This is a genomic window from Allobosea sp. TND4EK4 (genome assembly GCF_900156025.1).
Lineage (GTDB): Bacteria > Pseudomonadota > Alphaproteobacteria > Rhizobiales > Beijerinckiaceae > Allobosea.
The window spans coordinates 281957-728140 of sequence record NZ_FTMO01000001.1 but is presented as its reverse complement, the minus strand read 5'-3'; the positions used below and the strand labels follow the sequence as shown (position 1 = coordinate 728140).

General features: G+C 67.5%; 439 protein-coding genes, 4 tRNA genes, 1 pseudogene and 2 riboswitches (2 of these 446 only partly in view). Of the genes and pseudogenes, 222 read left to right on the top strand and 222 right to left on the bottom strand.

From position 1 onward, the window contains the following. The 3 genes from BW981_RS03525 to BW981_RS03515 all read right to left on the bottom strand — a co-directional run. Positions 1-511: the 5' portion of a DUF1254 domain-containing protein gene (locus tag BW981_RS03525; protein WP_076436235.1), read on the bottom strand. The gene continues 113 nt to the left of window position 1, outside the view; only the first 511 of its 624 coding nucleotides appear in the window; its start codon is at positions 509-511; its stop codon lies beyond the left edge, outside the window. Beyond that, entirely contained in the window at positions 508-1083 is a 576-nt protein-coding gene (locus BW981_RS03520; RefSeq protein WP_083712116.1) for a DUF1214 domain-containing protein, read from the bottom strand. Before BW981_RS03520 ends, BW981_RS03525 begins: the two co-directional genes overlap by 4 nt. A 112-nt stretch (positions 1084-1195) precedes the next feature. Further along, positions 1196-3415 (bottom strand): transglycosylase domain-containing protein, encoded by a 2220-nt coding sequence (locus tag BW981_RS03515; protein WP_076436234.1) that lies wholly within the window; start codon positions 3413-3415, stop codon positions 1196-1198. A 221-nt stretch (positions 3416-3636) separates the two neighbouring features. Between BW981_RS03515 and BW981_RS03510 the strand changes: the two genes are divergently transcribed. The 7 genes from BW981_RS03510 to BW981_RS03480 all read left to right on the top strand — a co-directional run bounded on the left by BW981_RS03510 (position 3637) and on the right by BW981_RS03480 (position 10484). Then, on the top strand, positions 3637-4131 hold the full coding sequence (locus BW981_RS03510) for a YcgN family cysteine cluster protein (RefSeq protein WP_076436232.1): 495 nt from the start codon (positions 3637-3639) through the stop codon (positions 4129-4131). A 190-nt stretch (positions 4132-4321) separates the two neighbouring features. After that, the gene (ppdK, locus tag BW981_RS03505) at positions 4322-7006 is read left to right on the top strand and encodes a pyruvate, phosphate dikinase (RefSeq protein ID WP_076436230.1); all 2685 of its coding nucleotides are present in this window, start codon (positions 4322-4324) and stop codon (positions 7004-7006) included. Positions 7007-7015: 9 nt separating this feature from the next. Further along, positions 7016-7726, top strand: a complete 711-nt coding sequence (locus tag BW981_RS03500; protein ID WP_076436229.1) for an HAD family hydrolase — start codon at positions 7016-7018, stop codon at positions 7724-7726. A gap of 267 nt (positions 7727-7993) precedes the next feature. Beyond that, positions 7994-8203, top strand: a complete 210-nt coding sequence (locus BW981_RS03495; RefSeq protein WP_076436225.1) for a cold-shock protein — start codon at positions 7994-7996, stop codon at positions 8201-8203. Positions 8204-8377: 174 nt separating this feature from the next. After that, a complete protein-coding gene (locus BW981_RS03490) occupies positions 8378-9859 on the top strand; it encodes a DEAD/DEAH box helicase (RefSeq protein ID WP_076436223.1) in 1482 nt (493 codons plus the stop codon). Positions 9860-9940: 81 nt separating this feature from the next. Further along, complete coding sequence (gene infA / locus BW981_RS03485) at positions 9941-10210, top strand: translation initiation factor IF-1 (protein ID WP_047578165.1); 270 nt, start codon at positions 9941-9943, stop codon at positions 10208-10210. A 7-nt stretch (positions 10211-10217) separates the two neighbouring features. Then, positions 10218-10484, top strand: coding sequence for a hypothetical protein (locus tag BW981_RS03480; protein WP_076436222.1), 267 nt, complete (start codon positions 10218-10220; stop codon positions 10482-10484). A gap of 271 nt (positions 10485-10755) precedes the next feature. On the opposite strand, the gene BW981_RS03475 is transcribed toward BW981_RS03480, so the two are convergent. Next, the gene (locus BW981_RS03475; RefSeq protein WP_210188640.1) at positions 10756-11343 is read right to left on the bottom strand and encodes a hypothetical protein; all 588 of its coding nucleotides are present in this window, start codon (positions 11341-11343) and stop codon (positions 10756-10758) included. Positions 11344-11527: 184 nt separating this feature from the next. Further along, entirely contained in the window at positions 11528-12739 is a 1212-nt protein-coding gene (locus BW981_RS03470; RefSeq protein ID WP_244560200.1) for a cell wall hydrolase, read from the bottom strand. A 294-nt stretch (positions 12740-13033) separates the two neighbouring features. On the opposite strand from BW981_RS03470, the gene BW981_RS03465 reads away from it, so the two are divergent. Beyond that, positions 13034-14272, top strand: coding sequence for an MFS transporter (locus tag BW981_RS03465; protein WP_076436217.1), 1239 nt, complete (start codon positions 13034-13036; stop codon positions 14270-14272). Between the two features lie 4 nt (positions 14273-14276). Here the strand turns inward: BW981_RS03465 and BW981_RS03460 are convergent, their stop codons facing one another. Together BW981_RS03460 and BW981_RS03455 are read right to left on the bottom strand one after the other, a co-directional pair. Then, the gene (locus BW981_RS03460; protein WP_076436215.1) at positions 14277-15182 is read right to left on the bottom strand and encodes a LysR family transcriptional regulator; all 906 of its coding nucleotides are present in this window, start codon (positions 15180-15182) and stop codon (positions 14277-14279) included. Between the two features lie 69 nt (positions 15183-15251). After that, positions 15252-16220 (bottom strand): L-threonylcarbamoyladenylate synthase, encoded by a 969-nt coding sequence (locus tag BW981_RS03455; RefSeq protein ID WP_076436213.1) that lies wholly within the window; start codon positions 16218-16220, stop codon positions 15252-15254. 173 nt (positions 16221-16393) lie between these two features. On the opposite strand from BW981_RS03455, the gene BW981_RS03450 reads away from it, so the two are divergent. Further along, positions 16394-18169, top strand: a complete 1776-nt coding sequence (locus BW981_RS03450) for an acyl-CoA dehydrogenase (protein WP_076436211.1) — start codon at positions 16394-16396, stop codon at positions 18167-18169. A gap of 110 nt (positions 18170-18279) precedes the next feature. Here the strand turns inward: BW981_RS03450 and BW981_RS03445 are convergent, their stop codons facing one another. Next, positions 18280-19065: a class I SAM-dependent methyltransferase gene (locus BW981_RS03445; RefSeq protein ID WP_076436209.1), complete on the bottom strand. Its 786-nt coding sequence runs from the start codon at positions 19063-19065 to the stop codon at positions 18280-18282. Between the two features lie 98 nt (positions 19066-19163). Here BW981_RS03445 and BW981_RS03440 point away from each other — a divergent pair, with 98 nt between their 5' ends. From BW981_RS03440 to BW981_RS03420, 5 genes are all read left to right on the top strand, one after another. Beyond that, positions 19164-20042 carry an SDR family NAD(P)-dependent oxidoreductase gene (locus BW981_RS03440; RefSeq protein ID WP_076436208.1) on the top strand — a complete coding sequence of 293 codons (879 nt, stop codon included), beginning with the start codon at positions 19164-19166 and terminating at the stop codon, positions 20040-20042. Continuing rightward, complete coding sequence (locus BW981_RS03435) at positions 20026-20886, top strand: SDR family oxidoreductase (RefSeq protein WP_076436206.1); 861 nt, start codon at positions 20026-20028, stop codon at positions 20884-20886. The genes BW981_RS03440 and BW981_RS03435 overlap by 17 nt, the downstream gene beginning before the upstream one ends. Beyond that, a riboswitch (S-adenosyl-L-homocysteine riboswitch) is annotated at positions 20878-20986 on the bottom strand. It overlaps the preceding gene by 9 nt. A 95-nt stretch (positions 20987-21081) precedes the next feature. Further along, positions 21082-22074 (top strand): magnesium transporter CorA family protein, encoded by a 993-nt coding sequence (locus tag BW981_RS03430; protein WP_076436204.1) that lies wholly within the window; start codon positions 21082-21084, stop codon positions 22072-22074. A gap of 39 nt (positions 22075-22113) precedes the next feature. Beyond that, a complete protein-coding gene (locus tag BW981_RS03425) occupies positions 22114-23892 on the top strand; it encodes an SLC13 family permease (RefSeq protein ID WP_076436203.1) in 1779 nt (592 codons plus the stop codon). 170 nt (positions 23893-24062) lie between these two features. Further along, positions 24063-25427, top strand: coding sequence for a dicarboxylate/amino acid:cation symporter (locus BW981_RS03420; protein WP_076436201.1), 1365 nt, complete (start codon positions 24063-24065; stop codon positions 25425-25427). Between the two features lie 127 nt (positions 25428-25554). On the opposite strand, the gene BW981_RS03415 is transcribed toward BW981_RS03420, so the two are convergent. Then, positions 25555-26619: a cysteine synthase A gene (locus BW981_RS03415; protein WP_076436801.1), complete on the bottom strand. Its 1065-nt coding sequence runs from the start codon at positions 26617-26619 to the stop codon at positions 25555-25557. A gap of 140 nt (positions 26620-26759) precedes the next feature. Here BW981_RS03415 and BW981_RS03410 point away from each other — a divergent pair, with 140 nt between their 5' ends. The 5 genes from BW981_RS03410 (at position 26760) to BW981_RS03390 (ending at position 32395) form a co-directional block, all read left to right on the top strand. Then, a complete protein-coding gene (locus BW981_RS03410) occupies positions 26760-27998 on the top strand; it encodes a class I SAM-dependent RNA methyltransferase (RefSeq protein WP_076436199.1) in 1239 nt (412 codons plus the stop codon). A gap of 15 nt (positions 27999-28013) precedes the next feature. Beyond that, the gene (locus BW981_RS03405) at positions 28014-29426 is read left to right on the top strand and encodes an FAD-binding oxidoreductase (protein ID WP_076436197.1); all 1413 of its coding nucleotides are present in this window, start codon (positions 28014-28016) and stop codon (positions 29424-29426) included. A gap of 270 nt (positions 29427-29696) precedes the next feature. Continuing rightward, positions 29697-30698 (top strand): ABC transporter substrate-binding protein, encoded by a 1002-nt coding sequence (locus BW981_RS03400; protein WP_076436195.1) that lies wholly within the window; start codon positions 29697-29699, stop codon positions 30696-30698. A gap of 94 nt (positions 30699-30792) precedes the next feature. Then, entirely contained in the window at positions 30793-31593 is an 801-nt protein-coding gene (locus BW981_RS03395) for an ABC transporter ATP-binding protein (RefSeq protein WP_076436799.1), read from the top strand. A gap of 25 nt (positions 31594-31618) precedes the next feature. Next, on the top strand, positions 31619-32395 hold the full coding sequence (locus BW981_RS03390; protein ID WP_076436192.1) for an ABC transporter permease: 777 nt from the start codon (positions 31619-31621) through the stop codon (positions 32393-32395). Positions 32396-32398: 3 nt separating this feature from the next. Here the strand turns inward: BW981_RS03390 and BW981_RS03385 are convergent, their stop codons facing one another. Together BW981_RS03385 and BW981_RS03380 are read right to left on the bottom strand one after the other, a co-directional pair. Next, entirely contained in the window at positions 32399-33997 is a 1599-nt protein-coding gene (locus BW981_RS03385) for a gamma-glutamyltransferase family protein (protein ID WP_076436189.1), read from the bottom strand. A gap of 46 nt (positions 33998-34043) precedes the next feature. Further along, a complete protein-coding gene (locus tag BW981_RS03380; protein ID WP_076436187.1) occupies positions 34044-34808 on the bottom strand; it encodes an SOS response-associated peptidase in 765 nt (254 codons plus the stop codon). An 83-nt stretch (positions 34809-34891) separates the two neighbouring features. Between BW981_RS03380 and BW981_RS03375 the strand changes: the two genes are divergently transcribed. Further along, entirely contained in the window at positions 34892-35395 is a 504-nt protein-coding gene (locus tag BW981_RS03375) for a hypothetical protein (protein ID WP_076436185.1), read from the top strand. A 32-nt stretch (positions 35396-35427) separates the two neighbouring features. On the opposite strand, the gene BW981_RS03370 is transcribed toward BW981_RS03375, so the two are convergent. The 6 genes from BW981_RS03370 to BW981_RS03345 all read right to left on the bottom strand — a co-directional run bounded on the left by BW981_RS03370 (position 35428) and on the right by BW981_RS03345 (position 40764). Next, complete coding sequence (locus BW981_RS03370) at positions 35428-36153, bottom strand: TlyA family RNA methyltransferase (RefSeq protein ID WP_076436183.1); 726 nt, start codon at positions 36151-36153, stop codon at positions 35428-35430. A 10-nt stretch (positions 36154-36163) separates the two neighbouring features. Next, entirely contained in the window at positions 36164-38089 is a 1926-nt protein-coding gene (dxs, locus tag BW981_RS03365; RefSeq protein ID WP_076436181.1) for a 1-deoxy-D-xylulose-5-phosphate synthase, read from the bottom strand. 190 nt (positions 38090-38279) lie between these two features. Next, a complete protein-coding gene (locus tag BW981_RS03360) occupies positions 38280-39203 on the bottom strand; it encodes a pirin family protein (RefSeq protein WP_076436179.1) in 924 nt (307 codons plus the stop codon). A 109-nt stretch (positions 39204-39312) separates the two neighbouring features. Beyond that, complete coding sequence (locus tag BW981_RS03355) at positions 39313-39576, bottom strand: exodeoxyribonuclease VII small subunit (RefSeq protein ID WP_076436177.1); 264 nt, start codon at positions 39574-39576, stop codon at positions 39313-39315. Between the two features lie 58 nt (positions 39577-39634). Further along, positions 39635-40099 carry an Lrp/AsnC family transcriptional regulator gene (locus BW981_RS03350; protein ID WP_173049670.1) on the bottom strand — a complete coding sequence of 155 codons (465 nt, stop codon included), beginning with the start codon at positions 40097-40099 and terminating at the stop codon, positions 39635-39637. A gap of 113 nt (positions 40100-40212) precedes the next feature. Beyond that, a complete protein-coding gene (locus tag BW981_RS03345) occupies positions 40213-40764 on the bottom strand; it encodes a tyrosine phosphatase family protein (protein ID WP_076436797.1) in 552 nt (183 codons plus the stop codon). A 180-nt stretch (positions 40765-40944) separates the two neighbouring features. Here BW981_RS03345 and BW981_RS03340 point away from each other — a divergent pair, with 180 nt between their 5' ends. Next, positions 40945-41505 carry a thioesterase family protein gene (locus tag BW981_RS03340; RefSeq protein ID WP_076436174.1) on the top strand — a complete coding sequence of 187 codons (561 nt, stop codon included), beginning with the start codon at positions 40945-40947 and terminating at the stop codon, positions 41503-41505. A gap of 28 nt (positions 41506-41533) precedes the next feature. Here the strand turns inward: BW981_RS03340 and BW981_RS03335 are convergent, their stop codons facing one another. Further along, the gene (locus tag BW981_RS03335) at positions 41534-45103 is read right to left on the bottom strand and encodes a hybrid sensor histidine kinase/response regulator (protein ID WP_076436172.1); all 3570 of its coding nucleotides are present in this window, start codon (positions 45101-45103) and stop codon (positions 41534-41536) included. Between the two features lie 240 nt (positions 45104-45343). Between BW981_RS03335 and mscL the strand changes: the two genes are divergently transcribed. The 3 genes from mscL (at position 45344) to BW981_RS03320 (ending at position 48267) form a co-directional block, all read left to right on the top strand. Then, a complete protein-coding gene (gene mscL / locus BW981_RS03330) occupies positions 45344-45757 on the top strand; it encodes a large conductance mechanosensitive channel protein MscL (protein WP_076436170.1) in 414 nt (137 codons plus the stop codon). Between the two features lie 117 nt (positions 45758-45874). Beyond that, the gene (locus tag BW981_RS03325) at positions 45875-47068 is read left to right on the top strand and encodes a pyridoxal phosphate-dependent aminotransferase (RefSeq protein ID WP_076436168.1); all 1194 of its coding nucleotides are present in this window, start codon (positions 45875-45877) and stop codon (positions 47066-47068) included. Between the two features lie 137 nt (positions 47069-47205). Then, positions 47206-48267: an AbrB family transcriptional regulator gene (locus tag BW981_RS03320; protein WP_076436165.1), complete on the top strand. Its 1062-nt coding sequence runs from the start codon at positions 47206-47208 to the stop codon at positions 48265-48267. 14 nt (positions 48268-48281) lie between these two features. Here the strand turns inward: BW981_RS03320 and BW981_RS03315 are convergent, their stop codons facing one another. After that, positions 48282-49187, bottom strand: coding sequence for a LysR family transcriptional regulator (locus BW981_RS03315; protein WP_076436162.1), 906 nt, complete (start codon positions 49185-49187; stop codon positions 48282-48284). A gap of 110 nt (positions 49188-49297) precedes the next feature. Here BW981_RS03315 and BW981_RS03310 point away from each other — a divergent pair, with 110 nt between their 5' ends. The 9 genes from BW981_RS03310 to BW981_RS03270 all read left to right on the top strand — a co-directional run bounded on the left by BW981_RS03310 (position 49298) and on the right by BW981_RS03270 (position 58980). Next, positions 49298-50734 (top strand): FAD-linked oxidase C-terminal domain-containing protein, encoded by a 1437-nt coding sequence (locus BW981_RS03310; RefSeq protein WP_076436159.1) that lies wholly within the window; start codon positions 49298-49300, stop codon positions 50732-50734. Further along, positions 50731-51918: an FAD-binding protein gene (locus tag BW981_RS03305; protein ID WP_076436157.1), complete on the top strand. Its 1188-nt coding sequence runs from the start codon at positions 50731-50733 to the stop codon at positions 51916-51918. Before BW981_RS03310 ends, BW981_RS03305 begins: the two co-directional genes overlap by 4 nt. Next, the gene (locus tag BW981_RS03300; protein ID WP_076436154.1) at positions 51918-52553 is read left to right on the top strand and encodes a DUF2585 domain-containing protein; all 636 of its coding nucleotides are present in this window, start codon (positions 51918-51920) and stop codon (positions 52551-52553) included. Before BW981_RS03305 ends, BW981_RS03300 begins: the two co-directional genes overlap by 1 nt. 4 nt (positions 52554-52557) lie before the next feature. After that, a complete protein-coding gene (glcF, locus tag BW981_RS03295) occupies positions 52558-53931 on the top strand; it encodes a glycolate oxidase subunit GlcF (RefSeq protein WP_076436152.1) in 1374 nt (457 codons plus the stop codon). 226 nt (positions 53932-54157) lie between these two features. Continuing rightward, positions 54158-55690, top strand: a complete 1533-nt coding sequence (hisS, locus tag BW981_RS03290; protein WP_076436150.1) for a histidine--tRNA ligase — start codon at positions 54158-54160, stop codon at positions 55688-55690. A 113-nt stretch (positions 55691-55803) separates the two neighbouring features. Further along, positions 55804-56091 carry a GIY-YIG nuclease family protein gene (locus BW981_RS03285; RefSeq protein ID WP_076436795.1) on the top strand — a complete coding sequence of 96 codons (288 nt, stop codon included), beginning with the start codon at positions 55804-55806 and terminating at the stop codon, positions 56089-56091. A 187-nt stretch (positions 56092-56278) separates the two neighbouring features. Further along, complete coding sequence (locus tag BW981_RS03280) at positions 56279-57406, top strand: ATP phosphoribosyltransferase regulatory subunit (protein WP_076436146.1); 1128 nt, start codon at positions 56279-56281, stop codon at positions 57404-57406. Beyond that, the gene (gene hisG / locus BW981_RS03275) at positions 57403-58380 is read left to right on the top strand and encodes an ATP phosphoribosyltransferase (RefSeq protein WP_076436144.1); all 978 of its coding nucleotides are present in this window, start codon (positions 57403-57405) and stop codon (positions 58378-58380) included. The genes BW981_RS03280 and hisG overlap by 4 nt, the downstream gene beginning before the upstream one ends. Positions 58381-58503: 123 nt before the next feature. Further along, entirely contained in the window at positions 58504-58980 is a 477-nt protein-coding gene (locus BW981_RS03270; RefSeq protein WP_076436142.1) for an META domain-containing protein, read from the top strand. Positions 58981-59126: 146 nt separating this feature from the next. Here BW981_RS03270 and BW981_RS03265 read toward each other — a convergent pair whose 3' ends face one another. The 4 genes from BW981_RS03265 to groES all read right to left on the bottom strand — a co-directional run bounded on the left by BW981_RS03265 (position 59127) and on the right by groES (position 64418). Beyond that, positions 59127-61220, bottom strand: coding sequence for an ABC transporter ATP-binding protein/permease (locus BW981_RS03265; protein ID WP_076436140.1), 2094 nt, complete (start codon positions 61218-61220; stop codon positions 59127-59129). A 155-nt stretch (positions 61221-61375) separates the two neighbouring features. Further along, a complete protein-coding gene (gene phnD / locus BW981_RS03260; RefSeq protein ID WP_076436793.1) occupies positions 61376-62287 on the bottom strand; it encodes a phosphate/phosphite/phosphonate ABC transporter substrate-binding protein in 912 nt (303 codons plus the stop codon). 157 nt (positions 62288-62444) lie between these two features. After that, a complete protein-coding gene (gene groL, locus BW981_RS03255; RefSeq protein ID WP_076436137.1) occupies positions 62445-64082 on the bottom strand; it encodes a chaperonin GroEL in 1638 nt (545 codons plus the stop codon). 48 nt (positions 64083-64130) lie between these two features. After that, positions 64131-64418, bottom strand: a complete 288-nt coding sequence (gene groES / locus BW981_RS03250; RefSeq protein ID WP_047576256.1) for a co-chaperone GroES — start codon at positions 64416-64418, stop codon at positions 64131-64133. A gap of 215 nt (positions 64419-64633) precedes the next feature. Here groES and BW981_RS03245 point away from each other — a divergent pair, with 215 nt between their 5' ends. Beyond that, a complete protein-coding gene (locus tag BW981_RS03245) occupies positions 64634-65089 on the top strand; it encodes a MarR family winged helix-turn-helix transcriptional regulator (RefSeq protein ID WP_076436135.1) in 456 nt (151 codons plus the stop codon). 75 nt (positions 65090-65164) lie between these two features. Next, positions 65165-65659 carry a PaaI family thioesterase gene (locus BW981_RS03240; protein ID WP_076436133.1) on the top strand — a complete coding sequence of 165 codons (495 nt, stop codon included), beginning with the start codon at positions 65165-65167 and terminating at the stop codon, positions 65657-65659. Here the strand turns inward: BW981_RS03240 and BW981_RS03235 are convergent. Continuing rightward, complete coding sequence (locus BW981_RS03235) at positions 65646-66488, bottom strand: DMT family transporter (protein ID WP_076436131.1); 843 nt, start codon at positions 66486-66488, stop codon at positions 65646-65648. The genes BW981_RS03240 and BW981_RS03235 overlap by 14 nt on opposite strands. Then, positions 66485-66982 carry a GNAT family N-acetyltransferase gene (locus BW981_RS03230; RefSeq protein WP_076436128.1) on the bottom strand — a complete coding sequence of 166 codons (498 nt, stop codon included), beginning with the start codon at positions 66980-66982 and terminating at the stop codon, positions 66485-66487. Before BW981_RS03230 ends, BW981_RS03235 begins: the two co-directional genes overlap by 4 nt. A gap of 197 nt (positions 66983-67179) precedes the next feature. Here BW981_RS03230 and BW981_RS03225 point away from each other — a divergent pair, with 197 nt between their 5' ends. Both BW981_RS03225 and BW981_RS03220 read left to right on the top strand, forming a co-directional pair. Beyond that, positions 67180-68598 (top strand): lipopolysaccharide biosynthesis protein, encoded by a 1419-nt coding sequence (locus tag BW981_RS03225; RefSeq protein ID WP_076436125.1) that lies wholly within the window; start codon positions 67180-67182, stop codon positions 68596-68598. Between the two features lie 274 nt (positions 68599-68872). Continuing rightward, positions 68873-69577 (top strand): L,D-transpeptidase, encoded by a 705-nt coding sequence (locus BW981_RS03220; RefSeq protein ID WP_076436790.1) that lies wholly within the window; start codon positions 68873-68875, stop codon positions 69575-69577. 13 nt (positions 69578-69590) lie between these two features. Here the strand turns inward: BW981_RS03220 and mbfA are convergent, their stop codons facing one another. The 4 genes from mbfA to BW981_RS03200 all read right to left on the bottom strand — a co-directional run bounded on the left by mbfA (position 69591) and on the right by BW981_RS03200 (position 73969). Then, positions 69591-70547 (bottom strand): iron exporter MbfA, encoded by a 957-nt coding sequence (gene mbfA / locus BW981_RS03215; RefSeq protein ID WP_076436123.1) that lies wholly within the window; start codon positions 70545-70547, stop codon positions 69591-69593. A 122-nt stretch (positions 70548-70669) separates the two neighbouring features. Further along, positions 70670-71479 (bottom strand): DUF2076 domain-containing protein, encoded by an 810-nt coding sequence (locus BW981_RS03210; RefSeq protein WP_076436121.1) that lies wholly within the window; start codon positions 71477-71479, stop codon positions 70670-70672. Between the two features lie 143 nt (positions 71480-71622). Next, a complete protein-coding gene (locus BW981_RS03205) occupies positions 71623-72390 on the bottom strand; it encodes a L,D-transpeptidase (protein ID WP_244560199.1) in 768 nt (255 codons plus the stop codon). 172 nt (positions 72391-72562) lie between these two features. Beyond that, positions 72563-73969: an MATE family efflux transporter gene (locus tag BW981_RS03200; RefSeq protein ID WP_076436119.1), complete on the bottom strand. Its 1407-nt coding sequence runs from the start codon at positions 73967-73969 to the stop codon at positions 72563-72565. 131 nt (positions 73970-74100) lie between these two features. Between BW981_RS03200 and BW981_RS03195 the strand changes: the two genes are divergently transcribed. The 10 genes from BW981_RS03195 to BW981_RS03150 all read left to right on the top strand — a co-directional run bounded on the left by BW981_RS03195 (position 74101) and on the right by BW981_RS03150 (position 85054). Beyond that, entirely contained in the window at positions 74101-75330 is a 1230-nt protein-coding gene (locus BW981_RS03195) for a M20 family metallo-hydrolase (protein ID WP_076436117.1), read from the top strand. Positions 75331-75341: 11 nt separating this feature from the next. Continuing rightward, positions 75342-76754 carry an amidase gene (locus BW981_RS03190; protein WP_076436115.1) on the top strand — a complete coding sequence of 471 codons (1413 nt, stop codon included), beginning with the start codon at positions 75342-75344 and terminating at the stop codon, positions 76752-76754. A 205-nt stretch (positions 76755-76959) separates the two neighbouring features. Continuing rightward, complete coding sequence (locus BW981_RS03185) at positions 76960-78555, top strand: ABC transporter substrate-binding protein (RefSeq protein WP_076436113.1); 1596 nt, start codon at positions 76960-76962, stop codon at positions 78553-78555. A 126-nt stretch (positions 78556-78681) separates the two neighbouring features. Then, positions 78682-79623, top strand: coding sequence for an ABC transporter permease (locus tag BW981_RS03180; RefSeq protein ID WP_076436111.1), 942 nt, complete (start codon positions 78682-78684; stop codon positions 79621-79623). 2 nt (positions 79624-79625) lie between these two features. Next, a complete protein-coding gene (locus BW981_RS03175; RefSeq protein WP_076436109.1) occupies positions 79626-80534 on the top strand; it encodes an ABC transporter permease in 909 nt (302 codons plus the stop codon). Between the two features lie 136 nt (positions 80535-80670). Continuing rightward, positions 80671-81606 carry an N-carbamoyl-D-amino-acid hydrolase gene (locus BW981_RS03170; RefSeq protein WP_076436785.1) on the top strand — a complete coding sequence of 312 codons (936 nt, stop codon included), beginning with the start codon at positions 80671-80673 and terminating at the stop codon, positions 81604-81606. Between the two features lie 41 nt (positions 81607-81647). Further along, positions 81648-82811 (top strand): amidohydrolase/deacetylase family metallohydrolase, encoded by a 1164-nt coding sequence (locus BW981_RS03165; protein ID WP_076436108.1) that lies wholly within the window; start codon positions 81648-81650, stop codon positions 82809-82811. 141 nt (positions 82812-82952) lie between these two features. Beyond that, positions 82953-83432, top strand: coding sequence for a GNAT family N-acetyltransferase (locus BW981_RS03160; protein ID WP_076436106.1), 480 nt, complete (start codon positions 82953-82955; stop codon positions 83430-83432). 45 nt (positions 83433-83477) lie between these two features. Then, positions 83478-83936 carry a RidA family protein gene (locus BW981_RS03155; RefSeq protein WP_076436104.1) on the top strand — a complete coding sequence of 153 codons (459 nt, stop codon included), beginning with the start codon at positions 83478-83480 and terminating at the stop codon, positions 83934-83936. Beyond that, a complete protein-coding gene (locus tag BW981_RS03150; RefSeq protein WP_076436101.1) occupies positions 83933-85054 on the top strand; it encodes an alanine racemase in 1122 nt (373 codons plus the stop codon). The genes BW981_RS03155 and BW981_RS03150 overlap by 4 nt, the downstream gene beginning before the upstream one ends. Before the next feature lie 87 nt (positions 85055-85141). Here the strand turns inward: BW981_RS03150 and BW981_RS03145 are convergent, their stop codons facing one another. The 5 genes from BW981_RS03145 to BW981_RS03125 all read right to left on the bottom strand — a co-directional run bounded on the left by BW981_RS03145 (position 85142) and on the right by BW981_RS03125 (position 91355). Beyond that, positions 85142-85867: a DUF1028 domain-containing protein gene (locus tag BW981_RS03145; RefSeq protein ID WP_076436098.1), complete on the bottom strand. Its 726-nt coding sequence runs from the start codon at positions 85865-85867 to the stop codon at positions 85142-85144. A 184-nt stretch (positions 85868-86051) separates the two neighbouring features. Next, on the bottom strand, positions 86052-87851 hold the full coding sequence (locus BW981_RS03140; protein ID WP_076436096.1) for a gamma-glutamyltransferase family protein: 1800 nt from the start codon (positions 87849-87851) through the stop codon (positions 86052-86054). 18 nt (positions 87852-87869) lie between these two features. Beyond that, the gene (locus tag BW981_RS03135; RefSeq protein ID WP_083712109.1) at positions 87870-88751 is read right to left on the bottom strand and encodes an ABC transporter permease; all 882 of its coding nucleotides are present in this window, start codon (positions 88749-88751) and stop codon (positions 87870-87872) included. After that, positions 88751-89695 carry an ABC transporter permease gene (locus tag BW981_RS03130; protein ID WP_076436094.1) on the bottom strand — a complete coding sequence of 315 codons (945 nt, stop codon included), beginning with the start codon at positions 89693-89695 and terminating at the stop codon, positions 88751-88753. The genes BW981_RS03135 and BW981_RS03130 overlap by 1 nt, the downstream gene beginning before the upstream one ends. 145 nt (positions 89696-89840) lie before the next feature. Beyond that, positions 89841-91355 (bottom strand): ABC transporter substrate-binding protein, encoded by a 1515-nt coding sequence (locus BW981_RS03125; RefSeq protein ID WP_076436092.1) that lies wholly within the window; start codon positions 91353-91355, stop codon positions 89841-89843. 294 nt (positions 91356-91649) lie between these two features. On the opposite strand from BW981_RS03125, the gene otnK reads away from it, so the two are divergent. Continuing rightward, positions 91650-92915 (top strand): 3-oxo-tetronate kinase, encoded by a 1266-nt coding sequence (gene otnK, locus BW981_RS03120; RefSeq protein WP_076436091.1) that lies wholly within the window; start codon positions 91650-91652, stop codon positions 92913-92915. Between the two features lie 2 nt (positions 92916-92917). Here otnK and BW981_RS03115 read toward each other — a convergent pair whose 3' ends face one another. Together BW981_RS03115 and BW981_RS03110 are read right to left on the bottom strand one after the other, a co-directional pair. After that, positions 92918-93682 (bottom strand): MBL fold metallo-hydrolase, encoded by a 765-nt coding sequence (locus tag BW981_RS03115; protein WP_076436089.1) that lies wholly within the window; start codon positions 93680-93682, stop codon positions 92918-92920. 119 nt (positions 93683-93801) lie between these two features. Then, complete coding sequence (locus tag BW981_RS03110; protein ID WP_076436087.1) at positions 93802-94659, bottom strand: hypothetical protein; 858 nt, start codon at positions 94657-94659, stop codon at positions 93802-93804. 287 nt (positions 94660-94946) lie between these two features. Between BW981_RS03110 and BW981_RS03105 the strand changes: the two genes are divergently transcribed. The 5 genes from BW981_RS03105 (at position 94947) to BW981_RS03085 (ending at position 99611) form a co-directional block, all read left to right on the top strand. Then, the gene (locus BW981_RS03105; protein WP_083712108.1) at positions 94947-96092 is read left to right on the top strand and encodes an ABC transporter permease; all 1146 of its coding nucleotides are present in this window, start codon (positions 94947-94949) and stop codon (positions 96090-96092) included. Positions 96093-96094: 2 nt separating this feature from the next. Further along, positions 96095-96928: an ABC transporter ATP-binding protein gene (locus BW981_RS03100; protein WP_175624029.1), complete on the top strand. Its 834-nt coding sequence runs from the start codon at positions 96095-96097 to the stop codon at positions 96926-96928. Between the two features lie 3 nt (positions 96929-96931). Beyond that, positions 96932-98074, top strand: a complete 1143-nt coding sequence (locus BW981_RS03095; RefSeq protein WP_076436083.1) for an MlaD family protein — start codon at positions 96932-96934, stop codon at positions 98072-98074. A 1-nt stretch (position 98075) separates the two neighbouring features. Beyond that, on the top strand, positions 98076-98681 hold the full coding sequence (locus BW981_RS03090) for an ABC-type transport auxiliary lipoprotein family protein (RefSeq protein WP_076436081.1): 606 nt from the start codon (positions 98076-98078) through the stop codon (positions 98679-98681). 222 nt (positions 98682-98903) lie between these two features. Beyond that, on the top strand, positions 98904-99611 hold the full coding sequence (locus BW981_RS03085; protein WP_076436079.1) for a DNA helicase: 708 nt from the start codon (positions 98904-98906) through the stop codon (positions 99609-99611). A gap of 99 nt (positions 99612-99710) precedes the next feature. Here BW981_RS03085 and BW981_RS03080 read toward each other — a convergent pair whose 3' ends face one another. Further along, the gene (locus tag BW981_RS03080; protein ID WP_139333593.1) at positions 99711-105635 is read right to left on the bottom strand and encodes an apolipoprotein A-IV repeat region-like domain-containing protein; all 5925 of its coding nucleotides are present in this window, start codon (positions 105633-105635) and stop codon (positions 99711-99713) included. 270 nt (positions 105636-105905) lie between these two features. On the opposite strand from BW981_RS03080, the gene BW981_RS03075 reads away from it, so the two are divergent. From BW981_RS03075 to BW981_RS03065, 3 genes are all read left to right on the top strand, one after another. After that, positions 105906-106244 carry an Hpt domain-containing protein gene (locus BW981_RS03075; RefSeq protein WP_076436076.1) on the top strand — a complete coding sequence of 113 codons (339 nt, stop codon included), beginning with the start codon at positions 105906-105908 and terminating at the stop codon, positions 106242-106244. Between the two features lie 118 nt (positions 106245-106362). Next, positions 106363-106683 (top strand): 2Fe-2S iron-sulfur cluster-binding protein, encoded by a 321-nt coding sequence (locus tag BW981_RS03070; protein WP_076436074.1) that lies wholly within the window; start codon positions 106363-106365, stop codon positions 106681-106683. Between the two features lie 239 nt (positions 106684-106922). Beyond that, on the top strand, positions 106923-107348 hold the full coding sequence (locus BW981_RS03065; RefSeq protein WP_076436073.1) for a universal stress protein: 426 nt from the start codon (positions 106923-106925) through the stop codon (positions 107346-107348). 42 nt (positions 107349-107390) lie between these two features. Here BW981_RS03065 and BW981_RS03060 read toward each other — a convergent pair whose 3' ends face one another. The 10 genes from BW981_RS03060 to xdhA all read right to left on the bottom strand — a co-directional run bounded on the left by BW981_RS03060 (position 107391) and on the right by xdhA (position 119341). After that, a complete protein-coding gene (locus BW981_RS03060; protein WP_076436071.1) occupies positions 107391-107987 on the bottom strand; it encodes a hypothetical protein in 597 nt (198 codons plus the stop codon). A gap of 46 nt (positions 107988-108033) precedes the next feature. Beyond that, on the bottom strand, positions 108034-109209 hold the full coding sequence (locus BW981_RS03055) for a vWA domain-containing protein (RefSeq protein WP_076436070.1): 1176 nt from the start codon (positions 109207-109209) through the stop codon (positions 108034-108036). Positions 109210-109443: 234 nt separating this feature from the next. Continuing rightward, positions 109444-110058 (bottom strand): HU family DNA-binding protein, encoded by a 615-nt coding sequence (locus tag BW981_RS23585; RefSeq protein WP_175624028.1) that lies wholly within the window; start codon positions 110056-110058, stop codon positions 109444-109446. Beyond that, complete coding sequence (locus BW981_RS03045) at positions 110000-111079, bottom strand: BMP family ABC transporter substrate-binding protein (protein WP_083712106.1); 1080 nt, start codon at positions 111077-111079, stop codon at positions 110000-110002. The genes BW981_RS23585 and BW981_RS03045 overlap by 59 nt, the downstream gene beginning before the upstream one ends. A 32-nt stretch (positions 111080-111111) precedes the next feature. Further along, positions 111112-112035, bottom strand: a complete 924-nt coding sequence (locus BW981_RS03040; protein ID WP_076436770.1) for an ABC transporter permease — start codon at positions 112033-112035, stop codon at positions 111112-111114. Next, on the bottom strand, positions 112032-113099 hold the full coding sequence (locus BW981_RS03035; RefSeq protein WP_076436773.1) for an ABC transporter permease: 1068 nt from the start codon (positions 113097-113099) through the stop codon (positions 112032-112034). The genes BW981_RS03040 and BW981_RS03035 overlap by 4 nt, the downstream gene beginning before the upstream one ends. Next, on the bottom strand, positions 113092-114648 hold the full coding sequence (locus BW981_RS03030) for an ABC transporter ATP-binding protein (protein ID WP_244560198.1): 1557 nt from the start codon (positions 114646-114648) through the stop codon (positions 113092-113094). Before BW981_RS03030 ends, BW981_RS03035 begins: the two co-directional genes overlap by 8 nt. After that, complete coding sequence (gene xdhC / locus BW981_RS03025; RefSeq protein WP_076436067.1) at positions 114632-115474, bottom strand: xanthine dehydrogenase accessory protein XdhC; 843 nt, start codon at positions 115472-115474, stop codon at positions 114632-114634. The genes BW981_RS03030 and xdhC overlap by 17 nt, the downstream gene beginning before the upstream one ends. Next, positions 115471-117813 (bottom strand): xanthine dehydrogenase molybdopterin binding subunit, encoded by a 2343-nt coding sequence (xdhB, locus tag BW981_RS03020; RefSeq protein ID WP_076436065.1) that lies wholly within the window; start codon positions 117811-117813, stop codon positions 115471-115473. The genes xdhC and xdhB overlap by 4 nt, the downstream gene beginning before the upstream one ends. After that, complete coding sequence (xdhA, locus tag BW981_RS03015) at positions 117806-119341, bottom strand: xanthine dehydrogenase small subunit (protein WP_076436063.1); 1536 nt, start codon at positions 119339-119341, stop codon at positions 117806-117808. Before xdhA ends, xdhB begins: the two co-directional genes overlap by 8 nt. A gap of 86 nt (positions 119342-119427) precedes the next feature. Here xdhA and guaD point away from each other — a divergent pair, with 86 nt between their 5' ends. Continuing rightward, a complete protein-coding gene (gene guaD / locus BW981_RS03010; RefSeq protein ID WP_244560197.1) occupies positions 119428-120738 on the top strand; it encodes a guanine deaminase in 1311 nt (436 codons plus the stop codon). A gap of 98 nt (positions 120739-120836) precedes the next feature. Here the strand turns inward: guaD and BW981_RS03005 are convergent, their stop codons facing one another. The 5 genes from BW981_RS03005 to BW981_RS02985 all read right to left on the bottom strand — a co-directional run bounded on the left by BW981_RS03005 (position 120837) and on the right by BW981_RS02985 (position 126734). Next, positions 120837-121694, bottom strand: coding sequence for a D-amino-acid transaminase (locus BW981_RS03005; protein ID WP_076436061.1), 858 nt, complete (start codon positions 121692-121694; stop codon positions 120837-120839). Between the two features lie 118 nt (positions 121695-121812). Continuing rightward, a complete protein-coding gene (locus BW981_RS03000; protein WP_139333592.1) occupies positions 121813-122916 on the bottom strand; it encodes a serine aminopeptidase domain-containing protein in 1104 nt (367 codons plus the stop codon). A 38-nt stretch (positions 122917-122954) separates the two neighbouring features. Continuing rightward, entirely contained in the window at positions 122955-125252 is a 2298-nt protein-coding gene (locus tag BW981_RS02995; RefSeq protein WP_076436057.1) for an NADP-dependent malic enzyme, read from the bottom strand. 353 nt (positions 125253-125605) lie between these two features. Further along, entirely contained in the window at positions 125606-125842 is a 237-nt protein-coding gene (locus BW981_RS02990; protein WP_038361355.1) for an Lrp/AsnC ligand binding domain-containing protein, read from the bottom strand. Positions 125843-125894: 52 nt separating this feature from the next. After that, entirely contained in the window at positions 125895-126734 is an 840-nt protein-coding gene (locus BW981_RS02985) for an alpha/beta hydrolase (RefSeq protein ID WP_076436055.1), read from the bottom strand. Between the two features lie 104 nt (positions 126735-126838). Between BW981_RS02985 and BW981_RS02980 the strand changes: the two genes are divergently transcribed. Beyond that, a complete protein-coding gene (locus BW981_RS02980) occupies positions 126839-127840 on the top strand; it encodes an asparaginase (RefSeq protein ID WP_076436767.1) in 1002 nt (333 codons plus the stop codon). A gap of 15 nt (positions 127841-127855) precedes the next feature. On the opposite strand, the gene BW981_RS02975 is transcribed toward BW981_RS02980, so the two are convergent. Further along, the gene (locus BW981_RS02975) at positions 127856-128491 is read right to left on the bottom strand and encodes a pyroglutamyl-peptidase I family protein (RefSeq protein WP_076436053.1); all 636 of its coding nucleotides are present in this window, start codon (positions 128489-128491) and stop codon (positions 127856-127858) included. A gap of 2 nt (positions 128492-128493) precedes the next feature. Beyond that, positions 128494-129480, bottom strand: a complete 987-nt coding sequence (gene meaB / locus BW981_RS02970; protein WP_076436051.1) for a methylmalonyl Co-A mutase-associated GTPase MeaB — start codon at positions 129478-129480, stop codon at positions 128494-128496. A 115-nt stretch (positions 129481-129595) separates the two neighbouring features. Between meaB and BW981_RS02965 the strand changes: the two genes are divergently transcribed. The 3 genes from BW981_RS02965 to BW981_RS02955 all read left to right on the top strand — a co-directional run bounded on the left by BW981_RS02965 (position 129596) and on the right by BW981_RS02955 (position 132797). Further along, entirely contained in the window at positions 129596-130765 is a 1170-nt protein-coding gene (locus BW981_RS02965; RefSeq protein ID WP_076436049.1) for an alpha/beta hydrolase, read from the top strand. A 132-nt stretch (positions 130766-130897) separates the two neighbouring features. Then, positions 130898-131902: an alpha/beta hydrolase gene (locus tag BW981_RS02960; RefSeq protein WP_076436047.1), complete on the top strand. Its 1005-nt coding sequence runs from the start codon at positions 130898-130900 to the stop codon at positions 131900-131902. A gap of 1 nt (position 131903) precedes the next feature. Continuing rightward, entirely contained in the window at positions 131904-132797 is an 894-nt protein-coding gene (locus BW981_RS02955; protein ID WP_076436045.1) for an alpha/beta hydrolase family protein, read from the top strand. A 6-nt stretch (positions 132798-132803) separates the two neighbouring features. Here the strand turns inward: BW981_RS02955 and BW981_RS02950 are convergent, their stop codons facing one another. Further along, positions 132804-133265: an Lrp/AsnC family transcriptional regulator gene (locus BW981_RS02950; RefSeq protein ID WP_076436043.1), complete on the bottom strand. Its 462-nt coding sequence runs from the start codon at positions 133263-133265 to the stop codon at positions 132804-132806. 128 nt (positions 133266-133393) lie between these two features. Here BW981_RS02950 and BW981_RS02945 point away from each other — a divergent pair, with 128 nt between their 5' ends. After that, positions 133394-134677, top strand: coding sequence for a cystathionine gamma-synthase family protein (locus BW981_RS02945; RefSeq protein ID WP_076436041.1), 1284 nt, complete (start codon positions 133394-133396; stop codon positions 134675-134677). A 6-nt stretch (positions 134678-134683) separates the two neighbouring features. Here BW981_RS02945 and BW981_RS02940 read toward each other — a convergent pair whose 3' ends face one another. Next, positions 134684-135400: a DUF3750 domain-containing protein gene (locus BW981_RS02940; protein WP_348521394.1), complete on the bottom strand. Its 717-nt coding sequence runs from the start codon at positions 135398-135400 to the stop codon at positions 134684-134686. Positions 135401-135597: 197 nt separating this feature from the next. On the opposite strand from BW981_RS02940, the gene BW981_RS02935 reads away from it, so the two are divergent. Continuing rightward, on the top strand, positions 135598-135861 hold the full coding sequence (locus tag BW981_RS02935) for a hypothetical protein (protein ID WP_076436038.1): 264 nt from the start codon (positions 135598-135600) through the stop codon (positions 135859-135861). 56 nt (positions 135862-135917) lie between these two features. On the opposite strand, the gene scpA is transcribed toward BW981_RS02935, so the two are convergent. From scpA to BW981_RS02915, 4 genes are all read right to left on the bottom strand, one after another. After that, complete coding sequence (gene scpA, locus BW981_RS02930) at positions 135918-138080, bottom strand: methylmalonyl-CoA mutase (protein WP_076436036.1); 2163 nt, start codon at positions 138078-138080, stop codon at positions 135918-135920. Next, on the bottom strand, positions 138077-138901 hold the full coding sequence (thiD, locus tag BW981_RS02925) for a bifunctional hydroxymethylpyrimidine kinase/phosphomethylpyrimidine kinase (RefSeq protein WP_076436034.1): 825 nt from the start codon (positions 138899-138901) through the stop codon (positions 138077-138079). The genes scpA and thiD overlap by 4 nt, the downstream gene beginning before the upstream one ends. Before the next feature lie 13 nt (positions 138902-138914). Continuing rightward, positions 138915-140885 carry a methylmalonyl-CoA mutase subunit beta gene (locus BW981_RS02920; RefSeq protein ID WP_076436032.1) on the bottom strand — a complete coding sequence of 657 codons (1971 nt, stop codon included), beginning with the start codon at positions 140883-140885 and terminating at the stop codon, positions 138915-138917. 164 nt (positions 140886-141049) lie between these two features. Further along, on the bottom strand, positions 141050-141436 hold the full coding sequence (locus BW981_RS02915; RefSeq protein WP_076436030.1) for a hypothetical protein: 387 nt from the start codon (positions 141434-141436) through the stop codon (positions 141050-141052). Positions 141437-141588: 152 nt separating this feature from the next. Between BW981_RS02915 and BW981_RS02910 the strand changes: the two genes are divergently transcribed. Then, entirely contained in the window at positions 141589-143130 is a 1542-nt protein-coding gene (locus tag BW981_RS02910; RefSeq protein ID WP_076436028.1) for a helicase HerA-like domain-containing protein, read from the top strand. A 164-nt stretch (positions 143131-143294) separates the two neighbouring features. Here the strand turns inward: BW981_RS02910 and BW981_RS02905 are convergent, their stop codons facing one another. Then, complete coding sequence (locus BW981_RS02905) at positions 143295-144638, bottom strand: Nramp family divalent metal transporter (protein ID WP_076436026.1); 1344 nt, start codon at positions 144636-144638, stop codon at positions 143295-143297. Positions 144639-144828: 190 nt separating this feature from the next. Here BW981_RS02905 and BW981_RS02900 point away from each other — a divergent pair, with 190 nt between their 5' ends. The 9 genes from BW981_RS02900 (at position 144829) to BW981_RS02865 (ending at position 152086) form a co-directional block, all read left to right on the top strand. Further along, positions 144829-146217: a M20/M25/M40 family metallo-hydrolase gene (locus BW981_RS02900; protein ID WP_076436024.1), complete on the top strand. Its 1389-nt coding sequence runs from the start codon at positions 144829-144831 to the stop codon at positions 146215-146217. After that, a complete protein-coding gene (locus BW981_RS02895; RefSeq protein ID WP_076436022.1) occupies positions 146217-146798 on the top strand; it encodes an LOG family protein in 582 nt (193 codons plus the stop codon). Before BW981_RS02900 ends, BW981_RS02895 begins: the two co-directional genes overlap by 1 nt. Positions 146799-146887: 89 nt before the next feature. Continuing rightward, a complete protein-coding gene (locus tag BW981_RS23230) occupies positions 146888-147358 on the top strand; it encodes a hypothetical protein (RefSeq protein ID WP_139333590.1) in 471 nt (156 codons plus the stop codon). Then, positions 147318-148601, top strand: a complete 1284-nt coding sequence (locus tag BW981_RS02885; protein WP_244560196.1) for a DNA-packaging protein — start codon at positions 147318-147320, stop codon at positions 148599-148601. The genes BW981_RS23230 and BW981_RS02885 overlap by 41 nt, the downstream gene beginning before the upstream one ends. 143 nt (positions 148602-148744) lie before the next feature. After that, a complete protein-coding gene (locus BW981_RS02880) occupies positions 148745-149926 on the top strand; it encodes a phage portal protein (RefSeq protein ID WP_076436020.1) in 1182 nt (393 codons plus the stop codon). Continuing rightward, complete coding sequence (locus BW981_RS02875; protein WP_076436018.1) at positions 149923-150123, top strand: hypothetical protein; 201 nt, start codon at positions 149923-149925, stop codon at positions 150121-150123. Before BW981_RS02880 ends, BW981_RS02875 begins: the two co-directional genes overlap by 4 nt. Further along, positions 150120-150296: a hypothetical protein gene (locus BW981_RS22930; protein ID WP_175624026.1), complete on the top strand. Its 177-nt coding sequence runs from the start codon at positions 150120-150122 to the stop codon at positions 150294-150296. Before BW981_RS02875 ends, BW981_RS22930 begins: the two co-directional genes overlap by 4 nt. Further along, complete coding sequence (locus tag BW981_RS02870) at positions 150293-150799, top strand: HK97 family phage prohead protease (RefSeq protein WP_175624025.1); 507 nt, start codon at positions 150293-150295, stop codon at positions 150797-150799. Before BW981_RS22930 ends, BW981_RS02870 begins: the two co-directional genes overlap by 4 nt. A 105-nt stretch (positions 150800-150904) precedes the next feature. Continuing rightward, a complete protein-coding gene (locus BW981_RS02865; RefSeq protein WP_244560222.1) occupies positions 150905-152086 on the top strand; it encodes a phage major capsid protein in 1182 nt (393 codons plus the stop codon). Between the two features lie 61 nt (positions 152087-152147). Here the strand turns inward: BW981_RS02865 and BW981_RS02860 are convergent, their stop codons facing one another. After that, positions 152148-152996, bottom strand: a complete 849-nt coding sequence (locus BW981_RS02860) for a S1 family peptidase (protein WP_076436014.1) — start codon at positions 152994-152996, stop codon at positions 152148-152150. A 64-nt stretch (positions 152997-153060) separates the two neighbouring features. Continuing rightward, the gene (locus BW981_RS02855) at positions 153061-153891 is read right to left on the bottom strand and encodes a S1 family peptidase (protein WP_244560195.1); all 831 of its coding nucleotides are present in this window, start codon (positions 153889-153891) and stop codon (positions 153061-153063) included. On the opposite strand from BW981_RS02855, the gene BW981_RS02850 reads away from it, so the two are divergent. The 22 genes and pseudogenes from BW981_RS02850 (at position 153890) to BW981_RS02745 (ending at position 175968) form a co-directional block, all read left to right on the top strand. Continuing rightward, positions 153890-154459 (top strand): head-tail connector protein, encoded by a 570-nt coding sequence (locus BW981_RS02850; RefSeq protein ID WP_076436013.1) that lies wholly within the window; start codon positions 153890-153892, stop codon positions 154457-154459. The two genes, BW981_RS02855 and BW981_RS02850, sit on opposite strands and share 2 nt — an antisense overlap. After that, the gene (locus BW981_RS02845) at positions 154459-154797 is read left to right on the top strand and encodes a phage head closure protein (RefSeq protein WP_076436011.1); all 339 of its coding nucleotides are present in this window, start codon (positions 154459-154461) and stop codon (positions 154795-154797) included. Before BW981_RS02850 ends, BW981_RS02845 begins: the two co-directional genes overlap by 1 nt. Further along, complete coding sequence (locus tag BW981_RS02840; protein WP_076436010.1) at positions 154794-155204, top strand: DUF3168 domain-containing protein; 411 nt, start codon at positions 154794-154796, stop codon at positions 155202-155204. Before BW981_RS02845 ends, BW981_RS02840 begins: the two co-directional genes overlap by 4 nt. Before the next feature lie 30 nt (positions 155205-155234). Then, a complete protein-coding gene (locus BW981_RS02835; RefSeq protein WP_076436008.1) occupies positions 155235-155645 on the top strand; it encodes a phage major tail protein, TP901-1 family in 411 nt (136 codons plus the stop codon). Between the two features lie 11 nt (positions 155646-155656). Further along, positions 155657-155998: a gene transfer agent family protein gene (locus tag BW981_RS02830; RefSeq protein WP_076436007.1), complete on the top strand. Its 342-nt coding sequence runs from the start codon at positions 155657-155659 to the stop codon at positions 155996-155998. A 26-nt stretch (positions 155999-156024) separates the two neighbouring features. After that, a pseudogene (locus tag BW981_RS02825) lies at positions 156025-156195 on the top strand (phage tail assembly chaperone); the annotation flags it as partial. A 35-nt stretch (positions 156196-156230) separates the two neighbouring features. Then, the gene (locus tag BW981_RS02820) at positions 156231-156824 is read left to right on the top strand and encodes a phage tail tape measure protein (RefSeq protein ID WP_076436004.1); all 594 of its coding nucleotides are present in this window, start codon (positions 156231-156233) and stop codon (positions 156822-156824) included. Positions 156825-156836: 12 nt separating this feature from the next. Next, positions 156837-157475: a DUF2460 domain-containing protein gene (locus tag BW981_RS02815; RefSeq protein WP_076436003.1), complete on the top strand. Its 639-nt coding sequence runs from the start codon at positions 156837-156839 to the stop codon at positions 157473-157475. Between the two features lie 7 nt (positions 157476-157482). Beyond that, entirely contained in the window at positions 157483-158364 is an 882-nt protein-coding gene (locus BW981_RS02810) for a DUF2163 domain-containing protein (RefSeq protein ID WP_076436001.1), read from the top strand. Then, entirely contained in the window at positions 158361-158792 is a 432-nt protein-coding gene (locus tag BW981_RS02805) for an NlpC/P60 family protein (RefSeq protein WP_076436000.1), read from the top strand. Before BW981_RS02810 ends, BW981_RS02805 begins: the two co-directional genes overlap by 4 nt. Beyond that, positions 158792-162709 carry a baseplate multidomain protein megatron gene (locus BW981_RS02800; protein WP_076435998.1) on the top strand — a complete coding sequence of 1306 codons (3918 nt, stop codon included), beginning with the start codon at positions 158792-158794 and terminating at the stop codon, positions 162707-162709. The genes BW981_RS02805 and BW981_RS02800 overlap by 1 nt, the downstream gene beginning before the upstream one ends. A gap of 74 nt (positions 162710-162783) precedes the next feature. Further along, positions 162784-163098, top strand: a complete 315-nt coding sequence (locus BW981_RS23225; protein WP_210188639.1) for a PepSY domain-containing protein — start codon at positions 162784-162786, stop codon at positions 163096-163098. A 37-nt stretch (positions 163099-163135) separates the two neighbouring features. Next, a complete protein-coding gene (locus BW981_RS02790) occupies positions 163136-163804 on the top strand; it encodes a response regulator transcription factor (RefSeq protein WP_076435995.1) in 669 nt (222 codons plus the stop codon). Positions 163805-163813: 9 nt separating this feature from the next. Further along, positions 163814-165196, top strand: a complete 1383-nt coding sequence (locus BW981_RS02785) for a sensor histidine kinase (protein WP_076435994.1) — start codon at positions 163814-163816, stop codon at positions 165194-165196. A 63-nt stretch (positions 165197-165259) separates the two neighbouring features. After that, entirely contained in the window at positions 165260-166363 is a 1104-nt protein-coding gene (gene ccmI, locus BW981_RS02780) for a c-type cytochrome biogenesis protein CcmI (protein WP_076435992.1), read from the top strand. A gap of 41 nt (positions 166364-166404) precedes the next feature. After that, entirely contained in the window at positions 166405-166869 is a 465-nt protein-coding gene (gene ccmE / locus BW981_RS02775; protein ID WP_076436759.1) for a cytochrome c maturation protein CcmE, read from the top strand. Between the two features lie 7 nt (positions 166870-166876). Then, complete coding sequence (locus tag BW981_RS02770) at positions 166877-168853, top strand: heme lyase CcmF/NrfE family subunit (protein WP_076435990.1); 1977 nt, start codon at positions 166877-166879, stop codon at positions 168851-168853. 4 nt (positions 168854-168857) lie between these two features. Beyond that, the gene (locus BW981_RS02765; protein ID WP_076435988.1) at positions 168858-169322 is read left to right on the top strand and encodes a cytochrome c-type biogenesis protein; all 465 of its coding nucleotides are present in this window, start codon (positions 168858-168860) and stop codon (positions 169320-169322) included. A gap of 119 nt (positions 169323-169441) precedes the next feature. Beyond that, positions 169442-170626, top strand: a complete 1185-nt coding sequence (locus BW981_RS02760; RefSeq protein ID WP_076435986.1) for a trypsin-like peptidase domain-containing protein — start codon at positions 169442-169444, stop codon at positions 170624-170626. Positions 170627-170797: 171 nt separating this feature from the next. Then, on the top strand, positions 170798-171481 hold the full coding sequence (locus BW981_RS02755; RefSeq protein ID WP_076435985.1) for a response regulator transcription factor: 684 nt from the start codon (positions 170798-170800) through the stop codon (positions 171479-171481). Beyond that, positions 171465-173003 (top strand): sensor histidine kinase, encoded by a 1539-nt coding sequence (locus BW981_RS02750; protein WP_076435983.1) that lies wholly within the window; start codon positions 171465-171467, stop codon positions 173001-173003. Before BW981_RS02755 ends, BW981_RS02750 begins: the two co-directional genes overlap by 17 nt. A gap of 10 nt (positions 173004-173013) precedes the next feature. Beyond that, positions 173014-175968 carry a bifunctional [glutamine synthetase] adenylyltransferase/[glutamine synthetase]-adenylyl-L-tyrosine phosphorylase gene (locus BW981_RS02745; protein WP_076435981.1) on the top strand — a complete coding sequence of 985 codons (2955 nt, stop codon included), beginning with the start codon at positions 173014-173016 and terminating at the stop codon, positions 175966-175968. Between the two features lie 10 nt (positions 175969-175978). Here the strand turns inward: BW981_RS02745 and BW981_RS02740 are convergent, their stop codons facing one another. Together BW981_RS02740 and pepN are read right to left on the bottom strand one after the other, a co-directional pair. Further along, positions 175979-178267 carry a PAS domain-containing sensor histidine kinase gene (locus tag BW981_RS02740; RefSeq protein ID WP_076435979.1) on the bottom strand — a complete coding sequence of 763 codons (2289 nt, stop codon included), beginning with the start codon at positions 178265-178267 and terminating at the stop codon, positions 175979-175981. A gap of 214 nt (positions 178268-178481) precedes the next feature. Beyond that, entirely contained in the window at positions 178482-181127 is a 2646-nt protein-coding gene (pepN, locus tag BW981_RS02735) for an aminopeptidase N (protein ID WP_076436758.1), read from the bottom strand. A gap of 187 nt (positions 181128-181314) precedes the next feature. Between pepN and BW981_RS02730 the strand changes: the two genes are divergently transcribed. From BW981_RS02730 to BW981_RS02690, 9 genes are all read left to right on the top strand, one after another. After that, entirely contained in the window at positions 181315-181764 is a 450-nt protein-coding gene (locus BW981_RS02730) for a VOC family protein (RefSeq protein WP_076435978.1), read from the top strand. Between the two features lie 4 nt (positions 181765-181768). Further along, positions 181769-182659 (top strand): PfkB family carbohydrate kinase, encoded by an 891-nt coding sequence (locus BW981_RS02725; protein ID WP_076435976.1) that lies wholly within the window; start codon positions 181769-181771, stop codon positions 182657-182659. Positions 182660-182768: 109 nt separating this feature from the next. Beyond that, positions 182769-183617, top strand: a complete 849-nt coding sequence (locus BW981_RS02720; protein WP_076435975.1) for an urease accessory protein UreD — start codon at positions 182769-182771, stop codon at positions 183615-183617. A 10-nt stretch (positions 183618-183627) separates the two neighbouring features. Then, positions 183628-183942 carry a hypothetical protein gene (locus BW981_RS02715; RefSeq protein WP_076435973.1) on the top strand — a complete coding sequence of 105 codons (315 nt, stop codon included), beginning with the start codon at positions 183628-183630 and terminating at the stop codon, positions 183940-183942. Continuing rightward, the gene (locus BW981_RS02710; protein ID WP_076435972.1) at positions 183939-184559 is read left to right on the top strand and encodes an urease subunit gamma; all 621 of its coding nucleotides are present in this window, start codon (positions 183939-183941) and stop codon (positions 184557-184559) included. Before BW981_RS02715 ends, BW981_RS02710 begins: the two co-directional genes overlap by 4 nt. Positions 184560-184609: 50 nt before the next feature. Then, a complete protein-coding gene (locus BW981_RS02705) occupies positions 184610-185482 on the top strand; it encodes a DUF1003 domain-containing protein (protein WP_244560221.1) in 873 nt (290 codons plus the stop codon). 95 nt (positions 185483-185577) lie between these two features. Beyond that, positions 185578-187314, top strand: a complete 1737-nt coding sequence (gene ureC, locus BW981_RS02700; protein WP_076435970.1) for an urease subunit alpha — start codon at positions 185578-185580, stop codon at positions 187312-187314. Between the two features lie 58 nt (positions 187315-187372). Beyond that, positions 187373-187633 carry a hypothetical protein gene (locus tag BW981_RS02695; protein ID WP_076435969.1) on the top strand — a complete coding sequence of 87 codons (261 nt, stop codon included), beginning with the start codon at positions 187373-187375 and terminating at the stop codon, positions 187631-187633. Between the two features lie 78 nt (positions 187634-187711). Continuing rightward, on the top strand, positions 187712-188749 hold the full coding sequence (locus BW981_RS02690) for an ABC transporter substrate-binding protein (RefSeq protein WP_083712103.1): 1038 nt from the start codon (positions 187712-187714) through the stop codon (positions 188747-188749). 3 nt (positions 188750-188752) lie between these two features. On the opposite strand, the gene BW981_RS02685 is transcribed toward BW981_RS02690, so the two are convergent. After that, positions 188753-189373, bottom strand: a complete 621-nt coding sequence (locus tag BW981_RS02685) for an FMN-dependent NADH-azoreductase (RefSeq protein ID WP_076435965.1) — start codon at positions 189371-189373, stop codon at positions 188753-188755. Between the two features lie 76 nt (positions 189374-189449). Here BW981_RS02685 and BW981_RS02680 point away from each other — a divergent pair, with 76 nt between their 5' ends. The 5 genes from BW981_RS02680 (at position 189450) to BW981_RS02660 (ending at position 192576) form a co-directional block, all read left to right on the top strand. Then, a complete protein-coding gene (locus BW981_RS02680) occupies positions 189450-189863 on the top strand; it encodes a winged helix-turn-helix transcriptional regulator (RefSeq protein WP_244560194.1) in 414 nt (137 codons plus the stop codon). Positions 189864-189975: 112 nt separating this feature from the next. Next, on the top strand, positions 189976-190668 hold the full coding sequence (locus BW981_RS22435) for an urease accessory protein UreE (protein ID WP_076436752.1): 693 nt from the start codon (positions 189976-189978) through the stop codon (positions 190666-190668). 12 nt (positions 190669-190680) lie between these two features. Then, positions 190681-191355, top strand: coding sequence for an urease accessory protein UreF (locus BW981_RS22430; protein WP_076435964.1), 675 nt, complete (start codon positions 190681-190683; stop codon positions 191353-191355). Continuing rightward, positions 191352-191984 carry an urease accessory protein UreG gene (ureG, locus tag BW981_RS02665; RefSeq protein WP_076435962.1) on the top strand — a complete coding sequence of 211 codons (633 nt, stop codon included), beginning with the start codon at positions 191352-191354 and terminating at the stop codon, positions 191982-191984. The genes BW981_RS22430 and ureG overlap by 4 nt, the downstream gene beginning before the upstream one ends. A 13-nt stretch (positions 191985-191997) precedes the next feature. Continuing rightward, entirely contained in the window at positions 191998-192576 is a 579-nt protein-coding gene (locus BW981_RS02660; RefSeq protein WP_210188638.1) for a HupE/UreJ family protein, read from the top strand. A gap of 72 nt (positions 192577-192648) precedes the next feature. Here BW981_RS02660 and uxuA read toward each other — a convergent pair whose 3' ends face one another. Next, a complete protein-coding gene (gene uxuA / locus BW981_RS02655; protein ID WP_076435960.1) occupies positions 192649-193845 on the bottom strand; it encodes a mannonate dehydratase in 1197 nt (398 codons plus the stop codon). Positions 193846-193887: 42 nt separating this feature from the next. Then, positions 193888-194583 carry a GntR family transcriptional regulator gene (locus BW981_RS02650; RefSeq protein ID WP_076435958.1) on the bottom strand — a complete coding sequence of 232 codons (696 nt, stop codon included), beginning with the start codon at positions 194581-194583 and terminating at the stop codon, positions 193888-193890. A 156-nt stretch (positions 194584-194739) separates the two neighbouring features. On the opposite strand from BW981_RS02650, the gene BW981_RS02645 reads away from it, so the two are divergent. From BW981_RS02645 to BW981_RS02600, 10 genes are all read left to right on the top strand, one after another. Further along, positions 194740-195930 carry an ABC transporter substrate-binding protein gene (locus BW981_RS02645; protein WP_076435957.1) on the top strand — a complete coding sequence of 397 codons (1191 nt, stop codon included), beginning with the start codon at positions 194740-194742 and terminating at the stop codon, positions 195928-195930. A gap of 92 nt (positions 195931-196022) precedes the next feature. After that, positions 196023-197090 carry an ABC transporter ATP-binding protein gene (locus BW981_RS02640; RefSeq protein ID WP_083712169.1) on the top strand — a complete coding sequence of 356 codons (1068 nt, stop codon included), beginning with the start codon at positions 196023-196025 and terminating at the stop codon, positions 197088-197090. Positions 197091-197092: 2 nt separating this feature from the next. Next, positions 197093-197980: an ABC transporter permease gene (locus BW981_RS02635; protein WP_076435953.1), complete on the top strand. Its 888-nt coding sequence runs from the start codon at positions 197093-197095 to the stop codon at positions 197978-197980. A gap of 4 nt (positions 197981-197984) precedes the next feature. After that, positions 197985-198815 carry an ABC transporter permease gene (locus BW981_RS02630; protein WP_076435952.1) on the top strand — a complete coding sequence of 277 codons (831 nt, stop codon included), beginning with the start codon at positions 197985-197987 and terminating at the stop codon, positions 198813-198815. Between the two features lie 72 nt (positions 198816-198887). Further along, positions 198888-199799 (top strand): DUF72 domain-containing protein, encoded by a 912-nt coding sequence (locus BW981_RS02625; protein WP_076435951.1) that lies wholly within the window; start codon positions 198888-198890, stop codon positions 199797-199799. A gap of 265 nt (positions 199800-200064) precedes the next feature. Next, positions 200065-200508, top strand: coding sequence for a DUF2892 domain-containing protein (locus tag BW981_RS02620; RefSeq protein ID WP_076436748.1), 444 nt, complete (start codon positions 200065-200067; stop codon positions 200506-200508). 16 nt (positions 200509-200524) lie between these two features. Continuing rightward, entirely contained in the window at positions 200525-201031 is a 507-nt protein-coding gene (locus tag BW981_RS02615) for a DUF2243 domain-containing protein (protein ID WP_139333588.1), read from the top strand. Between the two features lie 615 nt (positions 201032-201646). Next, a complete protein-coding gene (dusA, locus tag BW981_RS02610) occupies positions 201647-202669 on the top strand; it encodes a tRNA dihydrouridine(20/20a) synthase DusA (protein WP_076436746.1) in 1023 nt (340 codons plus the stop codon). Positions 202670-202746: 77 nt separating this feature from the next. Beyond that, complete coding sequence (locus BW981_RS02605; RefSeq protein ID WP_076435948.1) at positions 202747-203580, top strand: sulfite exporter TauE/SafE family protein; 834 nt, start codon at positions 202747-202749, stop codon at positions 203578-203580. A 16-nt stretch (positions 203581-203596) separates the two neighbouring features. Beyond that, complete coding sequence (locus tag BW981_RS02600) at positions 203597-204070, top strand: GNAT family N-acetyltransferase (RefSeq protein WP_076435946.1); 474 nt, start codon at positions 203597-203599, stop codon at positions 204068-204070. Between the two features lie 41 nt (positions 204071-204111). On the opposite strand, the gene BW981_RS02595 is transcribed toward BW981_RS02600, so the two are convergent. Next, positions 204112-204318, bottom strand: coding sequence for a DUF1289 domain-containing protein (locus BW981_RS02595; protein ID WP_244560193.1), 207 nt, complete (start codon positions 204316-204318; stop codon positions 204112-204114). Further along, entirely contained in the window at positions 204315-205163 is an 849-nt protein-coding gene (cobS, locus tag BW981_RS02590) for an adenosylcobinamide-GDP ribazoletransferase (RefSeq protein ID WP_076435943.1), read from the bottom strand. The genes BW981_RS02595 and cobS overlap by 4 nt, the downstream gene beginning before the upstream one ends. A gap of 112 nt (positions 205164-205275) precedes the next feature. On the opposite strand from cobS, the gene cobT reads away from it, so the two are divergent. Further along, the gene (gene cobT, locus BW981_RS02585) at positions 205276-206295 is read left to right on the top strand and encodes a nicotinate-nucleotide--dimethylbenzimidazole phosphoribosyltransferase (RefSeq protein ID WP_076435941.1); all 1020 of its coding nucleotides are present in this window, start codon (positions 205276-205278) and stop codon (positions 206293-206295) included. Between the two features lie 148 nt (positions 206296-206443). On the opposite strand, the gene BW981_RS02580 is transcribed toward cobT, so the two are convergent. Next, positions 206444-207562 carry a D-alanine--D-alanine ligase family protein gene (locus BW981_RS02580; protein WP_076435940.1) on the bottom strand — a complete coding sequence of 373 codons (1119 nt, stop codon included), beginning with the start codon at positions 207560-207562 and terminating at the stop codon, positions 206444-206446. A 78-nt stretch (positions 207563-207640) separates the two neighbouring features. After that, positions 207641-209161 carry a sensor histidine kinase gene (locus tag BW981_RS02575; protein WP_076435938.1) on the bottom strand — a complete coding sequence of 507 codons (1521 nt, stop codon included), beginning with the start codon at positions 209159-209161 and terminating at the stop codon, positions 207641-207643. A gap of 85 nt (positions 209162-209246) precedes the next feature. Between BW981_RS02575 and BW981_RS02570 the strand changes: the two genes are divergently transcribed. The 5 genes from BW981_RS02570 to BW981_RS02550 all read left to right on the top strand — a co-directional run bounded on the left by BW981_RS02570 (position 209247) and on the right by BW981_RS02550 (position 212108). Continuing rightward, entirely contained in the window at positions 209247-209828 is a 582-nt protein-coding gene (locus tag BW981_RS02570; protein ID WP_076435936.1) for a thermonuclease family protein, read from the top strand. 114 nt (positions 209829-209942) lie between these two features. Further along, a complete protein-coding gene (locus BW981_RS02565; RefSeq protein ID WP_076435935.1) occupies positions 209943-210554 on the top strand; it encodes a glutathione S-transferase family protein in 612 nt (203 codons plus the stop codon). Then, the gene (locus BW981_RS02560) at positions 210554-211021 is read left to right on the top strand and encodes a hypothetical protein (protein ID WP_076435933.1); all 468 of its coding nucleotides are present in this window, start codon (positions 210554-210556) and stop codon (positions 211019-211021) included. The genes BW981_RS02565 and BW981_RS02560 overlap by 1 nt, the downstream gene beginning before the upstream one ends. Continuing rightward, a complete protein-coding gene (locus BW981_RS02555; RefSeq protein WP_139333587.1) occupies positions 211015-211485 on the top strand; it encodes a hypothetical protein in 471 nt (156 codons plus the stop codon). The genes BW981_RS02560 and BW981_RS02555 overlap by 7 nt, the downstream gene beginning before the upstream one ends. After that, a complete protein-coding gene (locus tag BW981_RS02550; protein ID WP_076435930.1) occupies positions 211482-212108 on the top strand; it encodes a uracil-DNA glycosylase family protein in 627 nt (208 codons plus the stop codon). The genes BW981_RS02555 and BW981_RS02550 overlap by 4 nt, the downstream gene beginning before the upstream one ends. A 3-nt stretch (positions 212109-212111) precedes the next feature. Here BW981_RS02550 and BW981_RS02545 read toward each other — a convergent pair whose 3' ends face one another. Beyond that, entirely contained in the window at positions 212112-212498 is a 387-nt protein-coding gene (locus tag BW981_RS02545; protein WP_076435928.1) for a porin, read from the bottom strand. A 229-nt stretch (positions 212499-212727) separates the two neighbouring features. Then, complete coding sequence (locus BW981_RS02540) at positions 212728-213816, bottom strand: TRAP transporter substrate-binding protein (protein ID WP_076435927.1); 1089 nt, start codon at positions 213814-213816, stop codon at positions 212728-212730. A gap of 226 nt (positions 213817-214042) precedes the next feature. Between BW981_RS02540 and BW981_RS02535 the strand changes: the two genes are divergently transcribed. The 3 genes from BW981_RS02535 to BW981_RS02525 are packed head-to-tail and all read left to right on the top strand — an operon-like array spanning position 214043 to position 216415. Continuing rightward, the gene (locus tag BW981_RS02535) at positions 214043-214555 is read left to right on the top strand and encodes a GNAT family N-acetyltransferase (RefSeq protein WP_076435925.1); all 513 of its coding nucleotides are present in this window, start codon (positions 214043-214045) and stop codon (positions 214553-214555) included. Between the two features lie 19 nt (positions 214556-214574). Further along, on the top strand, positions 214575-215627 hold the full coding sequence (gene speB, locus BW981_RS02530) for an agmatinase (RefSeq protein WP_076435924.1): 1053 nt from the start codon (positions 214575-214577) through the stop codon (positions 215625-215627). Then, complete coding sequence (locus tag BW981_RS02525; protein WP_139333586.1) at positions 215624-216415, top strand: hypothetical protein; 792 nt, start codon at positions 215624-215626, stop codon at positions 216413-216415. Before speB ends, BW981_RS02525 begins: the two co-directional genes overlap by 4 nt. Before the next feature lie 3 nt (positions 216416-216418). On the opposite strand, the gene BW981_RS02520 is transcribed toward BW981_RS02525, so the two are convergent. Next, on the bottom strand, positions 216419-217093 hold the full coding sequence (locus BW981_RS02520; protein ID WP_076435921.1) for a polyamine aminopropyltransferase: 675 nt from the start codon (positions 217091-217093) through the stop codon (positions 216419-216421). A gap of 172 nt (positions 217094-217265) precedes the next feature. Here BW981_RS02520 and BW981_RS02515 point away from each other — a divergent pair, with 172 nt between their 5' ends. The 4 genes from BW981_RS02515 to BW981_RS02500 all read left to right on the top strand — a co-directional run bounded on the left by BW981_RS02515 (position 217266) and on the right by BW981_RS02500 (position 220924). Next, the gene (locus tag BW981_RS02515; protein ID WP_076435919.1) at positions 217266-218510 is read left to right on the top strand and encodes an MFS transporter; all 1245 of its coding nucleotides are present in this window, start codon (positions 217266-217268) and stop codon (positions 218508-218510) included. A 123-nt stretch (positions 218511-218633) separates the two neighbouring features. Beyond that, on the top strand, positions 218634-219410 hold the full coding sequence (locus tag BW981_RS02510; RefSeq protein WP_076435918.1) for a transporter substrate-binding domain-containing protein: 777 nt from the start codon (positions 218634-218636) through the stop codon (positions 219408-219410). Between the two features lie 72 nt (positions 219411-219482). Then, entirely contained in the window at positions 219483-220211 is a 729-nt protein-coding gene (locus BW981_RS02505) for an ABC transporter permease (protein ID WP_076435916.1), read from the top strand. Beyond that, the gene (locus tag BW981_RS02500; RefSeq protein WP_076435914.1) at positions 220208-220924 is read left to right on the top strand and encodes an ABC transporter permease; all 717 of its coding nucleotides are present in this window, start codon (positions 220208-220210) and stop codon (positions 220922-220924) included. Before BW981_RS02505 ends, BW981_RS02500 begins: the two co-directional genes overlap by 4 nt. A gap of 8 nt (positions 220925-220932) precedes the next feature. Here the strand turns inward: BW981_RS02500 and map are convergent, their stop codons facing one another. Further along, positions 220933-221685, bottom strand: a complete 753-nt coding sequence (gene map, locus BW981_RS02495; protein WP_076435913.1) for a type I methionyl aminopeptidase — start codon at positions 221683-221685, stop codon at positions 220933-220935. Positions 221686-221823: 138 nt separating this feature from the next. Here map and BW981_RS02490 point away from each other — a divergent pair, with 138 nt between their 5' ends. After that, positions 221824-222693, top strand: coding sequence for an NAD(P)-dependent oxidoreductase (locus BW981_RS02490; RefSeq protein ID WP_076435911.1), 870 nt, complete (start codon positions 221824-221826; stop codon positions 222691-222693). A gap of 97 nt (positions 222694-222790) precedes the next feature. On the opposite strand, the gene BW981_RS02485 is transcribed toward BW981_RS02490, so the two are convergent. Beyond that, a complete protein-coding gene (locus BW981_RS02485; RefSeq protein WP_076435909.1) occupies positions 222791-223684 on the bottom strand; it encodes a DMT family transporter in 894 nt (297 codons plus the stop codon). 11 nt (positions 223685-223695) lie between these two features. After that, positions 223696-224844 (bottom strand): N-methyl-L-tryptophan oxidase, encoded by a 1149-nt coding sequence (solA, locus tag BW981_RS02480; protein WP_244560192.1) that lies wholly within the window; start codon positions 224842-224844, stop codon positions 223696-223698. 182 nt (positions 224845-225026) lie between these two features. Between solA and BW981_RS22925 the strand changes: the two genes are divergently transcribed. Next, the gene (locus BW981_RS22925) at positions 225027-226766 is read left to right on the top strand and encodes a methyl-accepting chemotaxis protein (protein ID WP_175624024.1); all 1740 of its coding nucleotides are present in this window, start codon (positions 225027-225029) and stop codon (positions 226764-226766) included. Between the two features lie 33 nt (positions 226767-226799). Here the strand turns inward: BW981_RS22925 and BW981_RS02470 are convergent, their stop codons facing one another. From BW981_RS02470 to moaA, 4 genes are all read right to left on the bottom strand, one after another. Next, positions 226800-227564, bottom strand: a complete 765-nt coding sequence (locus tag BW981_RS02470) for a hypothetical protein (protein WP_076435904.1) — start codon at positions 227562-227564, stop codon at positions 226800-226802. A 10-nt stretch (positions 227565-227574) separates the two neighbouring features. Continuing rightward, complete coding sequence (locus BW981_RS02465) at positions 227575-229038, bottom strand: hypothetical protein (protein ID WP_076435903.1); 1464 nt, start codon at positions 229036-229038, stop codon at positions 227575-227577. Next, positions 229028-229627 (bottom strand): hypothetical protein, encoded by a 600-nt coding sequence (locus tag BW981_RS02460; protein ID WP_139333584.1) that lies wholly within the window; start codon positions 229625-229627, stop codon positions 229028-229030. Before BW981_RS02460 ends, BW981_RS02465 begins: the two co-directional genes overlap by 11 nt. Positions 229628-229699: 72 nt before the next feature. Further along, complete coding sequence (gene moaA / locus BW981_RS02455; RefSeq protein WP_076436744.1) at positions 229700-230713, bottom strand: GTP 3',8-cyclase MoaA; 1014 nt, start codon at positions 230711-230713, stop codon at positions 229700-229702. 151 nt (positions 230714-230864) lie between these two features. On the opposite strand from moaA, the gene BW981_RS02450 reads away from it, so the two are divergent. Together BW981_RS02450 and BW981_RS02445 are read left to right on the top strand one after the other, a co-directional pair. After that, positions 230865-231227, top strand: a complete 363-nt coding sequence (locus BW981_RS02450; RefSeq protein WP_175624043.1) for a gamma-butyrobetaine hydroxylase family protein — start codon at positions 230865-230867, stop codon at positions 231225-231227. Positions 231228-231450: 223 nt separating this feature from the next. Next, positions 231451-232320 (top strand): hypothetical protein, encoded by an 870-nt coding sequence (locus BW981_RS02445; protein WP_076435899.1) that lies wholly within the window; start codon positions 231451-231453, stop codon positions 232318-232320. An 84-nt stretch (positions 232321-232404) separates the two neighbouring features. Here the strand turns inward: BW981_RS02445 and BW981_RS02440 are convergent, their stop codons facing one another. Together BW981_RS02440 and BW981_RS02435 are read right to left on the bottom strand one after the other, a co-directional pair. After that, positions 232405-232983 (bottom strand): L,D-transpeptidase, encoded by a 579-nt coding sequence (locus BW981_RS02440; protein WP_076435897.1) that lies wholly within the window; start codon positions 232981-232983, stop codon positions 232405-232407. 181 nt (positions 232984-233164) lie between these two features. Continuing rightward, a complete protein-coding gene (locus tag BW981_RS02435; RefSeq protein WP_076435896.1) occupies positions 233165-234097 on the bottom strand; it encodes a lytic transglycosylase domain-containing protein in 933 nt (310 codons plus the stop codon). 136 nt (positions 234098-234233) lie between these two features. On the opposite strand from BW981_RS02435, the gene BW981_RS02430 reads away from it, so the two are divergent. After that, the gene (locus tag BW981_RS02430) at positions 234234-235289 is read left to right on the top strand and encodes a hypothetical protein (RefSeq protein ID WP_244560191.1); all 1056 of its coding nucleotides are present in this window, start codon (positions 234234-234236) and stop codon (positions 235287-235289) included. 328 nt (positions 235290-235617) lie between these two features. Here BW981_RS02430 and BW981_RS02425 read toward each other — a convergent pair. Together BW981_RS02425 and BW981_RS02420 are read right to left on the bottom strand one after the other, a co-directional pair. Continuing rightward, positions 235618-235692, bottom strand: a tRNA-Val gene (locus tag BW981_RS02425). A 52-nt stretch (positions 235693-235744) separates the two neighbouring features. Further along, positions 235745-236434, bottom strand: a complete 690-nt coding sequence (locus BW981_RS02420) for an HAD family hydrolase (RefSeq protein ID WP_076435895.1) — start codon at positions 236432-236434, stop codon at positions 235745-235747. A 227-nt stretch (positions 236435-236661) separates the two neighbouring features. Here BW981_RS02420 and BW981_RS02415 point away from each other — a divergent pair, with 227 nt between their 5' ends. From BW981_RS02415 to BW981_RS02405, 3 genes are all read left to right on the top strand, one after another. Further along, positions 236662-237006 (top strand): hypothetical protein, encoded by a 345-nt coding sequence (locus BW981_RS02415; protein ID WP_083712168.1) that lies wholly within the window; start codon positions 236662-236664, stop codon positions 237004-237006. Between the two features lie 107 nt (positions 237007-237113). Then, complete coding sequence (rpiA, locus tag BW981_RS02410; RefSeq protein ID WP_076435894.1) at positions 237114-237815, top strand: ribose-5-phosphate isomerase RpiA; 702 nt, start codon at positions 237114-237116, stop codon at positions 237813-237815. 104 nt (positions 237816-237919) lie between these two features. Next, positions 237920-238417 (top strand): DUF2059 domain-containing protein, encoded by a 498-nt coding sequence (locus BW981_RS02405; RefSeq protein ID WP_076435893.1) that lies wholly within the window; start codon positions 237920-237922, stop codon positions 238415-238417. A 154-nt stretch (positions 238418-238571) separates the two neighbouring features. Here BW981_RS02405 and BW981_RS02400 read toward each other — a convergent pair whose 3' ends face one another. From BW981_RS02400 to BW981_RS02385, 4 genes are all read right to left on the bottom strand, one after another. Further along, positions 238572-239990 carry an APC family permease gene (locus tag BW981_RS02400; RefSeq protein WP_076435891.1) on the bottom strand — a complete coding sequence of 473 codons (1419 nt, stop codon included), beginning with the start codon at positions 239988-239990 and terminating at the stop codon, positions 238572-238574. Positions 239991-240080: 90 nt separating this feature from the next. Beyond that, on the bottom strand, positions 240081-241580 hold the full coding sequence (locus tag BW981_RS02395; RefSeq protein ID WP_076435889.1) for a tripartite tricarboxylate transporter permease: 1500 nt from the start codon (positions 241578-241580) through the stop codon (positions 240081-240083). Positions 241581-241595: 15 nt separating this feature from the next. Beyond that, positions 241596-242075 (bottom strand): tripartite tricarboxylate transporter TctB family protein, encoded by a 480-nt coding sequence (locus BW981_RS02390; protein ID WP_076435888.1) that lies wholly within the window; start codon positions 242073-242075, stop codon positions 241596-241598. Positions 242076-242167: 92 nt separating this feature from the next. After that, complete coding sequence (locus tag BW981_RS02385; RefSeq protein WP_139333583.1) at positions 242168-243133, bottom strand: Bug family tripartite tricarboxylate transporter substrate binding protein; 966 nt, start codon at positions 243131-243133, stop codon at positions 242168-242170. Positions 243134-243367: 234 nt separating this feature from the next. On the opposite strand from BW981_RS02385, the gene BW981_RS02380 reads away from it, so the two are divergent. Next, positions 243368-244630 carry an O-antigen ligase family protein gene (locus tag BW981_RS02380; protein WP_076435886.1) on the top strand — a complete coding sequence of 421 codons (1263 nt, stop codon included), beginning with the start codon at positions 243368-243370 and terminating at the stop codon, positions 244628-244630. After that, positions 244623-245990, top strand: coding sequence for a glutathione-disulfide reductase (gor, locus tag BW981_RS02375; RefSeq protein WP_076435884.1), 1368 nt, complete (start codon positions 244623-244625; stop codon positions 245988-245990). The genes BW981_RS02380 and gor overlap by 8 nt, the downstream gene beginning before the upstream one ends. Before the next feature lie 35 nt (positions 245991-246025). Here gor and BW981_RS02370 read toward each other — a convergent pair whose 3' ends face one another. Continuing rightward, complete coding sequence (locus tag BW981_RS02370) at positions 246026-247060, bottom strand: alpha/beta hydrolase (protein ID WP_244560190.1); 1035 nt, start codon at positions 247058-247060, stop codon at positions 246026-246028. A 312-nt stretch (positions 247061-247372) separates the two neighbouring features. Here BW981_RS02370 and BW981_RS02365 point away from each other — a divergent pair, with 312 nt between their 5' ends. Beyond that, positions 247373-248758, top strand: coding sequence for a class II 3-deoxy-7-phosphoheptulonate synthase (locus tag BW981_RS02365; RefSeq protein ID WP_076435882.1), 1386 nt, complete (start codon positions 247373-247375; stop codon positions 248756-248758). Positions 248759-248832: 74 nt separating this feature from the next. Here BW981_RS02365 and BW981_RS02360 read toward each other — a convergent pair whose 3' ends face one another. Next, complete coding sequence (locus tag BW981_RS02360) at positions 248833-249666, bottom strand: outer membrane protein (protein ID WP_076435880.1); 834 nt, start codon at positions 249664-249666, stop codon at positions 248833-248835. Between the two features lie 140 nt (positions 249667-249806). Between BW981_RS02360 and gltX the strand changes: the two genes are divergently transcribed. After that, positions 249807-251144 (top strand): glutamate--tRNA ligase, encoded by a 1338-nt coding sequence (gene gltX, locus BW981_RS02355; RefSeq protein ID WP_076435878.1) that lies wholly within the window; start codon positions 249807-249809, stop codon positions 251142-251144. Positions 251145-251234: 90 nt separating this feature from the next. On the opposite strand, the gene BW981_RS02350 is transcribed toward gltX, so the two are convergent. Together BW981_RS02350 and BW981_RS02345 are read right to left on the bottom strand one after the other, a co-directional pair. Further along, positions 251235-252563, bottom strand: coding sequence for an MFS transporter (locus tag BW981_RS02350; protein WP_076435876.1), 1329 nt, complete (start codon positions 252561-252563; stop codon positions 251235-251237). Between the two features lie 194 nt (positions 252564-252757). Further along, positions 252758-253888 (bottom strand): DUF2865 domain-containing protein, encoded by a 1131-nt coding sequence (locus BW981_RS02345; RefSeq protein ID WP_076435875.1) that lies wholly within the window; start codon positions 253886-253888, stop codon positions 252758-252760. Between the two features lie 317 nt (positions 253889-254205). Here BW981_RS02345 and BW981_RS02340 point away from each other — a divergent pair, with 317 nt between their 5' ends. Continuing rightward, a complete protein-coding gene (locus tag BW981_RS02340) occupies positions 254206-255156 on the top strand; it encodes a phosphoribosylaminoimidazolesuccinocarboxamide synthase (RefSeq protein WP_076435873.1) in 951 nt (316 codons plus the stop codon). 125 nt (positions 255157-255281) lie between these two features. Here BW981_RS02340 and BW981_RS02335 read toward each other — a convergent pair whose 3' ends face one another. Beyond that, complete coding sequence (locus BW981_RS02335; protein ID WP_076435871.1) at positions 255282-255779, bottom strand: MarR family winged helix-turn-helix transcriptional regulator; 498 nt, start codon at positions 255777-255779, stop codon at positions 255282-255284. A 13-nt stretch (positions 255780-255792) separates the two neighbouring features. Further along, the gene (gene dctP / locus BW981_RS02330) at positions 255793-256878 is read right to left on the bottom strand and encodes a TRAP transporter substrate-binding protein (protein WP_076435869.1); all 1086 of its coding nucleotides are present in this window, start codon (positions 256876-256878) and stop codon (positions 255793-255795) included. A gap of 74 nt (positions 256879-256952) precedes the next feature. Here dctP and BW981_RS02325 point away from each other — a divergent pair, with 74 nt between their 5' ends. The 3 genes from BW981_RS02325 to BW981_RS02315 all read left to right on the top strand — a co-directional run bounded on the left by BW981_RS02325 (position 256953) and on the right by BW981_RS02315 (position 258963). After that, a complete protein-coding gene (locus BW981_RS02325; protein ID WP_076435868.1) occupies positions 256953-257774 on the top strand; it encodes a fumarylacetoacetate hydrolase family protein in 822 nt (273 codons plus the stop codon). 87 nt (positions 257775-257861) lie between these two features. After that, a complete protein-coding gene (locus tag BW981_RS02320) occupies positions 257862-258395 on the top strand; it encodes a hypothetical protein (RefSeq protein ID WP_076435866.1) in 534 nt (177 codons plus the stop codon). Positions 258396-258453: 58 nt separating this feature from the next. Further along, entirely contained in the window at positions 258454-258963 is a 510-nt protein-coding gene (locus BW981_RS02315; protein ID WP_244560189.1) for a CreA family protein, read from the top strand. A gap of 9 nt (positions 258964-258972) precedes the next feature. On the opposite strand, the gene BW981_RS02310 is transcribed toward BW981_RS02315, so the two are convergent. Continuing rightward, positions 258973-259299 carry a hypothetical protein gene (locus tag BW981_RS02310; protein ID WP_076435863.1) on the bottom strand — a complete coding sequence of 109 codons (327 nt, stop codon included), beginning with the start codon at positions 259297-259299 and terminating at the stop codon, positions 258973-258975. Positions 259300-259619: 320 nt separating this feature from the next. Here BW981_RS02310 and cysS point away from each other — a divergent pair, with 320 nt between their 5' ends. Together cysS and cimA are read left to right on the top strand one after the other, a co-directional pair. Further along, positions 259620-261137 (top strand): cysteine--tRNA ligase, encoded by a 1518-nt coding sequence (cysS, locus tag BW981_RS02305; protein WP_076435861.1) that lies wholly within the window; start codon positions 259620-259622, stop codon positions 261135-261137. Positions 261138-261296: 159 nt separating this feature from the next. Further along, the gene (cimA, locus tag BW981_RS02300; protein WP_076435859.1) at positions 261297-262895 is read left to right on the top strand and encodes a citramalate synthase; all 1599 of its coding nucleotides are present in this window, start codon (positions 261297-261299) and stop codon (positions 262893-262895) included. Positions 262896-262932: 37 nt separating this feature from the next. On the opposite strand, the gene BW981_RS02295 is transcribed toward cimA, so the two are convergent. Then, positions 262933-263268: a hypothetical protein gene (locus BW981_RS02295; RefSeq protein ID WP_076435858.1), complete on the bottom strand. Its 336-nt coding sequence runs from the start codon at positions 263266-263268 to the stop codon at positions 262933-262935. Positions 263269-263428: 160 nt separating this feature from the next. On the opposite strand from BW981_RS02295, the gene BW981_RS02290 reads away from it, so the two are divergent. Together BW981_RS02290 and BW981_RS02285 are read left to right on the top strand one after the other, a co-directional pair. After that, positions 263429-265342, top strand: a complete 1914-nt coding sequence (locus tag BW981_RS02290; protein WP_083712099.1) for an ABCB family ABC transporter ATP-binding protein/permease — start codon at positions 263429-263431, stop codon at positions 265340-265342. 111 nt (positions 265343-265453) lie between these two features. Continuing rightward, positions 265454-265945, top strand: a complete 492-nt coding sequence (locus tag BW981_RS02285) for a hypothetical protein (RefSeq protein ID WP_076435854.1) — start codon at positions 265454-265456, stop codon at positions 265943-265945. Positions 265946-265968: 23 nt separating this feature from the next. Here BW981_RS02285 and BW981_RS02280 read toward each other — a convergent pair whose 3' ends face one another. Beyond that, positions 265969-267342: a cytochrome P450 gene (locus tag BW981_RS02280; protein ID WP_076435852.1), complete on the bottom strand. Its 1374-nt coding sequence runs from the start codon at positions 267340-267342 to the stop codon at positions 265969-265971. Here BW981_RS02280 and BW981_RS02275 point away from each other — a divergent pair. Further along, positions 267335-268231, top strand: coding sequence for a phosphatidylserine decarboxylase (locus BW981_RS02275; RefSeq protein WP_083712098.1), 897 nt, complete (start codon positions 267335-267337; stop codon positions 268229-268231). The two genes, BW981_RS02280 and BW981_RS02275, sit on opposite strands and share 8 nt — an antisense overlap. 50 nt (positions 268232-268281) lie before the next feature. Beyond that, positions 268282-269115, top strand: coding sequence for a CDP-alcohol phosphatidyltransferase family protein (locus tag BW981_RS02270; RefSeq protein ID WP_076435849.1), 834 nt, complete (start codon positions 268282-268284; stop codon positions 269113-269115). 26 nt (positions 269116-269141) lie between these two features. Here the strand turns inward: BW981_RS02270 and BW981_RS02265 are convergent, their stop codons facing one another. Continuing rightward, positions 269142-269522, bottom strand: coding sequence for a hypothetical protein (locus tag BW981_RS02265; RefSeq protein ID WP_139333582.1), 381 nt, complete (start codon positions 269520-269522; stop codon positions 269142-269144). Between the two features lie 311 nt (positions 269523-269833). Here BW981_RS02265 and BW981_RS02260 point away from each other — a divergent pair, with 311 nt between their 5' ends. The 5 genes from BW981_RS02260 to BW981_RS02240 all read left to right on the top strand — a co-directional run bounded on the left by BW981_RS02260 (position 269834) and on the right by BW981_RS02240 (position 272232). Beyond that, entirely contained in the window at positions 269834-270442 is a 609-nt protein-coding gene (locus BW981_RS02260) for a Maf-like protein (protein WP_076436734.1), read from the top strand. Positions 270443-270535: 93 nt separating this feature from the next. After that, positions 270536-271357 (top strand): SDR family NAD(P)-dependent oxidoreductase, encoded by an 822-nt coding sequence (locus BW981_RS02255; protein ID WP_076435847.1) that lies wholly within the window; start codon positions 270536-270538, stop codon positions 271355-271357. Beyond that, positions 271350-271556, top strand: a complete 207-nt coding sequence (gene yacG / locus BW981_RS02250; RefSeq protein WP_076435845.1) for a DNA gyrase inhibitor YacG — start codon at positions 271350-271352, stop codon at positions 271554-271556. The genes BW981_RS02255 and yacG overlap by 8 nt, the downstream gene beginning before the upstream one ends. Positions 271557-271629: 73 nt before the next feature. Further along, positions 271630-271893, top strand: a complete 264-nt coding sequence (locus tag BW981_RS02245; protein WP_076435844.1) for a DksA/TraR family C4-type zinc finger protein — start codon at positions 271630-271632, stop codon at positions 271891-271893. Between the two features lie 72 nt (positions 271894-271965). After that, positions 271966-272232 carry a hypothetical protein gene (locus BW981_RS02240; protein ID WP_076435842.1) on the top strand — a complete coding sequence of 89 codons (267 nt, stop codon included), beginning with the start codon at positions 271966-271968 and terminating at the stop codon, positions 272230-272232. Between the two features lie 115 nt (positions 272233-272347). Here the strand turns inward: BW981_RS02240 and BW981_RS02235 are convergent, their stop codons facing one another. Genes BW981_RS02235 through ptsP form a run of 3 tightly spaced genes read right to left on the bottom strand, consistent with a single transcriptional unit; the run spans position 272348 to position 277515 of the window. After that, positions 272348-274048, bottom strand: a complete 1701-nt coding sequence (locus BW981_RS02235) for a PTS fructose transporter subunit IIC (RefSeq protein WP_076435841.1) — start codon at positions 274046-274048, stop codon at positions 272348-272350. Positions 274049-274066: 18 nt separating this feature from the next. Further along, a complete protein-coding gene (pfkB, locus tag BW981_RS02230; protein WP_076435840.1) occupies positions 274067-274999 on the bottom strand; it encodes a 1-phosphofructokinase in 933 nt (310 codons plus the stop codon). Then, on the bottom strand, positions 274996-277515 hold the full coding sequence (gene ptsP / locus BW981_RS02225; RefSeq protein WP_076435838.1) for a phosphoenolpyruvate--protein phosphotransferase: 2520 nt from the start codon (positions 277513-277515) through the stop codon (positions 274996-274998). The genes pfkB and ptsP overlap by 4 nt, the downstream gene beginning before the upstream one ends. Before the next feature lie 168 nt (positions 277516-277683). Here ptsP and BW981_RS02220 point away from each other — a divergent pair, with 168 nt between their 5' ends. Next, on the top strand, positions 277684-278670 hold the full coding sequence (locus BW981_RS02220) for a LacI family DNA-binding transcriptional regulator (protein ID WP_076435837.1): 987 nt from the start codon (positions 277684-277686) through the stop codon (positions 278668-278670). A gap of 112 nt (positions 278671-278782) precedes the next feature. On the opposite strand, the gene BW981_RS02215 is transcribed toward BW981_RS02220, so the two are convergent. Then, positions 278783-278858, bottom strand: a tRNA-Phe gene (locus tag BW981_RS02215). A 227-nt stretch (positions 278859-279085) separates the two neighbouring features. Continuing rightward, positions 279086-279745, bottom strand: a complete 660-nt coding sequence (locus BW981_RS02210) for a TetR/AcrR family transcriptional regulator (RefSeq protein WP_244560188.1) — start codon at positions 279743-279745, stop codon at positions 279086-279088. Positions 279746-279820: 75 nt separating this feature from the next. Between BW981_RS02210 and BW981_RS02205 the strand changes: the two genes are divergently transcribed. The 3 genes from BW981_RS02205 (at position 279821) to BW981_RS02195 (ending at position 285675) form a co-directional block, all read left to right on the top strand. Further along, positions 279821-281038 carry an efflux RND transporter periplasmic adaptor subunit gene (locus tag BW981_RS02205; protein ID WP_076435833.1) on the top strand — a complete coding sequence of 406 codons (1218 nt, stop codon included), beginning with the start codon at positions 279821-279823 and terminating at the stop codon, positions 281036-281038. Between the two features lie 7 nt (positions 281039-281045). Next, positions 281046-284180 carry an efflux RND transporter permease subunit gene (locus BW981_RS02200; protein ID WP_076436732.1) on the top strand — a complete coding sequence of 1045 codons (3135 nt, stop codon included), beginning with the start codon at positions 281046-281048 and terminating at the stop codon, positions 284178-284180. Between the two features lie 148 nt (positions 284181-284328). After that, complete coding sequence (locus tag BW981_RS02195; protein WP_076435831.1) at positions 284329-285675, top strand: amidase; 1347 nt, start codon at positions 284329-284331, stop codon at positions 285673-285675. A 63-nt stretch (positions 285676-285738) separates the two neighbouring features. Here BW981_RS02195 and hemB read toward each other — a convergent pair whose 3' ends face one another. Beyond that, a complete protein-coding gene (gene hemB / locus BW981_RS02190) occupies positions 285739-286707 on the bottom strand; it encodes a porphobilinogen synthase (RefSeq protein ID WP_244560219.1) in 969 nt (322 codons plus the stop codon). A gap of 299 nt (positions 286708-287006) precedes the next feature. Between hemB and BW981_RS02185 the strand changes: the two genes are divergently transcribed. From BW981_RS02185 to BW981_RS02170, 4 genes are all read left to right on the top strand, one after another. Next, positions 287007-288062, top strand: a complete 1056-nt coding sequence (locus tag BW981_RS02185; RefSeq protein WP_076435830.1) for an enoyl-CoA hydratase/isomerase family protein — start codon at positions 287007-287009, stop codon at positions 288060-288062. A 2-nt stretch (positions 288063-288064) separates the two neighbouring features. Further along, the gene (locus tag BW981_RS02180) at positions 288065-288505 is read left to right on the top strand and encodes a DUF6163 family protein (protein WP_139333581.1); all 441 of its coding nucleotides are present in this window, start codon (positions 288065-288067) and stop codon (positions 288503-288505) included. A 286-nt stretch (positions 288506-288791) separates the two neighbouring features. Further along, positions 288792-289304 (top strand): transcriptional regulator LdtR, encoded by a 513-nt coding sequence (locus BW981_RS02175; protein WP_076435827.1) that lies wholly within the window; start codon positions 288792-288794, stop codon positions 289302-289304. 256 nt (positions 289305-289560) lie between these two features. Beyond that, a complete protein-coding gene (locus BW981_RS02170) occupies positions 289561-290805 on the top strand; it encodes a L,D-transpeptidase family protein (RefSeq protein WP_076435825.1) in 1245 nt (414 codons plus the stop codon). A 77-nt stretch (positions 290806-290882) separates the two neighbouring features. On the opposite strand, the gene BW981_RS02165 is transcribed toward BW981_RS02170, so the two are convergent. Further along, positions 290883-292112, bottom strand: coding sequence for an MFS transporter (locus BW981_RS02165; RefSeq protein WP_076435823.1), 1230 nt, complete (start codon positions 292110-292112; stop codon positions 290883-290885). A 68-nt stretch (positions 292113-292180) separates the two neighbouring features. Between BW981_RS02165 and BW981_RS02160 the strand changes: the two genes are divergently transcribed. Then, positions 292181-292630, top strand: a complete 450-nt coding sequence (locus BW981_RS02160) for a helix-turn-helix domain-containing protein (protein WP_076435822.1) — start codon at positions 292181-292183, stop codon at positions 292628-292630. Between the two features lie 8 nt (positions 292631-292638). On the opposite strand, the gene BW981_RS02155 is transcribed toward BW981_RS02160, so the two are convergent. Next, a complete protein-coding gene (locus BW981_RS02155; protein WP_076435820.1) occupies positions 292639-293652 on the bottom strand; it encodes a YeiH family protein in 1014 nt (337 codons plus the stop codon). 99 nt (positions 293653-293751) lie between these two features. On the opposite strand from BW981_RS02155, the gene BW981_RS02150 reads away from it, so the two are divergent. Next, entirely contained in the window at positions 293752-294648 is an 897-nt protein-coding gene (locus BW981_RS02150; RefSeq protein ID WP_076436728.1) for a LysR family transcriptional regulator, read from the top strand. 22 nt (positions 294649-294670) lie between these two features. Here the strand turns inward: BW981_RS02150 and BW981_RS02145 are convergent, their stop codons facing one another. The 4 genes from BW981_RS02145 to BW981_RS02130 form a co-directional block, all read right to left on the bottom strand. Beyond that, positions 294671-297022 (bottom strand): xanthine dehydrogenase family protein molybdopterin-binding subunit, encoded by a 2352-nt coding sequence (locus BW981_RS02145; RefSeq protein ID WP_244560187.1) that lies wholly within the window; start codon positions 297020-297022, stop codon positions 294671-294673. A gap of 100 nt (positions 297023-297122) precedes the next feature. Then, positions 297123-298334 (bottom strand): MFS transporter, encoded by a 1212-nt coding sequence (locus tag BW981_RS02140; RefSeq protein WP_076435819.1) that lies wholly within the window; start codon positions 298332-298334, stop codon positions 297123-297125. Positions 298335-298373: 39 nt separating this feature from the next. Continuing rightward, a complete protein-coding gene (locus tag BW981_RS02135) occupies positions 298374-298817 on the bottom strand; it encodes a VOC family protein (protein WP_076435817.1) in 444 nt (147 codons plus the stop codon). Between the two features lie 305 nt (positions 298818-299122). Beyond that, positions 299123-299212 (bottom strand) — tRNA-Ser (locus BW981_RS02130). A gap of 308 nt (positions 299213-299520) precedes the next feature. Here BW981_RS02130 and rplU point away from each other — a divergent pair. The 3 genes from rplU to BW981_RS02115 all read left to right on the top strand — a co-directional run bounded on the left by rplU (position 299521) and on the right by BW981_RS02115 (position 301264). Next, entirely contained in the window at positions 299521-300012 is a 492-nt protein-coding gene (rplU, locus tag BW981_RS02125) for a 50S ribosomal protein L21 (RefSeq protein ID WP_076436725.1), read from the top strand. Positions 300013-300181: 169 nt separating this feature from the next. Further along, entirely contained in the window at positions 300182-300448 is a 267-nt protein-coding gene (rpmA, locus tag BW981_RS02120) for a 50S ribosomal protein L27 (protein ID WP_076435815.1), read from the top strand. Positions 300449-300604: 156 nt separating this feature from the next. Beyond that, positions 300605-301264 (top strand): GNAT family N-acetyltransferase, encoded by a 660-nt coding sequence (locus BW981_RS02115; protein WP_076435814.1) that lies wholly within the window; start codon positions 300605-300607, stop codon positions 301262-301264. 115 nt (positions 301265-301379) lie between these two features. Here BW981_RS02115 and BW981_RS02110 read toward each other — a convergent pair whose 3' ends face one another. The 6 genes from BW981_RS02110 to BW981_RS02085 all read right to left on the bottom strand — a co-directional run bounded on the left by BW981_RS02110 (position 301380) and on the right by BW981_RS02085 (position 307832). Continuing rightward, positions 301380-302255 (bottom strand): alpha/beta hydrolase family protein, encoded by an 876-nt coding sequence (locus BW981_RS02110; protein ID WP_076435812.1) that lies wholly within the window; start codon positions 302253-302255, stop codon positions 301380-301382. Beyond that, positions 302252-303271 carry an ABC transporter ATP-binding protein gene (locus BW981_RS02105; protein ID WP_076435810.1) on the bottom strand — a complete coding sequence of 340 codons (1020 nt, stop codon included), beginning with the start codon at positions 303269-303271 and terminating at the stop codon, positions 302252-302254. The genes BW981_RS02110 and BW981_RS02105 overlap by 4 nt, the downstream gene beginning before the upstream one ends. Then, the gene (locus BW981_RS02100) at positions 303268-304260 is read right to left on the bottom strand and encodes an ABC transporter ATP-binding protein (protein ID WP_076435809.1); all 993 of its coding nucleotides are present in this window, start codon (positions 304258-304260) and stop codon (positions 303268-303270) included. Before BW981_RS02100 ends, BW981_RS02105 begins: the two co-directional genes overlap by 4 nt. After that, the gene (locus tag BW981_RS02095) at positions 304257-305165 is read right to left on the bottom strand and encodes an ABC transporter permease (RefSeq protein WP_076435807.1); all 909 of its coding nucleotides are present in this window, start codon (positions 305163-305165) and stop codon (positions 304257-304259) included. The genes BW981_RS02100 and BW981_RS02095 overlap by 4 nt, the downstream gene beginning before the upstream one ends. After that, positions 305162-306139 carry an ABC transporter permease gene (locus tag BW981_RS02090; RefSeq protein ID WP_076435805.1) on the bottom strand — a complete coding sequence of 326 codons (978 nt, stop codon included), beginning with the start codon at positions 306137-306139 and terminating at the stop codon, positions 305162-305164. The genes BW981_RS02095 and BW981_RS02090 overlap by 4 nt, the downstream gene beginning before the upstream one ends. A 79-nt stretch (positions 306140-306218) precedes the next feature. Beyond that, entirely contained in the window at positions 306219-307832 is a 1614-nt protein-coding gene (locus BW981_RS02085; RefSeq protein WP_076435804.1) for an ABC transporter substrate-binding protein, read from the bottom strand. Between the two features lie 102 nt (positions 307833-307934). Between BW981_RS02085 and BW981_RS02080 the strand changes: the two genes are divergently transcribed. Next, positions 307935-308807, top strand: coding sequence for a MurR/RpiR family transcriptional regulator (locus tag BW981_RS02080; RefSeq protein ID WP_076435802.1), 873 nt, complete (start codon positions 307935-307937; stop codon positions 308805-308807). A 44-nt stretch (positions 308808-308851) separates the two neighbouring features. On the opposite strand, the gene BW981_RS02075 is transcribed toward BW981_RS02080, so the two are convergent. The 6 genes from BW981_RS02075 to BW981_RS22920 form a co-directional block, all read right to left on the bottom strand. After that, a complete protein-coding gene (locus BW981_RS02075; RefSeq protein ID WP_076435801.1) occupies positions 308852-309145 on the bottom strand; it encodes a hypothetical protein in 294 nt (97 codons plus the stop codon). 141 nt (positions 309146-309286) lie between these two features. Next, positions 309287-310471, bottom strand: a complete 1185-nt coding sequence (locus tag BW981_RS02070; protein ID WP_076435799.1) for an ABC transporter ATP-binding protein — start codon at positions 310469-310471, stop codon at positions 309287-309289. A 14-nt stretch (positions 310472-310485) separates the two neighbouring features. Beyond that, on the bottom strand, positions 310486-311313 hold the full coding sequence (locus BW981_RS02065; protein ID WP_076435797.1) for a carbohydrate ABC transporter permease: 828 nt from the start codon (positions 311311-311313) through the stop codon (positions 310486-310488). Then, a complete protein-coding gene (locus BW981_RS02060) occupies positions 311313-312263 on the bottom strand; it encodes a carbohydrate ABC transporter permease (RefSeq protein WP_076435796.1) in 951 nt (316 codons plus the stop codon). Before BW981_RS02060 ends, BW981_RS02065 begins: the two co-directional genes overlap by 1 nt. 4 nt (positions 312264-312267) lie before the next feature. Continuing rightward, the gene (locus BW981_RS02055) at positions 312268-313497 is read right to left on the bottom strand and encodes an ABC transporter substrate-binding protein (protein ID WP_076435794.1); all 1230 of its coding nucleotides are present in this window, start codon (positions 313495-313497) and stop codon (positions 312268-312270) included. Positions 313498-313756: 259 nt separating this feature from the next. Continuing rightward, positions 313757-314095: a hypothetical protein gene (locus tag BW981_RS22920; protein ID WP_175624023.1), complete on the bottom strand. Its 339-nt coding sequence runs from the start codon at positions 314093-314095 to the stop codon at positions 313757-313759. A 103-nt stretch (positions 314096-314198) separates the two neighbouring features. Between BW981_RS22920 and BW981_RS02050 the strand changes: the two genes are divergently transcribed. Genes BW981_RS02050 through BW981_RS02035 form a run of 4 tightly spaced genes read left to right on the top strand, consistent with a single transcriptional unit; the run spans position 314199 to position 316222 of the window. After that, positions 314199-314426, top strand: coding sequence for a YgaP family membrane protein (locus BW981_RS02050; RefSeq protein WP_076435792.1), 228 nt, complete (start codon positions 314199-314201; stop codon positions 314424-314426). Next, the gene (locus tag BW981_RS02045; protein ID WP_076435791.1) at positions 314423-314851 is read left to right on the top strand and encodes a YeeE/YedE family protein; all 429 of its coding nucleotides are present in this window, start codon (positions 314423-314425) and stop codon (positions 314849-314851) included. Before BW981_RS02050 ends, BW981_RS02045 begins: the two co-directional genes overlap by 4 nt. Before the next feature lie 7 nt (positions 314852-314858). Then, on the top strand, positions 314859-315317 hold the full coding sequence (locus BW981_RS02040) for a DUF6691 family protein (protein ID WP_076435789.1): 459 nt from the start codon (positions 314859-314861) through the stop codon (positions 315315-315317). A gap of 11 nt (positions 315318-315328) precedes the next feature. Continuing rightward, positions 315329-316222 carry an MBL fold metallo-hydrolase gene (locus BW981_RS02035; RefSeq protein ID WP_076435788.1) on the top strand — a complete coding sequence of 298 codons (894 nt, stop codon included), beginning with the start codon at positions 315329-315331 and terminating at the stop codon, positions 316220-316222. Positions 316223-316312: 90 nt separating this feature from the next. On the opposite strand, the gene rsmD is transcribed toward BW981_RS02035, so the two are convergent. Both rsmD and BW981_RS02025 read right to left on the bottom strand, forming a co-directional pair. Beyond that, entirely contained in the window at positions 316313-316873 is a 561-nt protein-coding gene (gene rsmD / locus BW981_RS02030) for a 16S rRNA (guanine(966)-N(2))-methyltransferase RsmD (RefSeq protein WP_076435786.1), read from the bottom strand. Positions 316874-316876: 3 nt separating this feature from the next. Then, on the bottom strand, positions 316877-319033 hold the full coding sequence (locus BW981_RS02025; protein WP_175624022.1) for a pseudouridine synthase: 2157 nt from the start codon (positions 319031-319033) through the stop codon (positions 316877-316879). A 184-nt stretch (positions 319034-319217) separates the two neighbouring features. Here BW981_RS02025 and BW981_RS02020 point away from each other — a divergent pair, with 184 nt between their 5' ends. Further along, the gene (locus BW981_RS02020; protein WP_076436721.1) at positions 319218-319676 is read left to right on the top strand and encodes a nucleoside deaminase; all 459 of its coding nucleotides are present in this window, start codon (positions 319218-319220) and stop codon (positions 319674-319676) included. A 3-nt stretch (positions 319677-319679) separates the two neighbouring features. On the opposite strand, the gene BW981_RS02015 is transcribed toward BW981_RS02020, so the two are convergent. Further along, the gene (locus tag BW981_RS02015; RefSeq protein WP_139333580.1) at positions 319680-319931 is read right to left on the bottom strand and encodes a hypothetical protein; all 252 of its coding nucleotides are present in this window, start codon (positions 319929-319931) and stop codon (positions 319680-319682) included. A 100-nt stretch (positions 319932-320031) separates the two neighbouring features. Then, positions 320032-320775, bottom strand: a complete 744-nt coding sequence (locus BW981_RS02010) for a sulfite exporter TauE/SafE family protein (protein WP_076435783.1) — start codon at positions 320773-320775, stop codon at positions 320032-320034. Positions 320776-320881: 106 nt separating this feature from the next. Here BW981_RS02010 and BW981_RS02005 point away from each other — a divergent pair, with 106 nt between their 5' ends. After that, a complete protein-coding gene (locus BW981_RS02005; protein ID WP_083712164.1) occupies positions 320882-321637 on the top strand; it encodes an ArsR/SmtB family transcription factor in 756 nt (251 codons plus the stop codon). Here BW981_RS02005 and BW981_RS02000 read toward each other — a convergent pair. Continuing rightward, a complete protein-coding gene (locus BW981_RS02000) occupies positions 321600-322472 on the bottom strand; it encodes a patatin-like phospholipase family protein (RefSeq protein WP_076435779.1) in 873 nt (290 codons plus the stop codon). The genes BW981_RS02005 and BW981_RS02000 overlap by 38 nt on opposite strands. Positions 322473-322517: 45 nt before the next feature. Next, a complete protein-coding gene (gene purD, locus BW981_RS01995; RefSeq protein WP_076435777.1) occupies positions 322518-323795 on the bottom strand; it encodes a phosphoribosylamine--glycine ligase in 1278 nt (425 codons plus the stop codon). Positions 323796-323918: 123 nt separating this feature from the next. On the opposite strand from purD, the gene xseA reads away from it, so the two are divergent. After that, a complete protein-coding gene (gene xseA / locus BW981_RS01990) occupies positions 323919-325529 on the top strand; it encodes an exodeoxyribonuclease VII large subunit (RefSeq protein WP_076435776.1) in 1611 nt (536 codons plus the stop codon). Positions 325530-325579: 50 nt separating this feature from the next. Here the strand turns inward: xseA and BW981_RS01985 are convergent, their stop codons facing one another. Continuing rightward, positions 325580-326392, bottom strand: a complete 813-nt coding sequence (locus tag BW981_RS01985; protein WP_244560186.1) for a dienelactone hydrolase family protein — start codon at positions 326390-326392, stop codon at positions 325580-325582. 123 nt (positions 326393-326515) lie between these two features. Between BW981_RS01985 and BW981_RS01980 the strand changes: the two genes are divergently transcribed. Then, entirely contained in the window at positions 326516-326737 is a 222-nt protein-coding gene (locus BW981_RS01980; protein WP_076435772.1) for a DUF2093 domain-containing protein, read from the top strand. On the opposite strand, the gene lpxK is transcribed toward BW981_RS01980, so the two are convergent. The 5 genes from lpxK to BW981_RS01955 form a co-directional block, all read right to left on the bottom strand. Next, on the bottom strand, positions 326705-327721 hold the full coding sequence (gene lpxK, locus BW981_RS01975; RefSeq protein WP_076435770.1) for a tetraacyldisaccharide 4'-kinase: 1017 nt from the start codon (positions 327719-327721) through the stop codon (positions 326705-326707). The two genes, BW981_RS01980 and lpxK, sit on opposite strands and share 33 nt — an antisense overlap. Next, a complete protein-coding gene (locus BW981_RS01970; RefSeq protein ID WP_076435768.1) occupies positions 327721-329025 on the bottom strand; it encodes a 3-deoxy-D-manno-octulosonic acid transferase in 1305 nt (434 codons plus the stop codon). The genes lpxK and BW981_RS01970 overlap by 1 nt, the downstream gene beginning before the upstream one ends. Continuing rightward, a complete protein-coding gene (locus tag BW981_RS01965) occupies positions 329022-329777 on the bottom strand; it encodes a lysophospholipid acyltransferase family protein (protein ID WP_076435765.1) in 756 nt (251 codons plus the stop codon). Before BW981_RS01965 ends, BW981_RS01970 begins: the two co-directional genes overlap by 4 nt. Positions 329778-329793: 16 nt before the next feature. Further along, positions 329794-330036: a DUF4170 domain-containing protein gene (locus BW981_RS01960; protein ID WP_076436718.1), complete on the bottom strand. Its 243-nt coding sequence runs from the start codon at positions 330034-330036 to the stop codon at positions 329794-329796. A gap of 84 nt (positions 330037-330120) precedes the next feature. Continuing rightward, positions 330121-330945, bottom strand: a complete 825-nt coding sequence (locus tag BW981_RS01955) for a 3'(2'),5'-bisphosphate nucleotidase CysQ (RefSeq protein WP_076435763.1) — start codon at positions 330943-330945, stop codon at positions 330121-330123. A gap of 385 nt (positions 330946-331330) precedes the next feature. On the opposite strand from BW981_RS01955, the gene BW981_RS01950 reads away from it, so the two are divergent. Continuing rightward, complete coding sequence (locus BW981_RS01950) at positions 331331-331714, top strand: DUF6101 family protein (RefSeq protein ID WP_139333579.1); 384 nt, start codon at positions 331331-331333, stop codon at positions 331712-331714. Positions 331715-331717: 3 nt separating this feature from the next. Here the strand turns inward: BW981_RS01950 and ubiA are convergent, their stop codons facing one another. Continuing rightward, positions 331718-332704, bottom strand: a complete 987-nt coding sequence (gene ubiA, locus BW981_RS01945) for a 4-hydroxybenzoate octaprenyltransferase (RefSeq protein WP_083712097.1) — start codon at positions 332702-332704, stop codon at positions 331718-331720. A 16-nt stretch (positions 332705-332720) separates the two neighbouring features. Continuing rightward, the gene (locus BW981_RS01940) at positions 332721-333185 is read right to left on the bottom strand and encodes a hypothetical protein (RefSeq protein WP_083712096.1); all 465 of its coding nucleotides are present in this window, start codon (positions 333183-333185) and stop codon (positions 332721-332723) included. 237 nt (positions 333186-333422) lie between these two features. Here BW981_RS01940 and BW981_RS01935 point away from each other — a divergent pair, with 237 nt between their 5' ends. From BW981_RS01935 to BW981_RS01920, 4 genes are all read left to right on the top strand, one after another. Beyond that, entirely contained in the window at positions 333423-334169 is a 747-nt protein-coding gene (locus BW981_RS01935; protein WP_076435758.1) for a 16S rRNA (uracil(1498)-N(3))-methyltransferase, read from the top strand. Positions 334170-334314: 145 nt separating this feature from the next. Next, positions 334315-335475: a carboxylate-amine ligase gene (locus BW981_RS01930; protein WP_083712095.1), complete on the top strand. Its 1161-nt coding sequence runs from the start codon at positions 334315-334317 to the stop codon at positions 335473-335475. A gap of 174 nt (positions 335476-335649) precedes the next feature. Continuing rightward, entirely contained in the window at positions 335650-337032 is a 1383-nt protein-coding gene (locus BW981_RS01925; RefSeq protein ID WP_076435754.1) for a glutamate--cysteine ligase, read from the top strand. Between the two features lie 51 nt (positions 337033-337083). Next, positions 337084-337323 carry a Flp family type IVb pilin gene (locus tag BW981_RS01920; RefSeq protein ID WP_244560185.1) on the top strand — a complete coding sequence of 80 codons (240 nt, stop codon included), beginning with the start codon at positions 337084-337086 and terminating at the stop codon, positions 337321-337323. A gap of 32 nt (positions 337324-337355) precedes the next feature. Here the strand turns inward: BW981_RS01920 and BW981_RS01915 are convergent, their stop codons facing one another. Then, complete coding sequence (locus BW981_RS01915; protein WP_076435750.1) at positions 337356-338237, bottom strand: LysR substrate-binding domain-containing protein; 882 nt, start codon at positions 338235-338237, stop codon at positions 337356-337358. Between the two features lie 175 nt (positions 338238-338412). Here BW981_RS01915 and BW981_RS01910 point away from each other — a divergent pair, with 175 nt between their 5' ends. After that, a complete protein-coding gene (locus tag BW981_RS01910) occupies positions 338413-338772 on the top strand; it encodes a DUF1127 domain-containing protein (RefSeq protein ID WP_076435748.1) in 360 nt (119 codons plus the stop codon). An 85-nt stretch (positions 338773-338857) separates the two neighbouring features. Here BW981_RS01910 and BW981_RS01905 read toward each other — a convergent pair whose 3' ends face one another. The 4 genes from BW981_RS01905 to BW981_RS01890 all read right to left on the bottom strand — a co-directional run bounded on the left by BW981_RS01905 (position 338858) and on the right by BW981_RS01890 (position 342938). After that, positions 338858-339736 carry a DUF937 domain-containing protein gene (locus tag BW981_RS01905; protein ID WP_076435746.1) on the bottom strand — a complete coding sequence of 293 codons (879 nt, stop codon included), beginning with the start codon at positions 339734-339736 and terminating at the stop codon, positions 338858-338860. A 71-nt stretch (positions 339737-339807) separates the two neighbouring features. Then, positions 339808-341682 (bottom strand): monovalent cation:proton antiporter-2 (CPA2) family protein, encoded by a 1875-nt coding sequence (locus tag BW981_RS01900; protein ID WP_076435745.1) that lies wholly within the window; start codon positions 341680-341682, stop codon positions 339808-339810. Between the two features lie 117 nt (positions 341683-341799). Continuing rightward, entirely contained in the window at positions 341800-342450 is a 651-nt protein-coding gene (locus BW981_RS01895) for a glutathione S-transferase family protein (RefSeq protein WP_076435743.1), read from the bottom strand. After that, positions 342447-342938, bottom strand: a complete 492-nt coding sequence (locus tag BW981_RS01890) for a MarR family winged helix-turn-helix transcriptional regulator (RefSeq protein WP_210188644.1) — start codon at positions 342936-342938, stop codon at positions 342447-342449. The genes BW981_RS01895 and BW981_RS01890 overlap by 4 nt, the downstream gene beginning before the upstream one ends. 20 nt (positions 342939-342958) lie before the next feature. Here BW981_RS01890 and ispH point away from each other — a divergent pair, with 20 nt between their 5' ends. The 3 genes from ispH to rnhA are packed head-to-tail and all read left to right on the top strand — an operon-like array spanning position 342959 to position 345450. Further along, on the top strand, positions 342959-344017 hold the full coding sequence (gene ispH / locus BW981_RS01885; protein ID WP_076435740.1) for a 4-hydroxy-3-methylbut-2-enyl diphosphate reductase: 1059 nt from the start codon (positions 342959-342961) through the stop codon (positions 344015-344017). Positions 344018-344041: 24 nt separating this feature from the next. Continuing rightward, entirely contained in the window at positions 344042-345007 is a 966-nt protein-coding gene (locus BW981_RS01880) for a homoserine kinase (protein ID WP_076435738.1), read from the top strand. Further along, on the top strand, positions 345004-345450 hold the full coding sequence (gene rnhA / locus BW981_RS01875; RefSeq protein WP_175624021.1) for a ribonuclease HI: 447 nt from the start codon (positions 345004-345006) through the stop codon (positions 345448-345450). Before BW981_RS01880 ends, rnhA begins: the two co-directional genes overlap by 4 nt. Positions 345451-345805: 355 nt before the next feature. Here rnhA and BW981_RS01870 read toward each other — a convergent pair whose 3' ends face one another. From BW981_RS01870 to BW981_RS01835, 8 genes are all read right to left on the bottom strand, one after another. Beyond that, positions 345806-346498, bottom strand: coding sequence for a L,D-transpeptidase (locus tag BW981_RS01870; protein WP_244560218.1), 693 nt, complete (start codon positions 346496-346498; stop codon positions 345806-345808). 147 nt (positions 346499-346645) lie between these two features. Then, positions 346646-347668: an LLM class flavin-dependent oxidoreductase gene (locus tag BW981_RS01865; RefSeq protein ID WP_076435734.1), complete on the bottom strand. Its 1023-nt coding sequence runs from the start codon at positions 347666-347668 to the stop codon at positions 346646-346648. 322 nt (positions 347669-347990) lie between these two features. Next, complete coding sequence (locus BW981_RS01860) at positions 347991-348440, bottom strand: GNAT family N-acetyltransferase (RefSeq protein ID WP_076435732.1); 450 nt, start codon at positions 348438-348440, stop codon at positions 347991-347993. A gap of 192 nt (positions 348441-348632) precedes the next feature. Then, a complete protein-coding gene (locus BW981_RS01855) occupies positions 348633-349313 on the bottom strand; it encodes a hydrolase (protein WP_076435730.1) in 681 nt (226 codons plus the stop codon). Between the two features lie 52 nt (positions 349314-349365). Continuing rightward, positions 349366-350970 carry an MFS transporter gene (locus tag BW981_RS01850; RefSeq protein ID WP_076435728.1) on the bottom strand — a complete coding sequence of 535 codons (1605 nt, stop codon included), beginning with the start codon at positions 350968-350970 and terminating at the stop codon, positions 349366-349368. 9 nt (positions 350971-350979) lie between these two features. Continuing rightward, on the bottom strand, positions 350980-352857 hold the full coding sequence (locus BW981_RS01845) for an amidohydrolase (protein WP_076435726.1): 1878 nt from the start codon (positions 352855-352857) through the stop codon (positions 350980-350982). Between the two features lie 86 nt (positions 352858-352943). Then, positions 352944-353222 (bottom strand): DUF1427 family protein, encoded by a 279-nt coding sequence (locus tag BW981_RS01840; RefSeq protein ID WP_076435724.1) that lies wholly within the window; start codon positions 353220-353222, stop codon positions 352944-352946. Between the two features lie 62 nt (positions 353223-353284). Further along, positions 353285-354121, bottom strand: a complete 837-nt coding sequence (locus tag BW981_RS01835; protein ID WP_076435722.1) for an alpha/beta fold hydrolase — start codon at positions 354119-354121, stop codon at positions 353285-353287. Here BW981_RS01835 and BW981_RS22915 point away from each other — a divergent pair. After that, entirely contained in the window at positions 354035-354247 is a 213-nt protein-coding gene (locus tag BW981_RS22915; protein ID WP_175624007.1) for a hypothetical protein, read from the top strand. The genes BW981_RS01835 and BW981_RS22915 overlap by 87 nt on opposite strands. Positions 354248-354331: 84 nt before the next feature. Next, positions 354332-354715, top strand: coding sequence for a winged helix-turn-helix transcriptional regulator (locus tag BW981_RS01830; protein ID WP_348521397.1), 384 nt, complete (start codon positions 354332-354334; stop codon positions 354713-354715). 49 nt (positions 354716-354764) lie between these two features. On the opposite strand, the gene BW981_RS01825 is transcribed toward BW981_RS01830, so the two are convergent. After that, positions 354765-355595 (bottom strand): helix-turn-helix domain-containing protein, encoded by an 831-nt coding sequence (locus BW981_RS01825; protein WP_175624020.1) that lies wholly within the window; start codon positions 355593-355595, stop codon positions 354765-354767. Between the two features lie 1307 nt (positions 355596-356902). Then, positions 356903-356993: transfer RNA gene (locus tag BW981_RS01820), tRNA-Ser, on the bottom strand. Positions 356994-357412: 419 nt separating this feature from the next. Continuing rightward, positions 357413-357515, top strand: a riboswitch (TPP riboswitch). A 55-nt stretch (positions 357516-357570) separates the two neighbouring features. On the opposite strand from BW981_RS01820, the gene thiO reads away from it, so the two are divergent. The 4 genes from thiO to BW981_RS01800 are packed head-to-tail and all read left to right on the top strand — an operon-like array spanning position 357571 to position 360172. Next, on the top strand, positions 357571-358587 hold the full coding sequence (thiO, locus tag BW981_RS01815) for a glycine oxidase ThiO (protein ID WP_076435718.1): 1017 nt from the start codon (positions 357571-357573) through the stop codon (positions 358585-358587). Next, positions 358571-358768: a sulfur carrier protein ThiS gene (gene thiS / locus BW981_RS01810; RefSeq protein ID WP_076435716.1), complete on the top strand. Its 198-nt coding sequence runs from the start codon at positions 358571-358573 to the stop codon at positions 358766-358768. The genes thiO and thiS overlap by 17 nt, the downstream gene beginning before the upstream one ends. Before the next feature lies 1 nt (position 358769). Continuing rightward, positions 358770-359543, top strand: coding sequence for a thiazole synthase (locus BW981_RS01805; RefSeq protein ID WP_076435714.1), 774 nt, complete (start codon positions 358770-358772; stop codon positions 359541-359543). A gap of 14 nt (positions 359544-359557) precedes the next feature. Then, positions 359558-360172 (top strand): thiamine phosphate synthase, encoded by a 615-nt coding sequence (locus tag BW981_RS01800; protein WP_076435712.1) that lies wholly within the window; start codon positions 359558-359560, stop codon positions 360170-360172. Positions 360173-360317: 145 nt separating this feature from the next. Here BW981_RS01800 and BW981_RS01795 read toward each other — a convergent pair whose 3' ends face one another. The 10 genes from BW981_RS01795 to BW981_RS01745 form a co-directional block, all read right to left on the bottom strand. After that, on the bottom strand, positions 360318-360632 hold the full coding sequence (locus tag BW981_RS01795; RefSeq protein WP_076435710.1) for an Rdx family protein: 315 nt from the start codon (positions 360630-360632) through the stop codon (positions 360318-360320). A gap of 134 nt (positions 360633-360766) precedes the next feature. Beyond that, on the bottom strand, positions 360767-362260 hold the full coding sequence (locus tag BW981_RS01790; RefSeq protein ID WP_076435708.1) for a carboxypeptidase M32: 1494 nt from the start codon (positions 362258-362260) through the stop codon (positions 360767-360769). Positions 362261-362466: 206 nt separating this feature from the next. After that, positions 362467-363558 (bottom strand): NADH:flavin oxidoreductase/NADH oxidase, encoded by a 1092-nt coding sequence (locus BW981_RS01785; RefSeq protein WP_076435706.1) that lies wholly within the window; start codon positions 363556-363558, stop codon positions 362467-362469. A 665-nt stretch (positions 363559-364223) separates the two neighbouring features. Beyond that, entirely contained in the window at positions 364224-366518 is a 2295-nt protein-coding gene (locus BW981_RS01775) for an AAA family ATPase (protein WP_076435702.1), read from the bottom strand. A gap of 28 nt (positions 366519-366546) precedes the next feature. Next, positions 366547-367335 carry a DNA adenine methylase gene (locus tag BW981_RS01770; protein WP_076435700.1) on the bottom strand — a complete coding sequence of 263 codons (789 nt, stop codon included), beginning with the start codon at positions 367333-367335 and terminating at the stop codon, positions 366547-366549. 162 nt (positions 367336-367497) lie between these two features. Further along, positions 367498-368061 carry a DUF4376 domain-containing protein gene (locus tag BW981_RS01765; protein WP_076435698.1) on the bottom strand — a complete coding sequence of 188 codons (564 nt, stop codon included), beginning with the start codon at positions 368059-368061 and terminating at the stop codon, positions 367498-367500. Between the two features lies 1 nt (position 368062). Further along, the gene (locus BW981_RS23580) at positions 368063-369163 is read right to left on the bottom strand and encodes a glycine-rich domain-containing protein (protein WP_076435696.1); all 1101 of its coding nucleotides are present in this window, start codon (positions 369161-369163) and stop codon (positions 368063-368065) included. Between the two features lie 9 nt (positions 369164-369172). After that, positions 369173-369775, bottom strand: a complete 603-nt coding sequence (locus tag BW981_RS01755; protein WP_076435694.1) for a YmfQ family protein — start codon at positions 369773-369775, stop codon at positions 369173-369175. Next, positions 369772-370872, bottom strand: a complete 1101-nt coding sequence (locus BW981_RS01750; RefSeq protein ID WP_083712093.1) for a baseplate J/gp47 family protein — start codon at positions 370870-370872, stop codon at positions 369772-369774. Before BW981_RS01750 ends, BW981_RS01755 begins: the two co-directional genes overlap by 4 nt. Continuing rightward, the gene (locus BW981_RS01745) at positions 370872-371399 is read right to left on the bottom strand and encodes a phage GP46 family protein (protein ID WP_244560183.1); all 528 of its coding nucleotides are present in this window, start codon (positions 371397-371399) and stop codon (positions 370872-370874) included. The genes BW981_RS01750 and BW981_RS01745 overlap by 1 nt, the downstream gene beginning before the upstream one ends. A gap of 37 nt (positions 371400-371436) precedes the next feature. Here BW981_RS01745 and BW981_RS01740 point away from each other — a divergent pair, with 37 nt between their 5' ends. Beyond that, complete coding sequence (locus BW981_RS01740) at positions 371437-372084, top strand: DUF2971 domain-containing protein (RefSeq protein ID WP_076435692.1); 648 nt, start codon at positions 371437-371439, stop codon at positions 372082-372084. On the opposite strand, the gene BW981_RS22910 is transcribed toward BW981_RS01740, so the two are convergent. Genes BW981_RS22910 through BW981_RS01720 form a run of 4 tightly spaced genes read right to left on the bottom strand, consistent with a single transcriptional unit; the run spans position 372053 to position 377370 of the window. Then, a complete protein-coding gene (locus BW981_RS22910; RefSeq protein ID WP_076435690.1) occupies positions 372053-372610 on the bottom strand; it encodes a phage baseplate assembly protein in 558 nt (185 codons plus the stop codon). The two genes, BW981_RS01740 and BW981_RS22910, sit on opposite strands and share 32 nt — an antisense overlap. A 7-nt stretch (positions 372611-372617) precedes the next feature. Further along, on the bottom strand, positions 372618-373865 hold the full coding sequence (locus tag BW981_RS22905) for a phage baseplate assembly protein (protein ID WP_076435688.1): 1248 nt from the start codon (positions 373863-373865) through the stop codon (positions 372618-372620). After that, a complete protein-coding gene (locus tag BW981_RS01725; RefSeq protein ID WP_076435686.1) occupies positions 373862-375196 on the bottom strand; it encodes a DNA circularization N-terminal domain-containing protein in 1335 nt (444 codons plus the stop codon). The genes BW981_RS22905 and BW981_RS01725 overlap by 4 nt, the downstream gene beginning before the upstream one ends. Further along, positions 375193-377370: a phage tail tape measure protein gene (locus tag BW981_RS01720; RefSeq protein WP_076435684.1), complete on the bottom strand. Its 2178-nt coding sequence runs from the start codon at positions 377368-377370 to the stop codon at positions 375193-375195. Before BW981_RS01720 ends, BW981_RS01725 begins: the two co-directional genes overlap by 4 nt. A gap of 10 nt (positions 377371-377380) precedes the next feature. Between BW981_RS01720 and BW981_RS01715 the strand changes: the two genes are divergently transcribed. Beyond that, positions 377381-377569: a hypothetical protein gene (locus BW981_RS01715; protein ID WP_076435683.1), complete on the top strand. Its 189-nt coding sequence runs from the start codon at positions 377381-377383 to the stop codon at positions 377567-377569. On the opposite strand, the gene BW981_RS01710 is transcribed toward BW981_RS01715, so the two are convergent. The 41 genes from BW981_RS01710 to BW981_RS01505 all read right to left on the bottom strand — a co-directional run bounded on the left by BW981_RS01710 (position 377550) and on the right by BW981_RS01505 (position 402842). Further along, positions 377550-377987 carry a hypothetical protein gene (locus BW981_RS01710; protein ID WP_076435682.1) on the bottom strand — a complete coding sequence of 146 codons (438 nt, stop codon included), beginning with the start codon at positions 377985-377987 and terminating at the stop codon, positions 377550-377552. The two genes, BW981_RS01715 and BW981_RS01710, sit on opposite strands and share 20 nt — an antisense overlap. Further along, entirely contained in the window at positions 377984-378346 is a 363-nt protein-coding gene (locus tag BW981_RS01705) for a phage tail tube protein (RefSeq protein ID WP_076435679.1), read from the bottom strand. Before BW981_RS01705 ends, BW981_RS01710 begins: the two co-directional genes overlap by 4 nt. Positions 378347-378405: 59 nt before the next feature. After that, positions 378406-379866 (bottom strand): phage tail sheath subtilisin-like domain-containing protein, encoded by a 1461-nt coding sequence (locus BW981_RS01700; protein ID WP_244560182.1) that lies wholly within the window; start codon positions 379864-379866, stop codon positions 378406-378408. A gap of 12 nt (positions 379867-379878) precedes the next feature. After that, positions 379879-380076, bottom strand: coding sequence for a DUF2635 domain-containing protein (locus BW981_RS01695; protein WP_076435677.1), 198 nt, complete (start codon positions 380074-380076; stop codon positions 379879-379881). Further along, complete coding sequence (locus BW981_RS01690) at positions 380073-380654, bottom strand: hypothetical protein (protein ID WP_076435675.1); 582 nt, start codon at positions 380652-380654, stop codon at positions 380073-380075. Before BW981_RS01690 ends, BW981_RS01695 begins: the two co-directional genes overlap by 4 nt. Continuing rightward, positions 380651-381076 carry a gp436 family protein gene (locus BW981_RS01685; protein WP_076435673.1) on the bottom strand — a complete coding sequence of 142 codons (426 nt, stop codon included), beginning with the start codon at positions 381074-381076 and terminating at the stop codon, positions 380651-380653. Before BW981_RS01685 ends, BW981_RS01690 begins: the two co-directional genes overlap by 4 nt. 147 nt (positions 381077-381223) lie before the next feature. Next, complete coding sequence (locus tag BW981_RS01680; RefSeq protein WP_076435671.1) at positions 381224-381784, bottom strand: HI1506-related protein; 561 nt, start codon at positions 381782-381784, stop codon at positions 381224-381226. 71 nt (positions 381785-381855) lie between these two features. Further along, the gene (locus BW981_RS01675; protein WP_076435668.1) at positions 381856-382755 is read right to left on the bottom strand and encodes a Mu-like prophage major head subunit gpT family protein; all 900 of its coding nucleotides are present in this window, start codon (positions 382753-382755) and stop codon (positions 381856-381858) included. Between the two features lie 33 nt (positions 382756-382788). Further along, positions 382789-383202 carry a hypothetical protein gene (locus BW981_RS01670; RefSeq protein WP_076435667.1) on the bottom strand — a complete coding sequence of 138 codons (414 nt, stop codon included), beginning with the start codon at positions 383200-383202 and terminating at the stop codon, positions 382789-382791. Between the two features lie 37 nt (positions 383203-383239). After that, a complete protein-coding gene (locus BW981_RS01665; protein ID WP_076435664.1) occupies positions 383240-384346 on the bottom strand; it encodes a phage protease in 1107 nt (368 codons plus the stop codon). Positions 384347-384499: 153 nt separating this feature from the next. Then, a complete protein-coding gene (locus tag BW981_RS01660; protein WP_076435662.1) occupies positions 384500-385036 on the bottom strand; it encodes a phage virion morphogenesis protein in 537 nt (178 codons plus the stop codon). After that, entirely contained in the window at positions 385033-385743 is a 711-nt protein-coding gene (locus BW981_RS01655; protein ID WP_076435660.1) for a phage head morphogenesis protein, read from the bottom strand. The genes BW981_RS01660 and BW981_RS01655 overlap by 4 nt, the downstream gene beginning before the upstream one ends. A gap of 144 nt (positions 385744-385887) precedes the next feature. Beyond that, positions 385888-387513, bottom strand: coding sequence for a DUF935 domain-containing protein (locus tag BW981_RS01650; protein ID WP_076435658.1), 1626 nt, complete (start codon positions 387511-387513; stop codon positions 385888-385890). Beyond that, on the bottom strand, positions 387513-389099 hold the full coding sequence (locus BW981_RS01645; RefSeq protein WP_175624018.1) for a hypothetical protein: 1587 nt from the start codon (positions 389097-389099) through the stop codon (positions 387513-387515). Before BW981_RS01645 ends, BW981_RS01650 begins: the two co-directional genes overlap by 1 nt. Positions 389100-389142: 43 nt before the next feature. Next, the gene (locus tag BW981_RS01640) at positions 389143-389715 is read right to left on the bottom strand and encodes a DUF3486 family protein (protein ID WP_076435654.1); all 573 of its coding nucleotides are present in this window, start codon (positions 389713-389715) and stop codon (positions 389143-389145) included. Positions 389716-389718: 3 nt separating this feature from the next. Then, complete coding sequence (locus BW981_RS01635) at positions 389719-390018, bottom strand: VpaChn25_0724 family phage protein (protein ID WP_076435652.1); 300 nt, start codon at positions 390016-390018, stop codon at positions 389719-389721. Beyond that, positions 390015-390371, bottom strand: coding sequence for a DUF2730 family protein (locus BW981_RS01630; RefSeq protein WP_076435650.1), 357 nt, complete (start codon positions 390369-390371; stop codon positions 390015-390017). Before BW981_RS01630 ends, BW981_RS01635 begins: the two co-directional genes overlap by 4 nt. Then, positions 390368-390562: a hypothetical protein gene (locus tag BW981_RS01625; protein WP_175624017.1), complete on the bottom strand. Its 195-nt coding sequence runs from the start codon at positions 390560-390562 to the stop codon at positions 390368-390370. The genes BW981_RS01630 and BW981_RS01625 overlap by 4 nt, the downstream gene beginning before the upstream one ends. Positions 390563-390569: 7 nt before the next feature. Then, complete coding sequence (locus BW981_RS01620; protein WP_139333578.1) at positions 390570-390854, bottom strand: hypothetical protein; 285 nt, start codon at positions 390852-390854, stop codon at positions 390570-390572. 98 nt (positions 390855-390952) lie between these two features. Beyond that, positions 390953-391471, bottom strand: coding sequence for a lysozyme (locus BW981_RS01615; protein WP_076435644.1), 519 nt, complete (start codon positions 391469-391471; stop codon positions 390953-390955). Further along, positions 391461-391691, bottom strand: coding sequence for a DUF7940 domain-containing protein (locus tag BW981_RS01610; RefSeq protein WP_076435642.1), 231 nt, complete (start codon positions 391689-391691; stop codon positions 391461-391463). The genes BW981_RS01615 and BW981_RS01610 overlap by 11 nt, the downstream gene beginning before the upstream one ends. Positions 391692-391781: 90 nt before the next feature. Further along, positions 391782-392144 carry a hypothetical protein gene (locus tag BW981_RS01605; protein ID WP_076435640.1) on the bottom strand — a complete coding sequence of 121 codons (363 nt, stop codon included), beginning with the start codon at positions 392142-392144 and terminating at the stop codon, positions 391782-391784. Further along, positions 392141-392377 (bottom strand): hypothetical protein, encoded by a 237-nt coding sequence (locus tag BW981_RS01600; protein ID WP_076435638.1) that lies wholly within the window; start codon positions 392375-392377, stop codon positions 392141-392143. The genes BW981_RS01605 and BW981_RS01600 overlap by 4 nt, the downstream gene beginning before the upstream one ends. Continuing rightward, entirely contained in the window at positions 392374-392778 is a 405-nt protein-coding gene (locus BW981_RS01595) for a regulatory protein GemA (RefSeq protein ID WP_210188637.1), read from the bottom strand. Before BW981_RS01595 ends, BW981_RS01600 begins: the two co-directional genes overlap by 4 nt. Continuing rightward, positions 392775-393014 carry a hypothetical protein gene (locus tag BW981_RS01590; protein ID WP_076435634.1) on the bottom strand — a complete coding sequence of 80 codons (240 nt, stop codon included), beginning with the start codon at positions 393012-393014 and terminating at the stop codon, positions 392775-392777. Before BW981_RS01590 ends, BW981_RS01595 begins: the two co-directional genes overlap by 4 nt. Before the next feature lie 2 nt (positions 393015-393016). Beyond that, positions 393017-393589 (bottom strand): MT-A70 family methyltransferase, encoded by a 573-nt coding sequence (locus tag BW981_RS01585; RefSeq protein ID WP_076435632.1) that lies wholly within the window; start codon positions 393587-393589, stop codon positions 393017-393019. After that, positions 393586-394260, bottom strand: coding sequence for a hypothetical protein (locus BW981_RS01580; protein WP_076435630.1), 675 nt, complete (start codon positions 394258-394260; stop codon positions 393586-393588). The genes BW981_RS01585 and BW981_RS01580 overlap by 4 nt, the downstream gene beginning before the upstream one ends. Further along, entirely contained in the window at positions 394257-394571 is a 315-nt protein-coding gene (locus tag BW981_RS01575) for a hypothetical protein (protein WP_076435629.1), read from the bottom strand. Before BW981_RS01575 ends, BW981_RS01580 begins: the two co-directional genes overlap by 4 nt. 361 nt (positions 394572-394932) lie before the next feature. Continuing rightward, on the bottom strand, positions 394933-395205 hold the full coding sequence (locus BW981_RS01565; protein ID WP_076435625.1) for a hypothetical protein: 273 nt from the start codon (positions 395203-395205) through the stop codon (positions 394933-394935). Continuing rightward, positions 395202-395417 carry a hypothetical protein gene (locus tag BW981_RS01560; protein ID WP_076435623.1) on the bottom strand — a complete coding sequence of 72 codons (216 nt, stop codon included), beginning with the start codon at positions 395415-395417 and terminating at the stop codon, positions 395202-395204. The genes BW981_RS01565 and BW981_RS01560 overlap by 4 nt, the downstream gene beginning before the upstream one ends. Positions 395418-395428: 11 nt before the next feature. Further along, positions 395429-395755, bottom strand: coding sequence for a hypothetical protein (locus BW981_RS01555; RefSeq protein WP_076435621.1), 327 nt, complete (start codon positions 395753-395755; stop codon positions 395429-395431). Between the two features lie 11 nt (positions 395756-395766). Beyond that, positions 395767-396591, bottom strand: a complete 825-nt coding sequence (locus tag BW981_RS01550; protein WP_244560181.1) for a DUF3164 family protein — start codon at positions 396589-396591, stop codon at positions 395767-395769. Further along, positions 396581-397093, bottom strand: coding sequence for a helix-turn-helix domain-containing protein (locus BW981_RS01545; protein WP_076435619.1), 513 nt, complete (start codon positions 397091-397093; stop codon positions 396581-396583). The genes BW981_RS01550 and BW981_RS01545 overlap by 11 nt, the downstream gene beginning before the upstream one ends. After that, complete coding sequence (locus tag BW981_RS01540; protein ID WP_076435618.1) at positions 397090-397524, bottom strand: hypothetical protein; 435 nt, start codon at positions 397522-397524, stop codon at positions 397090-397092. The genes BW981_RS01545 and BW981_RS01540 overlap by 4 nt, the downstream gene beginning before the upstream one ends. A gap of 1 nt (position 397525) precedes the next feature. Then, positions 397526-397741, bottom strand: coding sequence for a hypothetical protein (locus BW981_RS01535; RefSeq protein ID WP_076435616.1), 216 nt, complete (start codon positions 397739-397741; stop codon positions 397526-397528). Next, positions 397741-398121, bottom strand: coding sequence for a hypothetical protein (locus BW981_RS01530; RefSeq protein WP_076435615.1), 381 nt, complete (start codon positions 398119-398121; stop codon positions 397741-397743). The genes BW981_RS01535 and BW981_RS01530 overlap by 1 nt, the downstream gene beginning before the upstream one ends. Next, positions 398118-398690 carry a hypothetical protein gene (locus tag BW981_RS01525; RefSeq protein ID WP_076435613.1) on the bottom strand — a complete coding sequence of 191 codons (573 nt, stop codon included), beginning with the start codon at positions 398688-398690 and terminating at the stop codon, positions 398118-398120. Before BW981_RS01525 ends, BW981_RS01530 begins: the two co-directional genes overlap by 4 nt. Beyond that, complete coding sequence (locus BW981_RS01520; RefSeq protein ID WP_083712159.1) at positions 398690-399454, bottom strand: AAA family ATPase; 765 nt, start codon at positions 399452-399454, stop codon at positions 398690-398692. Before BW981_RS01520 ends, BW981_RS01525 begins: the two co-directional genes overlap by 1 nt. Before the next feature lie 66 nt (positions 399455-399520). Next, positions 399521-401704: a DNA-binding protein gene (locus BW981_RS01515; protein ID WP_076435610.1), complete on the bottom strand. Its 2184-nt coding sequence runs from the start codon at positions 401702-401704 to the stop codon at positions 399521-399523. Then, on the bottom strand, positions 401701-402597 hold the full coding sequence (locus tag BW981_RS01510) for a ParB/RepB/Spo0J family partition protein (RefSeq protein WP_076435608.1): 897 nt from the start codon (positions 402595-402597) through the stop codon (positions 401701-401703). Before BW981_RS01510 ends, BW981_RS01515 begins: the two co-directional genes overlap by 4 nt. Beyond that, on the bottom strand, positions 402597-402842 hold the full coding sequence (locus BW981_RS01505) for a helix-turn-helix domain-containing protein (RefSeq protein WP_076435606.1): 246 nt from the start codon (positions 402840-402842) through the stop codon (positions 402597-402599). The genes BW981_RS01510 and BW981_RS01505 overlap by 1 nt, the downstream gene beginning before the upstream one ends. Positions 402843-402937: 95 nt before the next feature. Between BW981_RS01505 and BW981_RS01500 the strand changes: the two genes are divergently transcribed. Genes BW981_RS01500 through BW981_RS01490 form a run of 3 tightly spaced genes read left to right on the top strand, consistent with a single transcriptional unit; the run spans position 402938 to position 404326 of the window. Further along, on the top strand, positions 402938-403639 hold the full coding sequence (locus BW981_RS01500) for a S24 family peptidase (protein ID WP_076435604.1): 702 nt from the start codon (positions 402938-402940) through the stop codon (positions 403637-403639). Next, positions 403636-404001, top strand: a complete 366-nt coding sequence (locus BW981_RS01495) for a hypothetical protein (RefSeq protein WP_076435602.1) — start codon at positions 403636-403638, stop codon at positions 403999-404001. The genes BW981_RS01500 and BW981_RS01495 overlap by 4 nt, the downstream gene beginning before the upstream one ends. A gap of 19 nt (positions 404002-404020) precedes the next feature. Beyond that, positions 404021-404326: a signal recognition particle gene (locus tag BW981_RS01490; protein WP_244560180.1), complete on the top strand. Its 306-nt coding sequence runs from the start codon at positions 404021-404023 to the stop codon at positions 404324-404326. Positions 404327-404360: 34 nt separating this feature from the next. On the opposite strand, the gene BW981_RS01485 is transcribed toward BW981_RS01490, so the two are convergent. Further along, the gene (locus tag BW981_RS01485) at positions 404361-404705 is read right to left on the bottom strand and encodes a hypothetical protein (RefSeq protein WP_076435598.1); all 345 of its coding nucleotides are present in this window, start codon (positions 404703-404705) and stop codon (positions 404361-404363) included. Between the two features lie 104 nt (positions 404706-404809). On the opposite strand from BW981_RS01485, the gene BW981_RS23575 reads away from it, so the two are divergent. Next, a complete protein-coding gene (locus tag BW981_RS23575; RefSeq protein WP_280174170.1) occupies positions 404810-404944 on the top strand; it encodes a hypothetical protein in 135 nt (44 codons plus the stop codon). After that, positions 404941-405528, top strand: a complete 588-nt coding sequence (locus BW981_RS01480) for a hypothetical protein (RefSeq protein WP_139333577.1) — start codon at positions 404941-404943, stop codon at positions 405526-405528. The genes BW981_RS23575 and BW981_RS01480 overlap by 4 nt, the downstream gene beginning before the upstream one ends. Here the strand turns inward: BW981_RS01480 and BW981_RS01475 are convergent. Next, positions 405525-406079 carry a hypothetical protein gene (locus tag BW981_RS01475; RefSeq protein WP_139333576.1) on the bottom strand — a complete coding sequence of 185 codons (555 nt, stop codon included), beginning with the start codon at positions 406077-406079 and terminating at the stop codon, positions 405525-405527. The two genes, BW981_RS01480 and BW981_RS01475, sit on opposite strands and share 4 nt — an antisense overlap. A gap of 583 nt (positions 406080-406662) precedes the next feature. On the opposite strand from BW981_RS01475, the gene BW981_RS01470 reads away from it, so the two are divergent. From BW981_RS01470 to BW981_RS01460, 3 genes are read left to right on the top strand one after another with little or no spacing between them, the layout of a single operon-like run. Continuing rightward, positions 406663-407142 carry a MarR family winged helix-turn-helix transcriptional regulator gene (locus BW981_RS01470; RefSeq protein WP_076435592.1) on the top strand — a complete coding sequence of 160 codons (480 nt, stop codon included), beginning with the start codon at positions 406663-406665 and terminating at the stop codon, positions 407140-407142. A gap of 14 nt (positions 407143-407156) precedes the next feature. Continuing rightward, positions 407157-408353, top strand: a complete 1197-nt coding sequence (locus tag BW981_RS01465; RefSeq protein WP_139333575.1) for an efflux RND transporter periplasmic adaptor subunit — start codon at positions 407157-407159, stop codon at positions 408351-408353. Beyond that, entirely contained in the window at positions 408350-411478 is a 3129-nt protein-coding gene (locus BW981_RS01460) for an efflux RND transporter permease subunit (RefSeq protein ID WP_076435588.1), read from the top strand. Before BW981_RS01465 ends, BW981_RS01460 begins: the two co-directional genes overlap by 4 nt. 75 nt (positions 411479-411553) lie before the next feature. On the opposite strand, the gene BW981_RS01455 is transcribed toward BW981_RS01460, so the two are convergent. Further along, entirely contained in the window at positions 411554-412792 is a 1239-nt protein-coding gene (locus tag BW981_RS01455; RefSeq protein ID WP_076435586.1) for an aspartate kinase, read from the bottom strand. Positions 412793-412932: 140 nt separating this feature from the next. On the opposite strand from BW981_RS01455, the gene ubiG reads away from it, so the two are divergent. Further along, entirely contained in the window at positions 412933-413694 is a 762-nt protein-coding gene (gene ubiG / locus BW981_RS01450; protein WP_076435584.1) for a bifunctional 2-polyprenyl-6-hydroxyphenol methylase/3-demethylubiquinol 3-O-methyltransferase UbiG, read from the top strand. Between the two features lie 3 nt (positions 413695-413697). Here the strand turns inward: ubiG and BW981_RS01445 are convergent, their stop codons facing one another. Then, the gene (locus BW981_RS01445; RefSeq protein ID WP_076435582.1) at positions 413698-414117 is read right to left on the bottom strand and encodes a MarR family winged helix-turn-helix transcriptional regulator; all 420 of its coding nucleotides are present in this window, start codon (positions 414115-414117) and stop codon (positions 413698-413700) included. 102 nt (positions 414118-414219) lie between these two features. On the opposite strand from BW981_RS01445, the gene BW981_RS01440 reads away from it, so the two are divergent. Further along, positions 414220-415152, top strand: coding sequence for a PLP-dependent cysteine synthase family protein (locus BW981_RS01440; protein ID WP_076435580.1), 933 nt, complete (start codon positions 414220-414222; stop codon positions 415150-415152). Between the two features lie 3 nt (positions 415153-415155). On the opposite strand, the gene BW981_RS01435 is transcribed toward BW981_RS01440, so the two are convergent. Further along, positions 415156-415458: a hypothetical protein gene (locus BW981_RS01435; RefSeq protein WP_139333574.1), complete on the bottom strand. Its 303-nt coding sequence runs from the start codon at positions 415456-415458 to the stop codon at positions 415156-415158. A 192-nt stretch (positions 415459-415650) separates the two neighbouring features. On the opposite strand from BW981_RS01435, the gene ccrA reads away from it, so the two are divergent. The 3 genes from ccrA (at position 415651) to BW981_RS01420 (ending at position 419691) form a co-directional block, all read left to right on the top strand. Continuing rightward, positions 415651-416931 (top strand): crotonyl-CoA carboxylase/reductase, encoded by a 1281-nt coding sequence (gene ccrA / locus BW981_RS01430; protein WP_076435576.1) that lies wholly within the window; start codon positions 415651-415653, stop codon positions 416929-416931. A 115-nt stretch (positions 416932-417046) separates the two neighbouring features. Continuing rightward, positions 417047-417925, top strand: coding sequence for a DMT family transporter (locus BW981_RS01425; protein ID WP_083712091.1), 879 nt, complete (start codon positions 417047-417049; stop codon positions 417923-417925). A gap of 83 nt (positions 417926-418008) precedes the next feature. Next, positions 418009-419691 carry an acyl-CoA dehydrogenase family protein gene (locus BW981_RS01420; RefSeq protein WP_076435574.1) on the top strand — a complete coding sequence of 561 codons (1683 nt, stop codon included), beginning with the start codon at positions 418009-418011 and terminating at the stop codon, positions 419689-419691. 110 nt (positions 419692-419801) lie between these two features. On the opposite strand, the gene BW981_RS01415 is transcribed toward BW981_RS01420, so the two are convergent. Continuing rightward, complete coding sequence (locus BW981_RS01415; RefSeq protein ID WP_076435572.1) at positions 419802-420353, bottom strand: cytochrome b; 552 nt, start codon at positions 420351-420353, stop codon at positions 419802-419804. A gap of 183 nt (positions 420354-420536) precedes the next feature. Between BW981_RS01415 and BW981_RS01410 the strand changes: the two genes are divergently transcribed. Then, positions 420537-421274, top strand: a complete 738-nt coding sequence (locus BW981_RS01410; RefSeq protein ID WP_076435570.1) for an SIMPL domain-containing protein — start codon at positions 420537-420539, stop codon at positions 421272-421274. 21 nt (positions 421275-421295) lie between these two features. Here the strand turns inward: BW981_RS01410 and BW981_RS01405 are convergent, their stop codons facing one another. Beyond that, positions 421296-423245, bottom strand: a complete 1950-nt coding sequence (locus tag BW981_RS01405; RefSeq protein ID WP_244560179.1) for a bifunctional 2',3'-cyclic-nucleotide 2'-phosphodiesterase/3'-nucleotidase — start codon at positions 423243-423245, stop codon at positions 421296-421298. A 275-nt stretch (positions 423246-423520) separates the two neighbouring features. Here BW981_RS01405 and BW981_RS01400 point away from each other — a divergent pair, with 275 nt between their 5' ends. Beyond that, positions 423521-424954, top strand: a complete 1434-nt coding sequence (locus BW981_RS01400) for an aldehyde dehydrogenase family protein (protein WP_076435567.1) — start codon at positions 423521-423523, stop codon at positions 424952-424954. A gap of 59 nt (positions 424955-425013) precedes the next feature. On the opposite strand, the gene BW981_RS01395 is transcribed toward BW981_RS01400, so the two are convergent. Together BW981_RS01395 and BW981_RS22900 are read right to left on the bottom strand one after the other, a co-directional pair. Further along, entirely contained in the window at positions 425014-426138 is a 1125-nt protein-coding gene (locus tag BW981_RS01395) for a zinc-dependent alcohol dehydrogenase family protein (protein ID WP_076435565.1), read from the bottom strand. Positions 426139-426220: 82 nt separating this feature from the next. Then, positions 426221-426676: a DUF4142 domain-containing protein gene (locus BW981_RS22900; protein ID WP_076435563.1), complete on the bottom strand. Its 456-nt coding sequence runs from the start codon at positions 426674-426676 to the stop codon at positions 426221-426223. Positions 426677-426883: 207 nt separating this feature from the next. Between BW981_RS22900 and BW981_RS22895 the strand changes: the two genes are divergently transcribed. The 6 genes from BW981_RS22895 (at position 426884) to BW981_RS01360 (ending at position 439067) form a co-directional block, all read left to right on the top strand. Next, the gene (locus BW981_RS22895; RefSeq protein ID WP_076435561.1) at positions 426884-427639 is read left to right on the top strand and encodes a hypothetical protein; all 756 of its coding nucleotides are present in this window, start codon (positions 426884-426886) and stop codon (positions 427637-427639) included. Between the two features lie 121 nt (positions 427640-427760). Further along, complete coding sequence (locus tag BW981_RS01380; protein ID WP_076435559.1) at positions 427761-429773, top strand: autotransporter assembly complex protein TamA; 2013 nt, start codon at positions 427761-427763, stop codon at positions 429771-429773. Then, positions 429773-434092: a translocation/assembly module TamB domain-containing protein gene (locus BW981_RS01375; RefSeq protein ID WP_083712088.1), complete on the top strand. Its 4320-nt coding sequence runs from the start codon at positions 429773-429775 to the stop codon at positions 434090-434092. The genes BW981_RS01380 and BW981_RS01375 overlap by 1 nt, the downstream gene beginning before the upstream one ends. 461 nt (positions 434093-434553) lie before the next feature. Continuing rightward, positions 434554-435870 carry a porin gene (locus BW981_RS01370; protein ID WP_076435556.1) on the top strand — a complete coding sequence of 439 codons (1317 nt, stop codon included), beginning with the start codon at positions 434554-434556 and terminating at the stop codon, positions 435868-435870. Positions 435871-436258: 388 nt separating this feature from the next. Then, entirely contained in the window at positions 436259-438577 is a 2319-nt protein-coding gene (locus tag BW981_RS01365; RefSeq protein ID WP_076435554.1) for an OmpA family protein, read from the top strand. Between the two features lie 10 nt (positions 438578-438587). Continuing rightward, positions 438588-439067, top strand: coding sequence for a hypothetical protein (locus BW981_RS01360; RefSeq protein ID WP_076435552.1), 480 nt, complete (start codon positions 438588-438590; stop codon positions 439065-439067). A gap of 14 nt (positions 439068-439081) precedes the next feature. Here BW981_RS01360 and BW981_RS01355 read toward each other — a convergent pair whose 3' ends face one another. Both BW981_RS01355 and BW981_RS01350 read right to left on the bottom strand, forming a co-directional pair. Then, positions 439082-439975 carry an alpha/beta fold hydrolase gene (locus BW981_RS01355; RefSeq protein ID WP_076435550.1) on the bottom strand — a complete coding sequence of 298 codons (894 nt, stop codon included), beginning with the start codon at positions 439973-439975 and terminating at the stop codon, positions 439082-439084. A 91-nt stretch (positions 439976-440066) separates the two neighbouring features. After that, positions 440067-442139 carry a lytic transglycosylase domain-containing protein gene (locus BW981_RS01350; RefSeq protein ID WP_076435548.1) on the bottom strand — a complete coding sequence of 691 codons (2073 nt, stop codon included), beginning with the start codon at positions 442137-442139 and terminating at the stop codon, positions 440067-440069. Between the two features lie 169 nt (positions 442140-442308). Between BW981_RS01350 and dapA the strand changes: the two genes are divergently transcribed. The 3 genes from dapA to smpB are packed head-to-tail and all read left to right on the top strand — an operon-like array spanning position 442309 to position 444373. Continuing rightward, positions 442309-443202 (top strand): 4-hydroxy-tetrahydrodipicolinate synthase, encoded by an 894-nt coding sequence (gene dapA, locus BW981_RS01345; RefSeq protein ID WP_076435546.1) that lies wholly within the window; start codon positions 442309-442311, stop codon positions 443200-443202. Between the two features lie 53 nt (positions 443203-443255). Beyond that, the gene (locus tag BW981_RS01340) at positions 443256-443903 is read left to right on the top strand and encodes an FMN-binding negative transcriptional regulator (protein ID WP_076435544.1); all 648 of its coding nucleotides are present in this window, start codon (positions 443256-443258) and stop codon (positions 443901-443903) included. Beyond that, positions 443900-444373: an SsrA-binding protein SmpB gene (gene smpB / locus BW981_RS01335; protein ID WP_076435542.1), complete on the top strand. Its 474-nt coding sequence runs from the start codon at positions 443900-443902 to the stop codon at positions 444371-444373. The genes BW981_RS01340 and smpB overlap by 4 nt, the downstream gene beginning before the upstream one ends. A gap of 6 nt (positions 444374-444379) precedes the next feature. Here the strand turns inward: smpB and BW981_RS01330 are convergent, their stop codons facing one another. From BW981_RS01330 to BW981_RS01320, 3 genes are all read right to left on the bottom strand, one after another. Next, positions 444380-445012: a LabA-like NYN domain-containing protein gene (locus BW981_RS01330; RefSeq protein WP_076435539.1), complete on the bottom strand. Its 633-nt coding sequence runs from the start codon at positions 445010-445012 to the stop codon at positions 444380-444382. A gap of 145 nt (positions 445013-445157) precedes the next feature. Beyond that, positions 445158-445742: an orotate phosphoribosyltransferase gene (gene pyrE, locus BW981_RS01325; protein ID WP_076435536.1), complete on the bottom strand. Its 585-nt coding sequence runs from the start codon at positions 445740-445742 to the stop codon at positions 445158-445160. 109 nt (positions 445743-445851) lie between these two features. Continuing rightward, positions 445852-446184: the 3' portion of a sugar O-acetyltransferase gene (locus tag BW981_RS01320; protein WP_076435533.1), read on the bottom strand. The gene runs 213 nt beyond the window's last position; 333 of the gene's 546 nt are visible here — the last part of the coding sequence; its start codon lies beyond the right edge, outside the window; the stop codon is at positions 445852-445854.

Below are 446184 nucleotides of genomic sequence, written 5' to 3'. Positions count from 1 at the left end.
TCACCCGCAGCTCGCGGCTGGTCTCGCCTTCCTCGTCATCGGCGACGCGCTCGTCATGTTGGGCTTCCGTCAGGACGATGAATTCCAGCACGCCGCGGATCGCGGCGCGATCCGTGATCGCATAGAGCACGCCGCCGGTGCGCCGGTGCAGCGTGATGCCGAGCGGAAGCGTGCCGGTGCGCGCCATGACCCGCAGCGGGCCGCCGGCGAGATCGTAGGCGCAGACGGCCGTGACAGCCTGCCGCTCCGCTTCCAGCACTGCCGGCGCGGTGCCGCCGTCGACGGTCACCAGCTCCGCCCGGCCCGCCGCGCCGAGTGCGCCATAGGCATGGGCAGCATCGTGCTGCGACAGCGTCGGGATCAGGAGCACGGTCGCGATATGGACGATGCCGGCCAGGAGCAGCCCGGCGAGCGTCGTCATCGCGAGCCGCGCTGCGCCGGCCCGCAATCGGCCGTGCCGGCGGCCGGGCGCAGCCGTGACCGGCTGCGCCGAAGGATCGGCGGCGCTCATCGGCAATCGACGCGGGTGATGCGCGGCAGGTTGGCGGCCTGCGTCTCACCGGTCTGGCTGGAGATCGGCGTGTCGTAGAGCCGCAGGCGGAGCTGGAAACGTCCATGCAGCGGAAGCGGCAGCCAATTGCCCGCCTGCGGAGACGCGGCCGCGACGATCGATATCGCGCCGTCCTCGCCCCGCACGAGCTCGGCGTCCGAAAAGCCAGCGCGGGCGAGCACCGGCGAAAAGGACGCGCCGCTCGCGTCCGTGGCGCCGAGCGTCCAGCCGCGCGTGGGGGGCGTCGCGCCGGAAATCCTGTATCGGCAGCGCGCATCGAGCGGCTCGCCACCGTCGCTGCGCTGCGCGATCAGCTCCAGACCCTCGCCCGCGCCGAGCGGCAGATGCACGCCCCGCGAGAGGAAGGCGCGCATGTAAGGATCGATGTCGCGGTTGCCGCTGCCGGGCCAGGCCGCCCAGGAGCCGACCTCGACCTTGCCGATGGCTGGCCGGGCCGAGACGGCCCAATGCGCCGAGGCGAGGCCGAGCCCCGCACCAAGGCCGAGGATATAGGCGAGATCGAGTATCCGCACGCTTGCCTTCCGCGCCGCCTGCTTTGCTGCCTCGGGGAGTTGAACCGTGCCGCCTGATGCCGTCAACTGCGGCGGCGCCGATGCTGGCCTGGCCTCCTGGATGAGCGCCCGGCTAACGCAGCCGCGTCTCGCCGCCCGCGATATCGCGGATGCCGACCTGGATCGGCCGCGTCGCCGACCGCGAAGGCTCGACCGACTTGAACAGCGAGCCCACGGACGACAGAACCTCGAAAGATTGCCGCGGCATGCGGCCGGCGCCGGCCGCGCCGCCGCCAAGCGGGTCCGGGGTTCCCGCACCCGCCTTGGCGACCGTCGCGGCTTTCGGGTCCGCCGAAACGCCCGGGATCGGCTTCAGCTCCAGCCCCTGATGCGCGAACTGCATGATCTCCTTGAAGGTTTGCGCCGGCAGCGAGCCGCCGGTCAGGTTGGCGGTCTCCGCCGAGTCGTCGTTGCCGAACCAGACCGCCTGCACGAGATTGCCGGTGTAACCGACATACCAGGCGTCCTTGTAGCCGTTGGTGGTGCCGCTCTTGCCCGCGCCGACGATGCCGTCCAGCGCCGCTCGCCGGCCGGTCCCTTCCGTCGGCACCTTGGACAGCATGAAGTTCATGTCCTGCACGACCTGCGTGCTCAGCACCTGCTGCGGCTCGGGCTCGTCGCGGCCATGATTGTAGATCAGCTCGCCCTGCGAATTCAGGATGTCGATCGCCGCATAGGGCTTCGCGCGCTTTCCGCCATTGGCGAAGACGCCGTAGCCGGCCGCCTGGTCGATCACCGTCACCTCGGCTGCTCCGATCGGCAGCGAGACGGTGTCGGTCAGCGGCGTGGTCAACCCCATGGCGCGGGCCGTGGCGATGATCTTCTTGCGGCCGAGCAGCGCGGCACGCGCCTCGTGCGTCTCGCCGGCGGCCCGGCCGATCGCGATCGACATCTGCACCGGGATCGTATTGATCGACTTCGCCAGCGCGACATAGAGCGGCATCGAGCCGGCATAGGAGCGGCCGTAATTGTTCGGGCACCAGTTGCCGATGCAGACCGGGCGGTCGGTCACGATCGTGTTCGGGCGGTAGAGCCCTGCCGAGAGCGCCGCGGCATAGACATAGGGCTTGAAGGACGAGCCCGGCTGGCGCTGGCTGGCGGTGGCGCGGTTGAACTGGCTGGCGCCGTAGTCGCGTCCGCCGACGATGGCGCGAACCGCCCCGTCTGGGTCCATCACCACCGTGGCCGCCTGCTTCACGCGGTAGGCGGGCCCATGCTGGCGCAGCACCTGCTCCACCACCTCGTCGGCGCGCTGCTGGATCGCGCCGTCATGCGGCGTCTTGACGGTCAGCACGCGGTCGGGGCCGAGCTTGCCCTCCTCGGCCAGCTCCTTCACCTGGTCGAAGGCCCAATCCAGGTAGTAGTCCGGGCTGGAATCGCGCTTCCGGTCGACAGGCGTCGCCGGGTTGCGCTTGGCGCTGTCGACCTGGCCGGCCGTCATGAAGCCGGCATCGACCATCGCGTTCAGGACGTCGATGGCCCGCGCGCGCGCCGCCGGAAGGTTGACATGCGGCGCGTATTTGGTCGGCGCCTTGAACAGGCCGGCAAGCATCGCCGCCTCGGCCAGGGAGACGTCCTTCACCGACTTGCCGAAATAGTACTCGGCCGCGGCCGCCACGCCGAAGGTGCCGCCGCCCATATAGGCGCGGTCGAGATAGAGCTTCAGGATCTCGTTCTTGCTCAGCCGGTACTCCAGCCAGAGCGCCAGAAACGCCTCCTTGATCTTGCGGTCGAGCGAGCGCTCATTCGTCAGGAACAGGTTCTTGGCGAGTTGCTGGGTCAGCGACGAGCCGCCCTGGACCACGCCAGAAGCTCGCGCATTGACGGAAAGCGCGCGGAAGGTGCCGATCACGTCGATCCCGAAATGGTCGTAGAAGCGCCGGTCTTCGGTCGCCAGAACGGCCTTGAGGAGATGATCGGGCATCTCCTCGAGCTTCAGCGAATCGTCGTGGCGCGCCCCGCGGTGGCCGATCGGGTTGCCGTAGCGGTCGAGGAAGGTCACGGCGAGCACCTGGCTCTTCAGCGCCTCCTCATTGCCGATCCGGAAGGCCGGGAGCGCCAGCATCAGCACGAAGAGCGCGCCGACGATGCCGATATTCAGCCCCTCGCTGGCGAACTCGGCCGCGAGGCGCTTGCCGCCTGTCACGGTCAGCCGGTCGGTCTGGCTGCGCAACCGCTCGTAGAACTCTCCGGCGCGGCGGGCCGCGCCCCACAGGCTGGCATCGAGCCATGAGTCCGCCGCGAGCGCTGCGCGCTTCAGCCGCGTCCTCCAGCCAGCCTTCCTGAACTCCATCGCGCTTCCAGCGTCCCGTCCGAGCCTCGATGCCGCCTGCCGCCGCCGCCCCGTGGCGATCTTCCGACCGGTCACATAATCATGCTCCCCCGTCCCGGGGTAGGGCAGGGTGCGAAGAATTGTTTTCGCTCAGCAGAATCGAGGCCCGCCGCTCTGTGCCACTCTGGAACGGCCCGACACGCGCTCTTCCCTCGCGGCGCGAGCCGGCGCATAAGGCGCCCATGACCCGCAAGCCTGCAGCAGATCAGCCGTTCTGGCGCACCACCGCGCTGGAAGCGATGGACCGCGAGCAATGGGAGTCCCTCTGCGACGGCTGCGGCCGCTGCTGCCTCGTGAAGCTGCAGGACGAGGATTCCGGCCGCCTCTACGCGACCGATATCGGCTGCCGCCTGTTCGACGCCGGCACCTGCCGCTGCCGCGACTATCCCAACCGCTCGACCATCGTGCCCGATTGCGTGACGCTCACGCCCCATGAGGTCCGCACCTTGCCCTGGCTCCCGCCGACTTGCGCCTATCGGCTCGTGGCCGAAGGGAAGGACCTGCCCTGGTGGCATCCGCTGGTCTCCGGCGATCCTGAGACTGTGGTTCAAGCTGGCATCTCCGTCCGCGGGCGCGTCCATGCCAATGAGGACGAACTGCCGGATGAAGAGGTGCCGGAGCGTATCGTCGCCTGGCCCCTGCGTTGGCCGCGCGGCGCGCGAGGCCCGGCAAAGTAATCCGGCGTTTGTGCGCTGCACGAAAGTCGGTGCGCCCGCTCATTGATTGTTCAGCCGCTTTTGGGCATGACCGCCGGGTCCCGCCGCTGGCGCCCGCTCGTCCAAGAAGCCGGCACCGACGGCTCGCACACGAAACTTTCGCAATCGCGCGGCGTTGCTGCGTCCGGTTGCAAAATCTGAGGTTGAAGTGATGGCTGGTGGGAAGTGGGTCTACACCTTCGGAGATGGCAAGGCCGAGGGTGAGGCGGGGATGAAGAACCTGCTCGGCGGCAAGGGCGCGAACCTAGCCGAGATGAGCAATCTTGGCCTGCCCGTCCCGCCCGGCTTCACCATCACCACCGAGGTCTGCACCTATTACTACGACCACGGCAAGCAATTCCCGGCCGAGCTCGACGCGCAGGTCAAGGCCGCGCTCGCCGGCATGGCGAAGCTGACCGGCAAGACCTTTGGTGATCCGGCCAATCCGCTTCTCGTCTCGGTCCGCTCCGGCGCTCGCGCCTCGATGCCGGGCATGATGGACACCGTCCTCAATCTCGGCCTCAACGACGAGACGGTCGAGGCTGTCGCCAAGGCATCGGGCGACGAGCGCTTCGCCTGGGACAGCTATCGCCGCTTCATCACCATGTATTCCAACGTCGTGCTCGATCTCGACCACGGCGGCTTCGAGGAGGCGCTGGAGGATTACAAGGAGCGCAAGGGTCTCCATCTCGACACCGATCTCAAGGCCGATGACTGGAAGGTGCTGGTCGGCAAGTACAAGGAGATCGTGAAGAAGCAGCTCGGCTCCGACTTCCCGCAGGATCCCGAAGCCCAGCTCTGGGGCGCCGTCGGCGCCGTCTTCTCGTCCTGGATGAACGCCCGCGCCATCAAATACCGCGAGCTCAACAGCATCCCCGCGAGCTGGGGGACGGCCGTCAACGTCCAGTCGATGGTGTTCGGCAATATGGGCGATACCTCGGCCACGGGCGTGGCCTTCACGCGCAATCCCTCGACCGGCGAAAACGCCCTTTATGGCGAGTTCCTGATCAACGCCCAGGGCGAGGACGTCGTCGCCGGCATCCGCACCCCGCAGGACATCACCGAGAAGGCGAAGCAGGAGGCCGGCTCCGACAAGCCCTCGATGGAGACGGCGATGCCGGAAGCCTATGCGGAGCTCTGCCGCATCTACGGCATCCTCGAGAAGCACTACCGCGACATGCAGGACATGGAGTTCACCATCCAGGAGGGCAAGCTCTGGATGCTGCAGACCCGTTCCGGCAAGCGCACCGCCAAGGCCGCGCTCAGGATCGCGGTCGACCTCGCCAGCGAGGGGCTGATCACGCAGGAGGAGGCCGTCGGCCGCGTCGAGCCCTCGGCGCTCGACCAGCTGCTGCACCCGATGATCGACCCCAAGGCCGAGCGCCGCGTGCTGACCACCGGCCTGCCGGCCTCGCCCGGCGCCGCCGCCGGCGAGATCGTCTTCAATTCGGACGATGCCGAGGCGGCCAGGAAAGCCAACCGCAAGGTCATCCTCGTGCGCGTCGAGACGAGCCCCGAGGACATCCACGGCATGCATGCCGCCGAGGGCATCCTGACCACGCGCGGCGGCATGACCTCGCATGCGGCGGTCGTTGCGCGCGGCATGGGCAAGCCCTGCGTTTCCGGCGCCGGACAGATCCGCGTCGACTACGCCAAGGCCACGCTCACTGTTGGCAGCACGACGCTCAAGGCCGGCGATGTCGTGACCATCGACGGCGGCACCGGCCAGGTGCTGCTCGGTGAGGTCAAGATGCAGAAGCCGGAGCTCTCCGGCGAGTTCGCGACGCTGATGGGCTGGGCCGACAAGGTTCGCCGCCTCAAGGTTCGCGCCAATGCCGAGACGCCGGAGGATGCGAGGACCGCGCGCGAATTCGGCGCCGAGGGCATCGGCCTTTGCCGGACCGAGCACATGTTCTTCGACGAGAGCCGCATCCAGTCGATGCGCGAGATGATCCTCGCCCAGGACGACAAGGGAAGGCGGGACGCGCTCGCCAAGCTCTTGCCGATGCAGCGCCAGGACTTCGTCCAGCTCTTCACCATCATGAGCGGCCTGCCGGTGACGATCCGCCTGCTCGATCCGCCGCTGCACGAGTTCCTGCCGCATGGCGAGAAGGAGATCGCCGAGGTTGCGGGCGCGCTCGGCGTCACGCCCGACGCGCTGAAGCATCGCGCCGCCGAGCTGCATGAATTCAACCCGATGCTCGGCTTCCGCGGCTGCCGTCTCGCCGTTGCTTTCCCCGAGATCGCCGAGATGCAGGCAAGGGCCATCTTCGAGGCGGCGGTGATCGCGGCCAGGGAGACCGGCCAGCCTGTCATCCCGGAGGTCATGGTTCCGCTGGTCATGGGCAAGCCGGAGCTCGACCTTGTCAAGGCGCGCATCGATGCCATGGCCAAGGCGGTGATGGAGGAAAGCGGTACGACGATCGGCTATCAGGTCGGCACGATGATCGAGCTGCCACGCGCCGCTTTGCGGGCCGCAGATATTGCCGAGAGCGCCGAGTTCTTCTCCTTCGGCACCAACGACCTGACCCAGACCGCGCTCGGCATCAGCCGCGACGATGCCTCTTCGTTCCTCGGCTCCTACACCGCCAAGGGCCTGCTGGATGCCGATCCCTTCGTCACTATCGACCAGGATGGCGTCGGCGAACTCGTGAGGCTCGCCGCCGAGCGCGGCCGCAAGACGCGGCCCGGCATCAAGCTCGGCATTTGCGGCGAGCATGGCGGCGACCCGGCCTCGATCGGCTTCTGCGAGAGCGTCGGCCTCGACTATGTCTCCTGCTCGCCCTTCCGCGTGCCGATCGCACGGCTGGCTGCGGCGCAGGCGGCTTTGGGCGCGATCAAGCCAAAGGATGGCTGAGCAGCCCGCATGTCGTCGAAGCTGACCACCATCGGCTTTGATGCCGACGACACGCTCTGGCAGAACGAGCAGTTCTTCCGCTTGACCGAGGAGCGCTTTGTCGCGCTGCTCGGCGCGCATGGCGAGGCCGCCGAGATTTCCGGGCGCCTGCTGGAGGCCGAGAAGCGCAACCTCGGCTTCTACGGCTTCGGCATCAAGGGCTTCGTCCTCTCGATGATCGAGACCGCTATCGAGATCACGCGCGGGCAGGTGCCTGCCTCGGTGATCGGCGAGATCCTGGCGGCGGGGCGCGAGATGGCGGCGCATCCGGTCGAGACGCTGCCCCGGGTCCGTGAGACGCTGAACGCGCTGTCGGGCGATTACCGCCTCGTCCTCATCACCAAGGGCGATCTCTTCGATCAGGAGCGCAAGCTCGCCCAGTCAGGTCTTGGCGAGCTGTTCGACGCGGTCGAGATCGTCAGCGACAAGCTGGCCCATACCTACCGGCGGATTTTCGATCGGCATGGAGACGGCGCTGAGCGCGCGATGATGGTCGGCAACTCCCTGAAATCCGACATCCTGCCGGCCCTGGAGGCCGGGTCCTGGGCGGTCCATATTCCGCACGAGCTCACCTGGGTGGTCGAGCATGCGGAGGAGCCGGCCAATGCGGCGCGCTACCGGCGCCTGCCGGATCTTGGGTCGCTCCCGGTGCTGCTCGACGGCCTGCGCGGCGAGGACTGAGCTTTCGCCGCCGGTCGATGGACACCGCCCTTTTTCCTCGCGCCGGTGGAAACGGGCGCGCACTGGACCGCGGCGTGATTTTGCGCTATAGGGGGAAGCGTAAGACGAGATGCGGCCGGGTTCTGGCCACTCCTACCGTGTCGGTTCTAAGCCGGCGCGGTCACGAATCAGATCCACCACACATCGCTACAAGGCCATGGCGAGGCGTCCGCGCGTCGCGTCATGTCTTCATCGCCACGCGGATCTGAAACGTAAGGAATACCCCCTATGAACAAGGGCACTGTGAAGTGGTTCAATTCCACCAAGGGCTACGGCTTCATCACCCCTGAGAACGGCGGCCAGGACGTGTTCGTCCACATCAGCGCCGTCGAGCGCGCCGGCCTGCGCGAGCTGCAGGAAGGCCAGGTCGTCTCCTTCGAGATGATCGCCGACCGCAAGACCGGCAAGACCTCGGCCGGCAACCTCGCCATCGCCTGAGGCGACCGGCCGGAGCGGCGCTCATAGCCGCTCCCCTTTGACGACAAGCCCTCCGGCGCTGTGGCTAGCGGTTCGCCGGCGGGTCCGAATTTCGATATCAGGCCGAATGCGAGGCTGCGGCGCAGCCGAATCCCACATGCGCCCCTTGCATCACGGCGTCCGGAAAGATCTTTCTTGACCAAATTTACCGATCTCGGTCTCGCCGAGCCCCTTCTCAAGGCGCTCGCGGCCGAAGGTTATGAAACGCCCACGCCGATCCAGGCCCAGGCGATCCCCCACATTCTTCAGGGCCGCGACCTGCTCGGCGCCGCCCAGACCGGAACCGGCAAGACAGCCGCCTTCACCCTCCCGATGCTGCACAAGCTGCTCGCCACGCCGAAGCGGCCATCGCCGCGTGCCGTGCGCGTGCTGGTGCTGTCGCCGACGCGTGAGCTGGCCGCCCAGATCGAGGCCTCTGTCCGCGCCTATGCCCAGTTCACCACGCTGAAATCGACGGTGATCTTCGGCGGCGTGCCCGTCGGCAAGCAGATCCGCGCGCTCGGCGACAAGATCGACATCCTCGTCGCGACGCCGGGCCGCCTGCTCGACCTCGTCGACCAGCGCGCCGTCTCGCTGCGCGAGATCGAGTTCCTCGTCCTCGACGAGGCCGACCAGATGCTCGATCTCGGCTTCATCCACGCGCTGCGCCGGATTTCGACCCTGATCCCGAAGGAGCGCCAGACGCTGCTCTTCTCGGCGACCATGCCGAAGCCGATCCGCGATATCGCTTCCGCCTATCTGACCAGCCCGGTCGAGGTTGCGGTGACGCCCGTCGCCACCACGGCCGAGAAGATCGAACAGCGCGTCATCTTCACCGAGCCCGGCAACAAGCCATCGCTGCTGAACCGGACGCTCAACGTGCCGGAACTCGAGCGCGCCATCGTCTTCACCCGCACCAAGCACGGCGCCGACAAGGTCGTGCGCCAGCTTGAGCAGGCAGGCATCGACGCGGCGGCGATCCATGGCAACAAGAGCCAGGGCCAGCGCGAGCGCGCCCTCGGTGCCTTCCGCGACGGCTCGTTGCGGATCCTCGTCGCCACCGACATCGCCGCCCGCGGCATCGATGTCGACGGTATCAGCCATGTCGTGAACTACGACCTGCCGAACGTGCCGGAAAGCTATGTCCATCGCATCGGCCGCACGGCCCGCGCGGGTGCGACCGGCATCGCCATCGCCTTCTGCACGCCGGAAGAGCGGGGCGATCTCGCGGCGATCGAGAAGCTGACGGGCATCTCGCCGACTCCCATCGGTGAAGTTCCGTATTGGGATGGCCGCACGCCGAAGAAGCCGCCTCAGAACCAGCGTGGCGGCGGCCGCAGCCAGCAGCAGAACGGTGGCGGGCGTGGGCAAGGCCGGCCGCAGGGCCAGCAATCGGCCCGTCCCCAGGGCGGCCAGCCGCGCCAGGGCGCCAGGCCGGAGCAGGGCGGCCAGCGCAGCAGCCAGCCCGAGCGGCAGGAGCACGCGCCGCGGCCGCGCCAGCCGGAGCGGGCTCCGCGCGGCGAGCACCAGCCGCGAAAAGACGGGCCTTCCGCGAAAGAAGGACTTGGCGGCGTCGCGTTCTTGCAGCAAAGAACACAGCAACCAAGCACCAACGGCGCCCGGCGGCGCGCGCGCTGACGCGCGAACGGCTTAATGGGCGGGCGTGCTTCCTTGGAAGCGGCTCGCCCTCAGCGCACCAGGGCTCACGAAGGACGACAGATGGCGAAAGAAGAACTGCTTGAATTCGACGGGACGGTGGTCGAAGTGCTGCCGGACGGCAATTACCGGGTCAAGCTCGACAACGACCATGTCATTCTGGCTTATGCCGCCGGCAAGATGAAGAAGAACCGCATCCGCACCATCGCGGGTGACCGCGTCATCGTCGAGATGTCGCCCTACGATCTCGATCGTGGCCGCATCAATTTCCGCCAGAAGACGGCGGGTCCCGCGCCGGGCGGTCCGCCGCGCCAGAACTTCCGTCGTCGCTGATCAGGCGATGCGGCTGACGCGCAGCGAACTGCTCTTCATCGCGCTCGGCGCCATGCTGGGCGCAGCCGTGGCCTGGGCCGCGAAATCCGGCCTCGTCGCGCGCGACGGCGCGTTTCCACCGTTCGTGATCGTGCTGCTCGGCCTCGGCCTTGCGGAACTGGCGGCCGGTTACGCCGCCGGCCGCGCGCCCGGCACGCTGGTTGGCATGCCCGGCCGTTTTCTCGCCTTCGTCATCGGCGTCTGCGTCTTCCTGCTCGGCGAGCGCTACCTCTGACGAGCGCGTCATGCTCGGGCTTGGCCCGAGCATCTCTTTCCGAACGAGGCGCCGCTGCCTTCACGTCCCGAGGTTCTCGGGTCTTCGCGTCGCTGCGCCCGAGAATGCTGTCCGGTCGTCAGCAGAATCTGCATACCTCCACCCAAGAAAAAACCCCGGCGCGAGGCCGGGGCGAAGTGGTCTTTTCCGTGGGTATAGGGTCTACATCGAAACTCCTGGGTCATCGTGCGCCCGAACGGGCCGGGTCACGATGATCGATCTGTAAAACCGCTCAATAGCGGGCGCGGGACCAGTATTGCGCACCGGGGCTGACCAGCACCTGGCGCTGACGCGTCTCGTAGACGGCCGGGATCTCTTCCCGCACGACCTCGGTCGGACGCACCATCACCTTGCGCTGGCGCTGCGTGTAGACGGCCGGGACCGTCTGATAATCGACGCTCGCCGGCGACACCTCGACGCGGCGGCTGCGGTAGCCGTATTGCGCCGGCACCTCGACCCAGCAGCCGACCATGTTGCCATAGGCATCGCGACTGACATCCCAGCGGCGGCCGGGGCCGGAGATCATCACCTTCTCCGTGACGGTCTCGTAGACCGGCGAACGGTAATGCGGAATGCGGCGCTCGGGAGCGATCATGACCGTGTCGGTCACGGTCTCGTATTCGGCGGGCACGACGCGATGCTGTGTGCGGCCCGGACGGACCTGCACGGTCTCGTCGATGCTGCCATAGACCGGCGGCGACGTGACGAGATTATAGCAGGCGGAGCCGCGGCAGCCGCCCGCCTGGGCCGCGCCCATTCCTGCGAGCATCGCCGTCGTGAAGATCGAGGCGGCCAACAGCCGCGAAGAACGCGAACCCATCATGTCCAAGCCTTGACCCTGTCGTGCCAGGCGCCGCGCGCCGTGTCGTTGGGGTCAGAAAGCCGGTTTGAAGTGATGAACGCAAGGTAAACGCTAAAACAAGGTAAAATTAACCAAATGGCGCCGGGGTGCCCGCTTTACCCAGATGGCCGCCTCGTCAACGAAATCGCTCGCATTCGAGCGATCAGGTCTGCCCGGGCTTGAGCTGATAGAAGACGTGCTGGCCGATCGTATCCATCTTCTTCAGCCGCTTCGCCCAGCCCGGCCGGACATAGCGCGCGTGGTAATGCGTCGACGCGCCGACTTCGGCAAGATAGGTCGTGCCCTCATAGACCTCGCGCGCGATGCGGACGGCGTCGCGCCAGGGTGCCGGCTCGGTGATGCGCAGCGACTTGCCCTCGCAGGTGAAGGTGAACTGGCAGGAGAGGTAGCGGTTCGAGTTCTGGTAGACGACGCCGCAGATGCTGCTCGGATAGAGCCCGCTCTTGGCCCGGTTCAGCACGACCTGCGCGACGGCCGCCTGGCCCTCGGCCGATTCCGAGCGGGCTTCGAAATAGACCGCTTCGGCGAGGCAGCGCTGCTCGCGCGCCATGTCCTGCGGCGCGATCAGCCCGGTATAGATCTGCCGCTCGCCCGGCAGCGCCAGGCGTAGATCGCGCGAGGCAGGCGCCGACATCGGGGCGATCCGGCCCTCGCCGGGGCGGGCGACATGGCCGGAGAAGGCGGCAGGCGTCGTCTCGGCCATCGCGATGCGCGAGCTGGGCGTGGACGAGTTTCGCTGGACCGCAGCCGGTACCAGAGGCGAGGAGCCGTCGATGCTCTCCAGATGCAGCTCTGCCTGCCGCGCCGAGATGATCTTCGGCTTCAATGAGACGGGGGAGGAATCGGACAGCGCCGGATCGGTGAGGCCCTCGTCGATCGCGTAGGGCTCGAAGCCGGTCGGCGGGCCATCGACCTCGCCGTTGCGAGCGATGTCGGACAGGAAGCCGCCGGAGATCAGCTTCGGCTGCGTGTCGCCGAAAACGACCTGTTCAAGCTCGACGGAAGGATGCCCCGACAGGCCAGGCCTCAGGCTCGGCAGCATGTCGCCCTTGGCCGTGCGGTTCACCTGCGGAAAGCCGCCGGCCGCGCGCTTCAGATCCTCGCGCGGCTGGCGCGGATCGACGACGATGCGTCGCTCCGGATCCTCGAACGAGAGGCGCGTGCGGATGATCGCCGAGCTGAGCGCGAGGCCTGGCAGCCGGAAGGCGCTGGCCGCCACCAGCATCGACGGCCCCTCGGCGAGTTCGGACGCCTGTCCGGGCGCGACGCGGCCAATCTGGCTGGAGGGCAGGCCATTGGGGCCGAAGTTCTGGCCGGCCGAGGCCGTGAAGGAAACCAGCAGACCGGCGGACAAGACCCAGGGCGCCGTTGTCACGGCGGCCCACCGCAGCCCGAGCCGCGACTTGCCACGCCTGTGTCTATGAAGACGCAAATGACTCAAAGCGACGAACCCGTCCCGGCGACACGGAACGAAAGGCCGACTCGCGGAGCGACGCCTTTCGCTCTCTGTTATCTTCACGGTAAGGTTGAGCGGCGGTTAACAGCCCCCGCTGCCATCGCTGCGCGTGATGCCAGGCTTCACAAAAACGCACTGGCTGGCCCATCTGCGGGCGGCTATCGTGTAGCCACACAGTTCCGGAGCGATTCCATGTCGGCCACCCCAGCTCGTCCGGCGCGCGGCTATGCCCCGGAGATCATCGTCGCGGCCGGTTGCCTTGTCGCGCTGATCAGCTTCGGGCCGCGGGCCAGCGCTGGCCTGTTCCAGATCCCGATGACCCTCCAGTTCAATTGGGGGCGCGACATCTTCGGGCTGGCGCTTGCCATCCAGAACCTGCTCTGGGGGCTCGGTGCGCCCTTCGCCGGTGCCATCGCGGACCGATTCGGCACCACCCGCGTGCTCTGCGTCGGCGCGGTGCTCTATGCCGCGGGCCTCGTCGTCATGGCCTATGCGACGACGCCGCTGCAGCTTCATCTCGGCGCGGGCGTGCTGATCGGCTTCGGCCTCTCCGCCTGCTCCTTCAACCTCGTGCTCGCCGCCTTCGGCAAGCTTCTGCCCGATCAATGGCGGCCGATGGCTTTCGGCGCCGGCACGGCGGCCGGCTCCTTCGGCCAGTTTCTCTTTCCGCCGATCGGCAACATCCTGATCGATACGCTGGGCTGGCAGCAGGCGCTGGTGGTCTTCGCGGTGACTCTGCTGCCGATCCTGCCGATCTCGATCATGCTGGCGACGCGCAAGACCGGTGCGGCGGCCGCCGCCACCGCCAGCTTGCCGAACCAGACGATCAGGCAGGCCCTCGGCGAGGCGCTGCGCCATCGCTCCTATGTCCTGCTGGTGCTCGGCTTCTTCACTTGCGGCTTCCAGCTCGCCTTCATCACTGTGCACATGCCGGCTTACCTCAAGGACGCCGGGCTGCCGGCCTGGGTCGGCGGCTGGACGCTCGCGGTGATCGGCCTCGCCAATGCGGTCGGCTCGCTGTCCTCGGGCTGGCTATCGACCCGCATGCCAAAGCGCCATCTGCTGGCCTGGATCTATCTCGGCCGTGCCGTTGCGATCGCAGCCTTCATCCTGCTGCCGCCGAGCCCGCTGACAGCGATCACCTTCGGCGTCGTCATCGGGCTGTTCTGGCTCTCGACCGTGCCGCCGACCTCCTCGCTGGTGATGCTGATGTTCGGCACGAAATACATGGCGATGCTCTACGGCTTCGCCTTCTTCTCGCATCAGGTCGGCGGTTTTCTCGGCGTCTGGCTTGGCGGCATCTTCTACGAGGCGACGGGCAACTACCAGCTCGTCTGGTGGCTCTCCGTGGCATTGGGCGTCGCCTCCGCGCTGATCAACCTGCCGATCGTGGAACGCCCGGTGGACAGGCCGGAGGCGCAGCCGGCCTGATCGGCTAATCCGTCCCCTCGAACAGCGGCCTCAGCCGCGCCAGTTCGCTGCCGCAGAAGTCCATGAAGGCGCGCACGCGCGGGACATGGCGGATGTCGGGATGGGTCAGGACCCACAGGCCCGTCGCGAAATCGGGGTTCGGCGGCGAGAGCCGCGCAAGCCCCGGCCGCTGGTCGGCGATGAAGCAGGGCAGGGGCCCGATGCCGAGCCCCTGTTCCACGGCCTCGGTCAGTCCGAGCACCGCCGAGCTCTTGAGTGCGATCCGCTCCGGAGCGACATGCTCGCGCACGAAGCGCGCCGCCTTCACATGCGAGAGCTGGTCGCCGAGCGCCACCCAGTCGCGCCGGTAGAGCGCCGCCGGGTCCGCCGTTTCCGACTCGTCGAGCCCGTCATCGGCGCGCCCGTAGATGGCCCAGGCCAGCGTCGCCACGCGCCGGCCGACCAGCGTTTCGCCGGGCGAGTCGCTGGCGCGGATGGCGATGTCGGCATCGCGCTTGGAGAGATTGAGCGGCTGGTTGCCGATGACCACGTCGAGCCGGATCGCCGGATGCTGGCGGCGAAAGGCCGAGAAGATCGGCATCAGCACGTTGAGATGCAGCGTGTCGGTGGTGGTGATCCGGATTTCCCCGGCCGGCGCGATGTCGCGGCCCGCGAGCCGGCGGGAGAAGGCAGTGACGTCCTCATCCATGCGGCCGGCGAGCGCCGCCATCTCGGCACCGGCGACGGTGGCGACATAGCCGGTCTTGCGCCGCTCGAAGAGCGGCATGCCGATGATCTCCTCGATCTGCCCGAGTCGGCGAAAGACGGTGGAATGATTGACCGAGAGCGCGGCGGCAGCTCCTGTCAGCCCGTCATGGTCGGCGATCGCCTTGATCAGCCGGAAATCGTCCCAGGCGAGTTTTGCATTCATGAGCGCGGCGTCCTTCCGCGCGCACGCAATCTGAAATCTTGCGCCGATGCAAGTTGGACGGCTGGAAAGCTAGCGAGGCGCCGCCGCCCGTCTCAGCCTGTCGTTGATCGCCTCGCCCAGCCCCTCCTCGGGGATGCGGGCGACCGCGATCGTGGCCCATCCGGCCGTGTCGAGCTGGCGCAGATGGCCGAAGAGATGGCTCGCCGCTTCGCGCAGATCGCCGGTCGGGCTCAGATTGAGCGAGAGGGGATAGGTGTCGTGCTCCGGCCCGAAGCCGAGCCAGGCCTCGCCCTCCCGGGGCGCCTCCGCCTCGAGCCTCACCTTGGCCGCAGGCGCGTAATGGGAGGCGAGCAGGCCAGGCGAAATCGGCGCATGCCCGGCCTCGCCGGCGTTCGCGAGCGGCCGGCCGATGACAGCCTCGATCGCCTCGCGCGGGATGCCTCCCGGCCGCAGCAGGGTCGGGCCGGCGTCGAGACAGGCGACGATCGTCGACTCCACCCCGACCTCGGTCGGGCCGGCGTCGAGCACCGCATCGATACGCCCATCGAGATCGGAGAGCACATGCGCCGCGCTGGTCGCACTGATCCGGCCGGAGCGGTTGGCGGAGGGTGCCGCGATCGGCCGTCCGGCCGCCGCCAACACGGCCCGAGCGGCGGGATGGGCCGGCACCCGCAGCGCGACAGAGGGCAGCCCGGCACGCGCGAGATCGCTGACCGTGCAATCGGGCGCCGCCGGCACGACAAGCGTCAGCGGGCCGGGCCAGAAGGCCTGCGCCAGCGCCAGCGCGTCCGCATCGAACAGGCCCTGCCGGCACGCGGAGGCGAGATCGGGCAGATGCGAGATCAGAGGGTTGAAGCTCGGGCGCTCCTTGGCGGCATAGATGCCCGCGACCGCGGTCCCCGAGGTCGCATCGGCGGCCAGCCCGTAGACGGTCTCCGTCGGGAGCCCGACGAGGCCGCCCGCACGCAGAAGCGACGCAGCCTCGGCAATGCCGGCCGGGTCGGCGATCAGCCGCTTCGTCTGGCGGGATAGGTTCACGCGCGATTGACCCGCTATTGTTTACATATAAACTAACGCTGGGAGACGGCCCCACGACGAAAGGTCGCCATCGATGCGCATGGCAGTGGGGATAGTTCCTCGCTACCATCGCGGCAACGGCAAAATCCGGCTCGCATCGCCCTTCGGGACGCGCGGGCGGTAGGGAGACGATCATGAACTATCACGCTCCGGTTTCCGAGATGCTGGCGACGATGCGCCATGTCGCCGGCCTCGACGCGCTGATCGCCGAGGGTCTGGCCCCGGAACTGGAGGGCGGCATCGCGGAGGCCGTTCTCGACGAAGCCTCGAAATTCGCGACGGACGTGATCGCGCCGCTGAACCGCGTCGGCGATGCGCATGGCTCGAAGCTTCAGAACGGCGCCGTCACCACCCCGCCGGGCTGGAAGGAAGCCTACAAGGCCTGGGCCGAGGCGGGCTGGAATGCCTTGCCGGCGCCCGAGGCCTATGGCGGCCAAGGGCTGCCAACCCTGCTGCAATCGGCCTGCATCGAGATGTGGAACTCGGCGGCCTTCGCCTTCGCGCTCGGCCCCCTGCTGACGGTCGGTGCGATCGAGGCGCTGTATGCCCATGGTTCGGACCATCTGAAGGAAACCTATCTCACCAAGCTCGTCTCCGGCGAATGGATGGGCACGATGAACCTTACCGAGCCGCAGGCGGGCTCGGACCTCAACGCGCTGCGCTCCAGGGCCGAGCGCCAGCCGGACGGCACCTACCGCATCACCGGCCAGAAGATCTTCATCACCTATGGCGAGCACGACCTGACGGAGAACATCGTCCACCTCGTGCTGGCGCGCCTGCCCGATGCGCCTCCCGGCACGCGCGGCATCTCGCTCTTCCTCGTGCCGAAATATCTGGTGAACGCAGACGGCTCGCTGGGCGAGCATAACGACCTGCGCTGCTCGGGGCTGGAGCACAAGCTCGGCATCCACGCCTCGCCGACATGCTCCATGGCCTTCGGCGACAAGGGCGGGGCCATCGGCTGGCTGATCGGCGAGGAGAATCGCGGTCTCGCCTGCATGTTCACGATGATGAACAATGCCCGCCTCAATGTTGCGCTGCAGGGCGTCGCGATTGCCGAGCGCGCCTATCAGCAGGCGCTTGATTTCGCCCGCGAGCGCAAGCAGGGCGCGGCGCTGGACGCGCCGAAAGGCGCTCCGATGAGCCCGATCATCGTCCATCCCGATGTGCGCCGCATGCTGATGGACATGCGCGCCAAGACGCAAGCCGCGCGCGCGATCTGCTACCGTGTCGCCGCCGAACTCGACCGCTCGCACCGCGAGACCGACGAGGGCAAGCGCAAGGCCGCCGCCGAGCGCGCCGCCATCCTGATCCCCGTCGCCAAGGCCTACGCCACCGATATCGGCATCGATGTCGCCTCCACCGGCATACAGGTCCATGGCGGCATGGGTTTCGTCGAGGAGACTGGCGCCGCCCAGCATCTGCGCGATGCCCGGATCGCCGCGATCTACGAAGGCACCAATGGCATTCAGGCGATCGACCTCGTCACCCGCAAGCTGCCGCTTTCCGGCGGCGAGGCGGTCAAGGCTTTGATCGCCGAGATGCGCGATGTCGTCACGCAGGTCGAGCGCGCCAACACGCCGGGCTTCGGCCATGGCGCCAAGCGGCTCGGCGCCGCGGTCGATGCGCTGGAACGTGCCACCGACTGGATGCTGGCGACGCTGGGCTCCAGCCAGGTCGATGCGCTGGCCGGCGCCACGCCCTACCTCAAGCTGTTCGGGCTGGCGCAGGGCGGCACCGGACTGGCGAAGAAGGCGCTCGCGACGCGCTCCGAGCCGGACAGCGCGGCCGATCTCGCCACGGCCCGCTTTTTTGCAGAATGTGTCGCCACCGAGGCGCCGGCCCTTGAGCTGGCGGTGACGGAGGGCTCCGGCGCCATCGCCGACGCGGCTGCGGTCTTCGCGGCGTGAACGACCCGTCATTGCGAGAAGCAAGGCGACGAGGCAATCCAGGGGCAGCCGGACTCTGCGTCCTCCTGGATTGCCTCGCTGACACTCGCGATGACGACAGGGCGAAGCCTTCAACCCGGTTTGCGCGCCCGGATATGCAGGAACAGGGGCGCGATATGAGTGTCCGCGAGATAAGGCTGCGCCTCGGCCGTCGCCGCATCGACGCGCGGCTCGCCCATATGCTCGATGCTAAGACCCGCCGCGACGATCAGCGCCACCCATTCGCTCAGCGTGCGGTGGAAGCGCGGCACGCGGAAGGGCTGGGCGCTGGCCTTGACCTCGGCCGGGGCTGCGCCGAAGCGCCAGGTTTCGATCTCCCCGTCGACGCCGTCGAAATAGCGGCCGACCTCGATGGCGCGGATCGTGCCGTCCTCCTCGCGCAGCACCTTGCGGTAGGGCGGCGCGAAGCAGGGATGCAGGATCGAGAATTGCAGGAAGCCGCCCGGCTTCAGCACCCGCGCGGCTTCCGCCAGCGCCCGGTCCTGATGCGGCATGTCCATCAGCGACATGAAGGCCGTGGCGAAGTCGAAGCTCTCATCGGGGAAGGGAAGCGCCGCACCGTCCCCTTGCCGGTAGATGATGCCGAGTGGCTTCTCGACCTCTGCCTCGCAGGCATGGCGGATGAAGGTCGGCGCGATGTCGACGGCGGTCATCTTCGCGCCGGACTCGGCGAGCTTGCGGGTATTGCCGCCCTCGCCGCAGCCGATGTCGAGGCCGCGCAGGCCCGAGATCGGCGGAAGGTTCGCAAAGAACACCGGCGTGTTGAGGGCGTCGCGATAGAGGTCGTAGCCGGCGCGCGCATGCCGCGTCCAGGTTTCGGCATTGCCCTCCCAGCAGGCGGCGGCGGTGCTGTCCATGGAACTGCTCCTGTTCGAGGGGAGGGGCGGTATAAAGAGGCGAGCCAGCATTGGCTAGACGGCCCGTTGCCAGCCGACCCGTTCGGGACGGCGCCCCGATGACGCCCGCCCTCCCGCTTGCCAACCGCATCTGCCTCGTCGCCGGCGCCTCGCGTGGCGTCGGACGCGGCGTCGCCAGAGCTTTGGGGGATGCGGGAGCGACCGTGATCGTCACCGGCCGCTCCAGCGAGGCGGGACCGCATACCGACCAGCGGCCCGAAACCTTCGAGGATGCGGCCCGTGAGGTCGAGGCGGCCGGCGGCAAAGGCCATCCCTATCGCTGCGACCACACCAGCGAGCGCGAGGTCGACGGGCTCGTCTCCTGGGCGCTGCGGCGCTTCGGCCGGCTCGATTGCGTGGTCGATGCGGTCTGGGGCGGGAATGAGGGCTATGACGGGGAGCGCTATCCGGACGGATCGGCCTATGGCACGCCCTTCTGGCGCCGCCCGGCGGCGCGGCTCGGCCAGAGCCTGGAGGCCGGCGTCTATGCGCAGTTGCTGCTGGCCCGGGCCGTCGCGCCGGCCATGGTGCAGATGCGCGCCGGGCTGATCGTGACCATCAGCTTCGACACGGCCGCCGGATATCTCGGCGACGTGTTCTACGATCTCGCCAAGGCGGCGACGAACCGGCTGAGCTTCGCGATGGCGCAGGAACTCGCTCCCTTCGGCGTCACCGCGCTCGGCCTCTCGCCCGGCCACGTCCTCACTGAGCGGGTGCGCGATGCCGGTCTTGCGGCCGACACCACCGAAACCCCGCTTTATGCGGGCCGCGCCGTCGCTGCGCTCGCGGCCGATCCGGAGGTCGCGCGCCATGCAGGCCAGGTGCTGCATGTGGCCGATCTGGCGCGGCTCTACGGCTTCACCGACCGGGACGGCTCGCAGCCCGGCCGCTACATCATCAACGAAAGAAAGGGAGGCGGCGATGTCGCTCAAGGGTAAGACGCTCTTCATCACCGGCGGCTCGCGCGGCATCGGCCTCGCCATCGCGCTCCGCGCCGCCAGGGACGGCGCCAACGTCACCATCGCGGCCAAGACGGCCGAGCCGCATCCCAAGCTCCCCGGCACGATCTACACCTCCGCCGCCGAGATCGAAGCCGCGGGCGGCAAATGCCTGCCGCTGATGGTCGATGTTCGCGACGAACAGAGCGTCGCCGAGGCGATCGCCAAGACCGCCGAGACCTTCGGCGGCATCGACATTGTCGTGAACAACGCCAGCGCGATCCAGCTCAGCAATACGCAGACCACCGACATGAAGCGCTTCGATCTGATGCATCAGATCAACACCCGAGGCACCTTCATGGTCTCGAAATACGCCATTCCGCATCTGGAGAAGGCGCAAAATCCGCATATCCTGATGCTCTCGCCGCCGCTCGACATGAAGACGCAGTGGTTCGCGCCGCATCTGGCCTACTCCATCGCCAAATACGGGATGAGCCTGTGCGTGCTGGGCCTGGCCGGCGAGCTGGCATCCAAGGGCATTGCCGTCAACGCGCTCTGGCCGCGCACGACCATCGCCACGGCGGCCGTCCAGAACCTGCTCGGCGGCGACAAGATGGTGCAGGCGAGCCGGACCCCCGAGATCCTCGCCGACGCGGCGCATATGATCTTCTGCAAGCCTTCGCGCGAATTCTCCGGCAACTTCCTGATCGACGACAGCTTCATGGCCGGGGAGGGCGTGACGGATTTCACCCCCTACCGGGTCGACCCGTCGGTGCCGCTGATGCCGGACTTCTTCGTACCCGCCGATTCCAAGCCGCCGCAGGGCGTGAAGGGCGGGGTTTGAGCGCCGTCGCCTGAGCCGTCGTTGCGAGCGTGGCGAAGCAATCCAGGTCAGGTAGAATCTGCCCCTGCGGGATTGCTTCGTCGCTTCGCTCCTCGCAATGACGGGGAGCGAGCCACTTCAAACGTCTCCGTTTGACATCGTTGGCCGAACCGGTCTCCTGCGCTGCCCGCCCGCTGCCCAGCGAGATTCGCCCCGATGCTGACGATCCACCGCATCTGCCCGGACACGGGTGACAAGCTGCGTCCGGCGAAGCCGGCGGCAACCAACGAGCCCTTCCCGAGCGATGCGGTCTGGATCGATCTGCTGAACCCGACACCCGCCGAGGACAAGGCGCTCGAGGCCCATCTCGGCATCTCGATTCCGACGCGCGAGGAGATGCACGATCTCGAGCCCTCCGAGATCATCTACACCGAGAACGGCGCGCACTACATGACGGCGCGCGTCATCTGCCAGTCGGACAGCGTCGTCCCGAGGCTGGCCGATGTCACCTTCATTCTCACCGAGAAGGCGCTGGTCACCGTCCGCTACGACGAGCCCGGGGCCTTCGCCATCTTCCTCAACCGCGCCGCCAAGCCGGGCGGCTGCGGCAGTCAGCCTGAAGCGGTGCTCGATGGGCTGATCGAGGCCATCGTCGACCGCGCCGCCGAGGTTCTGCGCGGCGTCGGCGACAAGATCGACATGGCCTCGCGCCGGATCTTCGCCGGCCGTGCCAAGGATGTGGAGCAGGGTGGCGCCTATCAGGCCGTCATCCAGCAGATCGGCCAGCACGAGCACATCATCTCGAACGTCCGCGAGAGCATGGTCTCGGTCGAGCGCGTCCTGCTCTTTCTCTCGACCACCTATACCCGTCCGAAGAAGGCGCAGGCGGCCTTCGCCGGCGAATGGCGCTCGGCCGTGCGCGACGTGCAGGCCATCGAGGAGCATGCCACCTTCCTCTCCAACAAGCTGCAATTCATGCTCGACGCCACGCTCGGGCTCGTCTCGATCGAGCAGAACAAGATCATCAAGCTGTTCTCGGTCGTCTCCGTGGCATTGATGCCGCCGACCTTGATCGCCTCGATCTATGGCATGAACTTCAAGGCGATGCCGGAGTTGGAGTGGCGGTGGGGTTATCCGCTGGCGCTGGCATCGATGGTGGTGTTTGCGGTGCTGCCCTACATGTTCTTCCGCTGGAAGAAATGGCTCTGAGGCGCAGCGGGGCTGCTGCCGGAAAGTGGCACGCCTGACATGACGACGCCCCAGCTTCTATCCGTCTCGCTGGTGATGGCGATGATGGCGGCCTTTCTGTGGGGAAGGCTCCGTTACGACATCGTCGCGATGATCGCGCTGCTGGCCGGTGTGGTGCTCGGCATCGTGCCGGGCAAGGACGCCTTCTCGGGATTTTCGGACGATATCGTCATCATCGTCGGCAGCGCGCTCGTGCTGAGCTCGGCCGTGGCGCGCTCGCGCGTCATCGAGCGCCTCGTGGCCAAGGTGATGCCGCAGCGCGCTTCGACGCAGATGCAGGTGGCCATGCTGGTCGTCATCGTCGCGGTGATGTCGGCGATCATCAAGAACATCGGGGCGCTGGCGATGATGCTGCCCATCGCCTACCAGCTCGCGCGCAAGGGCGGAAAATCCCCCTCCGTCTTTCTGATGCCGATGGCGTTTGCCTCCCTGCTCGGCGGCATCGTCACTCTGGTCGGCACCTCGCCGAACGTGATCGTCGCCCGCGTCAGGTCCGAGCTGGGCGGTCAGCCCTTCTCGATGTTCGATTTCACCCCGGTGGGGATCGTCGTCGCGCTCGCCGGCTGCGCCTTCCTGGCGGTCGGCTACCGGCTTTTGCCCAAGAATCGCAAGGGCGCGGTCTCGGTCGACCAGGCGATCGATATCAAGGACTACATCACCGAGGCCGAAGTCGGAGCGGCATCGGCGCTCGTCGGCAAGACCGTCGCCGATCTGAAGGCGCTCGGCGGCGGCGATGTCGAGATCGTCGCGATCCTGCGGGACAAGCGTCGCCTCCAGGCGCCGCTGCCTGATGCCGCTCTCAAGCCGGGCGACACCTTGCTGCTGCGTGGCGAGGCGGACGTGCTGGAGCGCGTCGTCGCCGAGGGCAGGCTCGATCTCGACGGATCCCATCGCCCGACGCAGAAGGACGATGCACTCGACCCCGATCTCGTCAGCGAGGCCATTGTCGGCCCCAATTCGGTACTGATCGGCCAATCGGCGGGCGATCTCGGGCTCCATGCCCGGTTCGGAGTGAATCTGATCGCGATCAGCCGCTCCGGCGAGCGCTTCTCGCAGCGCCTGCGGGACATCCGCATCCGAGCCGGGGACATCGTCGTCATCCAGGGCGACGAGAAGCTTCTGCCAGAGAAGCTTGGCGAGCTCGCGCTGCTGCCGCTGGCCGAACGAGCCGTCTCGCTGGGTTCGACGCGGCGCGCATTGATCACGGTGGCCATCGTGCTTGCGGCCGTCGTCACGCTCGCGGCCGGCCTCGCCCCGGTCCCGCTGGTATTCTTTGCTGCGGCTGTCGCGCTGATCACCTTCCGCTGCGTGCCGCTGCGCGAGGCCTATTCCAGCATCGACGCCCCGATCCTGCTGATGCTGGCAGCCTTGATCCCGGTAAGCGATTCCCTGCGCTCGACCGGCGCGACCGATGTCTTCGCCGCCTGGCTCGCGCAGGTCGGGGCCGGGTTGCCTGGCTGGGCGTCCGTCGCGCTGATGATGGCGGCGGCGATGGCCGTCACGCCCTTTCTCAACAACGCTGCGACCGTCCTGGTCATGGCGCCCATCGGGGCGGGCTTCGCCACCAATCTCGGCTACAATCCCGACGCCTTCCTGATGGCGGTCGCACTCGGCGCGGCGAGCGATTTCCTCACGCCCATCGGCCACCAGTGCAACACCCTGGTGATGGGGCCGGGCGGCTATCGCTTCAGCGACTACCCGCGCCTCGGGGCGCCTCTCTCGCTGCTCGTGCTGCTGGTGGCGGTGCCGATGATCCTGCTTGTCTGGCCGCTGCGCTAGAGCGGAGAATAATCACCTCCAGGGGGCCCCCTGCGGGGAACGATACGGCTGCTCGTGCCGTTGAAAACGAAACCCTCGACCTTTGCGCCGAGAGGCCGCCGATGCCTATATAAACAGCAGGTTCGTGCCGGCTGCCGAGATGCGCCGGCCGCTTCAAAGAGAATGTCCCCATGACCACCACAACGGCCCCCGCCGGCGCGGCTCCCGCCCGGAAGCCCTTCTATTCCAGCTTCGGTTTCCAGGTTCTGGCGGCGATGGTCCTCGGCCTCGCGCTCGGCTGGGTCGCGCGCAACATCGGCCCCGACGCGGCCGGCCAGCCCAACTGGCTGGCGACGGCGCTCGCGACCATTGGCTCGATCTTCGTCCAGCTCTTGCAGGCGCTGGTGCCGCCGCTGATCTTCACCGCCATCGTCGCCTCGATCAGCAATCTGCGCCAGCTCTCCAATGCCGCGGCGCTGGTCTGGCAGACGCTACTCTGGTTCGCGATCACGGCCTTCGTGGCGGTGCTGATCGGCATCGCGCTCGGCCTGCTGATCCAGCCCGGGCTGCATGCGGGCGTGACGGAGTCGAGCGCGCGGGCGCCCGCCTATGTCGGCTCCTGGCTGGACTTCCTGAAGGGGCTCGTCCCGGCCAACATGTTCGGCCTGCAGGCGACGACGCGGGTCGATGGCGGCGCCGCCACCACGCGGCTCGGCTTCAACGTGCTGCAACTGCTCGTGATCTCGATCGTCGTCGGCGTCGCCGCGCTCAAGGTCGGAGACAAGGCGACGCCCTTCCTCGCGCTGAACGAGTCATTCCTCGCCATCGTCCGCAAGGTGCTGTGGTGGGTCATCCGCCTGACGCCGATCGGCACGGTCGGCCTGCTTGGCAATGCGGTGGCGCAGTATGGCTGGCAGACGCTGCAGCAGCTCTCCTGGTACGCGATCGCCATCTATATCGGGCTCGCCATCGTGCTGCTGGTGGTCTACCCGGCGCTGCTGCTGCTGCATGGCCTGTCGCCGATGCGTTTCTTCGCGGGCGCCTGGCCGGCTATCCAGCTCGGCTTCGTCTCGCGCTCCTCGATCGGCACCCTGCCGGTGACCGAGGCCGTCACCGAAAAGAGCCTCGGCGTGCCGCGCGAATACGCCGCCTTCGCCGTTCCGCTTGGCGCGACCACCAAGATGGATGGCTGCGCGGCCATCTATCCGGCGATCTCGGCGATCTTCGTCGCGCAGTTCTACGGCGTGCCGCTCGGTATCCAGGAATATGTCCTGATCGCCTTCGTCTCGGTCATCGGTTCGGCCGCGACGACCGGCCTGACCGGCGCCACGGTGATGCTGACGCTGACGCTGTCGACGCTCGGCCTGCCGCTGGCCGGCGTCGGCCTGTTGCTCGCGATCGACCCGATCCTCGACATGGGCCGCACGGCGGTGAATGTCGCCGGACAGGCGCTGATCCCGACCATCGTCGCCAAGCGCCGCGGCCTGCTCGACCAGGCGCAATATGACCGTGCCGGCGATATCGAGGTGATCGATGGAGCGGCGAAGGCGGCCTGAGGTTGAAACCGGCGTCATGCTCGGGCTTGACCCGAGCATCTTTCGGCGACGGAGGCTCTCGCGCCGCGCTTCAGCGGGATTCTCGGGTCAAGTTCGAGAATGACGAGCGGTCACCATCGCCTGGCGCTCAACCCATCACCCTCGTCGCAATCTGCTGGAGCGTGGCATCGTCCCGCTCCAGCCAGCCCGGCACCGGCAGGTTCTTCGAGCGCAGGAAGTCCGGGTTGAACAGCTTGGACTGGTACCGCGTGCCGTAGTCGCAGAGAATGGTCACGATGGTGTGGCCGGGCCCCAGCTGCTTCGCCAGTCGGATCGCGCCGGCCACGTTCACGCCCGAGGAGCCGCCGAGGCACAGGCCTTCATGTTCCAGCAGGTCGAAGACGACCTCCACGGCTTCCGCATCAGGAATCCGGAAGGCGGCGCCGACACTCAGGCCTTCGAGATTGGCGGTGATCCGGCCCTGGCCGATGCCCTCGGTGATCGACGAACCTTCGGATTTCAGCACGCCCTCGGTGTAGAAGGAATAGAGCGCCGCGCCCATCGGATCGGCCAGCCCGATCGTCACCTTGGGATTGCGCGCCTTCAGCGCCATGGCGACGCCGGCGAGCGTACCGCCCGAGCCCACAGCGCAGATGAAGCCGTCGACCTTGCCCTCCGTCTGCTCCCAGATCTCGGGTCCGGTCGTCTCGATATGGCCCTGTCGGTTCGCGGTGTTGTCGAACTGGTTGGCCCAGATGGCGCCGTTCGGCTCGGTCTTCGCCAAGGCCTCGGCCAGGCGGCCTGAGACCTTCACGTAATTGTTCGGGTTGGCATAAGGGGCCGGCGGCACCTCGACCAGCGTCGCGCCGGCGAGCCGCAGCATGTCCTTCTTCTCCTGGCTCTGCGTGTTCGGGATCACGATCACGCAGCGATAGCCCAGCGCATTGCCGACGAGCGCCAGCCCGATGCCGGTATTGCCCGCCGTGCCCTCGACGATGACGCCGCCGGGCTTGAGCAGCCCCTTCGCCTCGGCGTCGCGGATGATGGCGAGCGCGGCGCGGTCCTTCACCGACTGGCCGGGGTTCATGAATTCGGCCTTGCCGAGGATGGTGCAGCCCGTCGCTTCCGAAGCCTGCTTCAACTTGATCAGCGGCGTATGGCCGATTGCGTCGACGACGCCGTCCCTGATGCCGTGTGCCTGGCGGATGGTCATGTCCGGATTTCCCAATGTCTCCTCAACCTGATAGGCGAAAGCCTCGCCGAGATCATCACGCAAGCGGGCCGAAGCCCGAGTTCGGAACAATGCCAGTCGCCAAGCCGCAGGCCGGAGAAGGTTCTTCTCCGAAGCTCGCCATGAACGAAATTCTCGTCGTCGAACGCCTCGGTCAGCGCGGCGACGGCATCGTCGCGTCGCCTCCCGGCAGTGTCTTCATTCCCTTCGCCCTGCCGGGCGAGACCGTGCGCGCCGTCGTCGATGGCGAGCGCGGCCACCTCGTCGAGATCATCGCGCCCTCCGAATCGCGGATCGCCGCGATCTGCCCGCTTTTTACCCGCTGCGGCGGCTGCGCGGCCCAGCACATGGCGCCCGGCCTCTATCGGGAATGGAAGCGCCAGCAGGTCGTCACCGCGCTGGCGCGTGCCGGCATCGAGGCGCCGGTCGCGGAGGTGGTCGACGCTCATGGCGCGGGCCGCCGTCGCGTGACCTTCCATGCCCGCCTCCAAGGGGAGCAGATGATCGTCGGCTTCATGGCAGCGCGAACGCATGACCTGATCGAGGTCGAGGCCTGCCCGGTCCTGGTGCCGGGGCTGGCACGCGCACCGGCCGTGGCGCAGATGCTGGCGAACCGGCTCGGCAGCGCCAATAAACCCCTCGATATCCAGGTCACCGCCTCCGAAGCCGGGCTCGATGTCGATCTGCGCGGCCACGGCCCGCTCGGCGACAAGGCGAGGCTGGCGCTGACCGTGCTGGCTGAGCGGCTCGATCTCGCCCGTCTCTCCAACCATGGTGAGATCGTCGTCGAGCGGCGCGCGCCGCAGCAGCATATGGGCAAGGCGCTGGTCGCGCCGTCGCCCGGCGGCTTCCTGCAGGCGACGGCGCTGGGCGAGGAGACGCTGGCCGGGCTGGTGCTGGCGGCGCTGCCCAAGGGCAAGCGCGCGGCCGATCTCTTCGCCGGCTGCGGCCCCTTCAGCTTTCGCCTCGCCGAACGCATGCAGGTTCTCGCCGTCGAGAGCGACAAAGCCGCGATGCTGGCGCTCGCGCGCGGCTTCGGTGCGACGCAGGGCCTGAAAGCGATCGCGACCGAAACGCGCGACCTCTTTCGCCGCCCGCTCCTCGAACACGAACTCAATGTCTTCGACGTCGTGGTGCTCGATCCGCCGCGCGCCGGCGCGGAGGCGCAGGTGAAGCGACTGGCCGCCTCCAAGGTGAAGGACGTCATCTACGTCTCCTGCGACGTCGCCAGCTTCGCCCGCGACGCTGCGACGCTGATCGCGGGCGGTTATGCGCTGGAGGGCGTGACGCCGGTCGACCAGTTCCGCTATTCAGCCCATGTCGAGCTCGTCGGCGTGTTCCGGCGGGGCAGGAAGGGCTGAGGACAGAGCTTCAGGATGAGCACGATTCTCGATCGCATGGCCGCCATCGTCGGCGAAAAGAACGTCGTCACCGATGCCGACGCCATGGTGCCCTATCTGAAGGAGTGGCGCGATCTGTTCCGTGGCAAGGCCCAGGCCATCGTCCGGCCCGGCTCGACCGCAGAGGTGGCGGAACTGGTGAAGCTTGCGGCCGAGACCGGCACGCGGCTGGTGCCGCAAGGCGGCAATACCGGCCTCGTCGGTGGGCAGATCCCGATCGCGCAGGGCGAGGAGATCGTGCTTTCGCTCCAGCGCCTCGACAAGGTCCGTGCCGTCGATACCAACGGAGACACGATGATCGTCGAGGCGGGCGTGACGCTGAAGCGCGCGCAGGATGCGGCCGAGGCCGCGGGCCGGCTCTTTCCGCTCTCGCTCGCTTCCGAAGGCTCCTGCACCATCGGCGGCAATCTCTCGACCAATGCCGGCGGTACGGCGGTGCTCGCCTATGGCAATGCCCGCGAGCTCTGCATGGGGCTGGAGGTCGTGCTGCCGGATGGCCGCATCTGGAACGGGCTGCGCCAGCTCCGCAAGGACAACACCGGCTACGACCTCAAGGACCTGTTCATCGGGGCCGAGGGCACGCTCGGGATCATCACCGCCGCTGTGCTGAAGCTCTTCCCGCTGCCGGCGGCGCGCGCCACCGCCTTCCTTGCCGTGCCGAGCCCGCAGGCGGCGCTCGATCTGCTCAACGCAGCCAAGGCCGGCGCCGGCGGCACTCTGACGACTTTCGAGCTGATGCCGCGCATCGGCCTGGATTTCGTCCTGCGCCACGCTTCCGGCGCACGCGACCCGCTGTCGGAATCCTCCCCCTGGTATGTGCTGATGGAGGTCTCGGCCCAACAGAGCGCCGGGCTCGACGAGCATGTCGAGGCCTTCCTCGGCGAGGCGTTGGAGCAGGGCACCGTCACAGACGCCGCTCTCGCCGGCTCGCTGACCCAGCGCGCCGATTTCTGGAAGCTGCGCGAAATGCTCTCCGAGGTGCAGACCCATGAGGGCGGTTCGATCAAGCACGATGTCTCGGTGCCGGTCCATGCGACGCCGGAGTTCCTCGCCCGCGCCATCGCGGCGGTCGAGGCGATGGTGCCGGGCTGCCGGCCCGTGCCCTTCGGCCATCTCGGTGACGGCAACATCCATTTCAACGTCAGCCAGCCCGTCGGTGCCGACAAGGCCGCCTTTCTCGGCCGCTGGAGCGAGATGAACGAGGCCGTCCACGCCATCGTCGCCGAGATGCACGGCTCGATCTCCGCCGAGCACGGCATCGGCCGCCTCAAGCGCGACCTGCTGCCGGGCGTTAAGGACCCGGTCGAACTCGACCTGATGCGCGCGATCAAGCGCACGCTCGACCCGCAGGGCATCATGAATCCGGGTGCGGTGGTGCCGCAGGCGTAAGGGCTGAAGGGCGTCATCGCTGACCAGACGCGCGTCATCCCGGATCTACGCTTCGCTCCGTCCAGGGTGACGCGCGTTTTCTGGCGATGGCGCCGCGCGAGCATGAAGGTGCCCAAAAAACTGGCAGGACAGCCCTCGCCCCTGATTGACCGCCTTCGGACCCGCTTCTAGCCTCCCGCGACAATCAAAAAGGGGACGGTGGCGATGATCGGTGTTGCGCGCAGTGTTGCAAGCTTGGCACGCGGTCAGAGCAGGGGCCCGACGCGCCGCGTGACGGCGGCTCTGGCCTTCGCAAGCCTGCTCGCCGCATCGCTTCCGGCCGCTGCCCAGACTCCTCTGAAATTCACGCTCGACTGGGTCTTCCAGGGGCCGACCTCGCCCTTCCTCGTCGCGCTCGACAAGGGCTATTACAAGGCCGAGGGGCTCGACGTGACGATGGACCCCGGCCAGGGCTCGGCCGGCGCGGTCCAGCGCGTCGCCACCGGCGCCTATGACATCGGCTTTGCGGATGTGAACTCGCTGATCGAGTACAACGCCAAGAACGCCGGCAAGGAAATCCTCTGCGTCTTCATGGCCTATGACTTTCCGCCCTTCGGCGTCCATGCCCTGAAGAAGAGCGGCATCGCCAAGCCTGCCGATCTCGCCGGGAAGAAGCTCGGCGCCCCGGTCTTCGACGCCTCCTTCCGCCTCTTCCCCGCCTTCGCCAAGAAGGTCGGCCTGGATGCGGCATCCGTCCAGCACGTCAACCTGACGCCGCAGCTGCGCGAGCAGTCGCTGGTGCAGGGCACGGTCGACTTTATCTCCGGCCACTACTTCTCCTCGATCCTCGACCTGAAGGCGCGGGGCGTGAAAGCGGAGGATGTCGTCTCCTTCAACTACTCCGACTACAAGATGGATGTTTACGGCAACGGCATCATCGTCTCGCCGGCGCTGGCGGCCAGGCCCGAGGCCGTGACGGCCTTCCTGCGCGCCACAGCCAGGGCCTGGAAGGAGGTCGCCGCCAACCCGTCGCTCGGCATCGCCGCCACCAAGAAGCGTGACCCGCTGATCGACGAGAAGCTGGAGGCCGAGCGCCTCGACATGTCGCTCAGGATGAACGTGCTGACGCCCTTCGTGAAGGAAAACGGCATGGGCGACGTCGATCCCGCCCGCTTCGCCCGCTCGGTCAAGGACGTCGCCGAGGCTTTCGGCCTGCCGGCCGCGCCCGAGCCGGACAAGGTGTTCTCGTCGAAATTCCTGCCGCCCAAGGCGGAGCGGATGGTCGCGCCGTAGTCCACGGAGCCGTCATGGTCGGGCTCGGCCCAGCATCTCTCCCCAGTCCTTCCTTCCCGAGATTCTCGGGGCAAGCCCGAGAATGACGCCTGCGATGACCGCAGCCACCGAACCGCCCCTCGTCGAGCTGCGCAATGTCAGCCTGTCCTATGGCGCCGGCGCCTCGCGCATGGTCGCGCTCGAGGATGCGACGCTCTCCATCGCCAGGGGCGAATTCGTCGCGGTGGTCGGCCCGTCCGGCTGCGGCAAGTCCACCCTGATGAAGCTGGTCACCGGGCTGCTGCCGCCGACGAACGGCGATGTGCGCGTTCACGGTCAGACGGTGAAGGGCCCGATCCGCGGTGTCGGCATGGCCTTCCAGGCGCCGACGCTGATGCCGTGGCGCACGACGCTCGACAACATCCTGCTCCCGCTGGAGGTGGTCGAGCCGCATAAGCGCCGCTTCCGCGCGAACAAGGCTGAGTACGTCGCGCGCGTCGAAGCATTGCTGGCCTCGGTGGGCCTCGGCGGCTTTGGCTCGAAATATCCCTGGCAGTTGTCCGGCGGCATGCAGCAGCGTTCCAGCCTCTGCCGCTCGCTCGTCCACGAGCCAGAGATCCTGATGCTGGACGAGCCCTTCGGGGCGCTGGACGCCTTCACCCGCGAGGAACTCTGGGGCGTGATGCAGCAGCTCTGGCTGGAGCGCCGCTTCACCGCCGTACTGGTCACCCACGACCTGCGCGAGGCGGTCTATCTCGCCGACACCGTCTATGTGATGAGCCGACGCCCCGGAAAAGTGGTGATGGCCCGCAGGATCGATCTGCCGCGCCCACGCACGCTGGCGACGACCTTCGAGCCCGCCTTCGTCGATATCGTCCACGAGCTGCGCGAGCGCATCCATCTGGAGCATGCCTGATGCGGCCCCCGGCAGGACAAGATTCATGAGCGATACGCAAAGGCGCATCCTGCTCGTTGCCATGCCCTGGCTTGCCGCGCTGGCGCTGCTCCTGCTTTGGGAGGTCGCCTGCATCGTCTTCGCCGTGCCGGAGATCCTGGCGCCGCGGCCGAGCCGCATCGTCGAGGTCATGATCCAGCGCTGGGACATTCTCCTGCGCTTCTGCCTGGAGACACTCTGGACGACGATCATCGGCTTTGCCATGGCGATCGGCTTCGGCCTGCTGCTGGGGCTCGCGGTCGGCGCTTCGCCCTTCGTCTATGCGGGGCTCTACCCGCTGCTGATCGCCTTCAACGCCATCCCCAAGGTCGCGATCGTGCCGATCCTGATGATCTGGCTCGGCGTCGGGGCGCTGCCGGCGGTCATCACGGCCTTCGTCATCTCCTTCTTCCCGATCGTCGTGAACGTCGCGACGGGGCTGGCCACCATCGAGCCGGAGATGCGCGACGTGATGCGCTCGCTGGGCGCCAGCCAGTGGGAAATCCTGACCAAGGTCGGGGTGCCGCGCGCCATGCCCTATCTCTTCGCCAGCCTGAAGGTCGCGGTGACGCTGGCCTTCATCGGCTCTGTGCTGTCGGAGACGGTGGGCGGCAATCGCGGCATCGGCTTCCTGATGCTCTCGGCCGGCGCCCGCAACGACACCGCCACGACCTTCGCCGGTCTGTTCTCGATCGCGATCATGGGCATCGGCCTCTACGCGCTCTGCGCGCTGGTCGAACGGCGCATGACCCGCTGGGCCTTTCGCGGCGAGTTGGTGGGCTGACGCTTAAGGCGTTGCGACATACCCATCCCGCCGCGGGTCGGCCGCGCCGGTGAGGACACCTGTCGCCGGATCGACCGCGACCGCCTGCATCCCGCCGCAGCGCATCGTCCAGCCTACGTCGAGGGCGCGCGCGTCATGGCCTCGGTGCCGCAGCGCCGCGATCGTCTCGGGCGCGATCCGGTTCTCGATCTCGACGAGACTGCCGTCCCACAGTCGGGCTCTCGGTGCCTCGATCGCCTCCTGCAGCGGCAGGCCGAAGACGAGGTGCTGCACCATGGCCTGAGCCTGCGTCTGCATGATGCCGTAACTGCCGGGTGTTCCGAGCGCGAGCACCGGCCTGCCGTCGCGCGTCGAGATCGAGGGCGACATGCACATCGCCAGCGCGTCGCCGGGCTTCGCGCGGTTGGGGCTGCCGGTCTGGACGTCGGCCCAATAGAGGAAGTTGTTGAGGCACAGCCCCGTGCCAGGGACCACGACACCGCTGCCGAACGGGCTGCCGAGGCTCTGGGTGATGCAGATCAGGTTGCCTTCGCCGTCGGCGATGGAGAATGAGGTCGTATGGGCGGGGTCCTCGCCCTCCAGCGGTGTCCACTGCTCCGTCGGGCCGGTAACGGGTTTCCCGTCGAGCAGGCGAGCGCGCAGCCGCTCGATGGAAGGGGTGGAGAGCATTTGCGCCAGCTGGGCCGGCGCCGGATTGTTGTGGGCGATGCGCTCGCCCGCCGCGAGCCGGATCGCGCGATAGACGAGGTCGAGATGCTCCGGCCCGTCCTTCGGGTGCGCGCCGAGATCGGCCCCGTCGAGGATCGCCAGCGTCAGCAGGAACTGGAAGCCCTCGCAGGGCGGCGGCGGTACATGCACCTGAAGGTCGCGATAGCCCAGCGCCAGCGGCTCGCGCCAGACCGCCTTCACGGCCTCGAGATCGGCCATGGTCAGCGTGCCGCCGAGAGCCTGGAGATGCGCGGTCACCCGCTCGCCCAGCGCGCCGCGGTAGAAATGGTCCGGCCCGCTTTCCGCGATGTCGGTGAGCGTCCGTGCAAGATCGGCCTGCACGAGGACGTCGCCGAGGCCTGGAATGGCGCCTGGGGCGGCATAATTGGCTGTCCAGGCGGGCGCGAGAGCCGGCATCGCCTGCACCGCCGGGCCGTGCTCGGCGAACTCGTCGGCACCGAATTCGGCGAGGGCAAAGCCGTCCCGTGCCAGCGCGATGGCGGGCGCGAAGATGTCCCGCAGACTCTTGCGTCCGTAAGCTTTGACGAGTTCGCACCAGCCCGCGAGATTGCCGGGCGAGGCCACCGAAAGCGGGCCGCGGTCGAGATCGGAGCGCTGGCGGAACCGCTCGGCGGGGAAGCTCGCCGGAATGGGAGGCACGAAGTCGAGCACGCGCACGCGCGCTTCCGCCGCGACCCAGCAGGTGGCGAAGCCCATGCCGGCCAGGCCCGACATGAAGGGCTCGACCACGTTGAGCGCCGCGGCGGTTGCTGCGGCCGCATCGAAGGCGTTGCCGCCCTGCGCCAGCAGCCTCGCGCCGGCCTGTGCCGCGAGCGGATGGGCGGCGGCGACCATGCCGTGGCGGGAGGTCATGGTGGGGCGGCGGCCATGCATGCGCGTTCTCCTCGTCGCTTTCGGCGATCAGAGCATGAATCCGGCGCTAGAACAGGCTGCCTTGCCCGTCATCGGCGGGGAGGCGTGCCGCCCTGGGCGCATGACCAGTGGGCTTGGCCGCGCGGTCGGGAACGGGCGCGGCGGCCGGCTCCTGCAGCTCCGGTCCGTCGTTCGCGACCTTGTTGACCGCGTTCCCGATCGCCACCGCCTCCAGCAGATCGTCCGGCGGCGGCTTCAGCAGGTGCTGGACCTGCTGCGGCGTCGCGTTGGGGTCGAGCCAAGTCGGGTAGTCGTTCGGGTCGAGAATGACCGGGCAGCGATGGTGGATCGCAGCCATGGTTCCGTTGGCGGGGCCGGTCATCATCGCGACCGTATCGATCTCCGAGCCATCCGGCGAATGCCAGGTCTCCCACAGAGCGGCGAAGGCGAAGAAGCCGCGATCCGGGCGGCGAAACAGAAAGGGTTCTATCCGCGCGGCGCGGCCCGTCCCGCTGCGCCGCCATTCATAGAAGCCGTCCGCCGGCAGCAGGCAGCGCCGCCGCAGGAGCGCGTTTCGGAAGGATGGCTTTTCCGCCGCGCTTTCGGTGCGGATGTTGATGACGAGCGGAAAATCCTTGGGGTCCTTGACCCAGCCGGGAATGAAGCCCCAGCGCATCAGCAGGAAGCGCAGGCCATCCTGATGCGGCAGCACGACGGGAACCGGCTGCGTCGGCGCGATATTGTAGCGCGCCGGGAAATTCGGCTGTTCGCGATAGCCGAAAGCCTCGCGCATCGCTGACGGCGGCAAGGTGATCGCATAGCGTCCGCACATGTGCCGTTTAGGTCGAGACCGACCACAAAGATCAATACTTTATTTGCGGTTGGGCCAACATAGTCCCCACCGATCTGGGGTAGATGATGACCATCTCGGCGCCGAGACTTCAGGCCGGAAAGGCGGCGGAATCGAAAGAGGGGCGAGCCACGCCCCGCCTTTCGACGGATTATCTCAATCGTTTCAACGAAGCCTTGATGCTGATCGAGCTGGCGGCCACGGACGACAGCGTGATTGACGATCTCAAGGCCTGGGTCAGCCTCGGCTACCGCGAGCACTTCCAGGCTTCGAGACTGCGGTGGGCGGCCGAGACCATCTGCGCCTATGATCGCGTCGACGCCGGGCGCCGGAGGGGCTTCGAGCAGACCTGCGCCGCGATGACGAGGCTGATCCGGACCATGACGGCGCTGCTGTCGGAGAAGCCGCATCGCCCTGAATTGCCGGTCATCGTCGAGGTGGCGAGCGAGGCGTTGCGCAGGCTCATCGGCCGCACGACGCATTTCATCAACGCCAACGGCACCATCGACCTGACGACGGTGGAGGATCGCTCGCTGCAGGCGGACGTCGACGCGTTGCTGGCGCGATAGCCCGAGCACCCCGAACGAGCTCGGTCCCGGGTTCAGCCCTGGCGGGCGCACACCAGGAATTCGCGATTGCCGTCGCCACCCGCGATCGGCGAGGGGATCGGCCCCGCAACGCTGAAGCCGAGATCGCCCAGCAGGGCGACGATCCCGGCGCAGACCTCGGCCTGCACCGTCTCGTCGCGCACGATTCCCTTCTTCAGAGCGGCGCGCCCGGCCTCGAATTGCGGCTTGATCAGCGCCGCGATCCGGGCTCGCGGGGCCAGCAGCGCGGCGACCGCCGGCAGCACCAGCCTGAGCGAGATGAAGCTGACATCGATCGCCGCCAACTCCGGCTGTCCCGGCAGCATGGCCGGCGCGAGCGTCCGGATGTCCTGCCCTTCAAGGCTGGTGACGCGGGGATCGTTGCGCAGCGAAGCGTGGAGCTGGTCGCGCCCGACATCGACGGCCACGACGTGGCGCGCGCCGCGCTTCAACAGCAGATCGGTGAAGCCGCCCGTCGACGAGCCGACATCGAGGCAGAGCAGGCCTGCGGGATCGAGGCCGAAGGCGTCGAGCGCGCCGGCGAGCTTCAGCCCGCCCCGCGAAACGTAAGGGTGCAGCGCCTGCGCGGCCAGCACCGCATCCGCGGCGAGCATGTCGGAGGCCTTGCGCACCGGATGGCCGTCCGCGACCACGAGCCCGGCCGCGATCGCGGCCTGCGCCCGGGCCCGGCTTTCGAAGACGCCGCGCTCGACAAGGAGCTGGTCGGCCCGCTTCTTCATCGGGCGCCGTTCAGGCGCGCTTGACGGCGCTCGGTGCGCCGAGCGCCTTTTCGACCGCCGCGACGATGCCGGCGGCGTCAAGGCCGGCGGCGGCGTACATCGCGTCCGGCTTGTCGTGGTCCTGATAGACGTCCGGCAAGGTCAGCGCGCGCACCTTGAGGCCGGCATCCAGCGCCCCGTTCTGCGCCAGCAGATGCAGCACATGACTGCCGAAACCGCCGACGGAACCCTCCTCGATGGTGACGAGGATCTCGTGCTCGCGCGCCAGCTTGAGGATCAGCTCCTGGTCCAGCGGCTTGGCGAAGCGGGCATCGGCCACCGTGGTGGAGAGCCCGCGCTGGGCGAGCAGATCGGCGGCCTTCAGCGCCTCTCCGAGCCGCGTGCCGAGCGAGAGCAGGGCGATCTGCGTGCCCTGCCGCACCACGCGGCCCCTGCCGATGGGCAGGGGCACGCCGACATCCGGCAGCTCGACGCCGACGCCTTCGCCACGCGGATAGCGGAAGGCGATCGGGCCGTCGTCATAGGCTGCGGCGGTCGCGACCATATGGGTCAGCTCCGCCTCATCGGCCGCCGCCATCACCACCATGTCGGGCAGGCAGGCGAGATAGGCGACGTCGAAGGAGCCGGCATGGGTCGCGCCGTCGGCGCCGACGAGCCCGGCCCGGTCGAGCGCGAAGCGCACCGGCAGCTTTTGCAGGGCGACGTCGTGGACGATCTGGTCGTAGGCGCGCTGCATGAAGGTCGAGTAGATCGCGACGAAGGGCTTGTAGCCCTCGGTCGCCAGGCCCGCCGCGAAGGTCACCGCATGCTGCTCGGCTATGCCGACATCGAAGGTGCGTTCCGGAAAGACCTTGCCGAACGAGTCGAGCCCCGTGCCGGAGGGCATCGCCGCCGTCACCGCGACGATCTTCTCGTCCTCGTGGGCTTGCTTGATCAGCGCATTGGCGAAGACGCCGGTATAGCTCGGCGCGTTGGCCGGCGCCTTGGCCTGCTGCCCGGTGACGGGATCGAACCGGACGACGCCGTGGTACTTGTCGGCGCTGGCTTCGGCCGGGCCGTAGCCCTTGCCCTTCTGCGTCACCACATGGACGAGGATGGGCCCGTCGCCGGCATCGCGCACATTGCGCAGCACGGGCAGCAGATGGTCGAGATTATGGCCGTCGATCGGCCCGACATAGTAGAAGCCCAGCTCCTCGAACAGCGTGCCGCCCGTAAAGAAGCTGCGTGCGAACTCCTCGGTGCGCTTGGCCTTCTCGTGGAAGAACCGCGGCAGCCGCTCGGCGAGGTGCTTTCCAATCTCGCGCAGCGAGCGATAGGTCCGCCCCGAGACGAGGCGCGCGAGATAGGCTGACATCGCGCCGACCGGCGGGGCGATCGACATGTCGTTGTCGTTGAGGATGACGATCAGGCGCGAGCCCAGCGCTCCGGCATTGTTCATCGCCTCATAGGCCATGCCCGCCGACATCGCCCCGTCGCCGATCACGGCGATGACGTTGTTGCGCCCGCCCGCCAGATCCCGCCCGACGGCCATGCCGAGACCGGCCGAGATCGAGGTCGAGGAATGAGCCGCGCCGAAGGGGTCGTATTCGCTCTCCGAGCGCTTGGTGAAGCCGGAAAGGCCGCCCGGCTGGCGCAGGGTGCGGATGCGCTCGCGCCGTCCGGTCAGGATCTTGTGCGGATAGGCCTGGTGCCCGACATCCCAGATCAGCCGGTCGCGGGGGGTGTCGAAGACGTGGTGCAGCGCGACGGTGAGTTCGACGACGCCCAGCCCCGCGCCGAGATGCCCGCCGGTGACCGAGACGGCATCGATCGTCTCGAGCCTGAGCTCATCCGCCACCTGCCTCAGCTCGGCATCGCCGAGCCGGCGCAGATCGGCCGGATCATGGATCGTATCGAGCAGGGGCGTGGAAGGGCGGGGCGTGGAAGGGCGGGGCACGAAGCATTCCGTTGCCAGGGAGAACAGCCTCCTCAAATAGGGGCTGGGGCGGGCGGTGGCAAACCGAATGCAAAGGACAGCTTCGTCATGCTCGGGCGAAGACCGAGCATCTCGGGCCTGTCGAGGCACGGAAACTCGACTTTGCCACGATTCTCGGGTCAGGTCCGAGAATGACCGCCGGCCGACGAGGTCAGGGCCCTTCCGGCAGCGGGATGAACTCCGCCTCGTCGCCAGGCACCGTGTCGAACCGGCCGGTCTTCCATTCCTGCTTGGCCTGCTCGATCCGCTCCTTCGAGGAGGAGACGAAGTTCCACCAGATGTTGCGCGGCCCGTCCATCGGCTCGCCACCGACCAGCATCACGCGGCTCTGGTCGATGGCCAGGATCGAGATGCGGTCGCCTGGCTTGAAGACGAGGAGCTGGCCGGCGCCGAACTCCTCCCCGGCGATGTCGATCTTGCCCGAGACGACATAGACCGCCCGCTCGTCGTAATCGGGGTCGAGCGGCAGGATCGCGCCGGGCGACAGCACGGCTTCGGCATAGAGCGCGTCCCATGGGAATGTCACCGGCGAGGTCTGGCCATAGGCCGAGCCCATGATCAGGCTGATGCGCTTGCCGCCCTCGACGATGCGCGGAAGCGCCTCGGCGCCGTGATGCGCGAAGGCCGGCGCGGTCTCCTCATGCGTCTTCGGCAAGGCGAGCCAGGCCTGGATTCCGTAGAGCCTCGGGCCGGTGGCACGCGCCTCCAGCCCCGTGCGCTCGGAATGGACGATGCCGCGACCGGCCGTCATCAGGTTGACCGCGCCCGGCCGGATTGCCAGCGCGGTCCCCAGCGAATCGCGGTGCATGATCTCGCCGTCAAAGAGATAGGTCACGGTCGAGAGTCCGATATGCGGATGCGGGCGGACATCCAGCCCCTCGCCGAGATGGAATTCGGCCGGCCCCATCTGGTCGAAGAAGATGAAGGGCCCCACCATCCGCTGGCCGATCGCCGGCAAGGCGCGGCGAACCTGAAAGCCGCCGAGATCGTGCGAGCGCGGCACGATCACCTTCTCGATCGCGTCGCAGGAGCGGGCATCGCCCAGGATCGGGTCTTCGGCGGGCAATTGCGACATGGATAGCCTCCTGTTTGAAGGAAAGCTGGACCTGATGCAGGCCTGCCGCAACCAAGTCAGGCGCAAGCCGCCGATGGCATGCCGGCAATGCGGCGGTCCGTCACCTCGCTCAGTTATCGACGTCCAGCGGTGCGGTTCCCGTCGGTTTGCCGTCAGCGCCGAGCGTGATCTTTTCGATGCGCGCTTCCGCCTGCTTCAGCAGCGCGTCGCAGCGCGCCTTCAGCGCTTCGCCGCGGGTGTAGATCGCGATCGATTCCTCGAGTGGCACGTCGCCGCGCTCCAGGCGGGCGACGATGCCCTCGAGTTCCTTCAGGGCCGCCTCGAAGGGCAGGGCGGCGACGTCGGCATCGGTCTTGATGTTCGCTTCGCTCAACGGTCTGATTCCTTGTTGCCGCAAGCTTATCCGCCGCAACGGCGCCCGCCGCAACCCATCAGACCGGCAGCGCCGAGGTCTTCTTGATCGTCCGCAACGTCAGGGTCGACTGCACGCGGGTCACGCCCGGCAATTGCGTGATGATGTCGGTGTGGATGCGCTCGAAATCGGCGCTGTCGCGGTAGATCACCCGCATCAGGTAATCATGCGCCCCGGCAAGCAGATGGCATTCGAGGATTTCCGGCAGGCTCTGCACCGCCTGCTCGAAGCTCTCCAGCGACGCGCGGCCCTGCTGGTCGAGCGTGACGAAGACGAAGGCTGTGCCGGGAAAGCCGGCGATCTTGTCGTCGAGCATCATCGCATAGCCGCGGATCAGCCCGCTCTCCTCGAGCTGGCGGACGCGGCGCAGGCAGGCCGAGGGCGACAGATGCACCTTCTCGGCGAGATCGGAATTGGTGATACGCCCGTCCTGCTGGAGAATCCTCAGGATCGAGCGGTCGCGGGAATCGAGTTCGATGGTCATGACGCTGCCGGTGCCCTCCCCGGCGTGATCAATCGTCGCAAAATATGCCCGATGCAAGCAATCTCCTGCATCGATTGCGAGCAGGCGCGAATAAAGTCACGGCGTTGCCGCCTCTATCCGCATGAAGATGCACCTGAGAGCCCCTGCTGCCGGGACGCCAGCGGCATGATGAATGGCGTGCCCTCGAAGGCGTCTGCGCCTCGTCCGATCCGTGCGATCGCACGGATCATCCGCCCGCCTCGGCCGAGCGCGCCATCCGCCAGGGCGATAAGCCGCGGATTGGGCGTGGCGGATGGCGCCGCACGCCGCAATGCATCGGCGGCCTCTTCCTCGTCGCGCTCGGGAGCGAGCGCGCAGGCCGCGATATAGGCCGCGGCGGTCGAACGGCTGATGCCGGCCCAGCAATGCACCACCATCGGCGCCTCCCGGTCCCAGCTCCGCATGAAGCCGATGAGGCGTTCCATCTCCTGCACGCCCGCCAGCACATGCCCATCCATCGGCTGGCTGATGTCGGAGAGGCCCAGAAACAGGTGCCGCTCCGCTGCGATGGAGGGAGGGCGCTCGACCGCCGTGCCGACGTTGATCAGCGTGACGAGATGGCTCGCCCGGCAAGCCGCCACGGTGGCGGCGAGCTTCGACAGGGGGGCGACATGCAGGGTGGGCACCGGCAACTCCATCGGACGCGAGGGGAGGGCGATCGTCCCGCGTCGGACCAGAACGTCATGACGATGGTCGGATCGCGCCCCCCAGAGCGGTCATCTTAACGCGGCTTCGGCGGCATCGACAGCGGCTGCCGGGTGTGGGAAGGAGCCGCGGCCGACCCATCCCTAGCTAGACGAGCCTCGATGAATCTCTGGTTTCGCCTGATCTGGCTCCTTCTGACAGCTCGGTTCAGGCCGCGGCTGGCTCTGCCGGAGAGAGCCTCCGACCTGTCCTTTCAGGTCTGGCCGCATGATCTCGACACCAGCCTTCACATGAACAATGGCCGCTACTGGTCGCTCATGGATCTCGGCCGTACCGATCTCGTCCTGCGCAGCGGCCTCTGGCGGGCCATCCTGCGCTATCGCTGGCTGCCCGTGGTCAATGCCGGCACCATCCGTTTCCGGAGGGAGCTGCGGGCGTTCCGCAAGTTCCGGCTCGAGACCCGGATTCTGTGCTGGAGCGAGCACTGGCTCGTCATCCAGCACCGCGTCCTGACCACGAGCCGCCGCGGGGACGAGATTCTGGCTGCGGTCGCGCTGGTCCGGGCCGCGATCTATGACCGGCAGGCCAAGGCCTATGTCCCGGTCGCGCGCCTTCTCGCCGAAATGGGCATCGAGGCGCAGAGCCCCGAGCCGACCCCCGAGGTCGCCGCCTTCCTGGCGTCCGAGCAGGTGCTGCGGGAAGCGACCGCGACGCCGCGCTAGAAGGGGAGCGGTCCCGCCTTCCGGCCGCTCACTCCGCCGCGAGCCGCGTCGCCCGCCACTGAGCCAGCAGCGCCCGCAGCGCCGCGGGCTTCAGCGGCTTGTTGAGCAGGTGCACATCGAGCGCTGCGGCCGCCTCGCGCACCTGCGGCGAGCGGTCGGCTGTCAGCAGGATCGCGGGCATCGGCGTGCGCGCGCGGGCTCGCAGCGCCGAGATCGCCGTCAGCCCGTTGCCGTGATCGAGATGGTAGTCCGCGATCAGCACATCGGCCTCGTTCCGGCTGCCGACATGGGGCAGCGCCTCGTCGAGCCCTGGGGCGATCGTCACCCGGCAGCCCCAGCCCTCGAGCAGCCGCTTCATGCCGTCGAGGATCGTGGGCTCGTTGTCGATCACCAGCAGCCGCATGCCGGCGAGCTGGCCGGCCGGGGTCTGCCGCGGCGCCGCGCCGGTCGACATCGCCGGCAGCGGCGCGGCGCGCGGCACCAGCAGCGAGAAGCGCGTGCCGCGGCCGGGCGCCGAATCGAGCGTCAGCCCGTGGTCGAGGGCGCGTGCGATGCGCTGGACGATCGAGAGGCCGAGACCAAGCCCGCGCGCCACCCGCGCGCCCTGGTCGAGACGCTGGAACTCGCGGAACACGGTCTTCTGCTTGCTCTGGGGAATGCCGAGCCCGGTATCCAGCACCTCGAGCGCGATCTGGTTGCCGCGCCTGCGGCAGCCGACCAGGACCTTGCCGTTCGGGGTGTATTTGATGGCGTTCGACACGAGGTTCTGAAGCAGGCGCCTGAGGAGGCGCCGGTCGGACCTGACCGCGAGCCCGGTCGGCATGAAGACGAGCTTCAGCCCCCGCTCCTGGGCGCTCGGCTCGAATTCGCGCTGCAATTGACGCATCAGCTCGTCGAGCCGGAAGGCGGTGATCTCCGGCTTCAGCGCGCCGCCGTCCAGCCGCGAGATCTCCAGCAGCGCGGTCAGGATCTCCTCGACCGCGTCCAGCGAGGCGTCGATGTTTTCGGCGAGGTCCGGCTGGCCGGCATTCCTGTCGCGCTCGACCAGCGACGTCGCATAGAGCCGCGCCGCGTTGAGCGGCTGCAGGATGTCGTGGCTCGCCGCCGCGAGAAAGCGCGTCTTTGAGGCGTTGGCAGCTTCCGCTTCCGCCTTCGCGCGCTGGAGCTCCGCATTGACATGCAGCAGTTCCTCGGTGCGCTCGGCGACGCGCCGCTCCAGGCTCTCATTGGTGCGCTCCAGCTCCTCCTCGCCGGCCACCGTCTCCGTGATGTCGGTGTAGGTCGTGACGAAGCCGCCATCCGGCAGGGAGTTGGTGCGGACCTCGATGACCTTCTTGGACGGGTACAGCTTCAGGCGCACCGGCTCGCGGTCCCTCACGAAGCTCTCCAGCCGCGCCGCCATCAGCTCGTCGCGCGCGCCGTCGCCATAGGCGCCGCGCGCCGCGTTATAGCGGACGATCTCGTCGAGCCCCGTGCCGAACCGCACCAGCGACGGCGGCAGGTCGTAAAGCTGCAGGAAGGCCTGGTTCCAGGCGAGCAGCCTGAGGTCGCGGTCGAGCACGGTGATGCCCTGCCCGGCATGGTCGAGGCCATGCTGGAGGATGTCGCGATTGTATTGCAGCGCGGCCGAGGCATCGTCGAGGAGCTTGAAGGCGGCCTCGGTCGTGAGATTGCGGCGCTTCAGCAGGAGCGAGAGCACGAGGCGCGAGGAGGCGGCGCCGATCGCTGAGGAGAGCAGATGTTCGCCGAAGCGCAGCAGGTGGATGTCGACGTCGCGCGCGGCGTCTGGCTCCTCGCCGCGGCCGTGGTTGAAGCTCTCGAAGGCGCGCTCCGTCCGCTCGCGGCCGAGATAGCGGGCGATCGTCGCCTGCAGTTCGCTCTCGGTGACGCTGGTGCGCCACAGCGAGAAGGTCTGCGCCATCGTGCCCCGGTCCGATTCGACGAAGGCATTGGCCTGCAGGCGCTCCATCGCATTGGCGGGCCGCAGCAGCGAGAAGCCGACATAGGCGAGGATATTGAGCCCCAGGCTCCAGAACACGCCGTGCGCCAGGGGCGGAAGACCAAGCCCGAGCAGGGATTCAGGCCGCAGGACGCCGGCCCCGAACGGGCCCTCCGTGACCATTTCGCTCCACCAGCTTCCCGGGATGACGAGGCTCGGCATCAGCAGCGTGTAGGCCCAGACGACGGTCCCTACGATCAGCCCGGCCGCAGCCCCCAGCGCCGTCCCGCGCCGCCAGATCAGCCCGCCAAGGAAGGCCGGTGCGATCTGCGCGGTGGCGGCGAAGGAGAGCAGGCCGATCGAGACCAGCGCCGCCTCGCCCGACGCGCGGTAGTAGAGGTAGCCCAGCAGGATGACGACGACGATGCTGACCCGCCGCAGGATCACCAACTGCGAGCCGAGGTCGCCGCCCGCATCGCTCTGGACTCCGTCCCCGGTCGTCGGGCGCTCGTTGCGGCCGTGGTCGCCAAGCGCGCGCCGGCCGCGCAGCAGCAGCGGCATGACGAGGTGGTTCGAGATCATGATCGCCAGCGCGACCGACGCGACGATCACCATCGCGGTCGCGGCCGAAAGGCCCCCGACGAAGACCGCGAGCGCGACCAGGCCTGCCTCCCGCTGGAGGGGCAGCAGCAGCACGGTCATGTCGCGGTCGATGCCACCGCCCGGCATCAGGATCTCGCCGGCCGCCGCCAGCGGCAGGACGAACAGGTTGATCAGAACGAGGTAGAGCGGGAACATCCAGGCGGCGCGCCGGACATCGCGCACGTCGCGGTTCTCGACGATCGTCATGTGGAACTGCCGCGCCAGCAGCAGGGCGGCGCAGCTCGACAGCAGAGTCAGGGTCAGGAAAGTGGGCCAGCTCGAGGTCCGCTCCCAGATTGGCGGCAGATTGCCGAGCGGCTGCGCTGCGCGGGCCAGCAATTCTCCGGACCCGCCGAAAAGCCCGTAGACGACGAAGACGCCGAGCACGAGGAAGGCGACGAGCTTGACGAGGGACTCGACCGCTATGGCGAGGACGAGTCCGTCCTGATGCTCGGTGGCGTCGATGTGCCGGGTGCCGAAGGCGCAGGCGAAGCCGGCCAGCACCAGCGCGACCAGGAGGGGCAGGTCCCCCAGCAGCGGCATGTCCACGGTCGGCGCATGAGTACCCGTCGCCGCGAGGAACACCGAGAGGGAGTTGGCCACCGCCTTCAACTGCAGCGCGATATAGGGCAGGGCGCCGATCACCGCGACGATGCAGACCAGCGCAGCGACACGCTCGCTCTTGCCGTAGCGTGCGCCGACGAAATCCGCGATCGAGGTGATGTTCTGCGACTTGGCGATGCTGACGAGCCGCTCGACGAAGCGGTGCCCGAGGCCAATGACCAGGATCGGCCCGACATAGATGCCGAGGAAGTCGAAGCCGGCCCGGCTGGCGAAGCCGACCGAGCCGTAGAAGGTCCATGAGGTGCAGTAGACGCCGAGCGCCAGGGCATAGATCGTTGCCCGCCAGCGCCCGGTCATCAACCTGCGGCCGGACGTATCGGCGATATGGGCGACGGCGAAGAGCGCGCAGAGATAGGCCAGCGCGACGAGCACGACGGACCAGGCCGGGATCACGGGCGGGCCCGGTCGGGTTCGGCCATGGCGCAGGCTGAGGAGGTCGTCATGGCGTTTCCGGTTGGTCCGCGCCGAGCTTAGCCAAGCATTGTCGCCGCTACCATAGGTCTATCGGCGGCTTTGCGGGATGAGGCGCCTCTTTCCTGCATTCTGTTGTTGAATGCGGGTTTCCCGGCGTCGCAGTCATGGTCTAGCGTCGTCCCCAATCGAAGACCGTCTCGTCGACCGAAAGGGTGCACCATGCTCGATGAATTCAAGAAATTTGCGCTGAAGGGCAATGTCGTCGATCTCGCCATCGGCGTGATCATCGGCGCCGCCTTCGGCAGGATCGTCGACTCGCTCGTCAACGACATCATCATGCCCTTCATCGGCGCGCTCGGCGGCGTCGATTTCTCGAACTACTTCATCGGCCTGAACACGGCGGTGACCGCTCCGACGCTGGTCGAGGCCAAGAAGCAGGGCGCGGTCCTTGCCTATGGCAACTTCATCACCATCGCGGTCAACTTCATCATCATTGCCTTCGTGCTCTTCCTCGTGGTCAAGGCGATCAACAAGCTGCAGAAGAAGGAGGAGCCGAAGGCGCCGGCCGCCAAGCCCGACGACGTGGTGCTGCTGGGCGAAATCCGCGACCTTCTGAAGCAAAGGCAGGTCTGAGGCCGCACCGGCCGCCCCATTCATCACGGCGGCCGATCGACCCGATCTCGCGATTTCATGCCTCTGCGAGCCGCCATGCGGTAAAGGAGAGGCATGCAAGCCACGAGGTCACGACCGATGAACATCGCCACTTTGCCGGGCAGCACGCTGGTTTCCGATCTGCGACCGGAAGCCCTGAACGCACCCGAAAGCGGCATCGTCGAGGTGATGAACTATGGCCGCCTGCGCGAGGGACTGATCCCGCTCTGGGTCGGCGAAGGCGATTTGCCGACGCCGCAGTTCATCCGCGACGCGGCGGCCCGTTCGCTCGCCGCAGGCGAGACCTTCTACACCTGGCAGCGTGGCATCCCCGAGCTGCGCGAGGCCTTGGCGCGTTATCATGAGCGCGTTTATCGCGGCCGCTTCTCGACGGAGCGCTTCTACGTCACGGGCTCGGGCATGCAGTCGCTCCAGATCGCGGTCAGGATGATCGCCGGCGAGGGCGACGAGCTGATCATCCCGACGCCCGCCTGGCCGAACTTCGCCGCGGCCGTGGGCGTCGCCGGTGCCAGGGCCGTCTGCGTGCCGATGGATTACGCTGAGGGACGCTTCACGCTCGATCTCGGCAAGATCGAGGCTGCGATCACGCCGAAGACGCGCGGAATCTTCGTCAATTCGCCCTCGAATCCAACAGGCTGGACGGCGACACGCGCCGAGCAGGAGGCGCTGCTGGCGCTCTCCCGCAAGCACGGAATCTGGATCGTCGCCGACGAGATCTATGGCCGCTTCGTCTATGACGGACAGGCACGCGCACCCTCCTTCCACGACATCATCACACCGGAGGACCGCGTCATCTTCGTCCAGACCTTCTCGAAGAACTGGGCGATGACCGGCTGGCGCATCGGCTGGATCGAGGCTCCGGAGGCCTTCGGGCAGGTGATCGAGAACCTGATCCAGTATTCGACCTCGGGTTCGCCGGTCTTCATCCAGCGTGGCGCGGTGGCGGCGCTTGACGAGGGCGAGGGCTTCGTCGCCGAGCAGATCGCGCGGGCGGCCGAAGGGCGGCGCATCGTCTTCGAAGGGCTGAAGGCGACGAACCGCGTCTCGCTCTCGGCTCCCGTCGGGGCGTTCTACCAGTTCTTCTCGGTCGATGGCCGCAGCGATTCGGGCAAGCTCGCCAAGGATCTCGTCGATACTGCCAATGTCGGCCTGGCGCCCGGCACGGCCTTCGGCCCCGGCGGGGAGACGGGGCTGCGCCTCTGCTTCGCCCGGAATTCAGCCGATCTGACCGAGGCCGTGGCCCGGCTGCAGAAGGCGATCGCGGCGCTTTAAAAAGAGGGAAGGGGCTGCATTGCGCTGCCAGCGCAACGCAGCCCTGCGCGCCCCCGGCTCTGCGCGCGGTTGACCGCTTCCCTTGTCGCAGCCATGAACGCGCCCGCGGCCGCTTCCTTGCGGCGCCGCGGAGCGCGATGAAACCCTTCGGCTATCCTCGGAACAGGCTGGCGATCCTCTGGCGCGAGGCCCTGATCATCGCGCTCGCGGCGGTCGGCGGCGGCCTGTTCTCCCTGCTCGGCATGCCGGCCGCCTGGCTTTCGGGCTCGATGCTGCTGAGCGCGATCGTCTCTCTGATCCGTCCGCTGCCCAGCCTGCGCCGGCCCTGGTTCGATTCGACCATGGTGCTCTCCGGCACGATCCTGGGCTCGGCCGCCACGCCTGAGGCCCTGGCTGCCGCTGCGCGCTATCCGGCCTCGCTGGCGATTCTGCTCGTCGGCGTCGCCGTGATCATGATCGCGACCGGCGCCTATCTGCGCCATGTCGCGCGCTGGCCCTGGATCGACGCTTTGCTTGCGGCGGCACCGGGCGCGCTGTCGACGGTACTCGCCATCGCTCAGGCGAAGGGCGCCAATATCGGGCGCATTTCGGTGGTGCAGCTTTTCCGCCTGCTGGTGCTCGTCGCGCTGCTGCCGACCGCGATGCAGCTGTCCGGGACGGCAGCCGGCGCGCCCGCGCCGATCCTCATCGCGGTCGGGCCGGGGACCATGCTGGGCGTGACGATGGCGGGGCTCGCGCTTGGCCTCGTCTTCGATCGCATCGGGCTGGCGGCGCCGCTGATGTTCGGCGCGACCTTCGCCAGCGCCATCCTGCACGGAACCGGATTGGTCGAGGGCTCGCTGCCGCAGCCCATCCAGATCGCCGTTCAGGTTCTGCTTGGCTCGACCATGGGTGGTCGCATCGCCCAGATCCCGCGCAGCGAGTTGAAGGGCCTGTTCCCGCTTGCGATCGGGGGCTTTGCCGTGTCGATCGGCGTCGCCTTCCTCTTCGCCTGGCCGGCGGCCTGGCTGGCCAATGTCTCCTATGCCAGTGGCATGGCGGCTTTCGCGCCGGGCGGGCTGGAGGCCATGGCGATGCTCGCCTTCGCCATGGGGCTGGACACACTCTATGTCGGCGCACATCACCTCGTGCGCTTCGTCATCATCGGCCTCGCCATGCCGCTCGTGCTGGCCCGGGTGAAGGGCGAGCCGCCGCGCTGAAGACGCGGGACCGGCTAAAGCGAAAGGCCCGCATCCCAATAGGGCGTCGCTCCGTAAAGCTCGGCGAGATAATCCACGAAAGCGCGCACCTTCTGCTCGAGGTGGCGGCGGCTGGGGTAGACAGCATAGACCGCGACCCTGGAACCGACCGCATAGTCCGGAAGCACGCGCGCCAAGGCCCCCGATTTCAGCTCCGGCCCCACATCCCAGGTCGAGCGCAGCGCGATGCCGACCCCGGCGAGGAGCGCCTCGCGCACCACTTCGCTCGAATTGGTGCGCAGCGGCCCGGCGACGCGGACCTGGACGGGCCCACCCGGCCCGTCGAGACGCCAGTGATCGGCGTTGTGGGCGATCAGGGTGTGGCGGGCGAGATCGCCGATCGCCGCCGGCACGCCATGAGCCGCAAGGTAGTCCGGCGTGGCGCAGAGCACGCGGTGGTTCGGGGCCAGGCGCTTGGCGACGAGGCTCGAATCCTGCAGGTCGGCGATCCGGATCGCAAGATCGAAGCCTTCTCCGACGACATCGACGAAAGCGTCCGACAGGACCAGCTCGACGCCGACCAGCGGGTTGGCGTCGAGGAAGCGCTTGAGATGCGGCGCGACATGCATGCGCCCGAAGGAGGTCGGCGCCGAGACCTTGAGCGTGCCGCGCACCTGCCCGGCTCCGCTCGAGACCCACGCTTCGGCCTCCTCGATCGAGGACAGGATCGAGACGACGCGCTCGTAGAAGCCTTGGCCTGCCTCCGTCAGCGCCAGTTGGCGCGTGGTGCGCTGGAGCAGCCGCACGCCCAGCCGCTCCTCCAGCCGGCGGATGCGCTTCGAGATCACGGCCGGCGACAGATTGAGCTCGCGCCCGGCCGCCGACATGCCTTTCGCCGTCACGACATGCGCGAAGACGTCGAGATCACCGAACCGGTCCATCTGTGGCCCACCTTTTCCATTTCGGAAATAATGGCTGGCTTCGATGACGGTGCAAAGCCTGTCGGAATTGGTCTAGAGTTGCCTTCGCCGCATCAGTCATCCGAGAAGCCATGTCTGCGATTGCATTTCCCGTGCCCGATGCCGGCATCCTGGCGCGCCGCGATGCCATCGTCGCGGGGCTCTCCGGCCTCGTCCCGCCCGCTTCGCTGATCACCAGCGCCGACGAGCGCCGCCCCTACGAGACCGACGCGCTCACCGCCTATCGCCGCATGCCGCTGGCCGTGGTCCTGCCCGAGACGACGCAGCAGGTTGCGGCCGTGCTGCGCTATTGCCGCGATGCGGGCGTGCCGGTGGTGCCGCGCGGCGCCGGGACCTCGCTGGCCGGCGGGGCGATCCCGCAGGAGGACGCGGTGGTCGTCGGCGTCTCGAAGCTGAACCGCATCCGCGAGATCGACTATGCCAACCGCATCGCCCGCGTCGAGGCCGGCGTCACCAACCTTGCGGTGACGGGCGCGGTCTCGGCCGAGGGCTTCTTCTATGCGCCGGACCCGTCATCCCAGCTCGCTTGCTCGATCGGCGGCAATATCGGCATGAACTCGGGCGGGGCGCATTGCCTGAAATACGGCGTGACGACCAACAACGTGCTCGGCGTGACGCTGGTCACGCTCGACGGCGAGATCGTCGAGATCGGCGGCGGCCATCTCGATTCCCCCGGCTACGACCTGCTCGGCCTGATCAACGGTTCCGAGGGCCAGCTCGGAATCGTCACCGAGGCGGTGGTGCGCATCCTGCGGGCGGCGGAAGGGGCCCGGCCGGTGCTGTTCGGCTTCCCGACCAGCGAGCAGGCCGGCGCGGCGGTGGCCGCCATCATCGGTGCCGGCATCATCCCGGTCGCGATGGAGTTCATGGACAAGCCGGCGATCGAGATCTGCGAGGCCTTCGCCCATGCCGGCTACCCGATGGATGTCGAGGCGCTGCTGATCATCGAGGTCGAGGGCTCCGACACCGAGATGGACGCCCAGCTCGCCCGCATCGTCGCCATCGCGCGCGAACACGGCGTCAGCACGGTCAAGGAATCGAAGTCGGCGATGGAAGCCGCCGCGATCTGGAAGGGCCGGAAGTCCGCCTTCGGCGCCACGGGACGCATTGCCGACTACATCTGCATGGACGGCACCATCCCGACCGGGCAGTTGCCCTATGTGCTGAAGCGCATGGCGGAGATTGTGAAGGGCTACGGTCTGCGCGTCGCCAACGTCTTCCACGCGGGAGACGGCAATCTCCACCCGCTCATCCTCTACAACTGCAACGATCCGGTCGAGGCGCAGAAGGCCGAGGATGCCGGCATGGACATCCTCAAGCTCTGCGTCGAGGTCGGCGGCTGCCTCACCGGCGAGCATGGTGTCGGCATCGAGAAGCGCGACCTGATGACGTTCCAGTTCAACGAAGCCGACCTCGCCCAGCAGATGCGGGTGAGGGCGGTGTTCGATCCCGGCTGGCTGCTCAACCCGGCCAAGGTGTTCCCGCTGGAAGGACGGGTGGCGGCGTGATCATCCACACACCCACCACCGAGGCCCAGGCCTGCGCCATCGTGAAATCTGTGATCGATTCGCGCGTTCCGCTGTCGATCCGCGGCGGCGGCACGCGCGCGGGGCTCGGACGCCCTGCCCAGGCCGCGAGCACGCTGTCGAGCGCGGGCCTGACCGGCATCACGCTCTACGAGCCGTCCGAGATGGTCATCGCCGCCCGTGCCGGCACGCCGCTCGCCGAGGTTCAGCAGACGCTCGCAAGCCAGGGCCAGATGCTGCCTTTCGAGCCGATGGACCACCGTGCCCTCTATGGCAGCGAGGGCGAGCCGACGATCGGCGCGGTCGCCGCCTGCAACATCTCCGGCTCGCGCCGGATCAACGCCGGCGCCGCGCGCGATTCCCTGATCGGCGTCCGGCTGGTCAATGGCCGCGGCGAGATGATCAAGTCAGGCGGGCGCGTGATGAAGAACGTCACCGGGCTCGATCTGGTGAAGCTCGTCAGCGGCAGCCACGGCACGCTCGGCTTCCTGACCGAGGTCACCTTCCGGGTGCTGCCCAAGCCGGAGCGGATCGCGACGCTGCAATGGCGCGGCCTGTCCGACGAGGTGGGCGTTGCGCTGCTGGCCAAGGCGCTGGGCTCGCCGTTCGAGCCGATGGCGGCGGCGCATCTGCCGGCGGGAATCGCGGGCCCGGAAGCGCTGACCCTGCTGCGTCTGGAGAATTTCTCCGCCTCGATCGACTACCGGGGCGGCGAACTCGCGTTGCTGCTCGGCGACTATGGCGTGCCCGATCGGCTGGAGGGCGAGGCCATCGCCGCGCTTTGGCGCTCGATCCGGGATGCCGCGATCTTCGCCGGCTCGCGCGAGGCGGTCTGGCGGCTCTCCCTGAAGCCGTACGATGCGCCGCCTGCGGTCGCTGCGATCAAGCGCGCGCTGCCGGCTGCGCGCTGTTTCTACGACTGGGGCGGCGGGCTGGTCTGGCTCGGCATTCCCGGCGTCGGCGATGCCGGCGCGGCTGTCATCCGCGCGGTCATTCAGTCGCTCGGTGGCCATGCCACGCTGGTGCGCGCGCCCGATGCTCTGCGCACTGCCGTCGGGGTCTTCCAACCGCTGGCCGGGCCGCTGATGCGCCTGACCGCCGGCATCAAGACGAGTTTCGATCCCGCCGGCATCTTCGAGCCCGGCCGGATGTATGCGGGGATCTGATGGCGCTCGCCGACACGCTTTCCAGCAATGCTTCCAGCGCGCGTCGCGACTGGGCACCGAACCGCCTGAGGCCTTGGGCGGTGGGTGCGCTCGCGGCGCTGCTCGTTGCGACTGCTGCCGGCATCCTGCTCTGGATGGGGCGGGAGGCCATCTGCAAGTGCGGGACGATCAAGTTCTGGCAGGGGATCGTCCAGTCATCCGAGAACTCCCAGCACATCGCCGACTGGTACACCTTCTCCCACGTTATCCATGGATTTCTGTTCTACGGGCTGTTCTGGCTGATCCGCCGGCTGACGGGCCTGCCGATCTTCTTCGGGCTGGCGCTGCTGCTCTCGATCGTCGTCGAGAGCGCCTGGGAGATTGCGGAGAACTCTCCGGCCGTGATCGAGCACTACCGTTCTGCCACCATCTCGCTGGATTATTACGGCGACAGCGTTCTTAACTCTGTCAGCGACATCCTCTCGATGGTGATCGGCTTCCTGATCGCGTGGGCCGTCCCGGTCTGGCTGACGGTCACCGGCGCGCTCGCGATGGAGCTGATCGTCGGCTGGCTGATCCGCGACAACCTCACCCTCAACGTCATCATGCTGCTCTGGCCGATGGACTGGATCAAAACCTGGCAGGGCGGGGCCTGACGCAATGCAAACCAACTTCACGCCCGAAGGCCTCAGCTCCGATCCGCGCATGCCGGCCTCGGAGAAGATCCTCCGCACCTGCGTGCATTGCGGCTTCTGCACCGCCACCTGCCCGACCTATCTGCTGCTGGGCGACGAGCTCGATTCCCCGCGCGGGCGCATCTACCTGATCAAGGACATGCTGGAGAACGGCAAGCCGGCCACGCCGGACGTGGTGAAGCATGTCGACCGCTGCCTCTCCTGCCTCTCCTGCATGACGACCTGCCCTTCCGGCGTGCATTACATGCACCTCGTCGACCATGCCCGCGCGCATATCGAGGAGACATATACCCGCTCCTGGCACGACCGGCTGCTGCGCAAGGTCCTGGCGGCGATCCTGCCCTATCCCGGCCGCTTCCGCGCGGCGATGCTGGCGGCGCTGTTCGCCAAGCCTCTGGCTCCGGTGGTCGGATGGCTGCCTGTGATCGGCCCGCGGCTGAAGGCGATGCTGGCGCTCGCGCCGTCCCGCCTGCCCACCCGCTCGACGATGGAAGGTCCGCAGGGCTTCCCGCCGCCGGCAGAGCGCAAGCGCCGCGTCGCGCTGCTCTCCGGCTGTGCTCAGCCGGTGCTCGACCCGGCGATCAACGAGGCGACCATCCGCCTGCTCACCCGCCACGGCGTCGAGGTGGTGCTGCCGAAGGGGGAGGGCTGCTGCGGCGCGCTCGTCCACCATATGGGGCAGGAGCACGATGCGCTTGCCTTCGCGCGCCGCAACATCGACGCCTGGACTGCGGAGATCGAAGGCGACGGCCTGAACGCCATCGTCATCACCGCCTCGGGCTGCGGCACGACGATCAAGGATTACGGCTTCATGTTCCGCAACGAGCCCGCCTATGCCGAGAAGGCGGCGCGCGTCTCGGCGCTGGCAAAGGACGTCACCGAATTGCTGGAGACGCTGGAGCTGGCGCCCATCCGCGACGTCGCGATGCCGATCGCCTATCACTCCGCCTGCTCGATGCAGCACGGCCAGCAGCTCAAGGATGGGCCGAAGCGCCTGCTCACCGGCGCCGGCTTCAAGGTGAAAGAGGTTCCGGAGGGCCATATCTGCTGCGGCTCGGCCGGCGTCTACAACATCCTGCAGCCGGAGATCGCGGGAAAGCTGCGCGAGCGCAAGGTCGGCAATATCGAGCGCACGAAGCCGATGCTGGTCGCGACCGGCAATATCGGCTGCATGACCCAGCTCGCCAAGGGCTTCGCCGACAAGGGCGCCACCACCCCGGTGGTCCATACGGCGGAGCTGCTCGACTGGGCGACCGGCGGCCCGCTCCCGGAGAAGCTGGCGCGCGCGGGCATCGCCGACCGGCCGCTGCGCGAAGTGAGGCTGGCGGCGGCGGAGTAGACACGCACGTCATGCTCGGGCTTGACCCGAGCATCTCGGGCCGAGAGAGGCTCCAGCGCTAGTCCGTCCAGAGCTTCTCGGGTCTGCGTGGCGGTTATCCCTGGGCCGACCAAAGGTCGGACCCGAGGGCTCCGCCGGAGAATGACGGGCGGCGGCTTGCCCCATCCGCCCGCGCAAGCTACCGAACGGTCCAAACCCGACACCGAAAAACACGAAACGAACGCCCATGTCCGCCGAAAAGCCCGCCCCCGCCAAGCTGAAGGCCCGCCAGCCGCGCGGCTTCGTCGATCGTGGTCCGGCCGATGTCGCCGCCACCGAGCGCATGCTGGCGGTGATCCGCGAGAGCTTCTCGCGCTATGGCTTCGATCCGGTCGAGACGCCCTTCGTCGAATACACCGACGCGCTCGGCAAGTTTCTGCCCGACCAGGACCGGCCGAACGAGGGCGTCTTCTCCTTCCAGGACGATGACGAGCAGTGGCTCTCGCTGCGCTACGATCTGACCGCGCCGCTCGCCCGCTATGTCGCCGAGAATTACGACGCGCTGCCGAAACCCTATCGCAGCTACCGCGCCGGCTATGTGTTCCGCAACGAGAAGCCGGGCCCGGGCCGCTTCCGCCAGTTCATGCAGTTCGACGCCGATATCGTCGGTGCGGGCTCGGTCGCGGCCGATGCCGAGATCTGCATGCTCGCCGCCGACACGATGGAGGCGCTCGGCATCAAGCGCGGCGACTATGTCGTCAAGGTCAACAACCGCAAGGTGCTCGACGGCGTGATGGAGGCGATCGGGCTGGGCGGTGAGGGGAATGCCGGCCGCCGGCTGACGGTGCTGAGGGCGATCGACAAGTTCGATAAGGTTGGAATTGAGGGCGTCCGCGAGCTTCTTGGCAATGGTCGGATGGACCCAAGCGGGGATTTTACGAAGGGGGCGGGCCTTGGCGCCGATCAAGCCGATCCAATCGTGAGACTGCTCAGCTCTTCAAGTGACACCGCTGCAGCGCTCGACATCATCAAGGAAATCGCGGGTGGCTCTCCGACTACGGAGCAGGGCTTCCAAGAACTCGATGTTATCGCGCGTCTCGTAATTGCGGCTGGCTACAGCAAGCAGGTGATTGTCGACCCCTCCGTCGTCCGCGGCCTCGAATACTACACCGGCCCGGTCTACGAGGTCGAACTGACCTTCCCGGTCACCAATGAGGACGGGCAGGTCGTGCGCTTCGGCTCGGTCGCGGGTGGCGGGCGTTATGACGGGCTGGTCGGCCGCTTCCGGCCTGAGCCTGTGCCGGCGACGGGCTTCTCGATCGGCGTCTCGCGGCTCTATTCGGCGTTGAAGGCGGTGAAGTCGCCCATCGTCGATGCCAGGAACGAACTCCCGCTCGTCGTCGTCACCACCATGGACAACAAGTCGCCGGAGTTCATGCCGGGCTATCAGGCCTTCGTCTCGACGCTGCGCCAGGCGAAGGACGACAACGGCAAGCCGCTCTGCCGCGCCGATCTCTATCTGGGCTCATCCGGCTTCAACGCCCAGATGAAATATGCCGACCGCCGCGGCGCGATCTGCGCGGTGATCCAGGGCTCGTCGGAGCGCGAGGCCGGCACGGTCGTGATCAAGGACCTGATCCTCGGCGCCGAACTCGCTGCCGCCTCCCGCGACGTGAAGGATTCCGCCGAGCACAAGGCCAAGCAGGCGGAAGCGCAGTTCTCCGTGCCGGTCGAGGGGCTGGTCGCGGGTGTGAAGACGGTGCTGGCGCGGCACGGGTGACGACACGCGTCATGCTCGGGCTTGACCCGAGCATCTCCTGCAAGAGATTCTCGGGTCTGCGCTACGCTTCGCCCGAGAATGACGTGAACCTTGAACCGTCCTTCGTCTACATCATGACGAACAAGCCGAGAGGTACATTGTACCTCGGCGTGACTGCCGATCTTGTTCGGCGCGTGAGCGAACACAAGCAACTCACCGGGCGGTCGTTCACTGCGCACTACAATCTCGATAAGCTGGTCTGGTTCGAGCAGTTCGATCACATCGATCTTGCCATCCAGCACGAGACGAGCCTGAAGCGCTGGCTGCGCGCCTGGAAGATCGACCTTGTCGAGAAGGCCAATCCGGGTTGGCGTGACCTGTTCGAGGACATCTATCCGACGTCATTCTCGGACGAAGCGTAGCGGAGACCCGAGAAGCTCGGGCAGGAGGAGGTGAGGGCGCCTCTGTCGGCCCGAGATGCTCGGGTCAAGCCCGAGCATGACGCACGCTCCCGCGGCCGCTGAAATCCCATTCACCCATTTCCCTCAAATCCCTCGAAAATCCCGCGCGCCGCTGCTAGGACAGCGCCCGCAACAGGATGATCCAGCCTTGCCCGCAAGCCGTGCCAGCATCGACACCGTGATCGCGCTCCTCGCGGGGGAGGGCTATGCCCGTGCCGAGCCCGCCATCCTGCAGCCGGCCGAGGCCTTTCTCGATCTCTCGGGCGAGGATATCCGCCGCCGCATCTTCATGACGCAGGATGCCGATGGCCGCGACTGGTGCCTGAGGCCCGAATACACCATCCCCGTGGCGCTCGATCACATCGCCTCGGGCTCGACCGAGCCGGCGGCCTATACCTATGCCGGCCCCGTCTTCCGCATGCGCTCCGGGGAGCCCGGCGAGTTCCAGCAGGCAGGGCTTGAATCCTTCGGGCGGACCGATTTCACCGCCACGGACGCCGAGATCATGGGCCTCGCCATCGAGGCCGTCGCCGCGCTGGGCCTCAGCGCGCCGCGCATCCTGATGGGCGATGTCGCGCTGCTCGGCGCGCTGCTCGACCGGCTGGCCGTGCCGCAGGGCGCGCGCCGTCGTCTCGTCCGCGCCATCGTGCAGGGCAAGGGCAGCGAGGCCGTCGCCGCGCTCGATCCGCCGGTGGCCGAGGGCGAGACCGCCCATGCCGGCCTGCTCAAGGCGTTGGAGGGTCAGGACCCCAAGGCCGCACGGGCCTTCGTCGAGGACGTGCTGTCCATCGCCGGCATCTCGACGGTGGGCGGGCGCAGCGCCGCCGACATCGCCGAGCGCTTCCTGGCCCGTGCGGCCGAGCGCGAGAACCCCGTCAACGACGACGTCAAGACGCTGCTCGGTCAGGTGCTCGCCATGACGGGCGATCCCGATAGCGCATCGGCGGGCCTGCGCGCCCTCGCCGACCAGGCCTCGCTCGATCTCGCCCGCGAGCTCGACGCCTTCGACGAACGCACCGGCTTTCTCGCCGCGCGCGGCGTCGATGTCGGCGCGATCCGCTTCACAGCCGGCTTCGCCCGCAATCTCGACTACTACACCGGCTTCATCTTCGAGCTGCACGATCCCGCCCGCGAGGACGCCAGGCCCGTGGCTGGCGGCGGGCGCTACGACAATCTGCTCGGCCGTCTTGGCGCGGGCCGGGCTGTCCCGGCCGTGGGCGCCTCGCTCTGGCTCGACAGGCTGACGGGTGCGTCGGACAAGGGAGCTTCGGCATGAGCCAGACCGACGCACAACTCGTCCTCGCGGTGCCGTCCAAGGGACGGTTGCAGGAAAACGCCACCGCCTTCTTCGGCCGCGCGGGCCTGAAATTCGTCAAGGCGAGCGGGGAGCGTGGCTATCGCGGCACCATCGCCGGCGTGCCCGGCGCCGAGGTCGCGTTCCTTTCGGCCTCCGAGATCGTCTCCCAACTCGCTTCCGGTGCAGCCCATCTCGGCATCACCGGCGAGGATCTGGTGCGCGAGCAGCTCTCCGATGCGGATGCGGCGGTCGAAATGCTGACCCCGCTCGGCTTCGGCCACGCCAATGTCGTCGTCGCGGTGCCGCAGGCCTGGATCGACGTGCGCAGCATGGCCGACCTGGAAGATGTCGCCTCGACCATGCGCGCCCGCCATGGCCGCAAGCTGCGCGTCGCCACGAAATATGTGAACCTCACCCGCCGATTCTTCGCCGAGCATGGCCTGGCCGATTACCGGATCGTCGAAAGCCTGGGCGCGACCGAGGGCGCGCCGGCGGCCGGCACGGCCGAGATCGTCGTCGACATCACCACGACCGGCGCGACGCTCGCAGCCAATGCGCTCAAGGTGCTCGACGATGGCGTGATGCTGGCCTCGGAGGCCAATCTCGTCGCTTCGGTGCGCGCGCCCTGGAGCGAGACCGCCAAGGCGGCGGTCCGGACGATCCTCTCGCGCATTGCGGCGGAAGAGGAGGCGCGGACCATTCGGGAGGTCCGCGCGAAGCTCGATCTCGATGCGTCCGGGCTCGCGGCGCTGGCGGCGGAGGCTGGCGCACGCCTGCCCTTCGGAGCCGCGGCTGCCGGCGCCCCCGCCACGCTGCACTGCCTGGAGAAGACGGTCTTCGCCCTGGTCGAGCGGCTGGAGCGTGCCGGTGCCGACGACATCACCGTCAGCGCGCCGGCCTATGTCTTCCGCCGCTCCAACCGGTTGCTGGAGCGGCTGACGAGCCGCATCTGATCGCATTCTGTGGCCGGGCGCCGCCGCCCGGTTCATCCCGCCTTGATCCCGGAGCAATTGGCCTCTAGGCGTTAACTTTATCGGCGCAAGGCCGCCGCTCGCGTGAATGCAGGTAAGACGATCATGATTCGACGCCTTGGCTTTGCGGCCGTCCTCGTTGCAATGGGCGTTTCGATGCTGGCGCCCCATCAGGCCGAGGCGCAGAGCCGGCGCAAGCAGCCGCCGCCGTCCAACGACCCCGCTCAGATGCCGATCGCGCCGGTTGAAAAGGTCTTTCCGCTGGGGGCGAGCTGGAGCGTCGTCGAGTTCAACGGCAAGGACGTCTATGACCGCCGCGCCACGCTGATCGTCGACCAGAACCTGCGCGGCACCGGCTTTGCCGGCTGCAACACCTTTTCGGCCGCTGCCTATCCTCTGCGTCAGCAGGGTTTCGCGGTGGGCCCGATCGCGGTGACCAAGCGCTCCTGCGACAGCAACACGATGGCGTTCGAAAAGGCCTTCCTGCTCGCGTTGCGCGGCACCCAGAAGTGGGAGATGGTCAACGGTCAGGTGATCCTCAGCGGCTCGCAGGGCAAGATCACGCTGCGCCGCTCGATCTGAGCGCCGCCGATAGGCCGCGCAGCCGTGCCGTCGTCATGGGCTTGACCGGACCTCGGGGCGTCGAAGCTCGGCGATAGAGCCCGGAACGGCGCTGGTTCGCCTCCCCTCCGGGATGACGTGGTGTCCTCGCTGAAAATCGGTTCGCCTTAGGCGCCTGCTGCCTTCGCCATCGCTTTCGGCGTGAACGTCCCGTCGCCATTGGGCTCCATGGCGATGATGTCATCGTGCATCTCGCGCAAGGTCGAGCGGTGGCCGATCGAGACGACCGTGGTCAGCGGCAGTTCCTGCCGGATCAGCGCGTAGATCTCGTTCTCGAGCTTCTCGTCGAGCGAAGCGGTCGCCTCGTCGAGGAACAGCCAGTCGGGCCTCGCCAGAAGCGCCCGCGCCACCGCCAGCCGCTGCTGTTCCCCGCCGGACAGGCGCTGGCCCCAGAAGTCGACCTCGTCCAGCTTGTCGGCCAGATGCGGCAGCTTGACCTTGGCCAGCGCGTCGCGCAGCGCAGCCTCCTGGAAGGCGCCCGGCTCGGCCGGATAGGCCAGCGCCGCCCGCAGCGAACCCTGCGGCAGATAGGGGCGCTGCGGCAGCAGCAGCGTGCTCGCTCCCTGCGGCGTCGAGATGCGGCCCTCGCCGTAGGGCCAGGCGCCCGAGAGCGCACGGAACAGCGTCGACTTGCCGGAGCCGGACGGTCCGACGACGAGCGTCGAGCGCCCGCCCTGCAGGGACAGGCTGCTCGCATTCACGATGGGCGCGCCGTTCGGCAGAGTCAGCGCCAGCCGGTCGATCGCCATGTCTCGGCCGGCCGCGGGGGTGATCGCCAGCGCCGCCGCGCTGCCGCGCACGCCCTGCGCATCGGCCTGCGCGATGGCCGCCTCGAAGGTCGTCAGGCGGTTGATGGAGGCAATGTATTGCGCGATCGTCTGGTAGCGGTCGATGAAGAACGACATCGCCGTCTGTACCCGGTCGAACGCCGTCGCGACCTGCGTCATGATGCCGAGCGTGATCTTCCCCGCGAAGTAATGCGGCGCCAGCAGCAAATAGGGCACCACGACGTTTGCCTGCGCGAAGGAGAGGGTGAAGGTCGTCAACCTGACGCGCGCCCAGATCAGCCGATAGAAGTTGGTGACGATCTCGCCGAAGCGCTGGCTGAGATGGCGCTGCTCGGTGGCTTCGCCGCGCATGAGCGCGATCTGCTCGGAATATTCACGCAGGCGCGCCAGCGAGAAGCGGAAATTCGCCTCGCGCCTTTCCTGCTCGAATTCGAGCGGGATCAGGGTGCGGCCGATCATGTGGGCGATCCAGGTTGCCGCCACCGAGTAGATCAGCGCCATCCAGAAGATGAAGCCGGGCACGGTGATGTCGGTGCCGGGGACCGTGCTGGCCACCGGGATGGACCACAAGATGATCGAGAAGGAGACCAGCGTGGAGACCTGCGTCAGCAGCGGCAGGGCGTAGTTGTAGGTCTGGTTAACGAAGGAGCGCGTGTCTTCAGCGATACGCTGGTCGGGGTTGTCGGAGGTGCCGGCCAGCGCGATGCGGTAGTGATTGGCATTGCGCAGCCAGGCGGCGCTGAAGCTCTCGGCCATGTGCCGGCGCCACCGGATCAGCAGCGCGTAGTTCGCGACCATCTCGATCAGGCTCGAGATGACGGCAATGGCCGCCCAGACGCTGAAGACATAGATCAGCTGGTACCAGAACGAATTCGCATCCTTCTCCTGGATCGCGTTGTAGAAGTCGCGGTTGAAGAAGGAGAGCCGCAGCGAAATGCCGACCTGAAGCTGGTTGATCACCACCAGGAAGATCAGCATCATGATGCCGAGCCGGCCCGTCGCGATGCGAAACGGCCTCAGCAGCGTCGCCGTCGTCGGCGCTGGATCCTCGAAATAGGGCGAGGCGATCCGCGCGATGCGCCGGATCGCCGGCACGAAGGAAATCGCGTAGACGGTGATGCCGAACACCGCGATGGTGATCGGCAGGCTGCTCGGGGGAGCCAGCGCGGCCAGCGATGCAGGCCAGAACCCCGATTGAGCTAGCAGCGCTGCCCCGCCGGTGACGAGATATTCGACCGCGAAGATCGTCGAGAAGATCCGCAGGAAGGTGGCGATCGTGATCGCGCGCCAGGTCGCCAGGGCGAGGATCAATCCTGCCGCTCCCAGCCCCATGATTCCGCCAGCCTCGGTCTTGAGGCCAATCGCCAGCGCGACGGCCGCGAGCGCGGCGACGAGAATGCTCAACAGGCGCATAGGCTGAAGTCCTGGGCGAGAAGATCCGACGGCCCGCTGGGAGCCGTGATTCGGACCATGTCGCAGAGGTCGCGGCCGTTCAATGGCGCAGGTTCAAGATGAGCGAATTGTCATCTGCCGGAAGGCACCAGGTCGGGTGACGGGCCGGCTGCGCGTCAGTCGCGCCGCTTCTTGCGCTGCGCGTCGAGGTCCTCGATCACGGCGATGACGTCGAGATAGTCGTCATGCCGGGCCGGCGCATAGCGGGAGATGTGGCCGTCGGTGAAGGTCTTCCAGATGTCCGGCGCCTCGTCCTTCATCGCGTTCATCGCCGCGACGAAGCGGGTCTTCAGCGCCTCGGGAAGGTTGGCCCGGGTGCAGAACGGGCTGGCCGGGATGAGTGGCGAGGTCCAGATCACCCGCGTCGAGCCCTGCGGGATCATCTTCCGGCTGGCGAGGCGCTGCGCGACGCCGGCTTCCGCATTGACCTGATAGGTCGCGACCCCGTCGAACTGCCCGCGCACCAGCGCCAGCACCGAATTGTCATGCCCGCCGGAAAACACGGTGGCGCCGAAATGACTCTGCGGATCGACCCCTTCCTTGCGCATGAAATAGGAGGGAAAGGCGAAGCCCGAGGTCGAGTTCGGATCGGCGAAGGCGAAGGTCTTGCCCTTCAGATCGGCGAGCGAGCGATAGGGGCTCTCGCTGCGAACCAGGATAACCGAGAAATAGCCTTCCTGGCCGTGCTGGTCGACATCGCGGAAGAGCGGCTGGAGGCGGTCGCCGAGAACGCGCCGGCCGAGCGCGTAGACAGCCGGGCCGAACCTCGCGAATTCGATCTGGTCGGCGCGAACCGCCTCGACCAGGCCGGCGTAGTCGGAGACGCGGTAGAGCTTGGCAGGCACGCCCAGCTTGCCGGAGAGATAGTCCATCAGCGGCTGATAGCGTGCGATCGCGCCCGCCTCGTTCTCGGCGGAGGAGACGCCGATCCGCACTTCGGGAACGCTGCGCCGCCAATCCTCCTGCGCCAAGGCAGGCAGGGTGGCGCTGGCGCCAAGACCGGCCAGAAGCGCGCGGCGTGTGAGCATGGGCTTGTCTCCGTTGGAGACGAGCACAGCAGTCACGGATTGCGCCGGTGCGACGGTTCCGTGTCGCTTTCGTCATCGGGCTCGTTCCGAGCCTCAAGAAAAAGAGGCCCGGCTTGCGCCGGGCCTCTCCTGTTCGCTTGCGAGAAGCTGGACGTCCTCAGAAGTCCATGCCGCCCATGCCGCCGCCGCCCATCGGGGGCATCGGGGCGTCCTTCTTCGGAAGGTCGGCAACCATCGCCTCGGTGGTGATCAGCAGGCCCGCGATCGAAGCCGCGTCCTGGATCGCCGTGCGCACGACCTTGGTCGGGTCGATGATGCCGGCCTTGACCAGATCGCCGTATTCGCCGGTCTGGGCATTGTAGCCGTAGGTGTAGTCCTTCGACTCGAGCAGCTTGCCGATCACGACCGCGCCGTCATCGCCGGCGTTGTCGACGATCTGGCGGGCCGGAGCCATGATCGCCTTGCGGACGATCTCGACGCCGGTCTTCTGGTCGTCGTTCTGGGTCTTGATCGACTTCACGGCCTGGAGCGAACGCAGCAGGGCGACGCCGCCGCCCGGCAGGATGCCTTCTTCCACCGCGGCGCGGGTGGCGTTCAGCGCATCGTCGACGCGGTCCTTCTTCTCCTTGACCTCGACCTCGGTCGCGCCGCCGACGCGGATGACCGCGACGCCGCCGGCGAGCTTGGCCAGACGCTCCTGGAGCTTCTCACGGTCGTAGTCCGAGGTGGTCTCCTCGATCTGGGCCTTGATCTGGCCGACGCGAGCCTCGATGTCCTTCTTCTTGCCGGCGCCGTCGATGATCGTGGTGTTCTCCTTCTCGATGCGCACGCGCTTGGCGCGGCCGAGCATGTTGAGCGTCACGGTCTCGAGCTTGATGCCGAGGTCTTCAGAGATCATCTGGCCGGCGGTCAGGATCGAGATGTCCTCGAGCATGGCCTTGCGGCGATCGCCGAAGCCCGGAGCCTTGACGGCCGCGACCTTCAGGCCGCCACGGAGCTTGTTGACGACGAGCGTGGCGAGAGCCTCGCCCTCGACGTCCTCGGCGATGATGAGCAGCGGCTTGCCGGTCTGCACCACGGCCTCGAGGATCGGCAGCATCGCCTGCAGCGAGGACAGCTTCTTCTCGAAGATCAGGATGTAGGGATCTTCCAGCTCGGCGACCATCTTCTCCGAGTTGGTGATGAAGTAGGGCGAGAGGTAGCCGCGGTCGAACTGCATGCCCTCGACGACGTCGAGCTCGGTCTCGGCGGTCTTGGCCTCCTCGACGGTGATGACGCCCTCGTTGCCTACCTTCTGCATGGCCTTCGAGATCATCTCGCCGACCGACGAGTCGCCGTTGGCCGAGATGGTGCCGACCTGCGCGACTTCGGCGTTCGAGGTAACCTTCTTCGAGTTCTTCTTGAGATCGGAAACGATCGCCTCGACCGCAAGGTCGATGCCGCGCTTCAGGTCCATCGGGTTCATGCCGGCCGCAACCGACTTGGCGCCTTCGCGGACGATCGCCTGGGCGAGAACCGTGGCGGTGGTGGTGCCGTCGCCGGCATGGTCGTTCTGGCGCGAAGCGACTTCGCGGACCATCTGGGCGCCCATGTTCTCGAACTTGTCGGCGAGCTCGATCTCCTTGGCGACGGTGACGCCGTCCTTGGTGATGCGCGGAGCGCCGAACGACTTCTCGATCACGACGTTGCGGCCCTTCGGACCCAGCGTGACCTTCACGGCATTGGCGAGGATATCCACGCCGCGCAGCATCTTGTCGCGGGCTTCAGTGCCGAATTTGACGTCTTTGGCAGCCATGAGAGCTACTCCTTGAACTTGAAACGGAAGAGAGCGGTCAGGCGGCTATCAGCCGACGACGCCCATGATGTCGGATTCCTTCATGATCAGGAGGTCCTGACCGTCGATCTTGACCTCGGTGCCCGACCACTTGCCGAACAGGACGCGGTCGCCCTTCTTGACGTCCAGGGCAACGAGCTTGCCGGCCTCGTCACGCGCGCCGGAACCGACGGCGATGACCTCGCCCTCCTGGGGCTTTTCCTTGGCGGTCTCGGGGATGATGATGCCGCCCTTGGTCTTCTCTTCGCTGTCAAGGCGACGGACGACGACGCGGTCATGCAACGGACGGAACTTCATGGTTCTGTCTTCCTCTCGGTATCATTCGTTTCGGGTGCCGCGAAGGGGCCCCGGCTGGCTGTTAGCAGTCAATGTACGGGAGTGCTAACAGGTGAGGCGGAGATAGGCTCGGCCCTGCTGAGAGTCAAGAAAGCAGCGCGCGATAAAGTGAACGCCCGGTCGGCCAAGTCTGCTTCGAGGCTGCGGCGCACCTCAGAACACGCTAACATGGCGACATGACGACACCCGCGCCCGATCCGCGTCTCGACGACATCGCTCGCTCCTGCGTGGCGCTGCATGTGCGGATGACGGCGCGCGCCGTCACCCGTGCCTATGACGAGGCGATGCGTCCGAGCGGGCTGAAGATCACGCAGTTCGTTCTGCTCTCGGCGCTGAGCACGGGCCAGTGGAAGTCGATCACCGAGCTCGCCGAGCGCTTCGCTCTGGAGCGGACCTCGCTGACCCGCAACCTCCAGCTTCTGGCGGCCGAGGGGATGGTCGAGCCGGTCGAATGCCGCGGCCGGGCGGCGATCTATGGGGTGACCGACAAGGGCAGGGCGGCCATCGAGGCCGCGATCCCCCACTGGCGTGCCGCGCAGGATAAGATCGAGGGCGCCGTCGGTCCGGAGCGCTGGCGCGAGACCCGGGACGGGCTCAGGGCGCTGCGCCGGGCGGCGCGCCAGAGCGACTGACGAAGGGCTCCCGTGGCCAGGTTGACGAGCTAAGCTCCGCCCGATATCGTGTAGATACACCATAAAGGAGCGGATATGGAACGCGTTTTCGGGGTGGTCGGCCGTGAGACCTTGCTCGCCGAAGACGGGCTCTCCTTCATCCGCGGCATCATCGAGGGCAGGCATCCGGCCCCGCCCTTCGCGCAGGCCTCCGACATCGATCTCATCGAGGCGGAGGAGGGCCGCGTCGTCTTCAGCGGCCGTCCATCCACGCGCTTCTTCAACCCGCTTGGAACGGTTCATGGGGGATGGACGGCGACGATCCTGGATTCGGCGATGGCCTGCGCCGCCCATGCGACGCTGAAGCCGGGCGAGGGCTACACCACCCTGGAGCTGAAGCTGAACTATGTGCGCCCGGTCATGCCGGAGAGCGGCACGGTCCGCTGCGAGGGGCGGCTGATCCATCGTGGCGGGTCGGTCATCACCACGGAAGGCAGCCTTCACGACGAAGCCGGCAGGCTGCTCGCCCATGGCACGGAAACCTGCCTCGTCCTTCGTCCGCAGCCGCCGAAGCAGCCTAGCGCCGGCTGACCGCGACGGCCCCGGCGACGATCAGGACAGCGCCCGCGAGCGTCGTGTAGAGCGGCACCTCTGCAAAAAAGAAGAAGCCGAGCAGGCTGGCCCAGATCAGCGCCGTATATTCGATCGCCGCGAGCTTCGATGCGGCCGCGCGGGCATAGGCCGATGTCAGCATGAGATGGCCGGACACGCCCAGCACACCGGCTGCGGCATAGAGCGCGAGGTCGGTCCAACTCATCGGCTGGAGGACCTGTAGCGCCGGGATCGCCAGCACCAGAGCCGGGCCGACCGCCTGGAAGGCGACGATCACGGTCGGGTGCTCGCGCGTCGCGATCCGCCGCAGCAGGATCAGGTTGAAGGCGTAGCTGACTGCCGAGAACAGCGCTGCCGCGACACCGAGCCCGGCGCCGCCGACATGACCCTGCAGGCGCGGCCAGACCATTACCAGCATACCGGCGAGGCCGAAGCCGAGCGCCTGCAGAACGCGCCGATCGATCCTCTCCTTCAGCAGCAGCCCGCCGAGCAGCGCTACGAAGACTGGCGCGAGAAAGGAGAGGGTGAGGGCCTCCGCCAGCGGAAGCACCGAAATCGAATAGAAGAAGCTGCCCGCCGTCATGACGACCAGCGGGACGCGCGCCAGATTGCCGATCAAGCTCGCGCGTGTCGGGCGGGGCGGGCGCACAATGGCGAGGACGATCAGCGCCGTCGCGCCGCCCATCACGAAGCGCATGAACAGCGCGAGCAGGAAGCCGTGCTGCTGCATCTGCCCCTTGATCACCGCATCCATGGCGGTGAGGAGGGCGATGCCGAGTGCGGCCCGCAGCGCGGTGGAAATGCTCATCGGGCGTCGCCGAGCGGCAGGCGGAAATGATATTCCCAAGTTTCGGAGACGTCGGCGAGATAGCGTTCGCCCGGCCAGCGCCGGAAGCCGAGCTTCTCGTAGAAGCGGTGTCCGCGTGCGAAGCGCGTGTCCGACCACAGCATCATCTCGGAGAAGCCCCCCGCCCGCGCGAAGCCGTGCGCCTCCGCGAACAGGGCCTGCGCCAGGCCGGAGCCGCGAAAGGCCGGATCGGCATAGACCTTGGTGATCTCGACCGCGTTCTGGCTGGGCACCGGCGTGGCGGCAAGCGAGCCCGCAATGCCGCCGCCCGGAGCATCCGCCACCCAGAGCCGCCCGCCCTTCGCCGCGAAAGCGCTTGCGGGCTGGCGCAATTCCGGAAATTCGTCCCAGACGAAATGGCAGTTCGGATATTCGGCAAAGCTCGCGGCGATCAGCGCCGCCAGCGGCTCGGAATCGGCATCGGTCGCGTCGCGGATGGTGGGCAGGCTCGTCATGCCCCGCCTCTAGGTGCAAATGCAACGATTGCAAAGGCGGCCGGCCGCATCCCGGCATGCCGGCGCCGCAGGGGTCCACGCGAGCGGCCCGCCCGGCTCTCTCTTGGAAAGAGCCCCGCCAACCGGTAGGTCAGATTCGCGCCAGTCCGACCGCGCATGAGTCGGGGCTGCCCACAAGGCGAGATGAACGTTCCGCGATGACCGTCCTTTTGCCCTTCGTCATCAATGCGGGCTTCAATTTCGCGCTGGGGCTGCTGATCGCCCTGTTTCTCGGCCCCGCTGCCTTTGGGCTCTACGCCATCGCCGCCGCGACCGTGATCCTGATCAACACGGCGGGGCTGGACTGGATCAAGCTCTCGGCTGTGCGCTTCTATTCCGAGCAGGCCCGCACGAGCCAGCCCGGCACTCGCGCCACGCTCGACCTCATTTTCGCCGGTGCCGCGCTGGCGCTCTGTACGCTGCCGATCCTCGCCTATGCGACAGGCCTCGATCTCGGCCTGCCGCCGGCACTGCTGGCGGCGGCGATCTTCGCCGGCGTCGGTGCCGGCTGGTTCGAATATCACGGGGCGATCGCCCGCAGCCGTTTTCTCGACCGGGTCTATGCGCGGCTGATCCTGGTGCGCAGCGTCGTCGTGCTGCTCTTCATGGTCGGCGGCGCCTGGGCGACGCGGGATCCGGTGGTGGTGGTGCTGGGCGGTCTCCTCGGCACCATCGTCTCCGTGCTGAGCGTGCGCGGCCCGCTCTCCGATGGCCCGCTGGCACCGCGACTGTTCCGCCGCGATCTTGCGCGCGATTTTCTGCGCTACGGCCTGCCTCTGGTCGCCGGCAACGCCGTCTATTCCCTGATCCCGCTGATCAACCGCGGCTGGCTGGCCGATGCCCAGGGCTTGGCCGAGGCCGGCTATTTCTCGCTCGCCTCCGATATCGGCCTCAGGCTCTTCGGCACGCTCGGCGCCACGATCGAGATCGTCGCGCTGCGGCATGTGCTGAACCTGGGCGAAAAGGAGGGGCGCCAGGTCGCGCTTGCCCAGGTCTCGCGCAACATCGTCGTGGTGCTCGCGGTGGTTCTGCCGGCTGCGGCCGGGCTCTGGGTCGTGCTGCCGGCCTTCGAGGCACTGCTGGTGCCGCCGGAGTTCCGCGGGCGCTTTGCCGCCCATCTTTCGCTTCTGCTGCCCGGCTTCGCGGCCCTCGCGATCTTCCAGGCGGCGCTCTATCCTGTCTTCCTTCTCGACAAGCGCACGCTGGTCACCACTTTGGCCGCGCTGCTGGGGTTGGCCATCAACCTTGCGGTGGTCTTTACGCTCTCGGCCACGTTCGGCCGTTTCGCTGCCTCGCTGGCGCAGAGCGCGGCGTTTCTGGCGGTACTGCTCCTGACGGCAGTCCTCGTGCTGCGCGCCTTGCCCTGCCTGCCCTCGTTGAAGGACCTCGCTGCGATTGTTGCGGCGACGGGGCTGATGGCGGCGCTGCTGTGGCCGCTCCAGGGCCGCTTCTTCGCTCCGCTGGAGTTGCTGCTCCAGGGAGCGCTCGGCGTCGCGATCTATGGCGGGCTGGTTCTCGCCTGCGACGTCGCCGGTTGGCGCGGGCTGCTGCTGCGTCGTCTGCGCCGGCACGGATGATCGGCCAGGCAACACGGCCTTAACCCTGTCGGTTCGCCGATCGCTAAGGTTAATGCAACGAATTCGCGGCTTCGGCGTTGGCACGGTGCGGAAACCGCTGCGGATTCACCTTTTCCTGTCGGCTTGCTCCGCAGCCTCTCTGCCGGTCGTTGTCGAAAAGAGTTGCGCCATGCGTTCCGCCTGTTTCCTTCCGCTGTTGATTGGCCTGGGCTCGATTGTTCTTGCCGCGCCGGTGCTGGCCCAGGGATACGGCTATGTCGAGCGGCAGGACCCGATGCTGCGCGCGGCGCAGGGCCGCTCCGGCTATGGCGGGGGCTTCATCGAGATGATGATGACCGGCCGCGACCCGACGCCGAATGGTCGCGCGGGCGCCGTCTACAACCGGCCCGGCGGCTATGCCTATGGGCAGCAGGTGGGCGCGCCTGCAGGCTATGGCGCCGATCCCTTCGAGCAGGGGCGCCGTCCGCGCGCCTTGCGGCAGGAGGCCTCGCTCGGCCAGCCTCTCGAGTCGCGATCCGGCATCCAGGGCGTCGTCGATCCGCGCTTCCGCAAGCAGGAGGTCGCCTATGACGGCCCGCACAAGCCGGGCACCATCGTGATCGATACCCCGCAGCGCTTTCTCTATCTCGTGCAGCCGGGTGGTCGCGCCTTGCGCTACGGCATCGGCGTCGGCCGGCCGGGCTTCTCCTGGGCCGGTGTGAAGACCGTGACGCGCAAGGCCGAATGGCCGAGCTGGACGCCTCCCTCCGAGATGCTGAAGCGCCGGCCTGATCTGCCGCGCTTCATGGCCGGCGGTCCGGAAAATCCGCTGGGCGCCCGCGCGCTCTATCTCGGTTCGACGCTCTACCGCATCCACGGCACGAACGAGCCGAACACGATCGGCCACGAGGTCTCCTCCGGCTGCATCCGCATGATCAACGACGATGTCGTCGATCTCTACGGGCGCGTCGGCGTCGGCGCGAAGGTCGTGGTGATGTGAGCGACGGCGGTTCTCAGGAACTGCCGATCAGGATGCCGGTCGCCAGCACCGCGAGGCCGCCCAGCACGATCTGGACGATCGCCGAAGTGAACGGCGTCTCCATATAGCGATAGCGCACCCAGGCTATGACGATGAGCTCGATCGTCACGATGACGCCTGCGACCGCCGTCGCCAGCCAGAAGTCGGGGATGAGATAGGGCAGGGTGTGGCCGAGCCCGCCGATCGCGGTGGCGATGCCGCAGGCCGCGCCGCGTACCCAGGGATGGCCGCGCCCGGTGATCATGCCGTCGTCCGACAGCGCCTCGGTCAACCCCATGCTGATGCCGGCGCCGATCGAGGCGGCGAGACCGACGACGAAGGCGTTCCAGGAATCATGGGTGGCGAAGGCGGCCGCGAAGATCGGAGCCAGTGTCGAGACCGAGCCGTCGATGAGCCCGGCCAGTGCCGGCTGGACGATCTGCAGGACGAACAGGCGCTTGCGCGTCTCCTCCTCCTCGTCGGCGGCACCTGAACTCTTGAGGTCCTCGCTGAGGGATTCGGCCATCCGCTCGTGCCCGCGCTCTTCCTCGGCAAGGTCGGCGAGGAGCTTGCGCGTCCCGGTGTCATGCGCGCGCTCGGCTGCGGCCGCATAGAAGCGGCTCGCCTCGACCTCCATCAGCGCGACGTGGCGCCGCGCCGCGTCGAGCTGGAGGTCCGCATGCAGCCAGATCGGATTGCGCTTCAGGAAGCCCTTCACGTCCTGCCGCGTGATCAGCGGCAGTTCCTTGCCGAAGCGGCTTTCATAGAGCGCGAGCAGGCGATGGCGGTGATCGTGCTCCTGCGCCGCCATATCCTCGAACATCTGGGCGGAATGGGGATAGGTGCCCCGCAGCTTCTGCGCGAAGGTCAGGTAGATTCGCGCATCCTCCTCCTCGCTGGAGATCGCGAGCGCCAGGATCTCGGCTTCGCTGAGTTCGTCGACACGCTTCATGATCGGCCTATAGATTAGAATTATTCTAACTCTAATCACCCGGTTACGTCGATGGAAGCCCCTGCAGAAAAAAAGCCCGCCTCGGAGGAGGCGGGCTTGTCGATGTCAGATACGAGGCGGAATCAAACCCAGCTGTCGTCGTCGGAGCCGCTGTCGAAGCCAGCGTCGCTGTCGTCATAGCCCTGGTCGTAATTGGCCTGCTCCAGAGCCGGACTCTGCTCGCCGCCGGTCGTGTCGGAGGCCTGGTCCACACGTGCCGGGTCGTCCGCTCCCTTGGCGTCGGCCGCCTGATCCTTGGCGCCCTGGTCGGAGGCCGCGGTCTTGGCGCCGGAGCCAAATCCGCCGACCGAGTTCGCCAGGCTGCTGGCCGCACCCGAACCGCCGCTGAAGGCGTTGCTGAGCACGTTGCCGAGCATCATGCCGCCAGCCACGCCGGCCGCCGTGGTCAGCGCACTCGCCATGAAGCCGCCGCCGCGAGCTGCGGGCTGCTGCGGCTGGCCGGACCAGGGACTGGGCGCCGCACCATATTGCGGTTGCCCCATTGGCTGCGGGGCCGCTGTCGGCTGCGTGTTCCAGGCCGAGGAGGGCTGCGCATCGGCGCGCTGCGGGATCGGCGGGACCGAGCCGCCGCGCGGCTGCGCCGGAGCGCCGCCGAAGATGCCGGACAGGAAGCCGCCGGCGGCCGGCGCAGGTTCGGGTGCCCTGTTCTGCAGCTCGCGCAACTGCGCCTGCAGGCTCTCGACCTGCTGATGCAGATTGGTGAGCGCCTGTTCCTGCACATAGACCGACTGGGCCATCGCGTAGGGCGCATAAGGCTGCTCGCGCAGGCGTTCTGCGATGAAGGCTTCGGCTTCCGGGTCGCGGGGCTGATTGGCGGCCTGCTTGAGCCGATCGAAAATCCCGGCGATCACGTCGCGTTCTTGCGGCGTCATCGTCTTCTCCTCTCGTTGCACGGCGCTGAAGTGCCGCAAGGAGAGAAGTGGGCTTGGGCTGTGACGGTATCAAGGCGCGGCATCGGGCCGCGCCTTGGCAACAGGCCGCAAACGGCCGGCAGGTCCGTCAGTAGGCAGATCCGTCAGTAGGTCGGCGTGTAGTCGTCATCGTCGGTCGGCGGCGCCTCGTCGGCGTCCATGCGCTGCAGCGTACCGCGGTTGAGCACGAGCACGTTCGTCCCGGTCGGCACGCGGCCATAGAGATCGATGATGTCCTGATTGAACAGGCGGATGCAGCCCGACGACACCGACTTGCCGATCGACCACGGCTCGGAGGTGCCGTGGATGCGGTACATCGTGTCGCGCCCGTTCTGGTAAAGATAGAGCGCGCGCGGGCCGAGCGGGTTGTCGAGGCCGCCCTGCATGCCGCCGGCCCAGGGGCCGTTCTTCTTGGGGTCGCGGCGGATCATGTCGGGCGTGGGAGTCCAGCGCGGCCACTCGGCCTTGCGCTGCACCGTGGCGCGGCCGCGCCACGACATGCCCTGCTTGCCGACGCCGATGCCGTAGCGGATCGCGCGGCCGCCCGGCTGGACGAGATAGAGGAAGCGGTTGTCGGTATCGACGACGATCGTGCCGGGATGCTCGCTCGTACGATAATCGACGACCTGACGCAGGAACTTCGGATTGACCTCTGAGATGTCGGTTTCCGGCAGCGGGAACTTCTCGTTCGGCTTCTCGCCATACATTTCGAGATATTCCGGGCTGATCGGATAGCGGCCCGGCGGCTGCTGCACCTCGAAGGGCTGCTGCCGCTGGCTCACGCAGGCCGCCAGGAAGAGCGGCGTCATCGCAGCGAAAAGCCGGCGTGTCGGCCGGGCGAGGGGAGAGGCGGCGGGCTTTTCGGAGGGCATGAAAAAGACTCTGTTCAAATGCGGGCGGTGACCAACGGGAATGCGAGGCCGCGGTTCCCTGCGCCCCTGCGCCATGCGTTTCAAGGTGGTCGAGGTGGCCGAGGGGTGGATTTCATGTGGCGGAAACATGGCCGGGCCGCAGTGTTGCCTTGAGGCAACGATCTGGCTGCTGCTAGATCGCCTCGGCCCGCATGCGGGCCATCAGCCCCAGCCGCTCGCGTGCGAACCATCGCCCGAGCATCAGCACCGAGACGATGGCCAGTGCCACGGCCAGGCCGATCCAGATTCCTCGCCCGCCAAGCGGCGTCAGGAAGCCCAGCGCGGCAGAGAGCGGCAGGCCGATGACCCAATAGCCGAGTCCGGCGAAGATCATCGGCACGCGCGTGTCGCCGAGGCCACGCAGGATCGAGGACCCGACGACCTGCGCGCCGTCAGCGAGCTGGAAGATCGCCGCGTAAAGCAGAAAGGTCATGGCGAGGTTCATGACCTCTGCCGAACCGGGGCGCGACGGGTCGAGGAACGGGGAGACGAGCAGCCCGGGAGCCAGCAGCATCAGCAGGGCGGTGCAGGCCATGAAGCCGAGCGCGAGGGTGAGGGCGACCGCGCCGGCCCGCCGCACGCCGTCCCGGTCGCCGGCACCGAAGGCGCGACCGACCCGGACCGTCCCGGCCTGACCGATGCCGAGCGGCACCATGAAGGTCAGCGAGGCGATCTGGATCGCGATCGCATGGGCGGCCAGCTGCGTCGCGCCCAGCAACCCCATCAGGAAGGCGGCGCCGTTGAACACGATCACCTCGAAGGCCACCGTGACGCCGATCGGCAGGCCGATCCGCCAATAGGCGCGGTAGCGCTGCCAGTCCGGCACCCAGAACCGGCCGAGCAGGTGATAGCGGCGGAAGCGGCGATCGAACGAGACGACGAGGGCCAGGCCGATGAACATCAGCAGCGAGGCCGATGCCGTTGCCAGCCCCGACCCCTGCAGGCCGAGCGCCGGGAAGCCGAGATTGCCGAACATCAGGCACCAATTGGCAAAGGCGTTGAACGGTACGGCAAAGAGCACGACCACCAGCGCCCAGCCCGGCCGCTGCAGCGAGGCGACGAAGCCGCGCAACCCGAGATAAAGGAAGAAGGGAAACAGCCCCCATTGCAGGGTGTGCAGATAGGACGCTGCGGCTTTCGCCAGCGCCTGATCCTGCCCCATCGCGGTGAGGATCGCCTCCGCCTGCCAGAGCGCCAGCCACATCGGCACGGCCATCGTCGCCGCGGCCCAGAAACCCTGCCGCACGGTGCGACGCACGTCGCGCACGGCATGTCGGTTGCGGCCAAGCTCGATTGCGGTCATCGGCGAGACGGCGGCCATCACGCCGATGCCGAAGATCAGGAAGGCCATGTAGAGGTTGCTGCCGAGCGCGCCGGCGGCCAGCGAATCCGGGCCGAGATGGCCCATCATCACGACGTCCGTCGCTGTCATCGCGGTCTGCGCGACATTGGTCAGCACCATCGGCCAGCCCAGCGTCAGCATGGCGCTGGCCTCGGCAAGCCAGGGGCGGGGGGCGGTTCGTGCGGGGTCCGTCGACATGGGGTGCCGCTTCTAGCCGCTAACCGGGGGGTGCGACAGTCGCCGTATGAGGGGGCGGATGCGCGCCGGGCGGGTCGACAAGGCGCGGAGCGGCCTGCATCTTGCCTCGCGGATCGAAGGAGGCATGACCGATGAGCACCAATCTGCGGATCGAGGAGGGGCGTCTGGTCTCACGGCTGGCGGAACTCGCGCACATCGGTGCGACACCGGAGGGCGGCTGCCGGCGGCTCGCCTTGACGGACGAGGACAGGCAGGGCCGCGACTGGCTCGTCGGACAGCTCGAAGGCCTCGGGCTCGATGTCCGCATCGATGCCATCGGCAACATCGTCGGTATCCTGAAGGGACAGGAGGATGGACCTGCCGTCATCATGGGCTCGCATATCGACACGGTGGGCACGGGTGGCCGCTTCGATGGCGCGCTCGGCGTCGTCGCCGGCGTCGAGGTGCTGGCGGCGCTGCGCGATGCCGGCCTCACGCCCAAACGCGACATGGCGGTCATCGCCTTCACCAACGAGGAGGGCGCGCGCTTTCATCCCGACATGCTCGGCTCCTATGTCTGGGCCGGAGGCATGTCGGTCGCGGCGGCGCATGCGGAGGTGGATTCCGAAGGCGTCGGCCTCGGCGGCGAGCTCCGGCGCATCGGCTATGAGGGGGCGGAAAGACCGGGCTTCCTCCCGGCGCATGCCTATCTCGAATGTCATATCGAACAGGGTCCGATCCTCGAGAACGAAGGCGGCGGCATCGGAGCCGTCACCGGCATCCAGGCGATCTGCTGGCTGGAGCTGACGCTGAAGGGGCGGCCGAGCCATGCCGGCACGACCCCGATGGCCTATCGCAAGGATCCGGGGCTGGCGGCGGCGCGGATCAACATCTTCGCCCATGAGCTGACGAAGACGATCCCGCACCAGCTCGCCAATGTCGGCGTGATCCGGGTGCAACCGGCCAACGTCAACGTGGTGCCGGAGACGGTGACGATGACGCTCGACCTGCGCAATCCGGACGATGCGTCGCTGGCGCAGGCCGAGGCGGCGGTGCGCAGCTTCTGCGCCGAGCTGTCGCAGCGCGACGGCATCGAGATCGCGTTCCGCGACCTGGCGCGCTTCCCCGCCACGCCGTTCGCAGAAGAGCTGATCGCCGAGGTCGAGCGCAGCGCCGCCGAGTTCGGCCTTCCCGTCCGGCGGATGATCTCCGGCGCCGGGCATGACGCGCAGATGATGTCGCGTCTCTGCCCGACCGCGATGATCTTCATCCCCTCCATCGGCGGGCTCTCGCACAACCCGGCCGAGTTCAGCACCGACCAGGATATCGTCGCGGGCGCCAATGTTCTGCTGAGCACCGCTTGGCGCGTTGCCAACGCCTGAGGACGAACAGAATGACCACGATCGCCTCCCTTTCCGCTGCCGAGCTCGGCCCGCTTTATGCCAGCCGCGAACTCTCGCCCGTCGAGGTCGCCAAGGATGCGCTGGCTCGGATCGAGCGCTTCGAGCCCGACATCAACGCCTTCGTCGTCCGCGACGACAGCGTCGCGCTGGCCATGGCCGAGGCCTCGCAGGCGCGCTGGCTGAAGGGCGATCCGCTCGGGCCGCTGGACGGCGTGCCGGTCACGATCAAGGACAACATCGCGGTGGCCGGCTGGCCGATGCGGCGCGGCTCGGCGCTGGCCTCCGACGCGCCGTCGCCCGAGGATGGCCCCGCGGCGGCCCGGCTGCGCGAGGCCGGCGCGGTCTTCCTCGGCAAGACGACGATGCCGGAATATGGCTGGAAGGGCGTCGGCGACTCGCCGCTTTCGGGCATCACCCGCAATCCGTGGAATACAGGCACCGGGCCGGGAGGCTCCTCCTCCGGTGCCGCCGCCTGCGCCGCGCTCAATCTCGGCTGCATCCATATCGGGACGGACGGGGCAGGGTCGGTGCGCATTCCTGCGGCCTTCACCGGCGTCGTCGGCTTGAAACCCAGCTATGGCCGCGTGCCGGCCTGGCCGATCTCGACGATGGGCTTTCTCGCCCATCTCGGACCGCTGACCCGCACGGTCACCGATACCGCGCTCGCCATGAAAGTGATCGGCCAGCCCGACGAGCGCGACATGACGGCGATGACGAACCGGCCGCCGGATTACGTCGACGGGCTGAAGGGCGGGGTGCGAGGCCTGCGCGTCGCTTGGTCGCCGCAACTCGGCCTCGACGTGCCGGTCGACCCCGAGATCGCCGCGCTGACCCGCGCCGCTGCCGGTGCCTTCACCGAATTGGGCGCTATCGTCGAAGAGGCGGAGCCTGGTCTTGCCGATCCCATCGAGACTCTGACCACTTTGTGGGCAGCGGGTGCCGCATTGGCCCTGCGCGGGGTCGATGCGCAGGCCCGCGACCGCATGGATGCGGGCCTCGTCGCCGTCGCGGAATTGGGCGAACGCATCCCTGCATCGGCCTATGTCGAGGCACTGCTCAACCAGCGCAACGCGTTGGCGCTCCAGATGGCACGCTTCCACGCCCGGTACGATCTTCTGCTGACACCGACCTTGCCGCTGCCCGCCTTTGCCGTCGGCCGCAACACCCCGGCGGATGGCGGCTATGGCGAGGATTGGACGCGCTGGACGCCGTTCACCTATCCCTTCAATATCACCCAGCAGCCGGCCGTCTCGGTCCCCTGTGGCTTGACCGCTGCCGGTCTACCGGCGGGGCTTCAGATCGTCGGGGCCTTCGGCAAGGATGCCCTCGTCCTGAGGGCGGCTGCCGCGCTTGAACAGGCGCGCCCCTTCGCGCGGGTCGATGTGCCGGTCAAATCGGTTTAACCCCTGTTTTTTTAAGCTTCCTCCTTCCCGGGGGGCAGAACAGGTAAGGCGCCGGATTCGGGCGCCTTTTTCCTTTTGGCATGAACCGTGCAGATGCCGAGGCGGGCCTGACGGGCTGCTTTGGCGTGTTGTCAGCGAGTAATTTTCTGCCCAAACTCGCGCCAAGGCCGCCCGGCTAGAGGCTGCCGCTTCAGGGGAGTGAATGATGGATCGCAGGACTTTTCTCAAATCCGCGACCGGTGCGGGCCTGGCTGCCGCATCCGGCGGGCTGGCGATGCCGGCCCTGGCTCAGTCGGCCGGCAAGACCCTGCGCTTCGTGCCTCAGGCCAACCTTGCCAATTTCGACCCGATCTGGGGCACGCAGTATGTGGTCCGCAATGCCGCGGCCCTCGTCTGGGATACGCTCTACGGCGTCGACTCCAAGTTCCAGCCGCAGCGCCAGATGGTCGAGAGCGAGGAGGTTTCCTCCGACGGCCTGACCTGGACCTTCAAGCTGCGCTCCGGCCTGAAATTCCATGACGGCTCCCCGGTCACGTCCAAGGACGTGGTCGCGAGCCTGGTGCGTTGGTCGGCGCGCGACCCGATGGGTCTGATGCTGCGCGCCATCCAGGTCGAATTGTCGCCCGTGGACGAACGGACCTGGAAGTGGGTGCTCAAGGAGCCCTATCCGAAGATGCTGCTGGCGCTGGCGAAGAACAACTCGCCCTGCACCTTCATCATGCCGGAGCGGATCGCCAAGACCGACCCCTTCACGCAGATCACGGAATATATCGGCTCCGGCCCGATGAAGTTCCTGAAGAGCGACTGGGTCCCGGGCGCCAAGGCGGTCTTCGAGAAATTCGCCGACTACAAGCCCCGCAGCGAGAAGGCGGACTGGCTCGCCGGCGGCAAGAACATCCTCGTGGATCGCATCGAATGGGTCATCATTCCGGACGCGGCGACCGCCGCCGCCGCGCTCCAGAGCGGCGAGGTCGACTGGTGGGAGACCCCGCTCGCGGATCTGGTGCCCACGCTGCGCAACCACAAGGACATCAACGTCGACATCGGCGACCCGCTGGGCAATATCGGCGCCTTCCGCATGAACCACCTCTTCCCGCCCTTCAACAATCCGAAGGTGCGGCAGGCGGTGCTGACAGCGCTGAACCAGGAAGATTACATGCGCGCCGTCGTCGGCGACGACGACAAGCTCTGGAAGGCGCTGCCCGGCTTCTTCACGCCCGGCACCCCGCTCTATACCGAGCAGGGTGGCGACATGCTGAAGAAGCGCAATGTGGCCGAGGCCAAGAAGCTGCTGGCAGAGTCGGGCTACAAGGGCGAGCCGGTGGTCTGCATCGTGGCGCAGGACATGGCGGCGACCAAGTCGATGGGCGACGTCACGGCCGAACTGCTCAAGAGCATAGGGATGAAGGTCGACTTCGTGGCGACCGACTGGGGCACCGTCGGCGCCCGCCGCGCCCAGAAGACCCCGCCCGACCAGGGCGGTTGGAGCATGTTCCACACCTGGCACGCCGGTGCAGACTGCGTGAATCCCGCCTCCTACACGGCGATCCGCGCCAATGGCGACAAGGCCTGGTTCGGCTGGCCGAACGTGCCGGCGGTCGAGACCGAGGTGACGAACTGGTTCAAGGCCAAGGACCTGGCAGAGGAGAAGGCTGCGATCGGCCGGCTTAACCAGGCGGCCGTCGAGAACGTGGTCTATGCGCCGACCGGTTTCTATCTGAGCTACCAGGCCTGGCGCAAAAACGTCTCTGGTGTGGTCAGCGGACCGCTGCCCTTCTTCTGGGACGTCTCCAAGGCGTGACGCCTTCTCCGGGAGCGGGCAAGCCCGCTCCCGGCGCGGAGCCGCGACGGTTCCACCATCCTGCACAGACCGCGGCCCGTGCGACGACGGACCGCGGTTGCTAATTTCAGAGAGGTCTGCCCGCCCATGCTTGCATTCGTCGTCAGGCGCATCGTCACAACCATCCCGGTGATGGCCTTCGTTGCGCTGTTCGTGTTCTCGCTGTTGTATGTGGCGCCGGGGGACCCGGCCGCGATCATCGCCGGCGACCAGGCCTCGCCGGCCGATGTCGAGCGCATCCGCGCCAGCCTCGGCTTGGACCGGCCCTATCTGGTGCGCTTCGGCGAGTGGACCTGGCGCGTCGTGCAGGGGGATCTGGGCACCTCGATCTTCACCAACCTGCCGGTGACCGAGTTGATCCGCCAGCGCATCGAGCCGACGCTTTCGTTGATGATCCTGACCTTGATCTTCGCGGTGGTGATCGCGGTGCCGATGGGCGTGATCGCCGCCTGGAAGGCGGGGAGCTGGATCGACAAGAGCGCGATGGCCTTCGCCGTCTTCGGCTTTTCCGTGCCGGTCTTCGTCGTCGGCTACCTGCTCGCCTGGGTCTTCGCGCTCAAGCTCGAATGGCTGCCGGTGCAGGGCTATACGCCGATCTCGAACGGGCTCTGGCCCTGGTTCAGGAACCTGATCCTGCCGGCCATCACGCTGGGGCTGGTCTATATCGCCCTCATTGCGCGCATCACCCGCGCCACCATGCTCGAGGTGCTGCAGCAGGATTACGTCCGCACCGCCCAGGCCAAGGGTGTGGCGCAGAAGGACGTGCTCTTCCTGCATTCCCTCAAGAACGCGGCGGTGCCCATCGTCACCATCATCGGCATCGGCATCGCGCTGCTCATCGGCGGGGCGGTGGTGACCGAGAGCGTCTTCGCCATTCCCGGCCTCGGCCGCCTCACCGTCGACGCCATCCTGCGCCGTGACTACCCCGTCATCCAGGGCGTCGTCCTCATGTTCAGCCTGGTCTACGTGCTCGTGAACCTGCTGATCGACCTGACCTACACCCTCGTCGACCCGAGGATCCGGTATTGACCATGTCAGCTCCCGCCGCCTCCGCACCTTCGCTTCCTGCCGCCACCGAGCCGGCCAAGCCCGCCACCCTCGGCGGCAGCGCGCGATTCTGGCGCTATCTGCGCCGCCACCCCTCCGTCGCCATCGGCGGCGGCCTGCTCGTGCTGATGGCGCTGGTCGCCATCGTCGCACCGCTGCTGGGCACGGTCGATCCGACGGCGATCTCGCCGGCCCGGCGCACCCGGGTTCCCTCCGAGCTCTACTGGTTCGGCACCGACATGCTTGGCCGCGACGTCTATTCCCGCGTGATCTACGGGGCGCGCGTCTCGCTGATCGTCGGCTTTTCCGTCGCGATCTTCGCCTCGGTGGCGGGGCTTGCGATCGGCCTCGTCGCCGGCTTCGTGCGCTGGTCGGACGGCATCATCATGCGCATCATCGACGGCATGATGTCGATCCCGCCGATCCTGCTCGCCATCGCCCTGATGGCGCTGACTCGCGGCTCGATCGGCAACGTCATCCTGGCCATCACGGTGGCCGAGATCCCGCGCGTCGCGCGCCTGGTGCGCGGCGTCGTGCTGTCGCTGCGCGAGCAGCCTTATGTCGAGGCGGCGGTGGCAAACGGTGCGCGCGTACCGCGCATCATCTTCCGCCACATCCTGCCCAACACCTTCGCGCCGATGAGCGTGCAGGCGACCTATATCTGCGCCAGCGCCATGATCGTCGAGGCGATCCTGTCCTTCATCGGCGCGGGCGTGCCGCCCTCGATCCCCTCCTGGGGCAACATCATGGCGGAGGGCAGGGCGCTCTGGCAGGTGAGGCCGCACATCATCCTGTTCCCGGCGATCTTCCTCTCCATCACCGTGCTCGCCGTGAACCTCCTCGGCGACGGTCTCCGAGACTCGCTCGATCCCCGGATCGCAAAGAGGCTTTGACGGGTAACCGGCCGCGCCGATGGGCGCGGCCGTCCTGCCGGCAAAGCAACCCTCGCCATCCATCGCCGCTGCTTGACGCAATGGCCGCGTGCTCCGAGCCTGCCGGAGCATGATCGCCCTTCGCGGAGCCTTCGACTTGAGTCGTATCCTGACCATCGCCGCAGCCCAGCTCGGCCCCATCCAGCGCGAGGAAAGCCGCGCCTCCGCCGTCGCCCGCATGGTTGCGTTGATGCGGGAGGCGAAGGGCCATGGCGCCGATCTGGTCGTCTATCCGGAAGCCGCGCTGACCGCTTTCTTTCCGCATTGGTGGATGGAGGGTGAGGCCGAGATCGACGGCTATTTCGAAAGCGCGATGCCCTCGAACGAGACCGCGCCGCTGTTCGAGGAAGCACGGCGCCTCGGGATCGGCTTTCATCTGGGCTTCTGCGAGCTCGCCCAGGAGCAAGGCAGGACGCGCCGCTTCAACACCGCGATCCTCGTCGACAAAAGCGGCGCCATCGTCGGCAAGTACCGCAAGATCCATCTGCCGGGCCATCCCGAGCACCGGCCGGATGCGCCCTTCCAGAATCTCGAGAAACGCTATTTCGAGACCGGCAATCTCGGCTGGCCGGTCTGGCGCATGATGGATGCCAATATCGGCATGATGATCTGCAACGATCGCCGCTGGCCGGAGAGCTATCGGGCGATGGGCTTGCAGGATGTCGAACTGATCGTGCTGGGCTACAACACCCCCAAGCACAATCCGCCGGCGCCGGACCATGACCGGCTCGGCAATTTCCACAACCAGCTCGTGATGCAGGCCGGTGCCTATCAGAATGCGACCTGGGTCGTCGGCGTCGCCAAGGCGGGTCTGGAGGCCGGCGTCGATCAGATCGGTGGCTCCTGCATCATCGCCCCCACGGGCGAGGTGGTCGCCCAGGCCGTGACGGAAGGCGACGAACTCGTCGTTGCCCGCTGCGACATGGACCTCGGCAAAAGCTACAAGAATTCGACCTTCAACTTTGCCAGGCACCGCGAGCCGCAGGCCTACGGCCTCATTGTCGAGCGCAAGGGCGCGGTCGCACCGGCGTGACGCCGTTCAGCTTCAAAAACCCAAAGGGCGGGAAATCACCAATGACCCACGATCTGATCCTCAAAGGCGCGCGCGTCATCGACCCGTCGCAGAAGCATGACGGCGTGCTCGACGTCGCCTTCACCGACGGCAAGGTCTCCGGCTTCGGCAAGGACCTGAAGGGCGCGAGGGAGGTCCGCGATGTCTCCGGCTACATCGTCACGCCGGGCCTGATCGACCTGCATACCCATGTCTATTGGGGCGGCACGTCGCTTGGCATCGACGCCGACGAATTCTGCCGCATGTCGGGCGTCACCACCTCGGTCGACACCGGCTCGGCCGGGCCGGGCAACTGGGCGGGCTTCCGCAAGCATGTCATCGAGCCGAGCCAGGCGCGGATTCTCGCCTATCTCCATGTCTCGCATGCCGGCATCTACGGCTTCGACCACCGCGTCATGGTTGGCGAGAGCGGCGACATGCGCATGATGAACCCGATCGACTGCGCCGAGGTCGCCGACAAGAACCGCGACTATATCGTCGGTATCAAGGTGCGCGTCGGCCTCCACGCCTCGGGCGACCAGGGCACCAAGCCGCTCAACATCGCGCTTCAGGTCTCCGACGAGGTCGGAATGCCGCTGATGTGCCATATCGACCATCCGCCTCCGTCCTATGAAGAGGTTCTCGCGATGCTGCGGCCGGGCGACGTGCTGACCCACGCCTTCCGTCCGTTCCCGAACGCCCCCTGCACGGCGCAGGGTACGGTGAAGCCGGAAGTGGTGGCTGCCCGCAAGCGTGGCGTCATCTTCGACATCGGCCACGGCAAGGGCTCGTTCTCCTTCAAGACGACGCGCGCCATGCTGGCCAACGGCTTCGAGCCGGACGTGATCTCCTCTGACGTCCACAAGCTCTGCATCGAGGGCCCGGCCTACGACCAGGTCACCACCATGTCGAAGTTCCTGTGCATGGGCATGAGCCTCGGCAATGTCGTCGCGGCCTCGACGGTGAACGCTGCGATGGCGCTGAAGCGGCCCGAATACGGATCGCTCAAGGTCGGCTCGCTCGGCGATGCGACGATCCTCACCGTCAAGGAAGGCAAGTTCGACTATGTCGACGTGGTCGGTGAGCACCTGACCGGGGACAGGAAGATCGTCTCCGAAGGCGTCGTGCTCAAGGGCAAGTGGTGGCACCCGAAGCGGACGAACAAGTTCCCGAAGGTGGCGGCGTAATTGGGCGCAGACCGTCCCGTCATTCTCGGGCGAGGCGAAGCTTCGGCCCGAGAATCTCGGGAAGAGCAGGCGCGTGAGCCTCTATCTGCAGAGGATGCCCGGGTCGAGCCCGAGCATGACGCGGGAAACAAATGGCGCCCGATGATCGCCGCGGACCTGCCGGCCGTCATGGCAGCCGCTGCCGCCGTGCATCCGGCCTATCCGGAGGATCAGGCGGTCTTTGCCGAGCGGCTGCGCCTCGCTCCAAGCGGCTGCCATGTGTTGGCCGGGGAGCGCGGCTTGCTGTGCGGCTATCTGATCAGCCACCCTTGGCCGGCTGGCGCTGTTCCTGCTCTGAACAGCCTGCTCGGCGTCCCGCCGGAGGGCGAGACGAATTGGTATCTGCACGATCTCGCTCTGCTGCCGGCGGCACGCGGGACCGGCGCGGCGAGCGCGATCGTCTCGAAGCTCGTCGAACAGGTTGCGCGGACGGGCTATCGCAGCGTCGCACTCGTCGCGGTCAACGGTTCGGCCGGCTTCTGGCGGCGGCATGGCTTCGCCGAGGTGGCCGAGGCGGCCCTGGCCGAGAAACTCGCGACCTATGACGCCGCGGCCTGCTATATGCGCCGCGAACGGATGTGAATGAGTGGCGGCGGTTGGTGCCGCCCGATTGGCAGGGAGAACGCCATGAGCGCCGAGGACAGGCTGAAGGAAATGGGGCTGACGCTGCCGGAGGTGCCCACGCCGGTCGCGACCTATGTCAGCTTCAAGCAGGTGGGCGACATGCTGTATCTCTCGGGACAGGGTCCGAAGCGCGCCGACGGCACCTATCCGACCGGCAAGGTCGGCAAGGATGTCTCCGTCGAGGAGGCCTACGAGCACGCCAGGCAGACCGGCCTCGGCCTGCTGGCGGCGATGAAGAAGGCTGTCGGCTCGCTCGACAAGGTCGAGATCGTCAAGCTGCTCGGCATGGTCAATGGCGCGCCCGATTTCGCCGACCAGCCCAAGGTCATCAACGGGTGCTCGGACCTCTTCGTCGCGGTGCTGGGCGAGCGCGGCCGCCATGCCCGCTCGGCCGTGGGAATGGGCTCGCTGCCGAACAACATGACGGTGGAGATCGAAGTCATCGTGAAGGTGCACCCATGAGCGTCACCGCCACCACCTCTCCGGCGCTCGATCAGAAGTCAGCGACGCCGCTCGCCGCCGAGATCGCCCGGATCTACGGCACGCCTGCCGTCGTCATCGATCTCGACAAGGTCGAGGCCAATATCGCCCGGCTCCAGGCAACCTGCGACGCGGCCGGCCTCGCCAACCGCCCGCATATCAAGACGCACAAATCGCCGGAACTCGCCCGGCTCCAGATCGAGGCCGGCGCGCGCGGCATCACCTGCCAGAAGCTCGGCGAGGCCGAGGTCATGGCCGATGGCGGCATCGACGACATCATGATCAGCTACAACATCCTCGGCGAGGAGAAGCTCGGCCGCCTCGGTGCGCTCCAGCGTCGCGTCCGGATGATCGTCGCCGCCGACAACCCCGTCACGATCTCCGGCCTGCCGCGCGCCGCCGAGATCGCCGGGCGCGACCTCGAGGTCGTGGTCGAATGCGACACCGGCCGCAAGCGTGCCGGCGTCGAGACGCCGAACGAGGCGGTGGAACTCGCCAGGATGATCGCAGCCTCGCCAGGGCTGACCTTCGCGGGGTTCCTGATGTACCCGCCGGAGGATGGCTGGGAGCGGACGCAGATCTTCCTCGACACCGCCAAGGCGGGCCTGCGCGATGCGGGGCTGGAGGCTGGCATCGTCTCGACCGGGGGCTCGCCCAACCTGCCGCATATCGGCAAGCTCAAGGGTTCGACCGAGCACCGTTCGGGCACCTCGATCTTCAACGACCGCATGCAGATGGCCGCCGGCGTCGCGAGCCTCGAGGATTGCGCGTTGACGGTCTACGCCACCGTGGTCAGCCGCGCCGGCGCGGATCGCGGAATCCTCGATTCCGGCTCCAAGACCCTGACCACCGACAAGGGCAATCTCGATGGCCATGGGCTGATCCTGGAGTATCCGTCCGCCCGCATCGCCCAGTTCGCCGAGGAGCACGGCTTTCTCGACCTCTCCGCCTCGAACGAGCGCCCGGTGGTCGGCGAGATCGTGCGCGTGGTGCCGAACCATGTCTGCGTCGTCGTCAACATGGTCGACCGTCTGGTCACGGTGCGGGGCGACCGGCTGATCGGCGAATTGCCGGTCGCGGCGCGAGGCAAGCTGACGTAATTCAAAGTCGCGATGGCCGGGCTTGACCCCGGCCATCTCAGGACCAGGGAGCCAGAGATGCTCGGGTCGAGCCCGAGCATGACGCTGTCACTCCGGATGGCGCGCGTTCCAAGCCGCCGCATATTCCGTACAGAGCCGATCCAGCTCCTTCCGGTCCGTGACGCCCGCTGGCCGGGCGCGCGAGGGCGAGGCCTGCTGGAACGGCACCGAGCGCTGGTGCGCCACGCGCCAGAGCCGACGCAACTCTTTCAGCGGGTCGGCATGGTCGTCGATGCGGATGTCAAGGCTGGGCGCCGGTTCGCCGTTCCATATCCGGATCGCGGCCGACTGCCGGCCCCGCTTGTCGCCGCCGGCCTTCTCGCCCGCTTCGAGCGCCACGAGAAGCCGCTCGTCGAAGTCGAGGCCCGAGGCCGCGACATAGGCCTTCAGCGTCTCCTGCACCACTTCGGGACCGGCGAGCATGTTGCCGGCCACGGAGACCTGCGGCCCATCCACCGCGCCGCACCAGTCGATGCAGGCGGAGCCGGTGTGAGCTGCGATCTTGCCGTCGCGGTCGATGACGTGAAGCTGGCGGTGCGCGCGGCCCTCGTCGGCCGCCGTCAGCGTCGCCACGATCTCCAGCGCCGAGCGACCTTCCTGCAAGAGCCTGAGGCCATCGATCCCGTAGAGCGGATTGACGAAGGCCTGCGTCGCGATCGCGCCGATCCGCCCGCCGCCGAAGGGCACCCGCGCGCCCACCGCGAAGGCGCAGGTCGAGACGGCGACTCCGAAGGCGCTGGTGGCGGCGTCACGCGCGACGATGGACCATGTCATTCGGATGGCTCCCTGCTGATCTCGATCGGTGCGAACCTCCTCCGTCATCCCGGACAAGCGGCCATAGGCCACGCCGATCCGGGATCCATGCCGGAGTATCCGGAAGAGGTTCAGGCATGGATCCCGGGTCTTCGCTTTGCTCCGCCCGGGATGACGTCGGGGCTTGGGCGATATCCTGGAAGGCTTACCGCCCTGCTGCGTAAGCCTGCATCAGACGCGGCGTCGCCGCGGCGCGCAAGAGGCCGTCATCGCCGCGCTCGGCAGCCGTCAGACGGCCAACCGTCCAGGCCGGTGCCTTCTCGACGTGGTGGCCACGCCGCTCCAGCTCCGCAAGGGCTGCCGCGCCAATGCTTTCCTCGACCATGAGATGGCCCGGCCGCGACGTGCGGGGGTAGAAGGAGGAGGGGAAATGCTGCGTGTGGAACAGCGGCAGGTCGATCGCCTCCTGCAGGTTCAGCCCGTGATGGACGCGGCGCAGGAAGAGCCCGAGCTGCCACTGCTCCTGCTGGTCTCCGCCCGGCGTGCCGAAGGCCAGCCGCGGCTTGCCGTTCTCGAAGGCGAGGGTCGGCGTGAGCGTGGTGCGCGGCCGCTTGCCCGGTGCGAGCGAGGAGGGGAGCCCCTCTTCCAGCCAGAACATCTGGGCGCGGGAGTTGAGCGGGAAGCCGAGCTCGGGAATGACCGGCGAGGATTGCAGCCAGCCCCCCGAGGGCGTCGCCGCGATCATGTTGCCCCATTTGTCGATGACGTCGATATGGACCGTGTCGCCCTTGCGCCCGGCCGCAACCATCGAGGCCATCGTCGGCTCCCCGACCGAGGCGTTGCCCTGTGTCGGCTGGGCGATGGCACCGAGCGCCTTCAGCGCCTGAGCGACCTGCGCCTCGTAGCCGGGAAGGGCTCCAGGCCGCAGTTCCAATGAGGCCTGCTCGCCGATCAGGCTGCGGCGCCCTGCGGCGTAGTCGTCCGAGAGCAGCGCCGCCAGCGGCACGTCGACGAAATCCGGGTCGCCATAATAGGCCTCGCGATCGGCGAAGGCGAGCTTCATCGCCTCGGTGACGTGGTGGACGAATTCGGGGCTGGCCGGCCCCATGCTCGCAAGATCGATGCCCTCGAGGATCTTCAGCGTCTGCAGGAAGACGGGACCCTGGCCCCAGGGACCGATCTTGTGGACCTCCCAGTCATGATAGCGCACCGAGGCCGGCGTCTCATAGGTTGGCTGCCAGCGCGCCATGTCGTCGGCGGTGAGCAGGCCCTTGTGGCGCCGACCCGACGAATCCATCACCTCCTGCGTGCGGCAGAAGCGGTCCATCGCCTCGGCGACGAAGCCCTTGTACCAGGCGTCGTAGGCGGCCTGGATCTGCTCCTGCCTGTCGGAGCCGGCGGCTTCCGCCTCGTCGAGGATGCGGCGATAGGTGGCGGCGGCCGCCTTGTTGGCGAAGAGCTGGCGCGCCTCCGGCACGTTGCCGCCGGGCAGGTAGACGGCGCCGGAGGTCGGCCATTCGCCGGTGAAGAGGTCGGTGAGTTCGCGGATCGAATCCGAGACGCGCGGCAGCATCGGGTGGCCGTTCTCGAAATAGCCGATCGCCGGCTCCAGCACCTCGCGCAGCGTCAGGCGCCCATGGTCGCGCAGCAGCGTCATCCAGCCGCCGAAGGCGCCCGGAACGACAGTCGCCAGCAGGCCGGAGCCTGGAATGAGGTCGAGGCCGAGGTCCTTATACGCCTGGATCGTCGCGGCCTGCGGGGCGGGGCCCTGCGCGCACAGCACCTCAACCTTTTCTGTTTCGGCTGAATAGAACACGGCCGGCATGTCCCCGGCAGGGCCGACCAGATGCGGCTCCACGACCTGCAGGACGAAGGCGGCTGCCGCGCAGGCGTCGAAGGCGTTCCCGCCCTTTTCCAGCATCGCCATGCCGGAGGCCGTGGCGAGCCAGTGCGTGGAGGTCACGACGCCGAAGGTGCCGAGAATCTCGGGGCGGGTGGTGAACATGGGCGTATCCCTGGATGCCTAGTTTTCTTTTGGATCGAGCGCGTCGCGCAGGCCGTCGCCGAGCAGGTTGAAGCCGAGGACGCAAAGGAAGATGCAGACGCCCGGCGCCACCGACATCCACGGCGCCTGCTCCATGAAGTTCTTGGCGACGTTCAGCATCTGGCCCCATGAGGGCGCCGGCGGCTGCTGGCCGAGGCCGAGGAACGAGAGAGCGGCTTCCAGAATGATCGCCTGCGCCATGAACAATGTCGACTGCACCACGATGGGGGACAGGGTGTTGGGCAGCACATGGCGGAACATCAGCCTGAGATCGCCCGCGCCGACCGCCCGCGCGCCCTCGACGAAATCCTCGGCCTTCACGCTCATCACCTGCCCGCGCACGAGGCGGATGAAGATCGGCACGGCTGAAAGCCCGATCGCGATCATCGCATTGGTCAGCGAGGGGCCGAGCACGGCGGCGAAGGCGATGGCAAGGATCAGGAAGGGGCAGGCCAGCATCGCCTCGGTGAAGCGCGAGATCACGATGTCGATCCAGCCGCCGTACCACCCGGCGAGCAGGCCGAAGGGAATGCCGATGGCGAGCGCGATCAGCACGGAGACGATGCCGGCGAGCAGCGACGCCCGCGCGCCGAAGAACAGCCGCGTGACCTGATCGCGCCCGAGTTCGTCGGTGCCGAACCAGTAGAGCTCGGAAGGCGGTTTGCGTATGGCAAGGAAGTTCGACTTGAACGGGTCCGCCAGCGGCAGGATGGGCGCCAGCAGCGCCATCAGCACGAAGATCAGGACGAGGCTGCCGCCGATCAGCGCCGATCTGTTTTTGAGCAGCCGCTTGAGCACGCCGGGGCGGGTGCTGAGACCGCCGGCGGCACCGGCAGACGAGATCGAGTCGGGCGAGGCCATCAGCCGGTCCTCAGCCGCGGATTGACGACGATGTAGAGGATGTCGGCGATCAGGTTCATCACGATGAAGCCGATCGCGGTGCACAGCACCACGCCCTGCACGACGCCGTAGTCCCGGTTGAACACGGCATCGACGATGAGCTTGCCGAAGCCGGGGATGGTGAAGACCTGCTCGGTCAAGACCGCGCCCGCCAGCAATTCGCCGAAGAGCAGGGTCGTGAGCGTGATGATCGGCACCAGCGCGTTGCGCAGCGCATGGCGGTGGACGACCGTGTCCTCGTCCAGCCCCTTGGCGCGGGCGGTGCGGACATAGTCGGAGCGCAGCACCTCCAGCATCGCCGAGCGGGTATGGCGCATCAGAAAGGCGGCGAGCCCGTTGCCGAGCACGAAGGCCGGCAGGATCAGCCTTTTGATCGCCTCCCAGGGATCGACGAAGATCGATTCATAGCCGGACGCGGGCAGCCATTTGAGATGCACCGAGACGAGCAGGATGAGCATGATCCCGAACCAGAAATTCGGGATGGAAAGCCCGGAAAGGGCCAGCGCGCTCGCCGAATAATCGACCGCTGAGCCCTTGTAGCGCGCCGCAAGAATGCCGACGGGAATGCCGATCGCGACGGCGACCAGGATCGACGCCGTGGCGAGCTGAAGCGTCACCGGCAGCTTCTGCAGGATGAGATGCAGCACCGGCTCGCCGGTGCGCAGCGAGCGGCCGAAATCGCCCTGCAGCACCTGGCCGAGCCAGGCGAAGAACTGCACCACCACCGGATCGTCCATCCGGTAGATCTCGCGCAGCCTTGCGATCACCTCCGGATCGCGTTCCTCGCCCGCGATGACGAGAAAGGGGTCGCCTGGCAGCGCCCTCTGGAGCGCGAACACCATCAGCGACACCAGGAACAGCGTCGGAATCGCGATCAGGATGCGGCGCAGGATGAGGGTGGTCATGAGGCGCTCGCAACCGCACCGTCATCCCGGATGGGGCGAAGCCGAACTCCGGGATCCATCACAGGGCGCACCGCTGTGAGACGGATCCCGGGCCGGCCTCCGGCCGCCCGGGATGACTCTGCGGCTTGCAGCGTCCCGGCGGTCGTCACTTCCGCTTCAGCCCGGCAAGCCGGATCAGCCCGTCCGGGTTGATCACGAAGCCGTCGATGTTGGAGCGCAGGGCAAAGAAGACCGTCTGGTTATAGAGATAGACGATCGGCAGTTCGTCCTGGAGGATCGCCTGCGCGGCGTCGTAGCGCTTCTTGCGCTCGGCCGGGTCGTAGATCGTGCGCGCCTCGTCGAGCAGCTTGTCGACCTGCGGATTGGCGTATTTCCCATCGTTCTGGTTGCCCTTGCTGGTGACGAAGGGGTGGATGTTGCCGTCAGGGTCGGTGCGGCCGGACCAGCCGATGCGGCTCATCTGGAACTTGCCCTGCTGCTGGTCGCGCAATTGGCTGGCGAATTCGGTCGAGCGCAATTGCACGTCGATGCCGGCCTCCTGCGCCATCGCCTGCACCACCTGGCCGACCTGCGTATCGACGGGATTGTTGGTGACGAAGAGCTCGACCGACACCTTGGGCTGACCGGCCTCCTTCAGCAGAGCCTTGGCCTTTACGACATCGCGCTCAGGCACCGGGAAAGCGCTGTCCACAAAGGCGTTGCCGGGGTTGAAGGGTTGGTTCATCGGCGCATAGAGCCCCTCGAACACGACCTGACTCAGCACCTTGCGGTCGATGGAGAGCGAGAACGCCTGCCGGACCCGCTTGTCCTTGCCCATTGGCTGGTTGGCGGCTTCGCCGTTGTTGGTGTTGATGGTGATGCCCTGGTAGCCGAGGTTCGGCATGCTCAGAACCTTGAGCGCCTTGTCGCCCTGCGCCGACTTCACATCGGTCGGCGCCAGCCGCTCCAGCATGTCGAGCTCGCCCGAGCGCAGATTGGCCAGCCGCACCGTGGTGTCGGGGATCGCGCGGTAGATCACCCGGTCGAAGCCGTATTTGTCGGCCTCCCAGTGCTCCTTGAACTTCTCCAGCACGATGCGGTCGTTCTGGACCCGCTCGACGAACTTGTACGGGCCCGAGCAGACCGGCTTGGCGCCGACATCGCCGGAGAGCGTCTTGGGCGAGAGCATCATGCCGGCGCGGTCGGTCAGCTGCGAGATCAGCGTCGCGTCCGGCCGCTTGAGCTTGAGCACGAGCGTGGCGGCATCCGGCGCCTCTACGCTGTCGACCGAGGCGAGTTCCGACTTGCGCAGGGAGTCGGGCAGGGTGCGGGCGCGGTCGAGATTGGCCTTGGCGGCCTCCGCGTTGAAGGGCTCGCCATCGTGGAACCTGGCGTCGCTGCGCAGCTTCATCGTCAGCGTCAGCCCGTCCGGGGAAAAGCTCCATCCGGTGGCGAGTCGCGGCACCGGCTTCAGCTCGGCTGTGATGTCGAGCAGCTTGTCGCACAGCCCCATGAAGACGATGCGGCCGACAAAGGTGCGCGCCTTGTGCGGATCGAGCATGTCGGGGTCTTCCTGCAGACCGATCCGCAGGGTCGAGGGCGTCTGCGCCTTGGCGGCTCCGAAGTGCAGCGTCGCCAGTGCGAGCGCGGCGGCGGAAACCCAAATCCGAGCGAGCTTCATGCTTGTCCTCCGACGATCAATGGAACGAGACGGGCCTTGTTTTCGGCGAGGGTCGCCCTCGCGGCTCCTGAAATCGTTCCTCCCGGAACGAAGTTGCCTCAGTTTCGCACCGAGGTCGACTCGGCTCAGCGTCAAAATTGCGCCGGGAGTGCCCGTCCGTTGGGCAGAAGTTCCCTCGGCCGGTCGCCACGGACATGATGCGGCGGAAGGGTCCGATGCGCCACCCATGGTCGCGCCGGTCTCTTTCGCCCGCTACAACGAGATGCGGCGGGCAAAGACCGCGGAGGGTGAACGATGCTGCTGGGCGTGATCGCCGACGACATGACTGGCGCGACCGATGTCGCGCTGATGCTGAACCGAACCGGCATGCGGACCGTCCAGGTCATCGGCGTGCCCCCGGCGGGCTGGGCGCTGCCGGAGGCGGACGCGGTCGTTGTCGCCCTGAAATCGCGCACCACCCCCGTCGCGGAAGCCGTTGCGGATTCGCTGGCCGCCTGTGACGCTCTGCTGGCGGCCGGGGCCAGCCAGATCCTGTTCAAATACTGCTCGACCTTCGATTCGACGGCGCAGGGCAATATCGGTCCCGTCGCCGATGCACTGATGCAGCGTCTGGGAACCGATTTCGCCATCGTCTGCCCGGCCTTCCCTGCCAATGGCCGCTCGATCTATCAGGGCTACCTCTTTGTCGGCTCGGTGCCCCTGCACGAGAGCTCGATGAAGGACCATCCGCTGACGCCGATGCGCGATTCCAATCTCATGCGGCTGATGGGTGCCCAGGCGAAGGGCGTCGTCGGCCTCGTCGATTATGCGACGGTGCTCGCCGGCCCGGGCGCGGTGAAGGCCGGCTTCGCGGCCTTGCAGGCCAAGGGCATGCGCTATGCCGTCACCGATGCGCTGACCAATGAGGATTTGATGACGCTCGGCCACGCCGTGTCCGAGCACGTCCTGCTGACTGGTGGCTCCGGCATCGCCATGGGCTTGCCGCAGAATTTCCGGCGCGCCGGGCTGCTGCCGGAGCGAGCCGCGCCCGAGCGATTGAAGCCGCCCCACGGCCGGGCAGGCATCCTCTCGGGAAGCTGTTCGGCGGCCACCCGCGAGCAGATCAGAGCGGCGCTCGCCGCCGGTTATCCGGCACGGAAGATCGATCCGATGGAGCTGGCCCGCGGCGAGCTGAACGCAGTCGCCCTCGCCGACTGGGCCTTGTCGCAGCCGGCGGACGCGCCTTTCCTGCTCTATTCGAGCGACGACCCGGCGGAGGTCTCGGCCGTTCAGGAGAAGCTTGGCCGCGAGAAGGCGGGCGCCGTCGTCGAGGAGGCTTTCGCCGAAATCGCGCGCAGGCTCGTCGATGCCGGCGTGACGCGCCTGCTCGTTGCCGGCGGCGAGACCTCCGGGGCCGTCGTGCTCGGCCTTGGCATCAGGACACTCGAGATCGGCCCCGAGATCGACCCTGGCGTGCCCTGGACCCGCGTCATCGATGGGCCCGAACTGGTCGTTGCGCTCAAATCCGGCAATTTCGGAGCCCCGGACTTCTTCGTGAAGGCGTGGGACCTGCTGCGCTGAGGTTAGGCGAGGGGGGGCACGTCCATCTCCAGCGTCTCGCCATCGGCTGGGATCAACAGGCGCCGGCTGTCGATCCCATGCTCCTTGGCCGCCTTGCGCAGCTCGGCGCGGCTGACGGTGCAGTGGTCGAGCGCTTCCAGATGCGTCGCGATTACCCTGGCCTGCGGAAACTCACTGGCCAGCTCGATCGTCTGCGCCGCATCCATGATGATCAGCGCGCCGTCCCACATGGCTCCGCCGGAATGGCTGACGATCACGTCGGGGCGTGTCGCAGCGATCGCGTCCCGCAGCGGCGGATAGAGCACGCTGTCTCCGCACCAATAGAGCGTCGGCTCGCCGGGCGCCTCGAAGCTCAATCCCATCACCGGGCCCATGGTCGCGACGACTGCACCGGTGCCATGTTGTGCTGGATGGCGCTTCAGCACGATAGGTCCCAATCGCAGATAACAATCGACCGGCGTCACGTCCCTGAAGCCGGCCTCGGCCAGCACCTGTTCCTGACCAGGCTGGCAGATGACCGGCAGGTCCTTCGGGAGAACCTGCTTGGCCGTTTCATCGAAATGGTCGGCATGCAGATGCGAAATGATGACGAGATCGACCTCCGCGGTGATCGCCTCGATCGGCTCCGGCAGCGGCACCATCGGGTTCTGCGCGCGTCCGGTGAAGGAGCGCCGGCTCGCCGGGGCACCGAGATCGGGATCGATCAGGATGGTACGGCCGGCGTAATCCAGCCTGAGCGTCGCGTTGCGGATCAGTTTGAGCTTCATGGGCGGCTGTCTCCGGGGTGAATGCTCATTCTTCCCGCCGGTATCGCCCCTGGCCAGTTCCGATTTGTGAAGCCCTCCGCACGCTGGCGTGACGCGACGGGCCGGTCCCGCCGCCGCTATCAGGCGAAATAGGCGAGCTTGCGATCGGCCGGCATCGCATCGATTTCCGCGAGGCCGATTTCCGACTGGCGCGGCGATACGGGGGGCCCAGCCGGGACGCCGGCCGCTGGCTCGACCAGGACGAGATCGTCGTCAAGGAATTCGATGGTAGCCATGCGCTCCTCGGGTGCGGAGCCTTCCGTCGTTTCTTCCGGCTCTGCCGCAGTCCTGAGAGGGGCGACTGCCACCACGGGGAGCGGCGCGATCTCCGGCATCCCGACGGATGGCGCCTTGCGCACCGTAAGATCGTCGAGATCGAAAAAGGTCGAGCTGGACGTATAGGATACCTCGCCGAAGGCCCGCAGGCTGGTGTCGAGCATGGCGATGGTGTCGGCGATCTTGTCCACGCGCTGCGAGAGGCCGTCGATGATGGCGATCGCACCGGCGATCTCAGTGGTGCGGTGGTCCAGCGTGTCGCAAAGCAGCTCCTCGGCGCCGGCCTCCCGCAGGGTCCACGCGACCTCCTGGATGCTCTCGGTTGCCATCGTGACGGTGCCGGCCGCTTGCTCGATCTGGGCGGCGAGCCCGGACGCGCGATCTTCGCTGCGCCCGCTGATCCGCTCCAGGTCGGAGCGCAGGTCATGGATCAGGGCCGCCGCATCGAGCAGATTGTCTTCCCGCGACGTCTCCTGGACGCCGAGACCGACCACGCGTTCGATCCGGCCGATCGCGGTGAGCAATTGCTGCGTATCGGCCTGGCGGTTTCGCTTGGCATATTCGGCCATGAACCAGCGCCCACGCGCCGTTTCCATGACGGCGGCCTCGATGGCCTCGTAATCCGCCTGACTGAGGGGAGTCAGGGAGCGAGCATCGCTCATTACCGTCTTGCCTTCGCAGGGCCCGAATCACGGGCCGGTTTCCGTTCGACGGGGCCAGCCTGATGCGTGACTGATTAAGGAATTGCTGCGTTGCCGCGCGGCACGGAGTCTTCGGACGCGTTCGGATATGGCCGAAGCGCAACGGTAGGGTAGGAACGGCGGGCGCGGGCGGCCCGCCGCTTGCCAACCGCGATGCCCACGGCAATACAGGACATAAGGGGTGGATTTCGACGCAGGGACGGTGCCGCGGCGAAGCCGACGGTATGGGTGAGGGATATCAAAAGCCTATGCCGAGCGTTGACGCGGCAGAACCGCAGGCGATCCTCCGTGACGACCACGGGACGCTGGCTGTGGCGCTGGCGGGCTCCTGGAGTGCCGACCGCGCGCCGCGCCTCGAGAAGCTCGTAGCCGAGATCGTCGGGCGCATCCCTGATTCGGGGCGTGCGCGGCTGGATCTTTCGGATGTCTCCCGGCTCGACACGCTCGGCGCCTATATTCTCAACCGTCTGAAGTCGCGCCAGGAGCGCGAAGGGCGCGCGGTCGAGATCGTCAGCCGCCGACGCGAGCACGAGATCCTGCTGTCGGAGGTGCATGTCCATGACGAGGACGAGCCGAGTCGGCACGACCATGTGAGCATGATCGGCCTGCTCGCCAATATCGGCGAAGCGGTGGTGCGCTTCGGGCGCGATATGGTCGGCGGCGCGATGTTCCTCGGCGAAGTCATCGTCGGATCGGCGGCCGTGGTTCTGGGCCCGCGCAAGTTCCGTGGCCCCTCGCTGGTCAATCAGATCGAGCTGATCGCCTTCAACGGCGCGCCGATCATCATGCTGATCTCCTTCCTCGTCGGCTGCATCGTCTCCCAGCAGGGCATTTTCCAGCTCCAGCAGTTCGGCGCGACGGCCTTCGTCGTCAATCTCACCGGTATCCTCGTGCTGCGCGAGCTCTCGGTGCTGCTGACCTCGATCATGATCGCTGGCCGCTCCGGCTCGGCCTTCACCGCCGAGATCGGCTCGATGAAGATGCGCGAGGAGATCGACGCGCTCCGGGTGATGGGGCTGGACCCGATCGAGGTGCTGGTGGTGCCGCGCATCCTGGCGCTGATCATCTCCCTGCCGATCCTCACATTCATCTCCTCGATGGCCGGTCTGACCGGCGCGGGGCTCGTCGCCTGGCTCTATGGCGGCATCGGACTCGACACCTTCCTGGCCCGGCTCCAGTCGGTCATCACCTGGAAGCACTTCGCTGTCGGCCTGATCAAGGCGCCTTTCATGGCATTCGTCATCGGGCTGATCGCCTCGATCGAGGGGCTTGCGGTGAAGGGCTCCGCCGAATCGCTTGGCCGCCAGGTCACGGCCTCGGTGGTCAAGGCGATCTTCATGGTCATCGTCGTCGACGGCCTTTTCGCCATCTTCTTTGCGTCGATCGAGTTTTGACGATGGAGGAAATCGACGACCTCACGACCCGCGGCCACGAGGGCCGGGCACAGGAGCCGGAGGCGGTGATCCGCGTGCGCGATCTCAAGGTGGCCTTCGGCGACAAGGTCATCATGGACGGGCTCGATCTCGACGTGATGCGCGGCGAAATCCTCGGCTTCGTCGGCGGTTCGGGGCAGGGCAAGTCGGTGCTGACCCGCACCATCCTCGGCCTTGTGCGCCAGCAGCGCGGCACCATCGAGGTCTTCGGCGAGAATGTCGACAAGCTCTCGGGTCCGCAGCGGCGCGTGCTCGAGCGTCGCTTCGGAGTGATGTTCCAGCAAGGCGCGCTGTTCTCGGCGCTGACCGTCAAGCAGAACATCCAGGTGCCGATGCGGGAATATCTCAAGCTCTCGCCGGACCTGCTCGATGCGTTGGCGATGGTGAAGCTCGACCTCGTCGGCCTGCCGCCGGACGCGGCCGACAAGGTGCCCTCCGAATTGTCGGGCGGCATGATCAAGCGCGCCGCGCTGGCACGCGCGCTGGCGCTCGATCCCGAGATCGTTTTCCTCGACGAGCCGACCTCCGGCCTCGATCCGATCGGCGCGGCCGAGTTCGACGCCCTCATCATGACCTTGAAGCAGACGCTCGGCCTGACGGTGTTCATGGTAACCCACGATCTCGACAGCCTTTATGATGCCTGCGACCGAATCGCCGCGCTTGCGGACAAGAAGGTCATTGCGGTCGGACCGCTGGACACGATGCTGAAGTCCGACCATCCCTGGCTGAAGGCCTATTTCGGTGGTGAGCGAGCGACGGCCCGGAAACCGTCCGGGAAACGGGAGCAGAACGGCTAGCCCATGGAATCGCGCGCGAATTACGCTCTCGTCGGCCTCTTCACCCTCGCGGTTCTCGCGGCGGCCTTCGGCTTCGTCTACTGGTTCAATGCCGGCGGATCGGGCCGCAAGGAGAATGTCCGCGTCATCTTCACCGGCTCGGTGACGGGCCTCGGCCGCGGCTCCAGCGTGCTCTTCAACGGATTGCGCGTCGGCGAGGTGTCGACCATCGAGCTCCAGCCCGACGACCCGCGCCGCATCTACGCCGTGATCTCTGTCAATGCGACGACACCGGTGCGCGTCGATACCCGCGCGCGCATCGAGGCGCAGGGCCTTGCCGGCGTGGTGGCACTCCAGCTCATCGGTGGCGATCCCGAAGCGCCGCCCCTGAAGGCGAAACCCGGCGAGCCGATGGCGACCATCATCGCCGAACGCTCGGAGCTGCAGGACATCCTCGAGACCGTCCGCAATGTCGCGCAGAAGGCGGATGGCATGCTCGGCTCGCTGGATGGGCTGATCAAGCAGAACGCCGGGCCGATCAACAACACCGTCCGGAACGTCGAGAAATTCTCCGAGGCGCTTGGCAAGAACTCGGACGGGCTCGACAAGCTGATGGCGAGCTTCGGTAATGTCGCCGAGACGATCCAGCCGCTGTCGCAGAAGCTTCAGACGCTCAGCGAGGAGCTGACCGAGGTGGTGAAGTCGGTCGATCGCCGGAAGATCACCGACATCGTCGACAACGTCGACAAGTTCACCGCCGCGCTCGGCAATTCCAGCGCCGATACGCAGCGCGCCGTCAACAATGTCGCCTCCATCACGGACAAGATCAACCGCGCCGCCGATCAGGTCGAGGGCGTGCTGAAGAGCGTCCAGTCCTTCCTGAATACCGCCTCCGGACCGGACGGACGCAGCGCGCTGAACGAAATCTCCGACGCGGCGAAGTCGATCCGCGTGCTCGCCGACAACCTCGACAAGCGCACCGCGGAGATCTCGGTTGGGATCAATCGCTTCACCGGCGTCGGTTTGCGCAACGTCGATTCCACGGTTTCGGACGCCAAGCGGGTGCTGACGGAGATCAATCGCACGCTGCGCAGCCTGGAGCGCAACCCGCAACAGCTCATCTTCGGCGGCAAGCCGCCGCTGCCCCAATACAACGGAGCCCGCTAGCATGATCGACAAGGCCCCGAAGAAGCCTTCGCGCGCAGGCGGTGCCGCAATGTCCGGGCTTGTGCTGGCGGCGTCGCTGCTGCTCGCGGGCTGCGGCGGCGGGGCCGCGCCGACGACCTTCGATCTGACGGCTCCGAGCGGCTTCGGCCGGCTCAGCGGTTCGGGTGCGACGCTCGTTGTCGCCCGGCCGACGACGGTCCAGGCCTTCGATTCCGATCGCGTCATCGTCAAGGATTCGAGCGGCGCGCTCTCCTTCGTCGGCGGCGCCCAATGGGCCGACACCGTGCCGGCGCTGGTGCAGACCCGCCTGATCCAGACCTTCGAGAATGCGGGACGCATCGCCTCGGTCTCATCGCCCGACCAGCGCGTGACGCCGACCGCGCAGCTTCTGACCGACATTCGCAGCTTCAACATCGATGCGGCGTCCGGCGCTGCGGTGGTCGAGATCACTGCCAAGATCGTCGGCGATGCCAGCGGCAAGATCCAGCGCGCCAAGCTGTTTACCGCCCGCGTGCCGGCCGGCGCGATCGACGGTGTGGGGGCGACCCAGGCGCTGAACGCCGCGCTCTCGCAGGTGCTGATCGAGATCGTGCGCTGGGCGCGCTGAGCGTCCCGTTCGAACATAGCCGCGCGAAGGCGAAAGCCGCCTGCGCCGCCGCTGCGGATTTCTGGTCTGCGGCGAATCGGCTATGAGCGATTCAAGGCTTGTCTCGAGCCGCCCCCCTCCACCGGGGAAGTCCGACCGGACAGAGCTGTGATCATCCGACCGACTGTTCGGGCGCATGCATGAGGAGGGATTGCGCTGCCGGCCCGCGATAGGAGGTCTCGCATGACGCTGTCCGCATCGATTCATCATCTCAAACGCAAGGCCAGGGCGCTGCACCGCAAGGAGCAGATTCCCTTGCATCAGGCGCTCGACCGCATTGCCGCTGCGGAGGGCTATCGGAACTGGAGCCTGCTCGTCGCGCGAAATCCCGCCGACATGGCCGGCGCATTGCTTGGGTCCCTCAGCCCTGGTGAGATGGTGCTGCTCGCAGGCCGGCCGGGACAAGGCAAGACGGTCGCGGGCATCCTGCTCGCCATCGAAGCAAGCCGATCCGGTCGCCGCAGCTTCTTTTTCTCGCTGGAATACACGCTGGCCGATTTCGAGAGCCGGTTGAAGCTGCTCGGCATCGCTCCGCCGGCGAATGCGCTTCTGCATTTCGACGGCTCCGATCTGATCGCGGCGGATCATATCGAAGGCGCACTGGGCTTCGCGCCTTCCGGCTCTGTGGCTATCGTCGACTATCTGCAGTTGCTCGATCAGAGGCGCGAAAAGCCGGTCCTTGACCAGCAGTTGCGCAGCCTCAGGACGTTCGCGCGGGCCAAGGGGGTGGTTCTGGTCTTCCTCTCCCAGATCGACCGCCGCTACGATCCCGCGACCAAGCCGTTTCCGGATCTCGGCGATCTGCGCCTGCCGAATCCCGTCGAGACCGGCCTGTTCGACAAGGCCTTCTTCGTGCAGGGGGGCGAGATCCGGATGCCGGCCGCCGCCTGAGTGCGTGAAGGCCCCAGGCGCCTCAAGAAGGATGCCGGGCTCCAAAATGCAAAAGGCCGCCCTTCGGGGCGGCCTTTCTTGTCGGTGAGGGCAGGGCGCTTATTCGAAGCGCCCGCTGGCATGGGCCAGCATGGTATAGACCTTGCCGGTTTCCGATGTGAGATAGGTCTTCGCCACCATCGAGTCCCGGTCGTCCTTCGCGGCTTCGCCGAGCAGGCGCTCGAACTCGTCGATGTAACGGTCCACCGTGTCCTTGAACTCGGTATCGCGCCGGTATTTGCGGCGGATCTCGTCGAAGGTCTGCTGGCCCTGCAGCGTGTAGAGCCGCCGGGTGAACACGTTGCGCTCGCCGCGCTTGTAGCGATCCCACAGCTCCACCGCCGCGTCATGATCGATCATCCGGGCGATGTCGACAGAGAGCGAATCGAGCTTCTCGATCGAATGTGCAGTCGGCTTCGACGTCTCCGGCGCCTTGTCCTCCCGCGAGGCGCGGGTCAGCAGGTCCGAGAGCCAACCCGCCTTGCCGGGCTGCTGCTGCTCCGGCTGACGCCGGGCGGTCTCCACGGCTGGAGCCGGGCGCGATGCCGGCTTCGCCTCTACGCGCTGCGGGGCAGCATCCGTCCGAGCGGGCGCGGGCGCTGCATCGAGCGAGGGCCTCAACAGCGGCTCCTCGGCCGCGAGCTGCTGCGGCTGGGGTGCGGGGGCAACGAAGGCGGGCGCTGCCGGGGCAGGCTGCGCAAGGGCGGCGGTCGCCGGCCGGCGCGGGGCCTGGTCGACCGGCAGCGAGACATCGCCGCGGCGCCCGGCGCGGGTGACGATCTCGGTGAGATCGTTCAGCGCCTTGATCTGCTCGGCCACGACGCGGCGCATCGCAGCGGTCGATTCCTGAGCTTCCTGCGGCATTTCGAGCACGCCGCGCTTCAGCTCGGCGCGCGTGACCTCCAGCTCGCGCTGGATCCCGGCGGTGACGCCCCGCATGTCCTGCGCCGCCTTCTGGAAGCGCTCGGTGACCTTGGCGAGTTCGCCGCCGATCTCCGCGGTGACCTCCGAGTAGGCCGCACGCAGCGCCTCGGCAGTGCGCTCGCGCTCCTGGCCGGTTGCCGCCCGGATCGTCTCGAATTGCTGGGCGATGGCGCCGGTCGTGGCCTCGGCCGAGTCCGACAGGACGGCGCCGATCTGGCGCGCCCGCGCCTCGGCGGTGCCGAGCGACTCGTCGATCATCTGCGCGAAGGAGCGCGTGATCGCCTCGACATCGTCCGTGCGGCTGCCGATCAGGCCATGCAGATGCTCAAGCGCCTCACGGCGCTCGGAGAGCGTCTTGCCGACCCGTGCCTCGACCTGCTCCAGCCGGCCGAGAACCGCGCCGAGCGCGGCTGCGCCCGCCTGCGAGGCGTCGTCGAGCGTGGTGCTCCCGTCACCGATCCGCTCGGCGAGAGCGGCCGCCTCGCGCAGCGTGCCTTCCGAGAAGCTCTTGAGCTCGGCAATCTGCGCCGAAACCTGCTGCGAGGTGCGATTGGCCTCTTCCATGACGGTGCCGATCACGCCCTGCAGTTCGCCGACGCGGGTCGACAGGCTGCTCTCGACGGCGGCGAGATTGCGGTTCGCGCCGTTGACGATCTGCTGCATCAGCTTGTTGGCCTCGCCGAGGCGCCCGAGCATGCCGCCCAGCTCTTCGCGAAGCTGCTCGTTGGTGCCGACCAGCGCCTCGATCGACTGGCGCGAGCCGTTTTCCAGCGTCTCGCGCAACTCCTTCGAGGAACTCTCCACCGCATTGGCGATCGCGAAGCCGCGGTCGCGGACGCCGGTGATGATGGCATCGCCCCGGCTCTGCAGTGCCCGAACGACGCTGTCGCCGACGCTGGCGAGTTCGGCCGAGATCGCCTCGCCGCGCTCGTTGAAGGCCTCGATGATGCCGCTGCCCTTGCTGTCGAACACCGCGCGCAGCGCGTCCGTCCGCTCGTCGATGATCGACGAGATGGCCTCCCCGTGATGGCCGAGCTTGTCGCCCAAGCCGTCGCTCTTGGCGTCGAGCAGGGCACGCAGCGCATCGGTCTGCTGCTCGATCGTGCTGGTGACGGACAGGCCCTGGGCGCGCAGGGCATCGACGATGCCCGTGCCCTTGTCCTCGAACAGGACGCGCAACTGCTCGCTGCGCTGGTCGAGCGCCTGCGAGATCGCGTCGCCGCGGCGGCCGAGCGCGGCGACGATGCCGAGGCCCCGGTCGTCGAACAGGGTGCGCAGATGCTCTGCGCGCTGGTCGAGTGCGGCGGCGATCGCCTCGCTCTGCTCCGCCAGCGCCGAGACGACGCCGTTGCCGTTGACGTCGAACAGGGTCCGCAGTTCCTGCGCCCGCTCGGCGAGCGCGGCCGCGATCGCTTCCGAGCGACCTTGCAGGGCGGTTGCGATCTCTTCGCCACGGGTGTCGAGCGTATGGGAGACGGTGTCGAGCCGGCCGACGACGCGGTCCTCGAAGCGCGCCACGCTCTGGTCGAGCGTATCGGCGATCTGCAGCGCACGGCCGCCGAGCGTGGCGTTGATCGTGTCGGCCTTGTCCGAGAGCGTGCGGGTCAGCGATTCGCTCTTGGAGGTGACGACCTCGCCGATCTCGTCGGCCTTGGCCGCGAGCGCGCGGGTGACCTCGCGGCCGCCCTCGGCGAGCACGCGGGCGATGTCGACCGTCCGCTCGACCAGCGCCTCGTTCAGGGCGGTGGCGCGGGCGCCCAGGCTGCCATCCATGCGGGCGATGAGGTTGTCGAGGGCACCGGCGATCTCGGTGCTCTTCGCGCCGGAGCGCTCCTCGAACAGCTTGATCTGGTCTTCCATCGAATCCGCTGCCTGGCGGGTTCGATGGGCGAGCAACTCCGCCGCTTCCAGCGCGCGGGTGCCGACCTTGTCGGCGAGCGTGACGCCGTCTTCCGAGATCAGCTTCTCGACCTGCGCGATACCGGTGTTCAGCGCTTCCGTCAGAGCTCGGGCGTCGACCGAGATCTTCGCCGTCAGGGCGCCGCCCTTCTCGACGATCAGGTCCTCGAACACAGCCAGGCGTTCCGCAAGCCCGGTCTCGACGACACGGCCCTGCGAGTCGAACAGCTCGGTGAGTGACGCGATGCGAGCGCCCAGCGTCGACTCGATGGCGCCGCCGCGCTCGTCGAAGAGCTTGATCAGTGCGTCATGGCGGCTGGCGAGAGCTTCCGTCAGCGCCTGGGCGCGGCCCTCGACCGAGCGCAGCATCGACTCGGCGTTGGCCGACAGGGCCTCGTTGACGCGCCCGCCCTGCTGGGTCAGCGCCATCACGATCTCGCGGCCGGTGCCGGCGAGCATCGTGCGCGCCTCATCGGCATGCACGGTGAAGGTCTCGCGCAATTCCTGCGTCGCGGCCGAGACGCGGTCGGCGACCTGTCGGCCATCGACGTTGATCGTTGTGGCGAGGCTGCGCGTCGCGTCATTCATGCGGCGAGCGAGTTCCTCGCTCTGCTCACCCAGCATGCTGTGGACCTCGCGGCCGGTTTCGGCGAGCCCACGCACCAAAGTCTCGCGCTGCCCGTCGAGCAGGCCGGCGACCTTGTCGCCGGTCTCGCCGACGCTGGCGAGGAAGGCCGCCTGCTGCTCCTCGAGCGCGGCGCGCGCACTCTCGACGGTGCCGGTGATCCGGTTGGCCAGGGCAAGGCCGCGCTCGTCGAGCTTCTGGTCGATGCTTTCGCCGGTCTCGGCGAGGCGGCTGATCAGGGCGCCGCTGCGCTCCGACAGGATGCCGTGGACGGAGCGGCCGACATCGGCAATGCGGGCGGCGACCGCCTGGCTCTCCTCGCCGAGGAGGTCCTTGATCTCGAGGCCCGCCTGCGAAACCTTCACGGTCATCGCGCCGGACTGCTCCTCGAGCAGGGCGCTGACGCGCTCGCCGGTCTCGGTCAGACCGGCGATCATCCGCTCGCTCTCATGGCTGACGACACGGCTGACCTCCTGGCCCGCCTGGCTGAGGCGGCCGACCAGCACGTCGCTCTCGTCGCGCAGGCGCGTCTCGACCGCATTCACTGCGCCGGAGACGCTGGCGACGAGGGCCTCGCTGCGCTCCTCCAGCAGCTTCGCGACGTCCGCGCCGGCGCCCGAAACACGGGCGACGACGCTGTCGCTCTGCTCGCCGACGATGCGGGCGAGGTCCTGTCCCGCGCCCGACACCCGGCCGACCAGCGCATCCGCCTGCCGATCCAGCAGTCCATGCACCGTCTCGCCGGTCTCGTTGAGGCGGGAGACCAGCTTGCCGCCATGCTCGTTGAACAAGCCGTTGACCCGGTCCGCGACCTCGGTGATCCGGCCGGTCAGCGCCTCGCCGTGGCGCTCGACGGTGGTGCCGAGCGTCTCGCCGGCATCGGTGACCTGCAGGATGATTGCTTCGCTGCGCTCGCGCAGCACGTCGTCGACAGTGCGCGCCGTCTCGTTCAGCCGGCCGACCAGCGTCTCGCCATGGCTGCCGATGCTCGCGCCGATCGTCTCGCCGACCTCGCTGAGACGGGTGGTGATCGCCTCGTTCTGGCGGGCGAGCAGGCTGTTGACGCCGCGGCCGACCTCGGCAAGGCGGGTGGTGACGCTCTCGCCCTCGTCCGACAGCGCGCTGCGCAGCGCCTCGCCGGCCTCCGAGAGGCGCTTCTGCAGGGCTTCGCTCTGGCTCTCGATAAGGGAGACCATGCTGCGGCTGCTGGTCTCGAAGCGCTCGGCGGCCTCGGCTCCGCGCTCGGAGATGTCCTTCGCCAGCGTCTCGCCGGTCATTTTCAGAGTGTCGTTGACCGTCTCGACGCGGGCCGCCAGCGTCTCGGCCATCTGAGTCCCGGTCTCGCTGATGGCGCGGGTGACGTTCTGCGCCTCTGCAGTGAGCCCGCCGGTGATCGTCGCGCCGGTCTTTTCCAGCGAGGCCGCGATTTCCTGCGCCCGGCCGTCCAGCATGGTGGAGAGGTTTTCGCTGGCGCCCGCCAGGCGCTCCGACACTTCGCCGGACGTGACCTGGAGACGTTCCACGAGATCCGTGCTGCGGCCGCTGATCTCTTCGATCATGCGCTCGCCGGCGCGGCCGAGCGCCTGGGTGATCTGGTCGCCCTTGGCGCCCAGCGAGCCGGTAACGCGGTCGCCCGCCTGGGTGACGGCGTCGGCGATGGCACGGCTGGCGCTGTCGAGATCCTTGGCGAGGCCCTCATGGGCACCGCTGATCGCCAGCTTGACCCGCTCGGCATTGCCGACGACGGCCTCCCGCTGCGTGATCAGCTCGTCGATCAGCGAGCGCAGGCGGATCTCGTTGTCGGCATAGGCACGTTCGAGCGTCGAGATTTCGCCTCGAACGATGGTTTCCAGCTCGCCGGCGCGCGCTACGGCGCGCTCGATGCCATCCCCCATCGCCGCGACCTCGCGGCGGATGGTCTGGCTGAGGGACAGGACGGAATCCGCGCCCGCGACCTCGGGCTCCGCGAGTCGCAGCGCGACCTCCGTCATGGCGCGCGAGATCAGGCGCATCTCCTGCGTGCGGCGATAAAGGGCGGCAAGCACGAAGAAGAAGACCACCGGCGCACCGGTCGCCAGCGCGAGCAGCGTCCATTCGCCAATGCCGAAGGCGGCGACAGGCGCGGGCAGCCCGTCACTGAAGGAGCCAAAGCGGTGAAGCAGCACGAAGGCCGCGCCGCCGAGCCAGGCGACCGAGGCAAGGCCGGCGAACCAATAGGGCTTGCGCGAGGGGCGCACCGAAAAAGCCTGCACCAGCGAGCTCGAATCGCGGCGGTCGTCATTGGCGACGCGGCTGGTATCGGGCGCGATCGTCGCGCGCGGCGGGGCCGGGGTGGCCGGAGGCGGGGCGAGCGGAGCGGCTGCAGGCTCGACGCGGGGCATCTCCAGCTTGAGATCGTCCGCGCTTGTCGCGGGCATCCGCGGCTCGGTTTCGACTGGAGTCTCCGTCGCGCCCTGGGGCTGCTCGAGGCGCAGTGCCTCCTCGATGGCCGACATCGCAGCTTCAGTGGGATCCTGGAGCTTCTTCGGTCGATTCATGATGCCGCCTCGCAACGCTACTTCCGGATGGCCGCCAACGCCCGCCGCGGTCCGTCCAGCCGCCTCTGACTGGAGCGGACGCGGACACTGCGCCCATCGTTTACCAATTGGAAGGGTAGTGGAGCCCCCAACCCTTGGAAACCCATTTGAGCGCTCGATTCACAAACGTCGTTAACGCCTCATTCACCATCGAGGCGCTTCTAGAATGAGGAAAGGCCGCCGCCGCGGCCTGCCCGACCTGCGTTCCAGCGTTCTCCCTGAGTCATCTTCATGCCCCAAAAGCCGATCGATATCGACCATCTCGCCCGCCAGACCGGTGGAGATCAGTCACTCGAGCGCGAATTGCTGATGCTCTTCGCCCAGCAATGCGTGGCCCATCTGCGCACCATCCATGCCAGCGCCGACCCGAAGGCCCGCATCGACGCCGCCCACAGCCTTAAAGGAGCCGCCCGTGCGATCGGCGCCTGGCAGGTCGCCGAAGCCGCGGACCTGATCGAGACGAGTCTGACCGCCACCGATCTGCGCCGCGCCGAGTCGGCGATGGACGCGCTCGCGCTGGCGGCCGCCGAGGCCCGCGCCGAAATCCGCCGCTTCGATTGCGCCGCCTGAGGGCGGCCTCGCGCGGCCGGACGTTCCGCGCCGCTTCGAAATGCTCTAAGCCGAGGAACCGTAGCGGCCTACTCCCGGGAGGGTAGGGCAGGGCGCAGCGGTTTCGCCGGAGTCCGACATGCCGAAGATTACCTATATCGACGCCCATGGGCAGAGCCGCACGGTCGATGGCGACATCGGCGCGACCGTGATGGAAACGGCGATTCGCAACGAAGTGCCGGGCATCGAGGCCGAATGCGGCGGCGCCTGTGCCTGCGCCACCTGCCATGTCTATGTCGACGAGGCCTGGGTCGAAAAGACCGGCACCCCTGAGCCGATGGAAGAGGACATGCTGGACTTCGCCTTCGACGTCCGGCCGAATTCGCGCCTCTCCTGCCAGATCCGCATCAAGGCGGAGCTCGATGGACTCGTGGTGCGCACGCCCGAGCGACAGGGCTGAACGAGGCTTCGGCCGGATCCCCGGCTTTGCGCGGAGCGGAGCGACCAGGCATCCAGCGGCGAGCGGAGCGACGACGCAATCCAGAAGCGCTGGGCTCACCGTCGCAGCCGGTGCTCCTCGAGCGTTTCGCGGCGCTCGCGATGACGGGCTGTCTCAGCAAGCCACGATTTGCGTTGGATCAAGGCGCCAGGACAGGCAATCTCGATACTGCTTGAAGCAACCAGCTTGAGGAGCTTGTCATGTACCGGTCCATCATGGTCCCCGTCGATCTTGCCGAGCCGGAGATGGCGAAGCCGGCGATCGAGGCGGCCGTCACCTTCGCCAAGGCGTCCAACGGCATCGTGCGGCTGGTCTATGTCCGCTCGCTGGTTCCCGTGACCTATATGGAATTCGTGCCGGCCGATTTCGATGCCGAGCAGCAGCAGGATGCCGAGAAGCAACTCGCCGACATCGCCGCCAAGGTCGAGCTTCCGGCCGAGCAAGTCTCCGCCAAGGTCCTGATGGGGTCGGTGCAGGGCGAGGTGCTGGCCGAGGCCGAGGCCACGGGCGCCGACCTCATCATCGTCGCCTCCCATGAGCCCGGAATGCTCTCCTATGTGCTGGGCTCGAACGCTTCGGCCATCGTACGCCGGGCCAAATGCTCGGTGCTGGTCGTCAGGCACTGAGCCGGAGCTGCGATTCGAAAGCGGCCACGCCTTCCCGGGGTTCTAGCGGGGGCGGCCGGGGACCAGAGCGTCCGGCACCTCGCCGGGCGCGAGGTCGCGCGGCTTGTTGAGGCTGATCAGCGGCCAGACCTGCCAATAGGACGCCGCCAGCAGCAGCAGGCCGAGCAGGCCCGCCCCGGTCATGCCGCGCTGGAAGGCGCTGAGGCTGAAGAAGGCGAGCATCCCCAGCGACAGCGCTCCGACCGCAGCCGTCGCGATCCAGAGCGCGCGCGGCCGGCCGCCGACGAATCGCACCCGCGGGTTCGCGCGCAGGATCGCGGCCGAGAGCGCCGCGACGAAGCGGTGATACCGCGCATCGTCCCGCTCCATATCCGTCAGCGAGCGCCAGGAGAGGTTGCCGAAGGTGACGGTCCTGCCGTCGCTGAGCCGCAACCGTGTCTTGTAGCCCTTCGATGAAATGTTGCCCGGCGCGTAGAGGAAGCGCACCTCTTCCACCGCGCTCAGCCTGACGCGGTCCACAGCGCGTGTCCGGTCGATCTCCAGAACGCCGCCGTCCAGCTTGTACGCGATTTCGAAGCCGACAGGCTTCGGGCGCTGGCGCCAGCTCGGCGGCGGAAGATCGTCGTCTTGATCGGTCATACCCGGCTCTTCCGCCGGAACCGGCTCGGCGGTCAAGGGGCGGGCTTCACCGCGCCAGCACCCGCATCGCCCCTTCCAGCCCGTCGAGCGTCAGCGGGAACATCCGGCCACCCATCAGCCCGCCGATCTGGCGGATCGACTGGGTATAGTTCCACAGATGCGGCTGCACCGGGTTGAGCCAGACCGATTTCGGGAACTTGCCCGTCAGCCGCTCCATCCACACCGCGCCCGCCTCCTCGTTCCAGTGCTCGACCGAGCCGCCCGGCATGCCGATTTCGTAGGGGCTCATCGAGGCGTCCCCGACGAAGACCAGGCGATAATCCGCCGGATAGGTCCGCAGCACCTCCCAGGTCGGGATGATCTGGTCGTGCCGGCGCCGGTTCTCCTTCCAGACCCGCTCGTAGGGGCAGTTATGGAAGTAGAAATGCTCGAAATGCTTGAACTCGGCCCGCGCGGCGGAGAACAGCTCCTCCGCCAGCTCGATATGCCAGTCCATCGAGCCGCCGACGTCGAGGAAGAGCAGCACCTTCACGACGTTGCGCCGCTCCGGACGGAGCTTCACGTCGAGATAGCCGTGCCGGGCCGTTTCGGAGATCGTGCCGTCGAGGTCGAGTTCCTCGGCCGCGCCGGTGCGGGCAAAGCGGCGTAGGCGGCGCAGCGCGACGCGCATGTTGCGTACGCCAAGCTCGCGCGTGTCGTCGAAATCCTTGAACTCGCGCTTGTCCCACACCTTGACCGCGCGGAAATTGCGGTTCGTGTCCTGGCCGATGCGGATGCCCTCGGGGTTCGCGCCATAGGCGCCGAAGGGCGAGGTGCCGGCGGTGCCGATCCATTTGCTGCCGCCCTGATGGCGGCCCTTCTGCTCCGCCAGGCGCTGTTTCAGCGTCTCCCAGAGCTTGTCCCAGCCGAGCGTCTCGATCTGGCTGCGCTCTTCCTCGGTCAGGAATTTCTCGGCGAGCTTGCGCAGCCATTCCTCGGGAATGCCCGCCTCGTCGATCGCCTGCTGCAGCGTCTCCATGCCTTTGAAGACCTGGGCGAAGACGCGGTCGAACTTGTCGAGATGGCGCTCGTCCTTCACCAGCACGGTGCGCGCGAGAAAATAGAAATCCTCGACCTTGTACTCGGCGAGGTCGGCATCGACGCCTTCGAGCAGCGTCAGATATTCGCGCAGGGTCACCGGGACCTTGGCGGCTCTGAGATCGGTGAAGAGGCGCAGGAACATGCCTGCCATTGTGCAGGCGGGGCCGCCGGGGTTCAAGCGCAGCCCGTCGACGTTTGGCCCCAGGCCTGGAAACACGCCGTCATCCCGGGGCTTGCCCCGGGATCCATCGAAGGGCGCCAGCGCTCTACGATGGATCCCGGATCGACGCGGCTAGAGCCGCTTTTCCGCGATGACGGAGCGTTTCATTCGGCAAGCTGCGAGAAACTCTTGTCTCGAAGCGACGCGAATACGGTCTTACGCCACGGCGTCAGCAAGGTCCTTGGTGACCTTGAACTTCACGACCGTCTTGGCCGGGACCTTGATGGTGGCGCCGGTGGAGGGGTTGCGGGCCTCGCGCGCTTCGCGCTTGGCGGCGGAGAACTTGCCGATGCCGCCGAGGGTGACGTCGTCGCCGCTCTTCAGCGTCTTGGCGACAGTCGTGCCGAGAGAGGCGAGGATGGCCGAGACATCGGCCTTCGTCTTGCCGGTCTCGTCGGCGATCGCGGCGATCAGTTCGTTCTTGGTCATGGGATCCTCCTTGAGAAGGTGTTGAAGGCGTCGCGTGCTGGACGACGGTCGATCATGCCCGTTTCCACACGAGCGACCGCGTTGCTGGGATTGTCGCGGCGCGCAACTCACGCAGTTGCCACGGTTGCCGCGGAATGACGATGCCCGTGGCGCGAGATACGCACAGGAAACGGCGAAGTTCCGCCGCAGACCGTGCGAAAAGCGCCTTTCCGATGCCAGCACGGCCGAATTGTGGCCTCGGCCGTGCCGATATCGAGGCTGCGCGCGCCCGACGATGCGTCGATCAGGCCTGCACGCCGTCGACGTACCAGTCCATCTTGGAGAGCATCTCGTCGGAGGCATGCTCACCCGCCTTGACCCGCACCTCTCCCTTCTGGTCCTTCAATTCGCCCGTGAAGGGGTGGAGCTTGCCGGACGCGATGCCGTCGCGGATCGCGTCCGCAGCCTTGCGCGCCTCCGGCGTCACCGCGTCGTTGTAAGGCGCGAGCTTGACGAAGCCCTCCTTGATGCCGCCCCAGACGTCGCCGGTCTTCCAGTTGCCGTCCATCGTCTCCTTGACGCGCTTGATGTAGTAGCCCGACCAGTCGTCGACGATCGCCGAGAGATGCGCCTTGGGCGCGAAGGCCTTCATGTCCGAGGCCTGCCCGAAGGCGTAGACGCCGCGCTGCTCGGCCGCCTGCAGCGGAGCCGCTGAATCGGTGTGCTGGGTGATCATGTCCGCGCCCTGGTCGATCAGCGCCTTGGCGGCGTCGGCCTCCTTGGCGGGGTCGTACCAGGTCGAGCACCAGACGACCTTGGTCTTGAAGTTCGGGTTCACCTTGCGCGCGGCGAGATGGAAGGCGTTGATGCCCATCACCACCTCGGGGATCGGGAAGGAGGCGACATAGCCCGCCTGGCCCGATTTCGACATATGCCCGGCAATGGTCCCGATCACGGCGCGCCCTTCGTAGAAGCGGGCATTGTAGGTCGCGACGTTCGGCGCGCGCATATAGCCGGTCGCATGCTCGAAATGGATCTTCGGGAACTGCTTGGCGACCTGGATCGTCGGATTCATGAAGCCGAAGGAGGTCGTGAAGATCAGCTGGTTGCCGGCCTGGGCGAGCTGGCGGATGGCGCGCGCGGCGTCCGGACCCTCGGCGACATTCTCCAGGAAGCTCGTCTTGATCTTGGAGCCGTATTCCTTCTCGATCGCGAGGCGGCCCTGATCATGCGTCCAGGTGTAGCCATGGTCGCCGATCGGCCCGACATAGACGAAGCCGACGCCGAGCGGCGATTGCGCCGAGGCGCCGCGCCCCAGCAGCGGCAGGGTCGAGGCGGCGGCCGCGCCGAATGTCAGCTTGCGGCGGGTGATGATGCTGGTCATGGGGTCTCTCCCGTTGATCGCGTTGCAGACCTCTACGAGGCCGAGAAGGGTTTTCCGAGGCAGGCCGGCGCGTCGAGGCGCCCGCTCCGTCGTCCGAGTGACATCATGGTCAGAACGGCGACCGTCGCAAGATAGGGCGCCATCGCCAGCACCTCGGGCGCGAGCCAGCTGATCCCGGCGGCTTTCGCCTGCAGCTCCAGCGTCATCACCGCTCCGAACAGATAGGCGCCGAGCAGCAGCCGCCCCGGCTTCCAGGCCGAGAAGACGACCAGCGCCAGCGCGATCCAGCCGCGCCCGGCGGTCAGCCGCTCGGCCCACATCGGCGTCAGCGCCAGCGAGAAATAGGCGCCGCCGAGCCCCGCCAGCGCGCCGCCGAAGGCCACCGCCGCATAGCGGATGGCGATGACGGGGTATCCGATCGCATGCGCCGAGGCGTCGTTCTCGCCGACCGCGCGCAGGATCAGCCCTGGCCGGGTCCGGCGGAGGAAAAGGCTCACGCCCAGAACGAGCGCCAGCGAGAGATAGACCAGGATGTCGTGGCCGAAGATCATCCGCAGCCAGGGATGCTCCGAGAGCGCGGGGGGAAAGACCGGGCCCAGCCGTGGGATCGTGCGGCCGACGAAGCCTGCGCCGATCAGCGAGGAGGCGCCGATGCCGAAGATGGTGAGCGCAAGACCCGTGGCGACCTGATTGGCCGCGAGCGACAGGGCCAGCACAGCGAAGACCATCGAAGCGGCCATGCCGGCCAGCGCCGCGGCGAGCAGGCCGAGACCCGTGCTGCCCGTCGAAAAGGCGACGGCGAAGCCCGCGACCGCGCCGCACAGCATCATGCCCTCGACACCGAGGTTGAGGACGCCCGTCTTCTCCGCGACGAGCTCGCCGAGCGCCGCCAGCAGCAGCGGCGTCGAGGCGGCGACCAGTGTCATGACAATGGAGACGAGGATGGCGCTGGTCATGGCGCCGCCCTCCGCTTCCACACGAGGCGCCAGCGCACCAGCACATCCGTTGCGAGCAGCATGAACAGCAGCAGCGCCTGGAACATGCCGGTGGCCGCCTGCGGCAGGCGAATCGTCGATTGGGCGATCTCGCCGCCGACATAGGTGGCTGCCAGCACGATGCCGCCAAAGACGATGCCGAGCGGGTCGAGCCGCCCGAGGAACGCGACGATGATCGCGGTGAAGCCGTAGCCGACCGGAAACTGCGGTGTGAGCTGGCCGAAGGGGCCGGCGGCCTCGAACAGCCCGGCAAGGCCGGCAAGCCCGCCGCTCAGCAGCATCGTCGCCCAGGTGGTGCGGGCCGCGCTGAAGCCGCCATGGCGCGCCGCTGCGGGGGCGAGGCCGACCACCTTCACCGCATAGCCGGCGGTGGTCTTCTCCATCAGCAGCCAGGCGACGAGGGCAATGAGCAGCGCCACGGGAATCCCGAGATGGACGAGCGACCCCTCCATCATCGTGGGCAGCGTCTGGTCCGCCGTGAACATCCGCGTTTGCGGAAAATTGAAGCCGTCCGGGTCCTTCCACGGCCCGCGCACCAGAAAATACAGGAGCTGCACCGCGACATAGGTCAGCATCAGGCTTGTCAGGATCTCGCTGACCTGCAAGCGGACTCGCAGCAGCGCCGGGATCGCCGCCCAGGCCATGCCGCCGAGGATTCCGGCCAGCGCCATGGCGGGCAGGATCCACCAGCCTGTCATGTCGTAGGTCGCGAGCGCGACGCCCGTGCCGGCGACCGCGCCCATGATGTATTGGCCCTCGGCGCCGATGTTCCAGACATTGGCCCGGAAGCCGATGGCCAGCCCGATCGCGATCATCACCAGCGGCGCTGCTTTCACGCCGATATCAGCCCAGCGCTGCGGCTCGGCGAAGGGCGTGACGAAGATGCTCCCGACCGCATGGAAGCCGTCATAACCCATGGCGGTGAAGACGATCATGCCGAGCAGCATGGTCAGGGCTATGGCGATCAGCGGGCTCAAGGCCCGCATCAGCCGGCTCGGCTCGCGGCGGGGGCGCCACTCAAGCATGGGCCGCCTCCACGCCGTCCGCGGCCCCATGCACCCCGCCCATCATCAGCCCGATCTCGTCGATGCCCAGGCTGGCGACCGGGCGCGGCGCCGAGAGCCGCCCCTCATTGATGACGCAGAGTCGGTCGGCCAGCTCCAGAAGCTCGTCGAGATCCTGCGAAATGACGACGACGGCCGAGCCCTTGGCGGCAAGATCGACGAGCTGCTGGCGGATCGCGGCGGCGGCGCCGGCATCGACGCCCCAGGTCGGCTGGGCGACGACGAGCACGGCCGGCGCCTGCCCGATCTCGCGACCCATGATGAACTTCTGCAGGTTGCCGCCCGAGAGCGAGCGGGCCGTGGCCGCATTCCCGGTGGTACGGACGTCGAAGAGCTTGATCACGCCGTCCGCGAAGCGGCGCACGGCGCCGCCGCTGATGAGGCCGTGCGGTGCCAGTGGCAGCCGGTGCCGCGCGGTCAGGATGCCGTTGTCGGCGAGCGAGAAATCCGGCACGGCGGCATGGCCGTTGCGCTCCTCCGGCACGCAGGCGAGGCCGAGGGCCCGGCGCGCGCCCGCATCCTCGCGTCCGACGGCCTTGCCGTCGAGCCGGACCGCCTCCGGTCGCTCCGCGAGCCGCTCCCCCGAAAGCGCCGTCAGCAGTTCGGCCTGTCCGTTGCCGGCGACCCCGGCGATGCCGAGGATTTCTCCGGCGCGCGCCTCGAACGACACCTCGCGCAGGTCGGTTCCGAAGGGCGGATCGCCTGGCAACGAAAGCCCGTTGACCGCCAGCCGCGCTGCCCCGGCTTGCGTTTGCGTGCCATGCTCGATCTTGCGCAACTCCGCGCCGATCATCAGTTCGGCCATCCGCTTGGTGGTCTCGGCCTTCGGGTCGCAGGTCGCGACCACGCGCCCGGCGCGCAGGATGGTGGCGCTATCGCAGAGCGCCTTGATCTCGTGCAGCTTGTGCGAAATGTAGAGGATCGCGCAGCCCTCGGACGCGATCTGGCGCAGCGTCGCGAACAGCCGCTCCACCTCCTGCGGCGTCAGCACCGAGGTCGGCTCGTCCATGATCAGCAGCTTCGGCTTCTGCAGCAGGCAGCGGACGATCTCGATGCGTTGGCGCTCACCGACCGAGAGCGTATGCACCTCCCGCTCCGGATCGAGCGGCAGCGAGTAGGATTGCAGGACGCCGGCGACCTCGCGCTTCAGCGTCTCGCGGTCCACCGCCTCGTCGAGCCCGAGCGCGATGTTCTCGATCACCGTCATCGCGTCGAACAGCGAGAAATGCTGGAACACCATGCCGATGCCGAGCTTGCGCGCGGCCTTGGGCGAGGGGATCGAGACGGGCGTTCCGTTCCAGGCAATCGTGCCCTCGTCGGCCTGCTGGACGCCGTAGATGATCTTGACCAGCGTCGATTTGCCGGCGCCGTTCTCGCCGAGAAGCGCATGGATTTCGCCCGGACGGACGCTCAGGCTGATATCCTCGTTCGCTTTGACGCCCGGGAAGCTCTTCGAGATATGGGCGAGCGCCAGCCGCGGCGGCATCTCCTGCTCACGCGGCTGGTTCATCGTGGACCTGTCTCCGTCTGGCCGGGTGCGAGCGGCCAAGCAAGCAACGCACCAGCTCAGCCGCCGTCAAGGCCGCGATCACCTCCGGACGCTTGTCGTCCACATCGCAACCGCCGATCGGGCAGGTGAGGCGAGCGAGCGTCGCTTCTCTGCCGCCAGACCGCAGGAAGCCGGATTCGAACCGCGCCCGCTTGGTGGCCGAGCCGATCATGCCGACATAGGCGGCATCGCCGCGCGCCAGTGCAGCCTCGGCGAGCCGGTAGTCGAGCGCGTGGCTGTGGGTCAGAATGACGAAGGCGGCACCGGCCGTCGCGTCCGCGACCGCCTCCACCGGATCGGCCATGCGGATGCAGGTCACGGCCGGCGGCAACCCGCTCAAGACGTCGTCGCGATCGTCGATCAGGCAGATCCGGAAGGGCAGGGGCGCAAGGGCCGACGCCAGCGCCCGCCCGGTATGGCCGGCGCCGAAGACCAGAACGGCCGGGCGCATCTCTGCCTGCGCCTTCTCGCGGGCGGCGATCAGTGCCGCATCGGCCGGCAAGACACGCTTCAGCGAGACCCTGACCCGGCCCCCGCAGCACTGGCCCATCTGCGGGCCGAGCGGAATATCGAGGCTCTGGTCGCGGAGGCCTTCGCTCAGCATCTGCCGGGCGATGTCGATGCAGTGAAATTCGAGCTGCCCGCCGCCGATGGTTCCGGCGGTGGCACCGTGGCCGACTGCCATGCAGGCGCCGGCTTCGCGGGGCGTGGAGCCCTCGACGCGGGCGAGAGTAACGAGGATGGCGCCTTCGCCGAGACGGTCAGTGAGGAAAGCGGAGAGGCTCACAAGTTCGCCTCCGCCCGCACGCGGTCGACCGCGTCCAGCACGCGCTCCGGTGTCGCTGGCGCGTCCAGCCTCGGACAGATCCGGTGGTTCCCGACGCTCGCCACCGCATCGGACAACGCATGCAGCACCGAGATCGCCAGCATCAGCGGCGGCTCCCCGACGGCCTTGGAGCGGTGGATCGTCGGCTCGCGGTTCGGGGCGTTCTCCAGCAGATGCACGTTGAAGATGCGCGGCCGGTCGGACGCGACGGGGATTTTGTAGGTCGAGGGGGCGTGCGTCGAGAGCCGGCCCTTCGCGTCCCAGGCGAGCTCCTCGGTGGTCAGCCAGCCCATGCCCTGCACGAAGCCGCCTTCGATCTGGCCCTTGTCGATGGCCGGATTCAGGGACTGCCCGCAGTCATGGAGGATATCGACGCGCTCGACCTTGTATTCGCCCGTCAGCGTGTCGATCGCGACTTCGGCCGCCGCCGCGCCATAGGCGAAATAATAGAATGGATGGCCGCGCCCCGCCTGGCGGTCCCAATGGATCTTGGGAGTGGCATAGAAGCCGGTCGCTGAAAGCTGGACCCGCGCCAGATAGGCTGCGGCGACCAGATCCCTGAAGCCGATCTCGCGGGCGCCGACCTTCACACGGCCCGGCAGGAAGGCCACCTCCTCCGGCCGCTCCTGCCAGTGCTTCGCGGCGAACTCGGTGAGCCTCGTCTTGATCGTCTCGCAGGCATCGAGCGCCGCCATGCCGTTGAGATCGGAGCCGGAGGAGGCGGCCGTTGCCGAGGTGTTGGGCACCTTGCCGGTGGTCGTCGCGGTGATCTTGACCTGATCGAGCCCGATGCCGAAGGCCTGCGCCACCACCTGCGCCACCTTGATGTAGAGCCCTTGCCCCATCTCGGTGCCGCCATGGTTCAGCGAAACCGTGCCGTCGGTATAGACATGCACCAGCGCGCCGGCCTGGTTGAACCAGGTCGCGGTGAAGGAGATGCCGAACTTCACGGGCGTCAGCGCAATGCCGCGCTTGATGATAGGGCTCTTCGCATTGGCCTGGCGGATCGCTGCCTTGCGCGCCTGATAGTCGCAGCGCCGCGCCAGCTCGGTGATCACCTCGGCGGCGATATTGTCCTCGACCGTCTGGTGATAGGGCGTGAGGTCGCGGCCAACCCCGCCATAGAGGTTGCGCTTGCGCACCTCCACCGGGTCGAGCCCGGTGGCGAAGGCGACCTCCTCGATCAGGCGCTCGGCCCCGACCATGCCTTGTGGCCCGCCGAAGCCACGAAAGGCGGTGTTGGAGCAGGTGTTGGTGAAGAGGGGCTCGGAGCGGGCGTGCACTGCCGGATAGAAATAGCAATTGTCCATGTGGAAGAGCGCCCGGTCGGTCACCGGCCCCGACAGGTCGGCGTTCCAGCCGCAGCGCGCGGCATAGACGGCATCGACAGCATGGATGCGGCCTTCGTCGTCGAAGCCGATCTCGTAATCGACGACGAAATCGTGGCGCTTGCCGGTGAGAACCATGTCATCGTCGCGGTCGGGCCGGAGCTTCACCGGCCGCTTCAGCCTGCGGGCGCAAAGCGCGGCGACGCAGGCGAAGAGATTGGCCTGCGTTTCCTTGCCGCCGAAGCCGCCCCCCATGCGCCGGACCTCGACCGTCACCGCATGCGAGCCGACGCCGAGCACGGCTGCGACCATGTGCTGGACTTCCGAAGGGTGCTGGGTCGAGACCAGCACCTGCATGTCCTCGTCCTCGCCGGGGGTGGCCAGCGCGATCTGGCCCTCCAGATAGAAATGCTCCTGCCCGCCGATCGTCATCGCGCCTTTGAGCCGGCGAGGGCTGGCGGCCATGGCAGCGGCGACGTCTCCGCGCCGGAGCGTCAAGGGCGCGGTGACCAGCGCGCCGCCGGCCGCATGCGCGGCGGCGATGTCGATCAGGGCTGGCTCTTCCGCATACTCGGCCTTCGCCAACGTCGCGGCACGCCGGGCCTGCTCGCGCGTCCCGGCAACGACGGCAAAGAGCGGCTGGCCGTGGAACAGGATGCGATCGGTCGCGAAGACCGGCTCGTCATGCCGATGCGTCGAGGAGATGTCGTTGGCGCCGGGAATGTCGGCTGCCGTCAGCACCGCGACGACGCCGGGCGCCGCCGCAACCTCGGACAGATCGAGCGAGAGCAGCCGCCCGCAAGCGATGGCGGCGGTCCCGAGATAGGCGTGGAGCAGCCCTTCGGGCGCAGCAACGTCGTCGATATAGACGGCTTCGCCCGCGACATGCTTCAGCGCCGAATCGTGGATGCGGGGGCTGCCGACCAGGGCCGGTTCGCCGACGATGTCGAGCTTGCGGCGGGCATCAGCCATGGGCAGCCTCCGCCAGCAGCCCGGCGACCCGCGTACCCGTACCGGGCGCGCGCGTCTCGATCAGAAAGCGTCGCAGCAGATTGCCTGCGACCTTGAGCCGGTAGGCGGCTGAGGCGCGCATGTCGTCGAGCGGCGTGAAGTCCTGCGAAAGGGTGGCGATGGCGGCGCTGACGGCCGCCTCGTCGAAAACCTGGCCGGTCAACGCCGCCTCCGCCGCCTTGGCCCGTTTGGGGATGCCAGCCAGGCCGCCATAGGCGAGACGTGCCTCCGCAATGAGGCCGTCCCCGGCGAGTGTCAGCCGGAACGCGCCGCAAACGGCCGAAATATCCTCGTCGAAGCGCTTGGAGACCTTCGAGACGTGGAACGGCATCTCTGGCGCCAGCTTCGGCACCATAACCGCCTCGACGAATTCGCCTGGCCGGCGATCCTGCTTGCGATAATCGAGGAAGAAGCTCTCGAGCGGGATCGAGCGGCGTTCGAGGCCCGCTCTGCCATTCCGGGCCAGCACCAGCGTCGCGCCGAGCGCGATCAGCGCGGGCGGCAGGTCGCCGATCGGCGAGCCGTTTGCGATATTGCCGCCGATCGTGCCTGCATTGCGCACCTGCTCGCCGCCGAAGCGGCGCATCATCTCGTCGAGCTGCGGGGAGAGGGGGGCGAGGGCTTCGCGCACATCGACATGGCTCGCCATCGCGCCGAAGCGCAGATGATCGCCAGCGTCCGTGATCACGCGCAGGGCCTCGATACGGCCGGGATGGATCACGGTGTCGAGCCGCTTCATCTGCTTGGTGACCCAGAGCCCGACATCCGTGGCGCCGGCGACCAGCGTCGCCTGCGGGTGGTCCGCGACGAGCACGGCCAGTGCCTCGACCGTCGCCGGCGCGTAGAATCGGCCCCGTTCGCCGTCCAGCGCCAGTGTCTCGGCATCGCTCAGGGCGGCCAGACGCCCTGCCACGACCTCCCGGTCGCGCAGGAGGCGATCGGCATCGCGTGGTGCGATCTCACCCATGCGCCGGCCGGCGGCGATAATCGGCTCATACCCCGTGCAGCGACAGAGATTGCCGGCCAGCGCATCCTCGAGACGCGCCACGCTCGGCGCGGCCTCGTTCAGCCGGAGCGCGACGAGCGACATCACGAAGCCGGGCGTGCAGAAGCCGCACTGGGAGCCATGGCATTCCACCATCGCACGCTGCACCGGATGCAGATCGCCTGCCTCGTCCTTCAAATGCTCGACGGTCAGAAGCTGGCACCCGTCCAGCGTGGGCAGGAAGCGGATGCAGGCGTTGATCGCCTCGTAACGCAGCTCGCCGCGGTCGAGCCGGCCCACCAGGACCGTGCAGGCGCCGCAATCCCCTTCGGCGCAACCCTCCTTGGTGCCCGTCATGCGCTTCTCCAGGCGCAGCCAGTCGAGCACCGTCAGCGTCGGGTCGCAGCGTGCGATCTCGATGAGCTCGTCGCCGAGCAGGAAGCGCAATGTGCTGCGGAGAGAACCGGAAGTCGCGACGTCGGAATGGCGGGCACTCAGGGGCATGCCCGCAGATTAGGCATGATCCGCGCTTGGCCGGAAGCTTTGATTTGGTGCAGATGTGATGTCGATTTGTGCCGGAGCTGCCGCCCGTGACTGCACCCGCCGCCCTTCGCGCCCTGCGCGGACGCCTGCTCTGGTTCGTCGACGATCCCTGGGCGGTGGGAGCGGCCGCGCATCGCTTCATCGAGGACGGGCTGCTCCTCATCGAGAACGGTCTGGTCCGGGCGGCCGGTGAGGCCAAATCCCTTCTGCCGACGCTTCCCGCCACGGCCGAGATCGTCGATCACCGCCCGCATCTGATCATGCCGGGCTTCATCGACGCCCATATCCACATGCCGCAGACACAGGTCGTCGCCTCCTATGGCGCCCAGTTGATGGACTGGCTGAACCGATACACCTTCGTCGAGGAGCAGAAGCTCGGCGAACAGGGCCACGCCGAAAAGCTCTCCGCCTTCTTCCTCGACGAACTGGTGGCGAACGGCACGACGACGGCGGCGGTCTATTGCTCGGTCCATCCGCAATCGGCGGACGCCTTCTTCACGGAATCGCAGCGGCGCAACACCCGGATGATCGCCGGCAAGGTGATGATGGACCGCAACGCGCCGGATGCGCTGAGGGACACGGCCGAGAGCGGCTATCGCGATTCGAAAGCGCTGATCGCCCGCTGGCACGGCAAGGGCCGGCAGCTCTATGCGATCACGCCGCGCTTCGCGATCACCTCGACGCCGGAGCAACTGGCGGCTGCGGGCCGGCTCGCGGCCGAGCATCCCGGTTGCCATGTCCAGACCCATATCGACGAGAACCGGGCAGAGATCGCTTTCGCCCGCGAGCTCTATCCGGAGTCGGCCGATTATGCCGATATCTATCGGCGTTTCGGCCTGCTCGGCCCAAGGAGCCTGATGGGCCACTGCATCCACATGACCCACAATGAATGGCAGGCCTTCGCCGAGACCGGCGCGGTCGCCGTGTTCTGCCCGACCTCCAATTTCTTCCTCGGCTCCGGCCTGTTCGACTGGGCCCATGCGAGGCAGCGCGGCATCAGGGTTGCGGTCGCGACGGATATCGGCGGCGGCACATCCTATTCCATGCTCCGCACGATGGCCGAGGCGTACAAGGTCCTGCAGTTGCAGGGGCAGTCGCTCTCTGCCTACGCGGCCCTGCATGCGATCACGCTGGGCAATGCCGAGGCGCTGGGCCTCGATCACTTGATCGGTTCATTCGAGCCCGGCCGTGAGGCCGATGTCGTGGTGCTGGATACGGGCGCGACGCGGGCGATGGCCCACCGCCTGGAGACGGTGCGCGATCTGGCGGAGGAGCTGTTCGTCCTCGTTACGCTCGGCGACGACCGCAATGTCCTCGCGACCTATGTGATGGGGGCGCGGGTGGTTCTTCCGCGCTAGCCATCTCGGCGAGCCAACCACGCCTCCGTCATCCCGGATCGGCGCTTCGCTGCGCCCGGGATGACGGAGGAGGCCCGCGAGAGCGACCAGCGCAAGCCCTACCCGAGCACGCCGCCCTTGCGCGCGTGCTCGATATAGATCTCGCGCAGCCGGATCGCGGTCGGGCCGGGCGCGCCATTATGGATGGTGTGGCCGTCGATCGTGGTGACGGGCATCACCAGGCTTGTCGCCGAGGTGATGAAGGCTTCCTCGGCGTCGAGCGCCTCTTCCAGCGTGAATTCGCGCTCCTCGAAGGTGAAGCCGGACTCCGCGAGATAGGCGAGCACGGCCTTGCGCGTGATGCCCGGCAGCACCTTGTGCGAGAGCGGCCGCGAGATCAGCGTCTTGCCCTTGACGATCCATGCGGTGGAGGAGGCACCCTCCGTCACCACGCCGTCCTCGACCAGCCAGGCTTCCTGCGCACCGCTTTCGAGCGCAAACTGCTTGGCCAGAACCGGGGCGAGCAGGTTGACGCTCTTGATGTCGCGCCGCGCCCAGCGCAGGTCCGGCGTGGACACGACCTTGATGCCGGTCTTCGCCGCGGGCGCATTCACGAAGTTGCGCGCCTGGGTGAACATCACCAGCGTCGGCTTCACATCCTTCGGGAAGGGGAAGTCTCGATCGGCCGCGCCGCGCGAAACCTGCAGGTAGATGCCGCCCTCGTCGAGGCTGTTGCGCGTGATCAGCTCCTCGTGGATCGCGACCAGCTCGGCCTTGGACCAGGGCAGGGCGAGCCTGATCTCGCCGCAAGAGCGTTCGAGCCGCGCCAGATGCGCCTCGCAATCGACGAGCTTGCCGCCGATGACCGCCGAGACCTCATAGATGCCGTCGCCGAAGATGAAGCCGCGGTCGAAGATCGAGATCGTCGCCTCCTCCTCTGGGAGATAGGTTCCGTTGACGTAGACGATACGGCTCATGGATGCAGGCCCGCTCAGAAGGGAAGGACAAACGCATCGTTCCTAGCGAAGCCGCGCCGCTCACGCGAGCGCGCTGGTGCGACGCCGGGCCGGCGCCTCGTGCAAGGCGGAAGGCGGACTACTGCTCGGCCTTCGGTCGCGCGTTGTTCTCGAGCGCGATCAGGCAATCGCCGGCGGCCTTGCCGCAGTCCTGCAACGCGTTCCGGCGAGCCTGCTCGATCGTCGGGGCCCCGAACCAATAGCGGAACAGTCTCTTGGAGGGGCTGTAGGCCAGCGCCTTTTCGCCCGGCATACTGAAATAACGTTCGAAGACCGGCGCGCGTTCGCTCAGGCCCAGCCGCGCAAATTCCGTCCTCGCCAACTCGGCCGGCCATTTCGGAAGCTTCCAGGCCCGCAGCGAATTGTCGAGCTCCGGCAGCCAGCGCATGCGCGCGCGGTTGAAGATCAGGTGCCCGGGCGGCTTGATGTCGTTGAATTCGACGAACCGGATATCGCCGCCTCCGTCCAGAGCGGCCGAGCGCATGCGATCGACGGTGGCGGGCGGGAACAGCTCGTCGTTTTGCGCATAGATCCAGAGCTGAGGCGGATAGCCCGCGCCGCGCCAGCCGGCGACGGCCGCCACCAGCGCATCGCGGCTCTTTTCGGCGCATTCCTCGAGCACGAGGCCGCCCGCGACGTTGACGACGCCGCGAAGCCCCGGCGGGCGTTTGCGGGCCAGAGCCATCACGGCGAGCCCGCCAGCCGACTCGCCGATCGCGAGAGCCCGCTCGGGATCGACATCCGGTCGCTGACGCAGGGCGCCCAGTGCCGCTTCCATTTCCCGGGCGTCGTCGGCGATGCGCGGCGCGAGATCCGGCGCCGCACAGGAGACGCCCTCGCCGCGGAAGGGACCGTCCGACTGGCCGAAGCCGTGCCGGACCACGACGGCGGCAAGCCAGCCGCGCCGGGCCAGATCGCGCGCGACACCGCTGTAGCTCGCTGCCCTCATATCGCTCATTCGCAACCCGCTGGGCGACTTGCCATGCGTGATCAGCGCCAGAGGCAGTTTGCCGCCGGGCCCGTCAGGCTTGACGATCAGCATTTCTAGCCGGCTTTCGCGCCCGCCGATTTTCACCCGCAGGAAGCCGCTCTCCTCCTTGAGCTCCTGGGCCCCTGCTGGACATGGGGAAAGCCCGAGAAGAACCAGCAGCGCCATCGCCACCCGGTACGAGCACCCCCGCATGCCTCTCTCCGTCCTCGAACCGCCCGACCGGCCGGGTATCAGCCGGCCGTCGCGGCCGCCCGTTCCTGCGCTTCCACGACCGCGACGGCGGTCATGTTGACGACGCCGCGTGCCGTGACCGAGCCGGTGAGGATATGGGCAGGCTTGGCGGTGCCGATCAGGATAGGGCCGACCGGCAGCGCGTCCGCCAGCACCTTCGCGAACTGGTAGGAGATGTTGGCGGCGTCGAGATTGGGGAAGATCAGGACGTTCGCCATGTCCTTCAGCGTCGAGGAGGGCAGGACGCGCTCGCGGATCAGCGGCACCAGTGCCGTGTCCGCCTCCATCTCGCCGTCGCATTCCAGATGCGGCGCCCGCTCGCGGATGAGCTTCAGCGCCTTGCGCATCTTGAGCGCCGAGGGCGTGTCGGCCGCGCCGAAATCCGAATGCGAGAGCAGGGCGATCTTGGGCTCGAGGCCGAAACGGGCGACGTGGTTGGCGGCGAGTACCGTCATGTCGGCGATCTCTTCGGCGGTCGGATCCGTCTTCACATGCGTGTCGGCGAGGAAGAAGGCGCCCTTATTGGTGATGATCAGCGTCATCGCCGAAATGTCGCAGACGCCAGGCGCGAGGCCGATGATGTCCTTGACGTGGCGCAGCCTCGACATGAAGCGGCCTTCGAGGCCGGTGATCATCGCATCCGCCTCGCCGCGCGCCACCGCCAGCGCCGCGATCACGGTGTTGTTGGTGCGAACCAGCGCGCGGGCCGCCTCCGGAGTGATGCCGCGCCGGCCGGCGATGTCGAGATAGGTCTGGACGTAGTCGCGATAGCGCGGGTCGTCCTCGGGGTTGATCATTTCGCAGTCGATGCCCGGCCGGATCGACAGGCCGAAGCGCTGCACGCGGCTCTCGATCACGCTCGGTCGGCCGATCAGGATCGGAATCGCCAGCCCCTCCTCGAGCGCGACCTGCGCCGCCCGCAGCACGCGCTCATCCTCGCCCTCGGCATAGATCACGCGCTTGGGGTCCGCCTTCGCCTGGGCGAAGAGAGGCTTCATGATGAAGCCGGAGCGGAAGACGAAGCGGGACAGTTGCTCGCGATAGGTCTCGATATCGACCAGCGGCTTGCGCGCCACGCCGGTCGCCATCGCGGCCTCGGCCACCGCCGGCGCGATGCGCATGATCAGGCGCGGGTCGAACGGGTTCGGGATCAGCGAGGTCGCGCCGAAGGTCGCCGCCTCGCCGCCATAGGCGCGCGCCGCGACGTCAGACGACGCCTCGCGGGCCAGCGCCGCGATGGCACGCACCGCGGCAAGCTTCATCGCCTCGTTGATGGTCGTCGCCTGCACGTCGAGCGCGCCGCGGAAGATGTAGGGGAAGCACAGGACGTTGTTGACCTGGTTCGGATAGTCCGAGCGCCCGGTGCAGATCATGGCGTCGGGGCGGGCGGCGAGGGCGTCCTCGGGGGTGATCTCGGGATTGGGGTTGGCGAGAGCGAGGATCAGCGGCTTCGGCGCCATGCGCTTGGCCATCTCGGGCTTCAGCACGCCGGCGGCCGACAGGCCGAGGAAGATGTCGGCGTCGCCGATCACGTCGTTCAGGACGCGAGCGTCGGTCTCCTGCGCATAGACCTCCTTCCAGCGGTCCATCAGCACGTTGCGGCCCTTGTAGACCACCCCCTCGAGATCGGTGATCCAGACGTTCTTGCGCTGCGCGCCGAGCTCGACGAGCAGGTTGGTGCACGCGAGAGCCGCCGCGCCCGCCCCGGAGACGACGATCTTGACGTCGGCGATCTTCTTGCCTGCGAGGTCGAGCCCGTTCAGGACGGCGGCCGAGACGATGATCGCCGTGCCGTGCTGGTCGTCATGGAACACCGGGATCTTCATCCGGGCCTTGAGTTGCTCTTCGATCTCGAAGCATTCCGGGCCCTTGATGTCCTCGAGGTTGATGCCACCGAAGGTCGGCTCCAGCGCCGCGACGACCTCGACGAATTTCTCGATGTTCTTCTGGTCGACCTCGATGTCGAAGCAGTCGATCCCGGCAAATTTCTTGAACAGGACCGCCTTGCCCTCCATCACCGGCTTGGAGGCCAGCGGGCCGATGTCGCCGAGGCCGAGCACGGCGGTGCCGTTGGTGACGACCGCGACAAGGTTCTGCCGGGAGGTGAGTTCTGCAGCCTCGGACGGGTCGTCGACGATCGCCTCGCAGGCGGCGGCGACGCCGGGAGAATAGGCGAGCGCCAGGTCGCGCTGGTTGCCAAGCGGCTTGGTCGCCTGGATCTCGAGCTTACCGGGCCGCGGCTGGCGGTGATAGACCAGCGCGCCGGAGCGCAGATCGGCGGAGAGCGTGCTTTTCATCGAGGGCAACCCCAGCATCCGGAGCAGGGGAGGTCGCGCGGAAACGAGGCGGCGTCAAGCCTTGGAATGGTTCCGGTGAAGCGCCACTGCCCGGCGGCGTGTTCAGGATCCGGCCGAAACGATTGAAATTGAATCGCTCTGTGAAGACCTTGAAGCAGGGCCTCAGCGGATCAGGCGAAGCGACTCGTCCGATTCAGAAATCTCGGATGCGGACGGCCACGCGTCGGCGATCGGTCGCTGCCGTCGAGCGCAGCGACCGAGTAATCCGGGAGGGGCGGGGCGAGCCGGTTCGCCCGGTCCATCGGGTTGCTTCACTTCGCTCGCAAGAACGAGCGCGCTAAGCCCTGATGCGCTCAGAACGCCTTGAACGTGATGATCGTGTGGGTGTCCGCGATCTCGGGGATCGACTGCACCTTCTGGGCGACGAAATGGCCGATATCGACATCTGCCGCGACATGGAACTTGGCCAGGATGTCGTAATTGCCGGCGGTCGAGTAGATTTCCGAGGCGATCTCGCGGTCGGCCAGCTCGCTTGCGACCTCGTAGGTCTTGCCGAGCTTGCATTTGATCTCGACGAAGAAGGTCTGCATGGCGGGCTCCGGGTGCTGTGGCCGTCTGGATAGAATCCCCGGGCCTTGAAGATCAAGCGCCGGCGAGTTCGGCGATCCGCCGCGTCATCGGGTCTTCGGCTTCGGCGAGTCCCGCGATCACGGTGAAATGGTTCGCTCCCGCGATCTCCTCATAGCGCGTCTGCACGCCTTCCAGCCCCCAGACATCGACGATCCTGCGGCTCTGCTTGTGGTATTCGTCGCTCTCGGCCCCGCCCACCACGGCATCCATCGTCAGCCGCGATGGCGCCGGCCAGAACAGCGGGCTTTCGCGTTCGGCCGACACCATGTCGAGCTGCAAGGCGTCGTTGATGCTCGTCTCGGTCAGGGGTTTCAGATTGTACAGGCCGGAGATGCCGTAAGCCGAAGTGACCAGCCGCTCGGGCAGGCCAGGATCGACATTCCTCCAGTTCGTCGCCAGCGCGCAGGCGGCAAGATGCCCTCCGGCGGAATGGCCCGTCGCCACGATGGGGAGTCCGTAGCGCCGCCACAGCGCGGCGGCGGCCTGCTGGATCTCCCAGACGATATGGCCGAGCTCGACCTGGGGACAGAGATCGTAGCCGACGACCGCAACCGGCAGCCCACGCGCGTTCAGCCCGCGCGCCATATGCGAGAAGAAGCCGGGGTCGAGCGCCTGCCAGTAGCCGCCATGGATGAACATGACGAGCGCGTCGCCGCGGCTCTCCTGCGGCTTGAACAGGTCGTAGCACTGCCGCTCGCCCTCGCCATAGCGCACCCCGAGCTCGCTGGGCGCGATCTCGCGATAGGCCGCGGCATCGGCTTTCCAGCCGGCGATGATGCCGGGATGCTCCGGCACGCGGGCGCGGTTGTTGTATTCGGTCTCGTAATCGGGCGAGGGCGCTGTCGGGTCCATGCCTGCAGCGTGGCAGTCTGGGCGCCATCGCGCCAGAGCTTTTGACAGGGGGCGCCTGCGGCGCGAAAAGCAGGGCGCCCGATATGCCGGTGCCGGAGCCTGCCATGGAAAACCCCATCCTCGCCGAAGTGACCCGCGGGAACACCGTCGAATCGCGCCATCGCGGCGCGGCGATCGTCGTCGATGCGGATGGCGCCGTTGTGTTCTCGGTCGGCGATGTCGAACGGCCGGTGTTCCCGCGCTCGGCGGTGAAGTCCATCCAGGGCCTGCCGCTGATCGAGAGCGGGGCCGCCGATCGCTATGGCCTCACCGAGCCCGAGCTGGCGCTGGCCATCTCCTCCCATTCCGGCCAGCCTGAACATGTCGAGACGGCGCTTGGCATGCTGCGCAAGGCCGGCCGCGATGCCGGCTGCCTGGAATGCGGCGCGCATTGGCCGACGAATGAGAAGGTGGCGCGCGCCCTGGCGAAATCGGGCGCCGAGCCGACCGCGCTGAACAACAACTGCTCGGGCAAGCATGCCGGCTTCGTCTGCCTCTCCTGCGCCCTCGACGAGGACCCGTCCGGCTATGTGAAGGCTGATCATGCCGTGCAGCAGGCCGTACGCGGTGCGCTCGAAGAGGTGACCGGCGCCCCGCACACCGCCGAGCATCGCGGCACCGATGGCTGCTCCATCCCCTCCTATGCCATTCCTCTGAAGGCCCTGGCGCTGGGCTTTGCCCGCATGGGCACCGGCCACGGCTTCGGCCCCGAGCGGGCCAAGGCTGCCGCCCGCTTCCGCGCCGCTGCGGCGGCACACCCCTTCATGGTTGCGGGGACGGATCGCTTCGATACGCGGCTGATGAGCCTGCTCGGCACCCGGGCCTTCACCAAGACCGGAGCGGAAGGCGTTTATTGCGCCGCCCTGCCGGAGCTGGGCTACGGCATCGCGCTGAAATGCGACGATGGCGCGGGTCGCGCGGCAGAGGTTGCGCTCGCCGCGCTGATCGCCCGCTTCCTGCCGATGGATGATGCGACGAGCGCAGCGTTCGCGCCGCTGCGCGAGTCGGTCCTGAAGAACTGGAACGGCATCGAGGTCGGTCGCGTGAGGTCTCCTGCATCGGCCTGAGCCCTGCCGCCCCGGTCAGCGTCCCGCCATGGCGAGGTCCCGGCCGATGCGGGCGAGCGCCACGGCGAGCCGCTCTGGCTCCGGTCTGAACGGCGCAACCTGCCGAACCGGGCGGGTTCCGGGCACCGGGCGCAGCCAGGGAACATGGATGAACAGAACCGGGCGGCGGTCCCGGCCGGGGTGGCGCAAGGCCGAGGCGTAGCTGGCATCGCAAAGGTACCGGCCGGCCGAGGGCGAGAGCCGGGCGACGATCCCCGCCTGCCGCAGACGCGACAGGGCCGCATGTGGCCGGCCTGTGGTGAGCATCGGGCGCCCCGCCGAGATGGCCTTGCGCGATGCAGCCCGGCCGGTGGCGTCGGGATGGAGGATGCTCGCTTGTCCGCGGCCGAACAGCTCGACGCGCACCTGCCGCGCCCGCGCGGCAACACCGAGCATGAGGATGGCGCCCGGCCTTGCCGCCGCGATCCGAGCTGCCAGGGCAGGAAGACCCGCCGCATAGCTCGTCTCCAGGATCAGCGCCTCGGCGCGAAGTCCCGAGCGGGCCAGCTGCTGGGCCACCGCTTGCGCAAGCGACGTCGTCGGATTGACCCGCACCCCGGGAAAGGGGCCGAAACCGGTCACCAGCAGGTCGAGCTGTCGCGAATGCGCCATCGTCAAAGTCCCAGAGCCTGAGCGATCTCTTCGGCCGCCAGGGTCGCAGCCAGCCTCCCGCTGGCAACCTCGCGCTCGATCTGCGGCGTGCGCGCCTTCAAGGCGGGGTCGTTGCGCAGCCGCGCCTGCAGCCTGTCCTGAACCATCGCCCACATCCACTTGACGTCCTGCTGGCGCCGCTTCTGCGTGATCAGGCCATGCGCCTCCAGCCGGTCGTGATGCTGCTCGACGTGCCGCCAGAGCCCCTCGAGGCCTTCCCCGGTCAGGCCCGAGATCGTGACGACCGGCGTCGACCAGAGCGCGGAGGTGGGTGCCAGGATGTGCAGCGCCGCCCTGTACTGCGCGGCGGCGGCCCGCGCCGCCGTCGCGCCCGCGCCATCGGCCTTGTTGACGGCGATCATGTCGGCCAGCTCGATGATGCCCTTTTTGATGCCCTGCAGCTCGTCGCCGGCATTGGGCAGCATCAGCACCAGGAAGAAATCCGTGAGGTCCGCCACCGCGGTCTCGGACTGGCCGACGCCCACCGTCTCGACCAGGATAACGTCGAACCCCGCCGCCTCGCACAGCAGCATCGTCTCGCGGGTCTTGGCCGCCACGCCGCCGAGGGTGCCGGAGGAGGGGGACGGGCGGATATAGGCATTCGGATCGACCGCAAGTCGCGCCATCCGCGTCTTGTCGCCGAGGATCGAGCCGCCGGTACGCGTCGAGGAGGGATCGACCGCCAGCACCGCGACCTTGTGCCCCTTGGCGGTGAGGTGGCTGCCGAGAGCGTCGATCGTCGTCGACTTGCCGACACCGGGCACGCCGGTGATGCCGACGCGGATCGCCCTGCCGGTCTGAGGCAGCACCCTCTGGATGAGCTCCCTGGCCTGCTGGCGATGATCCGCCCGGCGGGATTCCGCCAGCGTGATGGCACGCGCCAGCGCCGCCCGCTCACCGGCGAGGAGGGCGTCGGCGAGCGCGGTGATGGTAGGGGCGGCTGCGACCATGGCGCCAGTTAGCAATCGCCGCCTCCGGGGAGCAAGCCGCGGTCCTCGACGATCTTTCATCACTGTGTCATGCGCGCATCTTGAAGAATGGCCGCAACGGTGGGACGAGAAGATCATGATCGTGCTGACGCAGCGTCTTCGCACTCTGGTTCTTGTGTGCCTGCTGCCGTTGACGCTCGCGGCATGCGGCACGCCGCGCGTGCTCGAGTTGTCGCAGGCATCGGCGCGCCACCAGGATGTCGCCGGCACCGTCCAGATCTATGTCGCGACGACGCGCGAGTCCTCGGCGCAGCCAGTCTGGTTCAGCGGCGAGCGGGCCCCGAGGCTCTCCTTTGCCCGGCTCGACATCACGGTGCCGCGCAACCACAAGCCCGGCGAACTCGAACTGCCCGATTCCGGTCCCGGCGACCCGCTGAAGCACTTCGTCGCGACCAATCTGACGCGGCTCGAACTCGCCCCGGTCGTCGCGGATGTGCGCAAGGACCTGCAGCGCCGTCCGCCGAGCGAGCGGGACGTTCTCGTCTTCGTTCACGGCTACAACACGAACTTCGCTGACGCGGCCTATCGTTTTGCCCAGATCGTGTACGATTCCGGCTTCAAGGGTGTGCCGGTGCTGTTCACCTGGCCGTCGCGCGGGGAACTGCTAGCGTATCCTTACGACCGCGAGAGCGCCTTTTACTCCCGCGACTTCCTGGAGGCCAACCTGCGAGCCATCACGCGCGACCTCGGGCCGCCGCGCATGGACATCCTCGCCCATTCGATGGGCACGTTGCTGACGCTGGAATCGCTGCGCCAGGCCGCGATCCGCGGCGACGGCGGCTTCGGCGGCAAGCTGCGCGACGTGATGCTGGCCGCTCCGGACGTCGATCTCGACGTGTTCAAGACGCAGATGCGCCAGATCAAGCGGCCGGTCACGGTCTTCGTCTCGGCCGACGATCGCGCACTGGACTTCTCGCGTCGCTTCGCCGGCGACAAGAAGCGGCTCGGGGCCGTCTCCAGTAAGGACACGGAGACGATCGCGGAGCTTGAAAAGCTGGGCGCGCGCCTCATCGACCTCTCCGAAGTGTCCTCGGGCGATCCGCTCAACCACGCCAAGTTCGCCGCCTCGCCCAAGGTCGTCCAGATGATCGGCGAGAGGCTGCGGCAGGACAACGGCATCGGCTTTACCGGGCCGCAACTCGGCGACAAGATCGGCGATATCGCCGGCGGCGTGGTCGGCACCGTCGGTTCGACCGTGGGGCTGGTGGTGACGGCGCCGGCAACCATCGCTAGGGGCGTTCGCTGACGTGACCGCCGGGACACGGGCGCGGGGTTTCATCGCCGGATCACGGCTCCGCCGCATTCTGGCCGCGTTGGACTGCCCTTAACGGCCAGATGGGGCTGACCGCCCGTCCTCCTCGATCCGGATACCGCCGACATGCCTGTAACGAGGCGCGATTTCTCACGACGTTCCCTGCTCGCCGCATTTCTTCCGCTGGGCCTCGCCGCCTGCGCCCAAAGCGAGGCCAGCGTCTCGCCCTTCTCCGAGCCTGAGCGGGCCGATTCCTCCGCGCTCGGCCGGGATCCCCGCCTGCTGGTGATGACGACCCGCAACGCGACCGGGAATGCGCCGCCCTTCTTCGGCACGGATCGCGGCAAGCTGACCTTCGCGGAAGTCAGGCTGTCGCCGCCCGGTCGCGGTATTGCCGGGCGCGTCTCATCGGCCGTCAGCGGCGACTGGCAGGTCGTCGGCATCGACCGCATCAACGCCAACGATCCGGCACGGGCCTTGTCCGACGCGGTCAACGGTCGCGATGTGCTGCTCTATGTCCACGGCTTCAACGAGACCTTCGAATCGGCCACGCGCAGCGCCGGCCAGCTTTCCCACTCGCTGGAGTTCCGGGGGCGCACCGTGCTGTTCACCTGGCCTTCGGGCGGCAAGCTCTTCGACTATGCCTATGACCGCGAGAGCGCATTGTGGTCGCGCGACGGCTTCGTCGACACGCTGCGCGCGCTGGTCAGCAACCCGACGGTCGGCCGCATTCACATCGTCGCCCACTCCATGGGCACCTTCCTGACGCTGGAGGGCCTGCGCGAGCTGCGAGACGCGCCGGAGGTCTATGCCCGCATCGGCTCCATCGTCCTGGCCTCGCCGGATGTCGATATCGACGCCTTCGAGCAGACGGTGAAGCGGCTGGGGCCGCTCGCCAAGCGGATGACGGTCATCATCGATCCGGGCGACCGGGCTCTGGCGGTCTCGGCCCGCATTGCCGGCGGCGTGGCCCGCGCCGGCGCCGCCGACCGTGGCCGGCTCGATGCGCTCGGCGTGCGCGTCGCCGACACCTCCGGCCGTGGCTGGAGCATGCTGCGCCACGACTTGTTCCTCTCCGACAGCGAAGTCACGCAGGTGGTGCGCCGGGCGATGGACCGTGGAGAGACCTGAGATGCGGCCCGCTCGCCCCCTGACGGGACTGCTCGCGGGCCTGATGATCTCCGGGCTTGCATCGGCCGCCATGGCGCAGGCGCCAGCACCCTTCGCGACCGAAGGCAGCGGGCGCTGGACCTTCGAGGATCCTGTCTGGCAGGCCATCGAGGTGCAGACCTATACGCCGGCCGCTTGCGGGGCCAAGGCCTGCCCGCTGGTGATGGTGATCCACGGCAATGGGCGCAACGCGGCCAGTTCGCGCAATTACTGGATCGATGCGGCCGAACGCTATCGCGTGCTGGTGGCAGCACCGCGCTTCGACAGGCAGCGCTTCTCCAGCCGCGTGTTCCAGCAGGGCAACGTCGGCGGCGACGCCGACAAGCGGAAATGGACCTTCGGCATCGTCGAGCGTCTTTTCGATGCCGCGCGGGCGACCGGACGCGTCGAGGGAGCAGTGTACCGGATATTCGGCCACTCCGCAGGCGGGCAGTTCGTCCACCGCATGGCGCTGTTGATGCCGGAAGCACGATTCTCGCGCGCCGTCGCCGCCAATTCCGGCTTCTACACCCGGCCGATGGGCAGCGAGGTCGCCGACGGCTTCGCCTATCCCTATTCGCTCGGCGAAACGCCCGCGACGGACGGCACGCTGAAGGCCGCGCTCGTCAGGCCGGTGGTCGTCATGCTGGGTGAGCGCGACAACGATCCCGATCATGTCGATATCAACAAGTCGCCCGGCGCGGAAGCGCAGGGGCCCACCCGTCTCGCGCGCGGTCAGGCGTTCATGGCCGATATCGCGGCGGTGTCGTCCCGGCTCGGCATCGCCAGCGCTTGGCGCGAGGTCACGGTTCCGGGCGTCGCCCACGAGCAGAAACGTATGGCGCAGGCTGCCGCGCCGGTGCTGCTCGGACCCTGAGGGCGTTCAGATCGGTGGCAGGCCGGAGCGCTTCTTCAGCGTCGCCAGCGCGAAATTGGATTCGACGGACTGGATGCATTTCAGCCGCGTGACCTTCTGCTTCAGGAAGCGCTCATAGCCTTCGATGCCGTCGGTCACGATGCGCAGGAGATAATCCTGCGTGCCCGTCATCAGGTAGCACTCCGCGACCTCGCTCCAGCTCTCTACCGCCTTCTCGAACTCCCCGATATGCTCCTGGTTCTGCTGGATCAGCCGGACGGAGACAAAGACGCTGAAGGGCAGGCCATAGGCCTTCGGATCGACGATCGCGGCGTAGCCCTGGATGACGCCGCTTTCCTCGAGCCGCTTGAGGCGCCGCAGGCATGGCGTTGGCGACAGGCCGACCTTGGCCGAGAGCTCCTGATTGGTGATACGCCCGTCTTCGCGCAGCACCGCCAGGATTCGCCTGTCAATCGGATCGAGCATCATCTGCTCCTCATGCGCCAGTGTTGAGCATAAAGCTGCATAAACGACCTGTAGCTTGAGATTGATCCGCCAAGCAATGGCGCCCGGCAGGGTCTATCCTGCGTCGAGCGTCGAACCTGTCGGAGGGCACCATGAGCAATGACGGCTATCACAAGGACCGGATCGCCAACCGCAAGCTCCATCCCGAGACGCTGATGATGGGTTTCGGCTATTCGCCGGCCATGTCGGAAGGCTCACTCAAGCCGCCCGTCTTCCTGACCTCGACCTTCGTTTTCGAGAACGCGCAGCAGGGCAAGGATTTCTTCGACTTCACGTCGGGGCGGCGCCAGCCAAAGCCCGGCGAGAAGCCCGGTCTGGTCTATTCGCGCTTCAACCATCCGAACATGGAGATCCTCGAGGATCGCCTGGCGATCTGGGATGAGGCCGAGAAATGCGCCGTCTTCGCCTCCGGCATGGCCGCGATCGCGACGACCTGCTTCGCCTTCCTGCGGCCGGGCGACACGATCCTGCATTCGCGACCGCTCTACGGCGGCACCGAGACGCTGCTGAAGAACCAGATGGGCGCCTTCGGCGTCACGCCCTTCGGCTTCACCGACGGGCTCGACATCGAGCAGATGCGCGCCGTGGCCAAGGCCGCCGCCGCCAAGGGGCGCGTCGCGATGATCCTCGTCGAGACGCCGGCCAATCCGACCAACGGGCTCGTCGATCTTGCCGCCTGCAGGACAATTGCCGACGAGTTGGAGCAGTCGCAGGGCCACCGCCCTCCCGTGGTGGTCGACAACACCATGCTCGGCCCGAAATACCAGAAGCCGCTGAAGCTCGGCGCCGATCTCAGCCTGCTTTCGCTGACCAAATATGTCGGTGGTCATTCCGACCTCGTCGGCGGGTCGATCAGCGGCTCCGAGGCGCTGGTGCGGCAGGTGAAGGCCTGGCGCGGGTCACTTGGCACGCAGGCCGACCCGAACTCCTGCTGGATGCTGATGCGCTCGCTGGAGACCCTCGACATCCGCATGAGCCGCGCCAACGAGAACGCCAAGCTCGTCGCGGAGTATCTCGAAAGCCACCCCAAGGTCGCCAGGGTGCATTACCTGGGCAATCTCAAGGACGGCGACCCGCGCAAGGCCGTGTTCGATCGCCAATGCAGCGCGGCCGGCTCGACCTTCGCCTTCGACGTCAAGGGCGGTGAGAAGGAGGCTTTCGCGGTGCTGGACAACCTCCAGATCATGAAGCTCGCGGTCAGCCTCGGCGGGACCGAGACCTTGGTCTCGCACCCGGCTGCGATGACGCATTCCGGCGTCGCCCGCGAACTGCGCGAGGAGATCGGCCTCACCGACGCGCTGATCCGGATCTCGGTCGGCATCGAGAACATCGAGGACCTGATCTCGGATCTCGCGCAGGCCTTCGAAGCGGTTTGAACCGCCTCAGACGCCGATCCTGCCCCAACCCGGCAGCTTCAGCGCGGGACTGCGCAAGTCGAAGCCCGCGACGAGGCCAAGCAGGTTGACCTCGACACCCTCGACCCAGCCGATGCTGATGCCCGCCAGCCCGTAGAGCGAGGCCTGGAAGCCGGTTCGGCTTGGCGTGAGCCCGGAGAAGAGGCCGGTTTCGCGCCAATCCTTGCCGATTGCTGTCGGCGGCAGGGCCTGCCGCAGCTCCGGCACCTCGGACAGAACATGCTGGACGAAGCTGTTCGAGTTCGGTCCCGGCCAGGCGAGATAGCTGCCGGGCCTCGCATACCCATAGGATTGAACGGCCGTGCGAATGCGCGGGATCATCTGCTCGGCCGCTTCGCCGCGGATCTCGGCCACGGGCTCCGGAACATTGCCGAACCAGCGCCCATCCGCTTCGCGATGGTTGACGCGGACCGGATTACCCCAACCCACGACGTCGAAGCGCGTATAGGCGCTGGCGCCGCGCTCCTTCACCACGATCCAGGAGTGATGAGCGAATATGCCGCGCCAGTGTCCGACGCGGGCGGCGAAGACATGAACGGTCGCCTCGGGTTCGATCGCGGCCGCCGGCAGGAGCTTGGCGCTCGTCCAGTCGGCGCGGCGCCAATCGGCGGCATTGGGCTGCCAGTACCACCAGGCGGCATGGCTCGCGACGGGGATGAGAAAGACGATCAGGAAAAGCAGCATGAAAAGGCGGGCGAAGCGCATGGGGCTGGATATGTGGCCGATCCAGCGCTCTGCAAGCGGCGGTGTCGACAAGCAGTGCGGCAGGCCCGCGGCGTTTTCATAAACAGCGCGTGAACGACGCCCTCAAAGCCCGTTCAGCCAGCGATGGTCATTCTCCGCGACGAAGGCAGCCATTCGCTGCCCAGGGATTGCGGATCATGCTCGCCTCTCATCTGCGGATCGGTCTTGCGGTACTGGCCCTGGCGGGCGCGGCCTCGCTCGCCGCCGGGCCGGCCGCCTATGCACAAGCTTCCGGAAGCCGGCCCGAAGCGGGGCGCGAGCGGCCTCCGCATGGTTATGACTGGCGGCCCGCGCCGCCGGCTGTCCACGGCTTCTGGGGCCAGCGCCGGTGGCAGCGTTATTCGGATAATTTCGGCGTTCGCGGTCTGCCGACCTCGAGCTATGGCGACGCCCGGCGGTAAGTGTCGCCACGCCGGACGTTCCCATGGGCGGGCGCCGCATATCGGCGCCCGCTTTTTTATTCGGCGGCGGTCCGCTGGGCGTAGCCGAGGCGCTGGTTGAGTTCGTCCAGCAGCTTCTCCGCCGCATCGGCGATGACGGTGCCGGGCGGGAAGATAGCCGAGGCGCCGGCCTCGATCAGCGCCTCGAAATCCTGCGGCGGGATGACGCCGCCGACCACGATCATGATGTCGGGCCGCCCCGCTTTGGCGAGCGCAGCCTTCAGTTCCGGCACGAGCGTCAGATGCCCCGCCGCGAGCGACGAGACGCCGATGATGTGGACGTCGTTTTCGACGCCCTGGCGCGCCGCCTCGTCGGGCGTCGCGAAGAGCGGGCCGATATCGACGTCGAAGCCGAGATCGGCGAAGGCGGAGGCGATGACCTTCTGGCCGCGGTCATGCCCGTCCTGCCCCATCTTGGCGACGAGGATGCGGGGGCGGCGCCCATCCGCCTCCTCGAAGGCCTCGCACATCGCCTGGACGCGCGTGACGGCTGGGTTCATGTCGCCGACCTCCCGCTTGTAGACTCCCGAGATCGCCTTGATCTCGGCCCGGTGGCGCCCGAAGACCTGCTCCATCGCCATGGAAATTTCGCCGACCGTCGCCTTGGCGCGCGCGGCCTGCACCGTGAGATCAAGCAGGTTGCCGTTACCGGCCGCGCCGTTGGTCAGTGCGCCCAGCGCCGCCTGAACCTCGGCCTCGTTCCGCTCGGCCTTCAGGCGCTTCAGCTTGTCGAGCTGCTGGGCACGGACGGAGGCGTTGTCCACCTTCAGCACGTCGATCGACGCCTCGTTCTCGGGCTTGAAGCAGTTGACGCCGATGATCTTCTGCAGCCCGCCATCGATGCGCGCCTGCGTTTTGGCGGCGGCCTCTTCGATGCGCAGCTTCGGAATTCCGGCCTCGATGGCCTTGGCCATGCCGCCGAGTGCCTCGACCTCCTGGATATGACTCCAGGCCTTTGCGGCGAGCTCGGCGGTCAGCCGCTCGACATAATAGGAGCCCCCCCAGGGGTCGATGATCCGCGTCGTGCCGCTCTCCTGCTGCAGCAGGATCTGCGTATTGCGGGCGATGCGGGCCGAGAAGTCGGTCGGCAGCGCCAGCGCCTCGTCCAGGGCGTTGGTATGGAGCGACTGGGTGTGGCCCTGCGTCGCAGCCATCGCCTCGATCATCGTGCGCGGCACGTTGTTGAACACGTCCTGCGCCGTCAGCGACCAGCCGCTTGTCTGGCTGTGCGTGCGCAGGGGCAGCGACTTCTCGTTCTGCGCGCCGGCGTCCTTCACCAGCTTCGCCCAGATCAGCCGCGCGGCCCTGAGCTTGGCAACCTCCATGAAGAAGTTCATGCCGATCGCCCAGAAGAAGGACAGGCGCGGCGCGAAGGTGTCGACGCTGAGACCCGCCCGGCCGCCCGCGCGGATGTACTCGACGCCGTCGGCGAGCGTATAGCCGAGCTCAAGGTCCTGTGTCGCCCCGGCCTCCTGCATGTGGTAGCCGGAGATCGAGATCGAGTTGAACTTCGGCATGTTCGCCGAAGTGTAGGAGAAAATGTCGCCGATGATCCGCATCGAGGGCGAGGGCGGATAGATATAGGTGTTGCGGACCATGAACTCCTTGAGGATGTCGTTCTGGATGGTCCCCGAGAGCTTGGCCTGCGGAACGCCCTGTTCCTCCGCGGCGACGATGTAGAGCGCCAGCACCGGCAGCACCGCCCCGTTCATCGTCATCGACACGCTCATCTGGTCGAGCGGGATGCCGGAGAACAGCGTGCGCATGTCGTAGATCGAGTCGATCGCGACGCCCGCCATGCCGACATCGCCGCCGACGCGAGGATGGTCGGAATCATAGCCACGATGCGTCGCGAGATCGAAGGCGACGGAGAGGCCCTTCTGGCCGGCGGCGAGATTGCGCCGGTAGAAGGCGTTGGAGTCCTCTGCCGTGGAGAAGCCGGCATATTGCCGGATCGTCCAGGGCTGGTTGACATACATGGTGGGGTACGGCCCGCGCAGATAGGGCGGCAATCCCGGCAACGTGCCGACGAAGGGCAGCCCGTCGCGATCCTGCGGTCCGTAGATCGGCTCCACCGGAATCTCTTCCGGCGTCAGCCAGGGCTCGCCTTTGGGCGCCGCCGCTTCGGCGGACGCGGCCTGCGCGAACGGCAGACGGGTGAAGTCGGGGATTGCGCTCATGGCCTGCTCCCGTCCGGTTTGTCCCACCAGCGATGAAAATGATGCACCGGGCCGTGGCCCTTGCCGATCGCGATCTGGTCGGCGGCCGCGATGGCCGCGGAAATATAGGTTTTTGCCGCGCCGACGGCCTCCGGCAGAGCCTGTCCCCTGGCCAGATTGGCGGCGATGGCCGAGGACAATGTGCAGCCGGTGCCGTGTGTGTTGCGAGTCTCGAGCCTTGGCGCGTTGAAGCGCTGGCGCGCGCCGCCCGCGAGCAGCAGCAAGTCGCTCGACATCTCGCCGCTGCCATGGCCGCCCTTGACGAGCACGTTGGCGGCACCCAGCGAGGCAAGCTTGTCGGCCTGCTCCTCGACGGCTTCGTCGCTCTGGGCCGGCGCGGTGCCGAGCAGCGCCGCCGCCTCCGGCAGGTTCGGCGTGATCAGTGTCGCCAGCGGGAACAGGTGCTTGCGGATCGCCTCGACCGCCGATTCCTCCAGCAGCCGCGCGCCGGAAGCCGCGATCATCACCGGATCGAGCACGATGTTCCTGGCGCCGTGCTTCTTCAGCCCCGCTGCGACCGTCTCGATCAGCTCGGCCGTGGCAAGCATGCCGATCTTGACCGCACCGATGGCGAGGTCTTCGAACACCGCATCCATCTGCTGGGCCACGAAATCGCGCGGCACGGCATGGATAGCGCGAACGCCCGTGGTGTTCTGCGCCGTTAGCGCCACGATAACGCTGGCGCCATAGACCTGATGCGCGGCAAAGGTCTTGAGGTCGGCCTGGATGCCGGCGCCGCCGCTGGAATCGGAGCCGGCGATGGTAAGCGCGATGGCAGTCAAATCCTGTCTCCGATCAAGCTGAAGCAGCGGCTTGCGCGCGCGTCAGTGTCTCGACCGCATCGCACCCTGCAAAGATGAACGAGGTCACCCCGGCCTGGTTCAGTGCGGCTTCGTTCTCGGCCGGACGCCCTGCGAGCCAGACCGTCGCACCGGCCCGCTTCAGCGCCTCGGCCATAGCCGCCCCTTCCTCGGCATAAGCGGTATCCGATCCGCACAGGCAGGCGAGTCTGGCTCCGGACGCCCGGAAGGCGCCGACCAATGCGTCGAGATCGGTCGCGCCGTCTTGGGCGAAGCTCTTTCCGCCCGCGGCCACGATTCCGCCCGCTTCGAACAGATTGCGGGCGAAGCCGGCCCGCGCGGTGAAATCGGCGATCGGCCCGAGCGTCGCCAGAAACACGGCCGGAGGAGACGCCGCGGCCTCCGCCTCGGCGCGCAGCGCTTCGAACGGCTCGGCCAGCCGCAATGAGGGCAGGGGCTCGATCGCCACCGCTTCGTGGCTTGGGATCAGGCCCTCGGCCCGGCTGCCGCCCTCCGCCAGCGCGCCGATGATCTCGGCAGGGTCACGATCGGCGCTCCCCCGCTGCGCGAGTTTCGACCCCTCCACCGGGGTGACCGGCAGAACATCGACACGCCCCTCCCGCAGATTCGGGAACTCGCTGGTTCCGGTGATCGGCGCGCGCCGCGTCGCGACTGCTTTCGCTGCCGTCGTCCGCGACCGGGCAATGTCCTGTTGAATGCTGCCGCTGGCCAGAGCCCCGACGACACCTTGCACTGCCTGGTCGGTTGCCGCCTCGATCTGCTGGAAAATGGTCCAGCCATGCTGGCAGAGCGCCTGGGTCAAGCCCTCGAAGCTGCCCGCTCCGGCGGCAGGATCGGCGACACGCCAGAGGTTGGCTTCCTCCAGCAGGACGAGCTGGGTGTTGCGCGCGACACGGCGGGCAGAGCCATCCGGCAGTCCGAGCGCGGCCGTAAAGGGCAGAACGGTGAGCGAATCGGCTCCGCCGACTCCCGCCGAAAACGCCGCGACGGTGCCGCGCAGCAGATTGACCCACGGGTCGCGCCGCGTGAGCGCGCGCCAGGCGGTCTCGACATGGATCGTCGCCGGCTCGGCGGAAAGGCCGCAGGCTTCCTGAACGCGAGCCCAGAGCAGGCGCGCGGCGCGCAGCTTGGCGATGGTCATGAACTCGTCGGTGTCGGCGACGAGGGTGAAGGCGATGGCGTTGCGTGCCTCCTCAAGCGGGAGGCCCTGGGCTTCGAGCGCGCGCAGATAGACGACAGCGGTCCCTATCATGAGGCCGAGTTCCTGCGCTTCGCTGGCGCCTGCCTCGTGATAGGGGCGGGTATCCACCGTGACGAAGGGGCCGGTGAAGCCGCGTTCCTTCAGCGTGCGGACCGTTACGGCCAGCCGCCGCGCGACCTCGCTCCACGGCGCGGAAAGCGAGCCGCTGCGCGCCAGGGTGCCGATCGGATCGAACCCGAATTCGATGGCGAGCCCAGCCGGTGCGTGACCCCGCTTCTCGATCAGCGCCGCCAGCATCAGCGCATTGACGCGGCCTTGCGGCGCCGGGTCGAGCCGCAGGCGGATGAGATCGAGCATCACCCCATCCAGCGCGCGCTCGAGCGCGGCGACATCGTCGGCGACGAGGCCGTAGCCGCGCGCGGCCGGAGCGCCGGCGAAGGCGAGGCTGAGCATGTCAGCGCCGCCTTCCAGCTCGGCCAGCGCCAGCGCATTCGCTTCGGCCGGATCGGGATGGTCGAGCCGTGCTGCGACATGCCAACGCCCCGACTCGGCTCTTACGGCGCGCGGGCCGGAGCCGGCTTCATAAAGCGGCTCGATGCGGATGCCGTCGGCGCTGTGTCCGACCAGCTTCTTCTCGAAATCCGCGCCTTTCAGCACCTTGTCGACGGCGGCGCGCCAGAGTTCCTGCGACGGCGCCGGAAAAGCGTCCAGAAAAGGAAGGTCGGATGAGCCTGCCGAGATCATAAGCGCCCTGCTCCTTGCCGCCCATTGTGCCGCTGCGCCGCGCTGATTGCCATGCGCGCCGCCGCACTGCCATCCCTACTTCGTCGCAGACATGGTGCGCATTTGCGCGCCAGAACGCAAAGCGCCGCCCGAAGGCGGCGCTGCCTGCTTCGCGGCTCGAGCGCTCAGACGAACTGGCCGAGGCCCGGTATCGCGCCGACGATCGCGCCCATCGTGTCCTCGCCGGCCTTCTCCCGGCCGAAGGCGAACATCTGCTTCGAGACGGTCTGGATCTGGGGCATCGACAGGCCGGCGCCCATCAACTGACCGCCGAGCGCCATCACGCCGCCGCCACCGCCCATCAGCCCGCCGATCGCGCCCAGCATGCCGCCCTTGGCGCCGGATTCGGCGTTGGCAAGGTCCTGCGCGCCCGGCATCGCGGCCATCAGCTCGCCGATCTCGGTTGCGGGGCCCTCCTTCTGCAGGAATGCGAGGATGATGCCGACCGCCTTGCGCGCCAGCTCCTCGCTAAGGCCGGTGGCCGCGACGATGCGTGAAATCAGCTCATCCATGGGTCCATAAATCCCTTGCCAAGGCCTCCCTCACGGAGGCTTCGAAAATAGTTTACATGTTTACGATCTCGAAGCCAACGCTTCGGGCTTCCCGCTGCGTCAGGGTTTCGCTACACCCGTTTACGACATTTCGGACGAGGCGGACGGTGACGATGGCGGACGACGGCGCGATTCTGATCGGCAAGAGCGACAAGCCGGAGAACCTGCTCCTGAAGCTGGCCAACCGCCACGGCCTGGTCACCGGGGCGACCGGCACGGGCAAGACCGTGACCTTGCAGGTCATGGCCGAAGGCTTTGCCCGCAATGGCGTGCCGGTCTTCGCTGCCGACATCAAGGGCGACCTCTCCGGCATCGTCGCGCCCGGCGACAGCAAGCCCGCCTTCGTCAACCGCGCCAAGGAACTCGGCCTCGACTACCAGCCCGACCAGTTCACCACCGTGTTCTGGGACGTGTTCGGCGAGCAGGGCCATCCGGTCCGCGCCACCATCTCCGAGATGGGGCCGCTGCTGCTCGCCCGCCTGCTCGATCTCAACGACACCGCCGAAGGCGTGTTGAACATCGCCTTCCGCATTGCAGACGAGCAGAAGCTGCTGCTGCTCGACCTGAAGGATCTGCGCGCGATCCTGACTTTCGTGGCCGACAACGCCGCCGAGCTGAAGACGAAATACGGCAATGTCAGCGCCACTACGGTCGGTACCATCCAGCGCGCGCTGCTGGTGCTGGAAAACCAGAAGGGCGACCTCTTCTTCGGCGAGCCTGCGCTGGAGATCGACGATCTGATGAAGACGGATCGCGACGGCCGCGGCATCGTCAATATCCTCGCCGCCGACAAGCTGATGAACAATCCGCGGCTTTACGCCACCTTCCTGCTCTGGCTGCTTTCCGAGTTGTTCGAGCAGCTTCCCGAGGTGGGCGATCTCGACAAGCCCAAGCTCGTCTTCTTCTTCGACGAGGCGCATCTGCTGTTCAACGACGCGCCCAAGGCCCTTCTGACGGCGGTGGAGCAGGTGGTGCGGCTCATCCGCTCCAAGGGCGTCGGCGTCTATTTCGTCACGCAGAACCCGCTCGATATTCCCGATACGGTGCTGGCCCAGCTCGGCAACCGCGTGCAGCACGCGTTGCGCGCCTTCACCCCGCGCGACCAGAAGGCGGTGCGCGCTGCAGCCACGACCTTCCGGCAGAACCCGAAGATCAACACCGAAGCGGTCATCACCCAGCTCGCGGTCGGCGAGGCGCTGGTCTCGATGCTGGAAGGCAAGGGCTCGCCGGAGATCGTGGAGCGGGCGCTGATCGCGCCTCCGATGGCGCAGGTCGGCCCCTGCACGCCGCAGCAGCGCCAGCAGGCGATCCAGCAATCGCCGGAGCGCGGCAAGTACGAGACGATGATCGACCGCGACTCCGCCTATGAAGAGCTGGCGAAGCGCAGGGACCTCAATCCCGACAGCACAACAGTCGAGGCGTCCGCGACCGGCGTCGGCGGCGGTATCCTCGATACGATCGGCGGCTGGCTCGGCGGCGGTGCGCCGCAGCAGCGCCCCAAGACCGGGCCTGGCTCCCGGGGCGGACCGCTGCCGCAGAGCATGGCCGAGAAGATCATCACCTCAGCCGCCCGCTCGGCCGCGACCTCGATCGGCCGGCAGGTCGGCACCGCGATCCTGCGCGGCATTCTCGGATCGATGTCCGGGAAGCGGTAGGGGAATCTCTCCCGGAGGGAGAGGGCAGGTGAGTGGTCGGCCGTTGGACGTTGTGGCGGTGACCTGACCGCTGCGGCGATGAAGACGCCGTCTCATCGGTCAGGGGCCTGCACCTCAACCCTGCCCCTCTCCCTTGCGGGAAAGGGGTTCTGCCGTGGCGCCCATCAAGCACCCGTCGCGAAATCGACGATCAGCTTGATGTTGAGCACGATGATGATCGCCGCGATGACGGCGGCCAGCACCGTCAGCCAGCGCGGCGCCGCCATCTCGCCCATCTTCGCCTTCGACGCCGTCAGCATCACCAACGGCACCACGGCGAACGGCAGTTGCAGGCTCAGCACCACCTGGCTGAGGATCAGCAACTTCGCGGTCTGTCCCTCGCCATAGATCAGCGTCACCGCGATGGCCGGCACGATTGCGACGAGCCGCGTCACCAGGCGGCGCAGCCAGGCGGCGAGCCTGATGCGCAGGAAGCCTTCCATGACGATCTGGCCGGCCATCGTCGCGGTCACCGTCGAGTTGAGGCCACAGCAGAGCAAGGCGATCGCGAAGAGGGTCGGAGCTATGGAGGCCCCCAGCAGCGGCTGGAGCAGTTCCTGCGCCTTGCCCAACTCCGCCACGTCGTGCTGGCCCGCCTTGTGGAAGGTGGCGGCGGCCAGGATCAGGATCGAGGCGTTGATCAACAGCGCAAAGCAGAGCGCGACCGTCGAATCCAGTGTGGCGTATTTCAGCGCCTCGCGCTTCTCCGGCAGGCTCCCGCCATAGGCGCGGGTCTGCACGATGCCGGAATGCAGATAGAGGTTATGCGGCATCACCGTCGCGCCGATGATGCCGAGCGCGATGTAGAGCATGTTGGGGTTCGTCACGATCTCCGTCGTCGGCGCGAAGCCCTTGATCACCGCGCCCCAATCCGGGTCCGCCATGGCGATCTGAACCGCGAAGCAGACGGCGATGACGCCGAGCAGCGTGATGATGAACGCCTCGACCCAGCGGAAGCCCCTGGTCTGCAGCCAGAGGATGAGGAAGACGTCCAGGCCCGTGATCAGGACACCGATCTCGAGCGGAATCCCAAAGAGCAGGTTGAGGCCGATAGCCGTGCCGATGACCTCTGCGAGGTCGGTGGCGCAGATGGCCAGCTCTGCCAGCAGCCAGAGCGGGAAGGCCATGTAGGGGGGATAGGCGTCGCGGCAGGCCTGGGCGAGGTCGCGCCCCGTCGCCACTGCCAGCCGCGCGCAGAGCGACTGGAGCACGATCGCCATGATGTTCGAAACCAGGGCGACGACGAGCAGCGTGTAGCCGAACTGGGCCCCGCCTGCGAGCGAGGTCGCCCAGTTGCCCGGGTCCATATATCCGACTGCGACCAGGTAGCCGGGGCCGAGGAAGGTCAGGAACTTGCGCCAGGACGACATGCCGGGCGTGACCTTCACGGTCCGGAACACGTCCGCCAGCGAGGGCTCCCCACGCGATCTCAACCAAATGGACGAGGATTCCGGGGCGGTTTCGGACATGGCACGGCCTTGCTGCAAACTGGTTGCAATAAGAGCTAAGGCCGCCGGCTTTCGCTGTCAATGCAGTTGCAAAGCGTTTTCAATAAGGGCTCGACCTTGGAAGAAGGGCGGCATCCATGCGCGATTGGAGGCTGACGTTGCCGCGTCTGCTTGCCATGATGGCGTCATCTGAATCGCATCCGGTGCCGTCATGTCCGAAACCGCCCAGCTTTCCGCCGTCCTTTCACGCCTCGACAGCGATCTCGACGCTTCGCTGGCGCGGTTGTCGTCCTGGCTGGAGATTCCCTCGGTCGGCACCGACCCCGCCTTCAACGCCCAGACGCGCGAAGCGGCCGAGTGGCTTCGGGCGGATCTGGAAGGCCTCGGCTTCAAGGCCGAGTTGCGGGAGACCGGCGGCCATCCGGTGGTGCTGGCGCATCGGCCGAAGCCCGGCGCTCCCCATGCCCTCTTCTACGGCCACTACGACGTGCAGCCTGTCGACCCCCTCAATCTCTGGGATACCGAGCCGTTCAAGCCTGTGCTGCGCGAGATCGAGCCCGGTCGCAAGGTCATCTCGGCGCGCGGCGCCTGCGACGACAAGGGGCAGGTGATGACCTTCATCGAGGCCGTGCGCGCGACGCTGGCCGAGACCGGGGATCTGCCGATCGGCCTCACCATCCTCGTCGAGGGCGAGGAGGAGTCCGGCTCGGTCAACCTGCCGGGCTACATCAAGGCGAATGCCGCCGAGCTGAAGGCCGATTTCGCCATGGTCTGCGACACCGGCATGTGGGATCGCGAGACGCCTCTGATCACCTCGACACTGCGCGGCATGGTCTATCAGGAGGTGACGCTCACCGCCGCCGATCGTGACCTGCATTCGGGCCTGTTCGGCGGGGCCGCCGCCAATCCGATCCATATCCTGGCGAAGATCGTCGGCGAACTGCATGACGAGACCGGCCGCATCACCGTCCCCGGCTTCTATGACGGCGTGCACGAGCCGACCAATGCCCAGAAGGCCGAATGGGCCGATCTCGGGCTCACCGAGAAGGACTTCCTCGGCCAGGTCGGCCTCAAGCACTCCATCGGCGAGAAGGGCCGGCTGCTGATCGAGCAGATCCAGTCCCGCCCGACCTGCGACGTCAATGGGCTCTGGGGCGGCTATACCGGCGAAGGCAGCAAGACCGTGATTCCCGGCAAGGCATCGGCCAAGGTCTCTTTCCGCCTCGTCGGCGATCAGGACCCCGCGAAGATCGCCGCAGCCTTCCAGCAGTTCGTGCGCGACCGGCTGCCGGAGGACGTGACCGCTGCGTTCATCAGCCATTCCGGTTCGCCCGCGCTCGCCGTGCCGCAGGATTCACCGGTGCTGCAGAAGGCACGCAAGGCGCTCGCGGACGAATGGGGCGGGCGCGTCGTCGCGCTCGGCAGCGGCGGCTCGATTCCCGTGGGCGGAGACTTCAAGCGCACGCTCGGGATCGACACGCTCTTCGTCGGCTTCGGCCTCGACGACGATCGCGTCCACTCCCCGAACGAGAAATACGACCTATCTTCCTTCCATAAGGGCCAGCGTTCCTGGGCCCGGATCTTGCAGGCTCTCGGGTGATGAAATCGGTCTGTGTCTTCTGCGGTTCCAATCCTGGCAATGATCCCGTCTATGCGGCCGGCGCGCGGGCCATGGGGGCGGAGATCGCCCGTCGCGGCCTGGTGCTCGTCTATGGCGGCGGCGCGGTCGGCCTGATGGGCGTCGTCGCCAATGCCGCTCTGGAAGCCGGTGGCGAGGTCCATGGCGTCATCCCCAAGGCGCTGCGGGACAAGGAGGTCGGCCATTTCGGGCTGACGCGGCTCGAGGTCGTCGACACCATGCACACCCGCAAGGCGCGGATGGCAGAGCTTTCGGACGGGTTCATCGCCATGCCGGGCGGCATCGGAACCTTCGAGGAACTGTTCGAGATCTGGACCTGGGGCCAGCTCGGCATCCATGGCAAGCCGCTCGGCCTGCTCAATGTCGCGGGCTTCTACGATGCGCTGGCGACGTTTCTCGACCAGACGGTGGAGGCCGGCTTCCTGAAGGCCAATCACCGCGCCATGGCCATGACCGACACCGAACCGGCGACCCTGCTGGACCGGATGGCGGACTACGTTCCTTCCGCCACCTATAAGTGGGTCGAGAAGGAAGAGGTCTGATGCCCCTCTGATCTGCGCCTCTCGAATGTAGGAATATTTTCTTGACATCGTGACGCTGATCGGGTAGACATCAGGAACGCTCACGAAATGTGCCCGAACGAAGCCGCCGCGCCCTCCCGCCGGCGGCTTTTTCGTGCCTGCCATCAGGGACGTTCGCGATGACAGAGGATGACGGCGCGGCCGGCGAAGCAGCAGCGGCTGTGCCCAAGCCCCGAACGGTGCCGGTTAACCGGAAGCGCGTGGTGAGCCAGCTCTGGCGGGCTGCCAAGCGCCAGCTCGACGCGCATGAGGAGCATCTCTCGGACATGCCCAAGGGCGCCGCCGCCAGCGAGGCCGACGCCAAGGCGCTGGCGACGCTGGCGCGCACGGTGCGCGAACTGGTGGCGATCGACGAACCGGCGCCCGGCCAAAAGGACAAGCAGACGGATGACCTCTCCGCCGCCGATGGATTGCGCCACGTCGCCGAACTCCGAAAGGAGCTTGCACGACGTCTTGAAGTCCTTGCCGCCAGAGAGGCGGGTGCCGCTGCTCCTGCAATTGCTGCCGACGGCGACGCCTGACCAATACGAGGTTCTGATCGTCGAATGGGCGATCTGGGCCCGGCCAGACCAGATACCGCCGCCGCCGCCGCGGGGTGTCTGGCTGGTGTTGGGTGGGCGTGGGGCCGGCAAGACGCGCACGGGAGCGGAATGGGTGAAGGGCATGGCGCTCGGCCATCCGCCCTATGCAGAAGCCAAGACCGGGCGCATCGCGCTGATCGGCGAGACGCAGGGGCAGGTCCGCGACGTCATGATCGAAGGTGTCTCCGGCCTCCTGTCAATCCACACCCGCTGGGAGCGCCCCACCTGGTCGCCTTCGCTGCGGCAACTGAAATGGCCGAACGGCGCCATCGCCCAAGTCTTCTCCGCCGAGGACCCGGAAAGCCTGCGCGGCCCACAATTCGGCGCCGCCTGGTCCGACGAACTGGCGAAATGGCCGAACCTTCAGGAGTGCTGGGACATGCTGCAATTCGGATTGCGTCTCGGCGACCATCCTCGCCAGATCGTCACCACGACACCGCGGCCGGTGCCCCTGATCAAACGCCTGCTGGTCGAGCCGAACGTTGCGGTCAGCCGGGCGAAGACAGCCGACAACCGCTTCAACATGGCGGCGGAATTCATCCGCACCGTTACGCAGAGCTATGGCGGCACGCGGCTGGGCCGGCAGGAACTCGACGGCGAGATCGTCGAGGAAAGCGCCGATGCGCTCTGGACGCGAGCGATGCTCGAAGCAACCCGGGAGCGCGCCGCTCCAGGCCTTGCGCGGATCGTCGTGGCGGTCGATCCGCCGGCTTCCTCCTCGCAGCGCGCCGATCGGTGCGGGCTCGTGGTCGCGGGCGTCGATGCCGAAGGGCTCGGCCATGTGCTGGAAGATGCGACGCTGGCCGGCGCCCGCCCGCATGAATGGGCGCAGAAGGCTGTCGCACTTTACAGGCGCCATGAAGCGGATGCGCTGGTCGTCGAGGTCAACCAGGGCGGCGAGATGGTTGAGAGCGTCATCCGGGAGGTCGATGCCGGCATCCCCGTCATCTCCGTGAAGGCGACGCGCGGGAAGTATCTGAGGGCCGAGCCGGTGGCGGCGCTCTATGCCCAGGGGCGGGTCCGCCATGCCGGCGCCTTCCCCGAGCTCGAAGACGAAATGTGCGCCTTCGGCCCGTCCGGCCTCGAAACCGGTCGCTCCCCCGACCGGCTGGATGCGCTGGTCTGGGCACTGACGCATCTGATGCTCGCGCCCAAGGGCCGGCCGCGGGTGCGGGGGATGTAGTTTTCCCGCCAACCGTCATTGCGAGGAGCGTCAGCGACGAAGCAATCCAGCGGGCAGAGAGGACTGCCGCTTCTGGAACGCTTCGCCGCGCTCGCGATGACGGCTGCCGGAATGTCGTTTCACGCTCCAACAGCGAGACTTCCATGTTCGATTTCCTTCGCAGCCTGCGCGGCAACGCCGCGCCGGAGCAGAAGCGCTCGCGCGTCGGGCCGCTGATCGCCCTGCACGAGGCGGGGCGGGCGGTGTGGACGCCGCGCGACTACGTCGCCCTGTCGCGCGAGGGCTACGAGCGCAACCCGGTCGTCCATCGCTGCGTCCGGTTGATCGCCGAGGCGGCGGCCCAGACGCCGCTTGTCGCCAAGGTCGGGGACCGCGAGAGGCCCGAGCATCCGGCGCTCGCCTTGATCGACCGCCCGAACCCCCGACAGGGCGGCATCGCCTTTCGCGAGATGCTGTTCGGCCATCTGCTGGTCGCCGGCAACGCCTATGTCGAGTCGGTTTCGACCGGTCGCGAGCCGCGCGAGCTCTATGCGCTGCGGCCCGACCGGATGCGCGTGGTGCCGGGCCGGGACGGCTGGCCCGAGGCCTACGACTACGCCGTCGGCGGGGAGACGATTCGCTTTCGGCAGGACGAGGGCGCGCTGCCGCCGATCCTGCATCTGACGCTGTTCCACCCGGTCGATGACCATTACGGGCTCTCGCCGGTCGAGCCTGCAGCGACCGCGCTCGACATCCACAACGCCGCCAGCAACTGGCACAAGGCACTGCTCGACAATGCGGCGAGGCCGTCGGGTGCGCTCGTCTATGACGGGCCGGACGGCGCGATGCTGACCGAGCCGCAGTTCGACCGGCTGAAGCAGGAACTGGAGGACAGCTTCCAGGGCGCCCGCAATGCCGGCCGCCCGCTGCTGCTGGAAGGCGGCCTCGACTGGAAGCCGCTCTCGTTGACGCCCGCGGAGCTCGATTTCGTCGCGGCCAAGGGCGTGGCGGCGCGCGAGATCGCCCTTGCCTTCGGCGTGCCGCCGCTGCTGCTCGGCTTGGCCGGCGACAACACCCACGCCAATTTCGCCGAGGCCAACCGCGCGCTCTGGCGCCAGACGGTGATCCCGCTGGTCCGCCGCACGGCGCAGTCACTGGCGCAATGGCTCGGTCCGGCCTTCGGCGACGACCTCATGCTCGACCCCGACCTCGATGCGATCGAGGCACTGGCCGAGGAGCGGGAATCGCTCTGGCGGCGGCTGGGCGCAGCCACCTTCCTCGACGAGGACGAGAAGCGCGAGGCGGTCGGCTACGGCCGGCGCACCTCCGGGAAGGAGCCGTCATGAACCTGCTCGATCAGATCGTGACGGCTTTCGTCGGCCGCGCCGATGTCGGCCATCTCGGCCTGCTGCTCTGGGCCGCGAGTGCATCCGGGCTGGCCTGGCTCGTCCTGCGCGAGCTCACGGCTGCAAACCGCCGCTTCGACGATTTCGTGCGCGAACTCAACCGCTTCAACGCCCGCCACGAGGGAGAAAAGCCATGAAGGGAACCAGCCGGAGCAGGCCGCTGCCGCGACCGGAAGGAGGGCGGCGGCAGACCGACAGAGCGGGGCCTGCCGGCGCCACGCGCGAGACCTTCAGCCGCTTCGTCAGCAATCTCGCGAAGCTGGAAGGAGAGCGCAGCCAGTCGGCCAAGGGCGAGGCGAACCGGGGATGAACCGCACCCGCCACCTGCCGTTCGAAGCCAAGCTTCTGCCGATGCAGCCTGCCCGCGTCGCAGCTGACGGCACCTTCGAAGGCTATGCCAGCCTCTTCAGCGTGCCGGACCTGGGCAAGGACGTCGTCGAGCCCGGCGCCTTCCATCAGAGTCTGGCGCGGCGCGGCCTTGCCGGCGTCAAGCTGCTCTGGCAGCACGACCCGGCCGAGCCGCTTGGTCGCTGGCTCAGCCTGGCCGAGGACCGTCGCGGTCTCTTCGTCCGCGGGCGGCTCTCGCTCGCCGTCGCTCGTGCCCGCGAGATCCACGCGCTGATGCGGGACGGCGCGATCGACGGCCTTTCGATCGGCTTTCGCCCCGAAAAGGCGCGTACCGAGCCGCGCACCGGCCTGCGCCGGCTGGAGCGGGTGGACCTCTGGGAGGTCTCCATCGTCACTTTTCCGATGCTGCCACAGGCGCGGGTCAGCGCCGTGAAAACCGTGCTCCGGCCGGCCGCCTTCGCCTGAAACCCGGCTTCCCATCGCATTTCACCAGGAGAATCCATGACCCATCTCGACCATGCCCCCGAAACCAAGGCATCCGGTGCCGATCTGGCGCTCGCCTTCGAAGATATGCGCTACACGCTGGAGAGCTATCGTGCCGCCAATGACGAACGTCTTGCGGGGTTGGAAGCCCGCAACGGTGTCGATCCGCTGACCGAGGAGAAGCTCGCCCGGATCGACGGCGCGCTCGACGAGGCGCTGCGCCGAATCGACCGGCTGACACTGGACCGCTCGCGGCCCGCGCTCGGCCGGGACGGTCAGGGCACCCGTGATCCGCTGGTCGCGGAGCACAAGGCAGCATTCGCCGCCTATGTCCGAACCGGCGAGGCCGGTGGGCTGAAGCGGCTCGAGGCGAAGGCTCTCTCGGCCGGCTCCGGCCCGGATGGCGGCTATCTGGCGCCCTCGACGGTCGAGGGCGAAATCCTGCGTCGCCTGGCCAACATTTCGCCGATCCGGGCGCTGGCGACGGTGCGGACCATCTCGTCCGGCAGCTACAAGAAGGCCTTCTCGACCGCAGGGCCGGCCTCCGGCTGGGTCTCGGAGACGGCGGTTCGTCCGCAGACGGCCACGCCGACGCTGGCCGAGCTCTCCTTCCCGGCGATGGAGCTCTATGCCATGCCGGCGGCGACGCAGACCCTGCTCGACGACGCCATCGTCAACATCGACCAGTGGATCGCGGAGGAGGTCGAGAGCGCCTTCGCCGAGCAGGAAGGCGCGGCTTTCGTCAGTGGCGACGGCGTCGACAAGCCCAAGGGCTTCCTGGCCTATCCGACCGTCGCCGAGGCGAGCTGGAGTTGGGGCAATATCGGCGTGCTGAATACCGGCGTTGCCGGCGCCTTCGCCGCCCTGAATCCGGGCGACGCGCTGATCGACCTCGTCTATGCGCTGAAGGCCGGCTACCGCCAGAACGGCACCTTCGTGATGAACCGCAAGACGCAAGGAGCGGTACGCAAGTTCAAGGACGCCAACGGCAACTATCTTTGGCAGCCCCCGGCCTCGGCCGGAGCTTCGGCGACCCTGCTGGGGTTTCCGCTGGTCGAGGCCGAGGATATGCCCGACATCGCAAACAATGCCGTGGCGATCGCCTTCGGCGATTTCCGGCGCGGCTATCTCGTGGTCGACCGGGCCGGCGTGCGCATCCTGCGCGACCCCTACTCCGCCAAGCCGTATGTGCTGTTCTACACGACCAAGCGCGTGGGCGGCGGCGTGCAGGATTTCGCCGCCATCAAGGGGCTGACATTCGCAAGCTGAGCACCTGGTCCGAAAGCGGAAACTGCCTTTCGCAGCGATCTGGGGCCACCACCCTGGACGCTCAGCGCGAGAACCACCAGCTCCATTCGGAGCTGGCCTGTGGCCGGCCGGCTTCGTCCGGCTGCAGGGCGCTGCCGAGCGCCAGCAGGCGGGCGCTGCCTTGCGAAATCCAGTCGCGATGCTCGCTGACCGGGGTGATCGCGGTGAACCCGCCGCAGATCAGCCGGGCCTGTGTCCTCAGCGGCCCGCTCGACCAGCTCACGATCCCGACGAGGTCGCGCGAGCGGGCCGAACCGCGGATGACCGGCCCTCCGGAATCGCCACGGCAGGCGCCGGCGCCCGGCGTCTCGCCGCGCGATTCAATGTCGACCGCGACCTTGACGGTATTCTGCGTGGTGTAGTTGCCGACGTTGAGGAGCTGCGTCTCGCGCAGTCGCCGCGCGCTGCGCTTGTTGTTCTCCGAAGAGAGGCCGTAGCCGGCCATGGTCACGGTCTCGCCCTGCCAGAGCCCGCCGCCGAGACTCAAGGGCTGCATGTCGTCCGGCAGGGGCTGTGCCAGGCGCAGCAGCGCGAGGTCGGTACCCGGCTGGGTTCGTGGCGTCGTGCCGGGCACGAAGCTCGGATGCGGCAGCACGGCCACGACGAGCTGCCGGCGCGGCTTGAAGCGCGGATCGAGGCTGACGACGCTGATCGAGCTGCCATCCATCAGGCAATGCGCTGCGGTGAGCACGATCTGCGGCGCGATCACTGCGCCGGAGCAGAGCTCGCCGCGGCTGGTTTCCACGCGCACGGTCGAGGCGCGCGTGCCCTGCGTGTCGCGCGGCGTGACGCCGCCGACGACTGCAAGGGCGGGCTGGGTTGCCGCCAGCACCAACGAGAAGCCGAGAAGAGAAAGCGAGCGCGACAGCATGAGCCAGATCGATGACGATGGCAGACCAATCTAGAAGAGACGGCGGCGCAGTCCAGTATTTCCGTCAGCGCGGTGCCGACCAGCGAGCGGTCTGCCCCCATTGGCCCAGGGTCAAGTCGATCCAGCCCCGTTGCGGCGCCACCAGCACGCCCTGGCTCAGCAAGCCGCATTCGCGGCCGGCCGGTCCGGTCGACCAGCTGCTGATCGCGACGACGGCTGGCCCGTCGAACATCGCACCGCCTGAATCGCCCTGGCAGGCACCTGCGCCCGGCGTCTTGCCACGCCCGGCTGGGTCGGCCGCCCAGAGCAGGATGCGGCCGGGGCCGTAAGGCTCGATCACCTCGAGCGCGGCGGAGCGATAGGTCCCTGTCGTGCGGGCCTCCCGCTCCTGCGAGACGCCGTAGCCGGCGAGCGTGACCGCGCTGCCGGCGCGTGGGCTGGCGCCGCCATCCAGGGTGGCCGGCGTGAAACGGGCCGGCAGCGGCTCGGACAACCGGATCAGTGCCAGATCGATCGACCGGCGCCGGTTGCTGACAGCCTTTGCGTTGAACTCCGGGTGGAGGACGACCGAGGCGGGCACGAGCAGCACCGGCTCCCCGCCGTCCCGCCAATGAACGCGCAGCTCGGTGCCGCCGGCCGCGCAATGGGCTGCCGTCAGCACGGTTTTTGGCGACAGCACGACGCCGCTGCACACCCCGCCACGGGCGTTGAGCACCATCACGGTCGAGGCTTCGGCCGGCCCGCCCTCGCGGCCACCGACCACGGCCGACGCGGGCAGCGCCGAAAGCGCCCAGGCGAGACCCAGAACCCAGTTCACGATGCGCATCGAACGCTCCTCCCAGGAGGGCAGATAGCGCGTCGCCTCCCGCAATTGAACCCGCAACGGAGCGATCATGACGCCGCTTGCCCTGGAGCCGCCTGCCGAGGAGCCGATCTCGCTCGCCGAAGCCCGAAGCTTCCTGCGCCTCGACCAGAGCGACGAGGACGATCTGCTGACGATGCTGGTGACGGCGGCGCGCCTGATGGTGGAAGCGGCGTCGGGCCGCTGCCTCGTCGATCAGCACTGGCGCATCGTCCTCGACTGCTGGCCACAGGCGGGCGAGATCCGGCTGCCGCTGTCGCCCGTCAGCACCATCCTCGCCGCCCGCGTCTACGACGCCACGGGAACGGCGCAGCCGGTCGATCCTGCCGCCATGGCGCTCGACAGCCTGTCCGATCCGCCCCTGATCCGCATCGGGGGCGAACTCCCCGCACCTGGTCGTGACCACGGCGCTATCGAGATCGACGTGGTCGCCGGCTTCGGTCCCGACGCGACGGACGTGCCCGGGCCGCTGCGGCAAGCGGTGCTGCGCCTCACGGCACGCTGGTTCGAAGAGCGCGGCGATGTCGCCAGCCGCGATGCCCAGGCCTTGCCGGTCCCGATCGCGGCGCTCGTCGCGCCCTATCGCAGGGCGAGGCTGTGATGGTGGAACGGCGGGAGGCCGCCATCGGCGGCATGCGGCGGCGCCTTGCGCTCGAAGCGCCGGTCGAAGCGTCCGATGGGCTGGGCGGCGTCACCCGCAGCTTCGTCACCGTGGCCGCCTTCTGGGCGCAGGTGGAATGGCTCGGTGGCGCGGAGCATTGGCGGCAGGGTCGGCCCGAACAGACCGGCAGCTATCGCATCACCCTGCGCTGGCGCGGCGATCTCGACGCCGGAAGGCGTCTGCGCGACGGGGCACGCCTGTTCGAGATCAGGGCCGCCGCCGATCCCGATGGCGGGCGCCGCCGGCTGGTCTGCCTCGCCGAGGAGGTGACGCCATGAGCGATGCGATCCTGGCTCTGCGGGGCGCCGTTCAAGCGCGGCTCGCGACGGACGCTGCCCTGACGGCGCTGATCGGCGCGGACCGAATCTTCGACGAGGCGCCGCGCGCCCAGCGCGGCCTCTACGTGGTGCATGGCGACATCGAGGCGCGCGACTGGTCGACCGGCACCGAAACCGGCTGCGAGCAGGAGTTCGCGCTCGTCGTCTGGGCAGGGCAGAGCGGCTCGTCGCGCCAGGCGCTGGAGGCGGCCGGCCTGATCGTGGCGGCCCTGGACGGCAGCGGCCTCGCACTGGACGGCCATGTGCTCGTCAACCTGCGCTGGCTGTCCAGCCGTCTTGCGCGCGAGCCGCGTGGCGGCCTCCCAAGCGTGACGCTCCGTTTCCGGGCGGCCACCGAGTCGGCCTGATGTCTTTTGGAACCATCGAAGGAGAGCCGCATGTCGGCACAGAAGGGCAAGGACCTGCTGCTCAAGGCGGCAGACGGGGAGGGGGCTTTCGTCACGGTCGCCGGGCTGCGCGCCCGGCAGATCGCGTTCAATGCCGAGATCGTCGACGTCACCCATTCGGAATCGGCCGGCCGCTGGCGGGAACTGCTTCAGGGGGCGGGAATGCGCCGCGCCGCCATCAGCGGTTCCGGTATCTTCAAGGACGGCGCCTCCGACGCCTTGGTGCGCCAGACCTTCTTCGACGGCGCCATACGCGACTGGCAGGTGGTGGTTCCTGATTTCGGCACGATCGAGGGGCCGTTCCAGCTCACCAGCCTTGAATACCGCGGCGACCATGCCGCCGAGGTCACCTTCGACCTGTCGCTGGAATCGGCCGGCGCTCTCGCTTTCACCGCTCTCTGAGGAGAAGACCCATGGTCAATCGTCATCGCGGCGAGACCGCGCTCATGGTCGAGGGGCAGGCGCTGCCGATGCGCCTGACGCTCGGCGCGCTCGCCGAACTCGAGCATGCCTTTGCCGTCGACAGCCTTCCCGCCCTGGGCCAGCGCTTCATCGGCGGCCATCTTTCCGCCCGCGATATCATCCGCATCATCGCCGCCGGGCTGCGCGGCGCGGGCAAGGCGATCCGCGATGAGGACGTCGCCGGGCTGCCTTTCGACGGCGGGCTCGCAGGCGCGATCAAGGCTGCGATCGGCCTCCTGGAAGCCACCTTCGGCGATGGCGAGGCCCGCCCTCCGCAGCCGCCGGAGGCGTAAGCGCCCCGGCGGCCTTTCCCTGGGAAGAGGCGATGGCTTTCGGCCTCGGTCGGTTGGGCTGGGCGCCGGACCGATTCTGGGCATCGACGCCGCGAGAGCTCGCGGCCGCGATCCGCGCCTTCCGCCCTGCGGCCGTCGCTGCCGCCCCGGACCGAGCTGCCCTTGAAGGGCTGCTTGCCGCTTTCCCCGATGGTTGAGCACGACACTTGAATCAATCTCTGAAGAGGATGCCATGGCCGAAGAGGACGCCTTCGACACCGTCCGCCTGTCCGACATGCGGGCGATGGACAGCCTGACTCAATCTCTCAGCCGCTCCTCGGAAAGCTTTGGTAAATCGATCGTTAACGCCTTTTCGCGCGGCGTGGTCGAGGGCAAGAGGTTCGAGGATACGCTGCGCAGCATCGGCCGATCGATGACGAACAGCCTGCTGAAAACGGCGCTGAAGCCGTTGCAGACCGGGATCTCCGACCTGCTCGGCAGCGGCGTCAAGAGCCTGGCCGGCCTGCTCGGCGGTGGCCTTGGCAGCATGGGCGGCGCGAGCGTCCCGGTCGCTCCTTTCGCCGAGGGCGGGATTGTCGCTTCGCCCTCCTATTTCCCCACCGGGCGCGGCCTCGGCCTGATGGGCGAGAGCGGGGCGGAGGCCATCCTGCCGCTCTCTCGAGGGCCCGACGGGCGCCTCGGTGTGCGGGCCGGGGGTGGCAACGCGCGTCCGCTCTCGGTGACCGTCCAGGTCTCGACGCAGGACGCCGAGAGCTTCCGCCGTTCGGAAGCGCAGGTTGCGGCCGCAGTGGCTCGGGCCGTCGCCCGCGGCAGCCGTGCGCTCTGAGCGGGGGCGGCGATGAGCGATTTCCACGATGTCCGTTTTCCGCTCGACATCGCCCGCGGCGCCCGTGGCGGGCCGGAGCGGCAGACCCAGATCGTCACGCTCGCCTCGGGCCGCGAGGTGCGCAACAGCCGCTGGGCCCATTCGCGCCGGCGCTACGATGCGGGGCTGGGCGTGCGCTCTCTCGATGCCTTGGCCCAGGTGGTGAGCTTCTTCGAGGAACGGCGCGGGCGGCTCTATGGCTTCCGCTGGCGGGACCGGCTCGACTGCAAGAGCTGCCCGCCCTCGCAGGAGCCGAGCGCGGACGATCAGCTGATCGGCACCGGCGACGGCATCACGGCGGCATTTCAGCTTTGCAAGAGCTACGGCAGCGGCGCGCAGGCCTATCGGCGCGATGTCGCCAAGCCTGCGTCAGGCAGTGTCCTCCTTGCTGTGGACGGAGTCGTGCAACCGCCGGACGCCTTTGTCTGCGACATGACGACCGGGCTCGTGACGTTCACCGCCGGGCATATCCCCGCGACAGGCGCCGCGGTTTCGGCCGGCTTTTCGTTCGACGTCCCTGTCCGCTTCGATACGGATGCGATCGAGGTCGATCTCTCCGCCTTCGAGGCAGGCGAGATCCCGCGCATCCCCGTCGTCGAAATCCTGCCCTGAGGCGATCATGCGCGATATTCCTGCGGCGTTGGCCGCCCATCTCGAAGGCGGCGCCACCACCCTGTGCCACTGCTGGAGTCTGGCGCGCCGCGACGGCCTCGTCCTCGGCTTCACCGACCACGACCGGCCTCTGGCCTTCGACGGCATTGCCTTCGCAGCCGCGACGGGACTGGAGGCTGCCGAATCCACCGCCGAGCTCGGCTTCGCCATCGGCGGCGGCGAGGTCTCAGGCGCCTTCGCGGCGTCCGGACTGAACGAGGCCGATCTGGCACGCGGCGCTTTCGACGATGCGCGGCTGCGAATCTGGCTGGTCAACTGGGCCGATCCGGGTCAGCGTCTGCTGCTGGACGAAGGCCATGTCGGCGAGGTGCGCCGCGGCGGGACGGCCTTCACGGCAGAAATGCGCGGCACGGCCAAGGCGTTCGACGAGGAGCGCGGCCGGGTCTATCTGCGCAGTTGCGCTGCCGATCTGGGCGATGCCCGCTGCGGCGTTGTGCTCGCGCCGGCCCCGGCGAACGTCGTCGAAACGGACGGACGCTTCTCGCTTTCGGCCACGGGCCTTTCAGGCTTCGCCGACGGGCATTTCACCGGCGGCCGGTTGGTCTTCACCTCCGGCGCGAACACGGGCTTCGCGACCGAGGTGAAGCGCCATGGTCTCGAGAGCGAGCACGCGGTTCTCCAGCTCTGGCAGGCGCCGGCGGTGCCGATCAGCGCTGGGGACGGCTTCGAGGTGACGCCGGGCTGCGACAAGAGCTTCGCCACCTGCCGCGGCAAATTCGGAAACGCCGTCAATTTCCGCGGCTTTCCGCATATGCCCTCCACCGACTTCATCATCGGCGGCGTTCGCCCCGGGGATGGTGCTCTCGACGGGGGGAGCCTGTTCCGATGAGGCGCGCCGAGATCGTCCTCGCGGCCCGGCAGTGGCTTGGCACACCCTATCACCACCAGGCCTCGCTGCGCGGTGTCGGCTGCGATTGTCTTGGCCTCGTCAGGGGCGTCTGGCGCGATCTCTGTGGTCCCGAGCCGGAAGCGCCACCGGCCTATTCTCCGCATTGGGCGGAGAGCCTCGGGCAGGAGACGCTTGCGCTCGCCGCCATGCGCCATCTCCTTCCCCTTGATCCAGGGCAGGCGAGACCGGGCGATGTCCTGCTCTTCCGCTGGCGGGCGCATCTGCCCGCCAAGCACTGCGCGATCCTGTCCGCGCAAGACGCGATCATCCACGCGCATGACGGCGCGGCGGTGACCGAGGTCGCGCTGACCGGCTGGTGGCGGCGCCATCTCAGCCATGCCTTTTCCTTTCCCGGAGTGAGCGACTGATGGCGACGCTTCTTCTTCAGGTCGCCGGTTCGGCGCTGGGCACCGCACTGGGCGGACCCATCGGCGGCGCGATCGGGCAGGCGCTCGGCGGGCTCGCAGGCGCGAGCCTCGACCAAGCCTGGCTCGGCGGTTCTGGCGGCAACAAGATCGTCCAAGGGCCGCGGCTGAAGGAGGTCAACGGCCTCGTCGCGACCGAAGGCGCGGCGATCCCGCGCCTCTATGGCCGGGCCCGGCTCGGCGGGCAGCTGATCTGGGCGACGCGTTTCGAGGAGGAGGTCAAGCTTTCGGTCACGCGGACCAAGAGCGGCGGCAAGGGAGGCAAGGCGCAGAAATCCTACGAGACGACCTACAGCTACTACGCCAATCTCGCGGTGGGCCTGTGCGAGGGGCCCATCGCCTTCGTCCGGCGCATCTGGGCCGATGGGCGCGAACTCGACGTGCAGACTGTGGCGATGCGGGTTTATCGGGGTGAGGAAACCCAAGCCGCCGATCCGTTGATCCTCGCCAAGGAGGCCGGCGCCGCGCCGGCCTATCGCGGGCTGGCCTATGTCGTATTCGAGCGTTTCCCACTGGCCGATTACGGCAATCGCGTCCCGCAATTCGAATTCGAGGTCGTGCGCGCTGTCGAGGGGCTCGGAGGGATGATCCGTGCCGTCACCCTGACGCCTGGCGCCGGCGAATTTGTCTATGATATCCGCTCCGTCAGCCACGAGCCCGAGCCCGGCGTCACCGAGAGCCTGACACGCCACCAGCTCTATGGCGGGGCGGATGCCGACACCGCACTGGGCCATCTCATCGCGCTCTGCCCGAATCTGCGGCGCGTTTCGCTCGTCGTTTCCTGGTTCGGCGACGATCTGCGCGCCGGCGCCTGCACGGTCGCGCCCCGCGTCGAGGTCTCGCACAAGCCGACCGTCGGCGCGGAATGGTCGGTGGCAGGGCTGACGCGCAGCTCGGCGCGTTTCGTCAGCCAGGTGGATGGTCGCCCGGCTTTCGGCGGGACACCCTCCGACGAGAGCATCGTCGCCCTGATCCGACGCCTGCGGTTCGATTACGGGCTGGAGGTCGTCCTCTATCCTTTCCTGATGTTGGATATCCCGGCGAGCAACGCGCTGCCGGACCCCTACACCGGAGCGGTCGGGCAGCCGCGCTATCCCTGGCGCGGGCGCATCACCTGCGACCCGGCGCCGGGCCGTAGCGGCAGTCCCGAGGGAACGGCCGGGGCGATGGCGCAGGTCGCGGCTTTCGCCGGCACGGTCGCTCCCGCCGATATCGCCATCGCCGATGGCACGGTGACCTGCGCCAAGCCCGACGAGTGGAGCTTCCGTCGTCTCGTGATGCATTGCGCGGCCTTGGCGCAGCTCGCCGGCGGTGTCGAAGGTTTCGTCATCGGCTCGGAATTGGTCGGGCTGACGCGCCTGCGCGATGCCGAGGGCTATCCGATGGCCGGGCATCTCGCTGCGCTGGCGGCCGATGTCCAGGCCATGCTTCCAGCCGCGACGCTGACCTATGCCGCCGACTGGACCGAATACGGAGCCGATGTCCGGAATGGCGGGGAGGACATCGACTTCCCGCTCGATCCCCTCTGGGCGCATCCTGCCATCGGTGCCATCGGCATCGACTGGTATCCGCCGCTGTCGGACTGGCGCGATTCCGGGGACCATGCGGATGCGCGGATGGCGCGGGGGCCCACCGATCTCGGCTATCTGCGCTCCAGGGTGAGCGGTGGCGAGGCCTATGACTGGTACTATGCGGACGAGGCTGGCCGCGTCGCCCAGCAGCGCCTGCCGATCTCGGACGGCGCATACGGAAAGCCCTGGATCTATCGCCCGAAGGACCTCGTCGGCTGGTGGAGCAATCCGCATATCCGACGGGCCGGTGGCGCCGAGACGACGGCCACCCACTTCGCGCCCGGCGCCAAGCCGATCTGGCTGACCGAGATCGGCGTCCCCGCCGTCGACAAGGGCGCCAATGCGCCCAATATCTTCCCGGACCCGAAGTCCGATGAGGGAGGCCTGCCGCCCTTTTCCAGCGGTGCACGCGACGACCTTGTGCAGGCGCGGGCGCTGGAAGCCATTCTGTCCGGCTTCGATCCGTCTTTGGTCGGCTTCGATGCCGCTCGCAATCCGGTTCACATGGAGAGCGGAATCCGCATGGTCGAACCGGGCCACCTCTTCGTCTGGAACTGGGATGCGCGGCCGTTCCCGGCTTTTCCCGACTTAGCTGCGAGCTGGGCCGATGGGGCGAATTTCGAGACGGGACACTGGCTCAACGGGCGCCTGGAAGGCAGCCCCGTCGACCGGCTCGTGGAGAGACTGATCGCCGATTTCGGCCTGCCGCCGGCGGACCATATCGCGATCGACGGCTTCCTCGACGGCTATGTGATCGAGCGGCCGCTCTCGGCGCGACAGGCTTTGGAGCCTCTGGCACAGACCTTTGGCTTCGACGCCGTCATGAGTTCCGGCAAGCTGCGCTTCGAAGGGCGCGGCGGAGCCGTCGCGCGACGGCTCCGCCTCGACGACCTGATTCTCGACCGCGACGGCGAGGCCTTCACCCTGCGCCGGGCACAGGAGAGCGAATTGCCGCTCGAGTTGCGGCTCGGCTTCTGCGACGGCGAAAACGACTACCGCAACGCCGCCGCCCGCTCGCGCCGGCTGGCGGGGGGTGCCCGGCGGGAGGTTGCGGTCGAGACCGCCATCGTAACACGCCAGCAGGAAGGCATGCGCCTGGCCGACCAGCGCCTGCAGGAGGCCTGGGCGGCACGCGAGACGCTGGATTGCGAACTCTCGCCGCGCTGCCTCGATCTGGAGCCGGGGGATGTGGTCGGGCTGGCCGAGGGGGCGACCGAGCGTCTCTTCCGCATCACTCGCATCGCCGATGGTCCGACCCGGCGCATCGGCGGGCGGCTGGTCGAGCCGGCGATCTATCGCATGGCAGGCGTCAAGGGCGGCGCCAGGCCGGTTCGCGCGCCGCCGCCCTTGCCCGGCCGGCCCCTGGTCGTGCCGATGGCGCTGCCGATAGCGGTCAGCCAACCGCCGGCGCTTCTCTCGCTTGCAGCCTTTGCAGCCCCCTGGCCGGGGGCGCTCGCCATCTGGCAGGCTGACGACGCCGGCCTCTTCGCGCCGCGCAGCTTCATCGAGGCGCCGGCGGTGGTCGGCGAAACCTTGACCGACCTCCGGCCAGGGCCGCTCTGGCGAAGCGACCGCCGCTCGGTGCTCGATGTCCGGCTGCGCGGCGGCGTGCTGGCTTCCGTGACGCCTGAGGCGGCGCTGGCCGGCGCGAATGCGCTGGCGCTGATCGATGGGGAGGGCATGATCGAGTTGGTTACGGTTTCGCGTGTCGAGCTGATCGGGCCGCAGCGCTTCCGCCTTTCCGGCTTTGTGCGCGGCCTCGGCGGCTCGGAGGCCGCTTCAGGGCGGCATCTGCCGGCCGGGGCCCGGATCGTCATGCTCGACGGGGCGACGATGGTGCTCAGCAATGACCTTGCCGATATCGGCAGGAACTTGCGGCTGCGCATCGGGCCGGCGCGCGACGACGTCGGCGCTCCGACCATGGTCGAGATCGTCGTGCCGGTGGGCGCCGAGGCGCTGAGGCCGCTTGCCCCGGTGCGCGTCACGGCGCGACGCAGGGGGGCGGGGATCTCTCTGACCTGGCTGCGCCGCACGCGCGTCGACGGCGACAGCTGGGACCTGGTGGAGGTGCCGCTGGGCGAGGAGAGCGAGCGCTACGCGGTCGACATTCTCTCCGGTTCCGCCATCATACGATCCGCAACGGTGACGGAACCAGTCTGGCTCTATTCCGAAGCGCAGGAGCTCGTGGATTTCGGAACTCCCCTCTCGGCGATCGACGTCGCGTTGAGGCAGTTGAGCGCGACGGTAGGCGCCGGCCATGAATGGCGTGGACGGGTCGCCATCAGCTGAACTAGGCTGGCGTCTCGGAGCCTGAGGAACATTCATGACGCGTTCACGCGCGCAGGGCTAACCCGAACTCGATGATGCCGGTCGAACCTCTCCTTGCCTTTGCGTTGCTGGCATCGCAGCCGGCTCCGGTTCTGCGCGTCGACGATCCGGCCCCGGTGTCCTGCCTTTCCTCGGAAGATACCCGTGATGCCGTGGCTGAGGGCAAGGTGATTCAGCCGGCCGAAGCCTCCCGCAAGGCGCGCCACGCCGCGCCGGGCGAGGTGCTGCGCATTCGGCTCTGTCGCCAGGGCGAGGAGTACGTCTATCTCGTCACCACGATGAAGCGCGACGGCCGAGTCGCGCGGGTGACGCTCGAAGGACAATCGGGCAAGGTCGCCACCGTTCGCTGAAGGCGGACCGATTCTTGTGAACGGGAGTGCGAAGACCGTGAGACTGCTCGTCGTCGAGGACGACAAGGACTTGAATCGCCAGATCGTCACGGCGCTCGAAAATGCGGGCTACGCTGTCGACAAGGCATTCGACGGGGAGGAGGGGCTCTATCTCGGCGAGACAGAGCCCTATGACGCCGTCATTCTCGATCTCGGCCTGCCGAAGGTGGACGGTGTTGCGGTGCTTCAGGCCTGGCGTCGGGCCGACAAGACGATGCCTGTGCTGATCCTGACCGCGCGGGACCGTTGGAGCGACAAGGTCGGCGGGTTCGATGCCGGCGCCGACGACTATGTCGTCAAGCCGTTCCATGTCGAGGAACTGCTGGCGCGCGTCCGCGCCCTGCTGCGCCGCGCGGCTGGCCACGCGACCTCGGAGCTGGTCTGCGGGCCTGTACGGCTCGATACCCGTGCCAGCCGCGTCGTCGTCGATGGCAACCCGGTGAAGCTCACTTCGCACGAATACCGGTTGCTGTCCTATCTGATGCATCATCAGGGCCGGGTGGTGTCGCGCACCGAGCTTGTTGAGCATCTCTACGACCAGGATTTCGACCGTGATTCCAACACGATCGAGGTCTTTGTCGGCCGCCTGCGCAAGAAACTGGGTGTCGACGTCATCGAGACCGTCCGCGGCCTTGGCTATATCGCTGCCGCCCCCGACAAGGGTTAAGCGTGGCTCATGCCGCTCAGGAAGCGCCGCTATTCCCTCGGCACGCGGCTGTTCCTCTCGGCGGCGCTGAGCTGCATCCTGATCCTCGTTCTTGCCGGATTGGGGCTCACGACCTTCTACCGGCGCTCGGCCGAGCGCGGTTTTGACGAACGGCTCTCCGTCTACATCAAGGAACTGGTTGCCGATCTGGCGGCGCCGCCGGAAACGGAGCGCCAGGCCATCGGCGATCTCGGTGAACCGCGCTTCGACCTGCCCCTCTCGGGCTGGTACTGGCAGATCATCCGCCTGGATGGCGACAAGCCCAATCTGCGCGCCTCGCGCTCGCTGGTGGGCGGGCAGCTCCCCAAGCTGCTCGACCAGCGCATCGCTCCCAACAGTCGTGGCCTGCGCGAAAGCTACGTTTCGGGGCCCGACGACCGGATGTTGCGGGTTCTGGAGCGCGAGATCGATGTCGGGGAGGATGGCCGCTTCACCGTCGCGGTCGCGGCACCGGCAGACGAGATCGAGGGCGATATCCAGGATTTCCGCCTCGCCTTGACGATGACCTTTGTCTTGCTCGGACTGATCCTCGTCTCTTCGACGCTGATGCAGGTGCGCTTCGGGCTGCGGCCGCTCGTGCGGCTGAGAGCCGCAGTCGGCGCGGTGAGGACGGGGGATGCGCCGCGTATCGCTGGCGAATATCCGCCTGACCTGGCTCCGCTCGCCGGCGAGCTCAACCAGTTGATCGACGCCAATCACGAGATCCTGGAACGGGCACGCACGCAGGTCGGCAATCTCGCCCATGCGTTGAAGACGCCGCTCAGCGTGATGCTGAACGAGGCCGAGGCGCAGAAGCCCGCAAGTCATCTCGCCCGAACCGTCGGCACGCAGGCAGCCGTGATGCGCGATCAGGTGCAGTATTATCTCGACCGCGCCCGCGCCGCCGCGTTATCGGGTGCGCTGGGCGGGACGACGGAGGTAGTGCCTTCGCTCGAGGCCCTGCTGCGCACCTTCATGAAGATCACCCAGGACAAGGGCATCGACGGGTTTCACAGCGTGCCGGAGACGCTGCGATTTCGGGGCGAGAAGCAGGATTTCGAGGAGATGCTGGGCAATCTCCTCGACAATGCCTTCAAATGGGCCACGGCCAAGGTCAGGGTGTCCCTGGAAGAGGGGACGGGCGAGCCTGCCGAGCCGATGGCGATCCTGATCGACGACGATGGGCCTGGCCTGCCGGGCGAAGCGATGGCCGAGGTTCTGAAGCGCGGCCGGCGGCTGGACGAGACAACCCCCGGCTCCGGCCTCGGCCTGTCCATCGTGGTCGATCTCGCCAAGCTCTATGGCGGCGAGGTGACGCTGCACCGCTCGCCGCTCGGCGGCCTGAGGGCGCGGCTGATCCTGCCTTCGGTCTAAGGGATACACCGCGTGACCGTATGTCGCCATGAACCCGCTCCTGCAATTCGCTAAGAACGCGGCATGATGATCTGGGCGATCTTTGCGGCCATGACCGGAGGGGCGATCTTCGCTCTGCTCTGGCCGTTGAGCCACGGCGGAAAGGCGGCGTTCGCCGACAAGGCGGACGCCGCGAGCCTGTACCGTTCGCAAGTTGCCGAGATCGATCGTGATCTGGCACGGGCGCTGATCGGGTCGGCCGAGGCCGAGGCGGCGCGGGCCGAGGCGGCCCGGCGCCTGTTGCGGGCGACCGCAGGGCAGGCCGCACCCGCCGGGGAAACAGAGCCCTCGCTGCGCCGCCGCCGTGCGAGTTCGGCGCTGATGCTCTCCGTCGTGCCGCTGATGGCGCTGCTGGTCTACGGCGTCTACGGGTCCCCGACCGCACCGGATCAGCCGCTCGCAGCGCGGGTCGCCGAGGCAGGGCCCCGCCAGGATTTCGCGGTCGTCTTCGCACGGATGGAGGCCCATCTCGCAGCCAATCCGGGCGACGCCAGGGGCTGGTCGCTCATCGCGCCAATCTACCTGCGGCAGGGGCGCTACGACGATGCGGAGCGGGCCTATGCCGCCGCCGCCCGCCATGGCAGGCCGGAGGCCGAGATCTGGGCCGGCCTTGGCGAGGCACGCACCCTCGCGGCGTCGGGCGTGGTCACGGCTTCGGCGCGCGAAGCCTTTTCCGAAGCCTTGAAACAGGACCCTGGCAACGCCCGCTCCGCCTTTTACCTCGCCGTGGCCAAGGAGCAGGACGGCGATCGCAGCGGCGCCATCGCCGCGCTGAGGCAGCTGCTCGCCAGTGCTCCGCCGGGCGCGGATTGGGCGGGTATGGTGCGGGCCAAGATCGACAGCCTCGAAGGCGCGCCTGCGCGCGATGCCATCGCTTCGCTGCCGGCCGGGCAGCGCGACGCGGCGATCCGCGGCATGGTCGAGGGGCTGGCGAGCCGCCTGGAGGCCGGTGGCGGGTCGCTGGAGGAGTGGACACGGCTGATCCGCGCCAGAACGGTCCTCGGCCAGAAGGAGGAAGCCCGTGCGGCAGCCCTCAAGGCACGCGAGCGCCTCGGTCAGGATGCATCGGCCCTTGCGGCGCTCGACGCGCTGACCGATGAACTGGCCTTGAAGGAGGCAAGCCCATGACGATCGCTGAGCCGGCAGGCCGGGCCCCGGTCAGGCGGCGCATGACTCGCAAGCAGCGTCGGCTCATGCTGATCGCAGCGGCCGGTGCGGTGCTGGCGCTCGCGCTCGGCCTCGTGCTCTTTGCCATGCGCGATACCATCGTCTTCTTCTATGGGCCGACGGAGATCGCCGAGAAGGGCGTCCAGCCGGGCGCAAGGCTGCGGCTCGGCGGGCTGGTGGAAGAGGGCTCCGTCAAGCGCGGCCCGGGCCAGCAGGTCGCCTTCGCCATCACCGATGGCAAGAGCGTCGTGCAGGTCAGCTACAGCGGCCTGCTGCCGGACCTGTTCAGGGAAGGGCAGGGCGTCGTCACCGAGGGCATTTTCCAGGGCGGCGGACGCTTCAAGGCGGATTCGGTGCTGGCCAAGCATGACGAGAAATACATGCCGCGCGAAGTCGCCGACACATTGAAGAAGCAGGGCCACTGGCAGGGCGAGGCCGGCGCGGCTCCTGCGGCGGCCAAGCCGTGAGCCAGCGATGATCGTCGAGATCGGCCACTACGCACTGGCGCTCGCGCTCGGCGTCTCCATCATCCAGGCGCTGGTGCCGCTCTGGGGCCTGTCGCGGCACGATCGCGCGCTGGCCTCCGTCGGTGCGAGCGCGGCGCTGGTCAGTTTCGCGCTGGTGGCGCTGTCCTTTGCGGCATTGGTCGCCTCCTATGCCCGGTCCGACTTCTCGGTCGCGAACGTCTATGCCAACTCGCATTCGGCCCAGCCGCTGATCTACAAACTGACCTCCGTCTGGGGCAACCATGAGGGCTCGCTGCTGCTCTGGGTGCTGATCCTGACGTTGTTCGGCGCCCTGGTCGCCCTTTCGCGCAACTCCTTGCCGCCGCGCCTGCGTGCCGGTGCGCTGGCCACGCAGGGGCTGGTCGCAACCGCCTTCCTCGCCTTCACACTGCTGACCTCGAACCCGTTCCAGCGCCTGTCGCCTGCTCCGGCGGAGGGGCAGGACCTCAACCCCATCCTGCAGGACCTCGGTCTCGCGATCCATCCGCCGCTGCTCTATATCGGCTATGTCGGCTTCTCGATGACCTATGCCTTCGCGGTCGCTGCGCTGATCGACGGGCGCATCGATGCCATGTGGGCGCGAGCTGTCCGGCCCTGGACGCTGCTGGCCTGGATATTCCTGACGCTCGGCATCGCGATGGGCTCCTATTGGGCCTATTACGAGCTCGGCTGGGGTGGCTGGTGGTTCTGGGACCCGGTCGAGAACGCCTCCTTCATGCCCTGGCTGGCGGGCACGGCGCTGCTGCACTCGATCGTCGTCATGGAGAAGAGGGACGCTCTCAAGGTCTGGACGATTCTGCTGGCGATCCTGACCTTCTCGCTCTCGCTGCTCGGCACCTTCATCGTCCGCTCTGGCGTGCTGACCTCGGTGCACTCCTTCGCCAGCGACCCGGCGCGCGGGCTGTTCATCCTGCTCATCCTGATGGCCTTCGTCGGCGGCTCGCTCGCCTTGTTCGCCTGGCGTGCACCTCTCCTCCGGCAAGGGGGACTGTTTGCGCCGGTCTCCCGGGAAAGCGCGCTCGTCGTCAACAACGTCTTCCTGGCAACAGCCTGCGCGACGGTCTTCATCGGCACGCTCTACCCCCTGGCGCTGGAGATGGTGACCGGGGACAAGATCTCGGTCGGCGCCCCCTTCTTCGACGCGACCTTCGTCCCGATCATGGTGCCGCTCCTCCTGATCCTGCCGATCGGCCAGTCCCTGGCGTGGAAGCGCGGCGATCTGCTGGGTGCCGCCCAGCGCAATGCGGCTGCCTTCGGACTTGCGCTGCTGGCGGCGCTGGCGCTGATCGCGTTCACGCGTGGCGGACCGGTTCTGGCGCCGCTTGCCGTCGGGCTCGGCCTCTTTCTGGTGCTGGGCGCAGGCTTTGACCTCGGCGAACGGATCGCCGCGCGGGCCAGTGGCTGGCCTGCGATGTTCTCCCGTGCCAAGGGCCTGCCGCGTTCGGCCTGGGGGACCGCCTTCGCCCATGCCGGCGTCGGCCTCAGCATCATCGGCATCGCAGCCTCCGCCTGGAGCAGCGAGGCCATCGGCACGCTGAAGCCCGGCGAGAAGCTCACCGCGGGGCGCTACACCATCGTGCTCGAATCGGTCAGCCTGCGGAACGGCCCGAATTTCCGCGCCGATGTCGCCCGCTTCCAGCTCTTCGCGGACGGCCGAGAACTCGCCCCGCTCGAAGCGTCGAAACGCGTCTACACCGCCCGCGCCATGCCCACGACCGAGGCCGGCATTCGCACGCAATGGCTGAGCCAGGCCTATGTCAGCCTCGGCGAGGCGCAGGGCGACGGGCTGGCCGTCCGCCTCTATGACAAGCCGATGATCCTGCTGATCTGGATCGGCTCTCTCGTCATGGCCTTCGGCGGTGCTCTCTCCTTGACGGACCGCCGCTTCCGCCTCGCCGCGCCGCGCCGCGCCGCCGCCATGGCCGCGCCTGCGCCGGCGGAGTAGGCCGATGCGCCGGATCCTCGCCATTCTTTCGCTCATTCTGGCCATGTCGGCGCCCGCGAATGCGGTGCAGCCGGATGAGGTGCTGAAGGACCCCGCGCTGGAGCAGCGGGCCCGCGCGATATCCAGCGGGTTGCGTTGCCTCGTCTGCCAGAACCAGTCGATCGACGATTCGAATGCGCCGCTGGCGCGCGACCTGCGCGTCCTCGTGCGGGAGCGGCTCGTGGCCGGCGACAGCGACCGGGCGGTGACCGATTTCGTGGTGCAGCGTTATGGTGATTTCGTCCTCCTGAAGCCGCCCTTCAATGCCCACACGGCGATCCTGTGGGGCGCGCCCTTCCTCATCCTGGCCGCCGGCGCGCTCTTCGTCTGGCGCCGTGGCCGCAGGCTGCCTGGGCCAACCACGGCAGCCGCATTGACGGAAGAGGAACGACGGCGCCTGGAGGCCGTGCTCGGCGAAGAGCGGCCCTGAGCGCGGCCGGGCTACCTTACGAAACCGTCACCTTCAGGCCAAAGCCGGGTAAGGCTCCGGGGGTCATGGTCCTCCTCACGAACAGGGAAGAACCCTGTCGCTGAACGAGGTTCTGAGCCATGACGACACAAGACACCAACCGGAAGACCCTTCTGCGGCGCGGCGCACTCCTGGCCGGCACCGCCATCCTTGGCATCGGCCTGGCGGCCGGCATTGCCGACAGCGCCTTCATGCAGAACGACCGTGCCTTCGCCCAGCCGATCGAGCTCTCGGGCACGCAGTCGCAGCTTCCCTCCTTCGCCAACCTGGTCGACAAGGTGAAGCCGGCGGTGGTCTCCGTGCGCGTCAAGGCCGAGGTCGCTGCAGCGTCCGAAAACGGGCAGAGCCTCGACGATCTGCCCCCGCAGCTGCGCCGGTTCTTCCGGGATTTCGGCGGTGAAGATGGTGGTGGCCGTCAGGCCAAGCCGAAGCCGCAGATGGCGATGGCGCAGGGCTCAGGCTTCTTCATCAGCCAGGACGGCTATGTCGTCACCAACAATCATGTCGTCGAGCATGCGGTCGAGGTCCAGCTCGTCACCGACTCCGGCAAGACGCTGGAGGCCAAGGTCATCGGCACCGATCCGCGCTCTGATCTCGCGCTGCTCAAGGTCAAGGACGGCGGCGATTTCCCCTATGTGAAGCTGGCGGAAGGCAAGCCCCGCATCGGTGACTGGGTGCTGGCGATCGGCAACCCGTTCGGGCTCGGCGGCACCGTCACCGCCGGCATCGTCTCGGCACAGGGCCGTGACATCGGTTCTGGCCCCTATGACGACTTCCTGCAGATCGATGCGCCGATCAACAAGGGCAACTCCGGCGGGCCGACCTTCAACGGCAATGGCGAGGTCGTCGGCGTCAACACCGCGATCTACTCTCCTTCGGGGGGCAATGTCGGCATCGCCTTCGCGATCCCGGCCTCCACGGTCAAGCAGGTCGTCGATCAGCTCAAGAACGGCGGCAAGGTCGCGCGCGGCTTCATCGGCGTGCAGATCCAGCCTGTCACTGACGACATGGCGGCCGCTATCGGCCTGGACAGCCCGCGCGGCGCGCTTGTCGCCGAAGCTCAGTCCGGTGGTCCGGCTGCCAAGGCCGGCATCCGCCGCGGCGACACCATCGTCGCGATCAACGGCGAGCAGGTGAAGGACGCCCGCGACGTCTCGCGCCGCATCGCGAATGTCGTGCCCGGCTCCAAGGTGTCGCTGACGGTCCTGCGCGAAGGCCGCACCCGCGACGTGAGCTTCGACGTCGGCCGCCAGCCGGCCGCCTGATGGAACGATATCGGGCCGGGCGAAGTGCCCCCATCGACCGGCCCGATCGTGAAGCGGCGCACCCCCTCGGTTTCCTGTCGCCCCAGCCGAGGGATTTCGCCGTCGCGGCGGCAGGCTGGATGTGTATCCTCCGGCCTGCCGTTTTTGCCTGTCCTGGTTTAGGCTTCCCCCATGCGACTCCTGATCGTCGAAGATGACGCCGAGGCTGCGGCCTATCTCACGAAGGCCTTCCGCGAGGTCGGCCATATCGCCGACCACGCCGTGGACGGGCTGGAGGGCTATGCGATGGCTGAGGGCGGCGGTTACGATGTCCTGGTCGTCGACCGGATGTTGCCGCGTCTCGACGGGCTTTCGCTGATCCGCTCCCTGCGCGAGCAGAAGGATGAGACGCCGGCTCTGATCCTCTCGGCGCTCGCCCAGGTCGACGACCGCGTGAAGGGCCTGCGCGCCGGTGGGGACGATTACCTGCCCAAGCCCTACGCCTTCTCTGAGCTGCTCGCCCGTGTCGAGGTGCTGGCGCGCCGCCGCGGGGCGCCAGCCTCTGAGCCCACGACCTATCGCGTCGGCGAGCTCGTGCTCGACCGGCTGGCCCATCGCGTCACCCGCGAGGGGAAGGACATCCTGCTGCAGCCGCGCGAGTTCCGCCTGCTTGAATATCTGATGAAGCATGCCGGGCAGGTCGTGACCCGCACCATGTTGCTGGAGAACGTCTGGGACTATCATTTCGACCCCCAGACGAACGTCATCGACGTGCATGTCAGCCGCCTGCGTTCGAAGGTCGACAAGGGCTTCGAGCACGCGATGATCCACACCGTGCGCGGCGCCGGATACATGGTCCGTGACAGCGCTCGCTGACGCCCCAGCGCGCAAGCGCCCGAAGTTCCTGCCGACGCTGGTGCGCACCACGGCGTTCAAGCTGACGGCTGCCTATCTGTTGATCTTCGCGCTCTTTGCGGCCTTCGTGCTCGGCTATGTCGCCTGGAACGCGCAGCGCCTCATCACCGACCAGATCCGCTCGACCATCGACGCCGAGATCCAGGGCCTGGCCGAGCAGCAGCGACTCGGCGGTATCCGCCGCCTCGTCAACATCGTCGAGCAGCGCTCGCGCGGGCCCGGTGCCTCGCTTTATCTGGTCACGACCCCGGTTGGCGAGCGCATCGCCGGCAATGTCGAGGCCATTCCGCCAGGCACGCTCGACAAGACCGGCGAGAGCGAAATCGAATACGCGCGCTCCAAGGAGGCGATCGGCGCCCCGAGCCACGCGCTGGTCCGCGTCTTCGTGTTGCCGGCAGGTTTCAGATTGCTCGTCGGGCGCGATCTGGAGGAGCGCGAGCGATTGGGGGCGGTCATCTGGCGAGCGATCGGCTGGTCGCTGGCGCTGGTCTTCACGCTCGGCTGCTTCGCGAGCTGGTTTGTCGCCCGCCGCGTGCTCAGCCGCATCGACGGCATGAGCGAGACGGCCCAGGGCATCATGGAGGGCGATCTCAAGGGGCGCCTTTCCATCACCGGCACGGGCGACGAGCTGGACCGGCTCGCGCTCAACCTCAACGCCATGCTCGACCGGATCGGCGAGCTGATGGCCGGCATGCAGCAGGTTACGGACAACATCGCCCATGACCTCAAGACCCCGCTGACCCGCCTGCGCAACAGGGCGGAGGAGGCGCTGCGCAGCGCTTCTTCGCCGGACGAGCTGCGCGCCGCTCTCGACGGGGCGATCGAGGAGGCGGACAACCTGATCCGCGTGTTCAACGCGCTGCTGACGATCGCGCGGCTGGAGGCCGGCCGGATCAGCGAGAACGCGACGGAGGTCGACCTGTCGGAGATCGTTTCCGGGATGGCGGAGCTCTACGAGCCGCTGGCCGAGGAGGCCGGCCTGACGCTGGTCGGGGATGTCGCGCCCGGGCTGCGCGTCGTGGGGAACCGCGAGCTCATCGGACAGGCGCTGGCCAACCTGATCGACAACGCCTTGAAATATGGCCGGTCCGATGCCGGCGGAGCGAGCACGGTGACGGTGTCGGCCTGGCGGGACGGCGATGCCGTCGCTTTGGCGGTCGCCGATCGCGGGCCGGGCATTCCCGAATCCGACCGCGGACGCGTGCTTGAGCGGTTCGTGCGGCTGGAGGCGAGCCGGACCAAGCCGGGCTTCGGCCTCGGCCTTTCGACGGTCGCTGGGGTGGTTCGCCTCCATGGCGGGCAGTTGCGGCTGGAAGACAATGCGCCGGGGCTGCGTGTCGTCATCACGTTTCCGGCCGCCGCGACCCGGCCATCCGGCAACTGGAAGCTGCAGGCCGCGCCGGACCCTGTGGAAACACCCGCCCTTCCTCCGCCCGCCGCCTCGACAGAAGTGCCGAAGCCTGCTCGCTTGCCCTCCACCTGAGGAGGAAGCGATGACCGGGCCGCTATGCGACAGCCTGACAGCGGCGCCGGTGCTTCCGGCGCGCGCCAAGGCCGGGCCGCTGATCGCGCGAGAGCTGATCGAGCGCCTGCGCGACGAGGCTGCCGCTGCGGCGCTGCAGGAGCATGTCGCCTCTCATCCGGCGAGTGCGGCGCTTCTGGCAGGCGCCCTCGCCCATTCGCCTTTCCTGACGCAGATCATGCGTTTCGATCCGGAGGGATTGCTGGCGTGCTTGACGCAGGCGCCCGAGGCGCGGCGCGACGCTCTGCTTGCCGGCATCGACACTTTCGCGGCCGGTGGCTGCGAGACTGCCGACCTGATGCGCGAGCTGCGCCGCTTCCGCCGCGCGATGGCGCTGCTGATCGCGCTCGCCGACATCGGCGGCGTCTGGGACGTGGAAACCGTGACGGCTGCGCTGACCGCTACGGCCGACAGGGCCGTCAGCCTCGCGACGAACCATGTCCTGCGCCAGGCCGCCGAGCTCGGCCGCATTAGGCTCGCTGACCTCGCCGAACCTGGCGCCGGCTCCGGCCTCGTCGTTCTCGCGCTCGGCAAGCACGGCGCCGGCGAGCTGAACTATTCCTCCGATATCGACATCGTCGTCTTCTTCGATCCCGAAGCGGCGGAAGCGGCCGGCGTGGCTGAGCCGTCGAGCTTCTTCGTCAAGCTCACCCAGCAGATTGCCCGCATCATCCAGGAGCGCACGCCGGACGGCTATGTCTTCCGCGTCGACCTGCGCCTCCGGCCGGACCCGGCATCGACCCATGTCGCCGTCTCGCTGCCGAGTGCCTATTCCTATTACGAGACGGTCGGCCAGAACTGGGAACGCGCGGCGATGATCAAGGCGCGCCCGATCGCCGGCGATGTCGCCCTCGGCGAGCGCTTCATCAGGGACCTCGCCCCCTTCATCTGGCGCAAATATTTCGACTTCGCGACCATCGCCGATATCCACGCGATGAAGCGCCAGATCCAGACGGTGAAGGGTCACGAGAGCATTGCCGTGGCCGGCCACAATGTGAAGCTCGGGCGCGGCGGCATCCGCGAGATCGAATTCTTCGTCCAGACGCAGCAGCTGGTCTTCGGCGGGCGGCGCCCCGCACTGCGCGGGCCACGGACGCTCGACATGCTGAAGGAGCTGACCAACGAGGGCTGGATCACCCCGCAGGCGCGCGACGAGCTGTCGGAATCCTATCGCTGGCTGCGCACCGTCGAGCACCGCCTGCAGATGCGCGACGACGAGCAGACGCAGACCCTGCCCAAGGTCGCGGCCGACCTCGACGCCTTCGCCCGCTTCTGCGGCTATCCGTCGGCGGCCGCCTTCGGCAAGGTCCTCACCGCGCATGCGAGGCGCATCGAAGGTCATTACGCGCTGCTCTTCGAGGAGGGGCCGAGCCTCGCTTCGGATGCCGGCACGCTGAGCTTCACCGGTTCCGAGCCCGACCCCGAGACGCTGGAGACGCTGGGCAAGCTCGGCTTCCGCGAGGCGATGACGGCGGCGGAGACGGTGCGCGGCTGGCATTTCGGCCGGCGCCCCGCCGTCACCAGCGCCCGCGCCCGCGAGGTGCTGACCGAGCTGACACCGGCCCTGCTGGTCGCACTCGGCCGCACGGCCGATCCGGACGGCGCGCTCGCCCATCTCGACAACGCCTTCGTGCGGATGCCGGCCGCGGTCGAGCTGCTGACGCTTCTGCGCTCGCATGATTCCCTGCTGACGCTCTTCGCCGAGATTCTCGGCAGCGCGCCGCGCCTGGCCAAGGTCGCTGCTCTGCATCCGCATGTACTGGACGGCGTGATCGATCCGGCCTTCGGGCAAGCGGTCCTCGACACCGGCATGCTCGAACGCCGGATCCGCACCTATGTCGGCGCCCCGCCGCCCGGCGTCGAGGAAGGGCTGGACCGCCTGCGGGACGCGGCGCGGCAGGAGAACTTCTTGGTCGGGGCCCGCCTGCTATCCGGCGTCTATGATGCGCAGGCGGCCGGCGAGGCCTACTCCGCTGTGGCCGAAGCCTGCCTGCGCGTCGCATTCGCCGATACCCGCGCGGCCTTCGCCGCCGATCATGGCGTCATCGCCGGTTCCGAGACGGCCGTGCTGGGCCTCGGCCGGCTCGGGGCGGGCGCGCTGACCCCCTCGTCCGATCTCGATCTCGTCCTGCTCTACGACCGCCCGGAGGATGCCGGGGCAAGCGATGGCGCCAAGAGCCTCGACGCCGTCACCTGGCATGTCCGCCTAACCCAACGTTTCGTCGCGGCCCTGACCGTGCCGACGCGCCGCGGCACGCTCTATCAGGTCGACATGCGGCTGCGCCCCTCGGGCAACAAGAGCCCGGCCGCGACCCAGTTCGCCGGTTTCACAGCCTATCACGACGGCGAGGCCGAAATCTGGGAAGAGATGGCGCTGACACGCGCCCGCGTCGTCGCAGGCGACGAAGCTCTGTCGCGCCGCGCCGAGCAGGCCATCCGCAGTATTCTGAGCCGGCGCCGTGAGCCCTCCAAGGTCGCAGCTGCCGTGATGGAGATGCGTGCGCTGATCGCCAGCGAGAAGGGGGAGAAGGACGGCTGGGACCTGAAGCTCGCCGCAGGCGGGCTGACCGACCTCGACTTTCTCGCGCAGTTCCTCGTCCTGGCCTATGCCGCCGATCACCTGTCCCTGCTCGTCAATGGAACCGGCGCCGTCTTCGCGGCGGCGCGCGAGGCTGGGCTGCTGTCGCAGGCGGACGCCTCGGTGCTCGGCGAGGCGCATCGGCTGATCGGCGACGTCCAGCTCTGGCAGCGCTTTACCGTCGAGGAGGCGTTCGACCCGAAGGTGGTGCCGCCCCGCGTCCTGAAGCGCATTGCCACGGCGGTTGGCCGGCCCGACGCGAAAGTGCTGAGGGCTGAGCTCGACGACACGCGCCATGCCGTGCGGGCGATCTTCACGCGCGTGCTGGCAGCGGCGCGGAAGGGGTGAGTGCTGCTGCTCAGGCCGCCTGCGCCGTGATCCGCCCCGCGCCGCCATCGAGCGGCAGGTGGATCATCACGATGGTTCCGGCGCCGATCGCCGAGCGCAGCCTCAGCGAACCGCCATGCAATTCGGTGAGTGAGCGGGCGATCGCCAGCCCGAGGCCCGAGCCCTTGTAGCTGCGGACCAGATCGCCCTCGACCTGCTCGAACGGGCGTCCGACGCGCTCCAGCTTCTCCTTGGGGATGCCGATGCCGGTATCCTCGACGAAGATGTTGATGGCCCCGGGGACGAGCCGGGTGCGCACCGCGATCCGCCCGCCTTCCGGCGTGAACTTGGCTGCGTTGTCCAGGAGGTTGCCGAGGATCTGGTAGAGGGCGTGCGGGTCGGCCTCGATATGGGTGTCGGTGGGGCCCTCGACGGAGAAGGAGAGCCCCTTTCGCTCGATCTCGCCGCGCACCTTGCCGACCGCTTCGTCGAGCACGGGACCCAGCGAGATCTCGCTGCGCTCCAGCCGCAGCTTGCCGGATTCGAGGCGGGACATGTCGAGCACGTCGTCGATGATGCCGAGCAGGTAACCGCCGCTGGAGCGGATGTCGCGGACGTAATCGGTGTATTTCTCGCCGAGAGGGCCGAACAGGCCGTTCTCCATGATCTCGGAGAAGCCGATGATCGCGTTGAGCGGCGTGCGCAGCTCATGGCTCATATTGGCGAGGAATTCGGACTTGGCGCGGTTGGCGCTCTCGGCGGCCGCCTTCTGCTCCAGATAGCGCTCGGCGAGGTCCGCGAGCTGCTGGGCCTGAACCTCGAGCTTCTGGCGCGAGGCCTTGAGGTCGGTGACGTGCATCAGGAGCTGGTGCTCGGACTGCGTCAGCCGCTCCTCCTGCTGCTTCAGCTTGGTGATGTCGGTGCCGACCGAGACCGAGCCGCCGTCCTTGGTGCGGCGCCCGTTGATCTGCAGCCAGCGTCCGTCGGAGAGGCGCGCCTCGTAGGAGGCGGAGCCTCGCTGCGAGCGGGCCGGCTCGCGGTCGATCTGGGGCTGCACGCTGGCGGCCATGATCTCGCTGTGGCTGATGCCGGGCACGAGCAGTTCGGCCGGGAGCTGATGGAGCTGCTGGTATTTGGCGTTGCAGAGGATCAGGCGGTTCTCGGCGTCCCACAGCACGAAGGCTTCCGAGATCGCCTCGACCGCGTCGCGCAGGCGGGCATCGGCCGTGGCGGTGCGCTCGGCCATGCGGCGCTGCTCGGAGATATCGACGACGATGCCGACGAGATGGCGCGAGCCGGTGCGCCGGTCGATGACGAGCTCGGCACGCGCCTTGAGCCAGAGCCATTCGCCACTGGCGGCGCGGACGCGGAATTCCTGGTCGAGATAATTGGCCTCGCCACGGCTGATCGCGTCGGCGATGGCATAGAGATCGACGTCCTCGTGGTGGATGAAGCCCATCACCTCGCCGAAGGACATGTATTCGCCGGCGCGGTCATGGCCGAGCAGCGCATACATCGAATCCGACCAGTAGATGCGCCCGCGGGCGAGGTCCCAGTCCCACAGGCCGCAATGGCCGCGGTTGAGAGCGGTGTCGATCCGCTCGCGGACGCAGTCGCAATCTTCGTCGGCGGCGCTGGCGCGCTTCGATTGCAGCATGAAGGCCAGCGTGGTGGTGGCGAGGACGAGGCCGGCCGCGCCGAACAGGATGCCAAGGCTCGTGCTGCGTTCGCGCCAGACCGAGAGGGCCCGCGAAACCGGTTGCAGCACCGCGACCTGCCCCAGGGGGGCGGAGAGGTTGCGGACGGTGGCGAGCGCTTCGGGGCCGCCGGGCAGGGTGATGCGCATCACTCCGGCACGGTCGCCGAAGACGGTGAGGGGCTGCGTCTGGCCCAGGAAGTCGACGAGCGTGCGCGGCGTCTGGCCGATGGAGGGCTCGCTGGCGACGATATGGCCGTCCGCATCGCTGACATAGACCAGGCGGCCATGCGAGGCGAGGTGCCGGGCCGCCAGCGGAGCCAGCGCGCTGCCGGGAGCCTGCCCAGCTCGTGCGGCGGCGTCGAGGTCGCGTGCGATCAGCGCCGAGAGAATCTCCAGCTCGCCGGTCGCCTCGATCACCGCATCGTCGCGCATCGCCGAATTCTGGACGAAGGCGCCAGCGCACAGGATCACGATGAAGAAGCCGACCAGGACCGGGATCGCCGTGCGGAACGCGGGCTCGAAGCTCTCGAACCGCTGATAGAGCGGGTGCGTCAGAGACCTTGCGACGCCCAGAATCGTATCGGCGCGCACAGATGCGCACTCCGCGTTGGCACGCGACATGCCCGCTCCCCCTTCGGAAACCTGTACCGTCAGTAAGATCGGGAGACGTGCCGCATCCCCGCGAATCACTGTCAGTTGAATCCGGGCGAGTCCCTTTGTCCAGCCTTGAGTTGAGTCAGGAGAGCAGAATTCTCCTTAAGGTTGTGGTGCTTATCGAATGAATCCTGCGCGCGTAATCAACCGTTAACCTTTGGGGTCGGGTGAGGTTAACGCCCTATGCGAGCGTCCTTTCGGCGATGTCGGAGACGTCGCGGGAGAGGCCGGGCGTGCGCGCGACGAGCCCCAGCGCGTCCTGCGCCAGTCGCCTGCGCACCGGCTCCAGCATGCGCCAGCTCTTGAAGGAGCCGAGCAGCCGCGAGGCGACCTGCGGATTGGCGCGGTCGAGCGCCACGACGATATCGGCGATGAAGCCGTAGCCCGCGCCGTCGAGGCGGTTGAACTGCGTGAGGTTCGCGGCGAAGCCGCCGATCAGCCCCCGGACGCGGTTGGGGTTGCCCAGCGAGAAGGCCGGATGCTGCATCAGTCGCTTCACGCGCTCGAGCGTGCCGGATTCCGGGATCAGCGCCTGGGCCATCAGCCACTTGTCGAGCACGAGCGGCTCGCCGCTGTAGAGTTCGGCGAAGCGGCCGATCAGCGCCTCGCGCGCCGCGCCGGGGACCAGCGTCATCGCAGCCAGAGCCGCCAGACGGTCGGTCAGGTTGTCGGCGCTGGCGAACTGGGCCTCGCAGAGCGCGGCGCCCTCGGCCGGTGCGGCGAGCGCCATAAGCCCGAGCAGCTCGTTGCGCAGCGCCCGGCGCCCGGCGGAGGCGGCATCCGGGCTGAAGGTCCGCTGGCTTGAAAGCGCGTCGCGCAGGCCGGGCAGGCGCGGCAGCAGCGCCGCGCCGATGGCCACCGACAGCGCGCGATGGGCGCCGAACACCGCATCGGGATCGACGTCGCGGCCGATCTCGCGCGCGATGTCTGCCGGGGCGGGCAGCCTCAGAACCTGCGCGGCGAAGGCGGGATCGGCAAGACCGTCGCGCCTGAGGAAGGTATCCAGCGCCTCGCCGAGCGCGCGGGCGGTCACCAAAAGTGCGCTGCGCTCCGCCTTTGCGCGGCCGGCGGTGGTGAGCGCACGGGTCGCCACGCTCTGCAGGGCCTGCCAGCGGTTGAAGGAATCGCTGTCCTGCGCGAACTGACGGATCAGCTCTCCGTCCGACAGATCCAGCTCCAGCCGCGCCGGGGCGGAAAACTCACGCAGCAACGAGGGAATCGGCGCCTCGGGGAGGTCCTCGAAGGTGATCGAGAGCGAGGCGCGATCGAGGATCACGAGCCCGTCGCCGGAATAGGCTCGCGAGCCCGTCTTCAGCGGCAGGTCTCCCTGGCTGCCGACGAGGCCGAGCCGGATCGGCAGGACCATCGGCTCTTTCTCGCTCTGGCCCGGCGTCGGCGGCGTGCTCTGGGCAAGTTCCAGCGTGTAGCGCTTCGCGGCGCCGTCGTACTGTCCGGAGGCGACGAGGGTCGGAGTCCCGGCCTGCTCGTACCAGCGCGCGAAATGCGAGAGGTCGCGGCCCGAGGCCTCAGAAAAGCACGCCAGGAAGTCCTCGATCGTCGCGGCGGTGCCGTCGCAGCGTTCGAAATAGAGATCCATGCCCCGCTTGAAGGCGCCGTCCCCGATCAGCGCCTTGAGCATGCGGATGATTTCCGCGCCCTTCTCATAGACGGTGGGCGTATAGAAGTTGTTGATTTCCTTGTAGGCACGCGGCCGCACCGGGTGCGCGAGCGGCCCGGCGTCCTCCGAGAACTGGGTCGAGCGCAGCATGCGCACATCGGCGATGCGCTTCACCGGCCGCGAGCGCTCGTCGGAGGAGAATTCCTGGTCGCGGAAGACCGTGAGCCCTTCCTTCAGGCAGAGCTGGAACCAGTCGCGGCAGGTGATGCGGTTGCCGGTCCAGTTGTGGAAGTACTCATGCGCGATGATCGCCTCGATCGAGGCGTAGTCGCCATCGGTCGCGGTTTGGGGGTCGGCCAGGACGTATTTGTCGTTGAAGATGTTGAGGCCCTTGTTCTCCATCGCGCCCATGTTGAAGTCCGAGACGGCGACGACGTTGAACACGTCGAGATCGTAGTTGCGGCCGAACACCCGCTCGTCCCAGCGCATGCAGCGTTCCAGCGAATCCAGCGCCCAGCCGGCCCGCCCGGCCTTGCCGGGCTCGACATAGACCGCAAGCTCGACCTTTCGGCCCTCGGCCGTGACGTAGTCCTGCCGGACATGGTCAAGTGCTCCGCCGACCAGCGCGAAGAGATAGGCCGGCTTCGGGTGCGGGTCGTGCCAGACGGCGAAATGCCGCTCGCCGCCCGGCAGTTCTGCCGCAGCGACCAGATTGCCGTTGGAGAGCAGCACCGGCGCCTGCGCCTTCTCCGCCTCCAGCCGCACCGTATAGACGCTCATCACGTCGGGCCGGTCGAGGAAGTAGCTGATGCGGCGGAACCCATCCGCCTCGCACTGCGTGCAATAGACGCCGGAAGAGCGATAAAGCCCCATCAGCTTGGTGTTGGCGGAAGGATCGATCTCGGTGTCGATCGTGAGCGTGAAGGCGCGTTGCGGGGGCGCGTGGATCGTCAGCCCTTGCGGGCTCGCGGCATAGGCGGCGGCGTCGAGCGGCGCGCCCTCGAGCGCCAGCGCCTTCAATGTGAGTTCGTCACCATCCAGCACGAGCGGCGCACCCGGCCGGCCGGCCGGGTTGGGCTGCAGCGCCAGCAGCGAGCGCACCCGCGTCTTCGTCGGATGCAGGCTGATGTCGAGATCGACCGTATCGATCAGCCAGTCGGACGGGCGATAATCCTCGAGGCGGATCAGGGGGGCGTCTTCGGTACGCATGGCAACCTTGATGGCGGCAGGCAAAGCTCATCTGTAGCGGTTGCACAGCGCGCCCGGAACCCCGGCCGTCTGCTGCCGGACGCACGTCTCGACGGGCTTGCCATGAGGCGCCGGCTCGTCCTGTATGGCGGCTTCGGGCGCGACGGCGGTTGCCGCGGTCCCCCATCCCGATCAGCAAGGACCAACGATGCGATATCTCCACACCATGGTGCGCGTGACCGATCTCGACCAGGCGCTCGATTTCTACGTCACCAAGATGGGCATGGTCGAAACCCGCCGGATCGAGAACGAGAAGGGCCGTTTCACCCTGGTCTTCCTCGCGGCCTCCGACGACGTCGCCGAAGCCAGGGCCGGGGCCTCGCGCGGGCGGCCGACCCTCGAGCTGACCTATAACTGGGACCCGGAAAAATACACGGGCGGGCGCAATTTCGGCCATCTCGCCTATGAGGTCGACGACATCTACGCCACCTGCGAGAAGCTGATGCAGGCCGGCGTCACCATCAACCGCCCCCCGCGCGACGGCAACATGGCCTTCATCCGCTCGCCCGACAACATCTCGATCGAGCTCCTGCAGAAGGGCGATGCCAAGGCGCCGGCCGAGCCCTGGGCCAGCATGCCGAACACCGGCGAGTGGTGAGCTCTTGGCCGGCGTCTTCTGCCTCGGCATCGCCACGCTCGACTATGTCTACAGTGTCGAGACCATGCCGACCCGCGGCGAGAAGTATCGCTCGCGCGGGCTCGCGATCGTGGGTGGTGGCTGCGCCGGCAATGCCTCGGTTGCGATTGCCCGGCTTGGCGGTGCCTGCTGGCTGGCGACCCGGCTCGCAGACGACCTCACCGGGGATCGGATTGTCGCCGATCTGCAGGCCGACGGCGTGGACACCCGCTTCGCCCGGCGCGTCGCGGGGCTGACCTCGCCGGTGTCCGCCATTCTGGTCGATGCGGAAGGCGAGCGCATGGTGATCTCGCATTCCGATCCTGCCATGCCGGAGGATGCGGCTTGGCTGCCGGAGAAGCTTCCTCCCGGCGTTGGTGCGGTGCTGGCGGATACCCGCTGGGGCGATGGGGCCCTGGCGGCATTGAAGCTGGCGCGCAGGGCCGGCGTGCCCGGCGTGCTGGACGGGGATCGCAAGCCGCCCCATCCCGATCTGGTCGCGACCGCGAGTCACGTCGCCTTCAGCCAGCAGGCGCTGCGCGAGGTCTCCGGGGAGGAGAATCCTCATGCCGGCCTCGCAAAGGTCGCGAAGGGGGCGGAGAACTGGATTGCCGTGACCCTCGGCAAGGCTGGCGTTCTCTATTGGGAGGGCGAAGTCCGCCATAGCCCCGCCTTCGTCGTCGAAACGGTCGATACGTTGGGCGCCGGCGATGTCTGGCACGGTGCTTTCGCCCTCGCTTTGGCGGAGAAGCGCCCGGAGGCGGAAGCCATCCGCTTCGCTTCGGCCGCTGCCGCGATCAAATGCACCCGCTTCGGCGGCCGCAGCGGAGCGCCGGCCCGTGACGAGGTCGAGCGCTTTCTGTCGCAGCGCCGCTGATGCCCAGCCTGGAAGCAGCCTCTGCCTACCTTTTGATCGCCTGAACGACCAAGGGGGCTTGCTCAATAAAGGGGCAGCATGACAATGGCAGGCCTGCTCCGGAGTGCCGATGTACGCGCCGCCCATCCCGGCCGCCGATGACCCGCTCGTGCCGGCCGCCATGCGGGCGGATGGCGGCGTGCGGTTGCGTTTCGAGCGCAGGGGTGAGCGGACGCTCCGGATGGAACTCGCCGAGTCCGGCGGCTATCGCGCGCGCTTTCCCCAGACCTTCGACAGTTCCTGCGAAGCCGTCCTGATCAATACGGGCGGCGGCATGGCCGGGGGCGACCGGATGCGCGTTACGGTCGAGGCCGGCGAGGGCTCCCACGCGGTCGTCACGACCCAGGCGGCGGAGAAGATCTACCGCAGCCAGGGCTTCGATACGGCTATCGAGACGCGGCTTGCGGCCGCCGAGGGCGCGAACCTCGCCTGGCTCCCGCAGGAAAGCATCCTGTTCTCCGGCAGCCGCCTGCGCCGCAGGCTCGAGATCGATCTCGCGGAGGGTGCTCGGCTCGTCGCCTGCGAATCGACCGTCTTCGGACGCAGCGCCATGGGCGAGCGGCTGGAGCGGGGCTCGCTGCGGGACCGTTGGCGCGTCCGCCGCGCCGGACGGCTGGTCTTCGCCGACGATCTGCGGCTGGAGGGGCCGGTCGACACGCTGCTTGCGCGCCCGGCGATCGGCGGAGGGGCGCAGGGCGCCGCCACGCTCCTCATGATCGGCCCGGAACTCGGCGGCCACCGCGATGCGATCCGCGAGATTCTGGCGCAGCACGACGATGTCGAAGGCGGCGCCGGCATCGTTTCCGATTGCCTCGTTGTTCGCCTCGTCTCCTTGCGGGCGGAGGCGCTGCGTCGCGTGCTCGTCATGCTCCTCGGTCAAGTCACCGGTCGTGCGCTGCCGCGCACCTGGTCAAGCTGAGGAGACCGACATGCTGCCGATCCAGGGTTTGAAGTGCATCTACGACACGACCGGCCGCGCCTGGTCGATCGAGCTGGTGATCAGGGCCGAAGGCGAGCACGCCGTCCGCCGCTTCGAGGTGGACAGCGCCGACGATGCCGAAATGCTGATCGAGGCCTTCGAGGATTCGTCGGCCAGCGCCTTCGATCCGCAGACCGGCGAGATCGTCTTCGGATACGAATATCTCGACCTCGACGACGAGGACGAGCAGGACGAAGACGATGCTGACGGGGATGATTCCGAGGACGACGAGTCCGAGGAGGACGAGGGGAAGGACAAGGCATGAACCTGACGCCGCGCGAAAAGGACAAGCTGCTCGTCGCCATGGCCGCGATGGTCGCGCGACGACGCCTCGAGCGCGGCGTCAAGCTCAACCATCCCGAGGCCGTCGCGCTGATCACCGACACCGTCGTCGAGGGCGCGCGCGACGGCCGTTCCGTCGCTGACCTGATGGAGGCGGGCGCGCAGGTGCTCAGCGCTGATCAGGTCATGGACGGCATCGCCGAGATGATCCACGACGTGCAGGTCGAGGCCACTTTCCCGGACGGGACCAAGCTCGTCACCGTGCACGAGCCGATCCGCGGGAGCCTGGGACGCGTGAAACCCGGCGAGATCGAGACCTTGCCGGGCGACCTCGTGATGAACGAAGGGCGCGAGAGCGTAACGCTGACGGTCTCAAATACCGGTGACCGGCCGGTCCAGGTCGGCTCGCACTACCATTTCTTCGAAGCCAACCCTGCGCTCGTCTTCGAGCGCGGGGTTGCGCGCGGCTTCCGTTTGGATATTCCCGCAGGCACCGCCGTGCGCTTCGAGCCCGGCCAGACGCGCGAGGTCAGACTCGTCGCTCTCGCTGGCAAGCGCGAGATCTACGGCTTCCGGCAGGATGTAATGGGCAAGCTGTGACGACACCGATCGACGCGAACGAACAGCCCGACGATCTCGAAAACCCTCCGATCCCGCCTGCGGGCGAGTTGGCCGAGCGCGGCGGCTCGAGCAAGAAGCGCGGAATCTGCGCCATTTCCGGGCAGGAGATGGCGCGGCGCAATCTGGTCGACGTCGGCACTCTGCGTCCCGCTCTGGCGGACCATATCCGGCGTGATTTCCCGAACATATCCGACGAGAGCCTGATCAGCGCCAAGGAACTGGCGCGCTATAGGACACGCTATGTCGAGGAAATCCTGCGCGAGGAGCACGGCGAATATTCCGATCTCGACCGCGAGGTGGCGGAAAGCATCGCCCGGCAGGAGACGATCGCCGAGAACGTCGAGGACGATTTCGAGGAGCATCGCACGCTGGGCGAGCGGCTCTCGGACGGGCTTGCCAGCTTCGGCGGCTCCTGGGCCTTCCTGATCAGTTTCGGCGTGGTTCTGGTCGGCTGGATGGCGCTGAACATCGTGCTCGGCGAGCAGCGCGCCTTCGACACCTATCCCTTCATCCTGCTCAATCTCGTCCTGTCCTGCCTCGCCGCCATCCAGGCGCCGATCATCATGATGAGCCAGAAGCGCCAGGAGTCGAAGGACCGGCTGCGCTCGCTCAACGACTACCAGGTCAACCTCAAGGCCGAGCTGGAGATCCGGCATCTGCACGAGAAGATGGACCATCTCGTCATGCGCCAATGGCAGCGCCTGGCGGAGATCCAGCAGGTCCAGCTCGAAATGCTGCAGGATGCACAGGGGCGCGTGCCGCGTCCCAAGGTCGTGGTGAAGAAGGTCAAGAAGAAGCCCAAGCCCAAGCCCAAGGCAGAGCCGAAGCGCGTCGCGGCGGCGGGTGAATCGGAGGCCCCCGAGCTGCCGCCTGAGCCGAAGCCTGCGCCCGGGGAGAACTGAGCGCACGCGTCGTCTGAACCGAATCTTGCATCGGAGCCTCCGGCGGCGTTTTCTGCCGTGGCGCTTCCGTCGGTCCCCTGTTTCGAGGCCTGCCCATGCCTTTCGCCTTCCCGCGCAACGCCTATGCCGCGATGTTCGGCCCCACGACGGGCGACAAGGTGCGCCTCGGCGATACAGAGCTCTGGATCGAGGTCGAGAAGGACTTCACCACCTATGGCGAGGAGGTGAAGTTCGGCGGCGGGAAGGTCATCCGCGACGGCATGGGCCAGAGCCAGGTGACGAACGCGGCGGGCGCGGTCGACACCGTCATCACCAATGCGCTGATCCTCGACCATTGGGGGATCGTGAAGGCCGATATCGGCATCCGGGCCGGGCGCATCTGCGCCATCGGCAAGGCCGGCAACCCGGACATCCAGAGCGGCTTCGGCAATTTTGACCCGACCGAGACGATCATCGTCGGCCCCGGTACCGAGGTCATCGCGGGCGAGGGCAAGATCGTCACCGCCGGCGGCTTCGACAGCCACATCCACTTCATCTGCCCGCAGCAGATCGAGGATGCGCTGATGAGCGGGCTCACCACCATGTTAGGGGGCGGCACAGGCCCCGCCCATGGCACGCTGGCGACGACCTGCACGCCCGGCCCCTGGCATCTCGGCCAGATGATCAAGGCCGCCGACGCCTTCCCGATGAACCTCGCCTTCGCCGGCAAGGGCAATGCCGCGCTGCCCGCCGCCCTGGTCGAGATGGTCGAGGCCGGCGCCTGCGCCATGAAGCTGCACGAGGACTGGGGCACGACGCCCGCCGCGATCGACAACTGCCTCTCCGTCGCCGACGATTACGACGTGCAGGTGATGATCCACACCGACACGCTCAACGAGAGCGGCTTCGTCGAGGACACCATCGCCGCCTTCAAGGGCCGCACCATCCACGCCTTCCACACGGAAGGGGCGGGCGGCGGCCATGCGCCCGACATCATGAAGGTCGCAGGGCTTCCCAACGTCCTGCCGTCCTCGACCAATCCGACGCGGCCCTTCACGGTCAACACGCTCGACGAGCATCTGGACATGCTGATGGTCTGCCATCACCTGTCGCCGTCGATTCCCGAGGATCTCGCCTTCGCCGAGAGCCGCATCCGCAAGGAGACGATCGCCGCCGAGGACATCCTGCACGATCTCGGCGCGCTCTCGATGATGTCCTCGGATTCGCAGGCCATGGGCCGCGTCGGCGAGGTCATCACCCGGACATGGCAGACCGCGCACAAGATGAAGGTCCAGCGCGGGCCGCTGCCGCAGGATGCCGGCACCGGCGCGGACAATTTCCGCGCCAAGCGCTATGTCGCGAAATACACGATCAACCCGGCCATCGCGCATGGCATCTCGCGCCATATCGGCTCGGTCGAGGTGGGCAAGCTCGCCGACCTCGTGATGTGGTCGCCGGCCTTCTTCGGCGCCAAGCCGGACCTCGTCATCAAGGGCGGCATGATCGCCGCCGCCCCGATGGGCGACCCCAATGCCTCGATCCCGACGCCGCAGCCGGTGCATTACCGCCCGATGTTCGGCGCTTTCGGCAAGGCCGTGACCTCGACCTCGCTGGTCTTCGTCTCGCAGGCCGCGATGGCCAATGGCCTGCGCAATCGGCTCGGCACCGAGAAGGAGATGGTCGCGGTCGAGAACACCCGCGGCGGCATCTCCAAGAAGAGCATGATCCACAACGACGCCACGCCGGACATCCAGATCGACCCGGAGACCTATGCAGTCGTGGCCGACGGCGAATTGCTCGTCTGCGAACCCGCGAAGGAACTGCCGCTGGCGCAGCGCTACTTCCTGTTCTGATCGGTCAGGAACAGCGCCGGCCCCCTCGCGTTCCTCGGTGAACGCAAGGGAGGCGATCATGACGGATGACGACAAGCGGGCCGGCAAGGGCCAGCCCGAGGCTCTCGCGACCTTCGCCGCTGCCGCGCGGCGCGATGGCAGGAAGCCCGATGAGGTCGGCCTGGACGCGACGGACGAGACCGCGCCGCTGCCGGCATCCTCTGAGCAGAAGGCCAAGGCTGCGACAAAGGTGTTGCGCGAGGGCGTGACCGGCCGCGAGGAGGGGGCGGAAGAAGCCATCGACGCATTGCCGGACCGCACGCGGGACGTGTCGCGCTGAGAGGCGGCGCGCAGGAGGCGTTGACTTCAGGCAGGCGGCGCGGTCTCTAGTCGGCAAAGAAACCGACAGGAAACGCCGATGCCTTGTCCGCTGCCGCGCCTCGTCATGGGCGCCTTCCTGCTGTCGCTCGCGGCTGGCGCGGCGATGCCGGCATCCGCCCAGGGACAGGTCACCGTCTACTGCTCGATCCTCGAGGAGCAGTGCCGCGAGGGTGCGGCGATGTTCGAGAAGTCGACCGGGATCAAGGTCGCCATGGTCCGCAAGAGCACCGGCGAGGTCTATGCGCAGGTGAAGGCCGAGGCCAACAATCCGCGCGGCGATGTCTGGTGGGGCGGGCCTGGCGAGCCGCATCTGCAGGCGGCCGCCGAGGGGCTGCTCGACGAGTACAAATCGCCCAGGCTGCCCGAACTGCACGATTGGGCGCAGCGTCACGCCCAGCAGTCCGGCTTTCGCACCAACGCGATCTATCTCGGCGCGCTCGGCCTGGGCTACAACAGCGAGATCCTGAAGAAGCGTGGCGTCGCGGCCCCGACATGCTGGGCCGACCTGCTCGACCCTAAGTTCAGGGACGAGGTCCAGATCGCCGACCCCAGCTCGTCCGGCACGGCCTATGTGTTCCTGGCGACGACCGTGCAGCGGCTCGGCGAGGAGAAGGGCTTCGACTTCCTCAAGAGCCTCCACAAGAACATCAGCCAGTACACCAAGTCGGGCATCGCGCCCGTCAAGGCGACGGCACTGGGTGAAACGGCGGTCGGCATCGCCTTCATCCACGACATGCTGACGCAGAAGCTGCAAGGCGCGCCGATCGAGACCGTCGCGCCCTGCGAGGGCACCGGCTACGAGACCGGTTCGGTGTCCATCATCAAGGGCGGCAGGAACCCGGACGCGGCCCGCAAGTTCGTCGACTTCACGCTCTCGCCGGCAGCGCAGGACATCAACGTCAAGCTGAAGATCAACTCGATCCCTTCGAACAAGGCGTCCCAGCTTTCGCCGGACGCGCCGAAATTCTCGGAGATCAAGCTGATCGACTACGACACCCCGCGTTGGGGCGCGCCGGTCGAGCGCTCGCGCCTCCTCAGGAAGTTCGACACGGACGTCAAGACGCTGCCGCGCTGAGCCTCAGGCGGCCTGCGCCAGCGCGGAAAGTTCGGCGGCGGCCTGCCGGGCAGCCGCCAGGGCCGACTGCATCTGCGCGGGGCCGATCTTCAGGCCCTCGGCGCGGATGATCTCGAGGTCGGTCACGCCGAGGAAGCTGAACACGGCACGGAGGTAATTCTCCTGAAAGTCGTTCGGCTCGGCCGGAGCGCCGGGCGTGTAGACGCCGCCGCGCGCGCTCGCGATGACGATGCGCTTGCTGCCTGCCAGGCCTTCGGGCCCCTTCTCGGTATAGCGGAAGGTCTTGCCGGCTACGGCGATGCGATCGATCCAGGCCTTGAGCTGCGACGGAATGCCGAAATTATACATCGGCGTGCCGATGACCACGATATCGGCCCCCAGAAAGGCATCGAGCGTGGCGCTGCTGTCGGCGAGTTCATCGGCGAAGGCTGCGGCGTCGCCGGCACCGGCCGCCGCTGCGAGATAGCCTCCCGACAGATGCGGCAGCGGGTTGGCCGCCAGATCGCGATAGGTGACATCGAGCGAAGGGTCGACCTGCCGCATGCGGGCCACGACCGCCGCCGAAAGCTCGCGGCTCGCCGAGTTTTCACCCAGGATGCTGGAATCGAGGTGAAGCAGTTTCATGATCGGGCTCCTTGGTATATGTTTGATACCTAGGATGTGTATGAGCCTGCCTAAGGCTCTACAAGGAGGCACATTTTTGAAACAGGGTCACACCCATGTAACCGACGCCTGCCGCGTCGTGACGCCCGTCCTCGCCCGCGTTGGCGACAAATGGAGCATCCTGATCGTCCGGCTCCTAGGCGACGGTCCAAGGCGCTTCAACGAGATCAAGCGCCTTGTGGATGGCATCTCGCAGCGCATGCTGACCCTGAGTCTACGGGGGCTGGAGCGCGACGGGCTGGTCAGCCGCACCGTGTTCCCCACCGTGCCGCCCCGTGTCGAATACGAGCTCACCGATCTCGGCCGCTCGCTCTGGGAGCCGGTCGCGGCGCTGGGCCAATGGGCGGCCAGCCATGCCGAGGAGATCGGCCGTGCCCAGAAGGCGTTCGACAAGAGGCTCGCCGCCGAGGAAGCGGGTCGCCGCAAGATTCCTGCCATCGGAATGGGTTGAACGCCGCCTTCAACGCGGCCGCGCGAGGGGTTGCATCCGCGGCCCGGCGGTGGTCGAAGTGGGTGGGGCGGCCTTGGCCGCCGACATCCTTCATCGTCACGGGTTCAACATCATGCTGCGCGCCACATCCGTCGTTCGCAAGGCCGCGGTCAAGGCCGACCGGGTGGTCGATACGCTCACCCTCGACCACGACGACCGCAATCGCCGCCGCCTCGCGCTCAAGGCCGATGGCGGCCTCGATATTCTGCTCGACCTCGACAAGGCGACGGCGCTGGCGGATGGCGACGCCGTGAAGCTGGAGGATGGGCGCCTGGTGCAGGTGAAGGCGGCGCCGCAGAGCCTCCTGGAGATCCGTGCCGAGAACCCGCTGCGCCTGATGCGCGTCGCCTGGCATATCGGCAACCGCCACACTCCGGCCGAGATCGCCGCCGATGCGATCTATATCGAGAACGACCATGTCCTGGCGGAGATGGTGCGCGGGCAGGGCTGCACCATGACGCCGGTCGAGCGGCCGTTCCAGCCGGAGCGCGGCGCCTATGACCACGGCGACGATTGCGGCTGCGGCCATGATCACCACCACGGCCATCACCATCACGACCATGGCCATCACGACCACGCTCACGGCCATGCCCATGAGCATGCCCACGCGCATGATCACAAGCACGACCACGCCGATCACGAGCATGGCGCATCCTGCGGCTGCGGCCACGACCACAAGCATGATCACGACGGCCATGCCCACGATCATGATCACGGCCACCACGGTGCCGGGCAGGGCCACAAGGGCCATTCGCACGACCATTGAGCCCGCCTGCGCATGAGCGCGCACCTGCCCTTGATGATCTGGCTGTCGCCGTCCTTCCCGGTCGGCGCCTTCGCCTATTCTCACGGGCTGGAATGGGCCTTCGAGGCCGGCGACCTGCACGATGCGGACAGTCTGCACGATTGGCTCGGCGCGCTCGTCACGCATGGCTCGCTGCACAACGACCTCATCCTGTTCGCTGCGGCCTTCCGTGCGGTGCGGGCGGCTGACGGCGCCGCGCTGCGCGAAGTCGCGGAACTGGCTCTGGCGCTGGCCAATTCGACCGAGCGGCGGTTGGAGACGGTCACGCAGGGCAATGCCTTCGTCGCGGCGGTGAAGGCCTCCTGGCCTTGCAGGCCGATCGACGATCTGCCTGCAGCCTGGGATGGCGAGGTGGCTTATCCGGTCGCGGTCGCGGTGGCTGCGGCCGGCCATGATCTGCCGCTCCCGGCCTGTCTGGAGACCTATGGCCTCGCCTTCGTCGCCAACCTGGTCTCGGCCGCGGTCAGGCTCGGCGTCATCGGCCAGACGGACGGGCAGAAGGTCACCGCCGCCTTGGTCCCGGGCTTGCATGCGGCCGCCGCCGGGGCGGAGGGCGCAACGCTCGACGATCTCGGTGGCTGCGCGCTGCGGTCGGACATCGCGTCCCTGCGTCACGAAACCCAGTATTCGAGGCTCTTTCGCTCATGACCCGCTCCCCTCACGGCCCGCTCCGCGTCGGCATCGGCGGCCCGGTCGGCTCCGGCAAGACGGCGCTGATGGAGGCGCTCTGCAAGCGCATGCGCGACAGCTACGATCTCTGCGCCATCACCAACGACATCTACACCAAGGAGGATGCGCGCCTCCTGACGGTGGCCGGCGCCCTGGCCGAGGAACGCATCATGGGCGTCGAGACCGGCGGCTGTCCTCATACGGCGATCCGCGAGGACTGCTCGATCAACCTCGCTGCCGTCGCCGAGATGCGCGGCAAGTTTCCGGCGCTCGACCTCATCCTGATCGAATCCGGCGGCGACAACCTCGCCGCCACCTTTTCCCCCGAGCTGGCGGATCTGACGATCTACGTCATCGACGTCGCGGCCGGCGAGAAGATCCCTCGCAAGGGCGGCCCGGGCATCACCCGCTCCGACCTGCTCGTCATCAACAAGACCGACCTTGCGCCGCATGTCGGCGCCGATCTCGGTGTGATGGAGCGCGATTCCCGGACCATGCGGGGCAAGCGCCCCTTCGTCTTCACCAACACCCGCGCCGGCGACGGTGTCGATGTGGTGATCGATTTCATCGAGACGGCCGGCGGGCTGAAGGCCGCCTCGGCGGCGTAAAGGGGAGGGCAGAATGACCATGATCAAGCGTATCGGCCTTGCGGGCGCAGCTTCGCTCGTCGCTGGCAGCGCCTTCGCGCATACCGGCGTCGGTGCGGTCCATGGCTTCACCGCCGGGTTCAGCCATCCGCTGTTCGGACTCGACCATCTCACCGCGATGGTCGCGGTCGGGCTCTGGGCCGGGCTCGTCGGCGGCAAGGCGCGCTTCGCCTATCCCGCCGCTTTCGTCGCCACGATGGTTGTCGCCGGCCTCTGGGGCATGAGCGGGGGCGCGCTGCCTGGCGTCGAGATCGGCATCGGCGTCTCGGTCGTGGCGCTCGGCCTTGCCATCGCCTTCAACATCGCGCCGCCCGTCGCGATCGGAACTGCGGTCTGCGCGCTCTTCGCGATCTTCCACGGCTACGCGCACGGAGCGGAACTGCCGGAGAACGCCGGCGCGCTCAGCTATGCGGCGGGCTTCGTCCTCGCGACCGCCGCCCTGCACGGTCTCGGCCTCGTTCTGGCGACTCAGATCGCGGGCCGCGCGCCGCGCCTGGCCCGCTTCGCCGGCGGGGCAATGGCCGTGGCCGGCATCGCCTTCCTCGCGGGCTGAGCTGCCGGGTCGTTCGGCCGAAAGAAAAGGCGGGCCCTGACCCGCCTTTCTGGGCGCATGGAACGCCGCAACTCAGGCGTCATAGCCTTTCATGCTGGCGAGCGCCGTCATCACGCCGCGCAGCTCCGCCAGTCCGCGCAGCCGGCCGACGGCCGGATAGCCGGGAAACGAGCCCTTGCCGACGTCGTCGAGCAGGGCATGGCCGTGGTCGGGGCGCATCGGAATGCGCCAGGGGTCGAGGCCCGCAGCCTTGCGGCGCTGCTCTTCGGCCATCAGCGCGTCCACCAGCGCCACCATGTCGGTATCGCCGCCCAGATGCTCGGCTTCCATGAAGGAGCCGTCCGGGTCCTTGGCGACGTTGCGCAGATGCGCGAACCAGATCTTGTCCGCGAAACGGCGGGCGATGGCCGGAACGTCGTTCTTCGGGTTGGCGCCGAGCGAGCCGGAGCAGAGCGTCAGTCCGTTCGCGGGCGAATCCACCGCGCCGAGAATCCAGGCGATGTCGTCCTCGTTCGAGCAGATGCGCGGCAGGCCGAAAAGCGGCCGCGGAGGATCGTCGGGGTGGATGCACATCCGGATGCCGACCTCCTCGGCGGTCGGGATGATCGCCTCCAGGAACCGCTTCAAATTCTCGCGAAGCTTCTCATGGGTCATTCCGGCATAGCGCTCGAGGATGCGGGCGAGGCCGGGAAGATCGTAGCGGTCGAAGGCGCCCGGCAGCCCGGCCATGACGCTGGAGAGCAGCCGGTCGCGCTCGGCCTCGGTCGAACGCTCGAACCAGGCCCTGGCCTTGGCCAGCACTTCGGCTGAATGGCCTTCCTCGGCGCCCTTCCGCTTCAGCATGAAATGGTCGAGCGCGACATATTCGTGCAGGTTGAAGCGCAGCGCCGTGCCGCCGCCCGGCAGGGGCTCGGCAAGCTGCGTGCGGGTCCAGTCCAGGACGGGCATGAAGTTGTAGCAGATGACCTTGAGCCCGCAGGCGGCGAGGTTGCGCATCGACTGGCGGTAGTTCTCGAAGACGGGTTCAAGGTCGCCTTCGCCGATCTTGACGCTCTCATGGATCGGCAGGCTCTCGACCACCGTCCAGTCCAGGGCCAGGCTTTTGTCGGCCCGGACGATCGCCTGCCGCTTCTCGATCTCCTCGATGCTCCAGACCACGCCATAGGGGATCTGGTGCAGGGAGTTGACGATTCCCGACGCTCCGGCCTGCCTGGCCTGGGCCAGCGTCACGACATCGTCCGGCCCGAACCAGCGCCAGCATTGTTCCATCGTTGGATATCCTTTGGGAGGTTTGTTGGAGCGGCAGGGCGCTCAGGGGGCGTCCCGCGTCAGCCGGGAATCGTCGAAGGCGTCGGCATGATCGCGCGCGATCGCGTCGATCGTGGCGAAGACGGTGCGCAGGTGGGCGCGCATCGCCGCCTCGGCGCCAGCCGCGTCGTGCTTCATGATGTGCGCGGCGATCACCCGGTGCTCCTGCAGGATGACGTCCGACCAGGACGGGGTCTCCAGCGAGAGGCAGCGCACACGGTCCATCTGCGCCTTCACACCCTCGATCATGTTCCAGACGGCGCTGTAGCCGGCAATGCGGGAGATTTCCGCATGAAAAACCTCGTCCAGACGAAAGATTTCCGGCCTGTCCTGCCGCCTGACGGCCGCTGCCTGTTCCTCGATCAACGCTTCCAGCCGGCGCCGGTCGGCGTCGCGGATGCGCTCGGCGGCCAGCGTGACGGTGCGGCATTCCAGCGTCTCGCGCACGAACTGGCTGTTGTGGACGGCGGCGAGGTCGATCGGCGCGACGAAGGTGCCGACCTGCGGCACCGCCACCAGGAAACCCTCGTCGACCAGGCGCTTGAACGCCTCGCGCACCGGGGTGCGGCTGACGCCGAAGCGCAGTGCCATGCGCGCCTCCGACATCGCCTCGCGCGGCTTCAGCGCGCCGCTGATCACGTCGGTGCGCAGCACGCTGTAGATCTGATCCGTGCTGTGGCGCGTTGCAGGGTGGGCCATTGCCAAGCTCTTGACGACTGGTATACTAGAATACCGATCAACCGGCCCCGGCGTCAACTTGGCAGGTTCCGGCAAAAGAAGAACCGGGCGGCCGCAGCCGACACCGGAAAAATCAACAAGGCAGGAAGCGGGCATCCGCGTCCGGAGGAGAATTCCATGGCTCAGGACAGCATCAACCGACGTCATTTCATCGGCGGCGTCGCCGGCCTCGGCCTGGCGGCCCAGGCGCCAGGCGCCTTCGCGCAGTCTCTCAAGCTGCCGACCTCGCCCGTCGCGATCTCGATCGTCGACGTGGCCGGCAACCTCGCGCTGACGCAGAAGGCGATCGAGAACTACCGCAAGGCCAAGCCGAACGTCGTCTCGCGCATCACCTTCACCAAGGCGCCGGCCCCGGAGCTGCCCGGCAAGCTCAAGGCCCAGCAGGCCGCCAACCGCGTCGATATCGACATGGTTCTGACCGGCACGGACGCCCTCTCGGCCGGCGTCGAGCAGAACCTCTGGGTGCCGCTGCTGCCGCAGCAGGCCGGCAACCTGCCGAAACTCCAGGATATCTTCCTGGAAGGCGCCTGGAAGATGCAGGGCCTTGCCAGCGGGCAGGGCGTCGTCGTGACCTATTATCCGTCGGGTCCGCTGCTCGAATACATGCCGGACAAGGTCAAGAAGGTGCCGACCACGGCCGAGGAGCTGCTGGCCTGGACCAAGGAGAACAAGGACCGGCTGATCTACGCCCGTCCGGCCAATTCCGGCCCGGGACGCACCTGGATCATGGGCCTGCCCTACATTCTCGGTGACAAGGACCCGAAGGACCCTGAGAAGGGCTGGGACAAGACCTGGGCCTATCTCAAGGCACTCGGCGAGAACATCGAGTATTATCCGGCCGGTACCGGCGCGGTGATGAAGGAACTCGGCGACGGCTCGCGCGACATGACCGTGACGACGACGGGCTGGGACATCAACCCGCGCGTCCTCGGCGTCGTGCCGAAGGAGGCCAAGGTCGCGGCCCTCAAGGGCTTCCACTGGGTCGCGGATGCGCACTACATGTGCATCCCCAAGGGGGTATCGGACGAGAAGCTTGCTGTCCTCGTCGACCTGATGAATTTCCTGCTCACCAAGGAGCAGCAGGCCTACACCTATGACGAGGGCTATTTCTATCCGGGCCCGGCCGTGAAGGGCGTCACGCTCGACATGGCGCCGGCGGAGAGCCAGAAGGCGATCAAGGACTTCGGTCGCCCCGAATACGAGAAGCTGATCGCCGAGGCCCCGCTCGAGACCCCGCTCGATCCGGCCAAGATGGTCGTCGCGTTCCGCATCTGGGACGAGCAGATCGGCGGCGCCAAGAAGAAGTAATTCCCGCATCCCGCAGCGGCGGGCAAGGCTGGGAAGCCTTGTCCGCCGCTGCGCATTGTCTCGCCATTTCCCGGAATCCGGACGCCATGACGATCAACGCAGCCTCTTTTCGCGAGCTCAGGCTCGACCGCCTGAGCCGCGACTTCGGCACCCACAACGCTCTCAAGGACGTCTCGCTGACGATCGGCAAAGGCGAGTTCATCGCGCTGCTCGGCCCGTCCGGCTGCGGCAAGTCGACGACGCTGAACCTCATCGCCGGCTTGCTGCCCGCGACCGGCGGCGGCATCTGGCTCGACGACAAGCGCATCGACCCGCTGCGGCCCGAGGAGCGCGGCTTTGGCATGGTGTTCCAGAACTACGCGCTGTTCCCGCATATGACGGTGGCGAAGAATATCGGCTTCGGCCTCAAGATGCGCGGCGTGCCGCGCGCGGAGATCGACAAGCGCGTGGCGGAAGCCGCAGCTCTCGTGCGCCTGCAGGGCCAGACCGAAAAATTGCCGGGTCAGCTCTCCGGCGGACAGCAGCAGCGCGTCGCCATAGCACGCGCCATCGTGGTCGAGCCGCCGCTGGTGCTGATGGACGAGCCGCTCTCCAACCTCGACGCCAAGCTGCGTCTCGAGATGCGCGCCGAGATCCGCCGCATCCACAACACGCTCGGCGCCACCACCATCTATGTGACGCACGATCAGGAAGAGGCGCTCTCGCTCGCCGACCGCATTGTCGTGCTGCGCGACGGTGTGGTGCGCCAGGTCGGCACGCCGGAAGATCTGTTCATGCGGCCGGACCATTTCGACGTCGCCGAATTCATGGGCTTCCGCAACCGCGCCACCGGCAAGGTCGTGTCGGTCGCGGACGGGCGCGCAGTCGTCGCCGTGGGGACGCAGCAGATCACGGGGCGCACCCGCAACGTCGTCACGGCCGGCGCGGAAGCTGCCATCGCCATCCGGCCCGAGGATATGCACCCCGTCGCGGCCGGCCAGCCGGGCCTGGAGGCGCAGGTCGTCTCGACCGAGTTCCGTGGGCGCGAATTCGTCGGCTTCGCCCGCATGGCCGATGGCACGGACCTCTCCTTCCTCGCCCATGACAAGCTGGCGCCGGGCGACAAGGTGACGCTCGCCGCCGAGCCCGACCGCGTCCTCGTCTATGGAGGCCGGGCGTGAGCGTGGCAGCGTCTCCTTCCATCCCCCTCAAGCAGCGGCTGGCGGCGCGAGGCCTCGACGGGCTGACGCTGCTCGTCCTGCCCGCCGTGCTGTTCCTGCTGGCCCTGTTCGTCTACCCGTTCTTCTACGGGCTCGTGCTCTCCTTCGAGCCCAAGGCGGGCGGCGTCTTCGCCAACTATCAGCGCTTCTTCGCCGATCCGTTCCTCTATGGCACGATCGCGACGACGCTCTGGCTCGCGCTGCCGGTCACGGTCGCTACACTGGCCCTGGCAATTCCGATCGCCTTCCGCGTGCGGCTGATGAAGAACCAGCGGCTGCTGACCACCATCCTGGTGATTCCGATCACGCTCGGCACCGTGCTCGTTGCCGAGGGCCTCTTGAACTATCTCGGCCCTCAGGGCTGGTTCAACCGCACCTTGATGACGCTCGGAATCATCTCGACGCCGGTCAAGCTGCTGCACAACTACTGGGGCGTGATGCTCTCGCTGGTCATCACCGGCTTTCCCTTCACCTTCCTGCTGACGCTGTCCTATCTCTCCGGCATCGATCCCGCGCTGGAGAATGCCGGGGCGACGCTGGGCGCCGGGCCGTGGGAGCGCTTCAAGCACATCCTCTTCCCGCTGCTGCTGCCGGGCCTCGCGATCACCTTCTGCCTCAGCTTCGTGCAGGCCTTCTCGGTGTTCCCTTCGGCGGTGCTGCTGGGCGCGCCCTCGGGGCCGACGCGCGTGATCTCGATCGCGGCCTATCAGGCGGCCTTCGAGGAATATGACTACTCGATGGCGTCTGCCGTCGCGATGATCATGGGCATGGTGCAACTTGGCATCGTCGTGCTGGTTCTGGCCGTGCGCGGCCTGCTGTATCGCGGCCCGGCCGGCGGCGGAAAGGGTTGATCCGATGGTCAAGGACACCCGTCTTTCGACGAAGCTCTGGGCCGCTGCCAACTGGGCGCTGATCGGTTTCTTCATCGTCAATCTGTTCGCGATGATCGGGACGGTGGTGGTTTCCTCCTTCTCGACCCGCTGGCTCGGCACCTGGTTGCCTGCCGGCTGGACGACGCGCTGGTACGCGGCGGCGTGGAGCGAGTTCCAGCTCTACGACGTCCTCATGGTCACCTTCCAGATCGTCTTCCTGGTGGTGTTCCTGTCCGGGTTGATCGGCGTGCCGGCCGCCTATGCGCTGGCGCGCCGGGATTTCCCGGGCAAGCGCCTGGTCATGCTGCTCTTCCTGCTGCCGCTGCTGATCCCGCCGATCACCTTCGGCATTCCGCTGGCGACCGTCCTCTACCAGACCGGCTTTGCCGGCCAGATGTCGGGCGTGGTGCTGGCCAACCTCGTGCCGACCATCCCCTTCGTCATTCTGGTGATGATCCCCTTCATCGAGCAGATCGACACCAAGATCGAGCAGGCGGCGCGCGTCTTCGGCGCCAACACCTTCAAGCTCTTCGTGCATGTACTGCTGCCGCTGCTGCTGCCCGGCATCCTCGCCGCGCTGTTGCTGGTACTGGTGCGCACGCTGGCCATGTTCGAGCTGACCTTCCTCACCGCCGGCCCGACCAGCCAGACCCTGGTGGTCGCGCTCTACTACGCCGTCTTCGCCGCCGGCGTGCGGGCGGTGCAGTCGATCGACGCCATGGCGGTGATCTACATGGTCACGACGCTGATCTGGCTGATCATCGCGCTGCGCTTCGTGAACCCGACGCAGATCGTGGCCCGCGCCAAGAAGTAGCCGGGCGCGGCCGGAACAGGCCGCGCCTTTCCGACATTCTCTCCCCGACGGCCTCGGCCGTCCGGGGAGAGAATGATGGCCAAAGGCACGATCCGCATCGGCATTTCGGGCTGGACCTATCCCCTCTGGCGCGGCGACTTTTATCCAAAGGGGCTGCTCCAGAAGCGCGAGCTGGCCTATGCCTCCGCGCTCTTTCCGAGCGTCGAGATTAACTCCACCTTCTATGGCCTGCAGACGCCGGCGAGCTTCGCGCGCTGGGCCGATGACACGCCGCAGGACTTCGTCTTCGCGGTGAAGGGGCCGCGCTTCCTCACCCACATCCTGCGCCTGCGCGGTATCGAGACGCCGCTCGCCAATTTCATGGCCTCGGGCGTATTGCGGCTGGGGTCCAAGCTCGGGCCGATGCTCTGGCAGTTCCCGGCGAATTTCCGCTTCGAGCCCGAGAGCTTCGCCGCTTTTCTCGTTTCGCTGCCACAGGATGGCGAGGCCGCCAGCGCCCTCGCGAGCCGGCATGACGATCACATCAAGGCGCGCGGCTGGCTCAAGGCAGACGGTGTCGGCCGGCTGCGCCATGCCGTCGAGGTCCGCCACCAGAGCTTCCGCGATCCGGCCTTCATCGCGCTGCTGCGCAGGCACGACATCGCGCTCGTCTGCGCCGATGCGGTCGATTGGCCACTCTGGACCGATTTGACGGCCGACTTCGCCTATATCCGCCTGCACGGCTCGCAGGAGCTTTATGCCAGCGGATATGACGACGCCGCTCTCGACCATTGGGCAGGGCTGATCTCGGCCTGGGCCGAAGGGCGCGAGGCGGCCGGCGACCAGCGCATCGTCCCTGCCCGAGCGGACGGGTCCCCGCGCGACGTCCATGTCTATTTCGACAACACGATGAAGCCGCGGGCGCCGCGCGATGCACTGGCGCTGATGGAAAGGCTGGGGCTCAAGCCGGACGAGGCGGCAGCGGCTGCGCTGGTTCGGCGCTGATCAGCCCAGATCGATGAGCGCGATCCCCGGCTCACGCCGCTACGCCAGCGCAGCCATGATCGCGGCATCCTGAGTCACGCTCGGCATCGTGGTATGAATGGCTTGCGTTAGGTCATCGGCGGGGAAGTGACCGACTGAAAAACGCTTTAAAGACGCAGCCTTGTTCGGATGTCGCCTTCGCGTGAGCGAGGCGCCAGGAGGCGGCTTATGCCGGCAAGGGAACCAACCGAGCGCTTTCCGCTTTCTGGAAATGGAGGGCCTCGCCATGGTGTCTACAGCCGCGCGTGTTTCTCGCCATACAGCGCCGGACGTCAGCCAGCGCTTACGGCAGGAGACCGAACAGCGCATCGCCTACTTCGCGGACCATCAGGACGAAATCGCCGCGCGACTCGATGAGCTGGACAATGAGTGGGATATCGAGCGCACCATTGAAGCCAATGCGTCCACTCTGGCGTTGACGGGCATGGTCCTCGGCACAACGCTTGATAGACGGTGGCTCCTTCTACCTGCCGTCGTGACCGCGTTCCTGTTTCAGCACGCCATGGAGGGCTGGTGTCCACCCGTCCCCATTCTGCGCCGCATGGGCTTCCGTACCGCCGATGAGATCAACCAGGAGCGGTACGCGTTGAAAGCCCTGCGCGGCGACTTCCAGCCCATACAAACCGCGCAAAACAGAATCGCCGCCGTGCTCAAGGCTGTCGATCTTTGAAAGGATGGGCTTCCCGATGGAAATCGACTCCAGAGCGCGAACATTTCCGACAGCGGCGGGGATCTTTTTCGGTCTCGGCCTCGGGGGGTTCTTCGATGGCATCCTTCTGCATCAGGTGCTTCAATGGCATCAGATGGTCAGTAGCTGGTACCCCTTGACCTCCATCGAGAACCTAAAGTTGAACAACTTCTGGGACGGAATTTTTCACAGCAGTACCTATATTTTTGTTTTAATTGGGCTGTTCATTCTTTGGAGGAATGCTCACAGGCGGCATCTGTATTGGTCGAACAAATTGTTTGTTGGAACGATGTTGATAGGCTTCGGCGCTTTCAATGTGATCGAGGGGTTGATCGACCATCACCTGCTTGTCGTGCATCGCGTCAACGAAACGGTCGCCCAAGAGAACCGTATCTATTGGGATATTGGCTTTCTGATTTGGGGCGCTGCCATGTTCGTCATTGGCTGGATGCTCTGGCGGTCTGGTAAGAAGGATATGTTTGCACGTCAACGTATGGCCGCCTGATCATGGTACAACTTTGGCGATATGCCAGGACGCCCCACGGAGCCGCGCTTATCTGGTGCATCTTCGGGCTGTTAGCGGTGCTGGCTACAAAGCCCGTCTGGAGCCGTCTGCTGTTCGGGTATGAACCAACGATCGACGATCTGCTGTCCCTGCGCTGCTTCGGGCTATGACGTGAGCAGGCGACAATCAAGCCGCGAGCTTGGAAAGTCCACATCGGCCGGAAGCGGACGCAGGGCTTGGACGAAGGCGGCGCGTTGTGTCTCGACGAGCCGCCAGCATCCAGACGCTGGCAAGGACACGACCGGAACGCCCAGGAACGACGCCGGAGCGACAGCTTTCCCCGGAGGCCAAGTTGTTGCGTTGGGCCGCTAAGGTACTCCGGCCCGGATTCTCACCCTTCGCCGGCGGCGCCAACTGCTCGATCCATTTTGCGGTGGCTGCGCCCCTCGCGCCTGACGGCGATTTGCGCCATAGAGGCGACCGTTCCGTCTTTTCGTGGCCGCTCGATGATCGAGCCCATTCACAACATCCTCGCCGGAGTTGTGACAATGGTTGTAACCGCCATTGCGGATGAGCCGGAACGGCAAGAAATGGCACATAATCAGGCAGGCGGACGTGACCGAAAAGCCCGATAACATCGGCGAAGACGAAGGTTTCAGCGCTCATCGCTTCTCCGTCGCTCCAATGATGGACTGGACGGATCGCCACTGCCGGATCATCCACCGGCTGATGTCGCGACATGCACGGCTCTATAGCGAGATGGTGACGGCGCAGGCGGTCATCCACGGCAACCGCGACCGCCTGATCGGCTTCGATGCGTTGGAGCACCCGCTCGCGCTTCAACTCGGCGGCAACGATCCCATGCTGCTGGCGCAGGCGGCCCGGATCGGTGCCGATTTCGGCTATGACGAGATCAACCTCAATTGCGGCTGCCCCTCCGACCGGGTGCAGGGCGGTGCCTTCGGCGCCTGCCTGATGCGCGAGCCCGCTCTGGTCGGTGACTGTGTCGCGGCGATGAAGGCGGCGGTGTCCATCCCCGTCACGGTGAAATGCCGCATCGGCGTGGACGATCAGGACCCCGAGGCGGCGCTCGACGCGCTGACGGCCTCGGTGCGCGCAGCCGGTGTCGATGCTTTGATCGTCCATGCCCGCAAGGCCTGGTTGCAGGGCCTCTCGCCGAAGGAGAACCGCGAGATCCCGCCGCTCGATTACGAGCGCGCTTATCGGCTGAAGGCCGCGAACCGGGAGCTGCCCGTCAGCCTCAACGGCGGCATCAAGGCGCCGGCCGAATGGGCTGCGCATCTGGCCCATCTCGACGGCGTCATGGTCGGCCGCGAGGCCTACCAGAACCCGGAGATCCTCCTGCAGGTCGATTCGCTGCTGTTCGGGCAGCCGACCCCGGTGGCGGATGCCTTCGCCATGCTCGAGGCGCTGGAGCCGCATATCGCCAGACATATCGAACGGGGCGGGCGCCTGCATGCCTTCACCCGCCATCTCGTCGGCCTCTTTCCCGGCCGGAAGGGCGCGCGTCAGTTCCGCCGCCATCTCGCCGAGCACTGCGTCAAGGCCGACGCGACGCTCGCCGACCTGCGGGCGGCCGCGGCCCATGTCTCGCGGCACGAGGCGCAGGCGGCCTGAGGACATCCGGCGGCCCGAATCCCTTGCCTCGCCTGCGGAAATAGCCGACACGGACAAGTCCCAACCGGAACGGTTTCATGCTCGCAGGCATCCCCCTCGGCGATCTCGCCTTTCTCGCCGTCTCCCTTGTGCTGGCCGGCGCGGTGACGGGACTGCTCGCCGGCGTCTTCGGCGTCGGCGGCGGGGCGGTGATCGTGCCCGTGCTGTTCGAGGTGTTCCGGGTCATCGGCGTGCCGGAAGAGGTGCGCATGCCGCTCTCCGTCGGCACCTCGCTGGCCGTCATCATCCCGACCTCGATCCGCTCCTTCAACGCCCATCGCGCCAAGGGGCTGGTCGATCTCTCGATTCTGAAGGTCTGGGCGGTCCCCGTGGTGCTCGGCGTCCTGGTCGGCAGCTACATTGCCCGCTATGCGCCCGCTGACCTGTTCAAGATCGTCTTCGTCGCCGTCGCGACGATCTCGGCGCTGCGCCTGCTCTTCGCCGCCGATCGCTGGAAATTCGGCGAGGAAATGCCTGGCAAGCCGCTGATGGTCGCCTATGGCGGCGTCATCGGCGTGCTCTCCGCGCTGATGGGCATCGGCGGCGGCCAGCTCTCCAGCCTGTTCATGACTTTCTACGGCCGGCCGATCCATCAGGCGGTGGCGACCTCGTCCGGCCTTGGCGTGCTGATCTCGATCCCCGGCGCGCTCGGCTTCATCTATGCCGGCTGGCCGAAGATGGACATTCTGCCGCCGCTCTCGCTCGGCTATGTCTCGCTGATCGGCATGATCCTGTTCATCCCGACCTCGGTCTGGACGGCGCCGATCGGCGCGCGCATGGCGCACCGCCTCTCCAAGCGGCGGCTGGAGGTGGCTTTCGGCCTGTTCCTGCTGGTGGTGGCGGGCCGCTTCATCTGGTCGCTTTTGCACTGAGCAGGCGCGGCGATCGATGAGCGAAACCGCGATCCGATTGCTCAATCCGGCCGACCACGGCGCGCTCGCCGCGCTCATGGCCGAGATGCAGAGCCACTACGCGGTCCCTTGCCCGCCGGTCGACGAGATTCTGGCAGGTCTTGTCCGGCGGCCTGCGGGGATCGACATCCTGGTGGCGGCGAGGGGGCGGGCAGTGCTCGGTTTCGCCTCGGCCTGCAATCTGTATCCCGGGCCGGGCCTGAAATCCGGCTTCTTCCTCAAGGAGATTTACGTCGCGGAGGCAGCTCGCGGCGCTGGGCTGGGCCGCGCCCTGATGACCGCGCTCGCCGAGCTGGCGCTGGAACGCGGCCACCGCCGCATCGACTGGACGGCGGATGCCGATGATGGGGCATTGCTGCGCTTCTATGACAGCCTCGGCGCGGCCGCACATCCGAAGAAGGTGTTCTATCGCCTGACCGGCGACGCGTTGGCCGATCTGGCAAAGGCCTAGCCATTCCGACGAGGATGGCGCTGGTTACCGGGATGCGCGGGTCAGCCCCGAGCATGACGTATTGCTGGTGACTCGGAAGATTTCCCGGCCAGCCGCTCCGGCAACGCCGCCATGATGGCCAGTCTCTGCGCCTCGCTGAGCCCCGCCCACTGCGCGATCTCGGTGAGCGTGCGTCCGCAGCCCTCGCAGAGCTGGCTCACCGGGTCGATGACGCAAACCCTGATGCAGGGCGTCGAAACGGTGCTCACCGCCCCGGCCATCCCAGCGAGAGCGCCAGCCCGAGATAGATCGCTGTCTCGGCGAGCTGCTGGGCCGCACCGACGATATCGCCGGTCTGGCCGCCGATCAGGCGGTGGGCCAGCCGGGCCAGCATCACGGTCGCGCCATGCGCCAGCGCGAGGCCGAGGGCCAGCCCGGCGAGCGGGAGATACGCCGCGAGCGCCAGGGCTAGCGCCAGGGCGAGGCTGAGCCCCAGCGCGATCCAGCCCGTCGCGACGCTGGGGCGTCCGACGGCCGCCGCAGTGCCGCCGCTGCGGGCCGGGCGCTCCTTCGCCAGCAGCAGCATGCCTTCGGACCGCGACCAGGGCGCCGCGATCAGCAGAGTGGCCGCCGCCGCCCAAGGGCCGGCACGGTCCATGATCATGGCGATCAGGCTGGCCCGCAGCAGCAGCGAAAGCCCGATCGCCATCGCGCCATAGGAGCCGACGCGGCTGTCCTTCATGATCTCCAGCCGGCGCTCCGGGGTCTGTCCGCCGAACAGCCCGTCGGCCGTGTCGGCCAGCCCATCCTCGTGAAACGCGCCGGTCGTCACGGCGAGCGCGGTGAGGGCCAGCGCTGCGGCGACGAGGCCGTCGAGTTTCGCCAGCCCGGCCAGCAGCAGGACGAAGGTGGCCGGGAGCGCGATGATCAGCGCCGCGAAGGGCAGGGCGCGCGGCACTTGGCGAAAATCCGGACGGGCATGGCGATCGTCTTCGCCCGGCAGTTGCGGCACGGGCAGCCGCGACCAGAAGCGCACGCAGATTGCGGTCGCGACCGTCCAGCCCGGCCAGGCCGGGGCGGTGTTCGGCTCGGCGCTGCTGTTGGCCTCAGCCATCGCGGCTTTGCGCTCCCCTCGATTGTCATCCCGAGCCCGAGCCTATAGCAGCAGCGGCTACCGCGCCGCCACGCTGTCGTTGGCCGCGCCGCTGTTCGCGATGGAACGAGACATGGCCGCTTCGGGACTGCCCTTCGACGATATCCGCGAGTTGATCGCCGCGATGCCCGGCCCCGACATGGCCGCCGCCAACGCGGTGCGGGCGCGTGATGCCAATCTCACCAAGCCGGCCGGCAGTCTCGGCCGCATGGAGGAGATCGCCGAGTGGCTGGCTGCCTGGCAGGGCAAGGCCCCTCCGCGCGTCGACCGGCCGCTGGTCTGCGTCTTCGCCGGCAATCATGGCGTGGTCGCGCAGGGCGTCTCGGCCTATCCGCAGAGCGTCACGCGCCAGATGCTGGAGAATTTCGCCGCCGGCGGGGCGGCGATCAACCAGATCTGCGCCGCCTATGATCTCGGCTTCAAGGTCTTCGATCTGGCACTCGACCTGCCGACGGGCGATTTCACGCAAGGCGATGCGCTCGACGAGCGCGCCTGCGTCGCCACCATGGCCTTCGGCATGGAGGCGCTGGCCGGCGGGGCCGATCTGCTCTGCCTCGGCGAGATGGGCATCGGCAACACCACCTCGGCGGCAGCCATCTATGCCGCGCTCTATGGCGGCGAAGCCGCGCAGTGGTGCGGTCGCGGCACCGGGCTCGACGACGAGGGGCTGAAGCGCAAGATCGCGGCGGTGGAAGCGGGGCTGGCACTGCATCGCGCCCACCTGAAGGACCCGCTCGAGGTTCTGCGGCGGCTGGGCGGTCGCGAGATCGCGGCGATCTGCGGGGCGATCATCGCCGCGCGCTCGCAGCGCATCCCGGTCATCCTCGACGGCTATGTGGTGACGGCCGCGGCGGCGATCCTGCATGCCATCGAGCCCTCGACCATCGACCACTGCATCGCCGGCCATCTCTCTACCGAAGGGGCCCACGCGCAGGTTCTCGCCCGGCTCGGCAAGGTGCCGCTGCTGGCGCTCGACATGCGATTGGGCGAAGGCTCCGGCGCGGCGCTCGCGGCCGGGCTGGTCAAGGCCGCGGCGGCGGTCCATTCCGGCATGGCGACCTTCGAGCAGGCGCAGGTGGCGCGGAAGGGTTAGCTGCCGCCGCATTCTCATCGTAACGCGCGGTCATCCGGGACGCAGCGAAGCGGAGATCCGGAAACCAGGCCTGAAAGGCTCCGGCATGGATCCCGGGTCAAGCCCGGGACGACCGCGCGTTTCAGCGCAAAGCCGACGGACTCCGGGGCTACCCCTGATAATCCGTCTTCAGCGCCCGCCTTTCGGCATGGCGCTCCAGCGCGAGCTCGATCAGCCTGGTGATCAGCGCCGGATAGGGCAGGCCGGACGCCTCCATCATCTTCGGGTACATGCTGATGGCGGTGAAGCCAGGTAGCGTGTTGATCTCGTTGAAGTAGAATTCGCCGCCCTGCCGGTCGAGGAAGAAGTCGACGCGGGCAAGGCCGCTGCATTCCAGAGCCGTGAAAGCCGTCTTCGCCAGTTCCTGCACGCGGCTCATCTGCTCTGCCGTGAGCTTTGCCGGCAGGTCGACGGTCGCGCCGTCCGCATCGAGATACTTCGCTTCGTACGAATAGAATTCGTGCTGCGGGCCTGCGTTCAGCTCGCTCGCCATGCTGGCGAAGGGCGGGTCGCCATCGAGCACCGCGACCTCGATTTCGCGAGCATCGACGCCCTGCTCGATCAGCACGCGGGTGTCGTAGGCGAAGGCGTCATCCAAGGCGGCGCCAAGATCCTCCCAGCGCTTCACCTTATGCACGCCCACGCTGGAGCCCATGTTGCACGGTTTGATGAAGGCCGGCAGCGCCAGCTTCGCCTGGGCGGCCGCGGCGACGGCGGCGGGGTCGCGCGCGTAGTCGCGCTTGGTTGCGACGGTATAGGGAGCGACCGGCAGCCCGGCCAGCGCGACGAGCCGCTTGGCCATGTCCTTGTGCATGCCGATGGCCGAGGCCATGACGCCCGAGCCGACATAGGCCGCGCCGGCAAGGTCGAGCAGCCCCTGCATGGCGCCGTCCTCGCAGAGCGGGCCGTGGATCACCGGGAAGACGACATCGATCGCATCCTGCGTCGCGGCTCCGCCCACCGGTGCGGCGAGCAGTGTGCCGTTGCCGGAGATGGCCAGCCTGATCTCGGGAGCCTCCGCAAAGATCGGCAGGCTCTCGGCGTTGCTCTCGGCCAGGCGCCGCGCATCCTGGCGCTGCCAGCGCCCCTGCTTGTCGATGCTGATCGGCACCGGCTCGAAGCGGCTGCGATCGAGATGGCGCAGCACCGATGCGGCGGATTTCAGCGAGACCTCATGCTCCCCGGACTTGCCGCCATAGAGCACCGCGACGCGGGTTTTCTCGGTCATCTCGAAAGGTCCAGTCGGCTCGGGCGGAAGAAGCGGAAGAGGGCGAGGAACAGGCTCATCGCGGCAGGAACGAGGCGGTCAGGCGACGCGCGCCCTGCGCGGCTCGGGCAGGGCGGCGAGCGTGTCCATGACGCGTTCGGCCGGAAGGGTGACGGTGACCTCCGTCCCGGCACGCGGCTTCGATTTCAGCAGGAAGCCGCCGGCATGCAGGTCGATCAGCCCCTTGACGATCGGCAGGCCCAGCCCCGAACCCTGCTCGGCGGTCTTGATGGCCAGCGAGCCGCGCCCGAAGCTCTGCATCACGATCGGGATTTCGTTCTCCGGAATGCCGGGGCCGGTGTCGGTGATGGTGACATATTGCCCCCCCGCCGCGGTCCAGCCGATCTTGATGCTGATCTCGCCGCCCGGGGGCGTGAACTTGATCGCGTTGGACAGGATGTTGAGCACCACCTGCCGCATGGCCCGCTCATCGGCCCAGACGCGAGGCAGGTCGGGCTCGGCATTCTGGCGGATCGTCTGGCCCTTCGCCTTGGCGCGCAGGGCGAGCATGTGCCTGCATTCCTCGACGACGCCCACCAGCGAGATTGCCTCCTCGTTGAGCTCGTACTTGCCGGCCTCGATGCGCGACAGGTCGAGAATCTCGTTGATGAGGTTGAGCAGATGCTGGCCCGAGCCATGGATGTCGGCCGAGTACTCCTTGTAGGCCGCATTCGCATGGGTGCCGAAGATCTCGTTCTTCATCACCTCCGAGAAGCCGAGAATGGCATTGAGCGGCGTGCGCAATTCATGGCTCATCGTCGCCAGGAAGCGCGACTTGGCGAGATTGGCCTCCTCGGCCTTGCGCCGCGCCTCGTCCGAATTGGCGTTGGCCGTCTCGAGCTCGGCAATCAGCGCGTCCTTCTCGGCACGGAACGCGATGGTCGCGACCGAGCTCGAATAGAGCCGGTTCGCCAGGAAGATGAAGAAGAGCTGGGCGGAAGCCGCCATCAGCGCCATCGTCACGCTGTCGATGTCGCGCCGGTCCCAGAAGAACACCATGATCCCGACGATGATCGGCGAAAGGCCGGCATAGACCGCGATCGGGATCGAGGCGGCCAGCATCACCGTCAGAGCGCTGACGATCAGGAGGGCCGTGGTCGCGAAGACCTTTGCGCCGGGTGCGTCGACATGGATGAAGAGGGCCAGCAGCGTGGCCCAGCACAGGCCCTGGAAACCTTCCGCGAGCGCGAACAGCCGCCGCCAGCGGGTGATCCGCACCGCGTCGGGGCTCTTGGCGAGATAGCGCCGCGAGAGCATCACGATCAGGGTGCCGCTCGCCAGCACCAGGCCGCTCCACGCGGAGACGAGATAAGCCGGCAGCCATAGGCAGGAAGCGGCGGCGATGCCGATGACGAGCACCAGCGTGCCCACCGAGCCCGAAATCCGGTACTGGGCGAAGCTGCGCAGCAATTCGTTGTCGAAGGCGCGTTCCAGCCCGGTCGACGAGGTCAGTCGCTCGCGCACCGTCTTGACCTCGCGGGTGAGCAGCTTGCGGCGCGCCGCAGCCACGGGGTCGGGCCCGCGTCCGCGTTGGACCTGTTCTGCCGTCACTTCCGCCATGATAGGGGATACGCATCCTCGATCGGCCGTGCGGAGCGCACGGCCGGCTCGCCATCATGGCCACTGAAACGTTAATCTCTTCCTGATGCCTCGTTCCGAACCCGGCCGGACCGGCCCCCGATTTTTCGGCCATGGCGCTTCCGGCCACGGCCCTTTCGGCTGGCGGCGGGTCGGTCGCTTCACCGACTTCGTCGTCGCGCTCGGCCTGCTCGGCCTCGTCGCTTTGGCTGGGGCCGTCCTGCAATACCGGTTGGGGCCGGCGCGCGGCCTGGCTGGGCCGGCGCAGGCCATCGACGGCGATTCGATCCGCCTGCTCGGCGAGGAGTTGCGGCTCGAGGGGCTGGACGCGCCCGAATTCCGCCAGACCTGCCGTGACGGGGCCGGACGCAGCATCGCCTGCGGTCGCGAGGCGCGCCGTGCCCTGCAGGCCCTGCTGATGCGCGGCGAGACCCGCTGCGAGATCGGCAAGTCGGACCGCTATGGCCGCGGCCTCGCCCGCTGCTGGCAGGGGGAGGAGGAGATCAACGCCGCGCTGGTGCGGGAGGGGCACGCCGTCGCCTATGGCGGCTATGGGGCCGAGGAGGCGCAGGCCAAGGCAGCCCGCCGGGGCATCTGGGCCCTAGATTTCGAGCGGCCGGAGGCCTGGCGCCGCAGCCATCCCCGCTGAGAGGGCAATCGTGCCATCCTGGCGTCAAGAAGCGTCGTGATAGCAAGAACCGCTCCGGGAGATTGACGGTTCCGCGCATGCCGTGGTCCGGTGCGCCGCGACAGGGAGACAGGCATGAAGCTCTATGATGGCGGTCGCGCGCCGAACCCGCGGCGGGTCCGCATCTTCTTCGCCGAGAAGGGCCTGGACCTCCCGGAACTCGTCCCCATCGACATCGGGAAGAAGGAGCACAAGAGCGAGGCCTTCACCAAGCTCAATCCCGCCCAGCGCCTGCCGGTCCTCCTGCTCGACGACGGCACGGCCCTGTCGGAGACCATGGCGATCTGCCGCTATGTCGAAAGCCTGAACCCCGAGCCCGCACTGTTCGGGCGCGGCGCCAAAGACCAGGCGCTGGTCGAGATGTGGAACCGGCGCATCGAGCTCGGCCTGTTCGCGGCCGTCGCCGCGGTCTTTCGCCACAGCCACCCCTCGATGGCCGAGCTGGAGGACCAGGTGCCCGAATGGGCGCAGGCCAACCGCGAGAGCCTCGACGACCATCTCTGGCTGCTCGAACTGCAGCTCGCCTCCAGCCCGTTCCTCTGCGGCGAAGCCTTTACCGTCGCCGATATCACCGCAGCGATTGCCGTCGATTTCATGCGGCCCTCGCGCATTCCGCTGCCGGAGGACTTCGCCAATATCCGCCGCTGGCATGGCGAGATCGCTGCCCGTCCGAGCTGGGCGGCCTGATGCGGACACTCGCCGCTGCCCTGTTCGCGCTCCTTGCCCTGCTCGCGCCGGCCGCCTCGGCCGACCGGCTGACCGGCGAGCAGATTCAGCGCGCCTTCGAGGGCAATACGGTGACGGGCCGGTACACCAATGGCGGCTTCTTCACCGAGTTCCACGCCCCGGACGGCCGCGCGCTCGGCAATAATGGATGGCAGGCCAACACGGATGCCTGCTGGATCACCAAGCCGGAGGGCATCTGCTATTATTACGGCCCGCCCGAGAACCGTACGGTGCATTGCTTCACGGTCGAGAGGAGCGGCGAGCTTTACGTCTTGCGCAACACCAGCAACGGGCTGGTCAATGCGCTGGCCCGGATCGAGGCGGGCAATCCCCGCAAGCACGGCGACAATGGCACGCCCTGGTATTGCGACGGCCTGATCTCCCGCGCGCCGTCGGCGCCGATGAGTCGCAGGCTCGCGCGGTGGTGAGACCGGCGGCAATGATCGCCGCCTGCGCCGTTGGGCTGATGGCTGCCGGGCAGGGCCGGGCCGCCGAGCGCCTCGGCGGCGAGCAGATCAGGCGTGCCTTCGAGGGCAACACCGTCACCGGCCTCTATACCGGCAGCAACCTGCCCTTCAGCGAGTATCACCACCCGGATGGGCGCGTCAGTGGCCACAACCGGGACATGCCCAACACCGACGCCTGCTGGATCACGACGGAAGACGCCGTCTGCTACTATTACGGCCCGCACGAGACGCGCCGCACCTATTGCTTCACCATCGAGACCAGCGGCTCGCTCACGGTCATCCGCAGCCGCCCGAGCGGGCGCATCAACGGCCTTGCCCGGATCGAGCCGGGCGACCCCCACGGCTATGCGGGCAAGGCCGAGTGGGTCTGCGACGGGTTGATCTCGCAGGTGCCGCCGATGACACGCAGGCTGGCGCGCCGATGAGCGAGGCCGAGGACATCGAGACCGTCCTGCACGCCCTGCGCGCCTGCAGGGTCTGCCGCGATGCCCCGGTCTATCTGCCGCCGATGCCGCATCAGCCGCGGCCAGTCATCCAGGCTGGCGCGACCGCAAGGCTGTGCATCGCAAGCCAGGCGCCTGGCACGCGGGTCCATGCCAGCGGGCGGCCGTTCACCGATGCCTCTGGCAACCGGCTGCGGCACTGGCTCGGCCTCGACAACGAGACCTTCTACGACCCGGCGCGCGTCGCGATCGTGCCGATGGGGCACTGCTTTCCGGGACAGGACGCCAAGGGCGGTGACCTGCCGCCGCGCCGCGAATGCGCGCCGATCTGGCGCGAGCGGGTCTTCGCCGCATTGCCTCATATCGAGCTGGTGCTCGCCATCGGGCGCTATGCCCAGAGCTGGCACCTCGGCCCGAAAGCGGCCGCCGATCTTTCGGCCACCGTCGCCGACTGGCGCACGATCCTGTCTCGCCCGGGCTTGCCGCGTGTCCTGCCGATGCCGCACCCCTCCTGGCGCAACAATGGCTGGCTCAGGCGCAATCCCTGGTTCGAGGCCGAGCTGGTACCGGTCCTGCGCCAGGAAGTGGGGCGGCTGGTCGCCTGAAGCTCAGTAGCGGAAGGGCGAAGACGAGTTCAGGTTGCGGTCGATGCCGCCGCGCACGCTGATCACCGAGCGCATCGGGCCGAGCGCCGTGTCTGTGCGGCTTTCCAGATAGACCATGCCGTCCGTGCGGTTGCCGTAGCCGCTATGCGAGCTCTTGCCGAACTCGGCACGGACCGCGCCGCCCATCCGCACGCAGGTGCTGGAGCCATCGATGCGGATATAGCCGGCGCCGTATTCGGGGCAGGGGCGCGCGCCCTTGGTCGGGGCGGGCGAAGGGCGGCTGTAGGATTCGCGCGGTTGCGCCTTGCCCGGCAGCGGCTCGCCGATCGTCTGCGCCACAACGGCGACCGGCGCGCAGGCTGTCAGGACAGATAAGACGAGGCGGCGCATGGCTGTTTTCCTGGTTCGCGGACCTCATGCCCGCTCCAAAAGGCGCAATCGTGGCCGGTGACCCAGGCCCGATCCTACCTTACCGGAGGACCGGGCGGAAGGCGGCCGCGCGCGTCGCAGCGGACATGGCTCTTGCGGGAGCCCTGCGCAGCAGCTGCGCCTCGCACACCCCCAACGAAAAGAGCCCGGCCGAAGCCGGGCTCAGAAGGTTTGGGGAAGCGTCGCCGGCTCAGCGGGCGCGGGTGCGGACCTGGAAGACGTCGAAGCTGAGCTCCGCGACCTGCCACCACAGATATTCGTCGGAACGGAAGGCTGCCATCGCCTCGATGGCCTTCTTGAAGTCCGGGTTTTTCGCCGAAATCTCGCCGTAGAGCTCGTTGGAGGCCTTGAGGCAGGCTTCCAGCACGTCCTGCGGGAAGGGACGAAGCTGCGTGCCGGCCGCCACGAGGCGCTTCAGGGCCGGCGGGTTCACCACGTCGTACTTCGCCGCCATCTGCGTGTTGGCATAGGTGCAAGCTGCGATGAGCGCCGCCTGATAGTTCTTTGGAAGCGCGTTCCACTTGTCCAGGTTGACGAAGGCGTGGACGGTCGGGCCGCCTTCCCAGAACCCGGGATAGTAGTAGTAGGGCGCGACCTTGGCGAAGCCGAGCTTTTCGTCGTCATAGGGCCCGACCCATTCGGCGCCGTCGATGGTGCCCTTTTCGAGTGCCGGGTAGATGTCGCCGCCGCCGAGCTGCTGCGGCACCACGCCGAGCTTCTGCAGCACCGAACCGGCGATGCCGCCGATGCGCATCTTGAGGCCCTGGAGATCGGCGACCGTCTTGATCTCCTTGCGGAACCAGCCGCCCATCTGCGCGCCGGTGTTGCCGCAGGGCAGGCCGTAGATGTTGAACTTCTTGTAGAATTCGTTGAACAGGTCGTTGCCGCCGTTCTGGAACAGCCAGGCGTTCTGCTGGCGGGCGTTGAGGCCGAACGGCACGGACGCCGCGACGGCGAAGGTCGGGTCCTTGCCGACATAGTAATACGAGACGGTGTGGCACATCTCGACGGTGTTGTTGGTGACCGCGTCGGCCGCCTGCAGGGCGGGCACGATCTCGCCGGCGGCGAAAACCTGGATTTGGAACTTCCCGTCGGTCAGGTCGGAGACCATCTTGGCCATGACCTCGGCGCCGCCATAGATCGTGTCCAGCGACTTCGGGAAGGAGGAGGCCAGCCGCCACTTCACCTCGGGGTTCGACTGCGCGACGGCGGGCATGGCGACGGCGGCGGTGGCCGCTGCGCCGGCTGCCGCGGTCTGAATAAATTGGCGACGCTTCATGGGGGACATCTCCTCGAAAAGGCTCCCGGTTTTCCGGGCTTGTCGGACGCGACGCCGGCACATGCCGAGCATGCGCCGGAGTTCTAGCCAATGGCTGCATGAATCGCGAGGGGATTCAACCGCGAGCGTTGAGACTTTCGGCTAGTACGGCGGGCGGATGCGAGCCGAGCGTTACCAATGTCTCGGCGGGTTGGCGAAGCGCGGCCGGCCTGCTTTAAGGGCTCGGATGATCGAGACCGAACGACTGCTGCTGCGCCGGCCCGAGCGGGCCGATCATGACGCGATCCATGCGATGCGTTCCGACGCGGACGTCGTGCGCTTCATCGGCGGCAAACCGCTGACGCGCGAGGAGGCATGGCATCGGCTGACCCGCAGCGCCGGCAACTGGGCCCTGCTCGGATACGGCATGTTTGTCGTCGTGGAGAAGGCGAGCGGCCTGTTCATGGGCGAGATCGGGCTGATGCAGGCTCACCGCGACCTCGGGCCGGATTTCGACCCCTATCCGGAGGCTGGCTGGGTTCTGGCGCGCGCCGCTCAGGGCAAGGGCTATGCGACCGAGGCAGGGCACGCGGCCCATGCCTGGTTCGACCGGCAGTTCGGCGCGCAGCGCAGCGTCTGTATCATCGACCCGGACAACGGCGCTTCGCTGGGCGTCGCCGCCAAGCTGGGCTACAGCCCCTTCGGGAGCACCGTCTACCATGAGAAGACGCTCACCAAGCTCGAGCGTCTGGCTGGCTGAACGCAGCAAAGGAAGAGCGATGGACCAGGACAAGCTCGCAAAGCTCAGGACGCGCTACGCCGATGCCAGCGGCGCCGACATCCATGACCCGCACTTCGCCAAGGTCGCGGCCGACCAGTTCAAGGGCGACAAGCGCAAATGGCCGTTCTCGGACGTCGCCACCTTCATGGGCGCCCCCTACCGCCCCGACGCGCTCGGCCAGCCCGGTCTCGGCGGGCTCGATGTCGCGATCATCGGCCTGCCCATGGATCTCGGCGTCACCAACCGAGCCGGCACGCGGCTGGGGCCGCGCGCCGTGCGTTCCATCGAGCGCATCGGTCCGATGGACCATGTGATCGGCACCGCGCCGCTCGGCATGCTCAAGGCCGCCGATATCGGCGACGTGCCCTTCCGCTCGCGCTACTCGCTCGAGAGCTGCCATCAGGACATCGAGGCGACTTTCCGGACCATCGTCGAGGCCGGCGTTTCGCCGCTCGCGGTCGGCGGCGATCATTCCATCACCTATCCGATCCTCAAGGCGGTCGGGGCCAAGCGCCCCGTTGGCATGGTGCATATCGATGCCCATTGCGACACCTCGGGGCCCTATGAAGGCTCGAAGTTTCACCATGGCGGCCCGTTCCGGCAGGCGGTGCTCGACGGCGTGCTGGACCCCGAGCGCGTCATCCAGATCGGCATCCGTGGCGGTGCCGAATACCTCTGGGAGTTCTCCTACGAGTCCGGGATGACCGTGATCCACGCCAACGAGGTCGACGCGCTCGGCATCGAGGCGGTGATCGCGAGGGCGCTCGCCGTGATCGGCGACGGGCCGACCTATGTCTCCTTCGACGTGGATTCGCTCGATCCCGCCTTCGCGCCCGGAACGGGCACGCCGGAAGTCGGCGGCCTGACCCCGCGCGAGGCGCTGGCGATCCTGCGCGGCCTCAAGGGCGCCAACATCGTCGCCGCCGACGTCGTCGAGGTTGCGCCGCAATACGATGCCACCAGCAACACGGCCCATTGCGCGGCCCAGGTTCTCTTCACCGAGCTCTGCCTGATCGCCGAGGCGCGCGCCGCAGGAAAAGGAAAGCCATGACCATGTCGACATCCGCCAAGGTGATCTCCACGCTGCGGATCGTGCTGCTCGGCGGCTCCTGCCTCTTCGGGGCAGCGGCCCATGCCGAGGTCCCGGTCAATGGCTCGACTTATGCCGATGCGGCGGTCGAGGCGGTCGAAAGCATGATGCGGGTCGAGCGCAAGACCGGCCTGCCGCGCCTGTCCGACAAGGTCGACGGCAAGGTGCTGGAAGACGCCTGGAACGAGCCGGCGATTCTGGGCGCGCCGCCCTATGGCGCCAATGACATCCAGGCCCTGCTGAACATCGTGCAGAAGCAGGCCCGCATTCTCCAGGCCTACACGCTCTATTCCCCCAATCCCGGCCGCACGCCGCCAGATCTCGCCCGCAACGCGGCCGCGTACCAGGACGAGATTTCGCGCTCGCAGGCCTTCCTGATCAGCGCGGTGGCCGCCTCGCTCGACGCCATCGCCGACTTCGTCGCCCAGATCCCGGCCGAGGCGAAGACCGATGCCCGCCTCCAGGGGGTGCGCCAGATGCGTCTCGGCCTGCAGGAGATCGTCAATGGGATGGCGCTGGGCCTGCGCAGCCCGTCGCTGAAGGAAGCCAACCAGGTCCTCCTCGCGCAGGCGCTGGCCGGAAATGCGCAGCGCCTCGTCGCCGGGCTCTCGCCGGCCGACCGCAATGCGCTGGCAGCGACGCTCAAGGCGGCGCAGCCCGCGCTGAAGCCGGCGGCGCAGAAGCCGATCGCCGATGTCATCGCCGCTGCGGCAAGCGCGCCTTGCGAGGGGCTCTGCGCCCTCAAATAGCGCTCAGCGCCGTGTCGCCAGCCAGATGACGTGCCGCGCGCCGCGTCCGGTCCGGCTGGCCCGCACGCTGTGCTCCTCGGTTGCGAAGCCGGCCGCCTTCAGCCGGCGGGTGAAGCCGTGGTCGGGACCTTGCGACCAGATGGCGAGCACCCCGCCTGGCCGCAGGGCCGCCTTCGCGATACCGAGCCCCGCTTCGCCGTAGAGCCGGTCGTTGGCGGCGATCGTCAGCCCCTCGGGACCGTTGTCGACGTCGAGCAGGATCGCGTCGTAGCGGTCTTCCGCCGCCGCGATCGCAGCAGCCACATCGACGATCGAAAGGGTCACGCGAGGGTCGTCGAGGCATCCGCCGAAGACAGGCGTCATCGGCCCACGCGCCCATTGCGCCACCTCCGGGATGAGCTCCGCCACCTCGACAGCGGCATCGGGGGGCAGAGCGGCGAGCGCGGCGCGCAGCGTGAAGCCCATGCCGAGCCCCCCGATCAGCAGGCTCGGGCGAGGGCGGCCGGCCAGCCGCTGGCAGGTCAGACCCGCCAGGGCCTCCTCCGAGCCGCTCAGCCGGCTGTTCATCAACTCGTTGCTGCCGAGCATGATCGAGAACTCGCCGCCGCGCTGCTTCAGCCGCAAGGTACCGCTGCCATCGGGGAGGATCGCGGTGTCGAGGGTCGTCCAGGGCAGCATGCGAAGTCCTTTCGCGGGCTTCTTAGGGCATGACGGCGTGCGGTGATACCGGGCATTCAGCCATGCGCAGTCGTCATGGCTTTGGCCGTCTCCGCCGCTTGCTCCAGCGCAACCGCCGTGACATTTGCTGCGGCGCAGCATCGAATGCTGCTTGGTCCCGAGGGCGTCATTCATGACCGTCGCAGCGCAACCCCGCAGCCTGGACGCTGTCGCGTCCACCGGCAAAGCTGCGTCGCCGGCTCTCGTGCTGTTCGCGCTCGCGATGGGCGGCTTCGCCATCGGCACCACCGAATTCGCGTCGATGAGCCTGCTCCCATATTTCTCGGTTGGGCTCGGCATCGACGAGCCGACGGCGGGCCACGTGATCAGCATCTATGCGCTCGGCGTTGTCGTCGGCGCTCCCTTGATCGCGGTGCTGGCGGCCCGAATCTCGCGCCGAACGCTGCTGATCGCGCTGATGAGCGTCTTCGCGCTCGGCAATGGCTTGAGCGCGCTCGCGCCGAGCTATCACTGGATGCTCGCCTTCCGCTTCCTCAGCGGTTTGCCGCATGGTGCCTATTTCGGCGTCGCGGCCTTGGTCGCCGCCTCTTTGTCGGCGCCGAACCGGCGTGCGCAATCGGTGGCGCGCGTGATGCTGGGCCTGACCGTTGCGACGATCCTTGGCGTTCCGGTCGCGAGCTGGACGGGCCAGGCGCTGGGATGGCGCAGCGGTTTCGCCATCGTGGCCGGTCTGGCGCTCGTAACCGTGCTGCTCATCGCGCTTCATGCGCCCCAGGACCGGGTGCAGCCGTCCGCCAGCCCGCTTCGCGAGCTTGGCGCTCTGAAGCGCCGTCAGGTCTGGCTGACGCTCGCCATCGGCGCCATCGGCTTCGGCGGGCTCTTCGCGGTCTACACTTATGTCGCCTCGACGCTGATGGCGGTGACGCAGGTCTCGCCTGCCTTCGTGCCGGTCGTGCTGGCCGTGTTCGGCGCCGGGTTGACGGTCGGCACGCTCGTCGCCGGCTGGGCCGCCGACCGGGCGCTGATGCCCTCGGCCGGGCTGATGCTGCTGTGGAGCGCCGTATGGCTCGCCGCTTTTCCCTTTGCCGCCGGCAACATCTGGACGGTGACGGTGGTCATCTTCATGATCGGTGCCGGCGGCGGCCTCGGTGCCATCCTGCAGACGCGGCTGATGGACGTGGCCGAGGACGCGCAGACGCTGGCCGCAGCGCTCAACCACAGCGCCTTCAACACCGCCAATGCCCTCGGGCCCTGGCTCGGAGGGTTGGCGATCGCGGCTGGCTATGGCTGGACGTCGACCGGCTGGGTCGGTGCCGCGCTTGCGCTCGCCGGCTTGGCGATCTGGGCGGTTGCGCTGGTCGACGAGCGCGCGCACGCCGCGCGCCGGGAACGGTCTGCCGGTTCTTTCAGCGGGTAAGGATCAGAAAAGCTGCAGCCCCGCCTCTTGCGGCTGGCGCGAAACTGCGCCCAATCTGTAGGCACCGGGCCGGCCGGGCCGTTTCAGAAGATCCCGGCCGCCCCGAACCTTGCGGGAGGCATCATGAAAAGTTTCGTTCGTTTCATCGCGGTGGCGGCGTTCACCGTCGCCGGCGCTGCCGGCGCGCTGGCCCAGGCACCGGACTGGAAGGAAATCCGGATCGGGACCGAGGGCGCCTATCCGCCCTTCAACAACCTGAACGCCAAGAAGGAGCTGGAAGGCTTCGAGATCGACTACGCCAACATGCTCTGCGAGAAGATGAAGGTGAAGTGCACCTGGGTCGTGCAGGACTGGGACGGCATCATCCCGGCTCTGCTCTCCAAGAAGTACGACATCATCATCGCCGGCATGAACGCCACCGACGAGCGCAAGAAGCGTGTCGATTTCACCGCCGTCTACACCAAGACTCCGATCTGGGCGATCGGGCCGAAGAATGCCTCGACCGACCTTTCGCCGGCCGCGCTGAAGGGCAAGTCGATCGGCGTGCAGGGCTCGACCGTGCATTCGAACTATGCCGAGAAGACCTACAAGGACTCGACGATCCGTCCCTATCCGACGCAGGAAGAGGCCAATCTCGATCTCTTGAACGGTCGGCTCGACTACATCATCGCCGACGCGCTTTCGCTCGAGGATTTCCTCAACGGCAAGGGCAAGGATTGCTGCGCCAAGGTCGCCGAGATCACGCGTGATGCCGCGATCCACGGGCCCGGCGTCGCCGGCGCCGTCCGCAAGGAGGACACCGCCCTGCGCGACAAGTTCAGCGCCGCGATCGCGGAATCGATCAAGGACGGCTCGCACAAGAAGATCGCGGACAAGTACTTCAAGATCCCGATCCTCTGATCGCGTCCGCCCGTCGGCCGGCACCCGCAAGAGTGCCGGCCGGCTTTCACCCTCGCGTGCCGGCGCTCCTTCATGTTCGATAAATTCGCGCTGCTCGGCTTCGGCCCAGGCGGTTGGGGTCTTGCCTTGTTGCAGGGCGCCGGCATCACGATCGCGATCGCCCTCGCGACCTTGCCCTTCGGTCTCGCGCTCGGTCTGGCCGTCGCGCTCTGCAAGCGTGCCGACAGCGCGCTCCTGCGCGGCTTCGCCACCGTCTACACCACCATCTTTCGCGGCGTTCCCGAGCTTTTGACGCTTTACATCATCTATTTCGGCCTGCCGATCCTCGTGCAGCAGCTCTTCGCGCTAGCAGGTTCGACTGCCTCCTTCGCCATCCCGCCTTTTCTCGCTGGCATGGTCGCGCTCGGGATGGTGCTGGCGGCGTTCTCCAGCGAGGTCTGGGTCGGGGCGCTCAACGCCATTCATAAGGGCCAGCGCGAGGCTGCCGCCGCGCTCGGCCTCTCGAACGCCCAGGCCTTCCGCCTCGTCGTGCTGCCGCAATTGTTCAGGGTGGCGCTGCCCGGGCTCGGCAACAATTGGATGGTGCTGCTGAAGGAGACGTCGCTGGTCTCCGTCATCACCCTGCCGGACATCATGTTCATCACCACCCGCGCCAATGTCGTGACCAAGGAGCCCTTCCTGTTCTTCGGCGCCGCGATGGCGATCTATCTCGTCTTCTCCCTGATCTCGGCCTGGGGCGTCGCGCGCCTCGAAACGCGCAGCAACCGCGGCTTCGCCGCTTTCGGGGGCACCACGCGATGAACTGGTGCGAATATCCCGGATACTGGATTGGCGCCGAGTCGCTGCAGAACTATGGCTGCCGGATGGCGAACGGCCTCGGGATCACGCTCCAGCTCGTCGCCTATTCGGTATCGGTCGGCTTCGTGCTGGCGCTCCTGCTGGCGGTGGGCAGGCTCTACGGGCCGAAATGGCTGCGGGTGGCCGTCTCCGGCTACACCACCTTCTTTCGCGGGACACCGCTGCTCTGCCAGCTTTTCCTGGTCTATTATGGCCTCGGCCAGTTCCGCCTGTTCTGGCAGGATGTCGGGCTGTGGTGGTTCTTCCGCGAGCCGTTCTCCTGCGCGCTGCTGACTTTCACGGTGAACACCGCGGCCTACCAGGCCGAGATCCTGCGCGGCGCCATCCAGTCCGTGCCGCGTGGGCAGTTCGAAGGCTCTCTGGCGCTCGGGCTGCATCGTTGGGCGACCTTGCGTCTGGTTGTGATGCCGCAGGCGATGATCCTGGCGCTGCGCCCGCTCGGAAACGAGCTGATCGTCATGATCAAGTCGAGCGCCGTCGCCTCGCTGGTCACGCTGTTCGACCTGATGGGCGCCACGCGTTTCGCCTTCGCGCGCTCCTTCGACCTGTCCCTCTACCTTTATGCCGCGCTGATCTATCTCGTGCTGGTCGAGATCGTTCGCCGCGTCTGGGAGCGCTTCGAACTGCGCCTGACGCGCCACATGGCGCTGCGCTGAAGCGTGCTTCAGCCCGGCAGGGTGAGCACCAACGGGCCACGGGCCGTCGCCACGAGGGTGTGCTCGTACTGGACGGTCGGCGCCCGCGGTTCGCTGTAGAGTGTCCAGGGGTCGTCATCCCCCTGTTCGGCCCAGTCGGCTCCCAGAGACAGGAAGGGCTCGACCGTGAAGACGAGGCCGTTCGTGATGCGGCGGCGCTCGCGCTTGTCCGGCCAGGTCGCGATTTCGGTCGGCTCCTCGTGGAGCGCACGGCCGATCCCGTGGCTGGCAAGGTTGCGCACCAGCGTGTAGCCGTTCTTCTGCGCGAAGCGGCCGACCGCGTCGCCGATGCCGGCGAGCGGCTTGCCGATGCCGACCTGCCCGATGCCGGCCCAGAGCGCACGCTTTCCGTCCCGGCAGAGCCGCTCCAGCTTGGGCTTCGCCGGCGGCACGAGGAAGGACGCGCCAGTGTCGGAATAGAAGCCGTTCTTCTCGGCCGAGACATCGATATTGACGAGGTCGCCCGCCAGGATCCGCCGCGGGCCGGGAATGCCGTGCGCGACCTCCTCGTTGATGCTGATGCAGGTCGCACCAGGGAAGTCGTAGCAGAGCTCGGGAGCCGAACGCGCTCCTGCTCTCTCGAGATGGGCTCGCCCGATCGCGTCGAGCTCGGCCGTCGTCATGCCAGGCTCCAGCGCCTTGCCCATCATCGCGAGAGCCTGGGCCACGATGCGGCCGATCTCCTGCAGTGCCTGCAGTTCGTCGTCATTGGATACGGTCATGTCCGGCAGCTAAGGCCCCGGACCGGGTGCCGCAACCCGAAAAGCCACATGGGGGATGGGCGCGGAGCCATCTTTCCGCTGCACGGATCGCACGCTAAAGCGGGGACGAGCAGCACAGATAGAAGCGGGGAACACCACATGGCCAAAGTCGCGTTCATCGGTCTCGGCGTCATGGGGTTCCCGATGGCTGGGCATCTCAAGGCCAAGGGCGGGCATGAGGTGACCGTCTACAACCGCAACCCGACGAAGGCCCAGGCCTGGGTCTCGCAGCATGGCGGCCTCTCGGCCGCGACGCCGGCCGATGCCGCCCGCGGCCAGGACTTCGTCTTTGCCTGCGTTGGCAATGACGACGATCTGCGCGCGGTCACCATCGGTGAGAACGGCGCCTTTGCAGGCATGGAGAAGGGCTCGGTCTTCGTCGACCACACCACTGCCTCGGCCGACGTCGCGCGCGAACTGGCCGCCGCGGCCAAGCAGGGCGGCTTCGGCTTCATCGATGCACCGGTCTCGGGCGGCCAGGCCGGAGCCGAGAATGGCGTGCTCACCGTGATGTGCGGCGGCGAGGCGGAGGTCTACGCTCGCGCCGAGCCGGTCATCGCCGCCTTCGCCCGCATGTGCCGTCTGATGGGCCCTGCCGGTTCCGGCCAGCTTACCAAGATGGTCAACCAGATCTGCATCGCCGGTCTTGTCCAGGCGCTGTCCGAGGGCGTCCACTTCGCCAAGCGCGCCGGGCTCGATGTCGAGGCCATGCTGGAGGTCATCTCGAAGGGCGCCGCCGGCTCCTGGCAGATGGAGAACCGCGGCAAGACCATGAACCAGAACAAGTTCGACTTCGGCTTCGCGGTCGACTGGATGCGCAAGGACCTCGGCATCGTCCTCGATGAGGCGCGCCGCAACGGCGCACAGCTCCCCGTCACTGCCCTGGTCGACCAGTTCTACGCGGACGTGCAGAAGATGGGCGGGCGCCGCTGGGACACCTCCAGCCTGATCGCGCGCCTGGAGGATTGAGGACCTCCATCATCGGATCGGAAAGCGATCCGAGATCGAGCTATCGTTGCCGCATCGACTTTTCCGAAAGCCGCATTCCATTTTTCGCGTCGGTGCTTCATTCCGGCGCGGGCTTGAGGGCGGAATCCGGCCTCACCCGCTGCCGGTGCATCGTATAGAGGCCGCTGCCGACGATCAGCGCCATGCCGGCGAAGGCGATCGCATCCGGCAGGTCGCCCCAGACGAGATAGCCGATCAGTGCCGCGAAGACGATCACCGAATAGCGGTATTGCGAGACGACGCCGACATCGGTGCGCCGGAACGCGCTGATGATGCAGAAGGTCCCGGCGGTGACGAGCACGGAGGCGAACAGCACATAGACCGTCTCCAGCCGCCCGATGGGCTGCCAGACCTCCGTCAGGCCGAAGCCCGCGCCGATCAGGCCGACCATGACGGTGGTCGTCAGTGCCACCACGGTGGAGGGCACCTGAGGACCGATCATGCGCGTGGCGAGGTCGCGCCCGGCGGTGAAAACGGTGCTGATCAGGGCCACGATGGCGCCGATGCCGAAGCTCTCCGCGCCCGGCCGCACGACGATCAGCACGCCGGCGAAGCCGACCAGCAGCGCGAGCGTACGGCGCCAGCCGACGCTTTCCACGCGGAACAGCACAGCCAGTACGACGATCATCAAGGGCGAAGCCATGTTGATGGCGGTGATCGTTGCCAGCGGCAGGAGCCCGAGCGACCAGCCGAAGAGCAGGGCGCTCATCGCTTCCAGGAGCCCTCTCAGCAGGACGCGCGGCTGCGTTGCCATTCCGATCCGGTCCTGCTCGCCGACGGCGAAGATCAGCGCCACGCCGATCAAGACGGCGAAGGCTGCCCGGAGCAGCAGCGCCTGGCCGGGGGGATAGATCTCCCGCGCCAGCTTCATGAAGGTGTCGTTGCAGACGAACAGCGTCATCGCCGCGAGCATGAAGAGAATGCCGCGGCGGTTGTCGGCAGCGCTGGCCAAGGCGTCGCTCCTCAGGCGTTCGAGGCGTCGAGGCGCGACAACGAGAAGGGCGCGAGGTCGAAGGGAGACCGGCCAACGGTGGAAATATCCGCCAGAATCTCCCCGATCGCGCTCGCGAACTTGAAGCCGTGGCCCGAGCATGCGGAGGCGAAGACCGCCTGTGGCACGCCGGGGACGCTATCGATGATGAAGTCCTCGTCCGGCGTCACCGTATAGACGCAGCCCTTCAGCGTCAGTGGGTCGCCGGCCGCTTCCGGCAGGTAGCGCGCCAGGCACTCACGGATCAGCCTGACCTGCAGGTCGCTCGGCGTCCGGTCGGATTCGCGCGGGTCCATCGGCTCGCGGCCGAAATGCGGGCCGCCTAGCTTGAAACCGGGATGCTCATAGAGCGGAAAGCCGTAGAAGCTGCCCTCCTCGACATGCAGGATGAAGACGGGGAAGGCGCCTTCGCGGAACAGCTCCGGCCGGCGCGTGGTGAACCAGCCGATCGCCTGCTTCACCGTGCTGACATTGCGCGCGAGCGCCGGCACCGCATCCGCGATCCATCCGCCGGAGGTGATGACGAGCCGGCCGGCCGAATAGGTCCCGCGCTCCGTGCGCACCATGACGCCGCCCTGAGCGGTGGGCGTCCAGTCCAGCAGCGGCTCGTTGGTGCGAATCTCGGCGCCATGCGCCTGGGCGAGCCCGACATGCGCGTAGATCGCCTTTTCCGAGGCGACGAAGCCACCATCCGGCTGCCACAGCCCGAGATGGTCTTCCGGGAGCTGGAAACCGGGAAAGCGACGCATGATCTCGTCCCGCTCGAGCACCTCGTGCACCAGGCCATGGTCGAGGCAGGACTGCAGCGAGGCTTCGACCGGCCCTCCGCCGCGCGGCGCCAGATCGAGCGAGCCGGTCACATGGAGCAGTTTCATGCCGGCCTGCTGGCCCGTCTCGCGCCAGAGTTCATGGGCGCGTCGGACGATCGGGACGTAATGCGAGCCCTCGAAATAGGCGAGGCGGATGATGCGGCTGAGGCCGTGCGAGGAGCCCATGGCGTGGCCGAGATCGAAGCGCTCCAGCCCCAGCACTTTCAGCCCGCGCCGGGCCAGATGCCAGCAGGCGGCCGAGCCCATCGCGCCCACGCCCGCGACGATGACGTCATAGCTGTGCTGGGTCACGGGATCGCTCCGAAGCGGGTAAACCGAAGGCATACAAGTCCGGCCCGGCCCGGTCCACCGCCCCCGCCGCAGGCCTGTTCCGCACGCTGCGGGAAGCTTTTGTTAAGGGCGGCGGCTTCATAAGCTCGATTGGTGACGCTGGGGGAGTCCGTGGTTCCATGCAGGGCATGATTCGCCGCTTGTTGAGCGGTCGAAACAGCTTCGGCGCGATGGAGCCTGCTCCGCCCGCCGCCATCGATTCGCAGCCCGGCATTGCGCAGGCGCCTGCGCCGGACATGTCGGCTGCGGAGGCGATCGACGATATCGAGCGCGAGATCGTCTGCTCGATGCAGAAGCTTCTTGCGGAACTGTCCGAGGCCGGTTGCATTGCAGCCGATTTCGAGGGCGGCTCGCGCAGCATCCTCGCCAGCGCCGGCAGCATGCGGACCGCGATCGGAGCCGCCAGCGAAAATGCTTCCTCGCTGGCCGCCGTCAGCCAGCAGGTCTCGCAATCGGCCGAGGAAGTCGACGGAGCGCTTTTCGACGTTCGCGCGAAGCTGGATTCGGCGGTCTCCCGCGCAGGCGAGGCCGCTGTCGTGCTCGACGGCCTCGGTGACGCCACGCGGGAGATACGCGGTATCGTCGATTCGATCGCCGAGATCGCTCGCCAGACCAATCTGCTCGCGCTGAACGCGGCGATCGAGGCTGCGCGCGCGGGCGAGGCCGGCCGCGGTTTCGGTGTGGTGGCCCATGAAGTGAAATCGCTCTCCGTCGAGGTGAGCGAGGCTGCCGACAACATCCGCCGCCGCGTCGACAGGTTGACCCAGGCGGCCCAGGGCTCCACGCAGATCGTCAACGACGCGCTGGCGATCGTGCGCGAGGTCAACCCGATCATGGGCGTCATCGGCAACGCGTCGCAGAAGCAGGCTGCGACGACGGCGGAGCTCTCGCGCAATGTGCGCGAGGCCGCTCGTTTCGTCGACGGCGTCGCCCAGCGCGCCGGAGAGATCGACCGCATCGCGCAACTTACCATGACCGGCAGCGAGCGGGTCCGCCGCGCGACCGCGAAGGGCGAGCGCGTGGCGGGGAGCATGTTGCGGCGCTTCAAGCCCGCGTTGCGCCATACCGCCTTCGCCGATCGGCGCCGCTTCGATCGCTTTCCGCTGAAGCGGCATGCGCGCCTGAAGCTTGCGGGCTGTGAGCTGACCGGTGAGGTCATCGATCTCGGCCGCGGCGGGGCGCTCCTGTCGAATGCGCCGGAGGCCCGGCGTTGGGCAGGCGCCCAGGGGACGGTGGAGATCGAAGGGCTGCCGCCTCTCGCCTGCCGCATGGCGGGGGCGAGCGAGAAGGGCCTGCATCTGGCGTTCGCGCCCGAGGAAACCCTGGGCAGCGACGCGCTCGCCCGAACGATCGAGGAGATCGAGCGCAGCTTCCGCCCGATGATCGACGGTGCCCAGGATTTCGCGCGTGAGATCGCCAGCGCGATGGAGGCAGCACTACAACGCGGCCTGGTGACCGAGGCCGAGCTGTTCGATACCGGTTACAAGCCTCTCAACGACGCCGAGCCCCGGCACTATGCGACGCCAAGTCTGCCGGCGCTGGAGATCGTCTTGCCACCGCTGCTGGAGCGGATGCGATCAGCCGACCCGCGAATTGCCTTTGCGATCGCGAGCGACCGCAATGCCTATGTCCCCGTCCATCATGCCGAGTTCTCCCAGCCCGCGCGGCCGGATGACCCGGTCTGGAGTGCGGTTCACGCCGCCAACCGCCGGCTTTACGACAGCAGGGTCGCGATCAGCGCCGGTCGCTCCGCGCGCCCGTTCCTGATCCAGTGCCTGGAGATCGACCTCGGCCGAGGCAGCGAGACGTTGAGCGAGGTCGCTGCGCCCATCCGCTTGCTGGGGCGGCACTGGGGAGCGGCGCGGACGGCCTATCGCCTCTGAGGAAGCCCATCCAGGGGCCGCCCCGCATCAGGCCTAGAGCCGGTCCCAGTTCACTGTCACGTTCATCTTCTGGAACGCCTGCTGCCAGAGCAAGGCTGCCTGCTCGAGGCGCTGCGGCTCATAGACGCCCTGCACCTGGTGCACGCCCAGCGCCCAGCTGCCGGCGCCCGAGCTTTGCCAGGTCTTCGCCAGAACCTGCCGCAGCTTCTCCTGGTCGCGCGCGCCGGGACCGTTGCCGAAGACGGTGAACTGGCTGGAGTTCTGCAGCATGTCCGAGACCAGGACCAGCTTGCGGTCGCCCTCCGCGACGCGGTTCTCGCGGCGGGAGACGACATCGCCGATCGCCTCGATGATCGGCGACTGGTTGCCCTTGGACGGCTGCGTCAGGGTCTTCAGTGCCTCGTCGAGCGGGCGCCCGAATTTCTCGACCCATTTCACATATTCCCGGCGCGGGTTGCCGATCAGTTCGCTCGCCGTGCGGCCGGGGTTGCAAAGCGAGATCAGCGCCGGAAAGCCCGGCTCGAACACGTCGTTGAAGACATAGATCGAGAGCATGCGATCCGCCGGCAGCTCGTCGCCGATCTGCTTGACCAGTGTCTTGAGCCTTCCGGCCTGGACCTCGCTCCAAGGGTCGGTCTTGTCGACGAGGACCAGCGTCTGCCCGATGGGGCCGGTCTTCGGGCACAGGGTCTCCTGGTCGCGCGGCGGGCCGCGCAACAGCGAGGGAGCGGCGAAGAACCCGACCAGCGCGACGCCGGCGAGGGCGGAGGCGACGATCGCCCAGTTTTCCGTCTTCATGGCAACCGACCTATCGCGGCATTGCGGCGAATTCTTCGGCGGCCTGCTTTTGGGCTGCCTCGTCGCGCTCGAAGGCTTCGCGGCCGGCCTGGGCCGCGCGAGCCTTGACCTGCTCGACTTCGCCGGCGAGGTCGATGCCGCGCAACAGCACCAGCCGGTCCCGCAGTGTCGCTTCGACCAGCGCCGGCATGGATCCGAGCTGCTGCTCAAAGTCGTCGATCTGACGTCGCGCCGCGACGTATTCGGCGAGCTCTCCCGGCTGGTCGATCTCAGCCAGGTTGAGGCTCTGCGAGAAATAGGCCGGTGGCAGATCGGTGCGGACCCGCAGATTGGCCTCGCGGTACTGCATCATCGCTGCGTCCTTTGCCGCGCGAAGCTGGCCGAGGCGAGAGGCGTAGAGATCGCGCGCCTTCTCCGCCTGCGCCTTCAGGCCCTGCAATTTGCCGAGTTCCTCGCGGCAGTCTTCCCGGAAGCCGTCGATCTGGGTCCGCAGCGCCTCGAGTTCGGGCAGCAGCTGGACATCCAGGCGCCGCCGCTCCTCTTCGACCGCGTCCCAGCGCTGGCGCCAGCGCTTATAGGCCGCTGCATGACCCGGATAGCTGCCGAAGGCCGAATAGCCCTTGGTGGCCGCGACGAAGGCGACGATGCAGCCGATGATCACGAGAGCGACCGATTTCAGGTCGTAGATCGCGAAGGGGCTCTCCATCAGGCGCGGCATGACCTGAACGGAGCGCGCATCCGGGTTGGCGATGAGCATCTCGCGGTAATGGCCGACGGCGAGGTTGAACAGCACGATCAGCGCGATCATCCCGGCATAGGCCGGCAGGGCCCAGAACAGGTGCGAGCTCTTCACATGCTGGCAGTAGCGTGCCGGCCCAACGCCCATGAAGAAGCCGAGCGCGATGTTCAGCGCCGAGATGATGACGGCAGTCGCGGCGCCGCCGACCAGCCCGAAATCGCTCGCTTCCGCGAAGAAATTGCCGTTGAGCAGGCTCTCGATCACCAGCGGCACGACCAGGAAGAACAGGATGAACTGCCATTTGTCGAGTTTCGGATCGGCCCGGCGCTTGTTCTCGTAGTTGAAGAAGCCGTACTCGCGCTTCGCGCGAAGCGCATCGTAGATGCGCTGCTCCAGCTCGCTGCCATGCCGGTTCAGCGCCGCGCGCATCGTCGCCTCGACCCCGCGCACCCGTCCCTCGAAGCGCTGCTGTGTGAACAGCTCCCGCCTCCCGGCGACCTCCGCCTGGAGCGCGTTCAACGCCGCCGCTGCCTCCTGCCGGATCGTAGCGTAGTGCTCGCGGGCCCGTGCGATCAGTGTCTGCTCAGTCTGGGAGAGCATTGTGGCGTGGGCCGGCGGCTGGTTCTCCACTGCATCGGCCGCACCGTGATGGCCGGCCTTCACCGCCTCGGCGAGGTGATGCGCGCTGACCGGCGGCGAGGCTTGGCTGCGTAGCGGCTCGCTCTCATTCGCCATGGGCAGCCCGGTTCAGGAAGTGGCGGGCATCGACGATGTCGGCCCAGAAATCACGAAAGCCCGGATAAGCAGGCCTGAGATAGGCCCGCTCGAACCAGATTGTCAGCGCAACCAGCGCGGCTGCGAGCGCGAGAGGCAGAATGAACGAGCCGAGCGAAGCCGCCTGCACTTGCGACAGCTGCCAGCCCGTCATGCCCAGAGCTATCGCGTTCACGAGCAGGAGGATGGCAAGCACCCGGTGGCGGCCGGTGTCGTAAGCGAGCTGCAGCGCCGCGGTGATCGCGATGATCGAGAAGGCGGCAATCAGTTCGAGAACGACAAGTCCGGCGACGGTAGCGGCCAGACCTGCACCGATGCCTGTGGGGGAGGCGGGTAGCAGGGCGGAATAGACGGAGCGGCCAGATGACCATCCGCCATAAAGGCAGAGCAGAAACAGAGCCGCCATGAGCAGCGCCGGAAGCGGCGTCTCGTGCCGCAGCCGCAGCGCCATCAGCACCAGCCTCGCGGCATGGGTCTGCAGAATGAAGCCATAGACTGCGCCGGCGCAGGCGACGAGCCAGCGCAGGGAGGTGTGGATGAGGATACGCAACCGGCCGGCCATGGCCGCGAGGGTTAACGCTTTCGAAAGGCCGGTCAAGGAGTCAGAGCAGCCGGTGCGGAGCTACCCCCCGGTCACGCTCATATGGCGGCCGACAGCCGGCCGCGAGTGGCGCCTGTCGATGACAAAGTCATGCCCCTTGGGCTTGCGGGCGATGGCCTCGTCCATCGCGCGGAAAAGGGCCGCATCATCCTTGGAGCCGCGCACGGCGGCGCGCAGATCAGCCGCATCCTCCTGACCGAGGCACATATAGAGCGTCCCGGTGCAGGTCAGCCGCACGCGGTTGCAGCTCTCGCAGAAATTATGGGTGAGCGGCGTGATGAACCCGACGAGCCCGCCTGTCTCCTTGACCCGGACATAACGCGCAGGGCCGCCGGTGCGATAGGGATCGTCGATCAGGGTGTACTTGTCCATCAGCCGTCCGCGCACGACGGAGAGCGGCAGGTACTGGTCGATGCGCCCGGCCTCGATCTCGCCCATCGGCATGACCTCGATCAGCGTCAGATCCATGCCGAGATCGTGTGACCACAGCATGAGCTGCTCGATTTCGTCGTCATTGACGCCCTTCAGCGCCACGGCGTTGATCTTGACCCGCATCCCGGCCTTGCGGGCGGCCGCGATGCCGTCCAGCACGACCTTGAGGTCGCCGCGCCGTGTGATCTCCCGGAACTTGTCCGGGTCGAGCGTATCGAGCGAGACATTGATCCGCCTCACCCCGTAATCGGCCAGCTCCCGGGCATATTTGGAGAGCAACGAGCCGTTCGTCGTCAGGGTCAGCTCTTCGAGCGCCCCCGAGGCGAGGTGGCGCGAGAGGGAGCGGAACAGCTGCATGATATCGCGCCGGACAAGCGGCTCGCCGCCAGTCAGCCTGAGCTTGCGCGTGCCGCGGGCGACGAAGGCGCTGGCGATGCGGTCGAGCTCCTCCAGCGTCAGCAGCTCCTTTCGCGGCAGGAACTGCATGGTCTCGGACATGCAGTAGACGCAGCGAAAATCGCACCGATCGGTCACTGAGATGCGCAAATAGGAAATCGCCCGGCCGAACGGATCGACCAGCGGCGCTCGCATCAGCGGCTTCATGTCGTCGAGCAGCACCCTGCCTCAACTCCGGTCATCGCGTCCGCTTCGCCCCGATGCGGAGGAACGCCTACATTGCTAAGAGCGAGACATTGGCATCGATGCGGGCAAGGTCAAGCGCATGGCCGCCCCGCGCGACGAGACGAAAGGCACGATCATGTCATCCTGGCCGACGGAACTGCGCCTCGCCAAGGACCGCCGCACGTTGCATGTCGTCTTCGACGATGGCGCGAGCTTCGCGCTGCCGGCCGAGCTGCTGCGTGTCGAGAGCCCCTCGGCGGAGGTGCAGGGGCATCACGCCAGCCAGAAGACGATCGTTCCCGGCAAGGCGGCGGTCGAAATCCTGAAGGTTGAGCCGGTAGGGCACTATGCCGTGAAGCTCACCTTCGACGACATGCACGACACTGGCCTCTACGCCTGGGATTACCTGCGCGAGCTGGGCGAGCAGCAGAGCGACAAGATGCGCGCCTATGAAGCGGCTCTTGCCGAGAAAGGCCTGTCGCGCGAGCGTCGATAGACGGCCGACCCCTCCCTCGGTCGTCCACTGCTGAGCCGGCGCGCTGCTCGGCCCTGACGCTTGCCGCTTCGCCAGGCGGAACTAAGCGGGCCCACGCCTGTTTGCCCTCTGCCGGGTGGCTGACCCTCAGGAGGGCTCTATGGACAGTATTATCTATCTCGTCGGACTCGTCGTCGTGATCCTCGCAATCCTTTCCTTTCTCGGTCTGCGCTAGGAGGCTCCGATGTCCATGACAGGTTCCGATGTTGTGGTGGCACCCGTCACCGTGAACAAGCCCAGCACTGGCTATGTCCAGTGGGGCGCTATTTTCGCCGGCGCGATCATCGCGACGGCGATCTCGACCATTTTCACCGTCTTCGGTTCTGCGCTGGGGCTGTCGATGGTCTCGGCCGATTTCAGCCGCAGCAGCAGCGGCACGGCGCTGGCCATCGCGCTCGGGCTGTGGACGCTGTGGGTCACCGTCTCGGCCAGCATGGCCGGTGGCTATGTCGCGGGACGCATGACCCAGCCGGTGCTGGACTCGACCGGCGACGAGCGCAAGGTGCGCGACGGTGCTCATGGCCTGGTCGTCTGGGCGACTGGCATGCTGATCATCGTCTTCCTCACCACCTCGTCGCTCTTCGGCGCGGCGAAGACGGCGGTGAACGGCGTGGCCTCGGCCGGTTCCGGCATGGCCTCCCTCGTCTCCTCGCAGGCAGATCCGATGGGTCTTGCGCTCGACAACGTCACCCGCGCCTCCGGTCAGGCTCCGGTCACGGCCGAAGAGCGCGACCAGGCCTCGCGGATATTCGTCAGCTCCCTGGCCAATGGCCGGCTCGAGCAGGGCGACCGCGACTATCTTGCCTCGCGCCTCGCCGCCCGCGCGAACATCAGCGAGCAGGATGCGCAGAAGCGCATCGACGACGCCTATGCCAAGCTGAACGAGGCCAAGGAAACCGCCAAGCAGGCCGCCGAGAAGGCCCGCAAGATCGCGATCCTGGCGGCTTTCCTCACCGCCGCCGGCCTGTTGGTCGCGGCCGTATCGGCCTGGTGGGCTGCGGGCATGGGTGGAGAGCATCGCGACGAGGCGATGCGCCGCGACCCCATCGTCTGACGCTCACAAGGCAGCACGCATCAAAAAAGGCCGGCGGTTCATCCGCCGGCCTTCTGCTTGTCTGACTGCAGGTTGCTGCGGCGTTCAGCGCGCGACAACGACCCGGGTGCCGACCTTGGCGCGATCGTAGAGGTCGACGACGTCCTCGTTGAGCATGCGGATGCAGCCCGACGAGACCGCCTGGCCGATCGTCTCCGGCTCGTTCGAGCCGTGGATGCGGTAGAGCGTCGAGCCGAGATACAGCGCACGGGCACCGAGCGGGTTGTCCGGGCCGCCGGCCATGTGGCGCGGCAGGTCGGGGCGGCGCTTCAGCATCTGGGACGGCGGGGTCCAGCTCGGCCATTCGGCCTTGCGGGTAATGGCATGCGAACCGGCCCAGTCGAAGCCCGGCCGGCCGACGCCGACGCCGTAGCGCACGGCCTTGCCTTCCGGCAGCACGAAATAGAGGCGGCGCTCATTGGTGTCGACGACGATCGTGCCGGGGCGATGCTTGGTCTGGTAGTCGACGATCTCGCGCGGGATGGTGGTCGCCTGGGCCTTGGACGGATCGACGATCTGAACCAGCGGCTGGCGGGTCAACGGATCGATCTCGGCGCGGGCTGCGGAGCCGAGCGCGAGCAGGCCAAGGCTGGCGAGCATGGCCAGACGAAGAGAGCGGGACATCGATGAACCTCGGACGGTCGGGGAAGGCGCTGGACATGAGGTTGACACTGAAAAGTCAACGTCTCCTCAACGTCCTGTCAGAGCGATCCGTTCCTCGCAATCGGGGGCTCATCACAACGCCGGGAGCGACCGAGCTTTGCCGTTCCACGTTGCGACTCTGCAACATCCGAGCGCTCGAAAATCAACTCCGCAGCACGATGCAGGCGCCCCGGTCGGACTGGATGCGCCGGCACAGCGACAGAGCCTCCGCGCGGCTCGCGGCCGGCAGGCGAACGCGATAGAAGGCCCGCGTCCCGCGGCTCCGAAAGCGGGTGCCGATCACCATTGGCTGCAACTCCCCGATAAGGCCTCTATGGCGGGCGGCGGCCCTGCCGAAGGCGGCCAGCGCGCGGGCCTTGGAGAAGTTTCCGGCGAGCTGCACGCCCCATGGCGCGAACGGGGCCTCGGCGACGACAGGCAGGGCAGGGCGGCTGCTGCGGATCGCGACGAGCGTCGGCCCGCAGGCCTCTTGCGGGTCGCGCGTCGCCGGGCGAAGCCGCCGCGAGCGTCCGTCGCCGTCCGCGCTGGCCTGCGCCTCCTCGGCCCAGTCCTCGGCGCTCGTGCCGGTGATCGACAGGACGTAGGTCTCCGTCTCGAAGGGCAGGAACCTGCTTTGCCCTGCCTTGCGCGCCGCCAGCCAGGCTGCAACCCGGTTCGGCCCGCCATTATAGGCCGCCGCCGCCAGGCCCCAATTGCCGAAACGGTCGCGCAGCTCGCCGAGGAACTGTGCCGCCTTCGGCACCGCCTGCTCGGGATCGAACGGGTCGGAGAGCCCGCGCTCCCGCGCCGTGCCGGGCATGAACTGCGCCACGCCCTGCGCACCGGCGGGGCTGGTGACGCCGGGGCGGAAGCTCGATTCCTGGAAGATCAGGCGCGTCAGGAAGGCCGGCGGCACGGAATGCGCGCGTCCCGCCCCGTCGATCAGCCGGCAGAGCGCGTCCTCGATGCCGGAGGAGGGCGTCGCCGACTCGCCTTCGGCCGGCGCCGCATGAGCCACGGGTCCGAGCAGGACCAGCAGGATCGCGCAGCCCGCAAGTGCGGAGGCTGCCAAGCGAAAAGGGTTCCGGAATGCCATGACGTCTGTTTCGCATGCAGGCCTCGCGGCAGCCAGTCGCCTCGGCCGGGGGCGGTTGGCGATTGTCGAGTTGGGCGCTGCCGTGCGAAGAGGCGGCGGGGCGACATCGCGAGTTGATCAGGGAGCCGCGGCCCGCATGGCCAGAAACTGGATTGCCTGGAGCCGCTGGTTCTGTCTCGCGCTCGCGCTGTTCGCCGGCCTCGTCTTCACCTTCATCGCCGGCCTCGACCCCTTCGGCCTGCGCGTCGGCGTGGGGCAGGCCCCGCGCCCCATCATGGATATCAACCAGCGCTTCATGTACCCGCAACTGGTGCGCTCGGGCGCCTTCGACGCGGCCGTCGTCGGCACCTCGACGATGCGCCTGGTCGACCCGCAGGCGCTCTCGCGCGATCTTGGTGCCCGCTTCGCCAACCTCGCCATGAACGCGGCGACGCCCTGGGAGCAGATGCAGACGGCCCGGCTGTTCCAGGCGCATGTCGCGGCGCCGCGCTGGCTGGTCTGGGGGCTGGACCAGACCTGGTGCGAGGCCGACGCGACCGACCCGGCCAAATGGCGCACCCCGCGCCCGGTGCCGGCTTGGTTCTCGCGGGACGTGCGCTGGTTCGACTGGCTGAAGCTCGTCAACCTGACCAATCTCGAAATCGCCGGGCGCCTGCTGGCCTATCGCTTCGGCCTGACGCGTGAGCGCATTCGCGGCGACGGCTACGAGGTCTTCACCCCGCCGGAAGCCAGCTACGATCTCTCTCGCGCGCGCAGCCACATCTACCAGGGCAGCGGCGGCAAGCCGGAAGACCTTTCGCCGCTGCCGCCGGCGCCCGTGCCGCTCTCGGAGAACGCGGGCTGGCGGTTTCCGGCCCTGGATTGGCTGGCCGATTCGCTGGCCGCCTATCCGCCCGCGACGCGGATCATGATCGTGCTGCCGCCCTCGCATGTCGCGGCCTTCCCGCGCACGAACAGTGCTGGATGGCAGCGTTACGCCGCCTGCAAGAGCCGCATCGCCGCCATCGCGCGGGCGCGAGGCGCCGCCCTGGTCGACTATGCCCATCCCTCGCCGCTGACCTCCGACGACACGCATTACTGGGATGCGCTGCATTTCCGCCTGCCTGTGGCGCAGCGTCTCGAGCAGGAGCTTGCCGCCATCGCAACGGGAGGCGCGCCGTTCGACGACGGCGCAGCGCGGCTGTCGCATTGAGGAAAGGCCCGCCGCTGTCCGCTGCGGGCAAGATTTGACGAAGATCAAGGCGGGCTGCCGCCGCCGGATCCAGAGTGATCTTGCAGCGGGCGGTTCCCCCGACCCGGTTGTGGCAAACTTACGGCCGGGCTTGGGCGAGCCTGGCCGTTTTTGTCTTTCGGAAGACGCTGAGGAGCGCAGCGGCATCAAGCCGTCTCTGCGTCGCGATGGCCGAATTGCACTTTCTTCCAACGTCTCGGCTTCGCCGTGATGCCGCAGCGGGCGCGGCGATCCCGAGGCCGCGTCATCGGCGCTGAGCCTGATGTCGGACGATCCGGATTGGGGGGAATGGTGGGCGATGCAGGGTTCGAACCTGCGACCCCTCCCGTGTGAAGGGAGTGCTCTACCGCTGAGCTAATCGCCCGGACGGCCTCTCCTAGTCGGCAGGCCCGGCGTCGTCAAGGACGTCGCGCTTCTCAGCAGGCGATGGCGGCCGGTGCCAGCGCACGGGCCACGGCATCCCGCAATTCGTCGAAGTGCTGGATTACGTAATCGGGTTTCAGCGTCTCGATCGGCACGTCAGTATAGCCGAACGGCACGCAGATCGACGGGATGCCGGCGGCGCGGGCCGTGAGGATATCGGTGCGCGAATCGCCGATCATCACCGCGCGCCTAGGATCCCCCTTGGCGGCTTCGATCGTCATCGTCAGGTGGCGAGGGTCCGGCTTGAAGAAGGCGAAGCTGTCGCGGCCCGCCACCGAGGCGAAGCGATCCGCTACCCCGAAATGCTCCAGGATCAGCCTTGTGTGCAGGATCGGCTTGTTGGTGCAGACGGCCAGCGCGTAGCCTTCCCCCGCCAGTCGTTCCATCGCTTCCGGCACGCCGTCGAAGAGATAGCTGCCGGAAGCGACGTCCTCGGCGTAGATCAGCAGGAAATCCTCGAACAGCCGGTCGAGCGTCGCCGCATCGAGGGGGCGGCCCGAGACGTTGAAGCCGCGTTCGATCAGCGCGCGGGCGCCCGCGCCGACCAGCTCGCGCGCCCGCTCCAGCGGCAGGGCTGCCAGTCCTTCGCGTACCAGGATGACGTTGAGCACACGCATGATGTCGGGAGCCGTCTCGGCCAGGGTGCCGTCGAGATCGAAGACGACAATCGGGGACAGGCTCATGCGCGCGGCTCCTTCACCCGCGATTCGCGCAGGTGATTCGAGTTAGAGGGCATCGTCGGGGCTTGGCAAGGTGACGCTTGGCAAGGTCGCACGCGCTGCGCCTGCGCGACCCCGGTCGGCCGATGATGCTATCCTGCCGGCGATTCGCCGTCACGGCGGCCGGGAACCTGACGATGCCGAAGATCGCCGCGCCATTCACCGATGTTGCCTTCCGCTTCGCGCGCCCCCTGTTCTGGTCGCTGCTGCCGCTGGCCGTTGCCGCCCCCGCGCTTGCCGGGGTCTTCGAGTTCGCACCCGCACCGCAGACCGACCTCAACCGCGTCTACCGGATCGACCGATCGACCGGCGAGGTCGGGGCCTGCCAGTTTCAGCTGAAGGAGGGCGGCGTCGGCGTCACCATCTGCTTCCCCTCCGGCGAGGGGGCAGGGCCGCAGCCGGCCGGCGAATACACCCTGATGCCGTCGCGGCACGAGCGCGAGGGCGGTATCTTCCGCGTCAACATGCGCACCGGCGAGATGAGCATCTGTTACGTCTTCGACGACAAGACGGTGTGCACGCCGCAGTCGAAATAGCTGCCTTGCCGCGCCGGCGGCTGGACTCGGGCCTTCCTGCGCGGCAGGAGAGCGCCGAAACTCACCGTTCCGGCCCGCGCGCCGGCCAAGACCGTCAGGGCCAGATCATGACTGCCGACGAACTGAAGAAGCAGGCGGCTGCCCGCGCGCTGGAGCTGGTGCGGCCCGGCATGCGGCTGGGCCTCGGCACAGGCTCGACGGCCAGGCATTTCGTCGACCTGCTGGGCGCGCGCGTCGCGGCCGGGCTCGATGTGATCTGCGTCGCGACCTCCGAGGCGACGCAGACCCAGGCGGAGGGCCTTGGCATCCCGATGTCGACCCTCGACCAGACGCCGGAACTCGATCTGACCGTCGATGGCGCCGACGAGCTCGATGCCCAGCTTCGCCTGATCAAGGGCGGCGGTGCGGCCCTGCTGCGGGAGAAGATCGTCGCGGCTGCGTCCGCCCGCATGGTGGTGATCGCCGACGACGGCAAGCTGGTCGGCCGCCTCGGCCGTTATCCTCTGCCGATCGAGGTGGTGCCCTTCGGCCTGGAGGCGACCCGGCGCGCCGTGGCGGCGGCCATCGCCGCCTCGGGTGCGGCCGGCGATCTCGTGCTGCGCCGCCGCGCCGACGGCTCGGTGTTGGCGACGGATGGGGACCATTTCATTCTCGACGCGCATCTCGGCGTGATCGAGCGGCCCGAATTGCTGGCGCAGGCACTGAATGCGGTGCCGGGCGTGGTCGAGCATGGCCTGTTCATCGGGCTCGCGACCGGCGCTGTCCTGGCAGGGGCCGACGGCGTCAGGCTGCTCGGCGATATCGAATGATTCCCTTCGGGCGCGATCCGGGCTAAGGATCGCGCCCGAAGGACGGTCGCGCGCGACGATGCGCCGTCCGCTCCATACGGCCACTGATGAAGGATGTCTGACGCATGATCCGCCGCTCGCTCGCCAGCGCATGTCTGGGCCTGTCGCTTCTCTGCGCCGCTCCCGCCTTCGCCCAGGCGCCGGCCCCGACGCCGACCCATCTGCAGGCGGCCCGCGAGATCATGGACCTCACCGGCGTCACCTCCAGCATCGAGGGCATCTACAAGCAGTTCGAGGACAACACGCAGCAGCTCCTGACGACCCGGCCCGAGGCCGTCAAGGACGCCAAGGCCGTGATCGAGGAACTGCGGCCCGAGGCTGCCAAGCGGTCGGACGAGATGATCCGCAACGCCGCGGAGATCTTCGCCAAGAAGCTCACCGAGGCCGATCTCAAGGAGGCAACGGTCTTCTTCAAGTCGCCGGTCGGCCAGCGCTATCTGAAGCTCCGCTCGGACGCGATGAACGAGGTCTTCGACCTGATGCAGCCCTGGAGCGTCCAGACCAGCAACTATCTGTTCGACCGCTTCTCGCAGGAAATGCGCAAGCGCGGCCACCAGCTCTGACCCTGCGCCGCCGGCGCACATCGTCGCAGGGGCAGGAGAGCTCGGTCATGGCAGCCGGCCTCCGCCGCCAGACCGGTCGTCAGACATCTCGATCATCGATCGAGGTCCGCAACTGCTGACCTCGCATCCTGCATCGCGGCCGACGCCACCTGGCTCAGTTCATCGGTCCGTGCTTGCCGAAATCCTCGGCATTCGGCTCGGTCGGCGTCACGCCGGATCGACGGTTGATCCAGACGGTCACGAACCAAAGCAGAATGCCGATACCGAGCAGGATGCCCGCGATCTGATATTGAACAGGGTCACGTCCGGTCCACGGGCCGGCGAAAAAGGCGCAGGCCAGCGCCCCGACCACAGGCAGGATGGTCGGCGTGCGGAAATGCCCATGCTCCACCTTGTCCTTGCGCAGCACCAGCACGGCGATGTTGACCACCGTAAAGACGCATAGCAGCAGCAGCGCGGTCGTGCCGCCCAGTGCCGGCACCTCGCCGACGAAGGTGATCAGCGCGAAGGCCAGCAAGGTGGTGAAGCCGATCGCGACATAGGGCGTGCGTCGGGTCTCATGGACTTTGCCGAGGAACGGCGGCAGGACGTGCTCGCGGCTCATGCCGTAGACCAGCCGGCTGGCCATCAGCATGTTGATCAGGGCGCTGTTGGCCACCGCGAACATGGTGATGAAGCCGAATATCCAGAGCGGAAAATTGGGTGCGCCGGCCTGCACGACCTTCAGCAGCGGCGTCTCGCCCTCGCCGAGCTGCTCCGGCGACACCAGCGTGATCGCGGAGATCGAGACCAGCACGTAGATCACGCCGGTGATGACGAGACCAGCGAGCAGGATCTTCGGAAAGATGCGGCTCGGATCCTTGGTTTCCTCGGCCATGTTGACCGAGTCCTCGAAGCCGACCATCGCGAAAAAGGCCAGCGTTGTCGCCGCGATCACTGGCCAGACCATGCCGCCTTCGGTTCCTGGCTTGAACTGCATTACCCGGTAAACGTCGCCCTGGCCGGCTCCGATGGCCCAGAAGCCGATGGTGATGATGATCAGCAGGCCGGTGAGTTCGACGCAGGTCAGCACGACATTGGCCTTCACGCTTTCGCCGACGCCGCGCAGATTGACCGCGGCCACGATCGCTATGAAGCCGAGCCCCAGCAAGGTGATGCCGATCCCCCCCGACAAGCCGAGCCCCAAGGCGCTCGACAGATTGGCCGCGAAGGCACGCGAAGCGGTGGAGGCCGAGGTGATGCCGGAGCACATCACGGCGAAGGCCACGATGAAGGTGACGAAGTGAATGCCGAAGGCTTTGTGCGTGTAGAGCGCGGCTCCGGCGGCTCTCGGATATTTCGTGACCAGTTCAAGGTAGCTGAACGCGGTCACCATCGCCACGAGGAAGGCGACCAGGAAGGGCAGCCAGACCATGCCGCCGACCTGTTTGGCGACCTGCCCGGTGAGCGCATAGATGCCGGTGCCGAGGATGTCGCCGACGATGAAGAGCAGCAGCAGCCAGGGTCCCATGACCCGCTTGAGCTCGGGCTGGTCCGTCGCGGCAGGAGCCGCTGAGAGCGTCGCGTCCGTCATGTCGTCGATCCCCCCGATCAGGGCTGCCGGTACAGCAGCCGGAGGATCAACACGATTCCGCCACGATTGTTTCGTGGCGCGCTCGCCGCTTCAGTCCTCGTTCGCCTTGAACTGGTTCAGCCCCTTCATCGCGAAAGGCGCGATCAGCGCCAGCGCCGCTATGCCGAGCAGCGTCGCCGAGATCGGGTTCTCCAGCAGGATCATCGGATCGCCGAGGCTGATCTGCAGCGCCCGCCTCAGCTGTGCCTCGGCCATGGGCCCGAGGATGAGCCCGACCACCATCGGGGCCACCGGATAGTCGTATCGGCGCATCAGATAGCCCATGAAGCCGAAGGCGAAGAGCATGGTGAGCTCGACCGGCGAGCCGTTGACCGCGAGCGTACCCATCGTCGCGAAGACGAGGATGCCGGCATAGAGCCAGGGCTGCGGGATCGCCAGCAGCCGGACCCAGAGCCCGACCAGGGGCAGGTTGAGGATGACCAGCATGACGTTGGCGATGAACAGCGACGCGATCAGGCCCCAGACCAGATCCGGCTTTTCGGCAAAGAGCAGCGGGCCGGGATTGAGGCCATATTGCTGGAAGCCGGCCAGCATGATCGCCGCCGTCGCCGAAGTCGGCAGGCCGAGCGTGAGCAGAGGCACCAGCGTGCCTGCGGCGGAGGCGTTGTTGGCCGCCTCCGGCCCCGCGACGCCCTCGATCGCACCCTTGCCGAACTCACCCGGATATTTGCAGAGCTTCTTCTCGGTCGAGTAGCTCAGGAAGGTCGGCACCTCCGCGCCGCCGGCCGGCAGCGCGCCGATCGGGAAGCCGAAGGCCGTGCCGCGCAGCCAGGGAGCCCAGGAGCGCTTCCAGTCCTCCTTCGTCATCCACAGCGACCCCTTGATCGGAATGATCTCTTCGGGATCGCGGAAACGCTTGGAGGCGACATAGAAGGCCTCGCCGACCGCGAAGAGACCGACCGCGAGCGTCGTCACCTCGATGCCGTTGAGCAGTTCCGGCACGCCGAAGGTCAGCCGTGCCTGGCCGGTGAGCTTGTCGATGCCGATCAGGCCGAGCGCGATGCCGAGAAACAGGCTGGTGAGGCCGCGCAGGGGCGAGTCGCCGAAGGTCGCCGAGACCGTGACGAAGGCGACGATCATCAGCGCGAAGTAGTCCCAGGGCCCGAACTTGACCGCAACCTCGACCAGCCAGGGTGCCAGGAAGGCGAGGCCGATCGTGGCGATCAGCCCGGCGACGAAGGAGCCGATGGCGGATGTCGCCAGGGCCGGCCCGCCGCGCCCGGCCTTGGCCATCTTCGAGCCTTCGAGCGCGGTGGCGAGCGAAGCGCTCTCACCCGGCGCGTTCAGCAGGATCGCGGTCGTCGAGCCGCCATACATGCCGCCGTAATAGATGCCCGCGAACATGATCAGCGATCCGGCTGGGTCGAGCTTGAAGGTCACGGGCAGCAGCAGCGCGACGGTCAGGGCAGGCCCGATGCCGGGCAGCACGCCGACGGCGGTGCCGAGGAAGACGCCGACCAGGCAGAAGAGAAGCTTCGACGGCTCGAAGGCGACGCTGAAGCCGTGGAGCAGGGAGAGGAGCGTATCCATGGTGCGGTCCGCCTCTCAGAGGAACAGGCGCTCGAGCGGGCCCGACGGCAGGATCAGCGTCAGGAGCTTGGCGAAGGTCAGGAAGATGGCGAGCCCGAGGCCGAAACCGATGGCGACATCGACTGCGAAGGCCCGCCGTCCCATGCCGCGCGCTGTGCAGGAAAAGAGCAGGGCTATGGCGATGACAAAGCCGCCGCCGAGGGCGATGCAGCCGATCAGGCCAACCAGACCGCCCGCGATCCATAGCAAAGCGCCGGTATCGGCCGCTTCCGGCTGCGGCAGCCCGCCGCGGAAGGCGGTGACGAAATGGGCGAGGCCGAGGATCACGAGCCCGGTTGCGACCACATAGGGCATCGCCGTCGGGCCGATGCCATAGGTCGAGACGATGGTCTGCTGGGCTGCGTCGTAGCCGACCAGAAAGGCGACGGCCAGGAGCAGAACGCCGACGATCAGGGCCGGCTTGTCGGCGCCCCTCGCGCGAGTCTCGTTCGTCATGGTGGTCCTCGGAAGAGGGCCCGGCCGGCGCTGGGCCGGGCTGATGCGAAAGGGGCCGGTCGCCCGGCCCCGTCCTGTCGGTCGCGTCGGGCTTACTTTACCAGCCCGACTTCATGCATGACCTTCGACACGCGCTCGATCTCGGCCTTCAGGAAGGTATCGAAGGCAGGGCCGGTCAGCAACGCGTCGTCCCAGCCGCGCGCCTTGAGGATCTCCTGCCACTCCTTCGACTTGGCCATCTTGTCGACGGTGTCGGTCAGGGCCTTGGTCTGCTCGGCGGAAAGGCCGGGAGGGGCGACGACCGAGCGCCAGTTCAGCAGCTCGAGATCGATACCCTGCTCCTTGAGCGTGGGCGCATCCGGAGCATTGCCGAGCCGCTTCGGCGAGGTGACGGCGAGGACGCGCAGTTTGCCCGCCTTGATCTGGCCCTCGAACTCGCCATAGCCGGACACGCCGACCGTCACGCGCCCGCCGAGCATCGCCGCGAGAGCCTCGCCGCCGCCCGAGAACGGAATGTAGTTGATCTTCTTGGGATCGGCGCCGACCGTCTGTGCGAACAGCGCCGCGAGGATGTGGTCCGTGCCGCCGGCCGAGCCGCCGGCCCAGGTCACCTTGGCCGGATCGGCCTTGAGGCGCTCGGTCAGGTCCTTGGCGCTCTTCAGCGGCGACTCGGTCGGCACGACGATGACCTCGGCCTCCGCCGTCAGGCGCGCGATCGGCGTCACCTGCGTCAGATTGACCGGCGACTTGTTGAGCAGGATCGCGCCGACCATCACGAAGCCGTTGACCATGAGCTGGTCGCCCTGGCCCTTGGCGCCGATGAGCTGCGACAGGCCGATGGTTCCACCCGCGCCGGTGACGTTGGTCACCTGCACGCTCTTGACGATACCGGCCTGGGTCAGCGCCTGCTGCATCGAGCGCGCCGTTCCGTCCCAGCCGCCGCCCGGTGCTGCCGGGGCCATGATCTTGAGTTCATTGACCTGGGCGAGGGCCGCGGTCGAAAGCGCCGCGACGGCAAAGGCAGTCAATGCGCTGCGCTTCAGGATCGATGTCAGCATGGATTTCCTCCGCTCCGCGGCTTTGCCGCAGTTTTTACAACGTATTAAGCCCTGTGGCACCACGCCGCAGCGAGCGTCAATTGCGCCTGATTGCATAATAATGCGCATAAATACCCTTCCACCCGGGCGGGTCGCTGAGGTCGTACGCCTTTGGGATGAAGGTGACTTCGATCTCGCGATGACCGGGCTGCCGCAGGTCTGGCGCGGCGTGGGATGATCGCGTAATCCCGCCTGATGAGCCAGCCCTCTTTTCCGGCCGGCGCGGCACGCGCCCCCGCTTCGTCTTCGCGCATGGTCGCTGCCGGCATGGTGTTCATGACGCTGATGCCGCTGGCCATGTGGCTGGCGAACAGGTCCACGCCATTGCTCCTCGGGCTTGCCGCGTTTTGCTTCACTGCGGCGGCTGCGCTCGTGCCGGAAGGGCTGCGCCGGAGCTCGGCACATCTTCGCCTGCTCGTGAGCACGCCCCTCGGTATCGTGCTGTCCGCATTCCTGATCTGGTCGCTGGCCTCGATCCTGTGGAGCCACGGGCCGGCGGCATCGCTGCATGGTTGGGCCGAGCTCGCCTTGCCGATCGCTTTCACGCTCGCCATCGCGGCGTCTGGCCGATTTTCACCGTCACCTGTCTGGCTGCGGGCGCTGGCGGTCGCGATCATCCTGGCCTGCCTGCTCTGCATCGTCGAACTCGCTTCCGGCCTGTCGCAGCGCGCGGCGCTCGGCATCGGCAAACTGATGGGTTTCGTCTTCAACCGCCCCGCCATCACCGCGCTGGTGCTGGGCGTGCCGGTCATCCATGGCCTCTGGAGCCTTCCGACGCGGCGCAGCTCCGACCGGCTGCTCGCCATGGTCGTCGGGCTGGCCGTCGCCGCGTTGGCCTTGCGCTCTGAAAGCGCCTCCGCCCGGCTGGGCCTCGCGGTGTGCGTTCTGTGCTGGCCGGCAGCCTTGCTCTGGCCGCGCATGACGCGCCGTGCGATCGGCTCTGCCTTCGTTCTCACGATGTTGCTGGCACCCGTTCTGGGTATGCTCGCCCAGAATTACATGCCCTCGGCTCTGCTTAAGCGGCTGCCGCCCATGACGGGTCAGGCCCGCATCGAGATCTGGGAGAGCTTCGGCCAGGCTGCGCGCGCCAGGCCATTGTTAGGCACCGGCTTCGACACCTCGCCGACTCTCGACCGGAATCCGGTCGCGGCGCAGGTCGAGCCGGAGCGACGCCGGCTTCTGGCGGTTGGCCATCCCCACGACATGCCGTTGCAGGCCTGGGTTGAGACCGGAGCCGTCGGTGCAATTCTGATGACGTTGGCGGGATTGCTCCTGCTGACCCGGCTCGGGCGCATGCCGGCGCGCGAGGCGGCCCCGCGTCTGGCCTTGGCCGCCGCTTGCTTCGCCATTTCGGTGGTCGGGCACGGGGCATGGCAGGGCTGGTGGATTGCCGTCCTCGGCGCCTCGATCCTCTGGTTTCCCGCTCATAGGGAGCGGCAAGGAGAACACCATGGCTGACTTCGACGTCGATCTCTTCGTCATCGGAGCGGGCTCCGGCGGCACCCGCGCGGCGCGGATCGCCTCGGGCCACGGCGCCCGCGTCATGATCGCGGAGGAGGACCGGATCGGCGGCACCTGCGTGATCCGCGGCTGCGTGCCCAAGAAGCTCTTCGTCTATGCCAGCCGCTTTGCCGAGGATTTCGAGGATGCCGCCGGCTTCGGCTGGACGTTGCCCGGCGAGCCCCGCTTCGACTGGCCGACCCTTCGCGATGCCGTCGCCAACGAGGTGACGCGGCTCTCGGGCCTCTATCGCAAGGGTCTCGAAGGCGCGAAGGTCCAGATCCGCGAGGAGAGGGCGGTGGTCGAGGGACCGCATGAGGTGCGTCTCCAGAAAACCGGAGAACTGGTCCGCGCTCGCCATATCCTGGTGGCGACCGGGGGCTGGCCGACTTTCGAGCCCCCGATCCCCGGCGGCGAGCTCGGCATCTCCTCCAACGAGATCTTCCACCTGCCGCAACTCCCCAAACGCATGCTGGTGGTCGGCGGTGGCTATATCGCGCTGGAATTCGCCAGCCTGTTCGCCCGCCTCGGCGTGGCGGTGACGCTGCTCCATCGCGGCGACAACATCCTGCGCGGCTTCGACGAGGATGTGCGGGTCCGCCTGCGGGACGCCTTGAAGGAAGCCGGCATCACGCTTCGCCTCGGCTGCACCGTCGATCGCATCGAGGAGCTGCCGGACGGGTCGCGCCGCGCCCATTGCGCCCATGGCGATCCGATCGAGGCCGAGGTGGTCCTCGTCGCGACAGGCCGCCGTCCGAACACCAAGGGGCTGGGGCTGGAGGCGGCGGGCGTCAAGCTCGGACCGGTCGGCGAGGTCATGGTCGACGAGAACTCGGCCAGCTCAGTCCCCTCGATCCATGCCGTAGGCGACGTCACCAACCGCGTGAACTTGACGCCGGTCGCGATCCGCGAAGGGCACGCCTTCGCCGACAGCGTCTTCGGCGGCAAGCCGTGGACCGTGGACCACCTGACCGTCGCCTCCGCCGTCTTCACCACGCCGGAGATCGGCTCGGTCGGGCTCACGGAGCAGCAGGCCTATGCGGCAGGCTACGAACTCAGCGTCTTCGAATCCGCCTTTCGGCCGATGAAAGCGACGATCTCCGGCCGCCAGGAGCGCATCTACATGAAGCTCATCGTCGACAAGAAGAGCGACAGGGTGCTCGGCGTCCACATTCTCGGTCATGATGCGGGCGAGATCATCCAGGCCGTCGGCATCGCCGTGACGATGGGCGCGACCAAAGCCGATTTCGACCGCACCGTCGCCCTGCATCCGAGCGCGGCGGAGGAGCTGGTAACGATGCGCACGCCGCGGGCCTGAGTCCGGCGGCGGCGCTGACGACCTTTGGGCGGGCCTTATTTGGTCAGGCCCTTCTTGGTCAGCCAATCCTGGATCACCTGCGCGACCTCCAGATTGTTCTTGTCCATCATCATCATGTGCGAGTTGCCCTTGATGCCGATGGTCGGAAGGTTGACCACGTCGACCGACCCGCCGGCCGCCTTGATCTTGTCGCCGAAATCGGTGGCAGTCTTGCGGATCGCCGGCCAGCGCGCATCCTGCTCGATGTAGTCGCCGAACACCATCAGGACCGGGATATCCTTCAAGACGGCGACCGCGGCCGGGTCGCCGATTCCCGCAGGTTCCACCGCGATGAGCGCCTTCACCTTGTCCGGCCGAGCCTGTGCGACCTTGAAGCCGAACTGCCCCGACTGGCTGTGGAACGAGATCACGCAGGGGCAGACCCTGTCGACCTCGGCGATATACGCGTCGATGATCATCTGGTCGGTCGAGGTCCACCGCGGCACGATCTGCTTGACGAAGTTGTCGTAGCCCTCGGCCGGAAACTGGCTGCCGGGGAGATAGCGCCGCTTGGCGGGATCGGCATTGTAGCTGTTGGCGCCTTGTCCGATGCGGAACCGCTCGAAGGGGTTGGCCGTCGTCAGGAAGACGGGTTCGCCCGGGATGACGTCCGGATACATCGCCCAGCCGGCGCGGCCGCGCTCGACGGCATCCGAATTATAGACCGCCCAGCCCTTCCGCAGGAAGAATTCGAGCCAGCCCTGGCGCCCGTCGGGCGTCGATTCGTAGTTCACGCCGGTCATGCCGCCGCCATGCCAGAGCAGCAACGGTACCGAGCCGCGCTCATTCTGCGGCAGGAAATACTGCACATACATCTGGCCGGTCTGGTACGTCCCGTTGGGATCGACCCGCGCTGGCGTGCCGCCGGGCGTGAAGACGACGTCCTTTACCGGGCGGCCCGATATCTCGACGAGCTTTCCTCCGACATGGAACGACCCCATGCCGCGCAGCGCGAGAGGCTCCTCGGCGAGGACGCCCGAGGTCGACGACAACAGCAGCGCCGCCGCAGCGGCGAGAGAGCGAAGCAGCATGAGCGATACCTCCCGATGGCCGCCTTGATCCGGCGCCTTTGAGCCGAGGCTAGGACACCGCACGGCAAAGAGGAATTCGCTTCCCGGAGAAGCGCGGGGAAAACAGATTGGAGGCCGTCTTCTGGATCCGTGAAGCCCTGCGGCGTCGGACGTGCTCCGGCCGGCGCGAGAGAGGCTGCAGCGGAGTTGAAGGGGCGAGCGCCCCGCGGCCGCTTGCCCAAACGGTGGCCTTGGCGGCCTCTTGGGTGTATAGGCCCGCCTTCGCGCGCCCGAGGAGGGCAACCGCGCGAAGCCATGTCAGGAGCAGTACCCATGTCCGAGCGGTGGACGCCAGAGAGCTGGAGGGCCAAGCCCGCCCAGCAGATTCCGGATTATCCGGACCAGGCAGCCTTGAAGGCGGTCGAGCAGCAGCTCGCCGGCTTTCCGCCGCTCGTTTTTGCGGGCGAGGCGCGCAAGCTCAAACGGGCGTTGGGCAAGGTCGCGGCCGGAGAGGCCTTCCTGCTTCAGGGCGGGGACTGCGCGGAGAGCTTTGCCGAGCATTCGGCCGACAACATTCGCGATTTCTTCCGCCTCTTCCTGCAGATGGCGGTGGTGCTGACCTTCGCCGGCGGCTCGCCGGTGGTGAAGGTCGGGCGCATCGCCGGACAGTTTGCAAAGCCGCGCTCGGCCCCCACGGAGAAGGAAGGCGGCGTCGAACTGCCGAGCTACAAGGGCGATATCGTCAACGACATCGCCTTCACGGCGGAGGCCCGCACGCCGGACCCGCGCCGGCAGCTCGAGGCCTACCGTCAGTCGGCCGCGACGCTGAACCTGATCCGCGCCTTCGCGACCGGTGGCTACGCCAATCTCGACAACGCCCATCGCTGGATGCTGGGTTTCGTCAAGGATTCGCCGGCCTCCTCGCGCTATAATGAAATCAGCGAGCGCATCACCGAGTCGCTCGACTTCATGCGCGCCATCGGCATCGACCCGGAGGCGCATCCCGAGACGCGCACCACCGAGTTCTACACCAGCCACGAGGCGCTGCTGCTCGGCTACGAGCAGGCGATGACGCGCGTCGATTCCACCACGGGCGAATGGTACGACACCTCCGGCCACATGGTCTGGATCGGTGATCGCACGCGCCAGCTCGACCATGCCCATGTCGAGTTCTTCCGCGGCATCAGGAACCCGATCGGCCTGAAATGCGGTCCCTCGACCACCGTCGACGGCCTGCTCAAGCTGATCGAGGTGCTCGACCCGCAGAACCAGCCGGGGCGCTTGACGCTCATCGCCCGCTTCGGCGCCGACAAGGTCTTCGACAACCTGCCGGCCTTGGTGCGCGCCACCAAGCGGGAAGGGCGCAACATCGTCTGGTCCTGCGACCCGATGCACGGCAACACCGTCAAGGCCGCCAGCGGCTACAAGACGCGGCCCTTCGACCTGATCATGAGCGAGGTGAAGAACTTCTTCGCCGTCCACCAGGCGGAAGGCACCCATGCCGGCGGTCTGCATCTCGAGATGACCGGCAAGAACGTCACCGAATGCACCGGCGGCGCGCGCGGCATGACCGATGCGGACCTGAATGACCGCTACCACACGGTCTGCGATCCGCGCCTCAACGCCGAGCAGGCGCTGGAGCTGGCCTTCCTCGTCGCCGAGCTGGTCAAGCATGACCGCGCCGGACGCGTGCGGCCGCAGGTCGAGGCGGCGGAGTAAGCTGCCTGCATCTCGGAAAACGAGAAAGGCCGGGCGTGATGCCCGGCCTTTGTTTTTCGGGGATGGTCCTCGCCTCAGAACTTGAGCGCGGCTCCGACGCGAGCACTGTTGAGGTTCACCGTCACACCTTCGACGTCGTTGAAGCTGCTGAACAGGTATTCCGCGCGCACGAGGAGGTTGTCCGTCAGCGCCGCTTCGACGCCGCCACCCACCGAATAGCCATAACCCCAGACGTCCTTCTTGGGGCCGCCGATCTGGCGTGGCCAGCCTAGGTAGCTGCGGACGGGGTTCGTGCTCGCAAGCCAGTCCGATGCCACAGCGATATTGGTGTCGAAGCGACCGACGGCAGCGCCTGCGGTGAAATAGGGCATGATCCGGCCATAGGCGTAGCCCAGGCGGATGCGAGCATTGAAGTAATCGTTCAGCTTCGCATTCTGGACAGATGCGACGGCGACAGGTCCGGTACTGAGCAGCCGCGCTTCGAAGGTGGATGCCTCGGTCGATTGTCCGACCCTGCCATACTCGCCCTCGAAACCGATGATTGCATCGCCGAAAGCGAAATTATAACCCGCGAAGGCTCCGAAGGTGGATCCGCGGTCGCTGCGGGGCGAGGTGAGGACAAGCTGCCCAGGATCGAATTCGTTCAAGGCAGTTGTGCCGTTGAAGTTTCCGCGAGCGATGTCCATGACGCCCTTATCGGTGCGGAAGCGCGTCTGCGCCAGTCCGCCGAAGCCGCCGAGATAGAAGCCCTGCCAGTTGGTTGCGGAGCCCATGCTCGGCGCGAGCGGCGCGTCCTCGATTTGCGAGCCGCGCAGCACCGGATAATCGGCGGCCTGAGCCGGAGCCTGCAGCGGCACGGTCGCGAGCGTGGCGATTGCGAGCGCTGGCACGATGGAACGGATCAGCATCCTTCTCTCCCCGGCGAACGTCGATCTTACGACCTCGCCCGGGATCATTCATGCCTCGGTAACCCTAACTCCCGGTTAACGTGCAGTCTGGATGCGGCGGATCGATTGTCGCTCGCCGCCAAAAGGGTCATAAGCCGCGCATGACTTCGCTCGTCCGCTTCGCGCCGTCCCCCACCGGCTACCTGCACATCGGCAATGCCCGCCCGGCCCTGTTCAACTGGCTGTTCGCGCGCCGTCATGGCGGGCGCTTCCTGCTGCGCTACGACGACACCGACATCGCCCGCTCCAAGCCGGAATATGCCGACGCGATCGCGGAGGACCTGGCCTGGCTCGGCATCGTGCCTGACCTTGTGATCCGCCAGTCCGAGCGGCTGTCGATCTATGATGCGGCGGCGGAACGACTGCGCGCCGCCGGCCGCCTCTATCCCTGTTATGAGACGGCCGACGAGCTCGACAGGCGCCGGAAACGCCAGCTCGCGCGCGGCCTGCCGCCGATCTACGACCGCGCGGCGCTGAAGCTGACGGAAGAGCAGAAGGCGGCCTTCGAGGCGGAGGGCCGCAAGCCACATTGGCGCTTCCTGCTCGAGGCGCGCGACGTCACCTGGGACGACCTCGTGCGCGGCGCCTCCCATGTCGATTGCGCCTCGCTCTCAGATCCCGTGCTGGTCCGCGAGGATGGCAGCTATCTCTACACGCTGCCCTCGGTGGTGGACGACATCGAGACCGGCGTCACCCATGTCATCCGCGGCGAGGACCATGTCACCAACACGGCGGTGCAGGCGCAGATCTTCGAGGCGCTCGGGGCCGCATTGCCGGTCTTCGGCCACCACAACCTGCTGACGACGGCGAGCGGGGAGGGGCTGTCGAAGCGCCTCGGCCATCTCTCGCTAAGGGGCTTGCGCGACTCCGGCGTCGAGCCCCTGGCCGTCGCGGCCTTGGCAGTGCTGGTCGGAACCTCGGACGCGGTGCGGCCGGTCGCGAGCCTCGACGAGCTCGCCGGCCTCGTCGAACTCGCCCATGTCTCGCGCGCCCCGGCGAAGTTCGACGAACACGAGCTGGAGGCGCTGAGCGCCCGGACGCTGCATCAGATGCCGTATGAACGGGTCGCGGAGCGCCTCACCGAAGCCGGCATTCCGGGCGGTGAGCCGTTCTGGCAGGCGGTGCGCGGCAATCTCACGAAGCTCGATGAGGCGAAAATCTGGTGGCAGGTGGTTCAGGGCAAGGTTACGCCGGTGATCGCCGACCGCGACTTCGCGCGCAGGGCGGCAGAGCTGCTGCCGGCCGAGCCCTTCGATGCGACGACCTGGAAGAGCTGGACGCAGGGCGTCGCCGCCGCGACGGGCGCCAAGGGCAAGGCTCTGTTCATGCCGTTGCGCCAGGCACTCACCGGCCTCGATCACGGGCCGGAACTCGCGGCGCTGCTCCCGCTGATCGGGCGGGACAAGGCGCTGAAGCGGCTGGCGGGCGAGAGCGCCTGACGAAGGGTTCGTCATTCTCGGGCCAGGCAGCGGACCCGAGAATCTCCTTCAGGATAGGGAGCAGGTTTCCGAGGTGCTCGGGGCGCTGCCTCACTCGTGCCTGTCGATCGCCGAGCGGTGCTTGGTGTCGCGCATCGTCGCGTAGACCATGAGCGAGATGAAGATCATGCCGGCGAGATAGTAGTAGAACCACTGCTCGTGGCCCTGCTTCTTGAAATAGAGCGCGATCGCCGGCGCGGTGCCGCCGAAGATCGAGACCGTCAGCGCATAGGGAACCGCCACGCCTGTGGCGCGGATCGCGGTGGGGAACAGTTCCGCCTTCACCACCGCATTGATCGAGGTGTAGCCCGCGACGAAGACCCACGCGCCGCAGATCAGCAGGAAGGCGACCCAGGGCGATTTCGTCCCCGCCAGCGTGGTCAGGATCGGCACGGTCAGCAGCGTTCCTGCGATGCCGAAGAACAGCAGCACCGGCTTGCGGCCGATCCTGTCGGAGATCAGCCCGTAGATCGGCTGGAGGATCGAGGCGAAGATCAGCGAGCCGGCGATGACATAGGTCGTGACGATGTCGGAGAGGCCCACCGTCTGCTTCACGAAGGTCTGCATATAGGTGGTGAAGGTGTAGAAGGCCGCTGTGCCGCCGGCGGTCAGGCCCACCACGATCGCGACCTCGCGGGGATAGCGCAGCAGCCCCCGCAGCGAGCTTTCGCGCTTGAGGGTGCCCGCTTCCTTTGCCTTCTGGAACGACTCGGTCTCCTCCATATGTCGGCGCATGAACAGCGCGATCACGGCCAGCAGCGCGCCGATCACGAACGGGATGCGCCAGCCCCAGGCGACGAGCTGGTCATGCGTCAGGAAAACGTTCTGCAGCAGGAGGAGGACCAGGATCGCGGTGAGCTGCCCGCCGATCAGCGTGACGTATTGGAAGCTCGAATAGAAGCCGCGATGCTCCGGATCGGCGATCTCGGTGAGATAGGTCGCGCTCGCTCCGTATTCGCCGCCGAGGCTCAGGCCCTCGATGATCCGCGCCAGCGCCAGCAAGGCGGGGGCCGCGAAGCCGATCGAGGCGTAGGTCGGGGTGAAGGCGATGATCAGCGAGCCGAAGCACATCATCAGCACCGACAGCGTCAGCGACAGCCGCCGCCCGTAGCGATCGGCGAGATGGCCGAAGAGCCAGCCGCCGACCGGCCGCACGATGAAGCCTGCCGCGAACAGCGTCGCGGCGTTGAGCTGCTGCACGACGGGGTCGGTCGAGGGAAAGAAATGCGGCGCGAAATAGAGCGCGAAGGCGGTGTAGGCGTAGAAATCGTACCATTCGACGAGGTTGCCGACAGAGCCGACGAAGATCGCCTTGATCCGCCGCTCTGCATCCGCGAGCTGGATCGGGTGCGGATGAGCCGTCGTTTCGCTGTTCGACATGGTGGTGCCTGAGGCTGGGGAGCGTCAGGGACGGTCTCGCAACCGCCAGGTTGCATCGGGACGCGATCTGGCGGCCTCCCGGAGGGCGCAGAAGGCGACGTTATGAGACTCTTCCGCGCATGCGTCCAGCGCCGAAATGCGCCATTTGGCGCGGTGCGGCCTGAGCTGAGTGCATGGAACAGACAGCCGGCCGCTCAGGGCCTGACGAGCTGCGGGCTGAGATTCGGCGCAAGGTTCGGCGCGACGATCCGCACGGTCCGGCGCTCGCCGGTGACGCTGCGCGATTCGCTCTTCAGCCCATCCTTCTTGTCGAGGGTCTTCTCGGTGATCGTTTCGGGCCCGACGCCGGCGGATTCGGTGCCGGATGTCGGAGAGTTCTCGGAGGGCATCGGCTTTTCGTCCTCGGGCGCGGTCTGGGCCTGAGCGGGAGCAGGTGCCGGTTGACTGGCCGCGCCGCGGCGCTTGGCATCCGCCTTGGGGTCGGCTTTGGGGCGCGACAGTTCGGCGGCCCGCTGCTCGGTGACGATGACGTCGCCCTTGCGCTTGTCGAGCAGGTATTCGGCGTTCTTCAACGCCTCCGACCAGCTTTGCCCTTGGCCCCGGCAGGTGCAGCTCGCATCGAAAGAACGCACATATTTGCCGGCGTTGGGCAGCGAGGAATAGGGCTGGCCTGTCGAGCGCGAAGCCGCGTTCTGGATGTCGCCACCGGCGCTCATGCCGAAGGCCGTGGTCTGGGAGCCCGGGCACAGTGCCTGGCACATCTCGTCGGCATTGCCGCTGTTGTTGGCGAGCGGGAAGAAATAGCCATCGCATGCCCGCACGCAGACCGTCTGCGGGCCGCCGAGCCGTGGCTTTTCCGGCTCGGTGGCCGGCTGCTCCGGGTCGAGCTCGGGGATGGTCGAATCGACGCCGCCGGGGCCGGGGTCCCGGCCGAAGATCGTGTCGAAGAAGCCGCGCGGACGAGCGCTGCAATTGTTGCTGATCGCGGCGGCAAGCTGCGCACGACGCTGCTCGACGCCGCCACCCTGCGCCTGGCGTTGGAGAGCGCCATATTGCGCCTGGAGATTGCCCATCTGCGCGCGGATGCCGGCGCATTGCGGCGGCGCGCCTTGGCCGAACAGGGTGAAGCCGCGGTCGCAGCCCATGCCGCGATACTGCTCGTTGAGTTGGCCGAGCTGGGCGCCGATGCGCTGGGCAGCCTGCGCTGCGCGGGCATCGCCCCCGCTGCGGCCCTGAAGGCTTGCCAGCTCCGAACGCCAGGCGTCGCAGGACGGGGACTGCGCCGCCGCGGCTCCGCTGAGGGCTGCCAGCGTCAGGAGCGTCATGCCGAAGCATCGGGACAATCGCAGCATCATCGCAAGTCGGGTCACGTCATCCAGTGTCGGAAGCCGGCCCTGGGGCCGAGCCATCCTGCCGAGAACACCCGCCAAACGAGACGGAACTATGGAGCGAGCCTTGCGGCCCATCGGCGCGGGCACGCCGGCCGGACCGCGTGTCCGCATGCCACATCCTTAACGGCGCAGCAATCCGGGGGATGGCCATGCGCGAGGAGTGGTGGAAAACGGCACCCTTCGCTAGAAGACCTTGCCGGAGGCTGTGCCCCGGCTTTCCGATCCGCCGCCGCAAGAGGCGAGAGCCAAGCATGTCCGCATATCTGCCTCTTCACGAAGCCGTCATTCCGGAGCTGCCGAACTATTACCGCGGCAAGGTGCGGGAGAACTACGATCTTCCCGACGGGCGGCGCATCCTGATCTCGACCGACCGGCTCTCGGCTTTCGACCGGGCCATCGCCGCGATCCCGCTCAAGGGCCGCGTGCTGACGCAGACGGCCCGCTGGTGGTTCGAGCAGACGGCCGACATCTGCCCCAACCATGTGCTGGAATACCCCGACCCGAACGTCGTCGTCGGCAAGCGGCTCGACATTCTCCCGGTCGAGATGGTGGTACGCGGCTATCTCGGCGGCACGACCGGGACCTCGATCCTGACCATGTACAAGCAGGGTCGGCGGGAGATGTACGGCATGACCTTTCCCGATGGCCTGCGCGACAACGAGGTGCTGCCGCAGCCGGTCATCACCCCGACGAGCAAGGCCTTCGACGGCGGCCATGACGAGCCGCTCTCGCCCGCCCAGATCGTCGAAAGCGGGCTGGTAAGCCGTGAGCAGTGGGACAGGCTCTCGGCCTATACGTTGGCCCTCTTCGCGCGCGGCCAGAAGCTCGCCAGCGAACGCGGCCTCATCCTGGCGGATACCAAGTACGAGTTCGGCACGGACGCCGCGGGCAACATCCTGCTGGCCGATGAAATTCACACGCCCGATTCCAGCCGCTACTGGTTTGCGGAAAGCTACCCCGAGCGCTTCGCAGCCGGCGGCAAGCCGGAGTCCTTCGACAAGGACTTCGTCCGCAACTGGGTGGTCGCCCGTTGCGACCCTTATACGCAGGACCTGCCGGAGATTCCGCAGGAACTGATCGACGAGACCTCGGCGGTCTATGTCCGCGCCTTCGAGACGATTACCGGCCAGGCCTTCGACTACCCGCCCGAGGGCGAAGACCCGCAGCAGCGGATCAGGGCGAATCTGGCGAGGTATTTCTGAGGCTGGGCAGAAGCCTGTCGTCATGGCGAGCGCAGCGAAGCCACCCAGGGCATGGAACCTGGCCGTTCAGCCACTCCCCTGGGTTGCTTCGTCGCTCCGCTTTGCGATGACGGTTGCTGCGGGTGCTATGACCCGTCTTCCTCGCGATAATTGCCCGCGAGATGGCGCCCGCGCTCGGTCAGCGTCGAGAGCACCCGCTCGAAGATCGTGAGCTCGTCCGGGGCGATGCCTTCGATCCAGCGGGCCTCGAAGCCGAGCGCCAGCGGGACGATCTGATCGTAGACGCGCTTGCCGGCCGAGGTCAGCTCGACGAAGGATTCGCGCCGGTCCTGGCGGTTCTCGGAGCGCGAGACCAAGCCACGTTTTTCAAGCTCGGTGACCGCACGCGACACCTTGGTCTTGTGCATCTGGGCGAGCTCGCCGATGTCGCGCGAGGTCAGCTTGCCGAACTCGCCGAGCTGCGCGACGACCCGCCATTCCGGGATACCGATGCCGAAATGAGCCCCGTAGATGCGCCCCAGCGCCCGGCTCGCGAAGGAGCCGACGACGTTGAGGCGATAGGGGAGGAAGCGCTCGAGCCGGAGCGCCTGCTCTTCGGTATCGGATGGCGGCTGCGTCGACATCTCCGCTCCCGGCTCAGCGCGCCTTCAGGCGGTTCATGAAGGTGTCGTAGGAGAGCTCGCCGAGCTGCCACCACAGCAGGTTCTCGCCCCGGAACGCGACCATCGACTCGTAGCCCTTCTTGAAGTCCGGGCTCTTGGCGCTGGTTTCGGCGTAATACTCCTCCGCCGCCTTCAGGGCCGCTTCCATCACCGGCAGCGGGAAGCCGCGCAGCTGCGCGCCCTGCGCCACCAGCCGGCGCAGGCCGCCCGGATTCACGAAGTCGTATTTGGCGAGCATCCAGTTGTTGGCTGCCTCGCAAGCCTGCTGAACGATGGCCTGGTAATGCTTGGGCAGCTTGCCCCAGGCCTCCTTGCCGATGATCAGGTGCAGCATCGCGCCGCCCTCCCACCAGCCGGGATAGTAGTAGTACTTGGCGACGCGGATGAAGCCGAGCTTCTCGTCGTCATAGGGGCCGACGAACTCCGCCGCGTCGATCGAGCCGCGCTCCAGCGCCGGATACACGTCGCCGGGCGCGATCTGCGTCGGCACCACGCCGAGCTTGGCGAGCACCTGCCCGCCCATGCCGCCGATGCGGAACTTCAGCCCCTTGAGGTCGTCGACGCTCTTCAGTTCGCTGCGAAAGAAGCCGCCCATCTGGCAGCCGGAATTGCCGCAGGGGATGGAGTAGGCGTTGAAGCGGTCGAGCACGCCGTTGACGATCTGCTCGCCGCCGCCGAAATACCACCAGCTGTGCTGCTGGCGGGCATTCAGCCCGAAGGGGATGCCGGTGCCGAGCCCGAGTGTCGGGTCCTTGCCGATGTAGAAATAGGTCGGCGAATGGGCGCATTCGACCGTGCCGGAGGAAACGGCGTCGAGCGCCTGCAGGCCGGGCACGATCTCGCCGGGCGCGAAGACCTGGATCTCGAAATTCCCGTCGGTCGCCTCGGAGACAAGTTTCGAGAACTGCTGGGCCGTACCGAAGATGGTGTCGAGCGACTTCGGAAAGCTCGAGGTCAGCCGCCATTTCACCTGCGGTTGCGACTGGGCGAGTGCCGGCATCGCGATGGGCGCGGCGGCCGCGGCAAGAGCCCCGGTTTTCAAAAACGTCCGACGTTCCATATGGTCTCCTCCCGAGGCTTTTTCCGAAAGCCCGTTGGCTTCTTATTGGCGCGTCCCGGAAGGAATGGAAAGAGATGAAACTCGCTTCCCTCGCTCATGGTCGGGACGGTCGCCTTGTCGTCGTCTCGAAAGACCTCACCCGCGCCACGGACGCCTTTCCCGTCGTCGCGACCCTGCAGGCCGCGCTCGACGATTGGGAGCGGCTGGCGCCGCGCCTGGCGGACCTCGCCGAGGGGCTGGAGCACGGCTCCGTTCCGTCCTTCCGCTTCCATGAGCACGACTGCGCCGCGCCGTTGCCGCGCGCCTATCGGCGCTTGGTCCGGGAAGGGGAGGGGGCACTGACGGAGGCGGCTGGCGATCTGTCGGTCGGACCGCGCCAGCCCGCCCGGCTGGGCGCCGAGGAAGGCAGCGATTCGTCGGCCGGCATCGCGGTGATTACCGGCGAGGTGGCGATGGCAGCCTCGGCAGGAGAGGCCTTCGGTGCGATCCGGCTGGTGATGCTCACATGCCATGTGAAGCAGATGAATCAGGATGCGAGCCGATCCGCGCAAGCCGCTGGAACGACTCGCTCCGTCGCACCGATGACGCTCTCGCCGGTCGCGGTGACGCCGGACGAACTCGGCGCCGCCTGGGTCGATGGCGGGAAGGCGCTCGCCGTGAATCTACAGCGCAACGGGGCTCTCACGCCTGTTCCGGTCCCGATGGCGATCGGAGGCTTGCTGGCCGGCGCCGCCGGCTCGCGCCCGTTGAGCGCAGGCACGGTGGTGGAGGTTTTCCCCGCATCCCCTACGACAACGACCCTGCGTTTCGGCGATACCATTCGCGTCGCGATGAAGGATGCGGACGGTCATTCGATCTTCGGTGCGATCGAGCAGGAGATCCTCCCCGAGGCCTGATGGGGCTCGGCTTGGCGTCGGCGCCCGCGCCGGATAACCTGCCGTCTTAAGATCCGCCCTTGAGACTGTCGCGAGCGCCGAGCCATCATGATCGACCCCGTGCCGTTCTACACGACGACCATCCCGCTGGCCTTTTTCATCTGGGGGCCGGTCTTCGTCGTGGTGCTGTACTGGCTCGTCGGCTTCTGGTCGAACCGCCAGGGCGTTCCCCGCATGCTGGAGAGCGACTGGGACGGCTACAGCGTCGCCGATGTCGAGAAGCTCTTCGGGCTCTATGGCGAGGCGACGCGCGCCCGCTATCGCAACCGCGTGCTGCCGGCCGATGTCGCCTGCGCCTTCACCTATGCCATCGTCGGCGCGGTGATCGTCGCCGGCCTTGCCCTTCGCGGCCAGCCCTGGTGGATCGCGGCGCTTTGTGGCGGCGGCTGGCTGATCGGCGGGCTCTGCGATGTCGCCGAGAACATCGCCGTGGCCCGCCTGCTCGACCGCTACCCCACGGTGGCCGAGGGCGACGTCGCCTTGGCAAGCGGCATGACGCGGCTGAAGCTGGTCTTCTTTTCGCTGGGTGTCGTCGGTGCGCTCGTTGCCGCCTGGCTCGTCTTCAAGCCTCTGGCGGCGTGACCGGCGCGTCGCCATATCGTGCCTGCGCGCCGCTGAGCGCGGCATGATGGAGATTGAGATGCGCCTGCCCGTCCTTCTGTCCGCGATTGCGGCCGTCTGCCTCGCCTCCGCCGTGCCGGCGATGGCGCAGGAGGACCTGATCTTCAAGAAGTCGACGGTCTGGAAGGCGCTGACGCCCGACGACAAGCTCGCGGTCTATGGTGTCGACGACCCCGTGGTCGAAGGCGTCGCCTGCCATTACACCGTTCCTGAACGGGGTGGGGTCAAGGGCATGCTGGGCGTCGCCGAGGAGGCTTCTGACGCTTCCCTCGCCTGCCGGCAGATCGGGCCGATCAAGTTCAAGGAAAAGGCCGATCAGGGCGACGTCGTCTTCCGCGAGCGGCGGTCGCTGATCTGGAAGAAGATGCAGATCGTCCGCGGCTGCGACGCCAAGCGCAACGTGCTGGTCTACCTCGTCTACACCGACAGGCTGATCGAGGGCTCGCCGAAGAACTCGACCTCGACCGTGCCGATCATGCCCTGGGGCGCGGCGGCGGACGTTCCCAAATGCGGCGACTGGATCCGGTGAAGAGGCGACTTACTGCCCGCAGGTGATGGTGAGCGGCTGCTGGCTGACGGCCGCGACGGGCTTGCGCACCGTTCCAGTGAAATCGGCACGGTCCGCCACCCCGAAGGCGACGGCCTTGCCGAAGCCCTGCGCCTCGCACCAGGCATTCGCGACGATCTTCCCGCATTCGGATGCTGTGCTGATGCAATCGGCGACGCCGTAGCCGTCGCTGGCCGGGATCAGGAAGGTGCGCGGCTCGTTCGAGGCCGCCGTCGTCTTCGTCGCTGGCAGGACCGAGAGGGAAATACCGGCTGCGACGACTCCGAACAGTCCGAGAAGGGCGACGGCGCGGCGCATGCGAGGGTTTCCTGTTGTCACGGGCCAGCAACCCGACATGGGGGAGCATGGTTCCAGCCCGTTAAATTTGAGTGAATTGCGGCGGCAATGTTGCGGCGCAGCAAGACGGGCGCCCTCTTGACGGACGTGTTGCGGAAAGGCAATCACTTTGCGTCATGACGCGAGCTTCCATCCACGCCCGGATTTGCTTGATTTGCCGCTAGCTTTCGCTGGCCGGCTGCTCACGTCCTCGTCCTGAAAACGAACCGACAACAGCGCCCCGGCCAGCGGCCAGGTCGTTTCTGTTTCGCCTTCTCGTTCGTTTCCAGGATTTCCGCCCGATGTCGCCGACGCTCAGGCTCTACAACACGCTGACACGGACGAAGGAGGACTTCGTCCCCATCGATCCGCAGAACGTTCGGATGTATGTCTGCGGCCCGACGGTCTACGACTATGCCCATATCGGCAATGCCCGCCCGGTCATCGTCTTCGACGTGCTCTACCGCCTGCTGCGGCATCTCTACGGCGAGAGCCACGTCACCTATGCCCGCAACCTCACCGACGTCGACGACAAGATCAATGCGCGCGCCGCGCGGGACTACCCCGGCCTGCCGCTGAACGAGGCGATCGCCAAGGTCACTGAGGGTACGACAGCGCAGTTCCACGCCGACATCGATGCGCTCGGCTGCTTGCGGCCGGATGCCGAACCGCGCGCCACCGACCATATCGAGGAGATGAAGGCGATCATCGAGCGCCTGATCGCGCGCGGCGTCGCCTATGTCGCGGAGGAGCATGTCCTCTTCCATGTGCCGGCCGTGGCGCATCTGGCCAAGGCGCCGAAATACGGCACGCTGGCCCGCCGCTCGCTCGACGAGATGCTGGCCGGAGCGAGGGTGGACGTCGCGCCCTACAAGCGTGACGCGATGGATTTCGTGCTGTGGAAGCCGAGCCGCGACGGCATCGATCCCGGCTGGCCGTCACCGGCCGGCATCGCCACGCCCGGCCGCCCCGGCTGGCATATCGAGTGCTCGGCGATGTCGATGGCCAAGCTGCTCGCCCCGTTCGGTGGCGGCCTTTCCTGCGACGATCCGGCCAAGAACGTCTTCGACATCCATGGCGGCGGCATCGATCTCGTCTTCCCGCACCACGAGAACGAGATCGCCCAGTCCTGCTGCGCCTTCGGCGCGGCGGACGGCGCCGGCCGCATGGCGAACTACTGGATGCATAACGGCTTCCTGCAGGTCGAAGGCGAGAAGATGTCGAAATCCCTCGGCAACTTCGTCACGATCAACGAGTTGCTGGCGACGGAGAAGTTTGGCGCCCAGAAGTGGCACGGTCGCGTTCTACGCTTGGCGATGCTGATGACACAGTACCGTCAACCGATTGACTGGACGGTCGACCGGTTGGTTGAGGCTAGGTCCAATCTCTTCGAATGGAATGAATTGTGCTTTGAAGTGCCTGAGACCGGCGCAGATGTCGGCGAGGTCGTTGAGCCCCTGCTCGACGATTTGAACACGCCGGCTGCCATTGCCGGGTTTCACGCGCTCGCCAAAGCAGTGCGCATTGGCACGGGTCACCAGAAGGTCGCCGCCGCCTCTCGTCTCCGAAGCGCGCTCTCACTCGTTGGCCTCTATCATGATGGAATGTCCGTAGAACTGCTGAAGCAGGATGTTAGGGACCGGGCGCTGGACGCGAAGGTGCAGTCCCTCATCGCCGCCCGCCTCGAAGCCCGCCGCGCCAAGGACTTCAAGCGTTCCGACGAAATCCGTGACGAACTCGCCGCCATGGGCATCGCGCTCAAGGACGGCAAGGACCCCGCGACCGGCGAGCCGACCACGACGTGGGAGGTGAAGCGATGAACCGCGACACACGGCCCGACACCATCCTCATCAAGCCAGAAAAAGAAACGTCATGACCCCGAAGATCCGCCCCGCCGGCTCGCTCTCCGTCGCCATCAAGCTCGTCATGCTCGCGATGGTGATGCCGCGCGTGCTGCGCTTCAAGCTGCGGCGCAAACCGTGACCGGCCAGCGCATCCATCTCTTCGACACGACGCTGCGCGACGGCGCGCAGACGACCGGCGTCGATTTCTCGCTCGACGACAAGCGCGCGGTCGCTGCCCTGCTCGACCGGCTCGGCATCGACTATGTCGAGGGCGGCTATCCCGGCGCCAACCCGCTCGACACTGCCTTCTTCGCGGAGAAGCCGACGAAACACGCCAAATTCGCCGCCTTCGGCATGACCAAGCGGGCCGGTCGCTCGGCCGCCAACGATCCCGGCATCGCCGCGCTGCTCGAGGCGAAGGCGGATGCGATCGTCTTCGTCGCCAAGAGCTGGGACTACCACGTCCATGTCGCGCTCGAGATTGCGCTCGAGGACAATCTCGCCGGCATCCGCGAGAGCGTCGAGGCCGCGAAGGCCGCCGGCCGGGAGGTCATGCTCGACTGCGAGCATTTCTTCGACGGCTACAAGGCCAATCCCGACTATGCGCTCGCCTGCGCCCGCACGGCTTATGATGCAGGCGCGCGCTGGGTCGTGCTCTGCGACACCAATGGCGGCACGCTGCCGGACGAGGTCGGCGCCATCGTGCGCGAGGTGGCGAAGGTCGTGCCCGGCGATCATCTGGGCATCCACGCCCATGACGATTGCGGCTGCGCCGTCGCCAATTCGCTGGCGGCGATCGAGGCCGGAGCGCGCCAGATCCAGGGCACGCTGAACGGCCTCGGCGAGCGCTGCGGCAATGCGAACCTCGTCACGCTGATCGGCGCCCTGAAGCTGAAGGAGCGCTATCGCGGCCGTTTCGTGCTGGGGCTGGACGACGCGCAACTCGCCGATCTGGCGCATGTCTCTCGCGCGCTCGACGAGATGCTGAACCGCGCTCCCAACCGCCACGCGCCCTTCGTCGGCGCATCGGCCTTCGCCACCAAGGCCGGCATTCATGCCTCCGCCGTGCTCAAGGACCCGCGGACTTATGAGCATGTCGCGCCGGAGGCGGTGGGCAACACCCGCAAGGTCCTGATCTCCGACCAGGGCGGCAAGTCCAATCTCGTCGCCGAGCTGGAGCGCATCGGCGTCACGCTGGGGCGGGACGATCCGCGCCTGAACCGGGTGCTGCAGGAGGTCAAGGACAAGGAGGCGCAGGGCTATGCCTTCGAGGGCGCCGACGCCTCCTTCTTCCTGCTGGTGAAGCGCATCCTCGGCGAGGTCCCGGACTACTTCGCGGTCGAGCGCTTCAAGGTGAATGTCGAGCGCCGCTACAACGCACTGGGCGAGCTCGTGACCTTTTCCGAGGCGATCGTGAAGGTGAAGGTCGGCGACGAACTGCTGATCTCGGCGGCGGAAGGCGACAGCGGCCCGGTCAATGCGCTCGATATCGCGCTGCGCAAGGATCTCGGCCGCTACCAGTCGCTGATCGGCGGCTTGCGGCTGGTGGACTACAAGGTCCGCATCTTCCAGGGCGGCACCGACGCTGTCACCCGCGTGCTGATCGAATCCGGCGACGAGAGCGGCGAGCGCTGGACCACCGTCGGCGTCAGCGCCAACATCATCGACGCGTCCTTCCAGGCGCTGGTCGACTCGATCACCTACAAGCTGGTGAAGGCCGGCGCGACGGCATAAGCGGCGTTCTCCCTTCTCCATCGAGAGAAGGGCGCGCTCATTCCGTCAGGCGAAGGACCCGTTCCTTGCAGAGGTCGATCTCGGCATCGGTATCGGCCTCGTCGTCGAACCGGCCCTGGACGGTATAGGCGCATCCCCGCGCCCTGGTGAGTTTGAGGACAACGCTCTTGCCCGGGGGCAGCGGCTTGGCGAGCTTGGCGACCAAGAGCGGCTGTTCGCCGGCGCTGGTGATTTCGAGCGCCAGCAGCGGCACGGCGCGCTGATTGGTGATCGTCACCTGCGAACCGGGTTTTTTGCCCTGCGCTGCGGCCGGCAGAGCCGAGGCTGCAGCGACGAGGCCGAGCCCCGCCGCGATCATGATGCGCGATAGCATGGTCGTTTCTCCCGATAGAGCCTGTCATGCTCGCTCGTGAGCAGACACCCGGCTTCTGGCGAGAGCAAGGCAGCCTTTCGCTGCAACCCGGCTGCCCGCAAAGCCGGATGCACCCGCACCGATTTGCGCCTATACCGGCCGCTCAACTGGAATCGTTTCAATGTCAGCGCCTTCTGCGCCGTCCCCGGCGCCGAGCTTCTCCCGCTCTGCCGTGATCCAGCCGGGAGCCGGCTTCTTCGCGACCTTCCGTGCGCTCTGGCCCTATCTGTGGCCGGCGGACCGCGGCGACCTTCGCGCGCGGGTCGTCGCGGCGTTTGCGCTGATGCTGTGCGGGCGCCTGATCCTCATGGGCGTGCCCTTCACCTTCAAATGGGTGACCGATGCACTGGCGGGCACGCGTTCGGGCGTCGAGAACTGGCTGCCCTGGCTGGTCGGCGCGCCTTTGGCGCTGACGGTGCTCTACGGTCTCGCCCGCGTCGGCTCGGCCGCTTTTGTGCAGCTCCGCGACGCCATCTTTGCGCCGGTCTTCATGCATGCGGTGCGCACGCTGGCGCTGCAGACCTTCAGCCATCTGCACCACCTCTCGCTTCGCTTCCATCTGGAGCGCAAGACCGGCGGACTCACGCGCGTGCTGGAGCGTGGCCGCAACGGCATCGAGGAGATGGTGCGCCTCGGCCTCAACCAGCTCGTGCCGGTGATCATCGAGGTCGCGCTGATCATCGCCGTGCTGCTGGCGCTGTTCGACTGGCGCTATGTCGTCGTGCTGGTGGTGATGGTCACCGCCTACATGACCTACACCATCAAGGCGACCGAGTGGCGCATCGCGATCCGTTCGGCGATGAACGAGTCGGACACCGACGCCAACGCCAAGGCGATCGACTCGCTGCTGAACTACGAGACGGTGAAGTATTTCGGCGCCGAGGCCCGCGAAACCGCGCGCTATGATGTCGCCATGGCGCGATACGAGCGCAATTCGGTGAAGTCCTACACCTCGCTCGCCTGGCTGAATTTCGGCCAGGCCGCGATCTTCGCGATCGGCCTGACGCTCTCGATGGTGATGGCGGTGCGCGGCTTCCAGTCCGGCACCAACACGGTCGGCGACCTTGTCCTCATCAACTCGATGCTGATCCAGCTTTATATCCCGCTGAATTTCATGGGCACCGTCTATCGCGAGATCAAGCAGGCGACCCTCGACATCGCCCAGATGTTCTCGCTGATCGGCCGCGACCCCGAGATCCAGGACAAGCCCGGCGCCAAGCCCTTGCAGGTGCCGGCCGGCGAGGTGGTTTTCGACGACGTTCATTTCGCCTATGTGCCGGAGCGCCAGATCCTGCGCGGCGTTTCGTTCGCGGTTCCTCCGGGCAAGACGGTCGCCATCGTCGGTCCGTCCGGCGCCGGCAAGTCGACGATCTCGCGCCTGCTCTTCCGCTTCTACGAGCCGCAGAAGGGCCGCATCCTGATCGATGGGCAGCCGATCGCGGATATCCAGCAGGTCAGCTTGCGCGCCGCCATCGGCATGGTCCCGCAGGATACGGTGCTGTTCAACGACACCATCGAATACAACATCCTCTACGGCCGCCCCGAAGCAACGCGCGAGGAGATCGAGGAGGCTGCGCGCTTGGCCCAGATCGACCGCTTCATCAAGACCTTGCCGGACGGCTACGCCACCTCGGTCGGCGAGCGGGGCCTCAAGCTCTCAGGCGGCGAAAAGCAGCGCGTCGCCATCGCCCGCACCATCCTGAAGGGCCCGCCGATCCTCGTCCTCGACGAGGCGACGTCCGCGCTCGATTCCTTCACCGAGAAGGAGATCCAGGACGCGCTCGACCGCGTCAGCGAGGGGCGCACCACGCTGGTCATCGCCCACCGGCTCTCGACGGTCGTCAATGCCGACGAGATCATCGTGCTCGACAAGGGCGTGATCGTTGAGCGCGGCGACCATCGCAGTCTGCTGGCAGCCGGCGGCGTCTATGCCGCGATGTGGAACCGCCAGCGCGAGGTGGACGAGGCGAAGGCGACCCTGCAGCGCGCGACCGCGCAGGAGGAGCCGAGCGTCAGGGTGAGCCTGACCTCCTGATCGATCGGGCGTTGGAGACAGCCTGCGCCGCAGCGTTCTTGCGACTGTAACGCCGGTCTGTTTCCTGCATGCTCAGGCTCAGGCTGCAAGGAACAGGGAGGGGCTGCTGCCATGTTCGACCCGACGACGTTCGTAGGCTTTCACACCTGGCTGAGCCTGGTCGCCATCGTGGCCGGCTTTCCCGTCGCGGCCGGCATGCTGCGGGGCCACACGCGGCCGCGCTGGACCGGCGTCTTCCTCTCGACGACCTTCGCCACCAGCGCGACCGGCTTCGGCTTTCCGTTCACAGGCGTCCTGCCCTCGCACATCGTCGGCGCGATCTCGCTCGTGCTGGTCGCGATCGCGGCGTTTGCGCTCTATGGCCGCCTGCTCGAGGGGCCGTGGCGGCGCATCTATGCGATCACGGCTCTGCTCGCCTTCTATCTGCTGTGTTTCGTCCTCGTCGCGCAGATGTTCTTGAAGATCCCGGCCCTGCATGCGCTGGCGCCGACCGGCTCCGAGCGGGCCTTTCTGATCGCTCAAGCGGTTGTGCTGGCAGCCTTCGTCGCGCTGATCTGGCAGGCGGCCAGGCGTTTCGTGCAGGCGCCGCCTCTGCCCGCCTGATCCACGGCGAGAGCAGGCACCCTTCACGCTGCCCGGCGTTCGCTCGCGGTCATCATCAGCGGCCGGCGCGGACGCAACGTGATCTTGAGCGAAGGTTCAGGTGCTTCCCTGGAGACGGGCGCGAGCTTCAGGGATGGCAGCAGCGCCGCCAGGATCGCCACCGCCTCCATCGTCGCGAAGGCGCTGCCGATGCAGATGCGCGGCCCGGCGCCGAAGGGGAGGTAGGCATAGCGATGGCGCCCCTTGCTGGCCTCGGGCAGGAACCGGGTGGGATCGAAGCGCTCGGGCTCGGTCCACAGCTTTTCATGCCGGTGCACCGCCTGGATCGGAACATAGAGGACCGTCCCCTCGCAGAGCGAGAGGCTGCCGAGGTCGAAGGGCTTCTCGACCTGCCGGGTGATCACCGGAGCAGGCGGATAAAGCCGCATCGATTCCTGGAAGACGGCCTTGGTGAAGCTGAGCTGACCGACATGCTCCGGCGCGAGCGCTGTCCCTTGCGTCACGCGCGCGATCTCGTCCAGCACCTGCTGCTCGACAGAGGGATGCTCGGCGAGCAGGTGAAGTGTCCAGGCCAGGCCGAGCGCGGTCGTCTCGTGGCCGGCTGTGATGAAGGTCAGCAGGTTGTCCACGATCTCGGAATCCTGCATGGCGCGGCCGGTTTCCGGGTCGGTTGCGTCGAGCAGCATGTCGAGAAGGTCGCCGCGGCGGCTGGCGCCGGCGCGCCGGGCCGTCACCAGTTCCCCGATGCTCTCGCGCAGATAGCCTGTCGCGGCGCGTGCGCGGACCCGGCCTGGATAGGGAACCCATTCCGGCAGGCCCAGCATGGTGTAGGCGAAGACATAGCTCGTCGGTTCGAGATAATCGGTGATCGAGCGCTCGACGCGCCCGACATCGAGGCTCGCGCTGCCCGACAGCATCGTCTCGACGATGATGGCGAAGGTCGTGCGCATCATCTCATGGCCGATGTCGAGCGGGGCAGTCATCGACTGCCAGCGCTTTTTCGTGTCCTCCGCCGCGCCGATCATGGCGGGCAGGAAGCCGATCAGCTTCTCATGCTGGAAACCGGCCGCGACCGACTGACGCTGCCAGCGCCAATGCGCGCCCTCCGCCGTCAGCAGGCCGTCTCCGAGGGCCGGACCCAGCACCTTGCGGGCGATCTCGCCCTTGCCGAGCGATGCGGCGTTCCTGACCAGCGCCTCCTGGATCAGCGGGGGATCGCAGACATAGAGGCTCTGGCGCCCGGCAACGCTGGCCAGCACCAGCTTTTCGCGGAAAATCTCGGGCGGCAGCGCCGTCAGCGGGTTGCGCAGGATGGCAGCGAACAACCCCAGCGGCGAGCGCCGCGTCTCGACGAGGTCGCCGGCTTCGAGCTGGGCCTGATTGACGGCGATGTTCATCCGCGCCTCTCCGCTGCTTTTTGCTTGCAGACCTTCAACTGGGCCTCGAAATGTGGCGATAAAAGAGGGCGCGACGGCAGCGGGCTTTCCCTTCCGCCCCGAACCGCCTAAATCACCGCGGCGTCCGCGGCCCCCCGCCGGGCAAACCCATTTCCGCCGATGCGCGGCCAGAACAACGGAACAGCCCATGTCCCTCGTCGATTCCGTCCGCAAGGTGATCGTACCCATCCACAAGGAGGGCTACGTCTTCATCGCGATCGGCCTCGTGGCGACGATCATCCTCGCCAATCTCTGGTCGCCCTTCGGCTGGATCGGCGCGATCATCACCGTCTGGATCTGCTATTTCTTCCGGGATCCGATCCGCGTCACGCCGCAGCGGGAAGGGCTGGTCATCTCGCCGGCCGACGGCAATGTCAGCCAGGTTGCGCTGGCCCTGCCGCCGCCGGAACTCGACCTCCCGGCCGAGCCGATGATGCGCATCTCGATCTTCATGAACGTGTTCGACTGCCATGTGAACCGCAGCCCGGTGCCCGGCCGGATCCTCAAGATGGCCTATACGCCCGGACTCTTCCTCAACGCCGAGCTCGACAAGGCCAGCGACGACAACGAGCGCAATGCGCTGGCGATCGAGACCACGGCCGGCGTCGTCGGCGTGGTCCAGATCGCCGGCCTGATCGCGCGCCGCATCGTGCCCTTCGTCAAGGAGGGCGACCTGCTCGGGACGGGCGATCGCTTCGGGCTGATCCGCTTCGGCTCGCGCGTCGACGTCTACCTGCCGGCCCATGTCGTGCCGCTGGTCGGACCCGGACAGACCGCGATCGCCGGCGAGACCGTGCTGGCCGACATGGCGGGCAACGAGCTCCTCGCGCGGGCCTTCCGCGCGATCTGAGCGAAGGCGCAGCCTAGCGCCCGCTCCAGAATCCGCGTATTCCGGCTCGTATGAGCGATCTTTTTCCCCCGTTCGAGCCGGAGCGCGTCGAGCCCAAGCGCGCGCGCTTCAAGTCGATTCCCTTCCGCCTCATTGCGCCGAATCTCGTCACGCTGCTGGCGCTCTGTCTCGGCCTGACTGCGATGCGGCTGATCGTCGAGGGCCGGCTGGAAACGGCGACGATCTGCATCCTCGTCGCCGCCGCGCTGGACGGTGTCGACGGTCGGCTGGCGCGCATGCTGAAGGGCACGTCGCGCTTCGGCGCCGAGCTGGATTCGTTGTCGGACTTCGTCAATTTCGGCGTCGCCACCGGCTACGTGCTGTGGATCTTCGTCCTGCACGACCTGAAATCCTTCGGCTGGATCATCGTGCTGACGCTGGCCTGCGCCATGGCGCTCAGGCTCGCGCGCTTCAACGTGATGATCGACGACCCCAACCGGCCCGACTGGCAGAAGAACTTCTTTGTCGGCATGCCGGCCCCCGCCGGTGCGATCACCGCCTTGCTGCCGATCTATCTGCAGATGATCGGCCTGCCGGTGCAGGAATACGGTGCGCCCTTCGTCGGCCTCTATATCCTGTTCATCGCCTTCCTGACGATCTCGCGCATCCCCTGCTATGCTGGCAAGACGCTCGGCACCCGCGTCCCGCGCGACATGGTGCTGCCGCTCTTCGCCGCGGCTGTCATCGTGGCGGGCCTGCTCTTCGCCTACACCTTCGAGACGCTGAGCGTCGTCGTCCTGGCCTATCTGTCGCTGATCCCGCTCAGCGTCGCGCGCTACCGCAAGCTCGAGCGCGAACACGCCGCGGCGGTGCCGGCGGCAGGAGCGCCCGAAAGCGTGGCTTAGGACTGGAACTTGGAAAGCTGGAAGCTCTACCGCCGCCGCGAAAGCCGCGCCGCATTGGCACGGGTCCGGCGCGAGAACGGCTCCAGCGAATGATTGACCACCTTCGCCGAGGCTTCGGCGAGGTCGACCTGCGCCAGCGGGTTCAAAGCGATCCCCCACCAGAAGGCTGTGGCGGCGCAGCTGGCCGCGAAGCCGCTCTCCATCACCGCCGAGACCTTTTCCACGACCGCCTTCGTCGCTTCGCGCTGGCCGGAGTGGTCGCCCATGGCGCCTTTCATCAGGATCGGCATGCGCATCGCGATCGTCATGCCCGCATCGGCCTGCAGGGCCACCATGCGCAGGGCGAGCGCCTGCGCTTCCTCACCCGCCGCGACAGGCGACGCGAGGGATTTCCGTGAACTCGGCATGCAGAAGAACTCCGGATAGGGGGGCGATAACCGGCGGGGATGGACCGTGGCCCTCCTGCGACCTCTTGGCAAGCGCCATCCGGGGGCCCGCCGGCCGATCGCCATGCGTCAGCGGCATGGAACATAGCCGGTCATGGGCGCGGCTGCGCTTTTCCGCCATGCCAGGGCCGAGCAGAACGCGCGAATTTCCCTTTCCAGCCGGATGCTCTAAAGCCTGAGGCTTCCGCCAGTTCAGCACATCCCCATCGCATCGCCGCCGAGCCCGACCTGTGAGCCTTTTTTCGCCCTCCAAGCCCGCCGGCTGGCGCCCGATGCTCGTCCTGGCCTCGGCCTCGCCGCGGCGGCTCGCCTTGCTGGAGCAGGCGGGTCTGAAGCCCGACGCGCTGCTGCCGGCCGATCTCGACGAGGCTCCGCGCAAGGCGGAGCGCCCGCGCGACCTCGCCCGCCGCCTCGCGCGCGAAAAGGCGCAGGCCGCGAAGGAGGCGGCTGGCACGCGGCCGGATCTGGAAGGAAGCTATATCGTCGCCGCCGATACGGTGGTGGCGGTTGGCCGGCGCATCCTGCCCAAGGCCGAGATCGTCGACGAGGCGGCGGCCTGCCTGCGGCTTCTCTCCGGCCGCGCCCACAAGGTCTTCACCGGCGTCGCGCTGGTGACACCCTCCGGCGCGATCCGCGAGCGCATCGTCGAGACGCGGCTGCGCTTCAAGCGCCTTTCGACCGAGGACATCGAGCTCTACCTCGCCTCGGGCGAGTGGCGCGGCAAGGCCGGCGGCTACGCCATCCAGGGCATCGCAGGTTCCTTCGTGATCAAGCTGGTCGGCTCCTATACCGGCGTCGTCGGCCTGCCGCTCTACGAGACGGTCAGCCTGCTCGGCGGCGAGGGCTTCCCCATCCGCTTCGGCTGGATGAACACGGCCTGAGGGCGCGTTCCAGGGTTGCGTCCCAGTGGCTCAGGCCCGATCCTTCGCCGGCAAGCGTGCCAGCCTGACAAGGCGCGCATCCAGGAGAGCGCAATGGGCGGACGTCTGAGGGGCAAGGTCGCGATCGTGGCCGGCGCAGGCTCGATCGGCCCCGGCTGGGGCAATGGCAAGGCGACTGCGACCATCTTCGCACGCGAGGGCGCGAGGGTCATCTGCGCCGATATCAACCGCGACGCCGCCGAGGAAACCGCCGCCATCATCCAGAACGAGGGCGGCCAGGCCTTCGCCGTGCAGGCCGACGTCACACGGGCCAGCGAGGTCGCCGATCTCGTCGGCCGGGCGCTTGGCCGCTATGGCCGCATCGATATCCTCGACAACAATGTCGGCATCGCCGAGGTCGGCGGCGTCGTCGATCTGCCGGAGGAGACCTGGGATCGTGTCTTCCGCATCAATCTCACCGGCGCCTTCCTGGCGATGAAGCACGTCATCCCGGTGATGCAGCGCCAGTTCGAGGAAACGGGCGAGGGCGGCTCGATCATCAACATCTCCTCCATCGCCTCGATCCGCTATACCGGCGTGCCCTATGCCAGCTATTCCGCCACCAAGGCGGCGCTGAACCATCTGACGCGCACCACCGCGGTCGAATACGCCGCGCACGGCGTCCGCGTGAACGCAATCCTGCCGGGCCTGATGAAGACCCCGATGGTCGAGCATTCGGCCGGCCTCGCCCAGGCCTATGGCGCTGGTGATATCGAGGCGATGTGGGCGGCGCGCGCCGCGCAGGTGCCGATGGGCCATATGGGCGAGGCATGGGACGTGGCCAATGCCGCGCTCTTCCTCGCCAGCGACGAGGCGCGCTATGTCACCGGCATCGAGCTCGTCGTCGACGGAGGCATCACGCTCAAATATGGCTGAGACTGAAGACAATCCGCCCCGCGTGCGGCCCTGCCCGATCTGCGGCAAGCCCGCGGTGGCCAAGTTCCGCCCATTCTGCTCGGCGCGCTGCGCCGATATCGACCTCGGCCGCTGGCTGAAAGGCAGCTACGTCATCCCAGGCGAGTCGCTCGAGGAGGCCGAGGATGCGCCGTCGCATGAGCGTGACAGGGAGCATTGAGGGGATCGGCCGCTTTTCGTGCGCTTGATCTGTCGCAGGAGTCCTCCCATCTGCAACCGGAGGGAGGTGCCCCATGGCGAGCGGATGGGCTCCGGACGGAGCGGTTCAGGACCAGATCGACGACTCGATCACCGATGCGGTAAGGCTGGCACGCTCGCGCCTGCCGGACGGGCCGGGCGAGATCCACTGCCGGGAATGCGGTGAGGAGATTCCCGAGGCGCGCCGGCGCGCCTTGCCGGGCGCCCGCACCTGCGTCGATTGCCAGTCGGCCCTCGACAGGCCCGCATCCTCCGCCGCCTATAATCGCCGCGGCAGCAAGGACAGCCAGCTGAAGTGACGATGCCGCGCTCCTTGTGGGAGCCTGCGATTTCGGGGTGCGCGCCGCGCCGCGACAGGCTAGATTTCGCTCATGTCTGATTTTCCCGGCATCATCCGCTCGCCTCTGTCGCAGAGCGTCACCCATGACGGCATCACCGTGCAGGTCGAGATCTACCGGATCGAAGGCACCGATGGCTGGACGCTGGAACTCGTCGATGACGAGGGCGGCTCGACCGTCTGGCAGGACAGCTTTGCGACCGACGCCGAGGCCTTCGCCGAGTTCATGGACGGCGTGCGCCAGCTCGGCCTTGCCAGGCTGATCGACCCCGACGACGACGACATCGCCACCGTTCACTGACGAAACGGCCTCTCATGGGAGGCTTGGGCGGAGGCCGATGCAGCGGCGTCCGCGTCGGGCGCCGTCTCATGATCCCGGCCGCCAGCCGCCAGCCGGAGTGGCAAGAGCCCCGGCGTTATGCCTTGGCGTCGCGCTTCAACAGGCCGAGCAGCAGGGCGCTGACGAGCGTGCCCGCGACCAGCGCGACGACATAACCCAGCAGGTGCGAGATCGCGCCGGGGATCGGCAGCACGAACACGCCACCATGCGGGACCCGTAGCTCCGCTCCGACCGCCATGCTGATCGCGCCGGCCAGGGCCGAGCCGGCCATCAGCGAGGGAATGACCCGGAAGGGATCGCGCGCGCAGAACGGGATCGCGCCCTCGGTGACGAAGGCGAGGCCGAGCACGGCGGCGGGGCCGGCCGCCTCGCGCTCGTCGGCGGTGAAACGTCTGGCGAAGAGCCTTGTCGCCAGCGCCAGAGCCAGCGGCGGGGTCATGCCGCCGACCATGGTCGCGGCCATCGGCCCGTAGATCTGGCTGGAGATCAGCGCCGTCGAGAAGGCGTAGCTCGCCTTGTTGACCGGCCCGCCCATGTCGACCGCCATCATCCCGCCGAGCAGGATGCCGAGCAGGATCGCGCTGGAGCCCTGCATGCCGCGCAGCCAGTCCGTGAGGAAGGCGAGCAGCGCGGCGACCGGCGCACCGACCACATACATCATGGCGAGTCCGGTCAGCACAGTGCCGAGCAGCGGCAGGATCAGCACGGGCTTCAGCCCCTGCAGCGTGCGCGGCAGGCGGATCCAGCGGTTCAGGGCATCGGTGCCGTAGCCGGCGATGAAGCCGGCCGCGATGCCGCCGAGAAAGCCCGCTCCCAGCATGTTGGCGAGCACGCCGCCGATCATGCCCGGCGCGATGCCGGGCCGGTCTGCGATCGAATAGGCGATGTAGCCTGCCAGCGCCGGCACCATCAGCGTGAAGGCGCCCTTGGCGCCGATAACGAACAGCGTGTGCGCGAGCGTGCCGGCCGCCTTGTCCTCGGTGACGTAGATGCCGCCCAGCGCGAAGGCCAGCGCGATCAGCAGGCCGCCAGCCACCACGAAGGGCAGCATGAAGGAGACGCCGGTCATCAGGTGCTTGTAGGGGCCGCCGCGGCCTGCACTCGCCGCGCCCTGGGCCGCAGCCTCCGCCGTGCCGGCCTGAAGCTGCGCCTCGGCGAGGGCGCGCGCGATCAGCGCCTGCCCGCCGGTGATCGCCGGCTTGGTGCCGCTGGCAAAGACGCGCTTGCCGGCGAAGCGACCGCGATCCACCTCGCGGTCGGCAGCGATCAGCACGATATCGGCGGCAGCGATCTCCTCCGGCGTCAGCGGCGTCCCGGCGCCGACCGAGCCTTGCGTCTCGACCCGCAGCTCGTAGCCCAGCGCCGCTGCCGCCTGGGTCAGCCCCTCCGCTGCCATGAAGGTGTGGGCGATGCCGGTCGGGCAGGAGGTGATCGCGACGATCTTGCGCGAAGAGGCGCCGGAGTTGCCGGGGGCGGCCTCTCGGCCGAGGCCCGCCAGCACCGCCGGCGCATCGGCCAGGACCTCGCCGATCTGCACATCGACACGCTTCAGCATGGCGAAGCGTGGATCGGCCTCGGACCCGGCACCGACTGCGAGCCAGGTGTCGCTCGGCGCGACCCCGCGCGCATCGAGAGCATCGAGCACGGTCTCGCCGCGCCTGATCTCGAGCTCCAGCCTGATCCCGCGCGCCCGCGCCGCTTCGCGCAGCGCCTCTCCCGCGAGCACGGCGGAGACGCCGTCATCGGCTGAATCGATGGTCGCCCAGATCGTGGTCATGGCGGTTTCTCCGACCGTTTACGGGGTGTCGATGCTGGCCTGCGCCGCCAGCTTTTCGATGATGTCGCGGCCGGGCAGGTTGGGACCGGCCAATCCGAGCTTGCCGACCGCGAAGGCGCTTGCGAGGCGCGCGGTCCGTTCGAGATCGGCGCCCTCCACCAGTGCGGAGGCCAGCCCCGCCACCATCGCGTCTCCGGCGCCGACGCTGCTGCCGCCGGTGACGGCGGGCAGGCGCGCGCGGATCAGGCCCGCCTTGCTGCAGAACAGCGCGCCCTCGGCGCCCATCGAGACGACGACGAGCGCGATGCCCGACGCCTGCAGACGCCGCGCGACCCGGGCGATATCCTGCAGCGAGTCGCAATCCTCGCCTGCAAGCTCGGCGAGTTCGGCCGCATTCGGCTTGATCGCATAGGGCATGACCGGGCCGGCCATGGCCTTCGCGAGCGCCGTGCCGCTGGCGTCCAGGATGACGGGCTTCCCGACCTTGGAGAGCGCCGCGAGCAGCGTCGCGTAGTGATCATCCGGCGCCCCCTGAGGCAGGCTGCCTGCCACCACGACGAGATCGCAGCGTGCTGCCAGAGTCGAGGCTTCGCCAGTGGCGGCGGCGAGCGCCTCTGGAGTCGCGGTGAAGCCCGGCAGGTTGACGTCCGTCGTCTCCTCGCGGTCGACCAGCTTGATATTGGTGCGTGTCGCCCCCTCGACCCGGATGAAGTGATCCTCGATCGCCTTGGCGCGCATCAGCGCCTCGAAGGCCGCGGCATTGTCACGGCCAAGGAGCCCGGTGGCAGCGAGCGGCAGGCCCCAATCGCCGAGGCAGGAGGCGACGTTGACGCCCTTGCCTCCGGCATCGAAGCGCACGGAGGAGGCACGCTGGACCTGACCGCGCCGCAAGGTCTCGAGAGTGATGGTCTGGTCGATTGCCGGGTTGAGTGTGACGGTGGCGATCGTCATGCGCCGCCCCCGTCGAGCGCACGCACTGCGGCCGCCCCCTCGAGCGCCAGCGCCTGTCTTGCAAGGGCGGTGAACTCCGCCTGGTTCCCGGCGCGCAGCCTGGCTTTCACCGCGGGGATGTCTCGCGGCGTCATCGACAACTCGCCGACGCCCAGCCCCGCAAGCAGCGTCGCGCCGAAGGGATCGCCCGCGATGCCACCGCAGACCCCCACCCAGCGGCCATGGGCCTGCGCGCCCTTCACCGTCTGGTCGATCAGGCGCAGGACCGCCGGGTGCAGGCTGTCGGCCTCGGCGGCCAGCTCCGGATTCTGCCTGTCGATGGCAAGGGTGTACTGGGTCAGGTCGTTGGTGCCGATCGAGAAGAAGTCGACATGGGCGGCCAGGATGTCGGCCATCGCTGCCGCCGCCGGCACTTCGATCATGATCCCCAGCGGCACTGGCGGCGCATCGAGAGTGGCGCGGACGCGCTCGCAATGGGCTTTCAGCGTCGTCACTTCGGCGACCGAGGTGATCATCGGGAACATGATCGAGAGCGCGCCGCTCCTGTCGGTTTGCCCTGCCTTGGCCGCCCGGTAGAGCGCACGCAGTTGCGGCTCCAGCAGGTCGGGCCGGCGCAGCAGCAGCCGGGCGCCGCGCACGCCGAGAAAGGGATTCTCCTCATGCGGCAGCTTCAGATGCGGCACCTGCTTGTCGCCGCCGATGTCGAGCGCGCGCACGATCAGCGGGCGCCCTTCGAGCCCGGTGAGCATGGCGCGGTAGGTCTCGTATTGCTCGTCCTCGCTGGGCGTGTCGCCGCGCTCGAGGAAGAGGAATTCCGTGCGCATCAGCCCCACGCCCTCGGCGCCCTGCGACAGCGCCAGCGGCAACTGTGCCGGCTGGTTCACATTGGCGCCGATCGCAAGGCCGTGCCCGTCCCGAGTCACGGCCGGCGACTGGCGCTCGGCGGCTTCCGCCTCGCGCTTGCGCGCCAGGGCCTCCAACCAGTCCCGGGCCGAGGCGAGATCGGCCTCGGCCGGGTCGGTGTAGACGAGGCCGGCATCACCATCGACGATCACCCGCGTGCCGTCGGGAATGCCCAGCAGCGCCTCGCCGGCCGCCACCACCGACGGCAGGCCGAGCGTGCGTGCCAGGATGGCTGTGTGCGAGGTCGGGCCGCCGAGAGCGGTCGCGATGCCGGCGACGCGGGCCGGATCGAGCCCGGCTGTGTCCGACGGAGAGAGATCGGAGGCGATCAGGATGGTGTCGCCTTCGGCCAGCGCAGTGAGCCCGCGCGCGTCCAGAGCAGGATCGATCTGCCCGAGCACGCGCCGCCCGACATCGCGCAGATCGGCCGCGCGCGCCGCCAGCACCGGGTTCCCGAGGCCGGCGAGCCGGCCGGCCAGCGTCTCGACGGCGTCGTTCCAGGCCCAGGCGACACCGTGGCCGGCGACCATGGACTGGCAGGTGAGCGTGATCAGGTCGGTATCGTCGAGCAGGGCGGCCTGCGCCTCGAAGATCTTGGCATCGGCCGGGCCGAGGCGGCGGCTGGTGTCGTCGATCAACGCCTTCATCTGCAGGCGCGTGCGCCGGATCGCATCGTCGAGCAGCGCGGCCCCTTCGTTCAGGCCGCCGGGCACGTCCGGAACCGAAATCTCCTGCCGCGCCAGGGCCTGCACAGTGCCGATCGCAAGACCGGGGCTCGCGGGGATGGCGCGGATCGGCGTCAGCGTCGTGACCGGGATCCAGCCGGCTTTCGGCCGCGCCGTCTGAGCGGCGGCGCGCTCGGCTTGCGCTTTCTCCTCGGGCAGCAGCGCGTCGATGGCGGAGACAAAGCGCGCCAGCGCCGCCTCGCCTCCTGCCGCCGTCGAGATCGTCACCGTCCCGCCCGCCCGCAGGCCGAGCTGGAGCAGGGCGACGAGATGGCGCGGATCGGCGCTTTCGGTGCCGTGGCGGACCCGCAACGGCGCAGCGACGGCATTCGCCGCCTCGACCCAGGCGCTGGCGGGGCGGGCATGCAGGCCGGACGGATAGGAGACGGTCCACTGAACCGCCACCGGCAGATCCTCGGCGGCGGGCGCTGCCGCAGGGGCCGGCCCTTCGCCCAGCAGCGCGCGGGCGATCTCGTCGGCATCCTGCGTCGTGCTGAGGCGCTCGAGCAAGGCTTCGTCCTGGATCAGGCGCGTCAACCTGCGCAGGATCGCGATATGCCCGTCGGAGCGGGCGGCGATGCCGACGACCAGGCGCACGCGCTGTCCCGGATTCCAGTCGAGCCCCTCCGGGATCTGCAGCACCGCGATGCCGTCGCCGCGCACGAGATGGCGGTCCTCCACCGTCCCATGCGGGATCGCGACGCCGGAGCCCAGAAAGGTATTGGCCACCGCTTCCCGCCGCAGCATGCTCTCGCCATAGCCGGCCTCGACGCAGCCCCCTGCGAGGAGGAGCTGCGCCGCCTCAGTGATCGCCGCGTGCTTGCCGGCAGGGCGCGCGCCAAGGCGAATGAGCTCGCGCGGCAGGGAGAGAGCTGGGACGGCCGTCATGGACGCTGACCTCCGATCGAGTTCTTCTTGCTTTCAGGGAACTTGAGAAAACGTTTTCTCGCGCTCTGTCAATCTTGCGCCGCACCATGACGGGCGTTGTCTTCGCTTGCGTTTCAGAACTAAGCTGTTCCAGTTCCTCTCACAGCATCAGGCAGGAAAACGTTTTCGATGACTCGCGTCGGGATCAAGCAGGTTGCCGCGCTGGCCGGCGTTTCGCCTGCGACCGTTTCACGGACCCTGGCCGGCAAGCCGGTGGATCCCGGGATGCGCGCGCGGGTCGAGGATGCTGTGCGGGCGACGGGCTATCGCCCCAATCTCGCGGCCCGCCGGCTGCGCTCGCGGGACAGCGGCACCATCGGGCTGATCGTCGCCGACATCCGCAACCCCTTCTTCACTGCGGTCAGCCGTGCCGTCGAGGACGCCGCCTTCGAGCGGGGCCTGCGCGTGATTCTCTGCAACACCGACGAGAACCCGGCCAAGGAGCAGATGTATCTGCGGCTGATGGAGGAGGAGCGCGTCACCGGCACGATCTTCGCGCCGACGCGGGAGGGCGCGGAGAAGATGACGCGGTCGCGCTTCTCCTTCCCGCTGGTGCTGATCGACCGTGCGGCGCCGATGTCGCTGCATGACGCGGTCCTGCTCGACAATGCCGGCGCCTGCGCGGAACTCGTGCGCCACCTGCATCAGCGCGGCTATCGCCGCATCGCCGGCTTCTTCGGCGCGGCCAGCACCACCGGCCGGGAACGGCGCGAGGGCTATGAACAGACCATGCGCGCGCTGGGCCTGGAGCCCGCGGCCCGGTTTCTCGAACACGGCGCCGGCGTCGCGGAGGCGGCGGTCGGGCAGCTTCTGGCGGAATCGCAGCGTCCCGAGGCGTTGATCGCCAGCAACGGCGTGATGCTGCTGGACATGGTCCGAGCCATCCGCCGGGCCGGGCTGCGCGTGCCGGAGGAGATCGGCCTCGCGGGCTTCGACAACGAGCCCTGGACCGAGATCGTCGGGGAAGGGATCACGGTGATCGAGCAGCCGGTGGAGGAGATCGGTCGCAACGCGGTGGCGATGCTGCTCGAGCGCGGCCTGCATCCCGAAGGCGCCGCCAAACGCCTCGCCCTCCAGGCCCGCTGCGTGGTCAGGGGCTCGACGCCGGGGCCGTGAACGCCCTGCTGATCCAGCGCTCGGCCCCGTTCCGGCGGAGCAGCCACTCGCCAGGAGCGACCGCAGCAGGCGGTTCACCATCCGTGAAAAGATCGCAAGTCTTTGAAAAAAATGGTGCCCAGGGGCGGAATCGAACCACCGACACTGCGATTTTCAGTCGCATGCTCTACCAACTGAGCTACCTGGGCGCCCCGGGGCGCGACGCGCCGTCCGTGTTGGTGGGGGCGATATAGAGGCTGCCGGCTGGGCTGTCCAGTCACTTCAGCCGGCTTTCTGTCCGAGCCTGTGTTTGCTCTGTCGAAGCCCTCCGGAGACGTCGAAACACGGTCCCGCCCGGGGCGGGCCGTTGCGTCGAGCCTGCTGTGCAAGCTGCCGCGGCCCATCGCAACGGGTGAGGGACCCGCGGAGAAGGCAGTTAATTGCCGTGACTCTCGCTCGCGAGCCCGTTCAGGAACAGGTCGATGCATTGCCGGGCATGGGCGATGCGCTCGGCCCTGTCGAGCTCGCGGTCGCCGGGAAAGCGCCGCGCCTGGACGCTGAAGATCATGTCCATCAGCATGCGGGCAGCGGCCTCCGGCGGGAAGGGGCGCAGGCGGCCGGCCTGCTGCTGCGTCTCCAGCCAGGAGGCGAGCATCCGCCGCGAGGCGTCCGCCCCTTCCAGCCGCAGCGCCTCGCCGATTTCCGGGAAGCGCTCGGCCTCCGCGACAGCGAGCAGGATGAAGGCCATGCGCCCCTGGTCCTGCTCGGCGCCGATGTCCAGCCTGAAGATCGCGGCCAGCGCTTGGTCCAGCGGCTCGTCGACGCGGGTGCGCGGCAAAGCGAGCATGCTGCGCCGATTGTCCGCCACCATCGCGCGGAACAGATCCGTCTTGGCCGGAAACAGGCGATAGAGGGTCCGCTTGGACACGCCGCAGCGCGCCGCCACCGCGTCCATCGTCGTGCCGCCATAGCCGGAGGCAAGGAACAGTTCGAGCGCGCCTGCGGTGATGCGCTCGCGCTCGGCTTCGTCGGAGCGGCTCTTGGGCCGCCCCGGCGCGCGGCGCACCGCCAGATCCATGTCGCTTTCGGATGCCATCGGCGTCATTGTCGGTTTGACAGGCGGGGAAATCAAGCGTTAAGAAACTGGTCAGTTTCCTAATAGGAGCCACGCATGCTGGCCGCGCGCGTCCCCTCGTCCCGACGTCCCTTGATTGCGGGCGGACTGTTGTTCGCGCTGGCGGCGGCCGGCTGCAACGAGCAGAAGGCGGCCGCTCCGCCGCAACCGCAGGCGCAGGTCAGCGTGGTGGTGCTGCATCCGCAGCCGGTCGCGATCACCGCCGAGCTGCCGGGGCGGGTTTCTGCGAACCTCATCGCCGAGGTGCGCCCGCAGGTGAACGGCATCATCAAGTCGCGCGTCTTCAAGGAAGGCAGCGAGGTCAAGGCCGGCGATCTTCTCTACGAGATCGATCCGGCGCCCTATCAGGCGGCGCTCGACAGCGCGCGCGCGGCGCAGCAGAAGGCGGAGGCCGCGGCGGTGAACGCCAAGATCAGGGCTGATCGCTACAACGAGCTGCTGCAGCGCAATGCCGGCAGCCGGCAGGACGCTGACGACGCGAACGCCACATACGCCCAGGCCCAGGCCGATGTCGCCTCGACAAAGGCGAGCGTGGAGACCGCGCGCATCAACCTCGCCTATACCAAGGTGACGGCGCCGATCGACGGTCGTGTCGACAAATCGGCCCTGACGCCGGGCGCGCTGGTGACGGCCAATCAGGCGACGGCCCTGACCACCATCCGCAAGCTCGATCCGATCAACGTCGACGTCACCCAGTCCAGCACCAACCTGCTGCGTTTTCGCGCCGCCGTGGATGCCGGCAAGCTGAAGTTCACCGGTCCCAATGTGGCCGTGAAGCTCAAGCTCGACATCGGCGCGGAATACAAGGAGTCCGGAAAGCTCGAATTCGCCGAGGCCAATATCGACGAGACGACCGGCACGTTCACGGTGCGCGCCGAATTCCCCAATCCTGAGCGCGTCCTTCTCCCCGGCATGTTCGTCCGGGCCGTGATCCAGGAAGGCATCGCCGAGAACAGCTTCCTGCTGCCCCAGCGCGGCGTGGGCCGCAACACCAAGGGCGAGGCGACCGGCAAGTTCGTGACCGCGGAAGGCAAGGTCGAGGAGCGCGTGCTGACGACCCGTCGCAGCATCGGCAACAGCTGGCTGGTCGATACGGGCGTGAAGGACGGCGACAAGCTGATCGTCGAGGGCGCGCAACTCGTTCGGGCGGGCCAGACGGTGACGCCGGTCGAGGTCAGCGTCGACGAGGCGACGGGGGAGCTGAAATCCGCCGATCGCAGAGCCGAGCTGCCGGCCACTCGCGCGAAGAACTGACGCCATGATCTCGCGCTTCTTCATCGAGCGGCCGATCTTCGCCTGGGTCGTCGCGATCGTCATCATGCTGGCCGGCCTTCTGGCTCTGCGCACGCTGCCGATCTCGCAATATCCGCAGATCGCGCCGACCACCGTTCAGATCAGCGCCAACTACCCCGGCGCCGACGCTGCGACCGTCGAGAATTCGGTGACGAAGGTCATCGAGCAGGGCATGACCGGCCTCGACAACCTGCAATACATGACGGCGACTTCGACCTCGACCGGCAACGCCTCGATCACGCTGACCTTCACCAGCGCGGCCAACCCGGACGTGGCGCAGATGCAGGTGCAGAACAAGCTGCAGCTCGTCACCCGCCAGCTGCCGAGCGTCGTCCAGACCACCGGCATCTCGGTGGCCAAGGCCTCGACGGGGTTCCTGATGGTCGTCGCCTTCGTCTCGAAGGACGGCCGGATGACGACGACCGACCTTGCCGACTATGTCGATTCGACGCTGAACGACACGCTGAAGCGCGTCGAGGGTGTCGGCACCACGCAGCTTTTCGGCGCCGGCTACGCCATGCGGATCTGGCTGAACCCCGATGCCCTGCGCAAATACGCGTTGATGCCGAGCGATGTCGCCGCCGCGATCCAGGCGCAGAACACGCAGGTGTCGGCCGGCCAGCTCGGCGGGCTGCCGCAGGTCAAGGGCCAGCAGCTCAACGCCACCGTCACCGCCGCTTCCCGCCTGCAGACGGTCGCGCAGTTCGAGAACATCATCCTGAAGAGCGGTTCTTCGGGCTCGATCGTGCGGCTGAACGATGTCGCCCGCATCGAGCTCGGTGCCAAGAGCTACGACACCGCTTCGCGCTACAATGGCCAGCCGACGACCGGCCTCGCCATCAGCCTGGCGACGGGCGCCAATGCGATCGACACCGCCAAGGCGGTCCAATCGACCATCGAGCGGATGAAGCAGACGCTGCCCGAGGGTGTCGAGGTCACCTATCCCTACGACACCACGCCCTTCGTCCAGCTCTCGATCGAGAAGGTCGTCCACACGCTGTTCGAGGCGATCATTCTCGTCTTCATCGTCATGTTCGTCTTCCTGCAGAACCTGCGGGCGACCTTCATCCCGATGCTGGCCGTGCCGGTCGTGCTGCTGGGCACCTTCGGTGTGCTGGCGGTCGCGGGCTACTCCATCAACACGCTGACCATGTTCGCCATGGTGCTGGCGATCGGCCTGCTCGTCGACGACGCCATCGTCGTGGTCGAGAACGTCGAGCGCGTGATGCAGGAGGAGAAGCTCGGCCCCAAGGAAGCGACGATCAAGTCGATGAACGAGATCACCGGCGCGCTTGTCGGTATCGCGACGGTACTCTCGGCGGTGTTTGTGCCGATGGCGTTCTTCGGCGGGTCGGTGGGCATTATCTACCGCCAGTTCTCGATCACGATCGTCACCGCCATGATCCTGTCGGTCGTGGTCGCGCTGGTTCTGACGCCGGCACTCTGCGCGACGATCCTGAAGCCGGTGAAGGACCACGGCGAGCGCAAGGGCTTCTTCGGCTGGTTCAACCGCAATTTCGAGCGCACGACCAACGGCTATCGCTCCGGCGTCTCCGGCATGATCGGGCGGCCCCTGCGCTTCTTCCTCGTCTTCCTGCTGATCACCGGCGGCATGGCCTTCCTCTTTGCGCGCCTGCCCAGCTCGTTCCTGCCTGACGAGGACCAGGGCATCCTGCTCACAAGCGTTCAGCTGCCGGTGGGCGCGACGCAGGACCGCACGCTGGCGGTGCTGGACCAGGTGCAGAAGTACTATCTCGACAAGGAGAAGGACCTCGTCGACGGCGTGCTGACCGTCGCCGGCTTCGGCTTTGGCGGGCAGGGGCAGAATGTCGGCCTCGCCTTCGTGCGTCTCAAGCCCTTCGAGCAGCGCTCCGGCAAGACGACGACTGCGCAGGCCATCGCCGGGCGCGCGATGGGCGCATTCCGCTCGATCAAGGACGGTACGGTCTTCGCGCTGGCCCCGCCGGCGATCCAGGGCTTCGGCAATACGGCCGGCTTCGACTTCTTCCTGCAGGACGTTGCCGGCGCCGGGCATTCCCGCCTGATGGAGGTGCGCAACCAGCTCCTTGGTCTGGCTGCCCAGAGCAAGGTTCTCACCGGCACGCGTCCGAACGGGCAGGAGGATACCCCGCAATACGCCGTCGAGATCGACCAGGACAAGGCAAGCGCGCTGACGCTCTCGCTGGGCAGCGTCAACGACACGCTCTCCACGGCCTGGGGCTCCGCCTATGTCAACGACTTCATCGACCGGGGCCGCGTGAAATCGGTCTATGTCCAGGCCGATGCGCCCTTCCGCATGCAGCCGGAGGATGTCGGGCGCTGGTATGTCCGCAATGCCGGCGGGCAGATGGTCCCGTTCTCGGCCTTCTCGACCGGCCGCTGGAGCTACGGGTCCCCGCGGCTCGAGCGCTACAACGGCCAGGCCGCCGTGGAGATCCAGGGGGCCGCGGCGGCCGGTGTCAGCTCCGGCGCGGCCATGGACGAGATCGACCGGCTGATGGGGCAGCTGCCGCCGGGGTTCAGCCATGAATGGACGGGCCTGTCCTATCAGGAGAGGCTGTCCGGCAGCCAGGCGGTCGCGCTTTACGCCATCTCGATGCTGGTGGTGTTCCTCTGCCTGGCGGCGCTTTACGAGAGCTGGTCGATTCCCTTCGCAGTGATGCTCTCGGTGCCGATCGGCGTCTTCGGCGCCCTGCTGGCGGCGACCATCTTCGGCCAGACCAACGACGTCTACTTCAAGGTCGGCCTGCTCACGACTATCGGCTTGGCTGCCAAGAATGCCATTCTGATCGTCGAGTTCGCGATCGAGCAGGAACAGCACGGCAAGAGCCTGATCGAGGCGACCCTCGAGGCCGCGCGCCAGCGCCTGCGCCCGATCCTGATGACCTCGCTCGCCTTCGTGCTCGGCGTGACACCGCTCGCCGTTGCGACCGGTGCCGGCTCCGGCAGCCAGAACTCGATCGGTATCGGCGTGATGGGCGGCATGATCGCGGCCACCGCTGTCGGCGTGTTCTTCGTGCCGCTGCTCTATGTCGGCGTGGTCAATCTCGTCCGCCGCTGGCGTGGCAAGGCGAAGGAGCCCGAGCAGGCTGCCGCTCATTGAGCTGCCGCGCGCGCTGCTGACCGCGTCCGAACGGGGCGCGGTCACGCTGATCGACCTCCTTGTTTGAGCCTCGGATTCGTCCGAAAAGTGGAACCGACTTTTCGGTCCGGTGCTCTGCCCGGGCCGTCTTCACGCAGGACGCTCGACGATGACAAGCACGCTCGCGAACTTGCAGGCCGCGCTGATGGCAGGCGATGTCACGGCCGAGGCTCTGGCGGAGGCAGCTCTCTCCAAGGCGCTGGCGCCGGACGGTGAGGGGGCGCGAGTCTTCACGCGAATCTATGCCGAGCGCGCCCGAGAGATGGCGCGCGCTTCCGATACGCTGCGCAAGGCCGGCATCGTCCGCTCGCCGCTGGAAGGCGTGCCGATCTCGATCAAGGACCTGTTCGACGTCGCCGGCGAGACGACATGGGCCGGCAGCGTGGCGCTCGACGACGCGCCGCCCGCCGCGGCCTCCTCTCCGGTGGTCGAGCGGCTGGTCGCGGCTGGGGCCGTCCTTGTCGGCCGCACCAACATGACCGAATTCGCCTTCTCGGGACTCGGTCTCAATCCGCATTACGGCACGCCGCTCAACCCCTTCGACCGCGGAACCGGCCGCATTCCCGGCGGCTCGTCCTCGGGAGCGGCCATATCCGTCACGGACGGAATGGCCGCTGCCGCGATCGGCACCGATACCGGCGGCTCGGTCCGCATTCCCGCCGCGCTGTGCGGTCTGACCGGGTTCAAGCCAACCGCTCGCCGCGTTCCGCGCGATGGCGCTCTGCCTCTATCCATGAGCCTCGATTCGGTCGGCCCGCTCGCCGCCAGCGTGATCTGCTGCGCGCTCGTCGATTCGATCCTGGCGGGAGAGGTGCCGCGCGTGCCCGAAGCGGCGAGCCTGCAAGGCCTGCGCCTCGCGGTACCCACAACGCTCGCGCTGGATGGCCTGGACGATCACGTCGCAGCGGCATTCCAGGCCGCGCTCTCGGCGCTTTCGGCCGCCGGAGCGCTGGTCGAGGAGATCGCAGTCCCGGAGTTCATGGAACTCGCGCAGATCAACGCCAAGGGCGGCTTGGCCGCCTCCGAAGCCTGGCACTGGCACCGCGCGCTGATCGGCCGCGCCGGGCCGCGTTATGATCCGCGTGTCCTCGTCCGCATTCGTCGTGGCGCCGATATCAGCGCGGCCGACTATCTCGACATCGTGGCGGCCCGCGCCGCCTGGATGGCGGCGGTCGAGCGCCGCATCGCCGGATTCGACGCGCTGCTGATGCCGACGGTCCCGGTGATTGCGCCGGCCATCGCCAGCCTCGCCGATGAGGGCGCCTACGGCGCGGCGAACCTGCTGATCCTGCGCAACCCGACGCTGATCAATTTCCTCGACGGCTGTGCGCTCTCGGTACCGTGCCACCCGGCAGGCACGGCCCCGGTCGGCTTGATGGTTGCGGGCGCTGGCGGGCAGGACCGCCGCATCCTCTCGATCGGCCGGGCCATCGAAGCCGCGCTCGCCGATCGCTGAAGGTCCGGCGACCGGAACGGTCGTCGCGATCCTGTCCGAGCGGGGGCGCGACGATCTGCGAGATCAGCCAGCCATCTTGAGCGTCTTGGCGACCTGAGGCGCGAAATAGCTCAGCACGCCATCGGCTCCGGCACGCTTGAAGGCGAGCAGGCTTTCCATGATCGCCCGGTCGCCGTCGAGCCAGCCATTCTGCACGGCCGCAATCAGCATCGCGTACTCGCCCGACACCTGGTAGGCGAAGGTCGGCACGCGGAACTGGTCCTTCACCCGCGCGACCACGTCGAGATAGGGCAGGCCGGGCTTGATCATCACCATGTCCGCGCCCTCGTCGAGATCGAGCGCAACCTCGGCAATCGCCTCGTCGGTGTTGGCCGGGTCCATCTGGTAGGTGCGCTTGTCCCCGACCAGAGTCGCATTGGTGCCGATGGCGTCACGGAACGGGCCGTAGAAGGCCGAGGCGTATTTGGCCGCATAGGCCATGATCTGCACGTCGTCGTGCCCGTTGGCATCGAGCGCGCCGCGGATCGCGGCGACGCGCCCGTCCATCATGTCGGAAGGGGCGATGACGTCCGCCCCCGCATCGGCCAGCGCCAGCGCCTGCCGGACCAGGATTGCGACCGAGGCGTCGTTGAGGATGCGCTCGCCTTCCAGCACCCCGTCATGGCCGTGCGAGGTATAGGGGTCGAGGGCGGCATCGCAGATGATGCCGATCTGCGGCACCTCCTGCTTGATGGCGCGCACGGCGCGGCACATCAGATTCTCGGCGTTGAGCGCCTCAGAGCCGGTCGGGTCGCGCAGCCCCTTCTCGACGAAGGGGAAGGGGGCGATGGCCGGGATACCGAGCGCGGCCGCGTCCGCCGCCTGCCGCACTGCCTCGTCGATGTTCAGCCTGTCGACACCCGGCATCCAGGCCACGGGGGTGCGCGCCTGCGACGAATCCATCAGGAAGATCGGCCAGATCAGGTCGTCCGTGGTCAGCCGCGTCTCGCGCACCAGCCGGCGCGACCAGTCGGCCTTGCGGTTGCGGCGCATGCGGCGCGTCAGCCCGAGCGAAGTGGACTGCAACTCGTCCTGGCGGGCAGGGGAGAGAGGGAAAGGCCGCACGACCCGGGATTCCATGATGATCGCCTTCGTTCTGTTCGTCTTGCGCGGCATTCGTCATGCGGGCGAAGTCGGCGAAGACGTCATATCACATCGGAACAATTCCAAAACACGTCAGTTGGTCGCAACCTCGCCGTGCGGGCGGCCTCATCTCGAAGCGCGCCCGCTCGCGTTGACATCCGGCGGGCCGCCTTCCAGAACCGCAGGCCCATCCAGCCGGGAGCGAGCGCATGGCGCAGGAGCACGAGATCATCTGCGAGATCCGCGGCGCCGCGGGCGTCGTCGTGCTCGACCGGCCCAAGGCGCTCAACGCGTTGAGCCTTGGCATGGTGCGCGAACTGGCACGCGCGCTCGATGCCTGGGAGAACGACCCCCAGGTCACCCGGGTCGTCGTCATCAGCACGAGCGCGAAGGCCTTCTGCGCCGGCGGCGACATCCGCTGGCTGCATGATCGCGGCAAGGCCGGCGCGCATGACGACATGCTCGCCTTCTGGGCCGAGGAATACATCCTCAACCACCGCATCAAGACCTATCCCAAGCCCTACATCTCGCTGATCGACGGCATCGTCATGGGCGGCGGCGTCGGCCTGTCCGTCCATGGCAGCCACCGCATCGCCGGAGATCGCTATCTCTTCGCCATGCCGGAAGTCGGCATAGGCTTCTTCCCCGATGTCGGGGCGACCTATGCGCTTCCGCGCCTGCCGGGCGCCTTCGGCACATTCCTCGCGTTGACCGGCGAGCGGATCGGTGCGGCCGATGCGGCCAGCGTCGGCCTCGCGACCCATGGTGTTGCGAGCGACCGGATGGCGGAACTCGCCGACGCCCTGACCGGGCGCAGTTCGATCGACGATATCCTCGCCGGCTTTACCCTGCAGCGCGGGCCGGGGCCCCTCGAGGGCGCGCGCGCCACGATCGAACGCTGCTTCGGCCTTGCCGAGCTGTCCGGGATCATCGCGCGTCTTCAAGCGGAAGCGGACAGGGGAGATGCCTTCGCCGGGAAGACCTTGCAGACCATCGCCACCAAATCGCCGACCAGCGTCGCCATCGCCCATGAGCAGATGCGCCGCGGGGTCGATCTCGATTTCGCCGAGGCGATGCGCACCGAATTCCGCATCGTCTCTCGCATCGCCCACGGGCACGATTTCTACGAGGGCGTCCGCGCCGTGGTCGTCGACAAGGACCAGGCACCGCGCTGGCGACCCGGAACCCTGGCCGAAGTCGAGCCCTCCGCAATCGAAGCCTACTTTGCCCCGCTCGGGCCCGACGAACTGAAGCTGGGAGCCTGAGCTTGGGGTTGGGAATGGACGGCGAGGCCTTGCGCGGCGCGGGCTCGGGCGAGGGCGGCACCAAGGTTGTCACGCGCTGGCGCTCGGGACTTGTCTGGTTCCTGCGGCTGCTCTCGGTGTTCTGGCTGGCGAAGGGGCTGCTGGCCTGGGCCGTCATCTTCGGCGTCGGCAGCCAGGCGCAGCCGCCCTTCGAGGCAAGGTTGCTGACCTACCAGGCGATCATCGTCTATTTCGCGGTGATCGACCTCGTCGCGGCGGTCGGCCTCTGGCTGACGTCGACCTGGGGTGGCGTTCTTTGGCTGCTGGCGACACTCAGCCAGTTGCTGCTGAGCTTCTTCTTCCCGCGCATCATCCCGCTGACACCCTGGCTCGTCGCATTCTACATCGGGCTGATCGCGCTCTACTTCCTGGTGACCTGGGCCGCGGAGAGCGAGGCCGAGTAGGGCTGCCGAAGCCTTCGGGCGGGCACGCTGTCGGGCGATGCCAGCATAGTGCGCGTCGTGCCTCGACGGTCGCCGGAGCGGCTCTATTGCCCCGAGTCTTGGTAAGAATCGCTTTAGCTTAAGCCTTTCCGGCTTCACCGACGATTCACCCAAAGGGGTAAATCCCTGATTCATCCTGATATTTAAACTCGTTTTCATCCGGGCAGCCTTATGGTGTTTTTCAGAAGCGGACCGGGGAAACAATCCTGGCCGACGGGAAACAGGCGTCAGACAGGCAGGATGTACGATGAAAGCTAGCGTCAAGACTTCGGAAGTCGTCAAGAACAACGAGGCCGAACTCAGCGTGAAGCCTCTTTATCTTGAGTCCCTCACGCTGGTGGAGCGGCTGCACCGCCGCCTGCTCGACGTGATCAAGGACGAGTTCGAGCGGCGCGGCCGCGACGACGTCAACAGCGTCCAGGCGCTGCTGCTCTACAATATCGGCGACTCGGAGCTGTCGGCCAGCGAGCTGCGCACCCGCGGCTACTATCTCGGCTCCAACGTCTCCTACAACGTCAAGAAGCTGGTCGAGCTCGGCTACCTCCACCATGCCCGCTCGCGCATCGACCGTCGCTCGGTCCGCATCAGCCTGACCGAGAAGGGCACCGAAGTGCACGATATCGTGAAGGGCGTGTACGACAAGCATGTCCGCACGGTCGAGCAGATCGGAGGCATCGCGGCCGACGACTTCGAGCGGATGAACAACGCTCTGCTCCGCCTCGAGCGCTTCTGGACCGACCAGATCCGCTACAAGCTCTGAAAGACCGCCATTTCGAGATATTTCCTGCCTGAGCGCGGTCGGGCCCAATCCCGACCGCGCGATGCCTGGCGGGACTGTGGCAAGGCTGCCATGCCTTACTCAAAAACCGCTCATGCCCTAAAATTGCCGCGCTGATCACGCCTCCTTAACCGTGCTAGGACACCGTCCCCGGCACGGGGCCGCTGTCTCAGCGCCGCCGCTCTGCCGGCGGCTTTTTCATGCGGCCGCGCATGCAGAGAATGGGAAGAGGGAAGAGATGTCGCATTTGAGCCTGACCCGTCGCGAAACCGTGCTGGCCCTGTTGTCGGGCGCTGCGACGGCCGCAGCGGCCCCGGCGCTGGCGCAACAGGCCGAGTGGCGCCAGAACTACGACGCCGGCCCGCGCAATGCAGTGCTGCGTTCGCACACGCCGATGCTCTCTCCCGAATCGCTGCAGGCCACCGAGCAGGCCATTGTCGCCTATCGCGACCTCGCCGCCCGCGGTGGCTGGCAGCCGGTGCAGCTGCCCGATCGCATGAGCCTCGGCGCCAAGGGGCCCGGCGTGGTTGCGCTGCGCCAGCGCCTGTCGATCACCGGCGACCTCCACCAGAACGCCGGCGAGAGCAACGTCTACGACTCCTATGTCGAAGCCGCGGTGCGCCAGTTCCAAGCCCGCGTCGGCCTGTCCACGACCGGTGCGATCAACCGCGCCACGATCATCGCTCTCAACGTGCCGATCGACCGCCGCATCCGCCAGCTCGAAACCAATCTCGTGCGCCTGCGCACCTGGTCCGGCAATCTCGGCAGCCGCTACGTCGTCGCCAACATTCCCGCCGCGATGGTCGAGACGGTCGAGAACGGCCATGTCGCGACCCGCCATGCCGCCGGCGTCGGCAAGATCGATCGCCAGTCGCCGTTGCTGCAGACCAAGATTCCGGAGGTCAACTTCAATCCGACCTGGACGGTGCCCGCATCGATCATCCGCAAGGATCTGATCCCCAAGATGCGCAAGGAGCCGACTTATCTCACCGAGAACAAGATCCGTATCATCAACGGGAGCGGCACCGAGATCCCGCCCTCGCAGGTGAACTGGAACTCGGACGAGGCGACGCACTACACCTTCCGGCAGGATCCGGGCGGGGAGTTCAATTCGCTCGGCTTCGTGCGCATCAACATTCCCAGCCCGCACGGCGTCTACATGCATGACACGCCGTCCAAGGGCATTTTCGGCGACGATTACCGCTTCGTCTCCTCGGGCTGCATGCGCGTGCAGAACGTGCGCGACTATGTCGCCTGGCTGCTCAAGAACACCCCCGGCTGGGACCGCGCCAAGATCGACGAGACCATCGCCTCCGGCCAGCGCATCAACGCCCGCATCGCCGATCCGGTGCCCTGCTATTGGGTCTATATCACCGCTTGGGCGACGCCGGATGGCGGCGTGCAGTTCCGCGACGACATCTACAACAAGGACGGCCTCGGCCCGGCTCCCGTCGCGGCGCTGGAAGGTCAGAACGACATCTGACGGTCCCTCCAGCTTGCTTGAAAAGCCCGCCAACCGGCGGGCTTTTCTGTGACATGCGGGTCTCTCCAAAGCCCAGGTCAGCGGCGCCGCAGCCCCGCTGCCAGAACCGTCGCCAGCGCAACGATCATCAGCCCTCCTGCTGACGCGAAGGTCGCTGCCGTTCCCAGTCGGATCGCCGCGGGAGATGCCAGAGAAGGATCGGCCGCTCCGGAGCTGAAGGCAAAGAGGGCCGCCATCATCGAGGCCCCGACGATCAGCCCGATGTTTCGCGACAGGCCGAGAAGGCCGGAAACCGTGCCACGTCGTTCTTGGGCGACATTGGCCAGCGTCATCATGTTGTTGGCGGACTGGAAGAGCTGATAGCCCGGCGTGAGGACCGCGATGGCCAGGATATAGCCCGCGACATTCCCGACGATGGCGGCCAGAGCAAGCAGGAGTGTCCCGGCTGCCAGCATGGCGAGTCCCGATAAGAGCGCGGGTCTCGCGCCGTGGGCATCGACCAGCCGGCCCGAAGGAACGCCGGTCACGATCGAAATCAGAGGGCCCACGGTCATGACCAGCCCCGTCTGAAGGTCGGTGAGGCCGATACCCAATCCCAGATGGAAAGGCCCGACGACCAGTGTCGTCATCATGACAGCCGCGACCAGCACATTGACGATGAGGTTCGGCATCAGCCGAGCGTTCAGCACCGTCTTCAACGGCACGGAAGCGATCCGATCTCGTGGTCGGTCCGCCGGCAGCGCCACGATGGCGAAGATCGATGCCGCGACCGTCAGAGGCACCAGGACGATAAAAACGCCGCGCCAGCCGGTCGTCGCGATCACCAGCCCGCCGAGCGACGGGCCGAGGGCGGTCCCCAGCGCCGAAACGGTGCCGAGCAGACCCATCGCGCGTCCAAGCCGCGTCTCTCCGGCCGTCTCCCGCATCAGCGCCATGGAAAGCGTCATCAGGCACGCGGCCCCGACGCCTTGCGCAGCTCTGGCGCAGACCAGGATCCGAAAATCGCTGGCCAGTCCGCATGTCAACGAGGCGCAGCCGAACAGGATCAGGCCGGCGACCAGGACGCGCTTCAGGCCAAGCCTGTCCCCGAGCTGTCCGGCGAGCAGGGTCGATATCGTCAAGCCCGTAAGATAGGCGACCACCACCCATCGAACCTGCTCCAAGGGGACGGAGAAGGTCCTCGCCAGAGTGGGCAGAGCGATGTTGGCGATGCTGGTGCCGAGAGAGGCCAGCAGCATGGAGAGCGTGAGAGTCGCCGTGACGCTCCGCTGCCGCGTGTCGGAACGGTTTGTCGGAGTGGTTTTCATCAGCTTGCCCCTTGCCGGAAGATTGGTTCGGGAGCAGGCTACGAATTCAAGTCAACTTGAGGTCAAGCGTGAAACGACTGGATATTGGCGAGGTCGCTGCTGCGACCGGGATCAGGCCTTCCGCGCTGCGCTATTATGAGGAGATCGGCCTGATCGCCTCGGTATCCCGGCATGGCCTGCGCCGGCAATTCGAGCCCCGAGTCCTGCTGCAGCTCAAGCTGATCGCGTTAGGGCGGATGGCCGGTTTCTCGCTCGACGACATCGCCGGGATGTTCGGCTCGGATGGCGTACCGGCGCTCTCGCGTCCGCTGATCCGCCAGAAGGCCGACGAGATCGAGCAGCAGATCGGGGAACTGACGGCCTTGCGCGACACGCTGCGGCATGTCGCGGACTGTCCGGCCCCGTCCCATCTGGAGTGTCCGACGTTTCGCCGGCTGCTCGATGCGGCTGTGCGGCGCGAGACTGCCCGAACGTCCCGTCGGGTGCCGGCCGGAAGCCGAGGGCAGGGGGAAGCCTGAGAAGCGCCTCAGGGCACGGCCGGCGAAAGCGCCAGCACGATCGCGGCGAGGCCGCCCAAAACGGCGATCGAGAGCGCGCCGGCCAGCAGTACGCGCCCGCCGGCCGCCAGCACCGTGCGCAGATTGACCGAAAGCCCGAGCGCCGCCATCGAGATGATCGTCAGCACGGAGGCCGCCGTCGCGATCGGCTTCAGCGCCTCTGCCGGGATCAGGCCGAGCGAGCGCAGGATCATCATCCCGAGGAAGCCGATGATGAACCAGGGCACGAGGCTTGAGAGCTTCGGCCTGGCGCCGCCCTGCCGCCCGCTGATCAGGCCGAGCAGCAGCACCACCGGGCCCAGCATCAGCACGCGCAGCAGCTTGACGATGGTGCCGATCTGCGTGCTGGCGGCGCTGACGGGAACCGTCGCCGCCAGCACCTGCGGCACGGCATAGACGGTCATGCCGGCGAGCACGCCATATTGCCAGTCGCTGAGGCCGATCAGCGGCACCAGAGAGGGCAGCAGCAGCACCACGAGGATACCCAGCGCGGCGGTGAAGGAAATCGCGGCGGCGACATCGTCGGCCTTCGCCCCGATCACCGGCGCCGTGGCGACGATGGCCGAATTGCCGCAGATCGAGTTGCCGCAGGCGACGAGAGTCGCCAGATGGCTCGGCAGCCCGAGCAGCCGGGCAATGCCATAGCTGGCGATCAGCGAGAGGAAAACGATCACGACGACGCTGCCGACCATGAACAGCCCCGAATGAGCGATCGTCGCGAAGCTGATCGAGGCTCCCAGCAGAACGATGGCGATCTCCAGCAAGGTTTTCGACGCGAACTTGATGCCGGGCGCTGCCGCTTTCGGCATGCCGAACAGCGAGTGCACGCCAACGCCGAGAAGGATCGCAACCACCAGCGCATCGACCCAAGGGTAGCCGAAGGCGGCCAGTTCCAGCCGCTCGACCGCAAAGGCCGCGAGGGTGACCGCGATGGCCGCAGCGAGGCCGGGGAGGTTGCGAGATAACGCGGGGAGTGATGGCATGTCAGGTCTCTGAAAAAGTCGGCGAAAGAATATTCTTCTGGAACGTCCGTTTCCATCGCATAATAAGTGACGATCTATGCGGTAAAGGCGAATGATTCCGTGACGCTCGAGCAGCTGACTATTTTCGTTGCCGTCGCCGAGCGGGAGCACCTCACCCGAGCTGCCGAGGCCCTGCATCTGTCGCCTTCGGCCGTCAGCGCTGCAGTGCGCGCACTGGAAGCGCGCTACCGGGTCGCCCTGTTCGACCGTGTGGGCCGCGGCATGGTGCTGTCGGCGCCCGGGCGTCAGTTCCTGCCGCTCGCCAAAGCCGTCATCGCGGAGGCTCGGCGCGCCGAAGCCGCGTTGACCGAATTCGGCAGCTTCGATCGGGGTGAGGTCGTGGTCCAGGCGAGCCAGACCATCGCCAATTACTGGCTGCCGGCCCGCCTGGCGCGCTTCCGCCGCCGATATCCACGCATCGAGATCGCGCTGCAGCTCGGCAACACGCAGACGGTGGCACGGGCCGTTGCGGAGGGGCAGGCGGAGCTGGGCTTCATCGAAGGAGCGATCACCGAGCCGCGGCTCACGGTCATCACAGTCGCCAGTGACCGCCTGGTGGTCGTCTTGCCTGCGGCCGCGCCTCTCGCCGGGAGCTCGATGGAGGAGAACGTGCTGGCGCTGGACTGGATCATGCGTGAACCCGGCTCGGGCACGCGCGCGATGTTCGAGGACGGGCTGCGCGCACTGGGTCTCGCGCCAGAGAAGCTCAAGGTCGCGATGACGCTGCCCTCCAACGAGGCAGTGCTCACCGCCGTCCGCAGCAGCGGCAATTGCGCGACGGCCCTGTCGGAGGCGGTGGTCGCACCCTTCGTGGCGCGTGGCGATCTCGCCGTGATCGACCTGCCGCTGAAGCCGCGCGACTTCGTGCTGCTGCACCACGCCGACCGGCCCTTGTCGCGCGCGGCACAAGCGCTCGCAGCGGTCTGCCGGGAACCGCCGGAAGCCGCGTTGGCCTGATGCCGTGCGTGCGGCAGCCCGCTCAGGCGCGCGACTGCACCAGCTTCCAGATCGCCTGCGGCGTCGCCGGCATGTCGACATGCGCGACGCCATAGGCCGAGAGCGCATCGACGATCGCGTTCATCACCGAGGGCAGGGAGCCGGCGCAGCCTGCCTCGCCGCAGCCCTTGGCGCCGACGCGGTTGGTCGCCGTCGGCACGCTGTGGCTGATGAAGTCGAAGAACGGCACGTCCGCCGCGCGCGGCAGGGCATAATCCATGAAGGAGCCGGTCATCAGCTGGCCGGCCTCGTCATAGCGCGTCATCTCGCCGATCGCCTGGCCGATGCCCTGCACGATGCCGCCATGCAGCTGGCCTTCGACCAGCATCGGGTTCACCAGCGTGCCGAAATCGTTGACCATGACATAGCGGGCGATCTCGATCGCGCCGGTCTGCGGATCGATCTCGACCTCCGCGATGTGGCAACCGTTCGGATAGGCGGAGGGCGCCGCCTTGAAGACATGGTCGACGTCGAGGGTCTGCGGCAGGCCCTCCGGCAGCTGCGCGCCGGCGCGCAGTCTAGCGGCCAGCTCCATGATGCCGATTGAACGGTCGGTTCCGGCGATGCGGAAGTCCCCGGCCTCGAACTCGATATCCGCGACCGCAGCCTCCAGGACATGCGCCGCGAGCGCCTTGCCCTTCTCGATCACCAGCTCGCTCGCCTCGATGATCGCCGAGCCGCTCGCCATGATCGATTTGGATCCGCCGGTGCCGCCGCCGGCGATCAGTCGGTCGCTGTCGCCCTGCACCAGCCGGATTTGGTCGAAGGGCACGCCGAGCTGGCTGCTCAGGATCTGCGCGAAGGGGGTCCAGTGGCCCTGGCCGTAATCCAGCGTGCCGGTGACGATGGTGACGCTGCCATCGGCCTCGAAATGGATGCCGCCCATCTCGTTGCTCGGAGGCGCGGTCACCTCCAGATAGCAGCCGATACCACGCCCGCGCAGCTTGCCGGCCTTGCGGCTCTGACGCTGGCGCGCCGCATAGCCTTTCCAGTCGGCCGCCCCCAATGCGCGCTCGAGCAGCGTGGGGAAGTCGCCGCTGTCATAGACCGTGCCGGCCGGCGTCTTCCAGGGCAGTTGCCCGGGCTGCACCAGGTTGCGGCGCCTGAGCTCGACCTTGTCGATGCCCGTCTCCGCTGCCGCGGCGTCGATCAGCCGCTCCATGAAGTAGTTGCCTTCGGGTCGCCCGGCGCCGCGATAGGCGGCGATCGGCGTCGTGTTCGTCACCGCGCAGCGCGTCTGCACCTCCACGAGAGGCGTGCGGTACATGCCGAGGCTGTTCTTGCCGATATTCGTGGTCGCCATCATCGGCCCTACCGGGGAGAGATAGGCGCCCATATTGCCAAACCCGGTGAAGCGTGTGGCAAGGAAGCGGCCGCGCTTGTCGAGCGCGAGTTCCGCTTCGAACACCATGTCCCGTCCGTGATGGTCCGAGACGAAGCTCTCGGAGCGCTGGTCGGTCCATCTCACCGGCTTTTTGAGCAGCCGCGCGGCATGCAGCAGCACGACATATTCGGGGAAGACGGCCGACTTCATCCCGAAGGAGCCGCCGACATGGCCGGTCAATAGCCTCATCCGCTCAGGCCCTACGCCCATCGCCGCAGCGAGGCTGTTGCGCAGGCCGAAGGCGCCCTGGCTCGGCGCATGCAGCGTGTAGCGCCTGCTCTTGGAGTCGTAGACGCCGAGCGCGGCCCGCGGCTCGATCGGGTTGACCACGATGCGGTTGTTGACGATGCGCAGCCTGGTGACATGCGCGGCGCTCTCGAACGCCGCGGCGACCTTCTCGGCATCGCCGAAATGGTAGTCGATGATGAGATTGCCGGGCACGTCGTCGAAGAGCTGCGGGGCGCCAGGCGCCAGCGCCTCTTCGGTCGAAGTCACCGCGGGCAGCGCCTCGAGGTCGAGCGTCATCGCCTCCGCCGCGTCGCGCGCCTGAGCGGCCGTCCGGGCGACGACCATCGCGACGGGATCGCCGACATAGCGGACCTTGCCCGAAGCAAGGGCATTCCGGACCGGCTTGCGCATCGGGCTGCCGTCCCGATTCGGCAGGTCGACGATGCATTTGAGCGAGCCGTAGCCCTGATCCGCGAGGTCCTCTGCCGTGTAGATCGCCACGACGCCTTTCATCGCCCGTGCGCCGGAAGCATCGATGCCGCGGATGATCGCATGCGCGTAGGGGCTGCGCACGAAGGCGGCATGCAGCTGCCCGTCGAGCGAGAGATCGTCGGTATACTGCCCGCCGCCGCGCACCAGCATGCCGTCCTCGTTGCGGGGGACCCGCTGCCCGATCCCGGTCGGGCTCGGGGCGGTCGCTGGCTTGGGCGCATGCATGTTCATGAGGTCGGACTCTCCTGGCCGATCACCATGTCGCAAAAGTGCGGCGGGCGCTGTGCGCCTGCCGCAAGGCCGATCCGTCGCAAGCGGGAGGCGAGGGCGCTTAGGCCACGGCCGGCTCCGGCTGTTTTGCTGCGGGGAACGGCTTGAACGTCGCCAGGATCAGGGTCGCGGCCAGCCCAAGTCCCCAGGCGGCGACATAGAGCGGGGCATAGGTGCCGAACCGGTCGTAGATTAGCCCGCCGAGAATGGGGCCGGCTGACATGCCGAGGCTTCCGGCCATGGCGGTCCCGCCGATGATCGTCCCCATCATCCTCATCGGGAAGTTTTCGCGGATGATCACGGCATAGAGCGGCATCGTTCCGGCATAGATGAAACCGACGAGCGCCGCGACGGCATAGAAGCCGCCGAGCTGCCCGACCATTGCGTAGGCGGTCACGGCGAAGGCCTGGGCCAGCAGGCCCAGGACGAGGATACGCTGCGCGCCCATCCTGTCGCCGGCGAGGCCGAACCCGATCCGCCCGAACATGCCGGCAAGCCCCTCGACGCTGTAGATCGAGACGGCCGCGACCATCGGGATGCCGCAGGTCACGGCATAGCTGACAGTGTGGAAGATCGGTCCCGAATGCGTGGCGCAGCAGAAGAAATTGGCGAGCATCAGGGTGATGAACTGGGGAGACCTGACGGCGTCTCGCACGCTCGTCTGAGGGGTCATATCCTCGACGGCGGCAGCCGCTGGTGCGCTGTCCGCGGCTGGCGGGCGCCGGATCAGCAGCGCCGCGGGGATCATCAGCGCTGCGGCCGTGCCGGCGACGATCAGCATCGCGCTGCGCCAGTCATGGATTGTGACCAGCCAGGCGGCAAGCGGCGCCATCGTCAGTGGCGCCATGCCCATGCCGGCCGAGACGAGCGAGACGGCGAGCGCCCGCCGCGTCTCGAACCAGCCAGTGACGCACGCCATGATCGGCACGAAGATCGCCGCGGTGGCGGCCCCCACCAACAGTCCGAACAACAGCTGGAACTCGACCAGCAAGGTTGCGCGGCTCGCCAGAGCAAGGCTGCCCGACAGGGCGATGGAGCCTGTCAGAACGACCGGGCGCGGCCCGTAGCGGTCGGCGAGGCTCCCCCACGCCATGCTCCCGAAAGCCATGGCGAGGAAGCCGATCGTCATCGCCGTCGATATCCCGGTCACCGACCAGCCGGTCTCCTGCGACATCGGCCGCAGGAAGACCGGCAGCGAGAACATGGACCCTGCCGCGACGCAGCCGAGCAGGCCGCCTGCGCCGACGATGACCCACCGGTAGGTTTGCTCCACGGCCTGCTCCGTCGTCTGTCGTGGCGCTTAGGCGGCCGCTCAGCCTTGCGGCTTCCAGTCAGGGGAGGGGACGGTGTTGATCATCCAGGGGACGCCGAAGCGATCGACCAGCGAGCCGAACCCCGGGGACCAGAACGTCTCGGCGAAAGGCATGATCGCCCTGCCGCCTTCGCCGAGCCCAGCAAACCAGCGCTCGGCCTGGGCTTTGTCTTGCGTATGCACGGAAACGTCGAAGCCGTTCTTGGGCTTCTCGATGTTCGGCGCCCAGCCGGAATCCATGTCGGCCCCCATCAGGGCCTGATCGCCGATCTCCAGCCAGCAATGCATCAGCCAGCTTTTGTATTTCTCGTCGGTGATCGGCATCTCGGGGGGCGCATCGCTATACGGGAAGGCCGCCGTGATCTTCCCGCCGAGCACCTTCGCATAGAACTCGAAAGCCTCGCGGCACTGTCCCTGAAAGCTCAGGCTGGTCACCACCTTCATGAACGTCTCCCTTCGATCTGTGGCCGCAGGGCTACTGCTAAGCCAGGCTGGAACCTCACAAGATATAAGTTGATATCAACGCATATGAGGCGGGGCTGTCAAGCGAGCGGCTGGAGCTGCGGGCGAATCGAAGATCGCTGCCGGTCCAAAAACGCGCGGCGATGCCGCCAGCTCGAGCGTTCCGATGCAGCCGCAAAGGCTGCTGGAAAGACGGTCAGGCTGCGGGAGCAGGACGCCTGATTCCGGCAGGCCCGCCAGTTCCAATCGGAATGTTGCCTCGGAGACTCAATCCCTTGGCGGGATGATGGCGGACAGGGAGGGATTTGAACCCCCGATACCCTTGCAGGTATGCCGCATTTCGAGTGCGGTGCATTCAACCACTCTGCCACCTGTCCGCGGTCGCCTTCGGTCGAAGCGGGGTGGTTACTACACAAGCCGCCCGCGTGGGGCAAGCCTTCTTGTCCACGGGCCTCGCATTGGAGGAATCAGCGCCGCAGCGGGCCTCTCGGCTTGACCTTGGAGCGGCTTGCGACTATCGAGCCCCATCCGGCGTGGGGAAACCCGCGCCGATCTGTTTTGGCCTGCGCGATGCGTCGCTGGCCATGAGCAGCGAACCGACCACGCAATCGACTGCCAAAAAGCCGTTCCGCAGGCGCTTCCGACCGGAGGCCGTGACGGAGCGGGGCCGAACATGGAGGACAAAATGTTCGCAGTCATCAAGACCGGCGGGAAGCAGTTCCGCGTCGCCGCCAACGACAAGATCACCGTCGCCAGGATCGAAGGCAACCCGGGCGATACCGTCGCTTTCGGTTCCGTGCTGATGCTCACCGAGGGCGAGAAGACCACGCTCGACGCCAAGGCGCTGGGCGAGGTCACCGTGGCCGGCGAGATCGTCGAGCAGGCCCGTGGCGAGAAGGTCATCGCCTTCAAGAAGCGCCGCCGCCAGAACTCGAAGCGCAAGCGCGGCTTCCGCGCCGAGCTGACCGTCATCCGCATCACCGACATCCTCACCGGCGGCAAGCAGCCGGAGATGAGGAAGGGTGAGGTCGCCGCGGCTGCCACTGTCGAGACCAAGGCCGCTGCCAAGCCCGCGAAGGCCGCCAAGGCCGAGGCTGCCACCGAGGAGGCGCCGAAGAAGGCTGCCGCCAAGAAGGCGCCTGCCAAGAAGGCCAAGGACGAGGCGTCCGAGGCCTGATCCCGGATTTCCCGGCGTCATCATTCGCGCCGGATCACCATTGCCGAGACTGATCGTCCCGGCCTGTCGCTCCTGACAGGATGGTGTTCCGGCATTTCGTATCCGAGACGGGTGGTCAACGCCGCCGATTCGGGTTAGAGAGACACGACAAGTTTTGAGGTAGGGCGTTATGGCTCACAAAAAGGCAGGCGGCTCGTCCCGCAACGGCCGCGACTCCGAAAGCAAGCGTCTGGGCGTGAAGCGCTTCGGCGACCAGGCTGTCGTTTCCGGCAACATCATTATTCGTCAGCGCGGCACCAAGTGGCATGCCGGCGCCAATGTTGGCATGGGCAAAGACCATACCCTCTTTGCGACGACGAACGGCCGCGTCCGTTTCACGACGAAACTCGGCCGAGCTTTCGTGAACGTAGTGCCGGCCCAAGAGGCCGCAGAGTAAAAGGCGGATAGGGAAATCTCTCGATCCGCCGGTTCCATCGAACCGAACGGATCAAGGGATGCAGGGCCCGAAACGGGTCTCCCGAAGGTCAGCGAAAGGGGAGATGGGACCAAAGTCCCAGCTCCCTTTTTTCGTTTGCGCCGACGGAGAGACAAGATGTTCCCCGAACTGACCCGCGACGATGTCTTCCGGCTCGAGACCCGCCGTCTCTGGCTGCGCTGGCCGCGTATGGCGGATGCCAATGCCATCCTGCGTCAGGCCGGTGAGAAGGCCGTGGCAGAGATGACGGCGAACATCCCGCATCCCTATCCGCCGGAAGCGGTCGATCCCTTCATCTTCGCGACCCGCAAGGGCAATGCGCTGGGCGAGCATCTCGTGCTGGCGATCACGCCCAGCGCCAAGCCGAACGATCTGATCGGCATTATCGGCGCGCACCGGCAGGCCTCGGGTGTTCCGTTCATCGGCTACTGGCTCGGTACCTCGCATTGGGGCAAGGGCTATGCGACCGAGGCTGCGCAGGGGCTGATCGACACGCTATTTTCTCTCGTCGACATCCCGGCGATCGACGCCGATACCCGCGTCATCAACCCGGCCTCGCGGCGGGTGCTGGAGAAGTCCGGCTTCCGGGCGGAAGGCTCGTTCCTCAAGTCGCTGCCGGCGCGGGGAGGGCTCTTCCCCTGCGAGCAGTTCCGGCTCGACCGCTCGACCTGGTCGGCGTTGAAGAACTGGCGCGCGAGCGGCTGGGCGCCGTTGCCGGAGGAGCCGCAGATGGAAGCGGCGAGCGCCGGGCGGGGCGAGCCCTGTCTGGCCTGCTGAGCCCAAGCAGGCTGCGCAGCACCGCCGTCGCATAGGCGGAGCGGGCAGGCGCGGCGACTTCACAACGGAGCTCGGCGATGTGCCGGGCTCCGAACTCATGCGCGCGCGATGGCGGTCAAGCCACCGCGGCGCCTTCCGGCCTGAGTTCATCCACGGGAGGAATGCGATCCTCGAACCAGAAGGCCGCGGCCGCGCGCGACATCGCGGCTCCGTCATGGCCGACGCCCCCGACCGGGACGAGGGTCCAATGGCATGGCGTTCCGCGGCGCCTTGCCTCCGCCTGGGCGAATTCCAGCATGAAATGGGCGCGGCCGAAGCGGTTCGGCCCCTGCGCCAGCGCCTCGGGGTTGGAAGGAAGGTTGGGATCGTCGGTCGCGATGTCCTGGTCGCCGGCGAGCAGAACCATCGGCGTGGCGAGCCAGGCAACCAGTTCTTCCTCGCCGAGCCCGAGTCCGCCGAGCCCTTCGGGGAAACGGCGCTCCAGCGTCGGCAGCGTATACCAGCCGGGATTGGCCGCGATCGCGTCGGCAAAGGGGCCGATGCCGAACGTCGCCAGCATCCGGTGCACGAACTGGCCCCCGGCAGAATGGCCGAAGATGCGGATGGCAGGATTGTCGACCACGCCGCCGGCCCGCAGCGCATCGAGAACGCGTCCGGGCACGGCGTAGAGCCACTGCCCGCGCGGCGCGATGGAACCATCCCCCGCAACGAGGAGGCCGTTATTGTAGCCCTCCGCTTTTGGAAATTCGGAATCGGGGAAGGTCGGAGCGACGATCAGCAGGTTGTGTTTCTCGGCAGCTTCAATCCAGAAATCGCGATAATCGTCGCCATTGCGCATCATGCCGTGCTGCACGACCACCACCGGGTCGTTCGGCTGGTGGCGCGCGGGGCGGTAGAAATTCACGACGAGCGGCCGCTCCGGATGGAAGCCGTCGACGAAAGGCAGCGTGCTGCGGCCGACCTGCGGGTCGAGCGTGGTGGTGGCGGTCATGCGGCCTCCGGAGCCGTGTGCAGATGGCAGGCGGCGCTGCGCCCAGGCGAGATTTCGGCGAGGGCCGGGCGGATTTCGCGGCAGACGGACATCGCCTGCGGGCAGCGCGGATGGAACGGGCAGCCGGGCGGCGGTGCAAGCGGAGAGGGGAGTTCGCCCTTCAGCGGCTCGAAGGCGCGCTTGCGCCGCTTGGCCGAGGGGATCGCTGCGATCAGTGCCGCGCTGTAGGGATGGGCCGGCTCCGCGAAGATCGACGCCGCTGCCCCGATCTCCACGATCCGGCCGAGATACATGATCGCGACCCGGTCGCTGATATGGCGCACGAGGCCGAGATCATGGCTGACGAAGAGATAGGTCAGGCCGTGCCGCGCACGCACATCCATGAACAGGTTGATGACCTGCGCCTGGATCGAGACGTCGAGGGCCGAGACCGGCTCGTCGCAGACGAGGAAATCCGGCTTGACGGCGAGGGCGCGGGCGATGCCGATGCGCTGGCGCTGGCCACCCGAGAACTGGTGCGGATAGCGCTCGCGGTAGGCAAGATCGAGCCCCACCTCGCTCAGCGCCTGATCCACCGCCCCATCGATCTCGGCCTTGGGCAGCAGCTTGTGGACGCTGAGCGCCTCGCCGACGATGCGGCTGACCTTCATGCGCGGGTCGAGCGACGCGTAGGGGTCCTGGAAGATCATCTGGACCTTGAGGAGGAAGTCGAGCCGCTCCTTGCCCCTCAGCCCGGCCACCGGCCGCTGCTCGTAGACCACCTCACCCTGTGTCGGCCTGAGGATTCCGGTGACGATCCGCGCGAGGGTGGACTTGCCGCAACCCGACTCACCGACGAGCCCCAGCACCTCGCCGCGCGCGACGCTGAGATCGACGCCGTCCACGGCGCGCAGCACCGGAGGCGCCTTGCCCCTGCCGGTCGCCATCAGGATGCGCTCGGCCAAGGTCGGCTTTCGCCGGAAATGCTTGGTGATGCCCCTGAGTTCGATGATCGGCACGCTGGTCGAGGCGTTCATGCCGCTTCTCCGACAAGCACGGGGTTGTGGCAGCGGAAACTGCGCGCGCCGTCCTCGGTCGGGGCGGGATCGTGCTCCGCGCAGACCGGCAGGGCGCGGGGGCAGCGCGGCCGGAAGGGGCAGCCGCTCGGACGCGAATCGATGCGCGGCGCGACGCCGTCGATCTGGTTGAGGCGTTGGCCGGGCATGACGTTGGCGGCCGAGGAATGGAGCAGGCCGAGCGTATAGGGGTGATGCGGCGCATCCAGGACCGCGTCCACGGGCCCGATCTCGACGATGCGCCCCGCATACATCACCGCCACCCGGTCGGCGAGTTCGCCCACCACCGCGAGGTCGTGCGTGATCCAGAGCACGGCCGTGCCGGTCTCGCGGGCGAGCTTCTGCACCTCGAACAGGATCTGGCTCTGGATGGTCACGTCGAGCGCCGTGGTCGGCTCGTCGGCGATGATCAGGTCCGGGGCGTTGAGCATGGCGGTGGCAATGGCGACGCGCTGGCGCATGCCTCCGGAAAACTCATGCGGAAACTGCTTCAGTCGCGCCTCGGGCGAGGAGATGCCGACCCGCGACAGCGCCTTGGCCGCTTCTTTCAGTGCCTCGTCGCGGCTGCATTGGCGATGTTCGAGGATCGCCTCGCTCATCTGTTCGCCGATGCTGAGCACCGGGTTCAGCGTCATCAGCGGGTCCTGGAAGATCATCGCGATGCGGTCGCCGCGCAGGCTCCGCAGCCGCTCCTCCGAGGCGGTCCGCAAATCCTCGCCGGCGAACGAGATCGTGCCGGCGACGATCTCGCCCGGAGGGTCGATCAGGCGCACCAGCGAGAAGCCCGTCACTGATTTGCCGGAGCCGGACTCGCCGACGAGCCCCAGCACCTCGCCGCGCGCAATGCTGAGATCGACCCCCTCGACGGCGGCCCATGCGCCGTCGAGCGCGTGGAAGACGGTCCTGAGGCCCCGGACCTCGAGCAGGGGATCGGTCGCGGGATCGGTCATGAGCGCACGTTGAAGCTGCGGCGCAGCCGGTCGCCGACGAGGTTGAGCGAGACGATCAGCAGCACCAGCGCGATGCCGGGGAACACCGCGATCCAGTATTCGCCCGAGAGCAGGAACTCGAAACCGTTGGCGATCAGCAGGCCGAGCGAGGGCTGCGTCACCGGCACGCCGACGCCGAGGAAGGAGAGCGTCGCCTCCAGCGTGATCGCGCTGGCGATGCTGATCGAGGCCACGACGAGGACCGAGCCGACGGAGTTCGGCAGCAGATGCGCCAGCATGATGTGACGGGTCGGCAGGCCAAAATTCAGCGCCGCCTCGATATATTCCTTGCGCCGCTCGACCAGCGCGGAGGCGCGCATCAGCCGGGCATACTGGGCCCATTGCACGAGGATGATCGCGAGGATGACCTTGTCGACGCCGCGTCCGATCGAGGCCAGCAGCACCAGCGCGATCAGGATCGAGGGGAAGCCGAGCATGAAATCGACGACGCGCATGATCACGGCATCGACGCCCCCGCCGAACTGCGCCGCCAGCAATCCGGCCGAGATGCCGATGAAGAGTGCCCCGGCCGTTGCCGTCAGCCCCACCATCAGGCTGGTGCGAAGGCCGTAGAGGATCGCGCTCAGCATGTCGCGCCCCTGCGAATCCGTGCCGAGCCAGTAGGTCATGCCGTTCATGCCGGCCTCGCCCGGAGCCAGCCGGTTGTCCATCACGCTGAGTGCGGCGAGATCATGCGGGTTCTGCGGTGTAATGAACGGCGCGAGGACCGCCAGGGCGACCATGATGCCGAGCAGGACCGCGGCCCCGCGCGTGGTTGGCCTGCTGCGGATGCGGCGCAGCACCTTGTCGCGCAGCGGAGTATCGGCGCCGGCCGGCACGGCGAAGGCTTTCGCTTCGGGGCTCACGCCATCTCTCCCGCCAGCTTCACCCGCGGGTCGAGCGCGGCGTAGAGGATGTCGACGAGGAAGTTGACCGTAACGAAGAGCAGCGTCGCCAGCAGCACATAGGCCACCACCACCGGCCGATCGAGCTGGTAGACCGAGTCGATCAGGAGCTTGCCCATGCCCGGCCAGGCGAACACGGTCTCGGTGATGGTCGAGAAGGCGACGAGGCTGCCGAACTCGATGCCGACGACGGTGACGACCGGGATCAGGATGTTGCGCAGCACATGGCGGCCGACGATGCGGCGCGGCCGCACGCCCTTGGCGCGGGCATATTTGATGTAGTCCTGCGTCATCGTCTCGGTGGTGCCGGCAGCGACGAGGCGGATCATCAGCGCCATCTGCGGAATGGCGAGGTTGATCGCGGGAAGGGCGAGGTGCTTCAGCCCGTCGAGCGTCAGCAGGCTCGTCTTGACGCCGAAAAGCGAGACGGTTTCGCCGCGACCGGCCGTCGGCAGCCAGCCGAGCAGCACGGCGAAGAGGAGGATCAGCATCATCCCCTTCCAGAAGCTCGGCAGCGAGAAGCCGAGCAGCGTGCCACCCATGATGATGCGGGACGGGCGGCTGTCCGGATCGAGCCCTGCATAGAGGCCGAGCGGAACGCCGCCGACGATGGCGAGCGTCATCGAAAGCAGCACCAGTTCGAAGGTGGCGGGCAGGCGGGCGAGAATGAGCTCGATCGCCGGCACACCATGGACGAAGGAGCGCCCGAGATCGCCCTTCAGCGCATTGCCCATGAAGACGAAGTACTGCTGCCAGATCGGCAGGTCGAGGCCGAGCCGCCGGATCAGGGCCTCGCGTTCGGCGGCGCTCGCGGATGGCGAAACCAGCAGCTCCACGGGATCGCCGATGCCGTAGACGGCGAAGAAGACGACGACCGAGACCGCGAGCAGCACGAAGACGCTCTGGATCAGCCGTTGCAGGACATAGGCGGTCATGGGCTTGGGCCGGCTCCGTGGCGCATCGCATCCGGACCGTCCTCACGGGGCGGCCCGTTCTCGTTCTGGTGGAGCAGGCCTACTTCGCCTTCGGTTTCACCGACATCGCCAGCATGAGCTGGTCGGCGCGGCCCTTCACATCGAGCTCAGACTTGAACGCCCAGATGCCGCTCTCGAAATGGATCGGGATGAAGGCGTAGTCCGCGAGCACGATCTTGCCCGCCTCCTGCAGGAGCTGGTCGCGCTTGGCGTCGTCGAGGGTGGTGATCGCCTCGCGGATCAGGGTGTCGAACCTGTCGTTCTTGTAGCCGCCATAGTTCGAGCCGCCGATGGTCTTGGCCTCGTTGGGGGTCGGCGGCCACTGGCGAAGGAAGGAGGCCGCCTCGCCGGTGCCGGAACCCCAGCCGCCGAGCGCGACGGAGAACTCCTTCTTGGCCCGGCGCGGGAAATAGATCGCGCGGGTCATCGCATCGACCTCGGTCTTGATGCCGATCTGCGTCAGGTACTGGGCGACGGCCTGGGTGATCTGGCTGTCGTTGATGTAGCGGTCATTGGTGCTCGAGAGCGTAAGCTGGAAGCCCTTCTCGTAGCCGGCCTCGGCGAGCAGCTTCTTCGCCTGGGCGGGGTCGTAGGCCAGCTTCTCCGGCTTGGCCTGCGTGCCGAACATGCCGGTCGGCAGGTACTGATAGGCCGGCTCAGCCGCCCCATCCATGATGCGCTTCACGATGGCGTCGCGGTCGATGGCGAGCGACATCGCCTTGCGGACGCGGACATCCTTCAGCGGGCTCTTACCGTCTTCGGCCTTGACGAAAGGGCTCTGGTCGCGGGCAACATCGAGCTGGAAATAGATCACGCGGGTCGAGGGCGTGACCACCGAGGCGAACCGCTTGTCGTTCTTGATGCGGCCGAGATCGCGCGCCGCCGGGTTCTCGATCACGTCGTAGTCGCCGGCGAGCAGGCCGGCGAGGCGCGGGCCGGCATTGGTCACCGGCAGCAGGCGCACGTTCGCCCAGGGCTCGGCCTTGCCCCAATAGCTTGGGTTGCGCTCGAGCTCGATCGACGAGCCGCGCGAATAGGACTTCAGCTTGTAGGGGCCGGTGCCGATGGCGAGCGTGCCGTCATTGAAGCCGCTGACGGTCGGCCAAGGGCCGGTCACGCCGCAATTCTTGGCGATGTCGTAGCTGATCGGCCCATGCTCGACGATGCTAGCCGAGAGGATCGGCAGCGCCGATAGCAGGTTCGGCAGCAGCGGCTCGGGGTTGGTGGTCGTGATCACCAGGGTCTTGGGATCCGGCGCCTCGACTGAGGCGAAATTGCCGGTCACGTCGGCGAAGGAATCGGAAACCTTGGTCTCGTTCTTCAGCGTGCGGCAGAAGGTGAAGACCACGTCCTCGGCGGTGAACGGCTTGCCGTTAGAGAAGGTGACGCCATCGCGCAGCTTGAAGGTCCAGCGGTTCTTGCCGTCGTTTTCCCAGGAGGATGCGAGGCTCGGATGCAGCTTCTGCTGCTCGTCCTGACGCACCAGCGAATCGAAGATATGCTGCGCCAGCGCGTTGTTGGGCGTCAGATCGTGGTAATGCGGATCGACCGCCGTCGGCTCGGAGGCGAGCGCGATCCGCAGAGTCTGCGCCGAGGCGCAGATCGAGGACAAGGATGCCGTGGCCAGGGCCAGGGCGAAGATCGACCGACGCATGATGAGACCCGCTCCCGTTCATCTTTGACAGGTTTATTTTCGTCGGTTAGCAAACATGAAAATTTTTGAACGTCAACCGGCGAGAGCGATGGAAAAGGGCGGATGTCCCAAGGCCTGAAACCCTCCACCGATCTCTCGAACCGGATCGCGCGGATCTATCCGTCGCTGAGCAATGGCCACCGCCGCGCTGCCGATTTCGTGCTCCAGCATCCGCTCGACGTCGCGACGATGACGATCGAGGGGCTGGCCGAGGGCAGCGGGACTTCGAACGCGACCGTCACGCGCTTCGTCAGGGCACTCGGCTATGGTGGCTACGGCGAATTCCGCGCGGCCCTGTCTGCCGCGCTGAAATTCGCTCACGAGCCGGTGGACAATTTCGCCGGAGCCCGCGCCGCGCCCGGCTCGACCTTCGCAACCTTCACCGCCGCGCTCGCCGATCAGGCAACCAATCTGCAGGCGGCACGCGACAGCCTCGACGAGGCGGCTGTGACTCAGGCCGTCGCGCTGCTGCTCAAGGCGTCGCGGGTCTTCATCGCGGCCTCCGGCGCGAGCCACCATGTCGCGTCGTTCCTGGAAGATGGACTGGCGCTCTATCTCGACGCGGATGTGACCTTCGCCTCCTCGCGCACCGGCCCGGAGCGGGCGATCCGGCACATGATGTCGGCCAGGCCGGACGACCTCGTCGTGGCCATCTCCGTGCCGCGCTATTCGCGGGCGACGCTCGACCTCGCGACCTTCGCCAAGAAGCGCGGCGCCTCGGTGCTGGCCTTGACCGACAGCCCGACATCGCCCCTGGCGCCGATCGCCGATGTCGCGCTCTTCGCGCCGGCGCGGAGCCGCCTGTTGCCCAACTCGCCGACGGCGATCCTCGCCTTGGCCGACGCGCTGATTGCGGCCATCGCCAGGGAAAGGCCCGATGCGGTGGAAGCGCTCAAGGAACTGAGCGAGAGCCTGCTCTGGACCTTCTATCGCTGAAGGAGGCGCTCAAGCGCCTTTGCTCCGCTTGAGGACGGCTCCGCTCAGGCGCCGGGGCTGTTCGGCAATGGCGTGTCTGTTTCAGCCACCCGGCCGGCGATCAGTTCGATGAGCTCCCGCACCGACTTGCAGGCATGAAGCGCATCATCATGCAGCATGTCGCGATCGAACTCGCGCTCGATCGCATTGCCGACGAGCGTCAGGTCGTCCTGCGACAACCCGATGTCCGTAACATCCGCAGACATCTCGAGCTTCGCACGATCGACCAGGCCTTCCCGCGCGATGATGTCGAGCAGGCGCTCGACCAGAGAGGCTTCGGCCTCGTTCAGTTCGGACATCTCCAACAACCCCTTTCGGCGCCCAGCCAAGCCGCAACCTCCCGAACCATATCGGGGCTCGCAAAAAGGCGACTGGGCGCCTGCCACCAACCGCAACCCGCGAGGATGGGGAGGGGTTCCTGAGCCGCAGGCCTTCCGGTATCAGCCAAAGGCGGGGCCGGGGTCCAGGCGGTGGCCGGTCTCTGCAGAGAACAGGACGGTTTCCGACAGGTCGAGCGAGAGGGAAACGGCCTCGCCCCGCGCCAGCTCGCTGTAGCCGGAGGTGGTGACCATGATCTCGCCGGGAACCTCGCCCTCCTCGGGATGAGCGGTGCGCGCCTGCGCGAGTCCGACGGCGATGACGGATTCCGCTCCGACATGCTCGACGAAGCTGACGCTGCCCGCCAGCCCGCCCGCCGCGCCGGCCGGCCCGATCGCAAGCGCTCCGGGGCGGATGCCAAGCAGGACGGAAGGCGCCTTGGCCGCCTGCGCTGCCGCCAGCAGCCGGGCGGGCAGGGGCAGCAGCGCTTCGCCGATGCGGATGGCATTCCCCTCGATCCGGCCCTCGATCAGGTTCATCGGCGGCGTGCCGATGAAGCGGGCGACATAGGTGTTGGCGGGAGAGGTGTAGATCTCGCGCGGCGTGCCGAATTGCTGGATGACGCCGTCGCGCATCAGGGCAATGCGCGTGCCCATGGTCATCGCCTCGACCTGGTCATGAGTCACATAGACGAAGGTGCCGCCGACGCGCTGGTGGAGGCGCGTGATTTCCGCCCGCATCGCCGAGCGCAGCTTGGCGTCGAGGTTGGAAAGAGGCTCGTCCATCAGGAAGACCTCGGGCTGGCGCACCATGGCGCGCCCGAGCGCGACGCGCTGGCGCTGGCCGCCCGAGAGCGTGCGCGGGTAGCGGTCGAGCATCTCGGTCAGCGACAGCGTCTTCGCCGTCTTTTCGACGAGGTCGCTCACGGCCGGCGAGCGCTCGATGCGGCGCTTGGCTAGCCCGCCGATGACGGGAAGGTGGAACCACCATTTGAACTGCCGCATGATCAGCGGGAAGGCGATGTTCCGGCGCACCGTCATATGCGGGTACAGCGCATAGGACTGGAAGACGAAGGCCATGTCGCGGGCGCTCGGCGGCAGTTGGTCGACGCGCTTGCCCCCGACATGGATTTCGCCGGAGGTGACGGTCTCCAGCCCGGCCAGCATGCGCAGCAAGGTGGACTTGCCGCAGCCGGAGGGGCCGAGCAGGACGAGGAACTCCCCGTCCTTCACATTCAGGTCGATATCGGCGATCGCGACCTTGGGGCCGAAATGCTTGGCGACGTGGTTGAGCGTGATCGAGGCCATGATGCTTGTTTTCCTCAGCCCTTGACGCTGCCGGCGGTCATGCCGGCCACGACATAGCGCTGGACCATCAGGTAGAAGGCGACGGCGGGCAGCGTGTACATCACGCCGATCGCCATGACGGTGTGGATCGGGGTCGAAAGCTCGCCGACGAAACTGGCGAGGCCGACCGAGGCGGTGCGGAGCTCCTGGCTGAGGATCAGCGTCTGGGCGAAGACGTACTCGTTCCAGCCATGGAAGAAGGCGATGACCGATGCGGCCGCGAGCGTCGGCGCAACAATGGGCAGCACGATGCCGAGCACGATGTCGAGCCGCGAGCAGCCGTCGATGCGGGCAGCTTCCTCGATTTCGAGCGGCACGCCGTCGATCGCGCCCTTCAGGATCCAGGTGATGACCGGGACCGTGAAGGCGGCATTCGCCAGGATAAGCCCGCCCAGCGTGTCGAGCAGCAGCAGCTTGGCGAAGATGGCGTACAGCGGCACCACCAGCATCGCCTCGGGCAGCATCTGGGTCGCGAACAGCACGAAGCCGAGCACGCCCTTGCCGTGGAACCTGAAGCGCGAGAGCGCATAGGCGGGCAGGATGGCCAGCAGGATCGACAGCACCATCGTGCCGATCGCCACGATCGCGCTGTTCTTCAGCCAGAGCAGCACGCCGGTCTTGGCGAAGGTCTCGGCATAGTTGAAGGCCTGGGCAGGATCGGGGACCATCTGGGGACGGTCGGCGAAGAGGTTCGCCGAGGAGGTCAGCGAGGTCACGACCATCCAGTAGATCGGGAACAGCGCAGCACTGAGCAGCACCATGATCAGCGCCATGCGCAGCGCATGGGAGGCGGGGGTCTTCATCAGCGGCGCCCCTGCGCGCGCTCGGTGCGCTGCGTGTACCAGAAATAGACGAAGGTCACGACGAGGGCGATGGTCAGCCCGATCATGCCGACGGCGGCCGCCTCGCCGAGCTCGCGGGCGACGAAGCCGCGCGTATAGAGCTCGATGACCAGCGTCTTGGTGGCTCCGATCGGCCCGCCCTGCGTCATCACCCAGATCAGGTCGAAACGGCGCAGCGACCAGATCGTGACGAAGAGCGCCAGCAGCGCCACCGTCGGCTGGATCGTCGGCCAGACGGCGACCTTGAAGATGCTGAAGCGGTCGGCCCCGTCCATCTGCGCCGCCTCGCGCACCTCTTCCGAGACGCCCTGCAGTGCCGCAAGAAGCACGACCGAGGAGAAGGGAAAGATCTGCCAGACGGTGGTGAACAGCACGGCCGGCAAGGCGAGCTTCGGGTTGTCGAGCCAGCTCTCATAGCCGATCTCGAGATCCATCAGCTTCAGCACATGGTTGAAGATGCCGTACTGGGCATTGAGCATCCAGGCGAAGATGGTCGCGACCGCCACCGGCGGCGCGGCCCAGGGCACGGTGACCAGCGCCCGCGCCAGCCCCCGCCCGCGAAACGGCCGGTCGAGCAGCAGCGCCGCTCCCAGCCCCAGCGAGATCGCAAAGACGACGCAGGCGATCGTGTAGATCAGCGTGGTCCAGAGCACGGATGCGAAATCGCTGGAGGAGGCGAGGTCGTGGTAGTTGCGCAAGCCCACGAAGCGGGCATCCTGCGGCGCGAGCAGCGAGCTCTGCTGGAAGCTGAGGATGAACTCGCTGATCAGCGGGTAACCCTGGAACACCGCCAGGTAGAGCGCGACGGGCGCGATGAACAGATAGGGCGTCCAGCGGCTCTCCCGGTCGCGCCCCCCGAGACGGGGGACGCGCCCGGCCGTCGCCGTCGCGGGGCTGGCGGTGTTGCTCATGGGCTCACTGCCGCTCGATGCGCTTCAGCGCCAGGGACTGCACCTCGTCCATGGTCTTCTTCACATCGGCATTGCCGACGAGGATCTTCAGCACCTGTTCGACCACGATCTGCTGGATCTCCAGCGTCTTGGTCTCGAAGCCGAGCACGAGCTGCGGGAGCGCATAGGGAGTCTGCGCATCGTAGACGCCGAGCCAGGGCGACCGCTCCAGATCGGCCTTGGGCCGCTCGACCGCCGTGGCCACGCTGGCCGCGCCGAGGATGCCCTGCAATTCGCTCTGCGCCGCCTGCTGCAGCATCCAGTTGATGAAGACCCCGCAGGCCGCCTTGTTCTTGGTGTTGGCGTTGACCGAGAGCGCGGTCAGGATCAGCCCCTGCTGCCGGTTCGGGAAGGGCGAGGGCGCCGCCTTGAAGCCGAGGTTCGGGTTCTGCGCGGCGAAGATGCCGGCGACGCCGCCATTGTCGATGTTCATGGCGATCTTGCCTTCCCAGAACATCCGGCGATAGGTCGCCGCATCAGCCCCCTTCGGGATCACGCCGGCGTCATAGACCTGCTTGTAGGCGGTGATCGCCTCGACGACCTTGGGGCTGTTGAGGGTGAGCTGCTTGCCGTCGGCCCAGTTCCCGCCGAAGCCGTAGACGTAGTTCGTCAGGTCCTGCCAGAAGCCCGAACGCTCGGGCATGGTCGCGCGGAAGGCGTAGCCGAAATTGCCCTTGCCGGTCGCTTCCTTGGCGGCGGCGAGGAACTCCTGGAAGGTCTTCGGCGGTTCGCCGCCCTTCAGCAGCGCCGGGTTGTAGATGAGTTGGTAGTTGGCAAGCTCGAACACCACGCCATAGCGCTTGCCCTCGACGTTGAGGAACTTGTCGGGCGCCTGGAAGGTGTATTTGCCGGGCTCGACCAGATCGTCGATCGGCAGGATCCGCTTGGCCGGAAGGGCCGCGAAGAAATCGGTCTGGTCGAAGCGGACGAGGTCGGGCCCGCCGCCGCCGCCCATCTGGGTGAAGACGGTATTGGCGAGCTGCGAGAACGGGATCGCCACCGGCTGCACCTCGACCTTGTCCTGCGAGGCGTTGAATTTCTCGATCCAGGCCTTGAGCTTGTCGCCCCGGCCGGCTTCCGCGAAGGTCGCGGCAGCGAAGGTGATGGTCGTTTTGCCCTGCGCGAAGGCGTGGGTGGCACCGAGCGCTGCTGTCGCTCCGGCGGCCGCGAGCATGGTGCGTCGCGTCAGTTTCATGGTGACGTCCTCCGAAATGCCCGTTGCCCGGGACCGATTGATTGGCCATGCGAGGCGCCGGCGCGCAGAGCCGCCAGCGGGCGAACCGGTGGCGGCGTTGGCGCAGATCGCCTGAACAGTCGTGGGTTCTCGGAGCGCCTGAAACAGGCGCGCTCTCCCAAGGCCCGCTTCTTCTCGGCCTCGGGGGCCGGGTGCGGTGCCGGGCATTATAGATATGTTGTGAAATGTTACAAGCGGGCCGATCGATGGCGCCGCCCGGTCAGGACGCGGCCGGGCGACCTCGTGCGCCCGGCGCGGCGAAGCGCTCGATCCGGCCGTGGTCGCGCAGCAGGGCACCACCGTCGCGATTCCGGCCGGCACGGCGGCCCGCGCCGGCCGCCATCTCAACCTCCACCTGACCTTCGCGGAGTGATGCGATGTCGGCCGGATGAAGCTTCAGGTGCTCGCGAACATGCGCGCGCCGCCGCCAAGAACATGGCGCATGCGCGGCACCGCGCCCCCATTCCGCCTTCGTCAGGGAGACGCAGGACTTCACCGTCATGCTGATCGGCCAGAAGGGCGACACCTTCGCCGTGCCGATGGAACTGGAGCCGATCAAGCCTGCCTGACAGCGCCCTCCGGAAAATCGGGCCGCCGGATTGACATATTCAGTTATTTATATATGAGTGGTCGGATATTGTGAAACGCCAAAGGAGGCGGCCATGGTCAATGTCGGTTCGCTCGATCGCATGCTTCGGTTCATCGTCGGCGCCCTGCTCGTCGCCGCTGCCTTCGTGCCGCCGCTGGCGGGTTGGGTGGCGCCCTTGGGAGCGTGGAAGTACGCGCTGACGGCCTGGGGAGTGGTGATGCTCCTGACGGCCGCCATCCGTTTCTGCCCTGCCTATAGCCTGCTGGGCATCAAGACCTGCCGGACCGGGCCGGCGTCGTGACCGTCAGCGGCTTCACGCCGCTCGCCTCGCTGGTGGGCGGCGCCCTGATCGGCCTCTCTGCCGTGATGCTGATGCTGTTCCAGGGCCGCATTGCCGGGATCAGCGGCATCGTTTCGCGGCTGTTGCCGCCGGAGCGCGATGGCCAGGTCGCCGGGCGGATCGCGATGGTCCTGGGGCTCGTCGCGGCGCCCGTCGCCTATGTGACGATCACCGGCACCTGGCCTGTCCCGCAGATCGGCGCGAGTGCGCCGGTTCTGGTCGTGGCGGGGCTCCTGGTCGGCTTCGGCTCGGTCTGGGGCAATGGCTGCACGTCGGGCCATGGAATCTGCGGCTTGTCCCGCTTCTCCCTGCGCTCGGCCGTCGCGGTGGCCGTCTTCATGGCAACCGCGATCGCGACCGTCTTCATCGCCCGTCACCTGCTGTGAGCCTGTCATGTCCGTCGCCATCCAATTTCTGGTCGGGCTCGTCTTCGGCACGGGGCTGATCGTCGCCGGCATGGCCGATCCGGCCAAGGTCCTGGCCTTTCTCGATCTGGGAGCCATCCCGGGCGGCAACTGGGATCCCAGTCTCCTTTTCGTCATGGCCGGTGGCATCGGAGTGACGATGATCGGTTACCGCCTCGTGCTCGGGCGAAGCCGGCCGCTGCTGGCGGATCGCTTTGCGCTGCCTCCCGCCAATCGTCCGGATGTCCGGCTCGTCACCGGGGCGGCGCTATTCGGCATCGGCTGGGGGCTCGCCGGCTTCTGCCCCGGGCCCGCGCTGGTCTCCGTCGTCACCGGCGGGCTGCCGGCCCTTGTCTTCGTCGCGGCCATGCTGATCGGCATGGCGCTCGCCCGCCGGCTCGCCATCCGTCACGCCCTGCCGCCGCCGTTGCCATTACCTCGCAGCTGAGGAGATTTCCCATGCAAAGCGTTCCCCGCGCCGTCGACCTCGCGACCAGGCCGGAGGTGACCGCCTTCTTTGACGAGGCGACGAACACCGTGAGCTATGTCGTCAAGGATCCGGCCTCGCAGGCCTGCGCGGTCATCGACTCGGTCATGGACATCGACTACGCCGCCGGCAGGATCGCCTATGAATCGGCGGACGAGATCATCGCCTTCATCCGCGAGCACGCTCTCACGCTCGAATGGCTGATCGAGACCCATGTCCACGCCGACCACCTCTCGGCAGCGCCTTATATTCAGGGCAAGCTCGGCGGCAGGATCGGGATCGGCGACCAGATCACCGTCGTCCAGGAAACCTTCGGCAAGGTCTTCAACGAGGGCACCGAGTTCCAGCGCGACGGCAGCCAGTTCGACCGGCTCTTCGCTGATGGCGATACCTACACAATCGGCAGCATGACCGCCTTCGCCATGCACACGCCGGGGCATACGCCGGCCTGCATGACGCATGTCGTCGGCGACGCGGCCTTCGTCGGCGACACGCTGTTCATGCCGGACGGCGGCTCGGCCAGGGCCGATTTCCCCGGCGGGGACGCCCGCACCCTCTACCGCTCGATCAAGCGTGTGTTGTCGCTTCCGCCGCAGACGCGGCTGTTCATGTGCCACGATTACGGGCCGAATGGCCGCGAGATCCGCTGGGAAACCACTGTCGCCGAGCAGCGCGCGCACAACATCCATGTGCATGATGGCATCGGCGAGGACGAGTTTGTCGAGAAGCGCGAAGCGCGCGACCGCACGCTCGCCATGCCCAAGCTCATCATCCCCTCGCTGCAGGTCAACATGAAAGCCGGGGAATTGCCGGCGCCGGACTCGAGTGGAAAGCGTTTCCTCAAGGTGCCGCTCAACGGGCTCTGAGCGCCGCCGGAACGGGCCTCACCGATCGCTCCGGCGAGAGGGCTGGGCGGTGCTGGAGGACGAGCCTGGACGGCGTTCCGGGCAGGCGTTTCAGTTCGCGCGCAGGATCAGCACCTGCGCCTCGCCATAGGCGCGCCGCTCGATCTCCTCGAAGCCCTCGGGCAGGCTGATCTCGCTGTCGGCGGCCTCTTCCAGCACGACCAGAGCATCCCGCTCCAGCCAGCCGCCGTCGCGGGCGGAGGCGAGCGCCTTCTCGCCGAGGCCCTTGCGGTACGGAGGATCGCAGAAGACGAGTCCGAACGACGCCATGCCGGTGATGGGGCCGAGTTTCGTGGCGTCGCGGCGGAAGATGCGGCTCAGGCCCGCGAGCCCCAGCGCCATCTGGTTCGCGCGGATAAGCCCGCGGGCCTCGGTGCCGTCATCGACCAGCAGCGCAAATCCCGCGCCGCGCGAGAGCGCCTCGAAGCCGAGCGCGCCCGTGCCGGCGAAGAGATCGAGCACGCGCGCGCCCTCGACCGCGCCACCATAGGCGTGAGCGAGCACGTTGAAGAGGGATTCGCGCAAGCGATCCGAGGTCGGCCGGATGCTGCCGATCCCCGGTTTCGGCCCGGCCAGTGGCCGCCCGCCCAATCGTCCGCCGACGATCCGCATCGCTCAGTCGCGCTGGCCTCGGGGACCACCCGGACGGGGCCCCTTGCCGGCGCCGCTCGGGCGTCCACCGCCGGGGCGGCCCCCACCAGGACGTCCACCGCCCGGCTTGCCGCCGAAGGGGCGCCCGCCCGCAGGCTTGTCGCCGAAGCTGCGGCCACGCGGCCTGTCGCCTGCCGGCTTGTCGCCGAAGCGGCGCGCCGGGCGCTCGGCGCCGTCGCGGGCGGGTCGGTCGCTGCGCGGCGCGCGGTCCTGCCGAGGTCGCTCCTGCCCACGTCGCTCCTGCCCAGGTCGTTCCTGCCAAGGCCGCTCGTCGGTCCGGTCGCGTCCGCCGGCCTCCTCGCGCGGGCGACGCACCGGCCTGTCGCCGGAGCTGCGCTCGACGCTGCGGGCGGGGCGGGCCTCGCCGCGCTCGTTGCGCGGCTTGCGGTCGGGCCTGCGCCGGCTCTCCGGTTCGGCGGGAGCCTCCTCGCGTGTGCTGCTGACGCGCTCGACCAGCACGCGCCGGCCCTTCGGATCGGCGATCGCCTTGTCGCGCCTGCGCGCGACCTCGCCGCTGGCCTCCCGGCTCTCGCGCTCGAGCTTGGGATCGGCGCCGCGGCGGGGCGGCGCCTTGCGCGGGCGCTGCGCCTCGTCCTCGTCGCGCCAGACACCGCGCGTCCACGGCTTGTCGCCGCGCGGGCGCTGCGTCGGAGGTGCCTCGTCGCGGCGGGCTCCGTCGTTGCGGCGGCGCGGGCGATCCTCTGCTGCCGGGGCCTCGCGGCGGGGCGGCGCGGTCGGCAGGGCGTCGCGGCGCGGCGTTTCGAAATCGGCACCGGCTTTTGCGGTGAGTTCCGTACCCAGCTGGTCCTGCAGCACCCTGGACCGGATCTCCTCGACCTCGCCTTCCGGCATGTCGCCGAGCTGGAACGGGCCGAAGGAGATGCGGATCAGCCGGTTGACCGTCAGCCCGAGATGCTCGAGCACGGTCTTGACCTCGCGGTTCTTGCCCTCGCGCAGATCGACGGTCAGCCAGGTGTTGAAGCCCTGCTGGCGCTCGAAGCGTGCCGCCACCGGTCCGTAATGCACGCCCTCGATGGTGACGCCGTCCTTGACCGTGTCGAGCACGTCCTGCGTCACCTCGCCGAAGGCGCGCACGCGGTAGCGCCTGAGCCAGCCGGTTTCCGGCAGCTCCAGCACCCGCGCAAGGCCGCCATCGTTGGTAAGCAGCAGCAGGCCTTCGGTGTTGATGTCGAGGCGGCCGATGGTGAGCACCCGCGGCAGGTCTTCCGGCAACGTATCGAAGACCGTCGGGCGGCCTTCGGGATCGAAATTCGTGGTCACCACGCCGCGCGGCTTGTGGAACAGCCACAACCTTGTGCGCTCGCGCGCCGGCAGCGGCTCGCCATCGACCAGAACGGCATCGGTCGGCTTCACGTCATAGGCGGGACTCTCCAGCACCTGCCCGTTCACGCTGACGCGGCCTTCCGCGATCATCGCCTCGCTGTCGCGGCGGGAGGCGACGCCGGCACGCGCCATCACCTTGGCGATGCGCTCGGGTTCCTGCGCGACGATCAGCTTGCTCTCGGCGGGAGCCTCCTCGCGGCTCCGGCTCGCTCGCTCGCTGCGCTCGGGCCGCGGGCCACGCTCGGTCCTCGGGCGGTCGAAGCTGCGCTCGCCGCCTTCGCGGCGCGGTCCGGCGGCGCGTGCCGGCCGTTCGGCCGTCTCGCCGCGCGGGCGGAAGCCCCGCTCGGCCCCGCGCTCGGCGCTGCGGGGACGGTCCTCGCTGCTACGGGCGCGGAAGGGACGGGCCTCGCCTTCGCTGCGGGGGCGGGGCGGGCGATCGCCGGCCGGCTTGTCGAAGCGGCGTGCGGGGCGCTCCATACCCTCCGCCGGGCCGCGGAACGGCCTGCGTTCGCCTTCCTCGCGAGAATCCTTGCGTTCGGCGCCGTCGCGGGGCGGGGCGGAGCGGCCTTCCCCGCCACGCTCTCCGAAGCTGCGTGCTCCGGCTCCGGCAGGCCGCTTGGCGCCGAAGCTCTTGCCACCGAAGCTCTTGCCGCCGGCCCTGTCGCTGCCGAAGCCTCTGCTGCCAGAGCCCGGGCCGCCCGATCCTTGACCGCCACGGCTGCCGCCGCCGCCGCCCTTGCGGGGGCCGCGGCCTTTGCTGTTGTCGTCGTCTGCCATGATGACTCCTGAGCCGGCCGAGCACGTCCGCTTTGCAGGAAGGCCAGGCTCGCTTATTCGCTAGAGCATCGGACCGAAAAGTGGAATCCACTTTTCGGACGGATCCGATGCGATGATGAAACCGATGCCGGCGCTTGTAGCAGAGGGCTTTTCCGGCTGCGAGTTCCAAAACAGGGATTTTTCGATGTCGCAGCCTTCCGCTCCCACGGATGCCATGGCCCTCGCCTTCGACGCGGCGAAGGCGGCGGCGGCGCGCGGGGAGGTGCCGGTCGGCGCGGTGGTGGTGCGCGATGGCGCGGTGCTGGCGGCAGCCGGCAACCGCACGCTGGAGCTGAAGGACCCCACGGCCCATGCCGAGATGCTCGCGTTGCGCCTCGCTTGCGAGGCGATCGGCAGCGAGCGGCTGATCGGCTGCGATCTCTACGTCACCCTCGAACCCTGCCCGATGTGCGCCGCGGCGATCTCATTTTCCCGCATCCGGCGGCTCTATTTTGCAGCCGTCGACCCCAAGGGCGGAGCGGTCGAGAGCGGCGTCAGGCTCTATGACAGCCCGACCTGTCATCATGCCCCCGAGGTCTATGGCGGCCTGCGCGAGAGCGAGGCGGCGGCGCTGCTGAAGGAGTTCTTCCGCGCGCGCCGTTGAGGCTCACGTCTCCGAGGTGACGATGCCGAGCTTCTGCGCGAGCTGGGTGCGGTTCATGCAGGAGACGTCATAGGTCACCTCGCGGCCCTCGAAGCCCGGCCTCCTGCCGAACTCCAGCGTCATGCTTCGGGTGATGTCGTCGATCCTGGCCTCGCAGGCCTGCGCGGTCGTGAATACGGATTCGTTGATGCGTGAGGTGATGCAGTTCGGCTCGCCCGAGATGCAGGCGACGATGACCATGGTGAAGGCGTCCATCCGGCTCAGCTCCCATTGCTGCATCGAGAGGCTGCGCCGACATGGTTAGTGGAGCGTTAACGGCCCGGCGCGCTTTGAAAGTCGCAAGCAAGCCAGGCCGTCAGGTGAGGCCGCGCCAGCACAGATAGCCGCCCAGCGCGAGCAGGCCCGCGAAGAAGCAGAGTTTGAAGGCGGCCGGCGAGATCCGGTTGCGCACGAACTGGCCGGCCGCCATCCCGGCCAGCGCTGGCAGCAGCGCGAGGGCCGATTGCCAGCCGACGGTCAAGGTGAGCGCGCCCGCACCGAAGAGCCCGAAGGACAGCGCCAGCGTCGAGACGATGAAGGACAGGCCGAGCGCCTGCACCAGCTCGTCCTTGTCGAAGCCCAGAGCCTGCAGATAGGGCACGGCCGGCAATACGAAGACGCCGGTCGCTGCCGTGACCACGCCCGTGGAACATCCCACGACAGGGCCGAGCCAGGCCTCCCAGCCCGCCGGCACCCGCAGCTTCGCCGCCTTCAGCCCGACGAGTCCGTAGGCGATGAGCGCGAGCCCCAGCCACAGCGTCGCGGCGCCGCCCTTGGTCTGTTGCAGCAGGCCGGCGCCGGCCCAGGTGCCGAGGCAGATCGTCAGCAGCATCGGCCAGAGCCGCCTCAGGATCGGCTTCAGGCTCGGCCCATTCGCGATCTGCCAGCCATTGGTGACGAGGTTGGGGATGACGAGCAGCGCGGCCGCCTGCGCCGGCGCCATCACCACGCCGAGGATTCCGACCGCGATGGTCGGCAGGCCGAGCCCGATCACGCCCTTGACGAAGCCGGCGAGCACGAAGGTCGCGGTGATGAAGAGGAGCAGAGCCGTGTTGTCCATGCCTCGTTTCTGGCATTGCCGGACCGTCTTGTCGTCGGCCGACGCTACGGCGGCGGCCGTAGCGTCCGCGCTTGAAGCCGGAGCCGTTCCACGCATCATGGCGGCCATGAGCAAGCCAAGCGCCCATGCCTCTCCCTCTCTAGCCGAAATCGCCCATCTGATGGGCGATCCGGCCCGGGCCAATATGCTGCACGCCCTCATGGACGGGCGCGCTTTGACGGCCAAGGAGCTGGCTTGGCTGGCCGGCGTCGCCCCGCAGACGGCGAGCGGCCATCTCGCCAAGCTGATGCAGGGCGGGCTGATCGAGGTCGCGAGCCAGGGGCGCCACCGGTATTTCCGGCTGGCCGGCCTGGAGGTCGCCGCGGCGCTGGAGGGGCTGATGGTGCTGGCAAACCGCGATGGCGGCCGACGCCTGCCACAGCGCGTCGGCGCGCAGCTGGCGCAGGCCCGCACCTGCTACGACCATTTCGCCGGGCGGCTCGGCATCGCCATCCATGATGCGCTGATGTCGGGAGGCCATCTCTCAGCCGGGGAGGGCGGCTATGCGCTGACAGCCTCGGGCAAGGCCGTCTTTGCCGCGCTGGGCGTCGATCCGGAGGCGCGGGCGAGGCCCGGCCGAGCCGCCCTGCGCCCCTGCCTCGACTGGAGCGAGCGCCGCCCGCATCTGGCCGGGCATCTGGCGGCGGCGCTGGCTTGCCGCTGCTTCGAGGCGGGCTGGACGCTCCGCCTCAAGGACAGCCGTGCGCTGATCCTGACCGAGGCAGGCCGCGCGGCGCTGGCGGAGGCGCTGCCCGGTTTTCGCTGCGATGCGCCGGAGGAAGCGGTCAGCGCAATGAGAGCGCGGCTTCCAGAGCCCGCTTGACCTCGTCCTTCAGCGGCTCGGCTGCTGCCAGGATCGCCCTCGCCTTGAAGAAGTCGAGCCCGCCAATGCCTTCCAGCGCCGTGCGGATCAGGATGTCCGGAGGCTGGCGGACCACCATGCGCTGGACGAGCGAGCGGGTCAGGATCTGCGAGGCGCCGACGATGGCCTCGACCGCGCCGGGAATGCGCGCCTCGCCGCTGCCCGAAGGCGGCGCGCTGACATCGACCGCGAGCACGACCCGGTCCGGCGCCAGCAGCGCTTCATAGGGCAGGGGATTGATCGCCCCGCCATCGATCAGCACCTGCCCGCCCAGAGAAACCGGCCGCACGAGCCCCGGAATCGCGAGCGAGGCGGCGACAGCCGGAGTCAGCGGCCCCTGCGACAGCCTCACCTCGGTATGGCGGTGATAATCGGCCGCGGTTGCGGTGAAGGGGATATCGAGCTCCTCGAAGCGGTCCGGCACGGCCTCCGGCCAGAACAGGTCGAGCAGCCTCTCGCCATCGATCAGCACCGGGTTTCCAAGACCGCGCATCAGGTCCGCGAGCTTGCCGATGCGGGCGTCGAGGAGCCTCTGGATGACGCGCGCGCGGTCGCCGAAGCTGGACAGCACATGCGCGCGCAGCGCCGCGCCCGAAATCCCCGCCGCATAGGCCGCGCCGATGATCGCGCCGATCGAGCAGCCGGCGATGAGCGCCGGCCGCACGCCCAGCTCGTCCAGCGCTTCCAGAACTGCGATCTGGCTCAGCCCCCGCGCGCCGCCCGCACCCAGCACCAGGGCGAGCTGAGAGCCGGTGCCCACTGCGGCAGGAGAGGAGCTGTCGATCGCGCTGGCCATGACCGCAATCTGGCCTTCCGCGCCGTGGCTCACAAGCGGCTCGGCTCAGCCCTGCTCGCGCTTCACCGCCTGCCAGCCGATGTCGCGGCGGCAGAAGCCTTCCGGCCAATCGATGGCATCCACAGCCCGGTAAGCCTTCGCCTGCGCCTCGCTGACGCTCTTGCCCATTGCGACGATGTTGAGCACGCGACCGCCGGCCGAGACGAGATCGCCGCCCTTTTGCGCGGTCCCGGCATGGAAGACCAGCACGTCGCCCTGCGCCTCCGCCCTGTCGACACCGCGGATCACGCTGCCGGTCTCGGGCCTGGCCGGATAGCCCTTCGCCGCCATGACCACCGTCAGGGCCGCCTGATCCTTCCAGCGCAGGTCGACCGAGCCGAGCACGCCATCGCAGGCGGCGAGCAGCGCCGGCACGATGTCGCTCATCAGCCGCGGCATCAGCACCTCGCATTCCGGATCGCCGAAGCGGACATTGTATTCGATCAGCTTCGGCCCCTGCGCCGTGATCATCACCCCGGCGAAGAGCACGCCCTGGAACGGCATGCCGCGCTTGGCCATGCCGGCCAGCGTCGGGTGGATGATCTCGGTCATCACCCGCTGCTCCAGCTCCGGCGTCATCACCGGGGCGGGCGAATAGGCGCCCATGCCGCCGGTATTGGGGCCGGTGTCGCCCTCGCCGACACGCTTGTGGTCCTGAGCCGAGGCGAGCGGCAGCGCGTGCGCGCCGTCGCAGATCGCAAAGAAGCTCGCCTCCTCGCCCTGCATCCACTCCTCGATCACGACCTCGGCTCCGGCGGCGCCGAGCCCGCCGGCGAACATCATCTCGATCGCGGCATTGGCTTCGTCCAGCGTTTCCGCCATCACCACGCCCTTGCCGGCGGCGAGCCCGTCCGCCTTGATCACGATGGGCGCGCCTTGCCGCGCGACATAGGCCTTGGCCGTATCGGCGGTCGAGAAGCGGCCGAAGGCGGCGGTCGGAATATTGAACTGTGCGCAGAGCTCCTTGGTGAAGCCCTTGGAGCCTTCGAGCTGTGCTGCGTCCCTGGAAGGCCCGAAGGTCTTGATGCCGGCGGCGCGGAGATCATCGGCGATACCGGCGACCAGGGGTCCCTCCGGCCCGACCACGACAAGGCCGACGCCCTGGAGGCGGCAGAAGGCGACGACCGCCTGGTGATCGGCGATGTCGATCACCACGTTCTCGCCGCATTGCGCCGTGCCGGGATTGCCCGGCGCGATGAAGAGCTGGTCGCAGAGCGGCGAGGCCGAGATCGCCCAGGCCAGCGCATGCTCGCGTCCCCCGGACCCGATCAGAAGAATCTTCATGGCGCCGCCTCCGCTGACTGGGCGAGCCTCATCTTGGGGATGACGGCTCGTGCGCCGCAATACCGCCCCGCCGCTGCTGCCGCAACGCTTCTGCCTCCGCTTTCCCGCCGCTATGGTCCGTCCATGGACAGCGAGTCGCAGAAGCCCGCCGGCAACGCCCCCGAATGGTCGGTCTCCGATCTATCGGGCGCGCTGAAGCGCACCATCGAGGATTCCTTCGGCTTCGTGCGCGTACGCGGCGAGATCTCCGGCTATCGCGGCCCTGTCTCCTCGGGCCATGTCTATTTCTCGCTGAAGGACGCCAACGCCAAGATCGACGCGGTGATCTGGAAGGGCGTCTTCGCGCGGCTGAAGACCCGGCCCCAGGAAGGTCTGGAGGTCATCGCCACCGGCAAGATCACCACCTTCGCCGGCAAGTCGAGCTACCAGATCGTCATCGATTCGCTGGAGCCTGCCGGCATCGGCGCGCTGATGGCCCTGCTCGACGAGCGCCGCAAGCGGCTGGCGGCGGAAGGCCTGTTCGCGGAGGAGCGCAAGCGCGCCATCCCTTATCTGCCGCGCGTGATCGGGGTCGTCACATCCCCGACCGGCGCCGTCATCCGCGATATCCTGCACCGGCTGGAGGACCGCTTTCCGCGCCATGTCCTGGTCTGGCCGGTCAGGGTGCAGGGTGAGACCAGCGCGGCCGAAGTCGCCAACGCCATTACCGGCTTCAATGCCCTGGCCGAGCAGGGCCGCATTCCGCGGCCGGACGTGCTGATCGTGGCGCGCGGCGGCGGCTCGCTCGAAGATCTGATGGGCTTCAACGAGGAAGTGGTGGTTCGCGCCGCCGCCGACTCTCGCATCCCGCTGGTCTCGGCGGTAGGACACGAGACCGACTGGACGCTGATCGACCATGCCGCCGATCTGCGGGCGCCCACCCCGACTGGCGCGGCCGAGAAGGTCGTGCCGGTTCGCGCCGAGCTGATGGCGTCCATCGCCGATCTCGCCCGCCGCCATGCCGGCGCGATGCGCCGCCTCTCCGACCGCCGCCGCGGCGACCTGCGCGCGCTGGCCCGCGCCTTGCCTGGGCCGGAGGCGGTGCTGTCCGGCCCGCGCCAGCGCCTCGACCTTGCAGCAACGCGGCTCGCGCCGGCGCTGGCCCGCAATGCCCGCGCTCATGAAATCCAGCTTCAGAATGTCGCGCGTCGCCTCGCAGAGAACTCGCCGCGTGTGCGGCTGGCGCGTCTGCGCGCCGAACTCGCGGGCTTCGGCCGCGTGCTCGCAGCGGCCCGCAGCAACGCGGTGGCGGCCGAGCGCACCCGCATCGCGACCGAGCGCGCCCGCATCGAGGTGCTGGACACGCGGATGCGCAACGCGCTCGCCCAGTCCCTCCTGAGACGCCGCGAGCGCAGCGCGCAGATCGCTGAGAGGGGGCAACGCGCCTTCGCCCAGGCGCTGGCGAAGCGGACCGAGCGGCTGGCCTCGCTCTGGGCGCTGATCCGCTCGCTCGGGCCTGCGGCCGTGCTCGCCCGCGGCTATGCACTCATCCGGGACGAGAGCGGCGCCCTGGTGCGCGGAGTGGCACAGGCGGAACCCGGCCGGCTTCTCGACGTGCAGGTCAGCGACGGCCATTTCGGCGCGATCGTCGCGGGTGGCGCGGGCACCAGCATCGGCACGGGCAAGGTGAGCCGCCCGCAGCCGCGGCCGGCGCGCAAGGAGATGCCGAAGACGGCCCAGGGCGATCTGTTCTGAGAGCGTTAGTCTCGGGCTCGGCACCCGGGCATGACGTCAGCCGGGCCGGCTCAGTTCGCCTTCAGGAAACTCTCCACCCGCTTCAGCGCGTCGGCGCGCGCGGCCGGGTTGGTGCCCACCGTCACCTTGCCGGTGCCGCTGGCGGAGAAGGCGACGTTCTCGCGCTCCTTGAGATCGAGCCGCGGATGGTCGAAATCATGCACGGCGCCCGGATAGGTCACGAGTTCGACCGCCTCGCCGCGCATCTGCGCAGCTCTTGTAAGGTAGCTGCAGGGCGCGACCGGCGTCCAGTCGTCATCCGCCCCCATCAGGATCAGCAGCGGCATCCTGACCGCGAAGCTCGGCGTCTCCGATTGCGCCCGGCAGCCGGGATAGAAGGTGACCGCCCGGCGGAAATCCGGTTTGCCGTCGTTCGGCGCCTTGTCCTTCCGCACCGCGTTCAACACGGTCGAGCCGCCGCCAGACCAGCCGATCAGGGAGATGGCCGCCGGCCTGACGTCGGCGCGCTGCTGCAGGAAAAGGCGCGCGGCCGCGACATCGCCGGTGCGCTCGCGCCCGGCCCGCACGGTGAGATCCTTGACGCCGCATTGCGAGCCCAGCCCGCGCGAGCCGTAGCTGTCCGGCATCAGCACGACGAAGCCGGTCGCCGCGAGCCTCTCGCCCCAGTCGCTGTGGCGCAGCGACAGCTTTCCGGGTTCGCGCCAAAGCCCGCCGCAGCCATGCAGCGCGACGACGGCGGGAAAGGGACCTGTCCCCGCCGGGCGGAACATCACCCCGTCGAGAAGGCCGCCATCCATTGGAATCTCGACGCGCTCGTAGCCGCTGGCAAGCGCCAGCGGGACGGTGAGCACGAGACTGAACATGCACGCCAGGAGGCGCCACAGACTGGACATCGCCAACGAGAGGTTTATGAAGTTCCAAGAGGGACCGGGAGGTTGACTATTCCGGCTTTCCGCGTCGCAAATCAACGATTTGATGCAAGTTTGATGAACATCAGCGAACGGCCTCCGACACCCGGCCCCGAGGCCGCCCTCGATTATGGCCATGGCGAGTTCCGCGTGGTCAGGCCGGGCTCGTTCGTGCGCTGCGCCGTGACCGGCGCGCCGATCCGCCTCGACGACCTGCGCTACTGGTCGGTGGAATGGCAGGAGCCCTACGCCACGCCCGAGGCCGCGCTATTGCGGCTCCGTCGCGCGGGCCGTGCCTGAAACGGCATCCAGCAGAGCCTCGATCGCCGCCGGCTCCTCGAAGACGAGCGTCACCGGCACCGCCACCAGCATCGCAGCGGCTTGCGCCGGCCAGAGAGCGGCGAGCTTTGTCATGTCCTTCTCTGTGGTCGCGACCAGCGCGCCGAGCGTCCGGGCCTGCGCCACGACATCGTCCACATCCGCCGCCGTATAGGCGTGATGATCGCCGAAAGGCTGCTCGGCGACGATATCGGCACCGATCAGGTCCAGCGTCTCCCGGAACTTCTCCGGCCGCCCGATTCCCGACAGCGCCAATACGCGCTGGCCGCACAGGCGCTCGGCCGCCGCCGCATCCGGCTGGAGCCGGGCGCGCAGGAGCGGCTTGCCCGGCGCCTGCCGTCCCACCTTTTGCCCCGCGGTCCCGCTCCCGATCAGGACCAGCGCATCGGTCTGCTCGAGTTGCCCCGCCAGTGGAGCCCTGAGCGGCCCGGCCGGCAGGCATAGCCCGTTCCCGATGCCGCTGCCTCCATCGACGACTGCGAGCCTCAGGGTCTTGGCAAGAGCCGGATTCTGCAGGCCGTCATCCATCACGATGACGCTGGCGCCAGCCTGCCGTGCCAGCGCCGCGCCCGCCTTGCGGTCGCGCGCGATCACCGTGCGCGCGTGGCGCGCCATTAGAAGGGGCTCGTCGCCGACATCGGCTGCCGCATGATGCGCGGGGTCGACCTCGACCGGGCCGGCGAGCCGACCGCCATAGCCCCGCATCAGCACGAAGGGCGCCTCCCCGCGTTGCGCGAGGCGGCCGGCGATGGCGATCGCAGTGGGTGTCTTGCCGGCCCCACCGGCGATGAAATTGCCGACGCAGATCACGGGTACCCCGCAATCCTCGCCCTGCCGGCGCATGCGCCGCAAGGTGATCCGGCCATAGAGCGCGCCGAGAGGTGCGAGCAGCCGGGCGAGCGGCGAAGGCTTTTCACGCCACCAGAAGGCCGGCGCCGCCGGCATCAGGGCGCGGTCTCGCGTTGCTCCAGCGCGGCCCGCATCAGCAACGGCTCGATCGCCTGCAGCGTGCGGTTGATCGCCCCGCCGAGTTGGTGGGCCGTCTGGGCGGCGGCGCGCGCCGCCTGCCGCGCGCTCGCCGGATCGTTCAGCCAGCGGTGAACCGCGCCGGCGAGCGCCTGGGCATCCGCCACCTCGCGCGACCCGCCGCCCTGGTCGAAGGCAGCGAAGATCTCGGCATTGTTGTGGACGAACGGCCCATGCAGCAGCGCGCAGCCAAGCTTGGCGGGTTCGATCGGATTGTGTCCGCCGATCCCGTCGATCAGCGAGCCGCCGAGGAAGGCGACCTGCGACAAGCGATAGAACAAGCCGAGCTCGTTCAGCGTGTCGGCGACATAAAGATCGATGTCGCGCTCGGGGCTTCCGCCGCCGGCGCGGCGAGCCACCGGGACGCCATTGGCCTCCGCCAGAGCCGCGATATCGCTCCCGCGTTGCGGATGGCGCGGCGCGATGATGGTCAGAAGCTTGGGCAGGTGGCGCTTCAGCGCAAGATGGGCGCCGAGAACCAGCTCGTCCTCGCCGGGATGCGTGCTGGCCGCGATCCAGACCGGCCGGCCCGTTGTCATCCCGTCGAGGATCGCCAGCGTATCGGGGTCGGCCGGCGGAGCCGGCACATCGAATTTGAGGTTTCCGGCGACGCTGACGCGGGGCGCGCCGAGCTGGGCCAGCCGCTCAGCATCGGCCTGTGACTGCGCGAGGCAGGCCTCGAAGCAGGAGAGCAGGAAGCGCGAGGAGCGCGGCATCTTGTACCAGCGCGCGAAAGAGCGCTCTGACATCCGGCCGTTGACCATCACCACCGGCAGGGCGCGCCGCTGCGCCTCGATCAGCAGGTTCGGCCAGATCTCGGATTCGCAGATCAGGCAGAGCTCGGGATGCCAATAGTCGAGGAAGCGGCGCATATAGCGCGGCACGTCGAGCGGCAGATATTGATGGATCGCCCCAGCCGGCAGCCGCGCGGCCATCAGCCGCGCCGAGGTGACCGTGCCGGAGGTGACCAGCACGGCAAGGCCCCGCTTCTGCAGCTTCGCGATCAGCGGCAGCAGCGTCACGGTCTCGCCGACGCTGGCGCCATGCAGCCAGACCAGCGGCCGGTTCGGCCGCTTGACGCTGGCCGTGCCGCGCCGCTCCGCCAGTCGCTCGGGGTCTTCCTTGCCGCGGCGCTTGCGCACCAGCAGAAGCGCGGCGGCCGCGGGCTCCAGCAACGCGCTGGCCACCCGGTAGACGCGCAGAGGCAGGCCCTTGCGGCTCATCGCGCCGCATCCCCGGCGGCGAGAGCGGGCGCGGTGGTATTCAAGTCGCGCAGGCCTGCGCCGGGGTCGCGGCCGCCGACCAGCTCGTAGGCCCGGGCGTGGACCGCATCGAGGCTCGCCTGGACGGCGAGCCGCGCCGCCTCCTGCGTCGCCTCGTCGGCATCGCGCGCGACATGGATCGGCTCGCCGACGACGATCGCGCCGCGCCCGAACGGGAGGCCGATCGAGGCACGGTCCCAACTCTTGAAGTCGATGCGACGGCTCGTCACCACCGCCACGGCCCGGATCGGGCGGCCGGAAGCGCGCGCCAGCGCGACGATGCCGGGCCCGGCGATGCGCGCGCGCTTGGGAATGTCGGCGGTGAGCACCATGGATTCGCCGGCGGCGAGCTTGCGCACCATCGCGAGGAAGGCGCTGGCGCCGCCCTTCTCCCTGATCTTCTTGCCGAGCGCCCCCGAGCCGCGGATGGCGCCGATGCCGAGCTCGCGCAGCGCGATCGCATTGAACCCGCCATCTCCATGGCGCGAGACCAGCGATGCGGCGGGCATCCAGTCGGGCTTTGCGAAGGGGATCATGATGTGCTGGCCGTGCCACATCGCATAGATCAGGGGCAGCTCGGGCCGGACCTCATCGTAGATATCGGCGGGCTCCAGGACGATCCTGTTCGTGCGGCGCACGAGGCGCAGATAGCCGGCGAGCAGCCGGCCCAGCGTCTCCTGCGCCACCTTCGTCTTGAGGATCGAGAAGCCCATGGTCCGTTTGCGCCCGTCAGGCCTTTGTGGCGTCGGGGTCGAGCAGCCGGTGCAGGTGGACGACGAAATAGCGCGTCTGCGCCTGGTCGACCGTCTGCTGCGCCTTCGCCTTCCAGGCGTTGTGCGCGCTGGCGTAATTCGGGAAAATGCCGACGATGTCGAGCTTCGAGAGGTCCTTGAAGGTCACGCCGTCGAGCGAGGCGAGCTCGCCGCCGAAGACGAGGTGAAGAAGCTGCTTCTGGTCCGGTTCCGCGCTCATCGTTGTCTCCATGGCCGTATCGCGCCTCCATAAGCCATCGGAGCGGCAGGCGCGAGACGGCGGAATGCTGCAGCCGCGAAAAAATCAGCTCGGCTGGCTGTGTTCGCGCAACTGCCGCAGCGCCTGCAGCAGGGAAGGGGCCAACATCCCTCCGCTTGCCATCAGCATGCCATGGACCGGGCTCGGCCGGTTGTAGATCACGGGCTCGCCCTGGCCGCCGCTGAGCACGCCGCCCGCCTCGCGCAGGACGAGGTCGGCCGCCGCCAGGTCCCAGTCGCGGGAATCCTGCGAGATCAGCCCGGCGTCGATCGAGCCGTCGGCGATGCGCGCAAGCCGCAGCGCCAGGGACGGAATCTTGTCCACCGGAGTGAACCGGGACACGCGGCCGAGCGCGTCGAGCATCGGTTTGGGGCCCGCGATGCGGGCCTCATCGAGCGTCTCGTGCTCGGTCGTCCGGATCGGCTTCCCGTTGCGCCTGGCGCCTGCGCCCCGGATGGCGCCATAGGTCGCATTGCAGGCCGGCGCATGCACGACTCCGAGCACCGGCTCGCCCTCGTCGAGCAGCGCGACGCAGACGGCCCAGTCCGGCAGGCCGGTCATGAAGGCGCGCGTTCCGTCGATCGGGTCGACCACCCAGACGAGCCGGCGCGAGAGCCGCTGGGCATCGTCGGCCGTCTCCTCCGAAAGCCAGGCTGCCTCCGGCAGCAGGGCCGAAAGCCGCACCCGGAGAAAGGTATCGACCCCGATATCGGCTTCGGTGACCGGCGAGCCGCCGCTCTTCGACCAGGTCCGCGCGGCGGTCTTCTCACCCGGGCGGAACAGGTCGAAGGCGATCGCGCCCGCTTCCAGGCAGCTCTCGCTCACCGCCTTCATCAGATCGGCGGCGATGGGTAGCGTTGATGCGCTCATGGCTTTCGTATCGGCCCCGGCGGACTGGGATACAAGCCGAAAATGCCGGGGCCGATCGAAACACTCCGTCAAGCATCCGGTTCGAAAGCGGCCGTTTCGGCGCCGGAAACGCGGAAAACACCCTCCCTTAACCTAGCGGGTTAAGCGCTCGGACACCCCGCGCCTCCAGTTTCATGTGGCAAGCACGAGAGCCCCGGCATCGACAGAGGGCTCCGTTGCAGCAGGGATTAGAGAGGCGTTATAACCGATGGCCAGCGTCACGCCGGCCGCCGGAGGGAGTGGCTTTGCGCCGCGGCTCCCCGGCGGTCCGACCTCAACAGCGATCGTATCCTGCAACCCGATGCCCCGGCAGCCTTCGGCGCCGGGCCTGGAGCGGATCGGCTCCGTGCGCATCCTGCGCGCCTCGGCCGCATGGCGCGGCGTAGCCCTTCGTCTGGCGAACCAGACGGGCGACGATCAGCGCTTCGAACTCGCCTTGACAGCAGGGGACGGGCGTTCCGTCGTCGTCGCCAGCGCCGATCAGGACGATGCCGTCGCCCTGTGGCGGGATTTCGGGCGGGTCAGCGGCCTGCCTTTGCTGCTGGAAACGGTTGACGGGACCGTCTCCGAACCCTTCCCGCAACTCGGTCGCGTCATGCTCGGCCCGACGCGGATCCGGCGCCGCTACGCCATGCTGAACGGTCGCCGTCCGCGCTTCCTGACGCGCCGCAAGCCCGGCCGCCTGCCGGAACTGCCGGTGATGGTGTCGGGTGATCGCTTGACCGACTGACGATCAGAGGCCGGTCCAGGCCCGGCCGGCGCCGTCGAGCGCCAGCCCGGCGGCGAGGACGAGCCCGGCCCATTTGTTGGAGCGGAACAGCGCCAGCGCCTCCTGCGCCGTCGCGCCGGGAATGCGGGCGACCTGCCAGGCCAGATGCGCGGCAAAGGCTGTAAACCCCGCCCAGGCGAGAATGCCGCCGCCGACGAGCCAGATCGCGCCCACAAGGAGCAGAACCGCCAGCGCGAAACATAGCCCCACCGCCGCCTGCGTGTGCTCGCCGAAATAGCGTGCGCTCGACTTGATGCCGGCAATGACGTCGTCTTCGAGATCCTGCATCGCGTAGATCGTGTCGTAGCCGACGGTCCAGGCGACTGACGCGGCATAGACCAGCAGCGCCGGCGCATCGAGCCGGCCGAACACTGCGCTCCAACCCAGCAGTGCCCCCCAAGAGAAGGCGAGCCCGAGCACGAATTGCGGCATGTTCGTGACCCGCTTCATGAACGGGTAGACCGCCACGATCGCCAGCGAGGCGATGCCGAGCAGGATCGTGAAGCGGTTGAACTGCAGCAGCACGACGAGGCCGCAGAGCGCCTGCGCGACCATGAACACGGCCGCCGCCTTCGCCGTGACCTGTCCAGAGGGCAGCGGACGGCCGCGGGTGCGGGCGACCTCGGCGTCGAGCTTGCGGTCGATGATGTCGTTGAAGGTGCAGCCCGCCCCGCGCATCAGAACGGCGCCGATCAGGAAGAGCAGGCAGTGCCACGGGTCGGGATAGGGCCGCCCGGCGGCGATGGCCGCCAGCCCCGCCGACCACCAGCAGGGCAGCAACAGAAGCCACCAGCCGATGGGCCGCTCGATGCGGGCGAGCTTGAGAAAGGGCCGCGCGGCGCGCGGGGCGCGCCTGTCCACCCAATGCCCGGTCAGGGCGTCGGGCAGGGGAGCGTCCGACGGGGGCGTGTCCGCATCTGGAAGCCGGCCGGCATGGACGGGGTTCGGCATGCCGTGCCGTCCTGGCTCAGAGAGCGCCCTGCGGAATCCGCAGGCCGCCGCCGGCGCCGCTTGTCACTGAATCAGCCCCGCCGAAGGGGTTGGCGGCGCCCCGCTGCGCCTGCTGCTGGGCGCGCTTCTGCATCGCCGCCTGCTGCTTGACCGCGTTGCAGGCCTGGCCACGCACACCGACGATCTTCTTGTTGTCGACGGTCATCCCTTCGATGAAGGAATCGGGAATCTGGCACCAATCCTTGTTTGCGGTGGCGAATTTCAGGGTCGCCTCGCCATTGTTCGCCAGCCGCCCGAAGAGCGAGCAGGCGTCCTGCGGGGTCAGCTTCTTCTTCGATTTTTGCGAGGCGGCGATGCGATCGACCATCGCCTTGCGCTCCATCAGAAGCTTCTGCATCGGCTCGCAGCCGGAGGCGCCCTGCGCCTGGGCCGGGCCGGCGCTCCACAGCGACGCCGCGGCCAGACCGAGGGTCGCGAGCATTCCTGAAGCCATCCTTCGCCGCATTGCCGTCCTTCTCCAGATATCCGGCCGCCGCTGGCCGGTCTCCGCGCTATGCTTAACAACAGGGCTGTTAACGCCAAAAAGCCTTCCGAGTCCATGGAAGCTTCGAGCGAGCGCGGATCATTTCAAGGAATAGCCTTGCCCTTAGACGGCGATTGTGGCGGTTTTCGCGGCGCCTTCAACGGCCCTGTCGATCTCGGAGCAGCGCTCGCGCCCATGTCCACGCCGGATTTCGCCCGCCACAGGCTTCATATCGACGCAGGCTTTGCCGTTGGGGCCGCCCTGCCGCTCGAACGCGACCAGGCCAATTACCTGCTGAACGTCCTGCGCCTGAAGGCCGGCGACCCCATCCGCGTCTTCAACGGCCGGGACGGTGAATGGCTGGCGCGTGTCGCGCCGGAGGGGCGCAAGCAGGCGACGCTGGCTCTGGTCGAGCAGGTCAAGCCCCAGCCGCCGCAGCCCACGCTGCGTTATCTCTTTGCGCCTCTGAAGCATGCGCGGCTCGACTATATGGCCCAGAAGGCGATCGAGATGGGGGCCGGCCTGTTGCAGCCCGTGCTGACCCGCCGCACCCAGGTTTCCCGGATCAATCTCGAGCGATTGCGCGCCAATGCAGTGGAAGCGGCGGAGCAATGCGGCATCCTGAGCCTGCCGCTGATCGAGCCGGAGCAGCCGCTCGAGGCCGCGCTCGCCGCCCTGCCTGCGGAGCAGCTCTTGATCTTCTGCGACGAGGATCTGGCGCAGCAGAGCCCGATCGCAGCGCTCTCCGCCTGCGAGCCGGCCCCGCTCGCCGTGCTGATCGGGCCGGAAGGGGGCTTCGATGAGAGCGAGCGGCGGCTCATCCGGGCGAGGCCGAAGACCCTGCCGATTTCGCTGGGGCCGCGCATCCTGAGGGCCGACACCGCGGCTGTTGCCGCGCTCGCGGTTGTGCAGGCCGTCCTCGGCGATTGGTCTCGTGCCTGACATATCGGGCTTCCCCCTGCGCAGGCTGGACAGGGAACGGCTCTGACCCTTGCGGCGTTGCCGGACCGCGGGGGGAACGACGCCGGCCTTAAGGCCCGCGCCTCCGGCAGGCTGCGCAAGGTGACGCGGCCCAAGGGAGGCGCTGATGGCATCGACGTTCCGCTTCGGGATCGAGGAAGAGTATTTCCTGGCGGATGCGCGGCACCACGGAGCGGTGCAGGCGATGCCGCAGGCATTCATCGATTCCGCCCAGAGCGCGTTTCCGGACGAGGTGCAGCGCGAGATGCTGCAGTCCCAGATCGAGGTCGCGACGCCGGTGCTTGGCAGCATGAACGAGGCTCGGCAGTCGCTCGGCCGGCTGCGGCAAGGCCTCGCGGCGATGGCGGCCGAGCATGGAATGCTGCTCCTCGCTTGCGGCACCCATCCGTGCGCCGTCTGGGATCGCCAGCAACTCACGGATGCCGCTCGCTACGACGCGCTGATGCGCGATCTGCAGATGATCGGGAGACGCAATCAGTTTTGCGGCCTGCATGTCCATGTCGAGGTCGTCGACGAGGATGAGCGGATCAGGCTGATGGCGCGGCTGATGCCCTATCTGCCCTTGCTGCTGGCGCTCTCGACCTCCTCGCCCTTCTGGCAGGGGCGGGCGACGGGCCTGCTCGGCTACCGGCTCGCCGCCTATAACGAGCTGCCGCGCACCGGCCTGCCGGAGCTGTTCACCGAGCCGCAGGACTACCGCGCCTACGTTTCCGCGCTGTCGCAAGCGGGCGCGATCAAGGATGCCAGCTATATCTGGTGGGCGATTCGCCCCTCGCTGCGGCATCCGACGCTGGAGCTGCGCGTCGCCGACAGTTGCACGCGGCTGGAGGACACGCTCGCGATTGCGGCGCTCTATCGCTGCCTGGTGCGCCATCTGCTGCGCAAGCCCGGCATCCACGCCCGGATGACGCCCGCCACGCGTGGCATCGCTGTCGAGAACATGTGGCGCGCCCAGCGCTATGGCGTCCATGGCGGCCTGATCGCCTCCGACGGCTCCGGCATGCGGACGATCTCCGATCTCGTGGCCGAACTGACGGCAGAACTGGCGGAGGATGCCGAAGCCCTCGGCTGCGCGCCCGAGCTCGCCCGCTGCGCTGACATCGTCGCCGAGGGAACCAGCGCCGATGAGCAGCTTCATGTCTTCGAACGGTCGCGCGAATGCGGCGCGACGGATCAGGCGGCGCTCGCCGCCGTCATCGACTGGCTCGCCAACACCACCGATGCAGCGAACGCGACCCAGCCGGCGGTGCCTTTGGCGGGATGCTGACGCCGGCCGGCGGCCGCCCTGCCTAAAACGCCGGCCGGGCTTTCACGAATGCAAGGGCGCGGTCGTTGTCGAGCGTCCGGCGCTCGCCTATGTCTGTCCTCCCGTGCCTCGAGCCGGGTCGCCAGCGGGCGGCCCGGCTCGAGGCCTTCTTTCGTCTTTTCTGCCGGAGCGCCTATGGCCCGCGACGTGTCCGATTCGACCCCGGTCGGCTCCAAGGAAGAGCTGGTCTCCTGGATCGCCGCTGGCGAGAAGCCGGAGTCTCGCTTCCGGATCGGCACGGAGCACGAGAAGTTTCCGTTCTACCGCTCGGATCTCGCGCCCGTTCCCTATGAGGGCCGGCCCGGCGCCGGCGGCATTCGCGCTCTGCTCGAGGGGATGCAGCAGCGTCTCGGCTGGGAGCCGATCGTCGATGACGGCAACATCATCGGCCTGGCCGGCCCCGACGATGTCGGCGGCGCGATCTCGCTGGAGCCGGGTGGGCAGTTCGAACTGTCGGGCGCGCCGCTGGAGACCGTACATGAGACGTCCCGCGAGCTCCTGGACCATATCGCGCAGGTGAAGGCGGTCGCCGCCCCGCACGAGATCGGCTTCGTCGCGCTCGGCGCATCGCCGCTGTGGACGCGGGCGGAGACGCCGGTGATGCCGAAGGGGCGCTACAAGATCATGGCGAACTACATGCCGAAGGTCGGCACGATGGGCCTCGACATGATGTTCCGCACCTGCACCGTCCAGGTCAATCTCGACTTCGCGACCGAGGCCGACATGGTGCGCAAGCTGCGCGTCTCGCTGGCCCTGCAGCCGCTGGCGACGGCGCTTTTCGCCTCCTCGCCCTTCCTGGAGCGCAAGCTCAACGGCTTCCAGTCGATGCGCTCCGAAATCTGGCGCGACACCGACAAGGCCCGCTCCGGCATGCTCTCCTTCGCATTCGACGAGGGCATGTCCTATGAGCGCTATGTCGACTATGCGCTCGACGTGCCGATGTATTTCGTCAAGCGTGGCGACATCTATCACGACGTGGCCGGCGCCTCCTTCCGCGACCTGCTTGGCGGGCGCCTGCCGCAACTGCCGGGCGAGCGTGCGACGATCTCGGACTGGGCCAACCATCTCTCGACGATCTTCCCGGAGGTGCGTCTCAAGCGCTTTCTGGAGATGCGCGGCGCCGATGCCGGCCCCCCCGACATGCTGGTCGCTCTGCCGGCCTTCTGGGTCGGGCTCCTCTACGATCGCCAGTCGCTCGACGCGGCGTGGGATCTGGTCAAAGGCTGGAGCGCCGAGGAGCGGCAGGCGCTGCGCGACACCGTGCCGAAGCAGGGACTTGCGGCAACCATCGCGCGCCGAAAGCTGGCCGACATCGCGGTCGAGATTCTCGAACTGTCGCGCGCCGGCCTGGCCCGCCGGGCTCGGCTGGACGCGTCAGGCCGCGACGAGAGCCATTACCTCGCGCCGGTTGCCGAGATCGTTTCCAAGGGCGAGACGCTCGCACAGCGGCTCGAAGCACGTTACCGCGATGCCTGGCAGGGCAGGGTCGAGCCGGTGATGACGGAATTCGCGCTTTAGCCAGGAGCCGATCCTCAGTCGCCTGGCGATCCGGACCGCACAATTTGGCGGATGCGCTGCATTGCAGTGCGCGCATTAACGCTTTGGCACAATCTCGGCGCTAATGATCGCGACATGGTCAGAATTTGCGCCAGCATTGCTGATTTTTGCCGCGACCAGAACGGTGCGACGGCGATCGAGTACGGCCTCGTCGTCAGCTTGATCTCGTTGACGATCGTCACGTGGGCGACACAGATCGGCCAGTCGGTGCTCGGTTTCTTCCAGTCTGCGGCCAGCGCGCTCTCGCACTGAGCCTGAGCCTCTGCAGAAAAGCCGACCGAGGCCTATTCCGCCGCCACCTTGAAGCTCGCCAGATTGTCCAGGCTCTGGATGATGTGCTCGGCCAGCGCGTTCGACAGCACGGAGGGGTCGAAGCGCGTTCGCAGCAGCCCGATCTTGCAGGAGGGCAGGGTGGCGAACCCTTCGGCCGGCCCGAGGATGCGCATGCCGGGCCGCACCGCGCTTTCCGGCAGCACCGAGACGGCCAGCCCTGCGACGACGGCGGCGCCGACAGCGGTCGAGTTCCAGCTCGCATAGAGCACGCGGAAGCGCCGCCCCTTCGCTTCCAGCGCATCGACGGCTGCCTGCCGCCAGTTGCAGGTGGGCCGCCCCAGCGCCAGCGGCAGCGGGTCTTCCTCATGCACGGTATGGCGGGCCGAGGTGACCCAGAGCAGCGGCTCGATGCGGATGATCTCGCCCTGGCCGCGGCTTTCCACATGGGTGATGATGGCGAGGTCGATGTCCCCGGTCGCGATCCGCTCGGCCAGCATCGGGGTGGGCTCGCAGACGACCGTGACCTCGGCACGCGGATTGGAATGGGCGAAGCGGGCCAGGATCTCGGGCAGGTATCGGTCGGCATAGTCGTCGGGGACCCCCAGCCGGATGCGGCCCTTCAGGTCGGCATCGGTGAAGCTCGCCACGCATTCGAGATTCAGCCTGACGATGCGGCGGGCATAGTCGAGCAGTCGCTCGCCATCCTCCGTCAGCTTCGCATGGCGCCCGTCGCGGCCGAACAGCGGCCGGCCGACGCGCTCCTCGAGGCGCTTCATCTGCATCGAGACCGCCGATTGCGTCTTGAACACGATCTCGGCTGCACGGGTGAAGGAGCCCGTATCGGCGATGGCGACGAAGGTCTTCAGCTGATCGGCATCGAGCACATGGGCCATGACATCCCCCGTCGCCGGACTATCAATATCCGTGTTGTGAAGGATCATAACCATTCGTTTGGCTGATGACCAGCCTCTCGCTAAATCGGAGGCCGTTCACCAACAAGCCGACCAGAAGGTGCGTCCGGGCCGGCGGCGAGCGTCCCGAATTCGATCCTGCCCCGAGGAGGGTGCCATGTTGTTCATGACCATCGCTGCGAAGTCGCTCTCATCCGCTCCGGCGGGGATCGTGCGCGTTGCCGGCACGGTCGTGACGCAGCTGGCGGGCTTTGGGCGAGCGATGCTGCACCGCCGCGAGGTGATGCGCCTCGGCGAACTCGACGAGCGTGAGCTGAAGGATATCGGCCTTGTCCGCTCGGATGTGAACGGTGCGCTGGCCACCTCCTGGCTGACCGACCCCTCGACGATTCTGGCTGCGCGCTCGCGCGCCGGGGCCGATGTCGCCAATGCCCGCCGCGAACAGGCGGTCCGCCTCTCCGAGAGCGGTCCGGTCATGGCGGGCCATGCGGACCATGTTCTGGCGCGCTGTGCCTGAGCTGAGCTTGCGCCGCGCCTGACCCCTTGGCGCGGCGTCCCTGCGGGCGGGAGCTTCGGCTTCCGCCCTTTTTTGTGGTGCTGCGTCAGCGCGCCTGCTGGCCGCCGCCGAGCATGGCGTCGAGGATCGACTTCATCGCCTTCTGGTGGTCGTCCTGGATCTGCCGCCCATGCTCGAACATCTGGTTGAGTGCGTCGAGGCCGATCGAGCCCGGCCCCGGCGGCAGCTCGCCCCCTGCCGTTTGCGGTTCGGGCGCAGGCGGCGGGGATGCGGGGTTCGCCGCGCCCGTGCCGGGGGCCGCCCCGCCGAACATTCCGCCGAGGATCTGCCCGAACATGCCGCCGAACGGGTCGTTCGGGCTGGCCCCGGTCTGGCCCTGCGGCGGCGGCGCGGCATTGGCCTGTCCGAACATGCCGCGCAGGATCGCCTCCATCGGATTGAGCGGCGCCTGTTGCTGCGGGGCCGGCTGCGCAGGCGGCTGCATGCCGGGCACCTGGCCCCGCATCATCTCCGCGAACTGGCCGAGAATGCCGCCGAAGCCTTCGTTGCTGGCTGTCTTAGACAGCCCGCCCATCAGCATCGCCGCGATCACCGGCAGCATCTGCTTCAGGATCGCCATGCTGACGCCGCTGGTCGCGGCCGCCTGCGCGGCGACGGCCTGGGCCACCTCCTGCGAGCCGAACACGCGGCTCAGCACGTCCTGGCCGGCGGTGTTGGCGCCGGGCGGAATGCCGCTCCCCGCAGCCTCGAAGAAACGCGCATAGGGCGAGGCCGTCATCATCTGCGCCAGCGAGCCGAAGGCGTAAGGGTCCTGCGTCTGGCGCTGCAAGGCCATCGAGAAGGCCGGCAGCAGGGCGTCTATCGCGGCCTGGGTCTGCTGCAGGCTCAGGCTGTATTGCCGGGCGATATTCTGCATCGCCTGGCCGTTCTGGGCCGATTGCATGATCTCGAACAGGTTCATCATGATGCGCCTCCCGGATCAATGCACCTGTGGCGACGATAGCAGCCGCCTGTGCGCTGGCAAATCGACGATGCTCAGCGCTCCGGCTCGCCGACGCCGCCCACCGCGACCTCGGCCCCGCCATCCTCGATCACCTCCTGCGTTTCCGCCGTCAGGGCCCGCGACTTGCCCTTCGGCCTGACGAGCGGCTCGGGCGTGACGCGCGGCACCTGGCTGAGGCCGGCCGCGATGCCCTCGTTGTACTGGATCTCCATGCGTTGCGAATCGCGGTCGCGGACATGGTCGATGACGAGTTCCGCTTCGTCGCGCGTCAGGCCGACGGCTTCCAGCGTCACGCGGCCGAAGCCGAGAGCGGACTCGAAGGTCTCGCGCAGCTGATAGTCGACATTGGCCTTCATCAGGTCGATGGCGTGAACTCTGTCATAGGCCCGCACATGCAGCCGTGCATGCGGGAACTCGGCCCGTGCCATCTCGACGATGCGCAACGCGGCCTCCTTGTTGTCGATGCAGATGCAGATGATCCGCGCCCGCGCCGCGCCGGAGGCGCGCAGCACGTCGAGCCGCGTTCCATCGCCGTAATAGATCTTGAAACCGAACTTCGCGGCCGAGCGGATGCGCTCGACATCGGAATCGATGATGGTCACGTCGATATGCTGCAGCAGCAGCGCCTGCGTTACCACCTGGCCGAAGCGACCGAAGCCGATCACCAGCACCTCGCTGCCGTCAGCGCCGTCGAAATCCTCGTCGATCGTCTCCGGCTTGATCCGGCTGAGCAGGACGGAGTCGATCGCCTTTGCGACGATCGGGCCCAGCAGCATGCTGATCGCCGCCAGAGCCGTGACGATGGCCGCCTGGCGCGCGTCGAGCAGCCCGTTGGCGAGTGCGAGCGGCAGCAGCACGAAGGCGAACTCGCCGGCCGGCGAAAGCAGCGCTCCGGCGCGCACCGCTTCCATCCAGGACGAGCAGGACACGCGCAGGATGGTCGCCACCACTGCGATCTTGAACAGCACGAGAAGCGGCGCGGCCAGCGCGAGCAGCAGCCAGTTCTCCGCCACGATCCTGAGATCCAGCGACATGCCGACGGCCATGAAGAACAGGCCGAGCAGCACGCCGCGGAAGGGCTCGATATCGGCCTCCAGCTCGTGCCGGAAATGCGAATCCGCCAGCATCACGCCGGCGATGAAGGCGCCCATCGCCATGGACAGCCCGACATGCTCCATCAGCAGCGCCGCGCCGAGCACGATCAGCAGGGCCGCGGCGGTCATCACCTCCTTGGCGCCGCTATGCGCCAGGATGCGGAAGAACGGGTTGAGCAGATAGCGCCCGGCGAAGACCACCACGACGATCGCCGCCAGCGCGACGCCCATCGCGGCAAACGCCTTGCCCGGCCCGCCCGATTGCGGGCCCGTCGTCGCCAGCAGCGGGATGAGCGCCAGCACGGGCGCGATCGAGATGTCCTGGAACAGCAGGATCGAGAAGGTGCGGCGGCCGTACAGCTCGCTGCCGTCGCCGCGCTCTTCCAGCAACTGCAGGGCGATGGACGTCGCCGACAGCGCCAGCGAGATGCCGACCGCGATCGCACCGGCCAGCGGCAGGCCGAGCCACCAGCCGGCGAGCCCGATCCCCGCCGCGCTGACCGCCATCTGCGTGATGCCGGAGCCGAGGATGTCGCGCCGCATCGAGTAGAGGCGCGAGGGCTGCAGCTCGAGCCCGACCAGGAACAGCAGCAGCACGACGCCGATCTCGGCCGTGCCGCGAATCGCGTCCGGATCCTGGATGACGCCGAGCAGCGAGGGGCCGATGACGATGCCGGCCGCCAGATAGCCCAGCACCGCCGACTGCCCGAGCTTGCGGAAGATCGGCACCGCGATGACGGCACCGGCACAGAAGGTCAGGATCGGTGGCAGATAGCTGGCATGGGAGGCGACTTGGGCGGCTGCTTCGGCCATGGCTGCTCACGCTGGAAGGAGTGGCGGCTCGATGCGCCGACGACCCTATCTAGGGGCTCCGCCCGCAGAGCGCGAGAGGCAAGCGTCTCTCGCCCTGATCGCGATGCCGCCGCCGGTTCACGCCGCCGGCGCGTGCTTGCGGAACGGCTCCAGCTGCGCCTCCAGCGCGCGCCCGAAGGCTGGCCGGCCGAGGCAGCGGGCCCGATAGGCCGCGAGCTTGGGGAAGCCGGCGAGGATGTCGTCCGGCACGCTGCGCAGCACGCTGGCCATGATCAGGTCGCCGGCCGAGAAAACGCCTTCGAGATACGCCTTGTCGCCGAGGCAGGCCTCGAGCTGCGTCAGGCGCTTCTCGACCATCTCGACGATCTGCGGGCGCCGCGCCAGCGTCCAGGGCTCACCCTTGTGGAAGATGTCCGTCAGAGCGAGCTGCGCGACCTGCGGCTCGATTGAATTCAGCGCCGCCAGGATCCAGCTCGCGACCCGCGCGCGGCCAGCCTCGTTCTCGGGCGCCAGAGCGGGCGATTGACGCGAGAGATAGAGCACGATCGCGCCGGATTCGAACAGCTCCACCTCGCCGTCCCGATACGCTGGCACCTGCCCGAAGGGCTGCCAGGCCCGGTATTCGGGAGAAGCCTGGTCCTCGCGGCCGATGAGCGAGGCCTCATAGGGCAGGCCGGCTTCTTCCAGGGCCCAGCGCACCCTGAGGTCGCGCACATGGCCCTGTGCGAAGGGTGGAACCCAGCGAAAGGCTGAAACCTGAATGGTCATGGCGTTGTCTCCTCCGTTGTTCTTGTTTCGGTCGACCAATGGGCCAGTGTCTCCATGCCCTTTCGGATCTCCTGCGCGTCCGGGGCAGCGAGGCGCGCTTCCAGATCCTCGTGCAGGGCAAGCCAGACCGGCAGCGCCGCCAGCAGCCGCGCATGGCCGGCGGCCGTCAGTGCCACCCGGCGCGAGCGCCGGTCCTCCGGATCGGGCGAGACATCCGCCAATCCCTCGCGCGCCAGCGGCTTGAGCGCGGCCGTGAGCGTCGTGCGATCAGCCCCCAGCGTCTTCGCGACCGCCCCGATGGAGGGCGGCTTTGGCCGGTTGAGCGCCATCAGCAGGGAAAACTGCTCGTTGGTCAGCCCATGCGGGCGCAGCGCGTCGTCGAAACGGCGTGCCAGCACGCGGGCCGCGCGCTGCGCATGCAGGCACAGGCAGCGATCGCGAACCATCAGCGTGGTCGCGAAGGGCACAACTGGTATCCGTGGCTCCATCATTGTGTTGATATCAACTTATGCGGTGGCCCGCCACAGGTTTCCTTGACATCACGGCCATCCCGCCGAAAGAAGGCGCTCCATCCCCGACCGGAGTGCGAAGGCGCGTGACCAAGCCGCCGCTCGATATCCTGCTCTGTGCCCCGCGTGGTTTCTGCGCCGGGGTCGTGCGCGCCATCGACGCGGTGGAGAAGGCGCTCTCGCTCCACGGCGCCCCGGTCTATGTCCGCCATGAGATCGTCCACAACAAATACGTCGTCGAATCGCTGAGGCGGAAGGGCGCTGTCTTCGTGGCCGAGCTCGACGAGGTGCCGGACGAGACACGCCCCGTGATCTTCTCGGCCCATGGCGTGGCCAAGGCCGTTCCGGCCGCAGCAAAGGCCCGCAGTCTCTTCGCCATCGACGCGACCTGCCCGCTGGTCACCAAGGTGCATCGCGAGGCGGAGGTCCACCACAAGCGCGGCCGCCACATCCTCCTGGTCGGCCATGCCGGCCACCCGGAGGTGATCGGCACGATGGGGCAGCTGCCCGAGGGCGCGATCACGCTGATCGAGACATTGGCCGATGTCGCGGCGCTGAACCCGCCCACCGGCGCGCCGCTCGCCTATGTCACCCAGACCACCCTCTCGGTCGACGACACCCGCGAGATCGTGGAGGCGCTGCAGGCCCGCTTTCCGGAGCTGATCGCACCCCACAAGGAAGACATCTGCTACGCCACCACCAACCGGCAGGAGGCGGTGAAGCGCGTCGCCCCGCTGGTCGAGGGGTTGATCGTCGTCGGCTCGCCCAATTCCTCGAACTCGCAGCGCCTGCGCGAGGTGGCCGAGCGCGCCGGCTGCCCGGTCGCGCGCCTCGTGCTGCGGACCGACGAGATCGACTGGTCGGCCTTCGGCAACATCCGCAGCCTCGGCATCACGGCTGGGGCCAGCGCGCCCGAAGTGCTGGTGGAGGAGATCATCGACGCCTTCGCCGAACGCTACGATGTCCGCGTCGAGACGGTCTCCACGGCCAGCGAGGACGTGTTCTTCCCGCTGCCGCGCGAACTGCGCGGCGATGCCTCGTCGGCCGCCGCCGAATAAGCCCCGATACGAAAGCGTTCGACCTTGGCCGTCTATACCGAAGTACCCGATGACGAGCTGGCCGCCTTTGTGGCGCGTTATGGCATCGGCGATCTCACCTCCGCCAAGGGCATCGCCGAGGGCGTCGAGAACTCGAACTACCTGCTCCACACCACCCGGGGCGCCTATATCCTCACCCTCTACGAGAAGCGGGTGAACCCTGCCGACCTGCCGTTCTTCCTGAGGCTGATGCAGCATCTGGCCGGGCGGGGGCTGACCTGCCCGCAGCCGGTCGAGGACAGCCGCGGCCAGATGCTGGGTCATCTCGCCGGGCGGCCGGCCGCGATTGTCACCTTCCTCGACGGGCTCTCGGTGCGGCGCCCGACCGCTCAGCATTGCCAGGAGCTCGGCCGGGGACTGGCGCAACTGCATGAGGCCGGCGCCGATTTTACGATGGAGCGCGTCAATGCTCTCTCGGTGCCGGGCTGGCGCCCGCTCGCCGAGCAGGCGGGCCCGGATGCCGACAAGGTGTCGCCGGGCCTGGCAAAGCGCGTCGCGGTCGAGATCGCAGTGCATGAGGCGAGTTGGCCGCAGGGCCTGCCGCGAGGCGTCATCCACGCCGATCTCTTCCCGAACAACGTCTTCTTCGTCGGCGACAGGCTCTCGGGCTTGATCGACTTCTACTTCGCCTGCACCGACGCCTTCGCCTATGACGTCGCGATCTGCCTGAATTCCTGGTGCTTCGAGGCTGACGGATCATTCAACCTGACGAAGGGCCAGGCGCTATTGGCGGGCTATGAAAGCGTCCGTGGACTGGAGGCGGCAGAGGTCGAGGCGCTGCCCCAGCTTTGCCGTGGCTCGGCCCTGCGCTTCCTGCTGACGCGGCTGGTGGACTGGCTCAACGTGCCGCCGGGCGCGCTGGTGAAGCCGCACGACCCGCTCGAATACGACCGCAAGCTCGCCTTCCACCAGCGCGTGGTCGATGCCCGCGAATACGGGCTGAAGCGGTGAGCGCGACCGTAGACGTCTGGACAGACGGCGCCTGCTCGGGAAACCCCGGCCCCGGCGGCTGGGGGGCGATCCTGTCCTATGGCGGGGTCGAGAAGGAGCTCTCCGGCGGCGAGGCGCAGACCACCAACAACCGCATGGAGCTGATGGCGGCGATCGCCGCGCTGGAGGCGTTGAAGCGCCCCTGCACCGTCGCTTTGCACACCGACAGCCAGTATCTGCGCCAGGGCATCACGGGCTGGATCCATGGCTGGAAGAAGAATGGCTGGCGGACGGCCGACAAGAAGCCGGTGAAGAACGCTGAGCTCTGGCAGCGTCTCGACGCGGCGCTCGGCACCCATAAGATCGAGTGGAAATGGGTCAAGGGCCATGCCGGGGACGAGATGAATGAGCGCGCCGACGCTCTCGCCCGCGCCGGAATGGCGCCGTTCAAGCCGAGCCGCTGAAGCGGGCCCGGACCCCTGTTAACCAGGCGCTAACCAAGATCCGCGGCATTTGGCTCAAATGCCCGGCTTGCTGGAACGGGGCTGGCCTCAAGCGGATTGTCCTCTCATCACGGAGGGCAGCTCGATGATGGTCCGGATCTCCCTGGATGCCTTGCTCTGGCTGGCGGTCGCGATCAACCTGGTGGTGACGGCCACGCTTTATGCTCACCCGCTCGCGACCTTCGGCTGAACGCCGCCGGGAAACCAGAACCGTATCGCAGACAGAGAAGCCGCGATCTGCACTGCCTGATGTCGTGGCGGCACAGATCGAAAGCGGGTCGAATGAGCCGTGCCGGCTCATTCGACAGGGCGCTCATCAGGCCGGCAGCACGACGACCTTGGTCTTCACCGGCGTCTGGTCGTAGAGGTCGATCATGTCCTGCGTCAGCAGGCCGACGCAGCCGCTGGTGATGCCGGAGCCGATCGATTCCTCATCGAGCGAGGCGTAGATCGTGTAGAGCGTGTAGCGGCCGTTCTGGTAGAGATGCAGCGTGCGCGCGCCGAGCGGGTTTTCGAGGCCGCCGGGCATGCCGCGGGCGTATTTCGCGGCCTCCGGCTGGCGCTTGATCATTTCCGGCGGCGGGGTCCACGTCGCCCATTCCGACTTGCGCCCGACATAGGCATCGCCGTTCCAGCGGAAGCCGTCGCGGCCGACATTGGCGCCGTAGCGGGTCGCGTTGCCGTCGCCCTCGATGCGATAGACGTAATAGTTGGCCGGATCGACGATGATCGTGCCCGGCGCTTCCTTGCTCTCGTAGCGAACCGTGCGGCGCCAGTATTTCGGATCGACCTTGTTGATGTCGGCTGCCGGGATCGCGAACTTCTTGTCCGGCACGGGGCCATAGACCTTCTGGGCCTCGGCGAGTGACATCCCGTCCGTCGCGGCGCAGCCGGCGAGGCCGAGCGCGCCCACGCTGACGGCGGAGCCGACCAGGAAGGCGCGGCGGCTCACGAGTTCAGGGCGGCGTCCGAGCGAGATATGGCCCGGGCCGGCATTCCGACCATCCATGATCATGATTGGCAGTGTCCCATATTCCGATGCTCGACGAGAGCGCGCTCCGGCAGCGTACAGCCGGACGTTTTTGCGGAGCGCACACTGCCGCCAAGCGCTCCGCTTGGCAAGGGTCGGCCCGCTGCTTGCGATAGCGGGCGAAGCTCAGCGCCAGCCGAGCCCCGGCGCGACATGCTTCAGGATCGCCTCGATGACATGGGCGTTGTACTCGACCCCGAGCTGGTTCGGCACGGTGAGCAGCAGGGTGTCGGCCTCGGCGACGGCCTCGTCCTTCTTCAGTTCGTCGATCAGCCTGTCGGGCTCTGCCGCGTAGCTGCGGCCGAAGATCGCGCGCGTGCTCTCGTCGATGAAGCCGATGCTGTCCTGCTCCTGCCCGCCGCGGCCGAAATAGGCGCGGTCGCGATCATCGACGATCGCGAAGATGCTGCGGCTGACCGAAACGCGCGGCGCGCGGGCGTGTCCCGCCTCCTTCCAGGCTTCGCGATAGGCGCGGATCTGCTTCGCCTGCTGGATGTGGAAGGGCTCGCCGGTCTCGTCGTCCTTCAGCGTCGAGCTCTGTAGGTTCATGCCGAGCTTCGCAGCCCAGACCGCAGTGGCGTTCGAGCCGGCACCCCACCAGATGCGCTCGCGCAGGCCTTCCGAATGCGGCTCCAGCCTGAGCAGTCCCGGCGGGTTCGGGAACATCGGCCGCGGATTGGGTCTCGCGAAGCCCTCGCCGCGCAGCACGTCGAGGAAGACCTCCGCATGGCGCCGTCCCATATCGGCGTCGCTCTGGCCTTCCGCCGGCTCGTAGCCGAAATGGCGAAAGCCCTCGATCACCTGCTCGGGCGAGCCGCGGCTCAGGCCCAGTTGCAGCCGCCCGCCAGCGATGAGGTCGGCCGAGCCGGCATCCTCCGCCATGTAGAGGGGGTTCTCGTAGCGCATGTCGATCACGGCTGTGCCGATCTCGATGCGGCTCGTCCTGGCGCCGATGGCGGCCAGCAGCGGGAAGGGCGAGGCGAGTTGCCGGGCAAAATGATGGACGCGGACATAGGCGCCGTCCGCACCGAGTTCTTCCGCCGCGACGGCGAGATCGATCGACTGCAGCAGCGCGTCACCGGCCGAGCGCGTGCCCGATTGAGGAGACGGGTTCCAATGGCCGAAGGAGAGAAAGCCGATCTTTTTCATGGTGCAAAGGTCTCGGGCTGGCGCATGCGGGCGCGTCGGAAGGGGAGGCCCCGCAGATCATCCGGGACGCCTGATGCCAATATAGGCACGCTCCCTCTCGCCGGCATTGCACCGGCGCAAGCTCAAATGTGCATCGAGGCGGTTTCACCACATGATTTGGCAGACGGCGCGCGGGCGGCTCGGATCACCGGAAACATCCCGAGCTCCGCGCGGCGACGTCCTGAAGGATGATCCCGGTGTTTCCGCAGCTTCCTGAGCCATCCTTCGAAACAGCCCTGCGGACCTCATCAGGACGACGGCTGCGGCTGAGGAGGCGGACGCCTCAGACCAGCGGCTGACGGTAGACGATGAAGCCCGACTTGTCGGCCACCTTGTCGTAGAGCGCCTGGCCCTGCAGGTTCGTTTCATGCGTCTGCCAATAGACGCGGAAGCAGTTCTTCTGGCGCGCCATGGCGTTGACCGCCTCGATCAGTTTGCGCCCGACCCCGGTTCCGCGCGCCTCCGGCACGGTGAAGAGGTCCTGCAGGTAGCAGATGTTCTTCTCGCTCCAGGTCGTGCGGTGGATCACCCAGTTGGTCATGCCGAGTGCCTGGCCGTCCCGCTCGGCGAGGAAGCCTCCCATCGGCTCGGCGCCCCCGGTGAGCCGCCCGAAGGTGACGTCGTCGATCTCGGCCGGCAGCGTCGCCTTGTAGAATGTCAGATAGCCATGCCAGAGCGGCAGCCAGGCTTCGCGGTCGGCGGCGGTCAGCGGGCGAATCGTGATCTCGGACATGATGGCTCCTCCAGCGGGAAGAGATTAGCGGCATCGCCGCGCCGCTGTCTCATGACAAGCGCAGATCGGATCGATCATCGTGCGGGTCGGGTGCCGCCGACGACGGCGCTGGCCCCTGGGCCGCACGATGGGCATCTGTTTCGATGGCGTAACACTGCCGTCGACCGCTCTCGCCTCGATCTATGGAAGCCGTCATGTGGCGGGGCGGGGGCCGATCGTCTCACCATGGCTGGCGCGCTCCGGCGCATTGTGGACCATGGTGTAGGCGTAATCGATGCCCATGCCATAGGCCCCGGAATGCTCCTTGGCGATGGCGACGACCGCGTCGTAAGTCTCTTTCCGGGCCCAGTCGCGCTGCCATTCGAGCAGCACCTGCTGCCAGGTCACCGGCACCACGCCCGCTTGCACCATGCGGTCCATCGCATATTTGTGCGCGTCCATCGATGTGCCGCCGGAGGCGTCGGCGACCATGTAGATCTCATAGCCGCCCTCCAGCATGGCGCAGAGCGCGAAGGTGGTGTTGCAGACCTCGGTCCAGAGCCCGGAGACGACGACCTTCTTGCGGCCGTTGGCGGCCAGCGCGTCGCGGACGTTCTGGTCGTCCCAGGAGTTCATCGAGGTCCGCTCGAGGATCTTGCTCTCAGGAAAGACGGCGAGAAGCTCGGGATAGGTGTGCCCCGAGAAGCTCGTGGTCTCGACGGTGGTGATGGTGGTCGGGATGCCGAAGACCTTCGCCGCCTTGGCCAGGCCGACGACATTGTTCTTCAGCACCTGACGGTCGATCGACTGCACGCCGAAGGCCATCTGCGGCTGCTGGTCGATGAAGATGATCTGGCTGTTCTGGGGCGTGAGGACTTCGAGATAGCCGGACATGGTCGTCTCCTGAGGCTGGGATGGAAGGTTGATGCAGGGGCAACTGCGGCCGTCACGCGGGGGACGGGCGCAGATCGAGGAAGTGGCGCACCACGGGCGGATCGTCGCCGAGATGGAAGCGCCTGACCTGCTGCTGCAGCTCGGCATCGGCTTTCGAGACTCGCTTGTGCTGGCGCAGATGCTCGGCCCAGGACGAGACGACGAACCACTCGACCAGCTTCTCCGGGTCGGCGGTGTCTTCGGTGATGCCCCAATCATGGGCGCCGTCGCGACGGCGGGCGACGGCAAGGCGATGGACGGCCCTGACGAAGGCATCGCGATCTGTCGCCTGCACCTGATATTCGATCAGGATCAGGACAGGGCCGCGGTCAGGCGCGACGCTGCTCGCGACCAGCGGCTCGGGCCAGTGGTTGGAGGGCGCCAGATCGGCCTCGCCGGCCGGGAGCTTGACGCGGTGCATGACGACCGCGGCGACCAGCAGGCTGCCCGCCGCGATCACGAGCGTGCCCCGCAGCCCTGCGGCTTCGGCGACCGCGCCCCAGCCCAGGCTCCCGGCCGTCATCGCGCCGTTGAACACGGTCAGGTAGACCGCCAGCGCCCGTCCGCGCACCCAGTTCGGCAGGATTGACTGTGCCACGCCGTTCAGGGTCGTGAGCGCGACGATCCAGGCCGCGCCGAGCAGCAGCAGGATCGCGACCGCGATGCCTTGCGGGGGCGCAAGGGCGAGCGTGACCATCACCGCCGCGGTGACGATCCCTGCGAGCAGCAGCAGGCCATCTGCGTCCAGCCGCGCCCGCAACCGCGGCAGCAGCAAGGCGCCGAGGATGGCGCCCGCCCCGACGGCGCCGAGCAGGATGCCATAGAAGCCCGCGCCGCCGCCCAGCAGATTGCGCGCGATCAGCGGCAGCAGCGCCCAGACGGCGCTGGCGCAGGCGAAGAAGATCGCGGCGCGCAGCAGCACGACATGCAATTCGCGGCTCGCCCGCGCATAGCGAAGCCCGGCGATGAAGGCGCCGGTAAAGCGCTCGGACAGGGCATCGTCGGCCCGCGGCGCACGGCGCCACCAGATCAGGGCGGTGATCACGACGACATAGCTCAGCACGTCGGCGCCATAGGTGAAGCCGGCGCCGAGCGTGGCCAGGATCAGGCCGCCCAGCGCCGGGCCGATCGCGCGCGAGATGTTGATGCCCAGCGAATTGAGCGCCACCGCGCTCTTCAGATCGGACTTCTCGACGAGTTCGGGCACGATCGCCTGCCAGGTCGGCGCCATCAAGGCGGCGCCGATCCCGCCGAGGAAGGTCAGGCCGACCAGCGAACTCACGCTGAGCAGGCCGGCGGTCGAGAGAAGCATCAGCGAGAGGCTGACGAGCCCGAGCAGGATCTGGATCGCGATCAGGAATTTGCGCCGGTCGAGAATGTCGGAGAGCACGCCGGCTGGGATCGCGAGCAGGAAGATCGGCAGCGTCGCGGCCGCCTGGACGAGCGCCACGGCCGCCGGCGCTCCCGACAGGTCGGTGACGAGCCAGGCGCTGGCGACGTCCCGCATGAAGGAGCCGATATTGCCGATGATCGTCGCCGCCCAGAGCACGGCAAAGACGCGCCCGCGCAGCGGCGCGAGGGCCGATGCCTGGGCCGGCTTGCTCTCGGGCGTGCTCATCGTGCCCCCTCAGACGGCCCAGCAGGCGCAGCCGAGCGCGCCCCAGAAACTCTTTAGGTCGGAGATCGGCAGCGTGCTCGCCCAGGCGCCGACATGGTCGTGGCCATGGACGCCGCAGGAACGCGCGCAGCCGCAGGCGGTCATCGCGGTCCGACGCAGGGAGTTCTTGCCCGCGCCGTCCGGCTCGCCCCAGGCGCCATAACCCCTGAAGGTTCGCACCGGCGACCAGTCCGGCATCGCCGGCGGCAGCTTGGTCTCGTCGAGCGACGCGAAATGGCCGGCGCCGTAGACGACCCGGCCGCCGACGACCGTCAGCTCGGCGGAAATGTAGGAGATCTCATCCTCCGGACAGGAGAAAAAGTCGCGGTCCGGCACGATCAGATCGGCGAGCTGGCCGACCACGATACGGCCCTTCTTGCCCTCCTCATTGGAAAACCAGGTGACGTTCTCGGTCCACATGCGCAGCGCCGTCTCGCGGTCGAGGCAGTTGCGCTCCGGCGTGAGGCGCAAGCCTCCGAGCGTGCGGCCGGTGATCAGCCAGGCCAGCGAAACCCAAGGGTTGTAGGAGGCGACGCGGGTCGCGTCCGTACCGGCGGAGGTTTTGACGCCCTTCTCCAGCAGGCGCGCGACCGGCGGCGTCGCTTCCGCGGCGCCCAGCCCGTAGCGCTCGACGAAATATTCGCCCTGGAAGGCCATGCGATGCTGCACGGCGACGCCGCCACCCAGCGCCGCGACACGGTCGATCGAGCGCTCCGAGATGGTCTCGGCATGGTCGAAGAACCAGTTCAGCCCCGCGAGCGGGATGTCCCGGTTCACCTTCTCGAAGACGCCGAGCGCGCGCGAGATCGTCTCGTCATAGGTGGCGTGCATCCGCCAGGGCCAGCGGTTCTCCGCGAGGATGCGCACCACGCCCTCGAGGTCGTCCTCCATCTGCGGCGACATGTCCGGCCGCGGCTGACGAAAATCCTCGAAATCGGCAGCCGAGAACACCAGCATCTCGCCGGCACCGTTGTGACGGAAATAGTCGTCGCCCTGCTTGTATGTCGAGGTCTTCGTCCAGTTGAGGAAGTCGTCCTTCTCCTGCCCGGCCTTCTGCGTGAACAGGTTGTAGGCGAGGCGGATGGTGAGCTGGTTCTCGTCGGCGAGCGTCTGGATGACGGCGTAGTCGTCCGGATAATTCTGGAAGCCGCCGCCGGCATCGATCGCGCCGGTGACGCCGAGACGGTTGAGCTCCCTCATGAAATGGCGTGTGGAATTGACCTGATAGTCGAAAGGCAGCTTCGGCCCCTTGGCCAGCGTCGCATAGAGGATGCCGGCATTGGGCTTGGCGAGGAGCAGACCGGTCGGGTTGCCCGCCGCATCGCGGGTGATCTCGCCGCCCGGCGGGTTCGGCGTCTCCTTCGTATAGCCGACGGCGCGCAGCGCCGCGCCGTTGAGCAGCGCGCGGTCGTAGAGATGCAGCAGGAAGACGGGCGTCTCGGGCGCGACCGCATTGATCTCCTCGATCGTCGGCAGGCGCTTCTCGGCGAACTGGTGCTCGGTGAAGCCGCCGACGACACGCACCCATTGCGGCGGCGGCGTCACCGCGACCTGGCGCTTGAGCATGCTCATCGCGTCGGCGAGCGAGCGCACGCCGTCCCAGCGCAACTCCATGTTGAAGTTCAGGCCGCCGCGGATGATGTGGAGATGGTTGTCGATCAGCCCGGGCAGAACGCACTTGCCCTTGAGATCGACAATTTTCGTCTGCAGCCCGGCATTGGCCATGACCTCGGCCTCATCGCCGACGGCGAGGAAACGGCCTTCACGGATCGCGACGGCGCTGGCGGCAGGATTGCCGCGGTCGAGTGTGGTGATGAGGCCGCTGTGGAAAATGAGATCGGCGGACATCGGCTTGTCTCCCGGTGCTGAGGTCTGGCTCGGGGCCAAGGGTGGGGCCGGGTACGGCAACCCCGCTCAGGACGATCGGGTCGGCATCAGCCACGCTCGCGCTTATCGGGGCGCAGATCGTCGCCGGGCGCCTTGCCGCCCGGCAGATGGCCGAAGAGATGCGGCTTCACCTGGTGGTGCCAGGATTGGGCGGCAGGGGTCTTGGTCCAGAAGCTCCGCAACAGCGGCGGCAACTGCTCGCCGATCAAGATGCCGAGCAGCCCGATGAGCGCGATCGCGGGTGGTGCCGGCGACCGCACATTGATGAGGCTGTAGATTACGCCGACCAGCAAACCGGCGCCGAGCGACGTCAGATAGAGTTTCACGGTCCGCTCCGCTGCTTGGACACGGTCCGCGGCGGGAGTCCTGCCCGCCGCGGACCGTTGCGTCAGCCCTTGATGAAGGCGAGCAGATCGGCGTTGAGCACCTCGGCGTTCACCGTCAGCATGCCGTGGCTGAAGCCGGGATAGGTCTTCAGTGTGCCGTTCCGCAGCAGCTTGATCGCGGCATGGGCCGAGGCGTCGATCGGCACGATCTGGTCGTCCTCGCCATGCAGCACGAGCGTAGGGACGGAGATCGCCTTCAGGTCTTCAGTCTGGTCGGTCTCGGAAAAGGCCTTGATGCCTTCGTAATGGGCGACGGCGCTGCCCATCATCCCCTGCCGCCACCAGTTCTGAACGACGCCCGGATAAGCCGCCGCGCCCTCGCGGTTGAAGCCGTAGAAGGGGCCGGCGGGGACATCGAGGAAGAACTGCGCGCGGTTCCCGGCGGTCGCCTTGCGGAAGCCGTCGAACACTTCGAGCGGCAGGCCGCCGGGGTTGGCGGCGGTCTTGAGCATCAAAGGCGGCACGGCACTGACGAGCACGGCCTTGGCGACCCTCCCGGCCGGCTCCCCGTATTTGGCGACATAGCGGGCGACTTCGCCGCCGCCGGTGGAATGGCCGATATGGACGGCGTCGCGCAGGTCGAGCGCCTCGACCACGGCAGACGCATCGGCCGCGTAGTGATCCATGTCGTGCCCCTGCCAGACATGGGCGGAGCGACCATGACCCCGGCGGTCATGTGCGACGACGCGAAAGCCCTGCTGGAGAAAGAACAGGATTTGCGCATCCCAGTCGTCCGACGATAGCGGCCAACCATGATGAAAGACGACGGGCCGGGCTTCTTTCGGGCCGAAATCCTTGTAAAAGATGTCGACGCCGTCACCTGTTTTGACGAATGGCATACCGAATTCCTCTCGATCTTCAGGATGTTGATGGTATTCACCAATGATGCGATTGAACTCATCGTCCAGAGGGCCGATGCGCGCTTCATTTATGTCATCAGGCCGAGTTATCGTCTGATTCAATAGTCTCCATTCATGCGCCGTGTCGCGAAAGCCTAGCGGTATCGCTTTAACGAGTCTGAGATGCGGAAGCCATTAGTTACCGCCGGGATACCGGTCGTCGAGGACATCTCTGCCGAAACTGCCGACGCGGCGCCTGCAGCCGAATGCGCTGCGGACGGCTTCCTCAAATTCATTTCGCAGGAATGGATGAGCCACATCGTCCTCGCTCTGGCGCGCCACGGCTCGCTGCGGTTCGGGGGGCTGCGTCGGCACCTGCCACCGGGGGTTTCGGCGCGCGTTCTCTCTGCCCGGCTGAAAGCACTGCAGGCCGCCGGCTATGTCGATCGCCACGACCTGAGCGGACGCGTCCTGCATGTCGAGTACTCCCTCACGGCTGCTGGGCATGCGGTCGATGCGGCTTTGGCCCGCAGCGAGCAGCTTCTGGCGGGCGGCAGGGTCTCACTTGGCCCCAGTGGTCGGGCGCCGTCTTGAACAATCGTCCCGGCTTATTGCCGGATAGTCCGGCCAAGTGCGATCGGCTTCAGGCGCTGCGCCGCCACGCTCCCGGGGACGTTCCGGTTCGGGCCGAAAACACCCGTGTAAAATGGCTCTGATCAGCAAAACCGCAATGCGCGCCGATCTCAGCCAGTGAGAGAGAGCTCCCGGCCAGTAGTGCCTTGGCCTTGTCAATGCGCAGACCCGTCAGCCACTGCATGGGGCTGGTTCCCGTCGTCGCGCGGAACCCTCTCATGAAGCTGCTGCGTGACATGCCGCAGGCGGCCGCGACTTCCCCGACGAGGACATCGCCGTCGAGATGGGCCGCGAGCAGTTCCTTGGCGCGCGCCTCCTGCGCATGGGACAGGAACGCCCTAGGCCGAAACGCAGGCTGCCCGCCGTGGAACGAGCGCGTCAGATGCGTCTGCATGGCCAGGACGATCTGATCAATGAACAAAGTCGCGGTGGCGCGCGGCTCAGCAAGCGCCGGCAGCAAAGCCGCGGCGAGATGAGGGAGGACGGGATCGGCTTCCGCCTGCAGCTGAGGCAGGGTGGGCAGGCGCCGGGCTTCCCGCGCCTCGTCTCCCGTCTCGTCGTGAGGAATTTCCACCAGCAGAAAGTCGAACGACGTCAGAAGGTTCGCGAGATAAGGTTCAGCGAAGTCGCGCAGATAGATCTTCCCAGGGCAAAAGTCATAAGAACGCTCCCGCCCGCCGACGACGATGGATCGCCGGTGAATACCGGAAAGAGCGATTCCCAGCAGCGTGCCGCGGTGGCATCCTGCGGTTTCCACACGGCCCATGGCCCGCCTGCTGGTCTTCCGCATGACCACCGCCCGGCCGGCCTGGAGACGCTCATTTCGCGTCAGCACGCTCACCGGACAGCCCAAGCTATCGATGGCAGAGATGTGTGGTGCTGACGCCTGTATAGCCACCATACCTGCTTATGGCAGGGCAGTGCAGGGCCGGTCAATGCGCCGAGCCAGTGCAACCGACAACCCACCTCCACTTTCGTAGCCGGCCAGATCAACGTCGAAGAACGTCTTGGCCGCGGCGCCAATCGCCTCCGCAGCGTCGCCGAATACGTTGCTCATACCAGCCAGGCCACCCGCTATGGATGACGCGTCCGGCCTCGATCTCGCATCCGCCTGCCCCGCCGGCATTGTCGCCGCTGGGCCTGCTAGGAACTAGTATTCCTAATGATCCTACTCAATTCCGCCCTAACCATAGCGCCGCTCGAAACCCCGCCATCCATTTTGCTGCTCAGAATGCGCGTCCCCAGGTCGAGCAAAAAATCACGGGGACAGCTCGGCGGAGGGCGTAGCAGGGGGCGTTATCGACAGCCGGACCCGCCCACGCATCGAGCAAAGCATCTGAAATAGTCCGCCTCTCGAATCGATTTCCCTGGAGCGTCGCGCCGTCGAGCGCGTGCCACATAATGGAACCGCGCTCGGACATGCCCATGGGCATGATGTGCCCTCGCTTTGGATCAGTTTTGTCGTAGATATACAGGTCGCTTGCATCGCCATTTGCTGGAATTCTCTGCATCGATAGCGGCTTTTTCAATTTCCGATCTAGGGCGATCTCGTGTTTCTCGATCGGTATTCTGAGCAAGTGCAATGTATGCGCTATCGACGCTAGCGGCCCATTGTTTGGAACAAAGCCTAGCTCAATCTGAAGCCGCGCAATCTCATAAACCGACCCGATCCAGGTGTCAGACAGCAGCGCCTTGTAGTGGAACGCGAAGAATTCAACGTTGTCTGCGCTGGTTCGGGAATCGGCGGTTCCTCTTCGATCGCTCTCTGGACCATATCCAACTCGCCGCAACGCTGCACCGATGACATGAGACTGCCGGCGCGGAGAGCTCCGCCCGCCCGAACCGACGCTCTAATCCAGCGCTCGTTGATTTCTCAATGTGTTACAGCGGCGATCCTGAAGCCCAGCGATATAGCAGCATTCACTCGCATGACGGCTCTGCTCCTTGGGTTCGTCATCTTCAGCTCGCCCATGGCGCACGGCCCCGCACATAGCCATAGGAGACGGGTCTGTCGGCATCAAAGGCCACGAATGGGATGAGTCGCGCTCATCAACAGGGCAACTTGGCCACACAAAATCAGCCACACGCCTGCAACACGATCGTCTGCGATTGCTGGATTAAGTGTTTGATTTTTAAGGTAAAAATAGGTGGCGGAGACGGAGGGATTCGAACCCTCGATACCCTTGTGGGGTATGCTCATTTAGCAAACGAGTGCCTTCAGCCTCTCGGCCACGTCTCCGGCGCAAGGCTCTATGCCTGAAAGCGGTCGGTGTTGACAAGCCTCGCCGCAAACTTTGCTCCGTTGTCTGACTATGGGGCGTGACCAGGTGCGATCAGGAGGGTGATTCTGCGGGCTGGCGGGAGCGCAGGGGCGGCCGGCCCTGCGCTGAAGCACGTGAACACCTGTCTTGAGCGGCGGTTCGAGGGCGATGATGGGCGCGCAGCGTCAGGCAGGCCTCGCCAGGCTTTGCTCGCCGGGCGGGGCCGCGCCTCGCGGCCCCGATCGCTCGGAGATTCGCCTTCCAGCCATCGGGCTGTGCAGAGCGGCGATGCGGCCCGCATCGCCATTTTGCGTCCGGCTGGGCAGCGATCATCCCCGGCAGCGCGTTGCCGGCCCGAAAATGGGTTTCCACTCCTTGCACCCATGCTCTAGACTGGCCCCGTCCGTTGGGGTGCCGAAAGGCTGAGAGGTGCGCGTGCGCGCCAACCCATCGAACCTGATCCGGGTCATGCCGGCGAAGGGAACGGTCTTCCGCTTGCAGGGTGCTGCATCGCGTCTCCGGCCGCCATCTTCCCGGCTTCGTGCGAGGATGCGCATGTCGAATCCATCTCGGGATGCCAGGGCGGTCATCGTCGGGGCCGGCGTGGTGGGGCTGGCTTGCGCGGTCGAACTGCTCGACCGCGGCGTGAGCGTCGCCCTGCACGAGCGCGCATCGTCCATTGGTGGGCGCGCCTGTTCCTGGTTTGCGGGCGGCATGCTCGCCCCCTGGTGTGAAGGCGAGAGCGCCGAGGAGCCGGTGGTTCGCCTCGGCCAGGAGGCGGCCGCATGGTGGGAGCGGCAGACCGGCGAGGTCACGCGGCAGGGCACGCTGGTCGTGGCACCAAGCCGGGACCAGCCGGAGCTGCGCCGTTTCGGCCAGCGCACCGATCATTTCGAAGAGGTCGACGGCGAGGCCGTCGCGCGGCTGGAGCCGGATCTTGCCGGCCGCTTCTCGCGCGGGCTGTTCTTCGCCAGGGAAGCGCATCTCGATCCGCGGCGGGCGCTCGCTGCGCTGGCGGCCAAGGTGCTGGCGCAGGGCGGGGCGATCCATCTCGGCAGCGCGGTCGAGCCTGCCGAGCTCGACGCCGAAACGATCCTCGATTGCCGCGGGCTTGCGGCATGCGAGGTCCTGCCCCGGCTGCGCGGCGTCAGGGGCGAGATGCTGATCCTCAAAAGCGACGAGATCCGGCTCGCGCGCCCGGTCAGGCTGTTGCACCCGCGCATTCCGCTCTATGTCGTGCCCCGTGCCGACGGGCATTTCATGGTCGGCGCGACCATGATCGAGGGCGGCGCCCGCAACCGCATCTCGGCCCGTTCGATGCTGGAGCTGCTGGGCGCGGCCTATGCCCTGCATCCCGCTTTCGCCGAAGCCGAGATCGTCGAGACGGGCACCGATGCGCGCCCGGCCTTTCCGGACAATCTGCCGCGGCTCGTCCGCAAGGGCAGGGTGCTTCACGTCAACGGACTTTACCGGCACGGCTTCCTGCTGAGCCCCGCCATGGCGCGCATGGCCGCCGATGCCGTGCTCGACCCTCTCGCGAAACCGGAGATGCTGCATGACCTTGCTGCTTAACGGCGCGCCGCAGGAGATCGCGGCCACGACGCTGGCGGAGGCCTTGGCCGAACTCGGCTATGCCGGCCGCATCGTGGCGACGGCCGTGAACGGGCACTTCGTCCCGGCCCGCAACCGCGCCGCGACGGCGCTCAACGAGGGCGATCGCATCGAGGTCGTCGCCCCGATGCAGGGAGGGTGAGATGGCGTCTTTCTACGGCTTCGAGCCGAAAAACCCGCTTTTTCTCGGTACGGCGCAATATCCTTCGCCGGCGATCCTGGCCGATGCGGTGCGGCGTTCCGGCGCCGAGATCGTGACCGTCTCGCTCCGGCGTGAAGCGGCCAACGGCGGGGCAGGGCAGGCCTTCTGGGGCCTGATCCGCGAGCTCGGCGTCAGGGTTCTGCCCAATACCGCCGGCTGCCATACGGTGAAGGAGGCGGTGACGACCGCCGAGATGGCGCGGGAGGTCTTCGGCACCGACTGGATCAAGCTGGAGCTGATCGGCGAGGACGACACGCTGCAGCCGGATGTGATCGCGCTGGTCGAGGCGGCCCGCATCCTCGCCGACGACGGCTTTCAGGTCTTTCCCTATACGACCGAGGACCTCGTGGTCGCGGGGCGGCTGCTCGATGCAGGCTGCGAGGTGCTGATGCCCTGGGGGGCTCCGATCGGCTCGGGCCGGGGGCTGAACAACCCCTATGGCCTGCGCAGCCTGCGCCAGCATTTTCCCGGCGTCCCGCTGGTCGTCGATGCCGGCATCGGGCTGCCGTCGCATGCCGCCCAGGCGATCGAGATGGGCTATGACGGCATCCTGCTCAACACGGCCGTCGCCAAAGCGGGCGATCCGGCCGCGATGGCGGAGGCTTTCGCGCTCGCCATCCGGGCGGGAAGGCTCGCCTTCGAGGCGCAGCCGATGGAGGCGCGGGACATGGCCGCGCCCTCGACGCCCGTGATGGGCAAGGCCTTTCTCGCGTGAAAGACGAACCGACGATGACCCTCGACCCGTTCTACCCCATCTTCGACAGCGCAGACTGGATCGCGCGCATGCTGCCGCATGGCATGAAGCTGGTGCAGTTGCGCGTGAAGGAGCGGCCCGAGAGGGAGGTCGCCGCTGAGATCGCCCGCGCGAAGAAGCTCTGCGCCGCGGCCGGCTGCGTGCTGGTGGTCAACGACTACTGGAGGCTCGCCATCGCCGAGGGCTGCGATTGGCTGCATCTCGGCCAGGAGGATCTCGACACCGCCGATCTCGGCGCGATCCGCAAGGCAGGCCTCAAGCTCGGCGTCAGCAGCCATGACGAAGCGGAATTGGAGCGGGCGCTCGCGACGCAGCCGGATTACGTCGCGCTGGGGCCGGTCTACCCGACCATCCTGAAGCAGATGCGCTTTGGACCGCAGGGGCTGGACAAGCTGGGCGAATGGAAGCGCCGCATTGGTGACCTGCCGCTGGTCGGCATCGGCGGGATCTCGCTCGACAGGGCGCCCGGCGTCTTCGAGGCCGGTGCCGACATTGTCGCGGCGGTCACCGACGTCACGCTGAACCCCGATCCGGAGACGCGGCTGAAGGCCTGGATGGCGGAGACGCGCAAGCACGCGAAGGCCGCCTGAACGCTCTCATCCGGGGCTTTGCGATGCGGAGACACGGGATTCATTCCGGAGCGCTTCCGAAACGGGTCAGGCATGGATCCCGGATCTGCGCGGCGTCGCCGCCTGTGCGGGATGACCACGCGTATTGCGGCTGTCGAGGGCGTTCTCAGCTCTCCGCTTCCGCGCTGGTCGCATGCCCGTCGACATGGCCGAGGCTGCGCTCGGGGTCGAGCCGGTCGCGCACGCGCTGCTTCAGTACCTTCGAATCCGGAAAGCCGCCATCGACCTTGCGGTCCCAGATCGTCTCGCCGTCATAGGTGATCTGGAAGATGCCGCCGGTCCGCGGGATCAGCGCGACCTCGCCGAGATCCTGCCCGAAGGTCGAGAGCAGCTCCTGCCCGAGCCAGGCCGAGCGCAGCATCCAGTTGCACATCGAGCAGTAGGTGATCGCGATGCGCGGGGCGGGCTTGGGTTGGGTCATGAGCGGGTCACCGAAGCGGAAGGGCTACACCTGACATCCCGCTTCGAGGTCTCTCCTGCAAGTCCGCAAGCTGCATGGGCGGCCGGCGAAATCTGCCGCCCAACCCTTTGTTTTAAATAACTAAAAAATCGCGTTCAGGCCTCATCGATATAGCGCCGGCGCAGATGCGCCTTGAACACGCCGGCATCGAGCGGCCGGCCGGTCGCCTCCGTCAGCAACGCGTCGGTCGGGAGCAGGGAGCCCCTGCCGTGGATATGGGCGCGCAGCCAGCCGACGAGCGGCGCAAAGTCGCCCTTGCCGATGCCGGGCAGGATGCCGGGCTCGGCCGTGCAGGCGGCGTCGAAGATCTGCGCTGCGGTCATGGCGCCGAGCGTATAGGTCGGGAAATAGCCCCAGCCGCCGGAGGGCCAGTGGATATCCTGCAGGCAGCCGAGCCGGTCGTTCGGCACGGTGACGCCGAGCAGGCTCTTCAGGCCCTCGTTCCAGGCGGCGGGCAGCTCGGCCAGCGGCATGTCACAGGCGATGAGGGCTTTTTCCAGCCGGTAGCGCAGGATGACATGCGCCGGATAGGTGACCTCGTCGGCATCGACCCGGATGAAGCCGGGCTCGACGCGGGTGTAGCGGCGCCACATCGCCTCGCTTTCCCAGGCTGGACCGGTGCCGGCGAAGCTCTCGCGCATCAGCGGGGCCGCGAAGTCGAGGAAGGGGCGCGAGCGGCACGCCTGCATCTCCATCAGCAGCGATTGGCTCTCATGGATGCTCATGCCGCGCGCCGCGCCGACCGGCTGGTTGAGGTAGCCCTGCGGGCGGCCCTGCTCGTAGAGCGCATGGCCGGTCTCGTGCAGCACGCCCATCAGCGCCTTGGTGAAATCGGCCTCGTCATAGCGTGTGGTGATGCGGACGTCGTTGTCGGCGCCGCCGCAGAAGGGGTGCGTGGAGATGTCGAGCCGCCCTCGCTCGAAATCGTAGCCGAGCGCCGCCATCAGCCGGATGCCGAGCGCGCGCTGGGTCTCGGTCGGGAAGGGGCCTCCGAGCGGTTCCAGGGCCGGCCGGCGGGCCTGCACCTCCATCGCCTCCTGCGTGAAGCCGGGCAGGAACGCTGCGAGATCGTCGAACAGGGTGTCGATCTTGGCGGCGCTGCCGCCGGGTTCATAGTCGTTCAGCAGCGCGTCGTAAGGCGAAAGCCCGAGCTTCTCGCCCTTGGCGGCGCCGATCTGGCGCTGCAGGTTCAGCACCTCGCCGAGATAGGGCAGGAGGCCGGCGAAATCCGCCTCCGCCCGCGCCTGCCGCCAGCGCATCTCGCAGGCCGAAACCGCCTTGCTGGAGGCCTCGACGAGATCGGCCGGGAGCGCGGTCTCGACCGTCCAGACCCGCCTGATCTCGCGCAGATTGGCCCGCTCCCACTCGCCCAGCGAGACGTCTCCCTCGGCCTCGCCCAGCCAGTCGCCGATGCGCACGTCGCTCACCATGCCGTGGCGCAGGACATGCAGCAGCGCCGTGCTCTCGGCGCGCGTCTCGGCCGCGCCCTTCGGCATCATCACGTCGCTGTCCCATTGCAGGATGCCGACGGCGTTGGAGAGGGCGGCAATGCGGCCGAAATGGGCGGCGAGGTTCGAATAGGCGGTCATGCGGGGTCTCTGCGAAAGGGTCTGGCTGGCAAAGGAGCCGCTTCCAGCGCCAGGCGCAAGCTCAGGTTTGGCGAGCCCGAGCCGTCATTGCGAGCGAAGCGAAGCAATCCAGGAGGATTGCGACGAAGCTCTGAGCCAGTCTTCCCTGGATTGCTTCGTCGCTGTGCTCCTCGCAATGACGGCGGGAGTCGGCGATCGATGTAGGCTCAGGCGAACAGCTTCGAATACTGCCGCGGCTGCGAGCGCAGATACTGGTTCGGTGCCTTGACGGTCGCCCCGAGGGCTGCGGCCGCATGCCAGGGCCAGCGCGGGTCGTAGAGGATGCCGCGCGCGATCCCCACCATGTCGGCCTCGCCGGTGCCGATGATCGCCTCCGCCTGCTCCGGCTCGGTGATGAGCCCGACCGCGATCGTGGGGAGCCCGGTCGCTTCCTTGACGGCGCGGGCCAGCGGCACCTGGTAGCTGGGTCCGAGCGGAATCTTCTGCGCCGCCGAGAGGCCGCCGCTGGAGACGTGGATGAAGTCCGCGCCGTGCTTTTCCATCTCCTGGGCGAACGCGATGCTCTGCGCGATGTCCCAGCCGCCTTCCACCCAGTCCGTGCCGGAAATGCGGAAGCCGACCGGATAACCCGCCGGCACCACCGCCTTGATCGCGTCCAGCACCTGCAGCGGGAAGCGCATGCGGTTCTCAAGCGAGCCGCCGAATTCGTCCTCCCGCTTGTTGGAGAGCGGTGAGAGGAACTGGTGCATGAGATAGCCATGGGCGCCGTGCAGTTCGATCGCCGCGAAGCCGAGCCGGACGCTGCGGCGCGCGCTCTCGGCAAAAGCCTCCACCAGCCGGGCGATGTCGTCGGAAGTCAGCGCGCGCGGCGGGCGCGGATAGGTCTCGAAGCCGATGGCGGAGGGCGCATGCACCTGCCAGCCGCCATCCTCCGGGCCGAGCTGGCCCCCGCCCTGCCACGGGCGCGCGGTCGAGGCCTTGCGGCCCGCATGCGCGAGCTGGACGCCGATCGGCATGTCGGACCAGCGGCGGACCGAGCCGAGCACCTTGGCGAGCGCCGCCTCGTTCTCGTCCGACCACAGGCCGACATCGGCTGGGCTGATGCGCCCATCGGGCTCGACGGCCGTCGCCTCGATGATGAGGAGCCCGGCGCCGGACAGGGCGAGTTGGCCGAGATGGATGGTGTGCCAGTCGGTGACGTTCCCGTTCTCCGCCGAGTACTGGCACATCGGCGCGATGACGATGCGGTTGGCGAGCGAAAGGCCGCCAAGCTGGTAGGCGCTGAAAAGCTGGCTCATGGAACACTCTGGGCTGAAACGGAGGAGGGCGCCTTGCGGCTTCGCCCCTAATTTAGGGGCGGTGTTGGGCTGCGCCAGAGCGCTTCACGCAAATGCGCATCACCACGAATGCAAGGGAAGGGGGTTGCGAATGCCCTGGGCGCGGCCAGCGCCAGTCTGACCCGCCACATCCTCTCCATGCCGATGGGTTTCGAGTTCCTGCGGGCAAGAAAGTCAATGCCCATTTCCTGTGCAGAGAGGTTGCCTATAAGCTGCCCTTAAGGTCGGAGGTTTCAAGCCGGCCATGGGAGAGAAACGGAATGGGACTTCGCGTCGGGCTTGCGGTTGTCGGCCTTGTCAATGTGCTGGCGTTGGCCCGGATATCCGGAGCGCCCATCTCCTGGCTGTGGGTCTTCGCGCCGCTCTGGCTGCCCGCCTCTCTCTACCTGCTCTTTGCGGTTTTCCTGGTCGTCGGGACAGCGATCGCAATGGGCAGCAGGCCGCGCAGGCCCGATCGAGACCATCGGCCTTAGGGTCCGGCCCCTAAGTCAATTCCGTTCGTCCGGGAACTGCGGTCTGTTCCCCTTTGATTGCTCGTGCGCCGCCGTTCGAGAGCTCGCGTTGTGTAGCGCGAACTTTCAAATGGCACTGCGCGAACAATCAAATGGCAACAGGCTCGCAGTAGGTCACCGGCATATTCGGCGCAGACCCGCCACATGCCCCTCGTCAACCTCCTCCATCAGACGAATGAGAGTCGCGTTCGCCTGTACCATTTCTTCTATGGTGACCGGGGACAGGTAGGTCAGATCGTCGATGCTATCGGAATGCGACTCGAGCTGCGCCAGTCGAGCAAGCGCGGCTACAGGTTCGGGTTCGAGTGTCGTCCCCGACCTCAGCAGCTCAAGCATCGCCTCGATATCGGTGCCACCTGGGCACCGGAAGGCCAGAAACACCTCGATAACGCGACGCAGCACATTCGGCATCATGTAGCCGTACTCATAGGCATCGCCTTGCGCCGCGAAACGAAGAACATGCTGAAACAGAAAATGATACTCAAAGTCATACTCGCGCAGCAGCCGGCTCATTTTCTGAAGCGATGATGTGCGGCGGCCATCCGCTGGAAGCCGAACATCCAGAAAAAACAAGGCGGCTGACGGCTCAGTCTCCTTTTTCTTGGGGCTCCATCTCGCCCTCCAGGCTTTCTTGAATTCGTTCATGAAGTGCTGATTATGGGTGAGCACGAAGAGCTGCGCCGCTCCTTCCAGACGGCTTTTCACAAGCGCGCAGCTAAAGTTCATTGCGCGTGTGTCGAGGCTGGAAATCGGATCATCGATCACTACGATTAGGTCGGACATTGAACGGCCATCCGCCTGAAGGCTGGAAATGAAGTAACACAGCGCGATCGCGGTCTTTTCGCCTTCGCTGGGACTACCTGTGATTGCGCAGCCGTATCGGTGGATCTCATAGCCCTCTTCAACGGGATGGACGGCAAGCTCGTCGTGGCCAAGGTAGCTGCGAATTAGACGGTTGATCGTTTCCGCTGCAGGGCCATGCTGTCTGATTTTAGCCCTGAGATCAGCTGCGTCTTGAATCAAACGTTGGCGCAGGCCGCTCTCCGTTTCGATCTCAGACTCCAATTGCCGGCAATTGTCGCTGAGTGATTCGAATTCCCGCCGCCATATATTCGCAAAATGGTAGCGGACTTCGGTCCGAGCGGCTTCGCGAAGCTGGTCAAATTTATCGGCCTCGAGGTTGTGCTCTCCGATGAGGCGATTGAAGTCTTCGAGGGCGCTGAATAGCGACCCCGACTGCTGCAAAACCTCGTGGGAGGGTGGCAGGCCTGTTGCAAGTATCTTTCTCGTTGGCCTTAAGGCCTTCTCGCTCAGGACATCTCGCACCTGAGCGACGATCGCCTGCATCGAACGGGCCTCGCGCCGAAGCCAGGACGCCGCACTTCTGAAGGTTTCTCGGAGTCCCGGCGCTATTTCCAGCTCGGCTGGGAGTGCCGTGCCGCTGGAGATTTTCGCAAGCTCGCTCCACCAGTACGCCGCTTTATCATGCGCTGTGCCAATCTGCCTCATGAACTCTGCCAAGCTATCATTCAGTGCGGCCTCAAGATCATCAGCTCTTTTCGAGGTGATTTCGTTGCCGCAAAGAAGACAGGTTTTGAGACCCTTCGCCCGGTGATAGTCGTTCCCCTGCTTGAGCCACGGCACCATTTCGGGGTGTTCGTGCATTTCTGCCAGCGCAACAGCCCCTGCGGTTGCATGAGCAAACGTCTCTGCGGCGTAGATCGTCCGATGCAGATCCTCAAAATCGAACTGGACCTCGTCGAGGGGAGGCAGTGCTTGTTCCTGGCGGCACAGGCCGATAGCAGCGTCGATTTTCGACTGGCTAAGCGTAAACTCCGGGGGAGCCTCAGATACGTCCTGAACGAACTTGGGCGCCTCATATCTGCGGTTCTGCAAACGCAATAGTTGTGAGATTTCCTGAGCTTTAGCTCGCTTAAATGCTGCAAACGCGCGATCGGCTGCATCGCGGCCGGCAGCGGCCGTTTTTGCTCTTTGAAGTCCCTCTTCGAGCGCCTGCTCCAGTCTTCCGAGCTGCTCAGCTGCGTCTGCCTGATCACGCCCAATATAAAAGATCGGATTGGCGCGCGCGTCGGACCATCTCAGATTTTCGGCAACAAAATCGGCATTGAACACCGCAATACGATGTTCCAACCCACTTAAGGTCACAGGGGAAGCCAGCCGATCGCCGTCATCGAGCTCTAACTCAAATTCCGTTTCTTGTGGCAATTGAGGGTGGAGCCTCCCGTCTTTCAGGGAAGCCAGGATCCGGGTGAGGGTGCTCTTACCTGAACCGTTGAACCCATAGATCAGATTGTAGCGTCTAAAACCGAGAGAAGGGGATTGGTGAGTGCGTTCCGCGAGGACGCCAGCCCCGGAGAGAGCTCGGATGTTTCGGATCGTTGACGGCATCCATCCCTCGTTCCGTGGTCGCTGAAGTTCATCCGGATATGACAACTTCCCGCACCCTCTTAGTGCGCTCGCCGCTGCCCACCTGATAGCTTAACTCGACTGTCTCGATCGTCGCCCAGGCGAACAGCTCGCGCACCTCGGGCACGTCGTTCAACGACAGGATGAAGCGGCCTTGAAGGCCCTGTAAAGCGGCGCTGAGGCGTTCGAACTCCTGGCGCCCGAATAATCCCCGGCCATAGAAGTGCTCGGTCCCCCAATAGGGCGGGTCCAAATAGAACAGCGTGCCCGGCCGGTCCCAGCGCGCGATGAAGTCCTGCCAAGGCAGGCATTCGATCCAGACGCCGGCGAGGCGGTCATGGACGGCCTCCAGCAGCGGTTGCAGCCGGGTGATGTCGAAGCGAGCTGGTCCCTTGGTATCGATGCCGAAGCTGCGACTGGCCACCTTGCCGCCAAAAGACAGCTTCTGCAGGTAGAGGAATCGGGCCGCCCTTTCGAGATCGGTCAGCGTCTCCGGATCCTGGGCGTTCAGCCGCTCGAATTCGGCCCGGCTCGAAAGCTGCCAGCGGAGCATGTCGAGGAAGGCCTGATAGTGCCGCTGCAGCACGCGGAAGAAGATGGCCACGTCGCGCGAGGCGTCATTGATGACCTCGGCCTTCGGTTTCGTCGGCCGGCGCAGGAAGACGCCGCCCATTCCCACAAACGGCTCGGCGTAGGTGGTGTGCTCGATGGCGCCGATCCGCTCGACGAGCGTGCGGGCGAGCTGCTTCTTGCCGCCGACATAGCCGGCAACGGGCGTGATGGGTCGGACTGCGTTCATCAGATTTTAGAGCCTGTCAGCGCCCGCTATGGCGCGGCCTCGTGGCCGTCGTGGCGGGCGATGTGATGTCAGTCTCGTCGGGCGGCGCTCCCTGCAAGTTGAGCCGCCGGAGCCGCAAGGCTCCCCTGTCACGTCACTGGGTGTCCTGCCGGGGCTGGAAGGTCAGGCTGTGAAAGCCGCGTCGATCTCTGCGGTGCTGGTAATGGTGCCTGCCGCGATCGCCTCCGCGATCTCGCGCTCGCGCCGGAACAGGCCGCGGACATGGCGGCCGACCGCGAGCGCGATCGCGTGCAAGGTCGCGGCGTCGAGCGTCACCCAGCCGCTGGCGGCTTTGAAATCGACTGGCTCTTCCGGATCGACCTGCGCCAGGGCATCAGCCCCGGCGATCATCGCTTGCGATGCACGGCTTGTATCGATCGTCTGGCCGGCGGCGGTGATGCCGCCGATTTCGAGCTGCCAGCGCCTCTCCGCCGCATAAGCGATCAGGTCGAGGCTAGGCGCCCGGGGACGAACAAATTCGCCGGCGATATCAACCCAGCCGATCTCTGCGTTGTCCGCGACCTCGACCAGGCCGGCAAGGAAATCGGGATGGAAGCAGTCGGCCAGCGTTGTAGGGCGGGAGATCAGTTCGCCGTCCTGGTTCTCCTCCGTGACGGTCTCCGGCACGCCCTCCGGCAGCTTGATGAATTCGACGATCGTGTCGGCGACAGTGCGAGCGAGCTTCATTTCAATAGAACTCCGCAATCACGAGGCCAGATTTGCCGTTGCCGCCGGCTGCGGCGCCGATACCGCCCGTCGCCCCGTTGCCTCCTTGGCCGTAGAAGAGGCCGTTGCCGCCCGCTCCGGCGCTGAACTGCAGGTAATGGTTCGGAACCTTCCAGGACCCGCCACCAGTTCCGCACGAGGCCACGCTGCCTAGATTGCCACCGTTCGAACCGTTGCCGCCGTTCTGGCTGAAGGAACCGCCGGAGCCCCCGGAGCCTCCCGCGCCGCCTTGGCCATATGTTCCGCTGGCTCCCGCTCCGAACAGGCCGCCGGCGGCCGTCATAAGCGAGCCGACCGATGTCGAACCGCCATTCGAACCGTTGGTGCCGGCAATCGTGCCTCCGTTGCCACCTGTGCCGATCGAAACCGCGTGCGTGGCTGCCGGGACCACCGTAAAAAGGCCTTCGCGATACTCTCCACCGCCACCGCCGCCGCCGGCGCCTCCGGAGGCATTGATGCCGCCCCCTCCGCCTGCACCGCCCCAGCTCATCAACTTGAGGACAGTGCACCCGGCTAAGATCGTCAGCGTGCCGCTCGCGGTGAAGATGGCGCGGCCGCGCAAACCGGAGACATCGCTCGCAACAGGGGACGTGCAGTAAAACGCGTTGGCCGGCCCGAATACGAAGGTCAGGATCTGCCCGGCAACGGCATCGCCTGGCTGCATGGCAGTGCCGTCGCGCTTGAGCAGGCTCACCGCGCCAATTCCATCGACATCAAGCGTCATGGGGCCGGAATTGGTCGCCGCGATCTTGAGCCTGAGGGGCAAGCCTTTCACATACCTCGCCAAGTTGCGCTCCAGATCGGCAGTCAGCGCATTCGGGCTTCCACCCACCTCGACGTAATTCAGCACCTGCGACCGGATCGCCTGGAGGAGCTGAGTAAAATCAGCGTTGCTCGGATTGCCCCCGCACGCTTCGATCAGGCCGACGATCTCTTCCTGGATCGCGTTGTGCCAGACCGCGGCGAGCTCGGTCCCAGGAATGCCGGCGACCGTATCCTTGCCGCGGAATCCGCGACGGCCGCCGCCGAGGTCAATCGTGTTGGCGCCGATAATGCGATCCATGTGCCTGCCTCAGATATAGCGAAAGGCGACATCCGTATGGGCCGGTTTGGCCCTCCGGATGTCGCATTCGACGTCGGAAAGGGTGATGTCGAGCAGGAGGTCGCCGGCCTGGGACTCGTTGACCTTGGCGACAATCTCGCCCAGCAGCGCGAGCTCGACGGTCCAGCAGAATTGCTCGGGACTCTCGATGAGTTCGTCGCCGGCGACGGCGGCGTCGGCCATGGACACGCGGTTCTCGACGATGGCGATGGCGACACCGCGCTTGGCAGCAAGACCCACGAAGTAGGAGATCGAGGCGCCGCCCCGCGCCGTCCAGCGCTGGTGGGCCAGCTGTCGGCGCTGCTCGAGGGACATGGTGCCCGGATCGCGCCCACACGGATCGGGCCCCAGTACCCGCTCGAAGTCCGGCAGGAGCAGCGTCGCCGTGCGCGGGTCGATCTCCTCCAGCATCGCCTCGGCGGTCTCCTCGAGGGCGGCGATGCGCTTGGCGAGCGGTTTGAACAGGGTTTCAAACAGGCTGGGCTTGGCGACCGGCGCCGCCTGTGGCCACACCCAGCCGCGCGGAGCGTGCGCGATGAGATCGGCCTGGACCTGCTCGGCCGAGCGGCTCATGGGATCACCCAGACGATGGCCCCGCGGGTCGCGAGCTCGCGGGGGGTGCAGACGACATCTCCGGCCGGGATCGCCAGCTCGTGCGCATATTCGCCATTGGCCGAAGAGATCGCCTCGGAGATCCGCGAGTGCGGCAGCGTGCCGCCGATCTGCGACTCGCGGGCGAAGAAGTCGTCCAGCGCCGCGGCGACGGCCGCACGATTGGCCACGGTGTCGGGAGTGAGCTTGATCGTGAACGGCTGGACCTTCGCGACATAGGCCAGGACATAGACCTCGGCCGTCACCGGGCGCAGGGTCTCGAGCAACGCGGCGATCGCGTCGAGTTCTGCGTCGGTGGGCTCGACCGGAGCCGTCGCGGTTCCCATGGCGACTACGACACCCAGGCTGCCCGGCCCGACCCAGTTGGCGACGACGGCGACTTTCGAGGCCGCGAAGCTGTTGAAGACCCATTTGGGATAGTCGAAGGCCGCTCCGCCATGTCCCGGCTCGCGGATGACGGCGAGCAGCCGGGCCAGTAGCGATTCAGGTGTCTCTTCATCTGCGCCGCCGGCAAGCCCACCGGCGTCGAGCGTCGCCACTTGCGGATCGAGGCCCGCAAGCGAGGTGACGATCGGCAGCGAGGCTCCGCCCGGCGTGTTCGCAGTCGTTCCGCCGGCTGTGGCGACCAGGGCGAGCGTCGCCAGTCCAGCGCCGTCGACGGCACCACTGGCGGACGTTTCGACGAGAACGCCGCCGGGCGTGCGCAGCTGCAGGCCGCTGGGGATGGCGGTGCCAGCCACGCCCGTGAAGACGGCATAGCCGACCGCCTTCGTCGCCTCGCGCTGATAGACGCCCCAGATCGAGGCGTGGCGCTTGAGCTGCTCCAGCTCGGCCGTGTCCGGCATGTACTGGTCGCCCCACCAGCGCAGATGCAGGTGGGTCATGAACAGCCCGAGGCTATCCGTGCGTAGATGGGCCGAAATCAGGCCCTTCTCCGAGCGAACCGCGCGGGCTATCGCAGCAGGGTCGGCATCGGGCTTCAGCGCGATCAGCGCCGCCTCCATCTCGGCCTGTGCAGGCTCCAGGATTTCGGCTGGGCTCGGGAGCGGGAATGGCATCAGCTCACCTGGATGCGGCGCTCGACGGTCGAACCGTCGATCATGCAGCGAAGCGCCAGCAGACCTTTGCGCAGCCACTCCGCCGAGACCTCAGCCGGCCGGCCGATCTCCTCCTGCGACCAGGCCAGAGCCTCCTCGGCCCAGAAGGCGCAGAAGCGGCGGGTGGTCTCGGTCTGCTTCGCCCGATCGAGCAGCCAGAGGCGGCAGCCGATCTTGCGACCGAGCGGGTCAAGTGCGTCGCCGGCCCAGCCGCGGCGGGCCACGAAGGAGCTCGGGGCGTTGAGGGCATCGATGCCGGAGGGCAACTCGTCGTCCGGCTCGGCGCGGCGATCGGTGCCGAGCGAGATGAGCATCGGCGTGACCGGGGTTTCGTCGAGCAGGAGATCGCCATCCGCGCCCAGCGCCAGATCGGCGCGGCGCGTCGGCGGGTCATAGACCAGAGCTGCGTCGAGGAAAGCGGACATGGCGCCGAAAATGACGCGCGCGCGCAAGCTGCGGCACGCCCCGAGATCGGGGCGGCTGGACATCTCACCAACCGCTCTTCAGATTATTTGAGGAGGCGCGATGGCCGAGACCTACGATTTCCCCGTGCCAAGATATCTGTATCGGTTTCGCCGAGATTCAGAACGTCATGTCGGCGAAATCGAGCAGTCTTACCTGTGGTGCGCCGACTTCCGGTCCTTGAATGATCCGATGGAAGGCTTGTTTCGGAGCGCCGACAGGAGCTGGCGGGAGGCTCTCCGCGTGGAGAAATACCAAACGGGGATCTGCAGCCTGACTGAAGATCCTCGCAATGTGCTGATGTGGGCACACTACAGCGACCAGTTTAACGGCTTCTGCGTCGAATACGACACATATGCGCTGTTGGAAGTGATCCAATCGGCACTGCTCGTCCGAGTTCGCTATTCCGACGACATTCCCCTGCCTAGCCTAGGGGGAGACCCATTCGAAAGTGCGAAGAGTGTTCTCTCGAGCAAGGGCAGCGATTGGGCCTACGAACGAGAATGGCGGCTGCTGAAACGAGGTGCGGGGCGCCAGCACTATGACCACTCATCACTCAAGGTTGTATCCAGAATCTTGGTAGGTAACCGCGCTAGTCAGTATCTGATGAAGGGTCTCAAATTTGCCGCTCCGACCGTTCCCATCGAACGGATACGGCTCCGCGACGGTAAAGTCATGATCAAACGTGAGGCTCGGGATCCGGCCCGATAACGGGGATGACCGAGCAAAAGATCCCCTCATCGTTCAGCACGAACCAGTTTGGCCCCTTGCGCAGCTTGGCATAGTCCGGCCGCAAGACAGCGCGAGCGTCACCTGCGACCTTGGCGACCACCCGGTCCTCGGCCACCTCGACCGTTGTCTCCTTCACCTTCACCAGCACCTTGCGGGTCGTCAGAATTTCGATCGTGCCGTCGTCCTTGATGTGGATGCGGTCGCCCTTGGCGTTATACTGGGCGCTCTCCCCCTCTTTCAGGTTCCCGAGGCGGCTGCCTGGCGCCGCCACCGGCAGCCCGGCCAGATCGCCCTGGTCGCCGCCGATCGCCAGCACGATCATCAGCCCGCCAGCGGGCGGCCGCGAAGCGAAGCCGAATGGCTGCACCACCTCGACATCGGTGCGGTCGACATGGCGATGCGTGGTGACGCTCGCCGTCTGCATCGCGCCCTTGTCGTTGGTCGAGCGGACGACGCCGCGCAGGACGGTGCCGCGATAGGCGTGGGCGTGCTCGCGATCGTCCATGGTCACCTCACAACGGATAGGCGGTGGAATCGAGCTTGCCACCCTTGCCGGAGCTGGCCTTGCCCTTGGCCTTGCCGGAGCCCTTCTCCGCACGGCGATCGTTCTCGGCCAGGACGTCGTAGGCTTCCGGGCCGGTGAAGCGCAGGCGGGATTTCGGGCCACGATCGTCGTAGGTGACGCGCACGCCGGCGATGAGCATGTCCCGGTCGATGTTGGAATAGGCGTCGACGACATCGGAGATGGTGTTGGGCTTCCAGAGCTCGCCGTTGGCCCGGAAATCCGGCCAGGCGTAGTCCTCTTTGTCACCCTTGCCGCGGCGGGTACGCATCTCCCATTCGGCCTGGCGCTGGGCATCCAGATGCGTCGCCTTGGTTCGCGCCATGGCGATGAAGGGCCGCCACCGCGTCACCTCGGAGTCCTTGGCGTAGCCCATGACGAGCGTGCCTGAACCCTCGGGCTCGTCCTCCGGATCCGACGAGGCGGCGGCCGGCGCCGATGGCGCCGCATCGAGCGGCTGGGCGGTGGCGTCGAGGGCCGCCGCGTTGCCGCGCCTGCCGCCGTTCTTCTCGCTCTGACCCTTGACGAAGTAGTCGCTGAAGCGCTCCCGCGCCGAGAAGGAACCGCGCAGGCGCGTGACGTTCCCTGGGAAGCGGATGCCGGCGGCCGCGCGCTCCTGGCCGGACCGGGTGATCACGAGGGTGCCGACGCGGTCGGTGGTGATCAGGACGCCGCGCTGCTTGGCATATTTCGACAGGGCGGAGAGCACGGTCTCGCCGGCCTCCACCGTCATCTTGTCGAAGTTGGGCGAAACGTCCGTGTCGCATCGGACCTTGATGCCGAACGGCTTGCAGAGCTTCTCGGCGAATTCCGTCAGCGAGAGGTCGCGGTATTCGTGCTTGCCGCGCGGATCGGGCGGGCAGTCGACCAGGTCGCCGGTGACGTCCCGGCCGGAGATCACGACGCCGTCCTGGCCGATCGAGGCGTCCGGCATCACCTCGTCGATCCAGCCGATCAACCAGAGTTCGTCATCGACGAAGATCTCCGCCTTCTTGCCCCAGTCAAGCGGACCGGAGCCGTCGACCGGCGTGGCATAGTCCCAGCTCTGCATGGCCCGGAATTCGTCACGGCAGGCGAGCTCGAATGAGGCGGAGAGTTCGCTGAGATCGTGACAGAGATCGACGCGATAGAACTGGTCGAAGATCTCGCCGTCGATCTTGAGCGAGATCCGTCGCGTCGGCTCCAGCGCGGGTCTCACAGCAGCACCTCGATCGGGCCGGCGCCGAGCGAGGCGGGGTGGCGCAGGCGGTTGCGGCGGACGATATCCTGGGCGTAGCCGAAGACGGCCTTGGGATCGTCGCCGGCGAGATGCTGGGCGAGGAGCAGCGCAGAAGCATTGCCGGGCGGCGTGATCCGCTGCACCGCCGGCAGGCGGCCGATGGTCTCCGAGAGATCGGCGGCCAGCCTGGCGCGGGCCTCGCCAAGCGCTCGCCACAGAGCCGCAGCCGGGGCGACCTGGTCGGAAGCCAGGGCCGACGCGCTCGTCATTCCGCGGCGAAGCCGGTCGTCGATGGTCGCGGCATAGGCCTGCGCGTCCTGTCGCGCATTGAACGGGATTTGAACGACGAGCCGGGCCGCCTCCGCCAGGCATTCGGCCTCGGCCGCCAGCAGCACGGCTTTTTCCGCGACCGAGGTCGGCAGCTCGGCCGGCGCGATCGCGCTTAGGCCGACCAGCGGCACCGACTCGCTCGGACGAAGCCGGCGGCCGATATCGGTCGCGATGGACATCAGCAGCGTGGCGCCCGCGCGCGGATCCGCGACCGGTGCCGCAGCCGCAGCCGGGCCGGCACCGATCCCGGAGGCCGGCTGCGGCCGATACGCGACCGAAACGGCGGAGGCAAGGTCGGCCGGCACGGCGGCGAGCGCTGCCGCGCGATCAGACCGGGCCGGGAGCGACAGGGCGACGGTCACGGCGGCGTTCGCGGCCGTGACAGCGGGCATCAAGGCGGAGGAGCGCGAGGCCTGCGAGGCCCAGCCGCCGGCGATCGAGACCGAGGCCGAAACCGCGGCGATCGCGCGGCCATAGATCGCGGCGGCCATCGGCGAGGCGGCAAGAGCAAACCGGGCGAATTCCACGGCCGCGCCGGTGAGAACCGAAAGCGACGACAGCAGGGCGCCAAGCGTGGCGATCGCGCCGGCGCCGGTGACGACGGGATCAAATTCGGCATCGATCCGCGCGACGCGCAGCTCCTTGACGTCGAACTCGATATTCGCCGGCCGGAACAGGACGCAGCGGATCGGCCCACGCCAGGGATGGACGAGGGTCGCCGGGCCGGGCGCGCGGAACGCGGCGTGCAGCGCCTGCGCCTGGGCGATGTAGTCGTCGCCGATGACGAGGCCCGACATCCGGATAGGCCCGTCCAGCGGGCCGGTATCGTCGTGCGTCTTCAGGTCGAGTCCGGGAAACAGCACCTGGTGGATGCGCCGGCCGACCGAATGCTGGGCGTTGATCACCCAGAAGCGCTGGCCGCGCCACGCGGCCGGCATCAGCCCGGGCAGAAGGCCGTCCGCGTCGTCGAACAGGCTCATGCGCGCCCCAGCATGGTGCCGCGGTTCGGCGTCACCGGCACCGCAGGGTTCTCCGACTGAACATTGACGATGCGCGAGCCTTCGGCTGCCTCGACGACGATGCGGCCGCCGACATTGACGTTGCTGTTGGACGCCGGGCCGCCAGCGGTGCGGGTGAAGCCGGCCGAGCCGCCGAGGCCGCCACCAGGCGCCGAGCCAGGCGTGATCGTGCCGGTCGGGTTGCCCATCGGATCGACGCCGGTGCCACCGGTCGCGCCGGGGGCCCTGGGCGCGGCACTACCACCGCCGAGCCACGCCGGAAGCGTCGGCCACTTGATGACGTTGCTGAGATCGATGTTGCCGATGGCCGCGACGATCCGGCCCGGGATGCCCCTGCACCATTCGATAAACTCCCAGAACTTCTTCTCGGCCGCATCCGTCAGCGCGCCGATCAGTTGGGCGCCGGCAGCCGTCAGCACGTTGACATTCGCGATGACCGCCCTGCCGATCTCGACCACGATCTTCAGTCCGAAGGCCGCGATCGCGACGAGGCCCTGCGCCAGCCCGTCGCCGATCGCCGCGATCAGCTTGCCGCCGGACTCGATCATCCCGGGGAGCGCCTCCAGGATCGCCGGCACGAGTTCCTGGACCTTTGTCTTCACCCAGGAGATCGCCGCATCGAGCGCCTGGCCCGACTTGATCGACTCCCAGGCTGACGAGAACGCGCTGGCGATGCTGTCCCACAGTGCCGAGAGCTTCGGGCCGAGGGTCTCCCAGTTCTGCCAGACATAGACGGCGCCGGCGGCCAGCGCCGCGAGGCCGACGATGATGAGGCCGATCGGCGAGATCAGCAGAGCGATGGCAGCCGCCAGCGCTGAGAAAACGGGCGTCAGAATGGCGATGCCCGCGCCCAGCACGAGGAGCGCGCCCGTCCAGGACAAGACGCCGTCGATGAGGCCCGGCCAGCGCTTGTCGATGGTATCGATCCACTTGAGCAGATCTTGGATCGCTTTCATCGCGAAGGGCATGTTTGACGCGAAGGCGAGCCCGATACGATTGCCGAGCGCGTTCATCACCACGCCGAATTGCTTCATCTGTGGCTCCAGGCCGCGCATGCGGCTGGCGAAATCGTCGATGATCACGCCGACGCCGGCCTCTTGAAGCTGGCGTTTGAAGTCCTTGTACTTCTCAAGGTTCTGCATGAACGGCAGCAAGAACCCCAGCACCTGCATATCGGCGTACAATTTGCCGACCTTCGTGCCTTCCAACAGTGTTTGAACCTGTTTCTCCCGCTCCTTGTCGCTGATCCCGGCTTTCTTCATGATCTTGTCGAGCTCGGCCTGCTGCGGCTTGAGCTTGCTCATCATCTTCTGGAGAACCGCTTCGACAGGGTTGATGCCCTTCGCGGCTGCATCGGTCATCACGCCGGTGACATCGACATTCAGCTCCTTCTCGAACTTCTTGATTGCCTCCGGTGCGTTGACCTTGGTCAGGAAGTTGTTGAGGTTCGTGGCGGCCTGGCCGGGATTAGCGGTGCCCAGCATGGCGATCTGCAGCGAGGAGCCAAGGGTCTCAACCGCCTCAGTCCCTTTGATGCCGAACTTCGCCATCTGGGCAGTCAGCTCTGGGAATTCACGCGCCATGTCGCGGAACTCGAAGCGGCCGAGCTTGCCCGCCGTTACGAGCTTGCCCAGCATCGCCTCCATCTGGTCCGCCGGAACCCTGAGGGTTTCGCTGAGCGAGAAGGCTGTTTTAGCTGTGTCCTCGATGGTGGCGCCCGTTGCGGTCGCAACCTTCGCGATCGTCGGCAGCAGCTTGTCGATCAGCGTGGGATCCATGCCGGCTGCGATCAGGAGCTGGGCACCCTTGGCGACGTCCATCGATGCCTGCCCGGTATCGAAGGCGAGCTTCTGGTAGCGCGTCGACAATTCGCCGATCATTTGCTCGACCCCGCTACCCACCTTGCCCGCAGTGATGGCGATATCCCGGAGCTGGGCATCCCAAGCCGCAGCCTGCTGGAGCGGGGCGGTGAAGGACAGAGCGGCCAGCGCTCCGCCGACCACACCGATGCGCCGGCCGAGGTTTGCCACTGCGTTGGCTGTCGCACCGATCCCGCGCGTGAGGCCGCGCAGGGGCGCCGTCAGGCGGTCGACCAGCTGGACGAGGACAGAGACCTTGAGGTTCGGATCGGCCATATCGCTATCCTTGCCCGGCCTTCTGCCGCTCGATCTCGGCGGCCGCGCGCTCCTCGAGCTGGGCGGCAATGTTGTGCTGCCAGCGCAGCTCGCGAAGCGTCAGGGCCTCGGCCTTGTCGAAGCCGCCGCCGAAATAGCGGGCGACGGCACCGACGATCAGCCACCATTCTTCAGGGCAATCAGCCCTGAAAGTAGGTGATGACGTCGGTCGCCCCCTTCACGTCGCGCGAGGAGAGCCGGTCGAAGAGGACGTTCATGCGCGCAACCGACATCCGCGTCGCCCTGGCGAGGAAGACGATGGTACGCTTGATCTCATCGCTCTCCTGGGAGGCCAGGCGGATATCGAGCCCGGTGAGCTCATGAAACGCCAAGGACTCGTAGACTTCGTCGCGCTCCTTGCCGGAGCCGGTCTTGATCCGAAGCGTGACCGGTTTGACCAGCTTCAGCGTGACCGAGCCGTCATCGTTGAGCGTGGCGCGGTCCGGCAGCTCGGCCTTGCCGAGATCCTCGCCATCCTCGGTTTCGATGACGATCGCGTCGGTCGCGGTGTTCGCGATCGCGCCGGCTGCCTCATCCGTATCGTCGATGACGACGACGTCGTTTGCCTCGGGTTTCAATTCACGATCTCCTCATAGTCACCACCAGCCCATTTGAGGCCGACCTTGCCGCCCTCGCCGCCGGTGAGCTCGCGGTTGTCGGTCAGGAAGGCGTCGGGCCAGACGAAGGTCTGCCCGGTGTCGCAAAGCACCTGCAGCTCGCCTTCCTCGTTGGTGTAGAGCGCCTTGACGCTCTGGCCGCGCTCGTAGGCGGTCGTCGCCTCGATCGTCGAGGCCTCGTACTCGCCGGCGCGGCCGACCTTGCGGCCATAGACGACGGGATTGTTCTTGATGCCGCCGAGCTTGAGCTTGGCCCCCTTCTCGACCGGGATATTCCGGCCCTTCCAGACGATGTCGATGATGCCGAGCGTCTGCGTCATCGCGTTCTCCTTTCAAGGCGCCTTGAAGCGCCGGCTGATAGGCTTCGACCGACTCGACGTCAGGCCAGGAATTCGAGCGCCGCGGCGAGCACCATCTGGTTGCCGATCATCCTGATGATCTGCCGGGAGTTCATGCGATTCTTGTCGCTGACATCGCGCTCGAAGCTGCTTTGGGCGACGGTCTCGGCGACATCCTCGATCCAGGCCTGGCGCTCGTAGAGCTTGCAGCGCGTTGCCCAGGATCCGTGCATGCGGCGCGGCGTGACCACCGCGTCGTTGTTGTTCGCGGCCGGGCTGTCGTCGTCGGCAAGCTTGTGGCGCGGATAGAGCAGCGTGACATAGGTCGCCCAGTCGTATCGGATCCGCGTCGCCGTCTTCGGCACCATGATGTCGAGAAAGGCGGTGTCCGGCGCCCCGAGCGACGTCGTCTTGTAGGCGGTGATGACGCGCTCGATCACGATCGTGCCGTCTGCCAGGCGGTTCCAGGTCGAGATGCCCTGGCGCAACAGGAGGTCCCGCTCGGTATCGGTGAAGCAGTCGACCGACTCGGGGCCGGCAATGCCCGTTAGCTCCAGCCCGCGCAGCTGGCGCGCCGGATCGTTGGTGAGCTGGAAGGCGCAGATGCCGGCGATCACCGAAGCCCACTCCCACGGTGCCGAGAGCGCATTCTTGGCGCCGATCGGCGAGAGATAGGGCGAGTTGGTCAGCGCGCCCTTGGTGCCCAGTTGGCCATAGGTGCCGGCGTGCCCGACATAGGCGTGACCGTCCTTCCTGCCCATCGCCTGGTAGCGCGCGGCGAGCTCGCCCGTGAGGGCCGCGAGATTGGCGGCGTCGTCCCAGGGCATGATGAGGTCGGTGAGCCACTCGTTGGCGAGGGCCGCGATCAGCGTAGCCACGTCAGGGTTGCCTGAGCCGGCCGTGCCGGCGGCGATCGCCACCGCGATCGTACCGGGCAGGACCTCCTCGGCGAACTTGCGCAGGCGGACATCGATCGCGTTGCCGCATTCGCCGGCATGCTTGGCGGTCAAGGTCACGACGCCGGCGGCCGAGGTCGCCACGACGGGCATGTCGGCGTCAGCGTTGATCGCCGCGACGGCGGCGGTCGCGAGCTGGGTCACGCTCATGGCCGCGGTTGCCGCGCAGCGGACCCGGCGGTTCTGGATATAGATCGGGATCGTGCCCGAGCCGGAACCGGTGAAGGTCATGGTCTTCGTCGCCTTCACGCCGGCGCCGTTGTCGGCGAGCGCGATCGCATAGAAGCGCGTCGTCTTGTTCACCTTCTTGAAGGCGGCGACCATCTGCTGACCGATCGACCCAGCGCCGAACAGCACGGTGGCGTCTTCCGCCCGAGTGATCTCGTAAAGCTGGCCAGCGACTGCGATGCCGGCGGCGAGCTTCTGCACGAAAGCGACGACGCGGGTCGGGAACGCGACCAGCCCCATGTTCTGGTAGTTCGGGCGCACCTCGACATAGGTGCCGGGGACGCGCCAGTCATACGGGATCTCGTTAAAGTTGATCATCGCTGCGGATCCTTACTTGTCGCCTTCGGGCTTGGCGGGCCTGGCCGGCTTCGGCGGCTCGGCCTCGACCAAGTCGCCGTCATCGAGACGGCGGCGGACGAAGAGCGAGAGTTCCGCCCAGTCGCCCTCGGCCGGCCAAGGCGAGCCGTCCTGCTCGCGGCGGACGGTCCGGCCTTCGGCCGCCTTCAGGAATTTGCGTTCGTCGCTCATGGCTGCCTCACATCGAGGGGGGCGTCGCGCTCCTGGCCATCCGGCCAGGGCTCGAATTCGGAGATCATGCGGAGGAAGCCGGGCGCGTTCGCGAGGTCGCCGTCGACATCGCCGATCGCGGTGAGCAGCCCGATGTCCACCGTGGCCATCGCCATGCCAGCGGCGTCGTAGCCCTCGGCATAGGCCTGGGCGGCGGCGCCGATGGCAAAGGTGCCGAGGCCCGCAACGGTGAAGCCGTTGACGAGCGCGATCGCGCTGGCAATCGACGGGAACAGGCCCGGGCCGGCGGCGTCGCTGAGGAAGCGCGACTTCGGGCCGTTCGGGTTCTTGACCACGATGGTGAGCCGCAGGCCGAGATTGCCCTGGAACCGCCGGCCGATCACCTTGTCGGAGGGCGCGGGGTTGAACTGACGCCAGCCAAGGCCAAGGCAGGGCGTGCGGCGCACGATCGCCTTGAACTCGTCGATCGACATGGGGTCGGCGACGATGTGGAAGTCCCAGAGCTTGGGCTTGAAGAAGGTTTGAAGCCGTGGCTGAAGCGCGCCGAAGGCCGCCGAGATCGGATCGAGCTCGCTCATAGGCCGCGCTCCCCGAAGACGCCATACATGCGCTCGCGGTCCTGCGTCCGGCCGACGCTGGATGGCAGCACCGGCGCAACGCCCTCGAGCGAGACCGTTCCGGCGGCGATCTGCGTCAGCCAGGCGATGGTGTCCTTGCGGTCGTTGATCACCTGCGTCGCCGGCTCTCGATCCCCGCCGGTGCTGAGCTCGTACCGGGCCAGGAGGCAGGAGGCGCGGGTGATGACCTGGGGAACGGGTGCCAGCGGCACCGGGTAGCGCTTGCGCAAATAGGAATCGATGATGCTGTCGGCGTCGGCAACTGCCTGCTCGACCGGCCCCGCCGTCACAGTCTCCGGCAGCTCGCCGTCGACAGAGGAGAGCCGGAGCATCTCCCTCTCGCCGTAGCGGCCGATCATGTCCTGGACGGTGGCGTAGGCCATGGTGGTTCCCAAAGCGACGGCCGCCCCGCACGCCGGCGGCCGTCAGGTCTTGGGATGTCCGGGACAGAGCCAAGCCGAAGCTTTCTCCTCCTAACCAGGCTGCCCATCGTGCGAAGGCGACCCGGACCCGCTCTCGGGGGTATTTCGTCAGTCGCGGCGCTGCTTGACGTAGGCCTCGCCAACCTCGCGGACTTCCTCGTCGGTGGGCTCGAAGCCGATCTGCGTCGCGATGCGACGACGCGCTTCGGCGCGCAGCAGGCCGGCCTGGGTGAAGTCGCCGATTGCGAAGCTGGGCACGAGTTCGAGGAGCGCAGCCAGACGCTCCGTTCCGGGCGGCAGCGGCTTCTCCGGCGAGGCGGCGACCCCATCCGCAAGCGGCGGATCCAGCACGCCATCGGGAACCGTCGGCGGGTTCGGCGTCGGCGTGTGGATCTCGGCCACCACATCGCCGCTCGGCAGCGGATGGCTGATGATCGTGGTCAGCATCGGCTCGTCCTGGATCAGCTTGAGCTGGCCATCCGTGAAGCGCGACAGCGGATAGGTCTCGTCGGAAGAATGAGCGATGCCACCGCGCCGGAAGCCGTCATGGGCTCGGCTGATGATGCGGATGGTGGCGACGCCGGCGGCAGCCGCCGCGGCGCTGCCCATGTCGGCGGCGGAGAGCGCCACCGCGGCCATGAGGTGAAGGCGGGACCCGATGATGGTCATGATGATCTCCGGTGGGGGCGTTCTCTATGGAACCGCCGGGATCGCCGGCGGCTCGTGACAGGACGTCGCGGTCAGGCGAGCCAAGGGCAGACCATGACCTCGGCGGTGCCCTTCCACTCGTTGGAGGCACCGTTGGGAAGGTGGTCGTTGGTCATCAGTCGGTTGGCGGCCCCTTCAAGGCCCGGCGGCACGAGGAGCAGACGCGGCTTGATGCCGAGCGGCCGACCATGATCGCCCTTCATCGACATCAGCGAGGAACGGGCCGTCGCGTAGTGGTCCGCATCCAGCGTCTGCTTGGAGCCCCAGGCGAACTGCCAGAAACCGAACCCGACATTGTGACGGGCGTCGGTGCCGTAGACGTACTCCTGCCGGTCGAAGACGTTGGCGTCGGTCTCCTTGTCCATGGAGACGAGGTTCCAGGCTTTGCGCTTCTGCAGGATGATCGGCTTCAGGAAGCGGCTGTCGTCGATCAGGAACCAGGGCGTACCGGACCCGCCATCGGTGTTGGCGACCGAGTTGATGGTGACGCCATCCTCCGCGATCACCGGGTGGTCGGTATCGAAGAAGTACTGCTTGTCGTAGCAGTTGGTCGAAAAGCCGGCCTTCAGCAGCGCGAAGACGAGCTGGTCGTAATGCGAGCCGGAGGCCGAGCCGAGTTCCGTGAAGAGCGGGCCGTAGATCCCGAGATTGTCGTCCTCGATGTCGGGGCGCGAGACCGAGATCGTCACCTCATAGGGCAGATTGCGGATCGTATAGCCGCCCTGGGTAATGTTATGGACGACGCGATCGCCGACCCATTGCCGCACGTTCGGCACCTTGCCGAGCCAGCCATAGTCCTGCTCGCGCGTAGTCGACGGCACGACGGTGGCGATGCGCCCGAACTGCGTAGCAGCCTGGCTATCCAGACCGGTCTTGAAGGCGGCGTTGAAGCCGATGAACAGCGTTCGGAGGGAAGCCTGGTTGATCTGCATGTGAAGCGCCTCTGAGAGGAAAAGGGCCGGCCGTCAGAGGCCGGAGCGGACCCAGACGCCCTGGGCGTCCACATCCATGATCTTGCCGGCCACCGAACGCGTGTTCGTTCCGTTGGTCTTCGCCACCGTCTGGTCGTCGACGATGTAGCAATCGGCCCCGATATCGGCGGCGGTGATCGCGTCGCCGGCGGTCGAGTTGTTCCAGCGGAAGCTGCCGCGCCGGACCTTGACGGTGACGGCGTCGTCGGCGCCGGCCGCATTGTCGACGAAACCTTCGCAGCGGCCGACGCCCTTCAGCGTGGTCGCGGTGGCGCCGGGCACCAGGCGGCCATTGGCGTCGAGCGCCAGCAGCGCGCCGGCGTAATACCGCTTGGCCGCAGCCGCCGGGCGCTCCAGGAGGTCGGACTTGCGGGTCGGCGTGTTGCGGTCGGCGTTGAGGGCGGTCATCGATCAAGGTCTCCGTGGGACGCGGGGCGGCCGGCGATCAGCCGAAGCGCTTCGCCAGCTCGGCTTTGCTCTCGGCGAACTTCTTCGGGTCGACGCCCATGAGCTCGGCCGCGGCCAGCTCCTCGGCATCAAGCCCGCCTTCCGCCGGCCTCGGCGGTTTCACCACGCCGCCGGCATGGATCGAGACGAAGGCGTTGATCTCGGTCTCGACCGAGGCGGCGTCCTTCTGGTGGCGCGCGATGTAGTGGTCGCGCAGCGGCAGGATCGGCTTGCCAGCCGCGATCGCGCCATCGACGAAAGCGACGGCCTTCTCTTTCGCCTGATCGGTGGTGAGGGTTTCGAGGCGCGACTGAAGCGAGACGACCGTCTGGCGCAGCTCGGCCTCGGAGGCAGCCGCACCGCGCGCCATCAGCTGCGTCTGCAGCTCGGACGGGGTGAGCTTCTCCAGCTCCAGGCCGGCCGCCTTGCAGTGCGCGGCGATCGTCGTGAGCTTGCCGGCGTCGGCAGCCTTGGCGGCAGCGCCCGCGACGATGTCGTCGGCCTTGGCACCGGCGGCCAGGCCGAGCGCGTCGGCGACCTTGCCGAGCGCGGCTCCTGCGACGGCGTGCGCCGAGACGCTGGTCAGCAGCGTGTCCTCGGTCGCGTCGGCGGGAAGGCCGAGCGCCTGGCGCAGCTTGGCGATGAAATCCATGGAATCGCTCCGGTTGTGCAGCGTGGTCAGGGTGAGGTTGGGATCGTTGGTCAGCGCGGCGCGCAGCAGCTTCACGACTGCGCCGCCTTCCTTGCGGGCCACGATCACCGGCGAGATGCCGCGATAGGCCTTGTCCTCCATCAGCACCTTGCCGGCGGAGGTCCATTCGACACGGCCCCAGAGACCGTCAGGCCGGGCCTGCATCTCGACGATCCAGCCGCGCGCCGGCGAGGGGTGGCCCTGGGGGCCGGCAACGTCGATGGCGTGGTTCTCGTCGATCGCGAGGCGACCGGACGCCATGGAGCTGCGGATCACATCTTCGGCGTCCTCGAGCTTGAAAGGTCCGCGTCCGTCCTGCCCCGAAAAAGTCCCGGCGGGCGTCAGGTGCACCCATTCGGGCACACCGGCCGCCGCCGGGATCTGGAAGTGGAGGGAGGAAACGAACGTCTTCATCCCGGCCAATCTGGCCGAGGCGAACGCAGCGCGGCACGCCCCGAGATCGGGGCGGCGCCTATGACGATGGCGGGAGGGGAAGTGGCGGGCCGAGCCGGGCGTCGGCTGTTGCCGACTTCCGCCTTGAGAGGCTGATCTCGGGCAGGCCCGAGATCAGTGCCGGCGCGGCGATGATGACCCGGAACCGATGGCCCGATCAAGGGCGCCCTTCAGCACATCGATGATCATCTCGCGATCCTCGTTGCTGATGCCGAGATAAGGCCGGGCCGGGATCGTCACCGAGCGCGCGTGAACGATGCGGTTGCCGAGGCGGAAGACCAGGCGGCCCGAGCCCTTTGGTCGGATGACGCCACCCTGCTGGTGGATCGCGGCATAGATCTTGTTCGAACCGACCGCGACCTGGTCGTTCCGAGCGCGATAGGTGATCGAGCTCTGAAGGCCACCGCGCATCGCACGCTCGCGCAGGATCCCGGGTCCCTTCTTGCCTGCGGCATACACGGGATTGAGCGGCGCCCAGGTTGCTCCATCCGGACCCACGCCCTCGTCCATCCGGTCCTGCGTCGACGTCACCAGGCCCGTGCCGATCGCGCGCATGATCGGCGCGGTGTCCGACACAGCCCGGGAGAGACGCTGGAACACGCTTTGCGCCTGCGACACGTCCATGCGGGTGATGAGCTGGATCCCGCTCATGGCTGCGGAGCGATCTCCTGCCAGGCCTTGCCCGGGTTGTAGTCGAAACCGGGATCGACCCCGAGGGAGCCCTTCAGAACCTCGCCGGTCCGCTTCACGATCGTCGTCGTCGGAATCCGCTCCGGCGCCTGGTCAACGCCCGTGCGGCCTTGCCGCTTCAAACGGGTTTCACTGAGCGGGCTGACGCGGCAGCCGCAGCCCCAGCCGTTCGGCGGATAGGCCCAGTCCCAGAACGGATCGGTAGCGGCGAGCACGAGGCCGTTCCAGGCGAGATGCTGCTTGCGCGGATGGCGCGCACCGGAGTGGACGTATTGCCAGTACGGGAAGGCGAGGAGCGTCTCCGGCTCGGTCTGCTGGACATAGCGGCCGGCGGAATAAGCCATCGAGAGATTGGTCTCGTAGATCACGCGGGAGCGCCAGCCCGGCCGGCCGGTATGCTCCCAACCGTGCTTCTTCACGATGTCGTCGAAGGCCGCGCGGAATTCCTGAAGGGTGGTGCCCTGTCCCAGCGCCTTGTCGATCTCTGCCTGGAAGTCCGCCACCAGCGCATCGGTGGTCGCGCCGGCCACCGTGAAGCCCTTCGCGTTGGCGCGGCCGAATACATCGGTCCAGCCGGTCGAGGTCAGATTGACCTTCTGGCGCAGGAAGGCGATCGCCTCGTCGAAGGGCAGATCCAGCACCGCGGTGATGGTCGAGAACTCGCTCATGATGCGCCTCGGACGCCGAGCCTCACAGAAGCCCGCTGGCGGCCCCTGGCGCTCAGGGCCTCAACGGCCCGGGGATTTTTTTGAAACCGAAATTGAAGCAAGCTAGGGGCCTTGCCGCCCCTATCCCGCTGGCCGGGCCGCTGCTCAGACTGCGCCGCCACCTGAACGGCCTCCTGCCTCCTCGAGGAGCGCGGCCCGGCCCGCCATATGGGCGAGAGCCAGTCCGCGGCCCATCGCTTCGGCCAGCGCCTTCGGATCGAGCTGCATCAGCGCCAGGCGCTGTGCCAGATCCTGCATGTCGGTCGCCGCGTCGAAGGCGGCGCGGATCTCGGCCGTGAGGCCCGCCATCGCGCCAGCGGCGTCCTGGGCCAGCTGCTCGGTCAGCTTCTCGACCAGGTCCGGCTCCGGCGCCGAGGCGTGGCGGGAGACGATATGGCGGAGCTGCTCGAGCGGGGACGGCTTGCCTGGGACGAAAGGGATGGCGGCGGGCTTCTGCGTTTCCGGCTTCGGCGCCGGCGGGAGTCCGCCGATCACTTCGGCATCGGGAGCAGGCTCGGAGAAGCCGAGGCGGTCGCGCAGCTCGCTTGCCTCGACCCTGAGCCCGAGCCGTCCAAGCTTCTCGACCGCGTTGACGACGTCGTTCAACGGCACTTCATCGGGCCGACCGATGTTGAGCCGGGGATACTTCGCCTGCGGTCCGAAATTGAGCGCGATGATCAGCGGGACGAGCTGCCTGGTCAGCGAGGCCGAGAGCAGCTTTGCGTCCGCCCGCTCCAGATCCTCCTGGACGAGGCGATGCTCCTGGGCGACCGCGTGCCCGCCGGAGACCGCGTCGGTGGTCGTGGTCTGGCCGAGGACGAGCTTCGAAATCTGGCGATCGAGCCAATCGGCCCGTCGCTCATAGAGCTGCCCCGGCGTCCCAGTTCCCTTCTCGACCGAGACGAACTCGATCTCCATCTCTTTCGGGATGATCGCGGCGCAGTCCCCGGCGATGTTGGCGACGGCGCGCCACAGCACCTCCTTGTCGGCGTCGGACGCGGCGCGGTCGAACTTCCCGACACGCGTGGGCATCCCATAGTTCTGGGTGAAGATCGCCCAGTCCTTCGACGTGAAGGCCTTGTACATCCACGACCAGGACGCGACGCGGGCGAGCCCGGAGCGGATGGTGAGCCCGCTTTTGGCCTTATGGCGGTGGACGATGAACTTGTGGGGCGAGAGCGGCTCGCGCGTCACGCCTTCAGCGAGCACGACAGTCTCGCCATCGGTCAGGTCGAAGTCGAACCAGCGCTGCGGGCGATAGTCGAAGCACCGCGGCAGCACCGCTTCGGGCGTCGATTCCCAGTCCGTCTCCATGACGGAGAAGCCCTTGCCGATCGCGTCGAGCATGTCGAAGAGCGCGAGCTCGAGCACGCCTTCCTTCAGCCACTCAACCAGGAAGTCCTTGTGGCGGACATGCTCCGTGTCGTCGCTGGCGGCCTCGACGTTGATCGGGAGCTGGGCGATCGCCCGGCGGCGAGTGCCCAGAACGGACATGTAATGCGGGTCGCGCTCCTCGATGTCCTCGGCGAGCTCAAGCCAGGCGAGCGCGTTGCCGGTGGCTGCCGCACGGTGGATCGACGCCAGGCGCGACGGGGTCAGCCCATCGGCCGGATGGCCAGAGATCGGCGATCGCACGCCGGTCAGCGTCGGGCCGGCCTTGGGCGGGCCGAACAGGTCCTCGTAGTCGATGGGGACCCCGTCAGGCCCTAGGATCTTGGAGATGCGCGCCATCAGAAAGCTCCTCCGCGCAGGCGCGGCGTCAGGAAGCTGCGGGGCTCGTCGTCATCGCTGGCGCCGAAGCCGCGAGGACCGTCCAGCGCCGAAGGGCCGCCCGAACTTACGGGCTGGTAGCTGTAGGGAACGAAGGGCATGCGGGTCACCGAATAGGCCAGCACGATGGCGATGCCAGCGTCGCCGTGACGAGTGCCGCCGGCGCCGGCCGCGGTGCGGACCGCCGGCAGGCTTGCGATCCCGCGGATGATCTTGAAGGCGCGCAGATCGGCGCTGACCTCGGCATCGCGCGGAACCGAGATCGCATCATCCTCGAAAGCCGCTTTCACCGGCGGCATCTCGGTCCGATACCACTCGGTCGAGAACTTCACGCCAACCATGGCCTCGCCGAAGCGCTGCGTGCCCGATTCCGCCAGGCTCGCACCGATGCCGGTGGCGTCGGTACGGCCGCCGATGAAGCGGGGTAGCCGCCGAACGATCGCGTCGCGGATCTGTTCCTGCTGCTGGAACGGCACGCGGGCGAGCTCGACCATAAACGGGATCAAGCGGCGCATCGTCCGCGTGATCTGCATCGGGCACATCACGGTCAGATCTCGCAGCCGGCCGATGTCCATGCCGAAGCCCGTCTGGAGCGCGGGGTCGAGAGTGGCGTCCATTACGGGATCCAGTTCGGTCTCGATCCAACGCCGGACCTCAGCCTGGCGGACGTGCTCCGGCAGCAGGGTGAAGGAGTCCGGGAACGACAGGCGCAGCACTGGCGCGTCGACCATGCGCGCTTCGATAAGCGGCCCCGGCAGCCAGGCGCCGGAGCCCTGGCTCGGAATGCAGTAAAGCTCCTCGTCGGCGCCATCGCCGTAGTCCGAGATCAGCTTCTCGCGCCAGTCGGCTTCCTTCTCCGGCGTCCAGTCGCCGTGCTTGTGCGGATTGATCAGGCAGATGCGCTCGAAGAGGCCGTCGCGCAGCGCGTCGTCCAGGTCGAAGCGGATCAGGCCATAGCGCAGCCGACCCGCGCGAATGTCGGTGATCAGCTGGTTGAACGGGTTGTCGGCGCCGTTATGGGTCGAGATCACCAGGACCTTGCCGCCCCAGATCAGGAACGCCATGGCCGCCTTGATCAGCTCCGCGAGATTGTCGACGAAGGCCGCCTCGTCCAGAACCGCGAAGCCCTGGCGGCCGCGCAGCGAGCGCGGCTTCGAGGACAACGCGACGATCGAGAAGCCGGAGGCGAAGTCGATCTTGAGCGCCTGGACGCCCTTGTCGGATCCGTCGTCGAAAATCACGTCGCCGGTGGAGACGACAGCCTTCTCGAAGAGCCGTGCCCAGTTGGCCGCAGCGTCGATGAACTCCTTCGCCATGTCGTGCGAAGTGCCCATGTAGAGGGTGTCCATGCCACCATCGGCACGGGACGAGGCGGAGCGCAGCACTGCGTCGGCAGCGGCACCCCAGGTCGCGCCGGTCCGCCGGCTCTTCTCCACCACGACGACGTCATGAACCGCGCACTGACGGACGATCTCGGCCTGGTAGTCGAGCAGGACAGAAGTCTCGCGCCAGTCGGCCGACGTGGCGCGGCCCTGCTGGCGCCTCAAATCCCCCCATCGCTCACGCGTCGGCCGGTCAGCCGTCGGCGCTTCACTTGCCGGGTTCATCGCGTACCCCGAACAGCTCGCGCTTGAAGGTCTCGGTCACCTCGGCCGACAGGCCCTTGACCTTGCCGACCTTCTCGATCGCCGCCTCGGCCTTGGCCTTGAACTCGCCCTCCAGCTTCGTGCGGCGCACGGCGGACATGGCCTGGCCCTTGATGGTGTCGTGATAGGCGCGGGCGAGCTCCATGGCCTGCTTGGGGGAGCGCTCGGCGGTGTCGGCCTGGGTGAGCTCGAAGACGAGCATCTTGATGAATTCGCCGAGGACGATGTTGTTGTCGTCGACCTTCTCCGGCGTGAACTGATCGGCGATGCCGGTGAAGATATGGCGCGCCTCATCGAGCCGGATCTGCACGGCGCGCAGCTTCAGCGCCTTGCGGTTGAAGGCAGAGGAACTGATCGGATCGACGCCCTTTGCAGCGAGGCGGTCGTTCAGCTCGAAAAGAATGTCCTGCTGGGTACGCTGCCGCTGATTGAGCTCGCCGATCGCCCAGACGATGTCGTCCTGCGCCTCGTCCGGGACGAGGTCTAGGGACGAGAGCCGGTTCTTCGTCCCGGCCATGGCTCAAGCCTCCTGGCGCGACGGACGCTTGACGCCCTCGATGACAAGGCGGCGCCCGACATGGTCGGCACCCTTTGCCGTCAGGGACGCAACCCGCACTGTGCCGGCGGTGAGAACGGAAACCGCGCCCATGCCGCCGAGCCAGTTAAGCTCGTCATGCACCCACTCGCGGCTCTTGGTGATGCCGTAGAGCTCCAGCGTCTGGCGCAGCAGTTCGGAGTTCAGGCGGCCATCGGGCTGCTCGTCGAGCGCGCGCAGCAAAACCAGGCGGGCTTCCTCGCGGATGATGCGGTCCATGCTCATCGCTTGGCCTGCTCCAGCAAGAATTCCTGCAAGCGCTCGGAGATGGCCGCGACAGGCTTCAGCTGTTCGCCCATGGCGCGCATCTCGCCCTTCAACTCGGCCAGGGACAGCTGGATGGTATGGACCGAGCCGCGATCGGGAAGGTGCCGGAACTCGTTCTCCAGTGCCGACACCCGGTCCTCGACCTTGTCGATCTTCTCGACGGCATGAACGAACTTGCCATCCAGGGACGAAATCGCCCGCTCATGATCGGCGCGGGTGACGAACTTGGTCGCGATCGCCAGCACGGCGAGCTGGCTGATCAGCACCAGTGCCGAGCCATAGTTCTGCATGAAGCCGATAAAGTCGTTCACGGGGCGGCTCCATCGACGGCCGCGACCGCAGCCGCCCGTCTCGACTCGCAAATGCGCAGGGATGTGCGGTCCCGGCCCCAACCCGTGGTGACCTCGCTCGCGGAGAGGTCCCGGTCCGGCAGGCGCACGGGATCGGCGCAGCGCTGGCGGGCCGCCACCGGAATCTCGGGCTTGAGGAATTCGACCTTCACGGTCGGCTCAGGGCCTGGCACCGCCGAGCACCCGGACGCGATCGCGCCGGAGCCCCAGATCAGCACCGCCAGCAAGGGCCGCATCGTTCGTCTCCAACTGCTTCAACTGCTCTTGAAACCGCGCTTCCGCATCGCGGGTTGCGGCGTCGGCTCGGGCGGACGCGATGGCCTGGCCGGCCTGGGCGGCGGAGACGGCTGCATTCGCCTCGGCGATCTGCGCCTTCCATTTGGCGTCCTGAAGCTCGCGGGCGATCGCCGCAGCTTTGTCCTGCCGCCGGCCGATCTCGACCAAACCCCGCCAGAAGCCCACGCCGCCGGCTGCGAACAACCCCGCGACGACGAGGACGAGAACGATTGCCTTCCAGTTCCTTGCCGCCCATGCCGAGAGCATCACAGGCCCTCCAGGCAGAGCTCGCGCTCGCCGATGCGCTGGGCGTCGCCATCCTCGCGCCGGCGCTTCAGCCCTTCGACGATCTGGCCACCGGCGCGGTTGAAACGGGTGAAGGCCTCGCAGCTCTCGCGATAGCGCCCCTGCCGGCCGAGTTCGGCCGCCGTGGACTTGCAGATGGCGCCGACGCCGACATTGTAGGAGGTGGAGATCGCCACGGCCTGCCAGCTCTTCGGCTTGTCGGCGAAGCCGGCGATGCAGCGGGTCAGCGGAACGTAATAGTCGGCCATGACGCGCCTGGAGAGCATCGCCTTGCACTCGACCGGCGGGAAGCTCATGCCCGGGCGCACCGGCTTTCCGTCGACGCGCGTCTCGCCGTAGCAAATGTCCCAGATTTTGGCGTAGCGATCCCAATGCGAGCTGGTGACCAGCCCCTCCCAGGGCTGGATCAGCGCCGTCGTCGCCAGCGTCACTGCCGTGGCGGCGCTGGCGATCGCGAGCTTGGCGCGCCTACTCGCCATCGGCCGCCCCCGAAACGGTCTCCTGCGCCACCAGGCGCGCGATGAAGGCGCCAGCGGTTGCGAGGAAGGAAAGGCTGGCGAAGACGCCGGCGGGGAGCGGGACGACCTCGCGGATCAGCGGCAGCGCGATCTCGGCACCCGACAAGAGGCCCGCCGCGACGATGAGGCGGATCGACCAGGCGTGCCTCAGCACGCGCTTCCAGTTCCAGACAAGTTTCACGAGGCGGCTCCGGTGCCGGACGTCGGCCCGGCAAGAGCGCAAAGGATGCGAGGATTGGCCGCGAACCGGCACGCCCCGAGATCGGGGCGGTCAGGGAAACAGGTCGAGCTGGGCGGCCTGAGGACGCCCGAGGCGCTGAAGAATGTCGTGCACCGTATTTTCGGTGCAGCCTGCCCGCAGGGCCGTCTGGCTGCGGTTCAGGCCCATGGCGATGTAGCAGAGCACCCGCCACTGCCGACCGAGCGGAACCTTGATCTCGCCGGCGCCGTACTTTCGGTACAACTGCACAGCCGCGTCAAGCCCGACGATCTCGGCGAGTGTGCTGTCCTCCGATCTTTCCGGGATCCACAGGCGCGTGCCGCCCCGCGCCTCGAGCAGCTTCAAGGTCGCGTCTGCGCCGACCAGATCGACGAAGCGGGCGACGTCCTCAGTGGCTGGCGGCAGGCCGCTCATCGCCGCCTCCGGCGTCGGTCGCGGTCATCGGCGATGACGGTAACGAGGGTGCTGTCCTCGACGACGTAGCGCAGCCCATCGACACAGATGGCGAATTCGGCGACGCCCGCGCGCTCGGCCGCCTTGCGTCCCCGCTCCAGCGAGCTGGAGATCATTCGGCGCAGCTGCTCGACATCGAGCGCGCCGGAACGCTCCAGGAAGCGGACGAGAGCATGATCGGTAACGTGGATCATCGCGGGCTCCGTTCCGCCAGGAGGCGCTTCTGCCAGGCCTTGAGCTGCTCGATCGCCTCGCGCGCCTGCAGCGGCTTCAGGAATTCCGGCGCGGCGACCTGAAAGCGGCCGAGCACCCAGGCTCGCAGGGCGTCGCGATCAAGCGGGCCGGCATGCAGCGCGCCCCACAGCGCATAGATCTTGCGGGTTTCGGCGCGCTCGGCCGGCGGCCTGGTGGATTCGCGCGGCTGCCAGCCGAGGCGCTTGAATTCGTCGATGACGGCGATCGCCGCCTTCTCGGAGAGATCCTTTGCGCTGGCGACCTTGCCGACACGCTGCAGCAGCGCGCGATATTCCGCGTCCTGGAGCCCAAGCTCCTTCTTCGCGATGTGGATCTTGGCGAGCATGGCGGGGTGGCTCATCGGGACGAGCTCCTCGGTGTGCTTCGGGCGATCGCGGCGACCAGCTCGACCCGGCGCTTCGTCAGCCGCTTCAATTCGGTTTCAACGATGGTTGAACGGCGCGGCGCCACCCGCGCGATGACCGCGGCCATCTTCTCGCGCTCCTCATCCAGGCGCCGGAGCTCGTCCTTCGCTAGTAGCACGGAGATCGCGCTGGCGTCGGACGGGGCTGGGCGCGGGGCAAGGAAGCGGCGCATGGTCAGGCGGCCTCGCGATCGAACTTGCCCGCCTCGTCGCCCCAGCTGGTCCAGCCTGGGCGATTGCGGCGTGAGAAGATGTCGGCACGGCGCAGCGCCTGCGGCATCATCCGCTCGGCGATCGCATAGCCCTCGTCCGGCTTTTCGGAATGGCGACCGAGCGGCGCCAGGAAGGCGGTGCGGATCGTGCGAACACTCTCCGGCCGGCCGAGCGTGCAGATGATGAAGGGCTCCGAGGCGCAGCGCAGACGATAGCCCGTGCCGAAGCCCAGCTTGCCGTTCTTCGTGGTCTTCACCCACACGCCGGTCGTGACGAACTTCAGCCCGAGGCGACGGCAGAGCGCGATCTGCTGGTCGATCATCGGATGCGTCGCCCACACCCAATAGATCGCATCGCCGCGGCCGAGATCGGCGATCGGGAAGGTGGCGCACTGCTCGATCGAGAGCGTCTTGTAGTGCGCCTCGGGCGCCTTTTCCTTCTTTCCCGCCTCGCTCCACGCCTCGAAGCGCCATGGGAAATCCACCATGACGAAGTCGAAGGACATCGGGACGAGATCGCCGAAGCGCCAGTTCATGCCGACACCTCGAACAGCTCGCGCTGGAAAGGGGCGAGGCCGTCCAGGTCGCCCCACTGATCGGCCATCGCCTCCGCAATCCCCGCAAAGAAGCGCGAGCGATCACGAGCCCGATCAGGGTTCCAGCCAGACGAGCGATGGATCGCGGACCAGGCCTTGTGCTCGGTCGAGCCAGGTGCCGGGGGTGTCAGACGGTTGGTCGGGCGCAGCTCGGGCAGGCGGCGAAGGTAAAGGCCGGTGCCCTTGAATACGGGTTCGCCAAACCACCATGGCTGAATGATCTGCGCCGGCCGGGCATAGTCGACGATGCGCGCCTTGGCGTGGCGATGCATGATCGGGTTCTCGACGCAGATCCGCTCGATCGGCGCGTTCCAGAAGGCCGAGAAGAGAGCGGCGCCCTCTTCAAGCTCCGCCCACATCTCATCCCGAGTGCGCCCTGGTGGCGGCGTCGACAGCCAGCGCACTCCGGAGTTGCAGAGCCTGGTGCACGGGGGATGCGCGACGACGAGCAGATCCCAACCGTCGCCAAGCATTTCACGAGCGTCGCCGGTCACATGGCGGTTGCTGCCATCCTCAGCGGCCATCAGGTCGCACGACCAAGCGTCGTGGCCACGCGCCGCGAAGGCGCGTCGGACGATGCCAGAGCGTTCGCACGCGACCAGCACTCTCATCGCGCCGGCTCCCCGCCAGCCGATTTCGAGGCCTTGCCGTCGAGCAGCTCCGCGACCTCGCCCATGTGGTTCCAGAGCAGGGCGCGGCGCTCGGCCGGGATCTCCAGCAGCTTGCGGATCTCGGGCTCGTGCGACTGCAGCCAGCGCAGAGTCTTCACCGCTGCTTCGAGCCGGTCGGCGTCGTAGCGGGCCTGCGCCTCCGGACGGAGCTCACGGATGTTCTTCGCGCCGTTGCACAGGCTTTGCTGGCGCCGGAGCGCGAATTCGACGGCTTCCCGTTGCTGGGCCAGGGAGACCTTCGGGAAGGTCATGCTAGCGCCCCTACTGGAGCGTCGATTCGTGAGTTGCTTCGCTTTCGAGTACAGGCTGAATTCCTGTAACCCGAAGAGGGGTAGCTTAGATGGTCGGCCTTGCTATCGCCGCAGTTGGTGTCGTTTTGCTCTTGATCGGCGGATGGCCGATTGTTAGCGCACTCTTTGAGAAGTCCCCCGTAGCATCGGACGCCGTCGTCCACGCAATGGTGCAGCAGAGCTGGGTGCTGGATTTCTTTCACACCCTTACTTCCTTGGGACCTATCTTTTGGCTCGGGTGCATCCTGGCTTCGGCCGGCACCTGGATGGCCTTGCACCCAGACAAGTCGCATTGACGCAGGCCTGATTGCTTGAAGCCGAGTCATTCGAAGATATCCGTCAGTTCCGGCAGGGTTTCGAGACCGGGCGTGCGGCGGACGACGGTGAAGTCGTGGGCCGGCGCCGGAGCGGACGCGACCGGCGCGTAGGCGATCATGTGGTGGCTTAGGCAGTAGCTGCTGTTGCGCAGCACGGGCGCGCCGCAGACACGGCGGCCGTTGAAGATGTCGCGCGGCTCGCCTTTCCTGGCCGGAACGGGCTCACAGACGATCCAGCGGCATTGGCCATGCTCGGCCTTGGAGAGCAGGACGCTCATATCGGCTCTCCTGCGATGATCCGGCAGTCCGCGGCCGGGACGGCAAAGACCAGGCCGTCATCGGTGCGAATCCGGAGGTGGCTTTCGGAGCTCGGGCCGACGACGCGCGCGGTGAAATGCAGCTCGCCCTTCTCGTGGTCGAAGGTATCGACCTGGACGAGCGCCTCTCTCGGGAAGTCGGCTGGCGTTGGGTGCGGGGAGCGAAGCGACATGCGGCCCCCCCTCAGCTCATCGCCTGGCCGGCCGGGTCAAAAGACCCGTCAGCTCGCTGCGCATGAACCCGGAACTGCATTTTCAGCAGCTGATCGAGCCGCTGGTGCAGAACGTCGCCGATCGGCGCCGTCACCCCCACGAGGTCGTTGTTGACGGCCGTCTTCAACAGCGAGATGGCCGACATCAGGACCGCGTCGAGCACGATGGTGGAGGCAACAGCCGGGCTGTGACCTTGCCCCCGCAGGGCGCCGAGAGTGCTGACCAGGGCGGTGGTCGTCTGAAAAGAGATCCCGTTGATCAGTGGCGAAACGGCTTCGTTGTCTCGATCGAGCGCCATGTTCGCCTCCCTCACGCGGCTGCGAGGTCGATGGTGACCGTCTGGAGGGCACCCTGCTCGTCGCGGGTCCGGAAGCGGAGATAGGCCTTCGTGCCGATCACGCGGATGCTGTCACGGATGGCCTCCATGGCGCTGACCCAGCGCGTGTCCTCGACTTCCATGGCGAGCAGGGAGAACAGCTCGCCGCGGTTGATCTGGCCCTCCTTCTCGACGCTGAAGACGCGGTTCACCAGCGAGCGCAGCACCTCGTGGCTATCGGAGCCCCATTCCTTCAGGCACTCATCGACCAGGCGCTTGGCTGCCTGCAGCTCGGGCCCGAAGGCGATCTGGTCGGCGATCTTCACTTCGACGCGCATGCTGTCGTCGAAGGTTGAGAAGGTGGCGTTGCCTTTCGGGCCGCCCGCCTTGGCGCCGTATTGCTGCTCCAACAGTGACTGGAAGGCGGCCAAATCCTCGAAGGTGTGGCCTTTGAAGCGGCTGATCTGCGCCGACAGGTCCTGTGCGAAGCGCATCACCTTGCGGACCATCTCGTCTTCGAGAACCCGCTGCGGCTTGATCTGGCCAAGGGCGATCAGGTTGCCCTTGGCGTCCTGCATGAACTTCGTGCCGCCCACCTCGACGATGCCTGCCGAGACGGCGGCGGTTTCATCCAGGACGTCTTCGGCGGGGGCATGGAGGCCAGCGTGTGTGATGACGGCTTCGGCGACGCGCTCGTAGACCTTACGCCCTTCTGCGGTCAGAGCTTCATAAGCGACGGCCGGCATGTCGCCGTCCCCGCCGAGAGCTTCATAGGCGGCGCGGCCGAGGGCTTCGCGCGAGACGTTCTCAAGCTGCATCGGATTGCTCCATCTGGGAGGAAAGCGGGGAAGGCGTCGGGCTGTCGTCTTCGCCGAGCAGCTCGACGATCAGGCGGGACATCGCGACGATGTCGGCGACGGGCACGCGGGTGGCCTCGCGCTCCGGCGCGGCCATGATCCGGCGGGCGGTGGCGAGGGGATCGGCGCTCTCGGCCAGGCGGTGGATGCCGGCGCGCTCCAGCGCCAGCAGGGTGCCCATGATGGCGTCGGTCTGCTGCCGGAACTGCGGGCTGACGCGGCGCAACTCCTCGATCTTGTCGACGCCATGGATCACGCTGGCGTGGTGGCGGCCGCGCGAGAGCTGGCCGATCACCGGGAAGGACAGCGGCGTGACCTTGCGCGCGAGCCACCAGCAGAGCTGGCGTAGCTGCTGCAGCTCCACAGGCCCCTTGTCGTCGTGAAAGATCTCGAGCCGCGAGCGACCGGACACGGCGCAGACGGCGTGCACCACCATGTCGAAGCTGACGTGACGGTCGCTCATGCCGCGTCTCCGCCGGAACGATCGTCGAGGGCATGCGGCCGCGGCCGCGGCACGATGGGGAAGGTGGTGACGTTGCTGCCGGCGATCGGCATGGCGAGGGCGGAGAGGCCGGGACGCGAGACTGGCTGCGGCCCCTCCGCATCCAGCATGCGCTGGAGTTCCTGCTGCTGGGCCTTCAAGGCCGCTTGATAGCCGGATGAAACGGGCTCGGCCGCGACACGGTCGAGGTCGCCGGCGACGAGCAGCAGCTCGTCTTCAATCTCCGGGACGAGCTCGGCCTGGGCGACGACGCGATCGGCTTCCTTGCCGGCCTCAAGCAGCAGCTCAGCGGTCCGCTCGCACTGGTCCGGCGTGAGGCCGACGCCCGATCGGGCCGACCGCCGGAGGAATGCAGCGACGAACCGCAAGTCGATGGGAAGGGAGCTGGCCATGTCAGCGCTCCCACCGGCTGTAGCGCTGGCGGAAGGAGCGCTCCTCCATCCCCTCCAGCGCGGCGAAGCCGGCCAGGCCGGCGAGACCGACGCCAATCCCGGCGGCAGCGAAGTAGGCCTGGACCTCAGGTACCACGATCTGGAAAGCCAGGCCGGCGCAGAAGGGGCCGAGCATGGCCGCGGCGCCAGCGGCGAGTTTGAGCAAGCCAGAAAACATCAGGCGGCATCCCTCTGCTGACGATGGGGGCAGGTTTTGCAGGCGTGGAAGAGCCGCGCGCGGGTCGAGTTCGTCGCGGCGAAAGGCGTCGCCTGTTCATTCAGGCAGCGGTCGCGACCGATCTCAGCCAGGATCGGGCACATGACGGTCTCGCCCATCAATGCCCCGCGGATCTTCGCGAAGACCTTGGGGAGGTCACCCGGATATTTGCGAGCCAACACATGGCTGACGACGGCATTCGAGTAGCCGAGTTTCAGCGCGACAGCGGATTGCGATCGCGTCTGGCACGCCTCGGCGAGGATGATGACCTCGACGGGAATGGTCTCGCCCCAGGCGAGGCGGGCACGCTCTATCGGATCAGGCCGGAGGGGCTTACTCATGCCGCCCTCGCGTCGACTTGCGAACCGTTAAGGTTAACGGACCGCATCAAATTAAGATCGAAGCTGATGCTGCTCCCGCGAGCGAGGATCGGCGCGCGCGGCCCGGTGTTCCGAGCTGGAATTAGCGAATACAGGCGGACGCGGGAGCGGTGCACCGTTCCTGAGGCACGAACGTAGCCAGCCCGCACGAGGCCGCTGACATAGTCCAAGGCTCCATCCTGCGAGACCGGCACCTCGTCCGTGGCCGAAGTCACAGCAAGTTCGGCAATCGAGAACGTGCGCAGCGAGCGGATCGAGTTCCAGATCGCGTGCTGACGCTCCCCACCGCTCACATGTCCGCGGCGATGAGGCGGTGCGTCTCCCGACGACATGATCCGGTAGCGGGCTGCAAGGCCGTCGCCGGTCCGGGCGATGACCTTCTCGCTGGTGAGAAAGCCGAGATAGCCCCGGACGAGCCGGCCGACGTCCTGACCGAGGATATCGGCCAATGCGCGCTCGCCGAACTCTCCGAAATGGCTCTCCAGGATGCCCATCAGCCGCCATATTTTCTGATATTCGCTGGAAACCATCAGGCGACCCTCCGAGTGCGGAGCGGTGGCGTGCCGGTATAGAGCTCGGGAAGGACGCCACCGGCCCGCAGCTCCGAGAGGCCACGGCTCAAGGCGAATTCCCGGATCCGGAAGAGGTTCGTCACCACCCGGCGGGCGCGGCCATCCGAGACGCGGCGGATCTCGTCGAGGATGGCGTCGTCGATCGCGATGCCGGGGCAGAAGACATGCGCCAGCTTGCGAACGTCCTCGATGTCGACCGGCTGGGCCGCGACCCAATCGAGCACGCGGTTATGGACCCGCTCGATCTTGCTGAGCTTCTGGGGCAGCAGTTCCTCGCCGATCAGGATGACCGGGATCTGCGCGCCCTCCTGGATCTCGCGCATCAGCTCGACCATGCCTTTGTCGACGAGCTTGTCGGCCTCGTCGACAAAGAGCGGGGGATGGTCGGGCTCGGCCAGCCGGATGATGACCTGCTCGGTCAGCGTCGCCACGGTGCCGCGCGGGTCGCGCACGCCGAGCTCCTTCAGGATGGCGCAGACCAGCGTCTTCTTGGTCCAGCTGTCGCCGATCTCGATGCGCGGGCCGCGGGTCTTATTCTGGCCGAAGATGGCCGCATAGGTCTTGCCGTATCCGGACGGGCCGTGGACCACCCCGAACCCAGGCATATGGGCGCCGCGGCTCCTCAGCCGCTCAATCAGGCCCATCATCGCCGCGACGTTCTTCAGCGGCGCCAGCGTTGCGGGGCGCGAGAAAGCGTCGGGCTTGTCATTCGTCACGATCATGTTCATCCTTGACCTCGCATTGACTTGATCAGCCCCGGTTCGCCGGGGCTCTTTTTTTGGCCAGGCTCAGAGCAACGCCGCCTCGCCGAACTCCTCGAACATCCCGTCCAGAGCCCGCTTGTCCGGGCTGTTGGCGAAGCCGCCGTAGAAGGCCGCCTCGTCCGGCGTGATGGGCTGGCCGGCTTCCAGGCGGTCATGCAGCCCGAGCCAGCGCCGGTAGCGCTGCTGCGGCGTCTCGCGATCGCGCAGGGCGCGGACATTGGAGGGCTTGGGCGCAGGCTCTGCGGCCTCCGCCTCGATCTCCGCGAGGATCCGCGCATCGGCATCGGAAAGCGGACGGCTGGACGGCGCATCGCCCCGGCGCATGGCCGCGATCTCGATGCCGGTATCCAGCGCGGGCGTCGTGTGGATCTCGGAGCGCTGCGGAAAGGCAACGAGGTTGCCGGTGAGCTTCGCGGCCTCCGCCATCCGATGATCGAGCACCGTCCGATCAGTGACCCGTTTGGAGCGATGCATGGCCTTGGCATCGGCCATCTGCTCCTCGACCATGCGAGCCTGCATCGCCCTGCGTTGCGCCTGCAGCTCGACCGGGTCGATGCCGGCAAGCTCGGCGCAGACAGCGCGGCCGAGCGGCCGATCCATGCTCTCGTCGGCGAAGAGCCAAATGGTGCCCTTGTCCGCGGGATCGAGCGTCACGAAAACACGCTCGCCCGGCAGGATGCCCATTGGCTGGTAGTAGAAGTCGTCGAGCAGGATGCCCTTCTTGCCAACTGTGCGGTAGCCGTCGCCCTTGGGGGCCTGCATCAGCAGAGAAGCCAGCGCATCGGCATCGACCGTGCGGATCGGATGGGTCGAGGACGCCGCCTTCGCGAAGGGCGTCATCTTCTTGAGGCCCCGATGCTCGTGATGGGCGTAGAGCCCCTCCGCCCAGCTGTCGCAGATCCGCTGCAGCTCCTCGCCGGTCATCGTGACGTTGAAGGCGGCGTTCTCCTGTCCCAGCCGCTGCGAGAAGGCCTTGCGGCCCTCGATCTTCTTGCGCTGGGCGACGTTGTGGCCGACGAACCCCTGCAGCATGCGGGCGCAGTCGGTCTGGAAGGTCCGGATGTTCCGCTCGACGACGCCCTTCTGCCACGGCGAGAACGCCTGAGAGCGGATCGCCTCGATCTGGAGCCGGGCGAAGAGGCGCACGGTGGCGCGGGCGATGAAATCCGAGCCGTTGTCGGTCTTCACCGCGTCCGGCACGCCCCAGGCGAGGATCGCCTTGCGCATGAGGAGCTGCACGGCCTCGGAGCGCGGCGTCTTCGAGACAAAGAGGATGATCCGGCGCGACCAGTAATCGATGCAGACATAGATGTGGTGGCGGCCATCGACGCACATGGCGTCGACGGGCGAGGCGTCGATCTGCCAGAGGGCGTTGAGGTGCGGCGCCATGAAGTCGAAGGAGCCGGAGACGCGCATCTTGTTCCGGAACCCGTCCGGATCGACCATCTTCAGCAGGCCGGCAGCGTATTCCTGTTTCCAGGCGTTCAAACGGATTTCAAAGGCGCGCTGGCCCGGCAGGGACAGGCCCGCGACCCTGAGCCGGGACTCGAATTCGCCCTTCACCGCGCCGTAGATCTGCGTCGCGGTGTAGAGGTCGTTCAGCGAATGCACGGCGATCGCGAAGGTCTTGATCTCGCCGTCGAAGGCCGCGTCCAACACGCCCTGGCCGCGCCGTCCGGCGCCGCGATCGACGGCAAGCCGGTCGGTTTCGCCCTCGCGGGAGGCCGCGAGCCAGCGCAACACCGTGCGGGTGGACAGACGCGGCAGGACCTGCGCCGCCCAGTCGGGCCGCTCGATCCTGCCGAGGTTGTAGAGATCAACGAAATGGCTGATCGCCAGCGTCTGCTTGAGCTGGGAGGCACGGGTGAAGTCCTTCAGGGCGCCCAACACGGCCAGCCTTGCATCCAGCTGCAAGGTCGAAGCGCGGGTGGCGGCCGCCGGCGGCTCCGGCGCCGCCTGCAGGGCCTGCGCCGCGGCCGAAGCCTCCTCCTGAGCGGCCTGAGGGCCGAGATAAGCGATGCGGGCCGCGATCGGCAGGAGCCGGTAGTGATACTCGACACCGCCGCCGCGCCCGGCGCGCTGGCGCACAAGGCCCGAGAAGCGCGCCCAATCTTCGCGCTCGGCCAGCATCCGGACGCCGCGATCGGTCGCGGGCAGTCCCGGCAGCGCCAGATCGGCGATTTCGGCGGAGGTCAGCCAGGACTTCACGCGGCGTCACCCTTTTTCGCGCGGGCGGTTTTGGCCGGCGGGGTCAGGGCCGCGATGCGGTTGGCGACCATCGTCGCGAGCGTCTGGAGGTCGGCCAGCGACATGCGCGGGAGCATTGGTTCGATACGGGTGAGCATGCGATCTGCCTCCCGGACCGCGCCGCCGGACGGCACCAGGCCGGCCGCCTCGCGCGCCTTGGCAACGGTGGAGGCGCCGGCCTTGATGGCGCGGGCGACCGCGAGCTGCTGCTCCGGCTCCAGCTCGGCGAGAGCCTGCAGCTGCGCCTGATTGTCGGCGACCTTGGTGCCTCGGATCGCGGCGACGGTGTCGGGTGCGAGCTTACCAGCGAGCTCACGGCACCGATAAATCGACGTCTTGCCCAAGCCAGTCCGGCGGGAGGCTTCCTTGGAGAATTCGGACCAGTTTCCCAAGTTGGAAAACTGATTTTTCTCGCGCCATTTCTTCGACTTGCGATCGCCGCCATTCTGCGCGCCGGCCTCGGCAGCGAAAATGTCTGCGAGGCGCCCCACGAAGACGGCACGATCGAGCGCGGTGAGCTCGTTCCGGATCAGATTCGCGTGGATCTCGTGCTTCTCGCGCTCCTCGCGGGTCAGTTCGCGAATGCGGGCCGGAATGGTGGTGCGGCCGAGCAGCTTGAATGCTTCGAGACGGTTCTCGCCATCGACGAGGACATAGCGGTTGCCTCCGCCCAGCGTCGTCGCCACCGCGATCGGCTGGTGCAGATAGGTTTCCGAGACCGAGGCCGCGATCATCTCGACATAGGCGCGGTCGACCAGCCGCAGACGGTCGACGACGTCGATCGCCGCGATCTCGATCTCGATCTCGTGTTCAGGCAGCGCGAGCGACGAAGTGAGGTCCAGCACGTCGCGCATCAGGCGGCCCTCTTGGCCGTGCGGCCGCGACGGACAAGGCGCTCCCCCGTCGGCGACCAGCGCTCGGGCCAGAGGATGTGAAGCGGGATCTTGAGCGCCTTGGAGATCGCCTTCTCGGCGCGGAGCTGCGGGCGCTTGAACGACGCGCGGAGAGCGACGTCTGTCACGCCATATCGCTGGGCAATTGCCGGCAAAAAGCGAAAGTCGGACTTCCGAACGGCGGCTAGGATGTCGGCTTCGTGCATGCAAGACTGTCCGATTAGCGGCCTGGGCCGCTTTCTGTTAACTTTGTCAGTAACGAACGATACCGTATCTATCTTTTTGGATATACGCAAGCGCCATGTCGACACATTCGGATATCGATGCCTCCGAAGAGGGTGATTCCGCCTTGCTGATGCGCTTTAAGGAGGTTCTGGAAACGATTCCTTCGCTCCAGACAGCTTCCGAACTGGTGGGATATTCGACCCAGCAGATCGCCAAATGGAGAGATGGAAAGGCGCGGCTACCCTTTAAGGCGGCGGCGACCCTGGCCCGCGCGGCGAATCGCTCCGTGGATTGGCTCGCATTCGGAGCCGAGTCGCTTTCGACGGCCATGAGCCACCGACTCGAGCGGGTCGCGGACAATGACGACGTCGTCACGATCCCGTTGCTCGACGTCATCGCATCAGCTGGCCCAGGCGTGGAGAATCCATTCCCGCTTGAAGTCGATCAGTTGCCTTTCCCGAAACGCTGGCTCACCGAGCTGGGCGTGCCCGAGCGCTACGCTCGGTTCCTCGGGGCTCGCGGCGACAGCATGGAACCCACGATCCGGGATGGGGCGATCTGCCTCGCGGATACGCGTTTCCAGACCCCAAGGATCGAAGGGGTCTACGCCCTGGTCGATGGGAACGACGTTCGGATCAAGCGGATTGGTCGCGGCTGGGAGGGCAAGATCGTGCTCATAAGCGACAATGAGCGCTATGCTTCCGATACGCTTTCGGCTCCAGACGGCGAGGCGCTGAGGATCGCCGGGAAGATCGTGTGGGCGGGAGGGAAGATATGAGAATAACTTTCGCAATAGCGATGGTCGTTTGGGGGGCGCTGCCCGTGCAAGCCCAGCAACGCCACCCGATGGTTTCCAAAGTCATCGAGATTGCCGTTGCGGGCCGTGTCGTGGCGGCCAAATGCCCAGGCTGGACTATCAACCCGAAAGTCACGGCGCTCGCGGCTATGGCAGCGAGTTTTGCTGGGCAGCAGGCCGCGCTTGACGCCGTTCGGGAAGAAGAGATTCAAGCACTCACCGAACGGGCGATGAAATCCTCTCTTACGACGCCGTCTGAATGTGCCACCTTATCGGGCCAGACCATGCCTGACCCGTTTTCCGAAGGTCGAACTGTGGCCTTATTCGTGCACGCTCAACAGTGAGGCTTCTATGAGATGGCTCGTGCCGCTGCTCCTCTGTACCTATGCGACTGCCGGAGCGGCCCAGGATCTCAAGTCGATGACGCTTGCGAACGAGCTGGGTTCGGTCTTGGCGTCGGAAGAACTCTGCGATCTGTCCTATAACCAAAGCGCGATCGCCGCCTTTATCGAGAAGCGGGTGAAGGCCGATGATCTCGGCTTCGCCACCAATCTGCGGATGATGACCGCGGGCCAAGAGTTCCAGCTTAAGGGTATATCGGCGTCCTCAAAAACGGCGCACTGCGCCCAGATCCGGAGAGTCGCTAAGGCGTACGGCTTCGTCAGCTGAGAGACGCGGCGGCCTTGAGGCCGCCGCTCCGGCTTCAGGCCACCTTCAAATCCGCTTCGCCGAGCCGCCAGCTGTCGAAATCCGCATCACTGGCGTCGGCCAGGCCGTCCACCTCGGCAGGCAGGATGCCGTGCCGCGCGATGATCACCGCGTCCTCGAAATCGCCGGTGGCCGGCGAGCCGGTGCGCCGGAAGGCGACGACGCCGGCGCGGATATCCTTGAAGCGGCTGAAGACCCGCATGGCGTGATCATGATCGGTCGCCGGGATGGGCTCGTCGGCCGAGATGCCGCCCCGGCTCCCCTTCACCGCCTTGAAGGGCTGGACGACGAAATAGGTGAGCTGCTCGACGGTCTCCCGCTTGGGACGTGCCTTACTCATGGCTCTTTCCTTTTGATGGCGCCCCGCGGACGCTTGCGAGGCCCTTCATCGAAGCTTAACCATGAGAACAGAGCAAGAACGAGACATGACACGGGGAGTCAGGAATGGGCGGGCCTGTGAACAGCGAGGATGAATTCAGGCGAGCGGACCGGGCGGCGAAACGCGACGGCCGTTGGCTGGTCGCGATCGTGATCGGCGCGGCTGCGCTGGGCCTGGTGCTGCGCTGGTGGGTCCGGTGACGCGGCGCAAGGGCGAGCGGACCGACAAGCACCGCGACCTGTCGCATCCGTATCAGGTCGAGCTTGCCAAGCCGAGCGGAGGCGCCGGTCATGCCGTGATGTCTCGATGGGCCGCCTGGTTCGACCACGAGACGACCCGCAACGGCCCGGATGGCTCGTGCTGGTGCTTCTGTCGCCCGGAGGTCGCCGACGCATTCGCCATGGACTTCGGCGGCAGACGTCGCGACTTGCCGATCGAGCCTCGCCGGCTCGCTGTCGATCTTCCCGACCGGAGCGAGATCGAGCGGCGTGCCAAAGCGGCTTGGATCGGCATGGAGATCGTGACGGGCGGGCGCCTGTTTGGTATGAGCGCCCCGCTTCGGGGGGCCGAAAGAATGCCATTTTCCAGCTTCAGTGATCCGGCTGACCTCGGCCGGTGCCAGGCGGTGCTGGATCGCGCCTGGGCGCTTGTTGAGTCCCGCGTAATGGAGGAAAGCCGCGACCTGGAAAGGATGCGGCTCGCCTATATCGTGGTGAGCGTCTTACCGCGCTTTTCGAATGACGACGACCTTATCCAAGAGGTCGTCGACCGATTCTGCTCTTAGCCGGCCCAGATCCTGACGATGGTGTGGGTCTTGGGGTCGAGCTCGATGTTGGCCCGGTTCTTCTGCAGATCCATCGTGAGCTGATCCCCGGTCTTGTAGACCCGCACCGTGCGGCCGGTCAGCTCTCCCACCTTCGTATCGGGGCCGATCGGCTTCGGATCAAAGGTGAGCTCGTCTCCCACGGACCACGGCCACGGCACCGGCCTATCCGACAGGGGAAAAGGAAACGGGCTCTCGAAAAGGACGGGCTCCTCGGGGATCTGGGTCGGCGAGATCTCCGCGACAATGTTGTTCTGCGCCGCATGGACCCGGATACCCAGCAAGGGCTTTCCTTCGCCCCAATAATTCGCTGCGTCGATCGACAGAGGCTCCGCATGATCGATTTTCGTCATGCGCTTGATCTGTCTTCCGCCGGGTGGTTCGGCTTCGAAGCCGACATCCTGGATGCCATCGGCCGGGGGCTGGATATACACCCACCAGTTGATGGATGGCTTCGACCAGTTCGGTGTCGGCACCCGTCCTTCCACTTCGAGGAGGACGCCCTTCTTCAAGACCTTGGCGGTAGCGGAAATCAGCTCGGATACGAGTGTCATGTCAGCCTCCCATTGCCCCAACGGCAGCGCAACTTGCTCGATAGGATTTTAGGAGTCCATCGCGTTAAAGTCGTAGACGCGGCCCGCGCGGCGCTTCCGAGTTCGGGAATGGGCAAGACACCCGGTCCCGGACGCTATCTCTTTGAACAGACGCCCATTTTTGGAACTCGGAAGCGACGGGTGCGCACTGCGTCTTTTGTTCCGAGTTCGGCAGCGTACGACGACGACTTTTCAAGGGGTTAGCGGCCGGCCCGATTTCTGGCTTTCGAGTATCCGAGATTTCGAAGCGCAGAACCTGCGAACGATCAAATGGCACTAAACGCTCCGCTCCACGCCGCCCAAGTGCCTACGCCGCCGTGCCTTTCCGCCTGATCCCGGCTATGCCCGGCTATGCCCGGCTTAGTGCCATGTGATTGTTCGGGTCACACGTTGCGCTACAGCTGACGCTTGCCTTCCCGAGGAATTCTCGCAGTTGCGAAATCCTGCTGGAAAATTGACATGATCAGCATACAATAAGCAGGCTTACGAATGGAGTCGGCGGATGCAACGGCCCCTGCGACGGGAATTCATGTTCCAGCTGGTCGAGACGGCGCGGCTGATGCGCAATCACGTCGACCAGAAGGCGCGTGAGCACGGCACGACGCGCGCCCAATGGGGCGTGCTGGCGCGCCTGCGCCGGCAGGAGGGGCTGAACCAGGCGGCCCTCGCCGAGCAGATGGATCTCCAGCCGATCTCGCTCGCCCGCCTGCTCGACCGCTTGCAGGCCCAGAGCCTCATCGAGCGCCGCGAGGACCTATCCGACCGGCGCGCCTATCGGCTCTACCTGACGCCCGAAGGCCGCAAGCTGGTCAACGACCTCGATACGGTGCGCACGCAGATCGCAGACGAGTTGCTTGGCGATGTGACGGACAAGGCGCTGCTCGCAGCGCTCGATCTGCTGGCGGCCGTGCGTGAAACCACCCGCGCCCAGCGCGACGAGGACAGGAAGCAGGCTCCGGCGTCTGCCGGGCGTGCAACCTGAGCGGTGAGGACGAGATGAAGCGTTCCGGTATTCTGATGAGCATGCTGGTGCTGGCGGCGGTCGCCGGCGGGGTCTGGTATACGCGCTTTCGCGTGCCGGAGGGCGAGCATGCGGCGGCCGGCGGCCGCGGGCAGGGGGCCATGGCGGTCGCGGTCGTCTCAGCCGCGGCGGTCCGGTCCGATTTCCCGGTGCGCAAGCACGCCATCGGCTTCGTCGAGACTCCGGCCAGCGTCACCGTCAAGTCGCGCATCGACAGCCAGATCGTGCAACAGCAGGTGAAGGACGGCCAGTTCGTCAAGGCCGGCGACCTGCTCTTCGTTCTCGACGATCGCGACATCAAGGCGCAGATCGCCAAGGACGAAGCCCAGCTGGCCAAGGACGAGGCGACCCACACCCGCAACCTTTCGGACCTCGAGCGCTACAAGCAGCTCTTCTCCCGCAGCGTCGGCACCCAGACGCAGGTGGACCAAGCCACCGCCGACGAGAAGATCTCGGCCGCCAGCATCCAGGCCGACCATGCCACGCTCGACGCGGACCGCCTCAAGCTCGGCTACACCCGCATCACCGCCCCGATCGAAGGCCGCGTCGGCGCGGTCATGGTGACGCCCGGAAACCTCGTCAGCGCCAACAGCAACAACAGCAGCACCGGGCTGCTGACGATCACGCAGATGAAGCCGCTGCGCGTCACCTTCGCGATGCCGGAAAGCGACCTTTCGACATTGCAGAAGGCGCTGGCCGCGTCCGAGCCTGTGCCGGTGACCGTGCATGTCCCTGGCACCGAGCGGACGCCGACGGAAGGGAGGCTCAACTTCGTCGATTCCACGGTCGACATGACTTCCGGCACCATCACGGCCAAGGCCGCCTTTGCCAACGAGGATCTCGGCCTCTGGCCGGGGCAGTATGTCGATGTCGAGATCATCCCGCATGTGCTGCAGAACGCCGTGCTGGTGCCGACCGTCGCGGTGCAGACCGGTCAGAAGGGGCCCTACCTCTACGTGGTCAAGGGGGATTCGACCGTGGATCTTCGCCAGGTCAAGGTCGCGCTCAGCGACGGCGACAGGACGGCCATCAGCGAGGGCGTCGCCCCTGGAGAGAAAGTCGTCGTCGATGGCCAAATGCGCCTGAAGCAGGGCGCCAGGGTCCGGGAGCGCGACCCCGCCGCCGACAAGACCCCCAAGGGGACGCCGGTTGCGCAGGAGGGGCGCTCGTGAGCGTCTCCGCCTTCTGCATCAGGCATCCCGTCGCAACCATCCTGATGTCGGTCTCGCTGGTGCTGGCGGGGCTGTTCGCCTACCGCTTCCTGCCGGTCGCAGCGCTGCCGCGGGCCGAATTCCCGGTCGTCAACGTCTCGGCTCAGCTGCCGGGCGCCTCTCCGGACACGATGGCGACCTCGGTCGCGACGCCCCTCATCAAGCAGTTCGCGACCATCGCCGGCATCGATTCGATTTCGACCTCGAATGCATTGGGCTCGACCTCGATCGCGATCCAGTTCGTGCTGAACCGGGACATCGACGCGGCGGCAGCCGACGTGCAGGCGGCCATCGCGCGCACCCAGCGCCAGCTGCCGCTCGAGATGACGACGCCGCCGAGCTACCGCAAGGTGAATCCCGCCGACGCGCCGATCATCCTGCTGGCGCTCAAGAGCGACGTCGTGCCGCTCTCGCAGCTGGACGCCTTCGCGCAGCAGGTCATCTCCCCGGCGCTCTCCACCGTCGACGGGGTCGCGCAGGTGCTGATCTGGGGCAGCCAGAAATATGCCGTGCGCATCCAGATCGATCCTACGGCGCTCGCCGCGCGGGGCATCGGCGTCGACGAGTTGCAGGCCGCGATCACGGCGACCAACGCCAATACGCCGGTCGGAACGCTCCAGAACAACGCCCAACAACTGACGATCCAGGCCAACACCCAGCTCGCCAACGCCAGGCAGTTCGCGAACACCATCGTGACGACGCGCTCGGGCAAGCCGGTGCGGCTCGGCGATGTCGCGACGGTGATCGACTCGGTCGAGAACACCCGGACCCGCAGCCAGTTCGACGGCGTCCCGTCGATCGTGCTCGCCGTTCAGCGCCAGCCCGATGCCAACACCGTCGAGGTGGTCGACCGGGTCAAGGCCATGCTCCCGGCCTTCGAGGAGCAGTTGCCGGGCGCCGCCTCGCTCTCGCTGCTCAACGACCGCTCGACCTCGATCCGCCAGGCGGTGGAGGACGTGCAGTTCACGTTGCTGCTCACCATCGCGCTCGTTGTGATGGTGATCTTCGTCTTCCTGCGCCGGGTCGCCGCCACCTTCATCCCGGCCGTGGCGGTGCCGATCTCGATCATCGGCACGCTGGCGGTGATGTACGCGCTCAATTTCTCCATCGACAACATCTCGCTGCTGGGTCTCACGTTGTCGGTCGGCCTCGTGGTCGACGACGCCATCGTCATGCTGGAGAACATCGTCCGCCACATGGAGGAGGATGGGCTGTCGGCCTTCGATGCGGCGCTCGAGGGCGCAGGCGAAATCGGCTTCACCATCATCTCGATCTCGCTTTCGCTGGTCGCCGTGTTCATTCCGGTGCTGCTGATGGGCGGCGTCATCGGCCGCATCTTCAACGAGTTCGCGGTGGTGGTGACGGTCTCGATCCTGGCCTCGGCCTTCGTCTCGCTGACGCTGACGCCGATGCTGTGCTCGCGCCTGCTCTCCGGCTATTCCGAGCACCATCGGGAAAACGGGTTCGGCCGCACGCTCGAGCGCGGCTTCGACGCCGTCCTGCGCGGCTACGACCGGGGACTGGCCTTCTGCCTGCGCTTCCAGCCGCTGATGCTGCTCGCCTTCTTCGCCACGATGGCGGGCACCGTCTGGCTGATGCAGACCACGCCGAAGGGCTTCTTTCCGCAGGAGGATATCGGCCAACTCTCGGTTTCGACCGAGGCGCGGCAGGATATTTCCTTCCCCGCCATGCAGAAGCTGCAGAACGAAGTCGCGAACGTCTTCCGCAAGTCGCCCTATGTCGCCCATGTCGCCTCGTCCGTCGGGAGCAACGGCAACGCCGGCGCGCTGAATGCCGGGCGCCTCTTCGTCGAGCTGAAGCCGCGCGACCAGCGGCCGAAGCTCGCCGTCGTGCTCGCATCGCTGCGCCGGGAACTCGCACAGGTCGCCGGCATCAACGCCTATATGACCCCGGTCCAGAACCTCCAGATCGGAGCGCGCTCGTCGAAGAGCCAGTACCAGCTTGTCGTCCAGAGCCTCGATCAGGGCCAGATGAACGACTGGGCCCTGAAGCTTGCCGACGCGATGGCGCAGGACCGCGCCGCCTTCCTCGACGTCAACACCGACCTGCAGAACGATGCCCTCCAGGCCACGATCGCCGTGGACAAGGACAAGGCCGACCAGCTCGGCATCGGCACCGACGTGCTGCGCTCGACGCTCTATTCCGGCTTCGGCGTGCGGCAGGTCTCCACCATCTACACCACCGGCGACAGCTATCAGGTCGTCGTCGAGTTCAATCCCAACGACCAGTGGACGCCCGAGCGCCTGAACGCCATACGCGTCCGCACCAAGACCGGCACGCTGGTGCCGCTGGGCGCCTTGGCACGCATCCAGCGCACGGCCGGGCAGCTCACGGTGAACCAGCTCGGCCAGCTCCCGGCCGTGACGATCTCCTACAACCTGCCGCCGGGCGTTGCACTCGGCGACAGCGTCAACCACATCGATGCGATCAAGGAGCGCATCGGGCTGCCGAAGTCGATCACGACGACGCTCGCCGGCACCGCAAAGACCTTCCGGGATTCGCTGGCGAACCAGGGCCTGCTGATCGCCGGCGCGATCCTGACGATCTATATCGTGCTCGGCATCCTCTATGAGAGCTTCATTCACCCGCTGACGATCCTGACCGGCCTGCCTTCGGCGGCGATCGGCGCACTGGGCGCGCTCAGGCTCTTCGACATGGATCTTTCGGTCATCGCGATCATCGGGCTGCTGATGCTGATCGGCATCGTCAAGAAGAACGCGATCATGATGATCGACGTAGCGCTGGTGCTTCAGCGCGAGGGCATGCCGGCGAAGGAGGCCATCCACAAGGCCTGCATCATGCGGTTCCGGCCGATCATCATGACCACGCTCGCAGCGCTGATGGGCACGCTGCCGATCGCGCTCGGCGCCGGAGCGAGCGCGGAGCTGCGCCAGCCGCTCGGTATCGTCGTCGTCGGCGGCCTGATGATCTCCCAGGTGTTGACGCTGTTCATCACCCCGGTCCTGTTCCTCTACATGGACAGGCTCCAGACGGGGCTGGGGAAGCTCGGCGGGCTGTTCCGGAGCAAGAAGCACGCTACGGCTATCACGCATCCGGCGGAGTAGAGGCTCAGGTCATGAAAAAGGCCGCCGCCTCGGACGAGGCGGCGGCCTTTTTCGCGTTCCGGTGCCTGGAGCGCCTCAGGCCGCGTCCAGCCCGTAAAGCGAGTGCAGCGTGCGCACCGCCAGCTCGGTATAGGCAGCGTCGATCAGCACCGAGAACTTGATCTCGGAGGTGGTGATGGCGCGGATGTTGATGCCCTTTTCGGCGAGCGCGCGGAAGGCGCGGGCGGCGACCCCGGCATGGGAGCGCATGCCGATGCCGATCGCCGAGACCTTCACCACATCGGTCGCGCCCTGGATATCCTGGTACTCGATGCTGTCGCGCTTGCTTTCCAGCAGCGTGCGGGCGCGCTCGTAATCGGCCGTCGGCACGGTGAAGGTGATGTCCGTGGTCGCCTGGTCATCCGAGACGACCTGGATGATCATGTCGACATTGATGTTGGCGTCGGCCAGCGGGCCGAAGATCGTCGCTGCGACGCCGGGCTTGTCGGCCACGCGCCGGAGCGTGATCTGGGCTTCGTCCCGGGAGAAGGCGATGCCGGTGACGATCTGCTGTTCCACGATGTCGTCCTCGTCGCAGATGAGGGTGCCAGGATTGGGGTTTTCGGGGTCGTCGAAGGAGGAGCGCACATAGGTCGGCACGCGCTGCGTCATGGCGATCTCGACAGAGCGCACCTGCAGCACCTTGGAGCCGAGCGAGGCCATCTCCAGCATCTCCTCGAAGGAGACCTTCTCCATGCGCCGGGCCTTCGGCACCACGCGCGGGTCGGTGGTGTAGACGCCGTCCACATCGGTGTAGATGTCGCAGCGATCCGCCTTCAGGCCCGCGGCGAGCGCGACCGCGCTGGTGTCCGAACCGCCGCGCCCGAGCGTCACGATGCGGCGCGTCTCGGCATGCACGCCTTGGAAGCCGGAGCAGACCGCGACCTCGCGATTGCGATCGAAGCCCGCGATGATGCCGGCCCCGTCGACATCGACGATCCGGGCCGCGCCATGCGCGTCGGAGCCGTAGAGCGGGATCTGCCAACCCTGCCAGGAGCGGGCCGGGATGCCCATCTCCTTGAGCACGATCGCCATCAGCCCCGACGTGACCTGCTCGCCCGAGGCGACGACCGCGTCGTACTCGGCCTGGTCGTAGAGCGGCGAGGCTTCCTTGCACCAGGCCACCAGCTCATTGGTCTTGCCCGACATGGCTGAGACGACGACCGCGACCTGATGGCCGGCGTCGAACTCGCGTTTGACGTGGCGCGCCGCGTTCTTGATCCGCTCGACCGTGGCGACGGAGGTGCCGCCGAATTTCATCACCAGACGGGCCATGATGGCTTCAGGCTCTCGTATAGGAGCCCCGGCCGCGCGGCCGGGGCGAAACGTCGCCCTCGCGCGACGCGCGGGGCGGGTGTAGATGACGGGCCCCGGACGTGGTGTCAATGCGGCCGGATGGGAGAGGAAGCGGGTTCATGGCAGCCACGGCGGAACGCACCGGTTCGACGATCGACCCTGCCGAGGTCGCCCGCTTCGAGGCCATCGCCCGCGATTGGTGGGATCCGAAGGGGCCGATGGCGGTCCTGCACAAGTTCAATCCCGTGCGTCTCGGCTTCGTCCGCGACGAGGCCTGCGCCCGCTTCGGCCGCGACCCCAAGCGCATGCGCGCGCTCGACGGCCTCAGCCTGGTCGATATCGGTTGCGGCGGAGGCGTTCTGTGCGAGCCGCTGGCGCGGCTCGGTGCCGAGGTGACGGGACTTGATCCCGCGCCGACGAACATCGCGGTGGCGCGGGCCCATGCCGAGGCCGCCGGGCTGGCGATCGACTACCGGCAGGAGACGATCGAGGCCGTCGTGGAAGCGGGGAGGCGCTTCGACATCGTGCTGGCCATGGAGGTGGTCGAGCACGTCGCCGATGTCGAGGCCTTCGTCGCCGCCTGCTGCGCGGCGGTGAAGCCAGATGGCCTGCTGGTGATGGCGACGCTCAACCGCACGCTGAAATCCTATGCGCTGGCGATCGTCGGTGCCGAATACGTGCTGCGCTGGCTGCCGAAGGGCACGCATGACTGGGAGAAATTCGTGACGCCATCGGAGCTCGGCGGAGCGATCGAGGGCAACGGCTTCACGATCGGCACGCAGACCGGCGTGGTCTTCAACCCGCTGACCGGCCGCTGGAGCGCCTCGCGCGACATGGATGTGAACTACATGCTCGCCGCCAGCCGGAGTGGCGCGGCCTGAGGTTCAATCTTCCCGCTCGGCGAGCTTTTCGCCTGCCACTGCGATCCGTTGCAGCAGATCGGCCGGGAAGAGCTCCGCGATCCGGGTCTGGGTGGCCTTCCAGGCCGGCAAGGCCCCTTGAAGGCGCCTGAGCCCGCTCTCCGTCAGCCAGACCGCGCGGCGGCGCAGGTCCTTCTCCACAGACGCGATCTCGATCAGCCCGTCGCGCTCCAGCCCTCTCAGATTGCGCGACAATGTCGAGGGATCGAGACCGGCTCGCGCCGCCAGCGCCGCCATGCGGTCGTCCTCGTTCGTCGCGATAACCGCCATGAGGCCGAGTTGGGCGACGCTCAATCCGCTGTCCTGCAACGCATCTTCATAGAACTGCGTGACCCGCCGCGCGGCTTGCCGGATGGCCAAGCCGGCGCAGCTGGCGGCCAGCATCCGTACGTCGTCCCGCAATCTGCTCTCTCCCTTCATGGCGAATCGGAATTTACATGTAGATGCAATAATTGCATATACATGTAATTGCCTTCGGGGACCGCCATGCCCATCGACATTCTGAGCCGCATCGGCGGCACCACGCTCCTGCCGCTGCGCCGGATCTTGCCGAGGAACGGCGCGCGAGTCCTGCTGAAGATCGAGAGCGAAAACCCGACCGGCAGCATGAAGGACCGGATGGCCCTGGCGATGATCGAGGCGGCCGAGCGCGATGGGCGGCTCAAGCCCGGGGGCAGTGTCGTCGAATACACCGGCGGCAGCACCGGCGTTTCGCTCGCGCAGGTCTGCGCGGTGAAGGGCTACCGCCTGCACATCGTCACGTCGGACGCTTTCGCTCGCGAAAAACTCACTCATATGCGCCTGCTCGGGGCCGAGCTGACGATCATCCCCAGCGAATCCGGCCGCATGACCGAAAAGCTGACGAAGGACATGATCGAGGCGGCCCGCGTCATCGCGGCCGAGACGGGGGCCTTCTGGACCGATCAGATGCGCAACACCGACCAGCTCGCGGCCTATGACCGGCTGGCGGATGAGATCTGGGAGCAGACCGGCGGTCGCATCGAGGGCTTCGTCCAGAGCGTCGGCACGGCTGCCTCCCTGCGCGGGACGGGCGAAGCATTGCTCAGGCGTGATCCCAAGGTCTCGCTGGTGGCCGTCGAGCCGGCCGAATCCGCGGTGCTGTCGGGCGGCCCGACCGGTGCGCACAAGATCGACGGCATCGGCGCCGGCTATGTCGTGCCGCTCTGGCGGGCCGACCTCGTCGACGCCATCGAGCCGGTCTCGACGGATGAGGCGACGGCGATGGCGTTGCGTCTGGCGCGGGAGGAGGGGCTTTTCGCGGGCACCTCGACCGGCGGCAATGTCACGGCCGCATTGCGTCTGGCCGAACGCCTCGTCCCGGGCGCGACCGTCGTCACTCTGATGTGCGACACCGGGATGAAATACCTGAACAGCTTCGCCGCGAGGCTCGAAAGCTGACCGTCACGGCCGGATCACGGCCATCCCGATCAGCAGCAGCAGCCCGGAGCCGGTTGCGATCACAGTTCGCACGACCTCGGCGGGAAACCGCGTCGGGACACCGTAGCGCTGCCAGAGCCAGGCGCCGGCGAAGGCCCCCACCAGCACGATCATGCTGTTCATCAGGGTCCCGAACGCGGCTGACCCGAGGAGCAGATCCGCGATCCAGCCGAACAGCAGGACGGCGAGGCTCAGTATGGCCAGCATCAGGATCAAAAAGGGGAGTGGGGGCTCTGGCAGCCCCACCATTGTCAGAACAGTGTGCATCGCTTGAATTCCTAGCGCCGCGCAGCCGACCATACGCTGTCATCTCGCCATTGCGTAACGAAAGGCGAGGTTCCCGGTCTTCGCGCTGCGGCATGCTTCCTTCGGACAATGGCGCGGTGCAACATAAGATGCATCAATCGGTTTCCAAACCGCCACCGCCATTCCGGAAAGGCGGGCATAAGGGAGACGACGATGCCGCAGCCGCAGCCCGCCGCGCAGTCCCGCAGCAAGCCCAAGGACCTCTACGAGCTCGGCGAATTGCCGCCGCTTGGGCATGTGCCCGCGAATATGTATGCCTGGGCGATCCGGCGTGACCGCCATGGGCCGCCGCAGGACAGCTTCCAGGTCGAGGTGGTGCCGACCTGGTCGATCGGCGAGGAGGAGGTCCTGCTCCTCGTGATGGCCGGCGGCGTCAACTACAACGGGATCTGGGCCGGCCTCGGCCAGCCGATCTCCCCCTTCGACGTTCACAAGGCGCCGTTCCACGTCGCGGGCTCCGACGCCGCCGGCATCGTCTGGGCGGTCGGCTCCAAGGTGAAGCGCTGGAAGGTCGGCGACGAGGTCATCGTCCATTGCAACCAGGACGACGGCGATGACGAGGAGTGCAATGGCGGGGACCCGATGTTCTCCTCCAGCCAGCGCATCTGGGGTTACGAGACGCCGGACGGCTCCTTCGCCCAGTTCTGCCGCGTTCAGTCGCGGCAGTTGATGCTGAAGCCCCGGCACCTCGCCTGGGAAGAAGCCGCCTGCTACACGCTGACGCTCGCCACCGCCTACCGCATGCTCTTCGGCCACGCCCCGCACACCATCAAGCCGGGCGACAACGTCCTCGTCTGGGGCGCGTCCGGCGGCCTCGGGGTCTTCGGCGTGCAGCTTTGCGCCGCGTCGGGCGCCAACGCGATCGGCGTCATCTCGGACGAGACCAAGCGCGACTATGTGCTGGGCCTCGGTGCCAAGGGCGTGATCAACCGGAAGGACTTCCACTGCTGGGGGCAGATGCCCAAGGTCAATTCGCCCGAATACAACGACTGGACCAAAGAGGCGCGCAAGTTCGGCAAGGCGATATGGGACATCACCGGAAAGAAGGATGTCGACATCGTCTTCGAGCATCCGGGCGAGGCGACCTTTCCGGTCTCCTGCCTCGTGGCGAAGCGCGGCGGCATGGTGGTGTTCTGCGCCGGCACCTCCGGCTTCAACATCACCTTCGACGCCCGCTATGTCTGGATGCGGCAGAAGCGCGTGCAGGGCTCGCATTTCGCCCATCTCAAGCAGGCGAGCGCCGCCAACCAGTTCGTCATCGACCGCCGCATCGACCCCTGCATGTCGGAGGTCTTCCCCTGGGACAAGATCCCTCTGGCCCATCACAAGATGTGGAAGAACGAGCATGCGCCCGGCAACATGTCGGTGCTGGTCTATGCGCCGCGCACGGGCCTGCGCACTTATGAGGATGTGGTGGAGGCGCTGGGCGGCTGAGGGCGGCGCAGCGATCATTCCCCCGCACAGGACATGGCGCTTCGGCGCCCGGCCCCTGTCTCGCCCGGCCGAACATGGCTAGACAGGCCCGCTTTTCATCATCGAGCGGGCCATCATGCCGCCAATCTTCGTCCGCGCCATGCCGTTGGTCTTCACCTTCCTGTGGTCCACGGGATGGGTGGTGGCCGGTTATTCGGCCCGCTATGCCGACGCGCTGACCTTTCTCTTCGTACGCTTCAGCCTGGCGGCCCTGCTGCTGGCCGGGCTGGCGCTGGCGAGCGGCGCGCCCTGGCCGCGCGGGCGGCGCGCGGTGATCGACATCGCCATCACCGGCATGCTGTTGCATGGGCTTTACCTCGCCGGCGTCTGGTGGGCGGTGCGCCACGGGCTTCCGGCCGGCATCTCCGGGCTCATCGCAGGCCTCCAGCCGATCCTGACCGCCCTGTTCGCGCCGCTCATTCTCGGCGAGCGCATTTCCGCCGTCCGCTGGCTCGGCATCGCCTGCGGCTTCGTCGGTATCGCGCTGGTCCTGCAGCCGCAGCTCGCCCATGTTCCACCGGCTGCTCTCCTGGGCGTGCTCCTGCCGATGTTGATCAACGTCGCCGGCATGTTCGCCGTGACCTTGGGTTCCTTCTACCAGAAGGCGCGGGTGATCTCGGGCGATCTGCGGACCATGACGGCGATCCAGTACGTCGCCGCCGCGCTCGTGGTGCTGCCGCTGGCCTTGGCGTTCGAGCCGATGCGGATCGAATGGAACCTCACCATGGCGCTGGTGCTCGCCTGGTCGGTCATCGTGCTCTCGATCGGGGGGATCTGGCTCTATTTGCTGATGATCCGCAAAGGCGAGGTCTCCCGGATCGTCACCTTCCTCTATCTCGTGCCGGCCCTGGTGGCGGTCGAGGCCTGGCTGCTCTTCGGCGAGAGCCTGAATGCGTTGCAGGTCGCCGGAATGGCGGTGACCATCCTCGGCGTGGCGCTCGCCAGCCGGAAATAGCGGTGGCACCGTCCTCGCCGAAAGGCTGATTTCGGTTTCCTCCGGCGCCCGGTTATGCTGCGTCGCAACAAGGGAGGCCGTTTATGAATGCCCACGCCGCCGCCAAGGCTCCTGCGAATGCCGTCGCGCTGATCACGGCCGCCCTCCCGGCTTTCGAGGCCTTGCTGGCGGAGGCGACGGCCGCTGTCCGCGCCAAGGTGCTCGACGGGGGCCGCGTTTCGTCTGCCAGGCTCGAGGCCGAGCAGCACGCTGCCCACGGCCTCGCCTGGCTCGCGACCTATGTCACGGCGCTGCGTGAGCTCGCCGCCTATGGCGAAAGGCTGGACGCGGAAGGCCGCTATGGCGCGGTTGAGGATTCCGCCCTGCGCATCGGCGCGGGCGAGTATGCCGCGCAGATTTTCGGTGGCATCCCGATGAGCCAAGGCGAGATCGTGCGCCTGCCGGCGCTCGGCTTGCCCGCCGGCGCCGTCGCCGCTGCGCGCACGGAGGCGGTCGAGATGCTGATCGCCGGGGGCAACACGCCCGAGAACCGCGCCCACTTCGTCGCGCTCTTCAGCCAGAGCGACGGCACCGCGAGCGTCGGCGATCCCGGCCTCGACGAGACGCTGGAGGCGATCCGGTCCGAGATGCGCCGCTTCTGCGCCGCCGAGGTGACGCCGCACGCCCATGAGTGGCACCTCAAGAACGACTACATTCCGATGGAGGTCGTCGAGAAGATGGCCGAGCTCGGCGTCTTCGGGCTGACGATCCCCGAGGAATTCGGCGGCATGGGCCTGTCCAAGGTCTCGATGTGCGTCGTCTCGGAGGAATTGTCGCGCGGCTATATCGGCGTCGGCTCGCTCGGCACCCGCTCCGAGATCGCGGCCGAACTGATCCTCTGCGGCGGGACCGACGGTCAAAAGCAGCATTGGCTGCCGAAGATCGCTTCGGGCGAGATTCTCCCGACCGCCGTCTTCACCGAGCCGAACACGGGCTCCGACCTCGCTTCGCTGCGCACCAAGGCTGTGAAGCAGGGCGAGGGGGAGGCGGCTGTCTGGAAGGTCTCCGGCAACAAGACCTGGATCACCCATCCCGTCCGTGCCGACATCATGACCCTGCTGGTCCGCACCGACCCGGCCGAGCCCGGCTATAAGGGCCTGTCCATGCTGATCGCGGAAAAACCGCGCGGCAGCGATGCCGAGCCGTTCCCCGTCGAGGGGCTGACCGGCGGCGAGATCGAGGTGCTCGGCTATCGCGGGATGAAGGAATACGAGCTGGCCTTCGACGGCTTCGCGGTGAAGGCCGAGAACCTGCTCGGCGGCGAGCCGGGGCAGGGCTTCAAGCAGCTGATGCAGACCTTCGAGGCCGCCCGCATCCAGACGGCGGCGCGGGCTGTCGGCGTCGCGCAATCGGCCTTCGATCTCGGCCTGCGCTATGCGCAGGAGCGGACGCAGTTCGGCAAGAAGCTCGTCGCCTTCCCGCGCGTCGCCGACAAGCTCGCCATGATGGCCGCCGAGATCCTGATCGCGCGCCAGCTCACCTATTTCGCCGCCCGCGAGAAGGACGCCGGGCGACGCTGTGATCTCGAGGCCGGGATGGCCAAGCTGCTCGGCGCCCGCGTCGCCTGGGCAGCGGCCGACAACGCGCTGCAGATCCATGGTGGCAACGGCTTCGCACTGGAATATCCGGTCAGCCGCGTGCTCTGCGACGCCCGGATCCTCAACATCTTCGAGGGCGCGGCGGAGATCCAGGCGCAGGTCATCGCCCGGCGGCTGGTGGAGGGGTGAGGCTCAGCCAGTGTTGTCCCTGACAACCGGCTCATCATGCCGCCCTCCCTTCTTGCGGAGTTTGGGGCGGGGCACGCCAGCGCGGCAAGCAGGCGTCGGTTGGTCCGGCCTCAGTCTTTCGGCAGCATCAGCCGCAGCGTGTCGTCCTTGCGGATCACATGGTGCCAGAGTGCCCCGAGCGCATGCAGCCCGGCGAGGCCGATCAGCGCATAGGCTGCCCATTCGTGCCATTCGCGGATCGGGCGCGTGATGTCGCGCGGTTCGGCGGCCTGGAAGGGCGGCAGGGCGAACAGGCCGAAATCGAAGCTCTGCCCTTGCCGGATCGAGTAGACGAGGCCGATCACGGGTACCAGCGCCATCAGCCCATAGAGCGCGGCATGGCCGAGCTTCGCGGCGGTGCCGACCAGCGCTGTGTGCTGGACCCTCTGCGGCGGCCGATGCGTCAACCGCCAGAGCAGCCGCAGCACGACCAGCACGATGAGTCCGATGCCGATGTCCTTGTGCACAGCGACAAGGCCCCCTTCCCAGCTTTTCGGAAAGAGATCGACGGTCAGTCCGAGCGTGAAGGCGACCAGAATCAGCCCCGCCATGCCCCAATGCAGGCAGCGGGCCACCGCATCGTAGCGACGGCCGTGTGAGGAAAGCGTGACGATGTCGGCCATGGCAGCCTCTTAGATTGGAGTAGTTCTAATCTAAGAGGCTCGTCGCGGGGGTCAAAGTTAAATTCCGGTCATGTGGCGTTCTGGCGCGGCCGGGGCAGGACTTCGGCGCGTGATAATTCCGCCACCTTCCTGCGTCGCTCTGGCGATGGCGGCGGTCCGGCTGCTGGTCGATGAGGAGTCGCGATGTCATCCCCCTTCCTTCCCGCCCTGGCGGCCACCACTCTGATCGCCGCCGCTGCGATGCCGGCGCTGCCGGCTTCGGCGCAGGATGCAGAAACGCGGCGGCCGCTGCCGCGGATCACCGTCACCGGCGAAGGCGAGGTCTCGGTCGCGCCGGATATGGCGATCGTCAATCTGAGCGTTATCCGCGAGGCCGACACGGCCAAGGCGGCGCTCGCCGCCAACAGCATGGCGATGAAGCAGGTGCTTGATGCGCTCAAAACGGCCGGCATCGCCGAGCGCGATGTGCAGACGGCGAACTTCACCATTCAGCCACGTTACCAGCAGCCAGCGCGCGACAAGCCGCAGGACCCGAAGATCATCGGCTATTCCGTCAGCAACGAGGTGACGGTCCGCATCCGCAAGCTCGACGAGGCGGGTGGCATCATCGACAAGGTGGTGGGTCTCGGCGTGAACCAGGGTGGAGGCATCAACTTCGTCAAGGAAGACACCAAGGCGGTGATGACGGAGGCGCGCAAGCGGGCGGTCGCGGACGCGATCGAGAAGGCGCGCACGCTGGTCGAGGCAGCCGGCGTGAAGCTCGGCCCTGTCCTGTCGATCGGCGAAGGCGGGGCTGGACCGCGCCCGATGCCTTATGCCGCGGCGCCGATGCGCATGGCGGCCGACAAGGCGGTGCCGCTCGCCAGCGGCGAGAATACCTACCAGACGCAGGTCAACGTGGTGTTCGAGATCGCGCGCTGATCGCTTTCGCGCATCGGCGGTTCAGCCCATGAGCCGCCATTTCGCAAAGCCGCCGCCGCCATCGCCCGCCGGCTCCGCCTTGAGCCCCTCGGGGCGCCTGGCGGCGGCCACCGGGGCGGTCAGGAAGGTGACGTTGACGTCGGGCGGCAGCGGGGCGAAAGCCCAGTTGCCGTCCGCCTTCGGCTCCACGGTCTTCTTTTCGATGATGTAGCGCACGACCACGTCGCGGTTGAGGTCTGGCGCCTCCAGCACGACGGTCGACTTGGTGCCGGGAAAATTGCCGCCGCCGGAGGCGCGGTAATTGTTTGTCACGACGAGGAGGGAGGCTGCGTCATCGATCGGCCTGCCGTCAAAGGCGAGGTCGACAATGCGATGCGCGTCCGGCGCCTTCACCTTGCCGTCGAGGTCGTAGCGCGAGGGCTGGGTAAGGTCGATCCCGTAGGTGACGCCGTCGATGATGTCGAAATTGAACGAGGGGAAGCCCGGATCGATGAGCGGCTGCTCCTCGCGTTTGGCCGGATCGATGCGGTTGAATATCCCGGCCGAACGCTCCAGCCACTCCCGGACCTGCGCGCCCGTGACCTTCACGATCTGCACGGTGTTCGGATACAGATAGATGTCGGCGACGTTCTTCAGCGCCAGCGGCCCGGCCGGGATGTCGGTGAAGTAGGCCGGTCCCGCGCGCCCTCCGACCTTGAAGGGCGCGGCCGCGGAGAGGATCGGCAGGTCCTTCCATTCGGTCTGCGCCATCAGCGGCTTGGCATAGGCGATCTGCGCATCGGCGACGATCTGAACCGAGGCGTCGTCCATCACCAGCGCGAAGAAGGAGTTGATCGGCGAGGCGCTGGCCCCGACCGGCTCGCGCATATAGCTCAAGGTCGCGTCATGGTCGGCCTGAACGGCTGCGAGGATCGCGGCGTCGGCGCTGGCTTTCGGCACCACCTTGCGGTCGGGCGTGCGCTCAAAGATCGGCTTTGGGTCGACATGGAAGTCGGCCACGCGCCAGCGGTCGCCGTTCCGCTCCAGCTCGAGGTCGATGATGCCGAGATTGGAGCCCCAGAACCCCGGCTGGCAGGCCGGCTTTCCGTTGAGCGCGCCACGGACATTGTCGACGCCGGGAATGCCGTCGAAGGCCTTCCCGCCCGGAAAGACGAGGTGCTGGTGGCCGGTCAGGATCACGTCGATGCCGGCGATGCGCGACAGATGCAGCGCCGCGTTCTCATCCATGCCGTGCGGTTCGCCGCCTGCGATGCCGGAATGGCAGAGCGCGATGACGAGGTCCGGCGCCGCATCGAGCAGATCTGGCATATGCTTCTCGGCCGCCGCGACGATGTCGAGCGCGGTCACCTTGCCTTCCAGATGGGCCTTGTCCCACTGCATGATCTGCGGCGGCACGAAGCCGATCACGCCGATCTGCAGGACATGGCGTTCGCCCGCCTCGTCCTCGAAGCTCTGCTCGAACAGCCGCCAGGCATCGACCAGATTGCCGCCGCCGACGCGCTCCACATTGCAGCAGACGATCGGAAACTCGATTTTGCCCAGCGCGTGGTCGAGGAATTCGAGCCCGTAATTGAACTCGTGATTGCCGAGCGTGCCGCAGACATAGGGCAGGGTGTTCATCGCGGCGATCATCGGGTGCGTCTCGCCCGCCTTCAGCCCCTTCTTGTAGGCGATGTAGTCGCCCAGCGCCGAGCCTTGCAGAAAGTCGCCATTGTCGAACAGCAGGCTGTTCTTGGTCTCCGCCTGCGCCGCCTTGACCAGGCTCGCCGTCTTCGCGAGGCCGACCGTGTCTTCCGGCCCGTCGCGGAAATAGTCGTAAGGCACGACATTGACGTGGATGTCGGTCGTCTCCAGCACCCGCAGCTTGAGCCGCGGGGCAGCGGCCTTCGCAGGCTGCGCGAATCCGGCCGGGAGCAGGGCGGCTCCGGCCGCGAGCGCGACCCCGCCCTGCAACGTCTCGCGGCGGCTCATGCGGCGATCCTCTGGCATGCCGGTCACTCCGAGGCTGCGGCCGTGAATGAGGCGAGTGGCCTCGTTGCTTTAGCATTGCGGCGCGCCCGTGACAGTGCCCGGGCGCCTCCCCAGCGCAGAACGGGCCTGCCGAAGCGGCAGCCTGCTCAGCCCTGTCAAATGCCGGCGGTGGGATCGGCAATGCATGAGCGGGGCTTGCGCCGAAGCGGCTCTCCCGTCAGCTTGCCGCCCGATCCGCCCAAGGCGGCGCTGGCGAACAGCGATCGGGAGCGAACATGAATCAGCACTTCATCAATGGCCGCTATGTCGCTGGCCAGACCGGAGAAACCCTCGCCAAGCTCGACCCGGCGACGGGCGAGGAATTCGCCCGTATCGCCTGCGGCAACGCCGCCGATATCGACGCTGCGGTCAGCGCCGCCCGCGCCGCCTTCGACGGCGCCTGGGGGCGGCTGACGGCGGCCGAACGTGGCAGGCTGATCTCGAAGCTCGCCTTCAAGGTCCAGGATCACTTCGACGAGCTGGCAGGGCTGGAGGCCCGCGACACCGGCAAGCCGATAACCCAGGCCCGCGCCGACATCGACGCGACCATCCGCTATTTCGAGTTCTATGGCGGCGCGGCCGACAAGGTCCACGGCCACGTCATCCCCTTCCTTAACGGCTATCACGTCAGCGTCGTCCATGAGCCGCATGGCGTCACCGGCCATATCCTGCCCTGGAACTATCCGGCGCAGATGATCGGCCGCTCGCTCACGGCCTCGCTCGCCATGGGCAATGCCGTGGTGTTGAAGCCTGCCGAGGACGCCTGCGCCACCGCCTTCCGCCTCGCCGAACTGGCGAGCGAGGTCGGCTTCCCCGACGGGGCGATCAACATCGTGGCGGGCAGGGGGCATGAGGCGGGTGCCGCGCTCTCCGCCCATCCCGGCATCGGCTTCATGTCCTTCACCGGCTCGCCCGAGGTCGGCAAGATGGTGCAGCATGCCTGCGCCGAGCATCTCATCCCCTGCACGCTCGAACTCGGCGGCAAGTCGCCTCAGATCGTCTTCGAGGACGCCGATATCGAGGCTTTCGTGCCGATCGCCTGCAAGGCCATCGTTCAGAACACCGGGCAGACCTGCTCGGCCGGCAGCCGCCTGCTGATCCAGCAGTCGATCTATGACGACGTCGTCGCCGAGGTCGCGAAGGCCTTCTCGAAGCTGCAGGCCGGCACACCGCAGATGGACCTCGACTGCGGCCCGGTCATCAACGCCAAGCAGCGCAGCCGCGTGCAGAGCTTTGTGCAGCAGAGCCGCGAGGCCGGCATTCCCGTGCTCGCGGAAGGCAAGATCGCCCAGGGCGTTCCCAATGGCGGCTTCTATGTGCAGCCGACTTTGTTCGGCCCGGTGCCGCGCGGCAACCGGCTGGAGCAGGAGGAGGTCTTCGGCCCGGTGCTCGGAACCTTCCCCTTTCAGGACGAGGAGGATGCGATCAAGCTCGCCAACAGCACCGATTACGGCCTCGTCGCCGCGGTCTGGACGAAGGATGGCGGGCGCCAGCAGCGCGTCGCCAAGCGCGTTCGCGCCGGCCAGGTCTTCATCAACGGCTACGGCGCCGGCGGCGGCATCGAACTGCCCTTCGGCGGCACGGGCAAGAGCGGCCATGGCCGCGAGAAGGGCTTCATCGCGCTGGAGGAATTCGCTGTGACGAAGACCATCGTGCACAAGCACGGGTGATAGGCCTGCCGCTGTCATTCCGGGTCCGCCCTGCGGGCGCCCCGGAATGACAGCTTGCCTCACATCCGCACGATATGCCGGATGGTCCGCCCCTCGTTCAGCGCGTCGAAGCCCTCGTTGATGTCGTCGAGGCTGCCCGAGCTGGTCCAGAGCCTGTCCACCGGCAGCCGGCCGCGCCGGTAGAGATCGATGAAGCGGGGAATGTCGCGGGACGGCACGCAGGAGCCGACATAGGAGCCCTTCAGCGTCCGCTCCTCGGCCACCAGCCGGGTCGGCGACAGCGACAGCGTATGCGTGGGGTTGGCGAGGCCGGCGGTCGTGGTCGTGCCGCCGCGCCGGGTGATCTGATAGGCGAGGTCGAGCGCCTTGACCGAACCGGCCATCTCCAGCGCGTGGTCGACGCCCCCGCCGGTCTCGGAACGAATGGCATCGACGGCATCCGCATCGCCGGCATTGAAGACGTCGGTCGCGCCGAGGTCCCGGGCGAGCTTCAGCTTGTCCTCGGCGAGATCGACCGCAACGACGCGGGAGGCGCCGCAGGCGATCGCGCCGAGCAGGGCCGACAGGCCCACGCCCCCGAGCCCCACCACGGCAACGGTTTCGCCGGCCTTGATTCGTGCGGTATTCACCGCGGCGCCGACCCCGGTCAGGACCGCGCAGCCGAACAGGGCCGCGATCTCATGCGGGATGTCGGCCTCGACCTTCACCAGCGAGCGCCGTGACACCACAGCGTGCTCTGCGAAGGCGGCGACGCCGATATGGTGATGGACTGGTTCCCCGCCGGAGGAAAGCCGTCGCCCGCCGCCGAGCATCTCGCCGCGCCCATTGGCGGCATTGCCTGGCTCGCACAACGCCGGGCGTCCTTCCGCGCAGGGGCCGCAATGGCCGCAGGAGGGCACGAACACCATCACCACGCGGTCGCCGGGCTTCAGGTCGTGGACCCCGTCGCCCGTCTCCACGACCTCGCCGGCTGCTTCATGGCCGAGCACCATGGGCACGGGCCGCAACCTGTTGCCGTCGATCACGGAGAGGTCCGAATGGCAGAGGCCGGCTGCGCGCACCCGCACCAGCACCTCGTCGCGGCCGGGGGGCGCCAGATCCAGTTCCTCGATCCGCAACGGCCGGCTCTGCGCATAAGGGGCAGCGACCGGGCTGGCATGAAGGACGGCGGCGCGAATCTTCATCGGGGCAGGCTCCAGGCAGATGGGCCTATCCCGACAGTTCGCCGTCCGGCTGTCAAAGCCCTCGAAGGTCGAAAAGGTCCGGTCAGCGCGCAGCGAGCCGCTGCGCCTCGGCGTCCAGCTTCTCGAAAGTCGGCAGCGCTTGCGTGGCGAAGGCCTTGATCTCGGCGTCGGATCCGTCGCGCGCATAGGCCGCGACGATCTGCGCGATCTGATGGTGAGACCCGCTCTGCGCCGAGACATAGGCCTTATCGAAATCGGCGCCCTGCCGGTTGGAAAGGTCGGTGAGCAGATCGAGATGGGCGCTATCGGGACGGTCCGGCAAGGCCATGTCGGAACGCTTGGCCACGACGCGCCGCAGGCTGCTCGCCGCCTTGGCGTGCTCGTCGGCAAGGCGATGGGCGTAGTCCTTGATTGGCGCCGAATCCGATTTCTGGAGCGCCAGCGTCGCCGACCCGACGCCGAACATATTGGCGACGGCGACCGTCTTGACGAAATCCTGCGGGGATGGCGGCGATTGGGCCGACGCTCCGGTCAACATCAGGGTAAGGCCCAGGATGGAGCCTGCGAGAGCGCGCGATAAACCGCCCGTTGGGAGAAGAACTCGGGTCATCCCTGGGAAACCCGTTCCGCCGATCCTGGTTCCCTCCCAGCCTGCGGTCGCCTTGTGACATCGCGGCGGCTGGGCTAGCAGGGCGCGAAGAGGCCGTGGTTGCAGAGTGACGGCACGGACAGGGAAGGGACCGCGATGCCGACCACCGCCGAGACGATTCGCGACGCGCTCGTCACCGCCCGCCGCGAGCGGACGCTGCTTGAGATTGCCGAGCTGCCGGTGCCGGCGTCCCTCTCCGATGGCCTCGCCATCCAGCGCGATGTCAGCCGTCGCATGGGCTTCGCCGATCTCGGCTGGAAGGTCGCGATCGCCGAGGACGGAACCGCCATCGGCGGCCTGATGCCCGGCCCCTGGCTTGCGGCCGGCGAGACCTATGAGGGTGCCACAGGTGCCGAGCTGCGTGTCGAGATCGAGATCGCGCTTCGCCTGGTCCGCGACGTGCCGCTGCGGCCGCAGCAGCCCTATTCCCGAGCCGAACTGCTCGACCATTGCGACAAGGCTTATCTGGGCATCGAGATTGTCGAGAGCCGGCTCGCCAATTGGTCCGGTAATGTCGCGATGCCGCTCTGGCTGACGGATGCGATGGGACATGGCGGCTATTTCGTCGGGCAGGAGCTGCCGAAGACCGTGCTCGACGACCTCTCCGGCCTTGACTGCTTCATCTCCCTCAACGGCGTGACGATCTATGATCGGCCGGCCGTCCACGGCAATGGCGACCCGATGGCGCCGTTCCTGGCTTGGGCCAACCGCAAGGAAGAGGGGCTCGGCCCGCTGAAGGCTGGCCAGCTCGTCACCACCGGCAGCCTCTGCGGCGGCGTGCTCTCGCCGGGCAAGGGCGAGGTCGTCACCAGGCTGGCACCGCTCGCGGATTTGTCCTTCACACTCCGTTAGCCCTGTCGGTACAGTTCTAAGGAACGCGCGTTCGATCTGCGGCGTTGCGTCTGCTCCCCACCCCTTTATGGTGGTCGGCAGGGATAAGCGTTTTATGGTGGCGGGGGGTGTTGGAGGCTGGATGCGGTTCTGGCGGAGGGCGAGCCGGACCGTCGCGCTGAGCGGCGGCTATGCGTTCGTCACGCTTATGTGCCTGCAGGCCGATCCGGCCAGGGCCTTCGATCTGTCGTCGCTGGATGTCTTCGGCCTGTTCACCAAGAAGGATGAGCCGCCGGCGCCCAGCGCCTCGACGCTGCCCTACAAGCTCGATTTCGAGCTCGGCGACGCCGACGACGCCAAGGCGCTGACGCGCAGCCTGCAGGATGCCTCGCTGCTCTACCGTCTGCGCCAGGACGCGCCGCCGGATGGAGAGACGCTGGCGCGCCGCATGGCGACCGATCTCAACCCTCTGGTCGATGCGCTCTGGTCGCAGGGCTATTTCAACGCCGATGTCGCGCTGGTGGTGGATGGCGTCTCGCTCAAGGTCGGGGCCGAGCCGAATGCGACCCTGATCCGGCAGCTCGAGACGCATCGCAATCGCGACGCCGTGCCGATTGTCGTCGCGGTGCGCCCCGGCAAGGTTTTCGGCTTCCGCAACATCGCAGTCGTCGAGCACGAGGAACCCGGCCCGAAGGTCGTGACGGACCCCGAGAAGGTCTCCCGGCTCAAGCCGGGCGAGCCCGCGACCTCCGCCTCGCTTCGCGCGGCCCAGGCGGCGCTGGTCGACTATATGCGGGCTCAATCGAGGCCGCTCGCCAAGGTCGTCGCGCTGCGCCCGGTCGTCGACCATGCGGCCGGCATCATGGACGTGACCTATGAGATCGATCCCGGCCCGCGCGCCGGCTTCGGCGAGGTGACCGTCGGCAAGACCGATGAGATCCCGCCTCAGGTGGTCCGCTCCTTCATCTATCTTGAGCCGGGCGATCCCTATTCGCCGAAGGCGCTGACCGATACGCGCAAATCGATCGCGACGATTCCCGCCGTCGGCTCGGTCCGCATCCGCGAGAGCGAAACGTTGGACGGGGCCGGCAACCTGCCGATCTTCGTCGAGGTGACCGAGCGTCCCAAGCGGCTTTTCGGCTTTTCCGCGCGCTACTCGACCATCGACGGCCCGGCGGTGAAGACCTACTGGGAGCACCGCAACCTGTTTGGCGGCGCCGAGCGCCTGCGGCTGGAAGGCAGCGTCTTCCTCGCACCGCGCATCGACGGCACCAAGATCAAGGAAATCGGCGACTTCAAGGAATCGGACATCGGCGGCCGGTTCGGCTTCTCCTTCCTGAAGCCGGCGCTGGGCGGCAGCCGCTATGACTGGCTGCTCGACGGCGTCGCGACGCGCGAGCGTGTCGGCACCACCCGCTATGGCGGCTATACCGCCCGCTACGGCAACATCACCACGGCGATCCAGCGCCGCTTCAGCGACACCTTCTCCGTTCAGGCCGGTATCGAATACGAGCGCGGCCAGACCAGCGACGTGCTCGGCCAGGTGGACTACACCCTCGTCGGCATCCCGCTCTCGGTGAAATACGATTCGACCGACAGCCTGCTCGATCCGACGCGCGGCTTCCGTGCCACGGCCTCGGTCACGCCCTATCCGACCTTCCTGGGCTCCAGCGTCGGCCTGTTTCAGGGCAAGGCGTCGCTCTCGGCCTATTACGCCCTCGACGAGGACGCCCGCTACATCCTGGCTGGCCGTGTCGGCTTTGGTTCGATTTCCGGCGCGAGCCTCGACGACATTCCGTCAACCCGCCGCTTCTATGCCGGCGGCGGCGGCTCGGTGCGCGGCTACGCGTACCGCACGCTCTCGCCGCTCGGCCCCTTCGGCCAGCTGACCGGCGGGCGCAGCCTGCTCGAATTCTCGGCCGAAGCCCGCATCAAGATCACCGACACGATCGGCATCGTGCCCTTCTTCGATGCCGGCACCGCCTATGCGGCGGCTTTGCCTGACGGCAAGCAGAAGCTGCAGATGGCGGCGGGCCTGGGCTTCCGCTACTACACCTCGATCGGCCCCATCCGCGTGGATCTCGCCGCGCCGCTCAATCCGCGCAAGGGCGACAAGCCCGTCGCGCTCTATGTCAGCATCGGGCAGGCCTTCTGATGACGCGCCGCCTGCTCACCCTTCCCCGCTTCGTTCTTTTCGCGCTGCTGCTGACAGCGGGCTTCTTCGCCTCGGCCCATTTCGGCGGCCTTGCCCAGAATGCGCAGACCGACCGCGGCGTCGTCGCGGACCTGATCTCGAAGGCGCTCTCCAGCGACAGCAGCCAGGTCTCGATCGGCGAGGTCAACGGCGCGCTCTCCTCGGACGTCGAGATTCGCGACATCGTCCTCTCCGATCGCGACGGCCCTTGGCTGCGGCTCGACCGCGTCCGCCTCGTCTGGACCCGCAGCGCATTGTTGCTGCGGCGGCTGGATGTAGACCGGCTGGAGATCGGCAGACTCGACATCCTCCGCAAGCCGGTGCGCCAGCCCGCCACGACGCCCACGGCCGACGAGCCGATTCTGCCGGAGCTGCCGCTGCGCGTCATCGTGCGGGCCTTCCAGCTCAACGAACTGGCGCTCGGCGAGGCCGTGCTCGGCACGGCGGCCCGCCTTGCTGCCAATGGCGCGGCCCGGCTGGGCCCGCCGACCGAAGGCCTCGATCTGCGTTTCGAGGCGCGCCGTCTCGACCAGGGCGGCAGCTTCAACGTCAATCTCTCCTTCGTGCCGGAGAACAGCCGGCTGCAGCTCGCCGCCAAGCTGGACGAGCCGGCCGGAGGCCTGATCTCCAAGGTCGCAGGGCTGCCCGGAGAACCGCCGGTCAAGCTCGACCTGACCGGAGACGGGCCGCTCGACTCGTTCCGTTCCACGCTGACCTTCACCGCTGGCCCGACGATCGGCGCCGACGGAACCGCGACCGTCGCTCGCACCGGCGGCGAGCGGGAGCTCACTCTGGCTCTCGACGCACGGATCGAGGGGCTGATGCCGGCGCCCGTCGCGCCGGTCTTCGCCGGCTCGACCCGGCTGGACGGAGCCGTCGCCTTCGCGGATGCCGGCGGCATCGACATCCGCAACCTCGCTCTGGTCTCGGCTCTGGCGCGGCTCGACGTCGGAGGCCGCTACGGCGCTGACAAGATGCTGGACATGCGTGTCGTCGCGGCCTCCCGCCCCAATGTCGAAGGCAAGACCGTCGCTTCCGGCACCGAGATCGGCAAGCTCGCCTTCGATGCGACGATCAAGGGGCCGGTGGACGGTCCGACTGTCGTCGCAAAGCTGGACATGCAGGATGCCAGCCTCCCGGCGGGTCGCTTCGGCAACGTCGGCCTGACCTTTGACGCCACGCCGAGCGGCACCATCGGCCAGGCCGGAACGCGGATCGCGTTGACCTCGGACGGCGAGGCTTCCGGCATCGCGCTCGCCGATGCGGCTCTGGCGAAGGCCGTCGGCGACAAGGTGACGTTCACCCTGCGCGGCACCGGCAATGACGACGGCACGGCTGATTTCGAGACCCTGCGACTTGCCATGTCGGGCGTGGCCCTGGATTACCGCGGCAAGCTCGGCCGGTCGCGCATTCTCGGCCAGCTCAAGGCTGTTCTGCCGGATCTGGCGCGCCTCAGCGGCCTGGCCCAGCGCCCGCTCGGGGGCCGCGCGGAACTTACGGCCGATCTCGACGCCGTGCCCCGCACCAACGCCTACAGCGCCACGCTGAACGGCAAGGGCGACCGTCTCTCGACCGGGCAGGACAGCCTCGACCGGTTGCTTGCCGGCGATCTCAGCCTTGCGGGCAAGATCGGCCTGGTCGGAGGCGATTACGCCGTGAGCGGACTGCGCCTCGGCGGCCGGCATGCGACCTTCACCGCGGACGGCCCGCTCGGCCAGAACGCCTCCAATCTGAAGCTCGCGCTCGACCTGCCCGATCTGAAGCGTGCCGATGCGCGGCTGTCGGGCCGGGGAAACATCGACGCCACGATCACCGGCCCCCTCGCCAGGCTGGACGCAACGGCACGCATCGCCGTCGCGAACGCCACCGCCCTGGGCCGGCCGATCCCGCGCCTGACCATCGATGCGATCGCCAAGGATCTTCAGGGCGCCCTCGATTCGCGTCTGAGCCTGACCGGCGAGGTCGACCGGAAGGCCGCGACAGGCACCGTCGCGCTCTCCCGGCAGCCCGACGATGGCTGGAACCTCTCGCAGCTCGACCTGTCCATCGGCACGGTGCGTCTGAACGGCGCCCTGACGCTTGACCCCGCGAACCGCGCCGCCGGCAACCTCACGCTCGCCGCCCGCGACCTCGACGACCTCTCGGCGCTCGCACTGACCAGGCTCGGCGGCCAGCTCGACGCGACCGTGGCGCTCTCGACGCCGGAGGGCCGCCAGAACATCGATCTGACCGCACGTGGCAGCAGGCTCGCCGGCCCCTCCATCGCGATCGACCGGCTCGACGCGACCGCCGCCGCCCGCGACGTCTATGGTCGCCCGATGCTGGACGCGAATGTCGCGATCGACCGGGCGGTTGCCGCTGGCGAAACCTTTAGCGCCATCCGCTTCGAATCGAGGGGCGCTGCCGACGCCAGTGCCTTCACCCTTTCGGCCAATGCGCGGGGCTTCGCGCTCAAGAGCAATGGGCGCCTGATTCCCGGCGAGCCGCTGAAGCTCGAGATCGCCGGCTTCGATGCCCGCCGCGACGCGCGGGCGATCACGCTCGCCAATCCGGCCACGCTGAGCTTCCCGTCTTCCGGCCTGGAGATCTCTGGCCTCGCGCTGCGCATCGATCGCGGCCAGGTCTCGCTCGAAGGCAAGGCGGGCGAGGCGCTCGATCTGCGCTTTGCCGCCCGCGACGTCCCGCTCTCCGCCGCGCGTATCTTCGCGCCCAGCCTCGATCTCGCCGGCACGTTGAACGCACAGGCGGCCGTGCAGGGCAGGCCGGGCGCCCTGACAGGTCCGTGGAGCCTCAAGGTCGCCGATCTGGTGACGCCCGAAACCCGCCAGGCCGGCTTGCCGCCGGTCCAGATCGCGGCGGAGGGCGCCTTCAGGGGCGACGCTGCGAGCGTCCAGGCCACCGTGAACGCCGGCCGCGGCGCCAACCTCACCCTCCGCGGCACCGCTCCGCTCTCTGCCGCGGGGGCGCTCGACCTCGTCGCGCAGGGGCGGGTCGATGCTGCGCTCGCCAATCCGCTCCTCAGCGTCAACGGGCAGCGTGTCACCGGATCCGTGGCGATCGACATGAGCGCGGCCGGCACGGCATCGTCGCCCCGGTTGACGGGCGCCGCCACGCTCTCCGGGGGCAGTTTCACCGACGCGCTGCAGGGCGTGAAGCTCAGCGCCATTGCCGCACGCGTGGTCGCGAACGGTGACAACCTCACGATCGAGAGCGCCTCGGCCGCAACGCCGAACGGCGGCAGCATCTCGGCCAGCGGCCGTGTCGCGGTCGATCCTGCCGCGGGATTTCCCGGAGATATCCGCATTCGCGGCACCCGTGCCCAGATCGTGGATAGCGGGCTCGTCTCGGCCGTCGCCGGCCTTGATCTCCAGATCAGCGGCCCGCTGGCCCAACGCCCTCGCGTCAGCGGGCGCATCGACGTCGCTTCGCTGGAGGTGACGGTTCCCGACAGGCTGCCCTCAACCTTGCGCCCGGTGGACGGCATCAAGCACGTCCATGCGCGCGGAACGGCTGCCGCCCGCCTCGCCGCAACCCGCAAGGCGGCGCAGGCGCGCGGCAAACGCGGTCGCGCCGCGCCGGCCTTCGACGCCGCTCTGGCGCTGACCGTTTCCGCGCCGGCTCGCGTCTTCGTGCGCGGTCGCGGTATCGATGCCGAGCTAGGCGGCGAACTGCGCGTCGGCGGCACGCTCGCGGCACCGGCTCTCGACGGCGGTTTCGAGCTGAGGCGTGGACGACTCAACGTCCTGACCCAGCGGCTCGATTTCAGCCGCGGGCGCATCACCTTCGCCGGAGGCGTGATCCCGCAGCTCGATTTCGTGGCCGAATCCCGTGCGGCCGATGTGACGGCGAAGATCCTCGTCACCGGTCCGGCCGACCAGCCGAGCTTCGCCTTCACCTCCGAGCCGCAACTGCCGCAGGACGAGGTGCTGTCGCGCCTGCTTTTCGCCCGCGCCTCCGGCTCGCTCTCTCCCTTCCAGGCCGTCCAGCTGGCGCAGGCGGCGGCGCAGTTCGCCGGTGGTGGCGGCGACGACACCTTTGAACGCCTGCGCAAATCGCTGGGGGTCGACAATCTCGACATCCAGATGGGGGAGGGCGGCCCGACCGTCGGGGCCTCGCGCTACATCAGCGACAACATCACTGTTGGCGTGAAGGTCGGCGCCCGGCCCGAGGACAGCGGCGTCTCGGTCGGGATCGACGTGACCAAGCGCCTCAAGCTGCAGGCCGAGACCGGCGCGGATGGCAGCGCCGCAGTCGGCATCGGCGCCGAGTGGGAATACTAGAATCGGCCGTCGCCGGTTCGGGCACTCGGGGTGCCCTCAGACGCCCCCTGGCAGAATCGGGGGCAAATCCATTCAGCCGGCAGGCGGGTTTCGCCCGGATTTTCGCAGCTGCCGCGGGTGATTCCGCGAAAAGTCGCCCTGTCATGGGCCGCGAGGGGCGCGAGTTCGTTAACGAGGCGTAAATTTCGGCCCTCAAAGCGTGTCTCGCCTGCAACACCGATTTCCAAACCATCCCAGCGGGGCCCCACGGAGGCCGTTCTTGGTTGATCGGCCGGGCGGCTTTCGTATGGTGGTGATGCGTCGGGACGTTCCCGGTCGCTGTTTTTCGTCTTCGCCTCTGAATTGGGTCAGGGACGCGGGCGAAAGGCCGGGAACAGGCAGGTTCTGCAATCAGGCTGAAAGTCTGGGGCAGGGGGCAGGCCGAAGCCCGAGGGTCTCGAAACTCTTTTGGAGGTTACCACATGAAGCTCGTTAAGAGCCTCCTCCTCGGTTCCGCCGCCGGCATCGCCGCGGTCGCCGGGGCTCAGGCCGCCGACCTTCCCTCGCGGAAGGCCGCTCCGGTCGAGTACGTTCGCGTCTGCTCCGCCTTCGGCGCAGGCTTCTTCTACATCCCCGGCACGGATACCTGCCTCCGCATCGGCGGCCGCGTCCGCGCTGAGTATCTCGTTCAGCAGAAGTTCAACGGCATCGGCGTCGACACGCAGGACCAGTACGGCATGCGCGCTCGCGGCCGTATCTACGTCGACGCTCGCAACCAGACTGCCTACGGCACGCTGCGTACCTTCGTCCGCGTCGACACCACGATCTCGAACGGCTCGTACGGCCAGGGCGTGAACTCGACCGGCTCGCAGTTCACCGCTACCGCCGGCGGCGCTGGCGGCACCTCGGTTGGCCTCGATCGCGCCTTCATCCAGTTCGGTCCGATCACCGCCGGTCGTTCGCAGTCGTTCTTCGACTTCTACGCCGACGCGCTGAACTACGGCCCGATCCGCGGCTCGGACAACGTCGTCAACCTGCTCGCCTACACCGCGACCTTCGGCTCGGGCTTCTCGGCCACGATCGCTCTGGAAGACTCCAACGAGCATCGCGTTGCCAACGGCAACTTCGTTCAGGCTGGTTCGGACTATCCGGATCTGGTCGGTTCGCTCAACCTCACCCAGGGCTGGGGCTCGGCTCAGCTGTCGGGCGCCATCTTCCAGCGCAAGACGGTCGGCACCTTCGGCGTCGGCACGGGCGACAAGATGGGCTTCGCCATCCAGGGCGGCGTGAAGATCAGCCTGCCCATGCTCGCCGCTGGCGACGAGCTCTGGCTGCAGGCTGCTTACGCTGAAGGCGGCATCTCCTATCTCGGTTACGGCGGCAACTCGGCCGGCTCGACCTGGGGTGCCAACACCAACGTCGGTCGTCTCCTGATCACGAACTCGGACGTCAACACCAACGTCAATGGTTCGATCAAGCTGACCAAGGGCTACGCCCTGACCGCCGGCTTCCTGCACTACTGGACCCCCACGATCCGTCAGGCCGTGTATGGTTCGTACTCGAAGCTCGACTACGCCAACGGCATCGGCGCTGTGAACGCGATCGGCCTCGACCCGACCGAATGGCGCCTCGGTTCGAACCTGATCTGGTCGCCGGTTGCCGGCCTCGACATCGGCGTCGAGGTCCTCTACGCCAACGCCAAGGTCAAGAACTTCGTTGCGGCCGCTGGTCGCCCGGGCGTTCTGATCAAGTCGGACGACTCCTTCTCGGGCCGTCTGCGCATCCAGCGCGACTTCTGATCGGTTCTCCGATCCTAGTCGGAAGCCCCGGGGAAACCCGGGGCTTTTTTTTGTTTCGACGACCTCCGTTCCGCACGCGAAAGGCGGCGGATGTCCACGATGGCCGGGCTAGGCCAGCGGCCTCCGAATGGGCTCGCTCCCGCCTGGCGGACGGCGGCGCTGTCGGCGTCCGAGCAAGTCCTGCCCGCAGGCGCGCCATTTGCCGCCGAAGGCCCAGGGTCGGTATGGCGGAGCCGTAAAAGGCTGCCCGCGGGCGATCTCGTTGAGAGCGCTTGAATCTTCTTCTTCGGTACCGCTCACAACCCGTTGAAAATCACCGCGACAGGCTGTTGATTGAAATCCGCTCACCGGCGCCGATTCAGGACGCGGGCGAGAAGCGAGGCGAGACATGTCGCAACCCGCACGGTGGCTCTGGGGGCTTGTTCCGCTCGCCTTGCTGTGGGGCTCCGGCAATCTTCTGCTCGGCCAGCGCGTCGAGCGGGATGTCGCGCGCCGCGCCGAGGCCGCGGTTCAGGCGGAGGCCGGCGCGACCCCAGGCGCTCGCCCGGCCTTCGCGCAGGTCGTCGGCCGTGACGTCACCATCAGCGGCGAAGTCCTCTCGGCGGATGGCGCCTCCAAGGCGATGACGCGGTTGCGCAGCGAGACCGGGGTCCGCCGTGTCCTCGGCGGACTCTCGCAGGTCGTCGCCCAGAAGCCTTATTCCTGGTTCGCGAGCCGCCAGCCCGGCACGGTCACGCTCGGCGGCTTCGTGCCCGACGCCGAGACGGCCGATGCCAATGTCGCCGCGGCCCGGGAGGCCCTGCCCGGCGTCAGGGTCGATGATCGACAAAGCGTTGCCTTCGGCGCGCCGGACGGCTTCGCCGTCGCCGCCAAGGGCATCATCGCGACACTGCCGAAACTCGAAACCGGACGGATCTCGCTCGACGACCGCCGCTTCTGCATCGAGGGGACGGCGCGCAGCTCGGAGGATTTCCTGGCACTGACCGAAAGCCGGGTCTCGCCCGGCTTCAATGCGGTGGCTTGCGATCTGAAGCCGCCGACCGTCGCGCCTTATCGCTGGAGCCTGGAACGGAACGCCGCCTCGGGGCTGACGATGCGGGGGTTTTATCCGGATCGGGAAACGCGGGAGAAACTGCTCGCGACGGTCCGGGTCAGCCTCCCGCCACCGGCGACCGTCATGGACGAGACAAAGCCTGGCGCCGGAGCGCCCGCGGCCTTTCTCGAGAAAGCGGCGCGGGCGGCGCGCGATCTCGCGCGCTTGATCGAGGGCAAGGCCGCGATCGAAGGCGACGTCTATACGCTTTCGGGCAGGGGCCCTGACGACCATGCCGCTTGCGAAGCCTTGAAGGTGCAGATCGCGCAGCAGGACGGACCGGACTCCGTCGCCCGGGTCGCCATCGATTGCCCGCCGGCACCGCCGCCAGATCCGGTCATGCCGCCGCTGCCCGAGATGCCGGATCTGATCCTGAACGACGTGCTTCCCGGCGCCCAGCCGGCACAGGCGCCTGCCCCTCAGGAGGCGCAGGCCCCAGCCGTGGCCCTCCCAGCCGTGGCCCTCCCAGCCGTGGCCTCCCCAGCCGCGGCCCCCGTGCCCGTCGAGCCATGGTCGGCCGAACTCGGGCAGGACCGGCTGCTCTTGAAGGGGACGATCGCGGATGAAGCAGCACGCGCAGCGATCCTCGATGGGGCGGAACGGCTCTTTCCGAGACGGGCGGTCGAGGATGGGATGACGCTGGCTGCTCCATCTGCCGGGGGCGGAACCGCGGCATCGGCCCTCTATGCGCTGAACGCTCTGTCGAAGCTGCAGGCGGGCCGCGCCGAGATCCGGGATGGCGCACTCTCGATCACGGCAGAGGCCGCGGATGCGGGGGCCTGGCAGGCGTTTCGGCAGGCCTTGGCCGCGCCACCCGACGGGCTGAAGCTCGCCTCGGCCGCGGAAGCTGTGCCGGTCCGGCCCTATGAGCTGTCGCTCGTGGCCGATCGCAGCGGCGTCCGGATCACGGGCTCCCTCCCTGACGAGGCTGCCCGTACGGCGTTGCGGGCTGTCATCGCGGACTCGCCCCTCGCCGGCAAGGTCGAGGACGAGGCCTTGGTGGCGCCCGGCGCACCAGCCGGTTTCGCCGAGGCCGCAAGGGCGGTCCTTGCCGATCTGCTGCGTCTCGATATCGGCTCCGCAACGATCCGCGACGGGCAGGTCACGCTCCGAGGCCTGACCTGCCGGGAACTGATCGCCAGCGAGGTCGAGACGAGCGAGCGGACCGGCCTGCCGGCCGGGTTCACTGCCAGCGTCACGGTGAGCCCGCGCCAGACCGGCTGTGTCCTCGACCCCCCGGCGAGTTGCCAGAACGATCTCGACGGGCTGACGAAGCAGAACCCGGTGCTCTTCGCGCAAGGCGTCGCGGCGGTGACGCTCGATCCGACGACGGAGCGGGTCATCGCGGCTGCGACGACGATCCTCCAGAAGTGCCCGGGCTCGCAGGTCACGATCGAGGGCCACGCCAATCGCGACGGGGAATGGCGCGGCTTCGACAATCGCGAGCTCTCGCTGCGCCGCGCCCAGCGCGTGCGCGACGAGCTGGCGCGTCGTGGGATCGATCCGGCCAGCCTCGCGGTGAAAGGCTATGGCACGACCCGCCCGCTGCTGCCGCATGGCGCGCCCCAGTCCCGCGAGATGAACCGCCGCGTGCAGTTCACCATCGCGAAATAAGGAGCCGCTCATGCTCTATCTCGCCGGTCAGTTTGCCTGGTTCCTCCTCGCCGCCCTCGGGCTGGGCTGCATCATGGGTTGGGTGGCGCAGAGCAGCCGGAAGGCCAGGTTCTGGAGCCCGGCCTGGACTTGGGTCGCCGCGCTCTGGGGCATCGGGGCGGCGCTGGCCTGGTTCCAACTGGTCAATGGCAGGCTCGCCAGCTGGATCGAGACAGCGCTGCTGTTCGTGGCCGCCTACTGGCTCGGCTGTGCGATCGGCGCCCTGTCAGGCTCGATGGCGCTGGCGAAGCCGGCCCCGCGCAGCGCACAGCCCGCCGAGGCACCGCAGCCGGCTGTGAACGAGCCCGCCGTGAGCGAATCCACCAAAGAACAGCCGGTCGAGAATGAGCTGGTCAAGGTCCCGACCATGGAAGCTCCGGCAGCCGGGACCGCCCCGGCGGAGCCCGACACGAAGCCGGCCCCGGGCAGGCGGCGCAAGCCGAAGGGCTGAAGGCCGGGCCACGGTCAGCCGGCCAGACGCTCCGCCCGGGCCACCAGCTTGCCGATGCGGCGGATGATGTCCCTGGCCCCGAGGAGGGGCGCATGGCCCTGGCCGGCCACCGTATGCGTCTCGCAGTCGGGGTGGCGTTCTGCCATCGCCTGCAGCGTCTCGCCGGCAAGCAGGTCCGAATTGGCGCCGCGGATCGCCAGCAGCGGCACCGCCTTCAGCGCGTCGAAATACGGCCACAGCACGGGGAGCGGTGCCTCGAGATCGAGCGCCTCCAACCCCTTCATCAGCCGGATGTCGTAGTCCGGCCGCAAGGGCCCGTCGCGATCGGTCCAGGTGCGGCGTGCCATCACCTCCCATTCCGCCTCGCCGAGCGCGGGGAAATGCTGGTCCGACAGGCGCTTCAGAATCTCGGCCCCTTCCGGAAAGCTGCGCGGAACCGGCAGCTTGCCGACATAGCCGCGGATGCGCAGCAATCCGCGGGCGTCGATCACGGGCCCGACATCGTTCAGCACGGCGCCCTTGATGACCGCCGGGCGCGCCGTGGCGAGCGCCATGGTGAGGAGCCCGCCTCGCGAGGTGCCGATGAAGACGGCGCGCTCCGTCCCGCTGGCGACGAGCACCTGCATCAGGTCATCGAGCTCGACCCGGATGTCGTAGTTCTTCCAGTCGCGATCGTAGTCGGAAAGGCCACGGCCACGGTAGTCGAGTGCCAGCACCCGCCGCGGCTTCGCCTCGTCCTGCGCGAAGGCCAGCGCCACTTCGTGAAAATCCGCCGACGTCCGCGCCAGCCCCGGCAGGCAGACGATGGGCATCGCCGTTGAAGCGAGCGGCCCGTAGTCGCGCCAATGCAGCCTCAGCCCGTCCGAAGCGCGGGTGAAGCGTGAGGTGAAATCGGTTTCGGGCGACATCGGGTACTCGGTGGGGTCGCGACGAAGCTAGAGCATCGGCCCGAGAAGCGGAATCCACTTTCTGCGAGATCCGTGTGAGGAACAGCGGGCGTCAGTCCCGCCGTCCGCCCCGCTTCAGGTCGTGGTCGATCAGATAGGCCGTCCGCTGGTTCAGGCGCTGGCGGTAGATCTGGAGGTTCTCCATCACCCGCTGCACATAATTGCGGGTTTCGGAGAAGGGGATGCGCTCGACCCAGTCGACGGCATCCACCCCCGGCTCGCGTGGATCGCCGTAGGCCGCGACCCATTTCTTCACGTTCGGCGAGCCGGCGTTGTAGGCGGCGAAGGTGAGGATGTAGGAGCCGCGCCATTCCTTCAGCAGGTCGTTGAGATGGGCGGCGCCCATCCGGGCGGCATAGAGCGGGTCCTGCCCCAGCTTCTGCCAGTCGAAGGGCAGGCCGGCGCGCCTTGCCGTTTCGCGGGCCGTCGCGGGCATCATCTGCATCAGCCCGCGGGCACCGGCATGCGACATCGCCGTCGGGTCGAAGGCGCTTTCCTGCCGGGCGATGGCATGGACAATCGCCCGCTCCATCGGGTCGCCGAGCACATCGAACTCGGGCACGCCATGGGTGGGATAGGCGGCTGCATCGAGTGGAAAGCCCCGCTGAAGTCCGGTCTTGCCGACCATCACCAGCGTGCGTGCATCGGCCTCCCGCCAGGCGATGGCGGCGAGCGCCTCGAGCCCTTCCGTGGTCGGCAGGCGTTGCGCCAGGTCGGCGAGCATCACGCCGGCGAGGTTCCTTTCGCCCAGCCGATACAGCAGGCGCAGTCCGCGATGGCCGGGCAGCGTCTCGAAGCGGCTGGCGTCGCCGAGGCGGAGCGGCAGATCGGGCAGGCCGAGCCTCGCACGGCCCAGTTGCCCGTAATAGGCGACCGGCTGCTCCGCCGCGCGGCCAAAGGCGGCGTTCGACTCCTCGTCCCGGCCGAGCGCCCCATGGGCCAGGCCCTGCCAATAGGCGGCGCGGGCGACCGAGATCGGCGTCGCGGCGATCGCCGCGGCGGCCTCGAAGTGCGCCAGCGCCGGCCGCGGCTCACCGAGGAAGCGCAGGGCGATGAACCCCGCGTACCATTCGGCCTCGACCCGCTCCGGTGCGTCCTCCGCTCCATGCCCGGCCGCGACCTGATAGGCCTCCGGCGCTTTGCCGGCGTCGAGCAGCTTGCGCGCGAGCATGCGGCGCTCCTCCCACCAGCCATCGCCGTCGCCGAGAAGCTCCGGGTCGCGCGGCGCCTTGGCCATCGCCTTCACCGCATCGTCCAGCCTGTCGGCGCGGCGGGCATTCTGCGCTTGCAGGAAGGCGAAGGAGAGCTCGCCGCGCAGCGCGGCCGGCAGCTTCTCGATCAGCGTGTCGGACAGCGGCGCGCGCGCCTTGGCGCTGGCGAGGCGAAGCGTCGCGAGCTTCGCGTAATCGGCCGAGACACGCACGGCGCTGCGCCGTGACGCCACTCCGTTCTGCCGGAAGAGCAGGCGCTCCGTGCGCAGGCGGTGGTCGTCCGGCGTCAGCGCGTCTCCGAACTGCGCCAGAACGATTTTCTCGAGCGGAACGCTGAGCACGTCCTTGCGCCAGCTCCGGCGGGCGAGGGCGAGCGCCTCGTCGGCCTTGCCCTCCGCCTTCAGCGCCGCCGCCAAGGCGATGCGCCCGGCCGGGGAGAGCGGCTGCCGGCACTGGAAGAAGTCCCGCACCACCGGCGCGCTCTTCTTTTCCGAAAGCAGGGCTTCCTCGGCCCGGCGCCGGAAGCGGTTGACCGCCGGATGGTCCCGATGAGCCTTCAGAAAGGCGTCGATCCGGGCGAAGGGGATGCGGCCTGCATTGGTGTGGATGGCGATCCATTCGAGCAGGGCCCGGGCCTCGGTGTCGGCGATCGGCCCCGCCGCCGCATCGCCTTCCGACAGCGCGCCGCGGCGATAGGCGGCTATGGCGGAGCGCATCGCCCCGAGATCCAGGGCTTCGTCTCTCCGGACGGCGCGGCCCGGATAGAGCGGCAGCGAGCCTGTGACCTCGACATCGACGGCCACCGCCTGCCGCGGCGCATCGGCGAGCGCGACATCGTCGGCCGCGTGCGGTGCCGTCGCCGCGAGCAGCGCCGGAAGCAGCAGGCCGAACAGCCGGGGTGCAGGCGCGGCCATGGCGAGGCTCCATGTTCGTGCTGTCATCGGGCGATGGTCGGGGAGGGAGGTTGAGGAAGGCTTAACCATGAACCTCACGGATTTTCACGGGCTTTCGGCTTTGCCTCGGCGAAACGACGGTTTATGTGTGACGGCCCTCCACCCGCATTCTCGCCTCCAGGACCGCCCAATGACCAAGCACATTGCCTTTACCGGCTCGCTGCCCGCTCTGGTCACGCCTTTCAAAGCCGGCGAGGTGGACGAGCAGGCATTGCGTGCCTTGGTCGACTGGCACGTCGAAAGCGGCTCGAGCGGGCTCGTCCCCGTCGGCACCACGGGCGAGAGCCCGACGCTGTCGCATGACGAGCACAAGCGCGTCGTCGAGATCGTGCTCGACCAGGCGAGGGGCCGCGTTCCCGTCATCGCCGGCGCCGGCTCCAACAACACGATCGAGGCGATCGATCTTGCCGTCCATGCCGAGAAGGCGGGGGCGCAGGCCGTGCTCGTGGTCACGCCCTATTACAACAAGCCCACCCAGGAGGGCATGTATCAGCACTTCAAGGCGGTGAACGACGCGGTCGGCATCCCGATCATCATCTACAATATCCCGCCCCGCTCGGTGGTGGACATGTCGGTCGAGACGATGGCGCGGCTCTACGAGCTGAAGAACATCGCCGGCGTGAAGGACGCCACCGCCAATCTCGCCCGCGTCTCGCAGCAGCGCCACGCCATGGGGCCGGATTTCATCCAGCTCTCGGGCGAGGACATGACGGCGCTTGCCTATATGGCGGCCGGCGGCCATGGCTGCATTTCGGTGGTCGCCAATGTCGCGCCCCGTCTCTGCGCCGACCTCATGGAAGCGGCTCTGAAGGGCGACTACGCGCAGGCGCTGAAGGTGCAGGACCGTCTCGTGCCTCTGCATGACGCGATCTTCAAGGAGCCGGGTCTGGCAGGCGCCAAGCACGGGCTGACTCTGCTCGGCCGCATCGAGGAAGAGGTCCGCCTGCCACTGCTCCCGGTGACGCCCGCGACCGGCAAGGTCATCCGCGACGCCATGGTGTTCGCCGGCCTGTTGAATGCTTAAGTAGACATCCTGTCCGCCCGGTTCGCCCGGCCGGAAGCCAGGGAGAACCGGGCATGTACGAGCCCAGCCATTTCAAGGTCGAGGATCGCGAGCAGTTGCACGCGATCATCCGCCAGCATCCGCTGGCCACGCTGGTGACAGCCGGCGAGGGCGGGCTCATCGCCAACCCCGTGCCCTTCGTGCTGCACGCGGAGGAGGGCGTGAACGGCGTGCTGCGTGCTCATCTCGCGCGGCCGAACGCGCAATGGAAGGCGATCGCAGCCGGGGCCGAGACGCTGGTGGTCTTCACCGGCGTCGAGCGCTACGTGACGCCCGCCTGGTATGCGACCAAGCAGGAGACCGGCAAGGTCGTGCCGACCTGGAACTACGTGACGGTGCAGGTCCGTGGTCCGGCCCGCGCGATCGAGGACCCAGCTTGGTTGCGCGCCCAGCTTGAATCGCTGACGCGCCAGCAGGAGGCACCGCGCGCGGAGCCCTGGGCGGTCACGGATGCGCCTGAGCCCTTCATCGCCGCGCAGGCCCGCGGCATCGTCGGCATCGAAGTCGAGATCGCCTCGATCCTCGGCAAGTTCAAACTGAGCCAGAACCGCCGGGAGGACGATAAGCTCGGCGTTCTCAACGGCTTGAGCGCCGAGACTGAATCGGATTCTCAGGCCATGGCGGCCCTGGTCAAGCAGCACGGATTCAACGGCACAGCATGAAGAAGCCTGATCCCGCCCGCTATCGGCTCGCTGCCGACAACCGCAAGGCGCGCTTCAACTACGAGATCAAGGAAACGCTCGAGGCCGGCATCGCGCTGCAGGGCACCGAGATCAAGTCCCTGCGCGGCGGCAAGGCCACGATCGGCGAGAGCTATGCCGGGCCGATGGGCACCGAGCTCTTCCTGTTCAACGCCCATATCCCGGAATATCTCGAGGCGAACCGCTTCAACCACGAGGTGCGGCGCCCCCGCAAGCTGCTGCTCCACCGCCGCGAGATCAACAAGCTGATGGGTGCGGTCCAGCGCGAGGGCATGGCCCTGATCCCGCTCAAGGTCTATTTCAACGACCGTGGCCGGGCGAAGGTCGAACTCGGCCTCGGCAAGGGCAAGAAGCTGCACGACAAGCGCGAGACCGAGAAAGAGCGCGACTGGAACCGCGATAAGCAGCGGCTGCTGAAAAGCGGCGGGTAGGGGCCTTCAGTCCACAGCAGGCTCGTCGCCCTGCCGGATCCCGTAGCGACGCTCCAGCCCCGGATTGCCCGGCGTCACCGGAGCGCCTGCCGCGGCGCTGCGAGCGTTGCGCTCAGCCGGATCGCGCCCGACCTTCTGCATGAGCTGGGCGAGATCGACGAATTCGTCGCACTGGCGGCGGAGCTCGTCGGAGACCATCGGCGGGTTGGTCGAGATCGTCGAGACGACGGAGACCTTCACGCCCTTGCGCTGCACCGCCTCGACCAATGGCCGGAAATCACCGTCGCCGGAGAACAGATAGATCTGGTCCAGATGCGAGGCGAGTTCCAGCATCTCGATCGCCAGCTCGATGTCCATATTGCCCTTGATCCGGCGCCGGCCGGTGGCGTCGGTGAACTCCTTCGCTGCCTTGGTGATGACGCGGTAGCCGTTGTAGTCGAGCCAATCCACCAGCGGCCGGATCGACGAATACTCCTCACTCTCGACCAGCGTCGTGAAATAGAAGGCCCGGATCAGGTTGCCACGGCTCTGGAACTCCCGCAGCAGCCGGCGATAGTCCATGTCGAAGCCGAGTTGCTTCGAAGTGGCGTAGAGATTGGCGCCGTCGATGAAGAGCGCAATGCGCGGCGCGACCGTCATGGCAATAACTCCTGCTGAAATCGAATTGTCACTGAACAGTCAAAATGGGCTGGATTCGCGCCCGGACAATGTCAATTGGTGGTCGAAATTGATCCAGTCGTTGCCGGGGCTGCGGCCGCTCGCCGCAGCCTCGGCAGGCTGATCGTCAGGCGCCAAGCCCGCGGCTGCCGGGCTTGATCGCGGGAATCGCGGCCAGTTCGGGGGGGAGGGCGTCCGGCGCGTAATCCGGAATGTCCATCTGAACGAGGCTGACCAGGGGCACGCCGAGATCGACGCGGCCGGCCGAGCGGTCGACGAGGCAGGCTGCGCCCAGCATCGTGCCAGGCTGGTCGGCGACGGAGGCAAGGCACTCGCGAGAGGACAGTCCCGTGGTCACGATGTCCTCGACCATGACGGTGCGGGCGCCCTTCGGAATGGCAAAGCCGCGGCGCAGCCTGAACTCGCCGTTCTCGCGTTCGACGAAGACCGCCTTGGCCTTGAGATGGCGAGCCGTCTCGTAGCCGGGAACGATTCCGCCCACGGCCGGCGAAACGACATAATCCACGGTGCCGAACTGCGCTTCGATCTTCGCCGCGAGCGCCTTGCAGAGGCGCTCGGTCCGCACCGGGTCCTGGAAGATGAACATCTTCTGCAGGAAGATGGGGCTGCGCCGGCCCGAAGACAGGATGAAATGCCCCTCCAGCAGCGCCCCCGCATCGCGGAATTCGGCAAGAACCTCGTCATGGGTCATGGGGGCGTCTCCAGCGTTCGGACAAACGCCCGCGTCTTTGCGGCGGTTTGGTCGCTGTGGCAAGGCTGGAGATGCCGGATCGGCCAGCGCTCAACAGCCGGAGGCGGGATCAGGGCCGCAGGCGCGCGGGATTTCCGACCGCTGTGCGGCCGGCCGGAACGTCGCGGGTCACGACGCTCCCGGCACCGATGATGGCATCGTCGCCGATCGTCACGCCCGGCAGGATGATCGCGCCGCCGCCGATCCAGACATTGCGGCCGATCGCGATCGGCCGCCCGAATTCGAGCATCTCCCGGCGCGCCTGCGGATCGCGCGGGTGGTCGGCGGTCAGGATCTGCACGCCAGGCCCGATCTGCGTGCCGTCCCCGATGGTGACCGCGACGACGTCGAGGATCACGCAGTTGAAGTTCAGGAAGACGCCATCGCCGAGGTTGATGTTGTA

Bases quoted from the DNA above. Each gene is read 5' to 3' on its own strand.
- glcF (WP_076436152.1), top strand. From the start codon at position 52,558: ATGCAAACCAACTTCACGCCCGAAGGCCTCAGCTCCGATCCGCGCATG.
- BW981_RS01930 (WP_083712095.1), top strand. From the start codon at position 334,315: ATGGCATCGACGTTCCGCTTCGGGATCGAGGAAGAGTATTTCCTGGCG.
- BW981_RS03410 (WP_076436199.1), top strand. From the start codon at position 26,760: ATGAACGAAATTCTCGTCGTCGAACGCCTCGGTCAGCGCGGCGACGGC.
- BW981_RS01530 (WP_076435615.1), bottom strand. From the start codon at position 398,121: ATGAGTAAGCCCCTCCGGCCTGATCCGATAGAGCGTGCCCGCCTCGCC.
- BW981_RS02380 (WP_076435886.1), top strand. From the start codon at position 243,368: ATGAGCCAGCCCTCTTTTCCGGCCGGCGCGGCACGCGCCCCCGCTTCG.
- BW981_RS02580 (WP_076435940.1), bottom strand. From the start codon at position 207,562: ATGACCGAGAAAACCCGCGTCGCGGTGCTCTATGGCGGCAAGTCCGGG.
- BW981_RS01745 (WP_244560183.1), bottom strand. From the start codon at position 371,399: ATGTCCAGCCGCCCCGATCTCGGGGCGTGCCGCAGCTTGCGCGCGCGC.
- BW981_RS01655 (WP_076435660.1), bottom strand. From the start codon at position 385,743: ATGAGCGAGTTCTCGACCATCACCGCGGTGCTGGATCTGCCCTTCGAC.
- BW981_RS01980 (WP_076435772.1), top strand. From the start codon at position 326,516: ATGAACATCAGCGAACGGCCTCCGACACCCGGCCCCGAGGCCGCCCTC.
- hemB (WP_244560219.1), bottom strand. From the start codon at position 286,707: ATGCGCCGCAACCGCAAGGCCGACTGGTCGCGCCGGCTGGTGCGCGAG.
- BW981_RS02060 (WP_076435796.1), bottom strand. From the start codon at position 312,263: ATGAGCAACACCGCCAGCCCCGCGACGGCGACGGCCGGGCGCGTCCCC.
- BW981_RS01860 (WP_076435732.1), bottom strand. From the start codon at position 348,440: ATGTCCGAGATCACGATTCGCCCGCTGACCGCCGCCGACCGCGAAGCC.
- rpmA (WP_076435815.1), top strand. From the start codon at position 300,182: ATGGCTCACAAAAAGGCAGGCGGCTCGTCCCGCAACGGCCGCGACTCC.
- BW981_RS01500 (WP_076435604.1), top strand. From the start codon at position 402,938: ATGTCGACACATTCGGATATCGATGCCTCCGAAGAGGGTGATTCCGCC.
- BW981_RS02730 (WP_076435978.1), top strand. From the start codon at position 181,315: ATGCGATATCTCCACACCATGGTGCGCGTGACCGATCTCGACCAGGCG.
- BW981_RS02255 (WP_076435847.1), top strand. From the start codon at position 270,536: ATGGGCGGACGTCTGAGGGGCAAGGTCGCGATCGTGGCCGGCGCAGGC.
- BW981_RS02535 (WP_076435925.1), top strand. From the start codon at position 214,043: ATGATCGAGACCGAACGACTGCTGCTGCGCCGGCCCGAGCGGGCCGAT.
- BW981_RS03480 (WP_076436222.1), top strand. From the start codon at position 10,218: ATGCGGCTGACGCGCAGCGAACTGCTCTTCATCGCGCTCGGCGCCATG.
- xseA (WP_076435776.1), top strand. From the start codon at position 323,919: ATGGACAGCGAGTCGCAGAAGCCCGCCGGCAACGCCCCCGAATGGTCG.
- BW981_RS03005 (WP_076436061.1), bottom strand. From the start codon at position 121,694: ATGAGCCGTATCGTCTACGTCAACGGAACCTATCTCCCAGAGGAGGAG.
- BW981_RS02340 (WP_076435873.1), top strand. From the start codon at position 254,206: ATGTCCGCATATCTGCCTCTTCACGAAGCCGTCATTCCGGAGCTGCCG.
- BW981_RS02685 (WP_076435965.1), bottom strand. From the start codon at position 189,373: ATGAAACTGCTTCACCTCGATTCCAGCATCCTGGGTGAAAACTCGGCG.
- uxuA (WP_076435960.1), bottom strand. From the start codon at position 193,845: ATGGAACAATGCTGGCGCTGGTTCGGGCCGGACGATGTCGTGACGCTG.
- BW981_RS02765 (WP_076435988.1), top strand. From the start codon at position 168,858: ATGCGCCGGATCCTCGCCATTCTTTCGCTCATTCTGGCCATGTCGGCG.
- BW981_RS23575 (WP_280174170.1), top strand. From the start codon at position 404,810: ATGGGCGGGCCTGTGAACAGCGAGGATGAATTCAGGCGAGCGGACCGG.
- BW981_RS02050 (WP_076435792.1), top strand. From the start codon at position 314,199: ATGGTCAATGTCGGTTCGCTCGATCGCATGCTTCGGTTCATCGTCGGC.
- BW981_RS03370 (WP_076436183.1), bottom strand. From the start codon at position 36,153: ATGAAGAAGCGGGCCGACCAGCTCCTTGTCGAGCGCGGCGTCTTCGAA.
- BW981_RS01435 (WP_139333574.1), bottom strand. From the start codon at position 415,458: ATGCACACTGTTCTGACAATGGTGGGGCTGCCAGAGCCCCCACTCCCC.
- BW981_RS02370 (WP_244560190.1), bottom strand. From the start codon at position 247,060: ATGCTGCTTCGCTCTCTCGCCGCTGCGGCGGCGCTGCTGTTGTCGTCG.
- BW981_RS01615 (WP_076435644.1), bottom strand. From the start codon at position 391,471: ATGGCGAGTAGGCGCGCCAAGCTCGCGATCGCCAGCGCCGCCACGGCA.
- BW981_RS01960 (WP_076436718.1), bottom strand. From the start codon at position 330,036: ATGAGCGCGGAACCGGACCAGAAGCAGCTTCTTCACCTCGTCTTCGGC.
- BW981_RS02035 (WP_076435788.1), top strand. From the start codon at position 315,329: ATGCAAAGCGTTCCCCGCGCCGTCGACCTCGCGACCAGGCCGGAGGTG.
- BW981_RS02335 (WP_076435871.1), bottom strand. From the start codon at position 255,779: ATGTCGACGCAGCCGCCATCCGATACCGAAGAGCAGGCGCTCCGGCTC.
- BW981_RS02105 (WP_076435810.1), bottom strand. From the start codon at position 303,271: ATGAACGCCTCGACCAGCGTGCCGATCATCGAACTCAGGGGCATCACC.
- BW981_RS02740 (WP_076435979.1), bottom strand. From the start codon at position 178,267: ATGTCGCGTGCCAACGCGGAGTGCGCATCTGTGCGCGCCGATACGATT.
- BW981_RS03130 (WP_076436094.1), bottom strand. From the start codon at position 89,695: ATGACCACCCTCATCCTGCGCCGCATCCTGATCGCGATTCCGACGCTG.
- ccrA (WP_076435576.1), top strand. From the start codon at position 415,651: ATGCCGCAGCCGCAGCCCGCCGCGCAGTCCCGCAGCAAGCCCAAGGAC.
- BW981_RS22430 (WP_076435964.1), top strand. From the start codon at position 190,681: ATGAGCGCGCACCTGCCCTTGATGATCTGGCTGTCGCCGTCCTTCCCG.
- BW981_RS01870 (WP_244560218.1), bottom strand. From the start codon at position 346,498: ATGGATGGTCGGAATGCCGGCCCGGGCCATATCTCGCTCGGACGCCGC.
- BW981_RS03150 (WP_076436101.1), top strand. From the start codon at position 83,933: ATGAGCGTCACCGCCACCACCTCTCCGGCGCTCGATCAGAAGTCAGCG.
- BW981_RS02385 (WP_139333583.1), bottom strand. From the start codon at position 243,133: ATGCTGACATCGATCCTGAAGCGCAGCGCATTGACTGCCTTTGCCGTC.
- BW981_RS02005 (WP_083712164.1), top strand. From the start codon at position 320,882: ATGAGCAAGCCAAGCGCCCATGCCTCTCCCTCTCTAGCCGAAATCGCC.
- BW981_RS03160 (WP_076436106.1), top strand. From the start codon at position 82,953: ATGATCGCCGCGGACCTGCCGGCCGTCATGGCAGCCGCTGCCGCCGTG.
- BW981_RS03045 (WP_083712106.1), bottom strand. From the start codon at position 111,079: ATGACCAGCATCATCACCCGCCGCAAGCTGACATTCGGCGCGGCCGCC.
- BW981_RS02290 (WP_083712099.1), top strand. From the start codon at position 263,429: ATGTCAGCGCCTTCTGCGCCGTCCCCGGCGCCGAGCTTCTCCCGCTCT.
- BW981_RS01340 (WP_076435544.1), top strand. From the start codon at position 443,256: ATGTACGAGCCCAGCCATTTCAAGGTCGAGGATCGCGAGCAGTTGCAC.
- BW981_RS02845 (WP_076436011.1), top strand. From the start codon at position 154,459: ATGGTGGAACGGCGGGAGGCCGCCATCGGCGGCATGCGGCGGCGCCTT.
- ppdK (WP_076436230.1), top strand. From the start codon at position 4,322: ATGGCTGGTGGGAAGTGGGTCTACACCTTCGGAGATGGCAAGGCCGAG.
- BW981_RS03210 (WP_076436121.1), bottom strand. From the start codon at position 71,479: ATGACGCCGCAAGAACGCGACGTGATCGCCGGGATTTTCGATCGGCTC.
- BW981_RS02445 (WP_076435899.1), top strand. From the start codon at position 231,451: ATGTCCATGACAGGTTCCGATGTTGTGGTGGCACCCGTCACCGTGAAC.
- BW981_RS02390 (WP_076435888.1), bottom strand. From the start codon at position 242,075: ATGACGAACGAGACTCGCGCGAGGGGCGCCGACAAGCCGGCCCTGATC.
- BW981_RS03175 (WP_076436109.1), top strand. From the start codon at position 79,626: ATGTCAGCTCCCGCCGCCTCCGCACCTTCGCTTCCTGCCGCCACCGAG.
- BW981_RS03510 (WP_076436232.1), top strand. From the start codon at position 3,637: ATGACCCGCAAGCCTGCAGCAGATCAGCCGTTCTGGCGCACCACCGCG.
- BW981_RS02975 (WP_076436053.1), bottom strand. From the start codon at position 128,491: ATGGCGCATTCGCGACAGCTCGACCTGCTGGTGACCGGTTTCGGCCCC.
- BW981_RS23585 (WP_175624028.1), bottom strand. From the start codon at position 110,058: ATGCCTCCGACGAGATGCTCTCCAAGATGGACTGGTACGTCGACGGCG.
- BW981_RS01580 (WP_076435630.1), bottom strand. From the start codon at position 394,260: ATGAGAGTGCTGGTCGCGTGCGAACGCTCTGGCATCGTCCGACGCGCC.
- pyrE (WP_076435536.1), bottom strand. From the start codon at position 445,742: ATGACCCATGACGAGGTTCTTGCCGAATTCCGCGATGCGGGGGCGCTG.
- rplU (WP_076436725.1), top strand. From the start codon at position 299,521: ATGTTCGCAGTCATCAAGACCGGCGGGAAGCAGTTCCGCGTCGCCGCC.
- BW981_RS03360 (WP_076436179.1), bottom strand. From the start codon at position 39,203: ATGTCGCAATTGCCCGCCGAAGACCCGATCCTGGGCGATGCCCGCTCC.
- BW981_RS01955 (WP_076435763.1), bottom strand. From the start codon at position 330,945: ATGAGCGCATCAACGCTACCCATCGCCGCCGATCTGATGAAGGCGGTG.
- BW981_RS22435 (WP_076436752.1), top strand. From the start codon at position 189,976: ATGCTGCGCGCCACATCCGTCGTTCGCAAGGCCGCGGTCAAGGCCGAC.
- BW981_RS02710 (WP_076435972.1), top strand. From the start codon at position 183,939: ATGAACCTGACGCCGCGCGAAAAGGACAAGCTGCTCGTCGCCATGGCC.
- phnD (WP_076436793.1), bottom strand. From the start codon at position 62,287: ATGCTCACACGCCGCGCGCTTCTGGCCGGTCTTGGCGCCAGCGCCACC.
- BW981_RS02830 (WP_076436007.1), top strand. From the start codon at position 155,657: ATGGTCAATCGTCATCGCGGCGAGACCGCGCTCATGGTCGAGGGGCAG.
- BW981_RS01425 (WP_083712091.1), top strand. From the start codon at position 417,047: ATGCCGCCAATCTTCGTCCGCGCCATGCCGTTGGTCTTCACCTTCCTG.
- BW981_RS22895 (WP_076435561.1), top strand. From the start codon at position 426,884: ATGCCGACCACCGCCGAGACGATTCGCGACGCGCTCGTCACCGCCCGC.
- BW981_RS03105 (WP_083712108.1), top strand. From the start codon at position 94,947: ATGCCGAGCGTTGACGCGGCAGAACCGCAGGCGATCCTCCGTGACGAC.
- BW981_RS01695 (WP_076435677.1), bottom strand. From the start codon at position 380,076: ATGAGCGACGAACGCAAATTCCTGAAGGCGGCCGAAGGCCGGACCGTC.
- BW981_RS02240 (WP_076435842.1), top strand. From the start codon at position 271,966: ATGTCTGATTTTCCCGGCATCATCCGCTCGCCTCTGTCGCAGAGCGTC.
- BW981_RS02770 (WP_076435990.1), top strand. From the start codon at position 166,877: ATGATCGTCGAGATCGGCCACTACGCACTGGCGCTCGCGCTCGGCGTC.
- BW981_RS02615 (WP_139333588.1), top strand. From the start codon at position 200,525: ATGGAAATCGACTCCAGAGCGCGAACATTTCCGACAGCGGCGGGGATC.
- BW981_RS02325 (WP_076435868.1), top strand. From the start codon at position 256,953: ATGAAACTCGCTTCCCTCGCTCATGGTCGGGACGGTCGCCTTGTCGTC.
- BW981_RS01680 (WP_076435671.1), bottom strand. From the start codon at position 381,784: ATGACCATCATCGGGTCCCGCCTTCACCTCATGGCCGCGGTGGCGCTC.
- BW981_RS02880 (WP_076436020.1), top strand. From the start codon at position 148,745: ATGTTCGATTTCCTTCGCAGCCTGCGCGGCAACGCCGCGCCGGAGCAG.
- BW981_RS03075 (WP_076436076.1), top strand. From the start codon at position 105,906: ATGCCCCAAAAGCCGATCGATATCGACCATCTCGCCCGCCAGACCGGT.
- BW981_RS02620 (WP_076436748.1), top strand. From the start codon at position 200,065: ATGGTGTCTACAGCCGCGCGTGTTTCTCGCCATACAGCGCCGGACGTC.
- speB (WP_076435924.1), top strand. From the start codon at position 214,575: ATGGACCAGGACAAGCTCGCAAAGCTCAGGACGCGCTACGCCGATGCC.
- BW981_RS01560 (WP_076435623.1), bottom strand. From the start codon at position 395,417: ATGTCGCTTCGCTCCCCGCACCCAACGCCAGCCGACTTCCCGAGAGAG.
- BW981_RS02275 (WP_083712098.1), top strand. From the start codon at position 267,335: ATGTTCATCCGCGCCTCTCCGCTGCTTTTTGCTTGCAGACCTTCAACT.
- mscL (WP_076436170.1), top strand. From the start codon at position 45,344: ATGCTCGATGAATTCAAGAAATTTGCGCTGAAGGGCAATGTCGTCGAT.
- BW981_RS01455 (WP_076435586.1), bottom strand. From the start codon at position 412,792: ATGGCCCGTCTGGTGATGAAATTCGGCGGCACCTCCGTCGCCACGGTC.
- BW981_RS03185 (WP_076436113.1), top strand. From the start codon at position 76,960: ATGGATCGCAGGACTTTTCTCAAATCCGCGACCGGTGCGGGCCTGGCT.
- BW981_RS02155 (WP_076435820.1), bottom strand. From the start codon at position 293,652: ATGCCATCACTCCCCGCGTTATCTCGCAACCTCCCCGGCCTCGCTGCG.
- BW981_RS03265 (WP_076436140.1), bottom strand. From the start codon at position 61,220: ATGCGCCTGTTGAGCATTCTCGTCGCCGCGCTCGCGGCCGTCGCGCTG.
- BW981_RS03190 (WP_076436115.1), top strand. From the start codon at position 75,342: ATGACCACGATCGCCTCCCTTTCCGCTGCCGAGCTCGGCCCGCTTTAT.
- BW981_RS03375 (WP_076436185.1), top strand. From the start codon at position 34,892: ATGATGACCATCTCGGCGCCGAGACTTCAGGCCGGAAAGGCGGCGGAA.
- BW981_RS02145 (WP_244560187.1), bottom strand. From the start codon at position 297,022: ATGAACATGCATGCGCCCAAGCCAGCGACCGCCCCGAGCCCGACCGGG.
- BW981_RS02430 (WP_244560191.1), top strand. From the start codon at position 234,234: ATGGCCAGAAACTGGATTGCCTGGAGCCGCTGGTTCTGTCTCGCGCTC.
- BW981_RS03420 (WP_076436201.1), top strand. From the start codon at position 24,063: ATGACCACCACAACGGCCCCCGCCGGCGCGGCTCCCGCCCGGAAGCCC.
- BW981_RS02040 (WP_076435789.1), top strand. From the start codon at position 314,859: ATGTCCGTCGCCATCCAATTTCTGGTCGGGCTCGTCTTCGGCACGGGG.
- BW981_RS02815 (WP_076436003.1), top strand. From the start codon at position 156,837: ATGAGCGATTTCCACGATGTCCGTTTTCCGCTCGACATCGCCCGCGGC.
- BW981_RS02985 (WP_076436055.1), bottom strand. From the start codon at position 126,734: ATGGACCCGACAGCGCCCTCGCCCGATTACGAGACCGAATACAACAAC.
- BW981_RS01690 (WP_076435675.1), bottom strand. From the start codon at position 380,654: ATGAGCGAGCTCGATCCGATCTCGGCGGCCTTCGGCGCGCTTCAGCCA.
- BW981_RS01545 (WP_076435619.1), bottom strand. From the start codon at position 397,093: ATGAGCGACCGTCACGTCAGCTTCGACATGGTGGTGCACGCCGTCTGC.
- BW981_RS01550 (WP_244560181.1), bottom strand. From the start codon at position 396,591: ATGCAGCTTGAGAACGTCTCGCGCGAAGCCCTCGGCCGCGCCGCCTAT.
- BW981_RS01485 (WP_076435598.1), bottom strand. From the start codon at position 404,705: ATGAGTAAGGCACGTCCCAAGCGGGAGACCGTCGAGCAGCTCACCTAT.
- BW981_RS03300 (WP_076436154.1), top strand. From the start codon at position 51,918: ATGGCGCTCGCCGACACGCTTTCCAGCAATGCTTCCAGCGCGCGTCGC.
- mbfA (WP_076436123.1), bottom strand. From the start codon at position 70,547: ATGAAGCGTGTCGACGAACTCAGCGAAGCCGAGATCCTGGCGCTCGCG.
- BW981_RS01575 (WP_076435629.1), bottom strand. From the start codon at position 394,571: ATGACCTTCCCGAAGGTCTCCCTGGCCCAGCAACGGGAAGCCGTCGAA.
- BW981_RS02980 (WP_076436767.1), top strand. From the start codon at position 126,839: ATGGAAAACCCCATCCTCGCCGAAGTGACCCGCGGGAACACCGTCGAA.
- BW981_RS02435 (WP_076435896.1), bottom strand. From the start codon at position 234,097: ATGGCATTCCGGAACCCTTTTCGCTTGGCAGCCTCCGCACTTGCGGGC.
- BW981_RS02110 (WP_076435812.1), bottom strand. From the start codon at position 302,255: ATGACCGCCACCACCACGCTCGACCCGCAGGTCGGCCGCAGCACGCTG.
- BW981_RS01755 (WP_076435694.1), bottom strand. From the start codon at position 369,775: ATGAGCCGCTCGGCCGAGCAGGTCCAGGCCGATCTCATCGCGCACGCT.
- BW981_RS01495 (WP_076435602.1), top strand. From the start codon at position 403,636: ATGAGAATAACTTTCGCAATAGCGATGGTCGTTTGGGGGGCGCTGCCC.
- BW981_RS02695 (WP_076435969.1), top strand. From the start codon at position 187,373: ATGACGGATGACGACAAGCGGGCCGGCAAGGGCCAGCCCGAGGCTCTC.
- BW981_RS02350 (WP_076435876.1), bottom strand. From the start codon at position 252,563: ATGTCGAACAGCGAAACGACGGCTCATCCGCACCCGATCCAGCTCGCG.
- BW981_RS03500 (WP_076436229.1), top strand. From the start codon at position 7,016: ATGTCGTCGAAGCTGACCACCATCGGCTTTGATGCCGACGACACGCTC.
- BW981_RS02505 (WP_076435916.1), top strand. From the start codon at position 219,483: ATGTTCGATAAATTCGCGCTGCTCGGCTTCGGCCCAGGCGGTTGGGGT.
- BW981_RS02285 (WP_076435854.1), top strand. From the start codon at position 265,454: ATGTTCGACCCGACGACGTTCGTAGGCTTTCACACCTGGCTGAGCCTG.
- BW981_RS02865 (WP_244560222.1), top strand. From the start codon at position 150,905: ATGCGCTACACGCTGGAGAGCTATCGTGCCGCCAATGACGAACGTCTT.
- BW981_RS02910 (WP_076436028.1), top strand. From the start codon at position 141,589: ATGGCGGACGACGGCGCGATTCTGATCGGCAAGAGCGACAAGCCGGAG.
- BW981_RS01925 (WP_076435754.1), top strand. From the start codon at position 335,650: ATGGCCCGCGACGTGTCCGATTCGACCCCGGTCGGCTCCAAGGAAGAG.
- BW981_RS02315 (WP_244560189.1), top strand. From the start codon at position 258,454: ATGCGCCTGCCCGTCCTTCTGTCCGCGATTGCGGCCGTCTGCCTCGCC.
- lpxK (WP_076435770.1), bottom strand. From the start codon at position 327,721: ATGCCGGCGGCGCCGGCCTTCTGGTGGCGTGAAAAGCCTTCGCCGCTC.
- dapA (WP_076435546.1), top strand. From the start codon at position 442,309: ATGACCAAGCACATTGCCTTTACCGGCTCGCTGCCCGCTCTGGTCACG.
- BW981_RS02080 (WP_076435802.1), top strand. From the start codon at position 307,935: ATGTCCCAAGGCCTGAAACCCTCCACCGATCTCTCGAACCGGATCGCG.
- BW981_RS02405 (WP_076435893.1), top strand. From the start codon at position 237,920: ATGATCCGCCGCTCGCTCGCCAGCGCATGTCTGGGCCTGTCGCTTCTC.
- BW981_RS03430 (WP_076436204.1), top strand. From the start codon at position 21,082: ATGCTGACGATCCACCGCATCTGCCCGGACACGGGTGACAAGCTGCGT.
- BW981_RS02720 (WP_076435975.1), top strand. From the start codon at position 182,769: ATGTACGCGCCGCCCATCCCGGCCGCCGATGACCCGCTCGTGCCGGCC.
- thiO (WP_076435718.1), top strand. From the start codon at position 357,571: ATGTCGAATCCATCTCGGGATGCCAGGGCGGTCATCGTCGGGGCCGGC.
- BW981_RS02520 (WP_076435921.1), bottom strand. From the start codon at position 217,093: ATGCTGCCCTGGACGACCCTCGACACCGCGATCCTCCCCGATGGCAGC.
- BW981_RS02115 (WP_076435814.1), top strand. From the start codon at position 300,605: ATGTTCCCCGAACTGACCCGCGACGATGTCTTCCGGCTCGAGACCCGC.
- BW981_RS02920 (WP_076436032.1), bottom strand. From the start codon at position 140,885: ATGATCTCGGCAGGCTCATCCGACCTTCCTTTTCTGGACGCTTTTCCG.
- BW981_RS03435 (WP_076436206.1), top strand. From the start codon at position 20,026: ATGTCGCTCAAGGGTAAGACGCTCTTCATCACCGGCGGCTCGCGCGGC.
- BW981_RS02875 (WP_076436018.1), top strand. From the start codon at position 149,923: ATGAACCTGCTCGATCAGATCGTGACGGCTTTCGTCGGCCGCGCCGAT.
- BW981_RS03000 (WP_139333592.1), bottom strand. From the start codon at position 122,916: ATGCGGGGGTGCTCGTACCGGGTGGCGATGGCGCTGCTGGTTCTTCTC.
- BW981_RS02000 (WP_076435779.1), bottom strand. From the start codon at position 322,472: ATGGCCAGCGCGATCGACAGCTCCTCTCCTGCCGCAGTGGGCACCGGC.
- BW981_RS01380 (WP_076435559.1), top strand. From the start codon at position 427,761: ATGCGGTTCTGGCGGAGGGCGAGCCGGACCGTCGCGCTGAGCGGCGGC.
- cobS (WP_076435943.1), bottom strand. From the start codon at position 205,163: ATGGCTGAGGCCAACAGCAGCGCCGAGCCGAACACCGCCCCGGCCTGG.
- BW981_RS02395 (WP_076435889.1), bottom strand. From the start codon at position 241,580: ATGGATACGCTCCTCTCCCTGCTCCACGGCTTCAGCGTCGCCTTCGAG.
- BW981_RS01505 (WP_076435606.1), bottom strand. From the start codon at position 402,842: ATGCACGAAGCCGACATCCTAGCCGCCGTTCGGAAGTCCGACTTTCGC.
- BW981_RS01890 (WP_210188644.1), bottom strand. From the start codon at position 342,938: ATGGAGCCACGGATACCAGTTGTGCCCTTCGCGACCACGCTGATGGTT.
- xdhA (WP_076436063.1), bottom strand. From the start codon at position 119,341: ATGCCCCTGAGTGCCCGCCATTCCGACGTCGCGACTTCCGGTTCTCTC.
- BW981_RS01445 (WP_076435582.1), bottom strand. From the start codon at position 414,117: ATGCTGGCCGCCAGCTGCGCCGGCTTGGCCATCCGGCAAGCCGCGCGG.
- BW981_RS03080 (WP_139333593.1), bottom strand. From the start codon at position 105,635: ATGAATCGACCGAAGAAGCTCCAGGATCCCACTGAAGCTGCGATGTCG.
- BW981_RS03385 (WP_076436189.1), bottom strand. From the start codon at position 33,997: ATGCATGGCCGCCGCCCCACCATGACCTCCCGCCACGGCATGGTCGCC.
- BW981_RS01770 (WP_076435700.1), bottom strand. From the start codon at position 367,335: ATGAACGCAGTCCGACCCATCACGCCCGTTGCCGGCTATGTCGGCGGC.
- BW981_RS02525 (WP_139333586.1), top strand. From the start codon at position 215,624: ATGACCATGTCGACATCCGCCAAGGTGATCTCCACGCTGCGGATCGTG.
- BW981_RS02870 (WP_175624025.1), top strand. From the start codon at position 150,293: ATGAACCGCACCCGCCACCTGCCGTTCGAAGCCAAGCTTCTGCCGATG.
- BW981_RS02090 (WP_076435805.1), bottom strand. From the start codon at position 306,139: ATGACCGCCTATGTCCTGCAACGGCTGATCCAGAGCGTCTTCGTGCTG.
- BW981_RS02310 (WP_076435863.1), bottom strand. From the start codon at position 259,299: ATGCGCCGCGCCGTCGCCCTTCTCGGACTGTTCGGAGTCGTCGCAGCC.
- purD (WP_076435777.1), bottom strand. From the start codon at position 323,795: ATGAAGATTCTTCTGATCGGGTCCGGGGGACGCGAGCATGCGCTGGCC.
- BW981_RS23225 (WP_210188639.1), top strand. From the start codon at position 162,784: ATGCCGGTCGAACCTCTCCTTGCCTTTGCGTTGCTGGCATCGCAGCCG.
- BW981_RS01350 (WP_076435548.1), bottom strand. From the start codon at position 442,139: ATGGCCGCGCCTGCACCCCGGCTGTTCGGCCTGCTGCTTCCGGCGCTG.
- BW981_RS02175 (WP_076435827.1), top strand. From the start codon at position 288,792: ATGAAAGCTAGCGTCAAGACTTCGGAAGTCGTCAAGAACAACGAGGCC.
- BW981_RS01700 (WP_244560182.1), bottom strand. From the start codon at position 379,866: ATGATCAACTTTAACGAGATCCCGTATGACTGGCGCGTCCCCGGCACC.
- BW981_RS01605 (WP_076435640.1), bottom strand. From the start codon at position 392,144: ATGAGCGGCCTGCCGCCAGCCACTGAGGACGTCGCCCGCTTCGTCGAT.
- ccmE (WP_076436759.1), top strand. From the start codon at position 166,405: ATGACTCGCAAGCAGCGTCGGCTCATGCTGATCGCAGCGGCCGGTGCG.
- BW981_RS02170 (WP_076435825.1), top strand. From the start codon at position 289,561: ATGTCGCATTTGAGCCTGACCCGTCGCGAAACCGTGCTGGCCCTGTTG.
- BW981_RS02950 (WP_076436043.1), bottom strand. From the start codon at position 133,265: ATGATGCTCGATCCGATTGACAGGCGAATCCTGGCGGTGCTGCGCGAA.
- BW981_RS02850 (WP_076436013.1), top strand. From the start codon at position 153,890: ATGACGCCGCTTGCCCTGGAGCCGCCTGCCGAGGAGCCGATCTCGCTC.
- groES (WP_047576256.1), bottom strand. From the start codon at position 64,418: ATGAAGTTCCGTCCGTTGCATGACCGCGTCGTCGTCCGTCGCCTTGAC.
- BW981_RS02500 (WP_076435914.1), top strand. From the start codon at position 220,208: ATGAACTGGTGCGAATATCCCGGATACTGGATTGGCGCCGAGTCGCTG.
- BW981_RS02260 (WP_076436734.1), top strand. From the start codon at position 269,834: ATGCTCGTCCTGGCCTCGGCCTCGCCGCGGCGGCTCGCCTTGCTGGAG.
- rpiA (WP_076435894.1), top strand. From the start codon at position 237,114: ATGACTGCCGACGAACTGAAGAAGCAGGCGGCTGCCCGCGCGCTGGAG.
- BW981_RS03090 (WP_076436081.1), top strand. From the start codon at position 98,076: ATGATCGACAAGGCCCCGAAGAAGCCTTCGCGCGCAGGCGGTGCCGCA.
- hisS (WP_076436150.1), top strand. From the start codon at position 54,158: ATGTCCGCCGAAAAGCCCGCCCCCGCCAAGCTGAAGGCCCGCCAGCCG.
- ureC (WP_076435970.1), top strand. From the start codon at position 185,578: ATGCCTTTCGCCTTCCCGCGCAACGCCTATGCCGCGATGTTCGGCCCC.
- BW981_RS02360 (WP_076435880.1), bottom strand. From the start codon at position 249,666: ATGCTGATCCGTTCCATCGTGCCAGCGCTCGCAATCGCCACGCTCGCG.
- BW981_RS01355 (WP_076435550.1), bottom strand. From the start codon at position 439,975: ATGTCGCCCGAAACCGATTTCACCTCACGCTTCACCCGCGCTTCGGAC.
- BW981_RS03125 (WP_076436092.1), bottom strand. From the start codon at position 91,355: ATGAAGCTCGCTCGGATTTGGGTTTCCGCCGCCGCGCTCGCACTGGCG.
- BW981_RS02905 (WP_076436026.1), bottom strand. From the start codon at position 144,638: ATGTCCGAAACCGCCCCGGAATCCTCGTCCATTTGGTTGAGATCGCGT.
- BW981_RS02100 (WP_076435809.1), bottom strand. From the start codon at position 304,260: ATGACCGATCCCGCGACCGATCCCCTGCTCGAGGTCCGGGGCCTCAGG.
- hisG (WP_076436144.1), top strand. From the start codon at position 57,403: ATGAGCCAGACCGACGCACAACTCGTCCTCGCGGTGCCGTCCAAGGGA.
- BW981_RS02800 (WP_076435998.1), top strand. From the start codon at position 158,792: ATGGCGACGCTTCTTCTTCAGGTCGCCGGTTCGGCGCTGGGCACCGCA.
- BW981_RS01375 (WP_083712088.1), top strand. From the start codon at position 429,773: ATGACGCGCCGCCTGCTCACCCTTCCCCGCTTCGTTCTTTTCGCGCTG.
- BW981_RS03095 (WP_076436083.1), top strand. From the start codon at position 96,932: ATGGAATCGCGCGCGAATTACGCTCTCGTCGGCCTCTTCACCCTCGCG.
- BW981_RS02075 (WP_076435801.1), bottom strand. From the start codon at position 309,145: ATGTCCGAACTGAACGAGGCCGAAGCCTCTCTGGTCGAGCGCCTGCTC.
- BW981_RS02755 (WP_076435985.1), top strand. From the start codon at position 170,798: ATGCGACTCCTGATCGTCGAAGATGACGCCGAGGCTGCGGCCTATCTC.
- cobT (WP_076435941.1), top strand. From the start codon at position 205,276: ATGGCCGCTTCGGGACTGCCCTTCGACGATATCCGCGAGTTGATCGCC.
- BW981_RS02420 (WP_076435895.1), bottom strand. From the start codon at position 236,434: ATGAGCCTGTCCCCGATTGTCGTCTTCGATCTCGACGGCACCCTGGCC.
- BW981_RS02810 (WP_076436001.1), top strand. From the start codon at position 157,483: ATGCGCGATATTCCTGCGGCGTTGGCCGCCCATCTCGAAGGCGGCGCC.
- BW981_RS01940 (WP_083712096.1), bottom strand. From the start codon at position 333,185: ATGCTCGCGACCCTCGGTCTGGCCGCGGCGTCGCTGTGGAGCGCCGGC.
- BW981_RS03165 (WP_076436108.1), top strand. From the start codon at position 81,648: ATGACCCACGATCTGATCCTCAAAGGCGCGCGCGTCATCGACCCGTCG.
- BW981_RS03445 (WP_076436209.1), bottom strand. From the start codon at position 19,065: ATGGACAGCACCGCCGCCGCCTGCTGGGAGGGCAATGCCGAAACCTGG.
- BW981_RS02470 (WP_076435904.1), bottom strand. From the start codon at position 227,564: ATGAAGACGGAAAACTGGGCGATCGTCGCCTCCGCCCTCGCCGGCGTC.
- BW981_RS01640 (WP_076435654.1), bottom strand. From the start codon at position 389,715: ATGGCCGGGACGAAGAACCGGCTCTCGTCCCTAGACCTCGTCCCGGAC.
- otnK (WP_076436091.1), top strand. From the start codon at position 91,650: ATGCTGCTGGGCGTGATCGCCGACGACATGACTGGCGCGACCGATGTC.
- dctP (WP_076435869.1), bottom strand. From the start codon at position 256,878: ATGGAACGTCGGACGTTTTTGAAAACCGGGGCTCTTGCCGCGGCCGCC.
- BW981_RS02660 (WP_210188638.1), top strand. From the start codon at position 191,998: ATGACCATGATCAAGCGTATCGGCCTTGCGGGCGCAGCTTCGCTCGTC.
- BW981_RS02565 (WP_076435935.1), top strand. From the start codon at position 209,943: ATGAAGCTCTATGATGGCGGTCGCGCGCCGAACCCGCGGCGGGTCCGC.
- BW981_RS01670 (WP_076435667.1), bottom strand. From the start codon at position 383,202: ATGACCGCCCTCAACGCCGACCGCAACACGCCGACCCGCAAGTCCGAC.
- BW981_RS03195 (WP_076436117.1), top strand. From the start codon at position 74,101: ATGAGCACCAATCTGCGGATCGAGGAGGGGCGTCTGGTCTCACGGCTG.
- BW981_RS02055 (WP_076435794.1), bottom strand. From the start codon at position 313,497: ATGAAACTGACGCGACGCACCATGCTCGCGGCCGCCGGAGCGACAGCA.
- ureG (WP_076435962.1), top strand. From the start codon at position 191,352: ATGACCCGCTCCCCTCACGGCCCGCTCCGCGTCGGCATCGGCGGCCCG.
- BW981_RS02025 (WP_175624022.1), bottom strand. From the start codon at position 319,033: ATGGCAGACGACGACAACAGCAAAGGCCGCGGCCCCCGCAAGGGCGGC.
- BW981_RS02625 (WP_076435951.1), top strand. From the start codon at position 198,888: ATGATGGCCAAAGGCACGATCCGCATCGGCATTTCGGGCTGGACCTAT.
- BW981_RS02185 (WP_076435830.1), top strand. From the start codon at position 287,007: ATGGCGCAGGAGCACGAGATCATCTGCGAGATCCGCGGCGCCGCGGGC.
- BW981_RS03315 (WP_076436162.1), bottom strand. From the start codon at position 49,187: ATGGACCGGTTCGGTGATCTCGACGTCTTCGCGCATGTCGTGACGGCG.
- BW981_RS03065 (WP_076436073.1), top strand. From the start codon at position 106,923: ATGTACCGGTCCATCATGGTCCCCGTCGATCTTGCCGAGCCGGAGATG.
- BW981_RS02135 (WP_076435817.1), bottom strand. From the start codon at position 298,817: ATGAAGGTGGTGACCAGCCTGAGCTTTCAGGGACAGTGCCGCGAGGCT.
- BW981_RS01585 (WP_076435632.1), bottom strand. From the start codon at position 393,589: ATGAACTGGCGCTTCGGCGATCTCGTCCCGATGTCCTTCGACTTCGTC.
- BW981_RS01590 (WP_076435634.1), bottom strand. From the start codon at position 393,014: ATGCGCCGCTTCCTTGCCCCGCGCCCAGCCCCGTCCGACGCCAGCGCG.
- BW981_RS01360 (WP_076435552.1), top strand. From the start codon at position 438,588: ATGCTCTATCTCGCCGGTCAGTTTGCCTGGTTCCTCCTCGCCGCCCTC.
- BW981_RS03180 (WP_076436111.1), top strand. From the start codon at position 78,682: ATGCTTGCATTCGTCGTCAGGCGCATCGTCACAACCATCCCGGTGATG.
- BW981_RS02650 (WP_076435958.1), bottom strand. From the start codon at position 194,583: ATGGCCCACCCTGCAACGCGCCACAGCACGGATCAGATCTACAGCGTG.
- BW981_RS03085 (WP_076436079.1), top strand. From the start codon at position 98,904: ATGACGCTGTCCGCATCGATTCATCATCTCAAACGCAAGGCCAGGGCG.
- cysS (WP_076435861.1), top strand. From the start codon at position 259,620: ATGTCGCCGACGCTCAGGCTCTACAACACGCTGACACGGACGAAGGAG.
- BW981_RS02900 (WP_076436024.1), top strand. From the start codon at position 144,829: ATGTCCGAAACCGCCCAGCTTTCCGCCGTCCTTTCACGCCTCGACAGC.
- BW981_RS01920 (WP_244560185.1), top strand. From the start codon at position 337,084: ATGCGCTGCATTGCAGTGCGCGCATTAACGCTTTGGCACAATCTCGGC.
- BW981_RS02345 (WP_076435875.1), bottom strand. From the start codon at position 253,888: ATGACGCTCCTGACGCTGGCAGCCCTCAGCGGAGCCGCGGCGGCGCAG.
- BW981_RS01395 (WP_076435565.1), bottom strand. From the start codon at position 426,138: ATGAAGATTCGCGCCGCCGTCCTTCATGCCAGCCCGGTCGCTGCCCCT.
- BW981_RS02630 (WP_076435952.1), top strand. From the start codon at position 197,985: ATGGTCAAGGACACCCGTCTTTCGACGAAGCTCTGGGCCGCTGCCAAC.
- BW981_RS02935 (WP_076436038.1), top strand. From the start codon at position 135,598: ATGCTCGCCTCTCATCTGCGGATCGGTCTTGCGGTACTGGCCCTGGCG.
- BW981_RS02205 (WP_076435833.1), top strand. From the start codon at position 279,821: ATGCTGGCCGCGCGCGTCCCCTCGTCCCGACGTCCCTTGATTGCGGGC.
- BW981_RS01535 (WP_076435616.1), bottom strand. From the start codon at position 397,741: ATGTTTTCTGGCTTGCTCAAACTCGCCGCTGGCGCCGCGGCCATGCTC.
- BW981_RS23580 (WP_076435696.1), bottom strand. From the start codon at position 369,163: ATGGATCGCATTATCGGCGCCAACACGATTGACCTCGGCGGCGGCCGT.
- BW981_RS02955 (WP_076436045.1), top strand. From the start codon at position 131,904: ATGCGGCCCGCTCGCCCCCTGACGGGACTGCTCGCGGGCCTGATGATC.
- BW981_RS01970 (WP_076435768.1), bottom strand. From the start codon at position 329,025: ATGAGCCGCAAGGGCCTGCCTCTGCGCGTCTACCGGGTGGCCAGCGCG.
- BW981_RS02515 (WP_076435919.1), top strand. From the start codon at position 217,266: ATGACCGTCGCAGCGCAACCCCGCAGCCTGGACGCTGTCGCGTCCACC.
- BW981_RS02295 (WP_076435858.1), bottom strand. From the start codon at position 263,268: ATGCTATCGCGCATCATGATCGCGGCGGGGCTCGGCCTCGTCGCTGCA.
- BW981_RS02940 (WP_348521394.1), bottom strand. From the start codon at position 135,400: ATGCTGCTTTTCCTGATCGTCTTTCTCATCCCCGTCGCGAGCCATGCC.
- BW981_RS01775 (WP_076435702.1), bottom strand. From the start codon at position 366,518: ATGCCGTCAACGATCCGAAACATCCGAGCTCTCTCCGGGGCTGGCGTC.
- BW981_RS01915 (WP_076435750.1), bottom strand. From the start codon at position 338,237: ATGGCCCATGTGCTCGATGCCGATCAGCTGAAGACCTTCGTCGCCATC.
- BW981_RS01765 (WP_076435698.1), bottom strand. From the start codon at position 368,061: ATGAAGCTCGCTCGCACTGTCGCCGACACGATCGTCGAATTCATCAAG.
- moaA (WP_076436744.1), bottom strand. From the start codon at position 230,713: ATGAAGCCGCTGATGCGAGCGCCGCTGGTCGATCCGTTCGGCCGGGCG.
- BW981_RS03475 (WP_210188640.1), bottom strand. From the start codon at position 11,343: ATGGGTTCGCGTTCTTCGCGGCTGTTGGCCGCCTCGATCTTCACGACG.
- BW981_RS02510 (WP_076435918.1), top strand. From the start codon at position 218,634: ATGAAAAGTTTCGTTCGTTTCATCGCGGTGGCGGCGTTCACCGTCGCC.
- BW981_RS01800 (WP_076435712.1), top strand. From the start codon at position 359,558: ATGACCCTCGACCCGTTCTACCCCATCTTCGACAGCGCAGACTGGATC.
- BW981_RS03030 (WP_244560198.1), bottom strand. From the start codon at position 114,648: ATGAACCAGCCGCGTGAGCAGGAGATGCCGCCGCGGCTGGCGCTCGCC.
- BW981_RS01790 (WP_076435708.1), bottom strand. From the start codon at position 362,260: ATGACCGCCTATTCGAACCTCGCCGCCCATTTCGGCCGCATTGCCGCC.
- BW981_RS02165 (WP_076435823.1), bottom strand. From the start codon at position 292,112: ATGAAAACCACTCCGACAAACCGTTCCGACACGCGGCAGCGGAGCGTC.
- BW981_RS01795 (WP_076435710.1), bottom strand. From the start codon at position 360,632: ATGACCCAACCCAAGCCCGCCCCGCGCATCGCGATCACCTACTGCTCG.
- BW981_RS01665 (WP_076435664.1), bottom strand. From the start codon at position 384,346: ATGAAGACGTTCGTTTCCTCCCTCCACTTCCAGATCCCGGCGGCGGCC.
- BW981_RS01785 (WP_076435706.1), bottom strand. From the start codon at position 363,558: ATGAGCCAGCTTTTCAGCGCCTACCAGCTTGGCGGCCTTTCGCTCGCC.
- thiS (WP_076435716.1), top strand. From the start codon at position 358,571: ATGACCTTGCTGCTTAACGGCGCGCCGCAGGAGATCGCGGCCACGACG.
- BW981_RS03395 (WP_076436799.1), top strand. From the start codon at position 30,793: ATGACCGCAGCCACCGAACCGCCCCTCGTCGAGCTGCGCAATGTCAGC.
- BW981_RS01420 (WP_076435574.1), top strand. From the start codon at position 418,009: ATGAATGCCCACGCCGCCGCCAAGGCTCCTGCGAATGCCGTCGCGCTG.
- BW981_RS01650 (WP_076435658.1), bottom strand. From the start codon at position 387,513: ATGGCGCGCATCTCCAAGATCCTAGGGCCTGACGGGGTCCCCATCGAC.
- BW981_RS01865 (WP_076435734.1), bottom strand. From the start codon at position 347,668: ATGAAAAAGATCGGCTTTCTCTCCTTCGGCCATTGGAACCCGTCTCCT.
- BW981_RS01465 (WP_139333575.1), top strand. From the start codon at position 407,157: ATGAAGCGTTCCGGTATTCTGATGAGCATGCTGGTGCTGGCGGCGGTC.
- BW981_RS03225 (WP_076436125.1), top strand. From the start codon at position 67,180: ATGACCGTCCTTTTGCCCTTCGTCATCAATGCGGGCTTCAATTTCGCG.
- gor (WP_076435884.1), top strand. From the start codon at position 244,623: ATGGCTGACTTCGACGTCGATCTCTTCGTCATCGGAGCGGGCTCCGGC.
- BW981_RS02020 (WP_076436721.1), top strand. From the start codon at position 319,218: ATGTCGCAGCCTTCCGCTCCCACGGATGCCATGGCCCTCGCCTTCGAC.
- BW981_RS02990 (WP_038361355.1), bottom strand. From the start codon at position 125,842: ATGCAGACCTTCTTCGTCGAGATCAAATGCAAGCTCGGCAAGACCTAC.
- BW981_RS01855 (WP_076435730.1), bottom strand. From the start codon at position 349,313: ATGTCCGGCTATCTCGAAGTCCTCACGCCCCAGAACAGCCAGATCATC.
- BW981_RS02265 (WP_139333582.1), bottom strand. From the start codon at position 269,522: ATGCCGAGTTCACGGAAATCCCTCGCGTCGCCTGTCGCGGCGGGTGAG.
- BW981_RS03035 (WP_076436773.1), bottom strand. From the start codon at position 113,099: ATGCTTGAGTGGCGCCCCCGCCGCGAGCCGAGCCGGCTGATGCGGGCC.
- groL (WP_076436137.1), bottom strand. From the start codon at position 64,082: ATGGCTGCCAAAGACGTCAAATTCGGCACTGAAGCCCGCGACAAGATG.
- BW981_RS03350 (WP_173049670.1), bottom strand. From the start codon at position 40,099: ATGACCATCGAACTCGATTCCCGCGACCGCTCGATCCTGAGGATTCTC.
- BW981_RS01510 (WP_076435608.1), bottom strand. From the start codon at position 402,597: ATGCGCGACGTGCTGGACCTCACTTCGTCGCTCGCGCTGCCTGAACAC.
- BW981_RS02835 (WP_076436008.1), top strand. From the start codon at position 155,235: ATGTCGGCACAGAAGGGCAAGGACCTGCTGCTCAAGGCGGCAGACGGG.
- BW981_RS03205 (WP_244560199.1), bottom strand. From the start codon at position 72,390: ATGCCCTCCGAAAAGCCCGCCGCCTCTCCCCTCGCCCGGCCGACACGC.
- rsmD (WP_076435786.1), bottom strand. From the start codon at position 316,873: ATGCGGATCGTCGGCGGACGATTGGGCGGGCGGCCACTGGCCGGGCCG.
- BW981_RS22910 (WP_076435690.1), bottom strand. From the start codon at position 372,610: ATGGACGATCGCGAGCACGCCCACGCCTATCGCGGCACCGTCCTGCGC.
- yacG (WP_076435845.1), top strand. From the start codon at position 271,350: ATGGCTGAGACTGAAGACAATCCGCCCCGCGTGCGGCCCTGCCCGATC.
- BW981_RS03235 (WP_076436131.1), bottom strand. From the start codon at position 66,488: ATGAGCATTTCCACCGCGCTGCGGGCCGCACTCGGCATCGCCCTCCTC.
- BW981_RS02235 (WP_076435841.1), bottom strand. From the start codon at position 274,048: ATGACCACGATCTGGGCGACCATCGATTCAGCCGATGACGGCGTCTCC.
- BW981_RS02785 (WP_076435994.1), top strand. From the start codon at position 163,814: ATGCCGCTCAGGAAGCGCCGCTATTCCCTCGGCACGCGGCTGTTCCTC.
- BW981_RS02960 (WP_076436047.1), top strand. From the start codon at position 130,898: ATGCCTGTAACGAGGCGCGATTTCTCACGACGTTCCCTGCTCGCCGCA.
- BW981_RS02560 (WP_076435933.1), top strand. From the start codon at position 210,554: ATGCGGACACTCGCCGCTGCCCTGTTCGCGCTCCTTGCCCTGCTCGCG.
- BW981_RS02965 (WP_076436049.1), top strand. From the start codon at position 129,596: ATGATCGTGCTGACGCAGCGTCTTCGCACTCTGGTTCTTGTGTGCCTG.
- BW981_RS03440 (WP_076436208.1), top strand. From the start codon at position 19,164: ATGACGCCCGCCCTCCCGCTTGCCAACCGCATCTGCCTCGTCGCCGGC.
- BW981_RS02840 (WP_076436010.1), top strand. From the start codon at position 154,794: ATGAGCGATGCGATCCTGGCTCTGCGGGGCGCCGTTCAAGCGCGGCTC.
- BW981_RS02760 (WP_076435986.1), top strand. From the start codon at position 169,442: ATGACGACACAAGACACCAACCGGAAGACCCTTCTGCGGCGCGGCGCA.
- BW981_RS02805 (WP_076436000.1), top strand. From the start codon at position 158,361: ATGAGGCGCGCCGAGATCGTCCTCGCGGCCCGGCAGTGGCTTGGCACA.
- BW981_RS02220 (WP_076435837.1), top strand. From the start codon at position 277,684: ATGACTCGCGTCGGGATCAAGCAGGTTGCCGCGCTGGCCGGCGTTTCG.
- BW981_RS03100 (WP_175624029.1), top strand. From the start codon at position 96,095: ATGGAGGAAATCGACGACCTCACGACCCGCGGCCACGAGGGCCGGGCA.
- BW981_RS01555 (WP_076435621.1), bottom strand. From the start codon at position 395,755: ATGGCGCTCGATCGAGACAACGAAGCCGTTTCGCCACTGATCAACGGG.
- BW981_RS02210 (WP_244560188.1), bottom strand. From the start codon at position 279,745: ATGGCATCCGAAAGCGACATGGATCTGGCGGTGCGCCGCGCGCCGGGG.
- BW981_RS03060 (WP_076436071.1), bottom strand. From the start codon at position 107,987: ATGACCGATCAAGACGACGATCTTCCGCCGCCGAGCTGGCGCCAGCGC.
- BW981_RS02490 (WP_076435911.1), top strand. From the start codon at position 221,824: ATGGCCAAAGTCGCGTTCATCGGTCTCGGCGTCATGGGGTTCCCGATG.
- BW981_RS03320 (WP_076436165.1), top strand. From the start codon at position 47,206: ATGAAACCCTTCGGCTATCCTCGGAACAGGCTGGCGATCCTCTGGCGC.
- BW981_RS02465 (WP_076435903.1), bottom strand. From the start codon at position 229,038: ATGGCGAATGAGAGCGAGCCGCTACGCAGCCAAGCCTCGCCGCCGGTC.
- gltX (WP_076435878.1), top strand. From the start codon at position 249,807: ATGACTTCGCTCGTCCGCTTCGCGCCGTCCCCCACCGGCTACCTGCAC.
- BW981_RS03310 (WP_076436159.1), top strand. From the start codon at position 49,298: ATGTCTGCGATTGCATTTCCCGTGCCCGATGCCGGCATCCTGGCGCGC.
- BW981_RS03340 (WP_076436174.1), top strand. From the start codon at position 40,945: ATGAATCTCTGGTTTCGCCTGATCTGGCTCCTTCTGACAGCTCGGTTC.
- ubiG (WP_076435584.1), top strand. From the start codon at position 412,933: ATGGCAGCCACGGCGGAACGCACCGGTTCGACGATCGACCCTGCCGAG.
- smpB (WP_076435542.1), top strand. From the start codon at position 443,900: ATGAAGAAGCCTGATCCCGCCCGCTATCGGCTCGCTGCCGACAACCGC.
- BW981_RS01835 (WP_076435722.1), bottom strand. From the start codon at position 354,121: ATGCCATTCGTCAAAACAGGTGACGGCGTCGACATCTTTTACAAGGAT.
- BW981_RS02575 (WP_076435938.1), bottom strand. From the start codon at position 209,161: ATGGCGGAAGTGACGGCAGAACAGGTCCAACGCGGACGCGGGCCCGAC.
- BW981_RS01985 (WP_244560186.1), bottom strand. From the start codon at position 326,392: ATGTTCAGTCTCGTGCTCACCGTCCCGCTGGCGCTTGCCAGCGGCTAC.
- BW981_RS02270 (WP_076435849.1), top strand. From the start codon at position 268,282: ATGAGCGATCTTTTTCCCCCGTTCGAGCCGGAGCGCGTCGAGCCCAAG.
- xdhB (WP_076436065.1), bottom strand. From the start codon at position 117,813: ATGGCTGATGCCCGCCGCAAGCTCGACATCGTCGGCGAACCGGCCCTG.
- BW981_RS01900 (WP_076435745.1), bottom strand. From the start codon at position 341,682: ATGGCCGAAGCAGCCGCCCAAGTCGCCTCCCATGCCAGCTATCTGCCA.
- BW981_RS01540 (WP_076435618.1), bottom strand. From the start codon at position 397,524: ATGGCCAGCTCCCTTCCCATCGACTTGCGGTTCGTCGCTGCATTCCTC.
- BW981_RS03240 (WP_076436133.1), top strand. From the start codon at position 65,165: ATGGAACGCGTTTTCGGGGTGGTCGGCCGTGAGACCTTGCTCGCCGAA.
- BW981_RS01365 (WP_076435554.1), top strand. From the start codon at position 436,259: ATGTCGCAACCCGCACGGTGGCTCTGGGGGCTTGTTCCGCTCGCCTTG.
- BW981_RS03465 (WP_076436217.1), top strand. From the start codon at position 13,034: ATGTCGGCCACCCCAGCTCGTCCGGCGCGCGGCTATGCCCCGGAGATC.
- BW981_RS02015 (WP_139333580.1), bottom strand. From the start codon at position 319,931: ATGGACGCCTTCACCATGGTCATCGTCGCCTGCATCTCGGGCGAGCCG.
- BW981_RS02085 (WP_076435804.1), bottom strand. From the start codon at position 307,832: ATGCGTCGGTCGATCTTCGCCCTGGCCCTGGCCACGGCATCCTTGTCC.
- BW981_RS01600 (WP_076435638.1), bottom strand. From the start codon at position 392,377: ATGATCCACGTTACCGATCATGCTCTCGTCCGCTTCCTGGAGCGTTCC.
- BW981_RS03285 (WP_076436795.1), top strand. From the start codon at position 55,804: ATGACGAACAAGCCGAGAGGTACATTGTACCTCGGCGTGACTGCCGAT.
- ubiA (WP_083712097.1), bottom strand. From the start codon at position 332,704: ATGCCGAACCCCGTCCATGCCGGCCGGCTTCCAGATGCGGACACGCCC.
- BW981_RS01705 (WP_076435679.1), bottom strand. From the start codon at position 378,346: ATGACGCAGACGCTCGGCATCATCGACATCGTCTGGAAGGGCCGGAAT.
- BW981_RS03405 (WP_076436197.1), top strand. From the start codon at position 28,014: ATGAGCACGATTCTCGATCGCATGGCCGCCATCGTCGGCGAAAAGAAC.
- BW981_RS02855 (WP_244560195.1), bottom strand. From the start codon at position 153,891: ATGATCGCTCCGTTGCGGGTTCAATTGCGGGAGGCGACGCGCTATCTG.
- BW981_RS01850 (WP_076435728.1), bottom strand. From the start codon at position 350,970: ATGAGCACGCCCGAGAGCAAGCCGGCCCAGGCATCGGCCCTCGCGCCG.
- BW981_RS03230 (WP_076436128.1), bottom strand. From the start codon at position 66,982: ATGACGAGCCTGCCCACCATCCGCGACGCGACCGATGCCGATTCCGAG.
- BW981_RS01410 (WP_076435570.1), top strand. From the start codon at position 420,537: ATGTCATCCCCCTTCCTTCCCGCCCTGGCGGCCACCACTCTGATCGCC.
- BW981_RS02860 (WP_076436014.1), bottom strand. From the start codon at position 152,996: ATGCTGTCGCGCTCGCTTTCTCTTCTCGGCTTCTCGTTGGTGCTGGCG.
- BW981_RS03380 (WP_076436187.1), bottom strand. From the start codon at position 34,808: ATGTGCGGACGCTATGCGATCACCTTGCCGCCGTCAGCGATGCGCGAG.
- BW981_RS02945 (WP_076436041.1), top strand. From the start codon at position 133,394: ATGAGCAATGACGGCTATCACAAGGACCGGATCGCCAACCGCAAGCTC.
- BW981_RS22930 (WP_175624026.1), top strand. From the start codon at position 150,120: ATGAAGGGAACCAGCCGGAGCAGGCCGCTGCCGCGACCGGAAGGAGGG.
- BW981_RS02365 (WP_076435882.1), top strand. From the start codon at position 247,373: ATGTCCGAGCGGTGGACGCCAGAGAGCTGGAGGGCCAAGCCCGCCCAG.
- pfkB (WP_076435840.1), bottom strand. From the start codon at position 274,999: ATGACGATCGCCACCGTCACACTCAACCCGGCAATCGACCAGACCATC.
- BW981_RS02820 (WP_076436004.1), top strand. From the start codon at position 156,231: ATGGCCGAAGAGGACGCCTTCGACACCGTCCGCCTGTCCGACATGCGG.
- map (WP_076435913.1), bottom strand. From the start codon at position 221,685: ATGACCGTATCCAATGACGACGAACTGCAGGCACTGCAGGAGATCGGC.
- BW981_RS01935 (WP_076435758.1), top strand. From the start codon at position 333,423: ATGTCCACGCCGGATTTCGCCCGCCACAGGCTTCATATCGACGCAGGC.
- BW981_RS01330 (WP_076435539.1), bottom strand. From the start codon at position 445,012: ATGACGGTCGCGCCGCGCATTGCGCTCTTCATCGACGGCGCCAATCTC.
- BW981_RS03115 (WP_076436089.1), bottom strand. From the start codon at position 93,682: ATGAAGCTCAAACTGATCCGCAACGCGACGCTCAGGCTGGATTACGCC.
- BW981_RS01660 (WP_076435662.1), bottom strand. From the start codon at position 385,036: ATGAGCGGGATCCAGCTCATCACCCGCATGGACGTGTCGCAGGCGCAA.
- BW981_RS02895 (WP_076436022.1), top strand. From the start codon at position 146,217: ATGAAATCGGTCTGTGTCTTCTGCGGTTCCAATCCTGGCAATGATCCC.
- BW981_RS03495 (WP_076436225.1), top strand. From the start codon at position 7,994: ATGAACAAGGGCACTGTGAAGTGGTTCAATTCCACCAAGGGCTACGGC.
- BW981_RS03140 (WP_076436096.1), bottom strand. From the start codon at position 87,851: ATGTTCACCACCCGCCCCGAGATTCTCGGCACCTTCGGCGTCGTGACC.
- BW981_RS01895 (WP_076435743.1), bottom strand. From the start codon at position 342,450: ATGACCATTCAGGTTTCAGCCTTTCGCTGGGTTCCACCCTTCGCACAG.
- BW981_RS02070 (WP_076435799.1), bottom strand. From the start codon at position 310,471: ATGGCCTCGATCACGCTCAACCACGTCGCCAAGCATTTCGGCCCCAAG.
- pepN (WP_076436758.1), bottom strand. From the start codon at position 181,127: ATGCGTACCGAAGACGCCCCCCTGATCCGCCTCGAGGATTATCGCCCG.
- BW981_RS03390 (WP_076436192.1), top strand. From the start codon at position 31,619: ATGAGCGATACGCAAAGGCGCATCCTGCTCGTTGCCATGCCCTGGCTT.
- BW981_RS01595 (WP_210188637.1), bottom strand. From the start codon at position 392,778: ATGAGCCACCCCGCCATGCTCGCCAAGATCCACATCGCGAAGAAGGAG.
- BW981_RS01370 (WP_076435556.1), top strand. From the start codon at position 434,554: ATGAAGCTCGTTAAGAGCCTCCTCCTCGGTTCCGCCGCCGGCATCGCC.
- BW981_RS02195 (WP_076435831.1), top strand. From the start codon at position 284,329: ATGACAAGCACGCTCGCGAACTTGCAGGCCGCGCTGATGGCAGGCGAT.
- BW981_RS03055 (WP_076436070.1), bottom strand. From the start codon at position 109,209: ATGTTCCTGCGCCTCTTCACCGATCTCAGAGCCGCCAAGGTCCCGGTG.
- BW981_RS03070 (WP_076436074.1), top strand. From the start codon at position 106,363: ATGCCGAAGATTACCTATATCGACGCCCATGGGCAGAGCCGCACGGTC.
- BW981_RS02915 (WP_076436030.1), bottom strand. From the start codon at position 141,436: ATGGATGAGCTGATTTCACGCATCGTCGCGGCCACCGGCCTTAGCGAG.
- ccmI (WP_076435992.1), top strand. From the start codon at position 165,260: ATGATGATCTGGGCGATCTTTGCGGCCATGACCGGAGGGGCGATCTTC.
- BW981_RS02280 (WP_076435852.1), bottom strand. From the start codon at position 267,342: ATGAACATCGCCGTCAATCAGGCCCAGCTCGAAGCCGGCGACCTCGTC.
- BW981_RS01805 (WP_076435714.1), top strand. From the start codon at position 358,770: ATGGCGTCTTTCTACGGCTTCGAGCCGAAAAACCCGCTTTTTCTCGGT.
- BW981_RS01750 (WP_083712093.1), bottom strand. From the start codon at position 370,872: ATGCCATTCCCGCTCCCGAGCCCAGCCGAAATCCTGGAGCCTGCACAG.
- BW981_RS01415 (WP_076435572.1), bottom strand. From the start codon at position 420,353: ATGGCCGACATCGTCACGCTTTCCTCACACGGCCGTCGCTACGATGCG.
- BW981_RS01470 (WP_076435592.1), top strand. From the start codon at position 406,663: ATGCAACGGCCCCTGCGACGGGAATTCATGTTCCAGCTGGTCGAGACG.
- BW981_RS01675 (WP_076435668.1), bottom strand. From the start codon at position 382,755: ATGCAGATCAACCAGGCTTCCCTCCGAACGCTGTTCATCGGCTTCAAC.
- BW981_RS01740 (WP_076435692.1), top strand. From the start codon at position 371,437: ATGGCCGAGACCTACGATTTCCCCGTGCCAAGATATCTGTATCGGTTT.
- BW981_RS03515 (WP_076436234.1), bottom strand. From the start codon at position 3,415: ATGGAGTTCAGGAAGGCTGGCTGGAGGACGCGGCTGAAGCGCGCAGCG.
- meaB (WP_076436051.1), bottom strand. From the start codon at position 129,480: ATGGTCGCAGCCGCCCCTACCATCACCGCGCTCGCCGACGCCCTCCTC.
- BW981_RS02745 (WP_076435981.1), top strand. From the start codon at position 173,014: ATGACCGGGCCGCTATGCGACAGCCTGACAGCGGCGCCGGTGCTTCCG.
- BW981_RS03110 (WP_076436087.1), bottom strand. From the start codon at position 94,659: ATGAGCGATGCTCGCTCCCTGACTCCCCTCAGTCAGGCGGATTACGAG.
- BW981_RS03325 (WP_076436168.1), top strand. From the start codon at position 45,875: ATGAACATCGCCACTTTGCCGGGCAGCACGCTGGTTTCCGATCTGCGA.
- BW981_RS01905 (WP_076435746.1), bottom strand. From the start codon at position 339,736: ATGATGAACCTGTTCGAGATCATGCAATCGGCCCAGAACGGCCAGGCG.
- BW981_RS01405 (WP_244560179.1), bottom strand. From the start codon at position 423,245: ATGAGCCGCCGCGAGACGTTGCAGGGCGGGGTCGCGCTCGCGGCCGGA.
- scpA (WP_076436036.1), bottom strand. From the start codon at position 138,080: ATGAGCGCAATCCCCGACTTCACCCGTCTGCCGTTCGCGCAGGCCGCG.
- BW981_RS02550 (WP_076435930.1), top strand. From the start codon at position 211,482: ATGAGCGAGGCCGAGGACATCGAGACCGTCCTGCACGCCCTGCGCGCC.
- BW981_RS02320 (WP_076435866.1), top strand. From the start codon at position 257,862: ATGATCGACCCCGTGCCGTTCTACACGACGACCATCCCGCTGGCCTTT.
- BW981_RS03415 (WP_076436801.1), bottom strand. From the start codon at position 26,619: ATGACCATCCGCCAGGCACACGGCATCAGGGACGGCGTCGTCGACGCA.
- ptsP (WP_076435838.1), bottom strand. From the start codon at position 277,515: ATGACGGCCGTCCCAGCTCTCTCCCTGCCGCGCGAGCTCATTCGCCTT.
- BW981_RS02690 (WP_083712103.1), top strand. From the start codon at position 187,712: ATGCCTTGTCCGCTGCCGCGCCTCGTCATGGGCGCCTTCCTGCTGTCG.
- BW981_RS03145 (WP_076436098.1), bottom strand. From the start codon at position 85,867: ATGACATGGTCCATCGTCGCGCGTGACGCCGCCACCAGCGCCTTCGGA.
- BW981_RS03040 (WP_076436770.1), bottom strand. From the start codon at position 112,035: ATGACCAGCGCCATCCTCGTCTCCATTGTCATGACACTGGTCGCCGCC.
- BW981_RS01400 (WP_076435567.1), top strand. From the start codon at position 423,521: ATGAATCAGCACTTCATCAATGGCCGCTATGTCGCTGGCCAGACCGGA.
- BW981_RS01520 (WP_083712159.1), bottom strand. From the start codon at position 399,454: ATGATCGTGACGAATGACAAGCCCGACGCTTTCTCGCGCCCCGCAACG.
- BW981_RS03450 (WP_076436211.1), top strand. From the start codon at position 16,394: ATGAACTATCACGCTCCGGTTTCCGAGATGCTGGCGACGATGCGCCAT.
- BW981_RS01720 (WP_076435684.1), bottom strand. From the start codon at position 377,370: ATGGCCGATCCGAACCTCAAGGTCTCTGTCCTCGTCCAGCTGGTCGAC.
- BW981_RS03425 (WP_076436203.1), top strand. From the start codon at position 22,114: ATGACGACGCCCCAGCTTCTATCCGTCTCGCTGGTGATGGCGATGATG.
- BW981_RS01525 (WP_076435613.1), bottom strand. From the start codon at position 398,690: ATGGTTTCCAGCGAATATCAGAAAATATGGCGGCTGATGGGCATCCTG.
- BW981_RS01725 (WP_076435686.1), bottom strand. From the start codon at position 375,196: ATGAGCCTGTTCGACGACGCGGACGGCCTTCTGCCCGGGCTGATGCCG.
- BW981_RS02645 (WP_076435957.1), top strand. From the start codon at position 194,740: ATGGCTCAGGACAGCATCAACCGACGTCATTTCATCGGCGGCGTCGCC.
- BW981_RS02400 (WP_076435891.1), bottom strand. From the start codon at position 239,990: ATGACGGACGCGACGCTCTCAGCGGCTCCTGCCGCGACGGACCAGCCC.
- BW981_RS01685 (WP_076435673.1), bottom strand. From the start codon at position 381,076: ATGGCCTACGCCACCGTCCAGGACATGATCGGCCGCTACGGCGAGAGG.
- BW981_RS02545 (WP_076435928.1), bottom strand. From the start codon at position 212,498: ATGCGCCGCCTCGTCTTATCTGTCCTGACAGCCTGCGCGCCGGTCGCC.
- BW981_RS01440 (WP_076435580.1), top strand. From the start codon at position 414,220: ATGCCCATCGACATTCTGAGCCGCATCGGCGGCACCACGCTCCTGCCG.
- BW981_RS02065 (WP_076435797.1), bottom strand. From the start codon at position 311,313: ATGAAGACCCCCGCCTCCCATGCGCTGCGCATGGCGCTGATCATGGTG.
- BW981_RS03220 (WP_076436790.1), top strand. From the start codon at position 68,873: ATGCTGCGCGCGGCGCAGGGCCGCTCCGGCTATGGCGGGGGCTTCATC.
- BW981_RS22915 (WP_175624007.1), top strand. From the start codon at position 354,035: ATGATGAAAGACGACGGGCCGGGCTTCTTTCGGGCCGAAATCCTTGTA.
- BW981_RS02715 (WP_076435973.1), top strand. From the start codon at position 183,628: ATGCTGCCGATCCAGGGTTTGAAGTGCATCTACGACACGACCGGCCGC.
- BW981_RS03460 (WP_076436215.1), bottom strand. From the start codon at position 15,182: ATGAATGCAAAACTCGCCTGGGACGATTTCCGGCTGATCAAGGCGATC.
- BW981_RS03270 (WP_076436142.1), top strand. From the start codon at position 58,504: ATGATTCGACGCCTTGGCTTTGCGGCCGTCCTCGTTGCAATGGGCGTT.
- BW981_RS03135 (WP_083712109.1), bottom strand. From the start codon at position 88,751: ATGGCCTCGCCCGACTCGATCTCGTCTGCCGGTGCCGCCGGCGGTCTC.
- BW981_RS03200 (WP_076436119.1), bottom strand. From the start codon at position 73,969: ATGTCGACGGACCCCGCACGAACCGCCCCCCGCCCCTGGCTTGCCGAG.
- BW981_RS02245 (WP_076435844.1), top strand. From the start codon at position 271,630: ATGGCGAGCGGATGGGCTCCGGACGGAGCGGTTCAGGACCAGATCGAC.
- BW981_RS01635 (WP_076435652.1), bottom strand. From the start codon at position 390,018: ATGAGCATGGACCGCATCATCCGCGAGGAAGCCCGCCTGGTTTTGCTG.
- BW981_RS03245 (WP_076436135.1), top strand. From the start codon at position 64,634: ATGACGACACCCGCGCCCGATCCGCGTCTCGACGACATCGCTCGCTCC.
- BW981_RS03155 (WP_076436104.1), top strand. From the start codon at position 83,478: ATGAGCGCCGAGGACAGGCTGAAGGAAATGGGGCTGACGCTGCCGGAG.
- BW981_RS02540 (WP_076435927.1), bottom strand. From the start codon at position 213,816: ATGAAGCGTCGCCAATTTATTCAGACCGCGGCAGCCGGCGCAGCGGCC.
- BW981_RS22900 (WP_076435563.1), bottom strand. From the start codon at position 426,676: ATGTTGACCGGAGCGTCGGCCCAATCGCCGCCATCCCCGCAGGATTTC.
- BW981_RS01965 (WP_076435765.1), bottom strand. From the start codon at position 329,777: ATGGGCTTCTCGATCCTCAAGACGAAGGTGGCGCAGGAGACGCTGGGC.
- BW981_RS02440 (WP_076435897.1), bottom strand. From the start codon at position 232,983: ATGTCCCGCTCTCTTCGTCTGGCCATGCTCGCCAGCCTTGGCCTGCTC.
- BW981_RS01845 (WP_076435726.1), bottom strand. From the start codon at position 352,857: ATGTCCGCCGATCTCATTTTCCACAGCGGCCTCATCACCACACTCGAC.
- BW981_RS02995 (WP_076436057.1), bottom strand. From the start codon at position 125,252: ATGAAAAGCACGCTCTCCGCCGATCTGCGCTCCGGCGCGCTGGTCTAT.
- BW981_RS02600 (WP_076435946.1), top strand. From the start codon at position 203,597: ATGAGCGAAACCGCGATCCGATTGCTCAATCCGGCCGACCACGGCGCG.
- infA (WP_047578165.1), top strand. From the start codon at position 9,941: ATGGCGAAAGAAGAACTGCTTGAATTCGACGGGACGGTGGTCGAAGTG.
- BW981_RS01910 (WP_076435748.1), top strand. From the start codon at position 338,413: ATGTTGTTCATGACCATCGCTGCGAAGTCGCTCTCATCCGCTCCGGCG.
- BW981_RS01565 (WP_076435625.1), bottom strand. From the start codon at position 395,205: ATGAGCGTCCTGCTCTCCAAGGCCGAGCATGGCCAATGCCGCTGGATC.
- BW981_RS02010 (WP_076435783.1), bottom strand. From the start codon at position 320,775: ATGGACAACACGGCTCTGCTCCTCTTCATCACCGCGACCTTCGTGCTC.
- ispH (WP_076435740.1), top strand. From the start codon at position 342,959: ATGCGGTGGCCCGCCACAGGTTTCCTTGACATCACGGCCATCCCGCCG.
- BW981_RS02570 (WP_076435936.1), top strand. From the start codon at position 209,247: ATGCCTCGTTCCGAACCCGGCCGGACCGGCCCCCGATTTTTCGGCCAT.
- BW981_RS02605 (WP_076435948.1), top strand. From the start codon at position 202,747: ATGCTCGCAGGCATCCCCCTCGGCGATCTCGCCTTTCTCGCCGTCTCC.